The organism is Suipraeoptans intestinalis, from assembly GCF_009696485.1.
Classification (GTDB): Bacteria; Bacillota; Clostridia; order Lachnospirales; family Lachnospiraceae; genus Suipraeoptans; species Suipraeoptans intestinalis.
Map to the genome: position 1 here is coordinate 1,170,001 of NZ_VULY01000018.1, position 461,373 is coordinate 1,631,373.

436 protein-coding genes, 7 tRNA genes, 4 rRNA genes, 9 pseudogenes, 1 riboswitch and 2 other annotated features (2 of these 459 cut by a window edge) are annotated in these 461,373 nt (G+C 45.6%); of the genes and pseudogenes, 323 read left to right on the forward strand and 133 right to left on the reverse strand.

Annotated elements, in window-relative coordinates; all coding sequences use genetic code 11:
• The 17 genes from FYJ34_RS06200 to FYJ34_RS06285 all read right to left on the reverse strand — a co-directional run.
• Positions 1-313, reverse strand: a 16S ribosomal RNA gene (locus tag FYJ34_RS06200); it reaches 1,221 nt to the left of the window's first position.
• A gap of 670 nt (positions 314-983) precedes the next feature.
• Positions 984-1,071, reverse strand: a tRNA-Ser gene (locus FYJ34_RS06205).
• A 35-nt stretch (positions 1,072-1,106) separates the two neighbouring features.
• Positions 1,107-1,451, reverse strand: coding sequence for a putative signal transducing protein (locus FYJ34_RS06210; RefSeq protein WP_154477093.1), 345 nt, complete (start codon positions 1,449-1,451; stop codon positions 1,107-1,109).
• A 210-nt stretch (positions 1,452-1,661) separates the two neighbouring features.
• On the reverse strand, positions 1,662-2,690 hold the full coding sequence (locus FYJ34_RS06215; protein ID WP_154477094.1) for an FAD:protein FMN transferase: 1,029 nt from the start codon (positions 2,688-2,690) through the stop codon (positions 1,662-1,664).
• 235 nt (positions 2,691-2,925) lie between these two features.
• Complete coding sequence (locus tag FYJ34_RS06220) at positions 2,926-4,719, reverse strand: oleate hydratase (protein ID WP_154477096.1); 1,794 nt, start codon at positions 4,717-4,719, stop codon at positions 2,926-2,928.
• Between the two features lie 207 nt (positions 4,720-4,926).
• The gene (locus tag FYJ34_RS06225; RefSeq protein ID WP_154477098.1) at positions 4,927-5,493 is read right to left on the reverse strand and encodes a TetR/AcrR family transcriptional regulator; all 567 of its coding nucleotides are present in this window, start codon (positions 5,491-5,493) and stop codon (positions 4,927-4,929) included.
• 629 nt (positions 5,494-6,122) lie between these two features.
• Positions 6,123-7,586 (reverse strand): tyrosine-type recombinase/integrase, encoded by a 1,464-nt coding sequence (locus tag FYJ34_RS06230; protein ID WP_154477100.1) that lies wholly within the window; start codon positions 7,584-7,586, stop codon positions 6,123-6,125.
• A 12-nt stretch (positions 7,587-7,598) separates the two neighbouring features.
• Positions 7,599-7,805 (reverse strand): helix-turn-helix domain-containing protein, encoded by a 207-nt coding sequence (locus FYJ34_RS06235; RefSeq protein ID WP_154477102.1) that lies wholly within the window; start codon positions 7,803-7,805, stop codon positions 7,599-7,601.
• Positions 7,795-8,496 (reverse strand): helix-turn-helix domain-containing protein, encoded by a 702-nt coding sequence (locus FYJ34_RS06240; RefSeq protein WP_015573046.1) that lies wholly within the window; start codon positions 8,494-8,496, stop codon positions 7,795-7,797. Before FYJ34_RS06240 ends, FYJ34_RS06235 begins: the two co-directional genes overlap by 11 nt.
• Complete coding sequence (locus tag FYJ34_RS06245; RefSeq protein WP_154477106.1) at positions 8,483-8,734, reverse strand: helix-turn-helix domain-containing protein; 252 nt, start codon at positions 8,732-8,734, stop codon at positions 8,483-8,485. Before FYJ34_RS06245 ends, FYJ34_RS06240 begins: the two co-directional genes overlap by 14 nt.
• A 106-nt stretch (positions 8,735-8,840) precedes the next feature.
• Positions 8,841-9,101: a helix-turn-helix domain-containing protein gene (locus FYJ34_RS06250; protein ID WP_154477108.1), complete on the reverse strand. Its 261-nt coding sequence runs from the start codon at positions 9,099-9,101 to the stop codon at positions 8,841-8,843.
• The gene (locus FYJ34_RS06255) at positions 9,094-9,672 is read right to left on the reverse strand and encodes a type II toxin-antitoxin system PemK/MazF family toxin (protein WP_173017066.1); all 579 of its coding nucleotides are present in this window, start codon (positions 9,670-9,672) and stop codon (positions 9,094-9,096) included. The genes FYJ34_RS06250 and FYJ34_RS06255 overlap by 8 nt, the downstream gene beginning before the upstream one ends.
• A gap of 100 nt (positions 9,673-9,772) precedes the next feature.
• Positions 9,773-10,312: a sigma-70 RNA polymerase sigma factor region 4 domain-containing protein gene (locus FYJ34_RS06260; protein WP_154477109.1), complete on the reverse strand. Its 540-nt coding sequence runs from the start codon at positions 10,310-10,312 to the stop codon at positions 9,773-9,775.
• 438 nt (positions 10,313-10,750) lie between these two features.
• On the reverse strand, positions 10,751-11,482 hold the full coding sequence (locus FYJ34_RS06270; protein ID WP_024532702.1) for an ImmA/IrrE family metallo-endopeptidase: 732 nt from the start codon (positions 11,480-11,482) through the stop codon (positions 10,751-10,753).
• Positions 11,483-11,501: 19 nt separating this feature from the next.
• Positions 11,502-11,753: a hypothetical protein gene (locus FYJ34_RS06275; RefSeq protein ID WP_014635881.1), complete on the reverse strand. Its 252-nt coding sequence runs from the start codon at positions 11,751-11,753 to the stop codon at positions 11,502-11,504.
• A 2-nt stretch (positions 11,754-11,755) separates the two neighbouring features.
• The gene (locus FYJ34_RS06280; protein ID WP_024532701.1) at positions 11,756-12,055 is read right to left on the reverse strand and encodes a hypothetical protein; all 300 of its coding nucleotides are present in this window, start codon (positions 12,053-12,055) and stop codon (positions 11,756-11,758) included.
• Positions 12,056-12,067: 12 nt separating this feature from the next.
• Complete coding sequence (locus FYJ34_RS06285; RefSeq protein ID WP_024532700.1) at positions 12,068-13,303, reverse strand: DNA polymerase Y family protein; 1,236 nt, start codon at positions 13,301-13,303, stop codon at positions 12,068-12,070.
• A gap of 148 nt (positions 13,304-13,451) precedes the next feature.
• On the opposite strand from FYJ34_RS06285, the gene FYJ34_RS06290 reads away from it, so the two are divergent.
• Positions 13,452-13,862 (forward strand): helix-turn-helix domain-containing protein, encoded by a 411-nt coding sequence (locus tag FYJ34_RS06290; RefSeq protein WP_003525181.1) that lies wholly within the window; start codon positions 13,452-13,454, stop codon positions 13,860-13,862.
• A 100-nt stretch (positions 13,863-13,962) separates the two neighbouring features.
• Complete coding sequence (locus tag FYJ34_RS06295) at positions 13,963-14,496, forward strand: ImmA/IrrE family metallo-endopeptidase (protein ID WP_154477110.1); 534 nt, start codon at positions 13,963-13,965, stop codon at positions 14,494-14,496.
• Positions 14,497-14,533: 37 nt separating this feature from the next.
• On the opposite strand, the pseudogene FYJ34_RS15145 reads toward FYJ34_RS06295, so the two are convergent.
• Positions 14,534-14,773: pseudogene (locus tag FYJ34_RS15145) on the reverse strand (winged helix-turn-helix transcriptional regulator); the annotation flags it as partial.
• Between the two features lie 661 nt (positions 14,774-15,434).
• Here FYJ34_RS15145 and tet(W) point away from each other — a divergent pair.
• Complete coding sequence (gene tet(W), locus FYJ34_RS06310; RefSeq protein ID WP_154477111.1) at positions 15,435-17,354, forward strand: tetracycline resistance ribosomal protection protein Tet(W); 1,920 nt, start codon at positions 15,435-15,437, stop codon at positions 17,352-17,354.
• A gap of 278 nt (positions 17,355-17,632) precedes the next feature.
• On the opposite strand, the gene FYJ34_RS06315 is transcribed toward tet(W), so the two are convergent.
• From FYJ34_RS06315 to FYJ34_RS06445, 26 genes are all read right to left on the reverse strand, one after another.
• A complete protein-coding gene (locus FYJ34_RS06315) occupies positions 17,633-19,342 on the reverse strand; it encodes a CHAP domain-containing protein (RefSeq protein ID WP_080908662.1) in 1,710 nt (569 codons plus the stop codon).
• Positions 19,343-19,382: 40 nt separating this feature from the next.
• Positions 19,383-20,153, reverse strand: coding sequence for a class B sortase (gene srtB, locus FYJ34_RS06320; protein WP_080908663.1), 771 nt, complete (start codon positions 20,151-20,153; stop codon positions 19,383-19,385).
• Between the two features lie 37 nt (positions 20,154-20,190).
• Positions 20,191-22,524, reverse strand: a complete 2,334-nt coding sequence (locus FYJ34_RS06325) for a VirB4-like conjugal transfer ATPase, CD1110 family (protein WP_154477112.1) — start codon at positions 22,522-22,524, stop codon at positions 20,191-20,193.
• On the reverse strand, positions 22,517-22,882 hold the full coding sequence (locus FYJ34_RS06330; protein WP_015573062.1) for a PrgI family protein: 366 nt from the start codon (positions 22,880-22,882) through the stop codon (positions 22,517-22,519). The genes FYJ34_RS06325 and FYJ34_RS06330 overlap by 8 nt, the downstream gene beginning before the upstream one ends.
• Entirely contained in the window at positions 22,882-23,067 is a 186-nt protein-coding gene (locus FYJ34_RS06335; protein WP_015573063.1) for a hypothetical protein, read from the reverse strand. The genes FYJ34_RS06330 and FYJ34_RS06335 overlap by 1 nt, the downstream gene beginning before the upstream one ends.
• 14 nt (positions 23,068-23,081) lie before the next feature.
• Complete coding sequence (locus tag FYJ34_RS06340; protein WP_080908666.1) at positions 23,082-23,918, reverse strand: VirB6/TrbL-like conjugal transfer protein, CD1112 family; 837 nt, start codon at positions 23,916-23,918, stop codon at positions 23,082-23,084.
• A gap of 73 nt (positions 23,919-23,991) precedes the next feature.
• On the reverse strand, positions 23,992-24,351 hold the full coding sequence (locus FYJ34_RS06345; RefSeq protein WP_080908667.1) for a glutamyl-tRNA amidotransferase: 360 nt from the start codon (positions 24,349-24,351) through the stop codon (positions 23,992-23,994).
• 14 nt (positions 24,352-24,365) lie between these two features.
• Positions 24,366-26,162: a VirD4-like conjugal transfer protein, CD1115 family gene (locus FYJ34_RS06350; protein ID WP_330582540.1), complete on the reverse strand. Its 1,797-nt coding sequence runs from the start codon at positions 26,160-26,162 to the stop codon at positions 24,366-24,368.
• Positions 26,149-26,352 carry a hypothetical protein gene (locus tag FYJ34_RS06355; protein WP_003525217.1) on the reverse strand — a complete coding sequence of 68 codons (204 nt, stop codon included), beginning with the start codon at positions 26,350-26,352 and terminating at the stop codon, positions 26,149-26,151. The genes FYJ34_RS06350 and FYJ34_RS06355 overlap by 14 nt, the downstream gene beginning before the upstream one ends.
• Before the next feature lie 9 nt (positions 26,353-26,361).
• A complete protein-coding gene (locus FYJ34_RS06360; RefSeq protein ID WP_003525218.1) occupies positions 26,362-27,246 on the reverse strand; it encodes a hypothetical protein in 885 nt (294 codons plus the stop codon).
• A gap of 5 nt (positions 27,247-27,251) precedes the next feature.
• Positions 27,252-28,046 carry a PcfB family protein gene (locus FYJ34_RS06365; protein ID WP_066733286.1) on the reverse strand — a complete coding sequence of 265 codons (795 nt, stop codon included), beginning with the start codon at positions 28,044-28,046 and terminating at the stop codon, positions 27,252-27,254.
• On the reverse strand, positions 28,030-29,400 hold the full coding sequence (locus FYJ34_RS06370; protein ID WP_154477113.1) for a relaxase/mobilization nuclease domain-containing protein: 1,371 nt from the start codon (positions 29,398-29,400) through the stop codon (positions 28,030-28,032). Before FYJ34_RS06370 ends, FYJ34_RS06365 begins: the two co-directional genes overlap by 17 nt.
• On the reverse strand, positions 29,391-29,732 hold the full coding sequence (locus FYJ34_RS06375; protein WP_015573066.1) for a plasmid mobilization protein: 342 nt from the start codon (positions 29,730-29,732) through the stop codon (positions 29,391-29,393). The genes FYJ34_RS06370 and FYJ34_RS06375 overlap by 10 nt, the downstream gene beginning before the upstream one ends.
• A 258-nt stretch (positions 29,733-29,990) precedes the next feature.
• Positions 29,991-30,908, reverse strand: a complete 918-nt coding sequence (locus tag FYJ34_RS06385; RefSeq protein WP_044761239.1) for a DUF3846 domain-containing protein — start codon at positions 30,906-30,908, stop codon at positions 29,991-29,993.
• Positions 30,905-31,858: a DUF3991 and TOPRIM domain-containing protein gene (locus FYJ34_RS06390; protein ID WP_154477114.1), complete on the reverse strand. Its 954-nt coding sequence runs from the start codon at positions 31,856-31,858 to the stop codon at positions 30,905-30,907. The genes FYJ34_RS06385 and FYJ34_RS06390 overlap by 4 nt, the downstream gene beginning before the upstream one ends.
• Before the next feature lie 16 nt (positions 31,859-31,874).
• On the reverse strand, positions 31,875-32,267 hold the full coding sequence (locus FYJ34_RS06395) for a hypothetical protein (protein WP_014635901.1): 393 nt from the start codon (positions 32,265-32,267) through the stop codon (positions 31,875-31,877).
• Positions 32,257-39,921 carry an N-6 DNA methylase gene (locus FYJ34_RS14160; RefSeq protein WP_330582541.1) on the reverse strand — a complete coding sequence of 2,555 codons (7,665 nt, stop codon included), beginning with the start codon at positions 39,919-39,921 and terminating at the stop codon, positions 32,257-32,259. Before FYJ34_RS14160 ends, FYJ34_RS06395 begins: the two co-directional genes overlap by 11 nt.
• A 15-nt stretch (positions 39,922-39,936) precedes the next feature.
• Positions 39,937-40,620 carry a hypothetical protein gene (locus FYJ34_RS06405; protein WP_154477115.1) on the reverse strand — a complete coding sequence of 228 codons (684 nt, stop codon included), beginning with the start codon at positions 40,618-40,620 and terminating at the stop codon, positions 39,937-39,939.
• Between the two features lie 5 nt (positions 40,621-40,625).
• Positions 40,626-41,183 carry a hypothetical protein gene (locus FYJ34_RS06410; RefSeq protein ID WP_003525234.1) on the reverse strand — a complete coding sequence of 186 codons (558 nt, stop codon included), beginning with the start codon at positions 41,181-41,183 and terminating at the stop codon, positions 40,626-40,628.
• Positions 41,161-41,394, reverse strand: a complete 234-nt coding sequence (locus FYJ34_RS06415) for a hypothetical protein (protein ID WP_003525236.1) — start codon at positions 41,392-41,394, stop codon at positions 41,161-41,163. Before FYJ34_RS06415 ends, FYJ34_RS06410 begins: the two co-directional genes overlap by 23 nt.
• Positions 41,395-41,407: 13 nt before the next feature.
• Entirely contained in the window at positions 41,408-42,001 is a 594-nt protein-coding gene (locus tag FYJ34_RS06420; protein WP_154477116.1) for a hypothetical protein, read from the reverse strand.
• A gap of 9 nt (positions 42,002-42,010) precedes the next feature.
• Positions 42,011-42,304 carry an exodeoxyribonuclease VII small subunit gene (locus FYJ34_RS06425; RefSeq protein WP_154477117.1) on the reverse strand — a complete coding sequence of 98 codons (294 nt, stop codon included), beginning with the start codon at positions 42,302-42,304 and terminating at the stop codon, positions 42,011-42,013.
• Positions 42,305-42,452: 148 nt separating this feature from the next.
• Positions 42,453-46,703: a SpaA isopeptide-forming pilin-related protein gene (locus FYJ34_RS06430; RefSeq protein ID WP_154477118.1), complete on the reverse strand. Its 4,251-nt coding sequence runs from the start codon at positions 46,701-46,703 to the stop codon at positions 42,453-42,455.
• A gap of 70 nt (positions 46,704-46,773) precedes the next feature.
• On the reverse strand, positions 46,774-47,478 hold the full coding sequence (locus FYJ34_RS06435; RefSeq protein ID WP_154477119.1) for a hypothetical protein: 705 nt from the start codon (positions 47,476-47,478) through the stop codon (positions 46,774-46,776).
• Positions 47,479-47,711: 233 nt separating this feature from the next.
• Positions 47,712-48,647 (reverse strand): ParB/RepB/Spo0J family partition protein, encoded by a 936-nt coding sequence (locus tag FYJ34_RS06440; RefSeq protein ID WP_154477120.1) that lies wholly within the window; start codon positions 48,645-48,647, stop codon positions 47,712-47,714.
• Positions 48,604-49,428, reverse strand: coding sequence for a ParA family protein (locus tag FYJ34_RS06445; protein WP_044761249.1), 825 nt, complete (start codon positions 49,426-49,428; stop codon positions 48,604-48,606). The genes FYJ34_RS06440 and FYJ34_RS06445 overlap by 44 nt, the downstream gene beginning before the upstream one ends.
• Positions 49,429-50,175: 747 nt before the next feature.
• Between FYJ34_RS06445 and FYJ34_RS06450 the strand changes: the two genes are divergently transcribed.
• Positions 50,176-50,715 carry a helix-turn-helix transcriptional regulator gene (locus tag FYJ34_RS06450; RefSeq protein WP_154477121.1) on the forward strand — a complete coding sequence of 180 codons (540 nt, stop codon included), beginning with the start codon at positions 50,176-50,178 and terminating at the stop codon, positions 50,713-50,715.
• On the opposite strand, the pseudogene FYJ34_RS13165 reads toward FYJ34_RS06450, so the two are convergent.
• The 19 genes and pseudogenes from FYJ34_RS13165 to rpmH form a co-directional block, all read right to left on the reverse strand.
• Positions 50,612-51,373, reverse strand: a pseudogene (locus tag FYJ34_RS13165) (ABC transporter ATP-binding protein). The gene FYJ34_RS06450 and the pseudogene FYJ34_RS13165 sit on opposite strands and share 104 nt — an antisense overlap.
• Before the next feature lie 148 nt (positions 51,374-51,521).
• Positions 51,522-52,352, reverse strand: a complete 831-nt coding sequence (locus FYJ34_RS06465; protein WP_083655179.1) for a methyltransferase domain-containing protein — start codon at positions 52,350-52,352, stop codon at positions 51,522-51,524.
• 240 nt (positions 52,353-52,592) lie between these two features.
• The gene (locus FYJ34_RS06470; protein ID WP_154477124.1) at positions 52,593-53,684 is read right to left on the reverse strand and encodes a radical SAM protein; all 1,092 of its coding nucleotides are present in this window, start codon (positions 53,682-53,684) and stop codon (positions 52,593-52,595) included.
• 487 nt (positions 53,685-54,171) lie between these two features.
• The gene (locus FYJ34_RS06475; RefSeq protein WP_154477126.1) at positions 54,172-55,548 is read right to left on the reverse strand and encodes a hypothetical protein; all 1,377 of its coding nucleotides are present in this window, start codon (positions 55,546-55,548) and stop codon (positions 54,172-54,174) included.
• Between the two features lie 24 nt (positions 55,549-55,572).
• Positions 55,573-55,752, reverse strand: coding sequence for a hypothetical protein (locus FYJ34_RS06480; protein WP_154477128.1), 180 nt, complete (start codon positions 55,750-55,752; stop codon positions 55,573-55,575).
• Between the two features lie 370 nt (positions 55,753-56,122).
• Positions 56,123-56,199, reverse strand: a tRNA-Arg gene (locus tag FYJ34_RS06485).
• Positions 56,200-56,471: 272 nt separating this feature from the next.
• Complete coding sequence (locus FYJ34_RS06490) at positions 56,472-57,338, reverse strand: DUF3881 family protein (protein ID WP_154477130.1); 867 nt, start codon at positions 57,336-57,338, stop codon at positions 56,472-56,474.
• A gap of 7 nt (positions 57,339-57,345) precedes the next feature.
• On the reverse strand, positions 57,346-58,632 hold the full coding sequence (serS, locus tag FYJ34_RS06495; protein ID WP_154477132.1) for a serine--tRNA ligase: 1,287 nt from the start codon (positions 58,630-58,632) through the stop codon (positions 57,346-57,348).
• Positions 58,633-58,667: 35 nt separating this feature from the next.
• A complete protein-coding gene (locus tag FYJ34_RS06500; protein ID WP_154477134.1) occupies positions 58,668-59,198 on the reverse strand; it encodes a DUF4446 family protein in 531 nt (176 codons plus the stop codon).
• Positions 59,198-60,115: a ParB/RepB/Spo0J family partition protein gene (locus FYJ34_RS06505; RefSeq protein WP_154477136.1), complete on the reverse strand. Its 918-nt coding sequence runs from the start codon at positions 60,113-60,115 to the stop codon at positions 59,198-59,200. Before FYJ34_RS06505 ends, FYJ34_RS06500 begins: the two co-directional genes overlap by 1 nt.
• 265 nt (positions 60,116-60,380) lie before the next feature.
• Positions 60,381-61,151: a ParA family protein gene (locus tag FYJ34_RS06510; protein WP_154477138.1), complete on the reverse strand. Its 771-nt coding sequence runs from the start codon at positions 61,149-61,151 to the stop codon at positions 60,381-60,383.
• A 298-nt stretch (positions 61,152-61,449) separates the two neighbouring features.
• Positions 61,450-62,163 (reverse strand): 16S rRNA (guanine(527)-N(7))-methyltransferase RsmG, encoded by a 714-nt coding sequence (gene rsmG / locus FYJ34_RS06515; RefSeq protein ID WP_154477139.1) that lies wholly within the window; start codon positions 62,161-62,163, stop codon positions 61,450-61,452.
• Positions 62,164-62,165: 2 nt separating this feature from the next.
• Complete coding sequence (mnmG, locus tag FYJ34_RS06520) at positions 62,166-64,079, reverse strand: tRNA uridine-5-carboxymethylaminomethyl(34) synthesis enzyme MnmG (protein WP_154477141.1); 1,914 nt, start codon at positions 64,077-64,079, stop codon at positions 62,166-62,168.
• Entirely contained in the window at positions 64,045-65,433 is a 1,389-nt protein-coding gene (mnmE, locus tag FYJ34_RS06525; RefSeq protein WP_154477143.1) for a tRNA uridine-5-carboxymethylaminomethyl(34) synthesis GTPase MnmE, read from the reverse strand. Before mnmE ends, mnmG begins: the two co-directional genes overlap by 35 nt.
• Positions 65,434-65,500: 67 nt before the next feature.
• Positions 65,501-66,319 (reverse strand): RNA-binding cell elongation regulator Jag/EloR, encoded by an 819-nt coding sequence (gene jag / locus FYJ34_RS06530; protein ID WP_154477145.1) that lies wholly within the window; start codon positions 66,317-66,319, stop codon positions 65,501-65,503.
• A 12-nt stretch (positions 66,320-66,331) separates the two neighbouring features.
• Complete coding sequence (locus FYJ34_RS06535; RefSeq protein ID WP_154477147.1) at positions 66,332-67,354, reverse strand: YidC/Oxa1 family membrane protein insertase; 1,023 nt, start codon at positions 67,352-67,354, stop codon at positions 66,332-66,334.
• A 25-nt stretch (positions 67,355-67,379) separates the two neighbouring features.
• A complete protein-coding gene (yidD, locus tag FYJ34_RS06540; RefSeq protein ID WP_154477148.1) occupies positions 67,380-67,592 on the reverse strand; it encodes a membrane protein insertion efficiency factor YidD in 213 nt (70 codons plus the stop codon).
• A gap of 5 nt (positions 67,593-67,597) precedes the next feature.
• Positions 67,598-67,939, reverse strand: coding sequence for a ribonuclease P protein component (gene rnpA / locus FYJ34_RS06545; protein ID WP_154477150.1), 342 nt, complete (start codon positions 67,937-67,939; stop codon positions 67,598-67,600).
• A 45-nt stretch (positions 67,940-67,984) separates the two neighbouring features.
• Positions 67,985-68,119 carry a 50S ribosomal protein L34 gene (gene rpmH, locus FYJ34_RS06550; protein ID WP_154477151.1) on the reverse strand — a complete coding sequence of 45 codons (135 nt, stop codon included), beginning with the start codon at positions 68,117-68,119 and terminating at the stop codon, positions 67,985-67,987.
• Positions 68,120-68,343: 224 nt separating this feature from the next.
• Between rpmH and dnaA the strand changes: the two genes are divergently transcribed.
• The 6 genes and pseudogenes from dnaA (at position 68,344) to gyrA (ending at position 76,836) form a co-directional block, all read left to right on the forward strand.
• The gene (gene dnaA / locus FYJ34_RS06555) at positions 68,344-69,729 is read left to right on the forward strand and encodes a chromosomal replication initiator protein DnaA (protein WP_154477152.1); all 1,386 of its coding nucleotides are present in this window, start codon (positions 68,344-68,346) and stop codon (positions 69,727-69,729) included.
• 265 nt (positions 69,730-69,994) lie between these two features.
• A complete protein-coding gene (dnaN, locus tag FYJ34_RS06560) occupies positions 69,995-71,104 on the forward strand; it encodes a DNA polymerase III subunit beta (protein WP_154477154.1) in 1,110 nt (369 codons plus the stop codon).
• A 9-nt stretch (positions 71,105-71,113) separates the two neighbouring features.
• The gene (locus FYJ34_RS06565; protein WP_154477156.1) at positions 71,114-71,323 is read left to right on the forward strand and encodes an RNA-binding S4 domain-containing protein; all 210 of its coding nucleotides are present in this window, start codon (positions 71,114-71,116) and stop codon (positions 71,321-71,323) included.
• A pseudogene (gene recF / locus FYJ34_RS06570) lies at positions 71,313-72,403 on the forward strand (DNA replication/repair protein RecF). The gene FYJ34_RS06565 and the pseudogene recF overlap by 11 nt, the downstream one beginning before the upstream one ends.
• Positions 72,404-72,413: 10 nt before the next feature.
• Positions 72,414-74,345: a DNA topoisomerase (ATP-hydrolyzing) subunit B gene (gene gyrB / locus FYJ34_RS06575; protein WP_154477158.1), complete on the forward strand. Its 1,932-nt coding sequence runs from the start codon at positions 72,414-72,416 to the stop codon at positions 74,343-74,345.
• A gap of 14 nt (positions 74,346-74,359) precedes the next feature.
• Positions 74,360-76,836, forward strand: a pseudogene (gene gyrA, locus FYJ34_RS15150) (DNA gyrase subunit A).
• A 121-nt stretch (positions 76,837-76,957) separates the two neighbouring features.
• On the opposite strand, the gene FYJ34_RS06585 reads toward gyrA, so the two are convergent.
• From FYJ34_RS06585 to FYJ34_RS06600, 4 genes are read right to left on the reverse strand one after another with little or no spacing between them, the layout of a single operon-like run.
• Entirely contained in the window at positions 76,958-77,335 is a 378-nt protein-coding gene (locus FYJ34_RS06585) for a hypothetical protein (RefSeq protein WP_154477159.1), read from the reverse strand.
• A 44-nt stretch (positions 77,336-77,379) separates the two neighbouring features.
• Complete coding sequence (locus tag FYJ34_RS06590) at positions 77,380-78,009, reverse strand: ABC-2 transporter permease (protein WP_154477161.1); 630 nt, start codon at positions 78,007-78,009, stop codon at positions 77,380-77,382.
• Positions 78,006-78,857: an ABC transporter ATP-binding protein gene (locus tag FYJ34_RS06595; protein ID WP_154477163.1), complete on the reverse strand. Its 852-nt coding sequence runs from the start codon at positions 78,855-78,857 to the stop codon at positions 78,006-78,008. Before FYJ34_RS06595 ends, FYJ34_RS06590 begins: the two co-directional genes overlap by 4 nt.
• A complete protein-coding gene (locus tag FYJ34_RS06600) occupies positions 78,850-79,230 on the reverse strand; it encodes a GntR family transcriptional regulator (protein ID WP_154477165.1) in 381 nt (126 codons plus the stop codon). Before FYJ34_RS06600 ends, FYJ34_RS06595 begins: the two co-directional genes overlap by 8 nt.
• Positions 79,231-79,697: 467 nt before the next feature.
• Between FYJ34_RS06600 and FYJ34_RS06605 the strand changes: the two genes are divergently transcribed.
• The 7 genes from FYJ34_RS06605 (at position 79,698) to FYJ34_RS06635 (ending at position 87,123) form a co-directional block, all read left to right on the forward strand.
• On the forward strand, positions 79,698-80,147 hold the full coding sequence (locus tag FYJ34_RS06605) for a DUF2975 domain-containing protein (protein WP_154477167.1): 450 nt from the start codon (positions 79,698-79,700) through the stop codon (positions 80,145-80,147).
• A gap of 11 nt (positions 80,148-80,158) precedes the next feature.
• A complete protein-coding gene (locus FYJ34_RS06610) occupies positions 80,159-80,449 on the forward strand; it encodes a helix-turn-helix domain-containing protein (RefSeq protein ID WP_154477169.1) in 291 nt (96 codons plus the stop codon).
• Positions 80,450-80,471: 22 nt separating this feature from the next.
• Positions 80,472-81,992 (forward strand): DUF4153 domain-containing protein, encoded by a 1,521-nt coding sequence (locus FYJ34_RS06615; RefSeq protein ID WP_154477170.1) that lies wholly within the window; start codon positions 80,472-80,474, stop codon positions 81,990-81,992.
• 49 nt (positions 81,993-82,041) lie between these two features.
• Positions 82,042-82,884: a fumarate hydratase gene (locus FYJ34_RS06620; protein ID WP_154477172.1), complete on the forward strand. Its 843-nt coding sequence runs from the start codon at positions 82,042-82,044 to the stop codon at positions 82,882-82,884.
• Positions 82,885-82,887: 3 nt separating this feature from the next.
• Complete coding sequence (locus FYJ34_RS06625; RefSeq protein ID WP_330582546.1) at positions 82,888-83,436, forward strand: Fe-S-containing hydro-lyase; 549 nt, start codon at positions 82,888-82,890, stop codon at positions 83,434-83,436.
• A gap of 31 nt (positions 83,437-83,467) precedes the next feature.
• The gene (locus FYJ34_RS06630) at positions 83,468-84,199 is read left to right on the forward strand and encodes a lysophospholipid acyltransferase family protein (protein ID WP_154477174.1); all 732 of its coding nucleotides are present in this window, start codon (positions 83,468-83,470) and stop codon (positions 84,197-84,199) included.
• Positions 84,200-84,576: 377 nt separating this feature from the next.
• A complete protein-coding gene (locus FYJ34_RS06635) occupies positions 84,577-87,123 on the forward strand; it encodes a cation-translocating P-type ATPase (protein WP_154477176.1) in 2,547 nt (848 codons plus the stop codon).
• Between the two features lie 169 nt (positions 87,124-87,292).
• On the opposite strand, the gene FYJ34_RS06640 is transcribed toward FYJ34_RS06635, so the two are convergent.
• Positions 87,293-88,267, reverse strand: a complete 975-nt coding sequence (locus FYJ34_RS06640) for a dipeptidase (protein WP_154477177.1) — start codon at positions 88,265-88,267, stop codon at positions 87,293-87,295.
• Between the two features lie 144 nt (positions 88,268-88,411).
• Positions 88,412-89,647 carry a DUF819 family protein gene (locus FYJ34_RS06645; RefSeq protein WP_154477179.1) on the reverse strand — a complete coding sequence of 412 codons (1,236 nt, stop codon included), beginning with the start codon at positions 89,645-89,647 and terminating at the stop codon, positions 88,412-88,414.
• A gap of 249 nt (positions 89,648-89,896) precedes the next feature.
• Here FYJ34_RS06645 and FYJ34_RS06650 point away from each other — a divergent pair, with 249 nt between their 5' ends.
• The 49 genes and pseudogenes from FYJ34_RS06650 to FYJ34_RS06890 all read left to right on the forward strand — a co-directional run bounded on the left by FYJ34_RS06650 (position 89,897) and on the right by FYJ34_RS06890 (position 137,159).
• Positions 89,897-90,703: a CPBP family intramembrane glutamic endopeptidase gene (locus FYJ34_RS06650; RefSeq protein WP_173017067.1), complete on the forward strand. Its 807-nt coding sequence runs from the start codon at positions 89,897-89,899 to the stop codon at positions 90,701-90,703.
• A 738-nt stretch (positions 90,704-91,441) separates the two neighbouring features.
• A complete protein-coding gene (locus tag FYJ34_RS06655; RefSeq protein ID WP_154477183.1) occupies positions 91,442-91,657 on the forward strand; it encodes a hypothetical protein in 216 nt (71 codons plus the stop codon).
• 91 nt (positions 91,658-91,748) lie between these two features.
• Positions 91,749-93,626, forward strand: coding sequence for a glycosyl hydrolase family 18 protein (locus tag FYJ34_RS06660; protein WP_154477185.1), 1,878 nt, complete (start codon positions 91,749-91,751; stop codon positions 93,624-93,626).
• A 208-nt stretch (positions 93,627-93,834) separates the two neighbouring features.
• On the forward strand, positions 93,835-94,872 hold the full coding sequence (locus tag FYJ34_RS06665; protein ID WP_235899302.1) for an L-threonylcarbamoyladenylate synthase: 1,038 nt from the start codon (positions 93,835-93,837) through the stop codon (positions 94,870-94,872).
• 19 nt (positions 94,873-94,891) lie between these two features.
• Positions 94,892-95,521 (forward strand): uracil phosphoribosyltransferase, encoded by a 630-nt coding sequence (gene upp / locus FYJ34_RS06670; RefSeq protein WP_154477189.1) that lies wholly within the window; start codon positions 94,892-94,894, stop codon positions 95,519-95,521.
• Positions 95,522-95,540: 19 nt separating this feature from the next.
• Positions 95,541-96,029: a deoxycytidylate deaminase gene (locus FYJ34_RS06675; protein ID WP_154477191.1), complete on the forward strand. Its 489-nt coding sequence runs from the start codon at positions 95,541-95,543 to the stop codon at positions 96,027-96,029.
• A gap of 17 nt (positions 96,030-96,046) precedes the next feature.
• Positions 96,047-97,087: a 1-aminocyclopropane-1-carboxylate deaminase/D-cysteine desulfhydrase gene (locus FYJ34_RS06680; RefSeq protein ID WP_154477193.1), complete on the forward strand. Its 1,041-nt coding sequence runs from the start codon at positions 96,047-96,049 to the stop codon at positions 97,085-97,087.
• Between the two features lie 132 nt (positions 97,088-97,219).
• Positions 97,220-98,362: a YibE/F family protein gene (locus FYJ34_RS06685; RefSeq protein ID WP_154477195.1), complete on the forward strand. Its 1,143-nt coding sequence runs from the start codon at positions 97,220-97,222 to the stop codon at positions 98,360-98,362.
• Complete coding sequence (locus FYJ34_RS06690) at positions 98,359-99,135, forward strand: YibE/F family protein (RefSeq protein WP_154477197.1); 777 nt, start codon at positions 98,359-98,361, stop codon at positions 99,133-99,135. Before FYJ34_RS06685 ends, FYJ34_RS06690 begins: the two co-directional genes overlap by 4 nt.
• Before the next feature lie 310 nt (positions 99,136-99,445).
• Positions 99,446-99,811 (forward strand): hypothetical protein, encoded by a 366-nt coding sequence (locus FYJ34_RS06695; protein WP_154477199.1) that lies wholly within the window; start codon positions 99,446-99,448, stop codon positions 99,809-99,811.
• Positions 99,812-99,843: 32 nt separating this feature from the next.
• Positions 99,844-100,179: a hypothetical protein gene (locus FYJ34_RS06700; RefSeq protein WP_154477200.1), complete on the forward strand. Its 336-nt coding sequence runs from the start codon at positions 99,844-99,846 to the stop codon at positions 100,177-100,179.
• A gap of 25 nt (positions 100,180-100,204) precedes the next feature.
• Positions 100,205-100,552, forward strand: a complete 348-nt coding sequence (locus tag FYJ34_RS06705; RefSeq protein WP_154477202.1) for a helix-turn-helix domain-containing protein — start codon at positions 100,205-100,207, stop codon at positions 100,550-100,552.
• Positions 100,553-100,645: 93 nt separating this feature from the next.
• The gene (locus FYJ34_RS06710; RefSeq protein ID WP_154477204.1) at positions 100,646-101,425 is read left to right on the forward strand and encodes a hypothetical protein; all 780 of its coding nucleotides are present in this window, start codon (positions 100,646-100,648) and stop codon (positions 101,423-101,425) included.
• A gap of 79 nt (positions 101,426-101,504) precedes the next feature.
• Complete coding sequence (locus FYJ34_RS06715; protein ID WP_154477205.1) at positions 101,505-101,906, forward strand: helix-turn-helix domain-containing protein; 402 nt, start codon at positions 101,505-101,507, stop codon at positions 101,904-101,906.
• 45 nt (positions 101,907-101,951) lie between these two features.
• A complete protein-coding gene (locus FYJ34_RS06720; RefSeq protein ID WP_154477207.1) occupies positions 101,952-104,597 on the forward strand; it encodes a SpaA isopeptide-forming pilin-related protein in 2,646 nt (881 codons plus the stop codon).
• Between the two features lie 154 nt (positions 104,598-104,751).
• Positions 104,752-105,087, forward strand: coding sequence for a DUF961 family protein (locus FYJ34_RS06725; protein ID WP_173017068.1), 336 nt, complete (start codon positions 104,752-104,754; stop codon positions 105,085-105,087).
• Positions 105,088-105,100: 13 nt separating this feature from the next.
• Positions 105,101-105,493, forward strand: coding sequence for a DUF961 family protein (locus FYJ34_RS06730; protein ID WP_154477210.1), 393 nt, complete (start codon positions 105,101-105,103; stop codon positions 105,491-105,493).
• Between the two features lie 55 nt (positions 105,494-105,548).
• Positions 105,549-105,986, forward strand: a complete 438-nt coding sequence (locus FYJ34_RS06735) for a hypothetical protein (protein WP_154477212.1) — start codon at positions 105,549-105,551, stop codon at positions 105,984-105,986.
• Positions 105,987-106,375: 389 nt separating this feature from the next.
• Positions 106,376-107,776, forward strand: a complete 1,401-nt coding sequence (locus FYJ34_RS06740) for a helix-turn-helix domain-containing protein (RefSeq protein WP_173017069.1) — start codon at positions 106,376-106,378, stop codon at positions 107,774-107,776.
• A gap of 464 nt (positions 107,777-108,240) precedes the next feature.
• The gene (locus tag FYJ34_RS06745; RefSeq protein WP_154477216.1) at positions 108,241-109,614 is read left to right on the forward strand and encodes a replication initiation factor domain-containing protein; all 1,374 of its coding nucleotides are present in this window, start codon (positions 108,241-108,243) and stop codon (positions 109,612-109,614) included.
• Positions 109,615-109,636: 22 nt separating this feature from the next.
• Positions 109,637-109,900: a hypothetical protein gene (locus FYJ34_RS06750; protein WP_154477218.1), complete on the forward strand. Its 264-nt coding sequence runs from the start codon at positions 109,637-109,639 to the stop codon at positions 109,898-109,900.
• A gap of 10 nt (positions 109,901-109,910) precedes the next feature.
• Entirely contained in the window at positions 109,911-110,324 is a 414-nt protein-coding gene (locus tag FYJ34_RS06755) for a TcpE family conjugal transfer membrane protein (protein ID WP_154477220.1), read from the forward strand.
• 35 nt (positions 110,325-110,359) lie between these two features.
• Positions 110,360-112,834, forward strand: a complete 2,475-nt coding sequence (locus tag FYJ34_RS06760; RefSeq protein WP_154477222.1) for an ATP-binding protein — start codon at positions 110,360-110,362, stop codon at positions 112,832-112,834.
• On the forward strand, positions 112,831-114,954 hold the full coding sequence (locus FYJ34_RS06765; RefSeq protein WP_154477224.1) for a CD3337/EF1877 family mobilome membrane protein: 2,124 nt from the start codon (positions 112,831-112,833) through the stop codon (positions 114,952-114,954). Before FYJ34_RS06760 ends, FYJ34_RS06765 begins: the two co-directional genes overlap by 4 nt.
• Entirely contained in the window at positions 114,951-116,054 is a 1,104-nt protein-coding gene (locus tag FYJ34_RS06770) for a glucosaminidase domain-containing protein (protein WP_154477226.1), read from the forward strand. The genes FYJ34_RS06765 and FYJ34_RS06770 overlap by 4 nt, the downstream gene beginning before the upstream one ends.
• Before the next feature lie 22 nt (positions 116,055-116,076).
• Positions 116,077-116,322 (forward strand): hypothetical protein, encoded by a 246-nt coding sequence (locus FYJ34_RS06775; RefSeq protein ID WP_154475353.1) that lies wholly within the window; start codon positions 116,077-116,079, stop codon positions 116,320-116,322.
• A gap of 11 nt (positions 116,323-116,333) precedes the next feature.
• Positions 116,334-116,915, forward strand: a complete 582-nt coding sequence (locus FYJ34_RS06780; protein ID WP_154477228.1) for a hypothetical protein — start codon at positions 116,334-116,336, stop codon at positions 116,913-116,915.
• A 38-nt stretch (positions 116,916-116,953) separates the two neighbouring features.
• Entirely contained in the window at positions 116,954-118,183 is a 1,230-nt protein-coding gene (locus FYJ34_RS06785) for a conjugal transfer protein (protein ID WP_154477230.1), read from the forward strand.
• Positions 118,184-118,468: 285 nt separating this feature from the next.
• Positions 118,469-118,966, forward strand: a complete 498-nt coding sequence (locus FYJ34_RS06790) for an antirestriction protein ArdA (protein WP_154475361.1) — start codon at positions 118,469-118,471, stop codon at positions 118,964-118,966.
• Positions 118,967-118,972: 6 nt separating this feature from the next.
• The gene (locus FYJ34_RS06795) at positions 118,973-119,272 is read left to right on the forward strand and encodes a DUF4160 domain-containing protein (protein ID WP_235899157.1); all 300 of its coding nucleotides are present in this window, start codon (positions 118,973-118,975) and stop codon (positions 119,270-119,272) included.
• A gap of 15 nt (positions 119,273-119,287) precedes the next feature.
• Positions 119,288-119,539: a DUF2442 domain-containing protein gene (locus tag FYJ34_RS06800; RefSeq protein ID WP_154475363.1), complete on the forward strand. Its 252-nt coding sequence runs from the start codon at positions 119,288-119,290 to the stop codon at positions 119,537-119,539.
• 86 nt (positions 119,540-119,625) lie between these two features.
• Positions 119,626-120,663: an IS30 family transposase gene (locus FYJ34_RS06805; protein ID WP_154475365.1), complete on the forward strand. Its 1,038-nt coding sequence runs from the start codon at positions 119,626-119,628 to the stop codon at positions 120,661-120,663.
• 476 nt (positions 120,664-121,139) lie between these two features.
• Positions 121,140-121,844 (forward strand): tyrosine-protein phosphatase, encoded by a 705-nt coding sequence (locus FYJ34_RS06810; protein WP_154477232.1) that lies wholly within the window; start codon positions 121,140-121,142, stop codon positions 121,842-121,844.
• A 25-nt stretch (positions 121,845-121,869) separates the two neighbouring features.
• A complete protein-coding gene (locus FYJ34_RS06815; RefSeq protein ID WP_154477233.1) occupies positions 121,870-122,592 on the forward strand; it encodes a YveK family protein in 723 nt (240 codons plus the stop codon).
• Between the two features lie 25 nt (positions 122,593-122,617).
• Complete coding sequence (locus tag FYJ34_RS06820) at positions 122,618-123,319, forward strand: polysaccharide biosynthesis tyrosine autokinase (protein ID WP_154477235.1); 702 nt, start codon at positions 122,618-122,620, stop codon at positions 123,317-123,319.
• A complete protein-coding gene (locus FYJ34_RS06825) occupies positions 123,316-124,401 on the forward strand; it encodes an LCP family protein (RefSeq protein WP_154477236.1) in 1,086 nt (361 codons plus the stop codon). Before FYJ34_RS06820 ends, FYJ34_RS06825 begins: the two co-directional genes overlap by 4 nt.
• 188 nt (positions 124,402-124,589) lie before the next feature.
• Positions 124,590-126,038, forward strand: a complete 1,449-nt coding sequence (locus FYJ34_RS06830; protein WP_154477244.1) for a sugar transferase — start codon at positions 124,590-124,592, stop codon at positions 126,036-126,038.
• 46 nt (positions 126,039-126,084) lie between these two features.
• Positions 126,085-127,347 (forward strand): nucleotide sugar dehydrogenase, encoded by a 1,263-nt coding sequence (locus FYJ34_RS06835; protein WP_154477246.1) that lies wholly within the window; start codon positions 126,085-126,087, stop codon positions 127,345-127,347.
• 16 nt (positions 127,348-127,363) lie between these two features.
• Positions 127,364-127,831, forward strand: coding sequence for a PssD/Cps14F family polysaccharide biosynthesis glycosyltransferase (gene pssD / locus FYJ34_RS06840; RefSeq protein ID WP_154477248.1), 468 nt, complete (start codon positions 127,364-127,366; stop codon positions 127,829-127,831).
• The gene (gene pssE, locus FYJ34_RS06845) at positions 127,828-128,310 is read left to right on the forward strand and encodes a PssE/Cps14G family polysaccharide biosynthesis glycosyltransferase (protein ID WP_173017070.1); all 483 of its coding nucleotides are present in this window, start codon (positions 127,828-127,830) and stop codon (positions 128,308-128,310) included. Before pssD ends, pssE begins: the two co-directional genes overlap by 4 nt.
• Positions 128,311-128,373: 63 nt before the next feature.
• Positions 128,374-129,462, forward strand: a complete 1,089-nt coding sequence (locus FYJ34_RS06850; protein WP_173017071.1) for a glycosyltransferase family 2 protein — start codon at positions 128,374-128,376, stop codon at positions 129,460-129,462.
• A 1,332-nt stretch (positions 129,463-130,794) separates the two neighbouring features.
• A pseudogene (locus FYJ34_RS06855) lies at positions 130,795-131,460 on the forward strand (CpaF family protein); the annotation flags it as partial.
• An 861-nt stretch (positions 131,461-132,321) separates the two neighbouring features.
• Positions 132,322-133,296: a hypothetical protein gene (locus FYJ34_RS06860; protein ID WP_154477255.1), complete on the forward strand. Its 975-nt coding sequence runs from the start codon at positions 132,322-132,324 to the stop codon at positions 133,294-133,296.
• Positions 133,297-133,474: 178 nt separating this feature from the next.
• Complete coding sequence (locus tag FYJ34_RS06865) at positions 133,475-133,864, forward strand: hypothetical protein (RefSeq protein WP_154477257.1); 390 nt, start codon at positions 133,475-133,477, stop codon at positions 133,862-133,864.
• A 21-nt stretch (positions 133,865-133,885) separates the two neighbouring features.
• A complete protein-coding gene (locus tag FYJ34_RS06870; RefSeq protein ID WP_154477259.1) occupies positions 133,886-134,581 on the forward strand; it encodes a hypothetical protein in 696 nt (231 codons plus the stop codon).
• Positions 134,582-134,597: 16 nt separating this feature from the next.
• On the forward strand, positions 134,598-134,879 hold the full coding sequence (locus tag FYJ34_RS06875; protein ID WP_173017072.1) for a helix-turn-helix domain-containing protein: 282 nt from the start codon (positions 134,598-134,600) through the stop codon (positions 134,877-134,879).
• Position 134,880: 1 nt separating this feature from the next.
• Positions 134,881-135,084, forward strand: coding sequence for a hypothetical protein (locus tag FYJ34_RS06880; RefSeq protein ID WP_154477263.1), 204 nt, complete (start codon positions 134,881-134,883; stop codon positions 135,082-135,084).
• A 153-nt stretch (positions 135,085-135,237) separates the two neighbouring features.
• Positions 135,238-135,807 (forward strand): recombinase family protein, encoded by a 570-nt coding sequence (locus FYJ34_RS06885; protein ID WP_154477265.1) that lies wholly within the window; start codon positions 135,238-135,240, stop codon positions 135,805-135,807.
• A 14-nt stretch (positions 135,808-135,821) separates the two neighbouring features.
• Entirely contained in the window at positions 135,822-137,159 is a 1,338-nt protein-coding gene (locus FYJ34_RS06890) for a tyrosine-type recombinase/integrase (protein ID WP_154477267.1), read from the forward strand.
• A gap of 44 nt (positions 137,160-137,203) precedes the next feature.
• Here FYJ34_RS06890 and FYJ34_RS06895 read toward each other — a convergent pair whose 3' ends face one another.
• The gene (locus FYJ34_RS06895; RefSeq protein WP_154477269.1) at positions 137,204-137,401 is read right to left on the reverse strand and encodes a helix-turn-helix domain-containing protein; all 198 of its coding nucleotides are present in this window, start codon (positions 137,399-137,401) and stop codon (positions 137,204-137,206) included.
• Positions 137,402-137,514: 113 nt separating this feature from the next.
• Here FYJ34_RS06895 and FYJ34_RS06900 point away from each other — a divergent pair, with 113 nt between their 5' ends.
• The 14 genes and pseudogenes from FYJ34_RS06900 (at position 137,515) to FYJ34_RS06965 (ending at position 150,301) form a co-directional block, all read left to right on the forward strand.
• On the forward strand, positions 137,515-138,348 hold the full coding sequence (locus FYJ34_RS06900) for a hypothetical protein (RefSeq protein WP_154477271.1): 834 nt from the start codon (positions 137,515-137,517) through the stop codon (positions 138,346-138,348).
• 176 nt (positions 138,349-138,524) lie between these two features.
• Positions 138,525-139,106: pseudogene (locus FYJ34_RS06905) on the forward strand (CpaF family protein); the annotation flags it as partial.
• Positions 139,072-139,788 (forward strand): type II secretion system F family protein, encoded by a 717-nt coding sequence (locus tag FYJ34_RS06910; RefSeq protein WP_276959937.1) that lies wholly within the window; start codon positions 139,072-139,074, stop codon positions 139,786-139,788. The pseudogene FYJ34_RS06905 and the gene FYJ34_RS06910, both read left to right, overlap by 35 nt.
• Positions 139,789-139,814: 26 nt before the next feature.
• Positions 139,815-140,987, forward strand: a complete 1,173-nt coding sequence (locus FYJ34_RS06915) for a type II secretion system F family protein (protein WP_173017073.1) — start codon at positions 139,815-139,817, stop codon at positions 140,985-140,987.
• 43 nt (positions 140,988-141,030) lie between these two features.
• Entirely contained in the window at positions 141,031-141,207 is a 177-nt protein-coding gene (locus FYJ34_RS06920) for a Flp1 family type IVb pilin (protein ID WP_154477277.1), read from the forward strand.
• Positions 141,207-142,559, forward strand: coding sequence for a DUF5702 domain-containing protein (locus FYJ34_RS06925; protein WP_154477279.1), 1,353 nt, complete (start codon positions 141,207-141,209; stop codon positions 142,557-142,559). The genes FYJ34_RS06920 and FYJ34_RS06925 overlap by 1 nt, the downstream gene beginning before the upstream one ends.
• A gap of 171 nt (positions 142,560-142,730) precedes the next feature.
• Complete coding sequence (locus FYJ34_RS06930) at positions 142,731-143,450, forward strand: pilus assembly protein (protein WP_206671424.1); 720 nt, start codon at positions 142,731-142,733, stop codon at positions 143,448-143,450.
• Positions 143,438-143,866 (forward strand): prepilin peptidase, encoded by a 429-nt coding sequence (locus tag FYJ34_RS06935; RefSeq protein ID WP_154477281.1) that lies wholly within the window; start codon positions 143,438-143,440, stop codon positions 143,864-143,866. The genes FYJ34_RS06930 and FYJ34_RS06935 overlap by 13 nt, the downstream gene beginning before the upstream one ends.
• Before the next feature lie 162 nt (positions 143,867-144,028).
• Positions 144,029-144,475 (forward strand): TadE family protein, encoded by a 447-nt coding sequence (locus FYJ34_RS06940; protein WP_154475345.1) that lies wholly within the window; start codon positions 144,029-144,031, stop codon positions 144,473-144,475.
• Between the two features lie 76 nt (positions 144,476-144,551).
• Positions 144,552-145,280, forward strand: coding sequence for a DUF6382 domain-containing protein (locus FYJ34_RS06945; protein ID WP_154477283.1), 729 nt, complete (start codon positions 144,552-144,554; stop codon positions 145,278-145,280).
• A gap of 246 nt (positions 145,281-145,526) precedes the next feature.
• Positions 145,527-146,126 (forward strand): rhomboid family intramembrane serine protease, encoded by a 600-nt coding sequence (locus tag FYJ34_RS06950; RefSeq protein WP_154477285.1) that lies wholly within the window; start codon positions 145,527-145,529, stop codon positions 146,124-146,126.
• A 3-nt stretch (positions 146,127-146,129) separates the two neighbouring features.
• Complete coding sequence (locus FYJ34_RS06955) at positions 146,130-146,540, forward strand: HIT family protein (RefSeq protein ID WP_154477287.1); 411 nt, start codon at positions 146,130-146,132, stop codon at positions 146,538-146,540.
• Positions 146,541-146,812: 272 nt separating this feature from the next.
• Entirely contained in the window at positions 146,813-147,310 is a 498-nt protein-coding gene (gene tnpA, locus FYJ34_RS06960; RefSeq protein WP_154477289.1) for an IS200/IS605 family transposase, read from the forward strand.
• Positions 147,311-147,640: 330 nt separating this feature from the next.
• A complete protein-coding gene (locus FYJ34_RS06965; protein ID WP_154477291.1) occupies positions 147,641-150,301 on the forward strand; it encodes a hypothetical protein in 2,661 nt (886 codons plus the stop codon).
• Positions 150,302-150,465: 164 nt separating this feature from the next.
• Here the strand turns inward: FYJ34_RS06965 and FYJ34_RS06970 are convergent, their stop codons facing one another.
• Positions 150,466-151,530 carry an undecaprenyldiphospho-muramoylpentapeptide beta-N-acetylglucosaminyltransferase gene (locus FYJ34_RS06970; RefSeq protein ID WP_154477292.1) on the reverse strand — a complete coding sequence of 355 codons (1,065 nt, stop codon included), beginning with the start codon at positions 151,528-151,530 and terminating at the stop codon, positions 150,466-150,468.
• A 12-nt stretch (positions 151,531-151,542) separates the two neighbouring features.
• Complete coding sequence (locus FYJ34_RS06975) at positions 151,543-151,791, reverse strand: TIGR03905 family TSCPD domain-containing protein (protein ID WP_154478844.1); 249 nt, start codon at positions 151,789-151,791, stop codon at positions 151,543-151,545.
• A 232-nt stretch (positions 151,792-152,023) separates the two neighbouring features.
• On the opposite strand from FYJ34_RS06975, the gene FYJ34_RS06980 reads away from it, so the two are divergent.
• From FYJ34_RS06980 to FYJ34_RS07045, 14 genes are all read left to right on the forward strand, one after another.
• Positions 152,024-152,728, forward strand: coding sequence for a 5'-methylthioadenosine/adenosylhomocysteine nucleosidase (locus FYJ34_RS06980; protein WP_154477294.1), 705 nt, complete (start codon positions 152,024-152,026; stop codon positions 152,726-152,728).
• A gap of 74 nt (positions 152,729-152,802) precedes the next feature.
• Positions 152,803-154,152, forward strand: a complete 1,350-nt coding sequence (locus FYJ34_RS06985) for a glucose-6-phosphate isomerase (protein ID WP_154477296.1) — start codon at positions 152,803-152,805, stop codon at positions 154,150-154,152.
• A complete protein-coding gene (locus FYJ34_RS06990; protein ID WP_154477297.1) occupies positions 154,149-155,606 on the forward strand; it encodes an aminotransferase class I/II-fold pyridoxal phosphate-dependent enzyme in 1,458 nt (485 codons plus the stop codon). The genes FYJ34_RS06985 and FYJ34_RS06990 overlap by 4 nt, the downstream gene beginning before the upstream one ends.
• Entirely contained in the window at positions 155,563-156,150 is a 588-nt protein-coding gene (locus tag FYJ34_RS06995) for a nucleoside/nucleotide kinase family protein (protein WP_154477299.1), read from the forward strand. The genes FYJ34_RS06990 and FYJ34_RS06995 overlap by 44 nt, the downstream gene beginning before the upstream one ends.
• On the forward strand, positions 156,137-157,126 hold the full coding sequence (locus FYJ34_RS07000; RefSeq protein WP_154477300.1) for a DNA polymerase III subunit: 990 nt from the start codon (positions 156,137-156,139) through the stop codon (positions 157,124-157,126). Before FYJ34_RS06995 ends, FYJ34_RS07000 begins: the two co-directional genes overlap by 14 nt.
• 4 nt (positions 157,127-157,130) lie before the next feature.
• Positions 157,131-158,042 carry a PSP1 domain-containing protein gene (locus FYJ34_RS07005; RefSeq protein WP_154477302.1) on the forward strand — a complete coding sequence of 304 codons (912 nt, stop codon included), beginning with the start codon at positions 157,131-157,133 and terminating at the stop codon, positions 158,040-158,042.
• Positions 158,032-158,784 carry a tRNA1(Val) (adenine(37)-N6)-methyltransferase gene (locus FYJ34_RS07010; RefSeq protein WP_154477304.1) on the forward strand — a complete coding sequence of 251 codons (753 nt, stop codon included), beginning with the start codon at positions 158,032-158,034 and terminating at the stop codon, positions 158,782-158,784. The genes FYJ34_RS07005 and FYJ34_RS07010 overlap by 11 nt, the downstream gene beginning before the upstream one ends.
• A 2-nt stretch (positions 158,785-158,786) precedes the next feature.
• Positions 158,787-159,626 carry a 16S rRNA (cytidine(1402)-2'-O)-methyltransferase gene (gene rsmI / locus FYJ34_RS07015; protein ID WP_154477306.1) on the forward strand — a complete coding sequence of 280 codons (840 nt, stop codon included), beginning with the start codon at positions 158,787-158,789 and terminating at the stop codon, positions 159,624-159,626.
• A 122-nt stretch (positions 159,627-159,748) separates the two neighbouring features.
• The gene (locus FYJ34_RS07020) at positions 159,749-160,861 is read left to right on the forward strand and encodes an ABC transporter ATP-binding protein (RefSeq protein ID WP_154477308.1); all 1,113 of its coding nucleotides are present in this window, start codon (positions 159,749-159,751) and stop codon (positions 160,859-160,861) included.
• A 350-nt stretch (positions 160,862-161,211) separates the two neighbouring features.
• Positions 161,212-161,637 (forward strand): Rrf2 family transcriptional regulator, encoded by a 426-nt coding sequence (locus tag FYJ34_RS07025; protein ID WP_154477310.1) that lies wholly within the window; start codon positions 161,212-161,214, stop codon positions 161,635-161,637.
• A gap of 10 nt (positions 161,638-161,647) precedes the next feature.
• Positions 161,648-162,655, forward strand: a complete 1,008-nt coding sequence (locus tag FYJ34_RS07030; protein ID WP_154477312.1) for an NADP-dependent oxidoreductase — start codon at positions 161,648-161,650, stop codon at positions 162,653-162,655.
• A gap of 17 nt (positions 162,656-162,672) precedes the next feature.
• Positions 162,673-163,527, forward strand: coding sequence for a nitroreductase family protein (locus FYJ34_RS07035; RefSeq protein ID WP_154477314.1), 855 nt, complete (start codon positions 162,673-162,675; stop codon positions 163,525-163,527).
• Positions 163,528-164,055: 528 nt separating this feature from the next.
• Positions 164,056-165,168: a PucR family transcriptional regulator gene (locus tag FYJ34_RS07040; protein WP_235899304.1), complete on the forward strand. Its 1,113-nt coding sequence runs from the start codon at positions 164,056-164,058 to the stop codon at positions 165,166-165,168.
• Positions 165,161-167,440: a hydratase gene (locus FYJ34_RS07045; protein WP_154477316.1), complete on the forward strand. Its 2,280-nt coding sequence runs from the start codon at positions 165,161-165,163 to the stop codon at positions 167,438-167,440. The genes FYJ34_RS07040 and FYJ34_RS07045 overlap by 8 nt, the downstream gene beginning before the upstream one ends.
• 179 nt (positions 167,441-167,619) lie before the next feature.
• Here the strand turns inward: FYJ34_RS07045 and FYJ34_RS07050 are convergent, their stop codons facing one another.
• Positions 167,620-168,174 (reverse strand): biotin transporter BioY, encoded by a 555-nt coding sequence (locus FYJ34_RS07050; protein WP_154477318.1) that lies wholly within the window; start codon positions 168,172-168,174, stop codon positions 167,620-167,622.
• A gap of 1,342 nt (positions 168,175-169,516) precedes the next feature.
• Between FYJ34_RS07050 and FYJ34_RS07055 the strand changes: the two genes are divergently transcribed.
• From FYJ34_RS07055 to FYJ34_RS07065, 3 genes are all read left to right on the forward strand, one after another.
• A complete protein-coding gene (locus tag FYJ34_RS07055; RefSeq protein ID WP_235899476.1) occupies positions 169,517-172,255 on the forward strand; it encodes a tetratricopeptide repeat protein in 2,739 nt (912 codons plus the stop codon).
• Between the two features lie 100 nt (positions 172,256-172,355).
• On the forward strand, positions 172,356-174,335 hold the full coding sequence (gene glgB, locus FYJ34_RS07060; RefSeq protein ID WP_154477322.1) for a 1,4-alpha-glucan branching protein GlgB: 1,980 nt from the start codon (positions 172,356-172,358) through the stop codon (positions 174,333-174,335).
• A 219-nt stretch (positions 174,336-174,554) separates the two neighbouring features.
• Positions 174,555-175,295 (forward strand): MerR family transcriptional regulator, encoded by a 741-nt coding sequence (locus tag FYJ34_RS07065; protein WP_154477324.1) that lies wholly within the window; start codon positions 174,555-174,557, stop codon positions 175,293-175,295.
• Between the two features lie 13 nt (positions 175,296-175,308).
• On the opposite strand, the gene trmB is transcribed toward FYJ34_RS07065, so the two are convergent.
• Both trmB and map read right to left on the reverse strand, forming a co-directional pair.
• On the reverse strand, positions 175,309-175,971 hold the full coding sequence (gene trmB, locus FYJ34_RS07070; protein WP_154477326.1) for a tRNA (guanosine(46)-N7)-methyltransferase TrmB: 663 nt from the start codon (positions 175,969-175,971) through the stop codon (positions 175,309-175,311).
• Between the two features lie 60 nt (positions 175,972-176,031).
• A complete protein-coding gene (map, locus tag FYJ34_RS07075; protein ID WP_235899312.1) occupies positions 176,032-176,841 on the reverse strand; it encodes a type I methionyl aminopeptidase in 810 nt (269 codons plus the stop codon).
• Between the two features lie 148 nt (positions 176,842-176,989).
• Between map and FYJ34_RS07080 the strand changes: the two genes are divergently transcribed.
• From FYJ34_RS07080 to FYJ34_RS07125, 10 genes are all read left to right on the forward strand, one after another.
• On the forward strand, positions 176,990-178,063 hold the full coding sequence (locus FYJ34_RS07080) for a 6-phosphofructokinase (RefSeq protein WP_154477375.1): 1,074 nt from the start codon (positions 176,990-176,992) through the stop codon (positions 178,061-178,063).
• Between the two features lie 72 nt (positions 178,064-178,135).
• On the forward strand, positions 178,136-179,710 hold the full coding sequence (gene dnaX, locus FYJ34_RS07085; protein ID WP_154477377.1) for a DNA polymerase III subunit gamma/tau: 1,575 nt from the start codon (positions 178,136-178,138) through the stop codon (positions 179,708-179,710).
• Between the two features lie 14 nt (positions 179,711-179,724).
• The gene (locus tag FYJ34_RS07090; RefSeq protein WP_154477379.1) at positions 179,725-180,078 is read left to right on the forward strand and encodes a YbaB/EbfC family nucleoid-associated protein; all 354 of its coding nucleotides are present in this window, start codon (positions 179,725-179,727) and stop codon (positions 180,076-180,078) included.
• 14 nt (positions 180,079-180,092) lie between these two features.
• Entirely contained in the window at positions 180,093-180,689 is a 597-nt protein-coding gene (gene recR, locus FYJ34_RS07095; RefSeq protein WP_154477381.1) for a recombination mediator RecR, read from the forward strand.
• A gap of 18 nt (positions 180,690-180,707) precedes the next feature.
• Positions 180,708-181,820 (forward strand): LacI family DNA-binding transcriptional regulator, encoded by a 1,113-nt coding sequence (locus FYJ34_RS07100; RefSeq protein ID WP_154477383.1) that lies wholly within the window; start codon positions 180,708-180,710, stop codon positions 181,818-181,820.
• Between the two features lie 328 nt (positions 181,821-182,148).
• On the forward strand, positions 182,149-182,802 hold the full coding sequence (gene fsa, locus FYJ34_RS07105) for a fructose-6-phosphate aldolase (RefSeq protein ID WP_154477384.1): 654 nt from the start codon (positions 182,149-182,151) through the stop codon (positions 182,800-182,802).
• A 36-nt stretch (positions 182,803-182,838) separates the two neighbouring features.
• Positions 182,839-183,663 (forward strand): transketolase, encoded by an 825-nt coding sequence (locus FYJ34_RS07110; protein WP_154477385.1) that lies wholly within the window; start codon positions 182,839-182,841, stop codon positions 183,661-183,663.
• Positions 183,663-184,604 carry a transketolase family protein gene (locus tag FYJ34_RS07115; RefSeq protein ID WP_154477386.1) on the forward strand — a complete coding sequence of 314 codons (942 nt, stop codon included), beginning with the start codon at positions 183,663-183,665 and terminating at the stop codon, positions 184,602-184,604. Before FYJ34_RS07110 ends, FYJ34_RS07115 begins: the two co-directional genes overlap by 1 nt.
• A gap of 254 nt (positions 184,605-184,858) precedes the next feature.
• Positions 184,859-185,017, forward strand: coding sequence for a hypothetical protein (locus tag FYJ34_RS07120; RefSeq protein WP_154477387.1), 159 nt, complete (start codon positions 184,859-184,861; stop codon positions 185,015-185,017).
• Positions 184,945-185,664 carry a DUF4230 domain-containing protein gene (locus FYJ34_RS07125; protein WP_154477388.1) on the forward strand — a complete coding sequence of 240 codons (720 nt, stop codon included), beginning with the start codon at positions 184,945-184,947 and terminating at the stop codon, positions 185,662-185,664. Before FYJ34_RS07120 ends, FYJ34_RS07125 begins: the two co-directional genes overlap by 73 nt.
• Before the next feature lie 11 nt (positions 185,665-185,675).
• On the opposite strand, the gene FYJ34_RS07130 is transcribed toward FYJ34_RS07125, so the two are convergent.
• Both FYJ34_RS07130 and FYJ34_RS07135 read right to left on the reverse strand, forming a co-directional pair.
• Complete coding sequence (locus FYJ34_RS07130) at positions 185,676-186,359, reverse strand: RluA family pseudouridine synthase (RefSeq protein ID WP_154477389.1); 684 nt, start codon at positions 186,357-186,359, stop codon at positions 185,676-185,678.
• Between the two features lie 54 nt (positions 186,360-186,413).
• A complete protein-coding gene (locus FYJ34_RS07135) occupies positions 186,414-187,208 on the reverse strand; it encodes an HAD family hydrolase (RefSeq protein WP_154477390.1) in 795 nt (264 codons plus the stop codon).
• A gap of 96 nt (positions 187,209-187,304) precedes the next feature.
• On the opposite strand from FYJ34_RS07135, the gene rpiB reads away from it, so the two are divergent.
• The 11 genes from rpiB to FYJ34_RS07190 all read left to right on the forward strand — a co-directional run bounded on the left by rpiB (position 187,305) and on the right by FYJ34_RS07190 (position 198,985).
• A complete protein-coding gene (gene rpiB, locus FYJ34_RS07140) occupies positions 187,305-187,748 on the forward strand; it encodes a ribose 5-phosphate isomerase B (protein ID WP_154477391.1) in 444 nt (147 codons plus the stop codon).
• A gap of 137 nt (positions 187,749-187,885) precedes the next feature.
• Positions 187,886-188,512, forward strand: a complete 627-nt coding sequence (locus FYJ34_RS07145) for an HAD family hydrolase (protein WP_154477393.1) — start codon at positions 187,886-187,888, stop codon at positions 188,510-188,512.
• Between the two features lie 120 nt (positions 188,513-188,632).
• Positions 188,633-189,784, forward strand: coding sequence for an ROK family protein (locus tag FYJ34_RS07150; protein ID WP_154477395.1), 1,152 nt, complete (start codon positions 188,633-188,635; stop codon positions 189,782-189,784).
• Positions 189,785-190,034: 250 nt separating this feature from the next.
• On the forward strand, positions 190,035-190,811 hold the full coding sequence (locus FYJ34_RS07155; RefSeq protein WP_154477397.1) for an SDR family oxidoreductase: 777 nt from the start codon (positions 190,035-190,037) through the stop codon (positions 190,809-190,811).
• A 68-nt stretch (positions 190,812-190,879) separates the two neighbouring features.
• A complete protein-coding gene (locus tag FYJ34_RS07160) occupies positions 190,880-191,893 on the forward strand; it encodes a sugar ABC transporter substrate-binding protein (protein ID WP_154477399.1) in 1,014 nt (337 codons plus the stop codon).
• Between the two features lie 69 nt (positions 191,894-191,962).
• Positions 191,963-193,471: a sugar ABC transporter ATP-binding protein gene (locus FYJ34_RS07165; protein ID WP_154477401.1), complete on the forward strand. Its 1,509-nt coding sequence runs from the start codon at positions 191,963-191,965 to the stop codon at positions 193,469-193,471.
• A gap of 6 nt (positions 193,472-193,477) precedes the next feature.
• On the forward strand, positions 193,478-194,425 hold the full coding sequence (locus FYJ34_RS07170) for an ABC transporter permease (RefSeq protein WP_154477403.1): 948 nt from the start codon (positions 193,478-193,480) through the stop codon (positions 194,423-194,425).
• Between the two features lie 181 nt (positions 194,426-194,606).
• Entirely contained in the window at positions 194,607-195,638 is a 1,032-nt protein-coding gene (locus tag FYJ34_RS07175; protein WP_235899314.1) for a zinc-dependent alcohol dehydrogenase family protein, read from the forward strand.
• A 54-nt stretch (positions 195,639-195,692) separates the two neighbouring features.
• Positions 195,693-196,823: an ROK family transcriptional regulator gene (locus FYJ34_RS07180; RefSeq protein WP_235899315.1), complete on the forward strand. Its 1,131-nt coding sequence runs from the start codon at positions 195,693-195,695 to the stop codon at positions 196,821-196,823.
• Positions 196,824-196,846: 23 nt separating this feature from the next.
• Entirely contained in the window at positions 196,847-198,379 is a 1,533-nt protein-coding gene (locus FYJ34_RS07185) for an FGGY-family carbohydrate kinase (protein ID WP_154477405.1), read from the forward strand.
• Positions 198,380-198,661: 282 nt separating this feature from the next.
• Positions 198,662-198,985 carry an FMN-binding protein gene (locus FYJ34_RS07190; protein WP_154477407.1) on the forward strand — a complete coding sequence of 108 codons (324 nt, stop codon included), beginning with the start codon at positions 198,662-198,664 and terminating at the stop codon, positions 198,983-198,985.
• Between the two features lie 12 nt (positions 198,986-198,997).
• On the opposite strand, the gene FYJ34_RS07195 is transcribed toward FYJ34_RS07190, so the two are convergent.
• Positions 198,998-200,266, reverse strand: a complete 1,269-nt coding sequence (locus FYJ34_RS07195; RefSeq protein WP_154477409.1) for an HlyC/CorC family transporter — start codon at positions 200,264-200,266, stop codon at positions 198,998-199,000.
• Between the two features lie 223 nt (positions 200,267-200,489).
• Between FYJ34_RS07195 and murB the strand changes: the two genes are divergently transcribed.
• The 8 genes from murB to FYJ34_RS07235 all read left to right on the forward strand — a co-directional run bounded on the left by murB (position 200,490) and on the right by FYJ34_RS07235 (position 207,625).
• Positions 200,490-201,398 (forward strand): UDP-N-acetylmuramate dehydrogenase, encoded by a 909-nt coding sequence (gene murB, locus FYJ34_RS07200; RefSeq protein WP_154477411.1) that lies wholly within the window; start codon positions 200,490-200,492, stop codon positions 201,396-201,398.
• Position 201,399: 1 nt separating this feature from the next.
• The gene (gene rapZ, locus FYJ34_RS07205; RefSeq protein WP_154477413.1) at positions 201,400-202,278 is read left to right on the forward strand and encodes an RNase adapter RapZ; all 879 of its coding nucleotides are present in this window, start codon (positions 201,400-201,402) and stop codon (positions 202,276-202,278) included.
• 11 nt (positions 202,279-202,289) lie between these two features.
• Positions 202,290-203,165 (forward strand): DNA-binding protein WhiA, encoded by an 876-nt coding sequence (gene whiA / locus FYJ34_RS07210; protein ID WP_154477415.1) that lies wholly within the window; start codon positions 202,290-202,292, stop codon positions 203,163-203,165.
• A gap of 16 nt (positions 203,166-203,181) precedes the next feature.
• A complete protein-coding gene (locus FYJ34_RS07215; RefSeq protein ID WP_154477417.1) occupies positions 203,182-203,439 on the forward strand; it encodes an HPr family phosphocarrier protein in 258 nt (85 codons plus the stop codon).
• Between the two features lie 81 nt (positions 203,440-203,520).
• Positions 203,521-204,468, forward strand: a complete 948-nt coding sequence (locus FYJ34_RS07220) for a diacylglycerol/lipid kinase family protein (protein WP_154477419.1) — start codon at positions 203,521-203,523, stop codon at positions 204,466-204,468.
• Between the two features lie 63 nt (positions 204,469-204,531).
• On the forward strand, positions 204,532-205,905 hold the full coding sequence (locus FYJ34_RS07225) for a sodium-dependent transporter (RefSeq protein WP_154477421.1): 1,374 nt from the start codon (positions 204,532-204,534) through the stop codon (positions 205,903-205,905).
• A gap of 203 nt (positions 205,906-206,108) precedes the next feature.
• Positions 206,109-206,180, forward strand: a tRNA-Glu gene (locus FYJ34_RS07230).
• 317 nt (positions 206,181-206,497) lie between these two features.
• Complete coding sequence (locus FYJ34_RS07235) at positions 206,498-207,625, forward strand: LPXTG cell wall anchor domain-containing protein (protein ID WP_154477423.1); 1,128 nt, start codon at positions 206,498-206,500, stop codon at positions 207,623-207,625.
• A 119-nt stretch (positions 207,626-207,744) separates the two neighbouring features.
• Here FYJ34_RS07235 and FYJ34_RS07240 read toward each other — a convergent pair whose 3' ends face one another.
• The 6 genes from FYJ34_RS07240 to FYJ34_RS07270 all read right to left on the reverse strand — a co-directional run bounded on the left by FYJ34_RS07240 (position 207,745) and on the right by FYJ34_RS07270 (position 214,070).
• On the reverse strand, positions 207,745-209,424 hold the full coding sequence (locus tag FYJ34_RS07240; RefSeq protein WP_154477425.1) for a recombinase family protein: 1,680 nt from the start codon (positions 209,422-209,424) through the stop codon (positions 207,745-207,747).
• Between the two features lie 278 nt (positions 209,425-209,702).
• Positions 209,703-210,650 carry a phage major capsid protein gene (locus FYJ34_RS07250; protein ID WP_154477429.1) on the reverse strand — a complete coding sequence of 316 codons (948 nt, stop codon included), beginning with the start codon at positions 210,648-210,650 and terminating at the stop codon, positions 209,703-209,705.
• Between the two features lie 5 nt (positions 210,651-210,655).
• A complete protein-coding gene (locus tag FYJ34_RS07255) occupies positions 210,656-210,973 on the reverse strand; it encodes a hypothetical protein (RefSeq protein ID WP_154477431.1) in 318 nt (105 codons plus the stop codon).
• A 270-nt stretch (positions 210,974-211,243) separates the two neighbouring features.
• Complete coding sequence (locus tag FYJ34_RS07260; RefSeq protein WP_154477433.1) at positions 211,244-213,052, reverse strand: phage/plasmid primase, P4 family; 1,809 nt, start codon at positions 213,050-213,052, stop codon at positions 211,244-211,246.
• Positions 213,042-213,554: a hypothetical protein gene (locus FYJ34_RS07265; protein WP_154477435.1), complete on the reverse strand. Its 513-nt coding sequence runs from the start codon at positions 213,552-213,554 to the stop codon at positions 213,042-213,044. Before FYJ34_RS07265 ends, FYJ34_RS07260 begins: the two co-directional genes overlap by 11 nt.
• A gap of 105 nt (positions 213,555-213,659) precedes the next feature.
• Positions 213,660-214,070: an RNA polymerase sigma factor gene (locus FYJ34_RS07270; RefSeq protein ID WP_154477437.1), complete on the reverse strand. Its 411-nt coding sequence runs from the start codon at positions 214,068-214,070 to the stop codon at positions 213,660-213,662.
• Between the two features lie 770 nt (positions 214,071-214,840).
• On the opposite strand from FYJ34_RS07270, the gene FYJ34_RS07275 reads away from it, so the two are divergent.
• The 24 genes from FYJ34_RS07275 (at position 214,841) to FYJ34_RS07385 (ending at position 238,041) form a co-directional block, all read left to right on the forward strand.
• Positions 214,841-215,020 carry a helix-turn-helix domain-containing protein gene (locus FYJ34_RS07275; RefSeq protein ID WP_330582611.1) on the forward strand — a complete coding sequence of 60 codons (180 nt, stop codon included), beginning with the start codon at positions 214,841-214,843 and terminating at the stop codon, positions 215,018-215,020.
• Entirely contained in the window at positions 215,020-217,551 is a 2,532-nt protein-coding gene (locus tag FYJ34_RS07280; RefSeq protein WP_154477441.1) for a DNA cytosine methyltransferase, read from the forward strand. The genes FYJ34_RS07275 and FYJ34_RS07280 overlap by 1 nt, the downstream gene beginning before the upstream one ends.
• Before the next feature lie 146 nt (positions 217,552-217,697).
• Positions 217,698-217,931, forward strand: a complete 234-nt coding sequence (locus tag FYJ34_RS07285) for a hypothetical protein (protein WP_154477443.1) — start codon at positions 217,698-217,700, stop codon at positions 217,929-217,931.
• A 15-nt stretch (positions 217,932-217,946) separates the two neighbouring features.
• Positions 217,947-220,331 carry a hypothetical protein gene (locus tag FYJ34_RS07290; protein ID WP_154477445.1) on the forward strand — a complete coding sequence of 795 codons (2,385 nt, stop codon included), beginning with the start codon at positions 217,947-217,949 and terminating at the stop codon, positions 220,329-220,331.
• A 385-nt stretch (positions 220,332-220,716) separates the two neighbouring features.
• A complete protein-coding gene (locus FYJ34_RS07295; protein ID WP_154477447.1) occupies positions 220,717-221,913 on the forward strand; it encodes an LPXTG cell wall anchor domain-containing protein in 1,197 nt (398 codons plus the stop codon).
• A 267-nt stretch (positions 221,914-222,180) separates the two neighbouring features.
• Positions 222,181-223,386, forward strand: a complete 1,206-nt coding sequence (locus FYJ34_RS07300; RefSeq protein WP_154477449.1) for an NRAMP family divalent metal transporter — start codon at positions 222,181-222,183, stop codon at positions 223,384-223,386.
• 72 nt (positions 223,387-223,458) lie between these two features.
• Entirely contained in the window at positions 223,459-224,187 is a 729-nt protein-coding gene (pxpB, locus tag FYJ34_RS07305; RefSeq protein ID WP_154477451.1) for a 5-oxoprolinase subunit PxpB, read from the forward strand.
• A 1-nt stretch (position 224,188) separates the two neighbouring features.
• Positions 224,189-225,196 carry a 5-oxoprolinase subunit C family protein gene (locus FYJ34_RS07310; protein WP_154477453.1) on the forward strand — a complete coding sequence of 336 codons (1,008 nt, stop codon included), beginning with the start codon at positions 224,189-224,191 and terminating at the stop codon, positions 225,194-225,196.
• An 82-nt stretch (positions 225,197-225,278) separates the two neighbouring features.
• Positions 225,279-225,716 carry an acetyl-CoA carboxylase biotin carboxyl carrier protein gene (gene accB / locus FYJ34_RS07315; RefSeq protein WP_154477455.1) on the forward strand — a complete coding sequence of 146 codons (438 nt, stop codon included), beginning with the start codon at positions 225,279-225,281 and terminating at the stop codon, positions 225,714-225,716.
• Positions 225,717-225,762: 46 nt separating this feature from the next.
• Positions 225,763-227,151 carry an acetyl-CoA carboxylase biotin carboxylase subunit gene (gene accC / locus FYJ34_RS07320; RefSeq protein ID WP_330582550.1) on the forward strand — a complete coding sequence of 463 codons (1,389 nt, stop codon included), beginning with the start codon at positions 225,763-225,765 and terminating at the stop codon, positions 227,149-227,151.
• Positions 227,152-227,155: 4 nt separating this feature from the next.
• Entirely contained in the window at positions 227,156-227,929 is a 774-nt protein-coding gene (locus tag FYJ34_RS07325) for a LamB/YcsF family protein (protein ID WP_154477457.1), read from the forward strand.
• Positions 227,930-228,176: 247 nt separating this feature from the next.
• A complete protein-coding gene (rpmG, locus tag FYJ34_RS07330) occupies positions 228,177-228,326 on the forward strand; it encodes a 50S ribosomal protein L33 (protein WP_044987260.1) in 150 nt (49 codons plus the stop codon).
• A 24-nt stretch (positions 228,327-228,350) separates the two neighbouring features.
• A complete protein-coding gene (gene secE / locus FYJ34_RS07335) occupies positions 228,351-228,542 on the forward strand; it encodes a preprotein translocase subunit SecE (protein WP_154477459.1) in 192 nt (63 codons plus the stop codon).
• A 31-nt stretch (positions 228,543-228,573) separates the two neighbouring features.
• A complete protein-coding gene (gene nusG, locus FYJ34_RS07340; RefSeq protein WP_154477461.1) occupies positions 228,574-229,092 on the forward strand; it encodes a transcription termination/antitermination protein NusG in 519 nt (172 codons plus the stop codon).
• A gap of 47 nt (positions 229,093-229,139) precedes the next feature.
• On the forward strand, positions 229,140-229,565 hold the full coding sequence (rplK, locus tag FYJ34_RS07345; protein ID WP_154477463.1) for a 50S ribosomal protein L11: 426 nt from the start codon (positions 229,140-229,142) through the stop codon (positions 229,563-229,565).
• 49 nt (positions 229,566-229,614) lie between these two features.
• On the forward strand, positions 229,615-230,307 hold the full coding sequence (gene rplA, locus FYJ34_RS07350) for a 50S ribosomal protein L1 (protein WP_154477465.1): 693 nt from the start codon (positions 229,615-229,617) through the stop codon (positions 230,305-230,307).
• 36 nt (positions 230,308-230,343) lie between these two features.
• Positions 230,344-230,480 (forward strand) — a sequence feature (ribosomal protein L10 leader region).
• A gap of 95 nt (positions 230,481-230,575) precedes the next feature.
• Entirely contained in the window at positions 230,576-231,223 is a 648-nt protein-coding gene (gene rplJ / locus FYJ34_RS07355; RefSeq protein ID WP_334296360.1) for a 50S ribosomal protein L10, read from the forward strand.
• Positions 231,224-231,266: 43 nt separating this feature from the next.
• Positions 231,267-231,644 (forward strand): 50S ribosomal protein L7/L12, encoded by a 378-nt coding sequence (gene rplL / locus FYJ34_RS07360; RefSeq protein ID WP_154477467.1) that lies wholly within the window; start codon positions 231,267-231,269, stop codon positions 231,642-231,644.
• A 420-nt stretch (positions 231,645-232,064) separates the two neighbouring features.
• Complete coding sequence (gene greA, locus FYJ34_RS07365) at positions 232,065-232,547, forward strand: transcription elongation factor GreA (protein ID WP_154477469.1); 483 nt, start codon at positions 232,065-232,067, stop codon at positions 232,545-232,547.
• A gap of 79 nt (positions 232,548-232,626) precedes the next feature.
• Positions 232,627-234,564 carry a lysine--tRNA ligase gene (lysS, locus tag FYJ34_RS07370; RefSeq protein WP_154477471.1) on the forward strand — a complete coding sequence of 646 codons (1,938 nt, stop codon included), beginning with the start codon at positions 232,627-232,629 and terminating at the stop codon, positions 234,562-234,564.
• A gap of 276 nt (positions 234,565-234,840) precedes the next feature.
• Positions 234,841-235,011, forward strand: a complete 171-nt coding sequence (locus FYJ34_RS07375; protein WP_154477473.1) for a hypothetical protein — start codon at positions 234,841-234,843, stop codon at positions 235,009-235,011.
• A 137-nt stretch (positions 235,012-235,148) separates the two neighbouring features.
• Positions 235,149-236,537, forward strand: coding sequence for a zinc-ribbon domain-containing protein (locus FYJ34_RS07380; RefSeq protein ID WP_154477475.1), 1,389 nt, complete (start codon positions 235,149-235,151; stop codon positions 236,535-236,537).
• Positions 236,534-236,707, forward strand: a complete 174-nt coding sequence (locus FYJ34_RS12705) for a hypothetical protein (protein ID WP_023920558.1) — start codon at positions 236,534-236,536, stop codon at positions 236,705-236,707. The genes FYJ34_RS07380 and FYJ34_RS12705 overlap by 4 nt, the downstream gene beginning before the upstream one ends.
• An 89-nt stretch (positions 236,708-236,796) precedes the next feature.
• The gene (locus tag FYJ34_RS07385; RefSeq protein ID WP_117995389.1) at positions 236,797-238,041 is read left to right on the forward strand and encodes an IS256 family transposase; all 1,245 of its coding nucleotides are present in this window, start codon (positions 236,797-236,799) and stop codon (positions 238,039-238,041) included.
• 734 nt (positions 238,042-238,775) lie between these two features.
• On the opposite strand, the gene FYJ34_RS07390 is transcribed toward FYJ34_RS07385, so the two are convergent.
• From FYJ34_RS07390 to FYJ34_RS07400, 3 genes are all read right to left on the reverse strand, one after another.
• On the reverse strand, positions 238,776-239,177 hold the full coding sequence (locus FYJ34_RS07390; RefSeq protein ID WP_117910468.1) for an HIT family protein: 402 nt from the start codon (positions 239,175-239,177) through the stop codon (positions 238,776-238,778).
• Positions 239,178-239,313: 136 nt separating this feature from the next.
• Positions 239,314-240,546, reverse strand: a complete 1,233-nt coding sequence (ltrA, locus tag FYJ34_RS07395) for a group II intron reverse transcriptase/maturase (protein WP_235899343.1) — start codon at positions 240,544-240,546, stop codon at positions 239,314-239,316.
• 692 nt (positions 240,547-241,238) lie between these two features.
• Positions 241,239-242,666 carry an ISLre2 family transposase gene (locus FYJ34_RS07400; protein ID WP_173017106.1) on the reverse strand — a complete coding sequence of 476 codons (1,428 nt, stop codon included), beginning with the start codon at positions 242,664-242,666 and terminating at the stop codon, positions 241,239-241,241.
• A 624-nt stretch (positions 242,667-243,290) separates the two neighbouring features.
• On the opposite strand from FYJ34_RS07400, the gene FYJ34_RS07405 reads away from it, so the two are divergent.
• The 31 genes and pseudogenes from FYJ34_RS07405 to FYJ34_RS07555 all read left to right on the forward strand — a co-directional run bounded on the left by FYJ34_RS07405 (position 243,291) and on the right by FYJ34_RS07555 (position 264,307).
• Complete coding sequence (locus tag FYJ34_RS07405) at positions 243,291-244,085, forward strand: ParA family protein (protein WP_330582551.1); 795 nt, start codon at positions 243,291-243,293, stop codon at positions 244,083-244,085.
• 20 nt (positions 244,086-244,105) lie between these two features.
• Positions 244,106-244,294 (forward strand): hypothetical protein, encoded by a 189-nt coding sequence (locus FYJ34_RS07410; RefSeq protein WP_005330841.1) that lies wholly within the window; start codon positions 244,106-244,108, stop codon positions 244,292-244,294.
• 78 nt (positions 244,295-244,372) lie between these two features.
• Positions 244,373-245,086: a lantibiotic protection ABC transporter ATP-binding protein gene (locus tag FYJ34_RS07415; protein ID WP_005609481.1), complete on the forward strand. Its 714-nt coding sequence runs from the start codon at positions 244,373-244,375 to the stop codon at positions 245,084-245,086.
• Positions 245,079-245,810, forward strand: a complete 732-nt coding sequence (locus FYJ34_RS07420; protein ID WP_004853398.1) for a lantibiotic immunity ABC transporter MutE/EpiE family permease subunit — start codon at positions 245,079-245,081, stop codon at positions 245,808-245,810. Before FYJ34_RS07415 ends, FYJ34_RS07420 begins: the two co-directional genes overlap by 8 nt.
• Position 245,811: 1 nt before the next feature.
• Positions 245,812-246,552 (forward strand): lantibiotic immunity ABC transporter MutG family permease subunit, encoded by a 741-nt coding sequence (locus FYJ34_RS07425; protein WP_021737750.1) that lies wholly within the window; start codon positions 245,812-245,814, stop codon positions 246,550-246,552.
• Between the two features lie 14 nt (positions 246,553-246,566).
• Entirely contained in the window at positions 246,567-247,229 is a 663-nt protein-coding gene (locus tag FYJ34_RS07430; protein WP_154477477.1) for a response regulator transcription factor, read from the forward strand.
• Entirely contained in the window at positions 247,217-248,593 is a 1,377-nt protein-coding gene (locus FYJ34_RS07435) for a sensor histidine kinase (RefSeq protein WP_154477479.1), read from the forward strand. Before FYJ34_RS07430 ends, FYJ34_RS07435 begins: the two co-directional genes overlap by 13 nt.
• A gap of 110 nt (positions 248,594-248,703) precedes the next feature.
• Positions 248,704-249,450, forward strand: coding sequence for a DUF2971 domain-containing protein (locus FYJ34_RS14190; protein WP_154477481.1), 747 nt, complete (start codon positions 248,704-248,706; stop codon positions 249,448-249,450).
• Positions 249,451-249,700: 250 nt separating this feature from the next.
• A pseudogene (locus FYJ34_RS07445) lies at positions 249,701-250,177 on the forward strand (lysine--tRNA ligase); the annotation flags it as partial.
• A gap of 342 nt (positions 250,178-250,519) precedes the next feature.
• On the forward strand, positions 250,520-251,404 hold the full coding sequence (locus FYJ34_RS07450) for a MerR family transcriptional regulator (protein WP_154477483.1): 885 nt from the start codon (positions 250,520-250,522) through the stop codon (positions 251,402-251,404).
• Positions 251,405-251,537: 133 nt separating this feature from the next.
• Entirely contained in the window at positions 251,538-252,101 is a 564-nt protein-coding gene (locus FYJ34_RS07455) for a zinc-ribbon domain-containing protein (protein ID WP_235899478.1), read from the forward strand.
• A gap of 28 nt (positions 252,102-252,129) precedes the next feature.
• A complete protein-coding gene (locus tag FYJ34_RS12710; RefSeq protein WP_173017075.1) occupies positions 252,130-252,294 on the forward strand; it encodes a DUF4368 domain-containing protein in 165 nt (54 codons plus the stop codon).
• 37 nt (positions 252,295-252,331) lie between these two features.
• Positions 252,332-252,766 (forward strand): GNAT family N-acetyltransferase, encoded by a 435-nt coding sequence (locus FYJ34_RS07465; RefSeq protein ID WP_173017076.1) that lies wholly within the window; start codon positions 252,332-252,334, stop codon positions 252,764-252,766.
• A gap of 221 nt (positions 252,767-252,987) precedes the next feature.
• Positions 252,988-254,346, forward strand: a complete 1,359-nt coding sequence (locus FYJ34_RS07470) for a hypothetical protein (RefSeq protein WP_154477488.1) — start codon at positions 252,988-252,990, stop codon at positions 254,344-254,346.
• A gap of 34 nt (positions 254,347-254,380) precedes the next feature.
• A complete protein-coding gene (locus FYJ34_RS07475; protein WP_154477490.1) occupies positions 254,381-254,836 on the forward strand; it encodes a hypothetical protein in 456 nt (151 codons plus the stop codon).
• Positions 254,837-254,861: 25 nt separating this feature from the next.
• Positions 254,862-255,539 carry a hypothetical protein gene (locus FYJ34_RS07480; RefSeq protein WP_154477492.1) on the forward strand — a complete coding sequence of 226 codons (678 nt, stop codon included), beginning with the start codon at positions 254,862-254,864 and terminating at the stop codon, positions 255,537-255,539.
• Positions 255,540-255,572: 33 nt separating this feature from the next.
• Positions 255,573-256,082 carry a tetratricopeptide repeat protein gene (locus tag FYJ34_RS07485; protein WP_154477494.1) on the forward strand — a complete coding sequence of 170 codons (510 nt, stop codon included), beginning with the start codon at positions 255,573-255,575 and terminating at the stop codon, positions 256,080-256,082.
• 63 nt (positions 256,083-256,145) lie between these two features.
• Positions 256,146-256,316 carry a hypothetical protein gene (locus FYJ34_RS07490; RefSeq protein WP_154477496.1) on the forward strand — a complete coding sequence of 57 codons (171 nt, stop codon included), beginning with the start codon at positions 256,146-256,148 and terminating at the stop codon, positions 256,314-256,316.
• A gap of 107 nt (positions 256,317-256,423) precedes the next feature.
• Positions 256,424-256,786, forward strand: a complete 363-nt coding sequence (locus FYJ34_RS07495; RefSeq protein WP_154477498.1) for a hypothetical protein — start codon at positions 256,424-256,426, stop codon at positions 256,784-256,786.
• 110 nt (positions 256,787-256,896) lie between these two features.
• A complete protein-coding gene (locus tag FYJ34_RS07500; RefSeq protein WP_154477500.1) occupies positions 256,897-257,433 on the forward strand; it encodes a hypothetical protein in 537 nt (178 codons plus the stop codon).
• Positions 257,434-257,594: 161 nt separating this feature from the next.
• The gene (locus FYJ34_RS07505; protein WP_154477502.1) at positions 257,595-257,900 is read left to right on the forward strand and encodes a hypothetical protein; all 306 of its coding nucleotides are present in this window, start codon (positions 257,595-257,597) and stop codon (positions 257,898-257,900) included.
• A 57-nt stretch (positions 257,901-257,957) separates the two neighbouring features.
• The gene (locus FYJ34_RS14195) at positions 257,958-258,377 is read left to right on the forward strand and encodes a macro domain-containing protein (protein WP_330582612.1); all 420 of its coding nucleotides are present in this window, start codon (positions 257,958-257,960) and stop codon (positions 258,375-258,377) included.
• A 300-nt stretch (positions 258,378-258,677) separates the two neighbouring features.
• A complete protein-coding gene (locus FYJ34_RS07515) occupies positions 258,678-259,220 on the forward strand; it encodes a type IV toxin-antitoxin system AbiEi family antitoxin domain-containing protein (RefSeq protein WP_173017077.1) in 543 nt (180 codons plus the stop codon).
• 5 nt (positions 259,221-259,225) lie between these two features.
• Positions 259,226-259,447, forward strand: a complete 222-nt coding sequence (locus FYJ34_RS07520) for a hypothetical protein (RefSeq protein ID WP_154477506.1) — start codon at positions 259,226-259,228, stop codon at positions 259,445-259,447.
• A gap of 115 nt (positions 259,448-259,562) precedes the next feature.
• Positions 259,563-259,745 (forward strand): PH domain-containing protein, encoded by a 183-nt coding sequence (locus FYJ34_RS07525; RefSeq protein WP_154477508.1) that lies wholly within the window; start codon positions 259,563-259,565, stop codon positions 259,743-259,745.
• Positions 259,746-260,187: 442 nt separating this feature from the next.
• Positions 260,188-260,757: a DUF3592 domain-containing protein gene (locus FYJ34_RS07530; protein WP_154477510.1), complete on the forward strand. Its 570-nt coding sequence runs from the start codon at positions 260,188-260,190 to the stop codon at positions 260,755-260,757.
• Between the two features lie 483 nt (positions 260,758-261,240).
• Positions 261,241-261,492, forward strand: coding sequence for a hypothetical protein (locus FYJ34_RS07535; RefSeq protein WP_235899349.1), 252 nt, complete (start codon positions 261,241-261,243; stop codon positions 261,490-261,492).
• Positions 261,493-261,591: 99 nt separating this feature from the next.
• Positions 261,592-262,248: a 3'-5' exonuclease gene (locus tag FYJ34_RS07540; protein WP_154477512.1), complete on the forward strand. Its 657-nt coding sequence runs from the start codon at positions 261,592-261,594 to the stop codon at positions 262,246-262,248.
• 85 nt (positions 262,249-262,333) lie between these two features.
• Positions 262,334-263,191, forward strand: a complete 858-nt coding sequence (locus tag FYJ34_RS07545) for a MerR family transcriptional regulator (protein WP_154477514.1) — start codon at positions 262,334-262,336, stop codon at positions 263,189-263,191.
• A 58-nt stretch (positions 263,192-263,249) separates the two neighbouring features.
• Positions 263,250-263,807 carry a M48 family metallopeptidase gene (locus FYJ34_RS07550; RefSeq protein WP_154477516.1) on the forward strand — a complete coding sequence of 186 codons (558 nt, stop codon included), beginning with the start codon at positions 263,250-263,252 and terminating at the stop codon, positions 263,805-263,807.
• Positions 263,808-263,836: 29 nt separating this feature from the next.
• Entirely contained in the window at positions 263,837-264,307 is a 471-nt protein-coding gene (locus FYJ34_RS07555; protein ID WP_154477518.1) for a GNAT family N-acetyltransferase, read from the forward strand.
• A 183-nt stretch (positions 264,308-264,490) separates the two neighbouring features.
• Here the strand turns inward: FYJ34_RS07555 and FYJ34_RS07560 are convergent, their stop codons facing one another.
• Positions 264,491-265,795 (reverse strand): ATP-binding protein, encoded by a 1,305-nt coding sequence (locus FYJ34_RS07560; RefSeq protein WP_154477520.1) that lies wholly within the window; start codon positions 265,793-265,795, stop codon positions 264,491-264,493.
• 280 nt (positions 265,796-266,075) lie between these two features.
• On the opposite strand from FYJ34_RS07560, the gene FYJ34_RS07565 reads away from it, so the two are divergent.
• Together FYJ34_RS07565 and FYJ34_RS07570 are read left to right on the forward strand one after the other, a co-directional pair.
• A complete protein-coding gene (locus tag FYJ34_RS07565) occupies positions 266,076-266,771 on the forward strand; it encodes a hypothetical protein (protein ID WP_154477522.1) in 696 nt (231 codons plus the stop codon).
• Positions 266,772-266,915: 144 nt separating this feature from the next.
• Positions 266,916-267,119: a hypothetical protein gene (locus tag FYJ34_RS07570; protein ID WP_154477524.1), complete on the forward strand. Its 204-nt coding sequence runs from the start codon at positions 266,916-266,918 to the stop codon at positions 267,117-267,119.
• Between the two features lie 459 nt (positions 267,120-267,578).
• On the opposite strand, the gene FYJ34_RS07575 is transcribed toward FYJ34_RS07570, so the two are convergent.
• The 4 genes from FYJ34_RS07575 to FYJ34_RS07590 form a co-directional block, all read right to left on the reverse strand.
• Positions 267,579-267,899, reverse strand: coding sequence for a RipA family octameric membrane protein (locus FYJ34_RS07575; RefSeq protein ID WP_154477526.1), 321 nt, complete (start codon positions 267,897-267,899; stop codon positions 267,579-267,581).
• 20 nt (positions 267,900-267,919) lie between these two features.
• On the reverse strand, positions 267,920-268,972 hold the full coding sequence (locus tag FYJ34_RS07580) for a HigA family addiction module antitoxin (RefSeq protein WP_154477528.1): 1,053 nt from the start codon (positions 268,970-268,972) through the stop codon (positions 267,920-267,922).
• 29 nt (positions 268,973-269,001) lie between these two features.
• Complete coding sequence (locus FYJ34_RS07585) at positions 269,002-269,298, reverse strand: type II toxin-antitoxin system RelE/ParE family toxin (RefSeq protein WP_154477530.1); 297 nt, start codon at positions 269,296-269,298, stop codon at positions 269,002-269,004.
• Positions 269,299-269,451: 153 nt separating this feature from the next.
• Positions 269,452-271,194: a DEAD/DEAH box helicase gene (locus FYJ34_RS07590; RefSeq protein ID WP_235899351.1), complete on the reverse strand. Its 1,743-nt coding sequence runs from the start codon at positions 271,192-271,194 to the stop codon at positions 269,452-269,454.
• Between the two features lie 96 nt (positions 271,195-271,290).
• Here FYJ34_RS07590 and FYJ34_RS07595 point away from each other — a divergent pair, with 96 nt between their 5' ends.
• From FYJ34_RS07595 to FYJ34_RS07620, 6 genes are all read left to right on the forward strand, one after another.
• On the forward strand, positions 271,291-272,490 hold the full coding sequence (locus FYJ34_RS07595) for a site-specific integrase (RefSeq protein WP_154477532.1): 1,200 nt from the start codon (positions 271,291-271,293) through the stop codon (positions 272,488-272,490).
• Between the two features lie 180 nt (positions 272,491-272,670).
• On the forward strand, positions 272,671-273,120 hold the full coding sequence (locus tag FYJ34_RS07600; protein ID WP_154477534.1) for a low molecular weight protein-tyrosine-phosphatase: 450 nt from the start codon (positions 272,671-272,673) through the stop codon (positions 273,118-273,120).
• A 3-nt stretch (positions 273,121-273,123) separates the two neighbouring features.
• On the forward strand, positions 273,124-273,798 hold the full coding sequence (locus tag FYJ34_RS07605) for a response regulator transcription factor (RefSeq protein WP_154477536.1): 675 nt from the start codon (positions 273,124-273,126) through the stop codon (positions 273,796-273,798).
• Between the two features lie 96 nt (positions 273,799-273,894).
• Positions 273,895-274,857 carry an ATP-binding protein gene (locus FYJ34_RS07610; RefSeq protein ID WP_154477538.1) on the forward strand — a complete coding sequence of 321 codons (963 nt, stop codon included), beginning with the start codon at positions 273,895-273,897 and terminating at the stop codon, positions 274,855-274,857.
• A gap of 106 nt (positions 274,858-274,963) precedes the next feature.
• Complete coding sequence (locus tag FYJ34_RS07615; protein WP_154477540.1) at positions 274,964-275,737, forward strand: ABC transporter ATP-binding protein; 774 nt, start codon at positions 274,964-274,966, stop codon at positions 275,735-275,737.
• Positions 275,725-277,749 (forward strand): FtsX-like permease family protein, encoded by a 2,025-nt coding sequence (locus FYJ34_RS07620; protein ID WP_154477542.1) that lies wholly within the window; start codon positions 275,725-275,727, stop codon positions 277,747-277,749. The genes FYJ34_RS07615 and FYJ34_RS07620 overlap by 13 nt, the downstream gene beginning before the upstream one ends.
• Positions 277,750-277,960: 211 nt before the next feature.
• Here FYJ34_RS07620 and FYJ34_RS07625 read toward each other — a convergent pair whose 3' ends face one another.
• Both FYJ34_RS07625 and FYJ34_RS07630 read right to left on the reverse strand, forming a co-directional pair.
• Complete coding sequence (locus FYJ34_RS07625) at positions 277,961-280,519, reverse strand: FAD-dependent oxidoreductase (protein WP_154477544.1); 2,559 nt, start codon at positions 280,517-280,519, stop codon at positions 277,961-277,963.
• 136 nt (positions 280,520-280,655) lie between these two features.
• Positions 280,656-280,955, reverse strand: a complete 300-nt coding sequence (locus FYJ34_RS07630) for an ArsR/SmtB family transcription factor (protein ID WP_154477546.1) — start codon at positions 280,953-280,955, stop codon at positions 280,656-280,658.
• A gap of 251 nt (positions 280,956-281,206) precedes the next feature.
• Between FYJ34_RS07630 and FYJ34_RS07635 the strand changes: the two genes are divergently transcribed.
• From FYJ34_RS07635 to FYJ34_RS07715, 17 genes are all read left to right on the forward strand, one after another.
• Positions 281,207-282,274 (forward strand): uroporphyrinogen decarboxylase family protein, encoded by a 1,068-nt coding sequence (locus tag FYJ34_RS07635; protein WP_154477548.1) that lies wholly within the window; start codon positions 281,207-281,209, stop codon positions 282,272-282,274.
• Positions 282,275-282,383: 109 nt separating this feature from the next.
• Complete coding sequence (locus tag FYJ34_RS07640; RefSeq protein ID WP_154477550.1) at positions 282,384-283,649, forward strand: sugar ABC transporter substrate-binding protein; 1,266 nt, start codon at positions 282,384-282,386, stop codon at positions 283,647-283,649.
• Between the two features lie 20 nt (positions 283,650-283,669).
• On the forward strand, positions 283,670-284,539 hold the full coding sequence (locus tag FYJ34_RS07645) for a carbohydrate ABC transporter permease (RefSeq protein WP_154477552.1): 870 nt from the start codon (positions 283,670-283,672) through the stop codon (positions 284,537-284,539).
• On the forward strand, positions 284,536-285,372 hold the full coding sequence (locus FYJ34_RS07650; protein ID WP_154477554.1) for a carbohydrate ABC transporter permease: 837 nt from the start codon (positions 284,536-284,538) through the stop codon (positions 285,370-285,372). Before FYJ34_RS07645 ends, FYJ34_RS07650 begins: the two co-directional genes overlap by 4 nt.
• A 2-nt stretch (positions 285,373-285,374) precedes the next feature.
• The gene (locus tag FYJ34_RS07655) at positions 285,375-286,181 is read left to right on the forward strand and encodes an acyltransferase domain-containing protein (RefSeq protein ID WP_154477556.1); all 807 of its coding nucleotides are present in this window, start codon (positions 285,375-285,377) and stop codon (positions 286,179-286,181) included.
• Positions 286,182-286,412: 231 nt separating this feature from the next.
• Positions 286,413-287,387: a sugar ABC transporter substrate-binding protein gene (locus tag FYJ34_RS07660; protein WP_235899354.1), complete on the forward strand. Its 975-nt coding sequence runs from the start codon at positions 286,413-286,415 to the stop codon at positions 287,385-287,387.
• An 8-nt stretch (positions 287,388-287,395) separates the two neighbouring features.
• On the forward strand, positions 287,396-288,718 hold the full coding sequence (locus FYJ34_RS07665) for a sensor histidine kinase (protein ID WP_235899356.1): 1,323 nt from the start codon (positions 287,396-287,398) through the stop codon (positions 288,716-288,718).
• Positions 288,711-289,397, forward strand: coding sequence for a response regulator transcription factor (locus FYJ34_RS07670; RefSeq protein WP_154477560.1), 687 nt, complete (start codon positions 288,711-288,713; stop codon positions 289,395-289,397). Before FYJ34_RS07665 ends, FYJ34_RS07670 begins: the two co-directional genes overlap by 8 nt.
• Positions 289,398-289,410: 13 nt before the next feature.
• Positions 289,411-290,718 (forward strand): ABC transporter substrate-binding protein, encoded by a 1,308-nt coding sequence (locus FYJ34_RS07675; RefSeq protein WP_154477562.1) that lies wholly within the window; start codon positions 289,411-289,413, stop codon positions 290,716-290,718.
• Positions 290,719-290,858: 140 nt separating this feature from the next.
• Complete coding sequence (locus FYJ34_RS07680; RefSeq protein ID WP_154477564.1) at positions 290,859-291,827, forward strand: sugar ABC transporter substrate-binding protein; 969 nt, start codon at positions 290,859-290,861, stop codon at positions 291,825-291,827.
• 203 nt (positions 291,828-292,030) lie between these two features.
• Complete coding sequence (locus FYJ34_RS07685; protein ID WP_154478853.1) at positions 292,031-293,515, forward strand: sugar ABC transporter ATP-binding protein; 1,485 nt, start codon at positions 292,031-292,033, stop codon at positions 293,513-293,515.
• Positions 293,516-293,540: 25 nt separating this feature from the next.
• Complete coding sequence (locus FYJ34_RS07690; protein ID WP_154477566.1) at positions 293,541-294,536, forward strand: ABC transporter permease; 996 nt, start codon at positions 293,541-293,543, stop codon at positions 294,534-294,536.
• A gap of 10 nt (positions 294,537-294,546) precedes the next feature.
• The gene (locus tag FYJ34_RS07695; protein WP_154477568.1) at positions 294,547-295,425 is read left to right on the forward strand and encodes a class II fructose-bisphosphate aldolase; all 879 of its coding nucleotides are present in this window, start codon (positions 294,547-294,549) and stop codon (positions 295,423-295,425) included.
• Positions 295,426-295,541: 116 nt separating this feature from the next.
• Complete coding sequence (locus FYJ34_RS07700) at positions 295,542-296,228, forward strand: D-lyxose/D-mannose family sugar isomerase (RefSeq protein ID WP_154477570.1); 687 nt, start codon at positions 295,542-295,544, stop codon at positions 296,226-296,228.
• A gap of 117 nt (positions 296,229-296,345) precedes the next feature.
• Positions 296,346-297,350, forward strand: coding sequence for a carbohydrate kinase family protein (locus FYJ34_RS07705; protein WP_154477572.1), 1,005 nt, complete (start codon positions 296,346-296,348; stop codon positions 297,348-297,350).
• Positions 297,351-297,826: 476 nt separating this feature from the next.
• Positions 297,827-298,120 carry a DUF6110 family protein gene (locus FYJ34_RS07710; RefSeq protein ID WP_154477574.1) on the forward strand — a complete coding sequence of 98 codons (294 nt, stop codon included), beginning with the start codon at positions 297,827-297,829 and terminating at the stop codon, positions 298,118-298,120.
• Entirely contained in the window at positions 298,121-300,208 is a 2,088-nt protein-coding gene (locus tag FYJ34_RS07715; protein WP_154477576.1) for a heavy metal translocating P-type ATPase, read from the forward strand.
• Between the two features lie 127 nt (positions 300,209-300,335).
• On the opposite strand, the pseudogene FYJ34_RS15155 reads toward FYJ34_RS07715, so the two are convergent.
• Positions 300,336-300,452: pseudogene (locus FYJ34_RS15155) on the reverse strand (4Fe-4S dicluster domain-containing protein); the annotation flags it as partial.
• A gap of 346 nt (positions 300,453-300,798) precedes the next feature.
• Here FYJ34_RS15155 and FYJ34_RS14200 point away from each other — a divergent pair.
• The 4 genes from FYJ34_RS14200 (at position 300,799) to FYJ34_RS07740 (ending at position 305,341) form a co-directional block, all read left to right on the forward strand.
• Positions 300,799-302,265, forward strand: a complete 1,467-nt coding sequence (locus FYJ34_RS14200; RefSeq protein WP_330582554.1) for an RHS repeat-associated core domain-containing protein — start codon at positions 300,799-300,801, stop codon at positions 302,263-302,265.
• Between the two features lie 17 nt (positions 302,266-302,282).
• The gene (locus FYJ34_RS07730) at positions 302,283-302,993 is read left to right on the forward strand and encodes a hypothetical protein (RefSeq protein WP_154477580.1); all 711 of its coding nucleotides are present in this window, start codon (positions 302,283-302,285) and stop codon (positions 302,991-302,993) included.
• A 293-nt stretch (positions 302,994-303,286) separates the two neighbouring features.
• Positions 303,287-304,708 (forward strand): AHH domain-containing protein, encoded by a 1,422-nt coding sequence (locus tag FYJ34_RS12860; RefSeq protein ID WP_206671425.1) that lies wholly within the window; start codon positions 303,287-303,289, stop codon positions 304,706-304,708.
• A gap of 66 nt (positions 304,709-304,774) precedes the next feature.
• A complete protein-coding gene (locus FYJ34_RS07740) occupies positions 304,775-305,341 on the forward strand; it encodes an imm11 family protein (protein WP_154477582.1) in 567 nt (188 codons plus the stop codon).
• Positions 305,342-305,535: 194 nt separating this feature from the next.
• Here FYJ34_RS07740 and FYJ34_RS15160 read toward each other — a convergent pair.
• Together FYJ34_RS15160 and FYJ34_RS12715 are read right to left on the reverse strand one after the other, a co-directional pair.
• Positions 305,536-306,368 (reverse strand): annotated as a pseudogene (locus FYJ34_RS15160) (4Fe-4S binding protein).
• The gene (locus FYJ34_RS12715; protein ID WP_173017078.1) at positions 306,310-306,597 is read right to left on the reverse strand and encodes a hypothetical protein; all 288 of its coding nucleotides are present in this window, start codon (positions 306,595-306,597) and stop codon (positions 306,310-306,312) included. The pseudogene FYJ34_RS15160 and the gene FYJ34_RS12715 overlap by 59 nt, the downstream one beginning before the upstream one ends.
• A gap of 513 nt (positions 306,598-307,110) precedes the next feature.
• Between FYJ34_RS12715 and FYJ34_RS07750 the strand changes: the two genes are divergently transcribed.
• From FYJ34_RS07750 to FYJ34_RS07775, 6 genes are all read left to right on the forward strand, one after another.
• Entirely contained in the window at positions 307,111-308,262 is a 1,152-nt protein-coding gene (locus tag FYJ34_RS07750; RefSeq protein ID WP_154477583.1) for a double-cubane-cluster-containing anaerobic reductase, read from the forward strand.
• A 208-nt stretch (positions 308,263-308,470) separates the two neighbouring features.
• Positions 308,471-309,346 carry a uroporphyrinogen decarboxylase family protein gene (locus tag FYJ34_RS07755; RefSeq protein ID WP_154477585.1) on the forward strand — a complete coding sequence of 292 codons (876 nt, stop codon included), beginning with the start codon at positions 308,471-308,473 and terminating at the stop codon, positions 309,344-309,346.
• A 65-nt stretch (positions 309,347-309,411) separates the two neighbouring features.
• Positions 309,412-310,062: a corrinoid protein gene (locus tag FYJ34_RS07760; RefSeq protein ID WP_154477587.1), complete on the forward strand. Its 651-nt coding sequence runs from the start codon at positions 309,412-309,414 to the stop codon at positions 310,060-310,062.
• Between the two features lie 15 nt (positions 310,063-310,077).
• On the forward strand, positions 310,078-311,151 hold the full coding sequence (locus tag FYJ34_RS07765) for a uroporphyrinogen decarboxylase family protein (protein WP_154477589.1): 1,074 nt from the start codon (positions 310,078-310,080) through the stop codon (positions 311,149-311,151).
• Complete coding sequence (locus FYJ34_RS07770; RefSeq protein WP_154477590.1) at positions 311,138-312,742, forward strand: ASKHA domain-containing protein; 1,605 nt, start codon at positions 311,138-311,140, stop codon at positions 312,740-312,742. The genes FYJ34_RS07765 and FYJ34_RS07770 overlap by 14 nt, the downstream gene beginning before the upstream one ends.
• Complete coding sequence (locus FYJ34_RS07775; protein WP_154477592.1) at positions 312,739-313,857, forward strand: uroporphyrinogen decarboxylase family protein; 1,119 nt, start codon at positions 312,739-312,741, stop codon at positions 313,855-313,857. Before FYJ34_RS07770 ends, FYJ34_RS07775 begins: the two co-directional genes overlap by 4 nt.
• A gap of 85 nt (positions 313,858-313,942) precedes the next feature.
• Here the strand turns inward: FYJ34_RS07775 and FYJ34_RS07780 are convergent, their stop codons facing one another.
• From FYJ34_RS07780 to FYJ34_RS07790, 3 genes are all read right to left on the reverse strand, one after another.
• A complete protein-coding gene (locus FYJ34_RS07780) occupies positions 313,943-314,608 on the reverse strand; it encodes a Crp/Fnr family transcriptional regulator (protein WP_154477594.1) in 666 nt (221 codons plus the stop codon).
• 70 nt (positions 314,609-314,678) lie between these two features.
• Complete coding sequence (glgD, locus tag FYJ34_RS07785) at positions 314,679-315,794, reverse strand: glucose-1-phosphate adenylyltransferase subunit GlgD (RefSeq protein WP_154477596.1); 1,116 nt, start codon at positions 315,792-315,794, stop codon at positions 314,679-314,681.
• A gap of 1 nt (position 315,795) precedes the next feature.
• Complete coding sequence (locus tag FYJ34_RS07790; protein ID WP_154478855.1) at positions 315,796-316,935, reverse strand: glucose-1-phosphate adenylyltransferase; 1,140 nt, start codon at positions 316,933-316,935, stop codon at positions 315,796-315,798.
• A gap of 195 nt (positions 316,936-317,130) precedes the next feature.
• Between FYJ34_RS07790 and FYJ34_RS07795 the strand changes: the two genes are divergently transcribed.
• The 22 genes from FYJ34_RS07795 to FYJ34_RS07895 all read left to right on the forward strand — a co-directional run bounded on the left by FYJ34_RS07795 (position 317,131) and on the right by FYJ34_RS07895 (position 336,302).
• Positions 317,131-317,280 (forward strand): hypothetical protein, encoded by a 150-nt coding sequence (locus FYJ34_RS07795; RefSeq protein ID WP_154477598.1) that lies wholly within the window; start codon positions 317,131-317,133, stop codon positions 317,278-317,280.
• A 247-nt stretch (positions 317,281-317,527) separates the two neighbouring features.
• The gene (locus FYJ34_RS07800) at positions 317,528-318,223 is read left to right on the forward strand and encodes an L-ribulose-5-phosphate 4-epimerase (RefSeq protein ID WP_154477600.1); all 696 of its coding nucleotides are present in this window, start codon (positions 317,528-317,530) and stop codon (positions 318,221-318,223) included.
• 9 nt (positions 318,224-318,232) lie between these two features.
• Entirely contained in the window at positions 318,233-318,889 is a 657-nt protein-coding gene (locus FYJ34_RS07805; RefSeq protein ID WP_154477602.1) for an HAD family hydrolase, read from the forward strand.
• 38 nt (positions 318,890-318,927) lie between these two features.
• Positions 318,928-319,086, forward strand: coding sequence for a hypothetical protein (locus FYJ34_RS12720; RefSeq protein WP_173017079.1), 159 nt, complete (start codon positions 318,928-318,930; stop codon positions 319,084-319,086).
• Positions 319,049-319,699: an SGNH/GDSL hydrolase family protein gene (locus tag FYJ34_RS07810; protein ID WP_154477604.1), complete on the forward strand. Its 651-nt coding sequence runs from the start codon at positions 319,049-319,051 to the stop codon at positions 319,697-319,699. Before FYJ34_RS12720 ends, FYJ34_RS07810 begins: the two co-directional genes overlap by 38 nt.
• Positions 319,700-319,802: 103 nt before the next feature.
• Positions 319,803-320,066 (forward strand): hypothetical protein, encoded by a 264-nt coding sequence (locus FYJ34_RS07815; protein WP_154477606.1) that lies wholly within the window; start codon positions 319,803-319,805, stop codon positions 320,064-320,066.
• Positions 320,067-320,212: 146 nt separating this feature from the next.
• Positions 320,213-321,490: an ABC transporter substrate-binding protein gene (locus FYJ34_RS07820; RefSeq protein ID WP_154477608.1), complete on the forward strand. Its 1,278-nt coding sequence runs from the start codon at positions 320,213-320,215 to the stop codon at positions 321,488-321,490.
• A 125-nt stretch (positions 321,491-321,615) separates the two neighbouring features.
• The gene (locus FYJ34_RS07825) at positions 321,616-322,497 is read left to right on the forward strand and encodes a carbohydrate ABC transporter permease (protein ID WP_235899364.1); all 882 of its coding nucleotides are present in this window, start codon (positions 321,616-321,618) and stop codon (positions 322,495-322,497) included.
• 2 nt (positions 322,498-322,499) lie between these two features.
• Complete coding sequence (locus FYJ34_RS07830; protein ID WP_154477610.1) at positions 322,500-323,336, forward strand: carbohydrate ABC transporter permease; 837 nt, start codon at positions 322,500-322,502, stop codon at positions 323,334-323,336.
• Between the two features lie 11 nt (positions 323,337-323,347).
• A complete protein-coding gene (locus tag FYJ34_RS07835; RefSeq protein WP_154477612.1) occupies positions 323,348-324,574 on the forward strand; it encodes an ADP-dependent glucokinase/phosphofructokinase in 1,227 nt (408 codons plus the stop codon).
• On the forward strand, positions 324,525-325,424 hold the full coding sequence (locus FYJ34_RS07840; RefSeq protein WP_235899366.1) for a class II fructose-bisphosphate aldolase: 900 nt from the start codon (positions 324,525-324,527) through the stop codon (positions 325,422-325,424). The genes FYJ34_RS07835 and FYJ34_RS07840 overlap by 50 nt, the downstream gene beginning before the upstream one ends.
• Before the next feature lie 128 nt (positions 325,425-325,552).
• Positions 325,553-326,419, forward strand: a complete 867-nt coding sequence (locus FYJ34_RS07845) for a ketose-bisphosphate aldolase (RefSeq protein ID WP_154477614.1) — start codon at positions 325,553-325,555, stop codon at positions 326,417-326,419.
• A gap of 47 nt (positions 326,420-326,466) precedes the next feature.
• Positions 326,467-327,315, forward strand: a complete 849-nt coding sequence (locus FYJ34_RS07850) for a MurR/RpiR family transcriptional regulator (RefSeq protein ID WP_276959999.1) — start codon at positions 326,467-326,469, stop codon at positions 327,313-327,315.
• Between the two features lie 27 nt (positions 327,316-327,342).
• On the forward strand, positions 327,343-328,029 hold the full coding sequence (locus tag FYJ34_RS07855; RefSeq protein ID WP_154477616.1) for a D-lyxose/D-mannose family sugar isomerase: 687 nt from the start codon (positions 327,343-327,345) through the stop codon (positions 328,027-328,029).
• Between the two features lie 68 nt (positions 328,030-328,097).
• A complete protein-coding gene (locus FYJ34_RS07860; protein WP_154477618.1) occupies positions 328,098-328,967 on the forward strand; it encodes an aldose 1-epimerase family protein in 870 nt (289 codons plus the stop codon).
• Positions 328,968-329,322: 355 nt separating this feature from the next.
• Positions 329,323-330,186 (forward strand): CPBP family intramembrane glutamic endopeptidase, encoded by an 864-nt coding sequence (locus FYJ34_RS07865; RefSeq protein ID WP_154477620.1) that lies wholly within the window; start codon positions 329,323-329,325, stop codon positions 330,184-330,186.
• Between the two features lie 186 nt (positions 330,187-330,372).
• The gene (locus FYJ34_RS07870; RefSeq protein ID WP_235899374.1) at positions 330,373-330,846 is read left to right on the forward strand and encodes an RpiB/LacA/LacB family sugar-phosphate isomerase; all 474 of its coding nucleotides are present in this window, start codon (positions 330,373-330,375) and stop codon (positions 330,844-330,846) included.
• Between the two features lie 245 nt (positions 330,847-331,091).
• Entirely contained in the window at positions 331,092-331,760 is a 669-nt protein-coding gene (locus FYJ34_RS07875) for a response regulator transcription factor (protein WP_154477622.1), read from the forward strand.
• A 28-nt stretch (positions 331,761-331,788) separates the two neighbouring features.
• Positions 331,789-333,420: a sensor histidine kinase gene (locus FYJ34_RS07880; protein ID WP_154477624.1), complete on the forward strand. Its 1,632-nt coding sequence runs from the start codon at positions 331,789-331,791 to the stop codon at positions 333,418-333,420.
• Positions 333,407-334,276 (forward strand): ATP-binding cassette domain-containing protein, encoded by an 870-nt coding sequence (locus FYJ34_RS07885; RefSeq protein ID WP_154477626.1) that lies wholly within the window; start codon positions 333,407-333,409, stop codon positions 334,274-334,276. Before FYJ34_RS07880 ends, FYJ34_RS07885 begins: the two co-directional genes overlap by 14 nt.
• The gene (locus tag FYJ34_RS07890) at positions 334,273-335,043 is read left to right on the forward strand and encodes an ABC transporter permease (RefSeq protein WP_154477628.1); all 771 of its coding nucleotides are present in this window, start codon (positions 334,273-334,275) and stop codon (positions 335,041-335,043) included. The genes FYJ34_RS07885 and FYJ34_RS07890 overlap by 4 nt, the downstream gene beginning before the upstream one ends.
• Before the next feature lie 209 nt (positions 335,044-335,252).
• Positions 335,253-336,302 carry an NAD(P)-dependent alcohol dehydrogenase gene (locus FYJ34_RS07895; protein ID WP_154477630.1) on the forward strand — a complete coding sequence of 350 codons (1,050 nt, stop codon included), beginning with the start codon at positions 335,253-335,255 and terminating at the stop codon, positions 336,300-336,302.
• 313 nt (positions 336,303-336,615) lie between these two features.
• Here the strand turns inward: FYJ34_RS07895 and FYJ34_RS07900 are convergent, their stop codons facing one another.
• From FYJ34_RS07900 to FYJ34_RS07915, 4 genes are all read right to left on the reverse strand, one after another.
• Complete coding sequence (locus FYJ34_RS07900) at positions 336,616-337,995, reverse strand: UDP-N-acetylmuramoyl-tripeptide--D-alanyl-D-alanine ligase (protein WP_154477632.1); 1,380 nt, start codon at positions 337,993-337,995, stop codon at positions 336,616-336,618.
• A gap of 15 nt (positions 337,996-338,010) precedes the next feature.
• A complete protein-coding gene (locus tag FYJ34_RS07905) occupies positions 338,011-339,087 on the reverse strand; it encodes a D-alanine--D-alanine ligase family protein (RefSeq protein WP_154477634.1) in 1,077 nt (358 codons plus the stop codon).
• 75 nt (positions 339,088-339,162) lie between these two features.
• Positions 339,163-340,617 (reverse strand): nicotinate phosphoribosyltransferase, encoded by a 1,455-nt coding sequence (locus FYJ34_RS07910; protein WP_154477636.1) that lies wholly within the window; start codon positions 340,615-340,617, stop codon positions 339,163-339,165.
• A gap of 145 nt (positions 340,618-340,762) precedes the next feature.
• Positions 340,763-341,500: a lysophospholipid acyltransferase family protein gene (locus FYJ34_RS07915; protein ID WP_154477638.1), complete on the reverse strand. Its 738-nt coding sequence runs from the start codon at positions 341,498-341,500 to the stop codon at positions 340,763-340,765.
• A gap of 208 nt (positions 341,501-341,708) precedes the next feature.
• Here FYJ34_RS07915 and ispE point away from each other — a divergent pair, with 208 nt between their 5' ends.
• From ispE to FYJ34_RS07985, 14 genes are all read left to right on the forward strand, one after another.
• Positions 341,709-342,584: a 4-(cytidine 5'-diphospho)-2-C-methyl-D-erythritol kinase gene (gene ispE, locus FYJ34_RS07920; RefSeq protein ID WP_154477640.1), complete on the forward strand. Its 876-nt coding sequence runs from the start codon at positions 341,709-341,711 to the stop codon at positions 342,582-342,584.
• 2 nt (positions 342,585-342,586) lie between these two features.
• On the forward strand, positions 342,587-343,264 hold the full coding sequence (locus FYJ34_RS07925) for a GntR family transcriptional regulator (protein ID WP_154477642.1): 678 nt from the start codon (positions 342,587-342,589) through the stop codon (positions 343,262-343,264).
• Positions 343,265-343,278: 14 nt separating this feature from the next.
• Positions 343,279-344,499, forward strand: coding sequence for a cation diffusion facilitator family transporter (locus FYJ34_RS07930; RefSeq protein WP_154477644.1), 1,221 nt, complete (start codon positions 343,279-343,281; stop codon positions 344,497-344,499).
• Between the two features lie 139 nt (positions 344,500-344,638).
• A complete protein-coding gene (locus FYJ34_RS07935; protein WP_154477646.1) occupies positions 344,639-345,496 on the forward strand; it encodes a CvfB family protein in 858 nt (285 codons plus the stop codon).
• Between the two features lie 213 nt (positions 345,497-345,709).
• A complete protein-coding gene (locus FYJ34_RS07940; RefSeq protein ID WP_154477648.1) occupies positions 345,710-345,943 on the forward strand; it encodes a polya polymerase in 234 nt (77 codons plus the stop codon).
• Positions 345,944-346,286: 343 nt separating this feature from the next.
• Positions 346,287-349,772 carry a DNA polymerase III subunit alpha gene (locus tag FYJ34_RS07945; protein ID WP_154477650.1) on the forward strand — a complete coding sequence of 1,162 codons (3,486 nt, stop codon included), beginning with the start codon at positions 346,287-346,289 and terminating at the stop codon, positions 349,770-349,772.
• A 64-nt stretch (positions 349,773-349,836) separates the two neighbouring features.
• Complete coding sequence (gene pfkA / locus FYJ34_RS07950) at positions 349,837-350,814, forward strand: 6-phosphofructokinase (RefSeq protein ID WP_154477652.1); 978 nt, start codon at positions 349,837-349,839, stop codon at positions 350,812-350,814.
• A gap of 134 nt (positions 350,815-350,948) precedes the next feature.
• On the forward strand, positions 350,949-351,773 hold the full coding sequence (gene murI / locus FYJ34_RS07955) for a glutamate racemase (RefSeq protein ID WP_154477654.1): 825 nt from the start codon (positions 350,949-350,951) through the stop codon (positions 351,771-351,773).
• Positions 351,774-352,214 (forward strand): YwiB family protein, encoded by a 441-nt coding sequence (locus FYJ34_RS07960; protein WP_154477656.1) that lies wholly within the window; start codon positions 351,774-351,776, stop codon positions 352,212-352,214. It begins immediately after the preceding gene.
• 9 nt (positions 352,215-352,223) lie between these two features.
• On the forward strand, positions 352,224-352,580 hold the full coding sequence (locus FYJ34_RS07965) for a DUF1304 domain-containing protein (RefSeq protein WP_154477658.1): 357 nt from the start codon (positions 352,224-352,226) through the stop codon (positions 352,578-352,580).
• Positions 352,581-352,822: 242 nt separating this feature from the next.
• Entirely contained in the window at positions 352,823-353,731 is a 909-nt protein-coding gene (locus FYJ34_RS07970; RefSeq protein WP_154477660.1) for a LysR family transcriptional regulator, read from the forward strand.
• The gene (locus FYJ34_RS07975) at positions 353,692-354,099 is read left to right on the forward strand and encodes a hypothetical protein (RefSeq protein ID WP_154477662.1); all 408 of its coding nucleotides are present in this window, start codon (positions 353,692-353,694) and stop codon (positions 354,097-354,099) included. The genes FYJ34_RS07970 and FYJ34_RS07975 overlap by 40 nt, the downstream gene beginning before the upstream one ends.
• Entirely contained in the window at positions 354,014-354,538 is a 525-nt protein-coding gene (locus FYJ34_RS07980) for a C-GCAxxG-C-C family protein (protein ID WP_154477664.1), read from the forward strand. The genes FYJ34_RS07975 and FYJ34_RS07980 overlap by 86 nt, the downstream gene beginning before the upstream one ends.
• Before the next feature lie 39 nt (positions 354,539-354,577).
• Entirely contained in the window at positions 354,578-355,501 is a 924-nt protein-coding gene (locus FYJ34_RS07985) for a TDT family transporter (RefSeq protein WP_154477666.1), read from the forward strand.
• A gap of 211 nt (positions 355,502-355,712) precedes the next feature.
• On the opposite strand, the gene FYJ34_RS07990 is transcribed toward FYJ34_RS07985, so the two are convergent.
• Positions 355,713-356,162 (reverse strand): C-GCAxxG-C-C family (seleno)protein, encoded by a 450-nt coding sequence (locus FYJ34_RS07990; protein WP_154477668.1) that lies wholly within the window; start codon positions 356,160-356,162, stop codon positions 355,713-355,715.
• Positions 356,163-356,603: 441 nt separating this feature from the next.
• On the opposite strand from FYJ34_RS07990, the gene FYJ34_RS07995 reads away from it, so the two are divergent.
• From FYJ34_RS07995 to FYJ34_RS08055, 13 genes are all read left to right on the forward strand, one after another.
• Positions 356,604-357,194 carry a TetR/AcrR family transcriptional regulator gene (locus FYJ34_RS07995; RefSeq protein ID WP_154477670.1) on the forward strand — a complete coding sequence of 197 codons (591 nt, stop codon included), beginning with the start codon at positions 356,604-356,606 and terminating at the stop codon, positions 357,192-357,194.
• A 255-nt stretch (positions 357,195-357,449) separates the two neighbouring features.
• Positions 357,450-359,366: an ABC transporter ATP-binding protein gene (locus FYJ34_RS08000; protein WP_154477672.1), complete on the forward strand. Its 1,917-nt coding sequence runs from the start codon at positions 357,450-357,452 to the stop codon at positions 359,364-359,366.
• 3 nt (positions 359,367-359,369) lie between these two features.
• A complete protein-coding gene (locus FYJ34_RS08005) occupies positions 359,370-361,106 on the forward strand; it encodes an ABC transporter ATP-binding protein (RefSeq protein WP_154477674.1) in 1,737 nt (578 codons plus the stop codon).
• A 37-nt stretch (positions 361,107-361,143) separates the two neighbouring features.
• The gene (locus FYJ34_RS08010; protein WP_154477676.1) at positions 361,144-361,725 is read left to right on the forward strand and encodes an MptD family putative ECF transporter S component; all 582 of its coding nucleotides are present in this window, start codon (positions 361,144-361,146) and stop codon (positions 361,723-361,725) included.
• Complete coding sequence (locus FYJ34_RS08015; RefSeq protein WP_154477678.1) at positions 361,725-362,417, forward strand: energy-coupling factor transporter transmembrane component T; 693 nt, start codon at positions 361,725-361,727, stop codon at positions 362,415-362,417. Before FYJ34_RS08010 ends, FYJ34_RS08015 begins: the two co-directional genes overlap by 1 nt.
• Entirely contained in the window at positions 362,405-363,799 is a 1,395-nt protein-coding gene (locus FYJ34_RS08020; RefSeq protein ID WP_154477680.1) for an ABC transporter ATP-binding protein, read from the forward strand. Before FYJ34_RS08015 ends, FYJ34_RS08020 begins: the two co-directional genes overlap by 13 nt.
• Before the next feature lie 123 nt (positions 363,800-363,922).
• Positions 363,923-365,275 carry an MATE family efflux transporter gene (locus tag FYJ34_RS08025; RefSeq protein ID WP_154477682.1) on the forward strand — a complete coding sequence of 451 codons (1,353 nt, stop codon included), beginning with the start codon at positions 363,923-363,925 and terminating at the stop codon, positions 365,273-365,275.
• 139 nt (positions 365,276-365,414) lie between these two features.
• Positions 365,415-366,938 (forward strand): DUF438 domain-containing protein, encoded by a 1,524-nt coding sequence (locus FYJ34_RS08030; RefSeq protein ID WP_154477684.1) that lies wholly within the window; start codon positions 365,415-365,417, stop codon positions 366,936-366,938.
• A 105-nt stretch (positions 366,939-367,043) separates the two neighbouring features.
• Positions 367,044-367,151, forward strand: a riboswitch (TPP riboswitch).
• Between the two features lie 154 nt (positions 367,152-367,305).
• Positions 367,306-368,127: a hydroxyethylthiazole kinase gene (gene thiM / locus FYJ34_RS08035; protein ID WP_154477686.1), complete on the forward strand. Its 822-nt coding sequence runs from the start codon at positions 367,306-367,308 to the stop codon at positions 368,125-368,127.
• A gap of 159 nt (positions 368,128-368,286) precedes the next feature.
• Positions 368,287-368,982 (forward strand): thiamine phosphate synthase, encoded by a 696-nt coding sequence (thiE, locus tag FYJ34_RS08040; protein WP_154477688.1) that lies wholly within the window; start codon positions 368,287-368,289, stop codon positions 368,980-368,982.
• The gene (gene thiD / locus FYJ34_RS08045; protein WP_154477690.1) at positions 368,951-369,784 is read left to right on the forward strand and encodes a bifunctional hydroxymethylpyrimidine kinase/phosphomethylpyrimidine kinase; all 834 of its coding nucleotides are present in this window, start codon (positions 368,951-368,953) and stop codon (positions 369,782-369,784) included. The genes thiE and thiD overlap by 32 nt, the downstream gene beginning before the upstream one ends.
• Before the next feature lies 1 nt (position 369,785).
• Complete coding sequence (cytX, locus tag FYJ34_RS08050; protein ID WP_154477692.1) at positions 369,786-370,970, forward strand: putative hydroxymethylpyrimidine transporter CytX; 1,185 nt, start codon at positions 369,786-369,788, stop codon at positions 370,968-370,970.
• 138 nt (positions 370,971-371,108) lie between these two features.
• Positions 371,109-371,411 carry a Dabb family protein gene (locus tag FYJ34_RS08055; RefSeq protein WP_154477694.1) on the forward strand — a complete coding sequence of 101 codons (303 nt, stop codon included), beginning with the start codon at positions 371,109-371,111 and terminating at the stop codon, positions 371,409-371,411.
• 108 nt (positions 371,412-371,519) lie between these two features.
• On the opposite strand, the gene FYJ34_RS08060 is transcribed toward FYJ34_RS08055, so the two are convergent.
• Positions 371,520-371,960 (reverse strand): hypothetical protein, encoded by a 441-nt coding sequence (locus FYJ34_RS08060; RefSeq protein ID WP_276959641.1) that lies wholly within the window; start codon positions 371,958-371,960, stop codon positions 371,520-371,522.
• Between the two features lie 218 nt (positions 371,961-372,178).
• Between FYJ34_RS08060 and FYJ34_RS08065 the strand changes: the two genes are divergently transcribed.
• From FYJ34_RS08065 to tig, 3 genes are all read left to right on the forward strand, one after another.
• Positions 372,179-373,012 carry an ABC transporter ATP-binding protein gene (locus FYJ34_RS08065; RefSeq protein ID WP_154477696.1) on the forward strand — a complete coding sequence of 278 codons (834 nt, stop codon included), beginning with the start codon at positions 372,179-372,181 and terminating at the stop codon, positions 373,010-373,012.
• Positions 372,990-373,790 (forward strand): ABC transporter permease subunit, encoded by an 801-nt coding sequence (locus tag FYJ34_RS08070; protein WP_154477698.1) that lies wholly within the window; start codon positions 372,990-372,992, stop codon positions 373,788-373,790. The genes FYJ34_RS08065 and FYJ34_RS08070 overlap by 23 nt, the downstream gene beginning before the upstream one ends.
• 151 nt (positions 373,791-373,941) lie before the next feature.
• Complete coding sequence (tig, locus tag FYJ34_RS08075; RefSeq protein WP_154477700.1) at positions 373,942-374,997, forward strand: trigger factor; 1,056 nt, start codon at positions 373,942-373,944, stop codon at positions 374,995-374,997.
• Positions 374,998-375,103: 106 nt separating this feature from the next.
• On the opposite strand, the gene purF is transcribed toward tig, so the two are convergent.
• From purF to FYJ34_RS08095, 4 genes are all read right to left on the reverse strand, one after another.
• The gene (purF, locus tag FYJ34_RS08080; RefSeq protein ID WP_154477702.1) at positions 375,104-376,516 is read right to left on the reverse strand and encodes an amidophosphoribosyltransferase; all 1,413 of its coding nucleotides are present in this window, start codon (positions 376,514-376,516) and stop codon (positions 375,104-375,106) included.
• Positions 376,513-378,120: a CTP synthase gene (locus tag FYJ34_RS08085; RefSeq protein WP_154478861.1), complete on the reverse strand. Its 1,608-nt coding sequence runs from the start codon at positions 378,118-378,120 to the stop codon at positions 376,513-376,515. The genes purF and FYJ34_RS08085 overlap by 4 nt, the downstream gene beginning before the upstream one ends.
• Positions 378,121-378,267: 147 nt before the next feature.
• The gene (gene asnB / locus FYJ34_RS08090; RefSeq protein WP_154477704.1) at positions 378,268-379,848 is read right to left on the reverse strand and encodes an asparagine synthase B; all 1,581 of its coding nucleotides are present in this window, start codon (positions 379,846-379,848) and stop codon (positions 378,268-378,270) included.
• 132 nt (positions 379,849-379,980) lie between these two features.
• The gene (locus tag FYJ34_RS08095; RefSeq protein ID WP_154477706.1) at positions 379,981-382,077 is read right to left on the reverse strand and encodes a glutamine synthetase III family protein; all 2,097 of its coding nucleotides are present in this window, start codon (positions 382,075-382,077) and stop codon (positions 379,981-379,983) included.
• Between the two features lie 283 nt (positions 382,078-382,360).
• Between FYJ34_RS08095 and FYJ34_RS08100 the strand changes: the two genes are divergently transcribed.
• The 16 genes from FYJ34_RS08100 to FYJ34_RS08170 all read left to right on the forward strand — a co-directional run bounded on the left by FYJ34_RS08100 (position 382,361) and on the right by FYJ34_RS08170 (position 398,850).
• Positions 382,361-383,575, forward strand: a complete 1,215-nt coding sequence (locus FYJ34_RS08100; protein WP_154477708.1) for a glutamine synthetase family protein — start codon at positions 382,361-382,363, stop codon at positions 383,573-383,575.
• 8 nt (positions 383,576-383,583) lie between these two features.
• On the forward strand, positions 383,584-383,718 hold the full coding sequence (locus FYJ34_RS13560) for a hypothetical protein (protein WP_268878930.1): 135 nt from the start codon (positions 383,584-383,586) through the stop codon (positions 383,716-383,718).
• Complete coding sequence (locus FYJ34_RS08105) at positions 383,709-384,293, forward strand: ANTAR domain-containing response regulator (protein WP_154477710.1); 585 nt, start codon at positions 383,709-383,711, stop codon at positions 384,291-384,293. The genes FYJ34_RS13560 and FYJ34_RS08105 overlap by 10 nt, the downstream gene beginning before the upstream one ends.
• A 211-nt stretch (positions 384,294-384,504) precedes the next feature.
• Positions 384,505-385,167, forward strand: coding sequence for a ribulose-phosphate 3-epimerase (locus FYJ34_RS08110; protein ID WP_320652047.1), 663 nt, complete (start codon positions 384,505-384,507; stop codon positions 385,165-385,167).
• 16 nt (positions 385,168-385,183) lie between these two features.
• Positions 385,184-386,230, forward strand: coding sequence for a LacI family DNA-binding transcriptional regulator (locus tag FYJ34_RS08115; RefSeq protein WP_154477711.1), 1,047 nt, complete (start codon positions 385,184-385,186; stop codon positions 386,228-386,230).
• Positions 386,214-386,777 (forward strand): 6-phospho-3-hexuloisomerase, encoded by a 564-nt coding sequence (gene hxlB, locus FYJ34_RS08120; RefSeq protein ID WP_154477713.1) that lies wholly within the window; start codon positions 386,214-386,216, stop codon positions 386,775-386,777. Before FYJ34_RS08115 ends, hxlB (FYJ34_RS08120) begins: the two co-directional genes overlap by 17 nt.
• A 73-nt stretch (positions 386,778-386,850) precedes the next feature.
• A complete protein-coding gene (locus FYJ34_RS08125) occupies positions 386,851-387,948 on the forward strand; it encodes an autoinducer 2 ABC transporter substrate-binding protein (protein ID WP_154477715.1) in 1,098 nt (365 codons plus the stop codon).
• Positions 387,949-388,096: 148 nt separating this feature from the next.
• Positions 388,097-389,587 carry a sugar ABC transporter ATP-binding protein gene (locus FYJ34_RS08130; RefSeq protein ID WP_154477716.1) on the forward strand — a complete coding sequence of 497 codons (1,491 nt, stop codon included), beginning with the start codon at positions 388,097-388,099 and terminating at the stop codon, positions 389,585-389,587.
• A 16-nt stretch (positions 389,588-389,603) separates the two neighbouring features.
• The gene (locus FYJ34_RS08135; protein ID WP_154477718.1) at positions 389,604-390,626 is read left to right on the forward strand and encodes an ABC transporter permease; all 1,023 of its coding nucleotides are present in this window, start codon (positions 389,604-389,606) and stop codon (positions 390,624-390,626) included.
• Between the two features lie 3 nt (positions 390,627-390,629).
• Positions 390,630-391,595, forward strand: a complete 966-nt coding sequence (locus FYJ34_RS08140) for an ABC transporter permease (protein WP_154477720.1) — start codon at positions 390,630-390,632, stop codon at positions 391,593-391,595.
• A gap of 106 nt (positions 391,596-391,701) precedes the next feature.
• Positions 391,702-392,646 carry a ribokinase gene (locus FYJ34_RS08145; RefSeq protein WP_154477722.1) on the forward strand — a complete coding sequence of 315 codons (945 nt, stop codon included), beginning with the start codon at positions 391,702-391,704 and terminating at the stop codon, positions 392,644-392,646.
• Positions 392,633-393,205, forward strand: a complete 573-nt coding sequence (locus FYJ34_RS08150; protein ID WP_276959360.1) for an SIS domain-containing protein — start codon at positions 392,633-392,635, stop codon at positions 393,203-393,205. The genes FYJ34_RS08145 and FYJ34_RS08150 overlap by 14 nt, the downstream gene beginning before the upstream one ends.
• A gap of 18 nt (positions 393,206-393,223) precedes the next feature.
• Positions 393,224-393,859, forward strand: a complete 636-nt coding sequence (gene hxlA / locus FYJ34_RS08155; RefSeq protein WP_154477724.1) for a 3-hexulose-6-phosphate synthase — start codon at positions 393,224-393,226, stop codon at positions 393,857-393,859.
• On the forward strand, positions 393,860-394,420 hold the full coding sequence (hxlB, locus tag FYJ34_RS08160; protein ID WP_154477725.1) for a 6-phospho-3-hexuloisomerase: 561 nt from the start codon (positions 393,860-393,862) through the stop codon (positions 394,418-394,420).
• Positions 394,421-394,635: 215 nt separating this feature from the next.
• Positions 394,636-395,586, forward strand: a complete 951-nt coding sequence (locus tag FYJ34_RS08165; RefSeq protein WP_154477727.1) for a 3-hydroxyacyl-CoA dehydrogenase — start codon at positions 394,636-394,638, stop codon at positions 395,584-395,586.
• Positions 395,587-395,901: 315 nt separating this feature from the next.
• On the forward strand, positions 395,902-398,850 hold the full coding sequence (locus FYJ34_RS08170) for a Cna B-type domain-containing protein (RefSeq protein WP_173017080.1): 2,949 nt from the start codon (positions 395,902-395,904) through the stop codon (positions 398,848-398,850).
• 109 nt (positions 398,851-398,959) lie between these two features.
• Here FYJ34_RS08170 and FYJ34_RS08175 read toward each other — a convergent pair whose 3' ends face one another.
• From FYJ34_RS08175 to FYJ34_RS08190, 4 genes are all read right to left on the reverse strand, one after another.
• Complete coding sequence (locus FYJ34_RS08175) at positions 398,960-399,415, reverse strand: C-GCAxxG-C-C family protein (protein WP_154477730.1); 456 nt, start codon at positions 399,413-399,415, stop codon at positions 398,960-398,962.
• Between the two features lie 12 nt (positions 399,416-399,427).
• Positions 399,428-400,405: an arsenosugar biosynthesis radical SAM (seleno)protein ArsS gene (gene arsS / locus FYJ34_RS08180; protein ID WP_173017081.1), complete on the reverse strand. Its 978-nt coding sequence runs from the start codon at positions 400,403-400,405 to the stop codon at positions 399,428-399,430.
• 2 nt (positions 400,406-400,407) lie between these two features.
• Positions 400,408-400,740, reverse strand: a complete 333-nt coding sequence (locus FYJ34_RS08185; RefSeq protein WP_154477732.1) for an arsenosugar biosynthesis-associated peroxidase-like protein — start codon at positions 400,738-400,740, stop codon at positions 400,408-400,410.
• A 190-nt stretch (positions 400,741-400,930) separates the two neighbouring features.
• On the reverse strand, positions 400,931-401,980 hold the full coding sequence (locus FYJ34_RS08190; RefSeq protein WP_154477734.1) for a methyltransferase domain-containing protein: 1,050 nt from the start codon (positions 401,978-401,980) through the stop codon (positions 400,931-400,933).
• A gap of 285 nt (positions 401,981-402,265) precedes the next feature.
• Between FYJ34_RS08190 and FYJ34_RS08195 the strand changes: the two genes are divergently transcribed.
• From FYJ34_RS08195 to FYJ34_RS08230, 8 genes are all read left to right on the forward strand, one after another.
• A complete protein-coding gene (locus tag FYJ34_RS08195) occupies positions 402,266-402,787 on the forward strand; it encodes an HD domain-containing protein (protein ID WP_154477736.1) in 522 nt (173 codons plus the stop codon).
• 32 nt (positions 402,788-402,819) lie between these two features.
• On the forward strand, positions 402,820-404,040 hold the full coding sequence (locus tag FYJ34_RS08200; RefSeq protein ID WP_276959370.1) for a DUF5711 family protein: 1,221 nt from the start codon (positions 402,820-402,822) through the stop codon (positions 404,038-404,040).
• Positions 404,041-404,213: 173 nt separating this feature from the next.
• Positions 404,214-405,137: a CvpA family protein gene (locus FYJ34_RS08205; RefSeq protein ID WP_154477739.1), complete on the forward strand. Its 924-nt coding sequence runs from the start codon at positions 404,214-404,216 to the stop codon at positions 405,135-405,137.
• A gap of 92 nt (positions 405,138-405,229) precedes the next feature.
• Positions 405,230-405,319 (forward strand) — tRNA-Ser (locus FYJ34_RS08210).
• 567 nt (positions 405,320-405,886) lie between these two features.
• A 16S ribosomal RNA gene (locus FYJ34_RS08215) occupies positions 405,887-407,420 on the forward strand.
• A gap of 88 nt (positions 407,421-407,508) precedes the next feature.
• Positions 407,509-407,626 (forward strand): 5S ribosomal RNA (rrf, locus tag FYJ34_RS08220).
• 383 nt (positions 407,627-408,009) lie between these two features.
• Positions 408,010-410,904 (forward strand): 23S ribosomal RNA (locus FYJ34_RS08225).
• A gap of 71 nt (positions 410,905-410,975) precedes the next feature.
• A tRNA-Asn gene (locus tag FYJ34_RS08230) sits at positions 410,976-411,047 on the forward strand.
• Positions 411,048-411,093: 46 nt separating this feature from the next.
• Here FYJ34_RS08230 and FYJ34_RS13565 read toward each other — a convergent pair.
• The gene (locus tag FYJ34_RS13565; protein ID WP_268878931.1) at positions 411,094-411,219 is read right to left on the reverse strand and encodes a hypothetical protein; all 126 of its coding nucleotides are present in this window, start codon (positions 411,217-411,219) and stop codon (positions 411,094-411,096) included.
• A 186-nt stretch (positions 411,220-411,405) separates the two neighbouring features.
• On the opposite strand from FYJ34_RS13565, the gene yaaA reads away from it, so the two are divergent.
• From yaaA to FYJ34_RS08245, 3 genes are all read left to right on the forward strand, one after another.
• Positions 411,406-412,194 (forward strand): peroxide stress protein YaaA, encoded by a 789-nt coding sequence (yaaA, locus tag FYJ34_RS08235; protein WP_154477741.1) that lies wholly within the window; start codon positions 411,406-411,408, stop codon positions 412,192-412,194.
• A 172-nt stretch (positions 412,195-412,366) separates the two neighbouring features.
• Positions 412,367-413,299: a CPBP family intramembrane glutamic endopeptidase gene (locus FYJ34_RS08240; RefSeq protein ID WP_154477743.1), complete on the forward strand. Its 933-nt coding sequence runs from the start codon at positions 412,367-412,369 to the stop codon at positions 413,297-413,299.
• A gap of 199 nt (positions 413,300-413,498) precedes the next feature.
• Complete coding sequence (locus tag FYJ34_RS08245) at positions 413,499-414,347, forward strand: glycosyltransferase family 2 protein (protein ID WP_154477745.1); 849 nt, start codon at positions 413,499-413,501, stop codon at positions 414,345-414,347.
• 154 nt (positions 414,348-414,501) lie between these two features.
• On the opposite strand, the gene hydF is transcribed toward FYJ34_RS08245, so the two are convergent.
• The 3 genes from hydF to hydE form a co-directional block, all read right to left on the reverse strand.
• Positions 414,502-415,770: a [FeFe] hydrogenase H-cluster maturation GTPase HydF gene (gene hydF, locus FYJ34_RS08250; RefSeq protein WP_154477747.1), complete on the reverse strand. Its 1,269-nt coding sequence runs from the start codon at positions 415,768-415,770 to the stop codon at positions 414,502-414,504.
• Between the two features lie 66 nt (positions 415,771-415,836).
• A complete protein-coding gene (hydG, locus tag FYJ34_RS08255) occupies positions 415,837-417,258 on the reverse strand; it encodes a [FeFe] hydrogenase H-cluster radical SAM maturase HydG (protein WP_154477749.1) in 1,422 nt (473 codons plus the stop codon).
• Positions 417,251-418,375: a [FeFe] hydrogenase H-cluster radical SAM maturase HydE gene (hydE, locus tag FYJ34_RS08260; protein WP_154477751.1), complete on the reverse strand. Its 1,125-nt coding sequence runs from the start codon at positions 418,373-418,375 to the stop codon at positions 417,251-417,253. The genes hydG and hydE overlap by 8 nt, the downstream gene beginning before the upstream one ends.
• A 271-nt stretch (positions 418,376-418,646) precedes the next feature.
• Positions 418,647-418,870 (forward strand) — a binding site (T-box leader).
• Positions 418,871-419,083: 213 nt separating this feature from the next.
• On the opposite strand from hydE, the gene FYJ34_RS08265 reads away from it, so the two are divergent.
• The 14 genes from FYJ34_RS08265 (at position 419,084) to FYJ34_RS08325 (ending at position 434,874) form a co-directional block, all read left to right on the forward strand.
• Positions 419,084-421,735: a valine--tRNA ligase gene (locus FYJ34_RS08265; RefSeq protein ID WP_154477753.1), complete on the forward strand. Its 2,652-nt coding sequence runs from the start codon at positions 419,084-419,086 to the stop codon at positions 421,733-421,735.
• A 15-nt stretch (positions 421,736-421,750) separates the two neighbouring features.
• The gene (locus tag FYJ34_RS08270; RefSeq protein ID WP_154477755.1) at positions 421,751-423,955 is read left to right on the forward strand and encodes an LTA synthase family protein; all 2,205 of its coding nucleotides are present in this window, start codon (positions 421,751-421,753) and stop codon (positions 423,953-423,955) included.
• The gene (locus FYJ34_RS08275; protein ID WP_154477757.1) at positions 423,955-425,277 is read left to right on the forward strand and encodes a bifunctional folylpolyglutamate synthase/dihydrofolate synthase; all 1,323 of its coding nucleotides are present in this window, start codon (positions 423,955-423,957) and stop codon (positions 425,275-425,277) included. The genes FYJ34_RS08270 and FYJ34_RS08275 overlap by 1 nt, the downstream gene beginning before the upstream one ends.
• The gene (locus FYJ34_RS13570; protein WP_268878932.1) at positions 425,270-425,404 is read left to right on the forward strand and encodes a hypothetical protein; all 135 of its coding nucleotides are present in this window, start codon (positions 425,270-425,272) and stop codon (positions 425,402-425,404) included. Before FYJ34_RS08275 ends, FYJ34_RS13570 begins: the two co-directional genes overlap by 8 nt.
• Before the next feature lie 19 nt (positions 425,405-425,423).
• Complete coding sequence (locus FYJ34_RS08280; RefSeq protein WP_154477759.1) at positions 425,424-426,731, forward strand: tetratricopeptide repeat protein; 1,308 nt, start codon at positions 425,424-425,426, stop codon at positions 426,729-426,731.
• 30 nt (positions 426,732-426,761) lie between these two features.
• Positions 426,762-428,402, forward strand: coding sequence for a Na/Pi cotransporter family protein (locus FYJ34_RS08285; protein WP_154477761.1), 1,641 nt, complete (start codon positions 426,762-426,764; stop codon positions 428,400-428,402).
• Between the two features lie 201 nt (positions 428,403-428,603).
• Positions 428,604-429,641, forward strand: a complete 1,038-nt coding sequence (locus FYJ34_RS08290) for a YeiH family protein (RefSeq protein ID WP_154477763.1) — start codon at positions 428,604-428,606, stop codon at positions 429,639-429,641.
• 135 nt (positions 429,642-429,776) lie between these two features.
• Positions 429,777-430,118: a PadR family transcriptional regulator gene (locus FYJ34_RS08295; RefSeq protein WP_235899376.1), complete on the forward strand. Its 342-nt coding sequence runs from the start codon at positions 429,777-429,779 to the stop codon at positions 430,116-430,118.
• 4 nt (positions 430,119-430,122) lie between these two features.
• On the forward strand, positions 430,123-430,959 hold the full coding sequence (locus FYJ34_RS08300; RefSeq protein ID WP_154477765.1) for a permease prefix domain 1-containing protein: 837 nt from the start codon (positions 430,123-430,125) through the stop codon (positions 430,957-430,959).
• A 165-nt stretch (positions 430,960-431,124) separates the two neighbouring features.
• Positions 431,125-431,799, forward strand: coding sequence for a response regulator transcription factor (locus tag FYJ34_RS08305; RefSeq protein ID WP_154477767.1), 675 nt, complete (start codon positions 431,125-431,127; stop codon positions 431,797-431,799).
• On the forward strand, positions 431,786-432,961 hold the full coding sequence (locus tag FYJ34_RS08310; protein ID WP_154477769.1) for a sensor histidine kinase: 1,176 nt from the start codon (positions 431,786-431,788) through the stop codon (positions 432,959-432,961). The genes FYJ34_RS08305 and FYJ34_RS08310 overlap by 14 nt, the downstream gene beginning before the upstream one ends.
• 208 nt (positions 432,962-433,169) lie before the next feature.
• A complete protein-coding gene (locus FYJ34_RS08315; RefSeq protein ID WP_206671433.1) occupies positions 433,170-433,292 on the forward strand; it encodes a CD1871A family CXXC motif-containing protein in 123 nt (40 codons plus the stop codon).
• Positions 433,293-434,219, forward strand: a complete 927-nt coding sequence (locus tag FYJ34_RS08320; RefSeq protein ID WP_154477773.1) for a 4Fe-4S binding protein — start codon at positions 433,293-433,295, stop codon at positions 434,217-434,219.
• A gap of 103 nt (positions 434,220-434,322) precedes the next feature.
• Positions 434,323-434,874: a TlpA family protein disulfide reductase gene (locus FYJ34_RS08325; protein WP_154477775.1), complete on the forward strand. Its 552-nt coding sequence runs from the start codon at positions 434,323-434,325 to the stop codon at positions 434,872-434,874.
• Positions 434,875-435,041: 167 nt separating this feature from the next.
• On the opposite strand, the gene FYJ34_RS08330 is transcribed toward FYJ34_RS08325, so the two are convergent.
• From FYJ34_RS08330 to FYJ34_RS08340, 3 genes are read right to left on the reverse strand one after another with little or no spacing between them, the layout of a single operon-like run.
• A complete protein-coding gene (locus FYJ34_RS08330; protein WP_154477777.1) occupies positions 435,042-436,307 on the reverse strand; it encodes an L-cysteine desulfidase family protein in 1,266 nt (421 codons plus the stop codon).
• Between the two features lie 21 nt (positions 436,308-436,328).
• Complete coding sequence (locus tag FYJ34_RS08335; protein WP_154477779.1) at positions 436,329-437,729, reverse strand: APC family permease; 1,401 nt, start codon at positions 437,727-437,729, stop codon at positions 436,329-436,331.
• A gap of 44 nt (positions 437,730-437,773) precedes the next feature.
• Positions 437,774-438,490, reverse strand: a complete 717-nt coding sequence (locus FYJ34_RS08340; protein ID WP_154477781.1) for a gamma-glutamyl-gamma-aminobutyrate hydrolase family protein — start codon at positions 438,488-438,490, stop codon at positions 437,774-437,776.
• Positions 438,491-438,810: 320 nt separating this feature from the next.
• On the opposite strand from FYJ34_RS08340, the gene FYJ34_RS08345 reads away from it, so the two are divergent.
• Positions 438,811-439,518, forward strand: coding sequence for a helix-turn-helix domain-containing protein (locus FYJ34_RS08345; protein ID WP_154477783.1), 708 nt, complete (start codon positions 438,811-438,813; stop codon positions 439,516-439,518).
• Between the two features lie 145 nt (positions 439,519-439,663).
• Here the strand turns inward: FYJ34_RS08345 and hisIE are convergent, their stop codons facing one another.
• The 9 genes from hisIE to FYJ34_RS08390 all read right to left on the reverse strand — a co-directional run bounded on the left by hisIE (position 439,664) and on the right by FYJ34_RS08390 (position 447,138).
• A complete protein-coding gene (hisIE, locus tag FYJ34_RS08350; RefSeq protein ID WP_154477785.1) occupies positions 439,664-440,317 on the reverse strand; it encodes a bifunctional phosphoribosyl-AMP cyclohydrolase/phosphoribosyl-ATP diphosphatase HisIE in 654 nt (217 codons plus the stop codon).
• Between the two features lie 54 nt (positions 440,318-440,371).
• Positions 440,372-441,130, reverse strand: coding sequence for an imidazole glycerol phosphate synthase subunit HisF (gene hisF, locus FYJ34_RS08355; RefSeq protein WP_154477787.1), 759 nt, complete (start codon positions 441,128-441,130; stop codon positions 440,372-440,374).
• On the reverse strand, positions 441,127-441,840 hold the full coding sequence (gene hisA, locus FYJ34_RS08360; RefSeq protein ID WP_154477789.1) for a 1-(5-phosphoribosyl)-5-[(5-phosphoribosylamino)methylideneamino]imidazole-4-carboxamide isomerase: 714 nt from the start codon (positions 441,838-441,840) through the stop codon (positions 441,127-441,129). The genes hisF and hisA overlap by 4 nt, the downstream gene beginning before the upstream one ends.
• Positions 441,841-441,842: 2 nt before the next feature.
• Entirely contained in the window at positions 441,843-442,457 is a 615-nt protein-coding gene (gene hisH / locus FYJ34_RS08365; protein ID WP_154477791.1) for an imidazole glycerol phosphate synthase subunit HisH, read from the reverse strand.
• Positions 442,454-443,044 (reverse strand): imidazoleglycerol-phosphate dehydratase HisB, encoded by a 591-nt coding sequence (gene hisB / locus FYJ34_RS08370; protein WP_154477793.1) that lies wholly within the window; start codon positions 443,042-443,044, stop codon positions 442,454-442,456. Before hisB ends, hisH begins: the two co-directional genes overlap by 4 nt.
• Positions 443,041-444,114 carry a histidinol-phosphate transaminase gene (gene hisC, locus FYJ34_RS08375; protein WP_154477795.1) on the reverse strand — a complete coding sequence of 358 codons (1,074 nt, stop codon included), beginning with the start codon at positions 444,112-444,114 and terminating at the stop codon, positions 443,041-443,043. The genes hisB and hisC overlap by 4 nt, the downstream gene beginning before the upstream one ends.
• Positions 444,107-445,402, reverse strand: a complete 1,296-nt coding sequence (gene hisD, locus FYJ34_RS08380; RefSeq protein WP_154477797.1) for a histidinol dehydrogenase — start codon at positions 445,400-445,402, stop codon at positions 444,107-444,109. Before hisD ends, hisC begins: the two co-directional genes overlap by 8 nt.
• Positions 445,399-446,040 (reverse strand): ATP phosphoribosyltransferase, encoded by a 642-nt coding sequence (gene hisG / locus FYJ34_RS08385; RefSeq protein WP_235899384.1) that lies wholly within the window; start codon positions 446,038-446,040, stop codon positions 445,399-445,401. The genes hisD and hisG overlap by 4 nt, the downstream gene beginning before the upstream one ends.
• 147 nt (positions 446,041-446,187) lie before the next feature.
• Entirely contained in the window at positions 446,188-447,138 is a 951-nt protein-coding gene (locus FYJ34_RS08390) for an ATP phosphoribosyltransferase regulatory subunit (protein WP_173017082.1), read from the reverse strand.
• Between the two features lie 202 nt (positions 447,139-447,340).
• On the opposite strand from FYJ34_RS08390, the gene FYJ34_RS08395 reads away from it, so the two are divergent.
• Entirely contained in the window at positions 447,341-447,877 is a 537-nt protein-coding gene (locus FYJ34_RS08395; protein ID WP_154477801.1) for a flavin reductase family protein, read from the forward strand.
• Between the two features lie 17 nt (positions 447,878-447,894).
• A complete protein-coding gene (locus tag FYJ34_RS08400) occupies positions 447,895-449,040 on the forward strand; it encodes a cation diffusion facilitator family transporter (protein ID WP_154477803.1) in 1,146 nt (381 codons plus the stop codon).
• Positions 449,041-449,078: 38 nt separating this feature from the next.
• Here the strand turns inward: FYJ34_RS08400 and FYJ34_RS13710 are convergent, their stop codons facing one another.
• A complete protein-coding gene (locus FYJ34_RS13710; protein WP_154477805.1) occupies positions 449,079-449,555 on the reverse strand; it encodes a methylated-DNA--[protein]-cysteine S-methyltransferase in 477 nt (158 codons plus the stop codon).
• A 314-nt stretch (positions 449,556-449,869) separates the two neighbouring features.
• On the opposite strand from FYJ34_RS13710, the gene FYJ34_RS08410 reads away from it, so the two are divergent.
• The 3 genes from FYJ34_RS08410 (at position 449,870) to FYJ34_RS12865 (ending at position 450,754) form a co-directional block, all read left to right on the forward strand.
• Positions 449,870-449,940, forward strand: a tRNA-Gln gene (locus FYJ34_RS08410).
• A gap of 7 nt (positions 449,941-449,947) precedes the next feature.
• Positions 449,948-450,021 (forward strand) — tRNA-Pro (locus tag FYJ34_RS08415).
• 442 nt (positions 450,022-450,463) lie between these two features.
• Entirely contained in the window at positions 450,464-450,754 is a 291-nt protein-coding gene (locus tag FYJ34_RS12865; RefSeq protein WP_206671426.1) for a hypothetical protein, read from the forward strand.
• A 115-nt stretch (positions 450,755-450,869) separates the two neighbouring features.
• Here the strand turns inward: FYJ34_RS12865 and FYJ34_RS08425 are convergent, their stop codons facing one another.
• Positions 450,870-451,772, reverse strand: a complete 903-nt coding sequence (locus FYJ34_RS08425) for a LysR family transcriptional regulator (protein WP_154477807.1) — start codon at positions 451,770-451,772, stop codon at positions 450,870-450,872.
• 183 nt (positions 451,773-451,955) lie between these two features.
• Here FYJ34_RS08425 and speB point away from each other — a divergent pair, with 183 nt between their 5' ends.
• Together speB and FYJ34_RS08435 are read left to right on the forward strand one after the other, a co-directional pair.
• The gene (gene speB / locus FYJ34_RS08430) at positions 451,956-452,903 is read left to right on the forward strand and encodes an agmatinase (RefSeq protein ID WP_154477809.1); all 948 of its coding nucleotides are present in this window, start codon (positions 451,956-451,958) and stop codon (positions 452,901-452,903) included.
• A 16-nt stretch (positions 452,904-452,919) separates the two neighbouring features.
• Positions 452,920-454,353, forward strand: coding sequence for a YjiH family protein (locus FYJ34_RS08435; RefSeq protein ID WP_154477811.1), 1,434 nt, complete (start codon positions 452,920-452,922; stop codon positions 454,351-454,353).
• 148 nt (positions 454,354-454,501) lie between these two features.
• Here the strand turns inward: FYJ34_RS08435 and FYJ34_RS08440 are convergent, their stop codons facing one another.
• Positions 454,502-455,077: a TetR/AcrR family transcriptional regulator gene (locus tag FYJ34_RS08440; RefSeq protein WP_173017083.1), complete on the reverse strand. Its 576-nt coding sequence runs from the start codon at positions 455,075-455,077 to the stop codon at positions 454,502-454,504.
• A 70-nt stretch (positions 455,078-455,147) separates the two neighbouring features.
• On the opposite strand from FYJ34_RS08440, the gene FYJ34_RS08445 reads away from it, so the two are divergent.
• From FYJ34_RS08445 to pepT, 6 genes are all read left to right on the forward strand, one after another.
• Complete coding sequence (locus tag FYJ34_RS08445; protein WP_154477815.1) at positions 455,148-457,370, forward strand: ATP-binding cassette domain-containing protein; 2,223 nt, start codon at positions 455,148-455,150, stop codon at positions 457,368-457,370.
• A complete protein-coding gene (locus FYJ34_RS08450; protein ID WP_154477817.1) occupies positions 457,355-457,927 on the forward strand; it encodes an MptD family putative ECF transporter S component in 573 nt (190 codons plus the stop codon). Before FYJ34_RS08445 ends, FYJ34_RS08450 begins: the two co-directional genes overlap by 16 nt.
• A 2-nt stretch (positions 457,928-457,929) precedes the next feature.
• A complete protein-coding gene (locus FYJ34_RS08455; protein WP_154477819.1) occupies positions 457,930-458,643 on the forward strand; it encodes an ABC transporter ATP-binding protein in 714 nt (237 codons plus the stop codon).
• Between the two features lies 1 nt (position 458,644).
• Complete coding sequence (locus tag FYJ34_RS08460) at positions 458,645-459,412, forward strand: hypothetical protein (protein WP_154477821.1); 768 nt, start codon at positions 458,645-458,647, stop codon at positions 459,410-459,412.
• Complete coding sequence (locus FYJ34_RS08465) at positions 459,396-460,319, forward strand: ABC transporter permease (protein WP_154477823.1); 924 nt, start codon at positions 459,396-459,398, stop codon at positions 460,317-460,319. Before FYJ34_RS08460 ends, FYJ34_RS08465 begins: the two co-directional genes overlap by 17 nt.
• A 378-nt stretch (positions 460,320-460,697) precedes the next feature.
• On the forward strand, positions 460,698-461,373 hold the 5' portion of the coding sequence (gene pepT / locus FYJ34_RS08470; RefSeq protein ID WP_154477825.1) for a peptidase T. 551 nt of this gene lie beyond the right edge of the window; 676 of the gene's 1,227 nt are visible here — the first part of the coding sequence; its start codon is at positions 460,698-460,700; the stop codon falls past the right edge of the window.

Consider the following 461,373-nt stretch of genomic DNA (forward strand, 5'->3'; position numbering starts at 1 on the left):
CAGGTCGGCTACTGATCGTCGCCTTGGTGAGCCGTTACCTCACCAACTAGCTAATCAGACGCGGGCCCATCTTACACCACCTCAGTTTTTACCACTTCATCATGCGATCCTGTGGTCTTATGCGGTATTAGCAGTCATTTCTAACTGTTATCCCCCTGTGTAAGGCAGGTTGCCCACGCGTTACTCACCCGTCCGCCGCTCAGTCACCTTGCTTCCACTCCCGAAGGCGTTTCCATAAGGTGCTTCGCTCGACTTGCATGTGTTAAGCACGCCGCCAGCGTTCATCCTGAGCCAGGATCAAACTCTCGTGTAAAAGACCCTCTTTTAATCAGAGGCTCTATCTCCTCCCATCTTTCGATGGGCTTCGTTCTGTTCAATTCCGTTTCAGATAAACGTTAGCTTATCTTCCCGTTATTACTGTTGTTTTAGGTTGACAGTTCCATGTAGAACATGGTCCTGTCCGTTCTGAATTTTTCTCTTAAGAAATTTTCAGGGTTGTTGTCTATTGTTCAGTTATCAAGGTACTTTGCCGCTCGCTCGTGCGAATCAGCTTAGATATAGTATCATGAATGCTTTCCATATGTCAACCCTTTTTTATTGTTTTTGTTGGCATTTTCCTCGCATTTTTTTCATGTGTTTTCACTCTACTATTTATTGTGTTTTTTCTCCGTTTTCTCTCCATATATGGCATATGAGATTTTTCTCTCTGTCATTTTTTCAGATTTTTCCGTCCTGTTTTTCTATTACACATGCATGAAAGACAGAAAAATTTTCCCGGCAAGGACTTTCTCCTGCGGCAAGGCGCTCCTTCCTTTCCAATTGATTTTGCAAATTTAACTATACGTCATCTCCACTTTTTTATCCTCTTTCTCATTTCACGGTGAAGCAGGGATGTTTTACCTCTATATGGAAACATGTTTGCGCATAGAACGCATAGAAAAAGAGAGGAATCCGTTATCTCAGGAACCTCTCTCTTTTGGAAACGGAGAAAGAGGGATTTGAACCCTCGCGCCGGTTACCCGACCTACACCCTTAGCAGGGGCGCCTCTTCAGCCTCTTGAGTATTTCTCCAACACAGGCAATTATACTAAAAACTATCTGTAATGTCAATAGAAGATACTGATCAATAAACCAATCACGATCCAAACCAGTAAAACTCCTGCAATGATCCGTCTTTTCTCCCAGCCTTTTGTTTTCTGCGCATCTTCCCGGGGCTGTTCTTCCTGTTTTTGCAGGAAGAGCAGATCCTCTACGACAGCCTTGGCCTTTGTCTCGTCCTCTTCCCTCACAAACACATCACAGCCAAACACCGAAAACCCTTCTACGATCCGCATATATTCCCCTACATCTGCATCCATCGTATAGCATTCGATTCCCTCTTTTTTCAATTCGGACAAGACTCTCTCTGCCTCTATCCGATCCTGTGCATTATAAATTTTTATCGTTTTCATGTATCCTCTCCTTGTTTCCGGGAATCCCTCTGTTTCTCATAACTCTTTGCGTTTCCTATAGGGCTCCTCATTTCTCATAAATCCTTGTGGCTTTTATACTTCTCTTTTATAGTTGTCATGACTTACATCCTACAAGGATCTTGGATTTCTGCCTTCGGTATTCTTTCCCGTCCTGTCACTTCCTACTATACTAAAGCTTCTTTTCCTTTCCTATCGTTTCAGGATGGAAAATTCTCTGTCACTGGAAAACTGTTTTTCAATTCCTTCTGAGATATACAGCTTTCCGTCATCTGTCAGCAGGATCACGTCAAATTCATCCCTGTGCTCTCTCCAGTAAGCTTCCGCCTTTTCTTTTCCCATGATAAACAAAGAGGTGGACAAGCCATCTGCCTGGGTGCCGTCATCGCTTATGATCGTTACAGAGGCAAGTCCCGAATCTGCCGGCTTTCCCGTAGACGGGTCAAGGATATGGTGGTATCGGATTCCGTTTTCCTCAAAATATCTTTCATACCCTCCGGAGGTGATTACCGCTTTTTCCTGAATGAGAAGCACACCCAGGTAGTGTCCGTCCTTTTCCGGGCTTTGTATGGCGATCTTCCAAGGTTCTCCGTCCGGTTTTTTCCCCATCGTCTGAACATTTCCCCCCAGGTTTACCATGCCCCCTGTCAGACCTTCTTTTCTGTAGATTTCCATGATCTTAGAAGAGGTATATCCCTTTGCGATTCCTCCCAGATCGATTTTCATGCCTTCCTGCCCAAAGGTAAGTTCCTTTTTTTCTTCGGAATAGGAAAGCTTTCCGGCATCTACCAGCGGAAGCAGCCGATCCAACTCCTCCTGAGAGGGCACTCGGTATTCTTTTTTTCCAAATCCCCACGCTTCTGCCACTGGATAAATAGAAATGTCGAAAATTCCTCCGGTGTCCTTGTACAGCTCCAGAGACTTTTTTATCAGTTGATCGGTATCCTGGGATAAAATACCCGTCCCACTTTCGTTTAATTTTGAAATTTCACTGTCCGCTTTTCCTGTGGATAGCAGCTCATCCAGCTTTTGGATTTCTTTTTCTCCCTTGCTCACTGCTTCTTCCGCATTATCCCCATATGCTTTTAGTGTCATGTAGGTGTCCATGGCAAACAGTTCTTTTTCCGCCTGCCCTGCTTCTTTTTTATCTGTAAAGCTCTCACATCCCATCAGTCCGATCGTTCCCAGGATACAGAGAACGGATATCCATTTTTTCCTCATAGATTTCACCTTTTTTGAGAGTTATTTTCATAATATAAGGTGATTATATCTCTTGCCGGACTGCAGAACAATCCTTTTTGTAAAATATCTGCTGTTTTTTATGGATTCGCAAAGGATCTTCGACCATCGTATCCACCGTTTTTCCTGTCACTATGTCACATATCGGCACACATACATTTAGCTGCCGCATCAGCCTTTCATGACACGACAGCTTGGTATCTTTCCTGTCTTCTTCTTACTTTATCAATCCACTTTCTCTAAGTAAGATTTCAATATCGGTTCCTTTCACAGCTGCAAGCACTTTTTTGAACAGCAGTTTTTCTTTGAATGACATCGGAAGTTCGTTCAGAGTTTTCTTGTCAATTGCATAATACGCAGCGCGAAGCAATTCTCTTACATCATATTTAGACCCCCACACCTCCGGCACACCTCTATCCACAGGAAGAAGTGTGTATACAGCTTCCATGCCGGTCCGAATAGAGTACTCTGTTGTGAAAATAGTGTCTCTGGGCGTTTCTGCAAACTGGCCAATGAATGCAAAGTTTACGGCTCCCTCAGGGACTACCAGAGGCCTGTCCTCTTTCTTTCTGGGTTGGAAGAATGCATTGATATATGGCATAAAGCAGGTCGTTGTATTACACCGATTCTTTGCCCAATCATCAATCTTATCTGTTGGTACTCCTATGTGATACAGCCATTCACGGCATACTTCTTCCCCGGTGCAGTTGCGCATAGCCTTCTTTACATAATTTCCTTCTTTCCTGGTAGAAAGAGAATATACCCAGATGAGAATCGTATTCTTATCCTGTGTCTTGAACTGGGGCTGGCGGTTGATCGTCCATGAAAGATACCAGTTGTCTACGCTGTCTTTTACTGTAACAATCCCGCCGGTTGTAACTTTTCCTTCTCTTGGATCTCTCTTGCACACACCAATAATCTTCTGAATAATTTCTTCGTCAGCGGTTTCAACCGTTGCACTCATCCAGTTTGTCGCCTCAACATCACCACAGAAATTCTTCGGATTCCCATACTCCCCGTTCTTGGCCTGTGCAGCTATATTTTTCCACAAATCCCATGACTCGCCTTCTCCATTCCTGATATTTTCGAGATCCGGCGCCGTATTCTGATCCCCGTAGCAAGAGGTATCTGTACAGCAGCCGTTGGTTATGAATACTAGGTCGTCCTCCACAAGATCGATCGTACCTGTCGCTCTCTCTTTCTCATATACAATCCGGGTTGCAATTTTCTTCCCATTTTCATCCTTTATAATAACATTTTTTACATCTATTCCAAATTCTACAGTTACACCATGACTTTTGAGATATTCTATCAAAGGTAAAATCATGCTCTCATACTGATTGTATTTTGTGAATCGAAGAGCTGTAAAATCAGGCAGTCCATCAATATGGTGACAGTATCTGCACAAATATCTCTTCATCTCAAGAGCAGAGGACCATCTCTGGAAGGCAAACATGGTCTGCCAGTAAAGCCAGAAATTTGTATCCCAGAAGGAGTCCGGAAGAACTTCACTGATCTTCTTGCCCTCCAGATCCTTTTCCGGCGTCATAAATAATTTGGAAAGTGCCAGTGCGGATTTCTTATCCAGAGAAAATTTTTTATCCGTATGCGCATCCTGCCCACACTTTTCCGATGCTCTGCAAAGAGAATAGTTTGGATCATGCTTGTTCAGCCAGTAATACTCGTCAAGTACAGAAATGCCGGGCGTCTCTATGGATGGAACATCACGGAACATATCCCACATACATTCAAAGTGGTTATCCATCTCCCTGCCGCCTCTCATGTAAAAGCCCTTACGAACATCCTTGCTTCCATCACAGCTGCCGCCTGCAAGATCCAGCTTTTCAAGAAGATGTATTCTCTCTCCTTTTACCTGCCCATCTCTAACCAGGTAAAATGCGGCGGAAAGTCCTGCAAGTCCTGTTCCGATGATATACGCTGATTTTCTGTCAGCTCCCTCCGGTTTCTCCGGTTTTGCAAATGCCTCATAAGTTCCTGCTGAATAGTACATAAAAACACTCTCCTTTTCTTTTTCCGGAGCCTAAACTCTTTATTTAGGTCGCTAGTAGATTCTACGCACTCAGTATATTGACAAAAAATCAGAATTAAAATGAACAAAACCCGAGAACTGTCACAAAGAACGACAGTTTCTCCCTATTGAACAAAGATACGACAAAACACTCTGTTTGTCGTATTCCAGACCATATTTTCAAACACTCTATTTTTTGTTTATTTTAGCATTATTGAGCGCATGGAAAAAGGTTCCCTGAATTAGAGAATTCAACCTCTCTATGATCCGTTTTGGATCCTCCTTCATCCCGCCATCGATCCATTCCAGTACAAGACCCACAAACCCATACTTGTAAAAGTTTGCAATAAAGACCTTGTCCTCTTCTCTGATGACCATTCCTTCCGCCTTTTCTTCCAGTACGTTATAAAGAAGCTGGTAAGTAACCCTATACAAGTAGCGATATAAATAATCCTTTGGGACATTGCGGTAAATATTTATGATGAAAGCCTTGTCTTTCTTTATCATGTCGAAAATGGACAGGAATCCCTCCTGCCATGTGTCGTACGTTCGGTTTTCCTTTAAGGCCTGCTCTGCATCCTCCTCGCAGATCCATTCGGTGAGTTCTAAAATATCATGAAAGTGATAATAAAATGTCTGGCGATTTATCTCACATTTTTCGGCAATATCATTCACTGCTATTTTGTCCAACGGTTTTTCTAATAACAATTCTTTAAAAGCAAATGCAATCGCAAGCTTTGTAGTTGTTTTACTCATAGTCTCTTTCTCCTTTTCCCGTTTTGCACCAAATTTGTTTCGGCAAACCGCACCGCACACTCTGGCATACCGCCTACAGCAAGATACCGTCGCTAAAACTGCATTGCCGAATCGTGCAATGCGGACGGCATCGGGTTTTCACAAACGAATCTATCAAATCATTTATCTTCTCCGACTTATCTGTCTTGGAATGAAAGAAAAAATGCAGTAATAATTGAAATCAATTATTACTGCAAAAATGACCGTTCCCTGCGAGAATCGAACTCACAACTAGTGCTTAGGAGAAGCCCCCGAGGGGCATTTTTGACTCCCTGCAAATCCCCGAAAATCCTTGATTTTACTGGCTTTTCCGGGGTTTCACTGTCAATAAATTCTCGTCTAAAACCTGCTAATTTTTCGTGGTTTTTTGCCTTCCTTTTAGCAGGGTATTAGCAAATGCAAAGAAATATGGGAAACATCATTGAGTTAATCTGTAGCCCATAAATCACAGGAAACGCATTCAAAGTTTACGCATTCTCTTATGCAAATCAATAATCTGTGTTCAAATATTATAATGGTTTTTCGTCTTGATTTCAAGGTTTTTCAGGTATTACAAAAGGCAACCCTGACGGATTGCCTTTTTTATATGATTAAATTGTTTTCGCTAAAGCCTTTAATAATGCTGCTGTATCCGGATTTGATAATAGTTTTGCGAGCAAGGCAGCGTTTTCGTCTGCACTGTTTTCAGCAGGCTTTTCTTCTTCAACTTCGCTCCCTTTTTGAACCTCTGCCATTGGGTCAAGGAGTTCAACCGAAGTTTCAAACTTGGGCATTGGAGCAGTTTTACCTTCTTCCGCATTTTTGAGACCTTTAGCGTTGTAGAACTGTTCCTCAAACTTCTGTGCGTTGTATCGCCTGTCCTCGTCGATTATATGGCTGTAAACATCGGCAACCATATCCATTCGGGCGTGTCCCGAGTCGCCTTGAACCGATTTCATATCGCCGCCGTTCCATTTCAGCTTGTAGGTTATACTTGCGTGACGGAAGCTGTGAAACACCACATCGGGTAAGTCGTTGTCCTGTATCAGCTTTTTTAAAGCACGGTTGATTACCTGACCTTCCATCGGTCTGCCTGACGAATGGCAGAATACCAAGTCATAATCCAAATACTCATCACCGAAAAGCTCTTTCATTTCGTCAATCTGCTTTTTTCTCTCCAACAGCATTTGAGCTACGGTTGACGGCAAGAAGATTTTTCTCACACTTGTTTTAGTCTTTGGCGTTTTCAAAACAAGGGAGGTATTTGTATTTGATAAGGTTCTCGGAAAGACACGGATAATGTCCTTGTTATCAAGCACCTCCATTACATCTCTGTTTACACGCTGAAGCTCCTTATCTACATAAATGGAAGCATTGTTTTCTCTCAGGCTTTCTTCCGAAATATCAATGCAGTCCCAAGTAAGACCAAGCATTTCGCCCATACGGAGAGAACAGGCAAAGGATAAATTGATAGCTAATGCAAGAATATCATCATCGCACACTTCAAGAGCGTGCATAAGCGTTTCTGCTGTCCAAATCTCTCGTTTCTGATGTTCCTCTTTTGGGAGCGTTGCATTGAGAACCGGGTTTCTTGTCATCAGCTCCCATTTTACCGCCTGATTAAAGGCACTCCTTAAAAACTTATGGATTTCTCTTACGGTATGTACTGTCAGATATTCATTCTTCGGCTTTTTATTCTGCACCGATTTGGTCTTAACTTTCAAAAGGCTCTGATAGAATTTATCCATAAGTCTCGGTGTCAGTTCATCAAGTTTTACATCGCCGATAAGTGGAATGATGTAATTATACATAAGTCCTTTCTTTGAACGGTAGGTTGACATTGCCCAGTTGTTTACTCCGTACACGGAGCAGTATTCTTCAAGCAAATCTGCCACAGTCGTTGCATTAGGAATAATGAATGTACCGCTTTGCTGCTCAAACTCAATTTGAGTTTTTCTCTTTTTAGCGTCTGTGTTTGTATCAAAGGTTTCCCATTTTTGATGTTGGTTTCCGTCATCGTCTTTGTAGGTATAAACGACGGAATATCGGTTCTTTCTCTTTACAATAGAAGCCATAGTCGTTCCTCCTTATTCGTTATCCAGCCATTTATCAAAGCTGGTCTTTATAATGCGGTATCCGGTTTCGAGCATTACTGCCTGAAAACAACCCTGTTTTATGAGCTTATAAACGGTCTGACGGGTAATACCCAAGATTGCCTGAACTTCCTCTACGGAATAGCTCTTTTTTGTGTATGTACCGCCGTTTAATTCACGAACTCTTTCTTCAATCGACATATCCCTCCACCTCCTCGATTTCTTTAACCTTTGTGTATTTGCTTTGCGAAGCGTACCACTTATCAAAGCTCTCTCTTTTTATTCGGCGTTTACCGTCAACCCATATAAACTCAACAATACCGTCATTCATTAAGTCATTGGCTGTGCTTCTCGGAATACCGAGTACCTTTGCAACAGTAAGAGGAGAGAGCGTTTTGCCGTATTTCTTGCCGGGTCTTTCGCCGTTCACTTTCTCATAATGGAATTGTCCCGCATACCAATCTTCAAAGCTGTCCACATCAACCCTCATTTTGCCCAGTACCAAATAGGTCTTAAATCGGCACTGATTGATGAGTCGGTATGTAGCCGTCTTTCCAAGACCGAGTATTCTCATTACGTCGGGTACAGACATTGTCTTTTTGTCCTGATATGTAAGAACTGCCTTGACGATTTTCTTATTTTCTTCAACGCTTTTCTTTGAAGCTCTGTATTCGTTGCCGACTCGGTATGTTTTGAATAAGCCGCAATTCATCAGTTTCAGTGCTTCTTCTTCGGAAATGGAAAACAACCGAGATATTTCCTTGACAGAATAGGCTTGCCACTGTGCTTCTTCCTGAAGCTTTTCATCGCTGAACAATTCTGCCAAGCGTTCATTTTCCTCTCTGAGATTGAACTGCTCTACTCGGTCGTTGAACATATTAACAAATGCCATCTTCAGAACCTCCTTCCTCGCCATTGAGCCAATTTTCAAAGCTCTTTTTAGATATTCGATACTGACCTCCGACACGAACGCTATGGAATTTCTTGCTTTTAAGCAGCTCATAGACGGTAGTTCTGCTCACTTTCAAGATGTACTGTATATCATCTACCGTGTATGCTCGTATGCCAGGTTCAGTCTGCCTGAATGTATTAGGAAGTCGAGTATCGCTCTTTTCAATTTTCTTTCGCATTACCGTTTACCTCCGATTTCTTATTTGCCACTCTGACTACCATATAGCCAAGTGACTTGGCTATATGGTACTGAAAATCGGATTTTTTGTTAATTATGCGATTGGTTTAATCGCATACTTGACAACCGGAGCTTTCGCTGTCCATATTATCAAGCCATCGGTCAAAGCTCTTCTTGGAAATTCTGTAATGGCCGCCGACCTTTACAAAATGGAAAACGCCTGAGTTGACGAGAGCATAAGCAGTGTTCTTTCCAATGCTGAGAATATCCATTATTTCTTCTACCGTATAAACTCTTTTCTCAAAGCCGGAACTATCATCAACAGCGTTGGGTAGTTTGTTCATTGCTTCAATCTTATCTTCAAACATTGTCAACACCTCCCTTAGCGTGATGATGGTGCTTTTTGAAAATCATATAGTCATAGCCGTATCCGACCTGACATTTATCGCACACCTCTTTATCTGCCTGAAAAGGGTCAAGTCTTTTAACAATGTTTTCAGGGATAGACTGAAACTCGCTTCTGCAACGAGGGCAAAGACTTAGTACAATGCCTTTACGCTCTGTCTTGGGTTTAACGGGAATACCGACTGCAAATTTCAATCCTCGCTTGATTTCGCTGATTTTATCTGCGTCGGTAATTCTTCCGACAAAATTATCAAGCTCTGTGGCTTTATCCACGGTGCGTAGCTGCTCAAGCATTACCATCGACGGCTCTTTTAAGCCACAATCCGTGTTTAGCTCAATATGAGTATTCATTGCCGTTTTCTTTTTAACAGCCGTTATAGCGGCTACAACGACCGTAGGACTGCTTTCATTTAAGCGATTTGTCTGAACCACAAGAACCGGTCTCATTCCCGATTGCACACTGCCGTTTGTAACCCCCAAGTCGCAGTAATAAATATCGCCCCATCTGACATTCTTAAATTCTTTTTCTTTCATATGTAAATCCTCGCTTTCGATTATTCTGAGGTAATTCATATCCGGATTAGAATTAACCCCTTCACTTGTTTGAAATGGGAGAGCGTTTCTGGGGGGTGTTTTAGAAAAATTTCCTCAACTTTTTTATTGCACTGTTTACCGATTCTCTTACAGAAGTAAAATCGACTCCTTCTTCATCTGCGATTTTTTCAAGTGTTTTGTTGTAGAAGAAATACTTAAAAACTCTGCGTTTCTGTGTTTCGCTTAAGTAACACAAAACCTCCCGAAGTCGCTTAATATTGTCTTGCAGCATTATTTCTTCGATTGGGTCTGTATCGACTGCCAGTTCCGGATGATGCACTTCAAATTCTCCGTCATTGATGTCAAATGCGTGTCCGAAAAGAAGCCTTCTCATTCTCTCTCTTGCTTCGTAGTTCTGATACTCCGTTATCACTTCTCCCTGAGCCATAGAAAGAAGAATGAACGGAGTGTACCGACGGATAACATCAGGGTATTTAACCCACAATTCTTCTTCCGCCAGTTCTGTTACAATCGCCCATTTCTCCGTGCCTGTGTACCCGTGGTATTCATACCGCAGATTGATGAGCTTGCAGTCATTCGCAAATAAAAATTCCTGTTGTTCTAATGTAAGTTTTGTCATTGTCGTAATCTCCTTAAATTTGAATTTTTGAATTTGGTTGGAATCAAAAATTCGGAGATTACGGATACTTGGCGATATATGCCAGCCACTTATATGTCACGGTCTTGCTCCTTTCGGGAGCGACAAAAAAGCCGGACACCAAGAACATTAGGATATTTCTATCCCTTAATTCTCAGCGTCCGGCAATTTGATGACTCAAGAGCTTTCGCTCAAGGACTCGTGGCTCGGTACATCTGTCCGATATTTAATTGTTCGCTCTGTTACTACTTCTTGTTAATCTGTATTTGACCGTTCCTTTGCGGAGGGACAAGTCAACCTCTACTACTCTGTGGCAGTTCGGACATTTCAGTTCAATAACGCCTGTTGTCATTGTTACCTTGTCAAAAATACGCCAGCCACAGTTTTTGCACCTTACGATTATCTTTTGTTCCAACGATTTCATAGCTCGCTCACCTCCGGATAAACCGTAACCAAATCAAAAGGATTATCAAGATACTCCTTTTTCAAAAGTCCGAGCTGTTTCATTCGTATGGCAAGAGCCTTTTTGGAACACCCTAAAAAATCCGCAAGTGCGTCAAACCTTTTATATACGCCCGGAAAGTATATCTTGTTCAGACACTCAATCTTTTCTCCAAGACTGAACAGATACATTCCTTGTTTTATGAGGTTTTCGGGAAGAAGGATAGCTGCTCCAAGCGTATTTGCCTGCCATTCCTCCCAATCGGATATTGGCTTATTCCTCTCGGAATTTGCCTTGTAATAATGTACTCCGGCAGATTTCTGTGTTACACCGTAATCATTCGGGAACAACATCTTAAATATCTGATGGCTGCCCTCGTGCATTAAGGTGAAATTCTTTCTGCCTTTCAGCTTGCTGTCAAAGTTCAAGTCCTTTTCCACAAGAACGGTTTTCCCGTCCAAAAAGAAAAAGGCTTCGTTATCATCATCTTCAAATACCTGAACACCCATTTCCGTAAATGAGGTCATTCCGAGAATACTACCGTCATAGGATAGGTGCTGGTATTCGACATTCAATCCGAGAACCTTCTCCAAGAGAAGCTCCGGGTCAATTCTGTATATTTGTGTGTTACGGACATCGGGAAGTGCCATATATGCCTGAACATACTTGACGGCTATCGCTTCGATGTCAAATCTCGATAAATGTTTCAAGTTACAAAACCTCCTACCATTAGGATTTTGCTTCTACAAACCACTTTCCGTTTTCTTCGTCGAACAGAAATGTGGGCTTGCCGCAAATCTGTACCGTGTAGCGGATACCGGTTCCTCCGACTTTGGTGGAAGCCGCACGGCATTTCTGAATTACACGGTCTATCTCATATTTTTCATCATTCTCAAACTTGATGAAATTCGGACGAGCCGTCCCATCAGGTCTGTGTGTTACATTTACTTCAACATAAACTTTTCTTCTATCGGATTCCATTTTTATACCTCGTAATTTCTCAAAGTCAAAACTAATCTTCCCAAGTGCTTGTATCCGTCGATGTTCTTATCCGACACCCTGTACTTGGGTCGGTCATCTCCGGCAGTATTGATGTAACAGGAAAGCCTTCCTTTCTTAAAGCGTTTTTTTCGGTCAAAGAACAGGAACATTCCTTCATATATACCGTAGTCGGTAAAATGGTTTCCGCCGTCCGCACGGAAGATAACAATATCTTCGCTACACCCCTGCAAAAAGCAGTCGGGCATCGTAACATAAGCCGTAACCTCTTTTTCGTCAATCACATTAAGCCCTCCTTAACCGACCATACCTGTCGGCATAGTGATTTCAGCTTTTTTCGGTGGTAGCCGCAGGTTCTGACAGAGAACCCCATTCCTTATGCTGTCCTTTCCGAAACGCCGTCTGATTTCTTCAACACACTTTTCCATTCGCTCCAATTTGTCCTGCTTTGCGGCGTCCATAAACATATCTATTTGACGGGGCGTGTCTTGTGGAATAAGATTTATGGCTTGTACTGTAACAGAACGGATAGGGTTGTTCCACCCATATCTTTTTTCAAATAACTGAAAAGCGGTCTTTGCAATAATCATCGGAGATTGTGTAGGAAGTGCAATCTTCGTCTGCCATTGCCTTGTATTGAGTGTGTTGTCTCTAATATGTATTGCGACACCTTCTGCACTCAGTCCGTGAACACGGAGCTTGTGTCCAATGTCTTGGGTCAATTCGAGAAACACGGGCCACACCTGCTCCGGTTTCTCTAAGTCTGCTACTGTTGTTATACCGTGTCCTACGCTTTTTATAGGGGAAACGAAGTCTTTCTTGGCAACAAGGGAAAGGTCGTTGCCGTTGGCATAGTTCCATAAAACTACTCCGTTCTTTCCTAATCTTCTGCGTAAGAACTCAGGGTCGGTATTCGCTAAATCCCCGATGGTACGAATACAATAGCTGTCAAGCACTCGCTGGGTTGCCCGTCCTACACCGAGCAGGTCAGCGGCAGGAAGTCCCCAAATCTTTTCTCTGAATGTGTCCTTTGGTATCACGGTTACTGCGTCCGGTTTCTTCATATCCGAGCCGAGCTTCGCAAATATCTTATTAAAGGAAACACCCACAGAAATCGTCAAGCCGAGTTCAAACTTCATAGTCTCACGAATTTCATTTGCCACCTTTTCCGGCGAACCGAAAAGGCTTTCTGTCCCGCTAATATCCAGCCAACACTCGTCCATACCATACGGTTCAACTTGGTCGGTATATCGCTCATAAACGCTTCTCGCAAGCTTTGAGTATTTGATATACTCCTCATAATGGGGCGGCACTACAACCAAGTCCTTGCACTTCTGTTTAGCCTGCCATACTGCGTCCCCGGTTTTCACATCAAAAGCCTTTGCTTTGTAGTTCTTTGCAAGCACGATACCGTGTCGTTCCTCCACAGAGCCGCAGACAGCAATCGGATATTTCTTCAATGCGGGGTCGAGCATACATTCGACGCTGGCATAGAAGTTATTCATATCACAATGAAGTATGCTTCGTAACATTTTTAGAACCCCCTTGACATTTTGGGTAGTTTGGTGTACACTATGTGTAGTTCAACTTCCCACTTCATATTATATACACTTCAACTGTACTTGTCAAGAGCAAATGGGTAGTTCAACTGTAAATATTCTTTTAAGGAGTGAAATCACAATGACATTCGGTGAAAAAGTCAAGGCTGAGAGAACAAAACTTGGTATGAGTCAAGATGAGTTGGCAGCTAAAATCGGCGTAACCCGACGCATAATTGGTTCTTATGAAAATGATAAATCCCGTCCGAGAGGAATGGAAAGATATAAGAAACTGGCAGAATCCTTAAATGTAAATGTGAATTATCTGCTGTCTGAGGATGACGCTTTCATCGCTGATGTAGAGGATAAATACGGACGCAGAGGGGCAAGACAGGCTCAGGAGTTGCTTGCAGAAGTTACCGGTCTGTTTGCCGGCGGCGAAATGGCTGACGAGGATATGCGTGAAATGGTTGACGCTATTCAGGAAGCATATCTTATTGCAAAGAAGAACAATAAAAAATACACCCCGAAGAAATACCGCAAAGACGAGTAATCCTCAAAGTGAACTAAGTCCAATATATGGGACACATAATAGTTTATAATTTATTATAGGGTTAATATCCGATATACTATAATATGGGAGGTGAGCCGGATTGGGGTATTACACTACGGCTGAGATTGTGAAAATCGTAAACAAGCTCATTGACCGTTGCGGTACTCGTGACCCGTACAAGGTCGCAAAAGAGCTTGGTATCAATGTTATCTACCGGAATTTTGACAAGCAGCGTGGAGCATACAAGGTTATTCTGAAGAACCGCTTTGTTTTTCTTAAAAACGGTATGCACCCGGTCGTGGAGCAGATAGTGCTATGGCACGAAATCGGGCACGATGTTCTACACAGGCAAGAAGCGGTTGCTGTCGGCGGGTTCAAAGAGTTCAACATCTTTGATATGAGAGAGAACCGTATGGAGTATGAAGCAAATATCTTCGCTTCTCAGGCTTCGCTCCCGGACGACACCATTTTGGAATACATTGAAAACGGCTATGACATTCAGCAGATTGCACGGGCAATGTGTTCCGACATAAACCTAATTGCTCTGAAAGTAGATACGCTGATTGCACAGGGCTATCAACTTCGCAAACAGGAACACCAAAACGATTTTCTTAAATACAGTAAAAAAATATAGGACCGTCAAGTCTCGTTTGAGTCTGACGGTCTTTTCGTTATTTATTACATTTTTCTTTATAATCTTCGCCCCAACTCCACATAGCGTCGAGAATAGGTTTCAAACTTTGTCCCAATTCTGTCAGGGAATATTCTACTCTTGGCGGTACTTCGGCATATACCTTTCGGTTTACGAGTCCGTTTTCTTCCATATCACGAAGCTGAGCAGTCAGAACCTTTTGGGAAACGCTGCCGATTGATTTTTTCAGCTCTCCAAAACGCTTTGTCCCCGGCAGTAATGCTCATGTACGGTAAAGAAGCAAGCAACCGAAAACAATAGATAGACCGCCAGCACTACACTATTCCGAACCAAAGACCAAAAGATAAGCATTTTGAGAAAATCTAAACTTTTGGATTTTCCTACAATGCCGACTACGGCGGAATCCCTCCCACTCCTTATATATTTCTTTCTGTATACATTGAATTTGTATTTAGTAAAATGCAGACAACACCACGGATCGGCTTTTGGCTGGACAATTCCAACCAAACACCGCAGCAGACAGTAGAAACCATTCTGAACGTTAGGAAGCCGGTATGATTGTTACATATAAGGGGAAGAAAAATTTCTTTTAGATACTTGTTTTCCTAAAACTGATGTGATATAATAATTCAATTCCAGAAAAGGAGTAAAAAATATGCGGCAAGGTATTCTTAAATAAAACTATAATCAAATAGTGGGAACAAAGGATTATGATAGTCCCTTTTGTAGGGGCTTAGTTTTTTGTACCCAATTTAAGAATACTTTTGCCTTATCAATTTTGACATATCCCCAAAAACAGCACTCACAAACAGGTGTATGCTGTATATGTGTATGTCCGCAAATTATCATCCCCAGTGGTAAAAGTATTTTACTGCTGGGGATTTTTATGCCCTTCGGGGCAGTAAAGGGAGGACAATCACATGAAAATAATCAATATTGGAATTCTTGCCCATGTAGACGCTGGAAAGACGACCTTGACGGAGAGCCTGCTATATGCCAGCGGAGCCATTTCAGAACCGGGGAGCGTCGAAAAAGGGACAACGAGGACGGACACCATGTTTTTGGAGCGGCAGCGTGGGATTACCATTCAAGCGGCAGTCACTTCCTTCCAGTGGCACAGATGTAAAGTCAACATTGTGGATACGCCCGGCCACATGGATTTTTTGGCGGAGGTGTACCGCTCTTTGGCTGTTTTAGATGGGGCCATCTTGGTGATCTCCGCTAAAGATGGCGTGCAGGCCCAGACCCGTATTCTGTTCCATGCCCTGCGGAAAATGAACATTCCCACCGTTATCTTTATCAACAAGATCGACCAGGCTGGCGTTGATTTGCAGAGCGTGGTTCAGTCTGTTCGGGATAAGCTCTCCGCCGATATTATCATCAAGCAGACGGTGTCGCTGTCCCCGGAAATAGTCCTGGAGGAAAATACCGACATAGAAGCATGGGATGCGGTCATCGAAAATAACGATAAATTATTGGAAAAGTATATCGCAGGAGAACCAATCAGCCGGGAAAAACTTGTGCGGGAGGAACAGCGGCGGGTTCAAGACGCCTCCCTGTTCCCGGTCTATTATGGCAGCGCCAAAAAGGGCCTTGGCATTCAACCGTTGATGGATGCGGTGACAGGGCTGTTCCAACCGATTGGGGAACAGGGGAGCGCCGCCCTATGCGGCAGCGTTTTCAAGGTGGAGTATACAGATTGCGGCCAGCGGCGTGTCTATCTACGGCTATACAGCGGAACGCTGCGCCTGCGGGATACGGTGGCCCTGGCCGGGAGAGAAAAGCTGAAAATCACAGAGATGCGTATTCCATCCAAAGGGGAAATTGTTCGGACAGACACCGCTTATCCGGGTGAAATTGTTATCCTTCCCAGCGACAGCGTGGGATTAAACGACGTATTGGGGGATGACACCCGGCTTCCTCGTGAAAGGTGGCGTGATGCCCCCCTCCCCATGCTGCGGACGACGATTGCGCCGAAAACGGCAGCGCAAAGAGAACGGCTGCTGGACGCTCTTACTCAAATTGCGGATACTGACCCGCTTTTGCGCTACGAGGTGGATTCCATCACCCACGAGATCATTCTTTCTTTTTTAGGCCGGGTGCAGTTGGAGGTTGTTTCCGCTTTGCTGGCGGAAAAGTACAAGATTGAAACAGCGGTGAAGGAACCTACCGTCATTTATTTAGAGCGGCCGCTCAAAGTGGCCAGCCACACCATCCATATCGAGGTGCCGCCCAACCCGTTTTGGGCATCCATCGGGCTGTCTGTTACGCCGCTCCCGCTTGGCTCTGGTGTACAATACGAGAGCCGGGTTTCCCTGGGATACTTGAACCAGAGTTTTCAAAACGCTGTCATGGATGGTATCCGTTACGGCCTGGAGCAAGGCTTGTGTGGCTGGAACGTAACGGACTGTAAGATTTGCTTTGAATACGGGCTTTATTATAGCCCGGTCAGCACGCCGGCGGACTTTCGCTCATTGGCCCCGATTGTATTGGAACAGGCATTGAAGGAATCAGGGACGCAGTTGCTGGAACCTTATCTCTCCTTCACCCTCTATGCGCCCCAGGAATACCTTTCCAGGGCTTATCACGATGCGCCGAAATACTGTGCCACCATCGAAACGGCCCAGGTAAAAAAGGATGAAGTTGTCTTTACGGGCGAGATTCCCGTCCGCTGCATACAGGCATACCGTACTGATCTGGCCTTTTACACCAACGGGCGGAGCGTATGCTTGACGGAACTGAAAGGGTATCAGGCCGCTGTCGGCGAGCCGGTCATCCAGCCCCGCCGTCCAAACAGCCGCCTGGATAAGGTGCGCCATATGTTCAGTAAGATCACTTGATACACCACAGCGAGGAAGGTTATTGTATTTCCCTGTCTTTCGTGGTAAAATGTAGTTGTAAACCACCAGAGAAACCAATCTAATTTTACCGTTGATAGCCATTTTCTTGATAGCCAAATGATAGCAAAAGTTCGGCAAGCCCATAGGATAAGGATAATAGGTATCAGGAAAAATCAAATGGTATCAAATCCCCCAAACAAAAGCGTTTAGAATTAAGTTTCATTTTGCGATTTTGAATAATGTACTTGATGGCTACTCAAACGAGCAGCCATCTTTTTTTAATATGCCGGAATACCGTATCCGTAGATAACTGAGCTACCAACCGTGTATGTTTTGGTTCTGCAAGTGTCGCCTGAGTTGCCCTCAACGGTATAGACTGTACCGTTCTCGCATTTCTGAACGATACCGGTGTGGTCTGTCACACCGTCGCCCTCCCAGTCAAAGAAGATGATTGTACCGGGCGAAGGTTCATACGAACCGTCTGCCCATTGTCCTCGGTCTCTGAACCATTGTACGCCGTTTACGCAACCGGCATACTTCGGAATAATACCGGCGTCGATATATCCGCACTCGTTGGCACACCAAGAAACGAAGCAGGCACACCACTCTACACGGGAGTCAAATCCGTACCAAGACCAGTAAGGCTGACCGCCTACATTACCTACCTGAGACAGAGCAACCGTTACGATTTGGTCGTCGCTGTATCCGATACCGTAAAGCACCTGAGACCATAGTTGATTGTTTTCGTCCTGCAACAGCTCGGCAAGATAATCTTTCTGCTCTTGATTAAAGCCGTACATAGCCGCCATTTCATCAACGGTCTTGTGAGATACCGTGATATACAGGAATGTTTCGGTTACTGTGGTTTCAGTCTGTACGATATTGCCGTGTCCGTCGTCGCTTTCCTCGATTTCGGTATGGTTTTTTGATTCCGTTCGGGAAGAAATATCGTTCATTTTCCAAAAAATATCCGACAGTAGCTGCTTCTTGGTTTCATCAACCGTAGCAACCTCCATCGGATTGTCGGGGTCGGTATTCACTTTAACAGAATAGACCGCAAGAACCTCTTTCCACACAGCTCGGCTTCCGCTCATTTCAAGCACATCATAGCTTACGGAATTCTTTTCCTGTTCTAACCGGTCATCATATTCCTGATTGATTTCCTGAACGACTGTCTGCATAGACATTCCCGTGCCGGAATCCTCTCCCGAAAAGAAGATACCAAACACAGAACCCGCAATCAGAGCGACAAGGCACAGAACAATAATAACCACCACCGCAACCCAGCCGCCGGCAGCGATAGCGGCAATAAGACCTTTTACCGCCGCTATAATTGCTTTTACTGCGGCAACGGTGGCTTTGGCTGCGGCTTTAATCGTAGCGGCTGTTGCTTTGGCTGTGGCTTTTGCCGCCTGTGCTGCTTTCTGCGAAGCCTTAACCGTCGCCTGAGCTGTTTTCTGCGCCGCTTTCGCCGCTTGCTGGCTTGTCTTTATCGCTGTCTTTGCAGTCTGTTCAGCCGTCTTAACCGATTTCTGTGCGGTTTTCGTTGCTTCTTTCCCGGCAAACTTAATGGTTTTCTTTCCGGAGGAAGCAGCCGACTGCTTAATGGTCTTTTCCGCCTTATCGACAGTCTTAATTGCCGAGCTTGTATTCTGCGAAGCCTGTTTTCTCAAAGACTTCTCGGCTCGTTGTTGCTTGAAACGCTGAATACCGTCCTTTGCGGTGCGGATATTCTCTTTTGTGGTTTCAAGTCCTTTTCGTCCAGCCTTATCGAACGCATAAGCACCATCGTGAACCACCTCGTCAATACCGCTTTCCAGCTTATCGGAAGCATATTCCTCGGCAGAACTGCTGTTGGCATTTACCGACCGTTCCGCCTTTTCTTTTGTTGCGATATACGCCTGCTTCATTCGTTGGGTTGCAACGGCAGCCTTATCTATGGTTCGTATCGTACCTTTTGCATTGTCTTTCGTTTTAATATCAGCCATACAATCCCTCCTTCCTATGCAGGCTGAACCACCTGTTGTGTTATTCGTTAATGAGCTTCGCCACTACAACGAGTCTGCCGTTTGTCCTGGAATACTCACAGGTGGAAAGAGTTAAGAGCTTGTCGCCGTATTCAGCGGTTACGTCGGTATCGTAAAGCGACAGTTCCTTGCACTTCTCAACATAGGCTGTGAAATCCTCGGCAGTCTCCGCATTGACGAACTGATAATATTTGAAGCTTTCAGGACTGTCCGTATAAACCACGGTTTTGAACACGGCAATTACTTCATAGGTCTGTCGGTCGGTCAGCGTATCAAAGGATATTGTTTTGTGCTTTTCCCAAAAGCTCTTGTCCTTGAATTTCATAAGACCGGCGAACATAGAGCCGTCGTTCATATGATGACCGTAGATGATGATATTGTCGCTTGGCAGCTCCATATCGCAGTTTTCCTGAACATAAGGACAGCCGTAGTCGGTGTATGCCTTATCAAAGCCGTGCTTCAGATAGAAGTTCGGGTTGTCCTTTGACTGCATAACGGGATAATTGATTTTTGTGTCCTCAACCTTAATCCAGCCGACCATATCGTTGTTTTGCAGATAAAGCTCCTGATACTCCGGGATAAAGGTCTTTTCTTCGGAGTAGTTCATCGGCTCTTTTGTTTCTTCAGGCTCGGTCTCCACTACCCCAATCAGATTGTCGTACATTTCCGCCTGCTTTGCAGAGTCGTAATAGTGCTTGATGAGAAAACCTGAACTGACGGCAAATACAATGCTGAAAGCACAGATTATGGCAATATAGATTTTGTTTTTCATAGGTGTTTCCTTTCTCATTTACAGAATAGGGCAAGGGTTATACACCCTCGCCCGGTTTGGTTGTCATCAGCTTATACAGCTTCGTATTCTTCGGGAACTTATTTGCAAACGGCACAAGCGAACTGCCGACCTTAATCAGTCCGTGTCCTGCGTCAACATTCGTGATATATGAAAGCTGGAGGTCGGAAATGTTAAGCAGCTTGGCAAGCTCAATTCTGTCGGTTGACGCCTGATTGAGCATAATCAAAAACTCGCTGTTTGCAAGCATAGTTCTTGCCGTATGGCTCTGCAAAAGGTCGTCCACATTCTGCGTAATGCCGGTGGCATAAGCACCGTACTTTCTCACACGCTTCCAAAGGGTAAACAGGAAGTTTGCGGAGTATTCGTGCTGGAACAGGAGGTAGATTTCATCAATGAAGATGAAAGTCTGCTTACCCTTAGCACGGTTCTGTGTGATTCGGTTCAGAATAGAGTCAAGGACGACAAGCATACCGATAGGCATAAGCTGCTTGCCGAGGTCAAGAATGTCATAACAGATAAGTCGGTTATCCGTATCAACATTGGTCGGCTTTGCAAAAGTATTCAAAGAACCGTGTGTAAACAGCTCGATAGCAAGGGCGATTTCCTTTGCTTCCGGCTCGTCCTGTTTCAAAAGTTCCGCACGGAAGTCCTGCAAAGTAGGAACAGTACCGGTATATCCTCTCTGCTGATAGTCTCGGTAAACGCTCGCCGTACAACGGTCGATGATAGATTTCTGCTTTGCTCCGAGGTTTGTGCCGCCGATAAGCTGTTCGCAAAGGGACATAATGAACTCGGATTTCAGGATAACCGGATTTGCTCCGTCGCCGTATTCCTTGTTCATATCCATTGCATTGATATGGCTCGGAGAAGTAGCGGAAATATTGATGATTTCGCCGCCGAGAGCCTTTACAAGCTGCGAATACTCTCGCTCTGGGTCGATGATAATAACATCTGCGTTGGAGGAAAGAATGATATTTTCAATCTCTCCCTTAGCCGCAAAGGATTTACCGCCGCCGGATACACCGAGGATAAAAGAGTTACCGTTGAGTAGCTGTCTGCGGTCGGCGATAATCATATTTTTGCTGATGACATTCTGACCGTAGTAAATGCCGTTTTCGTGGTAAATGTCCTGAACTCTGAACGGGATAAATACCGCAAGGCTTTCTGTGGTAAGGGTTCTGAATGCGTCAATCTTGCGTGTTCCAAAGGGCATAGCCGTATTCAGTCCGTCCATCTGCTGATACTTGAGAACGGCAAACTGGCACAAATGCTTTCTTGCCGTAGTAAGCAGAGCTTCGGTGTCGTTATCAAGCTGTTCTTTGGAGTCCGCAGTATGAACCATAGTGAGTACAGCGAACATCATTCGCTGATCACGAGTGGTAAGGTCATCAAGGAACTCCTTCATTTCCTTTTTCTGCTGTTCCATATCATACGGAACGGTAGCGGAAAAGTTATTGTTCTGATTCTGCTTTCTCTGCCAGTTGGTTATATTCGTCTCAACCCCAAGCAGTCTGCTCTCTGCTTCTCGCACCGCTTCATCGGTAGGAACAGGTACGATGTCAATGGACATCATCAGGTTGCGGTTCAGGTCGGTAAGCTCAGCTACCATACTGTCCTTGATATAGGAAGCGTACTCACGAAGAAAAAGGACTCTCCCGTAACGGTTTCCCATTTTGAAGTAGGCCTTTTCAAATTCCATTGTATCCGGGCAAACATAATCCTTGAAATCGTGTCCCTTTTTTCTCGTTTCCTTAATATTGAAGTGGTAGGCGGTTTCCTCACCGACACGGAAGAAATCGTGGACAATTCTCAGTCTCTCATCGGTTTCAAGCTCCACACATTTGCTTCCGAGTCTTGCAAAGTGGGCAATAAGGTCAGCGCCGACACGGGCAAAATAGGTTCTTGCGTCCTCTACGCTCTTTTTGTTGATAGAGATAGTAACATACTTATCCTGAACGATTGCATTTGCACCGGTTGCCTTGTCGAGAAGCATTTTGTTATATTCCTCTCGGTAAACATCAAGCTCATCGCCGGTTTCGGGGATAAGAATGGTTTTCTCAAAGTCAAGACGGTTAAGCCGTCTGTTGTTGATAGTCAGCTTTGTAGTAGCTCCGCTGTCAAGAGAGTTGAGAAGCTCGGAATATTCAAGGAACATCGCTTCCTTATCCTCACGGCTTGCTACGGCAAAGTTAATATCCGTGAACTTAAAGCTCTTGGAATACTTGTCCTTGCCTACACGGAAAATGCCGTCGTCATAAATTGCGGTAATGGGAATACAATCCTGTACGCCCTTTGGTACTACAAACTTTTCTTTGTCCTGCTTTAACAGGTTCGTAAGGGTTTTAATCATTGTTCTTATAAGCCTCCTTCTGTTTTTGTTCGATTGTCGGTTTCATCAATTCGTAATAGGTGTTGGTGGAATGAAAAACCAGCTTTTTCGGCATAAGGAACTCGGACTTTATCCACGCCCATATAAATTTCTCAGCCGTCATTCCGTTGTATTTCACAAAGCCGAGAGCCGCAAAAGGGGCAGCTCCCAAAATGCACACCCACGATACGGTTTCTGTTCCGAGGTACGGTTTTAGGAGGAAGTAAAGTCCTACCGCTACCGCACAGGCGAGGACAGAAAAAATGAACTGTCTGAGCGACAGTCCAAAAAACATTGACTCTGTATAATTTCGTATCTCTCGGTTAATTTTGACTTCCATCAAAAGCTCCTTTCTCTGCGATATGCTTGTTTTGCGTGACGGATTTCATCAGAGCAGACGCAGGTGTCCGCAAGGCAAATCACATTGCCGTTTTTCTTTCCTCCGTAATACACACAATATTTGCAGTCGCAGTCGGCAGGCGTATAGCCCTGCCATCTATCGTTATTATTCTTGTTTTTCTTCATCAGAGAACCTCCCGTTATAAGCCCATCATCTCACGGATAATTCGGTCGCTCATCTTAACCGCACCGACAAGCACAAGCATATTGAATACCAGTTCGCCGATATATGCCCATACCTGAGTAACGGCTGCTGCGTCAGGGTTCACTACCGGCGGCGTAGAAGCAAATAGGGAGAAGATAATACAAGCAAGTACAATTACTGCTCCCTCAAGCAAAACGGCACAGTAGCTCTTTATAAAGCTCTTACCCACATTCTGCGACGGTTCTCCGGCAAAAGTGGAAAGCGGTATCGGAGCGAGAGCTGTGTACATATACAGCTTGAAAAATCGTCCGTACACCGTCATTATCATAATGAACGACAAGACCGTGATAAACAGTCCGCCGATAAGAGTAACCGCCCACAATGGGATACTCTCAAAAAATCCGCAGCTTTCAATGGTTGTTACCATTTCAGCAGGTAAGGTTGTTTGATTGGGCGTACCGAATCCCGCAGATGTCATAATGGTTGAAATCGTACCTTGTACGATGTTGAACAGGGCAAGCATAAGCTCCAGCCCGTAGGTAATCACACCTTTGGCAATGGCAAAGCGGATAAACAGCTTTAATGCGTGTTCCGGTTTCTTTACATCGGTAAAACTTCCGCAGGTACGAACCACACCGACAACAAAAAACAAAACAAGCAAAGCAAGACCGATAGCCTGAACTGCTCCGTTGATATTCACCATTACCGACCAAATACTGCCACCTTTGAACTCCTGCGGCGAAGTGGTTAGCAACTGCCATATTTCCGATAGCTTGCTGTTCCAAGTTTCAAGGGCATTTTCGAGGTTCTGAACTACCCAGTTATCACTCATCTGTTTGCACCTCCTTTAAGATTAGGGGCATACCTGAAATGCCAGGTATGCCCCGTTTGATAACTGTGTTCTCTTAACCGGTAATAAGGGTCAGGATTTCCTTTGCAAAGGTGATGATGATACCGCCTGCAAGGGTCAGGAAACCGTTGGCTCTCTGAGACGGGTCGTGAGACTTCAAAGAGAGACCGACCTGAACGATACCGAAGCCAAGCAGGATAAGACCGATGGCACGGATAAGACCGAAGATGAAATCGGACAGATTGTTGACCACGGTAATCGGGTCGCTGGCGGCAAAAGCGGTAACGCTCATACCGCAAACAAGAGTTGCTGCTGCGATTACGGCGCAGTAAGCACGGAAGCCTTTCCGAACCTTTCCGGTCATAGGCAACTTCTGAGTAGTTTTCTTTTCGTTATTCTTCTTAAAAATGTTCATTGTGTTTTCCTCCGTTAAAATAAGTTTTTATTTACTTCAAAATCCTCGTCGGACAGAAGCTCGTAATTGGTTTCTCCGTAGCTTTCCTCCGGAAGTTCTTCCGGGTCAATAGAAAGAACGGAAATTGATGAGTGCTTGACGGTAACTTCGCCGTGCTTATAGGCAGAAGCCTTTCCATCGGTTGTAAGTGCCACATTCGGGTGCTTCAAGATGTCATACTTGAAGTCCATAACGGGGCGTTCTCCACGAATAAACAGAATTGCGTATTGGTTATCAAGCATACGAACCTCATCAGGGGTTAAAAGCTCTCGACCGCTAATCTGATAATTTGTGGAGTAGTTACCGCTTCGACCGGTACTCTTTCCGAAAGTGTTGGTATCAATGGTTTCCTTACCGAGAAGCTCGGACACATATTTGTGGGTGCTTTGCTCGTTGCCGCCGAGATACAGAAACTCGTCGCAGTTGCCCACAATACTTTCCCATTGCTTTTCAAACAAGGCTTTTAACTGAGCCAAGTTCTGCAAGATGATACTTACCGATACTCCACGGGAACGCATAACCGACAGTATCTTGTCAAAGTCATCGGGCAGGCTCACATTCGCAAATTCGTCCATCAGGAAATGCACGGGAACGGGAAGCGAGCCTCCGTGAATATGGTCGGCAGCATAAAACAACTGCTGAAAAAGCTGTGTGTAAAGGATAGATACCAAGAAGTTAAAGCTGGAATCGTTATCCGGTATCAAAGCAAACAGAGCGACCTTTTTTTCTCCGAGTGACGGGAGGTCAAGCTCGTCTGTGGTAGTTAAAGAAGCAAGACTTTCAAGGTTAAACTTTTCCAGTCTTGCCGCAAGGGTTATCTGTATGGACTTTAAGGTTTTCGCCGCACCTGAATGATAGGAACGGTAATACTTCAAAGCAATGTGGTCGGGATTTGACATCTCCAATTCCGCAAACAATTCATCAAGGGGAGAAGGTCTTGTGTCCTCCTCGTCCTCAATCGCACCGGCTCTGAGCATTTCCATTATCATTGCGAAGTTCTGTTCATCTTCGGGTGCTTCGTAATGAAGATAAAATACAAGTGCAAGCAGAAGCATTGAAGCCGAGGTATCCCAAAAGGGGTCTTGTGATTGACTTCCTTTCGGAGTGGTACTCTTAAAAAGATTCGTCACGAGCTTTTGCACATCGTTGTCATTCTGCAAATAGACAAAAGGGTTATAGCAATGGCTTTTCTCCATTGAAATCAAATCGAGAACACGGACTTCATAGCCTTTGCTTTCAAGCAGCTTTCCGGTATCTCGGAGAATTTCGCCCTTTGGGTCAAGAATGACAAACGATGTGTTGCACTGCATAAGATTCGGCTTGCAGTAAAATCTTGTCTTACCGGCTCCCGAACCGCCGCACACAAGGGTGTTTAAGTTTCTTCGGTGCTTCTTTGCATTGAGTCCGATACAGACATTTTGTGTCATCAGCTTATTTGCAGAAGCCGGAGACTGTCTGTATTTTTTGTTTACGGCTCTTGCATTGCCCCATTTCGCAGAGCCGTGTTCTTCACGCCTTCGGTAATTCTTCTGTGTTGAGAAGTAAATCCCGATACCCATTCCATAGCAGAGAAGCAAAACGAGGACAGTTTTTAGGCTGTCCTCGCATAGCTCAATATGAAATGGTTCGTTGAACGCTGTTAATAGGCTCGGCAGTATTTCCGGCAATCCTCCTTTTACAGAGGGTGCAATCAGAAGTGCCAGCCATACGACCGGGATAATACCGATGACGGAAAGAATAATCGCAGACTGCCTTTCGTTATCTCGATTCACAGGAGCGTTCCTTTTCGATAACTCTGAACTTTTTCTTTGGGGCAGTTCCGACCTTGATGATAAGGTCGTCCACCGCATCGGTAGATTTACCCTCGTTCATCAAATCTGTTTTCTCGTCATTGAGAGAACGGATAATAATGCCGTGTTCATAATCGTCCAATGCGATATGATACATTTCTTCCTTCGCCATAATCTCACCTTATCTTTCGTAGTCTTTGCTTCGTTCCTGCTTTTTCTTGTAAAGCTCATCGGAAACACGGGAGTGAATATCCGCCATCGCATTTCTCGTTTTGGAAAGCTCATAGCGAATATCCTTCGGCTCTTTGCCTGCGAGCTTCTCAGGGATACGGTTGATTGCAAAATTCTGTGTATCGACGCCGTACTTCTTGCAAAGCATATAGCCGATACAAACCGCCTGAAAGCCCATATCCGCTCTGCTGTAACTGTCGCTGTTGATGGAGAGCTGTGCGTGGCCAAGCTCCTGTGCTACGCACTGAGCGACCGCTACGCTGTCTCCCACATCACGCTTTACATACAAGGTCTGTTCCTCGTTGTTGTAAAACGCCGCCATATTGGGATACGGAAGTTCATTTGTTGCTTCCACTTCAACAGGGGAAGAATCCAGCATAACGGTAATGAGTGCTTTCGGGTCACGGTTAACAGTCGGTGCAGGCGGTCTCTTGCCGTTGGTCTGCGAAACATCAAAGACCTTTTTCACATTGTAGGAAATGCCGGTCGTACCGTCTCTCTTGGCATACTCGACAGGCTCAAGAATGGAAATGCTTTTCGCACCTTTCTGAATTTTCACATTGTCCTTGCTCCAGTCGTCAAAGTTTTTGAGCTGGCTTGCTTCGGGAAGCTGCTTGAAAATCAGAAGTGCGTTGACCGCAGAGTATCTGTCAAGTCGGCTCTGCGTATCAAGAAACGCTTTGAACTTTTCCGGGTCGGAAACAATCGCCTTTGCGGTGTCGTCCGCCATCTGATATACGGCTTCTTTTTCAGCCTTCATCTTCTCGGCGTATTCCTCTTTGGAAAGTCGTTTGCTCTGCTGTCCTGCCTTAGCAGGGGTAAAATTGTTTGTCATTGTGATTACCTCTCTTTCACATTTTTGTTTTTGGGTTTCGGCTGCTGGTGTACGGTCTGTGCCGGGGCGTTCTTTACCTCCGGCTTTGATACCTCCGGTTCTTTGCGTTCTGCTTCTTTCTGCTGCTTGGACTGTGCCTTGTATCGGTCAAGCTTTGCTTTCACCGACGGCTTTCTCTGTCTGTCGCTTACAGTACCCTTATCAGTTTGCATATCTACCGGCTCGGAGTCGTGCCTTGACGGAGGGTTTTTGTCCGTTTTGGCGACTGTGGGGTTTGACTGGGAATACCCCTCTTTCTGAATAGGTTTTCTGACGGCTTCCTCAGTGATGATTTCGTTTTTGGTTTTCGTCGGCTTGTCTTTCTCCAAAGCTTCACGCTTTTCGACAGCCTTCTGAGACTCGGTGACAATCGCAGCCTTATCAACTTTACCGAGTTCAAATCTCTCAACGATTCTCTGAATTTTGGAAGCGTCCTCTGCACGGGCAATAATATCAATCGGTACATTATCGCCCTTTGTGTTTTTATCCCTGAGTACGCAGTAGAGAACGCCGTAGCGTTTTGCCTGCTCGGTAAACTTTTTCAAGTCCTTGTTGGGGATAGAAAACACCTTCAGCTCCTTGCCCGACTTAATCATATTGGTAAGTCGAGCCTTGCCTTTTGTTTTCTGTTCCTGTTTGAGAACAGAGACTAAAAGAACGGCAATATTTTTAGCTGCCGCTCCGCTCAATTTTGCGGCTACTTCAAAGCCCTCAAGCGATAGCCTGACGACCTGTTCTGCCGCATCACCTCCGTTTGTCATTACGGTTCTGCTCCTTTCGTTCTTGTTTTTCTTCGTAAACTCTTACCGTTTCAAGGTTGGCTTCAATGACCTTTGACCTTTCGGCTATATCATCACAAAGACCTACCTCTTTGCGGAGAGTCCACAGCTTGTTCGTGATTGCCGTAATCTGCTCCTTGACATTTGATAGCTCATTGTCACTCAAATTTCTTCTTAACTGTTTTCGCAGGTGCGTTCTATCGTCAGTCAAGGATTTGATTTGCGACAACACGGACTCTTTATATGAGAAAAGCTGCTCGTCGGTAGAAATGTTCTCCCGTCCAAGCAGCCTTGTCTCCTGAGTGATTTTATCGAGCTTCAGCAAATCTTCTTTCAAAAGATAGTGAAGCCTTGCGGTATTCTGTTTTTTGTACTTCGGCAGATAGCCCAGCTTATAGCAGTAATGCAGATACAGCCCATACAATCCGCCGACCTTTTTGATTTTGTGTTCTCTTGTGGGCAATCGGTATTGTCTGACTCTTACCGTTTCCTTTGCAAAAGGAACGATGAGAACCTTTTGATTTTCCGTCAGCCTACGCTTGATTGCGTCCTCGGTATAATTCTCTCCGAGTGATTTAAGTCGTATCGGCTTCTTGTATCCTTTCGGAACAATCGTCCAATACTTTCGACTGTCGCTGAGACAATGCTCATAGCCCATCTGCGTGAGGATATAATCAAAGGTCTTTAAGTTGGTGCTGTGTGCAATCGCTTCATCAATGGCGTCACGGGTAATGGAGTATCGGCTCGGCATACCGGCTTGCTCCTGCTTGTAGTAATAAGAAGATTGCTTACTGCGGTTCGGGTTTGGATTGTAATACAGTCCGTACTTCTCGCACAGTCGGTCGGCAACCAAGCGGAACTTGAACCACGCTTTTTCATCGCCCCATAACCGCTTGCCGTCCACAAAGGAAACGGAGTTGATTACATAGTGGCAGTGCAGGTGCTTCGTGTTCAGATGAGTAGTAACCACCACCTGAAATCTTTTGCCCCACACCTCGTTTGCAAATTCCATTCCGATTTTCTGTGCAAGCTCCGGGGATATGTCCTGTTCCTTAAAGCTCAGGTATCCGTGATAGGCTTGTATGCCGTCGTCTTTGCCGTATGCTTTTTTCACAGAAACAAACTGGTCTCTTGCGGTCGCAGGGTTGCAGTTGATACCCTCAACGAAAAATTCACACTCGGTTTTTTCTTCGTCCTTTGCATAGCTGAGAACATCACGGAGAGCCTGATACTGTTCCTCGGTGTAAATATCTGCCGCCGTCTTTTCGGGATTGGCGGCATAGTCGATTACCTGACCGAGCCTTGATGTGACAGACCACAATTTACTTACTGCCATTTCATATCGCTCTTATCGGGTCTTAAAAAAGTACGCTCCACATCAGCCTGAAACTTATGCCAACGCTCGGCTTCCTTTTTAAGCTGCGGTGCATCCACAAATCCGAGGGTGTTTGCTTTCGCCGCAAGCTGATTGATGTTGTTGCCGATAGCAGAAAGCTCACGCATAACATCGTAAAATCTTTCGTCGGGCTTTTCTCTCGGCTCGTATCCTTTGAGAAGCAAACGGATAAGACCGCCTTCGGAAAGACACGCCCGTTTTGCTTTTTTCTGCAAATCCTGAGCTTCTGCCTTGTTCATCAGAATGTGCTTTTCAATGTTTCTCTTGCTCATTTTTATCGCTGTCCTTTCTGTAAATATAGTGCCTGTCCCGATTTATCTGAAACAGGCACATTGTTGTTACTCCGAAAAAGCCGCCGATAATTAACCCGGCGGCAACCAATACTATCTCCCGCATTGCTTATGCTCCTTTCTTACTTGGGGGTATTAGGGGCAACCCCTAACGAGTGTACCGTTTTGGACATTCCTGTCCATAAATGGTCTGCTCGCTAAGATTATGCAGACACTCAGGGTTGCCCCATAGATTGACTCTTATCTCTCCATATCCTTGGAGACCGGCTTATACGGCTTTGCTTCAATACCGTCCAAAGACTTGTAAAACCTCTCCGGATATTTGAACTTTTCCTCGTACTTACGAGCCAGTTCTTTCGGCATACTGAGAAACTTTTCCGACTCAATCGGTGCGTATGCAATGAAGAACTTGCCGGCAATAATGTCGAGCATTTCACGGTTGCTGTCGTCTTTTACATAACATTTTTCAATCTTCCAACCGTCCTTGCCGCCGTGTTCATCAGCCATATATGCTTCCAGTCGCACACATTTATCCGAACCGTCAAGGGAAGAAGCATAGATAGAATATCCGCCCATACCCTCAATGAAAGCCTTATTGTTACTGCTGACAACATAGGTTCTTTGTTCTTCTGTGTAAGGCTTGTCAAAGCTGTCAGCCGTAAAAACAATATATCCGGTCGTGTGGTTTCTTTCTTTTTCTGCCTGCCGGAAATGAGCTTTCAACTGCGGATAACTCATCTCAACATTCTCAGGCTCGGAATAAACAGCCCTGTTCAGCGGCAAGCCGTTCATCTTTCCTTCATCGTTGCAGATGATGGCAACCTCGTCCTCAAAGGGCATATATTCTTCAATATCTCCCTCCACAAGAGACTGCATTGCTTCCAGCGTATCCTCGATTTCAATGAGCTTCGGATACCTGCCCGGCTCAACGAGAATGACGGAAATCTTCTCCGGTGCTTCGACCTTTTCAAAGGTATCTTCGTGAATATTCAAAGCGAGAGAGCTTCCGTTTTCCCAACTCATATGAATCTGTCCGGCGTCGTCAACGAACTTAACCGTTCCTTTCAGACCGTAGGGCATTTGACTTTCGCCAGCCATTTCAGTGAGTACAATCTGCGTACCCTCCGGGTACATTTCTCTGATTTCTTTTAGTTTCATCGTGCAAAACTCCTTTCGGTTTTATCTTTTATTCCCAAGCGTTTACAAAGAAAGTCGTTGACATCTTTCCCGTATTGGGGAGGGTCGTCAACGACTTCATAATTATCTGAAAGAATCGTCTGCAACGCTTTGGTTGCTTTTCTTCCAGCAATATCATTATCCAAATGAAGAACAATTCGCTTGATTGTTTTGTCTTTTTCAAGCAGCCTGCCGAGTGTAACAGGCACTTTTGAGTCCTCGATTTTCTGCTTTGGGGAATACACTCCCGCAAGAGAAACAAGGTTAAACTGTCGCCAGTCTTTGCCCTCCAGCTTCATCAAAGTTGCATAGGAAAGCAGGTCAATGGCACACTCAAAAAGATGAACCTCTCCGGTGTTTTCGGCAGTCAGGCGGAAAGAATATTGCTTTTTACTGCCGGTGCAGTCGCCCATAATCCTTGATTGATTTGTTGCTCTGTAAGCGGCGTATTTAGGTTCTTTGTTCTCGTCATAGCCGATAAAAACAGCATTGTGATATGGAAGCGACTCGATGATTAGCTCCTGTTCCAAACAGTGGTTGATGATTTCATAATCAATCCCACGCCCGAAAAGGTAATCAAATACCACATCGGCAGTAGGACTTTTTTCAGGCAGAAGCAAGGGCTGTTCCTCATAGCTTTTGATGTTTTCACAAGTCGGAAAGCTGACTGAACCGTTTCCCATAATGGTCTGAACCGCCTCCACAAAATCCATTCCACGGACTTTGATAAGGTAATCGAGGGCAGATTTGCCCCCGATACCTCTCGACCACCACATCCATTTGCCGTTGGAAATCTTCAAACTGTCGTGGGTTCTTGTGGTGTAGGTGTTGCTTGAAAACTTGACAAGCTCGCCCGGTTCATACTCTCTGAGATAGGTTAATAAATCCATTCGTTTGGCTTCGGTTATGACTTCCGGTGCAATATACGGCATAGGTATCACCGCCTTTTTACATCAGCAAATCGGCAACCGCTTTCTGTATCGGTTCGTTGATACTGAGCTTTGCAATGATAATGAGTATCTTATCAACAGGGCAGCCGATGTCATTCCAAACAGTCCAAGCACCTCCCGCAAGGTCGTCGTTTTCATACAAAGCAATGATTTCTTCCGGCGAAAACACCGTTTCAATGCTCTGTCGAACCAACTCTCCGTAGAAAGAAAGCTTTGCATTTCTAAGGGCAAATTCTGCTTCCTTTGCGGGCGGTTTGCTTCTTTTTAATTCGAGATATGCTTTATCAAGTCTCCTGACCACAACCATCATCATTGCATCAAAAGGGTTAATGATTGCTTTTCTGCAAGGGCAGTTTTCTCTTTCCTTATCGGGTGTCATTTTATCGTTCATAGGTTTTCTCCTTTCGTGTGTTCGGCACTTCGCCCTCATCGGGTTCGCCGCCGACAATTTCGTTATCTCGCTTATCCATATTGAGCAGAATATTCAGCTCGTCCAGTCGGGCAAGCTTTGTTTTCAATTCTTCCTCCCCAATAAATGGTTTTTGAACTTCTTTCTTTGCGGTTTCCAACTGATTTTTGGTGTTCTCAAGGTCATTTTCCGCAAGCGATAAGCTCTCTGCAAATCTCTCAATTCCGTTATCAAGACGGATAATATTGCCGTGTGCGTCATCGCCGAGAGGAACATTTCTGCTTGTCGCACCTTTCAGTCGAACCTCATAATTTCGCTCTGCGGTATTAAAAAGCAGCTCCGTTTCAAACCCTCGGTACTTGCCGAGAGGAATAGGGTCGGGGCTGTTCATCTGCTTACAGGCTTCAATGATTGCTTTACCGGCGTCGGCTTTTTCGGAATAAAAAACACCCTTAACCTCCATACCGACAAATCGGTCGTCCGTTGGTTTCGGGTGCTGTTTCGCAGTTTCTACATCTTGCTTCAATCCTTCAATACGGTTTTCCAAAGCTGTAATTCGCTGCGGATAATATTTGATTATCTTATCTTCCAAAGCATATCTTTCAGAGAGAAAGTTGGATTTTAGGAGCTTCAGCTTTTGGACTTGAATATCCAAATCCATCTTCTCCTTAATATACGGATTGCCGGTTGCAAGCATTTTAATCTCTGCATAGGACAGGGCGGTTTCATCAATATCCTCGGCAGAACGCACCGGGGATTTGCTCGTCATAATCTGACTGGCGAATTTTTGCTTTCCCTCTACAAGCTGATAGAGATATGCGTCAAAGGTCTGCTCCGTTACATAGCGATAAATATCTACATCAGGATTTGAGTTGCCCTGACGGATAATTCGACCGGAACGCTGCTCCAGGTCTGACGGTCTCCACGGGCAATCCACATCGTGAAGTGCGATAAGTCTGTCCTGAACATTCGTGCCGGCTCCCATCTTTTGCGTAGAACCGAGAAGCACTCTGACCTCGCCTTTACGGGTCTTTTGGAACAGTTCTTTTTTCTTCACATCGGTATCTGCTTCGTGGATAAAGCGGACTTCGCTTTCGGGGACACCACGCTCTATGAGCTTCTTTCTGATGTCGTTATACACCGAAAATGTGCCGTCATTCTTTGGCGTTGAGAGGTCGCAGAACACAAGCTGTGCCGATTTTTTGTCGGCTGTTTCCTCCCAAATGCGGTAGATGTTATCGACGCAGGCGTTGATTTTACTGCCCTCAAAATCAGGCAGCATATCATTGAGCATACGCTGGTCGAGAGCCAACTTTCTGCCGTCGTTTGTGATTTTGAGCATATTATCTACACTCGAATCCACACCGCCGCCACGAACTTTCTCGGCTCGCTCCGCAAGGGAAGCAACCATCTCTTTCTGCATTTCCGAAGGCTTGACCGCAACATTGTGGAAGTGTGCTTCCGGCACAGGCAGCTCCAGCATATCTGCCGTCTTAATGTCGGCAACCTCCTTAAACATAGCCATAAGCTCCGGAAGATTGTAGAATTTTGCAAAGCGGGTTTTCGCTCTGTAACCCGTTCCCTCCGGGGTAAGCTCAACCGCAGTTACAGTCTCTCCAAAGGTACTTGCCCACGAGTCGAAGTGCTGCAAGTTGTTTTTGACAAGCGTGTTGTACTGCAAGTATCGCTGAATGGTATAGAGTTCCACCATACTGTTTGAGATAGGAGTACCGGTTGCAAATACCGTTCCTCGACCGCCTGTAAGCTCGTCAAGGTATCGGCACTTCATAAACAGGTCGGAGGATTTCTGTGCTTCCGTCTGAGCAATGCCGCCCACATTACGCATTTTGGTGTAAAGATAGAGGTTCTTGTAATAATGACTCTCGTCAATAAAAAGCCTGTCCACACCAAGTTCTTCAAAGGTAACAACATCGTCCTTTCGGCTTTGGTCGTTGAGCTTTTCCAGCTTTTGCTTCACGGATTTTTTAGACTTTTCAAGCTGTTTAATGGAGAAGTTTTCTCCACGGTTTCGCTTCAAATCCATAATACCGTCTGTCAGTTCTTCAAGCTGTTGCTCAAGAATTGCCCTCTGTCTTTCAATGGACATCGGTATTTTTTCAAACTGAGAATGACCGATGATTACGGCGTCATAATCTCCCGTAGCAATTCGACCGCAGAACTTTTTGCGGTTCTTGGTCTCAAAATCTCGCTTTGTCGCCACAAGAATATTCGCTGCCGGATATAGCTGTAAGAATTCAGCCGCCCATTGTTCGGTTAAGTGGTTCGGGACTACGAACAGCGACTTATTGCAAAGTCCGAGTCGTTTGGACTCCATAGCGGCGGCTACCATTTCAAAGGTCTTGCCCGCACCGACTGCGTGTGCCAACAGCGTATTGCCGCCGTACAGAATGTGTGCAACCGCATTTTTCTGATGTTCACGGAGTTCGATTTCCGGATTCATACCGTTGAAAACAATGTGGCTTCCGTCGTACTCACGGGGTCTTATGCTGTTGAACTTTTCGTTATACATCTTCGTGAGTTTTTCTCGGCGGGTAGGCTCAGCCCATATCCAGTCCTGAAAGCCCTGCTTTATGAGTTCCTGCTTTGCCTGTGCGATTGCCGTTTCTTTTTTATTGAGGACGGCTTTCTTTTTGCCTTCTTCATCTTCGATATAGTCAAAGATACGGACATCTTTCAGGTTCAGTGTTTCCTCAATTATCTTATATGCGTTGATGCGGGAAGTACCGTATGTGCTGTACGCTTTTACATTGGAACGGTCATAGCTCTTTCCCTCAATGTTCCATTCGCCGGTAAACTGGGAGTAGTGAACCTTGATATTCCACTGTGCATAGCGTGGCGTGTCGAGAAACTCAAACATAAACTGTTGGAATATTTCGGGCGGTATCCAAGTCGCACCGAGCCTTACGGAAATCTCGCTTGCCGTCAAATCCTTTGGCTGCACCTTTTCAAGTGCCTGCACATTGACGGTGTAATCTTCGGGATACAATGCCGCAGACCTTTTGGCTGTCGCCAGCTTCTCACGGACATTGCCCGACAGATATTCGTCCGCCATCAGATACTTCGGCTCATAAGAATTACCGTACTCATAAAGAGGATTTAAAAAGATTACACCCTTTAGGTCAGCGAATAATTCCTCCTCGCTTTTGCCGGAAAGCTCCATCATATATTCCATATCAATGGCTGCTTTTTCACCCATAGAGACAGCGAGAGCTTCGTCTGCGGTATCAACCTCCGTTACCGGCTTGTGCGGTTTTATCGTCCTTTTGAAGAACATATCTGCCTTGCGTTCCAGTTCGCCATCTTCGTTGATGACCTCAAGAGCAGAGAGCAGAGCATAGGAACTGTCGTCGGAAAAGGCAGAAGTATTGGCACGGCTGTTAATAAGTCCGTACTTCTTTGTAAAGCTGTCATACAGAGTGTTCAGCTTTTCCTGTGCCTGTTTGATTTCGCTGTCCGGGTAATCCTCGGTTTGCAGTTCAATCAGATTGCGGACGCAATCTCTTATCCCAATCATACCCTTAATGCGGTTCTCGGCGGTTGCCGATACCTCCACCGGGGACATACGGGAGTTCTCACGGAAATAGATTTTGTCGTCCAAAACCGTGTAAGAGAAGTTCCTTACCGTAGGGTCTGCCGGGATAGAATTATCTTCTTCCTCCAGCTCATCGGCTACTTCGTATTCGGAGATTTCTCCGTGAATGTTTGAAACAGCTTCGTTCAAAAGCTCCGAAAGGTCGGCGTTTTCAAACGGCTCACAGGTTGCTTCCGGTCCGAAACGACCGCTTACCATTTTCATTTCGCCGAGTATCATTTCCGGGTGCTGAACAAAATATGAGTTCATCCTTATACCGTTTTCGTCGGTGTCAAGATGAACCCAGTCAGGCTCAATATCTATTAGCCTGTCTCGCTTTTGCAAGAACAGAATATCGGATACAACCTCTGTTCCGGCATTGCCTTTAAAGGTGTCGTTCGGAAGTCTGATTGCTCCAAGAAGCTCCGCCCTCTGTGCGATATATTTACGCACATTGGAGTTTTCCTTATCCATAGTTCCTTTGCTTGTCACAAGAGCCATCACACCGCCGGGGCGTAACTTATCAAGCGATTTTGCAAAGAAATAATCGTGGATTAAGAAATTGTACTTGTCGTATCGTTTATCGGAGACTTTGAAATCTCCGAAAGGCACATTGCCGATAACGCCGTCAAAGAAGCTGTCGGGGACATTTACTTCCTCAAAGCCCTGTGCCGCAATAGAAGATTTCTGATAAAGCTGCTGAGCGATACCGGCTGAAACGGTATCAAGCTCCACGCCGTAAACCTTTGCGTTTTCCATTGACTTAGGCAGCATACCGATGAAGTTACCGATACCGCAGGACGGCTCAAGCAGGTTGCCCTCCTGAAATCCCATCTGTTCCAACACCTTGTAAATGGCAGTAGATACTTCGGGCGGAGTGTAAAAGGCGGTCAAGGTGCTTTCTCTTGCCGACGCATATTCCTCCGGCGTCAGGATATTTTTCAGCATTGCATACTCTGTATGCCAAGCTCCGGCTCGTTCGTCAAAGGCTTCGGGAATACCGCCCCAACCGACATATCTCGACAAGATTTTCTGCTCGTCAGGTGTTGCAAAACGGTTTTCGTTTTGACAATCCTTCAAGACCTTAATCGCTGCATAGTTTCTGTGAAAACGCTCTTTTTTGTTCACTTCTTCAACCTGATTATTGGCAAGGTCAAAGTTGTGTCGCTCCGACATCGGAATATCCGGGTGGAGGTCAAAGCTCTTTACCTTTGACTTTTTCTTTTGCTCCCAAGCGGGTACAATCGGTTCAGGCTCTTTGTCGTAACCGTTGCCGATACGAACACCCTCGTTATACATTTCCTCATAACTGTCAAAACCGTTTTGAGTAGCAACGATTTCTCTGTAATCCTCAATCGGTACATTTCCGATGTTCGTTGCCACCATATCAGTTCTTTCAGCGTTTTCAATGAGTGCTTCCATTGTGGCGGAGGTACAGTCGGTCAAATCCGGTGTCCTGTGAAATTCTCGGTCTGCGTCCTCAAACCATTCCGTGCCTACATCGGCAAGCTCCTGATTTGCAATACTGCCGAGGTAATCAAAGAAATCCTCAGCCGAGTCATATTTCCGTACAGCTTGCTGTATATCGTCAAAAGAAAGCGTATTTGTAACATACTGACCTCCGGCATTGCTGTCGGGGTTATAGTACATCCAAATTACACTTTCATTGTCCCGGTCGATAAAGAAGGCGTCGTCATAACCGGTTTTCGGACTGAAATTCTGTACGGTTTTGGTATCGTTTTGAACTTCATTTTCGCCTGTAACGGCTTTTTCTTCCGCCGGTAATACACTGACCTTCAAGTGGTCGTTCATTGGATTTTCACGCACTTTTCGGTCAAATTCTTCCCTTGGAAGCTCCTTGTTGAAAAGGGGCATATCAAAGTCATAGAGCATTACACGGTTTTCGTCAAAGGATAAAATCTCATACTGAGAAGCCCCGATATACACGCTGTCGCCGAGATGATATTCATACTGTGCTTCCGTTTCGTCCACTTTGTTTTCAGGCTCAGGCGGTGCGGTAGAGAGTATCTCTCGGTTTTTTCTCTGCTCTGCAAGCTCGGCTCGCCGTTCTTCCTGCTTTTCAAGCCATTCCGGGTACTTTTCTTTTTCCTTTGGATTTAAGTATCTGTCCATTCGGATAAGGTCTCCGATACGCTTTTCCACCTGAGACCAAGAAAGTGTAATGTGCGGCTTGTCGCTTCCGATACCTTTTGAAATTGTGATACCTTTTCCGTCGTGCTGTTCGTCAATGCCTGCACCGATGATGACCGGATAAGAGCCGCCCCAACCGTATTCGTTTTTCAAGAAGTCGGCGTTCTCTTTTGTGGAAAGGCTCTTTTCAAACTGTTCATAGATACGCATTTTGCCCTCGGAAACTCCGCTTCCACGGGTCAGTACAGCGTCTATGATTTCCTGAGAAAAAGTAAAGGCAGAGGTTTTTTGTTCCTCTGCCTGATTTCCCATAATGAGAGTCAACTGACCGTCCATAGACGGAAGCGGCTTCATTGTATCGGTCAATTCTCCCAAAAGTCTCATTGCTTCAAAATGCTGTGCGATAACGCCCCAGTCGTAGAAGCTCTGAGCGGTTCTGTTTTCGTATTCGCCCTCCCACAAGTGGAGGACATTCTGAAATGTTTTGTAGCCGACAAGCCTGCCGTTGCTTAAAGGTAGCTGTGTGTAATCGTTGTTAAAAATACCCTTGATATATTCGGTACGGGTCGCATTATCCGTATTTCTCTCATAGAAGTCTTTGATTTCTTCCTTTGAAGCGGACAAATGCGGGGTAGTACCGAGTATCTCTCGGATAGTATCATCGCCACCGAAAAACGGCAGGCTCTTGTCCTCGTGGTTTCTGTCGTAATACTCTAAGCGAATATTACCTGATTCTTCACGATTTCCTGTGCCGAGTTCCTGATGTTGTTCATCAGGCGAACCCACTTCATCATATCTTCCGCTTTCATCTGCTCCGTCAGCCCGGCTTTCTGTGCCATCTGCTTCACGAGAGTTTCCTCCAGTTCGCTGGCTCTCTGCTGAACCTCCGCCAAGTGACTGTTCAGAATCCCTTTCGTCAGAAGATTGTAGTACAGGATTTTGTGATGTTCCTTCAGATAAATTCTCCTCATCTGCGACCATCTGCCGAGAGTCACTTCTGTCTGCTCCGGCAGTTTCAGGTTCGGAAGATTGTAATCTCCCACCATCGTGTATGTGATTTCGCTCATCGCTTTGACTCCTTTCGTCTTTGATGTCTTTATTGTATTCGGATTGCCCCTGTTCATCAATTATGCGATTTTCCTTGCTGAGCGTGCTGATTGTTCTGCTGACTGGAAGCAACGCCATTTCAGCAATGTCGCTTGTAGCAATACCCACCGCATTGAGAACTTCCTGTGAATTGAAGTTTGAAATACCGGCAAAGTCATCGGGAGAATACACCTTGTCTGCGTCCAGTCCCAATCGTGCCATAACCATATATGATACACTGTTTCTGACAAGCTCCAAATACAAGGCATTTGCTTCGTCAGCAGACAAATACTCCATATCGCTTCCTGCACCCAAGCTCATAAAGTCGGTGATATAGTCTGCGATATTATCCTCGACGGCATTGGCAATGCTCTCTTTAACGACATTTTCAATACTCGTTGTATCGTTTACCGCCCCGAAAGTATTTTCAAGCGTTTCAATAACCTCTGCTTCAAATTCGGGTCTCATCTCCCAAATCGGCACAGGTCGGGAATATCGGCTTTCGTGGGTGTCCGATATATCAAAGTAGTGAATCAGCCTTTGACGGCTTCTGTCTGCGTCCTCAAATACGGCAATACCTTTTGCCCCTCGGTTTACCCAACGACCGAAAGTGCCGTTCCATCGTTCGATTTCAAGCACGGCTGTCGCGTCGGGTCTTTGGGCATATATGAGAAGCTGTTCATCAAATCGGAGCCTGAAATTTCTGCCTGCTGTTTTCAGAAACGATTGCCAGTTTACCGGATTATCCGTAACTGCAAAACAGGTTCTTTCATACAGCTCCGAAATCAGGTCAAATTTTCTTGCCACCTCGTCTGCACCTCCTTATCGTGATTTTTCTTTGTCCTTTGCAGGTTTTGTATTTTCTTTTGCGGCTGGTTCTACGGTATGACCGTTTCTCTCGCAAAGCTCGGCAAATTCGCAGATGTGGTAGAGATTAGTGCCGACCTCCAAATGGTAGTCGTCGATATATCTGCAAGTCCTCTCCATTGTTTTACCGTCGCTGAGCTTGATTGAAATTTTCTCGCCGTCCGCAATGCGAAACTGCTCCTGATAGTGCGGGTCAATAAATCGGATACCACGCTCGGCATTTTTCAAGTGGCTGTTCAGCCACTCTTTCTGATAGCAATAGCAGTACAGATTATATTCGCCCCTGTTGGGGTTAAACCTCATAAGATAGCTGTACTTTTCCGTATCAAGACGAATACCGTAGTGGTTGCGGTCATCATTAAAGGAGCTGTCGGGAGTGGAATAACAGTAAGAGGACATAGCCTTTCTGCCGGACAATACATCGCCGTCACGCAATCCGTTTATCACATCGTCAAATTCAGCCTTAAATTCATCTGTTTTCAAGTCTTTTCTGAAATCGTTCCAAGTCGTCCAAAACTCGTTCCCGGCAGAACCGAAGTCGGCTCTCAAATATCCGATAAGACCGGTCTGCATAGATAGCTGCTGACTTTGGCTGAAGGTGTATTTACGCTCTGCTTCGGTCAATACTCTGTAATCCATTTTCATCACCTCGATTGTTCGTTAGGTTGTCTTTGCTTTGGAATAGAAAAGCCATAAACTCCGGCAATATCATCGCCGAGCCTTTTGGTAACTCGTGTGATGTCGGCTCTTGTGGCTTTTCCGTTATAGATTTTATCTTGCAGATTTTCAATCTGCTTATCAGTAACACCGTCTTTGAATACACGGTATAGATAATGGTTTGTGCCGTCGTGATGAACGGCGTCGGCACGAAGGTCGCCGTACTTATCCACATACCATTCGGTGTAATCGGTATCGGAATATAGGCAGTCTTTTATGTTGCCGGAATCAATCATCTTGTATCCCGACACTCTGCCGTTCCATCTGCCGAGGTCGCCGATAACGATAATCGGCTGTGAGAGCTGAATATTGAGATTTACTCGTTCATCATATAGGTTTTCGGCATTGGATTTTACCATAATGTCGTACAGTTCATCTTCGGGGTAGTCAGGGTACAGTTCCTCTAACGACTCTCGCCAATCATCAAGGTCAAGGTTAAGGTCACTCCAAATGATATGACGGTCATTCTGTTCCTGCCTGCTCATCAGTGCCACCTCCCAAATAAGAGAACAGCTTATTGGCTTTGGTCTGCTTCTGAAGCTCGATAATCAGGCTCATATCCGGAATAGTAATACCGGGAATTTTCAAAATGCTCTCCATATCAAGCTGCTGCAATTTCTTTTCCGTATTGCAGTCTGCGTCAAACAGCTTTGTCAGAAGCTTTGTTTTCTGCTGAAAAGTGAATTTTTCCTTCATTGCTTTGTCCTCCTTATCGTTCTTTGTCTTTGTTTCGCTTCTTGTGTAAAAGCTCCTGTGCCTTTTCCTTTGCCCATTCAGGCAGACGCTCAGGCTTTACTTCGCCCATAACATCCATTCTTTCATATCGGGTTGATTTGCCGGTGTGAAGATTGGTACAAAATACGGCACTCCCACGGCTGTTCGCCGACGCACCGAAGCCGCCCGTAACATAATAGAGCTGTCTGTCGGCTCGCTGAAATTCGGGTTTTAATACCTTGGGGTCAATGGCAATGATTTTGCCGTTTATGTCTTTGGAATAGTGGTCGGGGATACAGTCGGCTTCCGTTATAAGCGTGATTGGAATATCCAGTTTTTCGACCTGTTCCTTGAAAAGCTCCGCTTCATTTGCCACACGGCTACCGAAAAGGTGTGCGATTTCGATATAGTCATCGCTTGCCATACATTCGGAGCATAGTTCAAACAGGTCATTACGCTCCACAAAACCGCACATAAATTTATCGCCGTTTGTACTTTGCTCATTGGAAGCCAAGATAATTTCCTTTTCGCCCACATTGACCGAGCAGAGAACGGTGTATTCACCGATTTTTCTTTTTTCCTCGTTCATATCCACACCTCAGCTTACTTCAATCACAATTCTGATGTTTCCGCAGTTGCAACCGCTACACTGCCTTGACAGTTCGGGGAACAGGGATTGCACCCTCTGTCTTGCTCTGCGGATAGTTTCAAAGCACGGTAAGCCGTACCCTTTATAGTTGTTGACTATATCTTCAAGCGGCAAATCGCCGACTCTCATATAGCTGTATCGGTTGTAATAGCAAAGGATAAGCTGCATATCGTCATACCTTGTTTCAGGGCATTCTCTGAGTATTGCAAGCACCTTGCTGTCAACCGTCTTTTGCTTATTCATAATGCACCTCCGTAAAAGAACGGTGGGCGAAGTTTTCACTCCGCCCACACAAGCGTTCCTTATTTCTTTCTGTTCTTAATCTGCAAGAAGATAAAGCCGCCGATAATAAAGGCGACTAATACAACTGCTACGATTGTTTTAGCGTCCATTACTCATTGTCCTCCTTCTTCTTTTTTCTGTACGCAACAACGGCTGTGCCGACAATACCGAGGGCAGAAAGTCCCGCAAGTGCCGTCCACAAGCCCACATTGCTGTTATCTCCGGTCTTTGGTGTGTCTCTCAGCTCATTGTGCATTTCCACAACGGTAGTAGAGCCGACCTTTACTGTTGCAATCTTATCCGCAGGAAGCACATAGGAAGCAGAAACAGTATCCTGAACCTCGGAAACGGTGTAATCGCCGATACGAAGTCCCTCAATAACGATTTCGCCGTTCTTATCGGTCGTGAAGCTTCGGTCGTATCCGTTTACTCCCGTAACTCTGAAAGTGAAGCCTTCAACCTTACCGTCTGAGGAAGTCTTAACGATTTTCAGGTTTCCTTTCATAGCCGTGTTAATAAAGCCGACGCCGGCTTTGTTTTCTACCTCGTAGGTGGTTTCATCTTTTTCAATGAAAACAGAGTACACACCCTTATCAAGCTCAAAGCCCTCCGGTGCTTTGGTTTCTCTTACAAGGTATTTTCCGTAAAGAAGCTCCTTCATCTCGTAAATACCCGTAGAAGTTTCGTTGAGTGTACCGATAAGCTCGTCGCCGTCGTCCAGTTTGCCATCGCCGTTTACATCTTTGTAAACCTCAAAGGTCGCTCCTGTCAGCTTGTTGTCCGGGTAATCTTCATCGACCTTAGTCAACTTGATATTGCCGTGAACATACTCATTGACGATTTCGACCTCAATGACCTGAGCGACCTCGGAGATTTTAACTTCATAAGAAGTTTCATCAAGCACGAAGCCCTCCGGCTGCTCGATTTCTCTTACAAGCCAGTTGCCATACGGTACTTTCTCAAAAGAAAAGCTACCGTCTTTTTGGGAGGTAGCAGTCATCAAAGCATTTTCTTTTGTAAATTCGGTTTCATCAGCCTTAAACAGACCGATTACAGCACCTCCCAGTGCTTCGCCGTTTTCGGTAATCTTCTTACCGGAAACAGAACCGTAAATGAGCTTGTTTTCAATCGGCTTGCCGTCATTGACTGCAATCTCAACAGTTTCGGTATCCTGTCCCGCATAGCTGAAAGTAAACGGATACTTGCTGTCGGAAAGGATATAATGCTCATCAGTTGCAAGTTCCTTTACATAGTAGCTTCCAAAAGGAAGGTCGGTTTTCAGCGTTGCCTTACCGTTTTCGGAAAGAGAGATAATCTCAATCAGACCGTCTGCCGGGATAGAAGTACCGCTTGTTGAAACAAGTTCCTCAGCAGCGAAAAGTCCGAAGCTGATGTTCTTCACTTCATCGCCGTTGCCGATATTGAAGATGTCGTTCTTCTCGATAGCTTTTTCAAGACTTACCGTAACCTTTTGTCTCTCGTTTACGAAGCTGGTTGCCGTTTCGGTCACGGCGACTTCCTGACCTGCGTAGGTAAGCTCGACCTCGTGTGCTTCCTTGTTGATAACCATACCCTCCGGTGCGGTAATTTCAACTACCGTATATCTGCCGAGGTAAAGCTCCTTACTCTTTGCAAGTCCGTTTTCATCTGTGGTAACAGTATCTACGACCTCGCCCTTTGCATAACGGAGTGTTCCGTCAGGAGTGATAATATCTTCTGCTGCGGTAATCTCATAAACCGCACCTGCAAGACCTTTCACTTCATAGACAGGCTGATAAATCACATCGGCATTTTCCTCTCCGGAGATATTTACCCCTGAGAATACCTCGCCGGTCTTTTCAATGCTGACAGTACCTTTCTGTGCCATATTAGGCTTATCGACCTTAATCACGGTAATACCACCCTCATCGGAAGAATGTTCCTCTGCCACATCAAAGTACACCGGTGTGCTGTCAAGCACATATCCGTAAGGAGCCTGAACCTCAACAAGAGAATATCCCTTGCCGTATTCCAGTTTCTCCGGTGTAACAAGCTGTCCGTTTGCATCAGTGTAGAAAATATCTATCGTTGTCGGAGTAGGATAAGTGAAAGTCATTGTTACCTGATTGCCGTCCGGGTCAAAGATTTTGAACCCAGCACCGGCATAAGGAATGTTTTTACCGCTTTCTGCGTCCACCTTAACAACCTTGATATAGCTTTCAAAGTTTGCGTTGTTAATAAGATAGCGGTAGGTCTGTCCGTTCTGAGAAATGAACACATCGAAGTCGTCCATTAACTCACGCCCCTCCCAACCGGAGGTCTGATGAACGGTATATACGCCGTAAGGCATATCCTTTGTCTGACCGAAGCCGTTTTCATCACAAACAATTACATCTCTTTCATCTTCCTCTGCTGAATCAAAGCTGCCGGAAGATTTCAGATAGATTTCAAAAGTTGCACCGTTTTCCGGTGTTTCAATCTTTGTTTCGCCGTCATCGGTATGCTTGATGATAGCGATATTGCCTTTCATAACCTGTTCGGTAACATCATTTGCGGTCTGATTGTGTTCCACCGTATAAAGCTGCGGTTCAGCACCGACCTTATGGATTGTACCGTCGAGCAGATAACCCTCGGACGGCGTGATTTCACGGATTGTCCAGTCATCATCACAGATATATTCCTTTGTGGTAAACTGCCCGTTCTTATCCGTAACATATTTGTCCACAAGGGTTTCGCCCTTATAAATGCCGTAAACTGCTCCGGCAAGGGTAGCGTCGCCCTGCGGTGTGCCTTCCTCTCGGTCGCTCTTTGTTACGGTTACGCTGAACTTTTTGAGAATGTTCGTGAAGTTTCTTGTGGTTACTTCTTTCCAGTTAATCGGTGCGGTCTGATTTGCAGGCACAACATAACGGATTGCGGTATCCACTTCCTCAATGGTGTATGGGGTAGTGCCGCTTATAAGCACATCATCGAAAGAAGCAACACCGTTCTTATCTGTCACTGCATATTCATCTACGGTAATACCCGCAAGCGAAGTTCCGTAAAGGTGGAAAGTTACACCCTCGACCAGATTATCCTCCGAAGATTTGATAACCTGAAGATTACCTCTCTTGAGAACATTATTGAAGTTGACCTTTGCCACCTGACCGGCAACAACAGTAACTCTGTGAACCTCCTGCGGTACATATTTGTCGATAGACTGTTCTGTTACCGTGTAAACACCGGGCATAAGGTTATCCAGTTGGAATTTGCCGCCGTTTGCGGTTGTTACAGTCTGATTGACACCGTTACCGCTGATGGTAAACTGAATACCGTCAACCTTTCCGTCCTCACTTGTCTTTACAATCTGACAAGAGCCGTAGCTTACCTTCATTTTGACAAATCCGCTGACAGGGTCGCTGACCTCCTGAGCATAAGTGACCACATCCTGAATGCCGTTGCCATTCTGATGGATACCGTCAGTCCATACAACTACACCTCTGCGGACACCGTTCTTTTTTGCGGCTGTGATGGTAAATTCCTTGCTCGGAGCTTTCTCCATCGAAACAGTCAATTTGTTTCCGCTGACAGAGAACGAAACGCCGTCAATGTTTGCCGAGAAGTTGTAGTTGCCAAGCACACCGTTTGTATCGGTGAGAGTTGCAACATACTTGCTTCCGTTCCATTCTAGCTCGTTTACCTTGGCAGAACCGCTTGACCTTGTGCAGAAGCTCGGAACTTTCGTATGGTACTGAACGCTTGTTACCATACTGTTGTAGTAAGACAGGATTTTACTGCGGAGAGGGTGTGCAGAGCTTACACATTCAAGCACGGCATTGTACCCGCCCGTAGAAACGTGATTGAAGCCTGCGTCTCTTTCGCCGACAATCGTTTCCCAAATCAAAATCTGAGTGGCATAAGCGTGGGCGATACAGTTTGCGTCGCTTTCATTCTGCGACTTCCAGCTTGTCGAAATTCCTCCACGGTAGCCGTACTGCAAGATACGACCGATAAGCAGGCGAATATCATCGCCGGAAATCGTACCGTTCGGACTGATGTTGTTGAAGAAGTTCTCGTCCTTTTCGGTGAGAGTATCTCCAGTCCGCTGACCTGTACCCGGCTCGATACAGTAGGCGATATTGCCCGAATACGAACCCATTGCACGAAGTCCCGTATATTTCGTGGACAAGCCTTTCCAACCGTTCATATAGTTGAGATTGCCGTGTCCCCATTCGCCGTTGTTATTGGTATCTCCGCTTCGGGGATAATCGACGAGGTACACATCGGCTTTTTCGCCTACGGCTGCAAAGGCTGTCGTTGCCCCAATGCCCATAAAAGCAGTGAGGCTCATAACCGCCGCCAACATAAGCGAGACGGCTTTCTTGAATTTTGTTTTAACCATTGCGTTTTCCTCCCTGAAATGCAAAAACGCACCGATGTTACTCAGTGCGTCCGCTTAAAATTATTTTGTTTTAGCAGTAGCCGATATAGATGTTGTACTCCGTATCGGATAGCTTTTCTGTCCATATCCACACAGCGGTAAAACCTTCGCTGTTCTTGTATCGGTTCAGTCTGCTTTCAATATCAGACTTAATACCGCTTCGGTTAGGATTTGCGGATATGGGATTGTCCCAACATTCTGTCGCCGTGCTGTCAAGAGAAAGCCCTATGCTTACCGCATACTCTTTTGCGTAACTAACATAAGGGCTGACATCGAATGTCTGCTTGGGCGGCTCTGTCGGTTTCGGTTCTGCCGGCTTTTCAGTCGGCTTTTCAACCGGCTTTTGTTCGGCTGTTGTCTGTTCTTTCGGCTGTTCCGGTTGTTTTTCGGGTTCAGCCTGCGTGGTTGTCTGCTTCGGTGGCTCTGCCTTTGGCTTTTCGGTTGCAGGAGTATCAGCCGTTTTTTCTTCCGCCGGTTTTGTCTGTACCGTCGTAACCGTCTGACTTTCAGCGGTTGATTTGCTTTCTTCTGCCGTAATCGGTGTTTCTTCCTGAACTGCCGTGCTTTCCGGTTCTTTTGCCGTATCTTCCTGAGAATTTGTTTCGGTATTACCAGCCGGAAAAGAAGTCTCCGTTTTCGTTATCTCCTGTGCAGCTTCTTTGGCTGTGTTACCGTTACAACCTACGAGGAAAATCATCAGGCAGGCAAGAACACAAGGTATCAGCCTGTTTTTCATATCCATCGCTCCTTTCTGCTTTAATCGTAATCAAAACCGGTCAAAACATCAAAGGTGCGATTGGCTGAACTTTTTATCGTAGCAGACATTTTGCTTTTGCTCCAAATGTGCAAACCCTTTAATAGACAGCTATATGTTATTGAGATAGATATACTCAAGGGAGATAGAGTATATTTTTTCAGCAGGTTAATAGCCGGTATATATAGGGGTTAGAGTGTGAGAAAGGGGGAAGGCTATCGGCTGTCACGGTCGGCTCTGCTTCGCAGAAACTTGTTGTAATGCTCCAATGCCTTGCACACAAAATCCTCCGTTTGGCTTATGGGAATGTTCTTCGGGATAAGCTGTCGAACCCTGTCGCCCCTCAAAACAATTTTCTCCCTTTGGTTTGGTTTTTCCTCCGACATAATCGCTTGGATTGCTTCGGTTGTGAGCTTGCCCTCCTCAAAGAACCTTCGCATACGGATTGTTTGGTCGTGGGACGGGGTTGCGTCGTTCAGGTCGATTTCATCAACCACATCACGCTGACTGTCCTCATCGAGAAAAGACAATTCAACCGCCGGTCGCATTTTTATTCGCCCCTCATCAACATAATCCAAAAGTTCGGGAACAAGGTTTGTAAGGCGAATATAACGCTGAATTTGCGTTTGGCTTTCGCCACTTTGAGTTGCAAGTTCTTCCCTTGAAAAATTTTGTCCCACTGGGACTAAATTATCTTTGCTCGGTCTGCCCGCTTGCCTTTTCATCGCTTCCAAACGCATTTTGTAGGCATAGGCTTTTTCAGAGGGAAGTATTTGCGACCTTTGATAGTTGCTCTCAACCATTAAAATCGTGGCTTCGTCTCGGTTCAGTTCAACGACCTCACAGCGGAGAGTATCAAACCCGGCAAGCTCACAGGCTCGCTTTCGTCTGTGTCCCGATATGAGTTCGTATCTGCCGTCCTCTTTCTGCCTTACCGTCGCCGGTGTGATTACCCCTCGTTCCTTGATACTCTCAATGAGCTGTGCCATATCCTCGTCATCACGCACCTTAAAAGGGTGGTCGGGGAAATCGTCAATCTCAGTCAAGGGAATATCTCGGATTTTGGAAAGCTTTTCTTCATCTCTCTGTTCCTGCGTTGAGAATAAGTCATCGAGCTTCGTGAGAGTGAAGTCGCTCTTTCTTCCTGCCATCGGCTAACACCTCCTTTGTAAATTCTGTGTACGCCTTTGACACCGTGCTGCCCGGTTCGTAGGCAAAAATGCTCTTGCCTTTGGAAGAAGTCTCTGCGGCTTTTACGGCAATCGGGATATATGTTCGATACATCTTGATTTGACTACCGAAGTTCTCTCTCAGAGCTTCTACCGTGCTTTTGGCGAGGTTGGTACGGCTATCCACCAAAGTGAGAAGCATACCGTCAATCTTCAAGTTCGGATTGATACGCTTCTTAACTCTTGAAATGGTCTGAACAAGCTGCGTCATACCCTTTGCCGGTAAATACTGAGCCTGAACAGGAATAATAACGCTGTCTGACGCAGATAGAGCATTGATTGTTACCATTCCGAGGGAAGGCATACAATCTATAAGGATATAGTCATATTTGTCCTTCACTTCGCTGAGATAATTTCTCAATGCCGTCTCTCTGCTCATTGCGTTGACAAGGTTAAATTCCATTGCAGAAAGCTCAAGGTTTGCCGGAACAAGGTCAACACCCTCGTCGTGGTGCAGAATACCGACCGTAGGGTCATTCATCGTTTCGTTTAAGACATCTGTGAGTTTCGTTGCAAGCGTGATACCCAAGTTGTCTGTATCCTGCCAACCGAGACAAGTGGTTAAGTCGCCCTGTGGGTCTGCGTCTATGAGCAGCACTTTCTTTCCCTGCATTGCAAGACCGACGCCGAGGTTTACCGTGGTGGTCGTCTTTCCAACTCCGCCTTTTTGATTGCATATAGCAATCGTTTTGCAGTTCGACACTTTGTGCGTCCTCCTTTCGTAAAATTCATAGCCATCGCAGTATGGCTATGTACTTGACCGGCTCATTTCCTAACCGGTCGGGCAATATTTGTTCTCAACACCCCTTGCCGAGCAATAAGCTCACGGGAAGTCACTAAGGAACAGACTGCTAATCTGTATCATAGGAATTTCACCTCTGCCGGGTACTCCGCCAGCTCCGTAGAGAAGTATCATTATCCTTCTGACTGTCATCGCCGTAACAGGGGCAACCTTTTACTTATACCGGGAGTTCTCGCTGTTCTGCAATGCAGAAGTCACGGCGTACCCGATAAGGTGGCTAAAATCATCAGAAATAAAGTCTTAGTGAATGATTTATTCAGTTGTCAAAGTACAAGTGAAAGGCTTCCGTTTTCGTGGTTCGGAATTAACCCCTTCACTTGTTTGAAATGGGAGAGCGTTTTTGGGGGGTGTTTTTCAAAAATTTCTTGAAAAATTTTTTGAAAATAAAAAAAGCCGCCTATTTTCCTCGTAACTGAGGTCAATAGACGACGGGTAGAAATATTCATAACTTTGATTTACAATATGTTGTAAACAGAACGGAGAACTTGAACCTGCTGATTTCTTGAATGCAAATTATATTAGTATGTAGTGAACATTTTCAGCGATAACTTGCTTTTTCTGATTGATTTAAGGAATCGCTGTTTATGGTAAAGACATTTACTGAGCTAAGTGATAGACTAATACCATCACAGAGGTGGAGGAAGATAAATGGATATGGTAAAGATGGGAAGCTTTCTTGCAGAGCTTCGCAAAGAACAAAAACTTACACAGGCTGAATTGGGAGAAAAACTCGGTGTCACAAATAAGACTGTTTCAAGGTGGGAAACCGGAACTTATATGCCGCCCGTAGAGATATTGGAGGAACTTAGCCGTCTTTATGGTTTAACCATTAACGAAATCTTGAGTGGTAGAAAATTAACCACGGAGGAATATAAAGAAATGGCGGAATCAAATATTAGAGAAACACTGAAAGCAAGTACATTTGAACTGAAAGAGAAGCAAGAGTTCTTTAAGAAAAAATGGCGTAAGGAACACATATCAACAATTATTGCCTGTACCGTTGCTTGGATTGTTTTAATAGCAGCCCTGATAATTCAAAATGTTGAAGCATATCTTTGTGGTACTATTGGAAGTCTGCTTGCAATTATATATTATTGTGTACTGAATAATCGTATGTTAGCTTATGTAGAAGACCATATTTACGGCGGTAAATGGAATGAATATAAAAGCGATTCTGATAATAAATAGGGAAAGTATCAATATCAGTTTGTCCAACAAAGTCTAAACAATCAAAGACCGCTGAGCGAAGAAGTGCATCCAGATTTGATAATGGCTCATCTAAAAGTAAAAGCGATGGGCTTCTAACCAAGGCCCTACCAATTGCAACACGTTGCTTTTGGTCACCTGAAATTTTATCTACCTTCTTTCCTAAAATGTCTTCTATTTGCAACATTTTTGATATAGTTATTACCTTTTCCTTTATCACCTCTTTCTTTTCACGCCTATTAACCAATGGAAAAGCTATATTGTTTTATACATTCATATTTGGGTATAAAGCGTAATTTTGGAATACCATCGCAATATCTCTGTTTTGGCAAGAAACTGTATCACAATTTCTTCCATCGATAATAACACTACCATCATTTTGCTTTTCAAAGCCAGCAATAATGCTTAAGATAGTTGACTTACCACATCCCGATGGGCCCAGCAGTACCAAAAACTCTCCGTTCTCAACAGAAAAAGAAACATTTTTTAAAACCGGAACGTTGGTATCGTATGATTTGTTTATGTCAATTAATTCTAATTTTTTCATTTTATTTAATGTGTTATATATGAGAAGGTCTGTGTTTTTTATTGTATGCACCATTTTTCTTTGTCTCTGTCCGAGATAAGTGTTGGTATGCATAACTGACCTGTTTATTCATTTTCTATGAATGCCCTGGGTAAACGAAAAGGAACAAGGTATATTTCATCCTTGTTCCTATCGGTCAGTATGTGCTATTCAGTTCAACAAATTGGAATTTGTTGCTCCGTCAAACTGAAAGTTTCAAGCGTTATAGACTTCCCACAAATATCTCTGCATCAATCGTCAAAGTTTTTAGCTTTTTGAAATCAATCTCAGTTTTATCTACATGGAAGAGCAGTGGGGTCATGTCTGCAAAAATTTTAATATCCTCTAACGGCATTTCATATGATTCTGAAACTCTTTTTTGGTAAATAACAGAATACTGCTTCTTGAATAAGTTAATCACATTCTCATTGGAATACTCTTGATTTTTCAAATGTTCTTTTGCAATGTTTCTGAACTCCATCAGATGTTTATTCCCAGGAATAACCTTTACAATATAGCCGCTATCCGTCAGAACTCTATTGAACTCCAAATAATTAGCTGGTGTAAATATGTCCAGTATACAGTCTACTGAGTGGTCTCTAATTGGCATATTTTCCAAATCACCCACAAACCACTTTATAGACTTACTACCGTCTCTTTTTGAAGCAAGGGAAATGGCATCTTTTGAAATATCAAAAGCAACTATATCTGCTTGAAATAGTTCTTTGATTTTTCTAGAATAATATCCTTCACCACATCCGACATCAAGAATAGTTGTTATGTTTTCAAGCTTGCTCAATATATGTGTTATCTCCGTAAGAATATGTGAATAGTATCCCTTTTCTAAAATATCCATTCTGCTTTCAAAAGAAGTTCTGCTATAATGCTTAGATTGCTTTTGATTTAATGCAAAATTCACATATCCTAATTTAGAAATATCGAAACAATGCTTATTACTACACAGCAAACTATTGCCTACCATCTTTAACTTTCGTTTACATATTGGACAACGAAAAAGCTTTTCGCTGTCATTAAATCTAATAATTTTATTCATGACATCCTCCATTATTACATTCTTGCCCGAAAGCGAGTTATGTAATACGGATGTACCGCAACACAACTCGCGGTATTATCTTAATCTCATATATGCTGTCATCTTATCACCTCCTCAAATTCAAGTTTGTATAACTATTTTATTGCATTATAGCATACTTTGGTCTGCTTTTCCCACTCCAGAGAAAATTTCTTTGTCGATAATTATCCTACCTATAGGAATATTTTTATTCACCAATACTTATCTCGGACAGAGATTTTTCTTTTGCGTAGAAGAAGACTTATTATTGTTTTGTTTATTCTTAGAAAATTTGTGAGAATTAAAGTCTGTTGGTTTTGAGCTGTTTTGTTTATTCTTTTTGTTTGTGTTACTAACTAACTGACCGCATGCAGCTTTGATATTATTGCCTCGTGATTCTCTCATTTTTACTTCTAAACCAGCCGCTTCAAGTCGCAATTTAAATGCAACTAATTGTTGTTTGTTTGGCCTGTTAATATTGCAATTTGCGGTATCGTTATATTGTAAAAGATTTATTAAAACATTTTTTTCACGAAACCATCTTCCCAACTGTCTTACATCAGCTGCTTTGTCATTTAGTCCGGGAATTAATAAATAAGCAATTGTAACTTTTCTATTATGTCTCTCAGAATATGATAAAACTGCCTCAACAATCTTATTTATATCATAACCCTTCATGTGGGGGATAATAATATCTCTTGTTCTTTGATTTGTTGCATGAAGAGAGAGGGTGAGTTGTATCTTCAAATGCTCTTCCCTTATTTTTTTTAATTGCTCTAAAGGACCTACAGTCGAAATATTGATTCCATCTGTGGGGAAATTAAGCCCATTTCTATCTCTTAATATATGAATCGACTTAATTACATTATCATAATTAAAAAATGGTTCCCCCATTCCCATATATACAATTCGATTAACTTTTTCCTTCAGTAATGTTACTTGTTGCACAATTTCTGAAGGAGTTAAATTTCTTATAAATCCATTACTTCCAGATGCACAAAAAATGCAACCTACGGGACATCCTACCATTGTACTAACACATACAGTTACACCAGTTTTTCTCTTTATGCAAACGGTTTCAATGCAGTAACCATCCTTTAATTTGAAGGAGTATTTTCTTGTGTCACCGCCATTATATATATCATCAATGCTCATTGTTTGATATTTCTTTTGTGGCTTTTCTTTATAAAGAGCATGCATAAGTGCTCGAGCTTTTTTTTCTCCAACACAATCACAAATTTCTTTGTATGTATAACCGTAAGGGTCCGAATTTATCATTTCTTCAGTGATAATTACTGTGTTTTTATTTTTCATATCATCATACCTTTCGAGAAATATAATTGCAAAATACAACAAATAAGTATTTTATTATAACATTTTCAAGTTACAAAATCAATATTATACATATTTATTTTTAGTTTAAATGAAATCCCATTTAGCTTATTCCTTTCAGAACATCTATGTGAAAAACTATTGACTTGAAATTTAATAATACGCTCTGAAAATTGTATAAAAGGATACCTACCTGCATTTATAGTTAATTCATATACTATAAGTTTTCGATGTCTAGATAAGTGATGTCAGCAAGAATCGACACCACCTTTTCCTTTTTTAGAAGACGAAGAATAGTGATCATTTTGAGCAGTTTGAATATAAGCTTTTCAGTAAAGGATTCTACATATTATCTTCTCATATTTTTGAGAACACATTAGTGTCTTATCCATCCTTTTTATTTGACAGACCCCACTAAATTTCAAATTAAACATCTGCAACAATTTCATTATCTAACAATACAGGAATATTAAATTCCGCCTTTATTCCTATATATTTTTTCAAACCTCTCATCAACCTCAAAGAACTCCGGCAGATCTTCATAAATGCTTTCCGTATATAATCTGCAAAGGCTTTTATACACTTCAGGTATCATAAACTTAGCATAATCAGTCATAAGAACATAATAGTACAAAACCTCTGTTCTACAAGCTGTTTTATACATAGGAAGCGTAAGGTCCACAAATCCCTCTTCATCCCTCGGAGCAGTCATAATACAATTGATAAACGCACCCTTAACGTCACCGTTTTCGTAGTCCTCAATAGCTCTTTCGAATTTCTTTATAAAGCTATCTCCTGCCCTGTCGCAATATCTTTCTTCTCTGATTATCTCAAGCAGATCGAGAACAGCATCTTCATCTGAGAAAATTGCATATCTTATTTCTTTGTTACACATATCACGCACAAGGTCAGTAAACATACGGTTATTGATAGCTGTGCGTCTGCCGTCATTCCAGTCGGGGATGCACCCGATAGTCTTTATATCTATCACAGTGGCGATATGCTTTTTAAGCTCTCTTTTGGTAAGTGATGTAAGTAAAGGATGGCTACATGCTCTCTCTGAAATATAGTTTATATGCTCCTGAAGGCACTTATAAAGCTCATCGAGGAAAGCACCGCCATTTTCAAGACGGTGACCGTTGTAATAACACTGTACAGACGGTTTATCTTTGGTAAAAGCAACTGCTACACCGACATAAGCAGTATATTCACGACCTAAAGGCTCGTCCTTGCTTTCATGTATTCTGAAAGTAGAGCAGGGATCGTTAATAGATTCAGTTGTCTCTTTTATATAATCATCAAGACCTGCATAACAGTACTCTTCATCTATATAACTTTTATCTTCATTCTGCATATGAAGAACAAATCTGACATGGTCATATAATAACGCCATTTCCTGAGCAAGAGTTGAAATAAACTCTTTACTAAGAGTAACATCTGTGAAAACCTTCGAATCATATTTCAAGTGAATATATGTACCCTCTAAAGCAGAGTCACTTTCAGTCAGATAGTCGTCAGCTTCACCATTTTTAAATTGAATACTTTTCACCTTATCGTAGGGTCCGGTTTTCGAAGAGACCAACATAAATTCCGTTACATACTGATTGCAGGCAAGCACAGGGAACTTATACATACTGTCCCAGCAGGGCTTAGGCTCAAAGGTTTTATAATCCGGTGAAATATAATCAAAAAGAAATTCATTATAGTTTTCAGCCTGAACTCCTGCGCCAAAATCCGTCAGCCTTTTCTTCCATTCAGTACCGTCCGAGGCCACTTCGCCAAGCTGGAGACCGCCTCTGTTGGTAACGAGATGAATTGAAATCGATGAATCCTTGAACAGGTACATCGTGTAGGCGGTCTCTTTTCGTGTTCAGATATATTTGATTTTGAACTTCCTTTTCTTGGCAGACAGCACCTTGCAGAGAACGTCGTCAACTCCATCGGTGTATCTGCCTTGTGCTATCAGGCTGTTCTTCAAACGGATAAGTGATTGCAACACTTCGCTGTATTCGTCATCGGAAAGATATAAATGATATTTCTGTTCTTTCAAAACAACCACCTCCTGTTACCGCAATTATATAATAGGAAAGGACAAAGAGGTAGTGTGCGATTGCTGCTTGACCACCCCTGAATAAACGAATTAACAGGGTAACGACCGCCTTTTCCATTAGCAGAAATTTTACTCGAATTTTTCTGCCATTAGCAGAGAGGGCATTTTCATTAGCAAAACGGTGATTTTTTTGCTAATTTTTATTAGCAAGCCGTCCACCTGAAAGGCGGACGACATTAGTCCTAATTTCCATTAGCTGGCGGAAGATTTGCTAATGAAAATCTATGAATTTCACGATTTTTCTCTTTTACCGAAAAAATGAAAAAACGCCGGAAACCCTTGATTTTACTGGGTTTTCCGGCGGAGTTTTTGGCGTTCCCGAGGTGATTCGAACACCCGACCTACCGCTTAGGAGGCGGTCGCTCTATCCAGCTGAGCTACGGAAACATCTTTGAAATCTATTCAATTTTAGGCTTAGATTAACTCATTGTCAATCACTTTTCTTCAAAAGGCGGTCGTTATAACATATTCTTAGGAGGCGAACCCTCTATCCTGCTGAGGTACTGGGACATTCTTAAAAATCTATTCAATTTTATCTAGTTATCATATCAAAAGGCGTTTGTTCCACCTAGCCCTTAGGAGGCGCTTGTTATATCCATTTAACTAAGGGAACCTAAATAAGAAAGCTATAATGCCTTCCTATTATACTGCAAATCTACTCAACTGTCAAAGTTTATTCTTCCCTGCAGCCATATAATCGCTTTCAATCTGCGTCCTGCCTGCGGCTCTCCCAATACGTGCTTTTTGGGAACACAGACATCGAAGATCAAGCCATTCACTTCTACCTGCAAAATATACAGAACTACTCCCGTACTTTCATTCTCTACTTCCAAAAAGTTTCGAATCTCCCCCAGAATAGAATATTGATCGCATTCCAGCCCGTAGGGCATGATATAAGTATCTACAATGCTGTAGACGTCTTCCTTCATCAGCCGCTTTGACATTAACGTATATGTATTCCACTCTTCCTTTGTGAGATGTTCAATGGCGGTGGTATCTCCACTTCTTGCCGCCTGCATCAGGGATGTTCTGTCGGTCGCTTCTTTTTGCTGCCTCTGCCTCTGTCCGGAATCCTTGCTTACCGGCAACAAAATAGTCCCTTCCCTGCAAAGGCCGGATAAGGTTACGGATCTGCAGGGAATTTCCTTTTTGGAGAGAAGTCTTCTATTTTTAAGGAAAATAAGATTTTGCAGGTGAAAAATCAGGCTAATCCCCACTCTCATATCTTCGCAGATTCCGATATAGGCTTCTTTATCCAGTCGCCTTTCTGCAAAAATCTCTCCTCTGGCCGTCTCTCCTGTTCCTTCAAAAAAAGGCACATAGTATTCCCGGTGATAGGTTTCATCTGTCCTCCCAAAAGAGGAAATCCCAAATCCCGCTCCAAACTCTTTTTGATATTCACAAAAATTTTCGTCCGCAACGCAGTGATGCGCTGAAAAGATATGTTCGGTCTGCCGCAGCAGCTTTTCCGGCAAACCGTCTTTTCCACTTGTTTCAAACCCGATTGCCTCTAAATATTGGTGCATAGTCCTCCTATTTTTTTGGGATCAGCACTTCTTTTCCTCCCATATATGGGCGCAGGACTTCCGGAATTTTTACGCTTCCATCTTCCTGCAGATTGTTTTCCAAAAATGCGATCAGCATTCTCGGAGGTGCTGCCACCGTGTTGTTCAATGTATGGGCAAAATACTTTCCTTTTGCTCCCTTTACGCGAATGCCCAGTCTTCTTGCCTGCGCATCTCCCAGGTTAGAGCAGCTTCCAATCTCAAAATACTTTTTCTGACGGGGAGACCACGCCTCCACATCACAGGATTTCACCTTCAGATCTGCCAGGTCTCCGGAGCAGCACTCCAGCGTGCGTACCGGTATATCCATGGAGCGGAACAGATCCACTGTATTCTGCCACAATTTGTCATACCACTCCATGCTTTCCTCTGGCTTACATACTACGATCATTTCCTGTTTTTCAAACTGATGGATCCGGTAAACGCCTCTCTCCTCGATCCCATGCGCTCCTTTTTCCTTCCGGAAGCAGGGAGAATAGCTGGTCAGGCTCTGCGGAAGCTCTTCCTCCGGCAGCAGCGTATCAATAAACTTTCCGATCATGGAATGCTCGCTGGTTCCGATCAGGTACAGATCCTCTCCCTCGATTTTATACATCATGGAATCCATCTCTGCAAAACTCATAACGCCTGTTACCACATTGCTGCGGATCATGAAAGGCGGAATGCAGTAGGTGAAGCCTCTGTCGATCATAAAATCTCTTGCGTAAGACAGTACGGCAGAATGCAGTCTTGCAATATCTCCCATCAGATAGTAAAATCCGTTTCCTGCCACTCTTCCCGCACTTTCCAGGTCGATCCCTTTAAAGCTTTCCATAATTTCTGTGTGATAAGGAATCTCAAAAGCCGGTACGACAGGCTCTCCAAACTTTTCAATTTCTACGTTTTCGCTATCGTCCTTTCCTATGGGAACGCTGGCGTCAATAATGTTTGGGATCGTCATCATGATCTTTTTGATCTTCTGCTCTACTTCTTTTTCTTCGGCAGACAGCGTCTCGATACGGTCTGCATTTTCCTGTACCTTTTGCTTCCATTGTTCTGCCGCTTCTTTTTCCCCTCTTGCCATACATCCGCCGATTTCTTTGGAAATCTTATTTTTATCCGCCCGAAGCACTTCTACTTCCTGTTTAATTTCCCGGTTTCTTTTGTCCAGTTCTAAAACTTCATCTACCAGAACCAGCTTTTCCTCCTGGAATTTCTTCCTGATATTTTCCTTCACTGTCTCCGGGTTGCTTCTGACAAACTTAATGTCTAACATATTTTTTTCCTCCTTTGTTCTTTCTATGATCCTTCTTATTGTTTTTTCGCTTCCAGTTCATATCCATCGCTGAAAATCGCCTTGTCTAATGCCTCTGCCTCTTCTTCAGACAGTTCTACATAACTTTCCCCTTTTACAACCTCTTTGATATAGGTGTAACATCCTTCCCGGCTATGCATGGCATTCATGACCCATCCATTGTGATTTCCATCCAGCATGGAGATCGCAAAGCTGAGCTTTCCGCCCATTTCATTAAATGCGTCGTATTTTACCACTCCAAGCTTTTGATAGCTGCTGTTCTCTCTCTTGTTGATCTCACGGATATCCTGTCGGTTCTGCTTCACTACCTTCAAAACCAGTTCCAGCTCCTCGAACTTTTCTTTCATGCTTTCTTCCAGTGCTTTTCCGTCTTTCCCTTTCATGAAAGTGCTGTAGCTGCTTTTCAACCGATTGTATTTCATCATAACATTTACATATAGTGCAAACAGTCCAATGATAAGCAGCAGCAGGATCACAAATAAGATCACCGGATCGATTCCCATTGCTTTCAGAAATTTGCTCTCCATTATGACTCCTCTCCTCTTTTTATACTCATAATTTTATAGAACACATGTTCTAGTTCTTCTTCCGAATAGTATTCGATTTCAATTTTTCCTTTACCGGAACTTTTTGAATGAATTGAAACCTTGGTTCCCATCACGCTTTTCATTTTTTCTTCCAGATCTTCATAGAGAAAAGCATGTTTCTCTTTTATAATTTCTTTCTTTTTCTTCGGATTCTTCCATTCTTTTATTAATTTTTCCACATCCCTGACACTTAATTTTTCATCAAAAATGCGGTTTGCAAGAATCTGCTGGTCCTCCTTGTTTTCCAGAGAAAGCAACGCTCTTGCATGTCCTGTCGTAAGCATTTCGTCAATGATCATTTGCTGCACTTTTTCATCCAGTTTTAGCAGTCGCATGGAGTTTGTCACAACTGTTCTGCTTTTTGAAACTCTTTCCGCTACTTCGTCCTGCTTTAAGTGAAATTCCTCTATCAGCTTTTTGTAGGCCATAGCTTCTTCTATCGGATTCAGGTTTTCTCTCTGAATATTTTCAATCAATCCGATTTCCAGGATTTCCTGCTCTGAAAAATCTTTGACGATTACCGGAACTTCCTTTAGTCCTGCCCGCTTTGCAGCTCGCCATCTTCGCTCTCCCGCGATAATTTCATAATAATCCTTGTTTTTTCTTACCAAAAGGGGCTGCAATACCCCAAACTGTCTGATAGAATCCTCTAGCTCCATCAGACTATCCTCATCAAAATGTTTTCTTGGCTGTTCTCTGTTTGGTTCTACCTTTGTTATCTTTACCAGTTGTTCTCCTGGCATTTTTTCTTCCTTTTCCTCAGGTTTCTTTCCATCCTCTTTCTTTCCCTGAGTACTTCGTGTATTTGGAATCAAACTATCCAATCCTTTTCCCAATCCTTTTTTTCTTACCGCCATCGATTTCTCCCTGTCTGCCTTTAGCAGATCCTTTTTCTTTTTTTCTGACCGGTGCTTGTCGGAAATTTTCCGACAGCCTGTTTCTTATTTCTTTCAAGCTTGTTCTGTTCTTAGTTTATTTCCGCTTTTTATTTCTGCTTTTCCTTCTTATTTTACTACTGTCTTTTGTTCTTGTTTTTCCTTCTTGTTTTGCTGTTGGTTTTTATCCTTACCTCTCATGTTGCCTTTTATTTTTGTTTTACTCTTGACTTTTATTTTTTGATCTTTATTGGTCTGTATTGTGTTTGATTACCTCGTCTGCCAGCTTTCGATAGCTCTCTGCTCCTGCTGATCTTGGATCATACTGGTTGATAGGCATTCCATAGCTGGGGGCTTCTGCCAGACGTATATTTCTTGGAATAATCGTTTGATAAATCGTCTGATTTAAATTTTCTTTTACATTTTCTACTACTTGAAGAGATAAATTTGTTCTTGCATCATACATAGTGAAAACAATTCCTTCTATTTCTAATGCCGGATTCAGTCTTTCTTTTACTAACTCTACCGTATAGATCAACTGGCTCAATCCCTCCAAAGCATAATACTCGCACTGTATTGGCACCAGTACCGAATCTGCTGTTGTCATAGCATTTACCGTCAACATATTCAACGACGGAGGGCAGTCTATAATCACATAATCGTAGTGATCTTTTATCTTTTCTACTTCTTTTTTTACGATAAACTCTTTGTCCTTGATTCCAATTAATTCAATTTCTGCCGCAGATAGGTTAACTGTAGATGGAATAACATCCAAATTATCCATTACACTTTTGTGTATAACTTCTTCTACCGTCATTTCGCCAATCATAAGGTTGTAGATGGTTTTCTCTGTATTGGATTTTTCTATTCCCAGTCCACTGGAAAGATTTCCCTGTGGATCCATATCTATTGCAAGAACCTTTTTTTTATTTTCTGCCAAGCATGCCGCTAAATTTATAGAAGTCGTCGTTTTCCCTACTCCTCCCTTTTGGTTTGCAACAGCTATAATTTTCCCCATTTGAAACCATCCTTTCTTTTTTGTGCGTAGTTCCAGTATAACACCTTTTCCCTTGTGAATCCAGTAATGTTTCACGTGAAACATTAAAAATATGTGATTATGGTCTGTTTTTATTTAGTTTGTAATAGAATGATAGAATGTTTCACGTGAAACATTCTATCATTCTATTTTTCATAATTTGCATATATTTGTTTTTTATCTTTGCTTTTATTTTTTTATTCTTCTGGTTTTCACAGGTGCTCTATTCTTTCTGATGCCTGTACATTTTACTATGTCTATAGTAAAACCTACTTTTTCTTTATTTTATGGGTTCTTTTGTAGGTATTCCTGCTTTTCTCGGATATTTTTTTGCTGTGGGATGCTCTTTTAATATAGTGACCAATGTTCTGTTGATTTCCGTCTCCGGAAGCTGGAATTCATGAACAGACTGAATTTTTCCCCCCAGAATTTTTACTGCCTTTCTTGACTCTTCTATCTCCTTTTTAGAATCTCCTGCTTTGTAGGAAATAAAGGCCCCTCCTTCCCGTACAAAGGGAATACAATATTCACTTAAAGTGGAAAGATTTGCTACTGCTCTGGATACGCACAGATCGTACTGCTCGCGATATTCTTTCTTTTTTGCAAAATCTTCCGCTCTTCCATGCAGCGTTTCTATTTCATGTAATCCCAGTTCTTCTATGACTGTATTTAAAAACTGAATTCGCTTATTAAGAGAGTCTAACAGGGTAACTTTCACATGAGGAAACATAATTTTAATCGGGATACCGGGAAATCCTGCACCAGTTCCTATATCTACCAGATTATTTATCTTTTTCAGGTCCGTTACCTTTACAATACTCAGGCTGTCTACAAAATGTTTTTCTACCACTTCTTCAAAATCTGTGATTCCTGTCAGATTCATTTTTCCATTCCACTCGATCAAAAGCTGATAAAATCGAATGAATTTCATTTCTTTTTCTTTATTTATCTCTATATTTAACTTATTTATTTTATTATTCAGAAAATTTATCATTTTTATTCTTTTTTCGCTCCATTTAAGTAAATAAGAAGGACTGAAATGTCTGCCGGAGAAATTCCGGAGATCCGGGATGCCTGTCCAATTGATTCCGGTCTGTATTCTTTCAGTTTTTGTCGTCCTTCCAATCTCAGACTCTTTACCTGGTCATAATCTATGTTCTGCGGGATTTTTTTCTGTTCCAGTTTTTTAAACTGCTCCACCTGTTTTTTCTGTCTTAGAATGTATCCTTCATACTTGATGAAAATATCTACCTGCTCCTTTATTTCCTCTGCATATCTTTGCGGCAGTTCCGGTCTTTTCTCATCAATTTCCTTCAGGCTGTCATAGGACAATTCCGGTCTTCGTATCAATTCTGCTAACGTAATACCGGAAGAAAGGGGTGTGCTGTTATTCTGTTCCAAAAGCTTCTGTACCTTTGGCGACGTTCCCACATGTGTGGATCTCAGCCTTTTTACTTCCTCCTCGATCCACTGTTCCTTTTGTTTCAGGCTCTGATACCGTTTTTCACTGATAAGTCCCAGCTTATACCCTTTTTCTGTCAGGCGCTGGTCTGCGTTATCCTGCCTTAACAGCAGCCTGTATTCTGCTCTGGATGTCATCATACGATACGGCTCATGACTCTCTTTCGTCACCAGATCGTCAATCAGTACTCCGATATAGGCCTCCGATCGATCCAGCACAAATTCTTCTTTTCCCTGAATTTTTCTCACCGCATTGATCCCTGCCATGATCCCCTGTGCCGCAGCTTCTTCATACCCCGAACTTCCATTCATCTGCCCTGCGCTGTAAAGACCCTCTATCTGCTTAAATTCTAATGTTGGTCTTAGCTGTCTGGCATCAATACAATCATATTCAATGGCATACGCATTCCGTATGATTTTTACCTGCTCTAGTCCGGGAACTGTCCGGTACATTTCATACTGCACATCTTCCGGCAAGGAACTGGACATTCCCCCTATATACATTTCATTTGTTTCCAGTCCTTCCGGCTCAATAAATACCTGATGTCTGTTTTTATCTGCAAACTTCATGACCTTATCTTCTATGGAAGGACAGTATCTGGGTCCGGTCCCCTCAATCATTCCTGAAAATAGGGGAGACCTGTCTAAATTTTTCCGTATGATTTCATGCGTCTTCTCATTTGTATAGGTCAGCCAGCAGGATACCTGGGGAATTTGTATCTCCTTCGGATCTGTTCCAAAAGAAAACGGCACGATTCTGTCGTCTCCTTTTTGTTCTTCCATTTTTGAAAAATCCACTGAACGTCTGTCGATCCTGGCCGGCGTACCCGTTTTGTAACGTCTCATGGAAATTCCCAATTCCATCAAACATTCTGATAATTCATTTGCTGCAGAAAGGCCATTGGGTCCGGTATTTTTGCTCACATCTCCGTAGATACATCTTGCTCTCAGATAAGTTCCTGTACATAAAATCACTGCTTTGCAGGAATAAACGGTGCCGGAACAGGTCTGTACTCCCGTCACTTTTCCATCCCCCACAAGGATGTTTACCACTTCATCCTGCCTGATATCCAAACCTTCCTGATTTTCCAAAACGCGGCTCATCTTTCTGGTATACTGCTCTTTGTCTGCCTGTGCCCGCAAGGAATGTACTGCCGGACCCTTTGATTTATTCAACATTTTAGATTGAATAAATGTCTGATCGATCACGCGTCCCATTTCTCCGCCCAGCGCATCGATTTCTTTCACCAGATGTCCCTTTGAACTTCCTCCTATATTTGGGTTACACGGCATCATTGCAATACTTTCAATATTTACAGTAAATATCAGCGTCTTCTGTCCCAATCTCGCAGAAGCAAGCGCTGCTTCACACCCTGCATGCCCTGCTCCCAACACGATCACATCATACTTTTCTCTATTTTCCCATGCAGAACTTGCTGAAAATTTCATGAATGACATCCTCTCCTGTTGTTTCTCCTGTAATTTTTCCTAAGGCATCGCAGGCCTCCATAAGATCGATAGAATAGAAATCCTCCGCCAATCCGGCATAAATACTTTCTTCTACCCGGCTTAAAGCCTCTTCTGCTTCTCTTAATGCTTCTTTCTGTCTTGCATTTGTCAGATACACTTCGTTATTAAAAGAAAGTTCTCCTCTAAAAAAAATCTTTTTTATTTCTTCTTCTACTTCTTCTATCCCTGTGCGGTTTTGTGCAGAAATGGAAATGACGGAAATATGTTCTGTAAATAACAATCTTATATCTTTCTCATTGATCCTGCTTTCTAGATCCGTCTTATTCAGAAGAACCAGAACTTTCTTTTCCCTACAGATTTCTGCGATTTCTTTATCACTTTCATTTAGAAGCCTGGAAGCATCTGCAATGTATATGATCAGATCCGCCTCTTCTGCCAGTTCCTTTGCCTTCTCTACTCCTATTTTTTCCACTGCATCTGCCGTGTTTCTGATACCTGCCGTATCCATGACATGTAAAGTGATCCCCTGAAGATTGATTTCCTCTCTGATCACATCTCTTGTAGTCCCTTCAACATCTGTAACAATGGCAGACTCTCTTCTTGTCAAAGCATTTAAAAAAGAAGATTTTCCTGCATTTGGTTTTCCCAAGATGACTGTTTTGATCCCTTCTTTTATGATTCTCCCATTATCCCAGGTTTTTAGTAATTTATTTATTTCTTTTTTTATTTTTTTTGTCGTTTCTCTTAATTGTTCTTGGTAACCTTCTATGCTGATGTGTTCCGGATCATCCAGAGCCGTCTCTATAAAAGCAATTTCATGAATGATCCTTCCCCTTAATTCTTTTGTTCTGCATCCCAACTCTCCCAGCATCTGGCGCATAGAATTTTTTAAAGCATATTCGTTTCTTGCGGCGATCATATCTCCCACAGATTCTGCCTGAGACAGATCTATTTTTCCGTTTAAAAAGGCTCTTTTTGTAAATTCTCCCGGCTCAGCAGCAGAAGCTCCATTTTTCAGCAGAAGCTCCAATACTCTTTGTACCACATAGACGCCCCCATGGCAATTGAATTCTACTGTGTCCTCCCCTGTAAAGGTATGAGGCGCTCTCATGAGCATTACCAGAACCTCATCCACCAATTCCTCTTGATCTGCCACATATCCGTAATGTATGGTATGAGACGGCTGAGAAGACAGCTTTTTTTCTTTTTTTCCCCTGTAAATACGATCTGCAATTTCAAAAGCCTGTGCTCCGCTTATTCTCACGATTCCAATTCCTGAATCGCTCATGGCCGTCGCCACAGCCGCAATCGTCTTTTCGTACTGATTTTCCATATGTTTTAACCTCTGTTTATATGGAAAAAAATAGGGGCTTCACACTCCACCCCTATTTCTGTCCTCTTTATTTTCTTGATAAAGTTACAACCACTTTCCTATAAGGTTCTTCCCCTTCACTGTGAGTTGTGATAGCCGGATCCCCCTGAAGAGCAGAATGAATGATCCTTCTCTCATATGGATTCATCGGTTCCAGGATCACTTTCCTTCTTGTCCTTTTTACCTTTCCTGCAATATTTTTCGCAAGATGCTCCAGCGTTTCTTTTCTTCTTCTTCTGTAGTCCTCTGTGTCCAATTTCACTCTTACATAGCTTTCCTGCTCTTTGTTCGCAACTCTGTTTGCTAGATATTGGATGGAATCCAGAGTCTGTCCTCTTTTTCCGATAAGAACGCCCATGCCTTCTCCCGCTACTTCAATCGCCAGTGCTCCCTCTTCGTCTATCGAAGAAGTTACGCTTGTCTCTTTCATGCCCATGGCTTCCAAAACATCTTTTATGAATGTTTCACAAGCTTCTATTGTTTTTGCTTCCACCGGAGCCAGCTCCGGTTCTTTTTCCGGCTGTTTTTTTGCAGCTGTTTCTTTTTCTTCTTTGCTTTCTCCTACGGTTTCCTTTTGGAAGGATTCCTTTTTTCTTTCTTTTTTCTCCGGCTTTTCAAACGATTTCTTCTGAAAGGAGGATTCTTTCTTTTCTTTCTCCAAATTCTTTTTTGGACTTGTTTTCTTGCGGGCTTTTATCACTGCCTGCTTCATGCCTATTCCAAAGAAACCTGCGCTTCCTTTTTCAATGATCTCATAATCCAGCTGATCACTGGTGATCCCCAGTTCTACCAAAGCTTCTGTGATCGCATCATCGACATTTTTTGCTGATACAGTAATATATTCCATCGTAAATGCCTCCTAATTATTTTCGTTAAATTTCTTAACCATGTTTGCTTTACTGGAAAGGCTTCCTTCCTTCGCTTTATCTGAAGAAGCACCTGCTTTCGTATCTATTTCCAGAGAAGAAGTACTCTTCGAAGCGGTTTCTCTCATACTCTTCGTATTTCTCTGAGCCATTTCATTGATCTTTCCGGCTCTTTCTCCTCTTCTTTCTCTTTTTCTTTCTGCCTTCTCTTTATTTTTTTCAATCAGATCCTCTACAGAAATACTGGATAAATGTCTGTTAATAAAAATCTGCTGTACACAACGCACAATAGCACTGACGATCCAGTAAAGACCAATACCGGTAGGCAAGGTAAATACCATGAATACAGAAAACAGAGGCATTGTCATATTCATTGTTTTCATTGTACCTGCCATCGGATTATCTTCCATTCCCTGTCCTGAAATAGACTGAGACAGCTTAATACTGAAATACTGAGTCACTCCCGAAATAAGTGGAAGAAGAATTGCCGTTATGATGACCACCACAGAAGGATGGCTCTTTATCATTGCAATAGGAGCCACTGTCAGATTCGGGATAGTAAGAAATCTATTTGCTTCCGTTGAAATAGACGGTACATAATCCTGAATATTATAAATAACCGGATACAGGGCAAACAGGAATGGCATCTGGATCAAAAGAGGAAGGCATCCTCCCGCCATGGAAGTTCCATATTTGTCATAAACCTGACGCATCTCTTCCTGCTGCTTCATCATGGAAGCCTGATCCCGTTTATTTTTATACTTTTTCTGAATCGCCTGAATCTCCGGATTCATGACAGAAGACATTTTTGACGTTCTCTGTTGCTTGATCGTCAACGGCAACATCAATGTATATACCAGAATGGTATATATGATAATTGATAATCCTACCAATCCTGTATCACTTGGAAGGATATTATCCAAACTTGTATAGATAAAGTTCATCACCTTACCCAACAGCCAGCAAAGCTGCCCTATGATAGGCCAGTTTGCAGCGCTTAATAAACTTAACGACATTCTGTTTTCCTCCGCATATTTTTATTTATGGAACCGGATCATATCCTCCCTTTGCAAAGGGGTGACATCTCAAAATCCTTTTGGCTGCAAGAAAGCTTCCTTTCAAAGCCCCATACTTTTCAATGGCTTCTGTCGCATACTGCGAGCAGGTCGGGTAGTAGATGCAGGTAGAGCCTCCCTTTATTCCTGATAGATACCTTCTGTAAAATCCTATCATCCACAATAATGTCTTTTTCATAGTACCTACTCCACATTCATAATCTTATGAATATTACCCAGATGAAAAAAAGAACTTTCTATCTCTTTATAGCTTTTATCTTTTGCATTTACTCTTGCCAGAACTACGATATCCAGTCCTTTTTTGACGTCTGTTTCATTTTTTCTGTAGATTTCTCTTACCAGTCTGGTGATCCTGTGCCTTACGACACTGTTTCCAACTTTTTTACTGACGGAAATTCCAAGTCTGTTTCGCTCCGTCCCATTCTGTAAAATGTACATCACCAGATATTTGTTGGCATAAGATTTTCCTTGCCTGTAAACCTTCTGAAAATCTTTATTCTTTTTCAACGACTCGGAATACTGCATACCATCTCCTAATTTTCAGAGAAGAAAAGGCCACATATATGCGGCCTACGCTGATAATTTCTTTCTTCCTTTTAATCTTCTGTTCGCAAGAACTTTTCTTCCGCCTGCTGTGCTCATTCTTGAACGAAATCCATGAACTTTTGCTCTTTGTCTTTTCTTTGGCTGGAATGTCATTTTCATGTATATCCACCTCCTTATATTCTAATGGTCAACTCCCACTTTTTCTAAAGACATCATTTTTGATTATATGCAATAAAAGCCTTAAAGTCAAGCAAAAACGTAAATACTGTGATTTATCATTATTCGATTTCATACATTGCTTATATTTCTTTTTTGATGTAGAATAGATGAGAGTGGTTTTTTATGCCATCTCTTAGATTATAAAAGCTTAGGAGTATGTGAAAATGGACGTTGTTGCAGAAAAATGGGAGGAGATCATAGAACATCTGAGAGAGGAACACGAATTATCCAGTGTTTCTTTTAAAACGTGGATCAAACCTTTAAAAATATATAAAATCACAAATTCTACCGTTTATCTTCTGGTTAATTCCGCTGCAAGTGTGGAATATATCGAACGAAAATATCTTCTTCCTCTCAAGGTCTGCATCGCAGATATCGTCAATGAAGAATACGACGTTGTATTTCTTTCTGAAGACGATGAGCAACTGGACCGGTTCAAAGACCTGTCTGCAGAGTCCGTTTCCAAAAAGAAAGGAAGATCTGTGGCAGAGATGGCAAATCTGAATCCCAGATATACCTTTGATACTTTTGTGGTAGGAGGGAACAATACCTTTGCACATGCAGCATCTCTTGCAGTAGCGGAATCTCCCGGAAAGGTCTACAATCCTCTTTTTATTTACGGAGGAGTAGGACTTGGCAAGACGCATCTGATGCATTCCATTGCCAATTACATCTTAGAGCAGGATCCAAAAAAGAAGGTTCTTTATGTAACCAGTGAAACCTTTACCAATGAACTGATCGAAGCGCTGAAATCAGGAAAACAGTCCAACAACAAATCTTCTATTTCTAATTTCAGGGACAAATACAGGAATAACGACGTGCTTCTGATCGATGACATTCAGTTTATTATTGGAAAAGAAAGCACTCAGGAGGAATTTTTCCATACCTTTAATCACCTTTATGATTCTTCCAAGCAGATCATTATTTCCAGTGATAAACCGCCTAAGAATATAGAAACTTTGGAAGAACGGCTCCGTACACGTTTTGCATGTGGGATTGTAGCAGATATTTCCGCTCCCAATTATGAAACACGTATGGCGATCCTTTTGAAAAAAATAGAGGTGGATCATCTGGGACAATACAATATTCCTAATGATGTACTGGATTATATCGCTACAAACGTAAAGAGCAATATCCGGGAGCTGGAAGGTTCTTTAAATAAACTGATCGCTCTCTACAAATTAAATAATCATGGAAACATTGATATCATGCTTGCCATGGAAGCATTGAAAGATATTGTTCTTCCTAAAGATAAAAGGGAAGTGACCCCCGAATTGATCCTGGACGTCGTATCGGAACACTATAATATTTCCGTAGCGGATCTGAAAAGTAAAAAAAGAAATTCTCAGATCGCCATTCCCAGACAGGTAGCAATGTACCTAATGAGGACTCTCACCGACGCTCCTTTGGAGGGGATCGGCATCATTCTTGGGGGAAAAGATCATACTACCGTCAAATATGGTGTGGATAAAATCACCTCTAATATAGAAGAGGATGAAATCCTCTCCAATACCATCAGTATCATTAAGAAAAAGATTAACCCATTATAAACAAAGATCTGTTAGTTCTATGTGGATAAGTATGGGATAGGATATGGATAACTTTTTACAAGGTTTCTTTTTCCTCTTTTGCTCCCAGTTATACACATTTTTTCTACAGTCTGTTCTGTTGATATCCACAGAGATTTCATTTTCAAATCTTCTTAGTTCTCAAGGAAAAACAGGGTTTTCCTCTTTTCCACAGCCTCTACTACTAAGAAGACGAAAATAATATATATATATTTATATACGTTTTATCGCGAAAGGAGTTTTTCACATGAAAATAATCTGTAAGAAATCAAACCTTCTAAAGGGAGTTACTATTGTAATGAAAGCTGTATCTTCCAGAACCACCATGCCTATCCTGGAATGTATTTTGATAGATGCTTCTTCTGATGTGATAAAGCTGACTGCCAATGATATGGAATTGGGGATTCAGACAGAAGTAGAAGGAACAATAGAAGAAACGGGAATGATCGCAGTCAATGCCAAAATCCTGTCTGAGATCATAAGGAAGCTTCCTGATAATGATATTACCATAAGAAGTATGGAAAACAACCAGACTTCTATTACCTGTGAAAAAGCAAAGTTTGATATTCCCGGAAGAGAAGCAGAAGAATTTTCTTACCTTCCCAAAGTGGAAAAAGAAGGTTCCATAGCTCTATCCCAGTTTGTCTTAAAGGAAGCCATCCGACAGACGATTTTTTCTATTTCTGACAGTGAGACCAACAAGTTGATGACAGGAGAGTTATTTGAAATTAAGGAAAATTACTTAAGACTGGCTACGTTGGATGGTCACAGAATCTCTATTCGCAGAATAGAAATGGAAGGAAATTTTGAAGAGAAAAAACTGGTGATCCCCGGAAAAACTCTGACGGAGATCAGTAAAATCCTATCGGGAGAAATTGAAAACGAAGTGATCATTTCCTACACAGATAACCATGTTGTGTTTGAATTTGATAAAACCATCGTGGTTTCCCGTCTGATCGAAGGAGAATATTTTAAGATTGATCAGATGCTGTCAAAGGATTATGAAACAAAAGTGACCATTAATAAAAAAGAATTTTTAAATTGTATAGACAGAGCTACTCTTCTGGTAAAAGAAGGGGATAAAAAACCTGTGATCATTCGGATAGAGGATGAGAGAATGGAACTTCAGATCAATTCTCAAATGGGCTCTATGAATGAAGAAATCCTGATCGAAAAAGAAGGAAAGGATCTTTTGATCGGATTTAATCCTAAATTTTTGATAGATGCATTAAGAGCCATTGACGAGGAAGAGATCACGATTTATCTGATGAATCCAAAGGCTCCCTGCTTCATCAAAAATGAAGAGGAAAGTTATCTGTATCTGATTCTTCCCGTAAATTTCAGCACGGCAGTGTAGGAGGTTTTCATGAGCAGTTTAAAATTAAGAAAAGAGTATATTAAGCTTGGACAGGCTCTGAAAGCGGCGGGATTGGTAGGATCAGGCGTAGAGGCAAAAGATGTAATAGCAGACGGACTTGTGAAAGTAAACGGGGAAACAGAATATAGAAGAGGAAGAAAGCTATACGGCAAAGATGTCGTGAGCTTTCAAGGAGAAGAAATCAACATTGAAAATTAAATCTTTGAAGTTGAAAAACTTTAGAAATTATCCGTTTTTGGAATTCTCTTTGGAAGATGGACCTACCATTTTTTACGGAGATAATGCCCAGGGGAAAACAAATATACTGGAAGCAGCTTATATTTCCGGAACAACAAAATCCCATAGGGGAACAAAGGACAGGGATGTTATAAAATTTGGGGAAGAGGAAGCTCATATAGAGTCTGTCATTGAGAAGAACGGACTGGATTATAAAATAGACATCCATTTAAAAAAAACAGTCCCAAAGGTATTGCCATCAATAAGTTCCCTATAAAAAAGGCTTCGGAATTATTTGGAATCGTTCATTATGTATTTTTTTCACCGGAAGATTTGAATATTATAAAGAACGGTCCTTCCGAAAGAAGAAGATTTTTGGATATGGAACTTTCTCAGTTGGATAAGATCTATCTGAATCACCTTTCAAATTATAACAGGATCATCAATCAAAGAAACCACCTGCTGAAAGAAATCTATGGAAAAGAGTCAAAGGATAAAAAGGATATGCTGGATGTCTGGGATATGCAGCTTGTCCGGCATGGGACTGCCATCATAGAAAGAAGAAAGAAATTTGTAGAAGAAATAAATTCTATTATTTCTTCTATCCATTATAACCTGACAGGAGGGAAGGAAAGTATCTATATTTCCTATGAACCCGGAAATGGGAGTCTGCCGCTGGAGAAGGCTCTTTTAAAAAACAGAGAAAGAGATATCCGGTTAAAGAGCACGTCTGTGGGACCCCACAGGGACGATCTGTGTTTTATGATGGAAAAAATCGATATTCGAAAATTTGGATCCCAGGGGCAGCAAAGAACGTCTGCCTTGTCACTGAAGCTAGCAGAGATAGAAATCGTAAAAAAAGAAATCGGAGACACTCCCATCCTTTTGCTGGATGATGTATTGTCGGAGCTGGACAGTCACAGACAGCAATATCTGCTGGATAGTATTCACGGGATCCAGACGTTGATCACCTGCACGGGAGTGGAAGAATTTATTAAGCATCAATTCAAAGTAAATAAAATATTTTATGTAAAAGAGGGAAGTATCAGTCGAGTCAATTAGGAGGAACAGAATGAGTACAGAAAAAGTACAGCATGAGTACGGTGCAGATGAAATTCAGATATTGGAGGGATTGGAAGCGGTAAGAAAGCGTCCCGGTATGTATATAGGGAGTACTTCCCTTAGAGGACTTCATCATCTGGTATATGAGATCGTAGACAATGCAGTGGATGAGGCTCTGGCAGGATTTTGCGATACAATTTTTGTCAGCATCAATCCGGACAACTCCATAACAGTCATAGATAACGGGCGTGGGATTCCTGTAGGGATCAATCAGAAGGCAGGACTTCCTGCCGTAGAGGTGGTATTTACCGTTCTTCATGCCGGAGGAAAATTTGGAGGAGGAGGATACAAGGTATCAGGAGGACTTCATGGAGTGGGAGCTTCTGTCGTAAATGCTCTTTCCAATTGGCTGGAGGTAGAAATATTCAGTGAAGGAAACATCTACAAACAGAGATATGAACGGGGAAAAGTCGTTCAGAAACTGACGGTAGTGGGAACCTGTGAAGCAGAAAAAACAGGAACAAAAGTAACCTTTTTACCGGACAATACCATTTTTGAAGAGACGGTATTTGACTATGATACATTAAAGCAGCGTTTCAGGGAAATGGCATTTTTGACAAAGGGATTAAAAATCATTCTCTGTGATGAAAGGCTGGAAGAAAAGAAAGAAAAAACATTCTATTATGAGGGCGGTATCAAGGAATTTGTAACCTACCTGAACAGGAGCAGGACGCCTCTGTACGAAAATGTGATCTACTGCGAGGGAGTGATCAACCATGTGTCTGTGGAAGTTGCCATGCAGCATAATGATGGCTATACAGATAATACCTATGGATTTGTAAACAATATTACGACTCCGGAAGGGGGAACCCATGTAGTAGGTTTCAGAAATGCGCTGACAAAGACCTTTAATGATTATGCCAGAAAAAATAAGCTGTTAAAAGAAAGCGAGCCGAATCTTTCGGGAGAGGATATCAGAGAAGGACTGACTGCTATTATCAGTGTCAAAATAGAAGATCCTCAGTTTGAGGGACAGACAAAGCAGAAACTGGGAAACAGTGAAGCAAGAGGAGCGGTAGACAACATCGTCAGCAAACAACTGGAAATCTATCTGGAACAGAATCCTTCTGTGGCAAAACTGACCATTGAAAAATCCGTAATGGCACAGCGGGCAAGGGAGGCAGCCAGAAAAGCCAGGGATCTTACCAGAAGAAAATCTGCGCTGGATGGGATGTCCCTTCCGGGAAAGCTGGCAGACTGTTCCGACAAAAATCCCGAAAACTGCGAAATTTACATTGTAGAGGGGGATTCGGCAGGAGGTTCTGCCAAAACGGCCAGGGACAGATCAAAACAGGCCATCCTTCCTTTGCGTGGAAAAATCCTGAATGTAGAGAAGGCCAGATTGGATAAGATCTATGGCAACGCGGAGATCAAGGCGATGATCACAGCATTTGGAACGGGAATCCATGATGACTTTGATATTTCCAAGCTGAGATATCATAAGATCATCATTATGACAGATGCGGATGTGGACGGAGCTCATATCAGCACTTTGCTTCTTACGTTCATGTACCGGTTTATGCCGGATCTGATCAAGGAAGGATATGTGTATCTGGCACAGCCTCCTCTTTATAAGCTGGAAAAAAACAAAAAGGTTTGGTACGCATACAACGATGAAGAACTGGATTCTATTTTAAGAGAAGTAGGACGTGACGGAAATAATAAGATCCAGAGGTATAAAGGTCTGGGAGAGATGGATGCAGATCAGTTGTGGGAAACCACCATGGATCCGGAAAACAGAGTCCTTTTGAGAGTAACGATGGATGAGGAAGCAACGTCGGAGCTGGATATCACCTTTACGACCCTGATGGGAGACAAGGTGGAGCCGAGACGTGAATTTATTGAAGAAAATGCTAAGTATGTGAAAAATCTTGATGTTTAACAGGAGAACAAAAAATGGAAGAAAATGTATTTGATAAAGTTCATGACATAGACTTAAAAAAGACGATGGAGACCTCCTATATTGATTATGCCATGAGCGTCATCGCATCCAGAGCCCTTCCGGATGTGAGGGATGGTCTGAAACCGGTTCAAAGAAGAATCTTGTATTCCATGATCGAACTGAATAATGGTCCGGATAAGCCCCATAGAAAATGCGCCCGTATCGTTGGAGATACTATGGGTAAATATCATCCCCATGGAGACAGTTCCATTTATGGAGCGCTGGTCAATATGGCGCAGGAATGGTCTACCAGATATCCTCTGGTGGACGGACATGGAAACTTTGGTTCTGTGGATGGAGACGGAGCAGCGGCCATGCGGTACACGGAGGCAAGGCTTAGCAAAATATCCATGGAACTGACGGCAGATATCAATAAAAATACGGTGGATTTTTCTCCTAACTTTGATGAGACGGAGAAAGAACCGGTGGTGCTTCCTGCAAGATTTCCCAATCTTCTGGTAAATGGAACATCCGGAATTGCAGTAGGAATGGCCACGAATATCCCTCCGCATAACCTTCAGGAAGTGATCGACGCAGTCGTAAGGATCATTGACAATCGTCTGGAGGATAAAGAAGAGACGACGGTAGAAGAAATCCTGGATATCATAAAAGGGCCGGACTTTCCTACGGGAGGAACCATCCTTGGAAAGAGAGGGATTGAAGAGGCCTACAGAACCGGAAGAGGAAAAATAAGGGTTCGCGCCGTTACCAATATCGAGACCATGGCAAACGGGAAAAGCCATATCATCGTGACGGAACTTCCCTATATGGTAAACAAGGCAAGACTGATCGAAAAAATGGCAGAGCTTGTTCGGGATAAAAAAATCGACGGAATCACGGATCTAAGCGACCAGTCCAGTCGTGAGGGAATGCGAATCGTTATCGAATTAAGAAGAGACGCCAATGCAAATGTGATCCTGAACCAGTTGTATAAGCATACCCAGTTGCAGGATACCTTTGGAGTGATCATGCTGGCGCTGGTAAATAACGAACCCAAGGTTATGAACATTCTGGAGATGCTGCACCATTATCTTCGTCATCAGGAGGAAGTTGTTACCAGAAGAACCAAATATGAGCTGAATAAGGCAGAAGAAAGGGCGCACATTTTACAGGGACTGCTGATCGCTCTGGACCATATCGACGAAGTAATCAAGATCATCAGAGGATCCAAAAATGTGCAGATCGCAAAGCAGGAATTGATGGAAAAATTCCAACTGTCAGAAATACAGGCACAGGCGATCCTGGATATGCGTTTTCGTGCGTTGACCGGTCTGGAAAGAGAAAAGCTGGAAAAAGAATACGAAGATCTGATGAAGCTGATCGGAGAGTTGAAGGCGATCCTGGGGGATGAAAAACTTCTTCTTGCCGTGATCAAAAAGAGATCCTGGTGATCCGTGACAAATATGGAGACGGAAGAAGAACGGATATCGGATTTGATGAGTTTGATATCTCTATGGAGGATCTGATTCCAAGAGAAGACGTAGTCATCACCATGACAAAAAGAGGATATATCAAAAGAATGTCCACGGACAACTTTAAATCCCAAAACAGAGGCGGCCGTGGTATCAAGGGAATGCAGACTATCGAAGAAGATTATGTGGAAGAGCTGTTTATGACAAACACGCACCATTATATTATGTTCTTTACCAACAAAGGGCGGGTGTACCGACTGAAGGGATATGAGATCCCGGAATCCGGAAGAACATCCAGAGGAACTGCCATCATCAATCTTCTGCAGCTGATGCCGGAAGAACAGATCAGTGCCGTGATCCCCATTGAAGAGTACCGGGACGGAGAATACCTTTTCATGGCAACGAAAAAGGGACTTGTAAAAAAGACCTCTATCAAGGAATACGCAAATGTCAGAAAGACGGGGCTTGCGGCCATTACACTCCGGGAAGAGGATGAGCTGATCGAAGTAAAGTATACAGATAACAACAGCGATATTTTCCTGATCACACAGTATGGACAATGTATCCGGTTTGATGAAAAGGATGTCCGTTCCACAGGAAGAACCTCCATGGGTGTCAGGGGAATGAACCTGGCTGACGGAGATGAGGTGATCGGCATGCAGTTGGATTCTCAGGGAGAGCAGCTTTTGATCGTTTCTGAAAAGGGAATGGGAAAAAGGACTTCTATCGACGAGTTTACCGCACAAAACAGAGGCGGGAAGGGCGTTCGCTGCTATAAGATCACAGGAAAAACGGGAAATGTAGTAGGCTTTAAATCCGTTAATGAAGATGATGAAATTATGATCATCAATACAGACGGGATCATCATCAAGATGAGATGCGAAGGGATTTCTGTTCTTGGTCGGGTTACGTCAGGCGTGAAGCTGATCAATCTTCCTGAGGGAGGAATGGTTGCAAGTATCGCAAAGGTAAGAAAAGACGACTCAGAGGAAGAAGAGGAAGAAATAACAGAAAAATAAATAAAAACAGGGCCGGGCAGAAGCATCTGTCTGGCTCTGTTTGTTCTAAAGAAAATAACATATGCTGCTGATCTTGGAAATCGAGAGAGCAGAGATTGACGACAGACAGACCTGTTGCTGGTTATAATAATTTAAAGCTGCCAATAACAAACAATACTACTGAAACTGTACATAATAGGACTCCTCGTTTTATAGAGAAACTGTAAAGTTTTTCGGGGCTTTTCTTATCGTATCTTATCGTCTTTTTATCGCCGACTTTTGTGGTCATGGACACTTGTATTCTATTTTTAGATATATACTTTTTACCATTGATAGAGTAACTGAAAATTGCCCATTTGGAATTTCCTCTTTTCACTGCTTCAGGATTAGGCGACCAAGTTGAAAGGACTTCTCCGGTAGTAAAATCAGTAGTACTCCTAGATATGAAACTACGCCCCAGATCTCCTATTCCTAAAATCAAAAACAATGTAGCAGCTAAATAAATGAAATACATTTCCATAGTTTAGCCTCCTGACCTAACTTTATATATGAAAAAGCTATTTTCTAATACTCTTTTTTCTCCATAATTAGAATAGATGATTTTATTGCAATCCCAATGAGAGCCAGCCCTGTAAAAGTTATTCCCATACAAATAATCAGCATGGATGCTCTGTTAAGGACTTCTGTCATTTTTATGAGGAAATCCGATTTTTCTTTTAGAAAGGTTGACAGAGCAAATATAGAAAAATAGGTTATTAGCATAACGAGTCTGCCTTTTTCTGCGCCGTATTTAAGCATAAAAGGTAACTGAACGGCAGACATGAATACAGTTGCTACCAGAGTGAGGATCGAAATCAAAACGATATGTTCTACCGGTAGTTTATTTTGAATTATTAACAAAATAAACATACATACAGAACCGATTAGTCCGAATACAAATGAAAAAAACAACTTACTTATCACATAGCTGCTCCTTTTTATCGGCATTGAAAAGGCAAACTGTTCAAATTTCGATTTCGTATCAAAGCCGAAAGCAATGGCTGTTAAAATAAGTGGTATCATTGCACAAATAAGTGGAATCATGAAAATTACATTTTGATATATTCCATAAGCAGCAAGTGCAATACAAATAGCAATAGTAAACAGTAACGTCCTTTTTAAGGCTGCGATATCCTTTACTATTAGTGCAATCATCGTCTTTTTTCTCCTTTCACAAAATAAATCATAATATCCTCAATAGATGGCTTTTGTAAGGCGATTCCTTTCGGAATAAGATCCCTTTTCACGAGTAGTTCCTGACCAAAGGCATGTATCCTTTTTCCAATTATTGCCGTTTCCTCAATATTTTTCACATCTTTATCAGATAGTGTACAAATACCATAATTTTCTTTTAACTCATCTTTTGCTTCCATAAAGAGAATTTTGCCGTTATGAATAAAAGCAATATAATCTGCAATTTTTTCCAAATCGGATAAGATATGTGAAGAAACAAATATTGTATGATTTTCATCCTGCATAAAATCAAGTAGCAACTCCAAAATTTCTTCTCTGACGATAGGATCCAATCCACTGGTCGCTTCATCTAAAATTAGAATTTCTGCAGTATGTGATAGGGCAACTGCCATGGACAATTTCATCCGCATACCACGAGAGTAATGCTTTATCATTTGTGCTTCTGGTAAATGAAAGTGTTCTCTTAACCTGTGAAATCTCGCTTTATCCCACTTTGAGTAAACTTTCGAGCAGAATTTTTCCACATCTGTAAATGTCATTTCTTCCGGCATTAATAAATCGTCAAATACGACACCGAGTTTATCCTTTAATTCCATACTTTTAGGATTTTTTTCATCCAATATTCTTATCTCTCCAGCGTCTTTATGAAGTAATCCTAACAGTAGTTTTATTGTCGTACTTTTCCCTGCTCCATTCTGCCCTATGTATCCTACTATAGCGCCTCTTGGAATACACAGGTCTATCGGACCCAAGGTAAACCCATCAAACCTTTTGACTAAGTTTTTAGTTTCAATAGCAAAATTACTCATATTTTCCCTCCACATAGCTGCGAAGCATTTCTATTAACACATCATTGGAAATGCCTGCAATTTCTGAAAGTTCAACTACCTCTTGTAATTTCGATTCAATTTTTTTTAAGTATTCTTCACGAATAAGCTCCTTATTTTGTGCTGCAACAAAATTCCCTTTCCCTTGTACTGAATCAATGAATCCGTCCAGCTCCAATTCATCAAATGCTCTTTTGGCCGTAATCATGCTTACTCTTAGCTCTTTCGCTAAAAAGCGAATAGAGGGTAATTGTTCCCCGACGTTTAATTCGCCAGAAATAATCTGTGCTTTTATCTGATTTTTTATTTGTAAATAAATCGGATCATCACTTGCATTATTAATCTGTATGTTCATTCTTCACCTACCATATCTGTTATTTCAGTTATAACTGTTATTATTATATAACAACAGTTATAACTTTTCAAGAGGGAATAAAAAAGACGAGACACATTTTTGGAGAGAGGAACTTTCCTCTTACCTGGTGATGACCCATGTCAATTCTTATAAAAGAAAAAAGCTGAACAACCGTAGCCCATACGAAGCGTTCAGCTTTTACTATGGAGAAGCTGTACTTAAGAAACTGGGATGGATTCTTCGCATACAAGAATTTTCCAAAAATTTCCATGCGGGGGGTGTTCTCTTGAAAATATTGATTAACAAGAAGATAAGATTTAAAAACAATAAAAAAATATTGATAAACGATAAAAATTATGATATGGTAAGGAAAAATAAAAGGAAATAAAAGGAAGGCATCGTCATAAGTGATGAAAACCCTTCTACAAATTTTAGAAAAAAGAATGAATGGAAAAGGGAGAAACAGGATGGATAAAAAGCTTGCAACATTTACAAAATATTTGCTGGATTTTATGCTGATTTCCGGAATCGGGATCGTTGCCACACTTCCATTTAGTTTTCGCTTTCTGGGGGAAAGGTATATCAGGCCGATACAGAAGGAATATCTGCTTTATCTGATCGTTTTTGGAATTGCGGGAATTTTTGGGATTCTGATCGTGTATGAATTGAGAAAAATGATAAAGTCTGTCCTGGCTGAACATTGCTTTGTAAGGGCAAACGTAAAAAGCTTAAATGCTATGGCGGCATACAGCATGGGGATTTTCGGATTGTTTCTTGTAAAACTGCTTTGGGTCCCCACCTGGGCTACAGCCATCATCCTGCTGGTATTTTTTATTGCAGCCGTCTTTAGCAGAGTGCTGTCACAGGTTTTTCTACAGGCCATTTTGTACAAAGAAGAAACAGATTTTACGATATAGGAGGTTCTGCAATGGGAATCAGAGTTCGATTGGATGTAGTAATGGCACGGAAAAAAGTGGGAGTATCTGAGTTGGCGGAACGTATTGATATTACAACTGCAAATTTGTCCATCCTGAAAAATGAAAAGGCGAAGGCGATCCGTTTCTCTACGCTGGAAGCAATCTGCCGGGAACTGGACTGTCAGCCGGGAGATCTGTTGGAATACTGCCGGGAAGAGACAGACAGGGAAAAGCAGAAGGAAAAAGACAGGGAAATACAGGCAGAACGTAGTAAACCGGAAACCATAAGCCAAAAATCATAACCTGAAAGGAGGAAGATCTCGGATGAGGAAAACCGAGATCGAGGAAATGATGGAACAGACAAGAACGGAATATATGAAAGAAAAATTTGCTTTTTTTGGAGGGATGAGCCTTCTGTATGGACTGCTGTATACCCTGTTTTTTTATCAGAGTAAAATGGGGATCAACAACATTTTATGGGTTCTTTCTATCATAGTCATAGGATCATTTCTACTGAAAAAAACAGGAATACCAAAAAAGAAACGAACAAATATCTATTTAGCCGGAATGATTCTTTTGGGAATTTCTTCCGCACTGACGACATCCATGTTTTTCTATGTGTGTAATACTATCGGAATATTGTGTTTGTATATCCTGTTTATGATACACCAGTTCTATGACAAAAAAGTGGGAGGCAGTCTGACTTATGTAAAGGGCTTTTTTGTAATAGCAGGAAATATGTTTCTTTCTACATTCAAGCCTTATTCCCATACCATAGCGTATTTTTCAGGGAATACGACTGCAAGAAAGAAAAAATGGACGGCAGGCCTGATAGGAGTCCTTTTGGGGATCGGGATCCTGGCTGTTATTCTTCCGTTTCTTTTGAACTCAGATGCAGTCTTTTCACAGATGGTAGGACGTCTGTTAAAGTATGTAAATATCTGGGACGGAATCCAGATCGTATTTTCTGTCCTGTTTGGCTTTCATATCTGTTATACGTTTTTCTTCAGTCTGTGTAAAAACAGTGAGATCCGGGGGAAAGAGGCCCATCGAAAAAAAGGGAATCCTGTCATTGGGATCACCTCTCTTACCGTAATAGGCATCATCTATCTTCTGTATGTAGCCATTCAGATCACGTATCTGTTTTTGGGGATCGAGAAGGGGCTTCCTCAGGGAATGACCTATGCACAATATGCAAGAGGCGGATTTTGGGAGCTTTTGTTTGTAAGTACCGTCAACCTGTTTCTTGTGATCATCTGGTCCCGCTTTTTTGAAAAGCATAAAGTGCTGTCCGTTCTTCTTGCCCTGATTTCCGGGTGTACATTTGTTATGATCCTGTCGGCAGGCTACCGGATGCTGCTGTATATCCAGGTATATCATCTGACATTTTTGAGACTGTTTGTGATGTGGTTTTTGGTAGTTCTTGCGCTTATCATGGGGGGAGTGACCATAAAGATCTTTCGGGAAAAATTTCCGGTATTCCTTTATACGACGGCGGTGGTCAGCGTCTGCTATCTCCTGTTTTCCTTTTCCAGACCGGATGAGATCGCGGCAAAATACCTGGTAGCGCAGGAAAAGCAACTGAAAGAAGAAGATGTTTACTATCTTTTGCGAAGACCTTCTCTGGACGGAGCAGAGGTTCTGACACAGTTGGATTATGAGAGGTACAGTGACAGAGTGAAGATGGATGTGTTCCGCTACTTCTCCAACATTTCAGAAAAAAACAAGGAGATGGACATCAGAAGTACGAATTATATGCGAAACCGGACAGTGAAAGCGGCAAATGCCTTTTTGGAAGAACACCGGGACTGGAAAAACCTTACGGAACCCTATTTAGATTTTTAGGGAACCTGTGATATACTGAGGAAGAATAAAAGAAACGGGAGATTCGGGTATGAGAAGGCTGCAGGTAGAAGAGATTACAAGGCACATTAAGGAAATGTGCATCGAGGTCAATTATTCTTTATCCAAGGATATGGAAGATGCTCTGAAAAGGGCAAAGGAAGAGGAAACAAGCCCTTTAGGGAAACAGGTTCTGGAACAGCTGCAGGAAAATCTGGAGGTGGCAAAAAAAGAACAGATTCCCATCTGCCAGGATACGGGAATGGCTGTTGTTTTCCTGGAAATCGGGCAGGAGGTGTTTCTGGAAGGCGGGGATCTGAAGGAAGCGGTCCACGAGGGAGTCCGACAGGGATATCAGGAAGGATTTTTGAGAAAATCGGTGGTAAGAGATCCCATCATCCGGGAAAATACCAAAGACAATACACCCGCCGTTCTTCATATAGATATCGTAAAGGGGGATGGGATCCGGCTCAAAGTAGCTCCCAAGGGATTTGGCAGTGAGAATATGAGTAAGGTCTGTATGTTGAAGCCTTCCGATGGAAAAGAGGGGATCCGCCAGGCGATCCTGACGGCTGTGAAGGAAGCAGGTCCGAACGCCTGTCCGCCGATCGTGGTAGGAGTGGGAGTGGGAGGAACCTTTGAAAAGTGCGCTTGCATGGCAAAGGAGGCTTTGCTTCGGGAAACGGGGAAGGCTTCTCCTATCCCCTGGGTAAAACAGATGGAGGAGGAAGTGCTGGAGGAAATCAATCGACTGGGAATTGGACCGGCAGGACTGGGAGGAAAAAAGACGGCGTTGGCTGTACATATAGAAACCTATCCTACCCATATAGCAGGACTTCCGGTAGGGATCAACATTTGCTGCCATGTAAACAGACATTGTACAAGGGAGATATAGACGGTGAAAAAGAACATACAGATGCCGATTTTACAGGAAACGGCAAAAACGCTGAAGGCAGGAGATTATGTATCTCTAAGCGGAATCCTTTATACAGCCAGGGACGCTGCCCATAAAAGACTTTACGAGACTCTGGAGAGCCATGGAGAGCTTCCTTTGGATATCAGGGGACAGACCATTTATTATATGGGGCCTTCACCGGCCAGAGAGGGAAGGGTCATTGGATCTGCAGGTCCCACAACGTCAAGCCGGATGGATGCATATACGCCCAGACTGATGGAAGAAGGGCTGATAGGGATGATCGGGAAGGGAAAAAGAAGCCGGGAAGTTCTGGATGCCATCATAAAACACCAGGGAGTATATCTGGCTGCGGTAGGAGGTGCCGGCGCACTTCTGTCAAAATGTATTGTGGAATCGGAAGTGATCGCATATGAGGATCTGGGAACAGAGGCGATCCGAAAGCTGCGGGTAGAAGCGTTTCCCGCCATTGTGGTGGCGGACTGCCGGGGGGGAAATCTATACGAAATGACCGGACATCCGGAACAGATGTGAAGGATCGACAAAGGATGAGAGGATTTTAAAGATGAAGAGAATCTTATACATGGTACTGCGGAATATTTTCCTGATCCCGTACCTGTGGATAAAGCTGTGCTATTATGCGGGGCATGTGGAAAAATATACGGAAGAAGAACGATACCGTCTGCTGCGCTATATTACCTATCGGGCGAACAAAGGGGGAAATGTGCGGGTGGAAAGCTATGGAACAGAGCATCTGCCAAAAGAGGGAGGGTTCATGTTTTTCCCCAATCATCAGGGCCTATATGATGTTTTGGCCATCACGCAGGTCTGTGAGATTCCTTTTTCGGTGGTCGCGAAAAAGGAGGTTGCCAACGTTCCCTTCTTAAAACAGGTATTTGCCTGCATGAAAGCATATATGCTGGACAGAGAGGATGTTCGACAGGCCATGAAAGTGATCCTGGAAGTTTCCAAGGAAGTAAAAAACGGAAGAAACTACCTGATCTTCCCGGAGGGGACCAGATCAAAAGAGGGAAACAAGGTGCAGGAATTTAAGGGGGGAAGCTTTAAGGCTGCAACCAAGGCAGGCTGTCCCATCGTTCCGGTTGCCCTGATCGATGCCTTCGTCCCCTTTGACAGAAATACCATTCGCCAGACAACGGTACAGGTTCATTTTCTTCCGCCTCTGTATCCGGAGGAATACGAGAGAATGAACACCAATGAGCTTGCACGGGAGGTGAGGGAAAGGATCGTAAAGACCATTGAAGCCAATAAGAAAGAGAATAAGAAAGAGGAATAAGAGGAAAAAGAATTTCTTGACAGAAGGAAAAAAGTCCTGTAATATAGGGTTTCGATAAAAGGGAGTAACTGGCGCCGATTTTTGGCGTTTGCGATGTCGTCAATACGATGGAACCCATCCGGTATCGCGATGAAATGGTGAGACTTTTGTTGTATGGTTCATACAGCAGGAGTCTTTTTTTGTTTCACAGGAAATTCCTTCAAATTTTCATTAGAGTTTTCATTCGAAAAGCTCTTGAGTGGACATTTAAAAAGCACTGTTGTAAAAAGCCTCTGCCAGGTGCTTTTAAAAAGTAGGATCGCAGGATAAGAGGCTGTTGTCAAAACGAAGTAGTTGTGTAAAAACAGGCGGTATCACAAAGAAAGGAAGAAACAGATATGCTGACGAGTGAACAGGCAAAGCGTCATCAGGAAACGTATGGATTTAACGAACTGACGGAGGGAAAAAAGAAAAGCACCTTTGTTTTATTTCTGGAGCAGTTCAAGGACTTTTTGGTCATTATTTTGATCTTGGCGGCGATCATATCAGGATTTTTGGGAGATATGGAAAGTGCGGCTGTTATTTTTGTCGTTATTACCATCAATGCCATTTTGGGAACGGTACAGACCATTAAAGCGGAGCAGTCCCTGAATAGTCTGAAGCAGCTGTCGGCGCCGGAAGCGAAGGTGCGAAGAGACGGGCATTTGATGCAGATTCCATCCAGAGAGGTTACCATCGGGGATGAAGTGATCGTGGAGGCGGGAGATATGGTCCCTGCTGACGGGAAGCTTCTTACCTGCGCCAGTCTGAAGGTGGATGAAAGCGCCCTGACGGGAGAGAGCCTTTCGGTAGAAAAATCCCTGGACGAGGTGGAAGAGGGAGCCGCACTGGGAGACCAGACAAACCGGGTGTTTTCAGGGGGACTGGTTACCTATGGAAGAGCTTCTTTTGAAGTGACAGCCATTGGGATGCAGACAGAAGTAGGGAAGATCGCAGGTCTTTTGGAAAGCACCAAGGAAAAAAGAACGCCTCTTCAGATGAGTCTGGACGATTTTGGAAGAAAACTTTCCATTGCCATCCTGGTTTTTTGCGGTCTTTTGTTTGGGGTCATGGTCGTTCGGGGCGGAAGACCAATGGATGCGTTTCTCTTTGCGGTAGCGCTGGCAGTGGCAGCCATTCCGGAGGCATTAAGCTCTATTGTTACCATCGTCCTCTCCTTTGGAACACAAAAAATGGCGAAGGAGCATGCCATCATCCGGAAGCTTCAGGCGGTAGAGGGTCTTGGAAGTGTATCTATCATCTGTTCGGATAAAACAGGAACCCTGACACAAAATAAAATGACGGTAGAAGACTACTACGTGAATGAAATCAGAATCCCGGCAGAGAAGATTTCCATAGAAGAGGAGAATCAGAAGAAACTGCTGTGGTACAGCATGCTGTGCAATGATTCCTCCAACCGGAACGGAAAAGAGATCGGAGACCCGACAGAGACAGCGCTGATCAATCTGGGGGATCGGCTGGGAGTTCCGGCCGCCAGGATCCGGCAGCAATTTCCAAGGCTGTCAGAGATTCCCTTTGACAGCGACAGAAAGCTGATGTCCGTCTCTCACAGGGAGGACGAGAAAGTAGTAATGGTGGTAAAGGGAGCCGTGGACGTCCTGCTTCACAGAGCCGTTTCTATACAGGTGGGGACGGATATCCGGCCCTTGACAGAAGAGGACAAACAGAAGATCGAAGCTCAGAATGAAGAGTTTTCTAAAAACGGGCTGAGAGTACTGGCTTTTGCCTACAAGACTCTGAAAGAGGAGAAAGATCTGACGCTGCAGGATGAGACGGAGCTGACCTTCCTGGGACTGATCTCTATGATGGATCCGCCGAGAGAGGAATCCAGACAGGCGGTAGAAGAATGTATTCGTGCAGGGATCAAGCCTATCATGATCACAGGAGATCATAAGGTAACGGCGGCAGCCATTGCAAAGAGGATCGGGATCCTGAAAGAAGAGTCGGAAGCCTGTGAGGGAGCCGTCATTGAAACGATGACGGATGAAGAGCTACAGGAATTTGTGGAAGGGATCTCCGTCTATGCCAGGGTGTCTCCGGAGCACAAGATCCGTATCGTAAGGGCATGGCAGGAAAAAGGAAATATTGTATCCATGACGGGAGACGGCGTCAACGATGCGCCGGCGCTGAAGCAGGCCAATATCGGAGTGGCCATGGGGATCACCGGAAGCGAGGTCTCCAAGGATGCGGCGGCTATGGTGCTGACAGATGACAATTTTGCTACGATAGTCAAGGCGATTGAAAACGGACGGAACATTTACCGAAATATCAAACAGTCTATTCAATTTTTACTTTCGGGCAACTTTGGGGCGATTTTGGCAGTGCTGTATGCCTCTGTCGCCAACCTTCCGGTTCCTTTTGCACCGGTACACCTGCTGTTTATCAACCTTTTGACAGACAGCCTGCCTGCCATTGCGCTGGGACTGGAGCCGCACACCAGTGAAGTGATGCAGGAGAAGCCAAGACCGGTTGGCCAGTCTATCTTAAACGGGGCGTATTTGAGAAGGATCGGAACAGAGGGTCTGATCATAGGAGGAGCTACCGTAGCCGCCTTTTTGCTGGGACTGCGGGAGGGAGGAAGTCTGTTGGGAAGTACCATGGCCTTTGGAACGCTGTGTATGAGCCGACTGGCCCACGGATTTAACTGCAAATCAGAAAAGCCGGTACTGTTTACCAAGATGTTTTTTAACAATCTGTTTTTGATCGGGGCCTTCTTATTAGGTACCGCGTTGATCACCGCCGTGCTGTTATTACCGGTGCTACAGCCGATTTTTAAGGTACAGACGCTGACGCCCGGCCAGTTGGGGATTGTTTATGGATGTGCGCTGGGAAGCTTCCTGGGAATCCAGGTATTAAAGGGAATCAAAAGAATCTTTGTAAAATAGATCGCATCTTTTCAGGGGAGGCATTTCTGTGATGATTGCCGGAGCAGTAAGATTGCCGGGACGACAGAAAAGGCTTCCGCTGCGAAACAGGAAAAAAGAGAACTTATAGGACAAAAAGAGAGTATTTCTTCCGGTTTTTTGCCGGAGGGAATACTCTCTTTTGACAGGATCAACCAATGACCTCTTCGATGACCCGATGCCAGTTTTTATAAGCGATTTTTTCTATTTCGTCCGGATGGAATCCGATCCGCCGCATTTCCTCGATCACGCCGGGAACCTGGGAGGCATCCTCCAGTCCGATGGTATAGGGAGTGGACTGGCTGCTGAAGGAACTGAGGGTATCTCCGCAAAGAAATTCTGCAAAGTCAAAGCCAAAGCCTACATGGTCGATTCCCATGACCTCCACCATATGATCTAGATGCTTCACGAGATTTTCCAACGTCTGCTGACTTTCGATGTCATGGACAAATTCGTTGAAGGAATTTAGTCCGACGACACCGCCTGTTTTTGCCAGCTCTTTTAACTGCGCATCGGTCAGGTTACGTTTCTGATCGCACAGCGCGCGGCAATTTGAGTGCGAGGCTACAACAGGGCCGTTTGCCACTCCTAAAAGATCCCAGAAGGAGGCATCGTTCAGGTGAGAGACATCCAGAAGTATTCCCAGATCCTGGATTTTCTTTACAGCCTGCCTCCCCACGTCTGTCAGACCTCTTTTAGGATCGCCCTTGATTCCCGTGGCAAGGGGATTGGCCTCGTTCCAGGTCAGGCCGGCATGGCGGGCGCCAAACTGATAAAATTCCTCAATGAGAGCCAGGTCTTCCCCGATACTTTTCAAGCCTTCCAGTCCGATCAGGGTGTACATTCGCCCCTCTTTTTTTGCCGTCTGGATATCCCGATAGGATCGTGCGATCGTCAGGATATCCGCACACAGGGGTTCTTCTTGTGCGATGGCTTCCATCATCTGCCGGGTGCGTTTCAGAGGGTCTTTGTCAAAAGGCGGGTCGTTCCAGATAACGAAGATTCCCCCTTCGATGTCTCCCTTTTTCAGTCGTTCATAATGGTATTTGCGAAAAATGTCAGATTCCCCCCTCAGGTAATGGTGGGTCACATCTGTCCAGATATCGCAGTGTGCATCAAAATTCATAAGAAACTCCTTTCTGTCCGGGTGACTTGTCCTGCTTATGCAAAATAGCAGAGCCTTATAAAATCCCTGCAAATTACGATACAAAAACAGGAACGGAAAAAGGCTCCGTCCCTGTCTGAACTTTTTCTAACTGAGCCGCAGCTTTTAGAGTCCTAAAATGCTTCCGACGATCAATCCAAAATAGGTTCCCAGAACATATCCCAACGTTCCCACCAGCACGATGGGGCCGATCAGATCGGTCCATCCTTTTGAAACAGCCATAGCGGCAGCCGTAGTCGGACCTCCGATGTTGGCGTTAGATGCCAGTATGATATCCTCCAGGTTGAATTTCAACAGTTTTCCTGCAACGAAGCTAAACAGCATATTTACAAACACGACGATCGCGGCAAACACCAGAAGCAGCGGTGAATTCTTTACGATCATAACGATGGAAGCGGGAACACCGATCACGAAGAAGAAAATATAGATGAGGAAAGTTCCCAACTCGTTCGTTCCCTTGATCTCTCCAAAGAAACCAGGCGCAAACGTAGCGCAGCACATGGCGATGGTAGTGATCCACAGATACTTGTTGCCCATCAGAGTATTCAGGATTCCCAAAAAGGCGTTGCCTGTAGGAATGATGCTTGCAAAGATGGTAGCGATAATGTCGGACAGGGTAACGATGGTGAATGCGGTGGCAGCACCAAGCGCGATGTCCTTCAGGGAGATTTCCTTCCGTCCCCAGAATGCGGCAGCATTCGTCTGATTTTTATCAGCGTGGGCGCTGGAAGCCTCTACAGCGTCTACATAAGGATGCTTGAAGTGCTTCCGGAAAAATCCGATGGAAGGAATGGCGATCAGCGCAAAGAAGTAAAGCGCCATCAACAGGTTGTCTGCAACGGTAGCGGCAGAGATCATCTCTCCGGATACGTCGAAGGCAGCGCCAAGTGCGGCAAAGTTTACCGTTCCGCCGATATAGGTCCCGGTGAATACGCCGGCAAGTCCTGCCAGTTCAGGAATGAACTTGTGAAGCGCTGCATAAGCAAGAAGAGCGCCGCAGGCAGTTCCAACAGATCCAAAAAGGAAAATGATCAGGATGCGTCCCGCTTCTTTTCCGATCTTGCGCATGTCACACTGCAGCAGCAAAAGAGGGATGGCGAGAGGAACCACAAAGCCCCATACATTATCCCAGGTTGGCGCATCCATAGGAATGATACCAAAGTTAGAAAGAACGATTGCAAGAACAAGAGCGATGATGGCACCGGTCAGTTTCGCCGCCCATTCATACTTTTGTTCCAGGTAGATGGCAATGGCCGCTCCCAAAACGCAGATCGTCCAAAGCATCCAAGTGTTTTCCGCTCCTACCAGCGGGTTGTTCAGATCGAAAATATGTCCCCACATACTCTCTTGGCCTCCTTTCAGAAACAAAACATGTTGTAAAATAAATTGTGAAATAAATCTCACTTAAGTATATAGAGATTTGTAATAAAAGTCAATAATCTACCGGAAGCAATATCACAAAATGTGCAATATGCACATCAAAATCAGATATTTCAGAGAGGTAAACTTTCTTTATATCGGAGCGTCTTAACAAAAATTTTATACGGTGTGTGGTAGGATAAACAGCAAATGAGAAAGAAGGAGAAGAATATGCAAAAACAATCGGATATCAAATGCAACTGGAAATTTCAACTGGCTTTGTCGGTAGCCATCTTTGCTATCTTTAGTATTTATGTTCCTGCTCTGGGAGCCCTGGGATTAGATCTGACAAACGGAACGTTATTGTCGGAAGGGAGCAGACTGTTTGTCAGTGTGGCTTTGGCGACTGTCTGCGGATGTTTGATCCGGGAAGAGCTGGAAAAAAAGAACCCCTTACATCTTTCCGGCCGGACAAAGATACTACTGGGGCTGTTGGGGGCAGTCTTCCTAATAGTGGCGTTTCAGATCGGGATGTTTTTTAACTGGATGGATGTGCTCCAACTGGATCCGGTCTCAATCCTGAAGTGTTTTTTCATAGCAGTGGCAGCAGCGGTATTTGAGGAGCTTTTGGTGCGGGGGCTGATCCTGTCGGCGCTGGAAAAAGCTTTTCAAAACAGCAGACACCGGCTATTGCTGGCAGGACTGATTTCTGCCCTGATATTCGGAGCGCTGCATTACTATAACCTGTTTCAAAACGCATCTTTGGGAGAAATAAATCAACAGGTGTTCTATGCGGCGGCGCTGGGTGTGATGTTCGCTGCGTTTCGGATCTGTTTTCAGAATCTGTGGCTGCCGATCCTCATCCATTTTGCCATAGATTTTCAACCGTTCATCGGAGAAAGCGGAGGGGGAGGAGGGCAAAGCCCCTGGACATTTCTGCTTTTGCTATTTGTCCCGCTGGCACTGATGGCAGCCGTCACACTTTTTAGTGCAGACAGGGACGCAGGCATCTGCCGGAAAGAAGAGGAAAAAGAATAAAGGAAAAAGAATAAAGGAAAAAGAATAAAGGAAAAAGAATAAAGGAAAAGGAGAGAACAAGACTGTCACGGAAAAAAGACCTGCCGGGACAGTCCTTTCCTTTTATGGGAAATCCTGGTCTCTGTGGTCTATACGATAAAAATATTTTGCGCAGGCCGCGCTGCGGCGCTATAAAGCTATGTGATGAAAGCGACTGGCTGCAAGGAGAAACTTTCATATCGCAGAAGGCGTTTACCTGACTCGACGGTCGGGAAAAAGAGACAGAGAGAAACAGACAGAGAAAAACAGAGAAAAATATTTTAAAATTTCAAGAGAGGGCTTGCGAAAGAAAAGAGAATCTCGTATAATGTCCCCACTGGAGAATGGATTTTGATAGCTGTGTTTTACGTAAAGGAGGACAGTTTCTATCATTTTTACCAATCGTCTGAATTCTAAGATCAGACCGAATCAAATCAAGCGTTGCAGATACCTGCAGCCGTAATGCCGATTCAGGCAATTTTTCAAAAAGTACGAAACAGAATCTGCAAAATCAAACAGTGACGGGAAGCCGGATGTCAGAGGAAACCTTGTCCGTAGGATTTTTGTGGAAAAAAAGAAAAAAGAGAAAAAAGACCGTGAATTTCTTCAGTAGGAGCAGCTGCGACTCAGGAAATCTCCCGGGTGGGCACTGTGTCACAGCACCTTCGATGCCGCCGCGGGACACAGCAGCCACGGCTATCGACGGCAAAAGGAGGAAAAATGGAAAGGGAGGTGCAGATGCGGCATATGTTTGAAGAGCTGACGGGATATGAGTCCAGGGATGTAAAGCTGAAAATGGACGGATATCCGGCAAGCCCCATGCAGATCGTCCAGGCGCATATGCTAAGAGAAGAGACTGTCTATATGAGAGACTACATTTTGGACGAAAGGGGCAATGTGAAAGAGCTGTGCTTTCATCGTGTAACAAATAAATAAGAAACTTACCCCGCAAACGTGAAAATGTCGAAATAATTAATGACGTGGATCAGAGCTTTTGCTATAATGGAGTCCGAGTAGGAGGTGCAGTATGGATCAAAAAGAAAGAAGACCCCGCACAGCTTCGGGACGGACGACGGCAGAAAGAAGAGTCCAGCGAACCGGAAGACCCCAGGGAGACGACGGCAGGAAGCAGTCTTCCAGAAGGAACCAGAAACGAAGAAGACGGAGAAGACTGAGGATTTATGCATTTCTTCTGGTGGTTTTGGCGGTTTTGGGACTGATGGCGGCGGTACTTTGGAAACGCTACAGCCCCACGAAAGAAAAATATGATTTGAAAGCATACTATGGGATTCAAAGTGAGGAGCAGGTGGCAGTTACAATGGACAACCAGGTCGTTGAGCCAAATGCCAAAGTCTGGGACGGAAAGGTCTACCTGCAGTACGAGACTGTCAGAGACTATGTAAACAGCAGATTTTACTTTGATCAGGGAAATAACACCTTGCTGTATACCCTTCCAAAAGATATCGTTTCCGTGGAAGTAGGAAGTAAGGAATATACCATATCCAAGGAAAAAAAGAGCGAAGATTACGTCATTTTAAGAACAGAGGGAAGCACAGCTTATGTTGCGCTGGAGTTTGTCCAGCAATATACCAATATGGACTATGAGGTATACGATAACCCCAGCCGTGTGGCGGTAGTGACCAAGTGGGGAAAAAAGACGGTGGCTTCTGTCAAGAAAGACACGCAGGTACGCTATCAGGCAGGAGTGAAGAGTCCGATCCTGACGTCGGTGAAAAAACAGGACGAAGTGACGGTCATAGAGACGGAGGGAAGCTGGAAAAAAGTGAGGACGAAGGACGGGTTTATCGGTTATGTCAAAACCTCCGCACTGCGGGCGCCGGAAGAAAAGACGGTGTCCAGAAAGTTTGAAGAGCCTGAATTTACCAGCATTTCCAAGGACTATACCATTAATATGGCATGGCACAACGTGACGAACCAGGATGCCAACAGCGGAGTCCTGCAGATGATCGCAAAAAGCAAGGGACTGAATACCATTTCGCCTACCTGGTTCCATGTTTCGGATACATCGGGAAACATAAACTCCATTGCATCGGCGGAATATGTCGGCTATGCGCACCAGGCAGACGTAGAGGTGTGGGCGGCAGTAAGAGATTTTGACGGAGGGATCAATTCCTATGAGGAATCCCTTCAACTGCTGAAGAGCACAGAAAGCAGGGCGACACTGATCAACCAGCTGATCTCTGAGTCCCTTCGCGTAGGAGTGGACGGGATCAATGTGGATTTTGAGAAGATCTCGGAAGAGTGTGGAGAGCACTTTATCCAATTTGTAAGAGAGCTGTCTGTCCGCTGCAGGCAGAACGGTCTGATCCTTTCGGTAGACAACTATGTACCCAAGACCTTTAATACCTATTACAACCGGAAAGAGCAGGGGATCGTGGCAGACTATGTGGTCATCATGGGATATGACGAGCACTATGCAGGATCTCCCGAAGCCGGATCGGTTGCGTCATACAACTTCGTAAAAGAAGGGATCGAGGAGACGCTGAAGGAAGGTGTTCCGGCCAACAAGATCATTAGTGGGATGCCGTTTTTTACCCGCTTGTGGAAAGAGACGGCCAAGACCAAGGAAGAGCTGGCAAGCCAGAAGGGAACGGAAGCGGCAGAATATACGATGAACGTGACCAGCGAAGCTTTAGGCATGGACAGCGCTCAGGCAGTGGTGGATCAGTCAGGAGCAGAGATTACCTGGGATGAAACAGCCAAGCAGGATTATGCCACCTGGAGCGACGGAACCACCACATATAAGATCTGGCTGGAGAACGACAAATCTATCGAACCCAGACTGCGGCTGATGAAAGACAATAAGCTGGCAGGGACCGCCGCATGGGCACTGGGACAAGAAAGTGAAAGTATCTGGAACCTGATCTTCAAATATGTAAATTAAAAACAGAGATGCCCTGGAACTGCAGACCACATGGTTGGCAGACGGGGCATCTTTTTTGCGGAAACAACCGGACAAAACGACAGAAAAACATTTTTTCAGCCATAAAACCTTGTAAAACAGAGGGTTTTTGCAGGTGAGCCGGATTTTCCGGGCAAGGAAACTTGTAGGACGAAATAGAGTATAGTATAATGAAAAAATGAAAACAAAAATGAAACGATTAGAAACGTTGGAAACAGATAATTCCATATTGCAGGAAGCCGGACGGATCCTAAGAGAGGGCGGACTGGTAGCGTTTCCTACAGAAACGGTATACGGACTGGGGGCAGACGCCCTTAATGAGAAGGCGGCGGAAAAGATCTATGCGGCGAAGGGAAGACCTTCCGACAATCCGCTGATCGTCCATATTGCAGAGAAGGAGGCTCTTGACCGGATCGCAAAGGAAATTTCTGCGGAGGCGACAAAGGTGATAGAAAAATATTGGCCGGGTCCTCTGACACTGATCTTTGAAAAGACAGATGCCGTTCCGGAGGGAACGACGGGAGGACTGGATACGGTGGCTGTCAGGATGCCGTCCCATGCACTCGCAAGAGCGCTGATCCGGGAAGGGGGCGGTTATGTGGCTGCGCCCAGTGCCAACACCTCCGGAAGGCCGAGTCCCACCAGTGCGGAGCATGTCCGGGAGGATCTCTGGGGAAAGGTGGATCTGATCATAGACGGAGGAGAGACGGAGATCGGAATTGAATCGACCATTCTGGATGTGAGTGTAACGCCTCCGGTGATTTTGCGCCCGGGAGCCATTACAAAAGAAATGCTGGAAGAAGCAGTGGGCAGGGTGGAGATGGATGAAACTCTTTTTTCCGGAGACAGCAAGGAACCGCCCAAAGCTCCGGGAATGAAGTATCGCCACTACGCACCGAAGGCAGAGATGACAGTCATCGACGGAGAGATCCAAGACGTCATAGAAGAGATCAACCGGAGAGCAGAGGAAGATCTCAGACAGGGAAAACGGGTGGGGATCATTGCGACAGAAGAATCCTGCCTGCAGTACCGGAAAGGATCGGTAAAAAGCATCGGTCTGAGGACGGAGGAGGCAACCGTAGCCAACGGTCTGTACCGGATCCTGCGGGAGTTTGATGCAGAGGGGACAGACTGCATCTACAGCGAGGCGTTTGGTTCGGAGGGAATTGGGAATGCTATTATGAACCGGCTCTTAAAAGCGGCCGGCCATCATATAATAAAATTATAAGAAAGAGAGAGGAAAAACTATGTCAAACGTTTATGTAATGGACCATCCATTGATTCAGCACAAGATAAGCTATATCAGAAGAGAGGACACGGGATCCAAAGATTTCAGACAGATGATCGGGGAAGTGGCGGCGCTGATGTGCTATGAAGCGACGAGAGATCTGAAGCTTCAGGATGTTAAGATAAAGACACCGATCTGTGAGATGATCGGAAAAGAGCTGAGCGGGAAAAAGATGGCGGTGGTTCCGATTCTGAGAGCAGGGATCGGGATGGTGGATGGAATCCTGAACATGATACCGGCGGCAAAGGTAGGACATATCGGTCTGTATCGTGACCCGGAAACCTTCGAGCCGGTAGAGTACTACTGCAAGCTTCCGGCAGACTGCGGCGAGAGAGACGTGTTTGTGGTAGATCCTATGCTGGCAACGGGGGGCTCCTGTGTGGCAGCCATCCAGATGCTGAAGGATAAAGGCGTGAAAAACATTCGGTTCATGTGTATCATAGCAGCGCCGGAAGGAGTCGAAAGACTTCAGAAAGAGCATCCGGACGTGGATGTATATGTAGGGGCTTTGGATGAATATCTGAATGAGCACAAGTACATTGTTCCGGGACTGGGAGACGCAGGAGATCGTATTTTCGGAACCAAATAGACAGGAAGAGGAAGTGCGTATGGGAAATAAGAGAAGCGATTATATCAGTTGGGATGAATATTTTATGGGAGTGGCAAAGCTTTCGGGTATGCGCTCCAAAGATCCGAGCACGCAGGTGGGCTGCTGCATCGTAAGCCAGGACAACAAGATCCTTTCCATGGGATACAACGGGTTGCCCAGGGGATGCTCCGACGATACGTTTCCCTGGAGCAGAGAGGGAGAGGACCCGCTGGAAACAAAGTATGTATACACGGTACACAGCGAATTAAACGCCATCTTAAATTACAGGGGAGGGAGTCTGGAAGGGGCAAAGCTGTATGTATCCTTATTCCCCTGCAACGAATGCGCCAAAGCCATTATACAAAGCGGGATCAAGGAAGTAATCTACGCAGAGAACAAATATGAAGATACTCCGGCAGTACAGGCCTCTATGCGGATGTTCAACGCGGCGGGGGTATCCTATCATCCATATCAGGCAACAGAAAGGGAAATCTGTATCAGGCTGTAAAAGGCAAGGAGGGCGTTATGGACTGGACAAACAGAAAAGAAAGCTTTTTGAATCTTCCTACACCATTGGAATATCTGGAAACGATATCAAAGGAACAGGGAGTACACTTCTATATCAAGAGAGATGACGTGACGAATCTGGGATTTGGAGGAAACAAGCTGCGAAAACTGGAATACATCCTGAAAGATGCCAGAAATCAAAATGCCACCATGATCATCACAAGAGGCGCAGTCCAGACAAACCATGGGCGTTTGACGGCGGTAGCGGCAGCCAAATACGGGATGAAATGTGCGATCGTATGTATCGGGGAATATCCGGGAGAGCTTTCTGCCAACCTGCTTTTGGACAGGATCCTGGGAGCAGAAGTGATCATCAAAAAACCGAATGGACGGCCGATAGAAGAGCAGTATAAAGAACTGATCAAACAGGTCTGCAGCCGATATGAGGAGCAGGGAGAACGGGTTTACTACACTCCGATGGGAGGCTCGGACGAAGTGGGATCATTGGGGTACTATGAATGTGCCAAAGAGATCGCAGCCCAGACGAAAGGAAAAGAGTTTGAAAATGCCCGGCTGTTCTGCAGTGTGGGAAGCGTAGGCACTTACATGGGACTTTACTGTGGCCTGCAGGAGGTGGAGAATTCCCTGCATTTGACCGGAGTCGCCATTATGCCGTTTGACGAGGAAAAAGATAAAGAAGTGGGAGCCCTATACAAAAGGGTAAAAACACTTCTGGGAAAAGAGACAGGAGATCTTCCGGAGTTCCATATAGAAAAGGGATATGTCAGGGGAGGATATAATCAGCCTTCCCGGGAAGTAAGAGAAGCCGTGTACTATATGGCAAGAAAGGAAGGGATCTTTTTGGATCCCTGTTATACGGGAAAGTGTTTTGCGGGGATCCTGGAAATGATCCGGGAAGGAAAGATAAAGAACGGAGAAACGATTATATTTCTTCATACAGGAGGAGGTCCCGGACTATTTACCAGGCATCACAGAGAGGCATTTGAAGAGGAACTGATGGCAGGTGTACACCTGCTGGAAGAAGACGGGGAGTTTTAGCGGCTCCCGGGAGAAAAAAGGAGGATGACAGGCTTGCTTTCAGGAAAACGGCCGTCATACTGCTTTTTTCTTCTGTAAGGGCAAGCATCAGTCAAGGCAGAGGAAGTTTTGATAAATTAGGAAAGGCAGGAAATGGAGCGCAAAATACGGGAATATTTCAGAGAGCTGGGACAGATTTTCTTCCCGGCAAAAAAAAGAAGATATTGGGGCTGCTTTCTTCTGATCTATCTGGCTGCGTTGGTGTTTACAGCAAATGATGCCTGGCTGTACCAGACGCCGATCGTAAGGATCACGGAAGTACAGACAAAAAAAGACGGCGTTTCGGAGTCAGCACGGGGAGGAAAGGAACAGCATTACAGGCAAAAACTGAAAGGAATCCTGCTAAATGGAGAAAAGAAAGGAAAAAGTGTTATCCTGAAAAATCAATACACTTACTCCAATGTGTTGACGCAGAAATTTCGGAAAGGGGATCAGATCCTGATAGGACTGAATACATCCTCCATGTCCGGCACAGTAAAGGTGTTAAAAAGGGATGTATACCTGGTGGGTCTGGCAGGGGGATTACTCCTTTTTCTGATCCTGGTTTCAGGAAAAAGCGGAATCCTTACGATCGCCACTCTTCTGGGAAATGCTCTGATATTTGGAGTGGGATTTTCACAGTATCTGAAGGGGAGAGATATCCTGCTGATCTGTAATTTGATGGCCGTTTTGTTTGCAGCGATAACGCTGCTGATCCTGAACGGATGCCACAAAAGAACATGGGCGGCGCTTCTTTCTGTGCTCTGCGTGCTAGGGTGCATCATGGGACTGTTTGATCTGGTATCGGCGCATACAGAAGGCTTCGACTATTCTGCGATGGAATATTTGGGCAGCCTGGACGATCCGGACCATCTGTTTCGGGCAGAGATCATGCTGGCGGGATTGGGGGCCATCATGGATGTGGCGGTGACTATTTCCAGTGCATTGGGGGAGATCGTCCAAAAGAAGCCGGACGTGTCGTTTGGACAGCTGTTTCGGTCTGGAAGAGAGATCGGGTATGATATTATGGGAACCATGATGAACGTACTGTTGTTTGTGTTTGGCTGTGGTCTGATCCCGACCTTTTTAATACGCATAAATAATGAAGTGGGATTCCTGACGATCGTGAAACTGCATATTCCCTACGAGATCTGCCGATTCCTCATAGAAAGCATCGGGATCGTCTTGACCATTCCGGTTTCTATCCTGGTGGCTTCTATATTTATGAAAGCAGGAGGAAGGAGGAAGAGTGGATGATCGGGATATTAGCACTTGTGCTTTTTGTACTGCTTTTGGCGGTAGGTGGAGAGAGAGGGGCCTCTTCTATTTTGACCCTGGCGGGGAATATTTTCGTACTGGCAGTGACGATCTTTCTGTTGGCGGGAGGATTTCCGCCGATCCTTCTTACCTTTCTGGCAGGGACCGTGATCAGTTACCTGACGCTGATCAAACAAAATGGAAAAAATAAGAAAACAGGAGCGGCATTTTTAGCTACGGCGGCAGTCATGCTGCTGTTGCTTCCGGCAGTGTATCTGGTGGTATGGAAAACGAACGGGGGCGGACTGAATGAGATCCAGGCGATACAGGAGGATGTGATGTATTATTATAATGTGGATCTGCGGATCCGTATGCTTTCTATCGCAGTCTGCATCAACCTGCTAAGCGTGCTGGGAGCCGTTCTTGATACGGCGCTTTCTATTACATCTTCAGTGCATGAGGTGGCGGTCCACAGACCGGAGCTTACCAGACAGGAGCTGTTTTTTTCAGGAATGCGGATCGGGAAAGAGATTACGGGCACCACAGTCAATACGTTGCTGTTTGCCTATCTGGGAGGATCGCTGCTACTGTTTGCCTATATCAAGACCGGGAAATATACAGTGGAGACGATCTTGAACTCTAAATTTTTGTTTCAGGATCTGTCGGTGATGTTGTTTGGGGGGATCGCCTGCCTGGCAGCAGTTCCGATTTCATCCGTTTGTGGGGCACAGATGACAGTAAAAAACATCAAGAAAAACCAGGCGCAGAATTGACCTTTATTACCTACTTTTAGGGTGGGTAATAAAAACGTGTTGGTTTTAGAATGAAATCGTAAGGACTTAAATAGTTTTTACGATTTCATTTTTTTTGAGAAGAGTGAAATCTATCGTTCTTTGATAACAGAATGATAGTGCTATGGGTGATATATAGATGGTAAGCAATAGACCATTTATGCGTAACGTATTACCGAAAGGATTGCAGGAACTACCATAGAGAACCACTACAAAAAAATGACAGAAGCTATAACAAGAGGGGCAAAGCGCTCCTCTTTTTTTACAACAGATCTTTAAGGAGAAAATAATTATGTTGTATAACACGATTTTTTTACTTAGAGGAAAACGATATGTAACGTTATCTGAATTTAAAAAGCTTGAGCAGTACAATACGATCTTAGGGGATCTGTCAGATCCTGAAGAGCTGATGAGATGGAATGCCAGTGAAGAAGCAGCTGCAAGGGAAGAATTGGCGAAGCATAAATGTATGTATAATTTAAGCAATTTGGATCATATTTGCATAGAGGAATATGCATTGTATCGCTGTAAATGTGAGGATGATGAAGATTGGACTGATTGTTCAGAGGATTGTGGCTATGAGTTTGCGGAAACCGTTAAAATCGGAGTGGAGGATAAATCTTTTGAAGAGCAATGGCTAAAGGATTTTTTGATGTAAAAGAGAAAAGGCTTTAATGAAGGAAAGAAGAAATGGCAAAAAGTCAATGGAAGATAGAGTTCAATGAAACAGGACACCTTGAAAAGGTTGGGATTGAAATCCCGTCTTTTAGAGGGAAGAATGTTACAAAGGATATATTGGAACGTATTAGATACCTGGACTACTTGATTAGTGGTATTAAGAGGGATCAGGAAGCATATTTTGATTCCTATGACCATGATATAACGGAGTATGTTGGATACTTTAAATTCTATTTTGAACGTCTGGAAAATGAAGAGGTGATGGAGAAAATCCGGGTAGATGTAGGTGATGGATTAAGTCTGAATGAAGAGAACTATAGATATATAGAATCTTTTTTGGAAGAGTAGAGAAAAACCAATTGTGGAGGAAATAATGGAGAAAAAAGCAGCTGAATTGTTGGCGTGTAGGAAAGAAAAGGGACTTACACAAAGTCAGATGGCAGAGATTTTGCATATTGGAGAAAGAAGCTATCGAAGATATGAAAAAGGAGAAAGGGATGTTCCTGATCTTGTGTATGAGATATTTTTGAAGTGGAAAGAAAGCATGGGTTATGTTTACAACGAACGAAAGAAAAAAGAATGGCGAAAAGATGAACTTTTATGTCCGTACAAGGTGAAAACTATTTCACGGGGAAACGGAGTAATGACGCAGTTTTTTTTGCGGTGTGTAAAGAATAAATGTGCTTTGTGGGATGGAACGGGTTGCCGGGGAAAATCCTGAAAGAAACTTGCGAATTATCGCTGGATTTGGTAGGATAATGGCGAGGAAAGAGGACGAGTGAACCATGAGTGGGAAAGGAAAGGTGATCTTAAAGTGAAAGGTCAATTATCTAAGGTTTTGGAGACTTGGAAGGGGTATTCTAAGAAACGAAAAGGAGCTGTCATAGGAGCCTTTTTTCTTGTGCTTTTATGTGGCGGTTATGGAGTGTATGCGGCTTCTGGTTTTGAGACAGAAGGATTTTCGGAAGAAAAGAAGATGGCGTTGGATAAGAAACAGACGGAAAAGAAGGCGTCTGATCAAAAAAAGAACAGCGTGAAAAAGACAGATGAGCCAAAAGAGATAAACGAAAAGAAGGAGAACAAGGACACAGAGCAGAAAACAGGATCGGAAGCCGAAAAAGAAACGGATTCTAAAAAGAAAGCCCAAAAGGATGATTCTTCAGAAGCAAAAGAGGATAGTCGATCTTCTAAAGCGGAAACAGCAAAGAAGCAGGAAGAAAAGAAGGTGGCTTCAGCAGCGACTACTTCCAAAGAGGAAAAGAAAAGGGAATGGGTACCTCCGGTATATGAAACCATTACTCATCCGGAAGAGGGACATTATGAGACGAAGGTGATCGTTCCGGCATATGAAACACAAAGACAGGTAGGAACTTATGTATTGTCTAGTGACGGGGCAACTTTTTACGGGGAAGACGCTGTATTACAGTGGGGTGAGTATGCGCAGTCTAAAGGAAGAGGTTCCAATGTAACGTCATATTCTACACAACCGTTATGGGAAACGTACACGGTTCCTGCTGTGACGGAGCAGGTTTGGGTGGTAGATAAAGCTGCCTGGGTAGAGAACAAATTAGTAAAAGAAGGGTATTATAAATAATTCATGAATATGTCAAAAAGGAACAGAAAGAGCTGTTCCTTTTTTGATGGAGAAAAGCAGAGAAAGGTAGTTGGACATCATGGAATTATTGGAGTATTTAGGTAGAAATGTTGTAAGATTGAGAGAAAAAAAGGGAATGGAACAAAAGGATCTGGCTCTGCTTTTGGAGAGATCACCTTCTACGCTTTGTAGCTTAGAAAAAGGACGTGTATATCCTCATTTTTCTATGGTGGAGCGATTGCAAAGGATTTTTGAAGTGGATGTATTGGAATTACTTGGTTCTGAAGAAGAGATTGAGTTATGGAAAAGTGTACAGTTGTTTCAGAAGTTGCTGGTGTATGAAGGGCAGTTGCGAAGGTTTAGTGAAGCCGGAGAAGGGGAAAAAAGAGAGGAAGCGAAGTCATTATTGTATGCGCTTATGATTTTACGGGAAGCAATGAATGGTGTGTTAGAAAAACGATTGTATGAGCTGTTAAGTTAAAAAGATAAAAAAGTAGATCCTAGATAAGTGAATGGAGGAAGAAAAGTGAAACAATGGAAACGGTTAGCAGCACTGATGTTGTCGGTGGTGCTTTTTACATCATCTTTTGCAGGGAACGTATTTGCCAGTGAAACGGATACGGTTTCTATCGGAGGAGTGGAGATTCCAAAAGGTTTGGAATCGTATGTGGGAAATGGGCGAAAAGATGTTTTGAAGAAAAAAAGTCGGCTTAGGAGTGCAGGAGATACGGTGAGAGTGACACCGGGAGGATCTGAAGCGTATGGCTCCTGGTTTACCAATCGATTTACGGTGACTACTCCGGAAGGAAGTTTTGTAGGATTTTGTGCGGAACCAAATTCAGGAACGCCTAGCGGAAATTTTAGTGCGTCTATTTTGAACAATGATTTAATCAAATGGTGTTTGATAAAGTACATAAAAGACCCTAGCACATTTAACCTGGGGCATACGTCATATTATGCATCTCTTCATGCAATTATAGGATACATATATGTTGGACAGACCACAGGATTGTCTTCTGGGGATGTACAGAATATTTCAAATTTTTTGAATGGTTCAATTGGTAAATATATCCGGAATCAGATTGCTGCGAATCAAGTTTTGTTTGAAGATGGCACCAGTGCTGCTTTAAGTGATTATGAATGTTATGTGGCTCTCAATAATCTACAGGATATCGTATGGGTACAGGAGTCACCTAGAGGGGAGCTGCGGTTAAAAAAGGTGTCCGCAGATCCTGGTATGACAGAGGGAAATAATTGCTATTCTTTGGAAGGAGCGGTGTATAAGGTCTACTTGATGGATGGAGTGACGGAGGTAGGAGAGTTTATAACAGATCGGGAAGGCGAGACTACACCGCTGTCACTTAAAGTGGGGAATTATCTGGTAAAGGAAATACAGGCTCCGAAGGGATATGCCTTAGATCAAAAGAGCTATGTTGTGTCTATTTCCTCAAAGGCGGTGACCTGGGTGAATGGAGATGTGGTAAAGGATGTTCCACAAAATGACCCGGCTATCGTGTGGGTTGGAAAAATTGATTTGGAAACGACACAAAATCTGCCGCAGGGAAGTGCTTCTCTTGCTGGGGCAAAGTTTCAAATTAAGTACTATAAAGGGTTATATGACACGGATCCAGCAGAGCAGGGAATCCAGGCAGAGCGGCAGTGGGTGTTATCAACGAATGAAAACGGATTTGCACAAATGGAAAAGAAGTATGTGATTTCTGGAGATGAATTTTATTTGGATAGTGCCGGAAGAGTTACTTTACCTCTTGGAACAGTTACGATTCAGGAGATTGAGCCACCGAAAGGGTATCTGTTGAATGATTCCACCGTGTATGTACGTCAGGTAAGAGAAGATGGAAATGTGGAGTCGGTAGAAACCTATGATCGTCCCGTGATTCAGGAAGAGGTGATCCGTGGCGGTGTTCAGATTGCCAAGTGGGATCAGGAAACACAGAAGGGGAAACCACAGGGAGCTGCCACGCTGGAAGGAGCGGTATTTGAGATCGTGAATCAGAGCGATCAGACTGTGAAGGTGAATGATATAGTATATCAGCCGGGAGAAGTGGTATATACAATCCAGACGGATCAAAATGGGTTTGCAGCTACCGCTTCTGATCAGCTACCGTATGGAGATTATGTAATCCGGGAGAAGGAAGCACCGAAAGGGTATCTCAAGAAGGGTGTTTTGGAACGATCTTTTAAGATCCGGAAAGAGGGTGTGATAGTAGATCTGACGGATAAGGAAGGGACGATTCAGAATCAGCCGATCCGAGGAGATCTGGAAGGGATCAAGGTGGAAGATGGAAGTCTGAAGCGGATGGCAGGAGTTGCTTTTTCTATTACGTCTAAGACAACGGGAGAGTCCCATGTAGTTGTGACGGATGAAAATGGATATTTTTCTACGGAAGCACAGTGGAATCCTCATACGCAGCATACAAACCGGGGAGAAACCAGTGAAGATGGTGTGTGGTTTGGAAGTTCCGATCCGAATGATGAAGTGGGAGCGTTGCTGTATGATACGTATGTATTGAATGAGCTTCCCGGAAAATATAATAAGGGAAAAAAGATGATTCGGGACGTAGAGATTGTGATCCGGAAAAATAAGACGGTGGTTAATCTGGGAACTATTACAAATGATGAGGAGAAGCCGAACAAAATGAAGATCCATACTACAGCGGTCAATGAGTTTGGCGGAAAAGAGCTGACAGCAGCGAATCATCAGAAGTTTTTTGATCGGGTAAAGTTCTGGGGACATACCTATTTGGATCAGACAGTGACCTTTGAAGCGGTGTTGATGGATCCGGAAACAAAAAAGCCATTATTGATTGATGGGAAAGAGATCCGGAAGAAAAAAGAAGTTTTAATCGAATCTTCAGAAGGAGAGATTGACGTACCGTTTGAAATTGACGCTGCCTCGCTTGCCGGAAGGAAATTTGTTATTTTTGAGTATGCATATGACAGCAAGGGAGATCTGATTGTGTCGGAAGAAAATTTGGAAAATGAAGATCAGACACTATATGTAAAAGAACGGTTGTTTTCTGTGAAAACAGGGGATGCTGTAAAGGTATTGCCGTTTGCTTTGTCGTTTTTGACAGCGGCAGGAATATTGGGAGTGGTGCTGTATCGGAAAAGGAAAGAAAGGAAAGCCGTGGAAGGAGAGACTATGCAGTAGACAGATTTTCAGGTGTTTCGATAGGATAAGTTTGTAAAAGTAGAGTTACTTTTTAGAGGAATTGTCCCGAAAAGTAACTTTTTAAGTTTTTATAGAAAACAAGAAGTAAGAAAATCAGGATAAACAAATAAAAATGTAAAAGGAGAAGATGTGTATGAATAATTTACCAAAGGGTGCTGTCCCGGATATGGAAAAAAGTTTTGGAGTTTTGACATTTTTAGGATCGGATCCAGAACCGATTCGTAGAAGAAACAGTAGAGGAAATGCAGTGGTGATTGGAAGGCGGTATCGTTTGTTGTCAGAGACGCAGACAGGAGAGGAAATTGAAGTGATTGTAAAGGATTCTCAGCCTAAAAATCTGATGATGGGAGATGAAGTGATACTTTCCAATCCGATAGTAGATTTTATTAGCGTAGACAGTCAGTTTCAGAATGGAAATCGGACGGTGCAGACAAGATTTAATGCAGATCAAATTGATCTGAAGGTATAAGGAGGGTAAATAAATGGCATTAAAACATACGGCAATTTTTTATGACTGCGAAAAAACATTTGGAGTGTTGAAATTTTTGTCCTATGAAGGAGTAAGAAATGTGTTTGACAATGAAAAGGGAGAAAAAACAGATGAGATCAAAAGCAGAGTGTATCGGCTGATCAGTGAAAGACAGGGGGAAGTGATTGAGGTTACGATTCCACCGGAGGTAGCAGAAAAAAATCTGAAGAAAGGTGCAACAGTTGTTCTGAAGGGGTTAAATATCCTACCTATTGCGAAAAGGGGGTATGGGTCGGATACGAATAATTACATTCAAGCGGAAGATCTTCTGGAAGTAGGAGGAGCGACGCAGAATGTTCCGCCGGTTCCCAGTTTTGGCAAGAAGGAAGATGGGAAGAAGGAATAGAGGAGCTGCGTTAGAAGGGATTGTTTTATGCGGAAGAAAGAAAAGAGGAAAAAGTATGATGGTGGATCGGATTGTTCGGACATTGCGAACGGTGGGAAGAGAGGAAGACATTTATCGGGATGTGGTATTTCCGTTGAATGAAGAGGATATTTTAAAGTATTTTGAAGTAAAGGAACTGAATGAACTGCGGTTTGCGGATCATGTAGACGGGAAAGTATCGGTGTCTAATTTTAACCGGATTATTCGAGAGGCTCCTGATCGAGCTGCAAAGATTGCAGATCAGATCGAGGTGACCGTCAAATACCTGAAGAAACGGATGGCAGCGAATCAGGATAAGAACTATAAAGGTCTTGTCGAGCAGCTGCCTTTGACTTTTGAAGATGGCATGGTTTGGAGCTGGTGCATGAAAGAACATTACAAGCATAAAGATGAAAAGGTGCATGTGAGGCGATCAAAGTATGACTTGTCCGTCTATTATGGAGACGTAGATTAGGAATGCTGGAGGAATATGCTGGGAAACGATGGAGGAGGAAGTAGCAGATGTGGGAAACAATTTGTCTATATTTTCACGCAAAAAAAATTCGTTATTGGCATAGGAATCTGTTTTGGATTTTCCGTCTCCTGCGTTTTTTTCTGCCACTGAGTTTGTTACTTGTTTGGTATGGCTGGGTAGTTGCCAGGAGGATCTATTTTTCCGGGGACTGGCAGGGATTTTTGCTTCGGGGAGAGGTTTCCTGGCAGGAATATGTATTAGTTCCCTGGTGGATATTTTTGGCAGTTCCTATTGTGTGGGGAATCAGTTGCATTATTTGGGAAATCTTGTTTGATCGATTGTTTCCTGGATGGTATAGCCGTAGATTTCACTTGCAGCAGTTGTCCCGGATGATAGTGACAAATGGTTGGTTTGATCGCAGGAGCCAGCAGGGAAAAGAACGGATCATCTGGTTTCCTCGGATATTTTATCGCATGGAGCAAGGCACGGTATTTTTGATGGTGGAAAATACCATGGGGCGGTATCAGAGCCAGTTTTTGACATTGCAGCAGAAGGTGGAGACAGGAATTCTGTGTGAATTAATGGGGATAGAAGTAGGTGAACGCTATATCCGCTATCGGTTTTTGTACCAGTTGGAACGCTGCCGGATCAGGATAGAGCAGGTTTTGTGTCAGAAAGGTTCTTTGCTTTTGATGGAAGGCGTGGAATGGAAGTTTGATAAGCAGCCTCATGCTTTGATAGTCGGAGGAACCGGAGGTGGAAAGACATTTCTTATTTTGACACTGATTGAAAGCTTGCTAAAGGCAGGAGCAGAAGTTATAGTGTTGGATCCCAAAAGAGCGGACTTGTCTGATTTGGGACAGGTAATTCCTCAGGTATATAGCAAGAAAGAGGAGATGATCTCTAAAGTGATTCAATTTTATTTTGATATGTTGGACACTTATGATCGCTATAAGCATATGGAAGGATATTATACCGGATGTAATTATCGGGCAGTGGGACTTTCGCCACACTTTTTAGTGTTTGATGAATATGTGGCATTTATGGATATGCTGGGTTACAGTACAGCAGATAAGATCATGACGTATTTGCGAAAGATTGCTATGTTGGGTCGGCAGGTGGGATATTTTTTAATCCTTGCCTGTCAACGTCCAGACGCTAAATATTTTGCGGATGGTATGCGTGATCAGTTTCATCTTAGGATTGCTTTGGGAAGAAATTCTGAAATGGGTTATAGTATGGTGTTTGGATCGGAGGTAAAAAAGACATTTTTAAACCGAGATATTCCGGGACGGGGATATGTTGATCGTAATTTAGGGATTGTGCATGAATTTTATGCGCCTTATGTGCCGGAAGGATATGATTTTTTGGCACAGATGAAGAAATTAGGGTTTTGTTCTACGACACCTATTCTTCAGGAGGACTTATGGACATTGGAGCGTGGAGCAGAGGAGGAGCTGCGTTTAAGTGAGCGGACACAGCGGATTTTAATGGATATGGGAATTTATTCGGATTCTTTGGAGAGACAGAAAGATGTTCGTTTAGAAGAAAGTAGCAGCTTGTTGCCGGATGATCGGAATGATGAAGCTGGATATGAGAATTCTATATTTGTTCGGGAAACAGAGCGATCTTTAAAGAGCCTTCGTGAGTCTTTTCATCTGACGCAATCAGAGTGTGCCAAAAAGCTGGGAATCAGTCGTCAGCGGTTATCAGACTATGAATCAGGACGTGGGCTTAGCCAGGAAGTAGAGGATCGTCTACGCAGCCAGATGGAGAAGTGGTGTGATTGAAAATTGGTGTGTGATCAGGTAGGCAGAAATGCCGCAGGCAAGAAAGCCGTCAGGCTTGGCTGCCGCAGGCATGAAATGCTACCTGCGAAAGGGGGCGAATGCCCCCTTTCGCACACCTTTACCCCCGTTCACTAACAGGGGGGTAGTAATGTAAACACAAAACCTGAGAAACCCTAGATTTTACAAGGCTTTGCAAGGGTTTTTCAAAGTGTAACATTGAGGGTCAAATGTTACACTTTTTTTTAAGCTGTTTTTGTTAGGAGATTTTGGAGATCTTAGATTAAAAAAATAACGGAGAAAACCGGATTTAAACAGGAAAAAGAGAAGAAAGAAGAGCAAAATGATCACGAAGTGATCATGCGCTAGACCCGCGGTAGGCGGCAAAGAGTAAAGGAGGGACAGAAGAAGTTCGGCTTTGAAAACATAGTGAGGATCAAAAAACGAAAAGAAAAGGTTGAAGAAGTGTGTATGCGGAAGAAAGAAAAGAGTCGGAAGCAATGGGCGTGGAGATTCCGGTTCGGGAAACCATTGCTTTTCCGAAGGAGATTAGCGCAGATTGGTATCAAATGGTGCGCAACACTTTAAAGGAGTTTCACATTTCGGTTTCCCGATTAGGGATGACGCTTGGGGTATCGCGGGTACATATAACGGATCTTTTAAACGGGAAGCGTAGTATAAAAAAAGAAATGAAAGACAGCATAGAAGATGCTGTGATTCGTTTGAATCCGAACCATGCATTGTCACTACAGATTGATTATTTACGTGTCAGATTCCCGTCGGATAGTGAACGAATTGCAATGGATATTGCGGAGGAAATTTTAGAGATCCCCTTTTCTTATTTTGATAAGCTGGGACATGGTTGGAATAATTATGAAACTGTGTATCAGTATGGACTGGATGGTGGCATTTTGCTGTGCGAATCTGCAAAAGAAGAGCTAGGGATTCTGTTAGAAATGACCGGACAAGCTTGCAGACGAATGGAGAATCACTTGGAACTGACAGAACGAACTTGGTATGAGCTGTTCCGGAAAATTGAAAGGTGCAATGGGGTGTATAAGCGTCTGGATATTGCGGTGAATGACCATCATGGGATTTTGGATATTCATCACATGAAATTGCTGTTAGAGGATGGATCCTATGTGTCTAGATTCCGAAGTTATGAGTTTATCCGTAGTGGTGCGATCAAGAGGGAGAAGGAAGGCAGTGGTGATACCTTGTATGTAGGATCGAAAGACAGTGAAATTTATTTCTGTATTTACGAAAAGGATTATGAGCAGTTTGTAAAATATCAGATTCCAGTGGAAGAGGCTTATATCAAAAACCGATTTGAAATACGGTTATTTGAAGAAAGAGCTGCCAGCTTTGCAAAAAGTATGCGTAGTTGTCAAAAAGATGAGGATGGATTGGAGCGGCTTTGCTTTGGTGTGATTAATCACTACCTGGCATTTTTAGTGAAAGAAGAAGGAAAGGAAAAGCGTAACTGGGTGATGGATCCTATGTGGAATCACTTTATCAGTCAGGTACACAGAGATAAGATCCGGTTGGAAATGCAGCCACGGGAACAATCGGTAGAGAGATCTCTTTACTGGGTCAGGCACCAGTGTATGCCAACTATCCGGAGCCTTCATCAGAAAGGGAAGCTTTTGATGGAGGAAGAGTTGGAGAAAGGAAAGACCAATGCCAGATTGGATCGGATCCTAGATTCAGAAGAGGAAATCCGATGGCAAAAAGCAGCAAAAAATTATTATGAGGAAAATTTGGAGGAGAAATTACGTGAAGAAATGGAAGGATCAAAAAAGATGGGAAAGCAAAGACGGGTTGAGGGAGACAGGAATTAAAAAAGATTGGAAGCTAGGAATTTTGGGAATCATGATGGGGTGCAGCGTTCCGCTAGTCACATTTGCCAGTTCCGGAAATCCGGGACAAGGAGCCTGGCAGATCGTGAAAGATTTGATAGAGCCGGTACTTTATTGTCTGGTGGCGGTGCAGGCGGTTAGGATTTTAAAGGATCGGAAGCTGACAGAAGGAATTATCTTTGCCGTGGTATGTATCCTGGCTATGATTATTGTTTTTCATCCGGAGCTTTTAAAGTCGATTGCAGATAATTGGGCAGGACGATTATAGGAGGCACAGATTGAAGGAGATCAAGAATTATAAAGAGGTTTGGAATGTGACGGGATCTATGTATCTTCCCGTTTGGAAAAATGTATCCTTTCGGGTTTCCTTTGTGGCACTGGGAGCAGCTGCCTTTATGGAGCTTCCGATGTTTCTATTCGGACAATATATCCCATTTGCCAATACAAATATCGTGATTCGGTATGGGTTGATTCCGGTGGGATTTGCATTTTTGATGGACAAGAAAACGTTTGATGAGAAACGACCTTACTGTTTTTTGTGGGATCTATTTTGTTATTTTTTGCGAAGTAAAATCATGTATGCCGGTGAGACAATCCGGAAAAGAAAATGGAACTGGAATAAAGAATATTTAATGATTTTGAGAGATGGTCAGGAATTGGAAGATAGAGATGTGACAGAGAAGAAGCCTTAAAGGTTTCTTCTCTGTTTTTGAAAAGGGAGAAGAAGATGAAAACAGGACTTGATGTGAGAAATATTTATAAGAATTTGATATTTACGGCAGATCATCGGGTGTATGCCTATTATAGATTAAGAGAATGGAATAATTCGTATATCACAGACAGACAAAAGGAAGCAAATAGACAGCGATTGGAGCGTGTGCTAGAACAAAGTAATGTGCCAGATTTTCAAATGCTACAGATCTACATAGAAGATAGTATAGATAGTATTCAGGAAAAAGGGAAAGCTTATGTAAAAGGAGAGATTCAGGAATTTTCGAGACGATTGATTGATTCTCAGACCGAAGTTCTGAAAAAGAAGTATGGAAAGAATAAGACAGACTATGGGCATTATATCGGGCTGCGGATCGATCTTCCCAGGGATCTTAGCTTCAAGGGAATGGTGGAGGAATTACAGCGTTATTTTTTAAGCTTCCAGTCTTCTGTGATGTATGAGCTGATGGGTGACTATTTTATGATTCCGGGAAAAGAGATGAAAGAATTTTTAATGGCAGAACAGGTGCTGTATAAACGTCTGGGAAGGAAGATCGGCTTGGAAAGGATTGATGCCTCTGATTATGGATATATCATAGAACATCTTTTGGGTATGAGAGGGATATCTTATGGTGACTATCAATATTCTATGCTGCTGAAGGAGTGGAAGGGGGATTATTACCAACGACAAGTGGATATAAAAAGGCTGAGTAGTGTCCAGATGGAAGAAAAGGGAAGAGAACTGGTAGTAGATCGACCGGAAGGAACTTGCTATATGGCATTTTTAGCGTTGGCAGCCATGACGGAAAGTTTGTTGTTTCCAGATTGCGAAGTGTTATTTTTCCAGAAATCGGAGTTGTCTTTTCCAGTGGATGTTTCTATTCGGGCAGAAGTGGTGGGTCATAAAAAAGCAGTGAAGGATTTGGAGAATAAAAAGAAGGAGTTTAAGGATCAGATTGATAATGCACATAAGAACGGGGAAGAAGCAGATGATGATGTGTATTTTGCCGTTGCAGAATCAGATGTGCTGAAGGCAGAGTTAAAGCATAAGCGGAGCAATATGTATAAGGTGAATATGCTGTTTCGGGTGGCGGCAGAGAGCCAGGAAGAATTAGATATGCGCTGTGTGGAGCTGATCGATTATTATGACGCTTATGGGATGAAGCTGATCCGGTCGTTTGGTGATTCCAAACCATTTTTGGAAGAGATCTTTCCTTGTGGCAGCGTAAAGCGAAGAGATTATATTCAGCCGACTAAGGCAGATTTTCTATCTGCTTTAGGATTTGGAGGGACAACAAAGTTAGGAGATGATTCCGGGATTTACATTGGTTATGATGTGTCCAGCGGAAAGCCTGTGTATATCCGTCCTGATCTAGCCGCCAGAAAAGAATCAAAGGGAGCTACCACAAACAGTATGTCTGTTAGCTTTACGGGAGCTACCGGATGGGGGAAGTCTATGTCTTCCAACTTGATCTTGGTGTGGATCGGGATGATGGGCGGCAGGGTTTTGATCATTGATCCAAAAAGTGAGCGATCCGGTTGGGTAGATTCCTTTCCGGAGATCAAAGAGCAGATTAATTTGATTAACCTGGAATCTGATGAAAGTAATAGAGGCCGGTTGGATCCTTATGTGTTGTTGCAGCAAAAAGAAGATTCAGAAGTGGCAGCGGTAAATCTTCTTTGCTACCTAACGGGGGTGAAGCCAGCAAACAAAAAAGAGTTTACCATTTTGCAAAAAGCTGTGCGTAAGATAAGTGATATGGAATTTCGTGGTCTGGCTTGTGTAATTCCAGTTTTGAAGGAGCAGATCGGAGGAGAGATAGCGGTAGATCTGGCAGAAAGTATTGAGGCTTTTTCTAAGCTTGGAATCGCAAAGCTTTTGTTTTCTGACGGAAGATCTGTCAGACGTGATATGACGGTAGATAAAGCGATTAATATTTTGCAGGTATCTGGGCTTTCACTTCCAGATTCTTCTCTTCCGGAGGGGGAATATTTACCAGAACATATTCTTTCTATTGCGTGTATGCAGGTGATAGGGGCGTTTGGAATGGAGTTTTTGTCTTCCGATAAAACGATATTTAAGGTTTTAGGAGCAGATGAATCCTGGTCGATTTTTGGCGGTAGAAATAGTGTTTCGCTGGATCAGAAAGGTGTTCGGATGGGAAGATCGCTAAACAGTGGAATTTACTTTTCTTCACAGGGAATTGATGATGTGGGGGATAAGAATATTAAAAATAACATCGGTATGCGTTTTGCCTTTCACATGGAAGATTCCGATGAGATCGAGCGGACATTGGAATATTTTGGGTTGGATGCAAAGGATCCTTCTTTGCAGTCTGTTTTGCGGAATTTAAAAAGTGGAGAAGCATTAATGAAAGATATTTGGGGTCATGTGGGCGTGGTACAGTTTGATATGACGTTTCGGGAATTTTTTGAAATGTTTGACACTTCTACAGATCGGCAGAAGGATCAGGAAGGAGGGCGAAAATGAGAAGTATAGGAGGTGGACTGCGAAAAGGAGTTAAGAGATGGAGGAAGATTTCAAGAGGGAAAAAGGTAGCCATGTTTGTTACTCTTTTTATTTTATGCCTTGTCTTATTTGGTCGGATCACATATGCACAAGGATTGTTTCCAGATAAGCAGGAGCTGGAAAGTGTTTATCGCTTTTTACAGTATCCTATGGATAATTACTCTTTGGATTATAGCTTTGAAGGAGAAAAAGGTTTTGCCAGCAGTCTGAAGGCAGTGGCAGGGGCATTTTATGGGCTGGCGAATATTTTGTGGTTTTTCTCTGTTGGAGTCTGCAAACTTGGAATCTATTTATTGGACATGGGACTACGCTTTGATGTGGTGGAACGTTCTTTGGATGTGGTGTCCGGATCTTTGGAAGATTTATTCGGGATTCATCGTTACGGACTGTTTGGCGGTGTGTTTGGAAATCTGTTTCGCTTTTCTGTTCTTGCACTAGGGGTCTATGTGGCGTTTATAGGGATCGCAGAACGGAAGTATACAGAAGTTTGGAAGAGGATTGGAATGTTTATGCTGGTGCTTATAATTAGCATAGGATTTGCTGGAAATTCTAAGAAGTATCTGTCTGCCGTCAATGATGGGGTAAATGAAGTGACACAGGCGATCAGTAGTGTTAGCAGCAGCCTTCTCTCTCCGGAGACAGAGACGGAAGAAATACATGATTCTGGTGGAAGTGTAGCTAGAGAACTTGATGAAAAGAAGACGAATCTGGCTACAGCAACCATGTGTGAATTATTATTTGATGTTCAAGTAAGAAAGCCCTGGTTATGTCTTGAGTTTGGAACCGCAGATGAGGCAGAGATTGAAAAACGGTACGGAGAAGGAATCATTAAGGAAATTGAATCTAGGAGTTTTGGAAGTAAAAAAAGGGAAGAAAAAGTAAAAGAAATTATAGAAGTGGACGTAGAAGAGGATCGTCTGGCTTATATGACAGAAAATGGAAATAATAGCAGGATTGGAGGAATCTTTTTTATCTTAATCAGTAATATTGTGATTGCGTGTTTTGTAGGATTTTTTTCGATTTTGATGATTTTAGGGCAGGTGATGTTTTTGATCTGTGCGTTTCTACTGCCATTTGCATTTTTTATAGCCTTGCTTCCGGAGAAAGAACACATTTTGAAAAAAAGCTTGCTACATACAGTGATGTATCTGTTGATCAAAATAGGATTGGTGGTATTGTTGACGGTTTTGTTTTGTGTAGTGGGATTAATTTATAAGGTGTCTTTGGAATTAAATGTTCCAGTAATAGTAATGCAAATTGTAATTGCCTGTGTATTTTATTACGTCTTTAAAAATGTGGATAGTCTGCTAAGACTGGTGGGCATTTCTGAGGGAGTCAGAGATATTAAAGGAATTCGGCAATCCTTGAGAGAACCGGAGGAAAAGATGAAGAAAATTTTTGTTGGAGCCGGAGGAGCTTTAGGGGGCTATACCTTAGGAAAGTTGCAGTATGCAAAGGAAAGCTTGACGGAAGAGGGAAGGAATCGACATGTGCAGGATAAGAAAGAAGATATCACCAATCGAGTACGGAATCAGGTAGAAAAGGGACGAAAAGAAAAAGAAAATGATGTGCTGATGGATTCTTATGCGAAAGAAGGAGTGTTAGATCAGAGAACACGATTAAAATATGAAAAATTAAAAGAAAAAGGACAAAACCGATACAAAAGAGATTCAAAGGAACAAGGCTCTTATAGACAGGAAGATGGATTTGATGAGAAAACCCGGAAGGAAGATGGACTGGAGTATCAGGGAACGTGGAGAAAATCTATGTCGGAGTTACAAAAAGAATCTGGCTTTGAAAATTCTGGATATACAGATCAGAAGTCTTATCAGAGCTCTTATCGGGAAGGAGAATGGGATGGTTCTTCTGAAGCATTTCACAGGAGAAGAGGAAAGGAACAGGGAAGGGAAGACGTTCAGACAGCTTCCTGGCGTGAAGAATCTTTCCGGGAAGTGTTTATGGAAAAGGAGCCAGTGACTTTTTCCGGGGAGGAAATGCAATCAAAGGAGAAACCGGCTTTTTTCCAATCGAAGGCGCAAAATTTTAAGGAGTGGTTACGCAAAAGGGAGGAGCCTAAGTGATCAAGAAAATAGGGACAATATGGATCTCAGGATTTTTAGTTTTATTTCTGTTGGTTGGACTTCTTGCGGGATCTGTGGAAGAAGAGACGGTAGGAGGAAGTACAGAGTGGGCTGGATATAACCTTCCGGCGTGGATTACGGACGAGATGATGGAAGCTTTTTACGGGACGCAAAAAGAATATGGAGTGCCAGTATCCACCGGGTTATCTCAGGCGATCGTGGAAAGCACAGGAAGTTACGGCGCCGGAATGTCTGGGTTGGCTTATTATCATAAAAACTTATTTGGAATAAAAGGAAGGAGTGGAAGTCCTTATGTTTCAGGGGTTGCTGTCATGGGAACACAAGAACAAGCGGCAGGAGGTGGAATGTATGCCATTCAGGCTGGTTTTTCAGAATATAAAAGTTATAAAGACTGTATTTATGATAGAGCCTTGATGATTACAACGCTTAGTTACTATGCAGCGTGTGACCAGTATAAAAATTTAAATGATGGGAAGTATACCAAAGAGCAGGCAAACCAATATTGCAAAGCCTTTGCCAGTAGCTGGGCAACCAGTCAGGTATATTATGAACATAATGTGAAAATTATGGAACAGTATAATCTGTATCAGTTTGATAACTTGACGTATGAACAGTTCCTGAAGCTGAAGGAGGGTGGATCTGGTTTTCCAGCCAATGTTGTTTACAATGGAAAAATAACTGAAAAGATGAAACAAGTGGTGGCTATTGCCGGAGGGAATCGTTCTGCTTTTCCTTGTACAGCAAATTATTGTGCAGCCTGGGTATCTGGCGTCTATCAGGCAGCAGGGCTTGGTTCCATCTCTGGTAATGCGATTGATATGTGGAATAACTATAAATATACGGGTTCTACGGATCAAGGAAATATTCCGCCAGGAGCAGTGGTGTGCAGTTCCGGATGGGGTATGATGGGTTCGATTTATGGTCATGTTGGAATTTATCTGGGGAATGGGATGGTGGCGAACAATAAAGGATATTTTGCTGTAGAAACCATGTCGGAATTTTTGGCTTGGCAGACCGCTACGTGCCAGGGACACACTGGCTGGATTGGATGGGTTATGCCGATTAATTTAATGGACTGATATTAACCAGGAGGAATGAAAAATGATAGTTTTAACAAGAGGGGTTTCTTATCATTGTGAGAAAGACCATAAGTTTTTTGATTTTGTACAGGAGAGCCTTAGAAGATTTTTAAATGGAGACTGGGGAAATGTAGGTGGAGAAGATAGGGCATTAAATGATGCGGAACCAGCGTTTGCATTAGGGGCTTATGCGGATGAACAGAATCAAGAGGTGTGGATCAAACGTGATGAAGGCACGATAACTATTTTGTTTCCATCAGAATATTAGGAGGAGTACCCATGAATAAGAAAAGAAGAGTATGGATCGGGATTTTGGCGTGTGTGATTGCATTACTTGGCTGTGCGTGTTTTTACTATTTTGAAAAAACGGAAGATAGTGGGAAAGCAGTAAAGAAGGAACAGGTGAAGGAGAAGCGAAAAGAGATAACAAAAAAACAAGAGGCAAAGATGACAGAAGCAGCTTTGAAGGAAGAAATTACTTCGAAAAAGTGGAGTAAGGAAAAGGCAGAGGAAATGGTTCCTCTTCCAGATGAGGAAGAATTATTACCGAAGGAAGAAGGTGGAATCGCTGATGATGAAGGAGTCTATGAGCCGGACACATTAAAGATACACGAACGGGTGGAATTGAAGCAACAGTTGACCAAAGAAGAATATAAGATTTATGAATTGACTTTGATGGCGTGGCTGGAAGATCAGAAAGAATATCGTAAAAGTGTTTATGTAACGGGAATAGAGCTGGAAGGGGACATTGTAACTGTTTATTTGACTTTCCAGCATGAGGATATTTCAAAGCCTTATCGGCATATTAAAAGTAAATTTCATAAGGATATACAGGCGGTAGAGTTTGCTTATCAGGAATAGATTGCTGGAAAAGAGATTCGGAAAAAGGAGTGAATGGTATGATGAATGATGTTATGGAAATTTTGATGCTGCGAAGTAAATTGGAAAAAATGGAGCCGGAGGAGATTTTAAAGATGGCGGAGGTATTAGGTTATGCCTCTGTTACACTGGATTTAGAAAAAAACCTGATGATTGAAGTGTTTTTAGAAGAGAAGAGAAAGGCAGAAGAAAAGAAAAAAGAGAAGATTTTACAGGAAACAGGAAACGTGCAGTTGGCGCAGGAAATTTCTGATCAGAAGTATGTTTCTGCCAGAGAGCAGAAGAGAAAACAAAAGCAAGAAGAGAGAACACGAAAAAAGGAGGAAAAAAGGAAAAAAAAGAAAGAATCACAAGGGATTGTAAAGAGATCTGATCGTTGGCTTGGTAGAAAAGTATACCGAGCCATTTTTTTATGGGTGTTGTTTGGCTGCGGTTTTGCTTTTGCAGTTTATAAGAATTTTACTGGAATTGATCGTCATACAGTGCATGAAAAGGAAGTGGTTCAGGAAGTCTTGCTGGACACGAATGCATTGGAAAATTTTGCTTCTGATTTTTTGAAGGTGTATTTTTCCTGGACAGAAGAAACAACGGTAGAAGAGCGAGAGAAGCAGTTGGGCAAGTTTTTGCCGGAAACACTTCTGGATTACGGAATGGATATGAACAGACAGACTGAAAAGAAGCTTGCTTCTACAGTAGAAGATGTAAGGGTCTGGAATGTGAAGCGTTTAGGGAGAGATTATGCTATTACGGCAGAACTGGTATATCAGTTGGTACAGCAGCCAGAAGAAGAGGAAACTGCACAGTCTAAAAAGAAAAGAGTGCAAGAATGCTATCAGGTTGTGATTCATGCCGAGAAAAAAGGAATGAAAGTGACCAGGCTTCCTGTCCCGGTGAATATTTCTAAATTTGTCTCATATGTTCCGAAGCAGGCAGTCTCTGATCCGACAGTGGAAGATTCTTTGAAAAAAGAGATTCATTTATTTTTGAAGGATTTCTTCCAGGTTTATCCGTCTTTGAAAGCATCTGAAATGAAATATTATGTGAAGGGGGGAGTAATGCCCAGGATGGAAGATCCAAATTTTGAATTAAAGGATCAACCTGTTGTGGCGATCCTTTCCGGAAATAAGAAAGAAGCAGAAGTGGAAGTATTTGTGACGTATGAGAGAAAGGATTCAAAGGTATTGCAGACGTTTCAATATCACTTAAAACTGAAAAAAGGTGATAACTGGAAAATCGTGGATCGCCAGTAAGCGTAAGGGAACCGTGAAACAATGAGAAATTTAGATGAAAAACGGAAAGAGTGGGTGTGGATCAGAGACAGAAGAAAGAAATTGCTCCGCAGAAAAGCGGAAGCAGAGAAACTATTTTGTCAAATGCGGAAGGATTCTATGTTCAGGAAGATCTATTCCGACGTCCCACTTTTTTCTTATTTAGGACACGTGGAAGATGAGTTGGAGACATTAGAAGAGCGTATGTGGTACGCAGAAGGAGAGTACGCTGCCGATAATCCATTTTTAAAATAGGAGGAAGCAGAAATGGAAGGACGAGTATACATTGTTAATTTAAAAGCTTATACCGAAGGAAAGGATTTAGGAAGCTGGTTTTCTATGCCGGTGAATCCGGATGAGGTAGATTCACGGTTAAATCTTCGCAATGGAGAAGCGGAGATCGCTATTCATGATTCAGATTTGCCGTTTCCGGTTGATGAGTATATGTCTTTGGAAGAATTGAATAAAGAGTGGGCATGTTTCGAGGAGCTGCCGGAAGATTTCCAAAAGGATGTGAAAGTGTTAGTGGGACGTTATGGAAATGTGGAGGCAATCATAGAAAATGTGGAGAATATAATTTTCTATGATGGAATACATGAAAGCTGTGATTTAGCTGAGTTTTGTCTTAAGGAAAAGGGAGTTCTGGAAGAAGTGCCTAAGGAAGTAAGGGACTATATTGACTATGAATCTATGGGGCGAGACATGGAGCTTAACGGTCAATTTATATGGGGTAAAAACGGGGTTTTTGAAATCCTCAGGGTGTAAAAGTTTATGAAGACAAATATAGAAGCTTATGGTAAAATGGAGGAAAGAAAAGTGCCAGTAATTAGTATGTTTGCAGGAATGAAGATTTCTATGAATTTTATTGAAAGGGAGCATAATCCGCCGCATATTCATGTGGTAAGCGGAGAACATTCCTGTATGATAGATATAAGGACAGGAGAATTTGTAGAGGGGAATTTGCCTAAAAAGAAAGAAGAAATTATAAAAGAGTGGGTATCGCTTCATCAGGAGGAGCTATTATTTATTTGGAATTCACAGGAGTTTATTAGAATAGAACCATATAAATAAAAAGGAGGGATATGTATGTTGTCTTACAGGGGAAAGGATCTTAGATTGATTGGAGATGGAGTGTTGGAAGTGGATTTTACAGATGGAGAAAAAAGGCGATATGATATGAGGCGATTAATCCCCAGACATCCAATTGTTCAAAGGTTAATCGATAAGCCGGAGTTATTTAAGAAAGGTAAACTCTTTCATAACGGCATGACTGTATATTGGAATGATGACATTGATGTAAGTATTATGACTGTCTATGAATGTGGAGAAGTAATTTAAAGAGTGGGTTAAGGGGGAACTGTTAGGTTCTCCCTTTTTTTGATTTAGAGGAAAAGGATAGTAGATTATCAATATAGGAATGAGATATGAAAAAGAAGAGAACATTTAAACATTTGTCCTCTTTTGAGCGTGGAAGAATTGCAGAAATGTATGAGAGGGGATCATCGTATTATGCAATCGGAAAGAAACTGGGACGTTCAGCGTCTACGATTCGAGCAGAGATTCAGAGAGGAACGGTAAAACAGATAAAAAAGGGATATAAGGAAGTAGAACGATATTTTCCGGAAGCGGGACAGTACAGGTATGAGCAGAATAGAAAAGCGTGCATGCAACCGTACAGATGTGATAGAAAAGAATGTAAGAAGTTTATAGCATATGTTGAACGTGAAATTTTAGAAAAGAAGCAAAGTGTGGATGGAATTATTGGAAGAGCTAAGAAGTTGAAATTGTTTTCTCCGGAGGAAATGGTATGTACGACTACTTTCTATTCTTACATAGAAAAACAGTTGGTACACGTCCGTAATATAGATCTGCCTTTGAGGGTTCGTTACAGGAGAAAGAAGCAAGTGGTGATTCCGACACAGAAACGGATTTTTGGAACCAGTATAGAAAAAAGACCTGAGGAAGTAAATTTGCGTGCAGACTTTGGACATTGGGAAATTGATCTGGTGATTGGAAAGATTGAAAAGGATGAAGCATTGCTTGTACTCACGGAGAGAAAGACACGGAAGGAGTTTATCGAAAAGATTAAAAGAAAAACGAATGAGGAAGTGAGAAAAGGGCTGTCTCGCATATTTAAAAGAGCCGGGCATGTAGAAAGTATTTTTCAGACGATCACAAGTGATAATGGTTCGGAATTTTCGAGGCTGCACGAGTTGGAAAAGTCCAGGAGCATTCAGGTGTACTACGCTCATCCATATGCAGCATATGAAAGGGGAAGTAATGAACGGAACAATGGATTGATCCGTTATAGGATTCCGAAGCATACCAGTATTAAAAGGTACAGTAAAAAACAGATTTCGGAGATAGAAGAATGGATCAACAAAAAGCCTAGGCGGATTTTTGGGTATCTGACGGCGGATGAAATGTTTGAAAAGGAAGTTTCACGCTTTTCTTCCGCTTGATCCGGGAAAGGTGGCTGGGTAGAGAATAGTAGATCAGCAAGTCAAGAGGGGTCTTGGCTTTGTTTTGTTGCCTATATATTGGTATATTTTCCGGAAATCAGGAAGACAAAGGTCTGGAGAAATTATGGTGATAAAAAATTAAAAAAATATTTCTATTTGATATTGACATCTCCAGGTAATAAAAACGAAGGAGAGGCGGGCAAAAACCCTTGACACCGGAGAAAATAGGGTATAAAATGACAAACTTACAGGACGGATACAGAGCGGATGTAAGTGTTTTCAGAGACATCAAAGATGGCGAACAGATTAAAAAACGCAAATCAGATAGAATAAAGCAAAATCCCGTATGACAGAATACCCACATAATAGAAGAACTTGCTAAGAAAAGGGAACAGGAAAACGACAGGTTCCCTTTTCTTGTCTGATGATTTTGAAGAAGGGAAAGAAACGGGCAGATCGGGAAAGACGAGGATGAAATGATAGATATACATTGCCATTTACTATACGGAGTGGATGATGGCGCAAAAACATGGCAGGAATCCCTGGAACTGCTGCAGGAAGCAAAGGCACAGGGAGTTGAAAAGATAATCTGTACTCCGCATTACCGGGAGGGAATGTTCGTATACCGCCAGGAGTCTATGAAAGCACGGTTTCATAGACTGAAAGAAATAGGGGACAGACTGGGAATAGAGTTATTTCCGGGTATGGAATGCTATGGAGATGACAGACTCTTAGTGTATCTTCAACAGGGACGGTGTATCACACTGGCCGGGTCGGATTATGTTCTGGTAGAGTATTCTCACGATATCACAAAAGAAGAGTTGTGGAGAAGCTGCGGGAATCTGACTGCTCATGGCTACATCCCGGTAGTAGCGCATGTTGAGCGTTATCACAGAGTTTGTAAGGATACGGAATTTTTGAAAAAACTCAGGGAGCTGGGGGGACGGATCCAGATCAATGCAGGATCTGTGATCGGACAGCACGGCTGGAGTTGTAAAGGGATCTGCAGAGCGCTGCTGAAAGAAGGCGTGGCGGATATTGTGGCCAGTGATACACATGGAGTAAAGCACCGCAGAAATCATATGAAACAGTGCCGCACTTATCTTGCAGGAAAATACGGAGAGATGTATGCGGGGGATCTGATGGAAAGGATACCTCAGGAGATTTTAGAGAATCGATAAGCGTTTTGGAAGAAAGAGGACAGGTATGGGAGAGAAGAGACGGGATCAGGGGGAGCAGGAAATCAATCTGCTGGAACTGACGATGGAGCTTGTGACAAGATGGAAGAGAATTGTGATCCTGGTGATCCTGACGGCAGGAATCGGATTTGGAGCCAGTAAATTTCTGATGGAAACCCGCTACCAGTCTACCTCTCTTTTATATGTATTTACAAAGAGTACGTCTATTACCAGTTTGGCAGATCTACAGATGGGAACGAACCTGACAAATGATTATAAAGTGGTGATAACCGGACGGCCGGTGCTGGAGCAGGTGATAGAAAACCTGAAGCTGGAGGAAACCTACCGGAGCCTGCAGGAGAGGATTTCTGTGACAAATCCTCAGGATTCCAGGATCCTGGAAATTACAGTGACAGACACCAGCTCTAAAAGAGCAAAGGCCATTGCGGATGAACTGGCAGATCTGTCTGCCGGATTTATTTCCGACAAGATGGGACAGGATGCACCCTCCGTCATTCAGTACGGGTATGCGGACGAAAATCCAGCCGCACCAAACATAAAAAGGAATACACTGATAGCCGGGCTGCTGGGATTTCTTTTGGCAGTGGTATCGATTGTCCTTCCGTTTATCTTCCACGATACGATCCTGACGGAAGAAGACGTTCAGAAGAAGCTGGGACTTCAGATATTGGGCGTGCTGCCGGAGGAAGAGGCAGAAGCGGACAGGAGACGGAATTATCGAAAGAGATAACCGGACGAGGGATAGGAGAGCAGGAATGCAGACGGTAAGATTAGAAAAAATCAAAAAGCAGAGTTATGCGTGGCAGGAATCTTTGAGAGCGCTGCGAACGAATCTTCAGTTTTGTGGAGATGACAAGAAGGTGATCCTGTTTACCAGCGCCATGCCGGATGAAGGAAAGAGTACGGTCGTGGTAGAGCTGGCCAGATCCCTGACAGAATCCGGGAAAAAGGTTCTGGTGATCGATACAGATATGAGAAAATCCGTGCTGGCAGGGCGCCTGCGGGTCAAAGTAAACAAAGGGGAGCTGCTGGGATTGTCTCATTATCTGTCGGGACAGAGACCGGCTGGAGAAGTTTTGTACGGGACGGATGTCTCCGGACTGTTTATGGTCTTTGCGGGACCGACAGTGCCCAATCCTACGGAAATCCTGGAAAAAGAATATTTTCAAAGATTGATAGAGTTTGGACGGGAAACCTTCGACTATGTTTTGATCGATACCGCGCCGCTGGGGGCTGCCATTGACGCTGCGCTGATCGCAAAAAAATGCGACGGGGCAGTCCTTGTGGTGGAACAGAAAAGAGCGGGAAGGCGACTGCTGCAGGGAGTGATCAGGCAGCTGGAACTTTCAGAAGTAAAGATTTTGGGCGTGGTGCTGAATAAGGTAAAGAAGGGATTTCATGGGTATGGCAGCTACTATGGCCAGTATGGAATCGACAATAAGGGAAGAGGAGAATGAAAAAGCAAGAAGCATCCGGACGGCGAAGAAGAATAGCGGCAGCAGCAATAGCAGTAGCCTTGCTGGGAGGGATCCTGTTGGGAAGCTATCTGCTAAAGACGGCGGGAGCAAAGAGAGAAGCAGAAGACACCCCTTCTTCCCCGGAAACGAAAGGAAAGCAGGTAACAGTAAAACGCTCCGAGGAAAAGGGAGAGCAGGAAGAGGATCAGAAAGGATCGGAAATGTTTGCCATCTTTGGAGTGGACAGCAGGGAAAATGAGCTGGGAGAAGGCACCCGGTCCGATTCCATTATGCTGGTTCAGGTGGATCACGAAAAGAAGACGATCCGGGTGGCATCCGTGTACCGAGACTGCCTGGTATGGATCGAAGGGCATGGATTTGAAAAGATCACACATGCCCATGCTTACGGAGGCCCGGAGCTTGCAGTGGATACGGTCAACCGGAATTTTGATCTGCAGGTCTCCCAATACCTGACGGTAAACTTTCAGGGAGTGGCAGAGGCAGTAGATGCTGTGGGGGGAGTGGAGCAGACGCTGGACGAGGAAGAAGCGGATGTGATCAATTCCTATATCAAAGAAGTAAACACCATCCGAAAAACATCTTCCGGAAAGATCGAAAAAGCGGGGACGTATGTGCTGGATGGAACCCAGGCAGTTGCCTTTTCCAGGATCCGGTATACAGAAGGCGGCGACTATAAGCGGACGGAAAGGCAAAGGGCGGTTCTGTTTCAACTGTTTGAAAAGGCAAAGTCTCTTTCGGCAGACAAGAAAAGACAGCTTCTGGAAAGGCTGGGAAAAGGGGTCCGTACCAATTTCTCTGCGGAAGATCTGTTAAAAAGAATGAAGCAACTGTCAGAATATCAGGTAGAAGAAATGAATGCGTTTCCACAGGTGTTTTATGGTGGGATCATAGAAGGAGCCTGGGTGGAAGCGCCGGTTACATTGACGGAAATGAATGCAAAGCTGCACCTGTTTTTGCAGAAGGAGGAGAACTATCTTCCTTCCTCACAGGCACAGAAATACAGCGACGAGATTGCCGTAAAGGCGGGCGGCCAGGCGAATGTAGATCTGTCAGATCAGTAGGAGAAACAGGGCATATACGCAGAACAAAGCGTTTTTCAAGGCCGATGTTACAGGCGGTCTGCGGGTGAAAGGATAGGGGCGCTCGCTGTATCAGAAGGAACACAGCATCCCGGCAGGCAGAGAACGAAGAAAACGGTGGGAAGAAAAGATAAAAAGCGGGAGAAGCCGAACAGGAGAGGAGAAAGAAGATGTACTCCAAAGCAAGAAGCGGATGGATGAAGCACATAGACTTTATCATGTTGGATCAGATCTGTCTGGGACTTTCTTTTGCCGTGGCTTTTTTTCTGCATGGCAGAGACTGGAGCAGGACAGTGGGAAAGCAGGCGTATTGGAAAATGTTTCTGGTCCTTCTTCTGCTCCAGGTGTTTGTGACGGTCTTCTTTGAAACCTTCCGGAATGTCTTGAAACGAGGCTATTACGAAGAACTGAAAGCTACCTTCAAGAACACGGCGCTGATCTTTCTGATGCTGTCGGCCTACCTGCTTTTGGCGGGAATAGGAGATGAATACTGCAAGATGATCTGGATCCTGACAGGAGGGATCTACCTGGCGCTGACTTATGGCGTCCGGAGCCTGTGGAAAAGACGGCTGTTTCACAAAAAAAAGAAGCAGATAGGAAAGCACTCTCTTTTGATCCTTACAACGAGAGAGCTGGCAGATACTGTGATTCAAAGAATCCGGGAAAACAACTACGGCAGATTCCGGATCCGGGGGATTATCCTGACAGACGACGGGAAGAAGGAAGAGCAGATCCAGGGGATCCCGGTGGTGGCAGAGATGAGCACGGTTCTGGAATATATCAGAACGGAATGGGTGGATGAAATATTTTTACATCTTGCAGGGCGGCAGGAAGCGTATCAGGATCTGATCGCCCAGTGTGTAAAGATGGGAGTCACCGTACACTGCAATCATCCGGAAATGGAGGAAAATGATTTTCTGGGGAAGCGTCTGGTGGAGCGGATGAATTCCTATACCGTGCTGACATACAGCGCCAATGTGATCACCTCTCGGCAGGCGGCGGTAAAAAGAGCCATAGACATCCTGGGAGGTACGGTGGGATGCCTGATCACCCTGGGACTGCTGCTGGTCATTGGACCCATCATCTACATCCAGTCTCCCGGACCTGTATTTTTCAGCCAGGAGAGAGTAGGAAAAAATGGACGAAGATTTAAAATATACAAGTTTCGCAGCATGTATCTGGATGCAGAAGGACGAAAAAAAGAGCTGCTGAAAAAGAACCGCAACAAGGAAGGCCTGATGTTCAAGGTGGAAGATGATCCCCGGATCATTGGAAACTACAAGGGACCGGGAAGAGGGATCGGAAGTTTTATACGAAAAACTTCGCTGGATGAATTTCCACAGTTCTGGAACGTGCTGAAAGGCGAGATGTCTCTGGTAGGCACCAGACCTCCGCTGGTGGAGGAGTGGGAGCGGTATTCCAAGCACCATCGGGCAAGAATGGCGACCATACCCGGTATGACAGGACTTTGGCAGGTGAACGGGCGAAGTGAAGTGACAGATTTTGAAAAAGTCGTAAAGTGGGATGTGGAGTATATTGAAAACTGGAGTATGGAACTGGATTTCCGACTGATCCTGCAGACGGTGGGCGTGATGATCAGCGGAAAAGGATCCATGTAAAAATACTTGATGCTGTAGTTTAAAAGGCGGCAGAACGGAGAGAAAGATGGAAAAGCAGTACAGGATCGCAGTGGCGGGAACCGGATACGTAGGACTATCTGTTGCCATTTTGCTTTCTCAGTATCATCAGGTAATAGCGGTGGACATTGTCCGGGAAAAGGTGGATGCGATCAATCAGAGGCGATCGCCTATCCAGGATGAGGGAATCCAGAGATATCTGGCAGAGAAGAGGCTGCATCTGAGGGCAACCTGGCAGCCGGAGGAAGCCTATGGGGCTGCGGACTTTGTGGTGGTGGCAGTTCCCACAAATTATGATACTGCGACCCTGCATTTTGATACCTCGGCGGTGGATAAAGTGATCCAAACGGTTCTGGCGTGCAACAAAGAAGCGGCCATCGTGATCAAGTCTACCGTTCCGGTGGGTTATACCAATGCAGCTAAAAAACGGTTTCGGACAGAAAATCTGATATTTTGTCCGGAATTTTTGCGGGAGTCCAGAGCACTCTATGATAATCTTTATCCGTCCAGGATCATTTTGGGCGTAGAGGAAGAGGGGCCGGCCGGGAAACAGGCCGCCATTTTTGCCGATCTTTTGCAGGAGGCCGCTGTGAAAAAGGAAGTGGACACGATCTTCATGGGAGCCTCGGAGGCAGAAGCAGTCAAGCTGTTTGCAAACACCTATCTGGCTTTGCGGGTCAGCTACTTCAATGAACTGGATACCTATTGTGAGAGTAAGCAGCTGGATACTCAAAAAATCATACAGGGTGTTTGCCTGGATCCCAGGATCGGAGACCATTACAACAATCCTTCCTTTGGCTATGGAGGATACTGCCTCCCGAAAGATACGAAACAGCTTCTGGCAAATTATGAGGACGTTCCTCAAAATATGATGTCAGCCATCGTGGAGAGCAATCGTACCAGAAAAGAATTTATTGCAAAGCAGGTGCTGAAGCTGGCGGGATATCAGGAAGAGAAAGAAGGCGCAGGCACGAAGCAAAGGGGAACAAAGCAGGAACAAGAGGAAAGAGGCGTTGTCGGTGTGTATCGACTTGCCATGAAAAGTAACAGCGATAATTTCCGCCATTCTGCTATCCGGGGGATCATGGAACGGATCCAGAAAAAAGGCGTCAGGGTAATCGTGTACGAGCCCTCCCTCAGGGAAGATAGTCTGTTTTCCGGCGCCAGCGTGGTAAACGACCTGACTGTTTTTAAAGAGCGGTCGGATGCCATTATCGCAAACCGGTACGATACCTGCCTGGATGATGTGAAGGACAAGGTTTATACGAGAGATATCTTCCAGAGAGATTAGGAGAAAGGAAAGCAAAATGAAGGGTGAAAAAAAGATCTGCTTTATTGCGTCTTCCGGCGGACATTTTGAACAGATCCGGCAATTGAAAGAGGTGGCAGAAAAATATCCACATTATTATATCGTGCCGAAAAATGCCAGCACAGCGGCTTTTCGGGAGAAAAAGTACCTGGTGGGAGATTTTTACAGAAAAAAGCGGGTTCAATTTTTCTTTCGATTTATCGGGACAGCCATTCAGCAGCTTTTTATTTTTTTTAAAGAAAGGCCGGATGTAGTGATCACAACAGGGGCGGGGGTGGCGATTCCCACCTGTCTGTATGCTCATTTTTTCAGAAAAAAGGTGATTTATATTGAAAGCTTTGCAAGAATGAAGTCTTTGAATCAAACGGCAAAGCTGCTGCACAGGTATACGGACCTGTTTATTGTACAATGGGAGGAATTGTTAAAGCTGGCGCCGGGGTCAGTGTATGGAGGGTGGATCTATTGATATTGGTATGTGTGGGAGCGACAGAATATAAACTGGACAGATTGCTGCGCTTACTGGATGAATTATGTGAAGAGAATGTTTTAAAGGGAGAGGAGATCGTGGCACAGATCGGAAGTACAGATTACCGTCCCAGACATTACAGGAGCTTTCATCTGATCAGCCGGGAAGCCTTTCAGAAGTATATGGAGGAAGCGGAGTTTGTCATTACGCATGCAGGGACAGGCAGTGTGATTCCTCTTTTAAAACTGGGGAAAAAAGTAATCCTTTTTCCCAGAAGGGAACGGTACAAGGAGCATGTGGATGATCATCAGCTGGAGCTTCGGGATGCACTTACCAGGGAAGGGTATGTATTAAGCGCAGAAAAGAAAGAAGAACTGAAAAGGGCGATAGAAGAAATCAAAACATTTCATCCAAAGAAATTTCAGTCGAATAATCATAGAATAAATCAAATGGTCATAGACTTTATTGAGGCGTTGTAAAAGGCAGAAGAAAAGTCATGGTCTTTGTACCCTGAGATGGAAGAGAAAAGAGGATGGACAAACGTGGCAGAAAGCAGGAAAGAGCGGGAAATGGGAAGAGAACAAATATCCATCGTCATACCGGTATATGGGGCGGAAAAGTACCTGAAAGAACTGCTGGATAAGCTACTGCGGCAGGAGGATCCGGAGGTAGAGATCCTGTGTATCGACGATGGATCTGTGGATAAAAGCCAGGAGATCTGCAGAGCATACGCGCAGGCACACCCGTGCATCCGGTATTATCGAAAGGAAAACAGAGGCGTTTCCCACACCAGAAATTTTGGGATCCAAAAGGCCAGGGGGACATGGATCTGCTTCGTGGACTCAGACGATTATCTGGAAAAGGGAGCGATCGCAAGGCTTCGCCCCTATCTGGGGCAGGAGACAGATGCGTTGTATTTTAATTACCACAGAGGAGAAAAAGACAGGGAGCTGACCGGCAGGGTAGGAGATTTTGAAGCAAAAGAGATCCTGAGGGCGACGCTGGATCAGACAGCCGGACAGTCAGAAGTCCGGGAATGTTTTACGCTCCAAAGCGCATCTCTTGCCATCAGCTGCGCCAAGCTGTACAGGCTGGACGTGATCCGGAAAAACGGGATACAATTCCCGGAACAGCTCCGGATAGGAGAAGATGTCTGCTTTAATCTGCAGTATCTTGGCAGAAGCAGGAAGGTACGGACGCTGGATGAGGCGCTGTATTATTATCGGAAAACTCCGGGTTCCACGACACAGACATATTCCGGGCAACATTTTCTGGAAGAGGAAAAACTGATCCGGCAGATGGCAGGATACCGGGAGGAAGCGGCAGAGTTTACAAAAGAGCTGCGGATCTATCTGCTGGGGGTGCTGCTGCATATCAATACGAATTTGGGGAAGCTTCCTGCACGGCGGCACAGGATCCGAGAGTACCGAAAACTTCTGGAGGATGCGGATACACGATGGATCTTGGAGAAAACAGAAAAAAAGGAAGCGCTGTCGCCGGGGAAGTACCAGGATCTTTACTACCATTTGGCGGTAAGGCTCCTGCAAAAAAACAGAATACATTTGGCTGTCTGCCTGGGAGATCTTTACAGAAACCTGCAAAAATTCTTTCGGAACAGGGACGGCAAATAAGGGCATTTCAAAGGGAAAGTTACGGGAAAGTGACGGAGCCAAAGGGGGAATGCCCTTATTTTTGACAAGAACCCTTGAGGGAGAGGCAGCAGAAGGTGCGGGTTTTATAGAGGAGAGATTCCCTTGTTGCCATCAGACAGACTACACAAACTGCACAAAATTTGAAGATTTTTAGAAAAAGGATGGACAAGAAGAAAGTGCGGTTATATAATCTCCCTACAAGCAAATCTTAGCTTGTATCAAACGATCTGATCGTCTTGCCAATTCGGCAGTTTTTTTCAATTGAAACAATCTATAAAGAATTCTGTTTTGCAGGGAACGGACTGTTTTTAAAAGCAGTCAGGCTTCAACACACCCAGTTTCAAAATGCGATGCTGGAAGACTCCAAAAGGCAATTTCAAAATGTGGGAGGATAGGAGGGAGAATATGTGCAGAGAAAGCGGCTGATCATCTGTGATGAAGAAGAGGGCTACGGGAAAGCGCTAGCATCATTTCTCGGTGGAAGAAAGGAACTGTCTTTTCAGATACAGCTCTGTGAGGAACTGTCAGGGATCCGGGAGATCCGGCAGCAGGCGGGCATTGACCTGCTGATCATCAGCAGTTTTTTTGAGAAAGAAAAAAGAGAGGAATTTTCAGAACTGGTGGTCTGTGTGCTGCAGGAGACCGGAAGAGAGGAGCTGCTGCCCCATGAGGAAGGAGTCTTTCGCTATCAGCCGGGAGAAAGGATATGGGAAGCAATCCTGCACTGCTGTGAGGAAAGAAAGGTGGGAGACGCTTTGTTCCTTCCGGCAGCAGGGAAAAGAAGTATCCGTATCCTGGGAGTCTTTTCTCCCGTTGGCAGGACGGGAAAGACGGAATATGCCCTGGAGCTGGGGAAACGTTTAAGCCGGGACAGGAGTACCCTATATATCAACATGGAAGTGTATGGAGGGCGGGACGGCAGATTTTCCCGGGGAAGAAATACAGGGGATGCCCTGTACTACATCCGTCAGGAAAAAGGGAATCTGGGAAGATTTTTATCTACCATGGCAGGGCATCTGGAGGATCTGGATTATTTGGGACCGGTATCGGTTTCGGAGGATATCAAGAATGTTCCGAAGGAAACATGGCAGCTTTTGTTGTCACAGATCGAGAAGGACAGCCTGTACGAAGCGGTTGTGCTAGATATAGATCCTGGTCTGACGCAGGTGTATGAGCTTCTGAGACTATGTACCGAAATCCATGTGCCGGTGGGAGAAGAGGGAGCAGAAAAACTGGCACAGATGGACTGGGAACTGAAAAAACTGGGTTACGAAGACATACAGGACAAAATGATACGAAAGAGAGGGACGGATGTCCAAAGCAGAGCAGCTATATGCAAAGATCCTGGCAGAACTGGATATGACGAGAGATCCGGAAGACGAGGAGCTGACCGACCTGATCTACCGGGTGCTACAGGAGGTGTCAGAGCAGGAGCATTTGACTTTGCAGCAGAAGACAGATCTGGGCAGAGAATTATTTAATACCTTCCGCAAACTGGATATCCTTCAGGAATTTCTGGAGGATGACGAGATCACGGAGGTGATGATCAATGGAACGCAGCACATTTTTTACGAGAAAGCAGGGCAGCTCTTTCTATCGGATAAGCGGTTTGCCTCCAGGGAAAAGCTGGAGGACGTGATCCAGCAGATCGTGTCGGCATCCAACCGGGTCGTAAATGAAGTTTCACCCATTGTGGATGCGCGGCTTGCGGACGGATCCCGGGTTAATGTGGTGCTGTATCCGGTGGCCATCAATGGGCCTGCGGTCACGATACGAAAGTTTTCAAAACAGGGGATCACAATGGAGCAGTTGATCAAGTGGGGCTCTGTCAGCCCGGAGATCGACAGATTTCTGCGAAAGCTGGTGATAGCAGGTTATAACATTTTTATCAGTGGAGGGACCGGATCGGGAAAGACTACCTTTTTAAACGCATTGTCGCAGTACATTCCAAAGGATGAAAGGATCATTACTATTGAAACTAAAACGCACTTTTCCTAGTTTTTAGCAATGTGCAGTTTTCCTTTAAAACAAAGGGGTTGCAGGAGTTTTGATTGTTCTATTCTATAGTTGTTTTTTGGCGTTTGTTTTAACTTTAAACATAAAATAAGCATAATTTACAAAGGAAGAAAGGGGTATTATATGCCACAATTTTATATGATTGATATGTATAATGTTAGTATTATTATTAAGGTCAAGACAGAATCAGAGAAGTATTTTTTTGATGTATTCAGAAAAGAAATAGAAATGGGAATGGTATCGGTAGAAAGTATTTGCAAGTGGTGTATATTGCATCATATACAGTATGGTATCAAGTTTAAATATTACAAGTATCCTAGGAATGCGATATGCAAGAATATAAAATATCTGATAGAATACATTGGAATGAAAAATAATTTAGATAAAATAAGGAAAGGGGGGTTGACAGATTAGAAAAAGAATGATATAGTATTATATATAGGATTAGCATAGAAAGCGATACCTAGGCGGTACACCTTGATGTCCAAAAAACATATTGAATTATTAATGTTGAAAAGATGGTGTGTGTTTCTATGTCTCTATATAAGAACAATTTAATGAGAACAGAACAGACTATTGATTTTTTTCGTAGTCTGTTTTTTTATGGAGTTGTATTAGGATAAATGCAAGTAGTGATAGCCAATAAAAATATCTGCCAAAACAAGAACAAATAACAAGCCGAAGTGGATGAACGCAAGGGCAACAATAACAAACAATTTTGAAGGAAATATTTTTCAATGTTATGTTATTGTTGCCTTTTTTATTTTGAAAAGAAAGGGGTGTAATTATTGATTGAATGATACAGTTATAGGATTGGACGCGGTGATAATGGAAATCACTGGCAAGTGTCCGAAAGTAGAACAAAGAGTAGAGAAGAGGAACAAACAAGGTCGATTATATTTGGAAGTCGATAAAACAAAACGAAAGGATACATATAATGTAACAATTATTTTGCCATCTATTATACGTCCGACAAATTTATTTGGTTTCTCATTGTTAGATTCCGTAAAGTTGGAATATGTGATAGATATTGTCAAACATGATTTACTTGAGATTCTAGGAACAGATGACTTAAAACAACTCGTAGTAAAAAAACTGGAAATCAATGCAAATAAAAGTGTTCCGTCAAGAGTAAATGCGGATGCAATTACAGAACTAATGGCAAGGGCATTGTTAAAGTCAGACGCACAACAAATAGAACATTGCCATGGGGTAAACATACGTGAAGCAAGAACAATAAAGACAAAAGTTATAGATGGTTTTAAAACAGCAAGAGATAGTTCGGGTAGGTATCAATGCAAGTTCTATAGAAAAGATAGGCAATTAGGACTTGAAAATAAAATAGAGCCAACAATACGCATGGAAATTGTTTACAACGCTAAAGGTGTTTCACAGGCATTGGGGAAAAAAGGGCTTGTTACATTGACTGATATACTAAAGCAATCATCAATGCAGAAACTTATACAACGATACGTGATGGACGTTAGAGCCAGTATTATGCCCCCTATACGATTGTATTTAGAGGATGCAACAAATTTAGTGCTGAATGATTTAAAAGCAGGCAATGGAGCTTATAAAACGTTTCTAAGGCGATATGACGTAATACAGTATGATTACAGAATTTTCAGAGTAGCAATGTCTAAGTTCTACAAAATTGTGGGAAACACAAAACAAAGTGCAAGCGTGCAGTGTAGCAGGATTAAAACAAAAGCAATAGAAGAAGGAATTGTTGTAAATGAAGGGACAGTGAAACAGCTCGAGGAAATGTTCCGAGAAATCCGTTTGCAAGAGGTGTAAAAGTTATCAAAAATTGTTAACGTTGTTATGTTATGGTTTTGATATAACATTCATCAGAATCATTTTAAACATGGTATTTGAGGGTTTGGAAGAGGAAAACAAGAAAACAAAGGAAAGAGATGATAACAATATAATTGTGATAGCAATGTAATATCAGACAGGAGGGAGTGAACAGATATTGGCATGGAAAAAAGGACAAAGTGGGAACAGAAAAGGCAGACCGAAGTTAAATGAAGTAGAGAAACAGAATGTTACCTTTTTCAAACAACAGTTAAAGAAGTATTCCGTTCCTGCATTGGAAGAATTGTTTGAACTTATGACAAACAGTATCAACCAAGACATTAGATACAAGTGTGCAACATACATATTAGACCGCTGTTTCGGAAAAGATTTTGTTGCGGAACGTTTAGAAGAACAAAACAAAGATATTCGGATTCAGTTGATTACAACGGGTGAAACATATCAGCCAAATGAAACAGATGAACAAGAGATTTGGAATGTGGAAAACAATACAGATTGGATAGAGGATACAGACGAGTGGGGAACAGACGATATTTACTTAGGTTAAGAAGAAAGGAAGTTGATTATTATGTCATGGGCTGAAAGAGCATATGAATACAGAACAAATGGAAAAAGAAAGCAGGAAGATGCAGAGGACATTGCAAATAGATTGATACAGAGAAGAAATAATTTGTTTGAAAGAATCAGTAAGATAAGTAATCATAAAGAACTTGTTGCGTTGAACAAAGAGCTGAAAGCGTTAGAAGCTGACGGTTATACAGATAAAAATGATTTAACCATGTTACGAAAACAAATGAAGGAACGAGTGCAGGAGTTAAAACAAACACTCGCAACAAATCGAGAAGAGATTGTTAAAAAGCAGGATTCACTTAAAAAAGAAAGGTATTCGGAAAGCATTGAAACATTAACACAGGTAAATGCAGAAGCGGATAGCATTCTTTTACGGTTACTTGTACAGTTGTCAAAAGACAATGTAAAAAACAAAGTTATTGTTTCGGATATGATGAAACGACAGGACAGGGCTACATCTGTTGCGATTATGAAGTTATCACAGATGCCAGTGTATGAAGGCTTAATCACTCCGAGAATGAAAGAGAATCTTTTAGTGCTTAGTAAGTCAGATGCAGAAATTAAATGGCAGGAAAAACAGAATAACAGGGTTGCAGAGGTTGGAAAAGAATTGGCAGACATTACAATGAAAAGATTTATGTTAGACAAGGCAGAAGCGGTTATTTTTCCAAAAGAAAATGTTATGTTTGAATAAAGAAAGGGTGTTGAATATGAAAAAAGCAGTGAATAAAAGAACAAGTAATAAGCAGAAAGAAAGTATGAAGGTAGTAGAAACAATTCCAACAAAAAAGGAAATGTGCGAAGAACAGGAACAGAAAGCCCCTTTAATGTTAACTATTGATGAAACTGCTAGTAAAAGTGGGTTGCCACCGTATACCATCAGAACATGGATAAAGACAGGAGTTTTGCCATATGTTTTGATTGGTAGAAAGTACTTGATTTCATGGGATAACTTTTGTAAATTCCTTAATTCAAATATGGGGGTGGCGTAACATGGATAAAGAAGTAAAGAACATAACAGCGGAAGAAACAGAAGCACTTTACAGAGTGGTGACGGATGCTTATAAAGAAAAGTATAAAGTGAGAACATGGATTTTCAAAAAGGTTTTTTCACATATGTTAGAAAAGATGCAGGAAGAGCCGACAATATATTACCTAATGCAGAAGGTGCAGGAACATAGAACAATGTCAAAATAAGGTATACTTAAATGTTACAAATCAAAACATAACAAAACATGTAAAATATACATTGAAAAACATAATATTTTACAAAGTGTAAAACATATTATTGACTTTAATTTTACATTATGCTACACTTGTATTATCAAATAGAAAACAAAGGATGATGATATGAGAGTAGCATATGTAAGAGTATCAACAGTAGAACAAAATGAAGCAAGACAGGTAGAAGCGTTAAAGGTGCATGATATAGAAAAATGGTATATAGAAAAAGTATCAGCAAAGGACACGAACAGACCGAAGTTGAAAGAAATGTTAGAATATGTCAGAGAAGGTGACACGATATATATACACGATTTTTCTAGGCTTGCACGTAGCACAAAAGATTTATTAGGAATTGCAGAACAATTAGAAGATAAAGGTGTGCATCTGGTTTCTAACAAAGAAAACATTGATACATCAACACCAACAGGAAAGCTAATGTTAACAATGATTGGTGCGATTGCAGAATTTGAAAGAAGTAACCTGCTTGAAAGGCAGAGAGAAGGCATTGCAATAGCGAAACAGGAAAACAAGTACAAAGGTCGAAAAGCTAAAGACATTAAAAATTTTGACTTATGGTATAGCAGATATAAAAATAGAGAAATAAACAAAGTACAGTTTGCAAAAGAAATAAATGTTTCAAGACCAACTTTGGATAAGTTAATAAGAGAACATGAGGAAAAAATGCAAGAGAACTAAAAGGGGTGTAAGATATGGCAACAATAAGAAAGATAAAAAACAGCAAAAAGGGTGCTTATCAAATTATTGTTTCAAATGGGTATGATTCCAACAATAAGCAAATCAGAGTAACAACAACATTCACACCCGATATAACAAAATCACAAAGACAGCAAGAAAAACAGGTGCAGGAGTTTGCTATTGATTTTGAGCGACAAGTAAAGACAGGTAAGGTATATAGTGGTGATAAAATCAGTTTTGCGGACTTTACAAAGGAATGGGAAGAGAAAGAAGCAAAACAAAATTTGGAAGAAACAACATTGTATAGTTATAACGGACATTTGAAAAATGTTATACTTCCTGCTATTGGAAAATATAAAATGTCAAAAGTAACACCTGCAATATTGGAACAATTTTATAGAAGCCTTACAAAGGACAATGCAAGGAAAGACGGAAAAGGGAGTTATAAAATTGCCAGTATAAAGAAATTTCATAAAATTATTAGTGGCATTATGAGAACAGCGGTAAGATGGAATGTTATAGAAGAAAACCCTTGTGATAAAGCAGAATTGCCAAGAGAGCGAAACAAAAGTAATAATGATGTGAAGCATTTTACACTTGAGCAGGCAATGGCGTTTTTAGAAGCAATGGACAAGCCCTATAGTGTCCCGTTTAAAGGACATAAAATAACAGTTCCGAGCGGTAAAGTGATAGAATTAGATACATATATTAAAGAGAGAATGTTACCAATTCAGTTCAAAATATTCTATCGTTTAGCACTGTTTGGTGGATTGAGAAAAGGGGAATTGATTGCATTAACATGGCAGGACATAGATTTTGAAAACAATACTTTAAGTATCACAAAATCAGCAGGACACGCACAGGAAGGGCAGACAATAAAAGCAACAAAAACAGTTAATTCCAATAGAGTTATACCAATTCCAAAGACGGAGATTGATTTATTGAGCAGATGGAAAACAGAGCAGAAAAACTTTATGTTGACGGTTGGGAGCAAATGGGAAGGTTATAGAGGAAAAGAATTTGACAAAAACAGTGTGTTTGTTCAAACAAATACTAATTATGGGAAAACCATGAATGTTTCAACACCATATAGAAAGTTTGTTGATTTTATCAATTATTATAATCAATCTGTTGAAAAGGAAGAAAACAAATTGCCAGTAATTCCCCTGCATGGGTTAAGACATACTTGTGCAACATTGAATATAGCATTAGGAACGGATATAAAGACCGTACAAGCCATATTAGGACACGCCAACATACAAACTACATTAAACACATATACTCATGCACTGGAAGAAAAGAAACGTGAAGCGTCAAATGCATTAGACGTATTATTGAATAAGCAAGCATAAACAAAAACAGATGTTCATTTTTTTGGATGGGCATCTGTTTTATATTATTCGCTTTTAAATTCAACGACTTCATCAATACGACATTCTAAAAGACTACATATTTTTTCGATGGTTAAAAGAGTTGTATTTTTATTATGTTTTAGATTATAAAGAGTTTTGCTATCTACACCATGATTCAACAACCAATATGTAGAATAACCCTTAATTTCCAATGTTTTCCATAAAGGTTCATATGAAATCATGTTATACCTCCCATAATATATATTTTCACTATACAGAAGGTAGAAATTGTTGAATATACCGATTGTTTTCAGTATAATAGGAGAAGAGTAAAGGAAAGTGAGGAATTATAATTATGGAAATGTTAGCAACGTTATTATGTATGTTTTCAATGTTTGCGGGTATCTTTTTTATCATTGCGTCCATTGTGCGTAAAATTTGGAAGAAGCCAAAAAAGAAATTATATTCCAGAGGTTTATTGATATCTGCAATTGTTTTTGTTTTGAGCATTGTATTGTTTGCAGTATTTGAAACGCCAGAAACTAAAGCTGAAAATGAACAACGGCGCATAGAAGCACAGAAGGAGAAAGAGGAAAAAGAACAGGCTGAAAAAGAAGCTAAGGAGCAAGAAGCTAAGGAAAAGGAAGAGCAAGAAGCTAAAGAAAAAGCTGAGAAGGAGAAAAAGGAACAGACTGAAAAGGAAGAAGCTAAGAAAAAAGAGAAACAAAAAGATTCTAAAAAGGAAAAAACAGATTCGTCAAAAACAACAAAGTCTCAAGATGCTCAGAAAGAAGAAAACAAATCATCAATAGAGGAAGATTTGCGAAAAGCAATTGTTAAGGTTGTTGGGGAAGAAAATCTTGAAACTTTTAACTATGTTCCCGATAATAACTTTGCTTTAATAAAATTTAAAGGCAGTGAGAGCTTATCTTCTAAAATGACAGTAAAAGGAATGTATATGGATATTTCAAATGTTCTGAAAGGAATTCAAAAAGATATAAATGTTAATGTTGATATCAATGTTACTTATCCTTTACAAGATTCTTATGGGAACATAAGCGAGGATATTGTTATCAAAGCAACTTTCAATAATGAAACAATTAAGAAAATTAATTTTGATAATTTTGATTATAATAATATTCCATCTATAGCGGATGAATGGTGGAATCATCAAGCATTGAACTATTAACATATAGCTTGATAAAAAAGGAAATCCATGCATATTAAAATAGTAAACATTAAATAAACATAAAAAAAGTTAGCACTCTTAAAATATAGGGTGCTTTTCTTATGCTTAAAATGCTAGTATTCCTTGTAAATACACCATTCTTGAAACGATTATAACAAGTGTATGTTTTGCGGTGCGTTATCCCTATTGAAGATAACGCGGAGCTGAGGCTTCAGGGGATCCAAAATCTGGTTCGTCTGGAGGCAAGAAATGCCAATCTGGAAGGAAAGGGAGCCATCACGATCCGGGATCTGATCAAATCTGCCCTTCGCATGAGACCGAACAGAATTATCGTGGGAGAAATCCGCTCAGAGGAGGCGATAGATATGCTGCAGGCACTGAATACAGGGCATAGCGGCAGTCTCAGCACCGGACATGCCAATAGTCCGGAAGATATGCTGAGCCGGATCGAGACGATGGTGCTGATGGGAATGGAAGTGCCGCTTTCTGCCATCCAACGGCAGATCGCTTCCGGAATCGACCTGATCGTCCATGTAGGGCGCCTCAGAGATAAGAGCAGAAAGGTATTGGAGATTACAGAAGTGATCGGATATCAGCAGGAAAGGATTCTGCTGCAGCCCCTGTTTTGCTATGAAGAAAAAGGAGAAAGGGAAGGGCGGATAGAAGGTGAATGGAAAAAGGTACACGACCTGGTTTTTCAGGACAAGCTGTTGGCGGCAGGATGTGACACAGAGGGAGATCCTGAGGCTGGCGGGTAAGAGCATGGGGATCGTAACGGCAACGGCATGGCTGTATTACAGGAGCCTTTGGGCGATTCTTTTTCTGACGCCTCTTTGGATCATCCGAATGAGGGAAGGGATAAAAAAGCTGGAAAAGAAGAAAGAAGCAGAATTTTTAAAACAGTTTCAAAATTTGCTGCAGATGCTGTCCTCCTCCCTGATGGCGGGATATTCTTTGGAGAATGCCATGAAAGAGGTACAAAAGGAGATAAAAGTCCTCTATGGGAAACATACCAGGATTCAGAAAGAGCTGAATATTATGATCCGGCAGTTGAACATTCAGATGCCGGTGGAAGATATCTGGAAAGAGATGGCCGACAGAGTCCGAACCGATGATGTAAATACGTTTGCGGAGGTATTGGGAGCGGCTAAGAGAAGTGGAGCCGGCATGCTGGAGATCCTTCGGGACACAGGCAGCCAGATCGGAGAAAAAATAGAAGTAAAGAGGGAAATTGACGGGATCCTGGCTGCCAAAACCTACGAGTTAAAGGTTATGACGATGATCCCCTATGGGATGATCGCATATATGACGGTAAGCTTTCCGGAGTTTTTGAAGGGACTATACGGAAGCGTTTTAGGGAAAGGGGTGATGACAGGTTGCCTGGCGCTTTATTTAGGAGCCTGCTGCATCGGGACAAAGATCTTAGAAATAGAAGTCTGATGCTTCTCCTGAGCGGACTGCTCTTTGTGGGAGGCCTGGTTGTTTTTGCCGGTGATTGGCGAAGGTCTGAAACGGCGATATCCAAAAAGGTTTTGCGGCAGGAAGGAGGGCATGGAAGCAAGCTACGGGAATGGGAAGTAAGGATAGAAGGGGAAAGGGCTCGATATCCGGTAAAAGTGGCAGTCTCAGAAAGGATTTACGATAAAAAAGAAATAAAAAAACTATTTTCCAGAGTCATAAAACGGATCGAGTCCGAAATGCTGGGGAAGAACCAAAATCCGGAGCAGATCGAGTATGATCTGAACCTAATGAACAGGATATCGGGGGAACCGGTAGAGATCAGCTGGACGACAGAAGATTTTCAGATCATAGATGCAAGGGGAAGGATCAAGACAAAGGGACTGGGAAGCAAAGGAAAACCGGTGGCGTTGAAAGCCAGGATCATCTATACGGGAAACAGGAAAGAGCAGATGGAGTACCGCCGCGCAGTGCGTGTAGTCCCTCCGGTATCGGACAAAAGGAGACAAAGAAAGCAGGACATAGCGTATGCTGTGGAAAAAAGGGAGGGGGAAAACCGGAAAGAAAAGGTATTTTGGCTGCCGGAGAAGATCGGTGGCAGGCGGGTGGACTACTATCCCAAAAGAGAGTCAAGAGGACTGGTGTTGGCAGGAATGGCAGTTCTGACAGGCGGGCTGGCTTACGGAATGCAGTACCAGACAAGGAGGGAGAAGGAAAAAGAAAGAAAGCGGCAGATGACGCTGGATTATCCGGAGATCCTCAGCAAGCTGGCCGTCTATATAGGCGCCGGAATGACGACCAAGCGGGCATGGAGACTGGTGGCGTATGGAAGAAAGCGACAGGGACAGCCTCGATATATTTACGGAGAGATGCAAAAAACGCTGCGGGAGATCGAAAGCGGAAAGACCGAAGGAAAAAGTTATGAAGACTTTGGGAAAAACTGCGGAACCCAGGAGTATCTCAGGCTGGGCGCCCTGCTTTCACAGAATCTGAAAAAAGGGACGCAGGGACTTGGAGGGCTGCTGCATGCGGAGGCGGTACAGGCGTTTGAAGAGAGAAAAGCGAGGGCCAGGAAAGCCGGAGAGGAAGCCTCCACAAAGCTGTTGCTGCCCATGTTCCTGATGCTGCTTACCGTATTGATCATTGTGATGACACCTGCCTTTTTGTCTTTACAGATATAGCAAGGTACAACAGAGAGTTTCGTGTAAAAGAGGGAGGAAAAATATGAAGCGAATCAAAAGACTATGGAAGACACTGCAGGAGGAAAGAGGGATCGGCGTAGTGGAAGTGATCCTGATCCTGGTGGTACTTATCGGACTGGTGATTATTTTTAAATCACAGCTGACCAGTCTGGTAGAGTCTATCTTTAATAAAATCGTCAGTGAAAGCTCGGGAATCTGATGAAAAAGGGTTCGATAACGGTATATCTTAGTCTGGTGCTTCTTCTTTTTATTGGACTGATAGGCGCATTACTGGAAAGCGCTTCCGTACAGGCGGCAAAAAACTGCAAGCGGGCAGATGTGAACAGAGGAATGGAATGCTCTTTCGCAGAATATCAGAAAGAGCTGCTGCAGGAATATGGAATCTTTGGCCTGGAAGGAACCTACGAAACGGGAGCCTACGAAGAAGCAAAAGTGTTAGATAGGATCCGGTGGTATGCAGGAGGGAACCTGACGCAGGAGATATCGGGGATCCGCTTTTTGACAGAGGAAGGAGGCGCTCCTTTTTTCAGACAGGCAACGGAGTATATGAAGACCAAGATTCCTGTAGATTTGCCGAGACTGACAGAAGAAAAAGGACAGTGGGAGACACAAAAGGGAAAAGAGAAGGGAATCGTGGAAACAGAAACCCAGTCGGAAAGGAAGCTGGACGAGATCCTGGCAGAAGAAAAGACAGATCTGGAAAAAGAGGAAAACCCCATCACCCACATGAAACAGATAAAAAGCAAAGGGCTTTTGGAGCTGGTGATGCCCAGAGAACAGCAGATTTCTGAGAAGTGCCTGAAAAAAGAAGAAATGCTGCAGGGCAGAACAGTGAACAAGGGGTATGGAAGATTTTCGGAACGTCAGGAAAAACTGGATGAAATCCTGTTTAAAGAATACCTGCTGGAAAAGTTTCCGCCAATGACAGAGACAAAAGGAGGCGGGGCGCTGGACTATGAACTGGAATATATCCTTTATGGGGAGCCTCAGGACAGGGAAAATCTGAAAAAGACAGTACAGGCGATCCAAAAGCTTCGATTTGTCGCCGATTATCTGTATATCCAGGGAGACGGAGAAATGCGGGCAGAAGCAGAAGGGATGGCAGCAGCTTTGTGTACAGCTCTTGCCGTTCCGGTGGCGACAGAGGCAGCGGCACAGCTGATTCTTCTGGCATGGGCCTATGGGGAGACGATCATGGATCTGAGAACTCTGCTAAGAGGTGGAAAGGTACCTGTCGTTAAGACAAAGGCCACCTGGCAGCTGCAGTTGAGTCAGCTTTTAAAGCTGGGAACGGAGGAAGATCGCCTGGAGGGACAGGATTTTGGAGAAGGACAGACTTATAAAGGCTACTTAAGAGCAGTTCTTTACCTGAAGGAAAGAAAAGAACTTCCCTGGAGAGCATTGGACATGATAGAAGGAAATATGAAAGGACGACTGGGACAGTCCTTCTTCCGAAGTGATTTCTGTATCTCGGATCTGCAGATAAAGACAAAGGCGATGCTCCCGAGAGGGATCCGTTATACATTTGAAACAGAATATGGATATCGATAGGAAGTAAGCCCGGGTACCCTCCCGGCAGTCTGAAATACATCCCAAAACAAACCTGAAATTAAGAAAAGAAAGGAGAAGGATCCGTACGTGAATAGAAAAAAACTCCCCTCACAATCTCTCTATTCTAAATTTGCCGGGAGGGTACCCGGGCTTACTTCCTGCAGGGGTGCAATGACGTTAGAAGCAGCCTGTGCCGCCCCGCTTTTTCTGATCACAGTCATCACCTTCCTCTATTTGCTGGAGATCATGAGTCTGCAGATTGCTGTACGGGAAGGGCTTCAATATGCCGGCAGGAATGCGATGCAGGAGGCGGCAGAGATTCCCCTGTTGAATCCGGGAAAGGCAGAGGCGGATATTGTGGAATCCGTCGGAAGATCAAGGCTGGACGGGAGCATCCTGCAAGGCGGCAGCAGCGGCATTGATTGTAGCGGATCGACTCTTTCTCCGCTGACTGGAATCGGAAAACTGCAGGTAACATACAAGGTGAAGATTCCGATCCCCCTATTTCACATTCCGCCGATCCTGTTGACGGAACATATAAAAATAAAAGGATGGGTAGGCTATGAACCGGCGGGAGGAGACATGGACGGGGAAGAGGTGGTGTATGTAACGGAAACAGGGCTGGTGTACCATAAGGATCCCAACTGCACCCATTTGGATCTTTCCATACGACAGGTAGAAAAAAGTCAGATTTCCGGGCTGCGCAATGAAAGTGGAGGCAAGTATTATGCCTGTCCTATTTGTAAGAAAAAAGGAAAGGCCTGCTATATTACCACTACGGGAGACAGATATCACAGGTCCTTATCCTGCAGCGGGTTGAAAAGGACGGTTTATTCCATCCCGGTCTCAGAAGCAAGGGGAAGGAGGAAATGCTCCAGATGTGGGAATTAGACAGATGCGTATGCGGCATACTGCTGGGGACCTTGGCAGTGCTCGACTATAAGAAAAAGCAGGTTCCCATAAGTCTGCTGGCGATAGGTGGAGTCCTGGCTTTGTGCTTTTGCATCGGAGAGGGACCGGATGGGCAAACATTGGCAGGCGGCGCAGTGGGAAGCGCCTGCCTGCTGCTCAGCAAAGTCACGGGAGAACAGATAGGATATGGAGACAGTATAGGTATTTTGGAAATGGGGATCTATCTGGGAGGATGGAACCTGCTTCAGGTGCTGCTGCTGGCTTTCTTTTTTCTGGGGATCCGGGCAGGAATCTGTATGGCAAGACGAGGATTCAAAAAAGAGATGTGTATTCCCTTTTATCCCTTTTTATGGATGGGATACAGCCTGCTGTGGGGCTTGGAAGGATTCCTGTGAAATCAGAAGGGGCGATCAGAAAAAGACAAGGAAGAGGAAGAGATTAGGGAGGGAGCAAAGAAGAGAAACCAGCCATGGGCGGAAGTCAAATGAAAGCAGGAGGCGAAGATAGGAACTGGCAGACAGAAAGACAAAAAGGGAAGACAGGGAGAAAGGCGGAGAATGGACAAAGGATCCGAGATGACAGTGGGACAGACCCGGAGGAAAGCAGAAAAAATTTTATGGATAAAAGGCGGATTTACGATAGAAATGTCCCTTTTAATGCCGCTGCTTCTTTTTATGGGGATGCAGTGTGTATTTCTGATGTTTTTCTTTCATGACAAAAATATAGTGGAAGGAGCAGTGTATGAGGCCCTGGCCTCTACCGTCACAAGAGGAAAAGAGGCGGAGGATGTAAAAGAAGGAGTCATACTGGAAAGATTTTATGAAAGGCTCCAGGGGAAATGCCTGTTACTTTCCGATATTCGGGGAAGTGTAAAGAAGGAAGGGGGAAAAGTGGTACTGGAGGCCACGGCAAATAAGTTTGGTTGGAAGGTTATCGTCAGAAGAAAGTGGCAGGTGCTTTGGCAGGAGGATTATATCCGGAGGCTTCCCGACATTTTGAAATAGACAGGTGAAACATGAAGAGGGAAGGAAACCGGAAAAACAGAGGAGAAGCGAGAAAACAAGGCCAAAAGGAGTGAGGATGGAAAGAAGGATCAGCATCAGGGAAAAGGGATATTATGAAGAAGATTATCAGATGCGGATGCTGCGCATAAATTCAACAGAATATTTGCTGCGCGTGATGGGCAGAGGGATTGATGACAGCAGTTGTTACGAATATGAAGTGAGCGGAAAGGTGTCCATGAGCGCCATGTTTGAAAGAGGAAACATGAGAGGCAGGGATGTGGAACTGCTGATGGACAGTATCAGAGAAGCGATCCGCGAGACAGAGAGGCATTTATTGAACATTCACTGCCTTTTGCTGCAGCCGGAATATATTTTTTATGAAGAGAAAAAGTTTTATTTTTGTTACTTTCCTCCTTCCAAAGAGAATATATGGGAGGGTATCCACAGGCTGACAGAGTATCTGGTAAAACATATAGATTATGAGGACCCGGCAGGGGTAGAGGGAGTATTTTTTCTGCATAAGAAGACAATGGAGGAAAACTATAGTCTGGAAAAGATCAGCCGGGAATACAAGACGCTGCTATCCGGGCGGCTTCGGGAGCAAAAAGAAGCGATGGTAGCAGGAACAGAAGAAAAAGAAACAGAAACCGTCTGTTGGGAGAAGTGGGAAGAGGAAGGAGAAATGGAGCCCATATTGATCAGAGAAGCAAAGCAGTTTTGGGAGCCGGTAAAAAATCTTTTAAAACGGAGAAAAAAGAAAAAATGGGGAGACTGGGAAGGGTTTTCCCGGGAAGAAATCCGGTAAGAGATTTGGTAAGAGATCCAGGGAGGAGCCCTTGGCGATATTTATGAAAAACAGTCCTTTCCCGGAATGCGCTGAAAAAGTCCGGAGCCGATCTGCAGAAGAGGGACAGCACCTGAGATACCTGAAGGGAGTGACAAGAAAACAGGAAAGTGTTAAAATGAAATCCAGAAGAATCGATGAGATCCCGGAGCTACAGAACATATTACAGAGAAAGTAAAAGGCAGGAGGAAGCAAAAGGAGAGGCAGATGGAAACAGGGAGATGGATAAAATCAGCGTCCTTTTGGCTGGTAGTCATAAATGTTGTGATATTTTTGGGAATGTCGGCTATGGGAGATCCCCAGGATGCAGGATTCGTGTTGGGGCACGGGGGGATGTATGTCCCGTTTGTGCTGGAGAAAGAAGAATATTATCGGCTGTTTACCTGTATGTTTTTGCATTTCAACGCGACACATCTGGTGAATAACATGGTGGGATTGCTGGCCATGGGAAGTCATCTGGAACGGGAACTGGGAAGGATCAAGTTGATCCTTTTGTATCTGGGGAGCGGACTGGCAGGAAACCTGCTGTCCATGTGGATGAATCTTCAAGGGAATCGGTTTCCGGTGTCGGCAGGCGCCTCCGGCTGTGTGTTCGGCTTGATCGGTGGACTGTTGTATGTAGTTTTGCGGAATAAAGGACGGCTGCGGGGAGTATCTGGAAACCGGCTGTTTATCATGGCGATTTTTAGCATTTACATGGGATATGCAGAGGGTGGAGTGGACAATGCGGCTCATATCGGAGGGCTGGCCGGCGGATTTTTGTTAGGGATACTACTGTATCGAAAGAACAGGGAAGGAAGGGAATAAAAGATGAAAAAAGAGGATTGTATTTTTTGTAAACTGGCAAACGGAGAGATTCCTACGGCTACATTATATGAGGACGAATGGTTTCGGGTAATCCTGGACGCCAGTCCGGCATCTATGGGACACGCGCTGATCATTCCCAAGGAACATTTTGAGAACCTGTATGAGTTGGAGGATGAGTTAGCGTCAAAGGCGCTGGTTCTGGCAAAGAAGCTGGTAACAAAATTTACCGGAGCATTGGGCTGCCAGGGATATAATATCGTCCAGAACAACGGAGCAGTGGCGGGGCAGACGGTGTTTCATTTCCATATGCATCTGATTCCCAGATATGACAAGGATAAAGTGGGCCTGGGGTGGAAAATGGGGACGTTGACGGAAGCAGACAAAAATAAACTGTTGAACCTGCTGGCAGAATGATCTGACTGAAAACAAGGATCAGAGGTGTTTCTTCGGAGAAAAACTCAATAGGAAATCGTAAAAGCGGCGGTCTTTTGTTTCTGTAAAGGAAGCAAAGGAACGCCCTTTTTGTGTTAGGTTTTAGCCTGTCTCAAATAAATGCGCAGCGTGCATTTATTTGGGACTAAAACCCACCTGCTATGCGGGTGGAGACAAAGGGTTATACAAAAAACCACCTTTCCGCTACAATAGAGGTGTCCAAGCCACTATTGCAAGAAAGGAAAGGTGATTTTATGGCGAAGAAAACTAATGATTTAGCACATACAAAGTGGATGTGTAAATACCATATCGTCTTCACACCAAAGTATAGACGAAAAATAATTTATAATCAATATAAAGCGGATTTGCGAGATATTATAAAACAGTTATGTTCCTATAAGGGAGTGGAGATTATCGAAGGGCATCTTATGCCCGATCATATCCATATGCTCGTAAGTATCCCGCCAAAGATGAGTGTTTCCAGCTTTATGGGGTATTTAAAAGGAAAGTTAGCATTGATGATGTTCGACAGACACGCAAATCTGAAGTATAAATTTGGAAACCGTCATTTCTGGTCAGAAGGATACTATGTGAGTACAGTGGGACTAAATGAAGCCACAATAAAGAAATATATACAGGATCAGGAAAAGTATGACATTATGCGAGATAGGTTAAGCGTAAAGGAGTATGAAAGAATAAATGTAAGATTTGCCGGACGGGGTCTGGAAAATAGTTCAGCGCTCGTTGAATAATTATAAAAAATAAATGGTGTAGAAATGACTAAGAGAAGTGGAGTAATAATCTGCTTCTCTTTTTTGTAATGCAAGGAGAGTGCAAATGACAGATGAGAAAGACGTAAAACAAAAAGAAGCAATATAGGCGGTTTTTGAGAACTGATATTAAAAATGTTGACATTTTTTGCCTTTTCTATTGAAGCGGGCCGGAGAGTGTGCTAAAATCAATTAGCCTGTGCTAACCGAAAAGGCGGCGGGGAATTCTGCCGGGGGAGAAGGACGGCAAAAGATGACACAGGCTATGTAGGAACACACAGGTATGTGAGAAAGACGAAGGAGAGGAACGCGATGAAGATGAAAAAGTTTATGCTGCTGGCAGCGCTTGCATTGTCCATGGCGATGCCGGTTTCTGCGTATGCGCAGGAAAGCGAAGCGCCTGTTATTGAATCCAGCGCCTCCAGTTTGTTTGGATGCCAGATCAATTTTAAGAACCGAGAGTTTATCGACAAGATCCAGACGGTGCAGGTAAACGATGAGGCTTACACAAAAACAGAGTCTCGGTCGGGACTGATGGCAGAAAAAAAGTACTGGGTCAGTGAGACGGATCCGGTGATGGGACTGTCTGCGCTGAAAAAGGGAGACGTTGTTCAGTTTGCTACGGATGCAGGGACGCTTACATTTACCATCAAGGATCCCAATGGATTGATTTCTATTATTGACAAAGAAACCATCCGCTATCAGGCAAAGGAAGAAACAAAGCCCTCTGTACAGCCGGAGGAACCACAGAAGGATGAGCCGGAAACGCCTATTACACTGACGCCGGGGATGCAGAATTCCTTTTTTGTGGTAGAGGTATCTCCGAAGGAGTGGATCCAAAAACTAAAGAGTGTAAAGGTAAATCACAGAGAGTATGAGAAAGCAGACAGCAAATGGCAGGCCTGGGTAGAAGGAAAATATTTTCCGGAGGAAACTGTTCTTCATATGAAAGAGCTGAAGGAAAATGACGTTCTCACACTGGAAGACCAAAACGGACAGACACAAAGTTTCCGGTATCATCTGGAGGGCTCTGTAAAACAACTGATCCCGGTCAAGGAAGAGACGGTGCCAAAGCAAAAGGCATTGAAGGTTCGTCTTGTGGGGAAATTTGAATCTGCCATGGTGAACCAGAAGGGGTACGATGCCATTTCAGGGGCGACGACGGCAGCCGTACAGAATAAGAACAGCAATGTGGTAGTACAGGTAACAGAAGCAGATACACCACAGGAGACAGACTGGGTGGACCTGAATAAAATGAAACAACTGGAGATCACACAGGCGTCCAAGGTCGTACTGGATGCAGCGTCCGGGATGAAGGGCATCTATTCTACCTACGACAGTTCTGTAACCTTAAACGGAACGCCGAAAACTCCGGGAACATACAAGGTGAAGGTACAGATTGTTGACAAAACAGGGAGAACAGCCACCAGCAATGAACTGCCTTTCGTAGTATATGACTATAATGAAACGCTGAAGGATCGCATGACAATCCAGAATGCGCAAAAGACACAGGATGGAAAATATCTGTGGGATATGGAGCCATGGGTGATCCAGAAGTTTGGCGGAAAAAATGAGGAGGTTTCCGTTCCGTCTGAGATCAAGGCGATTTACGGTTCTCATGCAAGTGGGACTTATGGAGAACTGGGAGTTTCTGTAGAGGGGGAGCCAAGTCAAAAGCTGATCGTAGATAAGGGAACGGATGTAACACTGGTAAACATGAAGCTTCTTAGCAGTGTAGAAGTGGTTGTAAAAGAAGGCGGAAAGCTGAGTCTTCACGATTCTTCTGTCCACGGAAAGATTACTGTGGAAAAAGGAGGAGAATTCCAGATGAACTACGATTCCTTCGGGAAAAAATTCCTGACGGGAGCATCTATCAACGGGCAGCTGGAGCTGAAAGATGGAGCAGTACTAAAGGATTCTCTGATCTACTCCAATACCAACTTCCTGCCCAATGGAAAAAAGGCAAGAAGAAATGTGGAGCCGGTAGTAAAGATCAGCGGAAATGTTCAGGTAAAGGGAAATGTGTTTGTACGGGGAGATGAATCTCCCACTGGAGATGATCCCAAAACAGGGAAGCCCTACACGGGTCAGCCGGCACTGGCAGTAGAAAATGGAACATTGACCATTACGGAAAATTCCACACTGGGAGTTTATGGTGGCGGATCTATAGCAACAACCACGCTGGGAGGAAGTGCTCTGGTGCTGGATAATGGAACCGTAGACGGAGAAGGAAAATTGATCGCAGTAGGTGGAAGCGGATCCGGCGGAGACGGTGGAGAGGCTGTTTCCGGAACAGGAAGGCTACAGGTAAAACAGGCGTATTTGCAGGGAGGAGATACCTATAGAAAGGACGCGAAACCGGGACAGCCGGCAACACAGGGAATTGCGATCAGCAAGACCACCGGCAGCGCAGCTGCAGGAAAAAATCTCAAAGTGTTAAGCGATGGAGATCAGCCGACTTATTGGCGAGGAACGGCAGTTCCTGATTTTGAAAAGATCGTGTTTGGAACAGAATCCCTTGCCAATGTGTCTGTAACGGAAGAGCCAAAGCCGTCTGAAGAACCGAAGCCGGGTGTGGAGCCAAAACCGTCTGAAGAACCGAAGCCGGGCGTGGAGCCAAAGCCGTCTGAAGAGCCGAAGCCGGGCGTGGAGCCAAAGCCGTCCGAAGAGCCGAAACCGGGCGTGGAGCCAAAACCGTCTGAGGAACCGAAAACAGGGGCTTCCACACAGGCAACGTCTCCGGAAAAGACAGAGACAAAGCAGAAAAACAGCCTGCACGCAAAGGGAAACGGTCAGACAAATGGGAACGTGGCAGCTTCACAGGAAGTGAAGGCGGGACAGACGAAAGCAGAAGGAACAAAAAGCCCTAAAACCGGAGATTCGGTAAGTATCTACAGGTGGATGCTGCTGTTGCTGGTTTCAGCACTGGGAGTTTTGGGTATAGACCTGCGGCGCAGAAAAAAGAGACCTTAAAAGAAAAAACTGACAAGAGATAGAAAAGGCAGAGACGACAAAGCATTCGTTATGTGAATGCCCCAAAAGGAGAATGCGTCTCTGCTTTTTGCCGTACAGAAAAGACAGCCTATTCTGCCTGATGCGCATGGGCTGCTTTTGGAGAAAAGGCTGTCGAAGATACATCATCTGCAGACACTTTCTATGGTATCGATAACCATGTCGATAGAATTTTGCTGCGGAGAGTGCTTCATGTTGTTGATATAAAAGTCCTGATTATCATACAGGCGGTTAATGGCATCAAGAAGAAGTGGATTGCTGAGAGACTCTTCTTCCAAAACCAGACTGTAGCCCTGCCGTTCAAAGGAACGGGCGTTTAAGATCTGGTCTCCTCTGCTGGCAGCAGCCGAAAGAGGAATCAGAAGGTTGGGCTTGTGCAGCGCCAGAATTTCACAGATGGCGTTGGCTCCCGCACGCGATACGATCAGGTCGGACAGCGCGAAGAAATGGCGCAGCTCGTCCTTAATATATTCAAACTGTGCATAGCCTTCCTGCATATTCAGCGTAGGATCCAGTTTCCCTTTGCCGCACAGGTGGATCACCTGAAAGCGAGACAGAAGGGAGGGCAGGACGCTGCGGATCGCATCGTTTACCGCCACAGATCCCAGGCTTCCGCCGACTACCAGGATAACCGGCTTTTCGGAAGAAAAGCCAAGAAGCTCCCGCGCTTTAAACTTGTCGCCGGAAAGTAGCTCCTGACGGATGGGAGAACCGGTCAGAACGGCTTTTCCCTCCGGAAGGATCTTTAAAGTCTCCGGAAAGTTACAACAGATCCTGGCTGCGGAAGGAAGCGCCAGTTTATTGGCCAGTCCCGGCGTCATGTCAGATTCATGCAGAACGACGGGAACCCGACGCTTTTTTCCTGCGAATACGACAGGAACAGAGACAAAACCGCCCTTGGAAAAGATCACATCCGGCTTCAGGATCTTGATCAGGTGATCTGCCTCCCGAAATCCCTTCAGTACGCGGAAAGGATCGGTGAAGTTCTGAAGACTGAAATAGCGCCGCAGCTTTCCGGAAGAAATTCCATGATAGGGAATTCCCATCTGTTCCACCAGTTCCTTTTCAATTCCGTTGTAGGAGCCGATATAGTGAATGTCGTACTGCAGCTCCCGGAGACGGGGAAGGAGAGCGATATTGGGCGTTACATGCCCTGCCGTTCCTCCGCCGGTCAAAATAATGCGCTTCATATGAACCTCCACTTAAAATGATTGACGTAAAGCTGCCTTTAAAGCCTGTGCCAGCTGATCCGGACAGGAGGTAGCCTTGTTTCCGCAGGTGAGACCGTCTATGCGGGAGATGGCCTCCCGGGCATCCATTCCAACGACAAGACTGGCAATCCCTTTCAGGTTGCCGTTGCACCCACCGATAAATTCCACCTGCTTGACTACATTATTTTCCAGATCCACGCGGATGGACTGGGCACAGACCCCTTGGGGCGTATATTCCATCATGATAAACCTCCTATGTAAGCTGCAAGCGGAGCCGGATCGGCCGCCTGCGGATCGTATAGGCATAGTATAACAGAAATATACAAAAAATACCATATTTCTACAGGGAAGGTTTCCCGGTGAAAAAAAACCTGCTATGATAACAGAGAACACTGCGGCAGTGGAAACAGGAAAGGAAAGACCGGCAGTGAAATAAGCGAAACAGATCCGGAGATCGGGAAAGGAAGGACATATGATAGGGATCATCGGTGCGATGGAAGAAGAAGTGGCGGCGTTGCAAAGGGATATGGAAATAGAAGAGACGAGAAAGATCGCTTCCATGGAATTTTATAAGGGGAGACTGTGCGGACAGGAGGCGGTCGTGGTAAGAAGCGGAGTAGGAAAGGTCAATGCGGGAATCTGCGGGGCGATCCTGGCGCTGGAATTTGGTGCGGACGTGCTGATCAACACCGGTATTGCAGGAGGACTGCACCCGGATATCAGGATCGGAGATATGGTGATCTCCCGGGATGCGCTGCATCATGACATGGATGCCAGTGCATTTGGAGATCCCAGGGGACAGGTACCCAGGATGGACGTCTGGGCATTTCCTGCCGAGGAAGAACTGATAGAAAGAGCAAAAAAAGCGAATCAGCGGGCAAATCCGGACATTCAAACCTTTGTGGGAAGGGTGGTGACGGGAGATCAGTTTGTGTCCTCAGAAGAGAAGAAGCAGGAGCTGACAGAAGTATTTGGCGGAATGTGTGTGGAAATGGAGGGGGCAGGGATCGCCCAGGCGGCATACCTGAACAGGATCCCCTATGTGATCGTTCGCTCTATCTCTGATCAGGCAGACCACTGTGCCACGGAGGATTACCCGACCTTTGAAAAAAAGGCCATCGCCCACAGCGTCCGCCTCATCAGGGAGATGCTAGGAAATTGGGGGAAACTTGATTAATCAGGGGCAATTTGCTAGAATGGCAGGGAAAGAAAACATTGCTGTACAGACAGGATTTGGAAGGAGTTACACAAATGAAGAAAATAACATTTGATTATTCAAAAGCGGCGGGCTTTATTTCAGAGCATGAAGTAGATTATATGAAGAACCGGGCGGAGGCTGCCAAAGAGGAGCTGCTGAAGAAGGAAGGAGCGGGAAACGATTTCCTGGGCTGGATCGACCTTCCGGTTCATTACGATAAAGAGGAATTTGTAAGGATCCGGAAGGCTGCCAAAAAAATCGGAGAAGATTCAGAGGTGCTGGTGGTGATCGGGATCGGAGGATCCTATCTGGGAGCCAGGGCGGCGATCGAGTTTTTGCGGCACAGCTTTTACAATGAAGTGTCCCGGGAAATCCGAAAGACTCCGGAGATCTACTACGCGGGAAACAGCATCAGCAGTACCTATCTGAAGCATCTGATCCAGGTGATCGGCGACAGGGACTTTTCCGTCAACGTCATTTCCAAATCGGGAACCACCACAGAGCCGGCCATTGCATTCCGCGTGTTTAAGGAGCTTCTGGAAAAGAAGTACGGACGGGAAGAGGCGGCAGGACGAATCTATGCCACCACAGACAAGGCCAGAGGTGCGCTGAAGCATCTGGCAGAGGAGGAAGGGTACGAAACCTTCGTAGTTCCGGATGATGTAGGCGGAAGATTTTCCGTTCTGACGGCAGTGGGACTGCTGCCCATCGCCGTAAGTGGGGCGGATATTGAAAAGCTGATGGCGGGAGCGCAGGCAGGAAGGCAGGAAGCCATAGAGCAGCCATTTGAGAAAAATGGAGCCCTGCAGTACGCGGCTATCCGAAACATCCTGCTCCGGAAGGGAAAAGAGATCGAGGTGCTTGCCAACTATGAGCCCAGTCTGCACTATGTGGCAGAGTGGTGGAAACAGCTTTACGGAGAAAGTGAAGGAAAAGATCAAAAAGGAATCTTCCCCGCCTCGGTGGATCTGACGACAGACCTGCATTCCATGGGACAGTTTATCCAGGACGGCAACAGAACGCTGTTTGAGACGGTACTGCATGTAGAGACATCCCAGGAAGAGATCCTTTTGAAGGAGGAAGCGGTAGATCTGGACGGTCTTAATTATCTGGCGGGAAAGACGGTGGACTTCGTAAATAAAAGCGCCATGAACGGAACCATCCTGGCACATACAGACGGCCAGGTACCGAATCTGATGATCAACATTCCGGCACTGGATGAAGAATCCTTGGGCCAGCTGTTCTATTTCTTTGAGTTTGCAGTGGGGGTAAGCGGATATCTTTTGGGCGTCAACCCCTTCAACCAGCCGGGAGTGGAAAGCTACAAGGCCAATATGTTTGCCCTGTTGGGGAAACCGGGCTACGAAAAAGAAAGAGAAGCATTGCTGAAAAGACTATCATGAAAACCTTATTTGAACGACTGCAAGAATATGGAGAGTCTGATTATTATGGATTCCATATGCCGGGACACAAGAGAAATCCTGTGATTCCCGGTATGGAATCCATGTTCCGTATGGATATTACAGAGATCGAAGGCTTTGACGACCTTCATCACCCGGAGGGGATTCTAAGGGAAAGCCAGGAGAGGGCGGCAAAGCTGTTTGGGGCGGAGGAAACCTGCTTTCTCGTAAACGGGAGCACAGCGGGGATCCTTGCCAGCCTTTTGGGAGCTTTTCAGGAGGGGGACAAGGTGCTTGTGGCAAGAAACTGCCACAAATCTGTCTACAATGGCATATATCTGGGAAAATTAAGACCGGTCTATCTGTATCCGGAGGTGGATCCGGATACGGGACTGAACAAAGGGATCCGGGAGGCAGAGGTAAGAAGGGCGCTGGAAGTGGATCCAAAGATCCGGGGGATCGTGCTGGTTTCTCCCACCTACGACGGGGTGGTATCGGAGATTGACAGGATCGCTCTTGCCGCACGGGAAAAGGGGGTTCCCCTGATCGTGGATGAGGCACATGGAGCCCATTTTGGATTCCATCCCTACTTTCCCGCAAGCGCCAATGAAAAAGGGGCGGACATTGTGATCCATAGCCTGCATAAGACACTGCCGGCACTGACGCAGACAGCTCTTTTGCATTTCAACGGAGACCGGGTGGACAGAGAACGGGTCAAAGGATATCTGTCCATGCTGCAGACCAGCAGCCCATCCTATCTTTTTCTGACAAGTATCGGTCAATGCATTGACCTGCTGGAACGGGAAAAAGAGGAACTGTTTTGTTCCTATGTGGACCGGTTGAAGCGATTTCGGGAGTCCTTTCATGCGTACCGATCGGTGAAGCTTTTGGAAACAGGCTGCTACGATCCCTCCAAGGCGGTTATCCGGGTGGAGGGATGGACGGGAAAACAGGTCTCGGACTGGCTGAGAAAAAAACACCACCTGGAAATGGAAATGGCGGCAGGCACTTATGTACTGGCAATGACATCCGTAGCAGATAATGACACGGGATTTGCAAGACTGGAAGCTGCCTTGAAAGAATTGGAAAAAGAAGGACCCAAAAAGGCGGAAGCCAAAGAGGCGAAGGCTTTGGAGGCGCTGCTTTCCGGAGGCGGAAGAAGCAGTATTCGGGAGTATGACAGCTTTGAAGTGGAGACGCAGCGAAAAGCCCGGGGAGCCCGGAGGATCCGGATAGAGGAAAGCGGCGGCAGAGTTTCTTTGGAATATGCCTATCTGTACCCGCCGGGAGTTCCTCTTTTGGTTCCGGGAGAAAAGATTACCAAGGAAAGCATCGCTGTGTTACAATATTACAAAGAACTGGGATACGCCATCCACGGACTGCGAGAGGAAGAGAGGATAGAGGTGTTAGGCAATGGGAAAGATATTCTATGTGATGGGAAAGAGTTCATCGGGTAAGGATACCTTGTTTCAGGATCTGAAACGGGAATTTCCGCAGCTTCGGACCATCGTGCTGTACACCACCCGCCCCATCCGGGAGGGAGAAAAGGATGGCGTCGAATATTTTTTTGTAGAAGAAGAAAAGCTGGACGTGTTTCGGAAGGCAGGCCGACTGATAGAAGAAAGAGCCTATGATACGATACATGGCATCTGGCGGTACGCCACCGTGGACGACGGGCAGATCTGTCTGGAAGAAGCGGATTACCTGGCGATAGGGACGCTGGAGTCCTACAACCGCTTAAAGGCATATTTTGGCAGCGCCTGCGTGATTCCCCTCTATGTGGAGGTGGAGGATGGAGAGCGGCTGAAAAGGGCTTTGGCAAGAGAGGAAAGACAGGAATCTCCCAGGTATGAGGAGTTGTGCAGGCGGTTTTTGGCAGACGCCAAAGACTTTTCAGAAGAAAATCTTTGGGAAGCGGGCATTTCAAAACGATTTTACAACGAAAACAGGAGTCAGTGTTTCAAAGAAATGGCAGAGGAAATCAAACATGGCAAGTTTTAAAGACGTAATCGGACACAACAGGATCATTGAATATATCCAGACGGTCACAATTCAGGACAGAGTGTCTCATGCTTATATACTGAGCGGAGAAAAGGGATCCGGAAAGAAGCTTTTGGCGGGTCTTTTTGCTACGGTGCTGGTGTGTGAAAAAGGAGGGGCGGAGCCATGTAATGTCTGCCATTCCTGTCGTCAGGCGGAAAGCGGCGCACATCCGGATATTTTCTATGTGAAGGGAGAAAAGCCGGGAGTCCTGGGAGTGGAGGATATCCGCAAGCAGATCAACGATACCATTCGGATCAAGCCTTACCAGAGCAGATGGAAGGTCTATATTGTGGACGGAGCAGAAAAAATGACGGTGCAGGCACAAAACGCATTGCTGAAGACGATGGAGGAACCTCCGGAGTACGCTGTGATCCTGCTGCTGACCGAAAATTACGAACTGCTTCTGCCCACCATTACTTCCCGGTGCGTCATGCTGAAACTTCGCCACCTGCGGGATACCCTGATCCGCAAGTACCTTATGGAGGTTATGGAGGTTCCCGACTATAAGGCGGACCTTTGTACGGCGTTTGCACAGGGCAATCTGGGGCGGGCGATCCTGCTGGCCAATTCGGAAAGATTCCATGAACTTCGGGAGGAGGCCATCCGCCTTTTGAAACAGTTCCCCGACATGACGATGGAGGAGATGATCGCCGCGCTGAAGCAGATCCGGGAATACAAGCTGGAGATCGAGGATTATCTGGATATTATCATGGTCTGGTACAGGGACGTATTGCTTTACAAAGCGACAAAGGAGATCGATCAGGTGGTATTTCGCGAACAGATCAAGTATATTCGCGAGCAGGCAAGAAAAAGTTCTTATGAGGGGATCGAGGAGATCCTAAACGCCCTGGAACGGGCCAAGGCAAGACTGAAAGCCAATGTAAATTTTGAACTGGTAATGGAACTGCTGTTTTTGACGATGAAGGAGAATTGATTCCATGGTAAATGTAATAGGAGTAAGATTTCGACCGGCGGGAAAGATCTACTTTTTTGCTCCGGGAGAACATAAGATAAAGCAGGGAGACCACGTGATCGTGGAAACGGCGCGGGGAGTAGAGTATGGCATGGTAGTATCAGGCATCCGCCAGGTGGAGGAGGAGAGGATCCTGCAGCCGCTGAAGCCGGTGATCCGGATCGCCACCAGGGAAGACAAAGCCAAAGAGGCGAGAAACAGGGAAAAAGAGAAAGAGGCCTTTGGGATCTGCCTGGAAAAGATCCGCAAGCATGGTCTGGAAATGAAACTGATCGATGTGGAATATACCTTTGACAACAATAAGGCGCTGTTTTATTTTACGGCAGACGGACGGATCGACTTCCGGGAGTTGGTAAAGGATCTGGCAAGCGTATTCCGAACCCGGATCGAACTGCGCCAGATCGGAGTCCGGGACGAGACGAAGATCCGGGGTGGGATCGGCATCTGTGGCAGGCCTCTTTGCTGCCATACATATCTGTCCGAGTTTGCGCCGGTTTCCATCAAGATGGCGAAAGAGCAGAATCTTTCTTTGAACCCCTCCAAGATATCCGGGGTATGCGGCAGACTGATGTGCTGCCTGACCAACGAACAGGAAACCTACGAGGAGCTGAACAGCCACCTGCCTACGGTGAGCGACTATGTGATAACGCCGGAGGGACTCAGAGGAGAAGTACAGTCTGTCAATGTGCTTCGCCAGCTGGTGCGGGTCATCGTATCTTTGGAGCAGGATGAAAAAGAGATTCGGGAATACAAGGCGACGGAACTGAAATTCAAGCCGCGCAGGAAGAAGAAAGACATCCGGATATCCAAAGAAGAGATGGAACAGTTGAAAGCGCTGGAAGAAAAGAACGGAGCGTCGAAGCTGGATGAAGGTTAAAATGAAACCGGGAGAGCGGCTGGACGATCTGCAGATAAAAGGCTATAAGATCATACAGGAGCCGGGAAGATTCTGCTTTGGAATGGACGCGGTGCTGCTGTCTGCCTTTGCGGTGGTGAGACCACAGGAGGAGGTGCTGGATCTGGGAACCGGAACGGGAATCCTCCCCATTTTGCTGGCGGCTAAGACGGAAGGGAAATCCTTTACGGGTCTGGAGCTTCAGGAAGAAAGTGCAGACATGGCCCGCCGCAGCGTTCTGTATAACGGACTGGAGGAGCGTATCCGGATCCGAAAGGGAGACATCAAAGAAGCCTCCTCCCTGTTTGGCAAAGACGCCTTTTCTGTGATCGTGACCAATCCGCCTTATATGATAGACAGCCATGGGCTGAAAAATGAAAAAGAGGCTCTCTGGATCGCCAGACATGAAGCCTGCTGTACCCTGAAAGACATCCTTCGGGAAAGCGGGAAGCTGCTCAGGCAAAAGGGACGGTTCTACATGGTACATCGTCCGTTCCGTCTGCCGGAGATCCTGGCAGAAATGATACAGGCAGGGATCGAACCGAAGCGGATGCGTCTGGTACAGCCGGAACAGGGCAAGGAGCCAAATCTGGTGTTGCTGGAGGGAATGAAAGGCGGACGTCCGCGGATGACGGTGGAACCGACTCTGGTGGTATACAGGGAGGACGGAAGCCATACGGAAGAGATCCTGCGGATCTATGGAAAGGAAACGGAAGGAGAATAGCTATGGCAGGAACCCTGTATGTGTGCGCAACCCCTATTGGAAATCTGGAGGATATGACTTTTCGTGGGATCCGCACGCTGAAAGAGGCGGATCTGATCGCGGCGGAGGATACCAGAAACAGCATCAAGCTGCTGAACCATTTTGAGATCCGGACGCCTATGACCAGCTATCATGAACATAACAAGATCGAGAAAGGTAAAAAGATCGTGGACTGGCTCCTGGAGGGGAAACAGGTTGCGCTGATCAGCGATGCCGGAACTCCGGGGATCTCCGATCCGGGAGAAGAACTGGTCCGGATGTGCCGGGAAGCAGGGATCACGGTAACGGGAGTCCCCGGACCGGCGGCCTGCATCACAGGGCTTTCCATTTCCGGCCTGCCTTCCAGAAGATTCGTATTTGAGGGGTTTCTTCCGGCAGAAAAAAAAGAGCGGCAAAGAGTGCTGGATCAGATTACCGAGGAAACGCGGACGATGGTATTTTATGAAGCGCCGCACCGATTGAAAAAAACGCTGGAAGAATTGCAGAAAGTACTGGGGCAGCGAAGGATCAGTATCTGCAGAGAACTGACGAAGAAACACGAATCCGTGTATTCTATGACCCTGGAGGAAGCCATCGCCTACTATGAAAAAGAGGAGCCCAGAGGAGAATGTGTGATCGTGGCAGAGGGACGGAGCCGGCAGGAACTGGAACAACAGGAAAGGCAGAAGTGGGAACCGCTTTCCTTGGAGGACCATATGGAGGTTTACCTGCGGCAGGGAATGGAAAAAAAGGAAGCGATGAAACAGGTGGCAAAGGACAGAGGCATAGGAAAACGGGAGGTTTACCGCCAGCTTCTATCCTAAAGAGTCACATTGTATAGGAATCAGAAAAAAGATTGTTCAACTTGTGCATAGCATGAGTTGGACTTTTTTTGTAAACTTCTCATAGAAATGAAAAAGGAAACAGACAGCAGGAGGAAAATAGAATGGCAAGTTTATCACTGAAGCACATCAACAAAACGTATCCCAACGGCTTTGAAGCGGTGAAGGATTTTAATCTGGAGATCGAAGACAAAGAGTTTATCATCTTTGTAGGACCTTCCGGGTGCGGAAAATCCACGACGCTCAGAATGGTGGCAGGTCTGGAGGAGATCTCTTCCGGAGAATTAAAGATCGGAGACAAGGTTGTCAATGATGTAGAGCCGAAGGACAGAGATATTGCAATGGTATTCCAGAACTATGCGCTGTATCCCCATATGACAGTGTATGAAAACATGGCGTTTGGATTGAAGCTGCGCAAGGTACCAAAGGATGAAATTGACAAGATGGTAAGGGAGGCTGCCAAGATCCTGGATCTGGAGGCGCTTCTGGACCGGAAGCCCAAGGCTTTGTCCGGAGGACAGAGACAGCGCGTGGCAATGGGACGTGCCATCGTAAGAAATCCTAAGGTATTCCTGATGGACGAACCACTTTCCAACCTGGATGCAAAGCTGCGCGGACAGATGCGTATTGAGATCTCCAAGCTGCACCAGAGACTGGGGACGACCATCATCTACGTAACCCACGATCAGACAGAGGCAATGACTTTGGGAACCCGGATCGTAGTTATGAATGCCGGTGTGGTTCAGCAGGTGGATACCCCCCAGACACTGTACGATTATCCGTGCAACCTGTTTGTGGCAGGCTTTATCGGATCCCCGCAGATGAATTTCATCGATGCGACCTGTAAGGTAAAGGGAGACAAGGTTTATCTGGTGGCAGGACCGTCTGAGATCGAGCTTCCGGAGAGAAAAGGAAAGAAGCTGATCGAGGGAGGCTACGACGGAAAGACGGTAGTACTGGGGATTCGTCCGGAGGATGTGCACGATGACGAGAGATTCCTGGCATCTTCCCCCAACACGGTCATTGAGGCGACGATCCGAGTGTACGAAATGCTGGGAGCAGAAGTGTATCTGTACTTTGATTATGAAGGCTCCAATATGACGGCAAGAGTAGAGCCCAAGACCAAGGCAAGAACCGGAGATACCGTTAAATTTGCACTGGATGCAGAAAAGATCCATGTATTTGACAAAGAAACGGAGCAGACAATCACTAACTAGTGCTGCAGAATCCAAAAATGAAAGCGAAAAGAAAAAATTGTTAAAAATTTTGTACCGCCAGCTGTGTGAACAGCTGGCGGTATTTTGCCTTCCCGTCGTGGAGTTAACAGTTATTATGTGGTGGCAATAGTGTAGACAGCATATCTTTACAGTACAAATCCGACGCACAGTAGAAGACGGTTCTTATTTTTCGAGGTCAATAGCCTTGAGACTATCATCCTCCAACTGTTTTTTGGAGATCTCGTCCGGGTATTTTTAAAGTTCGGAAAGAGAAAAAGAAAAAAGATGTACTTGACGCAGATACAAGTACATGATATGATGCAACTGTAATTGAAGGAAAGGAGTTTGACATGGATACAAAATTTTCAATGGCACTTCATATTTTGGTGTATATGGAAGAAACTACTCATGTAGTTACGTCAGAGCTTCTGGCAAAAAGTGTGGGTACAAATGCCAGTCATATTAGAAAGATTATTGTCTTGTTAAAAGATGCAGGTATCATTGAGAGCAGGCAGGGCAAAAAGGGAATGATGCTGAAGATAAAAGCGTGTGAACTAACTTTAGATAAGGTGTATTTTGCAGTATACCCGGAAAAGGAACTTCTGCATGTGCATGATACGGTAAATCAGGATTGCCCTGTGGGAGCAAGCATAAAAGAAGCTTTATTACCGATCTTTGAAGAATCAGAAAAACAGTTAATACTAAACTTACAGAAAAAAACACTGAAAGCCTTAATTGAGGATATGTATAAAATCTATAACGATAAAAATAGGTAGAGGAGAAAATATGAGAGCGGCACAAGTAGAGCAATACAATAAGAAAAATATTTCAGTAAAGTTGGTTGATCTGGATAAGCCAACTATAGGACACAAGGATGTTCTGATAAAAATTTTGGCGGCAGGAGTAAATCCACTTGACAATATGATTTCTCGTGGAGAAGTTAAAATGATTGTTCCATATAAGCTACCGGTGGTTGCCGGCAATGAGATTGTTGGTATAGTTGAGCAAGTTGGTGCGCAAGTGTCGAAGTATAAAGGAAAAGATCGTGTGTTTGCAAGACTTCCTTTGGATAAAATCGGTGCCTTTGCAGAATTCGTATCAGTAGACGAGGATGCACTGGCTAAGGTTCCGGAGTATCTTTCTGATGTAGAAGCGGCGGCAGTACCATTGACAGCGCTTACAATTATGCAGGCGCTGGATGTGATGAAAGCGAAAAACGGAAAAACCATCTTTATTTCAGGCGGAACGGGTAGCGTGGGAGCGATGGCGATTCCGATTGCCAAGGCAAAGGGGCTGACCGTAATCACAAACGGAAGTGTAGAAAACAAAGAGAGAGTTTTAGAACTTGGAGCAAGCAAATTTATCGATTACAAAACAGAAGATTACACGAAAGTTTTATCCAATGTTGACTATGTATTAGATACGCTTGGAGGAAATGAAACGGAAAAGCAGATGACGATTTTAAAAAGAGGAGGAAAATTAGTATCCTTAAGAGCAATGCCAAATGGCGCTTTCGCAAAGAGAATGCATTTACCAAAATGGAAGCAGCTTCTATTAGGAATTGCCGGACGTAAGTTTGACAAATTGGCGGGGAAATATGGGGTTACTTATGATTTTATTTTTGTGGAATCGAATGGAAACCAGTTACAGGAAGTAGCCGATCTATTTGATAATTTTAAAATTAAGCCGTCAATTGATACGGTTTATCCTTTTGAAGAAGTGAACAGAGCATTAGACAAGGTAGCCAATGGACGCTCTAAGGGTAAGACGGTTATCATTATGGAAAGAAAATAGGGAAAGGAAAAATATAGATGGAATTTAAAGAAGTAAGTCAATTGCCAATTGATATTGAAAAAGCCATAAAAAAGCGTGTCAGTACCAGGAGCTTTGAGGCAAGATCCTTGACTGACGAAGATAAAAATAAACTGATGGATTTTAATAAAACTTTGACCAATCCATTTGGTGTAACTGTTAGGGTACAATACATCAGTAAAGATACCGGCGCAAAAAATGTTCAACTTGGAACATATGGAACGATAAAGGGTGCAAGAGACTTCCTTGCAATTACAGTAAGGGATGAACCATTTGCTATGGAAGCGGTAGGCTATCAATTTGAGAACCTGGTCTTATATGCCACCCACATGAATCTTGGAACGGTATGGCTTGCGGCAACATTTAGCAGAAAAGACTTTGAAAATGTCATGGATATAACTTCAGATGATTTATTTCCATGTATTTGCCCCATTGGCTATCCTTCTGAAAAGCGTTCTCTTGTCGAAAAATTTACCAGAGCGAGTCTGGGTTCTAAAAACAGAAAAGCATGGGACAAATTGTTCTATTTAGAAAATTTTGATCAGTCTTTGCCACAGGCGGATGCCGGAAAATATAAAGTGGCACTGGAAATGCTCAGACTGGCACCTAGTGCTACAAACGCGCAGCCTTGGGCGGTAGTTCAAGAGGGAAATAGCTTTCATTTCTTTTGTGACTTTAAGAACAGCATAAGCGATGATATGAAAAAAATAAAACAGTTAGACCTTGGGATAGCCTTATCACATTTTCACCAAACAGCTATGAGTGAAGGGTTAAGTGGGAAGCTCGGAATACAGGAGATACATTTTTCGATCCCGGAAAATATGCATTATGTTATATCATATACATCAAAGTAAGGCTGAAACAATGTAGAAAGCTATCGATCCCATAAAATCTAATAAAGAGAAATAGAAGTGATTTCCCTTGGCTGTTCAGAGGTTTGTAAATACTTGGCGAGTATTTGGAGCATCGAAAGCATGCGGGATGCTTTGTTTCTGACGCTATCGTGTCCCTCCCCCATCTGTGACGCTGCCAGTATACAGATGCGGGAGGGATTTTTCGTAGTTCGCAATGTTACAAACAATCAGAGGGGATGCATTTTCTGGCGGGATCGGTTGCTTTGTCAAATGCTTGTGCCGAGATGTCTATGGCTGACAAGGCGGCTCAATTATTACATGATAGCGGAGTAAAAGCATTCAACCATATAGAAGAGCTGCTTGATGGAACCGCTTTCACGGAAATGCCCTTGTCCCTTTCTGCTGTGTGAACAAAAAGCAGTTCTGCTTTCGATGCGGGAATCGATTTTGGCAGAGTTGAAACCGGCAGATTTTGTGCGGGTAAAAATTAGACACTTTCAGCGGGGTATGGTAGAATAGGAGCAATTGATGGCGAAAGGAGAAAGAAGGATGCTGCCGAACCAGATATTACACAGGGTCATACAGGATATTTACAGGATCACCGGGCAGGACTGCGGAGTGTGGGACAGAGCCGGACACTGCCTTGCCATGACGGGAGAGAACATCCTTTTGCTGAAAGAAGAAGTCAAAACCTTTTCCGGAAGCGGCAGAGAAACGCAGCTGGAAGGCGGAAAAGGATGCTTTCTGGCGGGAGCGGAGGGAGAGTACATCCTGACGATCCGTGGACAGGAAGGGGTGGAGCGATCCGGCTGCTGGGGAGTCAGCCAGCTAAACAATCTTCTTTTGCTTCAAAAGGAAAGGCTGGACAAGGGGCAGACGCTGCTTCGGATCATGCGGGAAGATCTGAGCGAGTCGGAAATCCTTCAGTTGACGCACAGACTGAGACTGGCGGAAAGTGGCGCCAGGACGCTGTTTTTGATCGAGGCGCGCAGTAAAGGGAAGACCTTGATACCGGAAACCTTGCGAGGACTGTATGGAAACGGCTCCCGGGATTTTGTAATTCCCCTGGACGAGAGGCGGACGATCCTGGTGAAGTCTCTGGACGGAGAGGATACCAAGCAGCAGCGGGTACGCTTCAGCCATGAGATCCTGGACACCTTGCAAATGGAAGCGATGGTGGGTGTGCGCGTGGCATGCGCCCGGGTGATCTTTCATCTTCGGGATCTGAAAAAGGCTTATGAGACAGCGCTGACAGCGCTGGAGGTAGGGAAGATCTTTTATGAGGAAAAGAATCTTCTGACCTATGGAGAGCTGGGAGTGGGGCATTTGATCCATCAGCTTCCCAGGGATCGCTGCCAAATGTTTTTAAAAGAAGTATTTCTGGGAGAACAGGAGCAGGTGTTTGAGGAGGAAGAGCTGACTGCTATCTATACCTTCTTCGAATGCAGCCTGAATATATCCGAGGCGGCAAGAAGGCTGTTTGTACATCGAAATACACTGGTGCACAGACTGGAACGAATACAGAAGAAAACCGGATTGGATATTCGGGTGTTTGAGGATGCTCTCACGCTGAAGATCGCTATGATGGTATCAGAGCATAATAGATATTTAGAAAAGAAGGAGGCACAGAAACATGATTAAGCTGTACCAGGAGGGCGTTTACCTGCTAAACGGAACAGAGATTGCAACGACAGGGGAAGAGGCAGCCAGACAGGCAGGAAAAGCTGTCTGCCGGGAAGAAGCGGCAAAAGGGACGATCGCATATCAGATTTTGAAGGCGCACAATACATCGGACAACATGGAGGAGCTTCGGATCCGATTTGACGAAATGGCTTCCCATGATATTACCTTTGTGGGGATCATCCAGACAGCCAGGGCCTCCGGCCTGGAACGGTTCCCGATTCCCTATGTGCTGACCAACTGTCACAACTCTCTTTGCGCAGTGGGAGGAACCATCAACGAAGACGATCATGTGTTTGGCCTGACCTGCGCAAAACGATATGGAGGGGTATATGTGCCGCCGCATCAGGCGGTGATCCATCAGTATGCAAGAGAAAAGATGGCGGCCTGTGGGAAAATGATCCTGGGTTCAGACAGCCACACCCGTTATGGAGCTCTGGGAACCATGGCAGTAGGAGAAGGCGGGCCGGAGCTGGTAAAGCAGCTGCTGAGGAAAACCTACGACATTAAAATGCCTCAGGTTGTGGCAGTCTATCTGGAAGGAGAGCCGGCAAGGGGAGTGGGTCCCCAGGACGTTGCCCTGGCGATCATCGGAGCCACCTTCGGAAACGGATATGTAAACAATAAGGTCATGGAGTTTGTGGGACCGGGCGTGGGAAAACTGAGTGCAGATTTCCGTATCGGAATCGATGTTATGACGACGGAAACCACCTGCCTGTCCTCTATCTGGAAGACAGACGAAATCATCCGGGAATTTTATGAGATTCATGGCAGAGAGGAAGCCTATCGGCAGTTGGATTGTGACCCGGTGACCTATTATGACGGAATGGTCTATGTAGATCTAAGCCGGATCAAGCCGATGCTAGCGATGCCCTTCCATCCCTCCAACGTATACACGATAGAAGAGGTTGTACGTAACCCCAGAGAGATTCTGGCAGAGGTGGAAAAAAAGGCAAAGATCAGCCTGGACAAAGAGGTGGACTACTCCCTTCAGGAAAAGATTGTGAACGGAAAGCTGTATGTGGATCAGGGGATCATTGCAGGCTGTGCCGGCGGCGGCTTTGAAAACATCTGTGCGGCGGCAGATATTTTAAAGGATCGATATACGGGAGCGGACGAATTCGGATTGAGCGTCTATCCGGCAAGCACGCCGATCTATACAGAGCTGGTAAAGAACGGAGCCATCGCTACTTTGATGCAGGCGGGAGCTATTGTAAAGACGGCGTTTTGCGGACCGTGCTTCGGAGCAGGAGATACGCCGGCAAACAACGGATTCTCCATTCGCCACACCACAAGAAACTTCCCCAACAGGGAGGGCTCCAAGCTGCAGAACGGTCAGATTTCTTCCGTGGCACTGATGGACGCCAGATCTATTGCGGCGACGGCGGCAAATCAGGGATATCTTACGGCGGCGACGGATCTGGATGTAGAGTATCGGGGAGTGAAGTATCACTTTGACAGCCGCATCTATGACAACCGTGTGTTTGACAGTAAAGGAAAAGCGGACGACACGGTAGAGATCCGGTTTGGACCCAATATCAAGGACTGGCCGCAGATGCCTGCCCTTCCACAGAACCTGCTGCTGAAAGTGGTATCAGAGATCCATGATCCGGTTACTACCACAGATGAACTGATCCCGTCGGGAGAAACTTCGTCTTATCGCTCTAACCCGCTGAGACTGGCAGAGTTTGCCCTTTCCAGAAAGGATCCCGCTTATGTGGGCAGAGCAAAGGAAGTCCAACTGGCACAAAAGGCGCTGGAGGCAGGAGAAGATCCGGCAAAAGCGCTGGAGGAAGTGGGACCTGTCCTCTGCCGGATCCGGGAAACCTTCGGAGAAGACGCTGCGGCGGATCTGGGGATCGGAAGTACGATCTTTGCAGTGAAGCCGGGAGACGGATCTGCCAGGGAGCAGGCGGCATCCTGCCAGAAAGTGCTGGGAGGATGGGCGAATATCGCAAACGGATATGCCACCAAGAGATACCGGTCAAATCTGATCAACTGGGGAATGCTTCCGTTCCTGACGGAAGAGTCCCATGAGGCTCTCACCTTTAAAAACGGAGACTATCTGTATATTCCGGACATTAGGGACTGCGTGCGAGAAAAGAAAGAAACGGTGAAAGGATTTGTCATCGGAGAGGCCTGCCGCGAGATCGAACTGAAGCTGGGAGAACTGACAGATACAGAGCGGGAGATCATCCAGAAGGGCTGCCTGATCAATTACTACAGAGGATAAGGCCATCGGCGCAAGCCGTGCCGCCCGGACAGAAAACAAAAAAAGAAACGAAGAAAAGAAATGGATTTCGTTGGAATACAAACAGGGACACTGGGCAATGTGCTCAGATGTCCCTGTTTGCATTAGGAAAACCACGCGATAGTCGCGTGGCCCCATTCACGGTATATCTACAAAAGGATTTAAGACTGGGAAGGGAGCCGTTTTTTTAAAGCCGGTCCTACCAGAAGAGCCAGAAGAATCTTCACGCCATCTCCGGGAAGATAGGGGAGAACACCGACAGACAAAGCGGGAACAAATCCCATATGCAGCTGATGGGAAAGCCATAGAGTTCCCACCACATATAGGGCCAGACTGCCTAAGAGCATTCCCAGAAGGAAGGGGAGAGGACGATAGGAAAATGCCTCGCCCAAAAGACCGGAAATCAGGATAAACAAAAGAAAGCCGAGCAGGTATCCTCCGGTGGGGCCGGTCAGCTTTGCCAGACCGCCGGAAAAACCGGAAAAGACGGGAAGACCGAAAGCCCCAAGAGCCAGATACAGGGCGCAACTGGTCAGAGCGTCCTTCCATCCCAGAACATACACAAGGACCAGCAGGATAAATGTGGTCAGTGTAATAGGAACAGGACTAACGGGAACAGGTATGGAAATAGGAGCGACGATACAGATGATGGCAGTTGCCAAAGAGATCCGGATCAGTCGGCGAAGATTCATGGTTGAAGTTGTAGATGATTGCATAGAAATGCTCCTTTCATGTTTTTTAGAAGTATAAAAGGAGAAGAGAAAATTGTCAACTATTAAATAAAAATGGTTGACAATCTGCGCTTGTGCCGGAACGAAAGAAGGCGGCAGAAAATGGAGAACAAGAAACGAAGAGTCTAGGGAAAATGAAAAGCAAAAGAAGGATCTGCTCCGAAAAAACTTTGAGAAAGCGGTGGGTGTTATTCCATAAAAGAGAAGAATCCGGGGAAGTTGTATAGCATACAGGAAAAGAGAGAAAGAGGAAAAGCATAATAGTCAGAATATTATACACAAAATAAAAGCAAAGACAAATAAAAAGAAAAAAATAATAAAAAATATTGACAAAACGGTCTGTCGGTGCTATTATCAAATTAATCAAAAACAGTGTATAGTAAGCAAGATAAAATACACAGAAGAAAATCCGTTTTTGAAATCAAACGAAGGAGGGTAATCCATTGGACAATTCAATAGAGACGCAATGCGACGGATCGGTGATGTTGCAAATGGCGGTTCCCTCAAGGAAGGCCTTTTATAGAAGAGAAAATGCAGGCACACCGACATAGATAAAAAGAAAAGAACGCGGAGAAGGAGCGTCGGAAGTAGCTGGTTACATTTGCAGATCGTCGCAGGGAAACGAACATCACAAAAGGTGGGATCTGTGTAAAGAAACAGAGAAAGCCAAAGAGAAAGAAGCATCGGCCGTTCTCACCGGGAGGACAGAAAGTGCAGATGTGATAGTGTTATAGTTGAAACGCTTTATCCCCTCGGGGGATGAAAAAAATACGGAAGGATATACCGCTGGCAGAGCGGAAAAGGCAGAGGGATTTTTAACCGAAAGAGAACCTCCGAATTTTATGAAAACAGAATAAGGGAAAGAGGCGGCTACCATATGTACTGTATGGTGGCTGTCTTTTTGTTTGAAAAATATTTTTTATAAATTTCCTAGAAAAGTCTGTAAAATCTTCCTCAGCAATTTTTTGAGCAGAAGAGTGTGTTTAATACGATCAATCTTTGTCCATTGACAAGTGAATCGCTTTTTTGAATAGGAGAATACTTGGACTGAATGATGAATGTTCAGGAATCGTTGAAGATAAATCGGTGTGGTGGAAAAGAGTGAAGGCACAGAAAAATCCTTTTCGGAAAGAGGTGGTCAAACGGGTTCGAAAGAAAAGATGCCTTGCGAAAAAACGCGGAAAATCCCGTGAATTCTACCGAAACTAAAGGCGATACATTTTGACAATAGAAAGGGGCTGTGCTAAAATGAGAGACGTAAAACTGTAATCAAATAGTTGAGGTGAGTGACTTGGATAAATATGAATATAGGGTAAAAACAGAACAGATGATGGAGTGTTTTGGAAATAAGCAATACAAGAAAGCAATGGAGATTGCAGACACCATCGACTGGCGCAGAGTAAAGAATGTATCGATGCTGAATACGGTCAGTGAGATCTACGAGCAGACAGGGGAGTTCCAGAAAAGCCGGGATGTCCTGTTTATGGCGTTTGACAAGGCGCCCGGAAGCAGAAAGATCGTGTATCGTCTGGGAACACTGGCTTTAAAGATCGGTGATTTCAGCGAGGCATCAGACTGCTATGAGGAGTTTGTAAAGCTGGCGCCAAAGGATCCAAACCAGTACATCTTAAAATACAAGATCCAGAAGGCACAAAAGACGCCGATCCAGGAGCAGATCCGGACATTGGAAGATTTTAAAAAAGCAGAATACATTGAAAAGTGGGCCTATGAGCTGGCAAAGCTCTACCATGACGCTGGTATGACGGCAAAATGTATCGAAGAGTGCGACGACCTGATCCTTTGGTTCAGCGAAGGAAAGTATGTGTATCAGGCCATGGAGCTGAAGATGCGCTATAAACCGCTGACCCCTCTGCAGCAGGAAAAATATGAGGAAAGACACGGCGTCGGAGAAGAGAAAGAGGCGAAGGAAAAAGAAGCCCAGAAGAAGATGAACGCCATGGCAGAGGTACTGCGGGCGGCAGGAGCAAGCCGGGAGGAAAAGGCGGAAGCACCGGAAAGCCTGGATGAAGCGTTGGAGCAGCTTTCAGCAGGAGAAACGGCCGGAGAAGAAACAGCGGCAGAAGCCACGAAAGTAATCGGAGGAAGCGGCATACAGGCAGCGCTGGCCGGAGGAACGCCGGAGCCGTTTATGCCAAAATCGGAGGAGAAAACGATGGCAGAACGAGACGATGAACTAAAGAAAAACGGACAACTTCGCATTGACGAGATCCTGATGAAGTGGGAAGAGAAGCAGAAGGAGCACGCCAAGGCGATCGAGATACAAAAGGCCAAAGACGAAGAGCGGCTTCGTAAAGAGCGGGAAGAAGCCCAGAAAAGAAAAGAAGAGGAACGCCGCCTGATGGAACAAAGGCTGGCGGAATCTGCAAGGAGAGCGGCGGAGGAAGCTGCGGCAAAGGCGGCGGAAGAAGAGCGCCTGAAAGAAGAGGAAAGAAAAGCAGAGGCGGCCAGACGGGAAGCAGAGCAGTACGCACTGGAAGAGGCAGAGACAAAAGACGTTTCAGACGATCTGGAGGAGCTGATCGAGAAGCTGGAAGGATCGGACAAAAGCCAGGTTCCGGTAGAGGAAGAGCCGTTCTCTGAGGAAGAAGGGGAAGAGCCGGACTTTGAAGAGACGGAAGTCCCGGAAGAAGAGTCGGAGACAGAAGAACCTGTGGAAGAGTCCCACGAAGAAGTTCTGTTTGAGGAAGAGATGGAACCGGAAGCTTCTCTGGAAGAGGAAGAAGGTCTGGAAGAAGCATTGACAGAGGAAGAAGAGACAGAGGAGTTCCCGGAAGCGCTCTCCGAAGAGGAGGCAGAGTCCGAAGAGTGGGAGGAAGATCTTGAAACTGCTTCGGAGGAGAACCTGGATGAAGAGTTTGACGAGGACGACTTTGACGAAGAAGAGATCTTTGATCAGGATGAGGAAATGCCGGAAGAGGCAGAAATGATCCATGCTCCTATGGAAGAGGCGGAAGCAGAGGACGATTTTGACGAAGAGGACGGAGACGATTTTCTCGATACAGAAGAATCGGAAGAAGAGATCGAAGAGTTCCTAGATGAGGAAGAGGACGAAAGCGAAGCGGACTTTGAGGAAGCAGAGCTTGCAGAGACAGACTTTGACGAGGACGATTTTGAGGAGGAGCCTCTGGAACCGGAAGAAGAGGAAGAATTGGAGATTGAGGAACCCTCTGAGGAGGAGATCCAGGATCGGATCCGCAAGTCGAAAGGCGGAGTTCCCTTTGATACCGGATTTGTGGTAACCGGACGATACGACCTGAGCGCTACCAGCGAGATCGGTCTGAAGGCAGGACTTACAGAAGAGCAAAAGAAACTGTTTTCTTACTTTGTTCCTGTTCGAGGCATGAGTGAGCAGATCGTAGAAGTGTTGGACAATGACAGAAGAGCGCAGCGGGAAGGCACATCCAAGACAGGAAACCTTCTGGTGATCGGACGGAAAGGCTCCGGGAAAACGGTGCTGGCTGTAGACATTGTCAAAGCGATCCAGAAGCAGAGAAATCTGAAGCAGGGAAAAGTGGCTATCGTGACGGGAGAGTCCCTCAACAAGAAAGAGCTGACAAATATCATTCAGAAGCTTCGAGGCGGTGCCATTATCGTGGAGAAAGCAGGCAAGCTGAATTCCAGAACCATCAAGGAACTGAGCTACCTGATGGAAAAGAAAACAGGAGAGTTGCTTTTTGTACTGGAAGACCAGAGAAAGCCGCTGGAGAGACTTTTGACGGCGCATCCCGAGTTCAAAAAGAAATTCACTTCCAAACTGGAGCTTCCGGTGTTTATCAATGATGAGCTGGTAACGTTTGGTCAGACCTATGCAAAAGAGAATGGGTATAAGCTGGATGAAATGGGAATCCTGGCGCTATATAGCCGAATCGACGTGATGCAGAGAGAAGACCATGCGGTGACGGTAGCAGAGGTAAAAGAGATCATGGACGAGGCCATTGAACATTCCCAGAAGGCTAATGTGAAGCATCTGGCAAGGAGGGTGTTTGGTAAGGGCACGGACGATTCCTCCAGGATCATTTTGAAAGAAGAAGATTTCAGGGTATAAGCAAAGAGAAAGGGTTGGAAACATATCTCCAAACCCTTTCTTTTTACGTGTGCGTAAAGTATAATAAGGATAATACAGTAAAGGCGAGGTGAAGGTGAGGATGGAACAGAAGAAGCAGACGTCTTACGAGATAGAAGAACTGGATCAATACTTGTTTGGCCAGGGAACACACTACGAGATCTATAAGAAGCTTGGAGCACACAAAGCCAAAAAAGACGGGGTGGAAGGAGTATATTTTGCGGTATGGGCACCTCGGGCACAGGGAGTCTCGGTGGTGGGAGAATTTAACGGATGGAATACGGAAGCGAACCGTATGGAGAGGCAGGAGCCGCTGGGAATCTACACCTGCTTTATTCCGGGGGTCCAGGAATACCAGATGTATAAGTACTGTGTCTGGACCTATACGGGTGAAGCAGTATTTAAATCGGATCCATACGGGAACTATGCGGAGTATCGTCCGGGAACGGCGTCGAAGGTGGCAGATCTTTCCAAGCTGAAATGGACGGATAAAGCCTGGATGAAGAAACGAAAAACATGGGATCATAAAGAAAGCCCCATGTCTGTTTATGAGGTCCATATCGGCTCCTGGAAAAGACATCCGGGGAGAGAGGATGAAGGATTCTACTCTTACAGGGAATTTGGGGAGGCGGTTGCCGAATATATAAAATATATGGGGTATACACATGTGGAACTGATGGGAATCGCAGAGCATCCCTTTGACGGCTCCTGGGGATATCAGGTGACTGGCTATTTTGCTCCCACATCCCGCTATGGAACGCCGGAGGATTTTGCCTGGATGGTCAACCATCTTCATGAGAACGGCATCGGCGTTATTTTAGACTGGGTACCGGCACATTTTCCAAGAGATCTTCATGGACTGGCAAACTTTGACGGAACGCCTACCTACGAATACGCAGACGCCAGAAAGGGAGAGCATCCTGACTGGGGGACCAAGATCTTTGATTATGGGAAAAATGAGGTCCGCAATTTCCTGATCGCCAATGCGTTGTTCTGGGTGGAGCAGTTCCATATAGACGGGCTGCGGGTGGATGCGGTTGCCTCCATGCTGTATCTGGACTATGGAAAGCAGGATGGACAGTGGATCCCCAATGAGTACGGCGATAATAAAAACCTGGAGGCCATCGAGCTGTTCAAGCATCTGAACTCCGTCATGAAGAAAAGGAATCCGGGAGTCGTGATGATCGCAGAGGAATCTACCGCCTGGCCGAAGGTGACGGGAGACGTGGAAGAGGGAGGACTGGGCTTTCACCTGAAATGGAACATGGGATGGATGCACGATTTCCTGGAATATATGAAGCTGGATCCCTATTTCCGCAAGCATAACCACAACCAGATGACCTTTGCCATGAGCTATGCATACGGAGAAAACTATATCCTGGTGCTGTCCCATGACGAGGTAGTACATTTAAAGTGCTCCATGATCAACAAAATGCCGGGGATCGGAGAAGACAAATTTTCCAATCTGAAGGCAGGCTACGCATTTATGATGGGACATACGGGAAAGAAGCTGCTGTTTATGGGACAGGATTTTGCACAGCAGAGAGAGTGGAGCGAAGGAAGAGAACTGGACTGGTATCTGCTGGGAGAAGAAAATCATCGGCATATGCAGGAGTTTGTAAGAGATTTGCTTTATCTGTACAGAGAGCATCCGGCTCTTTCTGAGATGGATAAAAGCTGGGATGGATTTGAATGGATCAACGCAGACGACTGTTTCCGCAGTATTTACAGCTTTGTGCGGTATTCGGCCAAGAAAAAGAAGAATCTCCTGTTTGTATGCAATTTTACCCCGGTAGAACGGGAAGATTACATGGTGGGGGTTCCCATGGACACGGACTATCGGCTGGTTTTAGATAGCGACTCGGCCAAATATGGGGGGAATAGTAAAAGAAAGAAAAAAGTTTATACAGCAAAACTGCAGGAATGTGACGGAAGAAAGCATTCGATTGCTTATAAGCTTCCTGCCTATGGAGTTGCCGTGTTTGAATTTGAGCCGGGCGCAGCACAAAAAGGAAAGCGAAGCCACGAAAAAAAGGGCACAGAGAAGGATAAACAAAAATAGGCAAAGAAAAGGAAGATGGCGGAGGGAACTTGAGATGTCCCCGAAGCATCAGATTTTGATAGCGAGACAGCGTTTGCTGCCTCGCTATTTTGGATCAAGGGGAAGGGCTTTACACTGCGCGATACTGCGAGGATCATAAAGTTACAGTAAATTTTCAAAAAGGCATTGACTATGACACAACGTAATCGTTTATGCTTGGCATTGTTAGGAGGTGCTTTCATGTATTTGATCAAAAAAGTTAGTGAAATGAGTGGGGTATCGGTGCGCGCTTTACGCCATTATGATAAGATCGGCCTGCTGTCTCCTCAAAAACAGGAAAATGGATACAGGTACTATTCGGAAGAGGATATGTCCTTTTTGCAAATGATATTGTTTTATAAGTACCTGGGATTTTCTTTGAAGAAGATAAAAGAACTGCTAAAACAAGAGGAGAGCCAGGTGCTCTATCATCTAAAAAATCAACTGACTTTGCTGCAAAAAGAAAAGCAAAAACTCCTGACATTGATAGATACCCTGGAAAAGACAATCGCGTCACAAGAAAGGAGAGTTACGATGTCAACAAAAGAAAAATTTAATGGATTTACGTACCAGGACAATCAAAAATATAGGCAGGCGGCAGTAGATCTGTATGGGAAGGAAGTGGTGGAAGAAGCGATTGAAAAACAAAAAGGAAAAGAGCAGGAGCTCACAGACGGCTTTAACAACATCTTCTTTGCTTTTTCTGAGAACAGGTCAAAGGGGATAAGCTCCGCCGCGAAAGAAACCATAGTGTTAGCAGAAAAGCTACACAAACATCTTTGCGAATATGCGTTTGACTGTCAGCTGGAGGTATTTGCAAGCATTGGCCGGGGCTATGTTCAAAATGTGGAATTTAAACAGAACCTGGACAAATTTGGAGATGGAACAGCGCAGTACATCTGCGATGCGATCCAGCAATATGTGAAAGAAAAAGAAATTTAAAAGCAGCTTTCATTCACGCGTTACAATTCTCTTTCGGACGGGCGATCAGCTTGCAGATGGCGTTGCCCTTGGAGGAAAATTTCTCCTCATATTCTGTCATAATATTTCCCCGGCTTAGGACGGGATCCCGGTGAAGATCGTATGTGGAGCTGACCAGTTCAAAGACGGGGGAAGCTTGGATCTCCTCCAAAGAGAAATCAAATAAGAGACGGTTGTCCGTTTTGAATTCCAGCCGTCCGTCTGTCTTCAGGATCTGATGATAGAGGGGCAGGAAAAACGAAGAGGTCAGCCGTCTTTTGGCGTGCCGTGCCTTAGGCCAGGGATCTGAAAAATTCAGATAGATAGCGGATACTTCTCCTTTTTGGAAAATGTCGGGCAATGTCCGGGCATCCGTGCAGAGGAACCGAAGGTTCTCGGGAAGCAGATCTCCCAGTTTTTCCACGGCACGAAGCAGGACACTGGAATAGCGTTCAATCCCAATGTAGTTGATGTGGGGATTTTGAGTAGCAAGAGATAAAAGGAACTGGCCTTTTCCCATGCCGATTTCTATGTGGATGGGGTGATCCTCCTTAAAAACCTGAGAATTCCATGCTCCGCGTACCTTCTGCAAAGAAGAGATCACCAGCGGGCTGGCTTCCAGGACAGAATCTGCCCGGGGGATGTTTCTAAGACGCATAACGGTCCTCCTTGTAAGTCATTTGATGGATTTTGCAGGAAAAAGAAAGGCGGCAGCCTTCTATCTGCTAAGAACTTCCGCTTTGGTATCCGTGATCAGAACCATGTATTCCACTTGCGCGGACAGGCCGCCGTCCACGGTGGATACCGTCCAGCCATTTTGGCTGTCTACGGTAAAACGGGGACTACCTTGATTGATCATAGGCTCAATGGTAAAGATCATACCCGGCACCAGGACCATTTCGCTGCCTTTGGGAGTCACATAGCTGACATAGGGATCCTCATGGAATTCCAGACCGATGCCGTGTCCGCCGATCTCTTCCACTACGGAATAGCCGTGTTTTTTCGCGTGGGAGGAGATGGCAAAGGCGATATCTCCCAGATGCCCCCAGGGGCGGGCGGCGGCAAGGCCGAGCTCCACACACTCCCTTGTGACGGTCACAAGGCGCCGGGCTTCGGGAGAAGGCGTTCCGATGCAAAACATGCGGGAGGCGTCAGAAAAATAACCGTCCAGGATGGTGGATACGTCTACGTTGATAATATCGCCCTCCTTCAGTATTTCCTGTTCAGATGGGATCCCATGGCAGATCACGTTATTGACGGAGGTGCAGACGCTTTTGGGAAACCCTTCATATCCGAGCGGGGCGGGGATCCCGCCGTGCTCCTTTGTAAACTGAAATACCAGACGATCGATGTCCTCTGTGGACAGACCGGCGCGGATATGGGCTTCTACATGATCTAAAACGGCCGTGTTCAGCCGGGCACTTTTTTTGATGGCCTCAATCTGCTGAGGCGTCTTTAACAGCGAGCTGTCCGGAACGATCTCTCCTTTGGCAGCCAGCTTCCATAGTTTTTCTTTTAACTGATCCAAGGTGCAACCTCTCTTTCCCCTCTTTTTGGATTGCCGGTCGTAACTTTTCCGGCAGCAATTCTTTTTTTCAGTATAACACAATTGTGCAGGAAAGAAAAATAGAGTATAATTCCAATGTGCAGGAAAGAAGAAACCAAGGAGGAAAGCCATGCTTAGAATAGGGATGCTGACCAGCGGAGGAGACTGCCAGGCGCTGAATGCGGCTATGCGGGGAGTCGTCAAAGGACTTTGCAGGGAAGGCCGGTCTGTAGAAATATATGGATTTCAGGACGGATACAAGGGATTGATCTATTCCGATTTTCAGATGCTGAAAAAGGAGGACTTTTCAGGAATCCTGACAAAGGGAGGCACGATCCTGGGAACGTCCAGACAGCCGTTTAAGCAGATGCGGATTCCGGACGAGAATGGATTGGATAAGGTGGAAGCCATGAAGCACACCTATCACAAGCTGCATCTGGACTGCCTGGTGATCCTGGGGGGAAATGGAACGCACAAGACAGCGAACCTTCTGCGGTCAGAAGGGCTGAACATTGTGACACTGCCAAAGACCATTGACAATGATCTCTGGGGAACGGATATGACCTTTGGGTTTCAGAGTGCCGTAGATATTGCTACAGATACCATTGACAAGATCCATACCACGGCCACCTCCCACAGCCGGGTCTTTATTGTAGAAGTGATGGGACATAAAGTGGGGTGGGTCACACTTTATGCGGGCATTGCAGGCGGGGCGGATATTATCCTTCTGCCGGAAATCCCTTATGACATAGAAAAAGTGACGGAAGCGCTGGACGCAAGAAAGCGGGCAGGGAAGCGATTTACCATCATTGCAGTGGCAGAAGGCGCTTTGTCCAAAGAGGAAGCAGAGCTTCCAAAAAAGAAAAGAAAACAGCAGAAGGCGGCTGCCGGCTATCCTTCCGTGGCTTATGAGATCGCAGAAAAGATCCAGGAGAGAACAGATCAGGAAGTGCGGATCACCGTGCCGGGCCATGCGCAGAGAGGCGGAGCGCCCTGTGCTTACGACAGGGTTCTGGCCACCCGGCTGGGAGCTGCGGCGGCAAAGGCGGTGCTGGATGGGCAATACGGCTGCATGCTGGGTGTGCGATCCGGGGAGATCGTCCGTGTTCCCCTGGAAGAGGTGGCAGGCAGGCTAAAGGGCGTGGATCCGAAGGCGGAGATCCTGGAAGAAGCAAGGCAGACAGGCATCAGCTTCGGCATCTGACGGCGGTGGGAAAGGAACCGCAAACGTCCGGCAGACGACAGCGAGGGAAGCAGAAAAGACGGGAGAAAAATCATGTCATATATGGCATTATATCGCAAATTCAGACCGCAGGGATTTCAGGATGTAAAAGGACAGGAAGCCCTGGTGCGGACTTTAAAAAATCAAATACAGGCGGATCGGATCGGGCATGCGTATCTGTTTTGCGGAACGAGGGGAACCGGAAAAACGACGGTGGCAAAGATTTTTGCGAAGGCAGTCAATTGTGAACACCCCAGGGAAGGCAGTCCCTGCGGAGCCTGCTCCATGTGCAGGGAGATCGGGGAAGGCAGCTCCATGAATGTCATCGAGATCGATGCGGCATCTAATAACGGAGTAGACAATATCCGGGAGATCCGGGAAGAGGTGTCCTATCGTCCGGCAAAGGGAAAGTATAAGGTCTACATTATCGACGAGGTGCATATGCTTTCGGCAGGAGCCTTTAATGCACTGCTGAAAACACTGGAGGAACCGCCGGAATATGTGATCTTTATTCTGGCTACCACAGAGGTGCACAAAATTCCGGTCACGATCCTAAGCAGATGTCAGAGGTACGACTTCCGCAGGATCGACAGCGGTACGATCGCAGAGCGCCTGCAGGAGCTGGTAGAAAAGGAAGGGCTTCAGGTGGAGGAAAAAGCGATCCGGTACATTGCACGCATGGGGGACGGATCTATGCGGGACGCGCTGAGTCTTCTGGACCAGTGTACCGCCTTTTATCTGGGGGAGAAGCTGACCTATGAGCATGTACTGGAGGTGCTGGGAGCGGTGGATCAGTCCGTTTTTGGGAAACTGCTGGAGAAGCTGCTGGCGGCAGAAGTAAAGGGTGTGATCCAAACGGTGGAAGAACTGGTGCTTCAGGGACGGGAGCTGACGCAGATGACGATAGACTTTACCTGGTATCTGCGAAATCTCCTTCTGGTAACGGAAGGAGAAGAAGCGGCAGAACTTCTGGAGATTTCGGCAGAGCAGTTCCATCAGCTTCAGAGCCTGCGAAAGAAGGTAGAGGACGAAACATTGTTTCATTACATCCGGGTATTCTCCGAGCTGAGCAATCAGATGAAATTTTCCGGGCAAAAGAGGATCTTGCTGGAAATGACACTGATCAGACTCTGCAGGCCGGAGATGGAGAAGAAGGAGGATGCCCTGTGGGACAGGCTGCGGCGAATGGAACAGCGGCTGACAGTGATGGAGGAGGAACCTTCTGCCCGCCCGGTGATCCGGGAGGGGGAAACAAAGCTGCAGCAGGAGGCACAAAGTCCCAGGCCGGCACTTCCCGAGGCGTTGACGGAAGAGGTGCAGTATGTAGCAAAAAACTTTCGGGAGATCATACAGGAAGCATCCCCCCTGCTTCGGATATGTCTGAAAAAAGCAAGGCTGAGCGCGGGAGAGGGAAATCTGCTTTTGGTGGTGATGCCAAGCGAAGTGGAGGCGGATGCAGTAAGAGCTCCGGAACGGCTGGAGGAGCTGTCGCGTCTGCTGGAGGAAAAAACGGAAAAACAGATCCGGATAGACGTTCGCCAGATGGAGAAGGGCAGACGGTTTGAGGACAGCTTTGTAGACATAGAACAACAGATACACATGGAACTGACGATTGAGGAGCAAGAATAAAGGAGGAACAGACAATGGCAAAAAGAGGTGGATTTCCGGGAGGCGGAATGCCGGGAAACATGGCAAATCTGATGAAGCAGGCACAAAAGATGCAGCGGCAGATGGAAGAACAGGCAAAAGAAATGGAAACCAGGGAATTTGTGGCTACGGCGGGAGGCGGAGCCGTGGAGGTGACGGTTTCCGGAACCAAGCAGATCCTGAAGCTGAAGCTGGATCAGGAGGTTGTGGATCCCGATGATGTGGAAATGCTGGAAGACCTTATTGTGGCGGCAGTCAATGAAGCGATGGGGAAAGTGGATGAATCTTCTGCTTCTGCCATGTCCAGGCTGACTGGCGGAATGGGTGGACAGATCCCGGGATTGTTTTAATGGAGTGAACAGGAATGGATTATTACAGTGGACAGATCAGCAGACTGATAGAGGAGCTGTCGCGTCTGCCGGGCATAGGTTCAAAGTCAGCGGCACGGCTGGCTTTTCATTTGATCCATATGCCGGTGGAGGAAGTGGAGCGCCTGGCGGACACCATGGTAGACGCCAGAAAAAATGTCAGGTACTGCAGACAATGTTATACGCTGACAGATCAGGAGTTGTGCCCGATCTGCAGCAATCAGGAGAGAGACCAGAAGACTATCATGGTGGTGGAAACCACAAGGGATCTGGCCGCTTATGAAAAAACAGGCAAATATAAAGGCGTCTATCATGTGCTTCATGGGGCGATCTCGCCGATGATCGGGGTGGGTCCAGGAGATATTAAGCTGAAAGAGCTGATCGAAAGGCTGCAGGGAGAAGTGGATGAGGTGATCATTGCCACCAATTCCAGCCTGGAAGGAGAAACGACGGCCATGTATATCAGCAAGCTGATCAAACCGGCGGGGATCAAGGTCAGTCGGATCGCCAGCGGAGTGCCGGTAGGAGGCGACCTGGAATACATAGACGAGGTGACGCTTCTTCGGGCGCTGGAAGGCAGGACTCAGCTGTAGAAGAAGGAGGCCAAAGGAATGGGCAGAAAAAAGAGCGCGGCAGGAACCTCTGCACAGGTGGCGAGTCTGGCAGGTGTTTCCCAATCCACTGTCTCCATGATACTAAATCACAAGTCAAATGTTTCTTTTTCTAAAGAAACCATCGAAAAAGTGGAGACGGCAGCCAGGAAATTAAATTATGTGCTTCCGCAGAAAAGGGTACGGAGCAGAAAAAAGGGAGAAAGACTTCTGGTAGTGTTCTGTCCGAACCTGACCAATCCTTATTATGTTATGCTGCTGCAGGGGATCGAGTCCAGAGCGAGGGAGCAGGGATTCGGTCTCTTTGTCTGCAATACCCAAAGGGATCTGAAAATGGAGGAGCGATATCTGAGGATGGTGCGCAGTCTCAAGCCGCAGGGGGTGATCTACACCTGCAATCCCGGCTCCGGCTTTCTGGGAGCGGTGGAGCGTCTTTCCCGGGAGATCCCCATTGCCATCATCAACAATCAGAATGAAAAAATGAAGGTGGATGCGGTGGAACTGGATAATGCAAAGCTGGGGCGTATTATGGCCAGACACCTTTTGAAACTGGGCCATCATCAGGTGGCATATATTGCGCCGCCTCTTACTCTGCGACAAAAGCAGCGATCCAAGCGGGTAGAAGGATTTCTGGCAGAATATGAAAAGGCGGGGTGGAAAGAGGGCGTTACCGTAAAAGCAGCAAAGGAAGAAGCGGACCGAAAGATGCCGGATATTGATTCGGAATATCAGATCGGCTATCAACTGACAAAAGAACTTCTGGCAGAGAAAGAAAAGGTCACGGCCATTGTGGGGCTGAACGATATGATCGCATTTGGGATCCTGGACGCTCTCTATGAGGCGAAGATCAAGGTTCCTCAGGAGGTATCGGTGATGGGCTGCGACAACACCCTTTTTGCCAGGATGAGCAAGGTAGATCTTACCACCATCGAACATTTTGTGGTATTCAAGGGGAGAGATGCCTGCGACATCATTATGAAAAAGATGGAGTCTCACTACAGGGAAACCTCTCAGCCGGAACCCATCAGCACGTATCACGTGGAATATGAGCCAAGGCTGATCGTCCGGGGAACGACGGCGAACGCCTATACCGGAAAAAAGAACAAACATTAATAGTTTTCAAATAATTATTAATAATAAATTAGTTTTTCTCCTTCGCAGGAGTGAAAGCGAAAACGGCGGCAACACGCCGGGGGATTTTGGATAAGTCCGGAGAAAGCAAAGCGAAAAAAGGAAACAGAAAGTTTTCCGCAAAACGGGGAAGAAAATGCAGGGGAACAAAAAGAGGAGAAACGAAAAAAAGACAGGATTGATAAAAAATACTAATAAAAATAATTGATTATTAATAAAAATCCAGATCTATTGACCGTGCTTCTGAAGATGAGATATAATCAAAAGCAAATGTGCAAGTAAGGCGTATGAATTGAAGGAGGAAGTTGGCATGAAATTTTTTATCGACACAGCAAAGGTGGAAGATATCCGGAAAGCAAATGATATGGGCGTGATCTGCGGTGTGACCACCAACCCGTCTCTGATCGCAAAAGAAGGAAGAGTGTTTGAGGAAGTGATCGCAGAGATCGCAGGGATCGTGGATGGGCCTATCAGCGGGGAAGTAAAAGCAACGACGGTGGATGCAGAGGGGATGATCGAGGAAGGCAGAAAGATCGCGGCGATCCATCCCAACATGGTAGTAAAGCTTCCCATGACGGTGGAAGGCTTGAAGGCATGCAAAGCCTTGACTCGGGAGGGGATCAAGACGAATGTGACCCTGATTTTTACCGCCAATCAGGCGCTTTTGGCAGCGAGGGCAGGAGCGACCTTTGTGTCTCCGTTTCTGGGACGACTGGATGATATCTCTGTAAGAGGAACGGATCTGATCGCAGAGATCGCAGAGATATTCGCGGTAGCAGGGATCGAGACAGAGATCATTGCGGCAAGCGTACGACATCCTCTCCATGTAACAGACTGTGCGCTGGCAGGAGCAGACATTGCCACCGTGCCGTATTCCGTTATCGAGCAGATGACGAAGCACCCTCTGACAGATGCGGGGATCGAAAAGTTTCAGGCAGATTACAAGGCGGTTTTTGGAGAATAGCAAAGATCATTCCAAAGAAGTGAAAGGAACACACAGATGAACAAAGCAGAGTTAAAACACACAGCAAATGAAATCAGAAAAGGGATCCTGACGGCGGTTTATCATGCGAAATCAGGACATCCGGGCGGATCCTTGTCGGCTACAGAACTTTATACCTATCTGTTTTTCAAAGAGATGAGGATCGATCCTGCGGATCCAAAAAAGGCGGACCGGGACCGATTTGTCCTGTCCAAGGGTCATACGGCGCCGGGCTATTATGCGACGCTGGCTAACAGGGGATTTTTCCCGGTGAAAGATCTGGAAACTTTGAGAAAGGTCGGATCTTACCTACAGGGACATCCGGATATGAAACACATACCGGGAGTAGATATGAGCAGTGGATCTTTGGGACAGGGAATCTCCACCGCAGTAGGTATGGCGATCTCTGCCAAGCTGAGCGGACAGGACTACAGAGTTTATACCCTGTTGGGAGACGGAGAGATCCAGGAAGGACAGGTGTGGGAGGCTGCCATGCTGGCGGCTCACAGGAAGCTGGACAACCTGGTGGTGATCGTAGATAATAACAATCTGCAGATCGACGGAGCGATCGATGAGGTAAATTCCCCGTATCCCATTGACAAGAAGTTTGAAGCATTTAACTTCCATGTGATCAATATTGACGGGCATGATTTTGACGCGATCGAAAATGCTTTGAAAGAAGCGAGGGAGACCAAGGGCCGTCCCACAGCTATCGTTGCGAAGACGGTAAAGGGAAAAGGAGTTTCCTTCATGGAAAATAAGGCGGCATGGCACGGATCTGCACCGAATCAGGAGCAGTACGAAGCGGCAATGGCAGAATTAGAGAAAGCAGGTGAAGTGTAATGGCAGAGAGAAAGAAGATCGCAACGAGAGAAAGCTATGGAAATGCATTGGCAGAGCTGGGAAAGCTGCATGAGGATGTGGTCGTTCTGGATGCAGACCTGGCGGCAGCTACAAAAACCAGTACATTTCAGAAGGCATTTCCGGAACGCCATATTGACTGTGGGATCGCGGAATGCAACATGATCGGCGTGGCAGCCGGTCTTGCGGCGGCAGGCAAGGTTCCGTTTGCCAGCTCTTTTGCCATGTTTGCAGCAGGGCGCGCGTTTGAACAGGTGAGAAACTCTGTGGGCTATCCAAAGCTGAACGTAAAGATCGGAGCGACCCATGCAGGGATCTCCGTAGGAGAGGACGGGGCGACCCATCAGTGCAACGAGGACATTGCCCTGATGCGTACCATTCCGGGAATGGTGGTGCTGAATCCGGCTGATGATGTGGAAGCAAGGGCGGCTGTAGCCGCGGCCTATGCGCATAAAGGACCGGTTTACCTGCGGTTTGGCAGGCTGGCAGTTCCGGTGATCAATGAGGAAGAAACGTATCAGTTTGAGATCGGAAAGTCTATCCGTTTAAGAGAAGGGAAGGATGTGACCATCATCGCCTCCGGCCTTCCGGTATCCGAGTCGCTGGAAGCGGCGAAAATGCTGGCAGAAGATGGGATTGAGGCGGAAGTGATCAATATGCATACCATCAAGCCGCTGGATGAAGCGGCGGTGATCGAGGCGGCAAAAAAGACAGGAAAGATCGTGACGGTGGAAGAACATTCCGTTATAGGAGGTCTGGGAAGCGCCGTTTGTGATGTGGTTGCAGAGAAAGCGCCGGCCAGAGTCATGAAGATCGGAATCAACGACACCTATGGAGAATCCGGACCGGCGGTAGAGCTGATCAAAAAGTATGGACTGGATGCACAGAGCATTTACGAAAAAATCAAAGGATTCCTGAAATAGGAAACCAGAGCAGAAGAAAAGAGCGGAGGGCTGATACTTCCGTTCTTTTTTGTTTTCAGGACAGAAAACGGAAATCGTCTACAATTGTACTTGTCGGGAACTGTGACTGCGGGAAGTTTAGGGAAAGGCAGTCTGTGGAAAAAGAATATTAAAAAATCGGAAGATTTTCTACTGAACTGCAAAGGAAAATATGATAAAATCTCTGTGAATATTATAGGGAAAATTTAGTGAGAGAGTGAAAGGGAGTCATAGAAATGTCTACGTTTATGCTGTTTATAGGATTAATGATAATGGGACTGGTGCTTTTGAGAGTGGGACTGAAATTAGGAAAAAAGGGCAGATGGCTGGTGATCCTTTGCGCTGTGATTCTTTTTTTGATGGGAGTGTTTGGCGTGATAGTGTCACTGTTGTAAGTGGGATAGGAGGGGCGGAAATACAGATGAGAGAAGTGGCAAAAAAAGCTTTGATGGGGATGTTGCCCGTTGTTTTTATAGCACTCGTAGCAGGAGGATGGTTTTTGCACAGACATTTTAGTGAAAAAGAATCAAAAGAACGGAACAAACCTAAACAACGTACAGAAATCGAAGTGATAGAAGAAAAGCTGAAATTGACAGCAGAATTAAATACAGGAAGTTACCTATGCACAGATATCCTGACACGGACAGAATCGAAAACATTGAAGGGATGGACGATTCCTTTAACAGAAAAGTATTTTATTATTTCTTATGACGGAATCGTAAAAGCAGGTATCAGAGATTTGACAAAAGCCCAGGTCACACAAAAGGGAAATACAATTACGATAAAGTTTCCCGAAATAGAGATTACGGAGACGGAAATCGACAATGATTCTTTTGAAAAATTGGATGAATCAAACAATATCTTTAATCCTGTTACCACGGAAGATCTGAATGCAGCTCAGCAGGAGTTAAAGAACAAAATGGTGGCCAGAGCAAAAGAAAAGGGCCTTTTGGATGTGGCAAAAAGGAATGCAGAGACAATTCTTTCCTCCATGTTAAAAAGCCCGAATTCTTCCTATCAGATCAAGATTGAATGGTTGTAGGGATGGAACGACTACCCATCCAGCAGAGAAAATACCATGGGGTTTCCGGTTTCCGGGTGGAGAAATTCCAGACGGTAGGCGCACAGACACAGCCTGTCTGTAAAAAGGGCAGAGGGGCCGTATTTTCTGTCACCGCAGATAGGGCAGCCCAGGTGTGCCAGCTGTACCCGTATCTGATGATGCCGCCCGGTTTCCAGCCGGATCTCCAATTCTGTTCCCGGGGGAAGTGAAGGAGAGCCTGCGAAATAGTACGGGGGCTGCACCACCGTCTGATAAAACAGGGAGGCTGGTTTTGCGGCGGGATCTGAAGGCGTGGAAATACGCGAAAGATTTGTTTTGGCGTCTTTTGTTAAGCAATCCTTCAGATATCCCTTTGGCTGAGTCGGCTGGCTTTGCGTAAATGCCCGGTAGTATTTTCCAAAGCCGTTGCGCTGCAGCTGCTTGTTTAAACTGGCGGCCGTCTGGGAGGTCAGGGCAAAAACAAGGATCCCTTCCACCGGCTGATCCAGGCGATGGATCACGCCGAGAAAAGGCTCCCGTCCTGTCGGACGACTTTGTGCCAGATGATTTTTTAGGTGAAATTCCACGGTCATCTCGCCGATGCGACGGCTCTGGGTGGCCATGCCGGGCGGCTTTTGACAAACCAGAATAGAGTCATCCTCATATAAAATAACAGGTTGATAAGAAGCTTTCATAAAATGTCCTTTCAGATTCAGGTGAAAAGCGGTTTAAGCCGTGCAAAGACTGCTCTACCGGTTCCGGGCAGGCAGGCTGTCCAGCAGATCCCGGAGGACGTTTTCCACAGAGTCAGTGATATGGGTGGCGTATTTTCGGATGCCCTCTGCACCACTTGCCATGGCATAGCTGGTGCCGGCAAACTGGAGCAGCTCTTTGTCGTTGTACTCATCGCCAAAGGCCATACATTCCTTAGGACGAATCCGGAGATAGTCTGTCAGACGGGCAAGGGCAGTTCCTTTATTGACGCCGATGGCGGCAAAGTCGATCCAGCCGGGGCCGGCGGTGACGACTCTCAGCCGGGAGGAAAAAGAACGGTAGGATTGCTGAAATAAGGCTTCTGTGTCTGTGAAGTCACAAAAAGAGATCTTTAAAAAAGTTTCCTCCACCTGAGACAGGTCCTCTACCGCGTAAATATTGGAACGGATCTCCTGCTGCATAAGGTGAAGGAACCCGTCACTTTTTGAATCCGTGTAGGCGCAGGATTCACAGGACAGCAGACAGCTGCAGTGGGGATAATTTCGGGAAAATCGAAACAGCTCCAGTCCCAGATCCCGGGGAATCTCCCCTTTTACCAAAACGGTTGCATTCTGAATGCATAAGGATCCGTTTTCTGCGATGTAGTAAATGTCGTCCCGAATCGGGGCAAAAAGCTGATGCAGGCTGTGCAGCTGCCTGCCGCTGGCCGCGGCAAATTGGATCCCTCTTTCTTTCAACTCCATGATCAGAGGAAAAAGAGAAGGATCCAGTTGCTGGGCGCCATCCTTCAGCAGAGTGCCGTCCAGATCACTTACGATTAATTTTATCATAAAACCTCCTTGAAATCCTGATGTGTAAGGTTGTTATTTTGATACCAGCACATTATAATATAAAAAGAAACAAAGTGGAAGAGAGGAAGGAAGCCAATGACAAAGATAGGAATCGGAAACGACCATGCAGGAGTAGAACTGAAACGGGAGATCACGCAGCATCTGCAGGATCAGGGATATGAAGTCTGGAACTATGGAACGGATACAGAAGAAAGCTGCAGTTATTCGGATTATGGAAAAAAGGTGGCAAAGGCAGTGGTAAGCGGAGAAGTGGAGAAGGGGATCCTGATCTGCGGTACCGGGATCGGGATTTCGCTGGCGGCCAACAAGGTAAAGGGAATTCGGGCTGCCGTTTGTTCAGAGCCATGCTCGGCTAGGCTGTCCAAACAGCACAACAACACAAACATCCTTGCCTTTGGAGCAAGGATCATCGGTCCGGAGATGGCGAAGATGATCGTGGATGAGTGGCTGGCAGCCGAATTTCAGGGAGGACGGCATCAGGAAAGAGTGGATCTTCTGATGGCGATCGAAGAAGAATAGAATAAAGACAGGAAAGACGGCGGCAAGTCGTCTTTTTTCTCTGCTGAGAGCTTTGCGGATGAGGGGAGCAGGAAGCAGACGGGAAAGAAGGCAGAAAGGAAACAGAAAGAACACAAACAAGCAGGAGGAAGAAAACAATGGAAGCAGTGATATTTGATTTGGATGGAACGCTGTGGGATTCTACAGAAGAGGTGGCCAGGGCGTGGAACGAGGTACTGGCAGGAAGGACGGACATTGCCAAAACGGTGACGCCAGAGGAATTGAAAGGAGAATTTGGGAAGCCGTTGCAGGAGATCATAGCCAACGTATTTCCTAAGATACAGGAAGAAGAAAGAGAATCCTTTACAGAGGCCATTTTGTCCTATCAGAACAAAAAGATGGAAGAGGCGGACTGCCTGCGATATCCGCACATGGAAGAAACGATACAGACCCTTAGTAAACAGTACCGGCTTTTTATCGTCAGCAACTGCCAGGCAGGGTATATAGAGGCCTTTCTGAAAAATACGGGGCTGGGAGAGTATATAACAGATTTTACCTGTCCGGGAGATACGGGCATGCTGAAGGCGGAAAATATCCGCTATATCATGAAAAAGCACCGGCTGCAAAGGGCAGTCTATGTGGGGGACACAAGAGGCGATGAGGCGGCATGCAAAGAGGCGGATATCCCAATGATCTATGCGGCGTATGGCTTTGGGTGGGTAGAAGATGCCCATGAACAGATCAGTGACCTGCAGGAGCTACAGGGAATATTAGACAAATTTTAAAGAGAGTTTAGATAAAATTTAGACAAAATTATAACAAAACTTGCAAAACGACAAAGGGTATGCTAAAATTAGAAAAACACTTAATTAAACATTTTAATAAAGTGGATATCGGAGAACAGTATGGGACCAGGTACAAATAATCTCCAAGTGAGAAAAATCAATCGAAACAGAGTATTTCGTTATATAAACAGTGTAGAAAAAACATCGATGCCGGAGATCGCTTCCGCTCTTCGGATGAGCACTCCGACGGTGCTGGGAGTAGTAAAAGAACTGCTGAAGGAAGGGATCGTCGAAGAGGTGGGGGAGTTTGGCTCCACCGGAGGAAGAAAGGCCAAGGCCTATGCCGCCAGAAAAGATACCAGGTACAGCATAGGAGTGGATCTTACCAAAAACCATGTAGGGATCACATATACAGATTTTACACAGCAGGCCAAATGCCATGAGAGGGTGTACAAGCCATTTGAGGACACGGCAGACTACTTTCAGGAAGTGGCAAGGCTGATCCGGAAATTTGTGGAAGAAAACCAAATCGACCAGGACAAGATCCTGGGAATGGCCATGGCTGTGCCGGGGATCGTGGATGAAGAGCGGGGGATGATCACGGCGTCCCATGCTCTGGGGATCCATGGGGTATCCCTGGACAAATGGAAGGACTACCTTCCTTATCCCTGCAAATTTACCAACGACGCCAACGCCGCTGCCATTGCAGAGTGCGCCGTGTCGGACATCCAGGGCAATATGCTGTACCTTCTGCTGAGCAATACGGTAGGAGGAGCGGCGAGGATGCAGACCCTGAACGGAGGAGAAGGGTTAAAGCCCAGACTGTATCTGGGAGATAACTGGAGAAGCTGTGAATTTGGACATATGGTGATCCGTCCGGAGGGAAACAGATGCTACTGCGGAAAGATCGGGTGTCTGGATACATATTGTTCTGCCCTGCGTTTGGCGGAACAGACAGAAGGAAACCTGGAGAGGTTTTTTGTGGAGATGGAAGAGGGAAACGAAAAATACCGCAGGATCTTTGCAAAATACCTGGACGATCTGACCATTGCAGTGGATAATCTGCGGATGCAGTTTGACTGTCGGGTGATTCTGGGTGGGTACGTAGGATGTTATCTGGAGCCTTACATCCATGTTCTTCAGGAAAAGATGCGGGAAAGAGACATTTTCGGCTCTTCCGGAGATTACGTCATGGCATGCAGATCCAGAAAAGAGGCATCCGCTCTGGGGGGCGCAGTTCTTGTGATGGAGGAATACCTGGAGTCGGTATAGCGCCGGGAAGGGACGTCGGGAGTATCCGGTGGGGATCCGGGATCCGGAAAAACGTCTGCAAATGATAATAAAATAACATTATGCAAAATAAACGAAAACCGAAAAATGATTTTGGCGGATATTACGTCTTGCACAACAGGGTTCTGCAGAATATAATGCAAGATATAAAAATTACATTTATAAAACACATTTACAAAACTGGTTGCAAATCAACAACCTGGATGATTGTTGATGCGAGAAGGAGGAAACTATGGGTATCATTGAAAAAATGCGGCTGGACGGGAAGGCGATCTACGTTACAGGCGGAGCAAGCGGCATCGGAAAAGCAGCATCCTATGGATTTGCAGAGGCAGGAGCAGACGTGGCAATCGTTGACATCAACCTGGAAGGAGCCAGGAAGGTGGCGGAGGAAATCGCACAGGCTACAGGATCCAAGACCATTGCCATTCAGGCGGATGTGACCAATCCGGAAGAGGTAGAAGCCATGGTGGCAAAGGTGGTGGAAACTTACGGAAAACTGGACGCCTGCTACAACAATGCGGGGATCGCAGTAAACGCTCCGGCAGAAGAGATGACCTTTGAACAGTGGAAGAAAGTGATCGACATCAACCTGACGGGAGTGTACCTTTGCTCGACGGCGGCAGGACGCCAGATGCTGAAGCAGGGATACGGATCTATCATTAATACGGCATCCATGTCCGGACATATTGTGAATGTGCCGCAGCCACAGTGTGCATACAATGCCTCCAAGGCAGGCGTGATCATGCTGACCAAATCTCTGGCCATCGAGTGGGCAAAGAGAGGCGTGCGCGTCAACTGTATCAGCCCCGGCTATATCGGGACGGAGTTGATCATGCAGGCAGAGAATCTGAAGCCGTTGATCGAAGTGTGGAACGGTATGGCGCCCATGGGAAGACTTGGCAAGCCGGAAGAGCTTCAGTCGGTGCTGGTATATTTGGCAGGCGACAGCAGTACCTTTACCACCGGCTCGGACATTGTGGTGGATGGAGCGTTTACCTGTTTCTAACAGAATGGTTCAGTCTAAAGGATAGCTAAAGCGAAAGCTATAAAATAAAAAATTTAGGAGGAGCGATTATGAAGAAAAAAGTGTTAAGTGTGATCTTAAGCGTTGCGATGGTAGCCGCATTGCTGGTAGGTTGTACGACAAAGTCCCCGGTGAAGGAAGACGAGAAGGACGCAGAAAAGAAGGACAGCTACAAGGTGGGAGTAACCATTCAGTCATTGGAGAATGACTACTGGGCAGGCGTATTCGGAGAAGTAGAAAAAATGCTCAAGGACAAAGGATGGGACTATACGATCGTAGATTGTAAGGACAACTCTGCTACACAGATCAGCCAGATCGAAAACTTTATCACAGCAGGATGCGACCTGATCATGGTACATCCGTCTGACCCGGATGCGGTAGAAGACGTTTGCAAGCAGGCGCTGGACGCAGGCGTGAAGGTAATGTGCTGGGATGACAAGATGGAAAACACCACAGCAAACTGGGTATTGGACAACACTGAGCTGGGAATCACCATTGCAAAGCCGGCGGCAGATTTTATCAATGAGCACTATTCTGCAGACAACAAAGCAGAGGTATGTGTAATCGGCTATCCGCAGACACCGATCCTTCTGGAAAGAGAGAACGGTATCCTGGAAGGACTGAAAGGCGCAGAAGGCAAGTATGAAGTAGTTGCACAGATCGAGGGACTGGAAGCAAATGACGCACAGACCAACGTAGAGACGGTACTTCAGGCACATCCCAACTGTAAAGTGTTTGTAACCATCGGAGCAGGATCTGATATCGGAGCAAACCAGGCGCTTCTGACAAAATACAACGGAAATATTCCGGAAGACTGCGGTATCTTCTCCGGTGATGCAACAGAGCAGCAGATGAGAGCCATTAAGAGCGGAAAAGAAGCTTCCAATACGACCGTTGGATTTGAAGGATCCAACACAAGAACAGCAAAAGCTTGTGTGGGTATGTATGAAAAGATCCTGAACGGAGACGACTTCTCCGGAGAGAAACACAATATCTTCAGACCATTTGTAGTCATCAATGCAGACAATGTAGATGAATACCTGGCAGATTATGACAAGAAGTAAGAAGAAATAACAGATCGTAAGTGGAGGCGGCTTTGTCCGCCTCCAATGAATATAAAACGGGAGAACGGTATGAGTGAAGAATACGTATTGCAGCTACAGCACATAAGAAAAGAATATCCGGGCGTTGTAGCGTTGAAAGATGTTTCCCTGGAACTGAAAAAGGGAGAAATTCTTGCGTTGATCGGGGAAAATGGAGCAGGAAAATCCACGTTGATCAAGACGTGTTCCGGAGCAGTGATCCCCACATCAGGAAAAATCATCGTAAATGGAAGAGAATATGACAGTATGACCCCGCAGCTGGCGGCAGAAAACGGGATCGCCATCATCTATCAGGAGTTTAATAATGTGGCGGAACTGTCGGCAGCAGAAAACCTGTTTTTGGGAAGACCCATCCGAAAAGGGATTATCGTAGACAAGGCGGCGATGGAAAGAGAGGCGGAAAAGGCCTTTGCCCAGCTGCACATCAAGATCAATCCCAAAACACTCATGAAAAACCTGACGGTAGGCTATCAGCAGATGGTGGAGATCGCAAAAGCGATCCAGCAAAATGCAAAGGTGCTGATCATGGACGAGCCGTCTGCGCCTCTGACCAGCGCAGAGGTGGAAAGCATGTTTGAAGTGGTGGAGAGACTGAGGAAAGACGGGATCTCTATCATCTATATTTCCCACAGACTGGAAGAGATCTATCGGCTGTCCGACAGGATCGTGGTGCTAAGAGACGGGGAATATATCAAGACGCTGATCACAAAAGAAAGCCAGGTGGAGGAACTGATCCATCTGATGGTGGGAAGAGAGCTGACAGAATCCTATCCCCCCAGAGAAAACTGTATCGACCACAAGAATGTGGTTTTGGAACTGAAGCATGTTACAGGGAACGGTGATGAAGATATCAGCCTGAAGCTCCATAAAGGGGAGATCCTGGGCCTGGGAGGCCTGGTGGGCGCCGGGCGGACAGAGCTGGCGCAGCTGATCTTTGGAGCGGCCAAGAAAAAATCAGGGCAGATTTTCTTCAATGGAAAAGAAATCAACCCGAAAAGTCCAAGGGAAGCAATAGATCTGGGAATCGCGCTGGTTCCGGAGGATCGTAAGCGGCATGGAGCTATGCTTGGGATATCCATCAAAAACAATATCAACATGCCGATTTATGAGAGAAATTCAACATTGGGCGTCATTCATTCCAAAAAAGAGATGGAGGTTGCCCAAAGATATAAAGAGGATCTTGCCATCAAAACCCCTTCGCTGCATCAGCTGGTGAAAAACCTGAGCGGAGGAAATCAGCAGAAGGTGATCCTGGCAAGATGGATGGCGGCAAATTCCCAGCTGGTGATTTTTGATGAACCTACCAGAGGGATCGACGTGGGAGCCAAGTATGAGATCTACAAATTAATGAATGAGCTGGTAGAAAAAGAGGGCAAGACGATTCTGCTGATCTCGTCGGAGATGGAAGAGCTGATGGGGATGTCGGACAGGATTATCGTGCTGGCAGAGGGCAAGATGACCGGGGAGCTGGAAAAAGGTGAGTTTGACCAGAGCACCATTATGGCATTTGCGTCAGCAGCAGAAATCAAGGAGGTTTAATGGATTATGAATAACAAAGTATTGTATCACATCAAGGATAAGGCGATCTGGGTGGTGTTTGTTCTGCTGTTTATCGCGTTTACCATCGCAAATCCAAGATTTATCACACCCAACAACCTGATCACCATTGCGCGTCAGGTTTCCATGTACGGAATCGCATCCATCGGTATGACCTTTGTCATCCTTCTGGGAGGGATCGATCTGGCGACCGGTTCTATCATTACCTTTGTAAATATCCTGTGTGCGTATTTCATGGTGCATAACGGACTGAATATGTATGTGGCCATCCTGCTTTCCCTGGTGGTTGCCACACTGATCGGAACGCTGAACGGATTTATGGTATCTACGGTGGGAATGCCGGCGCTGATCGCAACCTTTGCAACGCAGACGATCTTTGCGGGACTTGCCTACCTTCTCAGTGGCGGAAGCCCCATCAACGGGTTTACCGAGAAGTTTAAAATGATCGGACAGGGGTACGTAGGTCCCATTCCGGTCCCGGTCATCATTATGATCATCTGCTTTGCCGTGGGAAGCTTCATTTTGAACAAGACGTATTTCGGACGGTACTTCTACGCCGTAGGAGGAAATGAGGAAGCTGCCCAGCTGTCCGGGATCCGTGTAGGGCGTGTAAAATATCTGGTATACTCTCTTTCCGGCCTGTTTGCCGGTCTGGCAGGGATCGTAATGCTTTCCAGAACCAACTCGGGTCAGCCGACCGCCGGGATCGGATACGAGTTCGACGTGATCACCTGCGTGGTTTTGGGTGGCGTGTCGGTAACCGGAGGATTTGGAAAGCTTTCTAATGTTATCGCAGGTGTTTTGATCATCGGAGGGCTGACCAACGGAATGGTGCTGATGAACGTAAGCTCCTACACTCAGATGGTGGTAAAAGGACTGGTGCTTGCATTCGCTGTAGGATTTGACTGTATCCAGAAGCGGAAACATTCCAACTAAAAAGAACGAAAAAAGAAAAGGATCTTACAGAAAACTTGACAAGAAAGAACATTGTCAGGTTTTCTTTGCTCCTGGGGAAAATTTTGCGGATCTCGGGAAAAATATGCGTCAGATTATGGAGTAATTTTGAAAAATACAGTATGATAGGAACAGGAAAAAGCTGGAAAAAAAGGAGATGTATATGGAGAAAAGGGTTATGAAGGCGGCGGTCTACCGGGGAAAGGAAGAGATCCGGGTGGAAGAAGTCCCGGTAAGAGAACTGAAGGAAAACGAGGTAATGATCCGGGTAAAATACTGCGGCGTCTGTGGAACGGACGTACACATCTATCATGGAGACGGAGGATCCAGTGCAGTCACTCCGCCGTTGATCCCGGGACATGAATTTTCCGGGATCGTGGAAGCGGTGGGAGAAAAGGTCACGGCCGTGGCGTGTGGGGATCCGGTAACGGGAGATCCGAACGATATGTGCGGAGAGTGTTACTTCTGTAAAAGCGGAAAGCAGCATTTTTGTACCAACAACATCGGGATCGGAACCACCCGGGACGGAGGATTTGCAGAATACGTGATCCTGAGAGAAAAGCAGGTATACAAGGTGCCCGAAGGGATGGATCTGATGGAGGCGGCCATGGCGGAACCCATTTCCTGCTGTCTGCACGGGATCGATCTGTGCAGGATCCAGATGGGAAGCACAGTGCTGGTGATGGGAGGCGGCCCCATCGGCATGATTATGCTGCAGATGGCGAAACTGGCAGGAGCGGCAAAGGTCATTCTCTCAGAACCGGTGGCAGAAAAGAGAGAAATGGCGCTTCGTCTGGGAGCTATCAAGACCATTGACCCTCTGAACGAAGATGTGAAAGAAATGTTGGACGCATATTGCGATAATGTGGATGTGGTGATCGAATGTGTGGGAAGTGTACGGACGCAGGCGGATGCCATTCGATTTGCAGGAAAGGGAGCTACGGTGATGTTTTTCGGGCTGGCTGCTCTGGAGGAGTCCTTTCCACTGCGGCCGGATGATGTCTTTAAAAAGGAGCTGACTGTCACATCATCCTTTATCAATCCGTACACCTTTGAAAGAGCGATACAGATACTGGAGACGGGACAAATCCGACTGAAAGAACTGATCACGACCGTACTTCCGTTGGAAGAGATAGAAAAAGCCCTGACAGATGAGACCTGCCGGAGAGCCGGAAAGGTCATGATCCGACTGTAGGCGCAGGCTGCACGAACAGCACGGGAAAAAGCGGCCTAAAAAGGAGTACACAGGATGGAAAAATTAAGTGCAAGTGAGATCAAGCTGCAGAACCGGCAGATGGTCTACCGCTATATCAGGGAAAATGGGCCGGTATCCAAGCAGGACATCGTGGTGGCGCTGCAGTTGAGTCTGCCTACCGTTACCCAAAACCTGGAATATCTGAAAAAACAAGGGCTGATCGACGCGTCCAGAAAGATCAAGCATACAGGAGGACGGAACGCTACGGCATACACCTACATTAAAAATGCAAAAACTGCTATAGGAGTGTCTCTGACAGCCAATCACATGAGCGTGGTGGCGGTGGATCTGTCCGGGGAAGTGATCGGGCTGGTCCGGGAGAAAGCAGTGTTTGACCTGGGCGATGAAACCTATCTGAAAAAACTGGGGGAAACAGTGGAGCTGGTGAAGGAAACGGCAGGGATCTCCACGGAACGACTATTGGGAGTGGGGATTTCCGTGCCGGGATTTATCTCGGATGACGGCGAGGAGGTCACCTACGGGCGGACCCTAGGATTTACCGGGAGAAAACGTGAGGAGATCGCCAGGTACATCCCCTACAGACATTTTCTGGTGCATGATTCCTATGCGGCCGGATGCATGGAATCCTGGGAAAACCATAGGATCACCAATGCCTTTTACATCAGCCTGGGAAACAGCATCGGAGGCACCGTTATCATTCAGAATGAGATTTATCAGGGAGACAGCCGAAAAGGCGGAGAGATCGGGCATATGACGGTGGTTCCCTCCGGCGGAAAAACATGCTACTGCGGGAAAAAGGGGTGCTTTGACACGGTGTGCCGGGCAACCAATCTGGACACATATACGGATGGAAACCTGGAAGAATTTTTTCTTCGTCTGAAGCAGGGCGATAAGAAAGCGGAGAAAATGTGGAAGGAGTATTTGAACCATCTTTCCCTGGCTATCCATAATATCCGGATGCTGTTTGACGGATCGATCATCCTGGGCGGTTACGTAGGGGCTTACATCGGAGATTATATGGAGCTGCTTTGTCAGAAGGTGGATGCCAGAAATCCATTTGGAGACAAGGCGGAGCAATATCTTCTGGAGTGCCGGTACAAGGTGGAGGCTGTGGCGGCAGGCGCGGCGATCTTTTACGTAGACAGATTTTTAAAAAGCATATAAGGCAGATAAAGGAGGAAGCAGAAATGAACTATTTATTGGGAACAGATATCGGAACATCGGGAACCAAAACCATTCTGATGGACACAGAGGGAAAACTGATCGCACAGGACCTTCAGGAATATGATGTATTGACCCCCAGACCCCTGTGGGCAGAGCAGTGGCCGGACGTGTGGTACGAGGCTACGGTGGAATCCATCAAAAACACGGTTTCCAAGGCGCTGGAGCAGGGAGTAAAGAAGGAAGAGATCAAAGGGATCGCCATCAGCGGACTGTACGGCGGCTCCGGAGTGCCGCTGGATGCAGAGATGAAGCCCATCCGCCCCTGTATGATCTGGATGGATCGGAGAGCAGATGCAGAAACGAAATGGGCGCTGGATACCATCGGGGAAGAAAAGCTGCTGGAGATCACCCACAACGGAGCGGATCCTTACTACGGATATACCAAGATGCTCTGGATGAAGCGCAATGAGCCGGAGAACTGGGAGAAGACAAAGCTGTTCCTTCCGCCCAACAACTATGTGATCTACAAGCTGACGGGAGAAGTGTCCATTGACTATTCTTCTGCAGGAAACATTGGCGGTATTTTTGATATGAATAAGCGGGAGTGGTCCCAGGAAATGCTGGACGCCATGGGGATCCCGGCTTCCATGATGCCGGAAAAGGTGGTGGAATCCACGGATATCGTAGGAGGCATGAAAAAAGAGATCGCAGAAGAAATGGGGCTTTGGGAAGGACTTCCGGTGATCGCAGGAGGAATCGACTGCGGAGCAGCCAATATCGGCCTGGGAGTGTTTGAGTCCGGCGTGTATGCGGCGGCTATCGGAACCTCCATGTGCGCCGCCCTGATCTCGGATAAACCGGTAAAGGGGAAGGGGCTGATCGTTTGGCCATATCTGTATGATGCAAAAAATCTGTCCTATTATTTTGCAGGAGGCAATACGGCAGGCGCTATCGTAAAATGGTTCCGGAACACCCTGTGCCAGTGGGAAATGGAGCAGCAGAAACAAGGCGGCCCCAACCTGTATGACGTATTAAACGGACAGGCGGAAGAGATCCCGGCAGGAAGTGAAGGCCTTCTGGTGCTGCCGTATTTCATGGGAGAGAGAAGCCCGGTATGGGATTCGGATGCAAAAGGCATGATCCTGGGACTGTCTCTGACCCATACCAAGGGACACATTTACCGGGCGTTTCTGGAAGCGGTGGCATATTCTCTGAGAGATGCCATGGAAGCGACGGGAGAAGATCTGGGAGAATACATCCTGCTGGCAGGAGGCGTGACAAAGTCCAAAATCTGGAGACAGATTTTTGCAGACGTTACGGGATATCCGGTGGTTTGCCCCATCTATGACGTGGAGGCCAACATGGGAGATGTGATGCTGGCCGGGATCGGAACAGGCCTTTTGACCTACGAAGAGGTGCAAAAATGGCAGGTGCTGGACAAAAAGATCCTGCCCAACGAAGAAAACCATAAGAAATATAACGAGTACTTCAAGCTGTATAAGAGTACCTATGAACATCTGAAAGAGGACATGAAGGTGCTTACGACGCTTCGATAACCGGAGACAGCCTTGACGGAAGTCAGAGACAACAAGAGATGTGAATCAAAGAAGGCAGCCTGTGGATTCTTTTCACAGAGTTAAAGGTGCAGGAGTCAGAAGAAGAAAATTCTGATGACTGCACTTTTTTTGCGCGTTTTTTCTGCAAAGGGAAAAAACAGAAAGCTCGTAAGTGCAAGAATCGTCGCTTTAGGTAGATACTATCAGATTTAAAAAAAAGAAGGAAGGGTTCAATCTAATTTCAATCTTCGCAGACATAATGAAAAGCGGATAGCCTGCCGGATGATCCGGAGAGAGAAAAAAAGGGGAAAAAGTAGGGATGTCAGAGGAACAACTTCCGTGGAGGTAACGGTAGAAAATGGAACCATCTCGGATGTTACGATTTTGTCTACGGAAGACGATCCGTCGTTTTTTGAGAGAGCAAAAGACCGGGTGATTTCCCAGATCCTGAATACCCAGTCGGTGGAAGTGGATGCAGTGACAGGGGCTACATTCAGCAGCAACGGAATCATGGTGGCGGTGGCAAACGCACTGGACCTGTCCTTTACCAATCCAAACAGCAGTATGCAGCAGGAGGGGCACGGGCAAAGAAAAGGCGGGCAATAGCCCGCCTGCCGTCTATTCGTTTTTATCAGAGCTGTCCGGAAGAAACAAACGGACGTGTTCGATCCGGTTTTTATCCAGCGATTCCACTACCATACGGATGCCATCCTCGGTGGTGATAGCATCGTTTTCCTCGGGGAAGCGATCCAGCAACTCAATGATGAATCCCCCCAGAGAGTCGTAGGATTCGGAAGATAAGTCCAGTCCCAGCCGGTCGTTCAGTTCTTCCAGATTGATGGAAGCCTCCACCACATATTCGGAAGGGGAGATCTGACGGATGAATTCTTCTTCGTTGTCATCGTATTCATCGTGAATCTCACCCACGATCTCTTCCAGAATGTCTTCCAGCGTGATCAGACCGGCAGTTTCCCCATATTCGTCCAAAACGATGGCGATATTGAGGGAAGCCTGGCGCATCTCTACCAGCAGCTCGGAAATGCTCTTGTATTCGTAGGTAAAATAAGCCTCCCGCAGGATATCCCGGATATGAAATTCCCTGGAATTGTCATAGAGAAGAAGGTCCTTCATATTGATGGTTCCCACCACGTTATCGGTGGTCCCTTCAAAAACAGGAAGACGGGTAAACTTGTCCTCCCGGAAGATCTCGATCAGCTCCTGGTAGGTGCTGTCTATGTCTGCGAAAGTCACATGGACACGGGGAACCATCACATCCTTGGCCCTGGCGTCTCCCAGATCAAACACATTGTAGATCATTTCTCTTTCATCCGATTCGATCACGCCGTCCTCATGGCTGACTTCCACAATGGTACGGAGCTCGTTTTCTGTCATGCTCCGATTTCCGGGATCGGCATGAACACGGAAAAGGAACAGGATCCCCCTGGACAGGCCATTGATCACAAAGATGACAGGCGTCATCAGCTTCATATAGACAGAAACGGTGGGAGCATAAAAAAGGGACATCCTCTCTGCATGTAAGGTGGCCATTGTTTTCGGCGTGATCTCGCCAAAGATCAGGATCAGCAGAGTCAGGATCCCACTGGCGATGGCTACCATATGCCCTCCGAACTGGTAAGCCAGACTGGTGGCCAGGGAGGCGGCCGTCAGATTGACGATGTTGTTGCCGATGAGAATAGCGCTGAGCATTTTTCCGGAATGTTCCGTCAGCTGCAGAACAAGATCGGCATGCCGGGTGCCTTCTTCGGCGAGGCTCCTCATCTTGATGCGGTTGACGGTGGTAAGAGCGGTTTCCGCCGAGGAAAACAGGGCGGACAGCACTAGCAGGATCAGCAATATAAGAAATCGTATGACGTCACTGGGGTCCAATTTTTTTCTCTCCTTTTTCTTTACATAGTTAGAGTAACTATAACTGATTTACAGAAAATTTGCAAGATAGGAAAAAAATGGTATAATAAATGAACTGTAGGTTCGGCAGACAGGAGAAGAGTCGGAAGGAACCTGCAAAGAATTGGAAACAGACAGGAAAAACACGTGCCGTACAAGGGGCGAAAGCAGAAAAGCCGGGGCACTTTAGAAAGATGAGGAGCAGATGGACCAGACATTTTTAAGCAGGTTAAAGGAAGAACTGAGAGAGGATCAGATCAGGCAGAGGGAGCCGATGAAAGGCTATGTTACTTTTCGGGTAGGCGGAGAGGCGGACTATTTCCTGCTTCCGGAGACGGAGGAGGAAGTGGGAGAGATCTTGAGCCTTTGTAGAGAATTTGAAATTCCTTATTATATTGTGGGGAACGGAAGTAATCTTCTGGTTTCCGACCAGGGCTACAGAGGCGCGGTGGTGTATTTAAGAAAGCTGCAGCAGATCCGTGTGGAAGGAAATCGGATCCATGCACAGGCAGGAGCGCTGCTGTCTAAGGTGGCGGCGGCAGCCTGGGAAAGCGGTTTGGCAGGGTTTGAGTTTGCAGAAGGGATTCCCGGCACCATCGGAGGAGCCTGTGTGATGAATGCAGGCGCGTATGGAGGAGAACTAAAAGACGTGCTGGAATCGACAGTGGTCCTGACGCCGGAAGGAGAGATCCGCAGACTGTCCCGGGAGGAAATGGAACTGGGCTACCGTACCAGTGTGGTTTCCAAAAAGGGATATGTGGCGCTGGGAGTCACGTTGAAGCTGCAGGAAGGGAATCAGGAAGAAATCGGAGAGCGGATGGCAGATTTTAAACAGCGCAGAGTGACGAAGCAGCCGCTGGAATACCCCAGTGCAGGAAGCACCTTCAAGCGGCCGGAGGGATATTTTGCAGGAAAGCTGATTCAGGATACGGGCCTTCGGGGATTTTCCTACGGAGGAGCCCAGGTATCGGAAAAGCACTGCGGATTTGTGATCAATAGAAAAGATGCTACTGCGGCGGAGGTGTATTCCCTGATCTGCCAGGTATCTGACAGGGTATATGAAAAGTTTGGCGTAAGACTGGAGCCGGAAGTAAAGCGTTTGGGAGAGTTTTAGTATGCGGTTTGTAATTGTGACAGGGATGTCGGGAGCCGGAAAAAGTACGGCGTTGAAGATCTTAGAGGATATCGGATACTTTTGTGTAGATAATCTGCCGGTGCCTTTGATCCCGAAGCTGGCGGAGCTGATCCGGGTGCCGAAGAAGGGGCTGGAAAAGCTGGTGCTGGGAGTGGATATCCGCAGCGGAGCCCATCTGGAAGAGATGAAGCAGGTGTTGAAGGTGTTGGATGCAGAAGAGATTGACTGCAAGATCCTGTATATGGAGTGCAAGGATGAAGTGCTGATCAAACGCTACAAGGAAACCAGAAGAACGCATCCGCTGACAGGAAAAGAGCGGGTAGATAAAGGGCTTATAGAAGAAAGACAGAAGATCGGCTTTTTAAAAGAGAGGGCGGACTATGTGCTGGATACCAGCCACATGCTGACCAGGGAACTGAAGGAAGAGCTGAACCAGATTTTTGTGCAGGATAAGGCGTACAACAACCTGTATATCACCGTACTGTCTTTTGGATTTAAGTATGGGATCCCGGCGGATGCAGATCTGGTCTTCGACGTGCGCTTCCTGCCAAATCCATATTATGAAGAGGAGCTTCGCCCGCTGACAGGCAGTGATACGGCGGTCTGTGATTATGTGATGCAGGACGGGGCGGGAGAGGTCTTTCTGGAAAAGCTGGAGGATCTGCTTCGATTCCTGCTTCCGAAGTACGTGAAGGAAGGAAAGACGCAGATGGTGATCGGGATCGGGTGTACAGGAGGAAAGCACAGATCCGTTGCCATTGCGGGGAAATTACAGGAAAGACTTAGAACCTGCGGAGCCTATGGCGTAAGGACGGAGCATAGAGATGTCGAAAAAGACAGAGTGACGAAAGCAGGATAGCAGGAGGAAAGATGTCATTTTCAGGACAGGTGAAACAAGAACTGGCGCAGCAATATCCCAAAGCAAGACATTGCAGACTGGCGGAGTTGGCAGCCATCACCGGATTTTCCGGAATCCATCCGCCAAAGGAAGAGGAGGAAGCAAAGATCTGCTTCCGTACAGAAAACGCCGACCTTGCAAGAAAGTACTTTACATTGCTAAAAAAAACATTTAATATAAAGGCTGATGTTGCGGTCAGAAAGATGACGGGGGGATGTCAATACCGTATTTTTGCTGAAAAAGAGGGGTTGCACGCCGTTTTTAAGGCGCAGGTACAGTCACCTTGCTGCCGGCGCGCTTACATACGCGGAGCTTTTCTGGCGGCAGGATCTATGAGTGACCCGCAAAAGTCCTATCATTTTGAGATCGTGGCAGAGAGGGAAACAGAGGCCGTGATCCTCCAAAAGATGATGAATCAGTTTGGGCTGGACGCGAAGGTCATCTACAGAAAAAAGGCGTATGTCGTTTACTTAAAAGAGGGAACACAGATCGTAGATGTACTGAATATCATGGGGGCCTGCGTGGCGTTGATGGAACTGGAGAATATCCGTATTTTGAAGGAGATGCGCAACGCCGTGAACCGCAAGGTAAACTGTGAAACGGCCAATATTCACAAGACTGTGTCAGCCGCAGTGAAGCAAAACGAAGACATTCAGTATATTCGAGATACCATCGGGCTTGATGATTTGCCGGAAAGTTTGCGTGAGATGGCCGAGGTGCGCTTGTCTCATCCGGAGGCGTCCCTGAAAGAATTGGGACAGCTGCTGCAGACACCCATAGGAAAATCAGGAGTTAACCATCGGTTACGGAAACTGGGAGAGATGGCAGAAAAGCTGAGAGCGAGATAAGGAGGAGCAATTTACGATGATTAAAAAACCTGTGATGATTCAAAACAACATGGAAATGGAGGACAGGCCGGTGGCACATCTTGTGCAGGAGGCGAGCCAATATGCCAGCCAGGTGTACATCGAAATGGACAATAAGAAGATCAATGCCAAGAGCATTATGGGTATGATGAGCCTGAGACTTCAAAAAGGAAGAGAAGTGGTGCTGATCGCAGAGGGGCAGGATGAGCTGGAAGCGATCGCCGGTGTAGAAGGATTTTTGGCTGCCGGCAATTAAGGACGGCAGAATAGGAAACATACAAGAAAGCGGGGCATGGTATATGCCCTGTTTGTTTTCAGGAAAAGAGGTGAATGAGGCTTGAAGCGTCTGCTCTTTATATATAATCCACAGGCAGGAAAAGGGATTTTAAAGGCAAAGCTGGCGGATGTAGTGGATATTTTTGTCAAGGAAGGATACGAAGTGGTTGCATATCCCACACAGTCCTATCAGGATGCTTATCATAAGATGCTAAGCTGCAACTGGGAGGAGTTTGACCGGATCGTCTGCGGAGGCGGAGACGGAACGATCGATGAGGTGGTAACCGGAATGGTCAGCAGGGGCATCAGCATTCCGCTGGGATATATTCCTACCGGAACCACCAATGATTTTGCTTCCAGCCTTCATATTCCCAGAGATATTCTGCAGGCAGCCAGCAATGCGGTAACGGGAGAACCGTTCCCCTGCGACATCGGAAGATTTAATGACGACGTATTTGTATATATAGCGGCGTTTGGCTTATTTACAGACGTTTCTTACGAGACAAAGCAGGAAGTCAAAAATGTTCTGGGACATCTGGCGTATGTGCTGGAAGGAACGAAAAGGCTGTTTAACATCCCCTCTTATCGGATGAAAGTGACCTGTAACGGAAAAGTAATGGAGGATGAGTTTGCCTTCGGGATGGTGACCAATTCCCGGTCGGTCGGCGGATTTCGCAATATGGTGGGAAAACAGGTGGTGTTTGATGACGGACTGTTTGAAGTGACGTTGATCAAGACTCCTAAAAACCCCATTGCCCTGCAGGAGATCGTGGCAGCGCTGATCTCAGAGCAGGTGAACGCCAAGCATATGTTTTCCCTTAAGGCAGAGAGGATCACCTTTGAATCGCTGGAAGAGATCCCCTGGACGCTGGACGGAGAGTTCGGAGGAAATCATGATCGGGTCCAGATAGAAAACATGAAACAAAAACTGCCCATTGTCGTGCCGAAAAAGCATGTGAAGGATTTGATGGAAAAGCCCTCCGGGAACCTGGAAAAGGAGGGCGCCTAGGAAGCGATGAAAGAAGGCAGTCTGATATAGAAAACACGCAGTATAGAAAGGAAAGAGAGAACGATGGGAAAGAGAGAAAGTTTTTCGTCCCGGCTGGGGTTTATCCTGATTTCAGCCGGCTGTGCGATCGGACTGGGAAATGTGTGGAGGTTCCCTTACATTACAGGAAAATACGGAGGAGGAGCCTTTGTTCTGATCTACCTGTTTTTCCTGCTGGTGCTGGGACTTCCTATTGTGGTCATGGAGTTTGCCGTAGGAAGAGCGAGTCAGAGAAGTTCTGCCACCTCCTTTAATGTGCTGGAACCGAAGGGGAGTAAGTGGCATATCTTCCGGTATTTTACCATGGCGGGAAACTACCTTCTGATGATGTTTTACACGACGATCGCAGGCTGGATGCTGGCGTACTTTTTCAAGATGGTAAAAGGAGAATTTGCGAAGGCAGACACCAAGCAGATCGAAGGGATCTTCGGCAGTCTGGTTTCCAACCGAAATGAAATGCTGTTTTGGATGGTGGCGATTTTCGTCATTGCTTTTGTCATCTGCTCCCTGGGGCTGCAAAAAGGAGTAGAAGGAATTACCAAGGTTATGATGACCAGCCTGTTTGTGATCATGATCTTTCTGGTAATAAAGTCCGTGACGCTTCCGGGAGCTCTGGAGGGAGTAAAATTCTACCTGCTACCGGATCTTCAAAGGCTGAAAGAGGCGGGAATCAAAGAGGGGATTTTTGCGGCGCTGGGACAGGCGTTTTTCACACTGAGCGTAGGACAGGGAGGTCTGGCGATCTTCGGAAGCTACCTGGGAAAAGACAGAAGCCTGGCGGGAGAAGCAGTCAGTATCACGGCTCTGGATACGTTTGTGGCGGTTATGGCAGGCCTGATCATTTTTCCGGCATGCTTTGCCTTTGGAGTCAATCCGGGAGGCGGGCCGGGACTGGTGTTCATTACGCTGCCCAATATCTTTCGGGATATGGCAGGGGGACGCATCTGGGGATCCCTGTTCTTCCTGTTCATGACATTTGCAGCTTTGTCCACCGTTATTGCGGTGGTGCAGAACATTATCCAGTATGGAAGAGATCTGTGGGACTGGTCCTTGCGGAAGTCTCTTTTGATTAACGGAGTGGCGTTGGTCCTGCTGAGTATCCCTACCGTGCTGGGACTGACAGACTGGGCGGGATTTACCGTTCTTGGAAAAAACATTATGGATCTGGAGGATTTCATCGTGAGCAACAATGTGCTCCCGTTGGGCTCCCTGGTATACCTGATGTTCTGCGTCAGCAGATACGGATGGGGCTGGGACAACTTTATCGCAGAGGCCAATGCAGGGAAGGGGCTGAAATTCCCGACGGCGAAGGCGGTAAGATTTTACCTGACCTTTATCCTTCCATTGATCGTGCTGGTGATCTTTGTTCAGGGATATATGAGTATGATGGGAAAATAGGCAGGGCTTGTCAGATCCGATACGGAAGACGGACCTGCCGGACAGAAAAGACAACCTGCTGCGGGAGGAAGAGCCAAAAAAGGCTTCCTCCCGCGGTTTTTTCGGACAAGGGGAACTCTTGAGAAGCCACTTGAGAAATCTTATGTAAAAAAATCTTGCATATTGTATTATGATTTGTTATACTATCTAGGCATGAATGATTTGGCTCCATGGTCAAGCGGTCAAGACGCTAGCCTCTCACGCTGGAATCAGGGGTTCGATTCCCCTTGGAGTCACTAAGAAATAGTCGCGGAGTTGATTTGCGATTATTTTTTTGTGCGCAGGAAATGGTGCCCTATGCAATGATATGCTATCAGATTTTTCCTCTTAGGAGGGGAAGAGGCAATGTCCGTGCTGACAGACAACACTGCTGAGGGGGACTAAAGAGGCGGTTTTTAAGAAAAATTTCACAAAAATCTATAAAACAGTGGAAATCCCCCTCTTGACAGGGTATAATGACAAAAACAGTCGGAGTTTGTCTGTTTGTGAATGCAAGTTGAAGCCGAATGAAAACAATCGGATACAACAATATAGGAAAGAAAGGGAGAGGATTATGAGAAACAAGAAATTAGCAAAGAAATTGTTCGCGGCAGTTTTGACGTTTGCCTTGGTTGGTGGAGTAGTGACTCCGCTTGTGAATGTGCGTGCGGAAGAAGGAACCCCCGCAGCAGGGACGGAGGCGACAGCGCCGGCAGCAGAAAATGCAGCTGTGACAGAGAACGATGCTGCGACAGGAGCAGAGGCGGCACCGGCAGCAGAAAACGATGCGGCTGCCCCGGTAGCAGAAAACAATGCGGTTGCCCCGGTAGCAGCAAACGGACAGAATGCAACAGAACTTCCGGGAGACCTTTTGGTAGGCGAAGACACGGAGCACGACAAGGTATATGAGACGACGAAGGATGCGGAAGTAGCTTTTACAGGAGCGCTGTATGTTTCCAAGGTGAAAGAGCAGATGAAAAGCATAGAACAGCAGATCGGAGTTCCGGCAGCAGCTTTCCCGATGATCCAGTTGTCTGATGTGAAGACAGAGTTTGTTGCAACCCTCCTTCTTCCGGAGGAAATGGAGTTTGTAAATCCTAAGGGAACTTTGGTAGAAGGCGGCGCGTTTGAGGCAACGGATGTGATCGTAGATGCGGGCAAGAAGGTTGTGACTGTTAAAATGCAGCTGAAGGATGCTGCAACGATCAACACCTACCAAAAACTGCGGGATGCGATCATGGGAACACCGGATGTGCTGAAGGTAGTTGTGACCGGAGCAAAGTTTACGGCAGATGCAAAACCGGACACCAACTACACAGTAGTGGGTAGGGTGGATGGAACGATGAGTGCGAAAGCTACCCTCTATGGGAATCAAATGCCGTTTGACTTTGAATGGGAGGCAGTACAGCATACGGATGGAAAAGATGTGGTAGCGTCCGACGACAAGACGATTCAGTTTACGCTGAAGTATGTGGAGAAAGCGCCGGAACCACAGCCGGAGCCAAGTGTAACACCGACTCCGCAGGAGGATAAGAAGCCGGCAGCAGAGACAAAGAAGACCACCAAAAAAGTTGTGAAGGAGAAGAAAGCAATGGCTCCGAAGACGGGAGATCATGCAAATCTTCCACTGTATGGCGGACTGGCTGTTGTATCTATTCTGGCAGTTGGCGGCGTGGTAGCGGCAAAGAAAAAAAGAGGATAATTTGCTGAGATCCGGGGACCCGGGTTTGTAGCAGGAAGAAAAAGGCAGGCAGAAGTCCGCATTCACTTAAGGACGAAAGGTGCTCAAAAAGGATACGGCATAGTTTACGATCATATAGGCTATGCCGTTTCTTTTTGCGTTTGTTGTGGGATATCGACCACACCGATAAAGTTCCACCAGATGACCAAGGTCTGCTTTTTTGTCCGTGTACCGGGGACTTTCTCCGGTTTCTTCACCTCAATCTTCTCCACGAAAGAGCGGATGATCTCTGCTGTGAGTTCCGTAATGTCCGTATACCGGCGCACCATTCCCAAGAAGGAATCTACATTCAGGCGTTGCTCCCGAGCCTCCGCAATAGCCGCCTCCAGTTCTGAGACTCTTGCTTCCAATTGTTTCTGCTCGGTTTCGTAGGTAGCGGACATTCGGAAAAAACGGTCGTCGGATATTTTTCCGTCGAGGTTATCCTCGTAGAGCCGCTGCATGATACTATCCAGCTTCTTGATGCGTTCTTTCGCCTGAACAAGTTCCTTGCTGCTGCTACGCATCAGGCGATTGAGTTCCTTTTCGTTCTGCTTCGTGACCAGTTCTACAAATTCCGTTTCATGGGAACGTGCATAAGCCGTAATGCTCTTTAATTGCCGAAGCAGGATCTCTTCCACCTGGACATTGTGGATTTGGTGGGGAGAACAAAGCCCTTGCCCTTTTCGGTAGGATGCACAGGTGAAGTACTCTTGTTCGTGTTTCCAGCCCCTCGCTCTGACTTGGTACAGTTTGGCTCCGCAGTCGGCACAGAACAGTATTCCGGAGAGTATCGGCATCTCACCGATCGGAGTAAGTCTTCTGCGCCCTTCCCGAATACGCTGGACGATATCGAATGTTTCCTGATCAATGATCGGTTCGTGGGTATTCTCAAAGATCGACCATTCGGAAGGATCGTTCCACACGGTCTTTTTGCACTTGAAGGACTTCCTTCTTGTGCGGAAATTGACTGTATGGCCCAAGTATTCGGGCTTCATCAGCAAGTCGGCTATGGTGCGTTGCTGCCAGAAGCCGGGCTGTTCCGACTGCTTTGCGGGCGTCTTGATTCCAAGCGTATGCATATGTTCGGAGGGCGTCGGAATGCCACGGCGCATCAGTTCTTTCGAGATCTGCGAAGGGCCTTTTCCGGCAACGCACATTTTAAACATTTCCTGTACTACCGGTGCCGCCTCCGGGTCTATGATCCAATGGTGTTTGTCATTGGGGTCTTTCAGATAGCCGTAAGGCGGATTGGTAGTCAGCGGTTTACCGGAATTTCCTTTAGCGCGGAACACAGCCTTGACTTTCTTGCTGGTGTCTTTGGCGTAGAACTCGTTAAAAATGTTGATGAACGGCGTCATGTCGTTCTCCATCTGATTTGCACTGTCTACACCGTTGTTGATGGCGATGAAGCGGATATCGTTGTTCGGGAACACCATCTCCGTGTACATACCCACCTGAAGATAGTCCCTTCCCAATCGGCTCATATCCTTCACGATAATGGTACCGATACGCCCTTCGTCGATCATGCCGAGCAGGCGTTGCCAGTCCGGGCGGTCAAAATTGGTTCCGCTGTAACCATCGTCTACGAAATAAGCCGTGCTGGTGAATCCGTGATCGTCGGCATACTTTTTCAGGATAGCTTTCTGGTTCACGATGCTGTTGCTTTCGCCCTGTAGATCATCGTCACGGGACAGCCTGCAGTAAAGAGCGGTGACCTTGTCTCCTGCGACAGAGAAAGACGGCCTGTTTGTTTTGGAAACGCTGATGTTCATTTTCATAATAATTCTCCTTTCCGACCGTCTTCAAGCGGTACTACATATTCCCGTACTGTCGCAGAAAAAGCAAGTTATTTCTTCAATGTTTATTTGAATTTTGAGATAACTTTTCCGGAGCTGATGTGCAGTTGCCCAGGATCAGTTTTTTGACCTTTTCAAAAGCAGTTTCCCTTGCAGAATCGCTTTGTACGGAGATGACCGTGAACAGAGTGTTGCCCACGGCCATTTCCGAAACGGTGCAGGGTCTGCCCTCATATGTGCTGACCGCTGCGCTCATAGGATCACACGCTTTCTTCAATAACGGAGATCGCTTTTACGGCATCCCTGCGCACAAGTCGGGCATCGAGCAACTCGAACGCAACATATCCCACACGACCGCTCATAGCAAAGCACTCCTTCAGTGCTTTCATGCTGACGGGAGAGCGGTCTACGATCCAGTAGTACCGGAAGTCACCGAATAGTACGGGCTTTGCTCCGGCGGCAATGTCCGGAAGTTCATTGCAGATGCGGATTGGCTTGCCGAGAACGGTATCCGTGCTGCTGTTCCAAAAATAGTTGCCCGAATCATCTTTCAACTTCCGAAGCGCCGCAGCGGTGCGATCATTCATCAGCCAAGTAGCATGGGTGCGATACTCCGGCTTCACAGAGAAGAACAAGTCAATGACGGCATCATAGGTCAGCGCAGATACCGCAGTTCCTATTTCTGCCCCTTCGGTATTATGGAGCAGCCCAAATGGCTCGTTTACGCCGCTACCGCAGATGAATGCTTTGTCCTCCGCATATGCGAAAGACTTACCCATGCGCTCGGAAATGTACTTTTTGAGGTCAAAGTCCGCATCAAGAGCAAACTCCTCGCTCAGTTTGAGCAGACAGGCGATTTTGTGACTGCCGACACGGATGCGAGTAAAATCCTCCTCGACATCAAAGCCGGGGATGGGTGCGCCCTCCGGGACGAAAGATGCGTAATCACGGGAATCAGCTGCCCAGATCACCGACCCGCCCTGGTACTTCTTCAGGTTCGTTGCGAGTGGACGAATGATGCTTTCCCGGACGACCATCTTACGAAGGTCGGCTTCTCCGGTAGTCGGGGTAAAGTATGTTCCGGTGACGCTGTCCATCGCATCACGCATAGCCATCTCGCTGTCGGGCTTAAGCCTCATGGCATTCCAGAAATGTTTATCGTATTCCTGCGTGGCCGTAATGTTTCTGACTTCGTTGATCGTTTTCATTATTCTTATCTCCTTTCGGTTGCTTCATCGCAGCGTCTGCATTTATACAGGCCGTGAGTGGTGGCATCGAGCGGCAGTCCGCAAAGGCGCAGATCACCGTTGCAATGAGGGCATTTGAGATCGTATTCCAGGGTGTCCGTGAAGCGGGTCGGGTCACAAGTGCGGAGTCGATAACGGTGATAGACCTTTCTCCGATCATCATTCGCCAAATATTCCGTCATGAAGATCTTTTCGTGCTCCGCCAGGTACTCCTCGGTCAGCCAGTCGTTTTTCGGGAACAGCGTTTTACCTCCTTTGTAATTGTAAAAAGTGTAGTTTCTCATGTGCATTTTCCTCCTTGATAGATGTTTTTCGGGTGAGTGTTAATTACCCTTTTGATTTCGCTGTTTTTGTGCGTAAGCCCCCGGGCCGTTGCCCAATGGTCAAGGTCCCGGAGATTTAAGCCGCCCCAGGTCATTGGTGCAGAATTTATCGTCCGTGTGCGGTGAAGGTCGTGACGGTCGATAAATAAAACTCTCTTTAGAGTGGTATGCCGAATAACACACTATAAAGGGTCTTATGAAGAGAGCGTCACCGAGCTTCACCTTGGCGTGTTACTCATCCGCAGCGAACACAGATGCGAACTCCGACTTGAGCCGCAGGCCGAGAACTATGCGTCCCCTTTTTGTGTGCTTTCTCTCGAAACCGGAGGTGTCGACCGCTGCGTAAAAGTCCGTGGTGGAACGGGTGTATTCTCCGCTTCGACCGCAAAAGCTGCGATATGCGGCGTACAGATCACCGGAGCGCTCACTGTAGGTATCGCCGACCTCGCAGCACTCCTCCAGAAAGTGCGACAGCCAGTCGCTGTTTTCCCGATAAAGTGCCGTGGCTTTTTTAACACATTCCGGTTGAGCGATACGGAAATTATCCGAGATAACTTTCTCGGCCCCCTCGATCATCCACGCAAGAACGGCGGGACCGGCATTGTCGAAAAGGTAGTCGGCGTAGTTTTTGACATCACCGCTGCCGTCGATCCTTGCGTTGAATGGCACAACGATCAATCTGCGCCAAGTGCCCGGGTCATTGGCACCGACTTTCGGTAGGTGATTCGTGTATAGAACGAGCGTATGCGTGGGCGTAAAAGCGAATGGGTCTTTGTACTTCTTTTCGGCGTATATCTCGTCCGTAGAACAGAACTGCTTTACAACAGATGTGTTCAGCCTCATGCCCTCTTCCAATTCGGCGGCGATCAGCAGACGCTTGCCCTTTGTCTCCGCCAATTCCGGTTTGACATTCCTCTTGCAGCCTACCGTCAAAGCATCGGCAGAAATGTTGCCACTGTAGGAGCCCATGACACGAGCCAATACATTCCAGAAGGTGGATTTGCCGTTCCTGCCGTCACCGTGGGCAATGATCAGTGCCTCGATGTAGACGTGACCGATAAGCGTCAATCCGGCAATGCGCTGCACATATTCCTTCAGTTCGGCATCCCCACAGAAAAAGGTGTGCAGGGCATCCGTCCACAGGTCTGCTCCCCGGCTGCCGGGAGAAACTGCCGTGCATTTGGTAATAAAGTCCTCGGCGCAGTGCTCCTGCATGCCGTTCATGCCTTTTCGAAGGTCCACGGTATATTCGGGCGTGTTGAGCAGAAACCCGTCCTTGTCCAATTCACCATGATCGATCTCCACCATTGGTCGGGCTTCACGCAGTGCTGCGACTTGGTATTTGGAATCTCTGCGCTGTAGGACGAACTTTCTGTAAGCAACGGCTCCACGCTGTGCAAAGAGTGCGGATTTCTGTTTCTCAGTCATGAATTCGGAAGCATTCTTTCCGTGTGCGGCGATAACGGCTTTGGCTCCGGTCTCTTCCAGGCGTTCCTCGGCTCTGGTGAGCCAGGCTTTGGCCTCTGCGAGTTGGGTATCCGTAAACTGTTGCATTGCTGCTTGAGAGCGGGGTTTTGATTCTTGCCAACAGACACCGTCATATACGATGTAGTCGGTAGCCAGAGAATAGCGGACATAATTGCGGCAGTGCTTGGTAAAGGCATAGGCTTGTCCGACGTCGGAATAATCATCCGGTTTGCAAGGGGTGGGATCGTTGTATACTTCCGGCGGCACATACCCCGGTTGAGCGGAAACCGCTTTACCGAATTTCACGGCGCTGCTCCAGATGCTATCCAGTTCGTTCTCATCTAAAGGCGGGACGCAGCATTTCGCCTTTTCGAGAAATGCTCCCCTTGCCTCATGGGTATCGCCGTACCGCTTGACCAACCTCCCGGCAATGTGGGACATGACGGTGTTTCGTCGCCCTTCGGGGATGTATCCGTCGGGTAGCGCAGCGAAAGAGTTGTATGATGCTGCGGGATCGGCCCGTGGCTCTTTCAAAGATTGAGCCTTGTCCGTCATAAGGTGGTTAAGGTTCATTGTTTTCACCTCCGTGCAGTTCGATTACCGGATCCTGAACGCCAAAGAAGAATCGTGCGGCATCCTTTGCTCCCGTGTCGAAAAACGGGAAGAAAGCCATGACCGACTCTTTCAGCATACGGTAATCGTCTCCGTTCGTGATCGGGTCGATGGGAAAGATGATGTGGAACCGGGGTCTCGGTGAGCGGGTGCCTTTCCACGCCATATGGTGGCGGCTGTAGACTAAGTAGAACGGGACGCCCGGAAAAGCCTTTTCCACATCTGCAGCGGTTTTCCATTCGCATTCCTCATCCGAATGGTCGTTGTCGCAGTCAAACGGCAAGCAATCCGAACGGATAAAATCCGCAACGGCTCTGTGGTGATCTCTGTATTCGGCAAATACCTGGTCGTACCGAACGGCTTCGCGTAGGTCCTCGACCGAGGCGATCTCCCGTTTGACCGGATAGCAGACATTGAACTTATTGCCCCGGCAGTTTGCGGTGTACAGTGTGATTGGTCTCACGGCAGTCTCCTCCTTTCGCAAAAATGTTTTTCATGGTGTTACTCTCCTTTCTGAGGAAGCCTCCTCACCATACATAGAAAAAACAGGGGTTTTGTCAGGGTGTTTTCAGAAATTATTTTGAAATTTCTTTTTTGCCGCATCCAGGCTTTCTTTTACGGCGCCGGCTGATGCCCCCTCTACTGCTGCGATCTCACACAGCGTCATATTCTCACTTAACATCCATAAGCGACGTTGCTTCGTCTCTGTCAGTAATGTGAGTGTGCTTTGGATATGCTCGGCTTCCTCCTTTCGGATAACGATGTGCTCCGGTGTGTCGAGGTAGGCAATGGAGTTGCCTTCGTAGTCCAGTGCTTCAAGATGATATAAAGTGTGATAGGCCTCCCGACGTTCGGCATTACGGATGAGACGTGCATTCTCATTAAGATACTCAATGATCTCCTTTAACGCCTCCGGCTCTCCATCCGGTATGATGAGTTCAAAGGGTGATCCATACGGATCGTTGTAGTGTATCTTCACGGTGTGTTCCTTCCCGCCCGAGAACGAAAAGAGCCGGAACGCACCGCCGCAGAATAAGGCCTGATCATGAAAAGGGCGCACTTATCCTGGGGTACAGTCATACCTCCCGCTTAAGCGGTGAAATATGATATGTATCCCGGCCCTTATACATAAATCAGGCTTTGATATTATGTTTGTGTTCGAGCGGAGCCGAAGCCCCGATGCTCACAGGGGTTGTCAGAGGTTCTTCCGAAAAGATGCCTCTATAAGCAGTCCACAGGAGAGCCAAATGCTCACGGGTTTGCCGCAAAGTTTTTTCTCAACATCCAAAAGAGAAAAGAGCGCCGTTTTGCCGAGCGTTTTCGGAAAAAGATCGTTCTCCACAATACGGACACGATGAACCGTTTTGTTGGGAGCACCCGGAAAACTATTTCTCACCATACGGAGATTGTAGCGCCGTTTTGAGGGGGTGTTCTCGGCAAAATCTTTCAAGTCACAGTAAAAAGAATCCGCCGAATTATTAACCTCCTCTACCCGGTAGCCTTGAGAGAAAGCAAAAACTGACGGTATCAGAAAAAAGAAAGCCCCTCTCGGAAAATTTCCGAAAGGGGTTCACTTTAAGGCTGCCTGTTTAAGATTCAGCATTGTTAGTAGTTAATCACAATAAATAGTGAATAATAGTATAAAATATTCGTTCAATCCGTTGACTTTGAGCGCTCTTTTTAGTATAATGAGGCGTTAGAAAACGACAGGAGGATAGGCTCATGCAGGATGTGGAGAGATGGGTTTCTATGGAAGAAATCTGTACGCATCTCGGTGCGAGTAGGGATACTGTAAAAAAGATGATTAAGAAACAAGGACTTCCTGCGTACAAAATAGACAGGAAATGGAAGTTTAAAATTAGTGAAGTAGACTCGTGGGTGCGTAACAATAATCGAGTTACATCACAGAGTGAGAAGGTGAGCAACTGATGTCTAAAAAGCCTTTTACATATATTTCGCTGTTCAGCTGTGCGGGCGTCGGCTGCTATGGGTTTAAGCAAGCGGGATTTGAATGTGTAGCAACGAATGAACTATCCCCGCGCCGACTTGTAATCCAAAAATGTAATCACAAATGTAGCCGAGACGAAGGCTATATTTGTGGTGATATAACCCTCGATAGCACAAAACAACAAATTTTTGACGAGATTACCTGGTGGAAAGAAAACCGATATGTCACTGAAATTGATGTTGTAATTGCCACACCTCCTTGCCAGGGGATGTCAATATTCAACCATAAAAAGAATGACCGGGATATCGAGCGCAATTCACTTGTTATTGAGTCTTTGAATATTGTAAAACGAATCCAGCCCAAGTTTTTTGTATTTGAAAATGTTCCGGCATTTATGGATACGGAATGTATCATAGAAGAAGGAAAGCGTTGTAGCATAGGAGAAGCACATCAACTAATTCTGGGGGATGATTATTCTTATTATGCTGATACAATAAACTTCAAGTACTATGGATCCAACTCCAGCAGAACAAGAACGCTTGTTATAGGTGTTAGAAAGAATCTGGTACAATATATTTCGCCTGTCGAATTATTCCCAGACAGAAGAGAAGAACATACCTTAAGAGAAATCATCGGGGACTTGCCCTCGCTGTCTATAATGGGAGAAATATTCGGGGCTGATATTTATCATTCTTTCCGGTCCTACCCAGAGTATATGCGGTCTTGGATTTCCGATCTGGGCGAGGGAGAATCCGCATTTGATAATGATGATCCGCTGAAACGTCCGTATAAAATTGGTAAAGATGGGAGCATCATTCAGAATGTCAATAAAACAAGAGACAAGTATAAGCGACAGGTTTGGGATAAGCCAGCTCTGTCAGTTCATACCCGAAATGATCAATTAGCCAGTCAGAATACGATTCACCCTGTTGACGATAGAGTATTCAGTATTAGGGAGTTAATGAGAATGATGACCATCCCAAATGATTTTGAGTGGTCAGGAACCCCGTATTCTGAACTCAATGCTTTGCCCTCCAAAAAGAAACAAGAATTCCTAAAAAAAGAAGAAACGAACATAAGGCAGTGCATAGGCGAAGCAGTTCCTACGGAAATCTTCAAAAGCATAGCAGATAATATCTATGCATTTCTTTCTGTTAAACACTATTCCGATGGGTATATTCGAACAATAATAAAAAAATATTCTCTAAATAATGTAGATATGTTGCTCGAATATATCCAAGCAAGAGGAGCTTTCCAGGAGAAGGATAAAGGACTATCCGTGTCCACGTTATCGAGAGTTGCAGAATTGTCAAATAATGCACGTGTAGAAAATGCTGCATACTATACTGGAAAAGATACTTTAACCGAAGTGTTCCAGCACCTTCCGGCTTTTGGGAAAGATGAGATTCGAGTTCTGGAACCAGCCGTCGGATCTGGTAATTTCATTCCTTTTCTCATCAAAAAGTATGCGTATGCAAAAGCTGTCATTATTGATGTGATGGATACGGATTCTGATGCCCTTAGAATACTGAAATCACTCCTTCTGCTCCAGACTATTCCAAGCAATGTGAAAATAAACATTCTCCAAGACGATTTCATCACGCATGATTTCACTGGCATCCACTATGATTTAATTATAGGAAATCCGCCATATTTGAAGCTATCAACTAAATCGCCTAATTTGGCTGTGTATAGGGAACTCTTGAATGACGATACAGGAAATAATCTTGCCGGGTTCTTTGTCAGTAAAAGTCTGAATATGGCCGACTATGTTGCATTAATCTTGCCAAAGAACATCCTATGTAACACAGAATACCAGATCACTCGGATGAAAACGGCAAAAAAAAGGATAGAAGCGATAATAGATTTTGGAGAGACGGGTTTTAGAGGAGTACACATTGAGACTATCTTTATAGTTGTTAATACTCAATGTCATCCGGGAAAACTATTAGTTAAATCTATACCCCGAAAAGAGCAATTGCGTCAAATGCAGCGATACATAACAGACAAGGCTCTTCCCAACTGGGTTTTGTATCGCAATGATTTGTTTGACCAAGTCCTGAGTAACAAACAATTCTCGGTGTTTTCGGTTTTTAGAGATCGCCAAGTAACAAAGAGTTCGGCAACCGCCGTTAATGGGATTTGGGTTGTTAGATCACGAAACATTCCACGGGAAGGAAAAAGCATCATTCATATAGATGGTTATGATATGTATGTGCATCGCGATGACATGGGCTCCTTTGAAGTAACAAAATACCTTGACAGAGATGATGTTTTTTTGGTTCCTAATATGACATACTATCCACGGATGATAAGGAAACCACGCGGTGTTCTAACAAATGGATCCGTAGCGATTCTAATTCCGAATGAAGGCATAAATGTGAGTGATGCGGATATGGACTATATTGGAAGCGCTGAATTTGAGGAGTTTTATAGAATAGCGCGTAACCACGCAACAAGATCGCTAAATATAGATGGCGTATCTATTTACTATTTCTGCGTATCAGAATAAGACTACAGCCACAGGATTATACGCTTGTCCTGTGGCTGTAATTTTCAAATATTCGAAAAATATAGTTGTAAATTATTTATCGAATATTGACAAAAAGAACTTGATCCTGTATAATGAGATTAAATCAACATACGGAGGTCAATAATATGGCAGAATCAAAACGCGATAGATTCGTCAGGATTGTGGAGAACCGGACGAACAAGATCCTTGATATGCTCCGCCTATTAGCAAACTGCGCAAACAAGTCGAATTACGATTACGATGACGATGACATCAAACAAATCTTTGCCGCCATTGACAAAGAGGTCAAGGCAACAAAGAACGCTTTTTTAGGTATTGACTCAAAAGAAGAACGGTTCTCGCTCAAAGAGAAGAAATAAGAAAGCGGTGGGCACATGGATAACAAATCTCTTGCTATAGCACTGGCTACCTGTGAAAAAGAGGACGATGTTATTCGCCTTCTGAAGGCTGAAAGTCTCTGGGATGATCCAACCAGATGGAGAAACTTCGGAGACAATGAAAATAACTGGTCCACAATTGGAAATCAGCAAAGCGATGCTGATGCTGCCTTGGTTGAAAAAATTGTAAACTCCGTAGATGCATTACTTATGAAGGAATGCATGATAAGGGGTATTTCTCCCTCTTCTGATAAATCCCCACACAGTATTGCAGACGCTTTGGAGCAGTTTTTTGGTATTACTGGCGGAAAGATTCAGAATCTCACAGAATCCCAGAGAACAAGCCTTGCACAAAAAAACATCATCCTTGCCGCAACCGGGGAGAAGGACAGTCCAAATTTTGTTATCGTTGACCGTGGCGAGGGGCAGAGCCCTTTAAAGATGCCCATAACTATTCTCAGCATTAATAAGTCAAACAAACTCAAAGTGCCTTTTGTCCAAGGAAAGTTCAATATGGGTGGGACAGGTGCGCTCTCGTTCTGCGGAAACAACAATTTTCAGTTGATTATTAGTAAACGCTGCCCTGATATTCAAGAAAAGGATGATGCTACACATGATTTGTGGGGCTTTACCATTGTTCGGAGGGAGCGCCCTTTGCCAGGGACAGGTCTTCGCAGTTCTAAGTTTACATATTTGGTAGGTTCGGATCAGAGCGTATTGAGCTTTGCCAGTGACTTAATGCCTATTATTCCAACATCAGGCGGTGGTTATGATGATATGGAATATGGCATGTATTGCAAAATGTACGAATACAATCTGCCAGGGCGCATGAAGTCCAACATTAACATGGCTTTGTATTATCGTCTCTCGATGCTTCTTCCTAACCTTGCATATCCTGTATATATTGATGAGTGCAGAAAAGGGTATCGTGGGCATACAATGCACAGAACTCTATCTGGCTTAAATGTAAGGCTTAGTGATCAGCTGGGCAAGGAAGACAGCAACATCGAAGAAAAGGTGCCCGTCAGTTTTACAATCGGCGGCCAAAAGGTAGACGCAGCCGTTTATGTATTTAAGGCAAAAACAAGCAGCGGGTCCAAGCTGGATATGTCACAATATCGTGGCACCGAGGGCGTATTATTGACTCAAAATGGTCAAACACACGGAAACTATGACAAAAAGTTTTATAACCGTAGTACGGTTGGCTTAAGTTATCTGTCAGAATACCTCTTGACAGTAGTAGATTGCACTGGTATTGATGAAGCGACTCGCGAGGAACTTTTTATGAATTCTCGCGATAGAACACGCAGCAGTAGCTTTGCAAATAAGCTGGAATCGGATCTGGAAGAGTTCCTAAAAGAGAATGAAACTCTCAAGCAGATTCAAGCAAAGCGCCGCGAAGAAGCTATTAGCGATAAGCTCGATGATGAAAAGCCGTTGGAGGATGTCCTTTCCAGCGTATTTAAGAGTAGTTCGGTTCTGTCAAAACTATTTATTCTCGGCGAAAAGCTGAAGAATCCCATCAATTTGGGGCCAGGTTCTGAAGCGGAAGTTTTCGAGGGCAAGTACAATCCTACGTTTTTTACGCTCATTCGGTCAAAGAAAAAAACGGAGGTTCCTTTCAAAAGAGAGGCTCAGATTGGACGCAAATGCCGGATTCGATTTAAAACTGACGCGTGTAATGATTTCTTTACTCGAGAAAAGTATCCAGGCACTTTCTACCTGACAAGAGATGGCGCTCCGTGTGAAGACCATTTCCTAAATCTTAGGAATGGTATAGCCGCGCTAAACTTTGAGTTGCCCACTGATGCCAAAGAAGGAGATAATCACAGCTATGTTTTCACGGTAACTGATACAAATAACGATAATCAGTTTGAAGAGACATTTGAAATAACAGTCATCGCCAATCAAGAGACGCCCGGTGGAGGCGGTCGCAGAACACCACCCGACGATGGAAATAAGGGTAAAACCACGCTTACCCCAGCCGGCATAAGCCTTCCCAATGTCAGCGAGGTGACCCGCGAGGAATGGGACGCGCATGACTTTGATAAAGAATCTGCACTTGATGTTAAGAGCGCAGATGGTGATGTTTATGATTTCTATGTTAATATGGAAAACATTCATCTCCAGTCTGAACTGAAGCCCATTGCAAAAAATGAGGCTAAGATGAAGTTGCTTAAAGCTCGGTATAAATACAGTATGGTTCTCATTGGATTGAGCATTTTGGGTTATGGCAAGAACCATCATGATCCCGAAAACGAGCAGAAAAGCGAAATTGAGGAACCCGAACAAACTGTACGTCTTGTGACAAGAATGCTTTCACCGATTATTCTCCCTATGATTGCCGTCATGGGTGATGATTTGGGAGATATAATCGGCTGAAAAAGAAAAACGGCTATACCGGGCGATGATGCTCGATATAGCCGTTATTTCTGTTGTGGTTCCACTTGAAGACGTCGCTAAAAACGGTTAATTTGAACTGTCGCTAAGTGAGTGCCTCCAAACGCTTGCCTTTTTTATAGTGCCGCAAAAGCAACCCGCCGCAGGAGATTTTTTGGGAGTTATTTTATTGTAGAGAGTGATGATGGAAGGGGAGGCAGAGACAATTTTTTCTTATAATCTTTACGAAATTTATAAAAAGGTAGAAATTTGCCGCCTTTACAGGATATAATAATGGCAACAGGCAGGTTTTGCCTGTTGTCTGTTTTTGGTTGAAGCCGGATCAAAAGAGCCGGATGCAACAATATAAAAAGAAAAGGAGAGGTTTATGAAAAACAGAAAATTGGCAGGGAAGCTGTTGGCGGCAGTGCTGGCAGCTGCATTGGTGGGCGGAGTGGGGACTCCGTGTGCGAATGTACGGGCAGAAGAGGGGACGCCGGCAACAGAAGTGGAAGCGGCGGCGCCCACGGCAGAAAACAGTCCTGCAGCAGAGACAGAAGCGGCAGAAGGGGAAGTGCCGACAGCGGAGGAAGCACCGGCAGAAATACCGGCGCCGATGGCGTTTCGTGCTCCACTTGAAACAGAACTTCCGGGGGATCTTCTGGTGGGAGATGACACAGAGCACGATAAGGTATACGAGACGACCAGAGAGAAGGGGCCGGCCTTTACGGGAGCGCTGTATATTTCCAAAGTAAAGGACCAGATGAAGGAGATAGAGGCAGAGATGGAGCAGCCGAAAGAGGCGTTCTCGAAAATGCAGCTGTCTCATCTGGAAGCAGAGTTTATTGCAACCCTCCTTCTTCCGGAGGAAATGGAGTTTGTAGATCCACAGGCAAATCTGGTAGAAGGCGGAGGATTTGAGAAGTCGGGAGATCTGATTGTAGATGCCGCCAAAAAAACGGTGATGGTCAGGATGGCGCTGAAAAACATGGCCGGAATCACTAACTACCAGCAGTTGCGGGATGCAGTCATGAGAACGCCGGATATTTTGAAGGTGGTTGTGACTGGGGCAAGATTTACGGCGGCTGCAAAACCGGATACCAATTATACGGTAGTAGGAACCGTAGAAGGAAGGATGATGGCGACCGCTACTCTGGATCAGAGTGCCAGCGCCTTCCGTTTTGCGTGGAAAGCAGTACAAAATCCGGAAGGGAAAGATGTGGTAGCGTCCGACGACAAGAAAATCCAGTTTACTTTAAAGTATGTGGAAAAGGTACCGGAACCAAAGCCGGAGCCACAGCCGGAACCGAAACCGGAACCAAAGCCGGAGCCACAGCCGGAACCGGGATCGAAGCCGGAACCACAGCCGGAACCGCAGCCAGATCCGAGTGTAACACCGACTCCGCAGGAGGATAAGAAGCCGGCAGCAGAGACAAAGAAGACTACCAAAAAAGTTGTGAAGGAGAAGAAAGCAATGGCTCCGAAGACGGGAGATCAAGCAAATCTTCCACTGTATGGCGGACTGGCTGTTGTATCCATTCTGGCAGTTGGCGGCGTGGTAGCGGCAAAGAAAAAAAGAGGATAATCCGTGGGATCCGGGGGCGAAAACAGAAGCCGGAACATAGGTGGAATGACCGGAAGCACAAAGAAGAAACGCCCGGAACCCGCAGAGAAGGGCCAGAGTATCAGAACCCACGGGATTTGGATTTATAGCAGGAAGAAAAAGGCAGGCAGCGATGCCTGCCTTTTTGCTTGGAAAGCACAGGAAATTGCAAGGAGAGAAGGTGTGATTGCCATGCACGGTAATTTATGCTATACTGTGTCCAATTAAAGGAATGAAGGGAGAACAGGAATGGGAGAGAAGAAAAAAGGAGGAGGGGCTCTTTTAGGAGCAGCCTTTCTTATGGCAACCTCGGCGATCGGGCCGGGATTTTTAACACAGACGGCAACATTTACCGGGCAGTATCTGGCAAGCTTTGGATTTGTGATTTTGGTTTCTGTGGTTCTGTCGGCCATCGCACAGATGAACATTTGGAGAGTTCTTTGTATTACGGGACTTCGGGGGCAGGACGTGGCCAACAAGCTGCTGCCGGGACTGGGATATTTTGTTTCTTTTATGATCGTGCTGGGCGGACTGGTCTTTAACATTGGAAATGTGGGAGGAGGAGCACTGGGACTGAACACCGTGCTGGGAATCCCGCTGAAGCTGGGCTATGTGATTGCCGGATTGCTGGCAATTCTGGTATTTTTACTGAAAAATGCTAAGGCAGCCATGGATATGATCACGAAGATACTGGCGGCTGTGATGATCCTGCTGATCGTGATCGTGATCTTCATTGTACAGCCTCCGGTAGGAGACGCTCTGAAGAACACGGTGGTGCCGGAAGCAGGAGTGACGACGTTGTTTCCTGCCATCCTGACATTGATGGGAGGAACGGTAGGCGGCTATATTACCTTTGCCGGAGCACACCGTCTGATCGATGCCGGGATCACAGGAGAAGACAAGCTGAAAGAGATCAACAAGAGTTCTGTAATGGGGATTTCCATTGCCACCATTGTCAGGATCGGTCTGTTTTTGGCAGTGCTGGGAGTTGTGGTAAAAGGAGTCGCTCTGGATGCAGCCAATCCGGCGGCAGATGCGTTTAAGCAGGGGGCCGGACAACTGGGCTTCCGGTTTGCGGGACTGGTGCTCCTTTGTGCGGCAGTGACCTCCATTATCGGAGCAGCGTATACCTCGGTATCTTTTTTGAAGACCTTTCACCCCAGCATCGAAAAGCATGAAAATGCAGTGATCATTGGATTTATTGTAGTATCTACCTGTGTCATGTTCCTGGTAGGAAGCCCGGTAGTGCTTCTGGTTCTGGCAGGAGCCTTTAACGGCCTGATCCTTCCGGTGACACTCGGGATCTGCCTGATCGCAGCACACAGACAGTCGATCATGGGAGCGCACAGCTATAAACATCCGGTGGTACTGACACTTTTGGGCGTTGTAGTGGTAGGGCTGTCTGCCTACATGGGAGTGACAACATTTGCAACGAAGCTGACAGAGCTGTTCTAAGCAGAAAAGATATGGGCAAAGGAGGTGCAATGGATCATTGCATCTTATTTGCTTTCTATAAGGAGAGAGGCTATGGAAGAAGTAAAGATTTTAACGGCGGGAGACAGTTCGATCCTGGTACAGATGAAACAGGAGATCCGTCCGGAGATCAACCGCAGACTGTCTGCGCTGGTACGTTTGATCAAAGAACAGAAGGTGGAGGGCGTGATCGATACGATCCCTGCGTTTTGTTCACTGTTGATCAATTACGATCCCAGAGTGGTATCCTATGAAGAAATAACCTGCAGGATCCGGGGGATGCTGAAGGTGGATGTGGATCCGGGCGAGGCGGGCAGGAGAGTATTTGAGATCCCGGTCTGCTACGGAGGGGAATACGGACCGGACCTTGCAGCCATTGCAGACCATGCAGGACTGACAGAGGAGCAGGTGATTAAGATCCACTCCTCTACAGACTATCTGATCTATATGCTGGGATTCCTGCCCGGCTTCACCTATCTGGGCGGGCTGGATGAGAGGATACATACCCCCAGGCTGGCCAACCCCAGGATCCGCATTCCGGCAGGCAGCGTGGGCATCGGAGGCTCCCAGACCGGGATCTATCCCATGGATTCTCCCGGAGGTTGGCAGCTGATGGGAATGACGCCCATTAAGACCTACGATCCGGGGCGGAAACAGCCGATTCTGGTAGAGGCGGGAGATTATATCCGCTTTGTTCCGGTGGAAGAACCCGATTACCTTCGGATCAAACGGCTGGTGGAGCAGGGAGATTATCAGTGCAATATTCGGAAGGGGGTAGAGTAAGATGGGAATCCGTGTGTTAAAGGCGGGGATGCTGACCACCGTTCAGGATCTGGGGCGGACCGGCTATCAAAGCCAGGGCTTCAGCGTGGCAGGCGTGATGGACAAGCGATCCTTCAAAATAGCCAACCTTCTTCTGGATAACCCGGAGAATGAAGCAGTGCTGGAGTTTACGCTGATCGGACCTACACTGCAGTTTACCTCCGAAACCATCATCGCCATTACGGGAGGGGATTTCCAGCCTACGATCAATGGAAAGCCGGCGCCCATGTACACGGCGATCTATATGTATCGTGGCGATACCCTGAGATTTGGAAGTGCGAGAACGGGCAGCAGAGGGTACATTGCCTTTTCCAGCTACCTGGATATTCCGGTGGTGATGGGAAGCAGGTGTACGAACCTGAAAAGCGGGATCGGAGGCTTTAAGGGAAGGAAGCTTCAGGATGAGGACTATATCGGGTTTCGCATCAAGAGAAGATATCTGCCGTTTTTTCTTTCCAGAACGCTGGAGCTGGATGAATTTGATCAGCAGGAGGAAGAGATCCGCGTGATCATGGGACCCCAGGAGGGACAGTTCAGCAAGCAGGGCGTGAAAACGTTTTTGTCGGAGGCTTATACGGTGACCAACGAATTTGACCGGATGGGATGCCGGCTGGAAGGGCCGTTTATTGCACCCAAAGATTCTTCTGATATTATTTCCGACGGGATTGCGTTTGGTTCCATTCAGGTGCCTTCTCACGGAAAACCCATCATTTTGCTGGCAGACCGGCAGACTACGGGAGGATACGCCAAGATCGCTACGGTGGCCTCGGTGGATATTCCCAAGGTGGTACAGAGAAAAACAGACCATAAGCTGACGTTCAAGGCGATTTCTGTGGAAGAGGCCCAGAAGCTGTATCTGGAAGAAGAAAAAGGACTGACAGAAATGCGCAATCAGATCCACCGGCCCTGCAAGGAGGTATTGGAGTGCAGACTGGTGGCGAAGCGGGTAGCAAAGCTGCTGAACGGTTAAGGAGGAGACTGAAAGATCCTTCCCGAAGGAAAAAGGACAAGGCTGGCCGGAAAACCCGGGACAGGAAAGAATGGAGGAACGTATGAATATAGAACAGATCGAAAAACTGGTAAAGCTGATCGAAGACTCTGCTTTGACAGAATTTAGCTATAAAGATGAAGAAATCAAGGTGACTATGAGCAAACTGGATCATCCGCCGGTAATCTCCCAGGGAATGCACCCGGCAGTCATGCCGGAAAACAGACCGCAGGCGGTAGAAAGTACTTCTGAGGAGGAAGAGGCGCTGTTTATCACATCCCCTATCGTGGGAACCTTTTACTCGGCGGCGGCTCCGGATGTACCGGCTTTTGTGCGGGTGGGAGATCGGGTAAAAAACGGGCAGACCGTCTGCATTCTGGAGGCCATGAAGCTGATGAATGAGATCCAAAGTGAATTTGACTGCGAGATTGAAGCGGTGCTGGTAAGCAACGAGCAGAAAGTGGAGTATGGGCAGCCTCTTTTTAGGGTAAAAAAGATATAGGACGACAGGGTTTACTGCAAAGAGAAATCTAAAAGGAGGAAGTACGGTGTTTAATAAAATATTGATCGCAAACCGGGGGGAGATCGCGGTGCGGATCGCAAGAGCCTGCCGGAACATGGGGATCAGAAGTGTGGCAGTTTATTCCAAGGAAGATGAAAAAAGCCTGCATCTGCAGATCGCAGATCAAAGGGTCTGCATCGGAGAAGGACCGTCCAGAGAAAGCTATCTGAATATGGACCGTATCATCATGGCGGCAAAAAATGTGGGAGCAGATGCGGTGCATCCGGGCTTTGGGTTTTTGTCGGAAAACAGTGAATTTGTAAGGCGATGCCAGGAAAATGGCTTGACATTTATCGGGCCGTCCCCGGAAGTGATTGACAAAATGGGGAATAAATCGCAGGCGCGTATCACGATGATGGAAGCCGGGGTTCCGGTGGTTCCCGGTACCAAAGAGCCGGTTTATCAGGCGGAACGCGGAAAAGAGCTGGCAGAAGAGATCGGATATCCGGTTATGATCAAGGCCTCCTCCGGAGGAGGCGGCAAGGGAATGCGGGTGGCAGAATCAGAAGATGAGTTTGAATTCCAGTTTAACATGGCGCAAAGAGAATCTGCCAATGCCTTCGGAGATGATACCATGTATATCGAGCGGTTTATCCAGAATCCGAGGCATGTGGAGATCCAGATCATGGCGGATACCCACGGAACGGTAGCGGCTCTGGGGGAGAGGGACTGTTCGGTGCAGAGAAATCATCAGAAGCTGATCGAAGAATCTCCGTCGCCCGCCGTATCTTTGGAAACAAGAAAAGAGATGGAGCGATATGCGGTGATGGCAGCTAAGGCAGTGGGCTATACCAATGCAGGTACGATCGAGTATATTGTGGACAGACAGGGCCGGTTTTATTTTATGGAAATGAACACCCGCATCCAGGTGGAACACGGAGTGACAGAGATGGTAACGGGAGTGGATCTTATTATGGAGCAGATCCGGGTGGCTATGGGGGAACCGCTTAGCTTTTCCCCGGAGGAGGTGCAGATCCGGGGGCATGCCATAGAGTGCCGGATCAATGCGGAGATTCCCGAAAAAAACTTTATGCCAAGCCCCGGGCTGGTGGAAAAGATCCATTTGCCGGCAGGGTGCGGCGTTCGGGTAGATACGGCTCTGTATGGGGGGTATCGGATCCCGTCGGAGTACGATTCCATGATCGCCAAGGTTATGGTGCACGCGCCCAGCCGCCAGGAGGCGTTGATGAAAATGCGGGCGGCGCTGGACGAGATGGTGATCCTGGGAGTGGAAACCAATCTGGATTTCCAATACCAGCTGATCAAGCATCCGACCTTTGCAGAAGGAGAGGCGGACACAGGCTTTATTGAAGCTTTGATGGGCGGTAAGTCCCAGGCAGGACGGATGGAAGATCCGGGAGTAGACAGGAGGTAGAACGATGTATCAGATTGATCTCAACTGTGATCTGGGGGAAAGCTTTGGGTGTTACCGGCTGGGGCAGGACGCACAGGTGATTCCCTGGATTACGTCAGCCAATGTGGCCTGCGGATATCATGCGTCCGATCCGGTGGTAATGGAGCGGACGGTTGCAATGGCGAAGGAGGCAGGGATCCAGGTGGGAGCGCATCCGGGATTTCCGGACCTGATGGGATTTGGAAGAAGGAATATGCAGGTATCCTATGAGGAGGCAAAAGCGTATACCATGTATCAGGTGGGAGCACTGGATGGATTTTGCCGAGCGAAGGGGATGACGCTGCAGCACGTCAAGCCTCACGGAGCTTTGTATAACATGGCGGCAAAGGATGCAGGACTGGCAGAGGCCATCTGCCGGGCGGTACAGGAATATGACAACAACCTGATCCTTATGGCGTTGTCCGGAAGCGAGATGATAAAGGCGGCAGAATCCATGGGACTTTCCGCCGCCAGCGAGGTGTTTGCAGACCGGGCCTACGAGGAGGACGGGACGTTGGTAAACCGCCGAAAGGACGGCGCCATGATCACGGATGAGGAGGAAGCCATCTTCCGGGTGATCCGTATGGTGAAGGAGAAAAAAGTACAAGCCATTACAGGAAAGGATATCCCCATCCGGGCAGATTCCGTCTGCGTGCACGGGGACGGGGAGAAGGCGCTGGCGTTTGTGAGACGGATCCGGAAGGCTCTGGAGAAGGAAGGGATCCGGATCTGTTCTTTGACAGAAATGAAAAAGAACTAGACGGGCGAAAGGAACCGGCCGAAGGGGGGGCAGGGAGGCAAAATGCTGTCCCGCCCCTTTCGGGGGGGGGAACAGGAGAGAAAGCAAGAAGAAAAAACAGAACAGGTGGGACTTGCATATTTGCTGTAGATGTGGTAAGCTATTGTAGCGAATGGAAGTAGGTCTTTTTTTTATGCCTAAAAATCAGGTAGCCTCGCAAGCTACCGGGAAACAAGAGAACAAAGAAGTGTAAAGCGAGGTGGAAGTTGTGCGTACAAGAATCACATTGGAGTGTACAGAATGCAAGCAGCGTAACTACAACATGACGAAGGATAAGAAAACACATCCGGAGCGCATGGAGACCAAGAAGTACTGTAAATTCTGCAAGTCACATACGATGCACAAAGAGACGAAATAGTCACCGTAAAGGAGTGTGGAAGTCATGAGTGAAAAGACTCAGAAGAAAAGCTGGTTCAAAGGAGTCCAAAAGGAGTTTAAGAAAATCATTTGGACGGACAAGCAGACACTTGCGAAGCAGACGGTAGCGGTTATTTCTGTTACCGTAGTATTAGGGGCGATCATTGCGGTCATTGACTTTGCCGCCCGCTACGGGGTGGATTTATTGGTGAAATAGGCTGATAAATTACAACAGGAAAGGTGAGTTTATGGCAGAAGCAAAATGGTACGTGGTTCATACCTATTCCGGGTATGAAAACAAAGTAAAAGCCAACATTGACAAGACGGTGGAAAACAGACATCTGGAAGAACAGATCCTGGAGGTTCAGGTCCCCATGCATGACGTGGTGGAAATGAAGAACGGAGTCCAGAAGGCGACCCAGAAAAAGATGTTTCCGGGATATGTACTGATCCGTATGATCATGAATGACGATACCTGGTATGTGATCCGTAACACCAGGGGTGTGACAGGCTTTGTAGGTCCGGGATCCAAACCGGTCCCGCTGACAGACGAGGAGATGGCGACCCTGGGAATCCGAAAGGAAAACATTGTAGTAGACTTCAAGGAAGGCGACACGGTACAGGTGATCGGCGGAGCCTGGGAGGATACGGTGGGCGTGATCCAGTCACTGAATCTGCAGAAGCAGAGCGCCAAGATCAATGTTGAGCTGTTTGGCCGCGAAACTCCAGTTGAAATCAGTTTCGCAGAAATCAAGAAAATGCAGTAAAGGTGGGAGGGACAAGGTCCCGACATTACCACAAGGAGGTAAGGAAAATGGCAAAAAAAGTACAAGGTTATATCAAATTACAGATTCCGGCAGGAAAAGCAACACCGGCACCACCGGTTGGTCCGGCTCTTGGTCAGCACGGTGTAAACATCGTTGAATTTACAAAGCAGTTCAACGCAAAAACAGCAGATCAGGGAGATCTGATCATTCCTGTAGTGATTACCGTTTATGCAGACAGAAGCTTCAGCTTCATTACCAAGACACCGCCGGCTCCGGTTCTGATCAAAAAGGCTTGCAACATCAAGTCAGGCTCCGGTGTTCCCAACAAGACCAAGGTTGCGACCATCACAAAAGCGCAGCTGAAGGAGATCGCAGAGCTGAAAATGCCGGACTTAAACGCAGCAACCGTTGAGTCAGCAATGAGCATGATCGCAGGAACTTGCCGCAGTATGGGTGTAAAGGTAGAAGAATAAGAAGTGAGTGGGAGGGTTATCCCGACATTACCACAAGGAGGTTATTTAGATGAAAAGAGGAAAGAAATATGTAGAGGCCGCTAAAGCAGTAGACAGAGGAAATCTCTATGATGCGGCAGAGGCTATCGCATTGGTAAAAAAGACTGCAGTAGCAAAATTTGACGAAACCATCGAAGCACACATCAGAACCGGCTGTGACGGACGTCACGCAGACCAGCAGATCCGTGGAGCAGTCGTGCTTCCGCACGGAACCGGAAAGAAGGTTCGTATCCTTGTATTTGCAAAGGATGCAAAGGCAGAAGAAGCAAAGGCGGCAGGTGCAGACTACGTAGGAGGGGATGAGCTGATCCCGAAGATCCAGAACGAGAACTGGTTTGAGTTTGACGTAGTAGTAGCAACTCCGGATATGATGGGTGTAGTAGGACGTCTGGGACGTGTGCTGGGACCAAAGGGACTTATGCCAAACCCGAAGGCCGGTACGGTTACCATGGACGTTACCAAGGCCGTTCAAGATATCAAAGCAGGTAAGATCGAGTACAGGCTTGACAAGACAAACATTATCCATGTGCCGGTAGGGAAGGCTTCCTTTACCGAAGAACAACTTGCGGACAACTTCCAAACGCTAATCGATGCAGTAGTTAAGGCAAGACCGTCAGCAGTAAAAGGACAGTTCCTTAGAAGCGTAACGTTGACTTCTACAATGGGACCGGGCGTGAAGCTGAATCCTTTGAAGCTGGTATAGTCTTATTTATTGACATCAGAAATATATCATGCTATAATCGCAAAGTGATGACTGCCAAAGACAGCAGGTGCGAAAGCGTAAGTAGACCAACGCCTGCCGAGGAGTAAGAATTCTTTATCAGAAGAGTTGGATTCCTCTGTGTCTTTTTGGCACAGAGGATTTTTATTTTATCGCATATCCGAAGGAGCGGCATTGCCAGCCTCCCGAGGATTTCCGGGAATATTTCCTTTCAGCAGTCAGACAAATACTATAAGGAGGTGTACCATTCGTGGCAAAAGTTGAATTAAAACAACCGATCGTTCAGGCAATCGCAGACGATGTGAAAGATGCAGCCAGCGTTGTGCTTGTAGACTACCGTGGACTTACGGTGGCACAGGATACAGACCTGCGTAAACAGCTGAGAGAAGCTGGTATCGTATATAAGGTTTGCAAAAACACAATGATGAAGAGAGCTTTTGAAGGAACGGAGTATGCAGCGTTGGAAGAGCATTTGGAAGGACCGAGCGCCATTGCGATTTCCAAAGATGATGCAACGGCTCCGGCGAGAATTCTCTGCAAATTTGCAAAGAATGCCAAGGCTCTTGAGCTGAAGGCAGGTGTGGTTGAAGGTGCAGTGTACGATGCACAGGCATTGGCGGAAGTGGCAAAAGTTCCTTCCAGAGAAGAACTTCTTTCCAAATTGCTTGGAAGCCTGCAGTCACCGATCACCAATCTTGCTCGCGTCCTGAACCAGATTGCAGAGCAGGGTGGAGCAGCTAATTGCGAAGCTCCGGCAGAAGCAGCCGCAGAGGCAGAAGAAGTGGCAGCGGAAGCAGTAGAAGAAGCTCCGGCAGAAGCAGCCGCAGAGGCAGAAGAAGTGGCAGCGGAAGCAGTAGAAGAAGCTCCTGCACAGGAAGCAGAAGCGACAGAAGAGTAAGAGATTGAGATTTACCAATTAAAATAAGATGGAGGAAAAGAAAATGGCAAAATTGACAGTAGCTGAATTTATTGATGCAATCAAAGAATTATCAGTATTGGAACTGAATGAGCTTGTAAAGGCTTGCGAAGAAGAATTTGGTGTTTCTGCAGCAGCAGGTGTTGTAGTAGCAGCGGCAGCAGGAGAAGGTGCAGCAGCAGAGGAAGAGAAGGATGAGTTTACAGTAGAGCTTGTATCTGCAGGAGCTTCCAAGGTTAAGGTAATCAAGGTTGTTCGTGAGATCACAGGTTTGGGACTGAAAGAAGCAAAAGAGCTGGTTGACGGAGCACCGAAGGCGGTAAAAGAGGGCGTTTCCAAGGCTGAGGCTGAAGAGATTAAGACAAAACTGGAGGCAGAAGGAGCAGAGGTAGCTTTGAAATAAGCAGACTTTGCACAGTTGCACGAAGAAGATACGGCACCGTTTCGGGATTTCCCGGGGCGGTGTTTTCGTTTCGTGAGAGGCAGCGCTTTGGAGCTATAGGACAAAACATATTTTGCGGAGTTATGGGATCAGATTAGTTATGATGCACAGAGGTATTGTAATCCTACAGACAAGACCAGAATCGGGTGAGCAGAACCACCTAGGATCAGGATCGGTCAGATCAGTCAAGAACAGTCAGATTGAAACAAAAAGATTGACACCGAAAAGCTTTTTTTGTATAATGTTGAAATTGTGAAAGTGTTTTTTTATGAAATGCAAGCTGACTTGACAGAAGCTTCTGTTTCATCTGTAAGCAAAACTGTGGAAAAGATTGCAGAACTGTCACAAAAAGCAAGAGGAAGAGAAAGGAAGCGGATTGATATGGAGGCAAAGAAGAGACTTCTCACTTATGCAGGGCTGAAAGCATTGGAAGATGAGCTGGAGCATTTGAAAGTGGTAAAGCGCAAGGAAGTTGCGGGAAAGATCAAAGAGGCCAGAGAGCAGGGAGACCTGTCGGAAAATGCGGAATATGACGCTGCAAAAGACGAGCAGAGGGACATAGAGGCACGTATCGAAGAGCTGGAAAATATTTTAAAGAATGCAGAAGTCGTAGTGGAAGATGAAGTAGACTACGACAAGATCAACGTGGGATGCACCGTCAGAGTGTTCGACAAGACCTTTGATGAGGAGATGGTCTTCAAAATCGTTGGTTCTACGGAGGCAAACAGCCTGGAGGGAAAAATTTCCAATGAATCCCTGGTGGGACAGGCGCTGATCGGAAAAAGTGTGGGAGATCTGGTAGAGGTAGAAACACAGGCAGGATTAATTACATACGACGTACTGGATATTAGCCGTTCTTTGTAAGAGACGGAAGTACCTATAGATGAAAGATTAGCTCCCTTTTTTCAGGGGGCTGATTTTGCCAAAAGGAAGGAGAAGAAAGATGTCTGAGCAACAAAAAAAAGCACAGGAACCGGATTTAAATCAGTTGAGAAAAGTCCGCAGAGAGAAGCTGGCCGAGCTGCAGGGAGCGGGAAAAGACCCGTTTCAGATCACCAATTATGAGGTGACGGCTCATGCAGAAGAGATCAAAGCAGACTATGAGAATCTGGAGGGGCAGAAAGTCTCTGTGGCAGGACGTGTGATGCAGAAACGTGTGATGGGGAAAGCCTCTTTTTGTAACATTTTGGACCAGAGTGGAAACATCCAGTCCTATGTGGCAAGAGACAGCATCGGAGAGGAAGCCTACAAAGACTTTAAGAAACTGGACATTGGAGATATTGTAGGGATAGAAGGAGATGTGTTTACGACTAAAACGGGTGAGATCTCTATCCATGCGACCAGTGTGAAGCTTTTGAGCAAGAGTCTTCAGATCCTTCCGGAGAAATTCCACGGTCTGACCAATACGGACATCCGTTACAGACAGAGGTATGTGGATCTGATCATGAACGCAGAAGCAAGGGATACGTTTGTGAAGCGATCCAGAATCCTCAGCGCCATTCGCCGTTATCTGGACGGAGAAGGATTTTTGGAGGTGGAAACACCAATGCTGGTAAGTAATGCAGGCGGAGCGGCAGCCCGTCCTTTTGAGACGCATTTTAATGCGTTGGGAGAGGATTTCAAGCTTCGTATTTCCTTGGAGCTTTACCTGAAACGTCTGATCGTGGGAGGACTGGAGAGAGTCTATGAGATCGGGCGAGTGTTCCGGAATGAAGGACTGGACACCAGACACAATCCGGAGTTTACCCTGATGGAGCTGTACCAGGCGTATACCGACTACCACGGGATGATGGATCTGACGGAAAACCTGTTCCGCCATGTGGCGCAGGAAGTGTTGGGTACGACGACTATCGTCTACAATGGAGTGGAAATGGATCTGGGGAAACCTTTTGAACGGATCACCATGATAGAGGCAGTAAAGAAATATGCTGGGGTGGACTGGACTCAGGTAAAAGATACAGAAGATGCAAAGCGTCTGGCAGATGAACACCATGTAGAGTACGAAGACAGGCATAAAAAGGGAGACATCCTCAGCCTGTTCTTTGAAGAATTTGCAGAGGAGCATCTGATCCAGCCGACCTTTGTAATGGATCATCCTATCGAGATCTCTCCGCTGACCAAGAAAAAGCCGGAGGATCCGGAATACGTAGAGCGGTTTGAGTTCTTCATGAACGGCTGGGAGATGGCAAATGCGTATTCGGAGCTGAACGATCCCATCGACCAGAGAGAACGCTTCCTGGCGCAGGAAGAATTGCTGGCACAGGGAGACGAGGAGGCCAACACCACGGACGAGGATTTCCTGAATGCTCTGGAGATCGGTATGCCCCCCACAGGAGGGATCGGATATGGAATCGATCGGATGTGTATGCTGTTTACCGATTCGGCTGCAATACGGGATGTGCTGCTGTTCCCGACAATGAAGTCCCTCGGTGATGTAAATAAGAAAAATGATGTAAAAAATCAGGCTGCCGAAGAAATGAAAGCAGAGCCGGAAAAAATTGATTTCTCTAATGTAAAGATTGAGCCTTTATTTGAGGAAGAAGTTGATTTTGATACATTCAGTAAGTCAGATTTCAGAGCTGTAAAGGTTAAAGAGTGTGTTGCAGTACCGAAGTCAAAGAAACTCCTTCAGTTCACTCTTGATGATGGAACAGGTACAGATCGTACGATTTTAAGCGGTATTCACGCTTATTACGAGCCGGAAGAACTGGTTGGTAAAACACTGATCGCCATCACAAACCTTCCACCAAGAAAGATGATGGGAATTGAGTCTTGCGGTATGTTATTATCAGCAGTAAATAATCTGAAAGACTCAGAAGATGAAGAACTGCATCTGATCATGGTTGATAACCACATTCCAGCAGGTGCAAAGCTCTATTAAGATGATGTATGGATGTACCGTTTCACTAAAATGACGGGATGTACTTCATTTGGTCAAAACCATATAAAACAGTGATTTACATCAAACTTACATCATTTGATGCAGAAATTTGTGTAGAGCAAGAAAAATCGCATATTTTTAATAATAAATGGGTAGTTCCGATTGGAATTGCCCATTTTTTACATCATATACCGATATTTGCACAGAAGATGGATAACCGTTAAGATGTTTCTGTCGATACGATATTGTATGAGCTTAAAATCGGAGGAACAAGAAATGTATATGCGACTGACACCGAGAGAAAAAGAGATGGCGGACATGTTTGAACAAATGAGCAAAGAAGAACAGGAAATTATGATTGAGCTTGCCAAAAGAATGAGGACGGAGGAACCTGAAAAATTATTAAAAGAAATAAAGCAGCGATTGAATATAGATGATGGTGTGTAATTGATAGCTGTATTGCCCTTTGAGAGAGGAAAATCCTTTTTCAAAGGTTTTTTTCTATTTTCAAAGGGGGTTCGCAAACTACAACATCAAGCAAAAACTTCCTATACTTTAAGCACAGAGGAAGTGGAGGTTTTGATATGAATAACAGTTTATCAGTAGTGCATCCGGAATTGATAGTTGAGTGGTCTAAGAAGAATCTGCCACTGACACCAGATGGTATTACATTCGGCTCTAACAAAGTCGTCTGGTGGAAAGGCAGCTGTGGGCATGAATGGCAGACCAGTGTTAAGGCAAGGTCAAAGGGCGAGAAATGCCCGATCTGCTCCGGTGCGAGAGCAGTCGCAGGAATTAACGATCTAAGTACATTGAAGCCGGGATTGGCTTCTGAGTGGTCCAAGAAGAATGAAATCAAACCGACAGAGGTAACCGTAGGTTCTCATAAGAAAGTCATCTGGAAGTGCCGACTGGGGCATGAATGGACAGCATCGGTTAAGAGCAGGAGTATCAATGGTTCTGGTTGTCCATACTGTTCCCATAATAAGGTGCTTGTTGGATTTAATGACCTTGCGACAGTGGTTCCAAAAGTTGCGGATGAATGGTCAGAGAAAAATGAGAAGAAGCCAACGGAAGTTACTGCATTTGCTAATCGTAAAGCATGGTGGAAGTGCAGGGATTGCGATTATGAATGGAATACACTTATTTCTACACGCTCAGGCGGAAGCAAGTGCCCTTGTTGCAGTGGCTATACCTTTATAAAAGGCAGGAATGATTTGAAAACAACACATCCGGAGATTGCTGAAGAATGGTCAGAAAAGAATTATCCGTTACAGCCTGATGAGGTCAATGCAAAGTCGAGAAAAAATGTGTGGTGGCATTGTAAGAAATGTGGCAATGAATGGAAGTCAGTCATCAATGCCCGAATAAAAGGAACTGTTTGTCCGGTATGTGCCGAAAGAGAAGTGCTTGCAGGATACAATGATCTGGCGACAACGGATAAAAATCTACTCAGTGACTGGGATTATGAACAGAACAGAATACAGCCGACAGAAGTATCACGAACTTCTGCTAAACGAGCATGGTGGAAATGCAGACACGGACATTCATGGAGTATGAAGATCAATGAACGGACAATTCTCGGAAAAGGTTGCAGGATATGTGAGCAGGAGTATTTATCAGTGTTTCCGGCTTTTGCCCTCAGTTATTATTCACATATGAAAGGATTGAAAATCGAACTCGGCTCAGACAGAGTTTTAGGGATACCGCTTGATACTTATATTCCATCTGAACAGGTGGCGATTGAAGTGAACAGCGGTTCAGAAGATATGGAAATCTTAAAAGAACATCTCTGTCAGCAAAGAGGAATTAAACGGATCAAGTTGCCTATGAAAACCAATGAAACAGAAATCGCTTATGCTCAGCGTATCAAAGCAGCCTTTCAAAGCGTACATATATTTATTACTTCCGATACGGAAGAAGATGTCGGGACTATCAGAAACGTATTTGAGAACTGGAGGAACAGCCAATGAGAGAAAAGAAATATCATATTTACTTAACAGCCGAAGAACAGAGCAGAGTTATTCAGTCACTTATCCGGCTGAAAAATGAGCTTCTCGAACAAGGCAGATATACTGACGCAGTGGATGATGTTCTCTGCAAGGTATTGGCAGCCAAGAAGAAGCATAATTTATTCATCTAATCAAAGAGCCTGTGAAAAAAACTCTGTAAATTAAACACTATAAAGGTCTTCTATGATAAAATATATTAAATCATAGGAGGCCTTTTATTATGGCAAACAGAAAAAAAGAAGTTTACAAACCAAAACCGATGACAGAAGGAAAAAGAAATCTTATTCAGGGACTGCTCCAGGAATACGATATCCAGTCAGCAGATGATATTCAGGAGGCACTTAAAGATCTGCTTTCCGGAACCCTTCAAGATATGCTTGAAACAGAAATGGACAATCATCTTGGATACGATCGTTATGAAAGATCTAGTGAGCCTAATTACCGTAATGGAACAAAGTCTAAAACTGTTCGTAGTAAATACGGTGAATTCGAAGTAGATGTACCTCAGGATCGTCAAAGTTCTTTTGAACCACAGGTACTTCCAAAACGTCAAAAAGATATTTCTTCCATTGATGACAAGATTATTGCAATGTATGCAAAGGGGATGACTACACGACAGATTTCAGAAACCATAGAGGATATTTATGGTTTTGAAGTCAGTGAAGGAATGGTATCCGATATCACAGATAAGCTCCTTCCCAAAATCGAGGAATGGCAGAATCGTCCCTTGTCACCTGTGTATCCAATCGTTTTTATTGATGCTGTGCATTTCTCTGTACGTGATGATGGTGTGATCAGAAAGCTGGCAGCATATGTGGTACTTGGCATCAATGAAGATGGCATGAAAGAAGTCTTAAGCATCGTAGTGGGCGAAAATGAAAGCAGTAAGTACTGGCTTTCTGTATTGAACAGCTTGAAGAATCGTGGAGTTCAGGATATTCTCATTCTCTGCTCAGATGGATTAACAGGAATCAAGGATGCAATCTCTACCGCATTTCCAAAAACAGAGCAACAGCGTTGTATTGTACATATGGTGAGAAATACGCTGAAATATGTTGCAAACAAAGATATGAAATCCTTTGCAAAGGATTTAAAGACAATCTATACGGCAGCAAGCGAAGAAGCTGCTAGAAAGCAGTTAGAGACTGTGACAAAGAAATGGTCTGGGCAATATCCGAGTGCCATGAACCGCTGGCATGATAACTGGGATGCGATTTCTCCAATTTTCAAGTTTTCCAAGGATGTTCGTACCGCTTTTTATACTACGAATGCCATAGAATCACTAAATTCATGCTATCGTAGATTGAACAAGCAGAGAAGCGTATTTCCAAGTTCCCAGGCGCTGATGAAGGCACTATATCTGGGTACTTTTGAAATTGCAAAAAAATGGACAATGTCGATCCGCAACTGGGGAAAAGTACGTGGTGAACTGGAAATCATGTACCCCGACCGACTGATGATGTAAGTCTAAATAATATGCCAAGAAAAATACACCCAGATTTTTCTGGGTGCTCTTGACATGTTCGTTCATTTTTGCTATTAAATAGACAACGGCTTAACCGCAGAAAACTGCCATTAAGCCGCTTAATTATCATAGAAGATCTCAATTTACAGAAAAAATTTCACACCGTCTAATCAAATTGCCCAGAATATAAGAGGACCGCCTACACCGAAGTGCAAGCGGTCTTTTTAATGGGAATATTATCCATACAAACTGGAAGTTTCTTAAATAATATAATTAACTATTCCATAAATCAAATGGCATACCATAAATATTGAAATAGGTATAACAGCAATCATATTCTTTCTTTCAATAGCGAAAAACAGAAATACCAAGCATGGAAAAATAGTCAAACCCAATATAACAATGCCATTCGTCACACCTACATAATAAAATATCCAACATAAAAAATACAGTAGACAACAAATAATTGTGGCCATAATAAATCGTGTGATACTTATTTTTTTACGGTCTTGATTAATGAATATACATAACGACATTACCATTAACACCTGACATATAGATGCTATTACATCTACTGTTTTTGTAATTGACTCTCCCCTTAAAATATCATTCGGTGCTGGAACTGCGAACCAAATAAAATTGGGAATCATAATAATAATAAAAGTAATCAATCCCCATATATCAAAACCTATTTTGTATTTTTTTATCATCTCAACATCTCCACAGATTCAAATTTAGCTCATTCTTATCTTTTCATAAATTTCTTCTGTTTCGCAATTTGCCCCGTCAAATTTAGGCCACGCATCCACATTATCGTTTCTTCTTCTTGGAATAATATGAATATGAAAATGCGGAACAGATTGACCAGCACTTTCATCACTTGCATTCAGTAAATTCACACCTTCGTACCCACATTTATCAACACAATAGTTGGCTACTTTCTTCACTGTGGACATCAAATGGCTAAGCGTATCTACATCACAATCGAGAATATTTTTAATATGCTTTTTAGGTATTGCAACCATATGGCCGTCAACATCTTTTGCAATATCCATAAAAACCATTGTATATTCATCTTCATATACTTTCAAACTCGGAATTTCTCCGTTTAATATCTTACAAAATATACAATCCATTTACGACTTACCTCCATGAAATTCAAAGTTTCTGTTCCTTACAGTCGAGTAGACTTACACCTCACAATGTAAGCCCCTCACAGAACCGTACGTGCGGCTTTCCCGCATACGGCTCTTCATAATAATATTTACAGTCTCAAAACAAGCTGACATAAATCTTTGGCATTGCCAATGGATAATATTTCAGCATTTCAATGAATCCTTCTCTTGTATAACTCTTTCTGTCACTTCGTCTATTCAGCACCTTAAACAGAAGTTCTCTCACTTGTTGTTTGTAGTTTGAAATCATTCTGCCATTAAAACTTATGCCATAGTACCTATAATGACCTATTAGTTTCAGATTTAGCATACCCATTAGTTTCTTTAGCGGTTGGTCTCTATTCGCATATAACCATACCTTGATGTCTCGAATTTTCTGTCTGAATTTCTTAGAGCTTGTCTTTGGCATTATATATGGCATGCCTTTGCGTGAACGCCCACAATAGAATGTGAATCCCAGAAAATCAAATGTTTGTAATCTGATACACTCACCGCTCTTTTGCTTTGCCCTTGCAATATAAGCACCGCTTTGTAAGAGACGACTTTTACTATCTTCTAATTGCAAACCGAACTTTTCCATTCGTTCTTTAAGAAGCTTGTAGTAATTCTCTGCTTCCCATTTATATTGAAATCCTGCAACAAAATCATCTGCATATACAATTAGAAAGTTATCTCCCTTGCATTCTTTGGTAATAATAAATTTATACCATAGTGTCAATACATTGTGCATATATATGTTTGCTAGGATTGGACTTATGATATTGCCTTGGGCTGAACCTTCTTCATTCACCATAAGTTCACCATTATCCAGCACTCCCACTTTAAGGTACTTCTTAACCAGACCGATTATGTTAGGGTCTTTGATATAGAGATGGAGAAACTTGATAATCCATTCATGTTTCATGTGGTCGAAGAAGCCTTTGATGTCAGCGTCCACAATATAACATATTTTCGTGTTGTTTAATCTCTTATACAGTTCTTTTATTGCGTTATGACATCCTCGATTTGGTCTGAATCCGTACATGCAGTTCAGAAATCTCGGTTCATAGATGGCTTCCAATATCTTCTTTAATGCTAATTGGACTATTTTGTCCTCATAGCACGCAATTCCTAATGGTCGAAGTTTTCCATTGCTTTTAGGGATATATACCCTAATTGATGGCTGTGGTTTGTATGATTTTCTTTTCAGTCTTTCTACCAAGTCATCTATGTTTTGCTCCAGATTTCCCTCGTACTCTTTCTTAGTAATCTCATCAACGCCGACTGCTTTGTTTCCGTCTAATTCTTTGTGACATTGCAAAAGCATTTCTTTATTGATTAGATGATACAACGATGTGAACTCTGGTCTCGGCGAATTTGCCGATATTTCTGCTATTCTTTCTAATTTCTAATTTCGTTTCCATCAATACCTCCGTCCCTGAGTACGGTTGATGTGTCCTCAGAAAGACCATTATTATGTAGCTCCCTTTCCTCCGTTGGCATTACCCAACTTCTTCAGTACTATGAAGCTATCCGACTGCCTACTGTTCTTTTGACATTCTCCTGTTTTGCAGTTGTTTGCCATACTTGCAATGGCAAGAAACAATAGGCTCTCCCCAGTTGACTGAATAATCACAATGTAAAACATAAAGTGCTCTTTGACCCCGCAGAAGCAAACCATTTCTCACCAATGCGAATTGATTTGTATTGCTTTCCGTCGAAATTAGAACGTCAGCCTTCTAAATGTCAAAATTTCGAGGCTCAATCACACTCTCTATTTTCTCGCTGTCTACGCTTAGCAACTATCATTACTGACAGTCACCCAAGACTCGCTACTGGCGGTTGGTTAGACCTTACCAGACAGGCATTCCACCTGCTAGACTACTCGCCCTTATCTGGGCGCACAATCCCGATTTGTTTCTATCTTTATTTCTTAATTATACACGGGATTTGAAGCTTTTTCTACTTAGTTACTGTCAAGTAATCGTTGGCAACTTTCTTTTTGATTTATCTTTTTGTTGAAATAGCATGTTTTGTCCCAGTTTAATATCCAGCCATGTACAACAGTCGTTTTCTCTCCCCCTGTATCTTTCCATTTAATCCAACCACATGCCCAATCGCCGGATATTCATATCCTTTTCCGTCTTTCTTTGGCGCTTTCGCTGACATCAGAATCGCTCCATACAATTCTTCTACTTTTTCTTCTTCAAATACCGGCCGACGCAGACGTTCGGTCACTTCATACAGTTTCCCACTGCACTTTTTTGCCAGGATCTTCGCCAGATGATTTCCTCCCCGTTTACTCCAGCTTCTATGTCCATGCTTCATTCGCTTTGCGATTACGCTCCATACATGGTTTTCCATCGTTCCCATATTCCGATATGACAACCCTTCCGGTGGCTCTGGAAGATTGAGATTTTGAGACTGGTAAGGCACGAGCCCTTCCCGGTTGTTTTCATAATAACGAATCAGGTCTTCTACATCTTCAATCTCTGCCTCATCACTTAAACTGTTTCGATAGATTTCCAGATACCGGAATACTTCTTCAATCTCTTCAGCTTTTATCAACTCTAAAACAGCATCCCTCGCAGCCTGTTCATGGATTTTCTCTTTCACAGCCTTATTCCGGTGGAACGGGTCTAACTGAAAACAGGTGCTTTTATCTTTCACTTTCTTGATCCAGGATGCTCCGTCTGCGTTTAAGATTCTTTGATCCACTTCATCCAGGTTAAACTCCTGCGCGATTGCTGCTTCCCGATATTCTTGAAACTCCTTTGCTTTGGAAAATCCGGCAACGACTACTTTATTTTCCAGCGCATAACGATCCGAACCGGTTTTTCGCCATCCTTCATAAGCGATCCCGATCTTAATCTCTGATTTATCCTGTTTTTCCTCTTTCCGGTCTTTTCCCTGCAGCCTGATATAAACTCCGTCCGCTTCTTCAAATAGGACGGGAACCTCTCTTTTTCCTTTCACATGCCCTTTCTTATATTCTTCTGTCAGTTCAGCTTCATCCTCACAGACTTTTTCCCCTAACGCCTGAATGACGTTCCATACTCCCATCGCACTGATGGTCTGTCCAGTCATCTCACTGACCTGACGGGCACATTCTCTGTAAGATAGTTCTGTAATCCCCTTTACCAACAGTTCCGCCATATTCGTTGAAATTAAACCTACATGATCCAGATCCAGTGTTTCGTCCAGCAGATATACAAAACGCTTTCTTCCGTCCTCTTCAGTCACTTCATAAACATTTCTCTGATAGGTTACCTCACCATATACGGTCTTTACGGTTGTTTGTCTGCCTCCTTTATCCCTATACTTCTTCTTGTCTCTGTCCTCCAGCAGCATCCGGTCATATCGTTCCAGGAACTCTTTTGTAAACTCCCTGCCGATCTGGCAGACCCACGCATAAATATTTTTCTCCAACTGATTGAATGTTACGCCGTTTTCCTTTATCATTGAATTCATCATACAGACTCCTTATGTTTTTTTCAGCAATTAAACAATAAGATAAATCTGTATGATTGGGAAGAGGTTTCGATCTCTTCCCTTTATTTTTGCCAACTATAATTTTACTCTAAGTTCTACTTATCTATTGTTCTAAAATCTCTCTCAAAAAAATAATTAAAAAAATTTATAAAAAATAGGGTGTCAAAAGCCTGAGCAATTCCAAATAAGTGAAGGGAGTAATTCCAATCAACAAAAATGGAATGCCTTCCTTTGAAATTTAAAACTGAATATACAGGTCACTAAGACGTTAATTCTGATGATAGCCACCTTATCGGGTACGCCATAACTTTTGTGGATGCAGAACAGCGAGAACTCCCGGTATGAGTGTCAGGTTGCTCCTGACATGGCGATGACAGTCAGAAAGATAATGATACTTCTCTAAGGAGCTGGCGGAGTACCCGGCAGAGGTTAGAATCCTATGATACAGATCAGCAATCTGTTCCTTAGTGGCTTCCCATGAGCGATACGCTCGGCAAGGGGTGTTGAGAACAAATGTTGCCACGACCGTTTAGAAAATGAAACGGTCAGGTACATAGTCATTCTACAATGGCTATGAATATTCAGGAAAGGAGGACGCAAGAAGTGTCAAACTGCAAAACGATTGCCATCTGCAATCAGAAAGGCGGAGTAGGAAAGACCACCACTTCGGTCAATCTCGGAATCGGTCTTGCAATGCAGGGAAAGAAAGTATTACTTGTTGATGCAGATCCACAGGGAGATTTAACCGCTTGTCTGGGGTGGCAGGATACGGACAGTCTGGGTATCACGCTTGCAACGAAATTAACAGATGTGATGAATGAAACGATGAATGACCCGATGGTTGGAATCCTGCACCATGATGAAGGAGTTGATCTTATTCCAGCAAACCTTGAGCTTTCAGCAATGGAGTATAACCTGATGAATGCCATGAGCAGAGAAACCACGATGAAAAATTACTTGAATCAGATTAAAGACAGATATGATTTTGTCGTGATCGACTGTATGCCATCGCTTAGTATGGTAACACTCAATGCTCTTTCGGCGGCAGACAGTGTGATTATTCCGGTTCAGGCTCAATATCTGCCAGCAAAAGGAATGACGCAGCTCGTGCAGACGATTTCAAGGGTAAAGAAGTATATCAATCCGGATATTAAGATTGATGGAATACTTCTGACTCTCGTAGACAGTCGGACTAATCTTGCTAAAAGTACGGTGGAAGCTCTGAGGGAAAACTTCGGGAATCATATTAAGATGTACCGGACATCTATCCCAATCGGAGTAAAAGCCGCAGAAGCTTCTTCAAAAGGCAAGAGCATTTCCCTTGCAAGTTATGGGATGCAGGAGAAAAGGGACTTACATTATCTGCTTTTGAATGGGAGAAGGATAGAAAAACGCTGATATATGGGCAGGTAGACTATATGTATGGAGAAGCACTTTATAAGCCTGAAATGAAAGAAGGAAATCCTATAAGGTTATATAGTTTGGATGAAATCACGGAGATATTCTGTAAATTAGGACTTCGTATTTGTAACAGCTTTGCTGATTTCAGTGGAAAGCCGAGTTCTGATAATGATATTCAATTGATGGTTTATTCCATACGGGAATAAATCTTCATCAAATCTTTATTTTTTTCTGTTAGGTTATATTTCAGTAAGAAATGAAATATAGAAGGAAGTATAGTAAAGATGGAAATGATGTTACAGACACAAAATCTATGTAAATATTTTAGAAAACAGAAAGCGGTAAATAATGTTTCACTTAATATCGAAAAGGGACAGATTTATGGACTGCTTGGACCGAATGGCGCTGGTAAATCTACCACATTGAAAATGCTGACCGGTATGATGAAACCAACTGCAGGAAAGATTTACTTTGATGGAAAACTTTTGGATAGGAAAGATTTATCAAAAATAGGAGCGTTAATTGAAAATCCGCCTATTTATGAAAATCTTTCCGCCAGAGAGAATTTGAAGGTAAGACAATTATTGCTTGGTACAGATGAAAACAGAATTGATGAGGTCTTGCAGATTGTATCACTTACAAACACCGGAAAGAAGAAAGCAGGACAGTTTTCTTTGGGGATGAAGCAAAGACTAGGCATTGCAATGGCATTGCTTGGAGAACCGGAACTTTTGATATTGGATGAACCTACGAATGGATTAGATCCAATAGGCATCGAGGAATTACGAGAGCTGATCCGGTCTTTTCCGGAACAGGGAATCACTGTAATTCTCTCCAGTCATATTCTCTCAGAGGTACAGTTACTTGCAGATAAAGTCGGGATTATTTCAGGTGGAATCTTAGGATACGAAGGAGCATTAAAGCAGGGAGATAATCTTGAAGATTTGTTTATGAATGTGGTAAGAAAAAACCAGAAAGCAGGTGAAATCCATGGTTAATATTATAAAGGCAGAACATCAAAAAGCCAAAAGAACCATGCGAAAAAAGTTTATCTGGGGATTTCCTCTTCTTACATTTGTCATGGCATTTATATTTACTCTTGGGATGACAAATGCTTATGCAGAAAGTGTTTGGAACTGGTGGTATACACTTTTGCTGCCGGGGATGATTGCTCTATTTTGTTATCTTTCTGTGGCGCAGGAGAAAAAGATAAAATACTATCATTTAATGACTATTCCCACAGACAGAAGAAAATTGTTGCTGGGGAAAATTATTTATATTGGGTACATGATTTTGTTTTCTAATGTGATTGTGTTTGCAGGAGCAACGCTTGGAGGCTTTCTTCTAACGACACATGTTCCAGTTGGAGGAGCGTTGATTGCAGTATTGTTTCTGACGGTTTCTGAGTTATGGGAGATTCCGGTAGCTTTATTTTTAAGTGAACGATTTGGAATGATTGTAAACCTGTTCGTCTGCCTATTTATTACCGTCAGCGGTGTGGTAATATCACAAACCAGAATCTGGTATGTACTTGTTTCTGCAATCCCTATGCGAATGATGTGCCCGTTGCTTCATGTTTTACCAAATGGACTTGCCGCAGAAGCAGGGAATCCTCTTTTGGATACGGGAGTCATTGTTCCGGGAATGTGTCTCTCAATCATCTGGTTTGTTTTTGTAACGGTTCTGTTTTTGAAATGGTTTGAGAGAAGAGAGGTGAAATAAGATGATTGGAAGATCTCTTAATGCAGACTTGCGAAAGATGAAAGGAACATCTGTGATTCTGGCACACTTACTGATTCCGATTATAACCAGCGTTATATTTTTAATATATTACTTTTTTTCACCATGGAATGAAAATATGAAAGTGATTGCATTTTATCAGGCAATAGGAGCAGGACTTCCGGTACTTATTGGAATTTTTACAGCAAGTGTGATGGAACAAGAACAAAATGCAGGTAATTTTCAAAACCTGTTGTCTTTACCAGATAAACTTACAGCATTTTTATCGAAACTGTTGATGCTACTGGTTTTGTGTCTGTGCTCTATCCTATTGACAGCAATCATATTCGGAATTGGATTTGGAAGAATCGCATCAAGCGATATCGAAATCATGAAAGGATGTATATTTGCAGCATTGCTGCTGTGGGGAAGCAGTGTTCCACTTTATCTGTGGCAGCTGATTCTGGCTTTTCAGTTTGGAAAAGGGGTATCCATTGGAGCAGGGATTATATCAGGACTAATTAGTGCATTGATGCTTACCGGACTTGGAGATTATGTGTGGAAATATGTATTTGTCTGCTGGACGGGTAGAGTACCATATACTTATCTGCAATCTGTATTGGGAGAAACTAGTGTAGGTGAATGGTTGTCATTCATACCAGGTTGCTTAATATTTACAGGGATTAGTATGGTATACTATTTTTGGTGGGTAAACCACTGGGAAGGAAACAGAATATCGGAATAGAATCGAGGAAAACTATGGCAAAAATACTGGCAGTTGATGATAAACCGGCAATTTTGGAAATGATAGAAAGCATTTTGAATAAGGATGGACATCTGGTTACCAAAGTAAGTAATCCACTAAAAATTAATATGGAAGAATTACATCGTTATGACCTGATTTTACTGGACATTATGATGCCTGGAATTGATGGCTTCGAATTATGCAAAAGAATTAGGATACTTGTGGATTGTCCGATTTTGTTTCTTACGGCAAAAACGGAGGAAAACAGTCTGGTAAACGGACTTTCTTTAGGAGCAGATGATTATATTTCAAAGCCATTTGGAGTGATGGAACTTCGGGCAAGGATCAATGCACATCTTAGAAGAGAGCACAGGGAACATTCTGTCCGGATGGTTTTGGGGAGGGTCTGTATTCAAATATCTCAAAAGAAACTATTGGTTGATGATAAGGAACTTCCTCTTACGAAAGCGGAGTACGAAATCTGTGAATTTCTGGCTAAAAACAGAGGACAGGTTTTCTCGAAGGAACAGATATTGGAAGCGGTCTTTGGCTTTGACAATGAGAGTAATGACAGTACTATAATCACGCATATCAAAAATATAAGAGCAAAATTTGCGGATTATGATTATACACCGATAAAAACAGTCTGGGGGATTGGATATAAATGGGAAGAGTAAAGAGAAGCAATGCACTCAGCAGGATTTTTATGAGATATGTACTGGTCATGCTTGGATCATTAGTTGGTTTGGTGATTGTTGCTTATCTGCTGCTGTACCTTTTGATTAGTGTGGGCTGTATTTATCCGGCAAATTATGCAGAGCAAAAGATTAATGAAGCATATAATACGATTCTACGTGCAGATAAAGTGACTGCTGAGATGATTCCCGCACTTTGTGATTATGTAATCTTTTCAGAGAATGGAGAGAAAATAGGTGGAGATCTGTCAGAACAATACGAACAGATAGCATGGAATGTTGCAAAGTACGGAAACGCATCCGGGAAATATTTTTATAAAGTAATTGTAAGGGAAAATGAATATGTTGTATTGCAATATCGCCTGACACCTCAATATCATTCAGCTTTTTTGAGGGAGCATTTTATAGGACCACAGAATGTGATGATTATTATGTCTGTGATTGGGGCGGTAGCGATTATCATCATTCCGTCCATACGTTTTGGAAAAAGAATCAAAAAGCAGATGCAGCCTGTATTAGACGCAATCGGACAAATAAAGGATCAAAATCTGGAATATGAGACATCCTGTTCCGGTATCAAAGAGTTTGATGACTGTTTATCGGCAATCGATGATATGCGAGATGCATTGCGAGAATCTTTAGAAAAGCAGTGGAAAACAGAGCAGGAAAAGAAACAGCAGATGTCTGCTTTGGCGCATGATATTAAAACACCTCTTACGATTGTACGGGGAAATGCAGAACTACTTTCAGAGACTGAACTGACCACAGAACAGAAGAATAATATCACTTATGTTTTGAACGGCACAACACAGATACAAAGTTATGTAAAACAGTTGATAGATGTCACAAAATCATGGAATTGCAGTGATGTTACCTATACAACGGTGAGGTTAGAAGATTTTTTCGCAGATATAAAGGAACAGGCACTCGGACTGGTAGAAATCTATCACCAGAAAATAGATTGGAAGGCGGGACAAAGTGATAAAAAGGTAACGATTGCTTATGATCCAATGTTCCGGGCCGTAATGAATATGATTCAGAATGCAGTGGAGCATACAAAAGAAAATGGAATCATTTATATTGACGCAAAGGAGCAGGATGGCCGGCTGACATTCATTGTGGAGGATAGCGGATCAGGATTTACAAAAGAAGCATTATTGCATGGCACAGAGCAGTTTTTTATGGATGACACAAGTAGAAATGGCGAAGCCCATTATGGGATGGGACTATTTTTTGCAAAAACTGTGGCTGAAAAATATGGTGGAGGTATTAAACTTTCAAATTCTGAAAATACAGGTGGGGCGAGGGTAGAAATATTTTTCCTGAGTAGTCAAGAAACAAGCTAAATAGACCGCAATTAAGCTATGTAAAAGAAATTTTACATGCTTTTATCTAATATGTAAAAGCCTTTTGATAGACATTAGAGGAATACTTACAACTCCTTTCAGAGGGAAAGGTGGACGAAGCAAGAAAAGTTCGTTTTTCTACTATTCCAAGTAAATTGATTAAATTTATTTGGCTTGATGAATCTGAAAAAGATGAAAAAAAGTTTCTTTCCTTACAGAGAGAGGAAATATGGTTTGCACAAAAAGATTTATTAAATGACCCGTATGAATATAAGGGAATATTACTTGATAGGAAAAAATTGAGTGAAGCAGGATATTCGCCTGATGTTATCGAGAAGTATCAAATACTATTTGATTTTAGTGATTATGGTATAACGTGCCTTTCCTCAAACAATATGGACTATTTACCAATGTGGGCTTATTACACGAATAACCATAAGGGATTTTGTGTGGAATACGAGGTAATAAAAAAGGATTGTATTCACGAAGTATTATATGAACCAGAAAGAATCAAAGTTGCATCTCTAATTTTGCAAAGTGGAGATGCTATTATTTCTGGACAAGTAGAAAAAGCTAATTTTTATAGCAATTTATTTTTGCAGAACTTATTTATTAAGGCTAAATCGTGGGAACACGAAAAAGAATATCGAATAGTTTATCCACTTGATGAGAATAGTAAGGGAATGAATGTGCCAATACATAGATTAGGAATGAGAACAAGCCGAATTGTTGCGGGCATAAATTGCTCAGAAGATAATAAGAAGAAGTTGAATGAAATTTCAAACTCGTTAGGTTTAGGAAATGTTTATACGAGCAGAATCCACCCGGAACAATATACGATAGACTACGTGAGATAAGGCATTTGCTGCGGATTGACTTAGTATAAGAAATTGGATATAATTAAAAATACAACTGAATATGAAATAAAAATGTAAGTTTTCTATTCAAATTACCACCTACATCATTTACATCAAATTTTACATCATTTGCCCGCAAAATGACTCAAAGTAGAGCAAAAATATGAAGTATGGGGGATAATTGGAATATGGAGAATTTAATAGTATTAACACCAGCTTGGTCGAGTATGAAAGAACCACAAAAAAGGTCCCGACGATGAAGTCCTTAGATGGTGTAAATAAGAAAAATGATGTAAATAATACAGCTTCTGAAGCACCTGAAAAAAATGTAAAAACTGAGTCTGAAAAGATTGATTTCTCTAAGGTAAAGATTGAGCCTTTGTTTGAGGAAATGGTAGACTTTGATACATTCAGCAAGTCAGATTTCCGTGCAGTAAAGGTTAAAGAGTGTGTTGCAGTACCGAAGTCAAAGAAACTGTTACAGTTTACTCTTGATGACGGAACAGGCACAGACAGAACCATTTTAAGCGGTATTCATAGCTTTTATGAGCCGGAGGAACTGGTTGGAAAGACTCTTATCGCTATCACAAATCTTCCACCGAGAGCGATGATGGGCATTGACTCTTGCGGTATGCTCCTCAGTGCTATTCATGAAGAAGAAGGCGAAGAAAAGCTTCATCTTCTGATGGTAGATGACCACATTCCGGCAGGTGCAAAGCTCTATTAAGATGAGAAACTGAGCCTTGCGGCGGTGTGCGCTTGCGAACACCGACATAAGGCGAAAAACGCACGGAGACGCCAGTCGACGTGATGTAAAGATGTACCGTTTTACCAAATAGACGGGACGTACTTCATTTGATAAAAAACTAAAAAAACAGCGATTTACATCAAACTTACATCAATTGATGCAGAAATCGGTGCAAGCAAGAAAAAATCGCATAATTAGTGCAATGAGTGGGCAGTCCTGAAATCGGGATTGCCCATTTTTAGAAGAAAGACGAAAAACTCTTGACCTGCACGCAGCGTATACGCTTATACTATCAACATAAATCATAAGGAGGTGCATCTGATGTTATTAAATGAAATCATAAATGAGGTTGGAATGACAAAGCGTGCAGTTAAGTATTATGAAGAAAAAGGATTGCTGTCAGTGGATAAAGATAACAATGGTTATCGTAACTATACTGCACAAGATGTTGAAACTTTAAAAAAGATTTCAGTATATAGAAAACTCGGTATTAGTATTAAAGACATACAGAGCCTTTTGGAAACTGGCGACAAAAGTATTCTTCTTCGTATTTATCAAGAAAAAGTGCAGGAAAAAGTTTTAAAAGACTCAGAACTTGAAGCTTTGAAGCAATTTATAGATGATGGTGACGCAGACAAAGCAAATGAGGCACTTGATTATCAAACCGTTGAAAATGCAATTGAGTCTTTGCTACCGGGAAAAGAATGGGGAGATTATTTTAAAAGTCATTTCAAACCATTTCTTAATGTAAGGTTGAAGACTCTGGAACAGAAGCAGGCACTACAGAATATATTAGAATATTGCGATGAAACGACATTGAAAGTTCCTTTTATTATGGGAATAGGTGCGAAGATGATAGGTGGGATTGCACAAGAAACCAGAACCGCAGATGAGATGATAGCCTATTATCGTGATATGAGTGAAAGTGAATATGAAAGACTAAAAGAAAAAGTATGGAAAGGTGCTAAAATGAAAAACGGTATAATGAAATACCATCCAGTATTTATTGCACAGAGAAAAATGCAGAAAGAGTTACAAAATAAAGGATATAACGATATATTCATTCCTAATTTAATGGTTCTGTCTCCAACGTATGCAGAATATAAGAAAGCGTTAGATAATGTGAACGATAGAATGTGTAGAGAACTTGGACTGTATTATGATAGCAATTATAACTTAGTTATTAAAAAAGATAATTCTAAGTAAAAGTTAAACTACCCTTTGGGAGAGGAGAAATCCTTTTCTCAAAGGGCTTTTTCTATTTATACGGATATTCGCAAACTACAAGATAAAGCCAAAACTTCATATACTCTAAGCACAAGGAGGTTGAGGTTTGGCTATGAATAACAGTTTAGCAGAAGTACACCCGGAGCTTGTTTCGGAGTGGTCAGAGAAGAATTTACTGCTTACACCTGATGGCATTACTTTCGGTTCAAATAAAAAAGTATGGTGGAGAGGTGCTTGCGGTCACGAATGGCAGACAAGCGTTAAGGCTCGTTCTAATGGAGAGAAATGCCCGATATGTTCCGGTGCGAGAGTGATTGCAGGTATTAACGATTTGGCGACATTAGAGCCATTACTGGTAAAGCAGTGGTCGAAAAAGAATAAGATAAAACCGACAGAGGTTTCTATTGGTTCTCATAAGAAAGTGATTTGGAGATGTGAGAAAGGACACGAGTGGGAAGCTGCTGTTAAGAGCAGGACAATAAATAAAACTGGTTGCCCGTATTGCTCCCATAATAAAGTGTTGGCAGGATTTAATGACTTTGCAACACTTCTGCCGGATATGGCAGCCGAGTGGTCGGACAGAAATTATCCATTACTTCCAACTCAGGTTACGGTCTTTGCCAATCGTAAGGCTTGGTGGAAATGTAAGGATTCAGCAACTCAAGGCAGTCGATGATCCTGAGGCAGTGAAGCTGAAGGATTGCATGGATAAGTACTCTGGTGAAGCTGAAATGACAAATGAAATGGTAAGGGCGTTTATTGATAAGGTTTTAATACATGAGCCTGACAAGATTGAGATTCGCTGGAATTTCTCAGAAGAATTGATGAGAGTGTTGCAGGAAGACAATAAAGAAAACTACAAAATATGACGATATATCCATAGAAGAAATGATACAGGAGGCTTCTATGGATATTTTTGTTGTAACTGAAACGGAAGAGAAAAGAAAAGTAATTGAAAAATTGGATCATGTTTTTCCAAGAGGATTGGTTAGAAGGGATAATTACGAGGAAATCTTTGGTAAAATAGATAACTACGCCATCTTTATTGGAGCATACGAAAATGATGAACCTGTTGGCTATGCGGCTATTTATGCAAATGATATGGAAGGTAAAATCGCCTTTATTACGATGATAGGCGTTTTAGAGAACATGCAAGGAAAACATGTAGGTAGCACCTTGATGAAAAGGTGTGTTGAGGAATCCCAAAAATGCGGGATGAACGCGATTAGACTTGAAGTACTTAATACAAATACTAAAGCAATTGATTTTTATCATCATTCCGGCTTTGAATTTGAAAAGAAGTGCTCAGATGACAGCAATCACTTGATAAAGAGATTTTAATCTGAGAACGTAATATAAAAGAGATATTTCAACCGGTGGGGTGATGCCTTGCCGGTTTATTTTTATGGAAGAATCCATGAAATTGTGATAGAATATATTTTGGGTTTTTGTACACTTTTGACATATTTAGAAAAAACTCTTGCAACGAGTCCGTATTTATGGACAGCGGTTTTGCTACACTGATAATGTCAAAGTAGATGAACCAACAGGAGAGGTTTGAAATGTCAAAGGAAAGAGAAAAAGTTACGTGCAAAACTGAATTAGAGTTTATTACAGAAGTGGCAGAGGATTGTGTTGCTAATCTTAAGGATAAAGATAGGGAGTATCTCATTAAAAATCCTTATGCGATAGATTACCATTTCTCATATTGCTTGTATATTAGAAATCATTATATACACAATAGGGATTTTTCTGAGGTGAATTTCTGGGCTGAACCGGATCACTTATCATCTGAAATTATTAGAACGGTATTTGCAAAGCTGATTCCGGAGTATGATTATGACAACGCTTTTGTTGAGCACTTATTCGATGATAAGAGATTCATCCAATTGCGTCAGGAGTATAAGAATATTTATGATGAGTATCCAGCAGCTTTGGTGGAAGAATATAAAGCGCAGATCAGTTTAGAACCTGTAACACCTTTATCAGAGTTACGTTCTGCGGAAGAAATTGATATTGATAAAGAACTTGAAATCCATAAAAGAAACCATGAAAAGAATCGTGAGTTGGCCGAAAAACTTCTAAGAGTTTTAGCAGAGAAGGTGTGGAGAATAGATAATCTTAAAAGCATTGCTGAAGAGAGTGGGATTGATTTTGACAACTTAACTCCTAAAATCGAAGAGCTACAAAAGATTCTTTTTGAGGATAGAGAGTTTATCCCTATTGAAGTATGCTTGTTGCCTTATAAAAAGGCTATAGGACAGAAGCGTTATATTGAGTACAGAAGAAGATTAAGTAAATTATTAGATGAACATCCGAGATTGATGGAAAAACTGGATCTTTCGTATTTCAATGACCGAGTTTTGGCTAAGGTTGTATTGAAGTATAGATGGCCACTGGGATTACTTCCTCAATATCAGGATGACGAAGTTATGGTCAAATACAGTCTATCTCATAGCGGAGAGGCGATAGAACACGCATCAAAAAGATTTCAGACAGACCGTGAATGGGTGAAGTTTGCTATTGAGCATTCTGCAGATGGAACCATCATGTATCTGGATTGTATGAAGCCTTATCGTAAAGATAAAGAACTTGTTTATCTGGCATGTAAGGTGGCACGATGGAACTTTGTTTATGTTGATAAATCGTATAGAGATGATTTTGAATTAGCAAAACTTTGTATGGAACAGATTGGAGATCCAAATACAATTTATGACTATATGAGTGCAAGACTGCGAGGAAATAAAGAGTTGGCAATGCTAGATTTGCAAGAGGATTTTCCGCATACAGAGTACTATTCATCTAAACTTAAAAATGATGATGAAATAGCAGCTGAACTGTATAGACTTCACGGAGCTGACTCCTGGGCTTGGTATCACATGAGCAAGCGTTTGAAAAAGAAATATCAGATTGAAAATTAGTGCTACAGATCAGACTAAAGAGGCGAGATCTATTATGGGATATGGAATAGAAGTAAAATGTAAAAAGTGCAAATTCAAGCAAATGTATCGTCTTGGAGTAGGAATGATGTTTCCAAGAGTTTATCAGAGAATAGTTGAGGCGGTACGCAATGGTGAATATGGTGAAGAATGGAAAAAGTTCTTTGAGGAAAACACCAGTGCTGCCATTATGGCTGAGCAGAGATTATATCAGTGTTCTTCTTGTAATCATTTGGAACAAGATTACGACCTATCGTTGTATTGTAATAAAAATGGAACACCTCCAGAACATGATTACTGGCCACATTGGTGCGACTTTGATCATGAATATGAGTTTATTAAAAGTTATATTCATAAATGTCCAAAATGTTCCTCGAGAATGCATAAGGTTAAGGATTTTGAGAATGCAAAGCTTCCATGTCCGAAGTGTGGAAGTGATTTAAAAATAGATGATGGAATATGCTGGGATTAGTTTATTCAGACTTGGTAGGTGAATTATGGGAGAATACTATAATTGGGTAAATGTCGATAAAAAGGAATATATATGCCCAGCAGACTTTGATTACGGAAATAAATTACATGAATCGATGCACAAGGATAGTACACCATTGTTTGCACTTCACAGCTTGTTAATGGATTCATGGAAAGGTGATCGCATTCTTTGGTTTGGGGATGAGTGCTCTGTACCAGAACAATCATCAAATAATGTTATTCAACTTCTCTATAATCATTCAGCAGCATTTGGGTATCCAGGAGATGCTTTTGACACGATTTGTGAGTCATATAGGAATGTATCGTGCTTTTTCAAAGAGGCAGAGAAGGATGTCCGTGAGGAGATTGGATATTATCTTGATGAATATAGGGAAACGGGTAGACTTGAGCCTTTCAATGAATATGGAATTGATTTAGATAATCCTTTTGATGGTTTATTCTTTATGACTGGTAAGAGGCGAAAATATACTGTGAATCATACGAAAAAGATTTATTATTCGCTTGATGAAACGGATATTCTTTTTCAGGATCATACAAAGAATGACTTTTCTGATCCATTACCTCTTTTACTGGGGTATGGCAGGATTAAAGAACCTGGCGAATGGATTGGAGATATAATAGGTGTTTCAGATCAGAGACCAGAAGGATATTCGCTTATTAAAGAAATATATGTGGATTGGTAGTGTGAAAACCTGCCATTTCTGCCATTAAAAATTATGGCAGAAAAATCTTTCCGCCCTTGCTTGACACATGCTGATGAAGTTCATGAAGGATTAGAGTATTACAATCTTGCGATTTCATCGGGATATGATTCTGATGAAATGATGTTCTTTATGGGTATGGCATATGAACATCTCAATGATGACCATATGGCTTTCAGATATTTCCAGAAGGCTTGTACTAAAAATCCTTCCAGACCCGATTTTGCAATTAAAAAGATCCATGTAATGCTTCGCTTAAATATGATGGAAGAAGCTACAGTTGCAGTTGATGAGTTGATTGCTACTTCGCCGGAGCTTTACGATGGATACCATTTAAAAACTCATCTTTTGATACATAAGGGCGAGGCTGAGGAAGCTCTTTCCTTCGCAAAAGAGGCTACTGAAAGATTTCCTGAAGATGCAGATTTGATGGTTGATTATGCTCGATGCATTGCAATAAACAAAAAACTTGAAGAGGCACTGCAGGTTATCGCTCAGGCAAGAATTGTTGGAGTTTACCCATAGATGATTACTATGCAATTCTTCAAAATCAAGGAATATAGAAAAACAGGAGAATTAACATAATCAATGGTACGGTTGATTTTAGAAGAAGAAAAACTAAAAGACCGAAAGCTTGTGGTAAAAGCTGATAAGTTCAAAGAACATTTTAGTGGATACTCTATTGAAGAAGCTGAATTTATTATTGGTGAAGTGTTAGATGAATGGAAGAAAAGAAAATCAAGTATTACTTTCAAATGAAGTGTCTAAAAGCTGAGTGGTATGATAAAGAATTTGTGAAATATACGAAACTTATTGACAAATTTCCATAAAATAGTAAATTAGAATTTACCATTAGGAGGTCTGTCATGAGCGTGAGTATAGTACCTGCATTGCAGTCAAAAAGACAGGATTATGTTAATAAGAAAAATAACGCTCGTAATCAGATCACGAGATGTGAAAGAGCCTATGAGTCGTTAAGTAATTTCAAAACAACAGTGTCACAAGCTCAGGAGGATTTTCATGCAATTAACTCCAACAAGTCGAGCATCTTATCTGAGGTGGCAAATGTAAAGCAAAACAGTATTACTGCACAGAGATATTATTCTGAGATGCATAATATATTCTCCGGAATAGGTTCTAAAATCATTGGAGTTGTGTACTCTGTGCTGATTGGCTCTATTTCTGCAAAATTAAGAAGTTATGCAACACTGAATCGGAAGTTTCTCTGAATCAGAGACAAAAAGATATTTTAACAGAACAGGGCCTATCAACTGAGTATACAGAGCTTTCTGCATCACAGCAAAAAGCAATAGTTGCCATTGAAGAAATGTTGGTTTATGTGGAGAAGAAATATAATACTTCATTCTCTTATGCTGGTTATAGCGCCCAAAGTTCATTGGAAAAAGAGCATATGCGCGCTTTCCCGACATCCGGTGATAAGGAAACAGATAGTTTTACTATCACAAAAACAGATGCCGGATATGAAGACGACTATATTAATGTTGCTGCGAATGCAATATATGTAGCATATGTGTGCGATGGCATTAAGACTATTCTGCCGGATACAGAAATTAAAGTCTTTGCTGAAATTACAAAAACTTCCTTGGTTGAAGTGCCTACAGTTGATACTGATCTCCAAGGAAAAGTTGAGAGTAGTTTATGGGTATTCATTGATGGTGCTACTTTTAGCGGACAGGACTTAACTGAGTTTAAGGCTAACTTTAATGATTATCTGACCGAGCATCAGTTATACGGTATGGCTCAACTTGTTCTTCTTAATGATGGTAAAATTGCGTATCCCACAAAATACAACTACACAGATTACCTATCAGAAGAACATTATGCTGTACGAGAAACACTGTATGTAAATAAATAACATTTTGATTTTGATCCCTGTTAAAGGCTTGGCAAATGACGAGAACTTTATGGTTTCCGATATTTCTGGCAATTTTGAGGATGTTAGAATCACAGTAAACTGATATGCAGAATATGCCACCCTTCTTTTTGATAGGCGGCATTTTTGAAAGGAGCACTAGGATGAAAATTAACAAAGCAAATTGTACACATACAGTAAATGGACGTGTGAAAGAACTTAAAGTTAAAGGACAGGATTTTCCTACAATGATTACCGTAGAATATCAAGTTGCAGGAAATAATTATGTTGTAACTGAGAGTTTAAAGCTCAAAAGCGAAAAGATAAAGTTGGGATTTTTGCCTATTGGACAGAAGAGAGTTCCTGTAATGGGCAATACAGCAGTTGGAAGTTCTGCTACAGTAAGTTATAATCCGAGCAATCCAGCAGAGGCATTTATTACACATAATATTGGAAAGGTAAATATTTAAAGAAATATACCAATTAAAATTGTACGAAACGATATAACTAGAATTAAATGCGATGCTATAGTTAACGCCGCCAACTCCACGCTTCTTGGGGGTGGCGGCGTTGATGGTGCTATACATAGAGTCGCTGGAAAGGGGCTCCTTTTGGAGTGTATGAAACTTGGTGGATGTAAGGTTGGTCAGGCAACCACTTCAGGTACAAAATCAGATCAAAAATATTTTGTATTAAGAAGGAGTCCAGATGCAGCAGTCTTAAAAGGAATCACGATGAAATGTCATATCTGTAAAAAGGAAATGGGCTGTTCCCAGGAGACCTTGGCTGCAATGCTATATATGAAGAAAACCACAATTTGCAGATACGAGAAGGACGAGCATGACATTCCGGTCAGCGTAATTGTTGAGCTCGCAAAAGCGCTTCAGACAACACCGAACGATCTGCTTATGGGGAATCTGACGAGAATTCGTGGGAAGAAGATGTAATTCATATCCTTGAGAGAATTGCTGATTCTGCCATGAGGAAGCTGGCGATGCAGTAACTGCAGTGTATTGCAGATGCAAATTACTAAAAAATGCGTCTAGTTGCCAAAATAATAATAAGGGAACCGGAGGCATATGTGATCCTAGCTATATATTGAAGTAAAAATACACATGAATAGCAAAATGTGTGTATTTTTACTTAAAACAATACTTGACTTCTTGTCAAATGAGGATATAATTAAAGTAATCATACACACAAATAAAAATAAGGGTGTATGATTACTTTAAGGATTGGAGGTCAACATGCTTCTGACATATAAAGAATGCATTGATAGATATGGTAGTGATTATCAATTGAAGAAAGAAATTGCAAGTGGAAATATATTCATGAAAGAAAAAGGTATATATTCGACCGCCGAAAATATATCTGATGTTGAAGTTATCATGAGGAAATATCCCAAAGCAGTGTTTACGGATAGAAGTGCTTTTTATTATCATTCTCTCACAGATGTAATACCGGAATACTTCTATCTGGCAACGAAAAGAGAGGACAGCAGGATTAAGGATAAGCGGGTGAAGCAATCTTTTCTGCTTGATGAGATATTTGACTCCGGAATTGAAGAAATTTTATATAATAACATGCAGATCAGGGTCTATAATAAAGAGCGTATGTTGGTGGAACTTATGCGATTTAAATCAAAACTGCCCTTTGATTATTATAAGGAGATAATCCAAAATTATCGAAGAGTTTCCGAAGAGATGGACTTTGGACTTGTTGAGGATTATGCCTATATGTTTCGAAACGGAGAGAATATTATGAATCAGATACAGATGGAGGTTCTTTGACATAAATGAAGTTAAGAGATGAAGTTGAAAAGATAAAGAGTTATGGATACAACGAAGCAAATGCTGAGTCCAAGCTCTGCCAGGATATAGTGTTAAAGGCAATTTCAGAAAGTGGACTTGGTAGGAATGCTACAATAAAGGGCGGCGTTGTCATGAGGAGCATTTCTCAAAATGCCAGACGTTCTTGCGTTCTTAAAGAGTATAGAATATTAAAAAATTATCAATGAAAATTACAAGTGCAGGAACACACAAACCGAAGAAATGAGAAAATTTGTATTTCTCGACGAAGTTAGGAGTATAGAATATCCTGACGATATTCGAGTTGTTCTATATAAAGAGGGAATGAAACCTGAACAAGTATGGGTTAAATGTTGGGCGTTTACTGAAGATGAATTGTTCGGTAAGTTACTTAATGAACCAAATCAAGACTTTGGCGTTCATTGTGGAAGTAGCATTGGCTTTGCACCAATTAAACAAGAAGACGGCATATTGTGTGTTTATACCGGAAAATGTTTAGATGAGTAAAACCATAATTAAGAAGTGCATTGATTCAATAGATCATCTGTTTATTTTGAGTAGACGGTCTTATCTGCTATATTTGAGAAAGTCATTGTGATATTTTTGCTGATTAAATTGATACCCTTGAGAACGAAGCAAATCACCTTTTATTGCTACAAGGTTAAGATCCGAATTTAACGCTCATGCAATTTGTTGGGTATCATATTCACGTTCTGTCAACTTAATGAAATCATCAGCGGGTATATGCAGTCCGTAACGGTATGAAAGTTACTACAAATATAGATAATATGATAAGCATAACAGCGAAGCTGTCAAAAGAATTTACGTTAGAGTACGGAAGAGGTTTTGCCAAAATGCATGTATATGGTTTTTATTTGTTTTGTAAAGAGTATCCGAATATTTTCTACTCACCGACTGGAAAATTCACACCTTTTTTGGGAGGACAGATATGATAATCATGGTGCATATACTGACGATACTGTTTGCTATAGCATCGGTCGCCATTATAAAGAAAAAACGATATAAAGCTGTACCATTTATGAGCTGGGTTGTATTTCTTTCTTTCATTGGGTGTGGAATTACTTCTGTTGTAGTCTCGGTCGCGCCGCAGGGAGAACTATTCCTGTATCCTTTGCTGGGGATCATAGTTGGTTTCATATTTATTTCGGTTGCCCTCAACGATTTCTATTCTTTGGTAAGATGTAAAGAGGAGATAGAGGGCGTATATCGTGGTTATAACACATATTACGGGAAGAATGGGGTTTCTATGCAATCTCCCGTTTTTGCATATACATATGACGGGACTTTTTATCAGGAACAAACAACACAAAATATGTCATATAAACTTTTGACACAGAATATGAAGAAGGGAGAAACTTACAGCATCTATGTTGATCCGAAACATCCGGCAGTATTTCTTCTTTCAAAAAAGATCAGGGTGAGTTCTATCATTACAGCCGCATTTGGAATCCTGTTTTTTATAGCGGGTGTGAGTGGGTTGTGTACAGGTGGATTATGATCAATTTTGGGATGACTGGTTGGCGGGAAGATTGCAGGGACAAAAGCGAATGTACATAGTTTATGATAAGGTATCATATTATCAAACTCATGGGAAGAGAGTGTGATTCGAGCCTTGGAGAGAATTTCTGATCCGGTCAGTGAGAAAGCTTGCGATGTGGCAGTTATAACGCATTGCGGCTGTGTAGATAACAATATTTTGAAAAAATCTGACCAAATGCTTATATAACTTTAAAATAATGATTGTAATGATAGAGGAAATGCAAGGCGTATAGACCGTAATGGTGTATACGTCTTTTTTTGCTAGTGAATAACTTTCTTCGGAGCTGACCGATTCTGCAAAAACCGAACCGATAGCCTCGGTAAATTTATGAAAAGGTGAAATTTTGTTATGAGATGGGATTTTTATACCTCACCTATTAAGATACACTGTAGCCATCAAAGGAGATTACTGGATGTTTCCAAGGAAAGGGAGGAACCGGAAATGAAAGGAGGAGTTGCCGTGAAAGGAATGTTTGGAAATATGTTTGATCTGAATCATGATGGAAAGGTGAGCCCATTGGAAGGTGCGACGAAAGCCGCTTTTTTCAACGAGATGATGAGAGAGGACGTGGAAGTAAAGACAGAGTTGGAGTTATCTGGATTAGATCCAAATGAGCTGGAATGTATGGATACAGATGAACGAAGGGAGGCGCTGGAAGAAGCCGGGCTGAACCCAGATGAGTATGATTTTTAAACAAAAAGGACGATTGTAATGGTGAGAATATGTATTACATAGATCAGAACTATAATGACTAATTAGGTGCATTCGTTGTGTGAAATGGAAGGAGAAAACATGTTTTACCTGGTGATTGATTTGGAAATGTGTAAAGTACCAAGAGATTATAGAAGCAAGTCTTATCCATATGCGAATGAGACGATACAGATTGGAGCAGTCCTTCTGGATGCGGAATTTAAAAGAATCGGAACACTTAGCCAATATATACATCCGGAATACGGAGTAATCGATTATTTTATCGAAAAGCTGACCGGTATCCGAAATAGCCAAGTAAAAAAAGCACCGAAGCTGCAGGAAGCATTGTTGCATATGATGGATTGGGTGGGGGAACGAGAATATAAAATATATGCCTGGAGTGAATCGGACCGAGATCAGATTCTGCATGAAATCAAAGCTAAGAAAATTGAGGATAGTAGAATCCGTGCATTTATGGATGAAGTTAAATGGATTGATTATCAGGAGGTGTTTACCGAACGATTTGAATTATCACGAAAAATCAGCTTGGAAGAGGCATTGGGGCGGGCAGAGATCGAACCGGAAGGAAGATTTCATGATGGACTGGATGATGCTGTAAATACAGGCTATCTGATTGAAAAACTGGAACTCAATCCGGAATATCAGCTGGTTCGTTACAAAATGCCGGAAAAAGAAACAGAACGTCTTTCGTGCACCCTTGGAGAACTCTTTTCCAGGTTGAATTTACAGTTGGCTTAATAGGAACAGGGTTTTTACAGTGAAGGGAACACTTGACCTGCCCGTTGGGGGCCATGTTATCCTTAAAAAAAGGAGGTGGCAGCCCATGTTAAGAAATGAAGTTCAGAGGAAAACCGGTTTAACGAGGAAAGCAATGGAATACTATGAAGAGAAGGGACTGATCAAGCCACACAAGTTTGAAAACGGGTATAGAGATTACAGCGAAAAAGATTTAGAAGTTTTAACGAAAGTGTCCTTGCTTAGAAAAATTGGGATAAGTCTGTCGGAGATCGAGGAAGCGTTCTCTTCGGATGGCGCTTCACTTTCTTCCATCCTCAGGAGGAAGCAACATCGGTTAGAAAGGGAGGAAAAAAGAAAAGAGGTTCTGGAAGCGATGATAAAAGGAGAGAAGCAGGAACTATTAGACAGAAAAATTGCGTGGATCGAGGCGGAGGAGTCTATCTATGAAAGATTGGAGAGAGCATTTCCGGGATATTTTGGACAAATGATTTTTTGGGCGTATCAGCCGTTTTTGAAGGAACCTCTGGAAAAAGAAGGGGAAGAGGCGTATGCGAAATATGTTGCCTACCTGGATGCATTGCCGGCTTTCACCTTGACGAAAGAAGAGCAGGAGTATCTGGATCAAGTCAGTGCCTCTTTTGATGTGGAAACATTAAGGCAAGTAAATCAAAAGAAGATAGATGCCATCTACAACGCGGAACAATGGCTGGAAGAGAATAAAGATACGATCGCACGGTATGAAAGCTATAAAAACAGCGAGGAGTATCAGCACAGTCCGATGAAGGGAATTCAGGAAAAGCTGCAAAAATTTATGCTGGAGCACGGATACTACGAGACGGCAATCCCTCTCATAAGAAAATTCAGCAAGAGCTATGATGCGTACTATACACAGCTACTTGAAGCGGACAAAAAATATGCAGACATAAAAAATACCATCAGATAGGAAACTCTGTGAAAAGGTGATATAATGAGGAAAACAAAAGGATAAAGGGAGATTTCTGATGGAAGTTACGATAATCAGATCAAACAGAAAAACTGTGGGGATCCAGGTGAACGGGGACCTTACAGTCACAGTCAGAGCACCAATGCAAGCGGCGCAAAGGGATCTGGAGAGGATCCTCCAGGAAAAGAAAGGCTGGATCCAGAAGCAGATAGAACGGCTCCAACTGGAAAAAACTCGGGATGCAGCGACAGAAGCGAAGCGGTTGTCAACTGCAGAGATAAGGGAGCTTGCAGACAGGGCACTGGCACATATTCCCGGCAGAACGGCATGTTTTGCAAAGATCCTGGGTGTGGATTACGGACGGATCACGATTCGAAATCAGAAAACGAGATGGGGTAGCTGCAGCAGCAAGGGGAATCTTAACTTCAACTGCCTGCTGATGCTGGCGCCGCCAAGGATTATTGATTATGTGGTAGTTCACGAACTGTGCCATCGGAAGGAAATGAACCATTCTAAAGCTTTTTGGAAGCAGGTGGAGGAGGTTCTCCCAAATTACAGGGATTCGGTCAGATGGCTGAAGGAAGAAGGAAGCCGTATCATCAGGAGGCAGAGATAACAGAGAAGTTTGTGTGTGAGGTGGACAGGATGAAAATTAGAAGAGCGATGGAAAAAGACATTCTCAAACTTATGGAATTGCTGGGGCAGGTGCTTCAGATCCATGCAGAAATCAGGCCGGATATCTTTCTTCCGGGGACGACAAAGTACACAGAAGAAGAGCTGGCAGAGCTGCTACAGGACGAAACGAAGCCTGTTTATGTTGCCGTGGATGAGGAGGATCTGTGTCTGGGATATGCTTTCTGCCAGGTAAAAGAACAACCGTTTTCCAATAATATGGTACCGTTTACCTCGTTGTTTCTGGACGATCTGTGCGTGGATCAAAAAGCGAGAGGGCAGCGTGTTGGGCAATGCCTGTTTGAACACGTAAAGAACGAAGCGAAACGTATGGGCTGCTATGAAATCACATTGAATGTCTGGGAAGGGAATACTTCGGCGGAAAAGTTTTACGAGCAAATGGGAATGAAAACCAAAGAGAAACAACTGGAGTATATTTTGTAAACGTAAGAGCCAGAGACCTGTTCCTACATCTGTCCCTGGTCGTACAGGTCAGTTCTGTTTTTGATGGCAGTATCGATCAGGGAGTAACCGCACACTTTCTGATACAGCATACAGAGAAGGGATGAAAAGACTTTTTTGAGCTTTTCATCCCTTGTTGTATCCTTGTATTTTTTATAGCTTTTCCTATGAAATTTCAGCAGACAAATAGTCAATAAACTGTTGTGCTAACCTGCCGGACATAGTGCCATGGCGCATCTGCCACAGATCTGCTTTGTGCAGCAATTCTTCCTTGGACAGCAGGATCTTTTCATTTTTCTTTGCAAGCTCACAGACAATATGAAAAAATTCCTGCCTGCCCGGCTTGTAATAACCGATGGTGATGCCGAAGCGATGGGAGAGAGATAATCGTTCTGCCATTGTGTCCGTGCGATGAATATCGTCCTCGTCTATTTCCTTTCGGTCGCTGAATGTTTCCCGGATCAGATGACGCCGGTTGGAAGTCGCATAAATGAGGACGTTGTCGGGACGGATCTCCAGGTCGCCTTCAATAACTGCTTTCAGATATTTGTACTCCGTTTCTGCGCTTTCAAAAGACAGATCATCCATATAAATGATGAATTTGTAGTTTCTGCCTTTGATGATGCTGATGATTTCGGGAAGATATTGAAATTCATGCTTGTAGATCTCGATCATGCGAAGCCCCTGAGGATAATACATATTCAGCAAAGCTTTGATACTGGTGGATTTTCCGGTTCCGGCATCGCCGAAAAGCAGTACATTATTCGCAGGCTGACCGGTTAAGAAGGCTTCCGTGTTTTTCTTGAGCTCTTCCTTTTGTTGATCGTAACCAAAGAGATCGTCAAGTGTGACGTTGCTGGTTGAAACGATAGGTGCAAGCAGTCCCTCATTTTGATACGGGGAAATACGAAAAGCCTTATTCATCCCAAATTGTCCAACGCCGTATTTTTCATAAAAGTCGATAACGGCATGGTAGAAGGAGGCCTCATCCTTGGCGCATGCGATGGAACGGCTCAACTCCTGGATCCGGACACTGACATTGCGATTATAAGAATGGTCTTTTTTACGGACAGAGCGGTAGTTTTGGATGGTGGAAAAACAGGACAGTCCGAGCGCCTTCTCCATCGGAGCAAAGTCGAATTTCATAAGCTGGTAAAATACAGAAAAATCATTCTGCACAAACTGATTAACGGAACCGTCAACGGCGCCGGTTTTCTCAGAAACCAGGGTAAAGGGATTTTCCGTCATTGCAAGCAGATAGGCGAGATAGTTGTGCCACAGATTTTCATCAAAGCCATAGACGGTTGCCAGATCCAAAAGTTCGTGTACAAGATCAAGAATCCTGCCTGACAGATCCTCTGCCACATATTCTCCGGTGTCAAATTCATGGAATAAATCTGCCAGCCGGAAAAGGAGACTGTCCCGTCCGATATTGCGATATACGATGAGTTTTGAGACTAATTTATACATGCGTTTACCTCCGTTCATGGATGCTGCCAAATCGTTAGGTGTAAGGCTTTGGAGTATCGCGTTCCAGTGCCGTATTTACACGATACTTTCTGAAAACAAGCATACCGCCGCCTTGTTTTTGCGTCAAGAGGTTTTAAGCGAAGGACTTTGTCTACAGTCTGATACCACCCGCTGTGCGGGTGAATCAGAATTTATGACGAAAAACGTAAAAATATGATAGTATTAAGTGCAATTATGTTTGTGTGTCAAGAAAAACAAATGAATAAAAAGAGGTGATTTTTTGATAGATTTTTCGTCTTTAAATCAAGTTCAGCAGGCTGCCAGATCTATGATCCAAAGAGATTTGCGATTTTTATATACAGTGATACGCAATGTCGATCCTAGTAAATCAAACTATATACCGTCCTTGTTACCATACCTCGGAGTTATTGTTGATGGGGCAGAAGATTGGGTAAAGAGTGTAAATAATTCTTGTAAAAATAAGCTGCCAATTCCACAGTTCACCATGGATGAAGAAAAGTTTTATGAGCAAATTAGAACTAGCGTTAAGCTTTGGCAGCTAGACTATAATAAGATATATGATTTGTTAGAGCAAGCGTATTCTGAAAGCAATGACTATTTTGGAAATATGTGTAATCCGATAGCCAAGAAGTGGCATTTATATGATATTTATGGTGTTGATACTGTAAATGGGGCTCTGTGTGGAAATACGATATTATGCAAGTATTATTCACCTTTTTTTCAATATAATGGGAATAACGGTGAATATATAAAATCTATGACTGAAATTGGTGGTGGATACATTGCTTTATTTGATGCAGTAAAAGTGTATCAGGCAGATGACTCGTTAAAATTTAATATGTGTGATTACGGAGGGCTTGTTAAATCTCCAGTGGGCAATGATTTTAGTGATAAATTTGTGCTTTTTTCGATACTATGCCAGATCAATTTTTTGATATTTTGCATTAATCGATAGATAAAAGAAGAGATACCCGCTAAATTGCGATTCGCATATTTGCTATATTATTCATTGCTTAACGTTATTCCTCAAATTAATGATAAGCTAGGTACCTGCTTTATTCTAGATGTTCAATGGAGGAATGATAAGTTTAGAAATGCAATGGCGCATTATAAACTGGGAGTTGCGCTGAAAAGTAAGGAATTGTTGCATGACGACATCATGTTTGGATTAACAGAACATATCCTTAGAGCAGAATATATGGTTGTAAAAGAAGCTATTTATGTGCAACTTGAAAAGTTGGCAATACAAATAGGCAAACATTTGGGATTGAAGGAAGACCTGGTTGTTCCAAAGGGATGGTAGTTAAAACACTGACTATTTTACTACGTTTTTACTATTTTTGACGTCTACACTTTGAAGAATTTTGCCGTATATGGTTATTTCTCTACCAGTCAGCGGTAGTACAGAGGCCCGAAAATACGGTGACATATCGCTACAAAATGCGTCATAATATTGCACTTTTAAAGGAGTTTTGATAATGATTAAGATACTTTTTATCTGCTACGGCAATGTTTAATGGATGGTGCGGAAGCTTGATTTTAAAGGATTTCTTGGGAATTAATCAATAATTTACACCTTGTTTATACCTTTGGAAGATCGGATCGGAATAGCTGAAATAATATAAAGGCGTGGGAGAAGTCCTACGCCTTTTACATATGAGCGCACAATTTGAGCGAAAAAGTCTCATGGCCATGTGCGAAAATGAAGGTAAAACTTAGTAGACGATATAATGTATAAATTCATAATTTGAAAAAATATTAGCTATTTATAGGTATCCGTTTTAATAAATGGAGCTGAAGGTAGTTTCTCTTCGATTGAATTAATTACGTTGAATTTTGCAGTATTTAACAGCTTATAGTTTCGAATATTGAGCATCCATAGAATACATATAGTTATTCCAGCTATCAGAATGAATAATGATTTTATGTCCCATGTAATTGAAACTGCGGCCATAATTGCAAGATTCAATGTGATAAAGATATTGTTCATATTGTCACGACGCTGGCTAACTGAATTTGCCATGTCTACGCAAGTTTGCCATTGATTCAATAGTAATTCCTTATCTTCAGTTGTATTCTCCAAAAATGATTCTCCTTTGACATTTACGCTGATAATACATATTTGGTCTTTAAATCATTACAGCGATTATAGTTTATGAAGCCTTCCTTTTGCAGACGTCCCACAACAACTCCACAAAGAATGTGTTCTTCTTGAGCAAAGGCACAAATGGCTGCTTTTGAAAAATCATTCTGAGTAGTAAATGTGTTGAATTCTTCTGTAGGAATTAGTGTTTCTTTTGCAAAGCTGTCAGCGGCATCTTCATCTTCTTCGGTTGTTCCATTTGGCTGGTTGATGTGGCCAAGTAAAATATGACCAAGCTCATGGAATAGACTAAACCAGAATTTATCTGCATCTTTGCCGCGAACTGTTAAGCCAACAACTATTTTGTTTCCGTCGTAGAAAGTTGCACCATGCAGGAAAGAACCTCCAATGTGAGGGAGAAATACAAGCGCAATACCGCAGTTGGATAATAGCTCAATCAACTTAGGGCAGAAATCCGAAGGATTCATTGTGGTCATGCTTCTTATTTCTGGCAAACTTTTCTTAAGCGATTTTAAATCAACTAATGAAGTTTTAATAGTACGAGCCTCCAGTTTGGCTTTCTGTGCCCATGCCACTAGAGCAAGATTACTTTTTTCTGTTTCGGCTAATCTACGACATGCTATTTTTGACAATTGCATATCCTCAATAATCTCAAGGTTTACAACTTCAAAATATTTTCTAAGATAAATAACTTTTTCGGTTGTATCTCTGGTCTCAGGAACCCAACCATTTTTAGACATTTCACGATAAGGTAGTTTTTTTGCAAGTTCCTTATCAGCATCCATGTCATTCTCAGCGTTGGCTTTTACAAGTTTTTCACGATAAGTGGACTCTAGTTTATTCCAAAACTTAGCAGGAACACCTAATACCATTTCTAAACGAACAGCAACATCCGGAGTCAACTGAACTTCGCCATTGATTAATTTACTAATATGTTTTTCGGACATACCCATGCGTACTGCAAATTCTTTCTGGCTAAGTCCTCTATCAAGCAACTGCTCTTTAATAGTTGCTCCCGGTGGTGTTGCAATAAAACTGCGACTTTTCACCATCGTAATACCTCCTTAAATGAAACGGAACTTTAATGATAATCTACAATTTCCATTACGTTTGCAATTTGAATTTCATTCCCTATTTTTTCAAAAACCAGTCGATAGGGATGAACTAAATCCATTGCGTATTGACCTTTGCGATTTCCTTTTAATGGATGACATCTTCCAATATGGAATTGAACCATCTCTTCAACAGTATCGGATGCATCTATTTCATCTATACGCTGATGGATTTTTTCGGCCATTTCTGAACCATATTTCTTTTCTGCCTCGCTTGCGATTGTACACACCTTTTCAATCTTGCGAGTCTTATATGTTATTTCCAATCCATCACCTCTTTCGTGAGTTTACCTTTGAGGTAAATATATTATATCCTTATTTGCTATAAATGTCAATAGTATTGGTTTACCTGAGAGGTAAATTGATTGTGATATGCCAAAAAGATAGGACAGTAGAAACTGAATCTACTGCCCTGAAAATTAGAATTCCTGTGATAGTGGCACCCAATGGTCATCTGACATATCATGTGCGAATTCTGTATTGTTGATATAAAGTTGATTATCTTTGTCTCGGACAAATCCCCAGTGGAGGGAATGCTCCGCAGCATAGTTTTTGAATGCATTGAATTTGTTCTCAATCTGAATGTCGATATTCTTGTCCTTGCCCTTGGTCTCGCCACCCTTGGTCTCAATAACCCAGACAGTGCCGTCTTTCTTCATAATGATATAGTCAGCATAGAAGAGCCACTGATTCTGAAGCCCATCCCTATATACGATGGAGAAGTATTGCTGACCGGTGTCTCCGTTCTTATAGACCCATTCAATATCATCACGGCTTTCGCAGAATTGCTCAAATAGCATTTCTGATGTACTACGAACAAGGCTTGTGGCATATCCGGAAGTATAATCATGGTATGTATTGGTCAGGTATTCCACCTCATTCTTTACACCCGGGTCGTACTTATAGAAGTCCTGCTCCGGAATATGGAAGATTGACTTCTTCGGATTGAGAGGAAGAGTCATCTGCGTATTCATACCTGCAGTCACTTCACGGAATTCTTCCTTGAGTCTGTGCTCGTTATTGATGATAAATGCGTAAAATTTTGAGGTATCCAGTAACAACAGCTTCTTATAGGAAGAACCACCCCTACGGAACAGACGCTCCAGTATTGTTTTTACCTTGGCTGACTGCATGCCGATGGTGCTCTTAATGGCATCTACGGAGTGGAGCAGCTCAATACCAAGCTTGTGGGTATTCACAAGCTTGCGAGTGGTGTAGTAGGTAGTGCTCTCAGCGACCATATCGGTGCGGACATATTCGCCATATAATGCATGACCGATAATTTCATCACCGAACTGGTAGCCTGCTGCCATAAAGCGGAGCTTATTATCTGTGGTGCTTGTGGACAGATTATATTTTCTCACCAGAGCATCGTAGATTTTATTCAGAACATTACGCTCGCCCAGACTGCCGACATCCAAGTCACGGATTTCCTTTTCTAAGGTGAAGGTCTTGCATTTTTCCATGAGGAACAATCTGCGAGTCTCGTAGGCCTTATCCATATTGGAGAGAAGTCCTGCTTTGTATTTCTCATCAAAGGTATAGACATAGCAGAAATCCAAGAGGTCATCTTCGTAGTGCTTTGCCTCTGGCATACGACGAATTCGGCCGATGGTCTGAATCTCAAAGCTCTCGCTCATGCCTTCTCGCAGTTTGACGAGAATCTTGGCACGAGGGCAGTCCCAGCCGGTGCTGATGGCCTGTTTCATAAGAAGAAACACAGGGATAGCATCATTTTCGGTCAGATTGTCCGGCAAGTCCTTTTTATCTTCACTCATCCACTTGCTGACCATGCCATTATCGTAGGTGTAGCCCATGGACTCCAGTTTCTGCTCTACAGCAGCAATGGTCTCTGGCTGTCCGTTCGGGAACTGTATAAGCACGAGAGGACGGATATTTTTACCGATTTCTTTATATCTGCCAGCGATAGCTTTCCTTTTTGCATCTGCAAGGTCGAGCAGATAATCGTAATCATCGGTAATTTCTGTGTTGTCAGCCACGCCTTCATTGACATAAAGAGCCTTGGTAATAAGGCCTGCGTCGATAACATCTACTTCATCGATTTCAAAGAACTCGTATCTCTTATTTTCAATAGCAGTAGCACTGACACGAACAATGTTCTTGGACGCAAAAGAAGAAATAGTAATAAAAATAATGTTCATTTTATCTTAGCGAAGAGAGTGTCTTGTGATATAATCAATACTACCTAGACGGTCTTCCAAGTTAAATGAGCATTTGATGAAGGAGACTAAAATATTATGAGTGAAAAAAGGAGAGATCATAGAGGACGTATATTACACAATGGAGAAATACAGTTATCTGATGGCAGATATCGATTTAAGTATGTCGATGAGATGGGAAAGGAGCGCTGCGTATATAGCTGGCGCTTAGACCATAATGATGCAACTCCGAAAGGAAAGCGCCGTACTTTGTCGCTGCGGGAGATGGAGAAGAAAATTCAGGCGGATCATTTCGAGCAGATTGCAACAAATGGCGGAAATATGACGGTACTGGAACTGGTTGAAAAGTATACATCAACCAAAAATGGTGTCAGACCTACTACAGTTGCAGGATACGGAACAGTTATCAATTTATTGAAGAAAGATCCATTTGGAAAAAGAAGGATTGATACGGTTCGGATTTCGGATGCAAAATGTTGGCTGATACATCTTCAAAAAGTTGAGAAGAAAAGCTATAGTTCCATTTATTCCATCCGTGGAGTTCTTCGACCGGCATTTCAATTAGCAGTAGACGATGATCTGATTAGGAAAAATCCATTTCAGTTTCAACTGGTGGAAGTAATCGTGAATGATAGTGTGACAAGAGAGGCAATCAGCAGAGCGGAGGAACGTAAGTTTCTACGATTTGTGAAGGAGGATCCTCATTTTTGCAGGTATTATGAAGGAATCTATATTTTATTTAAAACAGGCCTTCGCATCTCGGAATTTTGTGGTTTGACGATTTCTGATATTGATTTCAAGGAGCATACGATCAACATCGATCACCAATTGCAGAAAAAATCAAAAATTGGATATTATATTCAAGAAACAAAGACAACCAGTGGAACAAGAAAGATACCTATGACTGCAGATGTGGAAGAATGTTTTAAAAAGATTATAGAAAAACGAAACCCGCCGAAAACAGAACCCATGATAGATGGGAAGAGCGGATTTTTATATTTTGATAAGGACGGAAGTATCTGCTATTCCTTACAGTGGGAGCATTACTTTAAACATATTGCCCAGAAGTATAATAGAATTTACAAAATCCAGATGCCGAACGTTACACCACATATATGCCGTCATACATATTGTTCCAACATGGCGAAATCAGGAATGGATCCAAAAGCATTACAATATTTGATGGGACACTCGGATATAAGTGTTACATTGAATACATATGCCCATGTAAATCTTGAGGATGCCAGAGAAGAAGTTGCCAGACTTCGGATTGTGTAATTACGATTTTATAGCTTAAAATGGCAAGGTGTAAAACCCTGGAATCTACACCTTATTTTACACCTTTTGCGGACGATATTATGCGAAAATAAACTAGGTTATGCCAAAAAGCAAACATTTACAAAGGCTTACAAAGCCCGAAAAACCAAGAAAAACTAAGAAATGCGAGGTTATGCAACAATGATAAAAGTGCTATTTATCTGCCACGGCAATATTTGCCGCAGTACCATGGCGGAATCGTTATTTACCCATATGGTAAAGGAAGCCGGGCGGGAGAAGGAATTTCTCATTGCCTCGGCGGGAACCAGTCGGGAGGAGATCGGGAATCCGCCGCACAGAGGCACAGTTAAAAAACTTAAAGAGATGGGCGTGCCGGTGGTTCCTCACCGGGCAGTACAGATGACGGCAAAAGATGTAGAAGAATATGACTATCTGATCGGGATGGACCGGTTCAACCTCCGGAACATGGAGCGGATAGCCGGTGGGAAAAAGGAGAAGCTTAGGACGCTGCTTTCCTTTGCGGGTTCAGAGGAAGACATTGCAGATCCCTGGTACACAGGGGATTTTGACCGGACCTACGAGGATATCCAAAAAGGACTGCAGGCATTTTTGAAGACGATAGAGGAATAGATCATGCATAAGATTATGTTGGTAGAAGATGACAAAGTACTTCGGGAAGGGATGCAAAGGGCGCTGGAAGCCTGGGGCATGGAAGTGATACCGGTGGTGGAATTCGACAGGGTCTTCCAGAGATTTACGGAAGAAAAGCCCCATCTGCTGGTGTTGGATATTACACTGCCGCTGTTTAACGGCTACTACTGGTGTCAGGAGATCCGGAAGGTTTCCAAGGTGCCCATCCTGTTTGTTTCCTCTCACGATCAGCCGATGGACATCATCACCTCCATACAGATGGGGGCGGACGAATACGTGACAAAGCCCTTCGATTTGTCGGTGTTTGTGGCAAAGGTGCAGGGAATTTTGCGGCGCAGCTACGAATTTGCGACAGGACAGGATGGGCTGGAGTATGGAGGGGTTTTACTGGATTTGAGAAGCACGAAGGTCCACTATCAAGGAAAAACAGAGGATCTGACCAAAAATGAATTTCAGATCCTGCGGGTGCTGATGGAGCACAGAGACGGATTTGTATCCAGAGAAGGCTTGATGGAGGCTATGTGGGAAGGAGATGTGTTCATCGATGACAACACTCTGACCGTCAATGTTGCCAGACTGCGGAAAAAGCTGGAATCTATGGGGATCAAAGAGTTTATTGTGACCAAAAAAGGAATCGGGTATGGACTGGTGCAATAAAAACAGGGATCTCTGTGGCTCCGGCGACAGAGCAGGCGGGAAGGAAGCAGAAACAAACATGCGGAACAACAAAAGGAAAGAAAGCGGGAAACAAAGATGAGATCCTGGGAACGCGAGGGAATGGAAAAAATATTGGCTTTACTTGTAAGTGCAGGGATACTGCTTATCATTGGAGCGGATAAAGCGGTGATACAGGGAGTGATCGGGGCGATTTTTGTGGTGTTTTTGCTGACGTTTTTGTGGAACCGGAGACAGGAGAAGGCAGAGCGGGACAGGATTTTGGATTGGCTTCACTTTCCGGAAAAAGAGATTCCGAAAGCGGAAAGAAGACCGGAGGTTCAAAAACTTCTTCAGTGCTGCCAGGAGCAGTTTTGGCAGCAGAAGGAGATGGAAGAAGAAAAAGAGAAGCAGATGCGGATCAACCAGGATTATTATACCCTTTGGACCCACCAGATCAAAACGCCTATCGCAGCCATGAAGCTTCTGATCGACCAGATGGAAGAGGGAAAGGAGAGAAACTGCCTTAGGCAGGAGCTTTTTAAGACGGGACAGTATGTGGAACTGATGCTGTCCTACCAGCGGATGGCAACCTTTCACGAAGATTTGAACTTGCAAGAAGAACATTTGGAAGAGCTGGTAAGGGCAGCAGTAAAGAAGTTTTCTTTTTTCTTTATTTATCAAAAGCTGTCCGTACAGATCGAAATAGGAGATACAAAAATTGTTACGGACAAAAAGTGGTTTGCGGTGATCCTGGAGCAGATTCTTTCGAATGCGCTGAAGTACACGCAGGAGGGCGGGATTTCCGTTTGGTGGCAGGAGGAGTGCCTGTTCATCAAGGATACGGGGATCGGAATCCGAAAAGAGGATATCCCGCGGGTGTTTGAGAGGGGATTCTGCGGATATAACGGGAGAATGCACCAGCAGTCTTCCGGGATCGGCCTGTATCTTTCGCAGGAGATTGCAGGCAAGCTGGGTTACGCCATTACGATAGACTCTGAGACGGGAAAAGGAACTACCGTGTGCATCCATATGAAGCAGCCCGAGCTGATCCGGGAATAGTTCCTTACAAAAGTGTAAGAAACAATGGTGAAATTGCAAGGTCAAGTTAAGGCAGTGCAGTTTCACTTTTTCTATAATGGAAAAAAACGAAGAGGAGGAGTAAAAAATGAGTTTGCTTCAGGTGGAACATGTAAAGAAGATCTATCAGACGAGAAAGTTCGGAAGAAAGGTGGAAGCTCTTTCGGATGTACATTTTAGCGTGGAAAAGGGAGAGTATGTAGCGATCATGGGGGAAAGTGGCTCCGGAAAGACCACCCTGTTAAATATTTTGGCGACACTGGATATGCCGACAGCCGGACAGGTTCTGGTGAGTGGGAAAAATACCAGGGAGATCAAGGGCAAGGAAATCTCTACCTTTCGTAGGGACTACCTGGGATTTGTATTTCAGGAGTTTCATTTGCTGGATACACTGAATGTACACGACAATATGGTGCTGCCGCTGGTTTTGGGAAGAAAATCCCCGCAAGAGATCGAGGAAGCCTATGGGCGGGTAGAAAGGATGATGGGGCTGTCCGGGATGGGAGAAAAGTTTCCCTATGAGATGTCCGGCGGACAGCAGCAGAGGGTGGCGATCGGAAGGGCGATCATCAACCGACCGTCTCTTCTGCTGGCAGACGAACCTACGGGAGCGCTGGATTCCAAATCTACCGGAATGATCCTGGATGTATTTGATAAGATCAACGAAAGCGGTCAGACAGTGGTAATGGTGACCCATAGCCAGGTGGCAGCCAGCCGGGCAAAGCGTGTATTGTTTATCAAGGACGGGCAGCTTTACAATCAGATTTTCAGGGGAGACAGGACCAGTGTGGAAATGTTTCAGATGATCTCGGATACGTTGACGGTGATGGCAGGAGGGAGGGAAGGAATATGCAGAAACTGATAACCAGACTGGCATTGACCAACCTGAAGAAGAACAAAGAGATTTATATTCCGTATATGATTTCCGGGGTGCTGGCCTGCGCCTTCTACTATATTTTTACGACCTTGTCAATGAATCCGGAAATAGAAGCGCTCTATGGCGGCAAAACGATCGGGGAAACGTTGCGGCTGGGCGGTCGAATCATAGCGCTGGCGGCCGGTGTGATTGTGCTGTATGCCAACAGCTTCACGATGAAGCGAAGAATGGTGGAAATGGGGCTGTACTCTGTATTGGGCTTGGAAAAACGCCATATCGGGAGAATGGTGGCTATAGAAAATCTGCTGGTGGGATGCACCGTGATGGTCACAGGACTGGTGACGGGAATGCTGCTGGATAAGCTGTCCTATGCAGTGCTGCTGCGGGTCATGAGATTTCCTGTGACACTAAATTCTTTCTTTTCTGTTCGGGCGGTAGGAAAGACAGGAATCGTGTTTGGGCTGATATTTCTGGCAGTGATCTTTGTGAATTGCTGGAAGATCATGCGGTACAATCCATTGGCGTTGATGAAAGAAAAACGAAGCGGAGAGAAAGAAGTTCGTTTCTTGTGGCTGGGAACGCTTTTGGGAGTTTTGATGCTGGGAGCAGCTTATACGATTGCAGTCCGGGTGGAGAATCCGGTAAAGGCACTGACACTGTTTTTCGGAGCGGTTCTTTTGGCCTCAGGAGGAACGTTTTTCATTTTTCGATCCGGAAGTATCATGCTGTTTCGGCTGTTGCAAAAAAACAAAAGCTACTACTACAAGCCGCAGAATTTTATTTCCGTTTCCAACTTGATTTTCCGGATTCGTAAGAATGCGGCGGGAATGGCGAGTATCTGCCTTCTTTGCTCCATGGCGCTGGTATCTTTGATCGGAGGGATTTCCCTCTACAAGGGAGGAAGAGAATACCTGAACGCCGTTGCTGCAAAGCCTTATGTAGTGGACATTTCCAGAGGAGAAAAGGAAGTGGAGGCCTCCCAAAAGACAGTGCAGGAGCTTTGGGAAACCGAGGATAGAATCCTTGCCGGCATAGAGGAAAAGTATGGACTGAGCCAGAAAGGCGCCAGAAATTACAGGTATGTTCTTCTTCCGCTGCAAGAGGAAAAAGCACCTTACAAAATAAATCAGCCAACGCAGGGAATTGAGATTCCAAAGGCATACCTGACAGTAATAGACCAGTCGGCATATAAGGTTATGACCGGGAAATCGGAGAACCTAAAAGAAACGGAAGTATTACTCTATGACCCTTCTGGTTCTTCCAAAGAAAAGCAGGTTACGCTGGAAGGACAAACCTATCAGATTAAAGAGCAATTGGATACAGATATTATTTCGGGCAACATTTCCAGGGGGATGTCCAACCTGGTAAACAACCAGAAGGTTATGGTGGTTTCTGATCTGAAAAAATTTGAGGAAGTACAGGAGACCCTGAAAGAGAAAGAAAATATAAGCTGGCATCATTTTTACAGTTGGGAAACCAAAAACAAACAGGAAAAGGATTTTAGGGCAAAGGTAGAAGCAGAATTGCAGACATATCCGGAACTACAGGGAATATCCAGCGTGTCGATAACAGACCGTCATTACGATGAATTGGAATATTATCAGCTGATTGGAGGGATCGTATTTATCGGAGGATTTTTGGCGCTGCTGTTCCTGTCAGCCATGGTCCTGGTGATTTACTACAAGCAGTATGCAGAGGCCCATGAGGACTGCGAACGGTTTGCTATCCTGCAAAAAGTGGGGCTGGATGGGAAGGACATCAATAAAACCATTGCAAGACAGGTGTTGACAGTCTTCTTCATGCCGATCACATTGGCGATCATTCATATGATCTTTGCATACAATATTGTGCAGCAGATTCTTCAATTGCTGGGTGTGATCAATAAACGGCTGATGCTGGGGGTCAGTGTAGGAACCAGTGTGGTCATGGTGGCCTTCTATGGAGCAGTCTATCTTATGACTGCGAAAGTTTATAAAAATATTGTAACAAGGAGATAGAAGATCAGAAGCCTGCCCTCCTATTTGGGGAGGGGATTCCGGACAAAGAGATCAGATATTGAAAACAGACCTTGTCAGAAAAAGAATCCCGCAGGAGCCGGACAATCCGACTTTGCGGGATTTTTTCTGGAAAGAGATGCTATCATTTCTGCGCAAGCTCTTTGCTGATAAAAAGCGGTGGCAGAAAACCTGTCGATGGAGGAGAAGAGATCTAGATGAACAAATTCAGATTTCCTTCTTCTGCTTCTGCCAGGTAGCTGGCCACACCGGCAACCTCCACATCCGGAAGCAGTTCCTCCCGGCGGATTCCCATGATGTCCATGCTCATGGAGCAGGCTACAAAGGTCACTCCCATTTCTTTTGCCCGCTGCATCAGCTGGCGAAGGCTGTCTACCTGTTTCTGCTTCATAATGCGTTTGATCATAGAAGTTCCCATGCCTGCCAGGTTCATTTTGGAAATGTGCAGCTTATCCGCGCCCTTTGGCATCATCCACCCAAAAAGCCGGGCCATGCCGGACTTGGAAACATGGATGGCAGGATCCCGCAAAATATTTAACCCCCAAAAAGTAAAGAACATAGTGACTTCTTTTCCCATGGAAGCGGCTCCGGTGGCGATGATGAAAGAAGCAATGGCCTTATCCAAGTCGCCGCTGAATACCACCATCGTAGCCTTTTTCCCATCCCTTGAAAGAAGAGGCTGGGAAGCGGAAGAAGGGCAGCAGGCAGAAAATTTGGTATCAGAGGTCTTTTCAATGACAGCCTTTGTAACCCTCTCTGTCTGAGAAAGCTCCAAGAGGGTGTAGCCCATTTTTTGACACCAGGCCGAAATGTCCTGGGAGAATCCGGGGTCGGTTGCCAAAACCTCTACGGTATCTCCAAAATCAGCGCAGTTTAGCTCCTGAAAAACCTTGGCAATGGGGCCGGGGCACTGGAGCCCTCTGGCGTCAATCTGCTTGCGGGGCGAGGTGCCAGGACCTGCAGAAGAAGTACTCCCGCAAAGAGGTGGGGAAGCTTCCTCACCGGCAGAATCCTTGCTGTCAGAGGAGTTGCCAGACTGCTTTAAAACATCCGGATGGTCTGTGCAGGCAAGTCCCTTTACCGGCGGGAGCTGCTTCTGGCGGATATCCAGCTTCAGTTGTGAGTAAGACCGGTATCCGCCATCTACATTGACACAGGAGAATCCCTGCTGCTTCAGGATCCGGCAGGCCAGATAGCCCCGCAGTCCCACCTGGCAGGTGACGTAGATGGTCTGATCTTTTGGAAGCTCCGAAAACCGGTCACGCAGTTCATCCAGCGGGAGATGGCGGGCGCCGGGAATAGAACCCAGAGCAAACTCACCGGCAGTTCGGACATCCAACAAAAAGCCGCCCTGCTCTACAATGTGGTCGATTTCGCTGACAGATACAGCTTCTGCCAGACCGGTCAGCAGATTGGAGGCCACGTAACCGGCCATATTTACAGGATCCTTTGCGGAGGAAAAAGGAGGAGCGTAGGCCAGTTCCAGATCCTGTAGCTGGAACACCGTCATGCCGGCGGAAATAGCCGTGGCGATTACATCTACCCGCTTTTCCACGCCGGAGGTTCCGATGATCTGGGCTCCCAGGATTTTTCCGCCGGGAGCTTCAAAGATCAGCTTCAGATCCAAAGGCGCTGCGCCGGGATAGTATCCGGCGTGGGAGAGGGGATGGATATGGATGGATCTTATATCAGATCGCCCCATTTGTTTCAGGCGCTTTTCGCTGTATCCGGTGGAGGAAGCAGTCAGATCAAACACCTTTGCCACGGAAGTACCCAGGACGCCCGGATACCGGGAAGGGATGCCGCAGATCCGGTCTGCTACGATCCGGGCCTGACGGTTGGCAGGAGAAGCCAGGGCGATAGAAGAAGGCTCCTGGTATACGAGGCCCTTTGTTTCGATGGCGTCACCGACTGCATAAATATCGGAAACGGAGGTTTCCAGATATTCATTGACCAGAATATGGCCGCGGCTTCCCAGAGCAAGACCGGCTGTTTTTGCCAGCTGGTTTTCCGGGCGGATTCCGATGGAAAGCACAGTCAGATCGGAAGAAAGAGAGGTTCCGCTGGATAAAAGGATCGTCTTTCCCTGATTCTGGAATTCCTGTACGCCGTCTCCCAGGATCAGGCGAACGCCTTTTTCTATCAAATGAGCGTGAAGGATCTGTGCCATCTCAAAATCAAAGGGAGCCATTACCTGATCGGCCATTTCTACCAGGGTGACCCGGATTCCGCGGGAAACCAGATTCTCTGCCATTTCGATCCCGATAAAGCCGCCGCCTACTACAACGGCCTCCCTGGGTTTTGCTTCCTCCAGAAAAGCTTTAATAGCGTCTGTATCAGGAATGTTGCGGAGAGTAAATACATTTTTGGCGCTGTCAAGCCCGGGGATGGGGGGCTTGATGGGACTTGCACCGGGAGACAGGATCAGAGCATCATAAGGTTCCTCGTAGACCCGTCCTGTCTGCAGGTGTCTTACCACAACCGTTTTTTCCTGCGTGTTGATACGTTCTACCTGGCTGAAATTACGGATGTCCAGACGGAATCGCCGGCTCATTCCCTCTACCGTCTGCACCAGAAGAGCGTCCCGGTTTTCGATCACGTCTCCGATGTAATAGGGGAGACCACAGTTGGCAAAAGAAATATATTCTCCCCGTTCAAACAGGATGATCTGGGCAGATTCATCCAGTCTGCGAAGTCTTGCGGCAGCAGTTGCCCCACCGGCAACTCCGCCTACGATAATGATTTTCTTCATAGGAAACCTCCTTGTCTGTGAAATAATGAGTACCAAAGCCTTTCCTTTTTCGGTGTCGGCCAAAAAGCCGGGCCGGAAGCTTTCTTTTTCCGGTGCGGAGCAAAAGGCTGGCTGGATTTGCCGCTGACAGAACAAATCAGATCGGCTGGGTTGCGTCAAATAAGGCCCGGATCAGTTTCTGAACTGTCTGATGGGTCACAGCGTATGTTACCTCTCTGCCGGACCGGGTACAGGAGAGGACGCCGAAGGCTTTGAGCTTGGCGAGATGCTGGGAAATGGTGGACTGGGGAACACCCAGACAGGACTGGATGTTGGTAACATTACAGGGACCGTTTTCCATCAATCCTCTTACCAGGCAAAGTCTGACCGGATGGGCCAGGACCTTTAAAAGCTCTGCGTTGGCTTCAAATGTTTCCGGGGAAATATTCAGCTGCATAAAGACTCCTTTCTGAAAACACGGTTTCTTTGCATCAGAAACATTGCGGTTGATGCAAAGAAGCGGGCGATTAATTTAAATATCTATATATTCAAATATTAAGATATAAAAACGGGTTTGTCAAGAGGAAGTAGAAAGTATCTGTGAAAATGATGAGTTAAGTACTATAAAAATAAACGAAATATATGACTTGAAATTTTTAAACACAATGCATATCATACGGTTAAATATAAATGATATGGAGAACGACTATGAAACTTGAGAAAAACAAAAAAGACCAAATGACACCGATAGAACGAAAAAAAGCTGTGGAAAATGGAACACGTGCAGATCGAGTAATAACGGTACCCTTTATCAGTGAGTTTAAGTGCTATCTGAGCAACATCAGCATTCGGGATTTTTGGTTTGATGCGAAAAAAATGGCACGGGCAGAGCGAATTGCATTTAATCGGTATGGGTATGATCGGATTGTGATTGGACCAAATACGAGAGGGATAGCAGAAGCGCTGGGAGGAACCTATATTTATCCTGAAAAAGGAGTCCCTTACGCGGCTACGCCGTTGATCTTCGATTATGGAAAAGTAGATGAGCTAGAACCAATCCGTGCAAATACAGATACGAGAATAGCAGTGTTTAAAGAAGAGGCAAAGGTGCTGAGTGAAGAAGCGCAGGAAATTGTTCCACTGGAAGCCAGTATCGGCGGACCGTTTACAATTGCGGCAACACTTCGAGGTGTGGAGAGCTTGCTTCGGGATTGCAGGAAGTGTGTAAACGAGCTTCACCGTCTGCTGCGAGTTATTACAGACAGTCAAAAAAGCTGCATAGATATGATGGCACAGTATGGTCTTGGAATTGCCATGGCAGATCCGGTGGCAAACCCGGCGTTGATCGGTCCGTCTATGTATGAAAAATTTGTGTTTCCATATACAAAAGAGCTGACAGAGTATGCATTTGAAAAAACCGGATATAAAGCATCTCTCCATATGTGTGGAAACACGAGAAATATTTGGAAATATCTTGGAACGTATCAGCTGAATGAATTGAGTCTGGACAATGTGATAGACCTTGAGCAGGCGGCAAATGAGATCGGGAACAAAGTACCAATTGCAGGAAATGTAGATCCGGTAGGCATTGTCATGAAAGGGACAAAAGAGGAGATCTTTGCGGAAGTGCAACGGTGTGTGAAACAGGGAAGAAAGGCAAAAAAAGGGTATATCCTGGCAACAGGATGTGATATTCCGGAGATGAGTGATCCGCAACAGCTTGACTGGTTGATGGATGCGGCGCGAGCCTGTGGAGAATATAGAAAACGCCAATAAAAGCATAAGACACATTGAAAATACCAATTTGATGAAGGGAAAGCTGGTATGATATTTTATACGTGTAGGCATAAAAATTTTTACAACAGGAAGCGAGAAGAAAAACAAAATGAAAAAGAAAATGGTAAGCATGATGTTGGTTGCAGCTATGGTGACAGCAATGGCCGTCGGCTGTGGAGCTAAAAGCAATTCTGCCAACAGTGACAAAAAATCTGAGAAGGAGAATTCCATCACATTTATGGCGCCTGACTGGGCAATTCCATCGGATGATCAACTGAATGAGTTTACAAATGAAACAGGAATCGAGGTGAAAGTATCAGAAGTTGGATGGGATGACATCCGGGAAAAGCTGGCTACAGCGGCAGCAGGAAACAAGAATGTTGCAGATGTTGTGGAAGTAGACTGGTCCTGGGTGGGAGAGTTCAAGACGGCAGGCTGGTTAGAACCTTTGGAGATTTCGGATGTGGACAAGGAAGACTTTCTGACGCTGGACACGTTTACGATAGATGGTGAGATTTTGGCAATTCCGTATTCCAATGATTATCGCATTGCTTATTACAATAAATCTCAGTTTGAGAAAGCCGGACTGAACGAGGCACCGAAAACATATGCAGATGTGTTAGAAGCTGCCAAAGCTTTGAAGGCTTCAGGGGTAGAGTATCCTCTTGCAATGTCCATGAATGCAGAAGAGAAAGCGGCAACCGGATTGATGTGGACTGCATTCCAGATGAACGGTGTCGTGTGGAATGACGATGGAACGTTCAATAAAGATGCGATGATGGCTGCATTAAATTATTATCAGGAAGTATTAGATGCAGATTTGATCGCACCGGAAGATAAAACAGCCTCAGGCATGGAAGCATATATGAGGATTTGTAGTGGAACAGCAAGTTTTCTTGTTGGCCCCACTATGTTTGTATCCAAGACGCAGAATCCGGAGGACTCTTCCGTAGTAGGACAGGTTGAGCCGATTCTTGCACCTGGAAAAGAGGGGACAGCCGCAAAGACAATGGCACTTCCGGAAGCACTGGGAGTGACGGCTACCTCTGAAAATAAAGAAGCTGCCAAAAAATTTGTTGAGTGGTATACATCTGCGGATATGCAAAAAGAATTAAATGAAACACTTGGAAGTCTTCCGACACGCAGTTCCGTATTGAAAGAATTAGTCGCAGACGGAACCATTGCAAATGCAGGAGCAATGCTGGAAGAAGCTGAACTTATCGCATCGCCATTCCCTAACGGAGTGCCAGCTTATTATGCTGAGATGAGCAGTGCGATGTATAATGCGATTCATAAGATGGCTCTTGGCAAAGCTACGCCGGAAAAAGCATATGATGAAATGGCTTCGGCATTAAATAAATTGCTGAAAGAGTAGTTGCACATAGGAAAATGCATATGAAAAAGAAGCTATTACCCTATCTTTTACTTGCACCCATGATTCTGATCATGGGTGTATTAGTATTCTATCCCATTATTACGACATTTGCTTATAGCTTGAAAAAGTGGAAACTCACAGAGCCGGGAGACATCCATTATGTCGGATTAAAAAACTATATGGATATTTTACAGTCTGATTCATTCAAGTATAGTATGCAAAACACAGTGTTTATTCTACTGTTTGTAATTATTTTTACAACAATGATAGGATATCTGATGTCGTTGTACTTGAATCGGAAATGCAAGGGGGCAGGAATATTACTGGCGCTGGCCATTTTGCCGTGGGCGCTGCCGCCTTTTGTAAACGGGATTTTATGGAAATTTGTATTTTTTTCGGGATATGGATTTTTAAATAAATTGTTAATTGGGTTGGGACTGGCAAGTAAGCCAGTACAATTCCTGGAATCACGGTGGCTGCTACTGCTGGTCGTTTCCATTGTAGTTGTATGGCGAAGTGTACCTTTTATGATGTTGGTGTGTCTGGCTGGCCGTCAGTCTATTCCGGAAGTCATTTATGAAGCGGCGAAAATGGATGGAGGAACACCAAGGGGTGTTTTCTGGCATATTACAGTACCACTTATGAAACCATTTCTGGCAGTAGGGATTACATCCACTTCTGTTACAGCAATGAACGTTTTTGATGAAATTGCCGCCCTTTCAGGATATGGAGATCTGGGAAAAAATATTTTAATGGAAAGCTATTTGACAACGTTTTCATTTTTGAATTTTGGAAAAGGCAGTGCGATGACATATATAGTATTGTTTTTTGCCATGATTTTAGGCATATTTTATCTCCAAAATCTAAATAAGGAAGTGGATTACGAATGAAATATGTGAAAAAAGCAGGCTATTTTTTTGCAACGATAGTATTTTTAGCAGTAACACTAGGGCCGTTTGTATGGACATTTCTTATGGCAATCACTCCAAAAGCAGAAATGTTTTCGGCATCCGTTAATTTGATTCCGAAGCATATGACATGGAGCAATTTTCAGAATCTGTTTTCTGGCGGGCGAAGAAGCATAGCTTATCTTGCCGGGTTAAAAAATTCGCTTTGCACGGTCGTAGTGACTGTTTGTATTGGAATGCCGGTTGCACTGGTAAGCGCATATACATTGGGCAGAATGGAATTTGCAGGAAGAAGACTTATAAAAAATGCATTGTTGATTACGATGGTGATTCCTGTAATGGCAACGATTATTCCTCTGTATAAAATGTTTGCGTCAGGTCATATGCTGGATAGTACATTTTGGCTAAGCATGGTCTATGTCAGTTCTTATTTGCCAATGGCAACCTGGATGATTCTAAATTATTTTTTAACACTTCCAAAAGAACTGGAAGAGGCAGCCAGAATTGACGGCTGTGGTGGCTCAAAAGCATTTTTTAAGATCATACTGCCATTATCTTACCCTATTATTTTATCCGTTTCGCTGATCATGTTTTTAAGTACATGGAGCCAGTTTCAAATCCCACTGATACTTGCGTCATCTGTGGACACAAAACCAATGGCGATTGTGGTATCTGAGTTTGTAACAAAAGACAGTGTGGAGTACGGGTTGATTGCAGCCGCCGGTATGGTATCGCTGATTCCGCCGGCGATGACGACAATTGTTTTTAGAAAGTATTTGATTTCCGGGATAGTAGGAGGCTCGGTAAAAGGATAAATATGACAATACAGGAACTCATAAAAAGCATTAATTTTTCAAAAAAAGCGGGAGAAAATGCTCTGAGATATTGTATGCCGGAGAAGGAATTTCGAAACTGGAAAAACTTGTATGAAAGGGATTTTCATACATTTCTGGCAGAATGGGAAAAAAGTGCGGAGCATTTTCAGTGGGGACTATGGTTTTGCCTGAAATTAGCATGTGAAACCTACGAATGGTATAAGGAGAAGACAATTAGTGAGCAGATATTTCGGGATACATTTGCAGATATTACAATTTGGTGTGGTGAATGTTACAGAAAGCACGGTATCTACGGCTTGGAAGAAGTTCCATGGATTATGAAATCTATTCGCATGGAGTTGTTTCGACTTGGCCGACTGCAGTTTGAGCCCATGGTGTTGACACCAGAAGAAGCAACAAGATATCATTTACAAGTTGGGGAACCAGTGTTAAATGTACACATACCGGCTGGCGAAAAACTTGGTTATAGAGCCTGTAAAGAATCTTTTGAGGCGGCAAAAAGCTTTTTTGGAGAAAAACAGGCAACGTTTATTTGTGATTCGTGGCTATTGAGCCCTGAATTGTGTGAGATATTGCCAAAGACGAGCAATATTATTCGATTTCAGAAGATGTACCAGATAGTAGAGGTGCATTATGATTTTTCACAAGCGGAGGAAAGAGTGTTTGGAGAGGTTCGATCTGATAAGAGTGAGTATCCTGAAGAAAACAGTCTTCAGTTGACATTGAAACAGTATCTTTTGACAGGGAAAAAAGTTGGAATGGGAAGAGGTATCCTGTTGTCCTCCTGAAAAATCGGTTTAGGGTGATAAAATGATAGACTTTGCGAAAAAGTGTCAGTTTCATTGAGGGAAGCTGACATTTTTTGATAGAGATTACACCTGTTGAAAATAATAGAGGTTTATGTGTTAAGGTAGTCAAGGATGGAAAAATTTTATATACTTACATCATGGGAGCATAAAAATTTGAAGGAAATAGCAAAAGCGGCATAAAAAAAATACGCCAAAGGAGAGATGCGGAGGATGGAACAAAGAAAGGGTGGGATCCGGTGGAAAACAAGAGGGGCAATGGCAGGAACGATCGTCATCCTGTTTTTGATCCTGACGGCAGTGGTCCTGGGATTAGCCGGAAAGGAGGAAAAAAAACAGAGAAAATTCGGAGCCACCTACATGACGATGAATAATCCGTATTTTGAAGTATTGGATGAAAATATCAAAGAGATCGTGGAAGGGAACGGGGACATTTTGATCACCAGGGATCCTCTTCAGGATCAGGAGAAACAGAACGCACAGATCCGGGACATGATCGACGAGGGGATCGACGTGCTGTTTTTGAATCCGGTAGACTGGAAAGGGATCCAGTCTTCTCTGGAGCTGTGCAGAAAGAAAAAGATCCCGGTATTTGTGATGGATACGCCTGTGTACGAAAAAGAACTGGTGGTTTCTACCATTTTGTCGGATAATTACGAGGCGGGAGCTGCCTGTGCAAAGGATATGATGAGAAAACGTCAGAGTGCCAAAATCGTCATCGTATACTCGCAGAATATCAATTCCACCAGTGAAAGAGTCAAAGGGTTTCTGGATACCATCCGGGAGCATCCGGAGTATCAGGTGGTAGCAAAGAAGAATGGAGCGGCAGAGCTGGAAGTAGGCATGCGGGAAATGAAAAAGATCATCAATGAGGGGATTACCTTTGATGTGGTGCTGGGGGGAAACGATCCTACGGCGCTGGGCTGCATTGCCGCCATGCAGAAAATGAACAAGGAAGAGGGCGTTATGGTGTATGGGATCGACGGCTCTCCGGACGCCAAGGCTATGATCAAAGCCGGATATATGGAAGCCACCAGCGCCCAGTCGCCGGTGCGGATCGGGATGAAGGCGGCAGAGACGGCCTATGAATATCTGGACGGAAAACCGGTGGAACAAGAGATCAAGATCCCGGTGACACTGATCACCAGAGACAACATGAAAAATTACAGTATTTCAGGATGGCAGTAGAGGGACGTATGGAAAAGAATCGGGCGTTGCTGCTGAAATATGCAGTATTTTTGTTTAATATTATAGCGGTATTGGGGATTTCCATATTTTTATGGATAGCTACGGAAAAGATCTGCGACACCTATGTGGCAAGTGAATTTATGGGACGGGTGGAAGCCATTCCCAGCCATCCCCGGATGATCGTGGCAGAGATGGGGATCCTGCTGTTTCTTCTGGTGCTTTCTTTTATCGGGAGGGAATACTTTTTTCAGGACAATCCCATCATCTGCTATTCCTCCATTGCCTTTGACCTTCTGATCAGTCTGATCATCATTTACCTGCTGGATTTCAACTACAACGGGATCCTGCTGTGGGTATTTGCCAATCTGATCTCCCACATCAAGGAGCTGAAGGGGAAATATGTCCTGATCGTTGTATCCCTGGCCAGCTACATCGGCACTGATCACGGGATCGTGTCAGTGAGCAGCCGGTTGTACTATATCAAGGATTACATCGGCCTGTACGAGGGGATCTGGAATAAGGTGCTTTTGTGGGCCTATAATGTGATCCTGTCCCTGAACGTGATCCTGTTTTTGATGTTTTGTGTCTATATTATTATGGACCAGAGCGGAACGATCACAGAAGTCAGGCGGCTGTACCAGCAGCTTTCGGAAACCAACCGGGAGCTGCAGGGGGCCAATGTGAAGCTGCGGGAGTATGCGGTGATCAAGGAAAAAATGGGAGAAACGAAGGAGCGGAACCGACTGGCAAGAGAGATCCATGACACACTGGGACACACCCTGACAGGGATTTCGGCGGGGGTAGACGCCTGCATTGCCATGATCGATCTCTCGCCGGAGGCCACGAAAACCCAGCTGGATATGATCGCACAGGTGACACGGGACGGGATCAAGGAGGTCAGGCGCTCCGTCAGTGAGCTGAGACCGGACGCACTGGACCGGTTGAGTCTGGAGCATGCTATCAAAAAAATGGTAAAGGAAACCAATTCCATGACCAGCACCCGGATCGACTTTTGCTGTGAGGTAGACGTTCTGAAATTTGATGAAGACGAAGAAAACGCCATCTACCGGGTGATTCAGGAGAGTATCACCAATTCCATCCGTCATGGAAATGCCAAGCACGTACAGATCGAGCTGACCAAAAAGGACTCGGACATCCATCTTCTGATCCGGGACGATGGGATTGGCTGTAAGGATATGAAAAAAGGATTTGGAACCAGACATATCGTAGAAAGGATCCGGATGCTGAACGGAGAGGTATGGTTTTCCGGAGAAAATGGATTTACTACAAAAGTGATTATTCCGATCAGATGGGGGGAAAACTATGATTAAGATCGTAATTGCAGATGACCAGGAGCTGATCCGCCAAAGTCTGTCTATTGTACTGAACCAAAGAGAAGGACTGGAGGTGATCGATGCGGTGAGCAATGGGCAGGAAACCATTGCCAGCATCCGGAAAAGAAGGCCGGATGTGATCCTGATGGATGTTCGTATGCCCAAGATGGACGGGGTGCAATGTACCCGCATCATCAAGGAAAACTATCCGGATATCAAGATCATTATACTTACCACCTTCGATGACGATGAATATGTATACAACGCATTAAAATGGGGAGCCAGCGGCTACCTGTTGAAGGGGATTTCCATGGATGGGCTGGAAAATGCCATTCGGACGGTACACAGTGGTCAGGCCATGATCAACCCGGATATTGCCACAAAGGTGGTCCGCCTGTTTTCCCAGATGGCACAGGCAGACTATGTGATGGAAGTGGAGCAGGAAAGAAGCCGGGAGCTGACAAAGACAGAGTGGAAGATCATTGGAGAGGTGGGAAAAGGCAAATCCAACCGGGAGATTGCCGAAAGACTGCTGCTGTCGGAAGGAACGGTCAGAAATTATCTGAGCACCATCCTGAATAAGCTGGAATTTCGGGATCGGACGCAACTGGCCATCTGGGCGGTGCAGAAAAAAACAGGCAGAAAGATAACGGCTCCGGAAGAGGAACGACTGTGAAAGGATGTTGGCCATGAAGAAAACGACGATACTGAAGTATCTTGCCATCTGCGCTGCGGTGGGACTGGTCGCATGGCTGGGGAAGAGACAGGAAAAGCCCATCGTACTGGAATTTGGCATGTTTGCCCAAAGCAACTGGGAGGTGGAGGATGCCAATGCCTATGTGGTGATCGATCAGGCCATCCGCAAATTTGAAAAGTCTCACCCGGGGGTAAAGATCTATTATGAAAGCGGGATCCGGAAGGCGGATTATTCGGAGTGGCTGTCCAGAAAGGTGCTGTCCGGAAAGACGCCGGATATGTTTATGATCCTGCCGGATGATCTGTACCGCTATGCCTCTCTGGATGTGATCGAAAATCTGAACCAGAAGATGGAAGGAGACGGGAAGTTTAAAAAAGAATATTTTTTTAAGACGGCGCTTCAGATGGGACAGTACAGACAGGGACAGTATGCACTGCCCTACGAAACCGTTCCTACGCTGATGTTTGTCAACAAGACGCTTCTGGAGCAGGAAGGGATCCAGGTTCCCAGTGCGGACTGGACCTGGGAAGACCTGGAGGCGATTTCTGAAAAAGTCACGAAGGATACCAATGGGGACGGGGTGATCGACCAGTTTGGCACCTATAATTATACCTGGAAGGAGGCGGCTTATTCCAACGGGGCAGAGCTGTTTGATGCAGATGGGGAAAAGGCTTATTTTTCCGGTGACCGGGTGGGAGAGGCCGTGAAATTTGTCCAGCGTCTGGAAGAACAAAACGGAGGCAGTACCGTGACCCAGGACGATTTTGACTCAGGCAGAGTGGCCTTTATGCCCCTGTCCTTTTCCGACTACCGGACATACAAGACATACCCCTACAAGATAAAAAAATACACCTCCTTCCAGTGGGACTGTACCCGGATGCCGGCAGGACCGACGGGCGGCAATACTTCGGAGGTGGACACTCTGATGATGGCCATGAGCAAACGTTCCAAACACCAGGATCTGGCCTGGGAATTTATCAAGCTTCTTACGGCGGATTCTGAGATCCAAAGAGAGGTGATGCGGATGTCCCAGGGAGCCTCGGTCCTGAAATATGTGACCGGATCCAGCTTCGCAGGCAGTGTGATTCGCCAGGAAATGGACGTGGATGAGCGGGTGATCGATTATGAACTGCTGCGGGACGTGCTGGAAACAGGAAAAGTCAAGCCAAGGTTTCCCAAATATTCAGAGGCTATGGCGCTGGCGGAAAACCGTATCAGGGAAATCTATAAAAACGAAAAAAATGTGGACAGCGCCCTGAAGATCTTCCAGAGGGACATTACCAAGTTTCTGAAAGAATGAGGGCTTTTGCAAAAAGATCCGGCATGACAATTGTCATATTTTTCGTGGCAAATGTCATGCCTTTTCCGTTACAAAATACAGGTGCAAAAAGGACGGAAAATCAGTATGATAAGGGTATCAAAAAAAGGAGGACGTGTAATATGAAAAAGAAAGTGATCAGTATGCTGCTTTGCATCTCTATGGTGGCGGCTCTGGCGGCAGGGTGCAGCCAGGGATCCAAGAAGAGTGACTCTTCGGAGGCAAAGAAAGAAGGAGGACGTAAGTTTGGATATACCTGTATGGACGGAACCAATCCTTTCTTCGTAACCATCGAAGACGAGATGCGTAAGAAGGTGGAGGAAAATGGAGATGAACTGATCTCTGTGGATCCGGCAAATGACGTAAGCCTTCAGATCCAGCAGGTGGAAGACCTGATTTCTCAGGGGATCGACGCCATGTTCCTGAACCCGGCAGAGGCAGAAGGAATCCTTCCGGCGCTGGATGCACTGAAAGAGGCAGGCATCCCCATCGTAAACTTTGACACAGAAGTAGCAGATATGTCCTATGTGACCAGCTATGTAGGATCCGACAACTACAACGCAGGAAAAGTTTGTGGAGAAGACCTGGTGAAGAAGCTTCCGGACGGAGGAAAGATCATCGTATTGGATTCTCCTACCATGAATTCCGTAGTAGACAGAACCAACGGTTTCCTGGACGCCATTGAAGGAAAAGGCTTCGAAGTGGTAGCACAGCAGGATGCAAGAGGAAATCTGGAGAAGGCAATGGGAATCGCAGAGGATCTTCTGCAGGCACACCCGGACGTAGTGGCTATCTTCGGAGGAAATGATCCTACAGCTTTGGGAGCACTGGCAGCAGCCAATGCGGCAGGACTGAAGGACTGCCTGATCTACGGGGTAGACGGATCTCCGGACATCAAGGCAGAGCTGGCTTCCGGCAAGTCCCTGATCGAAGGAACAGGAGCACAGTCTCCGGTGGATATCGCTGACAAGTCCGTAGAAGTGATGTACATGGTACTGGATAAGAAGAAAGTAGAAGACAGATATCCGGTAGAAACATTCCTGATCACAGCAGACAACGTAAAAGAATTCGGCACAGACGGATGGCAGTAATCATTGACAGGTAAGAACAATAGGGTGCTTTGTTCCAGGGGAATGAAGCACCTTTGTTGATAGGACAGGCAGGCTGCCGGAAGCGGCGGCGACACAGGTCCGGGATGGCAGGCGGACGCAGAATCTTTCCCAAAGACAGGGACGGATCCGGCGCTCCTGCAACACGGGAACATATGGCAAAAAAGAGAGAAGCAGGTGATATTTTGGGCGAGATGGCATTGTTGGAAATGAAGCATATACACAAGCGGTTTCCGGGCGTATATGCACTGAAAGACGTAAACCTGGAGCTTCAAAGAGGAGAGGTCCATGCTCTTTTGGGAGAGAACGGAGCAGGGAAATCCACATTGATCAAGGTTCTGGGAGGAATTTATTCGGCAGATGAGGGAGAGATCATCATCGAAGGGAGAAAGGTATCCATTCAGGGCGTGAAGGACGCCCAGGAAAACGGGATTTCGATTATCCATCAGGAACTGGTTCTTGTGCCCTATATGACAGTGGCAGAAAACATCTTTCTGGGGAGAGAACCGATGAAATCCGGCTTTGTAGATAAGAAAAAAATGAACGAGGAGGCACAGGTTCTGCTGGATGCCTATGACATGAAGATCCGGGCAACCAGGCTGGTAAAAGATCTGACCATCGCCCAGCAGCAGATGGTGGAGATCGTAAAGGCGATCTCTTATCGTTCCAAGATTCTGGTAATGGACGAACCCACCTCCTCTATTTCAGACAAGGAAGTGGCTTTTCTGTTTGAAACCATGCGGAACCTGACGAAAAAAGGCGTGGGGATCATCTATATTTCCCATAAAATGAGCGAGCTGGAAGAAATCTGCGACCGGGTAACAGTGCTTCGGGACGGGGAGTATGTAGGGACGAAAGTGGTGAAGGAAACCAGTAAGGATGCCCTGATCGCCATGATGGTAGGCCGGGAGCTGACCAACTATTACGTAAGAGATTTCCAGGAGCCGGGAGAAGTGGTCTTAAAATGCGAAGGGATTTCTGACGGAAAGCTGGCAAAAGACGTGGACTTTGAACTCCGAAAAGGAGAGATCGTAGGGTTTGCAGGCCTGGTGGGAGCCGGCCGCAGTGAGGTTATGAAAAGCATTTTTGGCCTGATGCCAAAAAGCCAGGGAACCATTTACATTGAAGGGAAAAAAGTAACCATCAAATCTCCCATCGATGCCATCCGGCATGGGATCGCCCTGGTGCCGGAGGACAGAAAGCTGGAAGGCCTTTACAAGGTGCAGAGTGTGCGGTTTAATTCCACCATAGAGGTGCTGCAGGATTTCATCAAGGGAATTTTTGTAAACGGAGAAAAGGAAAGAGAGATCACGCAGAATTACATCGATAAGATGGCCACCAAGACCCCTTCCCAGGAGCAGATGATCGGGAATCTGTCCGGCGGGAACCAGCAAAAGGTGCTGATCGGAAGATGGCTGGCAACGCACCCCAAGATCCTGATCCTGGATGAACCCACCAGAGGTGTGGACGTGGGGGCAAAATCGGAGATCTACTCGATTATGAATGAACTGGTAAAAGAGGGGATGTCCATCATCATGATCTCCTCAGAGCTGCCGGAAATACTGGGAATGAGCGATCGGATCTATGTGATGGCCCACGGGAAGCTAAAAGGCTGTATCGGGCACGAAGAGGCGACACAAGAAGCCATCATGAAATTTGCGGCAGAATAAGGAATGAGAGTTAGGAGGCAGAATCATGGCAGAAAAAGCAAAGAAACATACAGGCGCATCCGGATATGGGGCGGCTATCAAATTATATTTTAAAGAAAATCTGGGAATTATCATCGCATTTTTGGTGCTGAGTATCTTTCTGACAGTATTTCCCAGAACCAGCGGAACCTTTTTTACACGGCAGAATATCTTCAACATCCTGAGACAGATCTCTACCAACCTGTTTTTGGCATGCGGGATGACCATGGTGATCATCCTGGGAGGGATCGACCTGTCGGTGGGATCCATCATTGCCCTTTCCGGTTGCGTTTCGGCAGGATGTGTGGCAAGGTATCATCTGCCGCTGGGCGTTGCGCTGGCGATCGGCGTATTGGTAGGCCTTTTGGTGGGGCTGTTTAACGGAGCGGTGATCAGCAGGACGACCATCCCACCGTTTATCGTAACGCTGGCTACCATGAATGTGGCAAAAGGATTGGCGTATGTCTATACAGGCGGCTCTCCGGTGCGGGTAGTCACCAAAGAATGGCAATTTCTGGGAGCCGGATATATCGGGATCTTCCCGACGCCGGTGGTGATCCTGGTGGTGGTGCTGATCGTAACGGCCATCATCATGAACCGTACCAAAATGGGACGTCACATCTATGCGGTGGGAGGAAACCAGCAGGCGGCAGAATTTTCGGGAATCAAAGTGGCAAGAGTGAAATTTTTCGTGCACGCTTTTTCCGGGCTGATGGCAGGTCTTGCCGGGATCGTTCTGGCATCCAGAATGTATTCCGGACAGCCGACGGCAGGAGACGGAGCGGAAATGGATGCGATCGCGGCGGTTGTAGTAGGTGGAACCTCCATGGCGGGAGGGTCCGGTAAGATCGGAGGAACCATCATCGGAGGCCTGATCATCGGAGTACTGAACAACGGATTGAATCTTTTGAACGTCAACTCTTTCTGGCAGTATGTTGTCAAGGGAGTGGTGATCCTTCTGGCGGTGTTTATCGACTACTTCCGGAACAAAGGGAAAAAGTAGAGGAGGAGCTATGTTAGTATCTTTGAAACCTTTAATGGAACTGGCAGAAAAGGAAGAGCGGGCCATCGGCGCCTTTAACTGCCCGAATATGGAGTCCGTCATGGCCATCATCCGGGCGGCAGAAGAAACCGGATCTCCGGTGATCCTGAACTATGCGGAAGTCCATGGAGATCTGATCCGGATGGAGGAGATCGCGCCGGTGATGCTCCGGTTTGCAAAAGAAGCCAGTGTGCCGGTCTGTGTGCATCTGGATCACGGCGCGTCGGTAGAAAGCTGTATGAAGGCTATCCGGCTGGGATTCACTTCCGTGATGATCGACGCATCCGGACTGGATTATGAGGAAAATGTACGCATCACCAAGGAGGTGGTACGGTTGGCGCACGCAGTGGACGTAACAGTAGAAGCGGAACTGGGACATATTTTTTCTTCGGAGATCGGCGTGGGAGAAACGGCAACAAAAGAAACGGCAGACAGCTTTGCAGATCTGGAGGATGTATATACCAGTCCCGGCCTGGCAAAAGATTTTGTAACAAGGACGGGGGTGGACGTATTGGCCATTGCCTTTGGCACCAGCCATGGGATCTATACCCAGAAGCCGGTGCTGGACCTGGATCGGATCAGCGCTATCAAAAGGGAGATCGACATTCCCTTCGTAATGCACGGGGGATCCGGTCTGAGCAAGGAAGAATTTCAGACGGCTGTCAAAAACGGGATTCGGAAGATCAATTATTACACCTATATGACACTGGCAGGCGGACAGGCGGTAAAAGAGGCGTTGGACAAGCAGACGGGAGCGGTGTTTTATCATGACATTCCGGTGATCGCAGGAAAAGCCATGCAGGAAAACGTAAAAGAAGCGATAGAAATATTTGCCCGGAAAGACCGGTAGAAGGTCCGGGAAAGAAAAAGGGCTGTTGTGGGGATCACAGGATCTGTCACGGGGCTCTTTCTCATAAGCGAAAGAAAGGGGAAAGCAGCGTCCGAAAGATGCTGCAGAAAGGATAGATGAAGCGTTCGGAAATCAACAAGGCATTAAAGGACATGCACCAGATGATTCGGGAGTACCGGATCTCCCTGCCGCCATTTTGTGACTGGCTTCCCGAGGAATGGGAGGAAAAGGGCGAGGAGTACGATGAGATTCGGGACACGATGCTGGGCTGGGATATTACAGATTTTGGACTGGGAGATTTTGAAACGACAGGGTTCTCCCTGATCACGCTGAGAAACGGGAATCTGCAGAAAGAGGTCTATGAAAAACCTTATGCAGAAAAACTGTTGATGTTGAAGGAAGGGCAGTATGCACAGATGCACTACCATGCATACAAGATGGAAGATATCATCAACCGGGGCGGAGGAAATATTCTGATCCGGGTGTTTAATTCCAACGAGGACGGAAGCTTTGCGGATACCGATGTGACAGTCTACAGTGATGGGAGAGTCTATACGGTTCCGGCAGGAACGCAGGTCAGACTGACGCCGGGAGAAAGTATTACCATTACCAGAGGCCTGTATCACGATTTTTCTGTAGAGGAAGGAACGGGAACCGTGCTTTTGGGGGAAGTATCCATGTGCAACGATGATTGCACCGACAACTATTTTTCCAATAAGAAGGTGGGAAGATTCCCGGAGATCGAGGAGGATGAGGCTCCCTATCGCCTTCTATGCAACGAATATCCCAGAGCGGGGAAATAACGGATACAGTACCGGGAAGGCCCGCGTCTGCCGCGGATATTCCCAAAAAGGGTGCGCTTAAGAAGCCGGAAAGACAGAAGAAAAAGCAGATCATACAGAAGGAACAAGGAGGAGCGTATGGGACGGGAAGGAATCGCGCTGGCAGGAACGCTGATCGCAGATATCGGCTATACCATCGACGTATATCCCAAAAAGGGAAATTTGGCATGGCTGAAGGATGCGGTTCCCCACACAGGCGGATTGAACAACCTGGTCATTGATCTGGCCAGAATGGATGAGACACTGCCCCTGAAAGTCAGCGGGATGATCGGGGAAGACGACTATGGGAATCTGATCCGGGATACGCTGAAGCAGTATCCCAACATTCAGACAGACAATATAACAAGAGGGGGAAGGACGGCAGTGACCTTTGCCATGACGGAAGAGATCAGCAAACAGAGGACTTTTTTCTATGATCCGGGAACAACCTTAAGTTACGGGGAAGAGCATATTGACTTTGACAGGCTGGATGCCAGGCTGTTTCATCTGGAATATCTTTTGCTGCTGGGAAGGCTGGATGAGCCGGATGAAAGCTATGGGACCAGAGGAGCCAGGGTGCTGGCGGAGGCCAAAAGAAGAGGGATGGAGACCTCTGTGGACATGGTATCGGAAGAAGGCGACAGGTACCGGGAAGTGGTGTGGCCTGCCCTGCAGTACACCGACTATCTGGTGGTCAATGAAGTGGAAGGCAGCGGAACCTCCGGGATACAGATGTATGACGAGGAGGGGATCCTGGAAGAAAAGGTCTGGGAAGGTTTGGAGAAGCTGGCTTCTCTGGGCGTGGGGAAGTGGGCGGTGGTACATTCTCCTGCCTGCGGGTACGGCCTGGATTGCCGGACAGGGGAAAGAGTGAAGGTGCCCAGCTTTTCCCTTCCAAAAGGGTATATACAGGGAACGACAGGAGCCGGAGATGCGTTTTGTGCCGGGGTGTTGTATACGGCTTACAAAGACGGCAGCCTGGCAGAAGCCCTGTATACGGGAGCGCTTTGTGCCGCGCATTCCCTGTCCCGACCGGACAGCAACTCGGGAGTAGAGCCGCTTCCGCAGATGCGGGAGCGAGCCAGGAAGGAATGGGAGGCATAAAGCCCCATAACTGCTGTGGATGCTGCTAAAAGGAGAAGCCGGATCACGGTGGACACACGCTTTTGTAAGACGTAAAAAAGAAACAGGACGACAGCTCTGCCAAAGAAGGAGGCAGGGCTGTTTTTGCAGGTGTAAGAAAAGCTTTCCGGGGAAACTAAGAAAAACATAAGAAATGACGAGAGAAAAAAGTTTGACGAAGGCTGATTTTTTTTTGTATAATAAAATACGTTTAAGAATGCATTTACAAGGAAGTGGCGGCCGGAACGCATTGAGAGTCCTCCCAGAAGAGGGAAGGACGTCGGAACGACGGCGCAGGAGCACAGGAGGTGGCATCTTGAAACAACATCGTTTTTGGGCGTGGCTCATGGTATTTTGCCTGGGGATGGTATTTTACACCGGCATGAAACACAAGTAAAGCTGCCGTAGGCCTTTCGGAAGAAGGGCAGGAAACGGTATGGAAAAAGGAGGACAAGAACATGGATATTTTTAAATGGAAGAGGATCGGATTGTTTGCAGGAGGCGTTTTGTTTGGAACAGCCGGAGTGAAGCTGCTTTCCAGCAAGGATGCAAAAAAAGTGTATACAAACTGTACCGCAGCAGCTCTCCGTGTCAAGGACTGTGTGTTAAAGACGGCAGAGACGGTGCAGGCAAATGCAGAGGACGTGCTGGCGGAAGCAAAGCATATCAACGAGGTGCGCCGTGTAAAAGAGGGCGAAGTGGTAGAAGATGCAGTGTGCGAAGCGGCAGAAGATAAGGCAGGAGAAGTGTAATTGAAATTTGTAATCAAGCATGAAATTCCGGGAAGGATCCGTATCCATCTGGTACAGGGACAGATGACGACAGAAGAAGCGGAGAGGCTGCTGTACTATTTGAACACGCTGGAATATGTCACGCAGGCAAAGGTGTATGAACGGGCGGCCGATGCCTGCGTTTGCTTTATCGGAGACAGAAGAGCCCTGATCCGGGCGCTGCAGGAATTCCGATATGCGTCCGTAGAGCTTCCGGAGCTGGCCACCGCCAATTCCGGGAGAAGACTCAACAAGCTGTACAAAGAAAAACTGATCACAGAAACGGCCATCCGGTACTTTACCAAGACGTTTTTGCCTTATCCGCTAGGCGTAGCCATAACGGTACTGAAGGCTGTCAAATACCTGAGGGCCGGGCTGCGAAGCCTGCTGAAGGGAAAGCTGGAGGTGGCGGTGTTGGATGCGACGGCCATTGGTGTTTCCCTAGCAAGGGGACAGATCGGCACGGCAGCGTCCGTCATGTTTCTTCTTCGGATCGGAGAGATCCTGGAAGAGTGGACCCACAAGAAATCGGTGGGGGATCTGGCGCGCAGCATGTCTTTGAATGTATCCAAGGTATGGCTGAAAACAGAAGACCAGGAGGTTTTGGTGGATGCCAGAACTGTCCGGGAAGAGGACCGGATCGTGGTACATATGGGAAGTGTGATTCCCTTTGACGGAATTGTTACAGAAGGGGACGGTATGGTCAATCAGGCTTCCTTGACAGGAGAACCGCTGCCGGTACACAAAGAAGCCGGAGCTTACGTCTATGCAGGCAGTGTCCTGGAGGAGGGCGAAGTCGTTTTTGCGGTAAAGAAGATCTCTGGTGCTTCCAAATATGAAAAGATCGTGACCATGATCGAGGAATCAGAAAAATTAAAATCCTCTGTGGAAGGAAAAGCCGAGAGGCTGGCGGACAGGCTGGTGCCCCTGACTTTGGCAGGGACAGTGGTGACCTGGGCGTTGACTAGGAACGTGTCCAAAGCGCTGTCTGTTCTGATGGTAGATTTTTCCTGTGCATTGAAGCTTGCCATGCCGCTTACGGTATTGTCAGCCATCCGGGAGGCCGGGACCTATGACATCACGGTGAAGGGCGGAAAATTCCTGGAAGCTGTTGCGGAGGCAAAGACCATCGTGTTTGACAAGACGGGAACGCTTACCAAGGCGAGACCTTCCATGAGAAAGATCATTCCCTTCTGTCAGAGGAGCGAAGAGGAGCTGCTGCGGCTGGCGGCGTGCCTAGAGGAGCATTTTCCTCATTCTATGGCAAAGGCAGTGGTTCATGCGGCAAAGAAGAAGGGACTGGATCATGAAGAGATGCACTCCAGCGTGGAGTATATAGTGGCACATGGAATCTCTTCTTATGTAGAAGACAAGCGGGTTATCATCGGAAGCGCCCACTTTGTGTTTGAAGATGAAAAGTGCGTGATCCGGGAAGAATATCAGGAGGCATTCGATATGCTCCCGCCGGAGTATTCCCATCTGTATCTGGCGGTGGATGGAAAGCTGGCGGCAGTGCTGTGCATTGAGGATCCTCTCCGGCCGGAAGGAGCAGCCGTAGTAAAGGCGCTGAAGCAGGAGGGATTTGAACGGATTGTAATGATGACAGGTGACAGCGAACGGACAGCGGCGGCAGTTGCGTCCAGAGTAGGAGTCGATGAGTATTTTTCAGAAGTGCTGCCGGAGGATAAGGCCAACTTTATTGAAAAAGAAAAGAAGGCAGGCAGAAAAGTGGTGATGGTGGGAGACGGAGTGAATGATTCTCCTGCACTTTCTGCGGCGGATGCAGGGATCGCCATCAGCGACGGGGCAGAGCTGGCAAGAGAGATCGCAGATATTACCATAGCGGCAGACGATCTGTACGAGATCGTGCGGCTGAAATGTCTGAGCAACGCGCTGATGAAACGAATCAACCGGAATTACCGGGATATTGTGGCCATCAACACGGCGTTGATCCTTTTGGGGGTAGGAGGACGGATACAGCCCACCACTTCGGCTATGTTCCACAACCTCTCCACTCTGGCCATCAGCCTGAACAGTATGAAAAATCTTCTGAAAGAGAAGAAAGTTTAGAAGAAAAAGCAAAAACGGCATCCTCCCATTAGTAGGAAGGAAGCCGAAAGGACAAAGGACGACAACGAAAGCTGTCGTCCTTTGTCTTTTGCATACAGTTCATGGAAAATCCGTATCTGTGGCGATGCTATAATGCCCTCTTCGGGCATGCTTTCACGCACTCCATGCAAAGGATGCATTCTGTTCCGTTTTCCCTGTTGCGGGAATTGTCTGTAACATCCACATCCATAGGACAAACGTACTTGCGATTGCGTGGTGCAGTTCCAGTGATTTTGCGGGCAAGGCTACTCCTACTGATTTTCTTGCAGCTTCGCGGATACGTACGAGGATAAGCTTGTGGTTTGTTTCAAGGCGAAGGTGGAAGTTGAAATTGAACGATAATATACATCATTATCGCATTGAAGTGACTAATAAAAATTGACAAATAATGTAAATGAAATATATCCTGCCTTTGACGAGTATGTATGAAATTCCAAAATGAAAATATGATATAATATCAAAAATGAGAACTTAGAGAAGATTTATATTTAAGAAAATGAATGATATTCAATCGGCTTCACCGCAAATTTGAGTGATTTGTCAACGCAGCTGTGAAAGGAGTTTCCGACACTGCGAATCCGTATATGTACAATGCAGAGTATACAGATATCGTCACCGGAAATCAGTACTTGCGGGCGATGTATTACAATCCGCAGACCGGAAGTTTCTTAACCGAGGACAGCTATCTGGGCGATCTGATGGAACCGCTGAGCCGGAACTTATATACCTACACGGAGAATAATCCTGTAAACTTCGATGATCCAAGCGGACATGGCATTTTTAGCGCCATAAGAAAAGGTGTAGGTAAGGTTGTAAAGGTTACAAAGAATGCGTTTCATACAGCAAAGAAAGCAGTGGTTCACACTTGGAACAAGGTCACTTCATGGGTCGGCAGTACAGCAAGCCGTGTGGTAAATACAGTTTCAAAGCAGGTGTCTGGCGGCAGTTACAATCGGTCCGGCGGAGGGAGATCGGCAAGACACTATAGTGGCGGCGGAAGCGGCGGCACAGGTGGATACTACGGCGGTAATTCCGGTGGATATGATAGTGGCGGAGCGGGAAGCGGTGGGGGTTCATACTATGCCAAAACCGCATATGAACGTGCAAAAAGTACCGGGAAATCCACATATAGCTGGGGGCGTTCAAAACTAAAAGAAGCAAAAAATATCTGGAAATCCTGGACGGCATCCATGGAAAAGACCGTGAAGCGTTTCTGTACGACAGCAAGTAGAATTGTAAAAAATAAGATAGATAATTTAATACAAGATAAAATCCCAGTCGGGTTAAAGAAGATAGCTAAGATTTACAATGGGTTAGATCCTAATACACAAAAAGTTTTTGGTGGACTAGCAGAAATTTATAATAAAATCAGCACCAATACATGGGGTAAATTAATTAATAAAGTAATTGATGATAACCAGCTTGAAAACAATTTGTTCAATATTGTAAAAGATCCAGTTGGAAAATTTTTGGCATTTGAATATGACCGGGAAAAGGATTATTACAAGACAAATGAATCCTATGGAATACAGCGGCATGGTGGATTTATGGATTTGTATGATGAAGCTGGAGGATTACTGGGAATGGATTTGGCTACAAAGGTTGTAAATTATAGTGTGAATGGTACAAATTATCGTTTGCAGTTTTGGAAGGGAAGCTATGGCTTTGGTAGCGCATATGGTGGTGAGATCGGTTTGTATTTTAATACTGACGGAAGTGATTGGTATCAGACCGTTAGTGGTGATGATGAAATTGTGACAGAGCAGTATGTAAAAGATCGGAACACCGGAGCTGAATTAATACATAATGACACCAGAGAATACGCGGACAAGGGGGACCACTATTGGAATCTAGCAATTAAGACAGATGCGGGAAAAAATAAGAATACAATTATACAGGAGAGCTATCTGATATATAATGATCCAGCGAAACGAAAGGCGGCATTGGACGCATTACAAAATACTCAAGGATTAGAAATAACAAATATGGGTGAAAAAGGAATAAAAGTTGTTTACTAAAGCTAGAAAGGAGAAGTATGAGAAAAATAATGCTTTTATGTATTATACTCTGTTGTTTTTTGTTGATGGCAGCATGTGGAAAAGATAAGCAAAAAAACCCAATTTATTCAAAAGATACAAATGAAAGAATTATTATGTCATTAGAAAAAACATATCCTGAGAATAAATTTACAGTAATTAAGGCCTATGATGAATATGATGGACAGTATTATGCTGTGTGTTCGGATGAGAATGGATTGGAATTTAGAGTTGATACAATTGTTTACGATAATACATACCACTTTGGATGTAAGGATGAATATCTTTTTCAATGTTTACAACAAAAAGAATATGTTGAAAAAGCAAAAAAATCCGCGGAATCCCAAGGGTATTCTGTTGAGTATGACGCTGCTAATCGTAACCTGACATTGATGATAGATATTAATAAGGAAAGTACATCCGAAGAGGTCGCAGATGAAATATATGAAATTATTCATGGTGTCAAGGACCTTCCCAAAACAATCTATCCCAATACAGGATTTACTACAGGAGAGGTGAACTATTACTCTGAACCTAAAATGTATAACTTGCTTTATTCTTTTTATGATGAGCAGATAAGTTATACTTTAAATACAGGGTCTGTATCTATTTTTGAGACAGAGAATGATAACCAATCGTTGGTAAAAGAAATAGAACAGAGTAAGAAACAAGCATACATAAATAGGTCAACATATTTAGAAGAAAAATGACTAGTGAACAGAACAAGCGTGCGAAAAGAAAAATCATAAAGATAAAAAGTGAAAAAGGATTGGGACAACATATGATGAAAAAGGAATTTGAGAAAAAGTAATTTTTTTTGGGAATGTTAATATTATGTGTGCTATTTTGTTCGTGCGGAAGAAACGCTATGATGTCTGAAAATGTAAATGATGATTATATGTAGGGATTCAGAAACCATAATTTAAAAAGCTATTTTAATTTTAAGCCCGTTTACAACTGGATGTTTACCGCTAGTAGGACGGAGGATACGAAGGAGCATCAGTTGTTTAGGCAGAAGAAAAGCTCTCCGAAGACATCTACACAGGGTAAGGAGGAGTCGCTGTTTTGGTATGGGTTTGGACAGAACTTCCTGCAGGCATCCAACGTATCGAAGGAGTCTCTGGGACAGGTTTGGAAAGATATCTGGGAAGATTTAGTATCAACTTACCACAGAAAGATTGCGAAAGATCGGGCGAATGAGGAAGGACTGGTAGTGAACCCGCCCGGCATCATCAATATGCCGGGGGACGGCGCGGTCACCTATCCAAGTGAGATGAGTGAGGCACTGATCCCATACAAGGTAGTATCGGATATTTACAACTACTATGAAGTCCGTAACTATATCAATGATGTGAACCGGACGAACACGCAGGTGTCTGGCGGCAGTTACAATCGGTCCGGCGGAGGGAGATCGGCAGGACACTATAGTGGCGGATCGGGAAGCGGTGGAGGTTCCAACTATGCCAAAACCGCATATGAACGTGCAAAAAGTGCCGGGAAATCCACATATAGCTGGGGGCGTTCAAAACTAAAAGAAGCAAAAAACATCTGGAAATCCTGGACGGCATCCATGGAAAAGACCGTGAAGCGTTTCTGTACGACAGCCAACCGGATTAAGAAGAGTACGGTTAAATTTCTCAAGAACGTAGATTGGAAGAAAGTAGCCATTGGAGTAGGAGTAACAGTTGCAGTAGCAGGACTCGTTGTTTTATCGGGTGGATCGGCAGCGCCGGTGTTGATTGGAGCAACCATCGGAGCCGGAAGCGGAGCAGTCATTAGTGGAGGAATCGCAGCAATCCGCGGCGGAAGTATAGCTGAGGTGGCGAGGGCGGCCAGTGACGGATTCATGTGGGGAGCTATAGGTGGTTCCTTTAGTGGCGGTATGACAGCCGTATTATCAAGTGCAGTCAAGTCTGGAAGTAAAGCGGCGGCAAGTGTCGCGGTGCAGAAAGGTCTGGATATAGCGAGTGATACTGTTGTGGATATAGCACAGAATATCAGCCAGGGAAAGAAGATCACACTGGCATCTGCAGCAGGAAGTCTGGCGTTTAATATAGTTACTGCCGGGAATGCCAATGGAAGTACGAAATCTGTTACTAACTCTATTGCTGACAGCACAGAAGATAGTGTGCGGAGGAAAGCAAAGGATTCCCTAGGCAATAGTGTGAGTAGGAGTGGTAGTAAACCTAATCAGATACATCATTTTGCAACAAATAAGAGTAAGAAATATACAAGTCAGTTTGAAAATATAACTCAAAAGTACGGATTGGGCTTAGATGGGGATTGGAATAAAGAATTAATGCCTCATCAAGGTCGTCATCCATATGCATATCACGAGTATGTTCTTGATAATATGCAGAAATTTGATAAAATAGCAAAAGGTGACAAAACTAAGCTTTTGAAGTTACTTGACCAAATGAAATAGAAAATTATCAATAATCCAGATATACTATATAAGGATTATTGGAATAAACAGTAAGGAGTATTTTGAATGAAATATTATAAATTAAGTTACGATTATGAAAATGATGACCATTATGTAAATTGTGACGTCGGAGTTATTAGAGATATTGATGAGTATTCTGTATCTAATGGAAATTATATTAAGGATTGGTCTGAAGTTAGATTTAAATATAACTCAGAAGATGGTTCTGTATTATCAGACTATATAGCCAATTTGTACAGGTGGTTGATTGTATCAAAAAAGTTTAAAGAATTGGTCGAAGAGGCTGTAAAAGAAAACGTGATACAGTATCTTTCGGTGAACTTGTTTGATACTAAAAATAGTGTTGAAAATACAGAATATAAAATTGCTAATCTGTTAGATATAGTGGATGCTTTGGATTTAGAGCATTCTAAGTATGATGTATTTGAACTTGATGGTGAAAAAATTATTTCGGTAGAAAAGTATGCTTTAAAAGAAGAAATGGTGCAGGGACACGATATTTTTAGATTGAAAGATGATACAATACCGATATTTATTTCAGAACGAATTAAGGATGTTATTGAGAATAATTCTTTGACGGGATTTGCACTTATCGAAGTGGAAGTACATTAGGTTTAATTGTGTATTCATATATGAATATCGAATTTTCAACTAAATATTTTTATTAAAAATTAGAACACATTGTTTTCATGGCACTTGGTGCTGTGGAGACAATGTGTTTTTGTATTAAATGGCGGTACTTCTAATATAAAAATCGGTTAAAAAGCGGTAATTAAGTTCATGGAAAATCCGTATCTGTGGCGATGCTATAATGCCCTCTTCGGGCATGCTTTCACGCACTCCATGCAAAGGATGCATTCTGTTCCGTTTTCCCTGTTGCGGGAATTGTCTGTAACATCCACATCCATAGGACAAACGTACTTGCATTTTCCGCAAGAAATACATTTTTCTTTGTCACACGTCACGCGAAACAGGGCAAAGTAACTCAGGGGCTTTAGGAATACGGTAATCGGGCAGATATATTTACAGAATGCCCTGTTATCTTTCCATGCAAATGCCAGGAGGATGCCTATCGCATAATACAGGACATTTCCAACGATAAATGCCCAAAACAGAATCCGCTCCATGTTCCTTGCATGGCACAGAAACAGCGCTGCCACAAAAACAAGAGAGGCCGTGAAAGTGATATATCGAATCAAACGAATTTTTTTCTTGGTGTCTGGGGTGTCTTATAGGGAAGAAAATCCAGAACCATTACAGTCCAACAAGCATATCCGCACCAGCCTCTTCCAAACAACAGCGGCCCGAATATCTTTGCTACAGCATAGTGTATGGTTGCTGCCTCAAAGACTCCCGTGAAGAGATAATACCAAAAACCCTCCAGCTGCATATTTTCCTGACAGATCAGGCCGAGATAAATCAGCATATACAAGCCGATCAGAAGCTGCACAACCCTTCGCGCATGCTTATAGTGAAACTGGAAGAGCAACAACCCGATCGCTATTGCTGTGCCGATATAGCTGAAATTCACAAGATAAAACAGAGTATCCTTTGCTAGCCACAGTGTAACGGCGAGGATTTCAAATATCAGCCACATTCCAAGAGGAATCAGCCATTTCTTCTTTGTATGCAATACCATTTCCTCCACAACTTCTATTTATTTTCGTGTAATATTTCTTTTGAAAATCATTCAGATCCCTTATGTTCTTTCCAAACACGAAGATTCTATAGGCAGTTTTTCCGTCTGATTCAAAGCACGGATCATCGGTTCGCAGGAAGGGAATAAACATCTCCCCCGGTTCCTGTCTAGGCGTTTCCCCGATCCTTATCCGCATGATGTTTGTGATTATATCATTTTTTCGCCTCATTTTACAGCGTTAACTTTTGCTTTTTTCTCTGTGCTGGCTCTCTACTTCTTTGCCGTAATTTCTCCATATAGCGCTTAGCCCTTCTTTTTTATCTATCCACGAAGCAACGGTGGTGTTTCCCTCAGAAACAGTGTCTGTCATATAGAAAAAGCCGCTGCAATCTGCACCGGCTGGAAAGAGGGAAAACAATCTATGTCAACATATAAAAATATATGGATTTCTTAGTCGAAGGCCAATACCCATACCGTTTGTAGCAGTACAGATATCGTCTTCTTTGTTGGTAAGGTCAGTATACGAAAGAATTGTGAAAGGACTGTGATTAGATGCTGAATTATTTCTAAACATTCTTAAGAAAAAGGGAGAAATCTACATAGAAAAACCCTATAAAAGAAAAGAATATATCATAAAAAACGATTGGAAAAACCAGAGGGAAAAGAGTAACTTTATGTATAGAGAAGACCGCTTTTGCGGCAAAAAAAGGACGGCGAATGATCGCAGAAAAGGAGACAAGAAATGGAAATCATCAAAGAGCTACCAGAAATTTTTGAAGAATTTGCGGAACAGCGGCAGAAGTCGTTTCTGGCTGTCAAGGAGTACAAGGACAGAGGGATCCCGGTGGTAGGGGCATACTGTACTTATTTCCCAAAAGAGATCGCCATGGCGATGGGAGCAGCTACCGTAGGACTTTGCTCCATGTCGGAGGAAACTATTCCGGAGGCAGAAAAAGATCTGCCGAAGAATTTATGTCCTTTGATCAAAGCCAGTTACGGATTTGGAAAAAGCGACAAATGTCCTTTCTTCTATTTTTCCGATGTGGTAGTAGGGGAAACCACCTGTGACGGAAAAAAGAAGATGTATGAGTACATGGCAGAGTTTAAAGAGGTTTTTCTGATGGAACTGCCGAATTCTCAGAGGGAAGAGGGGCTGAAGCTCTGGACGAAAGAGATCCTCCGATTCAAAGAGTACCTGGAGGAAAAATTCGGAGTGGAGATCACGGAGGAAAAGGTAAGGGCGGCTGTCCGGGAAGAAAATGAGGTAAGAAAGGCGCTGAAAGAATTTTACGGCCTGATGCGCCACGAGCCTACGCCCATGGACAGCAAGGAGCTGTTTAGCGTGCTATATGGTTCCACCTTTAAGATGGATCGCGTGGCGGCGGCAAAGGAGATCCGCGAAGTGACGGCCAGGATCGAAAAAGAGTATGCAGAAGGAAAGCGGAGAGATAAGAAGCCCAGGATCCTGATCACAGGATGTCCCATCGGCGGAGCCACAGAAAAGCTGATCCGTGCGGTGGAAGACAACGGAGGAGTGGTAGTAGCCTTTGAAAACTGTACAGGAGCAAAGGCCATCGACAGGCTGGTGGAGGAAGAGGCAGAGAACATTTATGATGCCCTTGCAGAGAGGTATCTGGCCATCGGCTGTTCCGTGATGACGCCGAACAAGAACCGGCCGGAGCTTCTGGGACGGCTGATCGACGAATTTAAGGTAGACGGAGTGATAGAAATGGTACTGCAGGCCTGTCATACCTACAGCGTGGAAACCGGAAAGATCCGCCGGTTTGTAAATGAAGAGAAAGGACTTCCCTTTATCAGTATTGAGACCGACTACTCACAGGCGGATGTAGGACAGCTGAATACGAGAGTGGCTGCCTTTATCGAGATGTTGTAAAAAGATGAGCCCGGTGGCGGAGAGAAGCAGGAGATTGTTTCTTTCCGCCGTTTCTGATAAGGGCGGAAATTTTGAGAGAGTTTATCAACGAATGGGAAGAGCAAGGTGCAGCCGGGGAGAGCCGTTGCAGAAAAGGCTGGATCAAAAGCGGCGAAAAGGATGGACAAAGCTCTGTTTGAACACACAAAGAAGAAAGGACTGTGTCTGAATGGGTGAAATGCTGGATTATGCCTGCAGGGCGAAGGAAGAGCAGAAGCTGGAGGAGGGAGAACTGGAAAAACTGGGACTTTCTCTGCCGGAGGCACATAAAAGCAGAGAAACACTGGTGGCGCTGGCAAAGGCATGGAAAGAGAGAAGAAAAGGGAAGTTTTGCGAACTGCCCTTTGACCATATGGTAGAAGCAGAAGCGATGGGAGGCGTGATCAATTACGGAGACAGTAAGGCCGGTCCCAGAGCAGGAGACTATTGCTGCCGCTCCATGGAAGAGGTACTGCAGCTTTCTGATATAGACTTTACGGCGGGACGGATCAAAGAGGTGCTGGATGCCTGCAGGATATTAAAAGAGCAGGGAGAGGCTGTGCTATTGGAAATATCAGGACCGTTTACTATTTTAAATGGATTGGTGGATCCCCGTCAGGTGTTTAAGGCCATGCGGAAGCAGCCGGAGACAGCAGATCAGGTATTTGAGAAATTAAAGCGAAATATACTGGCATTTGCAAAAAAGGCCCAGGAAGCAGGGGCAGATCTGCTGAGCTATGCGGACTCGTCCGGCGGGATCAGCATATTAGGTCCCAGACTGGGGGAAGAGGTGGCTAAAAAGTTTACGGCGCCGATGTTAAAGGAATTAAAAGACAGAAAGAAGGACATGACGGTGGTGCTTTGCCCTAAGACAGCGCTGGCTCTCGTGGGAGCGGGACTGGCAGACTGGGAGGAAATACAGGTGGCAGAAGGCCCGGTGTCCTATGGGGAGGCCTGCCTGCGGATAAGAGGAAAAGCGGATTTTACCGGGCAGATGTGCATCAAAGAGGCAGAAGAACTGCTGCAGGGGGGGAAGGTTCGGGTACTTTCCCTGAGAGAAGGATAAGATTCTCAGGCAGACAGAAATGATGACAGATCAAGGACTTCATAAAACAGAGGAGAGATGCAGACATGGAAGAAAAAATGGAATTGTTAAAAAGGCTGTCGGACGGAGTGCTGGAAATGGAAGAAGAGGAAGTGGAGGAAGCCGCCAGACAGTATGTAGAAAAGGGATATCCGGCCCTGGAGGGGATCATGGGAGGGCTGGTAGATGGGATGAACCGCGCCAGCAAGTTGTATGAGGAGGAAGAGTATTTTGTGACGGACATTTTGCTGTGTTCGGATGCTATGTATGTGGGACTGGATGTACTCAGACCTTATTTGCCGGAAGAGGACGGAGAGACGAAAAAGACCGGCGTGATCGGGGTAGTGGAAGGGGACACCCATGATATCGGAAAAAATCTGGTGAAAATCATGCTGGAAACGGCAGGATTTCGCATGATAGACCTGGGAAGAGATGTTCCCCTCAAAGCCTTTGTAGAAACAGCAAAGAAAGAAAATGCCGACTTTATCTGCCTGTCCACTTTGATGACAACCACCATGGGCGGGATGGAGGAGGTGATCCATATCCTGGAAGAAGAGGGTCTGCGAAACCGAGTCAAGGTCATGATAGGAGGCGGCCCCATTTCGCAGAAGTATGCAGAGAAAATCGGAGCAGACGGGTATTCCGCAAATGCGGTAGAGGCAGTCAAACTGGCAAAACGCCTGCTGGAAACGGCGTAGGGCAGGTGACGGCAGATGACGAGAAAAGAACGATTAGAAAGAATCCTCAGACAAAAAGGCGTAGACAGAAACGCCTGTATCTGCCCCGGGGGTATGATGAATATGATTACCAGGGAGCTGATGGAAAAGGCGCAGGTCTATTTACCACAAGCCCATACCAACGCCGGACAGATGGCGGATCTTGCAAGGGCGGTCTGTGAAAATAACTGCTTTGAAAATTATGGCGTTCCATTTTGCATGACCATAGAAGCGGAAGAAATGGGAGCAAAGGTAGATCTGGGATCGGATGTCTACGAGCCGCATGTGATCGAGTATGCCATCTCATCTGTCACGCAGTGGCAGACGCTGCCACAGGTATCTCTGGAAACAGGAAGAAGCAAGGTGGTGCTGGACGCCATCCGTATTTTGAAGCGGGATAGGCGGGGGATTCCGGTGATAGGGAATCTTACAGGTCCGGTCAGCACGGCAAGCTCCGTGCTGGATCCAGTGGTCTTTTACAGGGAGATCCGTAAAAAGCCGAAGGAAGCGCATGCGTATATGGACTATATCACAACGCAGTTGATCCGGTTTGGGAAAGCGCAGATCGCTGCCGGAGCAGATGTTCTTGCCATCTCCGATCCCAGCGGGACAGGGGAGATCCTGGGACCGGGCTATTTTGAAGAATATGTCGTTCGGTACATGAACCGTCTGCTGGATGGGATCAGAGATGGAAAAACGGGAACGATCGTGCATATCTGCGGTCAGATGCGGTCTGTATTTTCACAGGTAGATCAGATCCAAAGCGATGCCCTAAGCTTCGATTCTATGGTTCCCATGCAGCAGGCAAAAAAACATTTGAAAGATCGGGTGTTGATGGGAAATGTAAGTACCTATGCATTGGAATTCGGAACGCCGGACAGAGTAAGGACCCTGACCAGAAGCTGCATAGAAAACGGATCCAGTCTTTTGTCGCCGGCCTGCGGGATCGGTATGAAGGCGCCGCTTGAAAACATACAGGCAATTCTGGAGGAAGTCAATCGTTACTACGGAAGCAAGAAAGAAACGGAAGAATCAGAAGATTTGCTTGGAGGAAATGATGGCACAGATTAATATTCTTTCAACAGGAAAAAGGATCCATTGTGCAGAAGGGGAAAATCTGCTGGAAGTTTTGCTGCGGGAAGGCGTATTTCTGGAAAATCCCTGCGGTGGAAAAGGGATCTGCGGGAAATGCAAGGTGCAGATAAAAGGGGAAGGAGCCGGAGAATTATCCGCGACCGAAGGCCGGGCGCTGGGGGAGGAGGAAAAGCAGCAGGGGATCCGTCTTGCCTGTCTGACGGAAGTGGCGGGGGATCTGGAAGTTGTGCTGCTGCAAAGGGAAAGAAAGCACAAGGTATTGACCAAGGGATACCTTCCTGTGTTCAAACGGGAGCAGGGACAAAAAGGGTACGGGGTCGTTACGGATATTGGGACGACGACAGTAGTGTTGTCCCTGGTTCACCTTGCCACGGGAGAGGAGCTGGCCTCCGCTTCCATGATCAATGCGCAAAAACGGTACGGACTGGATGTTCTTACCAGGATCACCTACGAGTATGAGCACGGAGAAGAAGGGATTCAGAGGCTGCAGCAGACCATTGTAAATTCACTCAACGGGATGATCGGAGAAGTCTGCGAGGAAAGTGGCGTGGAGCGGGAAGAGATCGTGGAAATGACGGTGGCGGCGAACTGCACCATGCTTCATATGCTGATGGGAGTAGATGCCAGAAGTATTGGAAGAGCTCCCTATCATCCGGTTTTTTGTAGTGCGCAGAAACGTTTTGCAAAAGAAGTGGGGCTTAGGATGGGAAAAGATACGGTATTATATCTTCTGCCCTCCGTTTCGGCTTATGTAGGGGCGGACATTGTGGCGGGCGCATATGTTTGCGGACTGCAAAAAGAAACCAGAAAAGTGCTTTTTATAGATATCGGGACCAATGGGGAAATGGTGCTGGCGAAGGATGGAAAGCTATGGTGCTGCTCCTGCGCGGCAGGTCCGGCTTTGGAAGGGATGAATATCAGCGCCGGAATGCGGGCGGCAGAGGGAGCCATTGAAGCTGTTACCATTACAGAAGCAGGAGTTTTGCTTCAGACGATTGAGGACCAGACACCGGCAGGGATCTGTGGGAGCGGAATTCTGTCAGTAATGAAAGAGCTTCTGGAGCATCGGCTGGTAAAACGTTCCGGAGTATTTATTAAAAAAGAGAGTCTGGAGGAAGGGGACTATCGGTATCCCATGATACGAAATTGCGGGAAAAAGAGAGAATTTGTACTGGATGAATCGCAGAATATCGTAGTGACCCAGGGGGATATCAGGCAGATCCAGCTGGCGAAGGGAGCGATCCTGTCGGGAGTAAAGGCGCTGCTTCAGGCAGCGAAAATAGAAGTAGAGCAGTTGGATCAGGTAATGATAGCCGGCCAGTTTGGAGCACATCTTCCCAGAGAGTCACTGACAGGCACCGGAATATTGCCCAAAGAGGTGGAAAACAAGCTGATGTATGTAGGGAATTCTTCCAAAACGGGAGCTTATATGGCGCTGCTTTCAAAAAAAGCAAAGAAGGAAATGGAAGAGCTGGCAGAAAGGATCGAGTATATCGAGCTGGCAGAAACGGTAAATTATGAACGGCTGTTTGCTGAGTGCATGGAGTTTCCAGAGGTGAGAGTATGACATATGAAGAACTGAAAAGAGAAATGGCAAGGCAGAAAGAGGAAATGACGGCAAAGGAGCGGATGGAGGCGTATAACCGGGGAGAGGAAGTGGACTATCAGCCCTATACTCTCCAGGCGTCTGATCCGGCGATGGCGGATATTTTTGGATTTACGACGACACAATTTGGAACGGATTTTGAAGTGAAAAGTGAAGTGATCCGACGAAAAAAGGAAGAATTTGGACTGGACAGCTTTAACGTGGGATTGGGGTTAAAGACCATAGGAGGGGCGCTGGGGTCTGTACTGAAGGCGCCGGAACATGGGATTGATTATGTGGAACATCACATCCTGCAGGACTATAAGGAGTTTGACCGGCTGGAGCTGACGGATCCCTATACCAATCCGATACTTTCCAGGATCCTGGAAAGTGCAAAGCGATTAAAAGACCGATTTCCGGATATCAGCATGACGACCAGCGTGGCAGGGCCGCTTTCTACTGCTATTGCGGTAAGACCGGTGGATCTGGTATTAAAAGATACCATAAAGCGCCCGGAAATGCTGCACAAATTGCTGGATCTGGTAGTGGACTGTTCTCTGAAATGGTTTGAAGCCTTTCATAACGAATTTGGGGCGGTAGGAACCAATTTCTCCGATCCGGTCACCTGTATGGACGTCATCAGCAAAAAGCAGTTTGATATCTTTTCCCTTCCCTATATGAAAAAGCTGATTGATGGAACCAATGCGATCATGGGGAGTCGCCCGGGAGCACATATTTGCGGCAAAACGAGTCCGATCTGGTCAGACCTGGCGGATGCGGGGTTGTTTTCTTTCAGTATAGACAATTGTGAAGATCTGGAAACGGCAAAGCAGATGGTAGGAGATCGGATGCGGATCGCCGGAAATGTGCCGCCGGTAGATGTGATGCGGGAGGGCAGCATAGATGATGTGATTGCCTCCTGCATCGAATGTATGAAAAAATGTGGGGATAATCCGGCCGGGTACATCCTGAATACCGGATGTCAACTGCCCATCGGAACGCCAAAGGCGAATGTGGAAGCCTTTATCTATGCAGCAAGAAAATATGGGAGAGGTGCAAGAATGGGCAGACTTCCGAAGGGGCTGGAGGATGCGTAGAACAAAAATGCAAGGGGAGAAAAGAAAACGGGTAAAGCCGCTTTCGGAAGAAAGAAAAACTGGATCCTACGGAAACTGTCCGGGTTTAGTCGGGATCTGTCAGCAGTTCAAAGTAATTTTTTCGGAAATCAATGAGATGCTCCTGCTTCATTTTGCTTAGTTCCTTTGAAAGAGCGGTGCGGTCTACATTTAGATAGTCGGCCAGCTGCTGACGGTCAAAGGGGATGGTAAAGCAATTTTTATGTGTCTTAAGAGATGTGGTATGCAGGTATGCCAGCACACGCCCGCGGATGGTTTTGGGCGCCGTGTGAAAACTGCGCTGGGACAAAAGCAGATTTTTCTGGAAAGATAGAGACAGCAGGCTGGACAAAAATTTAAAGGCCCAGGAAGTGTTGATGGTCTGCAGCTCTTTTAAGGTACGGACAGTCAGGAACAGGATGCGGGCAGGTCTGTCTGCAGATACATCCACCAGCAGAACCTCAGAGGGGAGGAGGGCGTAGGTTTCCGCAAAAAACTGCCCTTCCCTGACCTGGCTTAGGATGGTCCGGCTGCCCCAGACGTCATTGATCTCTATGGTAACGCTTCCGGAAAGAACAAGCCCCAGCTTTTCCGTGCTGTCACCGGCATGAAAGATCAATTCTCCTTTCTGGAATTCTTTTTCCTGCGCGTTCAAAGAAGACAGGCAGGAGTGGATTTCCTCGAGAGTCATGTCCTGAAAAAGCAGCGTGTTTTGTAAAAAATGAATGTCCAAGAAAGCCTCCTTTCAAAAGGGAAGGCTGTGGGCAGAGGATCGCCTGGCCACAGCCTTTTACATGAAGGGTCTACAAAATATCTTCCCGCCTTACATATCCGGGGGATTGAGGAGAGGCAATGATCTCCTTTGCGTGGAGAACGCGGGCGTGTTTGTCCACCACCTGCGCTTCAATGTGGACACCTTCTCCCACTACAGAGTCAGGCAGGAGGATGCAGTCTTTTACGATGGCACCCTTTTTAATGACGCAGCCACGCCCGATCACAGAGTGTTCGATGGAACCTTCGATCAGGCAACCGTTAGAAACAACGGAGTTTCTGACACTGGCCGTGTCGAAATACTGGGTGGGACAGGAGTCGTTGGTCTTGGTATAGATAGGCCAGTCCTCGTCAAACAGGCTGTCGGCCACCTTTGAGTCGATCAGGGAAAGGTTGGCGTCATAGTAGCTCTTGAAGTCAGAAACGGCGGCAAAGTATCCCCGATGGGAAATGCCTCGAATATCCATTTCCTCGCAGGCCTTATTTACAATATCCAGCAGGGAATACATGGAGGAGATCTTTTTTGCACGATAGACCAGATCTATGAAAAGCTCTTTTTTCATGACATAGGTATCCATGAAGATGTTTCGGTTTTTGGCGCTGCCCCGATTCTGTTCGATGGAGAGAACTCCTTTTTGGCGGTTCAGATTCAGGAAGTTGCAGTTCAAAAAACTTTCCTTTGCATTATCAACCGAGTGATAGAGCAGGGTGATGTCTGCACCGGAAGCGATATGAGCCTGCAGCAAAGAATCATAATCCATGGCATAGATCATATTGTTGGGGGCGATGACTACATAAGGGTAATGCACACTTTCAATACAGTCCATGTTTTCCAGATAAGCGGAGATGTCATTGTTGTAAATATCATTGTCCATGCCGGACTCAGAAAACAGCAGATGAAGCTTTCCGCGTTTGGAGTTGATGTTGTAATGGCGGCCGGTACCCAGGTGTTCGGCCAGGGAACGAGGCTTGCGCTGCACATATACCTGAATGTGATCGATACCGCTGTTGCTCATATTGGAGATGGGAAAGTCAATAATACGATAACGTCCCAGGAAAGAAAAGGCGCCGATGGGGCGATAGCTTTGCAGCCCTTTTACCTGGATCTGGGTGTTGGAAAAATTAACGATTCCAAATGCTTTTGACATATTATTCTACCCCCTTTACTTTTTTTGCGATCAGCTGGATGTTTTCGCTGTCAGGGCTTCCTACCTGGGCAGACCTGCCGATGGTGACTCCGTCTGCCACCAGAGCACGACATACGACGGCGCCCTCTTCTACCACAACGTCAGGCATCAGGACACTGTCGATCACTTTTGCGCCGGCATGGACCTTTGCACCGGTAAACAGGACAGAATGCTCTACATCTCCGTCAATGGAACATCCCTGTGTGATAAACGCACCTTTGATATTGGCGTCAGGTCCGATGTAATGCGGCAGGGTAGAGCGGTCTTCCGTATAGATCTTCCAGGTGGGATCGTTGAGATCCAGTTCGTTGTTTTTGTTTAAAAGGTCCATGTTGGCTTCCCACAGAGAATCGATAGTCCCCACATCTTTCCAGTATCCCTTGAATTTGTATGCGTGGAGATGCTTGCCATCGGAAAGCAGCTGCGGGATAATGTCTTTTCCGAAGTCATGACTGGAGGCGCTGTCCTTCATGTCGGCGATCAAAAGCCTGCGCAGGGACTTCCAGTTAAAGATATAGATCCCCATGGATGCCAGGTTGCTCTTGGGTGTTTCCGGTTTTTCTTCAAATTCTAAAATACGGCCGGAGTCGTCTGTATTCATGATCCCGAAACGGCTGGCCTCTTTTAGAGGAACCTGGAGAACGGCGATGGTGGCGTCCGCATCATTGGCTTTGTGCTCTGCCAGCATCTTGGCGTAGTTCATTTTGTAAATGTGATCCCCTGAAAGGATCAGTACATATTCAGGGGAATAGGTATCAATGAAATCGATGTTCTGGGAAATGGCGTCTGCCGTACCGCGATAGACATCCAGCCCTGCATCTGCTTTTTCACGAGGAGGGAGGACGTACACGCCGCTGTCACGGGCGTCCAATCCCCAGCGCCTGCCGGCAGCCACATAGCTGTTTAAGAGGATGGATTCATACTGGGTTAAAACGCCGACAACATCAATGCCGCTGTTGGCACAGTTACTGAGCGGGAAATCTACGATCCGGTATTTTCCGCCGTAGGAAACGGCGGGTTTGGCAACTTTGTTGGTCAAATCATGCAGACGAGAACCACGGCCACCCGCAAGAATCATCGCCAGCATATTGTTGTGTTTCATCGTCATAACAAATCCTCGCTTTCTTCGTGTTGTGAAAGGTTGATGCAACGAATCCTTTTTGTAGATAATCGTATATGATATTACAACATATTATACCCTTTTTTTTGAAAAATATCCACTATTTTCAGATGGAATACGATGATATTACCGAACATATCAGATTAGTATGAAATTTAATTTTAAGGAGGAGATCCCATGTACGAAAAAGACAAGATGACTTCTAATGAGAGAATGGAGGCTTTTGCGTCAGGCAGAGAATTTGACCGGACACCGGCCATGCCATTTCTGGATTCTGTTACATGCAAATTTGCAGGAATGACACATAGGGAAAAAGAACACTTTTGAAGGAATAGAGGGGAGGAATCTACGCAGATTTTCTCCTCTTTTTGTAAGATTCGCAGGAGATCCTGTGAAAAAGAGATTTTTACGGCAAATAGAAGAGAAAAGCCGATAAGAAAATAGTTCACAAAAAGAGAAGGAGAATCTTGTGAAATCCCACTATTGAGAAGTGGATGGAAATTATATATATTACAAATATTAAGGCTGTGGGAAGGAATTATGAGACATCTGCGGTGGGAAGGAGCGAGAAATTATGTTGGAAGAATTAAAGCAAAGGGTATATGAGGCAAATATGCTGCTGCCCAGACACGGATTGGTGACGTTTACCTGGGGAAACGCCAGCGAGGTGGACAGGGAAAGTGGCCTGCTGGTGATCAAGCCCAGCGGAGTGGAGTATGAGAGGCTGACGCCGGAGGATATGGTGGTGGTCGATCTGAAGGGAAAAAAGGTGGAAGGTAAATACAATCCTTCTTCGGACACGGCGACACACGTGGTTTTATACAATCGATTCCCGGAGATCGGAGGGATCGTACACACCCATTCTTCGTGGGCAACCAGTTGGGCACAGGCGGGAAGAGATATTCCCTGTTATGGAACAACTCATGCGGATTACCTGTACGGGGATGTTCCCTGTGTGCGAAATCTTACGAAAGACGAGATTGAAGAGGATTATGAGGGAAATACAGGCGTTCTGATCGCCAACGAATTTGCAGTCAGAGAGAAGGATTATATTGCGACCCCAGCGGTGTTGTGCAAAAATCATGGGCCATTCACCTGGGGAAAAAATGCAATGGAGGCCACGCACAACGCAGTCGTGCTGGAAGAAGTGGCGAAAATGGCGGCGAGGTGCGAAATGTTGAATCCCAGAAATGAAAGAGCTCCGCAAACCTTACAGGATAAGCATTATTACAGAAAACATGGGGCGAATGCTACCTATGGACAGAAGTAGGAGCAGGAAATGAAAAGAGAAGCATTAAAATTAGTCGTTTTTGACATGGATGGAGTGATTTTAGACAGCGAGCCATTGCATGAAGGAGCCAGGCGGAGCATGTTCAGAGAGCTGGGAGTGAAGGAGGACGAAAGTCTGCCCAATCCGGTGGGAACATCTGCCAGTGCGTTTTGGGGCGAAGTCATCCGACGAAATGGAATCAAAGGATTTGATGGAGATATGCTGGAAAAAAAGCAGTATGACTGGGTAATCCAGAAAATTATCCATAACAGGCTTTCGGCAACAGAGGGGTTGCTGGATGTGATAAAAGGACTAAAACGAGAGGGAATACCAATCGCTCTGGCCTCTTCTTCCAGCAGGGATCTGGTAAATGAAGTGCTGAAATATCTGGCAATAGAAGAGTTTTTTGATATTACCATCACAGGGGATGAGGTGAAAAACAGAAAACCAGATCCGGAAATTTACCTGAAAGTGTTGGAGAAGGCGGGCGTGTGTGCAGAAAATACCATTGCGGTGGAGGATACTGTTTCGGGAGTCGGGGCGGCAACGGCAGCGGGAATCTATTGTTTTGGATATAGGAATGCAACCTCCGGAGCGCAGGATCTGTCAAAGGCGGACAGGATCATTGAAAGAATGGAAGAAATTACAGAATGGCTAAAAATATAGATATTTCCGATTAGACAAGAGAGAGCAGATAGAATAACATGAAAAGGACAGTTTTGATATCTGAAAGCGGTAGGCTGATAGCATGGGGAAAGAGCGATGTCATGCCGGCAAGAAGCATTGACCGGATCAAATATTTGACAGAAGGGCAGGAAAATCTATATGCAAAAGAAAAGGATATTGTGTTTTGGAGATTCTAATACATGGGGATATGATGCACGGACAAAAGACAGATTTCCGGAAGAGATAAGATGGACCGGCGTGATGCAGGAAAAGCTGGGATCGGATTATACGGTGATAGAGGAAGGCCTGTGCGGCAGAACGACAGTATTTGAAGATCCCCTGGTAGATGGATTAAGGGGTCTGACATACCTTTCTCCTTGTCTGCGTTCTCATGGGAGATTGGATGTGCTGATTCTTATGTTGGGGACAAATGACTGCAAGGAAAGGTTTTCGGCAACCGGACAAAATATCGCGGATGGAATGAAGCGACTGGTATGTCTGGCGCAGGAACTGGAAGTATGGGAAGAAGCGCCGAAGATTCTGGTGGTGGCACCGGCGCCTATCCGAAAAGAGTGCGAATCTTCCTTCGCAGCAGGAGAGATGGGGATCTGCAGTGAGAAGTCAGAAAAACTGGCAAAACTGTATCAGGAATGTGCCAAAGAGTGTGGCTGTCATTTTTTTGATGCGGCATCCTGTGTACAGATGAATAGTGTGGATTATATGCATCTGGACGAGGAAGGGCATAGCGTTTTGGGAAACAGGCTGGCAGAGGAGTTGAAAGAAAGATACGGGAACCACAGAAGCAGTTGAAGAAACAGCTGTCAGGATCTGGCGTATAGGATAAATGTATTGAAATGATATACGTTTAGATGAGTGATGTCCGAATAATACTTAAGAAATTGCATATAGAAATTTGATTTATATACAAGAAAACGGCTGTTCGCACAGGTTGCGGACAGCCGTTTCGCATGAATGGAATGCCGGTGTTGGCGGTAGAAGTGGACAGACCTGCAGTTGTGTGTATCATATCCCCTTTCAAAATCAAGGTGAGGCAAGAGAAAGGAAAAAGAAAGAAAAAAATAAATTTCATGAAAAGAAAAATAAAAAGCAAAATGCACAAAAATATAAAAATAAAACTATACAAAATATACAATTCACCCATGCACATAAGAAATAAACTTGACTTTATGAAATAAAATTTTATAATGGGGCTATAAAAAAGAATTCGTGAAATAAAAATTCACGAAACCTGCCTTGATTTATGGGCCCGTCAGGCAGAAAACACTGGTAAAGGAAACAGACATACAAAAAGGAGGACAAAACATGAGAAATGGAATGAAAAAGTTTTTATCCACACTTGTGATCTGCGCGATGGGGATTTCCCTGATTGCCTGTGGAAGCAAAGGAAACGGAGAAAAAAAGGATTCTGAAGGCAAAAATACGACCATTAAATTTCAACAGTGGTGGGGAGTGGAACTCCCGGAAGGGTATCTGGATAAAGTGGCAAAAGATTTTGAAAAAGATACCGGAATTAAAGTGGAACTGATCAGTGCGCCTTGGGCAGACACGAAAACGGCGATTACGGCCGGAGCGACAAACAAGACGATCGCAGATGTGGTAAGCGTAGACGGGGCGTGGCTTGCAGAGTTTGCAGATATGGGAATTCTGGCGGATGTAGAGGAAGCGGGAATAAAGACAGATCTGGCAAACGATGTGTGGAAACTGGAGGGGAAGTCCTACGTAGTTCCGGTCAATAATTTTGCATACCCCCTTTATGCCAACATGGACATTCTGGAAAAAGCAGGAGTGACGGAGATTCCCCAGACCTGGAGTGAGTTTACAGAAGCTTGTAAAAAGGTAAAGGAGGCAGGATATTCCGCATTTGCACTGAATCTGGGAACTACGAATGCAAACGGTATCCAGAATGTATTCATGGGAACCGGATGGGGTTCAGGAATCGCACTAAAAAATGAAGACGGAAAGTATGCGGTAGAAGGAAATCAGGAACTCAAGGAGTTGGCAGAATTTTTCAAAGCTCTGAATGAGGCAGGCGTGCTGTATCCGGGAATGGCGACGCTGGAAGAATCTGAGATGACGAGCAATTTTGCAGCAGGAAACTGTGCGTTTACTCTGGCATCAGCAGCAACGATGTCCAATTTTGAAAAGCTGAACTTTAAAGCAGTAACCGTTCCGGTAAAAGATGGTTACGAAGGAGAAAAAGGAATTTGTTATGCAAGCTGGGCGGTAGGAATCAGCGAAGCAAGCGAAAATAAGGAAGCTGCAGCTAAGTTTATCAACTATCTTCTGGGAGGAAAAGACGGAAAGGACGGAACGATTTCCGCAGGATTGGCGTCCACCATGTCTGCCTTCCCCAACAGCAAGATTGCAGAGCCGGATTACAGCGATGCACCGGAGCAGTTCCGTGAATTTTATGAGGAATACAAAAAGGGGCATGTGATCAATGAATTTATCGGCCTTCCCAATGCGTCTTCTGTGATGACATCCATGACGAATGACCTGGTAAAATATTTAGACGGCGATATGGAAACGGATACGATGCTGACAAACTGGCAGAAATACTTAGAAGAAGCAGGAAAGTAATAACCACCTGAAAAAATTTTTCTGTCGCATATCTGTAAGGGGATCTGTCCGGGAGGGTGACAGCAGCGCCTGTCCCGGACAGAGTCCGATAACTGGGAAATTAAGAAAGGAAGGAGGAAGTTACATTGAAATCAGCTGCACAAAGATCTGCACCATATCGATACCTTGCTCCTACGCTGGTTCTGATGACGGTCTTTTTGGTTCTGCCTATCGGCATGGTGATAAAATATTCCTTTTTAGACCGGGCAGTCGTATCCAGTACTCCTGCTTTTGTGGGGATAAAAAACTATCTGACACTATTTGCAGACCGGCAGTTTTGGAGTGCAGTGTCGCACACGATCATTTTTGTGGTGGTCAGTGTAGTCGCACATCTGATTCTGGGAATGGTATTTGCATTGCTTCTAAACTCGCACTATTTTCGGATGCGGACCAAATCCATCGCAAGAGTAATTTATATCCTGCCGTGGGTATTCACCGCTTCTGTCGTGGCGATCCTGTGGAAACTGATGCTGCAGCCATCGGGGATCGTCAATTATCTCTTGTCGTTTCTTCCACAGATTTCAAGAAATACGGAATGGCTAAGCAATGAAAAAACAGCGCTGGCTACCGTTTGTTTTATCAATATCTGGTGCGGGTATCCGTTTTACATGATCAGTATTCTGGCGGGGCTGCAGGGGATTTCGGGAGATTTGTATGAGAGCGCAGCGATTGACGGAGCAACCATGACAAAACGCTTTTTCTACATCACGATCCCTCAACTGCGTCCGATCCTCATTAGCATTGCAATGCTGGATTTCATATGGACCTTGCAGTCATTTAATGTAATCTGGATGCTGACCGGAGGAGGACCGGTGAATTCTACGGAAATGCTTAGTATCTACATCTACAAGCAGGCGTTCCAAAAGGTAGACTACAGCATGGCCGGGGCAACTGCCACCGTTCTTCTTGTTGTTTCTGTCGTGATAGCCGTTTTTTATGTTCGGCAGCAAAAGAAAGTGAGGAGTTGACTATGATAGGAAGTTATAAGCCATGGATGAAAGTGGTTTCCAGTATTCTACTGGTAATAGGAGGAATCTTTGCGGCGTTTCCTATTTTATGGATGGTCTGTTCTTCCTTTAAGGCGAACGAAGCGATTTTTTCCTGGCCACCTAAATTTATAGATAAAACGGCAGGCGTACATGCATACCTTGAGGTATTGACCGATCCGGAAAAAATCCGTTTTTTCATAAACAGTTACATTGTGGCGGGCTGTGTGGTGGCGGTGACATTGTTTATCGGGATTCTGGCAGCCTATGGATTCAGCCGGTTTGAGTTTCCGGGAAAAGAATTGTTTAATTCCATCGTGGTTGGGGTGCAGGCAATTCCTCCGATCGTTCTTTTGATTCCTTACATGGGAATGATCGTTGCAATGAAATTGTTTGACACATATCTGGCTCTGATTCTGACGTATCTGGTGATGACGCTGCCATACTGTATTCTGATGATGACCGGATATTTCAACACGCTGTCAAGAGAACTGGATGAAGCGGTGCTGGTAGACGGAGGATCCAGATGGAAGGCGCTCTGGTCGATCCTGGTGCCGATTTCTCTTCCCGGAATGGTGTCGGTTGCAATGTATACGTTTATGCAGGCGTGGAACGAATATCTGTTCGCGTTGGCACTGACCCAATCTACCAGCATGAGGACGGTGCCTATCGGAATTAACCTTTTGATGGGGCAGCACGGGTATGACTGGAGCCAGATGATGGCTATGAGCGTACTGGGTTCTGTGCCGGTACTGGTATTGTTCCTGTTTTTCCAAAAATATTTTATTGCGGGCATGTCGTCCGGAGGCGTAAAAGGATAGGAGAGAGCAGGATGAAAAGAGAAATAGGACTGGGCTTTCACACCTGCGTGGATTATGAACTGGTGTGGGATACAGAGAAAATAAAGGAAAAAATCAGAAGTTTGGATATCCGGAAAAAAGATGTGCAAAGAAGGACGGAGGCTTCCGATGAGAAGCAACTGTGGGGAGGGATCCTCTATTATCTGGAGCACGGAGTCGGTGGGGAAATCGTTCCGGAAACAGAAGAATTATGCGAAAAACTGGGAGAATCGTTCGTCTATCAAGTAACGCTGGGAGGCACCGCGACACGTGCAGCCATTGCGCTTGGCCGGCTGGAGGTTCCCAGCATATTGCAGACAAGCTGCAACAACCATTATGTCAGGGATCTTATGCCCGGGCAGGTGCAGATCTGTTCGGACATGAAAGAAGAACAGAAAATCTATCCGCATGTGGTCCTGCAATGTGAGGCCGGAGTACGGATCCAAGAGGGGGAAATTTGTTTTATTACACCGCGGGAAAACCGGATACTGATTTCCAGAGACGCCACCAGCCTGAAAATGGATATTCGTCCGGACGGGTTCGGAAAAGAATTAAAACATGTAAAAATATTTTTGCTGGGAAGCTTTAGCCAGATTTTGGAGGAAGATTTTCTAGAGGAAGCTTTGGAAAGAACAAATCAGCTGTTAAAAAAGCTTCCGGAAGATGCGGTAGTGATCATGGAAGATGGGTGCTATGTAAAAAAGAAATTTCGGCAAAGAGTGCATCAGGCACTGGCACACCGGATCGATGTACTGAGTATGAACGAGGATGAGTTGGCGGAGTTTGTGGGAGAAAAGGTCGATGTTTTAAACAGGCAGCAAGTGGCAGAGGCAGTGGAGACGGCATATAAAGAGGTGCAGGTAAAGACAATGGTAGTACACTCATCTGCCTGGGCGCTGGCTGTTGGGACACAGGCAAAAAATCTGCAAGAGGCGCTGGAATGCGGCGTTGCTCTGGCGGGAACACGATTTCGTAAAGGAGATGGCATTACAAAAGCGGAATTTGAAAAAACGCGGCAAATGCAGGAAAAGGTGGAGAGCCAAAAATTTCTGGAAGAAATAAAAGGGTTGATAGAAGAGGACATAGAAGGAGTGGCCTGCAAGGAGCTTTCCTGCGTGGAAACGCCGACCGTGGTAGGGTTGGGAGACGCTTTTGCGGGAGGGCTGCTTTATGGACTCTGGCAGAAATGGCAAAACAAAAGAGGTGACAAAGATGTATGAGACGACGAAGAACCTGATGCATATGGCGAAGAAACAGCATACGGCGGTGATTGCCTTTATCTGTATGGATTATACCATGGCAAGAGCGGTGGCGTATGGGGCGGAAGCTGCCGGAAAGCCTGCGATCATTATGCTGTATCCGGATCATGTGAAAACCTTTCATACTGCGGGATTTGCCGGGTACGCAAAAATGGCGAAGGAACTGGCAGAAGAGGTGAGTGTTCCGGTAGGGTTCCATTGTGATCATGATTTTTCCAAGGAGGGAGTTTTGCGCACGGCAGAAGCAGGGTTTGACTCTGTAATGATGGATGCGTCAGAGTATGACCTGGAGGAAAATATACGGCGCACCGGAGAGGTGGTAGAACAGCTGCATGAAAAAGGAGTGTCTGTAGAAGGAGAGATCGGACATGTGGGACTGGCCTGCGAGGGGCAGGAAACGCAGAAAGATCTTTATACAAAGCCGGAGGCAGCCAGAAAGTTTTGTGAAGAAACAAAGGTAGATGCCCTGGCGATTTCTATTGGAAATGCACATGGGGCATATAAAGAAACACCGCAGTTGGATATGGAGCGGCTGGAAGCTATTGCGGAGGCGACCGATACGCCGCTGGTGCTACATGGCGGAAGTGGAATACCGGATGAACAGCTTCAGGAAGCCTTTGAAAAGGGAATCTGTAAGTTTAATCTGGGGACAGACTACCTGGCCCGATACTATGAGGCAGTGGAAGACTTTATAAAAGAAAGTAAAGAAAAGAAAGATCCTGTTAAAGTGATCGAGATGCCGGAGTTTGTAATAAAGAGACTGACTCCTTATGTGGAGGAACGGCTGAGAACTCTGTGCAAATTTGAATAAATGAGGGAAAAGTGTTGTGTTTTTGAAAAGCGGCGATTATCATGGAATCGTAGTATAACATGAGAGTTCCTGCATCATTTTTTAAAACAGAACATAAAAGAAAAAGGAAAAAGATGGAGGACAAAAAGATGTTGATGAACATGAAGGAAATTTTGACGGTGGCAAAGAAAAACGGATTCGCGATTCCGGCATTCAATATTTCGGATTATGCCATGTTTTTGGGAATCATGGAAGTTTGCGAGGAGACAAATTCTCCGGTGATCCTTGAGATTCATCCGGATGAATTGAAATTTATCGGAAATGAAATGGTGCTTGCCATTCGTGAAAAAGCGATTCACTCTAAGGTGCCTGTATGTATCCATCTGGATCATTGCAGCGATTTTTCTGTGATCGTGCGTGCTATTTGCGCCGGATTTACATCCGTGATGTTTGATGGGGCAGAACTTCCTTTCGAAGAGAATATTTCGGGAACGAAGAAAGTGATAGAAATCGCTCATGCAGCGGGGGTTTCTGTGGAAGCAGAACTGGGGACCATCGGTTCTACAGATCCTGCAGATTTTGAGGGAGGAACTGCGCAGATCATTTACACGGATCCGAAAGATGCGGAAACATTTGTGGCGGAAACGGGGGTAGACACACTGGCGGTTGCCATCGGAACCTGCCATGGCCTGTACCCGGCCGGAATGAAGCCGGAATTAAAGCTGGATATCCTGAAAGCGATCGAAGAACGGGTAAGTATTCCTCTGGTGCTGCACGGAGGATCCAACAATCCGGATGAAGAAATTGGAAAAGCAGTGGAAATCGGGATCCAGAAGATCAACATTTCTTCAGATATTAAGGTGGCGTATTTCCAGAAAATGCGAGAAGTGCTGAAGGATGAGAGCCTAAGGGAACCAAATGTGATCGAACCTTTGTGTATGGAAGCAATGAAAGCGTGTGCGAAAAATAAACTGGCATTGTTTCGGACACTCGGCCAGGGAGACAAATACTGCTAAAGAGTTGGCAGTGAGATAACAAGTGATGATGGAAAGGTGTTTTTTCAGTGAAGGAAAGCAATATACTTGAAAGAGAAGTTCTTGATGTGATAGGAGAGAATTATCATTTGATCTTTTCAGCCGAAAGAAAAGTGGCAGATGTGATTCTAAGGGATCCGCAGAAAGCAGTAGACTTTAATGTATCCAATCTTGCAAAAGAAAGTGGGGTCAGCGATGCCACGGTAGTGCGGCTGTGCCATCATTTAGGTTACGCCGGCTATTATCAGTTTCGTATTGCCCTGGCAAGAGACCTGGGAAGAAAGCAATATGAAGATTCCCCCAGAATGGATAAGCATGATGAAATCGATCAGCTGTTTCATGAATACGCGGAAAATATCCGAAATATCGGGAAAGGGCTGGACATCCAGACGATGGCAGCCTGCGTCTATCTGCTTAGAAGCTGTAAAAGAGTCCATATTCTGGCGGTGGGAAACACCTGCCATCTGGCAGAATATACAGGATTTCGCCTGGGGCGGCTGGGGATTCGCAGTACATTTCATACGGCAGCGGAATACTTTATGAACCATGTCAATCTGGCTGAGGAGGGAGATATTCTTTTAGCCATCTCCCAGTCAGGAACATCAAAGCAGGTATTAAAAGGAGTTGAACTGGGAAAAGAAAAGGGGCTGAAGGTGATCGCCGTTACGGCGTATGAAGGCTCCCCCATTGCCGAGCTGGCAGACTATGTGTTGTATTCGGCGGGAAAAGAAGAAAATTTCAACTACTATAAGCGGTATGCGCATCTGAATGAAGTGGCGGTTCTTGACGGATTGCTCAGCTTTGTGATGAATCATGAATTGATTGAGAGCCGTCAGGCAGACCGTCCGGAGATGATCCTTTCCGAATCGAAAGTATAAAATAAAACAGTATCAGGAGGCAATGCTATGAAACGTTCAGAAATTAATCAGGTCATCCGCGACATGGAGAACCTTATCCGGGAAAGAGGGTTTTGCTTACCGCCTTTTGCAAACTGGGAGGCAGAGGACTGGAAGGACAGAGGAAAAGAATTTGATGAGATTCGAGATAACCAGCTTGGCTGGGATATTACAGACTATGGGCTGGGAAGGTTCCATGAAGTAGGGTTTGGTCTTTTGACTATCAGGAATGGGAATACAAAGAATGCGAAGGCTTATCCCAAAACCTACGCAGAAAAGCTTTTGATGCTGTACGAGGGACAGTCCTCACCTCTTCATTTTCACGCAGCCAAGATGGAAGATATTATCAACCGCGGAGGGAATGATGTGTATATTACGGTTTACAACGGAACACCGGACAAGGAAAAACTGGATACGGACGTGACGGTTCACAGAGACGGAAAGTGTGAGGTGGTTCCGGCAGGAACAAGTATTTGCCTGACACCGGGAGAAAGCATTACGATCACGCCCTTCCTGTTTCACGATTTTAAGGTTCCCAAGGAGGGAGGACCGGTACTTTTAGGAGAAGTTTCCATGTGCAACGATGATGAACGGGACAATTTCTTTTACGAAGAGATCGGCAGATTCCCTCAGATCGAGGAGGACGAGTTGCCTTACCGATTGCTCTGCAATGAGTATCCGAAGGCGGATGCATAAAAATGAGTCGGGTGATGGAGGAATCTGATACGGCCCGATAGAAATGAGAGAGAAAGGAACGACAGAAGATGCAGGAACTAAGGAACGAACATGTAATCGTGCGCATTCAGGAAAAAGGGGCGGAACTTGTTTCTGTACAAAAAGACGGGACAGAATATTTGTGGACGGGAGAAAAAGCCTACTGGGAGGAACACTCGCCGGTGCTGTTCCCTATAGTCGGCAGGCTGTATGAAAGAAAATATCGGCTGCAGGGGCAGGAATATGTGATAGGGCTGCACGGATTTGCCAAGGAAAAAATATTTACCCTTATAGAAAAAAGCGAGACGCAAGCACTGTTTGAACTGCAGGAAGATGAAGACAGCCTGAAGGAATATCCCTTTCACTTCCGACTAAGGATCCGATACCGGCTGGAGGGCAGCTGTGTAAAGGTATCCTACCAGGTAGAAAACCGGTCAGAGGCTTCCATGTATTTTGGACTGGGAGGACATCCGGGATTTTGCATCCCCATGGAAGAGGGATTGGAGTTTTCGGAATATCATCTGGAATTTTGCCGGCCGTGCAGACCAAAACGGGTTCAGTTTTCGGAAACTTGCCTGGTTACAGGTCAGGCGGAAGAATTTTTACTGAAGGATGGGAGGCGGCTTCCTCTCAGGCACGACCTGTTTGACGAGGATGCCATTGTACTTTCGGACACACCGGGAGAGGTATTTTTGGGAACAGAAAAGGGAACAAAAGGAATCCGCTTCTTTTACGAAGACTTTCCGTATCTGGGAATCTGGCACACGACCAAAGCGGAGGCGCCATTCCTCTGCCTGGAACCCTGGCTGACGCTTCCGGGGAGAGACGGTGTGGTAGAAGACATTGCCGGGAAAGAGGACATGGTGTGCCTGAAAGAAAGGGAGACGCTTCAGAAAAGCTGGAGAATGGAACTGGTATAAAACACTTCTATGCCATGCGGCGCTTTTTGACTGGGGGCCTTTTGCCACAGACACGATCTGTCGAAACGAAGCAAGACCTGGATTGCCTTTAGGGTACTCCGGGTCTGTTTTTTAGTTACAGCATGGAAGAATAATCGAAGAAAAGAAACTTTTTTCGCTGTAAAAAATGTGGTTAACTCTCAAAAACTCGTTGTATTTTTTGTGATCACATGCCATATTGTATGTTAGATGTTTATTACTATATCAACGACAGAGGCTTCTGTGAAGTTGACGTTGTCATTGCTACAGGCGAGTAGATTCTGCCCGTTGAAATAAAGGCATATATTGATACAAGCTACTGACAGGAGGAAGTGACATGGATTCGTTTACAAAGCAGACAACTTGGAGACCGTGGAAGGCGTTTTTACTGGAGGGGATCGTTGTAGGACTGCTGTTTACGGCAGGCGGTTATATGCAGGCAAGATGGGGGATGACGGGACTGGTTCTGACAGAGCTGATGTTTCTTGCGCTTGCAATTGCTGTGGCATGCCTGCACAGGACGCCGCTGAAGGAAGTGTTCCCTATAAAAGTACCAAAGCCTCGGGAATGTATCGGGATATTCATCCTGGCTCCGGCAGGATTAATGTGCTCCATGATCGCCATTGGAGCAGCGCTGGTGCTGTTTCCGGGAGCTATGGATGAAGTGGAGGGGCTGAGCTCCTTTTTGTATTCCAAGCAAAGTCTTTTGTCCATTGTCCTTATAGCGGCCATTCTGCCGGCTGTTTGTGAGGAGGCTATTCAAAGAGGGGCTATCTTGTCCCATCTGCGGTCCATGAAAAAGGACGGGACGATCATTTTGATCATGGGGGTTTTCTTTGGAATATTTCATTTGAGTGTTGCAAGATTTTTATCCACGGCTCTTTTGGGAGCCTTATTGACCTGGCTGGTGGTGAAAAAGAACAATCTGACCCTTTCTATGCTGCTGCATTTTCTGAACAATCTGATCAGTGTGACCATCGGATTTTTTGCGGGAAAAGGAGCAGAAGTTGGGGCCGGAGCGGCACAGACGGTTTCTTCTCTTCGCATTCTGGGATCCTACTGTATTCTTGGATGTCTGATGCCGGTGCTGCTGGTGTGGGGAACAGGACTGATCGAACCTCGCTACAAAGGGAAGAAAAGATGGCTGATTGCCATCGGCTGCAGTGTGGGGCTGCTGCTGGCAGGAATTTTGCTTGTGTGAAAATTAGTATTCCGGTATGGAGGCTAATAGTATTCCAGATATCAGGTATTGTTTCATAAGGTATCATTGTTTCGATACAGGAAGGAGATAAATAAAATAGTCTGGATGAAACTGTGGTAGAATAAATCTAAGAAAAAGTTCCAAAGATGTCTGTACCGGGATAAAACATAACAGGGAGGGAGTCATATGAAGATCATTATGGGGGCAGATCCTTGCGGATTTGCACTGAAGGATGCAATCAAGGAAGTGCTGGAGAAAGAGGGATATGAGATTTTTGACGTGGATCCAAAGGAGCCGATCCTGTTTCAGGATGTAGCGACAGCGGTGGCAGAGGGGGTGCAAACAGGCGCCTATGACAGAGGGATCGCACTTTGCGGGACAGGGATGGGCGTCAGCATCATCTGCAACAAACACAAAGGAGTGTATGCTGCTCTGTGCGAAAGTGTCTATCAGGCAAGAAGAGCAAAAACGGTCAATAACACCAATGTGCTGTGTATGGGTGGTTTCATCGTAGGGCATGAGATGGGGATCGAAATGGCCAAGGCCTGGCTGGAAGCGGAGCATATGGTTGGATTGACGCCGGAGATGGCAAGGATGGTAGAAAAAGAGTATGACAAGCTGGTGGAGTTTGAAGAAAAAGCGTTTGGAGTATCCGGATAGCCAGTAGCCGGAAGAGGAACAGGCACAGTCAAAGGAAGGAATTTCCAGAGACCGGTGCCTTTTTTCTTTGGGGAGACGCAAAAAATAGGGCACGCGTTTGGGACGATTCGAAGAAAAGAAGATCCTCGAAAAAAGTGGCATACAAGAACCCGGAACAATGGTAAAATTTTCATGAATGCTGCACGGTATCTTCATACCAGCTTCACAGGCGTATGCTAGGATAAAAGCAGATAAGGGAGGGCAATATGGCAAAGATATTATTACTGGAAGATGAGGAGATCATACGGGGAGTGCTGGCGGAATACATGTTGCTGTCGGGGCATGAGGTAACGGAAGCCGCAACAGGAAGGGAAGCGCTTGATTATCTGCAGACAGGAGCCTTTGATCTGGCGGTGCTGGATATTATGGTTCCGGGACCCGGAGGAGTGGAGGTTCTCAGACAGATCCGGGCAAAGGAGGAAACAAAGGGGATGGGAGTTATTATGCTGACGGCATTAGACGACATCAAAACGCAGGTGGAGGCTTTCAATGCTTTTGCAGATGATTACATTGTAAAGCCGGCGCCTCCTATTATCTTACTGAAGCGGATCGAGACGATCTTAAGAAGAATGGCCCCCAGGCAGCCGCAGGGTCAAAACGGCTTATATATGGATCCGGAATCTTTTCAGGTCAGTTGTGATGGGGAGCCGATTGTCCTGACGGTCAGTGAATTTTTGGTGCTGAAACTTCTGGCAGATCATCCCATGCGGGTTATGACCAGGGAACAGTTGATATTAGGGGCGTTTCATGAGGATTATGTGGGAAATGACAGGATTATTGACGCCCATATAAAAAATATCCGTAAAAAGCTGCCAAAACCCTATATTAAAACAGTGATAGGAATCGGATATCAGTTTGACAGCAGTCAAACATAAAGGAATTGGAGAGGGGAGGGACGGTAAAATGAAACTGGGGAGAAAGACGTTAATGTACAGTCTGATACTGGGAGTGCTGGTGGCAGTGCTGCTGCTGGTGCATATGGTCATTCTTCTGCCGGCATTGTATGTGGATTATCAGGAAAGCAACAACAGGGAGACAGTGAAAGCCGTCCACATGGCAGCGCTGGAGAACAAAGAGCAGGGAAAGAAAAAACTGAAGGGCCAAAGCGGAACGGTGATCTCTGTTCATATCCCAAAAGACAAGGATGTGATCACCTTTGTCAGTCCGTTTGCCAGCGGAACGGTACGGATCAAAGAAGAAAGGATCAATGCCGTCGTTTCAAGATACAAACGGTATTTACTGAAAGCGGGAAAGGATGAAAAGCTGGCGGAACAGCTACGGGAAAAAATCAAATGGAATAAGAAAACGGAAAAGCTCACTATAAAAGATCCGGAATTAAAAAAAGATCTGAAAATGTTTGAAGCTTATGTCAGTCGTATGCAGGCACAGATGGCAGAAGGTACCGGGCTGGAAGCGGATATACAATGGACAACCTATGAAAGCACCGATGGAGACATTGCGTATCAGCAAATAGGAGACAATACGGTCATGCTGGAAATGGGAGTGATGGATATCTCTCAGAAGGAAGAATACAAAACTTACGTCGTATGCAGTGTGAGAAAAGACGGGATCTACATTACGGCCGCTTCCAAAATGATTCCCCGGATCAATGATATTCTTCCGGTGATCCTGCAAAATCTTCCAATGATCATAGCCGTCCTGTTTGTGATAGTGCTGGCAGGCTCCCTGCTGTTTTCCAGAAGGCTGGTAGAGCCGGTTGTCAGGATCCAACAATATACCGCAGCGGCAAAAGAAGGGACGGAGAGTATCCTTCTGCCTCCGGCGGTAAAAGGAGGGGACGAGCTGGCAGAGCTGGCGGACAATGTCCGGGATCTGTATGAAACAAAACAGCGGCAGTATCAGCGACTGTCTGAGATCAGCCAGCGAAAGGAAGTGTTTTTGCGGGCGTCTTCCCACCGATTAAAAACGCCCATTGCCGCAACGTTGCTTCTGGTGGAAGGAATGATCCAGAGAGTGGGGCGCTACGCAGATTATGAAACTTATCTGCCTAAAGTCAAGGAACAGCTGCAATCCATGCAGCGTATGATAGAGGATGTGCTTTACATGAATAAGGCGGAGCAGGATCCGATGCCGGTCATGGTCCCGGTTCGGAAGCTGATTGACGGGATGGTGGAAAAAACGGCGCCTCAGCGAAGGGAAAGACGGCTGAGCGTGGAAGTAACAGGAGAAGCGGTCTGGAAAACGGATGAAGATATGCTGGAACATATTTTGGACAACCTGATTGGAAATGCCGTCCAGTATACGGAAGAGGGAGGAAGAATCCGGATCACAGTGTTTCCGGAAGGCTTCCGGATAGAAAATGAACCGGCTCACATAGAAACAGAGCTTCTTTCCCTGGTGAAAGAACCGTTTGTATCAGGAAATACAGAAGGAGACGCACATGGGCTGGGATTATATCTGACAGATTTTTATGCAGGACTGCTGGGGATGGAATGTCGGATTGAAAATACAGAGCAAGGCGTAGCGGTGGTGTTGGAGTACAGGAGGGAGGAAGCAGGATATGCTGGAGTTTAGAAATCTGGAAGTCAGCTATGGAACGAAAAAAGCGCTGTCTATCACAGATAGGATAGAAATTAAAGCGGGAGAGAAACTGGGGCTGATCGGTTCCAACGGAGCGGGGAAGACCACACTGATCCGTGCGGTGCTGAAGCTGGTGCCCTATCGGGGAGAAGTAAGAAGAAAGATTCCGGTGGAGGAGATTGCCGTTCATATGCAGCAAAATGAATACAGCAGCCTGGTACCGGTAAAAGATGTGATGGAAGCGATCCTGGGATGCCACATCAAAGAACACGAAGTGGCGCAGGAGCTGATCCGGTTTTTTGAATTTGAAGAGTGCTTGCGGAAACGCTACAAGGCTTTGTCAGGCGGTCAAAAACAAAGACTGACAATGATTCTGGTGATGTGCCAGGAGAGTCCGCTTACCATTTTTGATGAGGTGACATCCGGACTGGACTTTGAGACCAGGACGCGGCTGATGCAGTTGCTTCAGAAATGGTACTACAAAAGGAATACGACGCTTTTGGTCGTATCTCACTATTACGAAGAACTGGAGTCTCTGGTGGATAAGCTTCTGCTTCTGGAACAGGGACAGGTGGTGGACTACGGAACGAAGGAAGAACTGTTCCAAAAGTATTGTGGAAAACGCGCCCTGATTTTTGAACGAAATCCGTTGGCCCAGCAGATCGCACAGGGATACAAAAACCTAAAGACGGCAGAGGACCGGATTGCGGTACGATGTGATGAAGAGGAAGAGGAGAGAAGACTGGCAGAGGCTCTGCGTCAGGCAAACATCGATTATGTGAGAACACACAGGGATATTGAGCTGATGGTAACGAATGCAAAGGCAAACTGGGAGGGGGAACGGAAATGAAAAGAAGAAGAGATGTGCAGATGATCATCTATGAGTGGAAATGTATAGTGGGAAATATATTTTCTATCCTGTTTGGACTGGTATTTCCGATTTTTATGCTGCTTTTTATGGGGAAGATCACCTTTTCAGACGTTCCGAAGGATATGCTGCCGGAGGTGCAGACACAGCTGTATATCACCATGGCCATGGTGATTCCCATGGCGATCATGTTTATCGGATATGCGGCAAATTACGCCCAGGAGCTGGAAATGAAGATCCCTCTGCGGCTGCAGCTGTTTGGACTGAAACCGCAGCAGACTCTGGTGTATCGGTTGGTGGCATATCTTTTATGTATAACCGTCTGCCTGATTTTGTACACGATAGCGGCGGTTGTAGGATTGCAGATCCTGTGGCCGACTCCGGGAAGGGCGGCTGTCAGTATTGCCTGCTTTTACCTATTATCGATCGTGTTTTTGGTCATTTCCCATTCTATCGCTTATGCGATCCAGAAATTCGGACCGGCTTATGGCACCACTATGATCATCTATTTTGCCTTGATGTTCGTTAGCGGGATGATGGGAGCCAGACCGGAACAGCTGCCGCAGGGAGTCACAATGGTGGCGAAGCTGATTCCCACATACCATTTCGGTTACCGTTACATTGATTTCTGGCTGGGAAAATCATATAATGCGGCACCGCTGGTACAGGCTTTCCTGTTTTCCTCTGCCATTGCCATCCTGTTGTTTCTGGGCAGCGTCAGCTTTCGGAGGAGAAAAGGGCTTGCTTAAAGCCCCGGGATAAGTGTTTTCGGGAGAAGGTGCTGAAAATCTGTCGGGGATTCAACAGAGAAGATAAATTGAAACCGGTATCCTATGTAGAACGCTCCACAAAGAGATCGCCTTTTTGCGTACGGGAAATTACTTGACTTTTCAAGAAAAAAGAGGGATAATAAAATTACTTTATTAAAATAATTAACAAAGTAGCGGAGGGCGATAACATGGAAGGGAAAATGAAGGTCGCAGTAATGACAGGGATAGGCCAGATGGCATTTGAGGAGAGAGAGATTCCAAAGCCGGCAGCAAATGAAGTATTGGTCAGGCTGGAGTATGTGGGAATCTGTGGATCTGATCTGCACTATTACGAAACAGGTGCTATAGGAAGCTATGTGGTAGAGCCTCCTTTTGTGCTAGGGCATGAGCCCGGCGGAGTGGTAGTGGAAGTGGGAGAACAGGTGACACACTTGAAGGTAGGAGATAAGGTGGCGCTGGAGCCGGGAAAAACCTGCGGTCACTGTGCGTTCTGCCGGGAAGGGAAGTATAATCTGTGTCCGGACGTGATCTTTTTTGCTACGCCGCCGGTAGACGGAGTGTTCCAGGAATATGTGGCACACGAAGCAGATCTTTGCTTTAAAATCCCGGATTCCATGACGACACTGGAGGCAGCTTTGATCGAGCCTCTGGCGGTAGGATTCCATGCGGCCATTCAGGGAGATGCGCACCTGGGGCAGAAAGCGGTGGTAATGGGAGCCGGCTGTATCGGACTGGTGTCCATGATGGCGCTTCTGGCAAGAGGCGTTTCAGAGGTCTGCGTGGTGGATATCATGGAAAAACGCTTAAATAAAGCCCTGGAACTGGGAGCGACCAAAGTCATCAATGGGGCAAAAGAAAATGTAGAAGAGGCGATCTGCCAGTGGACAGACGGAAAGGGAGCAGACCTGGTGATTGAAACGGCAGGGACGCAGATCACTACCACACAGGCGATCCGTGTTGCCAAAAAGGGGTCTAATCTGGTGCTGGTGGGATACAGCAAGACGGGAGAAATGACACTTCCCATGAGCCTGGTGCTGGACAAAGAGCTGACCTTTAAGACGGTGTTCCGGTATCGGCATATTTATCCCCTGGCCATTGAGGCGGTTGCAAGTGGAAAAGTGAACCTGAAGGGGATCGTGACGGACATTTTCCCGCTGGAGCATGTGCAAAAAGCAATGGATTATAGCGTAAGCAATAAGGCCGATATCGTAAAAGCGGTCATTCAGATTAAGAAATAAGACGAAGAAACAGGAAAAAGTCGCTAGGAAACAACATAGATATAGCCAAAAGTAGACACAAAAAACCTCTGAGGTGCCAGAGAAGAGATCGTAAAAAGAAATCTTCCGGTGCGGCAGAGGTTTTTACTTGGTTAAAGGGACACTACTTACAAAAGGGGGCTTATAGGACAAAATGTGTTGAGCTATAACTCCAAAACAAAAGCAGGAATAACCGAATAAAGAGGAGGCGATAGTAGAAAGAGAGATTTAAACCCGGTCAGATAATAGAAAACGGATCCCGAAGGATCCGCACATTGCATAGTATTAAAGGCCTCTATCCGCGAAAGTTTGTCAATGCTTCCACCAGTTCGGGAAATTCCATGCCATGGGAAGCCTTGACCAGCACATTGTCTCCCGGCCGGATGATGTGGGGAAGTTCTGCCAGAAAGTCGGCCTTGGAGGCAAACCAGCGGCTGGGAACAGCCGGATCGGAGGAAGCGGCTCCTTCCACCAGGTCTTTTGCCAGATCGCCGATTCCACAGACAAGATCCAGATTACAGAAGGCGGCGTACTCGCCTACCTCCCGGTGAAGCTGGCGTTCGTTCATCCCCAGTTCCCCCATATTTCCCAGAACGGCGATCTTTCGTCCTTCTGCCAGGCTTAGCACGTCAAGAGCAGCCTTCATAGAAACCGGATTGGCATTGTAGCAGTCGTCCAGTATGATGATAGAGTCAGTCTGGATGATATGATTTCTTCCGGGAATAGAAGGAAGCTGCTCGATCCCGCGGCGGATCTCATCTGCCGTTAAGCCCATCGTGTGTCCGACAGCGGCTCCGGCCAGTGCATTGGAGATCATATGTGATCCCGGCAAAGGGATGACGCAGGAAAAAGAAGTCCCGTCCGGAAGGTGGATGGTACATCTGGTGCCGCGAAGTCCCAAGGGCTCTACCTGGTCAACATAGCAGGCACAGTTGGGCTGGGTTCCATAGAGGAGAGGAACGGCTCCTTTTGTAGGGGGGACCTGAGCCAGCAGATCATCGTCTCCATTTAAGATGATGCTGCCGCCTTCTTTCAGATCCTGGATCATCTTGGATTTTTCTTCCAGAATCCCTTCCCGGGTCTTGAAAAATTCCAGGTGGGCGACTCCGATATTCGTAAGGACGCAGACGTCGGGCTGTGCAACAGAGGAAAGACGGCGCATCTCGTCGAAATGGTTGACGCCCATCTCCAGAACGGCTACCTGATGGGAGTCATTCATTTCAAACAGGGTAATGGGAAGTCCCCACTCGTTGTTGAAGTTGCCCAAAGTCTTATGCACACAGTATTTCTGAGAGAGGACGGAGGCGATCATTTCCTTTGTGCTGGTCTTTCCTACACTTCCGGTGATTCCTACCACCTTTACCGGAAACAGATCCCGGTAGAACTTGGCAATGTCCAAAAGTGCCTGACCGGTGGATTCCACCAGAATATACGGAAAATCTGTCTTTCCCAGGTCCTCGTGGGAAACGACGCAGACGGCACCATTTGCCACGGCTCCGGGAATGAACTGATGCCCGTTCAGACTTTCGCCGTTGATGGCTACAAACAGATCGCCGGATTCTACCTTCCGGCTGTCGATCACGACCTGTCCCACTTCTGTATCCAACAGGGAATCCGGACCGTGGTAGGCTCCCTTACAGGCAGCCGTAATCGCTCTTAATGTCAGATGCTTCATTGTTTCATCCTCCTTTTATTCAGGTGAGGAGTAGCGTGCCGCGATGGACTCCTCAATGATTTTTTCGCACAGGTCTCCATACTCCAGGCCGGCGGCTTTTGCCGCCTTCGGCATCAGGCTGGCAGGCGTCATTCCGGGGAGACCGTTCATTTCCAGACAGTAAAACTTTCCATCGGATTCATCTACGATGAAGTCTGCGCGGGCATAGACGTCCAGGCGCAGGGAAAGGAATGCTTTTTCCGCAGCTTTTCGCATCTTCTTCTGGGTTTTGCTGTCCAGAGAAACAGGGGGACAAAGCTCGGCTGCTCCGCCCTGCTGATATTTGTTGGCATAGTTGAAGATCCCGTCCTTGGGAATGATCTCTACAATGGGAAGCGCTTTTCCGGCGATAATGCTGCAGGCATATTCTCTTCCCTTGATGTAGGGCTCGATCACTACCTCCTCCTGTCCGTCCACATAGAAGGACTGGTGGATGGCGCTACGGTATTCTTCTTCCGTGTGAACGATATAAACGCCGATGCTGGAGCCGCCGCTGCAGGGCTTGATGACCAAAGGAAGATAGTAGCCCAGCTCTTCCAGGGGAAGATCCTTGGTAGAAGCGGTCAAAGAGGTGCCTCTTGGGGTAGGAACGCGTGACATTTTAAATACCTGCTTTGCCACCAGCTTATTCATGGATAAGGCGCAGCCCAGAGAATTGGGACCGGTATATCGGATCCCAAGAAGATCGAAAGTGGCCTGGATCTTTCCGTTTTCTCCGTCTGAGCCGTGGAGAGCGATAAACGTGATATCTGCCATCCGGCAAAGCTCTGTCACATTGGGGCCCAGGTAGCAGGAGGAATCGTCCTGCCTGGCTGTCCGCAGCGCTTTCAGATCCGGCGCGGTCGTCTGGATGCCCTTGGCGATGGACAGGCCATGGTCAGGGAGAGAAAAGACCTCCTCCAACCTGGCGGAATCATAAGGAAGGCCAAAAAACACGTCCAGCAGGAATGCCTGGTGGCCTTTTTCCAGCAGAGTCCGGCAGATGCCGGCGCCGGATATCAGTGAAACGTCACGTTCGGGACTTAATCCTCCCGCAAGTACAATAATTTTCATGTTATAAAATCCTTTCATCTTTCGGGGGCAGACATCTGATCATCAGAGGCTGCCGGGATGTGGCCGCTTCCCGGATCAACGGGAGGAATGGATCTGGTCCAGCAGGGTTTTTCGCACCTCATACAAACGGGGAGACAGATCTACATAAACCCGGTGGGGGTAGAAAAGACGCTTGGTCTCATCCCACAAAGTGTCCTTTTCCTGTTTGCAGTAGTCGGCGATCTCTTTCACGGTAGGGGAGGTATACACACATTCCCCGTGACGGAATACCGGAACCAGAAGTTCCCGGATGGTGTAGGTGCCGCCGGGCAAAAGGGTCTTCTTCCAGGTTTCTACCGGATCAAACAGCAGCAGATCCTCAGAGGGATCAAAAACTTCATCTGCAAAAGCGATCAGATCCGCCTTGACCTTCTGGGAAGCCTTGTCGTAGATGCGGAAGATCGTCTTATTTCCCGGATTGGTGATCTTTTCTGAATTTTCAGAGATCTTGATCTTGGGAAGAAAAACGCCTTCGGCGTCCTGGATGGCCGCCAGCTTATAGACGCCGCCGAAAGAGGGGCAGTCCTTGGAGGTGATGAGATTAGTGCCCACTCCCCAGGAATCAATGGCTGCTCCCTGCATTTTCAGATCGTGGAGCAGGTATTCATCCAGATCGTTGGAGGCACAGATGGTGGCATCCGAAAATCCGGCCTCGTCCAGCATCTGTCTGGCCTTCTTGGACAGGTAGGCAAGGTCGCCGCTGTCCAGGCGGATGCCGTATCGCTTCAGAGGCTTGCCTTCCTCTTTCATTTTGTGGAAGACCCGGATGGCATTTGGAACGCCGGACTTCAATGTGTCATAGGTGTCCACCAGAAGCGTGCAGTTATCCGGATACATATCCGCATACGTTTTAAACGCCGTGTATTCATCGGGGAAGCTCATGATCCAACTGTGGGCATGGGTTCCCATGACCGGCACGTCAAACAACTGACCCGCCAGGACGTTGGAAGTGCCGACACATCCGCCGATCATGGCGGCTCTGGCTCCATACAGACCGGCATCGGGTCCCTGCGCTCTTCGCAGTCCGAATTCCATGATGCCGTCTCCATTCGCCGCAAACACGATGCGGGAGGTTTTGGTGGCGATCAGGGACTGATGGTTCAGAATGTTCAGGATAGCAGTCTCCACCAGTTGTGCTTCCATGATGGGAGCAATTACCTTTAAAAGAGGCTCCCGGGGAAAGACTACGGTGCCTTCCGGTATGGCGTAGATGTCTCCGCTGAAATGAAATCCGCTCAGATAGTGGAGAAAATCGTCGGAGAACAGGCCGAGACTGCGAAGATAGTCCACATCCTCGTAGGTGAAGTGGAGGTTCTTGATGTAGTCGATGATCTGATCCAGTCCGGCGCAGACGGAATATCCGTTGTTGCAGGGATTGCTTCGGAAAAACACATCAAAAATAACGGTTTCTGTCTGACCATGTACGTAATACCCCTGCATCATGGTCAATTCATACAGATCCGTCAGTAATGTCAATTTTGGTCGATTCATAGGTCGTCTCCTTTTCAGATTCCGTACACAATAAAACTTTGCCTTATTATAGCACCAAAGACTCAAAAGGGAAAGGAAAACAAAAGCTTAACAAAGTGACCCGCTTCAAGAGGGGCATCATATCTCACAAAGTCTTTGAAAAGACTTATTTTGCGAGGCTGCCGTTTTTGATCAGGGTTTCCTGAATCAAAGCCTGGCAGGAAGTGCTGATGTTTTTTCTTTCCTCCGGGGTCAGACGATCCAGGTAGATGGGATCTCCATATTCCAGTACCACGGATGTAGGGCGGATCTTTGGGAATTGCTGCTCAAAGATGGCGGCGGTATGGTTCAGTGTGACCGGGACGATGGGACAGCCGGATTTTTCTGCGATCTTGAAAGAACCACTGTGGAAGGGCAGCAGACTTCCTTCCTCCTGCCGGTTGCGGGTTCCTTCCGGAAAAATGAAAATAGAAATCCCCTGTTTTACCTGTTCGATGGCGGTCAGGATGGTCTTTAGCCCTTCGCGGGGATTGTCACGGTCTAGGAACAGACAATACAGCCGCTTCATCCAGGTGCGCAAAAGAGGATAGCGCAGCATTTCTTTTTTTGCGACAAATCCGGTCAGTCTCCGACATCTGGAGTAGGTCAGGAGGATGTCAAAGTAGCTGCGGTGATTCCCCACAAAAAGAGCTGCTTCCTCCGGGATCCGATCTTCTCCGATGACGGTGACGGAAACTCCGGACAAAAACAAGAAAAAGCGGAAGGCATACTGGACCATTCGGAGGCTGATGTAGTCGGCGGCCTTCGGATTTATTTTTTTCAGAAGCCACAGAAGTCCCAGCACAGGGATCCCCAGTACCAAATAGGCGATTAAAAACAGTGCAACAAAACAAAATCGAATCATATACTTGTCCTTTCCTTTTGCAGGCAGCCTGCATCTTGGGATTTTTTATTTCTGGATATTTGAAAAAGACGTGTTTGACGCCTTCCTCCAAACAGTTTTATATACTTACTTAATATACCATAGATCAGAGAAAGTTGGGCAGAATTCTTATTGCTTTTTTGGAGGAATAAAGGTACACTGTATACAAGATACAATCAGGAGGTGTCTCATGGATCAGATAGAATTAAAGGCACTGGGGAAAGTGAATCTGGGGCTGGATGTGTTGGGCAGGAGAGACAATGGCTACCATGATGTGCGCATGGTCATGCAGTCTGTTTATCTCTATGACGATATCTGCATCAAGAAAAAGAAGGAGCAGGGGATCGAGCTGACCACCAATCTGTTCTTTTTGCCTGCAAATGAAAAGAATCTGGCATACCGTGCCGCAAGGCTTCTGTTGGAAGAATTTCAGATAGATACCGGAATCCGCATGCACATTGAAAAACGGATCCCGGTGGCAGGCGGGATGGCAGGCGGAAGCACCGACGCCGCATCTGTTTTGTTTGGGATCAATCGTCTGTTTCAGCTGGGGTTGTCCCAGAAAGAATTGATGAAGCGGGGAGAGACGCTGGGAGCAGATGTTCCCTACTGCATTTTGCGGGGAACGGCGCTGGCAGAGGGAATCGGAGAAAAACTGACGCCGCTTCCGGATCTGCCCAAATGTATCATGGTCATTGCAAAGCCGCCTGTCAGCGTGTCAACGGCGAAGGTGTATGAAAAGCTGGATGGGACACCCATCAAGGAACACCCTCCCATTGACGGGATTCTGGAGGGACTGCAGGCAGGATCTTTGGAGACTGTGGTGAAAAACATGGGAAATGTACTGGAATCTGTAACGGTGAAGGAATATCCGGTGATCGCCGACATCAAGGAAAGTATGATACAAAATGGCGCGGTGAACGCTATGATGAGCGGCAGCGGACCTACCGTGTTCGGGATTTTTGAAAATAGAAGGCAGGCAGCATCGGCGGCAAAAAGACTTTGGGAACAGCGTCTGGCGAAGCAGATCTACGTGACCAACGTCCATCGGCCGGGAAGGAGATAGAGATGGAAGCAAATTTTCAAGTGACGATGAATGAATATTTACCCTTAAGAGATGTGGTGTTCCATACCCTGCGGCAGGCGATCCTGAAAGGAGAACTGAAGCCGGGAGAGAGGCTGATGGAAGTCAAGCTGGCAAACAAGCTGGGCGTCAGCCGGACGCCTATCCGCGAAGCGATCCGTAAGCTGGAGCTGGAAGGTCTGGTACTGATGATCCCCAGAAAAGGGGCAGAGGTGGCAGAGATCACGGAAAAAAGCTTAAGAGATGTGCTGGAAGTAAGAAAGGCGCTGGAAGAACTGGCGGTACAGCTGGCCTGCGATAAGATCACGGAGGAAGAGATACAGCAGCTGCGGGAGGCGGCCAGGGAGTTTCAAAAAAGCCTGCAGAGCGGAGACATTACCAGAGTGGCGGAAGCAGACGTGCAATTTCATGATATTTTATATATGGCTACGGACAATCAAAAGCTGGTGCAACTACTGAACAACCTGCGGGAGCAAATGTACCGGTATCGGGTGGAATATCTGAAAAATGACGAGGCTTATCCGGTGCTGACAAGGGAGCACGAAGACATTATCCGCCATATCAGCAGGAGAGATAAGGAAAAAGCTACGGAAGTGATGTGCCGCCACATTGACAATCAGGTGGAAACTGTCATTGATGCGATCCGTACCAAGCAAAACTAACAGGGAGAAAATGTATGACAGAATTTTTAGTGAGGCACCTGATCAAAGACTACGAGCAGACCGATCAGGTATCCGTCCGCACCGCCTATGGCGTACTGACCAGCACGACAGGCGTGATCTGCAACTTTCTTCTGTTCCTTCTGAAAGCGGGGGTAGGGCTGGTATTAGGGAGCGTATCCGTATTGGCGGATGCCTTTAACAACCTGTCAGATGCAGGAGCCTCTGTGATAGGGCTGGTGGGAATGCGGATGGCAAGCAAGCCGGCAGACAAGGATCATCCCTTCGGACATGGCAGGATCGAGTATATCGCGGCTCTGATCGTAGCGTTTCTGGTCATGCAGGTGGGATTTCTGTTCCTGAAGGAATCTATCACAAAGATACGGCACCCAGAGGCATTAAAATTTCAGACAGGATCCGTGGTCATTTTGTTGATCTCTATAGGGGTGAAGCTTTGGCTGGGAGGATTTAACCGGAAGCTGGGAAAAAGGATCGGCTCCAAGGTGATGCAAGCTACGGCAACGGATGCCTTTGGAGACGTTCTGATCACGACGGTAACGGTCGTCTCTGTCCTCTTTTTCCGGTTCACAGGCTGGAATGTGGACGGGTATGTGGGAGTAGGAGTATCGTTTTTTGTCATGTGGGCAGGGATTGGGATCGCGAGAGAAACCATTGAGCCGTTGATCGGAGAGCCGGTGGATCCGCAGGAATATAAAAGGATCACCACCTTCGTGGAAGGCTATCCGGGGATCCTGGGAAGCCATGACCTGATCGTACATCACTACGGGCCGGGCAGGAACATGGCGTCGATCCATGCAGAGGTGCCAAACCATGTGGGGATCGAAGAATCCCATGAGATCATTGACCGAATCGAAAGAGATGCGATCAAAAAGCTGGGGGTCTTTCTGGTGATTCACATGGATCCGATAGAAACACAGAATGTTCGTGTGCTGGAGGCAAAAAGGAAAGTAGAAGAAGTGCTGGACGCCGTCGATCCGGGCGTTGCCATTCATGATTTTCGGATGGTGGATGGAAAAGAGCAGGCAAACCTGATCTTTGACATGGTGGTGCCCTATGAGTATGACGGAAAAAAACAGGAGCAGCTGAAACGTGCTGTGATCAAGCTTCTTAGGATGGCGGATCCCAGGTATCAGTGCGTGATCACAGTGGAGAAAAGCTTTGTGGCGGCAGAGGAACCGCAGAAAAAGGAAGATGTGGATCAAAAGGATGACCGGTAGAGAAGGCCGACAGGCGTGGGAACAGGCAAGAGATCGGTAAGGCTGCCGGGCAGAGCGACAAAGGCCTGGAACAGACAGAAGAGAGCGGTGAAAGAGAAAGCTGCCGGGCCAGAAAGTTCAGAACAGGAAAGAGGAAGATATGGAAGAGAAAAATCTAAAATTAGAAGGCTATCTGGGGCAGGTGCAAAAGCTGGCGGTGGTAAAGCAGGTGGATTTTGGAGTTTATCTGGGAAGTGAGGCGGAAAAGGTACTGTTGCCCAAAAAGCAGGTGCCGGAGCCGGTGGAAAAAGGACAGGAGCTGGAAGTGTTTTTATACAGAGATTCTATGGACCGGCTGATCGCAACCACACAGCTGCCAAAGATCACGTTGGGAAAGCTGGCGCTTCTGACGGTGAAAGAAGTGGGGAAAATAGGCGCTTTTTTGGATTGGGGACTGGAAAAAGATCTGCTTCTTCCCTTCCGGGAACAAACGGGAAAAGTCAGGGAAGGTCAGGAGGTTCTAGTATCTTTGTATGTGGACAAGACCAAGCGATTGTGTGCGACGATGAAGATCTATGAACACTTGCGGACAGACTCCCCCTATGAGAAGGATGCCCAGGTAGAAGGGCGGGTGTACGAGATCAGCGACAATTTCGGAGTGTTTGTGGCAGTGGACGATCAATATTCCGGGCGGATCCCCAAGCAGGAAGCGCTGGGAACCTTCGCAGTGGGAGACAGGATACAGGCCAGGGTGTCCCGGGTAAAGGAGGATGGAAAGCTGGATCTGAGCATCCGGAAAAAAGCATTTTTGCAGATGGAGGACGATGCAAAGCTTTTGCTGGAAAAGCTGAAAGAAAGAGGAGGAAGCCTTCCGTTTACCGATAAGGCAGATCCCGATCGGATCCGACGGGAAACAGGGCTGAGCAAAAACGGGTTTAAGCGTGCGGTGGGCCGCCTGATGAAAGAAAAACAGGTGAAGATCCTGGAGCACTCTATCGTACTGGAAAAGGAATCATAATCGTACTTTCCCGGATTCCAAAGCAAGGCTGTCGGGAATTGGGGAAAACAGTAGCAAAAACCGGCAACATAGAGTATAATGAAAGCCAGAGGATGCAACCCGGCTTCCGAGAGGAAGGCCCCGGCTGCAGAAAAGGTTTTGGAGGCAGCAGGCACGGAGGCTGCCGGGCAGGACAGAAGATATTTTAAGAGAAAGAAAAGGAGAAAACAGAGCATGAAAGTACAGAACATTACAGATATTGAAGGATTTTTTAAAGTGGTAGACAGCTGTAAAGGAAAGGTAGAGCTGGTAACCGGCGAAGGCGACCGTCTGAACCTGAAATCCAAGCTGTCACAGTTTGTATCCATGGCAAATATTTTTTCTAACGGAGAGATCCCGGAGCTGGAGATCGTGGCTCACGAGCCGGAAGATATTGATAAGCTGGTCAGCTTCATGATCAACGGCTAGGGAAGCGGATTAGAGGCGAGTAGGGGAAGCTGCCCGCGCCCAAAGGCTCAGACACGAAAAACGGTGTACAGATCATATACAGATAAAAAAGATTTCCAGGAGAGTGTGGGACTTCCGCCAGAAAAGGCAGAGGCTTCACACTTTTTTGAATGTATGACGGGATTTTAGGGGAAGTATGCTTCCGGGGTGTTCCAAAGGAGAGGAGATGGTGTATAATAGAAAAAAAGCTGCGTGGTCTCTGGGAACCTTCGGAGTCGGATGGCTGCGCGCAAAAAACAGAGGGATTAACACCAAATGAAGGATTTCTAGCAGATAGAATCATCAGACAGAAAAGAGGAAAGCTATGGGATTTGCACACCTTCACGTCCATACAGAGTACAGCCTGCTGGACGGTTCCAATAAAATCAAAGAATGTATTGCAAGAGTGAAAGAACTGGGCATGAACAGCGTGGCCATTACCGACCACGGAGTCATGTTCGGAGTCATTGATTTCTATAAGGCGGCCAAAAAGGAAGGAATTCACCCGGTCCTGGGCTGTGAAGTCTACGTGGCGCCCGGATCCAGATTTGACAAGGAGATTGGCGGAGGAGAAGACCGGTATCACCATCTGGTGCTTCTGGCAGAGACACAGGAGGGCTATCATAACCTGATGAAGATCGTTTCCAGGGGATTTACGGAAGGGTATTACTACAAGCCCAGAGTAGATCTGGAGGTGCTGCAGCGATTCCATAAAGGGATCATTTCCCTGAGCGCGTGTCTGGCGGGAGAGGTGCAGAAAAACCTTTTGCGGGGGATGTATGAAGAGGCAAAAAAGGCCGCCCTCCGTTACCGGGACATTTTTGGGGAGGACAATTTCTTCCTGGAGCTGCAGGATCACGGACTGCCTCAGCAAAAACAGGTAAATCAGGCACTTTTGAGATTGTCCCAGGATGCAGGGATCCCGCTGGTGGCCACCAACGATGTGCATTATACCTATGCGGAGGATGAAAAACCTCACGATATGCTGCTTTGTATCCAGACAGGGAAAAAGCTGTCTGATGAGAACCGGATGCGGTACGAAGGCGGACAGTACTACATCAAATCAGAAAAAGATATGCGGGAACTGTTTCCTTATGCGCTGGAGGCGATTGAAAATACTCAGAAAATCGCAGATCGGTGTCAGGTGGAGATCCAGTTTGGACAGATGCATCTGCCGAAATATGCGGTGCCGGATCAGGAAGAGGCAGCCCCCTACCTTCGAAGGCTGTGCCGGGAAGGGCTGAAAAGGAGATATCCATCAGCCCGGGAAGAACAGTGGAACATGCTGGAAGAGAGACTTCTGTTCGAGCTGTCTACCATCGAGTCCATGGGATATGTGGATTATTTCCTGATCGTGTGGGATTTTATTAAATATGCAAGGGATCATCAGATCATGGTGGGACCGGGACGAGGCTCGGCGGCGGGAAGTCTGGTGTCCTACTGTCTTGGGATCACCAGTATTGACCCGGTCAAGTATCAGCTGCTGTTTGAGCGGTTCCTGAACCCGGAGCGGGTGTCTATGCCGGATATTGATATTGACTTCTGCTTTGAAAGACGGCAGGAGGTCATTGACTATGTGGTGGAGAAATACGGAGTAGACCGGGTAGTGCAGATCGCTACTTTCGGAACCATGGCGGCCAGGGGTGTGATCCGGGACGTGGGGCGGGTACAGGATCTTCCCTATGCGTTTGTGGACGGGATCGCCAAGATGATCCCCATGGAACTGAACATGACGCTGGAGAGGGCGCTGGTAGTCAATCCGGAATTGAAGCAAAGATACGATACGGAAGAGGAAGTCAGGGAGCTGCTGGATATGGCAAGACGTCTGGAAGGACTGCCCCGTCACACATCCATGCATGCAGCCGGCGTGGTGATCAGCCAGGAGCCTATTGAGGAATACGTGCCCCTCTCCCTGGGATCGGACGGTTCTGTTACGACGCAGTTTACGATGACGACTTTGGAAGAACTGGGACTTTTGAAAATGGATTTTCTGGGGCTTCGTACCCTGACGGTCATCCAGACCGCCGTCAGACTGGCAGAAAAAAGCAGCGGACACCCGATTTCCCTGGATGAGATGGATTACAATGACAAGGATGTGCTGGCCTCTATCGGAACGGGAAGGACAGACGGGGTGTTCCAGCTGGAAAGTGCCGGAATGAAAAGCTTTATGAAGGAACTGCGTCCCGAGAGCCTGGAGGACGTGATCGCAGGAATCTCTCTTTACCGGCCGGGGCCGATGGACTTTATCCCTCAATACATCAAAGGAAAAAATAATGCGGGAACCATTACCTATGACTGTCCACAGCTGAAGCCGATCCTGGAAGGGACGTATGGATGTATCGTCTACCAGGAGCAGGTTATGCAGATCGTAAGAGATCTGGCGGGCTACAGCCTGGGGCGGAGCGATTTGCTGCGTCGTGCCATGTCCAAGAAAAAAGGGGACGTGATGCAAAAGGAGAGACAGAACTTTGTCTATGGGAATGAGAAGGAAGGAATTCCGGGCTGTATCGCCAATGGGATCCCGGAGCAGGTGGCAAACAAGATCTACGATGAAATGATCGACTTTGCCAAATATGCGTTCAACAAATCCCATGCGGCAGCCTATGCCGTAGTGTCCTATCAGACGGCGTGGCTGAAATATTATTATCCGGTGGAATTTATGGCGGCTCTTATGACGTCGGTGATCGACAACCCCAAGAAGGTATCGGAATATGTCTACACCTGCCGGCAGATGAATATTGAGCTTTTGCCGCCGGACATCAACCGGAGCCAGAGAGACTTTTCGGTAGAGGAAGGAAAGATCCGCTATGCCCTGACGGCGATCAAGAGTGTGGGAAGGCCGGTGATTGAGGCCATCATCCGGGAGAGAAACCAGGGAGGAAGGTTTGACAGCCTGAAAAATTTTGCACAGCGTCTTTCCGGAAAAGAGATCAACAAACGCACCATAGAAAGCTTTATCAAAGCGGGAGCCTTTGACGGCCTGGGAGGAACCAGAAAGCAGTTTATGATGATCTACATCCAGGTGCTGGATCAGGTGGCGCAGGAGAAAAAGTCCTCTATGTCCGGACAGATGTCCCTGTTTGATATTCTGCCGGAAGAACAGAAAAGTGAGTTTGAAGTGGGGCTTCCCGATGTGGGAGAATATAAGAAGGAGAACAGGCTGTCCTTTGAAAAGGAAGTGCTGGGCATTTATCTAAGCGGGCATCCCATGGAGGACTACGAAGGGATCTGGCGGAAAGGGATCTCCAGGACGACGCTGGATTTTCAGCTGGATGAAGAGACCGGTTCTACGAAGGTGCAGGACGGCGCTCTGGAGCAGGTGGGAGGAATCATTACAGCCAAGACCATTAAGTATACAAAAACGAATAAAGTTATGGCATTTCTTACCCTGGAGGATCTTCTGGGGACGATGGAGATCGTGGTTTTTCCCAGAGATTATGAAAAAAACCACCGGTACATGGAAGAAGAAAGCAAGGTATTCATAAAGGGAAGGGTGTCTCAAGAGGATGGGGCGGACAGTAAGCTGATCTGCCAGACCATCGTTCCCATTGAAGGAGGCAGGAAGGAGCTGTGGCTCCAGTTCCCGGATATAGAGACTTACGGGAGGGAGGAGCGGCAGCTTTACACCCTTTTGGAGGGAGCAGAAGGAACGACAGAGGTTGTGATCTATTGCAAAAAAGAGAAGGCGGTAAAGCGCCTGCCCAGACACCGGCAGGTGCTGGCAGATGAGGTGCTGTTAAGCAGATTGACAAATTATTTGGGAGAATCTTGTGTAAAAGTGATAGAAAAGCCCATTGAAATGCCGACTTAATTCTTGTACAATGTAGCAAGTGAAGAGAATGAAATGCTTTGGAAGGAAATGGGAGGAAAGATACATGGCAGAGAAAATCATCAGAACGATCGGAGTCCTGACCAGCGGAGGGGATGCGCCCGGAATGAATGCGGCGATTCGTGCGGTAGTCCGCACCGCGCTGGGCAAGGGAGTAAAAGTCAGAGGGATCCGCAGGGGGTATCAGGGACTTCTGAATGAAGAGATCATAGATCTGACTGCCAGAGATGTGTCAGATACCATCCAGAGAGGCGGAACCATCCTGCAGACGGCGCGGTGTGAGGAGATGCGAACCGAGGAAGGGCAGCAGAAGGCAGCGGCCATCTGTAAAAAGTACGGCATTGACGGACTGGTGGTCATAGGCGGAGACGGTTCCTTTGCGGGAGCACAGAAGCTGGCGAATCTGGGGATCAACACCATCGGTCTTCCGGGAACCATTGATCTGGATATTGCATGTACAGAATATACCATAGGATTCGATACGGCTGTGAATACGGCGATGGAGGCCATTGACAAGGTGCGCGATACCTCCACGTCCCATGAGAGGTGCTCCATCATCGAAGTAATGGGAAGAGATGCCGGATATCTGGCACTTTGGTGCGGGATCGCCAACGGAGCAGAACGTATTTTGATGCCGGAGGAGCACGACTACAATGAGGACGCTATTGTGGCAGACATCCAGGAGTGCCGCAAACGCGGGAAAAAGAACTACATCATCATCAATGCGGAGGGGGTAGGAGATTCCATCAACATGGCCAAGAGGATCGAGGAGGCCACCGGCATGGAAACGAGAGCCACCATACTGGGACACATGCAGCGAGGCGGAAGCCCCACCTGTAAAGACAGGGTATATGCCTCTGTCATGGGAGCTATGGCAGTGGATCTTTTGATGGAAGGAAAGTCCAACCGGGTAGTAGGCTACCGGGAGGGACGGTATGTGGATTTTGATATTGACGAAGCACTGGGAATGAATAAAGGAATTCCGGATTATCAGTATGAGATCGCAAAAGAGCTGGCTTTATAAAAGCGCTCTTGTGTAAATAAAACAAAAAACAGATCCCTGCCGGATAGAAGGGCAGAAGGATCCAGGCAGAAAAACGGCGAAAAGAAAGACTGGCAGAGTCTCATTTTCGCTGTTTTGTCACGGAGGGAATAAAAATGGAAAGGGCACAGTCAGACAACCGGCCCATTGGTATTTTTGATTCGGGAGTGGGCGGCCTGACGGTAGCAAGAGAGATCATGCGTCAGCTGCCGCAGGAGCAACTGGTCTATTTTGGGGATACCGCAAGACTCCCCTATGGAAACAAATCGCAGGATAATATTATCCGATTTTCCAGACAGATCATCCGGTTTTTAAAAACACAAAATGTAAAGGCGATTGTGATCGCATGCAACACAGCCAGCGCACTGGCGCTGCCTACCGTGGCGGGAGAGGAAAAGATCCCGGTGCTGGGAGTGATCGCGGCCGGGGCGAGGGCAGCCATACGTGAGACCAGGAATCAGAAGATCGGAGTGATCGGAACGGAGGCCACCATTCAGAGCCAGACCTACGGAAAGGCGATCCGGGCACTCTGTCCGCAGGCAGAGGTGACAGGAGTTGCCTGCCCATTGTTTGTTCCTCTGGTGGAAGAAGGATTTGCGGAGCATGCTATTACGGAGGAAGTCATAGACATTTACCTGAACGGGATGCGGCAAAGCCGGATGGACACACTGATCCTGGGTTGTACCCATTATCCTCTTCTGCGGAAAAAGATCGCGGAATATTTTGGGGAGGGCGTACACATTGTCAATCCTGCCTATGAGGCGGCAATGGATCTGAAAGCAGTGCTGGAAAAGGAAGGACTGTGCAGCCGGTTGGGACAGAAAAAGGCAGAGGATCTGTTTTATGTCAGTGATGCGGCAGAAAAGTTTACGAAGCTGGCAAGTTTTATTTTGCCTTACGATGTAGAAAAGACGAAAGAGATTCGGATCGAGGAGTATTAGATGACAAAAGATGTATTGTTGTCCATCAGTGGAATGCACTATGACGTGGACGGGATTGAGAAAGGGACGGAGGAAGCGCCCATTGAGCTGATCACTCCCGCCTCTTACTATCTGAAAAATGGAAAGCACTATGTGAAATACGAAGAACCGGTGGAGGGGATCCCCGGGGTGATCAAGAATACCGTGAAGGTTTCGGAAGACAAAGTGGAAATGATCAAGAGCGGTCTGTCCAACACCCATATGATCTTCGAAAAAGGCAAGATCCATATGACAGATTATGAAACGCCATATGGGAATCTGCTGGTGGGAGTTCACACGAGAGTCCTGGATGTGCAGGAGGAAGAAAAGACCATTGGCGTCAGGGTCAATTATGAGCTGGATGTCAACGGAGATAAGCTGGCAGACTGCAATATCCGGATGGAGATCCGGGCAAGAGGATAGGAGGTCAGTATGTCATTTGTTACTATTATTTTCGCGACGCTTACGGCTCTTGAGTTTGTGTATATTTTTTATCTGGAAACTATTGCCACTACATCAAGCACAACATCCCGAGTGTTCAAGATGGAAGAAAGTGAGCTTTCCCGAAAATCAGTGAAAACACTCTTTAAGAATCAGGGCATTTATAATCTGTTAATCGCAGGATTGATTTTGACAGCTCTTTACATTTTCCCCAGCACACAGTGGGTAGCACTTTTGATGGGGTATGTTGTTTTGGTAGCTCTTTATGGAGGGATCACCAGCGACAAAGGAATTATCTTCAAACAAGGAGGATTGGCGATCTTGACTTTGATCAGCATGTTGTTTTAAAGAACCGGGGATTTACTCGAGATTTTGAGGGAATGAGGTTCAGTCCTTAAAATTTTTGAAAAGGACTTTGTTTTTTGTTAAAAAGTGTCTTACGGCGAATAAGCGGCATCTGATATGCCTGTTCGCAGTAAGACATTTTTGATAAAGAGATTTAATACGGAAGGATTTAAAAGGGCTTCCGGACAGACATTGACAACTATCCCGAAAATCTGTTACAAAGAAACACACAGGAGGAGAGCGGCATGGAGATCAGAGATTTGAAGATTTTTCTTATGGTGGCGGAGAAGAAAAGTATTTCCGGAGCGTCAAAATTCTTGTACATGACGCCCCAGGGCATCAGTAAGGTGCTGAAGAAGCTGGAGGAAGAGCTGCAGTGTCAGCTGTACAGCCGGGATCCGTCAGGGATTCTCCTAACAGAAAGCGGAGAGCGGTTTCGGGATTACGCCAGAAGAGAGATAGAAGCTTATACAGAGCTGGAAAAGGATATTTTGCGGATCGAACAGAGGCAGAAAAAAGAAGTGGATCTGCTGTCGGCCTATGGCATCCTGAGACTGGTGACACCGGATTGTATCACGACCTTTCGGGACAGGCACCCGGATATCCAGTTTCATTACCGGGAATATCCGGATCTGAGGGTGGAGGAGCTGTTTGCAGAAAGAGAGGGAAACGTGGCATTTTCCATCGGAGAATTTGACGAGGAACGTTATCACGTCACACCTCTGGAAAGCTTTCCGATAAAGCTTTTGGTCAATGAAAACCATCCTTTAAGCAGAAAAGAGACGGTGACGATAGAAGACATGAAGGATGAACCGCTGTACATCGAAAGCAGTCAATTTTATATTTATCACCTGATCACGGAGAAATGCCGTCAGGCAGGATTTGAGCCCAAGATCGTTTTTCAGACCAGCGGATTCAGCCTGTGCCACAAGATGGTAAGCGCCAATAAAGGGATTTCCGTTGCGGTAGATTTTATATATGAGGACATGAAAAAAAGCGGAATGAAGTTGGTCCCGTTTTCGGATGGGATCTATGAATGGAAGGCCTGTATGCTGACCAGAAAAGAGGAGAAAGAAAATGAAGCGGTCCGGCTGTTTGGGGAGCATATCGTACAATGGCTGGACAAGATACAAAAAGGAGAGATCAAGCGCTAAAAGAACCAGAAAGAACACAAGAGAAGCTGGGAAACAAACCTGCGGGGCAGGAAACAAACCGTTTCAAAGATGTAACAAACGGATTCAAAAAGACGGAATTTTCGGAGAAACCGATAAAGCTCAAAGGAAAATCAAGGAAGATTTTTAGACAGTTTTCCAGATGTATTGAGGATTGCTATAAATGGCGTCTCTCTGTAGAAAAAATCAATATCAAATCCACGGAACTTCCACGTATAATGGATAAGAACGATACAAAATGTCAAATAAGTAGGAGGTTACAGGATGAAGATGGGAGTAACACAGATCAGCCCCCGAGCGGTACAGAGAGAAGCAGAAAGAAGCTACAAGGAGGGGTACTATTGCTGTGAAGCGCTGATGAGCGTGATCCGGGAGGCGTTCCAACTGGACGTTCCGGAGGAAGTGATCGCCATGTCTTCCGGGATGGCTGTGGGAGTCGGAAGATCGGGGTGTGCCTGCGGGGCATTCAACGGCGGCGTAATGGCTCTGGGCATGTTTTTTGGACGGACAGAGCAGAATGGACCAAAAGATCCCAAGAGTATCAAGTGTATGGAGCTGACCCATGAACTGCACGACTGGTTCAAAAAGGCAAATGAGAAAAATGCTATTTGCTGTCGGGTACTTACCAGAGAGTTTGATATGGGGCAGGGGGAACATAAGGAGCAATGCATTTTCTATACCGGACTTTGTGCATGGAAGGTAGCGCAGATCGTCTGTCGCGAGCTGGGAATCCGAAATCTGGATGAGATCGATGAACCGGCGGGAAGACGTAAACTTGCGGATATTTAAGACCTTGATAAACTTACAAGACGGAAGGAAGATGCAACGATGAAGCATGTGATCAAAAAAATATCGATTCCCGTTTGCGGGGTGATGCTGGGAACGGCAGCGCTGGGGAATCTTCTTCAAAGCTATTCGGAGAAAATCCGCTATGTATGCGGAGGCTTTGCGGCGCTGCTTCTGGTAGGAGTGCTGCTCAAGCTGATTCTGGATGTTCGGGCAGTGAAGGAGGAACTGAAAACTCCTGTTGGAGCAAGTGTGGCAGGAACCTTTTCCATGGCACTGATGATCTTTAGCACCTATCTGAAGCCATTTATAGGAAAGGGGGCATATTACCTCTGGGTATCAGCAATAGGACTGCATCTGGTGCTGATTTGCTATTTTACAGTAAAATTCATGATAAAACTGCAGATGCCAAAGGTGTTTGCCAGTTACTATATTGTTTATGTAGGGATCGCAGTAGCTGCCATTACGGCGCCTGCTTATGAAAAACCGCAGGTGGGAAGTCTGGCCTTTTGGTTTGGATTTCTCACTTTATTGCTGCTGTTGGTGCTGGTAACTTACAGATATATGGCATACAAAGAGGTTCCGGATCCGGCAAAGCCACTGATCTGCATTTATGCAGCGCCGGCCAGTCTGTGCCTGGCGGGATACATCCAGTCCGTTACGCCGAAATCCTACGGATTTTTGATGGCAATGTTTGCTTTGTCATCTGTTCTGTACCTGTTTGGACTGGTAAAAGCGCTGCAGTGTTTGAAGATGCCATTTTTTCCCAGTTATGCTGCGTTTACCTTTCCTTTTGTAATCAGCGCCATTGCAGCAAAGCAGACAATGGTGTGTGCGGCAAACCTGGGGCATCCTTTGCCGGTTCTTCGATTTGTGGTACTGGCAGAAACGGCAATAGCCGTGTGCCTGGTAGTGTACACCTACATACGGTTTGTGGGATTTCTGTTTGGGAAAGGGGAAAAATAGTCCTCTGAAACAGGGCTTTCAGGGAAAGTCCTGTGAAGATGTGGGAGTTCCAACACGTTTTGTTCTATAAGTCAAGACGTGGTAAAAATATTGCAGATGAAGTCATGGAAGGAAGGAGTCCACTTCTGCGCTGTTTTGCGAAAAGTGGACTTCTTCCTTCTTTTTTATTTCGCGAAAAATGGCGTCCTGTCTGTCGTTACCAGGGAGAAAATCAGCAGTTCCCTGCTTCCCGCAGAAGGATTTCCGCCACTTTTTCTACGGTATGTTCCACAAAAGCGGTACACTGTGCTTTTCGCTCAGGGGACTGCTTTTCCATGCCTCTGGTCAGAATCCGGCAGCAGGTGCCGCCGCAGCTGTTCCGAAAGGAGTCATGCAGTTCCTGGGTCAGTCGAAAACAGGTCTGGACCTTGGAATCGCCCGGCACGGTGCGGCCAAACACGTAGCCGATACACATGGTGCCGCCGGCAAGAGCGCCGCAGATACAACCGCCGCCCCCAAGTCCCCAGGGGAAGCCGGAGCTCATGGCAATGGCGTCATCAGACATTTCTAAGGCAAAGTGCTTTCGGATAGCAAAGATCACAGATTCAGAACAGGCAAAACCACTGTGAAAGGCTTGTGAAGCATCTTTTTTGAGTTCCGGGAGATGGATTTCTGTATTCATAAAACTCCTCCTTTTTACATAGAGTCTACGCTAAGACCACCTTATCGAAACCGTCTGGATTTGTCAATGTGATTTGGCAGTTATGACAGTACCCACAGGTTAAGAAGCAAGAGTCAGACCTGTGAAACCTGACTGAAGTATGGTACGACAAATAAAGGCATTGGAGAAATTGGTATTCACAAGTTGGAGCATTCATTGGGAGAGCAAGATGATAAGAGAGAGAATTTATTGTTCAATTATATCGTAAAGAAAGCGAATGCCATTGTATGTACGTTAATTAAAGAGCGGAATTTTGAGAAGAAGCAGATAAAATAAATGCTGTCTACTTTTAAAGATATTTTAAAAAAATAAAAAAATGGTTGTTAGATAGTGCTAACTGATATATAATACCGTTAACGATATACCGACGATACCGTCGATACAGGAGAGGAGGGAATAGATATGTGTGCTGTTAAAAGGTTGAGTGAAGTAGAAAGAAAAAAAGAGATTATGAATTCAGCTGCAAAAGTAATTGCCGCAAAAGGGTTTGAAAAGACAACTATGGAAGAAATTATTGCGGGAACAACTCTATCTAAGGGTGGTGTCTATCACTATTATGGAAGTGTTATCGAAATCTTTAAAGATATCATGATTCATGGAATTGAATATAGGAATGAAGTTATAAAAAAACATTTGGGTGGGTCTGAGAAGATTGTGACAAAGGAGTTTATGGCCAAAGAACTTGTAACAAAGATGCTTGACGATAATCCATACATGCCACTTTACATTGAGTTTCTAATTGCTAAAAAAAGAAATCCAGAGTTGAACAATCTCATGACAGAGCTACAAGAACAGACAAAAAAAAGATTTAAAATTGTTATGAGTGAAGTTCCAAGATGGATATCTGATTCTAATAGTTTTCAATTTGTTACCGACTTTATCAATGCAATGATCCTTGCATCAGATGTTTTGGAGGCTAGAGAAAATTTCACTAAAAATAGACAGATTTTAGAACAAATGATTATTTGTATATTTGAAAATGGAGCGCAGTAAAAATGAAGGTGTATAAAAAATTATGTTCCTATGTTCGGATGAAATGCTAAGAGAGTGTTTATCAAATTACTTATAATATTTTTGTGAATGGGATTATGGAAGGTTGTGAAATCTTAGATGGAGCAAGGAATAGCTTTATAAGTGATAGAGAGTTCTTTGTAGAAACTATAAAGCTGTCTATTGATAGCTGTGATAAATATAAAATAAATTTTTTAACTAGAAGTTAGTATACACTAATCAAAAGGAGGTAAATCAATGAAGAAGAAAAAATATAATGATGAATTGCTTGACTCTGCTTCGGGCAGCAAGACGCTCAAGCGAAATGAAAATCTGATAAAAGAGGTAGAGAGTCTAAACTTGGATGTTCCTGATGAGATTATGCAACGAATCGAAAGTGATGTTGAGCAAAGTGAAAAACAGCCCAAAATTAGTATGGGCGGTTTAAACAAGGCACTTATGAGTGTAGCTCCGGAGTATAAAGGTAGGATGCGACTTTCTGTCATTTTTGCCTGCATTGGAGAACTTTTTAGCTTTTCTACTTATTTCTTCAGTGCCTATGCGGCAGGGTGGCTTATAAAAAATGCCGGCGGTAACCCGGTCAGTTTTGATGCACTTCTGAAATATGCTTTTTTTGCAATAGGTTCACTGCTCCTTTACTTTATATTTACCGGATTTAGCACAACCATTTCACATAAAACATCATTTTCTATACTCGCAAAACTTAGACAGACTTTATTCGAGAAGTTAAAGGTAATTCCAATGGGATACTTGGTGGATAATCCTGTAGGTAAAATTAAGGTGATTATCATGGATCGAGTTGCAGATATGGAAGATTGGGTAGCTCATCTTATGCCGGAACTGCCCAGTAGACTTTTACATCCGATACTTTGTGTAATCATTTTATTTTTCTTAGATTGGCGTATAGGGGTATCAATATTTGTACCACTGCCAATTGCCTTTATCGGAATGGCCACTATGATGTACAAATATCGCAGCAGGATGGCTGTGTGGTTATCAAGTTATGCCAATGTTGCTGATAGAAGTGCTGAATATGTTCGTGGAATCCCTGTAATCAAAGCATTTGCACAAGATAAAGTTTCGTATGGAAAATTTGCAGATGCGGTAAAATTTTATCATTTCTCTACGATGAAGTGGTGGAAACAAAGCTGGTTTGGCAAAGCGCTGATGACTGCAGCAATGATGACACCACAGATAGTGAGTATGCCTTTAGCTTTTTATTTATATGGGAAGGAACAAATCGGCATCGAAACCCTGCTTTTAGCACTTATTCTGCCGATTGCCATTCTCCCACAGGCTTTTGCAATCATGATGAGCTTTGAACTTTTCCAGATGGCATCCAATACTTGGGTATCCATACAAGAATTGCTTGATATGCCTGCCCAAAAACGCCCTGATTCAGAAAATAAGGTTACTATAGACAAGAATAAGGGGATCAAATTTGATCATATAAGTTTTTCTTATCATGATGGAACGGAGATATTGCATAATATTTCTTTTGAAACAAAGCCGGGAGAAGTAACTGCAATTGTAGGGCCTTCGGGTGGGGGAAAATCTACAATTGCAAAGCTTTTAGCAGGCTTTTGGGATCAGTCATCGGGCACGATTTCTCTTGGGGGTGTGGATACAAAGAAAATTTCATTTCAACAGCTTGCAGAAGAGATTTCTTTCGTATCACAAGATAATTTTCTCTTCGATGTGAGTATCAGGGATAACATAAGACTTGGTAAGCCTTATGCGACCGAAGACGAAATTGTTGCGGCGGCAAAAGCTGCTCATTGTCATGATTTTATTATGTCACTTCCTGATGGCTATGATACTAAAGCAGGGGAAGCGGGCGGAGCAATGTCAGGAGGGGAACGACAACGAATAACTCTTGCCAGAGCAATTTTGAAGCCTGCATCAACAATTATTTTAGATGAAGCAACCGCTTATGCCGATCCGGAAAATGAAGCACTCATTCAAGAAGCAATATCCAATCTCGTAAAGGGGAAAAATCTTGTGATGGTCGCCCATAGATTAAATACCATTAAACAGGCACACCAAATCATCCTAATCGATAAAGGTCAAATTATAGCCAAGGGTAAACATGAGGAGCTTATGGAAGAATCGCTCTATGCAAGTCTTTGGAAACAATATTTGGGAGAGGAGTAGAATATGGAGTTTATAAAATTATCATTCAAATTAGCGGGACAGTATAAGAATCGACTGAAAGCGGGGATGTTACTTATCTTTCTTCAAAATGCTTCCATGTTGTTTGGATTTTTCGCTCTATTCCTTGCATTCGGCTGGATGAATGAAACTACCATCGGGCATATGTGGACGATTTTGGGAGTATTGTTTGCATCCTTCCTTTTTAATTTTCTGACAGGGTGGGCGAAAAGCGGTCTTAGCGACGGTGTTTTCTTTGGGATTTTCAAGGATTACCGACTTACAGTTGGCGAAAAACTTAAAAAAGCACCTATGGGATATTTTGCAGAACAAAGTTTATCAAGAATTATGGCGGCATTTACCAATGTTATGAAGAGCCTTGAAAATTACTCCGCAATGAGTATAGACTTTGCTGTTTCCGGTATTTCAATATCCTTTTTCCTTTTAATCGGAATGTTTAGTGTAAATATTAAAATCGGAATTTTAACTTTCATTTGTCTAATTCTTATTTGGCTTTGCGTATTTCTCATGGTAAATCAGGCAAAGAGAGAGATTGCACGTGAACATACTGCCATTACCAAGGTGGGAGACGCTCTGGTTGACAGTATCAGTGGCGTTCCTGTGCTTCGTAGTTTTCCTTTTGCGGACAAGGGCGTTGTGGAAGAAATTCACTCTAAATTAAAAAATGCTTCTGAGGAACTTAGAGTTTCCCAAGTACATTTCGAGATTGTTTTTGTTATTTATGCTAGAATTTTTTCTACTATTATCAATCTCTCAAGCCTGCTTGTTACACTGTTTTCTTGCTATCTTTATACGAAAGGGGAAGTTTTATTACCACAAGCACTCACTGTTTCGGCTGCTGGCTTTATGATTTTTGGCGGCTTAAAACAACTTGAGAATGCGGCTATCCTGATGGTGAAAAATCCTGCCAATATGCAGTATTTGGATGAGGTCTTAGATATTCCTGAAATCAGTGACGGGACTTTAGAAGTTATGGAAAACCAAGAGATCGTCTTTGATAAGGTGAGTTTTAGTTACGACAAAAGAAATACTGTTTTAAAAGATCTTTCATTTACGATTCCTCAAGGCTCAAAGACAGCTATTGTAGGACCGTCGGGTTCCGGAAAGACTACAATTATCAATTTAATATCTCGTTTTTATGATGTTGACAGTGGTGAAATCAGATTAGGGAATAAGGATATACGAGATTATAAAGTAGAAAGATTACTAAAAAAACTTTCACTTGTTTTCCAGGATGTGTATCTTTTCCAAGATACCATAGAAAACAATATTCGCTTTGCAAACCCTAAGGCAAGCCATGAAGAAGTAGTGGAGGCTGCCAAAAAGGCTCGTTGCCACAATTTCATTATGGAACTTCCTTATGGTTACAACACTATGGTAGGCGAGGGTGGAAGTTCCCTTTCCGGCGGAGAAAAACAGCGAGTTTCTATTGCAAGAGCGTTACTTAAAAATGCACCGATTATTCTTTTAGATGAAGCGACCAGTTCTGTTGACCCTGAAAATGAGCATGAGATTTTAGCGGCGATCGAAGAATTATCCAAGGGGCACACTGTTATTTCCATAGCGCACAGACTTTCTACCGTGAAAAAAGCGGATCAAATCTTGGTAATTGATAGTGGTACATTGGAGCAAGTGGGAAAACACAATGATTTGATCTGCAAGGAAGGAATTTATTCATCGTTTATTCAAGCACGAGAACGTGCGGCTAATTGGACATTGTAGAAGCCGAAAAATAAAAAATTTTAATAGGAGGATATAAATGAAAGAAAAGAAGCTAAAAATTAAAGATCTAGTAACTATTGGGGTATTTGCTGTTATCTATTTTATAGTGATGTTTGGTGTAGGAATGATTGGAATGGTGCCTGTTTTATTTTTAATCTATCCTAGCATTCTTGGTGTTGTGACAGGTACCATCGTTATGTTATTTATGGCAAAGGTTCAAAAGCCTTGGAGTTTGTTTATATTGGGAATACTATCCCCGTTATTAATGTTTGCCATGGGACATACTTATGTAATAGCAGTTCATGCTCTTGGCGTTATGGTTATTGCTGAAATGATCAGAAGAGCGGGGGAATACCATTCTTTTAAACACAATATGATGGCTTTTGCCATTTTTAATACATGGATTTGTGGATCTTTAATGCAAATGCTATGGGCAAAAGAAAAATATATTGAATTATCAATGATGATGGGCAAAGAATATGTAGATGCATTAGAAAAGTTGATTACCTATCCACATATGGCATTAGTGTATGTAGGTGCTGTAATCGGTGGAATTATAGGAGCATACATTGGAAGGGCACTTCTTGAAAAACACTTTAACAAAGCGGGGATTATTTAATGGTGGTTGCGGAAAACAACAGATTAAATCCCAATCCCATAACAAAGTTTTTTGTTGTGGGATTGTTGGGTTTAACTGTGGTGCATTCTATTCACCTTATTTTGGAATGGGCAGTCATATTTATTATTTCCATTATGTATTTAATAAATGGATTTAGAAAAGATGCAGTAAAAAATATCATAGTCTTTGGTATTTTATTTCTTGCACCAAATTTTAAGATACTAGCTCAGTTGCCAATCATAATAAAGCTGCTCTTTTCTTTGATTTTTGTGATTCGTATGTTTTACATCCCTTATGCAGCAGGGAAATTCCTAATTAAAACATCAGATGTGGGGAGCATTATTTCATCTATGGATGCTTTAAAGATACCAAAAGTTGTATCTGTTCCTGTGGCAGTGATGTTTCGATTTTTTCCGTCTTTTGTGGAGGAAAAGAATAACATCAAAATGGCAATGAAAATAAGGGGGATAGATACAAAAAATCCTTTGAAATACTTGGAGTATGTAGCTGTACCGCTTTTAATTATTTCATCTAATATCGCTGATGACATCTCCAAGGCTGCAGAAACGAAATGTATTGCAAATCCCATAGAGAAAACAAGATATATTACAGTGGGGGTAGGACTGATTGATTTTATTTATGGGCTAACGATGGCGGTAATAGTGATAGGAGGATGGTTATGCTTGAAATAAAAGAGTTTTCTTTATCCTATGGAGAAAATAGAGTATTGGAGGATATTTCCCTAAAAGCCCTTGAGGGAGAATGTATTTTACTCACGGGAGAAAGCGGAAGTGGAAAATCTTCCGTTATTAATTCAATTAATGGAGTAGCTTTTGCCTATGAAAATGCTAGTAGCACAGGAAGTATTAAAGTCAATGATAAGCAAATAAAAGACTTAGAGATTTATGAAATATCACTAGCTATTGCTAGCGTTTTTCAAAATCCAAAGACGCATTTCTTTAACGTCAACACGACACTTGAACTCTTATTTTATTTAGAAAATATTGGATTAGTGAAAGAAGAAATGGATGTTCGTATGGAAGAAATGTTAAGAATTTTTCATATAGAGCATTTACTTGGACGTAGTATTTTTGAATTGTCCGGTGGTGAAAAGCAAATTTTATGTATAGCTTCTTGCTACATCTCAGGGTGTAAAATCATAGTTCTCGATGAACCATCTGCCAACCTGGATGATAAACATACTGATGTTATAACAGAAATGCTGAAAATTCTGAAGAGGAAAAATGTAACACTTATTCTTGCGGAGCATCGAATTTACTACCTAATGGATTTGGTTGATCGTATTTACTTGATTCACCAAGGAAGGATTCAGCAGGCCTTTAGTAAAGAAGAGTTTTTATCTTTGTCAAACGAATATTTACTTATGCGTGGACTTCGTTCAAGACAAAAAACACTTTTAACTAAGAATAAAATACATCAAGGAAAAGATTTTATGATTCGAACGATGAAAATTGAGTTTGAAGATAAATGTAAGCTAAGGCTTGACAATGTATCTTTTGATTTGGGAAAGATTTATGGCGTTGTTGGCAGAAATGGTTGTGGCAAGTCTACTTTTTTGCGTGTAATGACAGGGCTAAATAAAAAAGATAAGAGTGAAATTGTTTTTAGAAGTAAAAAACTAAGCAAAAGAGAAAGAATAAAAAATTCAGCCTTGGTCATGCAAGATGTAAATCATCAACTTTTTACAGACTCCGTAGAAGAAGAATTAAAACTTGGAGTTAAGGATTTAAGTCAAGACAAAATGGATAGAGTACTTATTGGCCTTGGACTTACTAAATTAAAAGACAGGCATCCCATGAGTTTATCAGGAGGACAAAAACAAAGGGTGGCGATTGCTTCCGTTTTATGTAAAAATTCGAGATTTATATTTTTTGATGAACCGACAAGTGGGATGGATTACAAGAATATGCTAAGAATTTCAAAATTGATAAAGCAAATGAAAACAGAAAATAACATCATATTTCTTGTTTCTCATGACATTGAATTTCTAAATGCAACAACAGATTATGTCCTTTGCTTAGAGGACTTTCAAAGCTATAAACATTCAGAATAATTACGAATAATGTTCAAATGAAATAAAAAGGAATTCAATAAGGCAAGGGATGTATGTAGAACTTTAATAAGTGAGAGAATTAATAATGTGAACAATAACACATTAAAAATAAAGGAGTTGCTTATGAAAAAAGATGTGAAAGAACAATTATTAACCAAAAAGCCGATAGATTTACTATTTCAGTTATCTGTTCCGGCAGTTATAGGGATGATAGTGATTGGACTTTACCCGTTGATGGATGGAATATTTGCAGGGAATATTATTGGTCAAAATGCTATGACTGCTTGTGGGATTGCAATGCCGCTTACTTTTTTCAACAGCGGTGTTTCAACCTTACTTGGCGTAGGTTCTGCTTCTGTTTTATCACGAGCAATTGGAAAAGGCGATCAGAAAACTGTAGATAAAATCATGGGAAATCTGATTTTCTGGGTGATTTTGTTTTCCGCAATCATAACGGTTGGAGGAATACTGCTTGCACCACATTTTTTAAATATGGTAGGCGCAACAGGGGAAATCAAAGCTTATGGCATGAGATACCTGAGAGTGATTTTTATTGGCTCCATCTTTGTAAACTTCACACAGTCCGCAAACATGGTCATGCGTGGCGAAGGACTGATGAAAAAAGCCATGATGATTATGGGGCTTGGAGCTTTACTAAATATTATTCTTGATCCGATTTTAATGACAATCATGGGGGAATATGCAATTGAAGGTGCTGCTATTGCTACCGTTACAGCTCAGTTTGTTCAAGCGATCGTAACGTTGCACTACTTCTTGAAAAAGAGTAAAGTTGTTAAAATTCATAAGATTAAGTCTGATACGGAAATAAAAAAAGAAATGTTCGGAGTAGGTTCATCTGCGATGCTGATGCAACTTCTGTTTATGATTCAGCAGACCATGCTGTATAAAATGGCATTTAAATACGGGGGAGATAGCAATGGGATTTTGATGGCAGCTTCATTAAGAATGTATGCATTTTCATTTATACCACTTTGGGGAATGAGTCAGGGGTTACAACCTGTAGTAGGAACGAACTTTGGAGCAAAGAAATATGACAGAGTAAGACAGGCGATGAAAGTATTTTCTATTGGCGGGCTTATCCTTGCTGTTATGTTCTGGCTTCCATCTTTATTGCTATCCAGTCAAGTACTTTCTTTGTTCGGCGTAGAAGCAAACATTATTGCACAAGGAGTTGGTAACTTTAGATTATTCTACTCTGTGTTTAGTTTATATGGGATAATGGTTATGAGTATTACCTTTTTCCAATCAATCGGAAACGGGAAGAAAGCAGGAATCATTGTGATGCTTAGACAACTGTTCCTGTTTGTTCCCGCTATGATTTTCTTACCAATGATATTTGGTATAAATGCGGTATGGTTTACGCAACCACTTATAGATTTCATAATGATTGTTGTTGGAATACTTATGATGATTGGGGAGCTGAATAAGATGGGAAGAGAAAAGGCGGTCAATTAAAGTTTGTTAAAAAATACTTAGATATTCATATCTATCCTGTTCACCTCTCTTCTGAAATGGGTGTATGTTGTTTAAACAACATACACTGGCTGTTGTCGGACTATAATGGAGGTATGAAAAAGACAAGGAGGCAAATGCGATGGCAAAGAAAATAGATTTCACAAAAACAGTGTTTGAGCTGACGGAAGAATACCCGGAACTGATAAAGATTATGGCGGATCTCGGGTTTTCAGAGATCACGAAGCCGTCGGTTTTAAATTCGGTGGGAAGGATGGTCACCATACCCAAAGGGGCGAAGATGAAGCAGATCTCCATGCTGGATATTGTCACAGCGCTGGTGGCAAATGGATTTGAGCTGGAGGGAGAGATGCCCTCTGTGGTTTCCGCTGAAAATCCCGCAGAGCAGTCGGTTTTGCAGGACGCAAAAAAAGCGGAACCTCAAAGCCGTAAGGAGCTGCTAAAGAGTTATCTCAAAAGATTGGGAAATGGCGAGGATCTGGAAAGTGTCCGGATGGATTTTGTGAAGCACTTTTATGCCGTGGAGGCCACAGAGATCATGGAGGCAGAGCAGGAATTAATGAAAGAGGGGACGCCCATTACGGAGGTACAAAGATTGTGTGATCTTCATTCTGCCCTGTTTCACGGAGCGACCACGGAGGAAAAGCTTGTCGGGGAGGAAAAGGATGCAGAAAAGTCCCTTCTGGTAAAAAAAGCGAGGGAAGAACTGGCAAAAAGAGACGCTTTCCCTCAGAAGGATTATTCAGACAAGCAGGCACGTGCGGCAGCCCTAGCTGAGATTCCGGGACATCCCCTCTATACCTTTGTAAAAGAAAATGAAGCGCTTTCCGGATTACTTGTACAGTTTCGGGAATCCGAAACAAAGGAACTTTTTGCCTCTATCCGTGAGCTTTCCATCCATTATGCAAAAAAGGGAGATCTGCTCTATCCTCACCTAAAGGTCAAATATGGGATTTCAGGACCATCTGATGTGATGTGGACAGTAGATGATGAGATCCGGGATGAGTTGGGAGCGCTGGGCAAAGAACAGGAGCAAAGTGCAGAGTGGAACACACGCCTGGATGCTGTGTTGAAGCGGGCGCAGGAAATGATCTACAAGGAGCAAAATGTTTTGTTCCCCATCTGTGCAGTAAACTTTACAGAGGAGGAATGGTACGGGATTTATCAGGATTCCAAGGATTATGCCACCTGCTTTGGCGTGGAGAACGAAACGTGGGAAGAAGCGGAAAAATACCGACCCGGGAAAATTGTGGCGTCGGAAGGTGAGATCGTAATGCCCGGCGGCCATATGACGCTTCCGCAGCTTACCGCCCTGCTGAACACCATACCGCTGGAGATCAGCTTTATTGATGCGGACAATATTAACCGTTTTTTCAACGAAGGCCCCAAAGTGTTCAAACGTCCCGGCATGGCCATTGACCGAGAAGTGTTTTCGTGCCATCCGCCTAAGATAGAACCTATGGTGCGTTCTATTCTTGAGGATTTCCGCAAGGGTGTCAGGGACAGTGTTCCGGTGTGGATGGAAAAAAACGGCAGGCTGATGCTGGTTACCTATATGGCAGTCAGAGATCGTGACCAAACCTATCTGGGGACGGTAGAGCTGGTGCAGGATATGGAATTTGCAAAAGCACATTTTCAAAAATAGAAAAGATAGGGAGGTCCTTCTAAAGGAAGAGGTTTTGTAAGCCGGAAAGCTAAACCGGAAATCGAAAACTTCTTGACGGAGAAGGCATCCTGTACTACACTGAAGAAAAAGAAACAGGGGAGCTTGTACTGGCAGGCTGAGAGGAAGTGATCAACTTCGACCCTTTAACCTGATGCGGATAATGCCGTCGTAGGAAGTAAAAGAAACGATTACAAGGGGCGCCCGCAGGGCGCCTTTTTTTGCTTCCCGGGAGATGGCGCCTGGTGGAACAAAATCAGGGCGTTGCCTGGAAGGCAGAGATAAGGCACAGATAAAGGGTGGCAGGACAGTCGAATATAGAAACAGGCTTCGCAAAAGGAGGATGACGATGTTTCAGGAATGTTTAGAGGAAGTAAGAAAGAAAAAACCGTTGGTGCATAATATTACCAACTATGTAACCGTCAATGATTGTGCCAATATTTTATTGGCCTGCAAAGCCTCTCCCATTATGGCAGATGATGTGGAAGAGGTGGAGGAGATCACTGCCATCTGCAGCGGACTGAATCTGAATATCGGTACGTTGAACCAAAGAACGATACAGGCTATGAAGCTGGCAGGAAAGAAGGCAGGACAGTTGGGGCATCCGATTCTTTTGGATCCGGTGGGAGCAGGAGCCTCGGCTCTCAGAACCCGTACAGCCCGGGAGTTGCTGGAGGATCTGAAGATCTCTGCAGTTCGAGGAAACAGTTCGGAGATAAAGACGTTGGCGCTGGGAACGGGAGCGACCAGAGGCGTGGATGCAGATATCAGCGACCGGATAACGGAAGATAGCCTGGAAAAGGCGGCGGCTTTCGCCAAAGCATTTTCCAAAAAAACGGGAGCGGTGATCGCGATCACCGGAGCCATTGACATCGTGGCAGATGAAGAAAAAGCGTTTTGCATATTTAACGGGCATCCCATGATGAGCAGCATTACGGGAACCGGGTGTCAGCTTTCCGCAATGATGACCGCCTACATCTGTGCCAATCCGGACAGAAGGACAGAGGCGGCGGCAGCGGCAGTGGCAGCAATGGGAGTGTGCGGAGAAAAGGCATACGAAAGCCTGACGGTACAAGACGGAAACACAGCCTATCGGAGTCGTATCATAGATCAGGTATTTCATCTGACGGGAGAAGAACTGGAAAAACGGGCAAAATATAAGCTGCTGTAAGAAGCTGTCTTCCTAAAAGAAAACACCGGAAAATGGGAGCTACGTCAAAAGTCAAAGCGGGAAGCAAAAAACCGGTTCTGACGGGGCGAAAGTGAAAGGACAGAAGCACAAAAAAAGACAGAAAGGAACATACAGAAGCTGAAAAAGATGGGAAAAAACATGGAAATACAAGAAAAAAGAGAGTGGATCCGAAACAGGTTGCTTTTATATGGGGTGACGGATCGGGCCTGGACAGGGAAACAGACATTGCTGCAGCAGGTAGAGGCGGCATTAAAGGGAGGCGTTACCTGCATCCAGCTAAGAGAAAAAGACCTGGATCCCCGGGCGTTTTTGGAGGAAGCAAAGCAGATCAAACGGGTGTGCAGGGCATATCAGGTACCCTTTATCATAAATGATCAGGTAGAGATCGCCATTGCCTGTCAGGCGGACGGGGTACACGTAGGACAAAAAGACAGGGAAGCGGCGCAGGTGCGAAAACAGATAGGAAAAGACAGGATACTGGGAGTATCGGTCCAGACGGTGGAGCAGGCGAAACGGGCGCAGGAAGCAGGGGCGGATTATCTGGGAGTAGGAGCAGTATTTCCTACAGGAACAAAGCAGGATGCCTGTGAAGTTTCTCATTTGGTACTGCGGGACATCTGCCGGGCGTGCCGGATTCCGGTAGTAGCCATAGGGGGGATCCACGCCGGGAACATCCATCAGCTGGCAGGAACAGGAATTGACGGGGTGGCGTTGGTTTCCGCCATATTTGGAGCGGCAGACATCGAGGAGGCATGCAGAAGACTGGCGACTGCCTCAGAGAAAATTACAGGAGAGCAGACAGATGAAAACGGTAGTATCGATTGCAGGAAGTGATTCCAGCGGAGGAGCCGGAATCCAGGCAGATCTAAAGACGCTGATCATGAATGGAGTCTATGGGATGAGTGTGGTCACGGCGCTGACCGCACAGAACACGTTGGGAGTGACGGGGATCTATGAAGTATCCGCCGAGTTTGTAGGGCAGCAGATGGAGGCAGTATTTGAAGACATCCCTCCGGATGCAGTGAAGGTAGGGATGGTATCCTCTGCCTGTATCATCCATGAGATCGCAGAAAAATTAAAGAAATATAAGGGAGAGAACATTGTGGTAGACCCGGTGATGGTGGCGACCAGCGGGGCCAGGCTGATCCGGCCGGAGGCTTTAGAGGCTTTGCGAAAGGAACTGCTGCCTCTTGCCAGTGTGATGACACCCAATCTGCCGGAGGCAGAAATTTTACTGCAGGCGGGAGAGGAAGAAAGCGAAAGAGCGTTTTTCCGGATCCGGACAAAGAAAGATATGGAGAGGGCAGCCAGAAGGCTGGGAGAAAAATATAAGGTAGCGGTCCTTTTAAAAGGAGGACACGCAGTAGAAGACGCCAATGATCTTTTGTTTCAGAAAGGGGAATTCAGGTGGTACAAAGGAAGGAGGATCCCAACGCCAAACACACACGGAACCGGATGCACCCTTTCCAGTGCCATTGCAGCCAACCTGGCCAAGAAGTTTCCGCTGGAACAGGCAGTAGAGGCAGCCAAAGAGTACATCTCGAAGGCCCTGGAAGACGGACTGGATTTGGGAGAGGGAAGTGGGCCGATGAATCATGGCTTTTGTATCCCCGAGGCCTACAGAAGGGAGAAGTAAGATGGAAAAACGAAAAACGATACTACTGGAGAACGGACTGATCTGGTTTGGGGCAGGTATTTCCATTGCAGAGATCCATACAGGAACCTATTTTTCCGGGCTCGGATGGCAGAAGGGGATTCTGGCGATCTTACTGGGGCATTTGATCGGGTGTACGCTTTTGTTTCTGGCGGGAGTGCTAGGAGGAAGGCAGGGAAAAAGCGCTATGGAGACGGTGAAAGGAAGCTTCGGAGAAAAAGGCGGCGTGTTGTTTGCCGTGCTGAACATCGTTCAACTGGCAGGCTGGACGGCGATCATGATCTACGATGGCGCCATAGCGGCTAATGAGATCTGGGGGCTTTCTCTTCGGATCTGGTGCTTGATCATAGGCGGGCTGATCCTGCTGTGGATCTGTATAGGGATCACACATCTGGGCAAATTAAACAGAATCGCTATGACCGGCCTGTTTTTTCTGACCGTGCTGTTGAGCTTTGTGATCTTTGAGGGAGAGGCTGGCCAGAAAGCGGGAAAAGAGGTTCTTTCCTTTGGGATGGCGGTAGAATTGTCGGTAGCTATGCCCCTTTCCTGGCTTCCTTTGATCAGCGATTATACACGGGAGGCCAGGGAACCGGTGAAAGCGTCTGCTGTCAGCGCAGTTGTCTACGGAGGGATCAGCAGTTGGATGTATGTGATCGGAATGGGAATGGGGATGCTGACCGGAGAATCCGACATTGCCCGCATCATGTGGAAAGCGGGGCTTTCAGCGGCCGGTCTGTTTATTATTGTATTTTCAACCGTTACTACCACATTTTTAGATGCTTATTCGGCGGGGGTATCGGGAGAGTCGGTATTTCCGGGACTTCGGGAAAGATACCTGGCGATGGCGGTAACCGGCGTGGGAGTGGCGGGAGCCATGTTTTTCCCACTATCCAACATGACCGGCTTTTTGTATCTGATCGGCTCCGTCTTTTCGCCTATGATCGCAATACAGATTACGGATGTATTTTTCCTGAAAAAGGAGAGTACAAAAAAAGCTGTGGATAAAAGAAATCTGTTGCTGTGGGGAGCGGGATTTGTCATTTACCGTTTTCTTATGAAGATGGATTTTGTACTGGGAAGTACCGTCTTGGCCATGCTGCTTACGGGCCTGCTGTGTGTGGGGGCAGATTGGTTCTGCCGGAGAAAGGCGGATACGGCAAGAGCCTGACGGCAGACTTTTAGATGCTGTCGTGCATACGGACATATATGCTGTCGTGCGTGGGGAAACTGCTTTACATCGGAGGGAAGCCCGTTGTAAAATAAAGCATGCGACAAAAAAGAAACAGGCAGAGAAAGGAACAGGTGCATGATAAGACATATCGTACTATGGAAATTGAGAGAAGAGCTGGGGGCGGAAGAGAAAGACAGGATCAAGGTGGGCATAAAGGAAGGGCTGGAAGGGCTTTTTGGGAAGATTCCCGGATTGAGGGAGATAGATGTACAGATGAAAGGGACAGACGGATCTACGGCAGACCTGATGCTGGATTCTGTGTTTGAAGATCTGGAAGCGCTGGCTGCTTACAGAAAGCATCCGGCGCACGTAGAGGTGGCGACCACCAGGGTGCGCCCCTTCGTAGAACAGAGACTGTGCCTGAACTTTGAGGGTTAGGGCGGCAGTACCGGAACCATCAAAAAAAGAATGGATCCTGTTTGCTTCCTCTGCCGGAGAAATTTCCGGCAGAGAGAAACGATACAGGATCCATTTTGCGGCTTGTGGTTATTTGCCACGCAGCCTTGCAAAAAACCCTTTTTTCTTTTCGGGAGTCTCCAATGCTCCGCGAAGCCCTTTGACATGGGTGATATAAATGCCGCTGACTGTGGCTTTTACTTCCTTTTTTACGGGAATCAATGGAAAGATCTGTGCGTCACACATCAAAGTCATCACCTTTGGTCCCACCTTTGCCTTTACGACGGGAACCTTGGAACGACGCAGATATTTGGGCGTGCTTTCCACTACAATAGATGGAAAACCGGCATCCTTCAGACGGATCTTGCCCTTATCAATGATCAGCATGGATACTGTCTGGGCAACGGAGGCCATCTGCTCCTGTTGCTCTTCCTGTCTTTTCTGTGCTTTTTTTCCAAGGAAATACAGCACGATGCAGGCAATGATCAAAATTGCCAAGATTACGAGTAAAACTATCGTTAACGTACTCACGGAAACCCTCCTCACATCAATTTATCGCGAAGACTATTGTATCATTGTTTGAAAGGAAGTGCAAGGAAAAACGGGATGCTTCTACGTTGTTGACAGCGGACCGATCTCCTTACATAATAAAAGCGAGGAAACGCTTTCCAAATGTTTGTGAAAACGGGACAACGCTTTTTCGGAAGAAAAATTCTGCTGAAACAGATCTCATACAGGGAGGGATAGGAATGAGTGTGATCCAGGTTCAAAATCTGACAAGAGATTACGGTTCGGGAAAAGGGATTTTTGATCTGTCTATCCATGTAGACAGTGGAGAGATTTTTGGGTTTTTAGGTCCCAACGGGGCGGGGAAAACAACAACGATCCGCCATCTGATGGGCTTTATCAGGCCGCAGACCGGAAGATGTCAGATTGATGGAAAGAATTGCTGGGAGAAACGGGACCAGATTCAAAAAAGACTGGGATATATTCCTGGTGAAATCAGTTTCTTTGACGATATGACAGGAAGAGAGTTCCTGAAATTCAGTCTGGATTACCGGAAGATAAAAAATGAGAACCGTATGCAGGAGCTGCTTGAAAGGTTTGAACTGGATGCCAAGGGAAAAATTAAAAAAATGAGCAAGGGAATGAAACAAAAGATCGGGATTGTTGCCGCTTTTATGCATGATCCTGATATTCTGATTCTGGATGAGCCTACAAGCGGACTGGATCCTCTCATGCAAAACCGCTTTATAGAATTGCTGGAAGAAGAAAAGAAGAAGGGAAAGACCATTTTGCTTTCCAGCCACATATTTGAAGAGGTGGAGAAGACCTGCGATCGTATCGGCATGATCCGAAACGGAAGGCTGGTTACGGTAGACTCGGTTGAAACGCTGAGAAGCCGCCATATGCACACGTATACTGTGCGTTTAGATACACCGGAGGAGGCAGAAGCATTTGCAAAAGATTTTGGCGGGATCTGTCATACGGATCGTGTAACGGTTACCGCAAAGCAGGGACTGGAAGAGATCTTTATGGACTACTATGGAGGGAAGCCGGATGATTCAGTTGACTTTGTATAAACGAGAAATGAAAAACAGCATAAAGATCCTCTGCCTTTTTGCGGCGGTACTCTCCCTGTACGTCACCATGATAATCAGAATGTATGATCCGAAAATGATGGCGTCTCTGGATCAGTTTTATGAAGCGATGCCGGAGCTTATGTCAGCGGTTGGGATGGAAGCCGGAGCAACCAGCCTGATAGGATTTATGATCTCTTATCTGTATGGATTTATTTTTCTGGTATTTCCCATGATATTCTGTATAGTAAGAGGCAATGGGCTGCTTGCAAAATACATGGACAAGGGCTCGATGGTAACACTTTTGGCGGCGCCGGTAAAACGCAGCACGGTAGCGGTTACACAAATGTCTGTGTTGATAAGCGGAATCGTTTTGCTCCTTCTGTATTCTACCGGTCTGGAACTTGTCGTTGCATCTACGAGTTATCCGGGAGAACTGGCTGTTTCTGATTTGTTGAAAGTGAATGTGGCCCTGCTTTGTTTGCAGTTGTTTATTGGCAGCATCTGTTACCTTGCTTCCTGTCTGTTTTCAGAAACAAGGTACAGCATCGCATGCGGAGCCGGGATCCCTGCGCTCATGTATGTGCTTCAAATGCTTGCAAATGCGGGAGAAAAAACGGAGGTAGTAAAGTATGCCACCTTCTTCACCCTGTTTGATGCAAACGGCGTACTGGCCGGCGACAGAAATGCAGTGACAGGAGCAGTGATATTGGGCATCGGCGCAGTGGCATTTTACTGGGCAGGAGCGATGGTTTTCTGTAAAAAGGATCTACATATTTAACCGGAGCTGCATCCGGGGAAATCGGGCAAAAGTCTGAAATAACTGTGAAAAGTCTATGAAACAGAGAATAGATATGTTATAACTGTAGGGTATGCAGGCTGTAGCTCCGAAGGCAGGGGATACAGGAATCGAGGTATGGAGGATAAAAGAAATGAGCAAAAAGACGACGACCGTATTGTTGGCGGGAATGTTGGCGGGTGCGCTGTGTCTGACCGGCTGTGCGACCAGCAAGGGACTGGAAACAAAAAACCTGAAGATCAGTAAATATAAGGGCGTGGAAGTGGACAAGGTGGACAAGCCGCAGAAAGTGACTGATGAAGCGGTGGACAGTGCCATTGAGGCCAGTCTGAATGCCAATGCCACGAAAAAGGAAATTACCGACAGGGCAGTAGAAAACGGAGACACCGTTACGATTGATTTTGTGGGCAAGATAGACGGAGAAGCCTTTGAAGGGGGATCCGCACAGGATTATCCTCTGGTAATCGGATCCGGATCGTTTATTCCGGGATTTGAGGAGAGCGTCATCGGCCACAAGACAGGAGAGACGTTTGACTGGAACGGAACATTTCCGGATAACTATACACCGGAGTATGCGGGAAAAGCGGTGACATTTACGATCACGGTAAAGGGGATCACCCAGAACGATGTTCCTAAGCTGACAGACGAAGTGGTAAAGACCTTGTCGAAAACTTCCAAGACGGTGAAGGAATACAAGGAAGAAGTCAGGAAAAATCTGGAAACAGAAGCACAGAGCAATTACGACAACACTTTGGCGCAGAAGGTATGGGATAAGGTGCTGGAAAATACCAAGATCAAATCCTATCCGAAGAAAGAAGTCAAGGCATTTGCAGATAAATTTATCAACCGGTATAAAGAAATGGCCTCCAGCTATGGCATGGAGTATGAGACCATGATCAAAGAGCAGATGAATATGTCGGTGGAAGACTTTGAGAAGGAAGTGGACAAAATGGCCAAGTCCAGCCTGAAGCAGACGATGATCACAGAGGCGATCGCAAAGGAGGAAGGCATCAAGGTTTCCGGAAAAGAATATGAGAAGCAGCTGAAGGCGCTTGCGAAGAATTATGGATACGGCAGCGTAAAGGAATTGAAGGCAGTGGCGCCCAAGGAGGATCTGGAAGATATCGTGCAGAACAAGCTGGTAAAAGAATGGCTGGTGAAGCACTGTGTACAGGTAGAGAAAAAATAGGCGGAACAGGCAGAAAAATCGGCCGTCAATCCGGCGGCAAAGAGAAAAGGATGTTTCCATGGGACAGAGTACCCGGGAAACATCCTTTTGTTGTGGCGACATCCTTTTAGAGAGGAAGCCGGGCTTCAAAACGGTCTTTTCTGGTATCGGAGGGAATGGGAGTAGGATACTGCCCGTCAAAACAGGCGCTGCAGTACCCGTGACCGCCGGCCAGGGCAGACAATTGATCCAGGGGGAAAAATCCAAGACTGTCGGCGCCGATGGATCGTGCAATGCCATCGGGATCCATCGAGGTGGCGATCAGATGCTCCCGGGAGTCAATATCCGTTCCGTAATAGCAGGGATTGAGAAAAGGCGGCGCAGAGATCCGAAGATGGATCCTGGCGGCTCCTGCGTCCCGCAGCAGTCGGATCAGTCGTTCGCTGGTCGTTCCACGGACGATGGAATCGTCCACCAAAACGACATTTTTCCCGCGGACGACAGCTTCCACCGGACTCAGTTTAATCTTCACACTGTTTTGCCGCTGCGTTTGCCCGGGAGAGATAAAGGTTCTCCCAATATATTTGTTTTTGATCAGACCAATGCCGTAAGGAATGCCGGATTGCTGGCTATAGCCCAAAGCGGCGTCCAGTCCGGAATCCGGAACCCCCACCACGACATCGGCGGACACCGGATGCTGCCGGGCAAGGATCTGTCCGGCCTGAATTCTTGCGGAGTGCACCGAAATCCCGTCGATCACAGAATCCGGGCGGGCAAAGTAGATGTACTCAAAGACGCACAGCCTGTTGGGGCGGGTTTTGCAGTGTTCTGTGCGGGAAAGGATCCCGTCTTTGGTAAAGACCAGAATCTCTCCGGGAAGAAGATCCCGGATCACGGTGCCGCCTACGGTGGTAATCGCACAGCTTTCTGAGGCGACAATGTAGGTGCCGTCCTCCAGCACTCCATAACAGAGAGGACGAAAGCCGTAGGGATCCCGTACCGCAATCATTTTTGCGCTGGACATCAGACACAGGGAATAAGCCCCTTCCAGCGTATGCATAGCAAGGCTGACAGCCTCTTCGATGGAAGGGGCAGAAAGCCGTTCACGGGTTACGATATAGGCAATGGTCTCCGTATCGCTGGTGGTATGGAAGATGGCGCCGGACAATTCCAGACGGTTGCGCAGTTCTGCCGCATTGGAGAGATTTCCGTTGTGCGCAAGCGCCATCTTCCCCTTTTGATGATTGACTTCAATGGGCTGACAGTTTTTCCGGCTGCTGCCGCCGGTGGTGCCATAGCGGACATGCCCCACTGCCATGGAGCCTTCCGGAAAGTCGGACAGCACTTCCGGAGAGAACACCTCGCTTACCAGACCAAGGTCTTTGTGGGAGGAAAACACCCCTCTGTCATTGACTACCATACCGCAGCTTTCCTGTCCCCGGTGTTGGAGAGCGTACAGCCCATAATAACAAACGGCTGCAACATTTTGAGGATGTTTGGAAAATATCCCGAATACTCCGCATTCTTCGTGTATGCTCATGATCTGCTCCTCCTTTTCATAGCCGCCTGGACAAATCCTTTGAAAAGAGGATGAGGCTTGTTGGGACGGCTCTTGAATTCCGGATGAAACTGGACGCCCACATAAAAATCCCGGGAGGACAGTTCCACCGTTTCTACCAGAAGGTCGTCCGGGGAGGTTCCGCTGAAGATAAGGCCGGCGTCTGCCATTTCCCGGCGATATGCATTGTTGAATTCATAGCGGTGCCGGTGGCGTTCATGGATCAGGAGGCTGCTGTAACACGCCTCCATCACGGAACCTTCGGCGATGCGACAGGGGTAAGAGCCAAGACGAAGGGTTCCTCCCTTGTTGATCTCCTGGGTCTGTCCGGGGATGAAGTCGATGACCTTATGAGGCGTCTCTTCGTCAAATTCTCCCGAGCTGGCATCAGAAAGACCAAGGACATGTCTGGCAAATTCAATGACGCAGATCTGCATGCCCAGGCAGATCCCAAAATAGGGAAGGTGCTGTTCCCTGGCATATTGGCAGGCGGTGATCATGCCCTCGATCCCACGGCTGCCAAAACCGCCGGGAATCAGGATGCCGTCCAGATCACCCAGGAGCGTGGAAACATTTTCCCGGGTGATCTCCTCAGAATCGATCCACTGGATCGTTACATGAGTATTGTAATCATATCCGGCATGACTGAGAGCTTCGGCCACCGACAGGTAGGCGTCGTGAAGTCTCACATATTTTCCCACCAGACCGATCTGTACCGTGTGCCGGCGACTTTTGATCTTTTCCACCAGATCCGTCCATTCCTTCAGATCAGGTGTGGTATCGGGAAGCCGCAGCTCCCGGCACACGATGGAAGAAAAGTTGGATTCCTCCAGCATGAGAGGCGCTTCGTACAGGTTTGGAAGGGTAATGTTTTCAATGACACAGTCCGGTTTCACATTACAGAACAGGGAAATCTTTTGAAAAATGGAGCTCTCCAAGGGTTCGTCGCTGCGCAGGACAATGATGTTGGGAGTTATCCCCATTCCCCGAAGTTCTTTCACCGAATGCTGGGTGGGCTTGGATTTATGCTCATTGGAGCCTCGAAGAAACGGTACCAGGGTAACATGAATGAAGAGGCTGTTTTCCTGGCCGACCTCCAGAGAAACCTGCCGGACGGCCTCCAGAAAGGGCTGAGACTCGATATCTCCGATCGTGCCGCCGATCTCCGTAATCACGACATCGGCATTGGTCTGCTTTCCCACAGAGTAAATAAACTCTTTGATCTCGTTGGTGATGTGGGGAATGACCTGGACGGTAGAACCCAGATATTCTCCACGACGCTCTTTATTCAAAACATTCCAGTAAACCTTTCCGGTAGTCAGATTGGAGAAGCGGTTCAGGTCTTCATCAATAAACCGTTCATAGTGCCCCAGGTCCAGGTCGGTTTCAGCACCGTCTTCCGTGACATAGACTTCTCCATGCTGGAAAGGGCTCATGGTGCCGGGATCCACATTAATATAAGGATCCAGCTTTTGAGCGGCGACTTTCCAGCCTCGTGCTTTCAGGAGACGACCCAGGGAGGCGGAGGTGATCCCCTTTCCGAGACCGGATACGACACCACCGGTTACAAAAATATACTTCGTCATAACAGCATTGCTGCACTGGCAGTTTTCACATGGATACACCAGTGCACTCCTTTCTTTGGTAATTTGAATGGCTCCCTGACTAAGAGCCGGTCAGGAAGCGGTTTCGTGTTTCTTTGAAGAGTTCAGACATTGGCCCGAATACGCCTCCTACTTTCCGCTGTCGCCGTAATTGGACAGGACACGGGCAGAGGGATCGTTTACGTTGCAGCCTTCCCAGGTTTTGTTGGGCATCCAGAAATCCGTGATCATATGACTCTGGCCGGGGTAGTAGGCTTCAAATATCTGACGGTACAAAAGAGACTCTTTTGTAAAAGGCGCAGCATGGGTGTAGGTGTTACAGAGGGCTTCAAAGGTATCGTCAGAATAACGGCTTTCTGCGTAATCCTTCAGATGATCCACCAGAGAATGACCTACCGCGTCAGAAAAGGCCGCCTTTTCCCGGTAGAGGATATCGGAAGGAAGATAACCGTCTTCAAAGGCGTGGCGGAGCAGATATTTCCCTTTTCCGTAGGTGTTCAGCTTTAAAGCAGGATCGACGGACATGACGTACTTTACAAAATCCAGATCTCCGAAAGGAACTCTTGCCTCCAGGGAGTTTACACTGATACAGCGGTCTGCCCGAAGAACATCATACAGATGCAGTTCCCGGATCCGTTTGGCAGATTCTTCCTGAAAGGCCGCGGCAGAAGGGGCAAAATCGGTGTATTTATATCCGAACAGTTCATCGGAGATTTCACCGGTAAGGAGGACGCGAATATCTGTGGTTTCATGGATCGCCTTGCAGAGAAGGTACATTCCCATACTTGCCCGGATCGTGGTGATGTCAAAGGTTCCAAGAAGAGCGATCACTTCCTCCAAAGAAGAGAGCACATCCTCTTTGGTAATAAGGACTTCTGTGTGATCGCTGTGGATATGATCCGCCACCTGCCTTGCGTATTTCAGATCGATGGCGTCCTCGTTCATGCCGATGGCGAAGGTACGGATGGGAGTGGAAGATTCCCGGGCGGCAATGGCGCATACCAGGGAAGAATCCAGACCGCCGGACAGGAGAAAACCTACTTTTGCATCGGCTGTCAGACGCTTTTTGACGCCTGCTACCAGTTTTTTTTGAATCTTTTGGCAGACGGTCTCCAGATCGTCCCGGCAGACTTCTTTTACGTCGGTAATGTCACAGTAGCAGTGGAAAGCACCGTCCTGATAGTAGTGCCCCGGCGGAAAAGGAAAGATCTCCTGAACCAGGGGAACCAGATTTTTCGCCTCGCTGGCAAACACGATACAGTGGTCTTTGCTGTATCCATAGTAAAGGGGACGAATGCCGATAGGATCTCTTGCCGCAAGAAATTGCTTTGTTTCTCCATCGTAGAGGATCAGGGCAAATTCTGCGTCCAGCATGGAAAACATCTGAACGCCGTATTCCTTGTAAAGAGGAAGCAAAACCTCACAGTCCGAGTCGCTGTGAAACGAATAGGTACGGGACAGGGATTCTTTTAGAGCCTGAAACCCGTAGATCTCTCCATTACAGACCACATAGCTTCCGTCCAGTTGGAAGGGCTGCATGCCGGAGGGAGTCAGACCCATGATGGCAAGACGATGGAAGCCGAGAAGTCCGGTGGGAAGAGAGACGATACGGCTGTCGTCCGGTCCCCGGGAGACCGTTTTGGAAAACCCTTCCCGGAACAGGGAAAGGGGTGGGTGAGAGCTGTTACAGTAGCCCATGATGGAACACATAATCATTTCCTCCAATTCTGATGTAGTATCGATTTTCACAGCAGGATTGCCGTGCATATGACTGAAAATACCGACAGATATCTCCCGGAAAAAGACAGATATCTGCAGCAAACTATTTGAAAAGCTTCGGATCTACCATACGCCAAAGAGAAGGTCTCCGTATGTGGGGAATGGCCAGAGCCGTTTGGGACAAAGAAGCTCTGCCTCGTCACAGGCAACACGCAGGGTACACATGGAGGGCAGGATCACATCCCGTATCTGAAAAGCGGTGCGGCAGGTGTCGGAGAGTTCCTGTAATGCCACCAGATGATCGGACAAGGCTTGGACCTGGCTGTGAATCCGCTGGGACAGGCCGGTCAGCTGATGTAGGACTTCTTTTTCATAGACACAGGAAAGAGAAGCATCTACTTCCTGCTTCGTGCGAGCGATCTGAGCCATTTCCAGTGTGTAGCTGCTGATGGCGGGAAGGATCTCTTTCATGACCATATCCACCATGGTAGTGGCTTCAATGGTGATGGATTTGCAGTAATTTTCCAGAATGATCTCCATTCGGGAAGAAAGCTCTGCCGGGGTGAATACCTTGTGAGTAGTCAGCAGCTCCAAGTTTTTCTGATCCAGAAGGTGAGGCAGGCAGTCCGGGGTAGTGCGATAATTCAAAAGACCTCTTTCTTTTACCGCTTCCCGGATCCAGGTGTCGTCATACCCATTGCCGTTAAAAATGATCCGCTTGTGATCCTTGATGGTTTTTCGGATCATTTCATGGAGAGCAGAGGGGAAGTCCTTTGCATGCTCCAGGCGGTCGGCGTAGATCTTCAGACTCTCGGCCACAGCGGTATTCAGCATGATATTGACACAGGCAATGCTGTCGGAAGAACCAAGGGCGCGAAATTCAAACTTGTTGCCGGTGAAAGCAAAAGGAGAAGTCCGGTTGCGGTCGGTAGTATCTTTGGTAAATTTAGGAAGAACATCTACGCCCAGTTTCATTTTGGATCTTTTTTCCGCAAAGTAAGGAGTATCTGTTTCAATGGCTTCCAGGATGGAAGTCAGCTCATTTCCCAAAAAGATGGACATGACCGCCGGCGGGGCTTCATTGGCACCCAGGCGATGATCATTTCCTGCGGTTGCCACAGAGATCCGAAGAAGATCCTGATAGTCGTCTACGGCTTTTATCACAGCGCAAAGAAATAGAAGGAACTGGGCATTCTCGTAGGGAGTGGCTCCCGGAGTGAAAAGGTTGCTGCCGTCATCGGTAGTCATAGACCAGTTGTTGTGTTTTCCGCTTCCATTAACACCGGCAAAGGGCTTTTCGTGGAGAAGACAGACCAGGTGATGCCGGGAAGCTGTTTTCTGGAGAAGCTCCATGGTCAACTGGTTGTGATCGGTGGCAACGTTGGTGGTAGTATAGATAGGTGCCAGCTCATGCTGGGCGGGCGCTACCTCGTTGTGCTCTGTTTTTGCAAGAACGCCCAGCTTCCAAAGCTCCTGATTTAAATCCTCCATAAAAGCAGCCACCCGGGGCTTGATCACGCCAAAGTAGTGATCATCCATTTCCTGTCCCTTGGGAGGCTTGGCGCCGAACAGGGTTCTTCCGGTGTAGACCAGATCCTTTCGCTTCAGATACATCTCTTTGTCGATGAGAAAATACTCCTGCTCAGGACCGACAGAGGTATGAACGTATTTGGCAGTGCTGTTTCCAAACAGGCGCAGGATCCGCAGAGCCTGACGGTTCAATGCCTCCATGGAGCGCAGAAGAGGTGTTTTCTTATCCAGAGCCTCTCCGCCATAAGAGCAGAATGCAGTGGGGATGCAAAGCGTGTTGTCTTTGATAAAGGCATAAGAAGTGGGATCCCAGGCAGTATACCCTCTGGCTTCAAAGGTGGCGCGCAGTCCGCCGGAAGGGAAGGAGGAAGCATCCGGTTCTCCTTTGATCAGCTCTTTTCCTGAAAATTCCATGATCACGCCTCCATCGGGAGACGGGGTAATAAAGCTGTCATGTTTTTCGGCAGTGATCCCGGTGAGGGGCTGGAACCAGTGGGTATAATGGGTAGCACCCCGCAAAACAGCCCAGTCCTTCATGGCGGCGGCAACAGCGTCGGCGACGGTTGCGTCCAGCTTGGCTCCTTCATGAATGGTCTTTTCCAGGGAAGAATATACGGAAGCCGAAAGAGTTGCTTTCATGACTCTTTCATCAAATACCATGCTCCCGAAGCTTTCTGTGATTGTTTTCATTATGCAGTCACTCCTTTTCCTTTAAACTCTGTCGTTGCCGCAGTGTGATCCTTACAAAGCGTTTGTTGTTTCGGGACTCTCATCTCATCTAAAACAACAAAAAGGGCGTCTCTGAGTGTTTCACTCAAAGACGCCCTTGCCTTCAATGCTACGTATTATGCACCGTTTCCCGGCGTTTGTCAAGAGGAGAGGTGAAATGACTTGAAGTTTTGCAGGCAAAATGATATAAAGTGTTATTATACCAGTAGAAAGCACAGGAAATAGAAGGAAAGCAGGGTGAAAGATGAAGTACTCAAGAGAAGAAGTGATCCAGTATGTGGAGGAAGAGGATGTAAAGTTTATCCGACTGGCGTTTTGCGACGTATTCGGAAGGCAGAAAAATATTTCGATCATGCCGGAGGAGCTGCCCCGCGCATTTCGATACGGTATTGCTTTTGACGCTTCTGCCGTAGAAGGATTTGGAGATGAAAGTCACTGCGATCTTTTTTTGCATCCGGATCCGGAGACGCTTTCCCTTTTGCCATGGAGACCGGAGCACGGGAAGGTGGTTCGTATGTTTTGCAGGATCGCCTATCCGGACGGAAGCCCTTTCGAGGGGGATACAAGGGAGGTACTGAAGCGTGCGGAAGCCTATGCACAGCAAAAAGGATATGCGATTTCTTTTGGCGCGGAGCAGGAGTTTTACCTGTTTCGGCTGGACGAAAACGGGGATCCCACCAAGATTCCTTACGATCAGGCGGGGTATATGGATATGGCGCCTTATGACAGGGGAGAAAACGTGAGAAGAGAGATCTGTCTGACACTGGAGCAGATGGGGATCCGCCCGGAAAGCTCCCACCATGAGGAAGGGCCCGGACAAAACGAGATCGATTTTCGCTATAGTGACGCCCTGGTGGCGGCGGACAATGTGATGGCATTTCAGACGGTGGTAAAGACCATCGCCTACCGAAATGGACTGCTGGCAGATTTTAGCGCCAAACCGTTAAGCAGCAGACCGGGAAACGGATTTCACATCAATATGTCTGTGCGCAGCCGGGACGGAGAAGATCATATGTATTCTATGATGGCAGGGATTTTGGAGAAGATAGAAGAAATGACTATATTTTTGAACCCGTGGGAGAATTCCTATGAGAGATTCGGAAAGGAAAAGGCGCCGGCCTATGTGTCTTGGTCACATGAAAACCGTTCGCAGCTGGTCAGAGTGCCGGCAGCGGTGGGAGAGTATAAAAGAGCGGAGCTGCGGTCGCCGGATCCTACCGCCAACCCCTATCTGGCTTTTGCACTGCTGATCTATGCAGGGGTTCAGGGGATCGAGAAGGGGCTGGCCCTGCCGCCGGCGGCAGACTTTAACTTTTTTACAGAGAAGGAGGAAATCCTGAGGCAGTACCGGAGACTTCCGAAAACGCGTCAGGAGGCATGCCGCAAAGCAGAAGGTAGCGCATTTATCCGGGAATGTGTTCCGGAAACTATCCGAAGAATTTATTGCGACAGAATCTAGCAGAGGGGATGGAAGAGCGCCCGGTACCGGCAGTGAGAGGCAGAGAAAGCAGAGCAAAGAGGAAAACGCCGGGAGGAAAGCAGGGCATTCGGCAGAAGAAACAGACATTTGATGACGGAAGGAGGGAAGCGGCATGGAAATGAAAGAAACCAGTTACGGGGTTTTGATCGTATCAGCATCAGAAAACTTTAACCATTCTTTTGGCCAGCTGCTTTCCAGATCCAAGCATCAGCCGGTGCGGATCGCAAAGGATGTGGGAATGGCAAAAAGGATCCTGGCAGAAAAAAGATTTGACCTGGTAGTGATCAATTCTCCCCTTCCGGATGAAACGGGAATCCGATTTGCCATTGATGCCTGCAGCTGGGATTCGGTGGCAGTCTTGTTTCTGGTCCGCCAGGAAATCTATGAAGCCACCAGAGACGAATTGACCCGGCACGGAGTTTACACGCTGGCAAAACCGACTTCCCGCCAGATCCTGACCCAGGCTCTCAGCTGGCTGGAATGTGCCAGGGAGCGTTTGAGAAAACTGGGGAAAAAGACATTGAGTATGGAAGAAAAAATGCAGGAGATCCGGCTGGTAAACCGGGCGAAATGGCTCCTGATCAGTGAATTGAAGCTTAGCGAAGAAAACGCGCACAAATACATTGAAAAGCAGGCCATGGATCAGTGCGTCCCCAAAAAAGAGATCGCGGAAACGATCATCAGGACATACGGGTAGGGAGAAGGGAAGAAAAAGAATTTTTCTTTGTGCAGAGTATCTAAGAAATCAGGCGGAAATAGGAAAAGTGTCTGCCGGATTTTGTGGAATGCTCTGAAAATAAAAAAAGGGAAGTGGTTGGAATTGACAGAAAAAAAGAGAAACGGTATATTGAAGTCATAAATGAAACCGGTTACATAAAAGAGGAGCAGATAAGTAAGGAGAAGATACAGTGAAAAAATTGTCACCATCTATGATGTGTGTGGAAATTGATCAGTTAAAGGACTATCTGAGCATATTCGAGGAAGAGAAGATAGAGTATTTGCATATAGATATCATGGATGGTGAATATGTGCCGAATTTCACATTGGGGACAGATTACATCAGACAGCTTCGCCAACTGACAAAAATTCCTTTAGATGTACACCTGATGGTGATGCACCCGGAAAAAAAGATTGGATGGTTTGATTTTAAAGAGGGAGAATTGGTTTCTGTCCATGGAGAGAGTACCTTGCACCTGCAAAAAGCGCTGCAGGAGGTCAAATGTTCCGGGGCAAAGGCAATGGTCGCGCTGAATCCGGCCACACCGGTAAGCAGTTTGGAATATGTGCTGGATGATATTGACGGAGTGCTGATCATGACGGTTAATCCAGGGTTTGCAGGGCAGAAGGCAATCCCTATGGCTGTAGATAAAATCGCAGATTGTAGGACGTTTCTTGATGAAAAGGGATATCCAAACATAGAGATACAGGTGGATGGAAATGTTAGTTATGATCTGGCAGGTCAGATGTCAAAAAAAGGCGCGGACATCTTTGTGGCAGGAAGTTCCAGTTTCTTATGTGGGATCTCAGGAGTAAAAGAAGGAATACAGAAAATGCGCAGGATAATAGGATAACTTTTGAGGGAAAAAGATGGCAAAAGAGCTGACGATCAATGATATTGCGCGGGAAGCAAAAGTTTCAAAAGCAACGGTGTCGAGAGTGTTGAACGGAGTAGATTGTGTGAAACAGGATACCAAAGAAAAAGTATTGGAAGTGATGAAAGTAAGAAATTTTTCACCTTCTGCAACAGCAAGAAACCTCTCTAGGCAAAGTTCAGATACTATCGGAGTGATCGTGCCGGAGGTGGATAATCCTTTTTTTGGTGAGATACTCCGAGGGATCACAGAAATTGCAGATCAGGATAATACGACACTGATTTGCTGCAATTCAGATGACAGCGCCATGAAGGACAGAAAGGCACTTCTCATGCTGAAAGAGCACCGGGTTAAGGGACTTTTGTATACGCCGGCAGTAGATTACACCTCCAAGGAACAACAGAAAGCAATCCACAAGCTCTTAGAGGATTTGAATGCTCCGATAGTAATTATGGATCGGCAGACAGAAAGTCTGCGAAAATATGACGGAATTTTTTTTGATGATGAGACAGGAATCTATGAAGCAGTAACATACCTGGTACAGAGTGGACATAAAAAAATTGCATTGATCAATGCGACTCAGGACAGGGTACTTGCCAGGGTTCGGCTGAGGGGATATGAAAAGGCCATGAAGGAACAAGGGATTCCCATAGACAGGGACAACATTCTAGAAGGAAATTACCGCATGACAAGGGCGTATGAACTGTCGGCAGAACTACTGGACAGGAAAGAGCGTCCGACGGCAGTAGTGACCTGCAACAACAGGACCAGCTTGGGATTTTTGAAGGCATTGTATGAGAAAGGCGAACGTCTGGAAAAAGATATTTCTTGTATTGGACTGGACAGAATAGAAGCGCTGGATATTGTGGAGAGTCAATTCAACTATATTGAAAGAGACGCAAAGCAGATGGGGCGCAAGGCCGTTAAACTTTTAAACGAGAGGATTAAATATCCTGCGAAACATCAGGAGCAGGTTGTAATGAAACCTATTTTAAAAATATGGAAGGAAGACCGGAGGAAGGCAGATGAAAGACAGATTTAAGGAACTATCGCAGATGGCGCTGGAGGAACTAAACGAAGTATTCTCCCGGATGGAAGATGAAGATATCAGACCGCTTTTGGAAGCAATAAAAAAAGCAGACAGAATTTTTCTTTTGGGGGCAGGAAGGGAAGGACTTTCTACAAGAGCTTTTGCGATGCGGCTGATGCATTTGGGAAAGCAGGCTTACTGGATTTGGGATGACACGACTCCGTCCATAAACGAAGGAGATTTAATGATCTGTGCCTGTGGATCTGCGGATGTGGGGCATGAGAATTATATTGGAGAGATGGCGAAAAAGAATCGGGCAGAATTGATTCTGATTACTCCATCTTCAGAGGGATTTCTTCTTTCTGTGGCAGATCAGGTGATTCGCGTTCCGGCGGCTGCGTATAAAGCTGTGGGGGAGTTTGTTTCTACCGGGCAGTTGATGGGAAATCTGTTTGAGCAGTCTCTGCTAATCCTGTATGACGTGTTGGTCATGATGTTACGAGAGGAATTGGGAGTATCGACAGAAGAAATGGTAAAAAGACACAGAAATGTGGAATAGGAAATTTGCCCAAAATGGGCCATGTGACGACATGGGACAATTATTATACACAAAGTAAAGGGAGGAAGAAGGTATGAGAAATCTCAAAAAATGGATTGCCATTCTGGCAGTTGCTACAATGACTTTGTCTATGGTAGCATGCAGCAGCGAAAAAGGCAGTACGTCATCGGATTCTGGCAAGAAGTCAGAAAAGAGTGCGGACGGAGATTTGTTTGATCTGGCAAAGTACAAGTCAGACAAGGACAAATCAGAATGGACGATTGCTGTGGTAACAAAGGATAATACGGCAAACTGGTTTAAGCGCATGGAACTGGGAGTGAATGAGTTTGGAGAAGAAACAGGAATTAACGTTATTCAGAAGGGACCGGCGAATGCAGATGCAGCTTCCCAGGTGCAGGTCATTGATGATTTGATCAATCAGGGAGTAGATGCTCTTTGTGTGGTTCCTATCGATCCGGGAGCTATTGAAGCGTCTCTGAAGAAAGCGATGGAACAGGGAATCGTTGTGATCACACATGAAGCGTCCAACCAGAAAAATACGTTGTTTGACACGGAAGCATTTACGGCAGACGATTTTGGTGCGGCTATCATGGATGCACTGGCAAAGGACATGAACGAAGAAGGAAAGTATGCCATGATGGTAGCGTATACAACTTCTACTACACACATGGAGTATGCAAATGCGCAGTATGAACATCAGAAAAAGACTTATCCGAAGATGGAACTGATCAATGACGGAGCGATTCCGTCAGCAGAGTCGGAAGAATCTATTGATACTTCCTACGAAAGAGCAAAAGAAATCTTGAAAGCGAATCCAGATCTGAAAGGCTTTACAGGGGTAGCATCCACAGATTGTCCGGGAATTGCCAAAGCGGTAGAAGAATTGGGACTGAATGTGAAAGTGGTAGGAGTGGGAACTCCAAATGAATTTAAACCTTATGTGGAATCCGGAACCATTTCCACTATCAAACTGTGGGATCCGAAAGAATCCGGATATGTTATGTGCAAAGTTGCATCAATGATCCTCTCTGGGGAAAAAGTAGGAGACGGAACAGATCTTGGACGTGACGGATACAACAAAGTTATGCTGGTGGAAGGAGATAACAGATGTCTGATCGGACAGGCGGATCTGACTATCACAAAAGAAAATATCAATGATTACGATTTCTAAAAAAATCGGCAGCTGTTAGATGTTTTGGGAAAATCGCACATCTTACAATAGAGTGGGATGTGCGATTTCCTCGTTTCCCGGTGCAACGTAAGAGAATTGGAACAGTTGTTTTACGTTACACCGGTGAAAAGAAAGGGTGGGCGAGAGTATGGCGCAAACAAACATATTGGAAGTGAAAGGAATCAAGAAATCGTTTGGTGGAGTTCACGCATTGAAGGGGGTAGATCTGACGATAAAAAAAGGAGAGACTCACTGCCTTGCAGGGGAAAATGGTTGTGGGAAATCCACCATCATTAAGGTGATATCTGGATTTTACAAGCCAGATGCAGGAACAATAGAGGTAGACGGAAAGGGATATCCGGTAATGACGCCGGCAGAAGCCATTAAAGCAGGAATTCAGGTGATTTATCAGGATTTTTCTGTGTTTCCCAACCTTACAGTGGTAGAAAATCTGGCATTGAATCAGGTGCTTGCCAACAAACAGAAAATTGTAAGGAAGAAGGAGTTCAGACGGATCGCAGAGGAAGCAGTTCAAAAGATCAACTTTGAAGTGGATTTAGATGCACTGGTAGAGACGCTTCCGGTGGCAGATAAACAGCTGATTGCCATTTCCAGGGCCCTGTTGGACAATGCAAAGCTGATTATCATGGACGAACCTACAACGGCTTTGACAAAGAAAGAAGTAAATCGCCTGTTTGAGATTATTGCAGAGTTGAAGAAGAGTGGTGTCACCATTCTGTTCGTTTCCCACAAATTGGATGAAGTGTTTGAGATATCGGACAGAATCACTATTTTAAGAAATGGAGAAAATGTGATCAGCTGTCCGACAGAGGAAATGACAGAAGAAAAATTTGCATATTATATGACAGGAAGGCATTTTGAGACACAAAAAAAAGAGCTGCAGGAAAACAGGAAATACGGAAAAGTAGTTCTGGAAGCAGAGGATCTGAGTGCAGAAGGATTCGAGCATGTGAATTTTCAGTTGAGACAGGGAGAAATCTTGGGAATCACAGGTCAATTGGGATCGGGAAGAACGGAGTTGTCTTTGGCTTTGTTTGGAATGAATCGACCCACAGCAGGAAAGATTCGGATAGAAGGGAAGGAAGTCTGCTTGAAAGACGTGAAAGCAGCGCAAAAACAGGGGATTGCTTTGGTGCCGGAGGATAGGCTGACAGAGGGGCTGTTTTTGCCACAGTCTATTATTCGGAATATTACGGTAACGAGATTAGATCAGCTGGCCAAAAGGGCGGGAGTCCTGAATCCCAAAAAGGTATCGGAAGAATCCCAGACCTGGGTGGATGAAATCGGCGTGGCAACTAAGAATCACGAGTTTCCGGTACAGACCCTGTCAGGCGGAAACCAGCAGAAGGTGGTATTAGCCAGATGGTTATCCACCCATCCCAAGGTATTGATCCTAAATGGACCGACGGTAGGGGTTGATATCGGAGCGAAGTATGATATTCATAGACTGCTTAGGACACTTGCGGCGGAGGGGATGGCGATTATTGTGGTATCTGATGATGCGGCGGAGATCATCGCTACCTGTGACAGGGCGATTGTAATGCAGGGTGGAAAAGTAACAGGAACACTGGAAGCAGGAGATCTGAATGTGACAGCCTTGACAAGGGCATCTGTATAGAAGGAGGTGGGAAGATATGCAAAAAACATGGAAAAAATTAACTTCTCAGACAGAGTTTTATGTATTTTTGATCATAATAGGACTGTCTTTGGCCATACAGATGCGTTCGGGGCTGTTTTTTACAAATAACAATCTGGTGGATTTGCTTCGCTCTATGATCGTTCCTTCTATTTACGCCATTTGTGCGCTGCTTGCCTTTGTGAGTACAGGACCGGATGTGTCCTTTCCTCTGATTGCTGCATTGAGCAGTTACCTAGCTATTATTTTGACAAATAAAATGGGATTGCAGCAGGCACCCTGGATTCTGACTTTTTTGATAGGGATTGCATTTGGATGCGTCATGGGCGCCTTAAACGGATTTATCATTGTAAAATACAAATTTCCCAGCCTGATCGTTACCCTAGGGACCAGTTCTATTTTCAGTGGAATCCTATTGGGAGCATTTGAGGCAGAGAGAATGGATCTTCCGGAAAATCTGGCCGCTTTTGGGAAAATGTCTCTGCTAACGGTAAAAAATGCGAAAAGCGGATTAGGTTCTACACTACCGGTGACATTTTTGATTATGATCGCCCTATACATTTTTGCCTATTTGCTACTGAATAAAACTTTGGTAGGACGTGGAGTCTATGCTGTAGGCGGCGATGAAATTTCGGCAGAAAGAGCTGGATTTCAAGTAAATGCGATCCGCTTTGGGATTTTTGTGATCAATGGAGGAATTGCAGCTATTGCAGGGCTGTGTTATGCAGTCATGTCTATGAGATATTTACCTACAGAGTATGCCGGAGGGGAGATGATTGTGATCGCAGCCATCATTCTCGGAGGAACCAGAATGACGGGAGGGATCGGAACACTGAAAGGATGCCTGTTGGGAACGCTTCTCTTAACAATGGTATCCAATAGTCTGATACTTTTAGGGATTTCTGTTTACTGGCAGAAAGTGTTTATAGGGGCGATCATTATTGTAGGGACGGCAGTTTCAGCTGTTCGAAGCCATAGTTCCAATCGGATCAAAACAAAAGTAAAAAAGGAGGCAGCGTAAGAAATGAAAAAGACAGACCATAACATACAAAGATTATTGATCCTGTTGCTTGCTTTTGCTGTCCTCGCAGGAGTTACCAAAACATCAGAATTTATGAAGATCGGGAATTTTCAGACCATGGCAAAACAGCTGTCAGAATATGGGTTGATGGCTGTTGGAGTCGGAATCTGTATGATTTCCGGTGGAATCGATCTTTCTACTGTCTATATTGCAAACCTTTGCGGAATTATCGCAGGATTGCTAATGCAGAAGAACACGACACCAATGGTTGCGATCCTTGTAGCTGTCGCGGTGGGTCTGGCGTGTGGAGCTTTTAATGGATATTTGGTATCTTATCTGAAAATTCCAGCTATGCTGGCAACACTGGGAACCTATCAGCTATTTATGGGGCTTGCCATCATTGCATCCGGAGGAAGCACTGTCAGTGGAATCCCGGATAGCTATACCAGCTTTGCAACAACGGCTCTATTTGGCTACATTCCCCTATCTTTTGTGGTATTTATGATCGCAGTGGCTTTGACATCCTTTCTTATGGGACGTACAAAATTTGGGACACGGATCTACCTGGTGGGAACTAATCAGAAAGCGGCAAGATTTTCGGGAATTCACTGTAATCTCACGCTAATTCGTGCGTATATGCTGTCAGGACTTCTTTCTGCTGTGGCGGGGCTGTTAAGTTTGGCAAGAATCAATTCGGCTAAGGCAGATTTTGGGAGCAGTTATACTATGCAGTGCATTCTGATCGCTGTTTTAGGGGGCGTAAATCCAAACGGTGGATTTGGAACAGTACCGGGAATCGCTATTGCGGTAGTAATCCTGCAGATGATGTCATCTTATCTGAACATGTTTCCAAGTATCAGCAACTATTATAGAGACTTGATCTGGGGTGTGGCACTGGTGGGACTCCTGATTATTAATTTTGCGCTGGATAAGAGAAAAATCAAAAAACTAAGTAAAATCAGCAATTAGTACAGTAAGAAGAGGGTATCTTGGCGTGCAAAAGCACATGCCTGAGATACCCATACTTTATTGAAAAGCAAAATAAGTACCAGAAATCATATGTTAGGAGAAGGAAATGAAAAAACCAAAACTGTTAGTGGTAGGGAGTATGAACATGGATCTATTCATACAGGGAGCAGACAGGCTTCCGGAACTGGGTGAATCCGTCCTGTGTGGAGAATATGGATATACAGCAGGAGGGAAGGGATCCAATCAGGCGTTAGCAGCTGCGCTTCTGGGGGCAGAAGTAGTCATGGTAGGGAGGGTCGGGAAAGACCCTAACGGAGATAGACTGATTCAGGAATTGGAGAAGGGTACTGTTCGTACAGACGGGATCGTGCAGGATGAACAGGAACAGACCGGACTTGCCGTTATGCTTTTACAGCAGGACGGTAGATATGTTTCTTACGTGGCTTTGGGGGCAAACAGGAAGTTATGTAGGGAAGATGTAAAAAAAGTGTTGGAGCGGGAAATGTTTGACATGATTCTGATGCAGTTGGAAATGCCGATTCAGACAGTCTATGACACCTATGTGCTGGCAAAAGAAAAAAAGATTCCGGTGTTTTTGGACGCCGGGCCTGCTATGCAACTGGATTTGTCTCCCTTACAGGGGATTTACATTCTTTCTCCCAATGAATCTGAAACCAAAGCGTTGACAGGGATCTATCCAGGGACACAAGAAGAGACAGAGAGGGCAGCCCGTCAGTTGTATCGGATGGCGGAGCCGAAATATGTGGTCTTGAAGCTGGGAGAAAGAGGAGCTTTTGTGTATGATGGAAAGAAAGGAGCTTTCTTTCCGGGATTTCAGGTGGAGGCGGTGGATTCCACTGCAGCGGGGGACACTTTTGGAGCGGCACTGAGCATAGGCCTTTGTAGAAAGCAGGGACTGGAGGAAGCGATTCGATTTGCTCATGCAGCGGCAGGAATCTGTGTTTCCAGAATGGGAGCGCAGACAGCCATACCCACAGAGGAGGAGGTTAGTGCATTTCTGGAAAAGGAGGAAACAGGTGAAAGAAAATAGTTTTCTGGAAGTAGGAAGAATCATAACGGGAGAATGCACCGTCGTGTTGGAAAAGATTCGGGCTGAGGAGGCGGAGGGGTTTCTGGATTTGATAGAACAGGCGGAAAAAGTGTTTTTTGTAGGGGTAGGACGCGTTTTTTTATCTATGCAGGCGATGGCAAAAAGATATGCACACTTGGGAATTTCTACGGTGGTGGTAGGGCAGATTACAGAACCGGCCATGACGGACAGGGATTTGTTGGTAGTAGGATCCGGCAGTGGGGAAACCTTGTTTCCGCTAATGATTGCGAAAAAAGCGAAAGAACTGGGCGCAACAGTGGTGCAGATTGGATATCGAAAAACGTGTAGCATGGAGGCATATCGGGATTTTTTTGTGAAGATTCCGGTATCTGGAAAAGAACCAGAGCAAAATGATCAAAGGGTCGTATCAAAGCAGCCCATGACATCTTTATTTGAGCAGACACTGCTACTATTTGGAGATACGATAGCGATGCTTATGATCCAAAGAAAAAATATTTGTATGAAAAAACTTTGGCAGTACCATGCTAATCTGGAGTAGAAAAGGAGGAAGAAGCTAATGAAGATACAGTTGGCAATTGATGATCTGACATTAGAGGAAGCAATCACACTGGTAACAGTGATAGAGAAGGAGATCGACGTGATTGAAATAGGAACGCCACTCGTGTACCAGGAAGGTATGCGAGCGGTTACTACAATGAAAAAGCGATTCCCCAAAAAAGAAGTGCTGGCAGATCTGAAAATTATGGATGCAGGGTATTATGAAGCAAAAATGGCGTTTCAGGCGGGAGCAGATTATGTGACGGTCCTCGGGGTAACGGATGACCTGACGATAGAAGGATGCTTGCGAGCAGGAAAAGAAATGGGAAAACAGATAGTAGTAGATATGATTTGCGTAAAGGAACTGGAAAAAAGAATAGAAAGGCTAGAAACTCTTGGAGTAAGCATGCTGGCGGTACATGTGGGGACAGATCAGCAGGCAGAAGGGCGGCGTCCGATAGATGATCTGAAGCTAATGAAACGCTGTTGCAGACTGGCAGAAATATCCGTGGCGGGAGGGCTATCTTTGGATACCGTTTCAGAATATGCGCAGTTGCAGCCACAGATCCTGATTGTGGGAGGAGGACTGACGCATGCGAAGGATCCCGGGGAAACGGCGAAAGGGATTCGGAAAAAGATAAAGGAGTGGGAGTAGATGGCAGAGGAAAAAATCTTGCAGATGATATTGAAAGAACTGGAAGAAAAATCATCCAGAATCAGAGGAGAGCAGATTCGGGATGCTGTGCGGGAAATCCAAACAGGAAAGAGGATATTCGTGGCGGGAGTGGGACGATCCGGCTTTGTAGCCAGAGCTTTTTCAAATCGACTGATGCATTTGGGACTCACGGTGTATGTAGCAGGAGATGCGACGACGCCAAAGATTGGGGAGGGGGATCTTTTCTTTGTGATCTCAGGATCTGGAGAGACGGATAGTTTGAAAGCAATGGCGGAGAAAGCAAAACAATGCAAAGCAAGGCTGGGACTTCTTACGATCTTTAAAGAATCCTGTTTGGGAAGAAAAGCGGATGTGGTGATAGAGATCCCGGGAGCCACACCCAAAAGCACCCTTGACCAAAAGGAGACCTCCATTCAGCCAATGGGGAGTGCGTTCGAGCAACTGGCATGGATTGTATGCGATACTTTGATTCTAGGGTTGATGGAATGTATGCAATGTACAGCGGAGAAAATGTTTGAGCGGCATGCAAATTTGGAGTAGCAATTTGCACAGGAATAGTTCGGACTGCTCTACAATCTAAAAAAAGTATAAAACCTATAAAAAAAGAAGAAAAGCCCTCTTTGTTTTCTGAAAAAGGAGTATACTGAAACGGTATAGAAACTATGGCAGGCAGAAAGCATGCCAAAAGCGTACCTTTTGAGTGAATCGGAAAAACAGAAAGATGTTACAAAGTCACGTATGAAGGAGGGAATTTTATGAAATTTAAAAACATTGTAGTAGCAGGCGGAGGCGTACTGGGAAGCCAGATCGCGTTTCAATCTGCGTTTAAAGGATTTTGTGTAAAAATATGGTTGAGGAGTGAGGCTTCCATTGGAAGAACCCAGCCGAAGCTGGATCGGCTATATCAGATCTACCTGAAAGAAGTGGAAGGATTGGAGGCGCATCTGGGTAAAGATTATCCAGACTGTCCACGAGGGTTTACTAATGAGTTTTCCAAGCTGACGGAGGCGGATATCCAGCAGTTCCGGCAGAAAATAGAAGAAGCATACAAAAATATAAAACTGGAGCTTTGTGAGGCAGAAGCGTTTCAGGATGCAGACCTTGTGATCGAAGCAATGGCAGAGAATCGGGAAGAAAAAGTGGCATTTTACAAGAGAATACGAGAGTATCTGCCGGAGCATACCATTCTGGTTACCAACTCTTCCACGCTGCTTCCCAGTATGTTTGCAGAGGATACCGGAAGACCGGACAGATACCTGGCACTGCATTTTGCGAACAATATCTGGAGAGGGAATACGGCTGAAATTATGGGCCATGAAGGAACCTCCCAGGAGGCTTATGACGCGGTGGTAGAATTTGCCGGGGAGATCGGAATGGTTCCATTGCCGCTGAAAAAGGAACAGCCGGGTTATATTCTGAATTCCATGCTGGTGCCATTTTTAAGTGCGGCGGAAGCGCTGTGGGCCAATGATGTGGCGGATCCCGAAACCATCGACAACACCTGGAAGCTGGGAACAGGATCGCCTTTGGGACCCTTCCAGATCCTGGACATTGTAGGTCTGATGACAGCGTATCAGATCGTTCTGGCAAAACCGGGGGCACAGGAGCCCGGTACGGTTATGTACAAGATTGCAGCGAAGCTGAAGGAGTATATTGACGCAGGAAAAACCGGCGTAAATGCAGGAGAAGGAATCTATAAATACTGACACAGAAAAAAGTGAAAGACGCAAAAAATCCGACCGCAAGGCCGGATTTTTTGCGTATAAAACACGGTATCCTGTAAAATAAAATGCCTCTTAGGGACGGCATTGTGGCGATCAGGGAGTGTGCCGCAAAAGCAATCCATCGCCTGTGAAGGATTCTGCACCGTGAGATCCTCTTTCAAGTCCGGGAGGAAAACCCTCAAAAAAACGGGAATTTCCGGAAGAATACTGGAAAAACAAGAAATTCTATGATAGAGTCAAAGCAGAAAATCTTAGGAAAGGGGAATTTTAGGAATGAGACCAAGGGGAAGGTGCTTATTGACGACACTGGTCATGTTGCTGGCGGCCATTTTCTGGCTGCCTGGAAATGCAGGGAGGGTGCATGCGGAGGAAGAGACGCCGGCACAGAGGTTTGCAGCTTTGCGGGAAAAGCTGCAGACGGCACAAGACGGTGAGGAGATCCTGCTGGAAGACGGAGACTATCTGTTTACAGAGACTTTAGTCCTAGAAGGAAAAAGCGTTGTGCTAAAGGCAGCGGGAAGTGCTGTGTTTAAACGGGGGGAAGGATTTTCAGACACCTTTCTGACCGTGGCAGAAGGGGCAGGTCTGACGCTGGAGTCAGGGATCGAGATAGACGGAGAACAGAAGGAGAGCAGGAGCAATGCGAATTTGCTCAGTGTGAAAGGTACTCTTACTATCAATGGCGGACGATATCATGACGCAAAAGGAAGAGGGGGATCTTACAGGGCCCCGATCATTGCAAGCGGGAAAAATGCCAGAATCACGCTGAATCAGGGAACGATAGAAAATCATGATTATAGCACGGCCTCCACCGCATACTCTTCCGGCGCATTCCGGTTGGAAAACGGCGCGGAAATGGTTATGAACGGAGGGATCATCCGAAAAAATCAGGCGTCTGTCTATTATCCATATCCCAGTCTGCTGTGGTCCGACTCTCCGGGAGCCGGAGCTGTATTTGTGGCGCCGGGAAGCAAGATGACCATGAATGGCGGAGAGATCAGTGAAAATCAAGGCTGGGCGGGAGCTGTCCTTGTGGGAAGCGCAAGTCCCTATGATTACGAAAGAAGCGCGGTTTCAGAAGACCGTCTGAAGCCCCAGGAACTGGCAACGGCTGTATTTTCCGGTGGAATCCTGAAGGGCAACAGAGGAGTAGGCGGCGGAGGAATCTCGGCAAATGGAAATGTAGAGGTATCACTGCCGGAAGGAAGTACCGTCGTGATCCGGGAAAACAGAGCCTATCAGGGCGGAGGCGTCTTTGTGTCCGACTGGGCGGTAGACGGCATTGGCCTGGAAAAAGAAATCGCCAAACTTCCCATTGATACCTGGGAGAAGCATTATGCAGGAAAGTTTCATATGGCAGGAGGACAGATCACAGAAAACCGGTCGGATCAGGTGGGCGGCGGCGTTTTGATCTCCTCCAACGGAGGACTTTTGACCGGAGGAGAGATTTCAAACAACATTTCAGGAGATTATGGCGGAGGGGTCGGCGTAACGACGATTCCTTATACTCTGAAAATAGAGAATGCGTATGTCAGCGGAAATCAGGCGACAGGAAGCAAAGGGATCATGACAGAAACAGGGATATATCTTCCGGCAAAGAGCGGCGGCGGAGCCTGGTTCTGTCCTACCGGAGAAGCGAAGTTTTATGCGGAAAATGGGGCGGCTATCGTAGACAACCATGCCGGGGAGGCAGGAGATGAGTTGTGGAGCTCGGATAAGCTGTCCGGAAACTATTCTGTGACATTGACGGATCGGCTGATCGGAGGGACGAAGATCCGCCATTATGAGGATAAAAAGGGCGCCAGATATCAGGAGCCGGGAGTGGAAATCCAGGTAAAAGATGCCTCCCGGGAGATTGCAGTGAAAAGCATTGCAGATCCGGAGGGCGTAGCAATTGCCAAAGCCTTGTCCAAGCTGATGATCACTGGGAATACTTCCTCGAAGGGCGGCGGGATCGGCTCCAATGGGAATGTTGTGTTTGGAAAGGTTCCGAAAGAAGAGAATCCGTTAAAAGAAATAGAGATCATAAAGATCTGGGAAAAAGGATTACAGCCGAAAGAGATCAAGGTAGAACTGCGGGCAAAAGAGGGAGAAACGGACTGGCTGATCGAGACCTGTACATTAAATACGGAAAATGGATTTCGCTACAAAGTAAAGGATCTGCCGGCAACAGTTCACGGAAAACCGATAGAAGAGCTGCTGTATGTGAAGGAGCTGCAATCGGAAGAATATCAGGTTACCGTAGGCAAGATAGAAAGGCAGGAAGGGGCTCCGACGTTAAGTTTCCGGTTGAATCGGCCGCAGTTTTCAGATTATGAAAATCTCATGGCAGTGTATCAGGAAAATGCAGAAGTGTTCGACCAGGAGGCATGGGAGCTGAAAAGCTTTGAAGTGGCGATCCGACTGGAGATAGAAGGACAGAAAGAGCCGGTTATTCAGAAGATGACCTACAATAAAGAAAGCTATTCCTGGGAGGGAAACGTTGCCTTTAAAGGAATTCCGATCACAGGGAAGGATGTGAAAGTGGAGTACGAGGAGGCTCCAAAGGGAGGATTTGTGGATCCGGGGCTGTTGGAATACCGATTAACTCTGAAGAAAAACCAGCAGGGAGAATGGGTGCTGAAGATTCCCAGGCTGCGTCCTTCCAATGTGCAGAATCCTACCGGAGAAGAAACAGTGCTGCGAGTAGAGGAGTTTGCCGTAAAAGCGCCGGAACAGGAAAGCTTTTCCATTCAGATCACAAACAAAGAGAGGATACCGGTCACCCCGCTGGAGCCGGCCAAAAGAAAACTGCAGGTGACCAAGGAATGGAAAGGGATCCAGCCGGAAAAAGCACCGGAAATAAAGGTGTATCTGGTAAAAAATGGAAAGAAAACAGATCGGTTTTTAACGCTGAATCGAGAGAATGAGTGGAAAGGAACCTTTGAAGATCTTCCGGTAACGGATACGGTGGAAGCAGAGGAAAATGTATATACGGTAGTGGAAGAGGGAGAAAAGGACGGCAGGGTTATTTTACAGGGAGACACTTACAAGGTGACCTATGACAAGTCTTCCATCCTCAATGAAAAAATCCCGCCTGAGGTTCCAAAAAAACCGGAGCAGCCGGGGAAAATCAAGAAAAACGAGAAAAAGGCGCCGAAGACAGGAGACACGAGGGCACTGCCGCTGCTGTTGCTGACTATGGTTTCGGCAGCAGGGATTCTGACAAGCAGAAAGCGATCGGGCAGGGACTCAGAAACGCTATAAAAGTCTGAAAAATGGAAGAAAAAGGGACGTTCCGGCACATCGGGGATCGATGAGGGGGCGTCCCTTTTTGGCGACTGTCTGTACTTCACTTTTCCGGCATCCTGGGATGTTAAGGCTCTTCCAGGATCTCTTTTAAGATTGCGATAGAATCCGATACAACCCTTGGACAAAGTTGAAAGAGCAGCCCTTTTTCAAAAATAATGGCGGCCTCTTCGTCCTTGGACAAATCATAGCCCAGGATCTGTCGGCAGAGACAGGAAGAATAGGTTTCGCAGAACTTCTCCTGAAACTTACGGGATTTTTCCATAAGAAGGGCTTTCTGCTTCCCTTCGTCTACGTCGCTATGTCCATAAACCAGACCGAGGACTGCCAGGGCCCCGATGACGGCGCCGCAGCTTTCGCCTCGTCCCATGCCGCCGTCGAAGGCGCCACCCAACTTGCGAAGCTGCTGCCGGCTCAGACCGGTCTCTTCGGAGAACTCGCCGGTTACGATCTGGGCGCATCCCACTCCGTGCTGGAACAATTCTACAATGGTGGAAAGATCCGGTGGTGTTTGTGTATGCATATCTTCTCCTCCTTATTCCGTGGCTCCGCCGCAGCTGGAGCCCTGGCCTGCCGTGCAGCCATAACAGTGTTTGTCTACGCAGATACGCCGCTTTTTATAGGGCTTTCCTACCAGGTCGAAAATCGTCTCCCCCGTCAGGATGGGAAGGTCTTCCGCCTGATTGAAGTCGCAGTCGTATAGCTTGCCATCATATCGGACGGACAACTGGAAACGGCACATCAGTCCTCCTAAAGTGCCGGGATTGAAGGCCTGATACAGACTGTTCATATAAGAGGGCAGATTGCCGCTTCGAATAAGGAATTGTCCGAAACGTCCTATGGGATTATTTATCAAGGTAAACAGATGGTGGAATACGATTCCGAAATCCTTTTGCAGGGCTGCCTTGTATTCCCGCTCCATAGCAGATTGCTCCGGAGGGAAAAAGGCGCCGGCCGGATTGTAGACCAGGTTCAAAACCAGATCCTCCTGCCTGCCATAGCCTGCCTGATTCAATCGGGTCAAAGCTTCAATCGATCGTTCAAAGGAGCTATCTCCCCGCACCCGGTTCATTTCTTTGGGGCGGTAATAAGGGAGGGAACAGACCACCTCCACCTTGTGGGCTTTAAAAAAGTCGATAAAATCTTCGTAACCGGGTTCTGTCAGAATGACCAGGTTGGTACGCACGATCACATGAGGCGCGATCCGGACGGCCTGTTCCACAAGGTATTTGAAATCCGGATTCATCTCCGGAGCACCGCCGGTAATATCAATGGTTTCAATTTGTTGCTCTCTGGCATACCGAAGACAGGCATCCATCACATTTCGCGCCATGATCTCCGTGCGATGGGGACCTCCCTCCACATGGCAGTGCTTGCAGGCCAGATTGCAAAGATATCCGATATTCAGTTGTAAAACAGACAGATGATCGGCGGTATGGCCCCATTCCTCTGAAAGAAGCGTGGAGAAGGCCGGAATATCCGTCAATTCCTGAAATGCATTTCTCATTGCCATAGCTACAACTCCAATTTTTTTGCAATATTTTTCATCTGTACGCCATGTACCAGGGAAGCACCGCCGCGAATAGCAGTTGCCACATGGATCGCTTCTGTCATTTGCGCCTGGCTGACTCCTTTGTTTAGGCAGTCGTTTGTGTAAGCGTCAATGCAGTAAGGGCACTGAATAGAATGTGCCACGGCCAAAGCGATCAATGATTTTTCGCGAGCGGTCAGCTCTCCTTCTGCAAAAACTTTTCCATAGTAGTCAAAAAAGGCTCTGGCAAGCTCGGGAGCTTCCTCTCCCATTGTGGAAAACTTGGCCAGATCCTCGGGATTGTAGTAGGTGTTCATAAAAAGTTCCTCCTTTCAGACAGCGGCAGACTCCTTTGCAGAGTCTGCCCGATACTGAAAGTATTCTAGCATAAAAGTGGTCCGCAGGGCAATGCAAGAGGGAATACATTGAAAATACCAATGAAAGGATGTCTATTATAGAAAATAACAATAATACCCTGTTCCCTCCCCGTTAGGATGCAGCTGTTGCTTAACAGCAGCAACCGCCACTGCTTTCTTCGGCGGCATCAGGCTCCGGCACAGAGGCACAGCCGTCAAATGCCCCAAAGTGGCGGGAACGATCCCCGATGATGGTAAAGTAGGGGGCAAAGCGTGTGTGCTCCAGCATGGCACAAGAATTGCCGCATACGGAAAGAGGAAGATGAGCATAGAGTCTATGATGATCATCCAGATCAAAGAAATGTTCATGCCCTTCTATGCCGCCGTTGTAAATGGCAATCTGTCCGTATTGCTCGCAGATATCTTCCAAAAGATGAGGAAGCTTAAAAGCGCGCACAGTGCGGGAGGAATATTGGATATTTCCTACCAGTGCTTCAATGTCCGGATTATGAATGGCAGCCGGATAAGAGGTGGTATAACGAAAATCCTCCCACCCTACACGGCGCATCATACGCCGGAAGTCTTCGATATAGAGGCAGCCGCCCAGACACTCGCCAACCAGGACCGGGTGATGATTGATGGCATCCGGAACCCGACGATCTGCAAAAATATCACTGAAGAACAACTCGCCTCCGGGCTTCAAAACTCTCCAGATCTCTCGGAAAACCTTTTCCTTGTCCGGAGCGAGATTGATCACACAGTTGGAAATGACCACGTCCACACTTTCATCGGGGATCCCGACCTCCCGAAGATCCTCGATAAACCCCTTATGAAAGACCACGTTGTCGTATCCATATGCTTCCGCCATGGTTTTTTGATATTTTCTGGCGATGGCAAGCTGATCGTCATTCATGTCAACGCCGATGACCTTGCCGCTTTTTCCGACAAGAGCAGCCGCAATATACACGTCGCGGCCGGTCCCGCAGCCAAGATCCAATACGGTACAGCCTTCTAAGGCGTCGGGAAGGGGAGATCCACATCCATAAAAACGGGTGGTGATCTCTTCCGGGATCTTCCGGGCGATCTGCCGGATATGGGGAGGCATTTTGTCAGAAGCACAGCTACAGATCTGCGTTTCCATCTGTCCCCCCTGGTTGACGGTAATGTTGCTGTAGTATTCTTTTACATCCTGGTGTTCCATCGTTTTCTCCTTTTCCCCCTGAATACAGGGACTGATATTTTTACAGCAGATATAAGGACAGATATCTGCTGAATAACTGTGGGTCAAGCATACCATTTTTTTAAAAAACAGAAAAGAGAAAAGCGAAAAAACCGGGAAAGAAGGCGGGAGAAAAAGGCGGAAGATATTTCTGAAGAAAATCGAAAGAAAAGTGGCAGATTCAGAGAAATTACTTGTATTTGCAGGGGAGTCGTGATACTCTCCATAGGTAAGTGATGTTGGTAATACAGAGAGGTTTTTTCATAGATGTTTAAAAGAATAAAAAGGTTATGGGGAAGAAACAAAAGGCAGGAGAGACGCTGGAAAAAAGAGTTTTATGAGGAAGTGAAGGACCTGACAAGACATCCTGTGGTGCTACGTATGAAGCTTTATCCGCACCATGGAGTGACCAGTTGTTACGCACACTGTCTGAGTGTGGCCTATCAGAATTATAAGTGGAGCAGGATCCTGCGTCTGGATGCGCGGGCTGCAGCAAGAGGGGCGATGCTGCACGACCTGTTCTTATATGACTGGCATGAGTGCAGGGCGAAAACGGGAAATCCGGTTCACGGACTGACTCACCCGGAATCTGCCTATAAAAATGCAAGGAAGTTTTTCCGTTTGGGAAGAAAAGAAAGAGACGTGATACGGACACATATGTGGCCGCTGACCCTTTGGCGTATCCCGGAGACAAAAGAAGGATGGCTGACGGTGATAACGGATAAGTATTGTGGAGCTTTGGAGACTTGTAAGAGGAAAGAGAAGCGGAAAAGAGTGAAAGGAAGATAGACATGCGTCGCAAGGACAGGAACTTCAGGACTGTGAAGGAATCTGAAGATGGGACAGAGAAACTGATCGACCGGCTGGTGGAAGAGATCAATACGGAGGATATGACCATCCAGGATTTGGAACAGCAGATCCGCCGGCACAAGATACGGTTCTGGCAGAGAGTGGGAGCAGGGGTGGCCGTCACACTGGCGCTTGCCATTGGGATCTATCTGCTGATCGCTTTGCAGACATACAGTAAGGCGAGGGTGCTGAAAACGTATTCGGACGGCGAGATTGCCAACAGCAGTTATGCTTACTTTAACGGCGGGATTTTGAAATACAGCCGGGATGGGGCGGCTTATCTGAATCAACAGGGAGAAGAAAAATGGAACCAATCCTATCAGATCAGCAATCCTGTTGTGGAGCAAAACAAAAAAGCGGCGGTGATCGCAGACAAGGGAGGCAACGATATCTGGGTGGTAGAAAAGGACGGAGTAAAGGGAGAGATCCACACTACTATGCCCATTGAAAAGGTTGCAGTTTCACAACAGGGGATCGTGGGAGCTATCTTAAGAGACGATATGGCAGCCAAGATCCTGTGCTACGATATGGAGGGGAACGTGTTGGTGGAGATGAAAACGTCCCCGGCGAATACGGGCTACCCCATGGATCTTTCCATTTCAGAAAACGGGGAAACGGTGCAGGTGCTGTATCTGACTACGCAGGAGGGAAAGATTGCTTCAGAGATTGTGTATTATAATTTTGGAAAAAACGGGAATGAAAAAAAAGAGTATGTAGTATCCAGGGAACATTATGAAAATGTGGTAATGGCAGAGGGGGCTTTTCTGGACCGGACGAACTCAGTGGGAATACACGATAAGGGATTTGTCATCTATCGAGGAGAAAGCCAGCCAAAAGAAGTGGAAAAGGTCAGCATTAAGAAGAAAATCAAAAGTGCATTTTTCAATGACCGGTACATCGGACTTATCCTGCAAAATGAAAAAAAAGGCGGATGTGAGCTCAGACTGTACAATACGGCAGGAAAAAAAGTGTTATCGAAAAACTTCAAGGGAGAGTACAGCCAGGTTCAGATCCATGACAGTCAGGTGATTTTGTATGAAGGAAAAAAATGCTGTATTTTTTCAAAAAGTGGTGTGAAAAAGTTTGAAGGCGAGCTAAGCAGTTCCATACAGGAAATGTTTCCGATCTCAGGCGTGAACAAATATATTGTGATCAACACCGACGGGATCCAGGAAGTAAGGCTGGTAAAGTAAACAGGTGTACCTTCAGGGAGGCACCTGTAAGATCCGGCGCCTGCGGTGGAACAGAGATTGGAAAACAGAGTTTCACAATAGAAACACATGGAAACAAATGAGAGAGGACATACAAAACAGGCTTTCGCAGTACAAAAAGGAAAAGAAAAAGAAGGAAGACAGGGGGAAAGCGGATGAATCTGGCATTAATAGCAACCGGCATTATCTTTTTGATCTGCATCATCGTAGGAATTTGCAAGGGAGCGATCAGAATAGGCGTGTCTCTTTTGACGACGATTGTAACATTTCTTATCGTTTCTTTTGCGACGCCCTATGTGGCAAAGGCGATTGACAAATACACTCCGATAGACGAGGCCATAGAAGAGCAGGTAGAAGAGGCCATGATACGGATGGTCACAAATCAGGTACAGGAAGCGGGAACCTCTGGAAATCTTTCGGCAGAAGGGGTCAAAAAAGTGTTGAACGCAGCAGGAATTACGGAAGAAACCCTGCAGCAGTATGGAGTTACCGTGGATGATATTGTCAGCGGAAAGGTAGGAAAAGAGGAGCTGGCGAAATACGGAATTTCGGCCAGCCTGTTGGACGGTCTGTATGCAGGAGGAAAAGAAGCAAGCACGAAAGAGGTGTTGGATCTGGTAAATGTGCCGAGAGAGATGCAGATTTCTGCTATTAATACGGCGGATATCCCGGCGATTTTCAAGACACTGTTGATCCATCACAATAACGAAGAAGAATATAAGCGTCTGGGAGTGGATAGTTTCGGGGGGTATGTGGGAGCGTATCTTGCTGACCTGATCGTAAAGATCCTGGCATTTTTGGGCACATTTTTGCTGACGATCATTCTTTTACGGGCGATTATTTTTGCTTTGAATATCGTGTCAGAACTTCCTGTGATCGGGTTCCTTAACCGGCTGGGGGGAGGAATCCTGGGCGGTGTGGGCGCGCTGGTCATCGTGTGGATCCTGTTTGTTGTGATTACTCTGCTGTATACTACGGGGGTAGGCAAAGAAATCTATGATATGATACAAAACGATACGATCCTCCGGACAATTTATGACGGCAATCCGGTTATGAAGATCATTACTCTGATCCGGTAGAACCGGAATGTGGGGAATTGTTTCAGAAATGCTTGACAGGAACCGGAAAGTAATACTATAATAGCAATCGGGCTTGCAAAAGCCCGCAGTACGGAGAAATACCCAAGCTGGCCGAAGGGGCTCCCCTGGAAAGGGAGTAGGTCGTTAATAGCGGCGCGAGGGTTCAAATCCCTCTTTCTCCGCTGAAATGGGAAGCATCGAATTTAGATGGTTCTCATTTTTATTGCAGGTTTACTACAGGAAGCACGGCAGAAACCCAAGATCCATCTGGCGTCGATATTTGTGGCAAGAGCAATCACGAAATAATAGTAATGGAATATGTCAAAAAGAACAAAAAGTATTCTGGTTCTATACGGACATTTTCGGGCAACAAAAAAGGGCAACAAAAATGAGAGGATTTTGAAAAAATCTGTTGACAGAGATTCTTTACCTGTGATACTATATCTAAGCTGATTCGCAATGAGCGAGCGGCAAAGCACCTTGATAACTGAACAATAGACAACAACCCTGAAAATTTCTTAAGAGAAAAATTCAGAACGGACAGGACCATGTTCTGCATGGAACTGTCAACCTAAAACAACAGTAATAACGGGAAGATAAGCTAACGTTTGTCTGAAACGGAATTGAACTTCGCGCATGAGAATGCGTATAGGAAGCTCCTGCGTCACTAAGCTCACAACAGAAGTTGTTCGCCAAGTGGACGAGGAGCGTATTCAAACTAGACCTCGTGAGATACCGAGCTCAAGTTTTCATACGAGAGTTTGATCCTGGCTCAGGATGAACGCTGGCGGCGTGCTTAACACATGCAAGTCGAGCGAAGCACCTTATGGAAACGCCTTCGGGAGTGGAAGCAAGGTGACTGAGCGGCGGACGGGTGAGTAACGCGTGGGCAACCTGCCTTACACAGGGGGATAACAGTTAGAAATGACTGCTAATACCGCATAAGACCACAGGATCGCATGATGAAGTGGTAAAAACTGAGGTGGTGTAAGATGGGCCCGCGTCTGATTAGCTAGTTGGTGAGGTAACGGCTCACCAAGGCGACGATCAGTAGCCGACCTGAGAGGGTGACCGGCCACATTGGGACTGAGACACGGCCCAGACTCCTACGGGAGGCAGCAGTGGGGAATATTGCACAATGGAGGAAACTCTGATGCAGCGACGCCGCGTGAAGGAGGAAGTATTTCGGTATGTAAACTTCTATCAGCAGGGAAGAAAGTGACGGTACCTGACTAAGAAGCCCCGGCTAACTACGTGCCAGCAGCCGCGGTAATACGTAGGGGGCAAGCGTTATCCGGATTTACTGGGTGTAAAGGGAGCGTAGACGGTTTCGTAAGTCTGATGTGAAAATTTGGGGCTCAACCCCAAAACTGCATTGGAAACTATGGAACTGGAGTGTCGGAGAGGCAGGCGGAATTCCTAGTGTAGCGGTGAAATGCGTAGATATTAGGAGGAACACCAGTGGCGAAAGCGGCCTGCTGGACGATAACTGACGTTGAGGCTCGAAAGCGTGGGGAGCAAACAGGATTAGATACCCTGGTAGTCCACGCCGTAAACGATGACTACTAGGTGTCGGTGGGCAAAGCCCATCGGTGCCGCAGCAAACGCACTAAGTAGTCCACCTGGGGAGTACGTTCGCAAGAATGAAACTCAAAGGAATTGACGGGGACCCGCACAAGCGGTGGAGCATGTGGTTTAATTCGAAGCAACGCGAAGAACCTTACCTGGTCTTGACATCCCGATGACCGCGTATGTAATGTACGTTCTCTACGGAGCATTGGAGACAGGTGGTGCATGGTTGTCGTCAGCTCGTGTCGTGAGATGTTGGGTTAAGTCCCGCAACGAGCGCAACCCCTATCTTTAGTAGCCAGCAGGTAGAGCTGGGCACTCTAGAGAGACTGCCAGGGAGAACCTGGAGGAAGGTGGGGATGACGTCAAATCATCATGCCCCTTATGATCAGGGCTACACACGTGCTACAATGGCGTAAACAAAGGGAAGCAAGCATGTGAATGTGAGCAAATCTCAAAAATAACGTCTCAGTTCGGATTGTAGTCTGCAACTCGACTACATGAAGCTGGAATCGCTAGTAATCGCAAATCAGAATGTTGCGGTGAATACGTTCCCGGGTCTTGTACACACCGCCCGTCACACCATGGGAGTCAGTAACGCCCGAAGCCGGTGACCTAACCGCAAGGAAGGAGCCGTCGAAGGTGGGACCGATAACTGGGGTGAAGTCGTAACAAGGTAGCCGTATCGGAAGGTGCGGCTGGATCACCTCCTTTCTAAGGAAAAAGAAGTAAGGGCTGTTGTCTATTGTTTGGTTATCAAGGGGAGACCTTTGAGAGCCGTAAGAAGCTTTTGGAAGGATTGTCTGGTGGCGATGCGCCCGGGGGAAACACCCGTACCCATCCCGAACACGATGGTGAAGGCCCGGGCGGCCGATGGTACTGCATTGGAGACGATGTGGGAGAGTAGGTGGCTGCCAGACTTTAAAAAAGAAAAAGGCATTGAAGGAACCGGGAAAGAGCCGGGGTTTGTCTGTGATGAAAGGGTTGAAGGAAGCGGCGGGAGATGCTGCCGGGAAGGCTTCAGGACTTTGATGACCGACAAACGGTCAGCCATGTACCTTGAAAACCGCATAGAAGTTAAGAAAAGATAGACTTCTTTTTGGGAGGAGGAAAGCGGAAGCTTTCGGAAGACCCGAAAAGGAGCAAATATCAAGACATCCGAGGGATGTCCGAGAGGACATCAAAGAACCTTCGAAGAAAACGAAGTAAAACAATTGACCGATTGCCAACGCCGGTAACGCTATACCGGTGTAGAGTCAGGAAGCAGGGAGCGACAGATGATCTGCTGCTTGCTGAGTCGTTTGGTCATGTAGAAAAGAGCATATGGTGGATGCCTTGGCACTAAGAGCCGATGAAAGACGTGATAAGCTGCGAAAAGCTTCGGGGAGGAGCAAATATCCTGTGATCCGAAGATCTCTGAATGGGGAAACCCGGCTGAGAAACCCTCAGTCATCCTGACGCCAACACATAACGTCAGGAAGGGAACCCGGTGAACTGAAACATCTAAGTAGCCGGAGGAAAAGAAAACAAACGTGATTCCGGAAGTAGCGGCGAGCGAACCCGGAAGAGCCCAAACGTCCGTGCGAGCACGGGCGGGTTCGGACCGCAGAAGCTGAACTTCAACTTGAGCAGAATGGTTTTGGGAAAGCCAGCCAGAGAGGGTGAAAGCCCCGTAAGCGAAGAGAAGGAGACGGCAGCGGGATCCAGAGTACCACGAGACACGAGAAACCTTGTGGGAAGGAGCGGGGACCACCCCGTAAGGCTAAATACTCCTTAGTGACCGATAGCGCATAGTACTGTGAAGGAACGGTGAAAAGAACCCCGGGAGGGGAGTGAAAGAGAACCTGAAACCATATGTTTACAAGCTGTGGAACATCCATAAGAGATGAACCGCGTACTTTTTGTAGAACGGTCCGGCGAGTTACGCTGGCTGGCGAGGTTAAGTCTTAGAAGAGACGGAGCCGAAGGGAAACCAAGTCTGAAGAGGGCGAAAGAGTCAGTCGGAGTAGACCCGAAACCGGGTGATCTATCCATGTCCAGGTTGAAGTTGCCGTAAAAGGCAATGGAGGACCGAACCCACATCCGTTGAAAAGGGTGGGGATGAGGTGTGGATAGGGGAGAAATTCCAATCGAACCCGGAGATAGCTGGTTCTCCTCGAAATAGCTTTAGGGCTAGCCTCGAATCAAGTCTTGCGGAGGTAGAGCACTGAATTTCCTAGGGGGCGTCAAAGCTTACCGAAGAATATCAAACTCCGAATGCCGCGTAGATGATGAACGGGAGTCAGACTGTACGAGATAAGTTGGACAGTCGAAAGGGAAAGAGCCCAGACCTGCAGCTAAGGTCCCAAAATGTGTGTTAAGTGGAAAAGGATGTGGGATTTCAAAGACAACTAGGATGTTGGCTTAGAAGCAGCCATACATTCAAAGAGTGCGTAATAGCTCACTAGTCGAGAGGTCCTGCGCCGAAAATGTCCGGGGCTGAAACACACTACCGAAGCTCAGGAATCAATGAAGAATTGATTGGTAGAGGAGCATTGCTGATGTGAAGAAGCAGTACCGGAAGGAGCTGTGGAGTATCAGGAAGAGAGAATGCCGGAATGAGTAGCGAGAGGAAGGTGAGAATCCTTCCGGCCGAATATCCAAGGTTTCCAGAGTAAAGCTGATCTGCTCTGGGTAAGTCGGGGCCTAAGGCGAGGGCGAGAGCCGTAGTCGATGGAGAACAGGTAGAGATTCCTGTACCGCGATGGGACAGAACTGTGGGGACACACGTGGAAAGCATAAGCCGGGAATGGAAAGACCGGCGCAAGCGAGGTAGGAGCTGTAAAGGAAAAACCGTACAGCAATCTGAAGACGTGACGCGTACCGAAGAAGAGTAGGGAAGTATGTGAGCCATGTGTCAAGAAAAGCCGCTATTGTTTTCATCGCGCCCGTACCGTAAACCGACACAGGTGGATGAGGAGAGAATCCTAAGGCCGACGGGAGAAGCATTGTTAAGGAACTCGGCAAAATGACTCCGTAACTTCGGGAGAAGGAGTGCCAGAGGAATCTGGCCGCAGAGAATTGGCCCAAGCAACTGTTTAGCAAAAACACAGGTCTATGCAAAACCGAAAGGTGAGGTATATGGGCTGACGCCTGCCCGGTGCTGGAAGGTTAAGGGGAGAGGTTAGACGTAGGTCGAAGCTTTGAACTTAAGCCCCAGTAAACGGCGGCCGTAACTATAACGGTCCTAAGGTAGCGAAATTCCTTGTCGGGTAAGTTCCGACCCGCACGAAAGGCGTAATGATTTGGGCACTGTCTCAACAATGCACCCGGTGAAATTGAAATACCAGTGAAGATGCTGGTTACCTGCGCCAGGACGGAAAGACCCCATGGAGCTTTACTCCAGCTTGATACTGGGATTCGGTATTGTATGTACAGGATAGGTGGGAGACGAGGAAGTGATGACGCCAGTTGTCACAGAGTCGCTGTTGGGATACCACCCTTGCAGTATTGGATTTCTAACCAGAGGCCGTGAACCGGTCTGGGGACAATGTCAGGTGGGGAGTTTGACTGGGGCGGTCGCCTCCGAAAGGGTATCGGAGGCGCTCAAAGGTTCCCTCAGAATGGTTGGAAACCATTCGAAGAGTGCAAAGGCAGAAGGGAGCTTGACTGCGACACCGACGGGTGGAGCAGGTAGGAAACTAGGACTTAGTGATCCGGTGGTAGAAAGTGGGATTGCCATCGCTCAACGGATAAAAGCTACCCTGGGGATAACAGGCTTATCACTCCCAAGAGTTCACATCGACGGAGTGGTTTGGCACCTCGATGTCGGCTCATCGCATCCTGGGGCTGAAGTAGGTCCCAAGGGTTGGGCTGTTCGCCCATTAAAGCGGTACGCGAGCTGGGTTCAGAACGTCGTGAGACAGTTCGGTCCCTATCCGGCGTGGGCGTAGGATATTTGAGAGGAGCTGTCCTTAGTACGAGAGGACCGGGATGGACTGGCCGCTGGTGTATCTGTTGCATTACCAAGTGCATGGCAGAGTAGCCAAGCCGGGACGGGATAAACGCTGAAGGCATCTAAGCGTGAAGCCCCCCTCAAGATGAGATATCCCTACGAAAGTAGTAAGACCCCTTGAAGACGACGAGGTAGATAGGGCAGAGGTGGAAGTGCAGTAATGTATGGAGCTGACTGCTACTAATCGGTCGAGGGCATGACCGAAGGGGAATCGGTAGAAGACGGATGCTTAACTTGTATGTGGTTTTGAAGGTACATGGAGAATAGAAGAATGATCCTCGATAGCTCAGCGGTAGAGCATTCGGCTGTTAACCGAAGGGTCGTTGGTTCAAACCCAACTCGGGGAGTTTGATGACCTGTAAAAGATTTCTTTTACAGGTCATTTTTTATACGTTACGATTCGGCATCTATCTGGAAATTTGCATTTCGTAATTTGGTAGTGGTAAGACCGATCTTTGCAATAATGGTCTTGGCCGTATCCAACGGAATCATGGGAATCTGGCTTATCCTGAGCCACAAGCTAGATCCTCAAAAGTACGGCGGCGCTTCCAAAAAGACAGATGGAAAAATGATACAAAATAATCCGAAGAAATCTGGTTTCCTAGGGAAGAGATATGATATAATCAAAAAGAAAGAATAGAAGAAAAAGAGAAGGTGTTCGCTGACAGAGTGAGATCACCTTCTTTTGTTTGGAGAGGACAAAGGATGAAGATCATATTATCACCGGCAAAAAGGATGAGGATCAAAACAGATGAACTGGATCATCTGGGGCTTCCGGAATATCTTCAGGAAACGAAACAACTTTTGGAATGGATGCGGGAAAAATCTTATGAGGAGCTGAAAGCTCTTTGGAAATGCAATGACAATATCGCCCGCCAGAATGTGGAATGTCTAAAAAGCATGGAGCTGGAAAAAGATCTGACTCCGGCCGTCTTAGCCTATGAGGGCCTGGCATTTCAGTACATGGCACCCAGCGTATTTGAAGAGAAACAGCTGGATTACCTGCAAAAACATCTAAGGATCCTGTCCGGTTTTTACGGGGTGTTAAAGCCCATGGACGGGGTAACGCCCTACCGCCTGGAGATGCAGGCGAGGGGAAAGATCGGAGCAAACAGACACTTATACGAATTTTGGGGAAGAAAGCTGTATGAATCGGTGGCAAAGGGAGAAGGATGCAGAGGGAAAGAAGAAAAAGGAGAGCTTATATTGAACCTTGCTTCTAAAGAATATTCCAGATGTGTGGAGCCCTATCTGGAGGTGCGGGACCGGTTTTTGACGGTGACTTTTTGTGAAAAGGCAGGAGAAAAGCTAATAACAAAAGGAACCTATGCAAAGATGGCGCGAGGAGAGATGGTGCGGTATATGGCAGAGCATCAGGTGGAAGAGCCGGAAGCGCTGAAAAAATTTGGACGACTGGACTTTCGGTTCCGGGAAGAGCTTTCTTCCGCAAAGGAATATGTGTTTGAGCGGCACCCGCAAAAGCAGACCCGGTAGTCCTCTAAAGCTACAGGAAGGCAGAAAACAGGGAAGCTTGCAGTCTGCGGGGTGAAAGCAAAAGAAGAGGAAAAAGAGGACGAGAGAGGAAAGGTTCAAACAGAAATCCTGCAAAAAGCGGAGAGGAAGGGAAAAGCTGGTTCTGTCTTGTGACGGGATAAGAAAGAAAAGCATGGGAGAGAGAAAAAGAATGGGGAAAACGGTCGGCCTGGTACTGCTGCTGGGAGTTGCCGTATTTTGCTATGAAATAGTTATGGTGCTTGTTGGATATACGGCTGATTTCCTGGCACAGGTGCTGCCGAAAGAAGGGATAGCATGGAGCCAACAGTATTATCTTTGGGATACGGTCGGATGTGCCTGGCTTCTGGGCATCTATGGACTGTGGGTGTTTTGTCTGAAAGAGCAGAGACGGAGCAAGGAGCAGAGCGGGCAAGAAAGTCAGATGAAAAAAGCAGAAGGCAAGGATGTGAAAGAGCCTTCCCGGTGGACAAAACAGACAGAAGATGAGAGAGTCAAAGGGCAACCGGTATGGAAGAGGGCATTAGAGGTGGCGGTGATTACATTTGGCTTAGGAGGAATCAGCAGTCTGTGGCTTAACTTTGCCGAAGAGGTTTTGTACAAAGTTCCATTTATCAGGGATAGCATGGAGCGATTTCAGACGGTAGGGAAAGAACAGTTGGGAGAGCCTTATATCTGGGTGTTTCTGTCGGTGGTATTGGTTGGGCCGATTGTGGAGGAGCTTTTGTTCAGAGGAATCGTGTATCAATATCTTGCAGAAATCAGGGAAGGGTGGTTTGCTGTGATCGGGTCGGGACTTCTGTTTGGCTTGTGGCATCAGGAGCCGGTGCAGGTAGTGTATACAATGATAATGGGAGTGGGGATCGCTATCGTGTATCAAAAGACAGGATCCTTGAGGTATGTGATCGGACTTCATATTTTGAACAATTTTCTGTCTGCCCTCCCGCCGTTTCTGGAAACGGAAACGATCATAAACGGGATCAGCCTGATGAATTACGTGATGATCCTGCCGGGCTTGTATCTTTTGGGAAGATTTGCAGATAAACGGCAGAAACCGGAGGTTCCGGCAGAAAGTGGGAAATCTTGACAGATCCGGACACATCACTTATATTGGTGTTTACGGAAAACAGTGGGGCGAAAAAGTTTCAAAGATAATTTGGGTATTGTTCGGATGGAGAGAGCAAAAAAGCAGGCAGCAGTTCTTTACAAACCCTTGAAGTGGCGACTGTATGGATCGTTTTGCGGACGAATACTTTTTGGGAGGATGATAAAGGAGTGAAAGACAGATGAAGATCAGCATTATTATACCAGTTTACAATAGTGAGAAATATTTGGAACAATGTATAGAGAGTATACGGAATCAAACACATACGGATCTTGAAATCATTCTGGTGGATGATGGGTCTACAGACAATTCGCCAGCTTTGTGTGACACTTTTGGCAGACAGGATTGTCGTGTGAAAGTGATCCACAAGGAAAATGGCGGAACGGCAGACAGCCGAAACGCCGGGATGCGGGCTGCAGAAGGCGACTATATAACTTTTATGGACAATGATGACTTTTGGGACGCCAAAGAAGCGCTGGAAAAGCTGGTAGCCTTTATCGCTCAGAAGAAGCCGGAAGTTGTAATGATGGGAAGAAAAGTATACTGGGAAAACAAAGGAATAACCGAGTTGGAAAATTACCCGGTGGATCCGGAAAAGGCGGCTCGAAATCCCATCAAAGAAATTATGGCGACAAACAATTTCGCGGCAGCCGTCTGGTCCAAAGTGATTCGGACAGATTTCATCCGGTCGAATCAGCTGTATTTTGAATCCGGAATGAGAAATGAAGATTCCGACTGGACGGTCAGAATGCTGCTATGTGTGAAGCATCTGGAGTGGTATGGGAATCCCTATTATGTGTATCGAAAAGGATCGGCTTATGCCCAGACATCAAAAATTCCAAAGGAGAAAGAGTTAAAGGATCTTGAGCGGATCATTGTCACGTATGCGAAGAGCAGGACAGAAGGAGAAAGGCGGCAGGCGGTAAACAGTTATCTGGCTTACCTGTTTTCCGTATGGATGGGACAGGTTGATTTTACAGATAGAAGTAAATTGGAAATGAAAAAATATTTGTATTTACTGGATTATTAGGATATCCCTTCTGTCAGGAAGGTGAAACGGTTAGTCAGGATCTGCGGCTACAGAAATGCCTGCAGGATCTTAAATCTGTATATAAAAAGAACCTACTATAGGTAAAGGATTAAAGAACCCTCTCCATTTTCCACGGCAAAATGGAGAGGGTTCTTTACAGTAAATGCTGAAAGGGCTCCAGGCTTCTTTCCAGGATTCCCCGCATGTGAGCGATCACAGTTCCGTAGTTGGTGATGGGGATGCCGGCATCTTTGGCGCAGCGGACACGATGCTGAAATTCACGATCCGGAAGCATGCAGGAGCCACAATGGATGATGAAGTCGTAGGAGTTTAGATCCGCAGGAAATTCGGTGCCGGAAGTAAAGGAAAACTGAAACTCCTTGTTGGTGTGCTGACGGATCCAGGCGGGAAGCTTGACTGTTCCAATATCTTCGCACTGACGATGGTGCGTGCAGCCTTCACAGATCAGAATGTGGCTGCCGTCTTCCAGATCATCCAGGAAGGAAGCGCCCTTTGCCAGAGAAGGAAGGCAGCCCTTATAACGTGCAAAGAGAATGGAAAAGGAAGTCAGAGGAACAGAAAGGGGAACTGCCGGCGATACCTTATGGAATACCTGACTGTCACAGACGACAAGGGCAGGATCCTTCTGGAAAGAGGCCAGTACCTGCGGAAGCTCCGCATCGGATGCCACTACTGAAACAGCGCCTCCGTCCAGCAGATCCCGGATCACCTGCTGCTGGGGCAGGATCAGGCGCCCTTTAGGAGCAGAGGTGTCGATGGGAATGACCAGCACCACCAGGTCAGAAGGTCGTACCAGATCCCGGATCAAAGGAGCCTGTTGCTTTTGAGGAAACGTTTTCCCGATCAACTCCTTCAGTTCCCGGATGTGCCAGCCCAGGGAAGCGCTGACGCAGATAGAGGGAAGGTTTTCGGAAGCAGCCGCAGGAAGGTTCTGAGCAGCTGCGGGAAGGTTCCCGGAAGCAGCAGGCTTTTGGGAAGAACAGACATTCTCACCGGAAGAAACTGTTGCCAGATCCCATTTGTTCCAAACCAGGATACAGGGGAGCTGCTTTTTGCGGACAGCTTCCAATAAATCATATTCACAGGCGGACAATCCTTCGGAATAGTCTGCCACCAGAAGCACAAGGTCCGTTTTGTTTAGCGCCTGAAACGCTTTTTGAACTCTCTTTTCGCCCAGTTCCCCCACGTCGTCCAGTCCCGGCGTGTCGATCAGCACCACCGGCCCCAGAGGAAGAAGCTCCATGGTTTTCTGGACGGGATCGGTGGTGGTTCCTTTCACAGGAGATACGATAGAAAGGGACTGGCTCGTCAGTGCATTTAACAAGCTGGATTTCCCGGCATTTCGCCGACCGAAGATCCCAATGTGGATGCGGTTGGCAGAAGGGGTTTGATTGAGACTCATAAAACACTCCTTTCTGGGTGAAACACTTTCTGAATAAAACACCTGCGCAGTCAAAACATTCCCGGACTAAAAACGAAAATCTCGGCGGTTATTGTCCCGAATCAGTCGGAGGTTTTCCAGTACGACAGAGCGGGCTTTCAGATTAGGAACATTGGCAACCTCCCGGTCGATGATGGCCTCTCCCAAAGCTCTGGTGGAAGGTGAGGCGTAATCCATCAGATATTCCTGAAGGGTCATCAGTGCGTTGGGGTGACAGCAGTTCTGGATCTGGCCGCTTTTGCAGAGGGACATAAACCGGTCGCCGGTCCGACCCTCCCGGTAACAGGCGGTGCAGAAGCTGGGAATATAGTCCATTTCCATCAGCCAGTGTACCACCTCATCCAGAGTACGGTCGTCATTGATATCAAACTGCTTGGAATTGTCTTCGTCGGTTTCCGGCTGGTAGTATCCCCCTACGCTGGTTTTGGAGCCGCCGCTGATCTGGGAGATCCCCAGCTGCAGGACCCGTTGGCGAACATCTTTACTCTCGCGGGTAGAGACGATCATGCCGGTGTAGGGAACAGAGATCCGGATACAGGCTACGATTTTTTCAAAGGTTGCATCGTCAATTCCGTTTTTAAAGGAAGAAGAATCAATGTCGTCTGCATCTCTGAGCCGGGGAACGCTGATGGTGTGAGGACCGACGCCGAAGGCAGCCTCCAGATGCTCGGCATGCATCAAAAGTCCGGCAAATTCATAGCGGTATTTGTCCAACCCAAAGAGGACTCCGATCCCCACATCATCCACACCGCCTTCCATGGCGCGATCCATGGCCTCCGTATGATAATCGTAGTCGTGCTTGGGACCGGCAGGATGCAGCTTCAGGTAACTTTCCTTATGGTAGGTTTCCTGAAACAGGATATAAGTACCGATGCCGGCTTCTTTTAGCAGGCGGTAATTATCTGTGGTCGTGGCGGCGATATTAATGTTGGCACGGCGTATCGCTCCGTTTTTATGCCGGATACTGTAGATCGTCTCGATGGATTCCAGATAGTAGTCCATGGTATTATGAACGGGATCCTCTCCGGCTTCCAGCGCAAGACGCTTATGTCCCATATCCTGGAGCGCGATGACTTCTCTACGGATCTCCTCCTGGGTCAGCTTTTTTCTCCGGATCGTCTTGTTTTTCAGATGGTAGGGACAATAGGTACAGCCATTGACACAATAATTGGAAAGATACAGCGGGGCAAACAAAACGATGCGGTTGCCGTAAAAATCTTTCTTGATTTGCTGAGCAAGGCGGAAGATTTTTTCGTTAAGCTGTGGATCCTGACAGGCAAGAAGAAGAGAGGCTTCCCGGTGAGAAAGTCCTTTTCTGAGCGCTGCCTTTTGGATCAGAGCTTCCATCAGAGCCGTGTTGTGGCAGTTTTCATCGGCATAGGCCAGCGTATCCAAAATCTCCTGGTGATTGATAAAATCTTCTGCGTGTTTGGAATGAACGTCATACATAAGGGTATCCTCCTTTTGAGTCTATGGGATTGATAGCGGCAGAGTAGGAATCCAGGTTCAGGGAATCTCCTCTGGCAGTTGTGATCTGGTATCCGATGGAGTTGACCCGTCTTTCCAGACAGACACGGCACTCTGCGGCTTCGTCGCCGGTACAGATCTTGTTGTCATATAAAGCGTAATCCTTTCGCACAGAAGTGGGAGAAAGGTTGGGCATTACTACATTAGCGCCGGCCAGAATCCCCAGTTCCCTGCCTTTGGGATGAATCGTGCCTAAGGCGGTGGTGGCCGGTAGCAGGACTTTGGGCAGCAGGAGCCTTAAGAGCGCCAGTAAAAACAGAGTCTTTTCCAAAGTACCTGCCGATTTTTTTGCAAAAGGTGTGGCATGATGGGGGATAAAAGGTCCGATCCCCACCATCTGAGGATTCAGGCGGGTAATAAACAGCAGATCCTCTGCCAGATGTTGGTCGGTTTGAAAGGGAGAACCCACCATGAATCCGGTTCCGACCTGATACCCGATCTCTTTTAAAGTCCAGAGGCAGTCCTGCCGGTGTCCGGCAGACAAAGAAGCAGGATGCAGCTTACTGTAGTGTGTATGCTGAAAGGTTTCGTGACGGAGCAGATAACGGTCGGCTCCCGCATCAAACAGCCGTTGATAGCTGTTACGGTCACGTTCTCCTACAGACAGGGTAATGGCACAGTCGGGATAGGACGTCTTGATCCGTTCCACCAGAGGGACCAGGCGGGCATCGGTATAATACCCATCTTCTCCGCCCTGCAGTACAAAGGTACGGAATCCCAGCCGGTAGCCGATGCGGCAGCAGGAGAGGATTTCCTCCGGACTCAGACGGTACCGGGAGGCGGTGGGGTTGCTTTTTCGGATCCCACAGTAATAGCAGTCGTTCCTGCAGTAGTTGGTAAATTCGATCAGTCCCCGCACGTAGACGTCCGTGCCGTAATGCTTCTGGCGGACTTTTCTGGCGAGAGCAAACAGATATTCCGAAAATTCGGGAGACTGCCCCTGAAGCAGCGTCACCCATTCCTCCCGCTCCAGCTGATGGGTATCCGTCAGCTTTTGGACAAGGGCTTTTAAATGTGAAGTTTCTTCCATAAAGGTCATCCTTTGCTATAAGGTAGATTATCGGTAAAAAACAAAAGGCCTGCGCAAGAAAGGCAGGTCGTAAGCGGGCGCCATAGGCTTTGGAATGAAAAAACCACAGGGCGGGATCCGTGGGGAAAGCCTTCACTGTCGTGGCCTGTTTGATAAAAAAATTATAGCATGGTGAGAAATGGGACACAATATAAGTTTGGTTTTTAACAGGATCCTTAAAATTCCATGAAGTCGCTTGACAAACAAAGGCAGGATGACTATCATATTCAGTAATTGATTGCAAAAGGCAGTGAAGAAGAGGAGTACATATCATCCCTTTTTCAGAGAGGAATTCCCACAGGCTGAAAGGAAATCCAAAGGACAGAGATATGGAAGGTAGCTTCGGAGCCCGGTCGGTGAATCTGGAAGACGAACCGGCTGCGAGTCGTTCCCGTTAAAGAACAGGATGAGTGTGCGGAGAAGGTCCGCATGAAAAAGGTGGTACCGCGATTCGTCGCCCTTTACAGACATTGTAGAGGGTATTTTTTATTTCATGGGATCACGCCCTGCGATGCGGGATTTCTTCTGCGTTTTATGGGAAGACCTTCTGTGAAATAAAACATGTTCTGCCGGATAGCACTGCGGCGGTATGGAGGGCGTTGCAAAAGGGCCCGCCGATATCTGAAGAGGGATCTAAAGGGAATAGCAGAAGATATTTGAGGAGAAAGGAAAAAGAAAATGGGAAAAAAGATGGATACAACTTATGATCCAAAAGCGATCGAAGCGAAATTATATGAAGAGTGGTGCGAAAAGAAGTTTTTCCATGCGGAAGTAGACCGCAGCAAACGACCGTTTACCACAGTGATGCCGCCGCCGAATATTACAGGAAGGCTGCATATGGGACATGCGCTGGACAACACCCTGCAGGATATCCTGATCCGCTACAAGAGGATGAAGGGCTTTCATGCACTTTGGATCCCGGGAACCGACCATGCAGCCATTTCCACAGAGGTAAAGGTGACAAACCAGCTAAAGGAAGAAGGGATCGATAAAAAAGAACTGGGCAGGGAAAAGTTTTTGGAGAGGACCTGGCAATGGAAGGAAGAATATGCGGGAACCATTGAAGCGCAGCTGAAAAAACTGGGGGTATCCTGTGACTGGGACAGAGAACGGTTTACCATGGATGCAGGATGCTCCAAAGCAGTGGAAGAGGTTTTCATCCGCCTGTACGAAAAGGGCTATATCTATAAAGGGCCAAGGATCATCAACTGGTGTCCGGTCTGCAAGACCTCCCTTTCTGATGCAGAAGTAGAGCATGAAGAACAGGAAGGCAGCTTCTGGCATATCCGTTATCCCATTACGGGGACAAAAGAGTATCTGGAAATCGCAACCACCAGACCGGAGACGATGCTGGGCGACACGGCGATCGCAGTCCATCCGGAGGATGAGAGGTATCAGCACCTGATCGGAAAAACGGCGCTGTTACCATTGGTCAATAAAGAGATCCCCATAGTAGGAGACGCATATGTAGACAGGGAGTTTGGAACGGGAGCGGTGAAGATCACACCGGCTCACGACCCGAACGATTTTGAAGTAGGAAAAAGACACCGGCTTCCGGAGATCCATGTGATGAATGATGACGCCACCATCAACGAGCAGGGGGGAATCTATGCAGGATTGGATCGCTATGAGGCGAGAAAGCGAATCGTGAAAGATCTGGAGGAGCAGGGATATCTGGTGAAGGTCGTTCCCCATTCCCATAATGTAGGAACACACGACAGATGCCATACGACAGTAGAGCCCATGATCAAGCAGCAGTGGTTCGTCAGAATGGAAGAATTGGCAAAGCCTGCTATTGAGGCGGTAAAAAATGGAGAACTGAAATTTGTTCCGGAGCGGTTTGACAAGATCTACCTGCACTGGCTGGAAAATATCCGGGACTGGTGTATTTCCAGACAGATCTGGTGGGGACATAGGATTCCGGCCTACTACTGCCAACACTGTGGGAAAATGGTGGTGTCATCCAAGGAGCCTGCTGTCTGTGAAGCGTGCGGACACACCGGGTTTACCCAGGATGAAGATACGTTGGATACCTGGTTCAGCTCGGCGCTTTGGCCGTTTTCCACTATGGGCTGGCCGGAGCAGACGGAGGATCTGGATTATTTCTACCCCACGGACGTGCTGGTGACGGGATATGATATTATTTTCTTCTGGGTGATCCGGATGGTATTTTCCGGGTATGCCCATACGGGGGTATCTCCTTTCCATACCGTATTCATCCATGGACTGGTGAGAGATTCCCAGGGAAGGAAGATGAGCAAATCTCTGGGAAATGGAATCGACCCGCTGGAGATCATCGAGGAATATGGGGCGGATGCCCTGCGAATGACGCTGATAACCGGAAATGCGCCGGGAAACGATATGCGTTTTTATCAGGAAAAGGTAGAAGCAAGCCGAAATTTTGCCAACAAAGTCTGGAATGCATCTCGGTTTATTTTGATGAACATGGAAGACAAGGAGATTCGCACACCTGATCTGCAGTCTTTGCGTACCGATGATAAATGGATCTTGAGAAGATGCAGTCAGGTGACAAAAGAAGTGACGGACAATCTGGATAAATTTGAGCTGGGGATCGCCCTGTCCAAGATCTACGACTTTATCTGGGATGAGTTCTGCGACTGGTATATCGAACTGGCAAAATACAGGATCTACCATTTTGAGGAAGATGCAAAAGGCGCCAATGATGCGTTGTGGACCCTGCGGGAGGTCCTGAAGCGTTCCCTGAAGCTTCTGCACCCATATATGCCGTTTGTGACGGAAGAGATCTACAGAAGCGTGGCTTCTCAGGAAGAATCTTTGATGATGTCCACCTGGCCGGAGTATGAAGCCTCCTGGGAGTTTGAAAAAGAAGCAGAAATTTTGGGAAGATTCCAGGAGATCATCCGTGGCGTCAGAAATATCCGTGCGGAAATGAATGTGCCAAATTCCAGAAAGGCCAGCGTTTTTGTGGTATCGGAGGATGCAGAGATGAGAGCCGGTCTGGAAACGCTGAAAGAATCGGCGAAAATGATGGCTTCTGCCAGCGACTTCGTGGTATGTGAAAGCAGACCGGATATTTCCGAAGACGCGGTATCCATAGTAGTTCCGGAGGCTACGGTATATCTTCCATTGGAGGAACTGATCGATTTTGAACAGGAAAGGCAAAGGCTGTTGAAAGAGCAGACAAGGCTTCAGGCAGAGATTCTGCGGGCCTCCAACATGCTGAAGAATGAAAAATTTATAAGCAAGGCGCCGCAGGAAAAAGTCCAGGCAGAAAGAGAGAAGCTGGAAACCTACAGGCAGATGGCGGATCAGGTAGCAGAAAGATTAAAAGGGCTGGAAGGAAGATAGCCCGAAGGGGATAGAATGAAAAAGAAATTCAAGCGTCCTATTGACCTGAAAAAGATCTGGGAAACATGCAGACATTTAAAAATTGAAGACATCAAGGAATACAGAAGGCTGCGAAAAGAGCGCAGGGAGAGGATCCTGGAGGAAAGAAGAAACAGTCCAAGAGGGAAACAAATGCAAAAGATATACGGATTTATGAACCGTTTCTCTCTTTTCTTCCATGCGCTTTTGGCCTGTGGGATCAATCTGGGGATCGAAGCGGTGTCCAGGCATTCCCTCATAGAGGCTTTTCAGTACATGACGGGAGTGCCGCTGGTATTTCTGTATAATGCGTTTATGATCTTTTGCACTTTTTCTGTGGTGTATCTGGTGAAACGGAGAGTTTTTGCCAGAATCATTATCAGTGTATTGTGGGGATTTATCGGAGTTTCCAACGGATACATGCTGATGAAGCGAGTCACACCTTTTAATGCACAGGATCTGAAGGTGGCAAAAGACGGGGTTACGCTGATCAATAATTATTTCAATGGATTTGAGCTGATGGTGCTGGTGATCGGAATCGCCGCTGTGGTGGCCTGGGTGATCTCCATGTGGAAAAGAGGCGGACAGTATCAGGGAAAACTCCGGCGAATCCCGGCGCTTCTGGGGATTGCTTTGTGCATTGTCGGATATATCTGGATCACAGATCTGGCGATCGAGAAGCGGGTGGTGTCTACTTATTTTGGGAACATCGCTTTTGCCTATGAGGACTACGGACTTCCCTATTGCTTTATGGCCAGTGTGTTCAATACGGGGATCACAGAGCCCAACAACTACAACGAAAAGGAAATAGACAGGATTACGGAGAATGGCGCGATCAATAAGAACGAAGCAGATAATAAAAGCCAGATGCCAAACATCCTGTTTGTGCAGTTGGAATCCTATTTTGACATCGAGGAAGTGGAATTTTTTACCACCTCTGAGGATGTGACACCAAATCTTCATCAAATGGCGCAGCAGTATTCTACCGGATACTTTAAGGTACCGTCTATCGGAGCCGGAACGGCCAATACGGAGTTTGAGGTGTTGACGGGAATGAACCTGCGTTTTTTTGGGCCGGGAGAGTATCCGTACAAGACCATGCTAAAAGATAATACCTGTGAAAGTGCGGCGACGGCGCTGGCAGCTTTGGGGTACGGAACCCATGCGCTTCACAATAACGGAGGGAATTTTTACAGCCGTTCCAGAGTGTTTAATAACATAGGATTTGATTCCTTTACCAGCAAAGAATTTATGAACATCCTGCAGACGACGGAGAAGGGCTGGGCCAAGGACGACGTACTGCTCCAGCATATTGAGGATGCGATGAACAGTACAGAGCAGCAGGATTTTGTGTTTACTGTCAGCGTACAGGGACATGGGGATTATCCGGCGGAAAAGGTATTGGAAAATCCCAGGATCAAAGTAGAAGGAATTGAAGATGAGGCATTGAAAAACCGTTGGGAATACTATGTGAATCAGGTCTATGAAATGGATCAGTTTGCAGGAAACCTGGTAAAGCAGGTGGAAAAGAGAAAGGAACCTACGGTGATCGTGTTCTATGGGGATCATCTGCCGACGCTGGGGCTGAAGGCGGAGGATCTGAAAGGACGGTACCTGTATGATACCAATTATGTGATCTGGGACAATATCGGATTGACGAAAGAGGACAGGAACATTCCTGCGTATCAGATAGCGGCAGACGTGTTTGACCGACTGGGGATCCATTCCGGAACCGTGTTTAACTACCATCAGGAAAGAAGAAAAACTAAGAAGTATCTGCCGGATCTGGAACTGCTCCAGTATGATCTTCTTTATGGAAAGCAGTACACCTACCGGGATCATACGCCCACAAAGGAGGGGCATATGATCATGGGAATGAGGGATGTGACCCTGGATAAGATCATTCCCCATCTGGGAGCAGGGTACAGCCTTTACGGTACAAATTTTACCAAATCCAGCAAGGTGTATATCAATGGAGAAAAGCAAAAAAGTACCTTTTTGAACAATACCAGGATCGAGTTGAACGAATCAGAGCTGTCAGAAGGCGATGTGATTGTCATACGGCAGATGGGATCCAGCGACACAGTATTCCGCTCTTCCAATGAATATATTTATAAAAACGGCGGACTGGAAGTACAGGAAGGAACCGGCACGGACCTTAGCAAGTCCTGGGTCAGCCAGTTACACGAGGAAAAGAAATAATGGATATCATAGAATCTTTTGGGCAGGCAGAGTCCTATATAGAAGAGCTGCCCAAGTTTACTACAAAGCATCCGCAGGAACACACGAGAGAGTTTCTGCGGAGACTTTCATGTTTGGAAGTGGATAAAACCATCGTACATGTGGCAGGGACCAACGGAAAAGGTTCTGTCTGCATTTACCTTCAGGCGATCCTGCTGGCAGAAGGAAAACGGACGGGCTTGTTTCTCTCTCCGCATCTGGTCAGCCTCAGAGAGCGGATCCGTCTGGATGGGAAGTTGGTGTCGGAGGAGCAGTTTTTAAAGGGGTATCACAAAGCGAAGACTGTGGCGAAAGAGATGGAGCAGGAAGGACTGGGACATCCTTCCTATTTTGAATTTTTATTTGGGATCACCATGCTGGTATTCCAGGAATCGGAGGCGGAGTATCTGATTCTGGAAACGGGTCTGGGAGGCAGGCTGGACGCCACGAATGCACTGGAGGGCTGCCATCTGTCGGTGATCACCTCCATCGGGCTGGACCATACGGGGATTTTGGGAGACAGTATTTCTGCCATTGCAGGAGAAAAGGCAGGGATCATAAAAGACGGCGGGAAGGTCATCTTCGATGGAAATCAGGAAGAAGCGGCAAAAGTCATAGAAAAAGCGGCGAAAGCGAAAAAGGCGACCTGGGAAAGCGTAACGGATTCGGATGATGTTTTGCAGGGATCCAAAGAGAATAAGATTGCTTTTTTTAGGCGAAATGCTTATGATGAAAGTGTTCTCTACCGGATCTCCTCCGGCGCTTTGTATCAGATAAGGAATGTGGAGCTGGCGCTGCGGGCAGCGGAGAGTCTGCTACAGACGAAAGCAGCCCGGAGGGCGGGATGGAAAGAAGCCATAGAGGCGGTGACGTGGGAGGGGAGAATGGAAGAGCTGACGCCAAGACTTACGGTGGACGGAGCTCATAATCCCCCGGCGATCGAGGCGTTTTTAGAGAGCCTGTCCCTGACAGAGCCCGAAAGGCTGGCGGAATCAGTCCTTCTGTTTTCGGCGGTAAGGGACAAAGACTACAGAAGAATGATCCGTCTCCTCTGTGAGAGAGCGCAGGTAAAAGCGTATGTAGTGACGCAGATCGAAGAGGAAAGAGGCGTGCCGGTGCAGGAGCTGGAAGAGATATTCCGGACCTGTACCACAAAAGAAGTGATCGGAAAGCAGACACTGGCGGAAAGTCTCAGGGAGGCGGACAAAAGATGCGGGAAGGAAGGAAGAGTCTACGCTGTAGGGTCTCTCTATCTGGCAGGTATGATAAAAAAGTGGTTGACAGGAGGCAAAGGATATGCTTAATTTTGAGGAAGAGTTAAAAAAGTTTCAGCCAAGTCTTGAGGTGGAGGATATTGAAGATGCCGTACACCAGGAGGATCTGACGGATATGACAGATATTTTGCTGGAAGTCATGGAAAAGACCAAGTAGAAGGGTCAGAGGGAAAATCATGGAATATACGACCAAGCTCTTGTACCAATCCCATATTTGTTACAATGAGGGCCTGAAAAAGGCAAATATCCGCGACCTGACGGGGGCAGCTACAGCCCTGAAAAAGAGTCTGCAGTATGACGGGACCAATGTTGCGGCGCGAAATCTTCTGGGACTGGTCTACTACGGCAGGGGTGACGTGGCAGAGGCTCTGACAGAATGGATCCTCAGCAAGAACATCCAGCCAAAAGACAATATTGCAAATTATTTTATAAAAACGATAAAGGAATCAAAGGCCGAGCTTCTGGCTGTCAATCAGGCGGTCAAGCGCTATAACCGTGCGTTGGAATACTGCTGGCAGAATGCGGAGGATCTGGCGCTGATCCAGTTGAAAAAAGCGGTACAGGCGCATCCCGGCTTTGTGAAAGCCTATCAGCTGATGGGACTCTTGTATCTGCATGGAGAACAGTATTCCCTGGCGAGACAGGCCATCCGATCCGCATACAAGCTGGATACCACGGATGAGATCACCCTGTCCTATATGCATGAGCTGAACCAGGTGAGAAAGACCAGGCCCGTGTCCATGAAGGGGAAACGCAGGGAGACGGTTACCTACCATGTGGGAAATGAAACCATCATCCAGCCTGTTCCGGCAGGACAAAGGGAAAGAGGCGGCTATCATTCGATCGTCAATATCCTGCTGGGGATCCTGGTGGGAACTGCGATCATGGGACTTTTGGTCATGCCGGCCATTTCCGGTTCCAGGCAGAATCAGACCAACAAGCAGGCGGTGGAATTCGGCGATAAGATCGCAGAGCAGGAAGCACAGATCCGGGCGCTGAAGAAGGATCTGGAAGGCTACCGGGCCAACAGCGAGGAGACGGAAAACGCGCAGGCCACGGCGGCGTCCACCCAGTCCAGCTATGAGATCGTGATGAATATAGAATCCTATTATAGGAGCAACAGCATGAGCGATGAAGCTATGATCGATGAACTCTTAAAAGTCAACCCGGCTGCACTGGGAACGGCGGGAAGAAGCATCTACGAGGAGATGACGGGGGTGCTCTATCCGAGAGCGTGCGAACGTCTGTATACCACATCGAAAGCGAATATGCAGGTGGCCAATTATGATACAGCCATCACCAATCTGGAAAGAGTGGTTCAAATAGAAGAAGGATACAGTGATGGACAGGCCCTGCTGCTTCTGGCACAGGCCTATGAGGGGAAAGGCGACACTGAGTCGGCGCAGGCAAAATATCAGAGACTGGCAGATGCCTACGGCGACACGCAGGCCGGAGCCACAGCAAAAGAAAAGCTGGGGAATTAGTCGTTTTCGCAATGAAGGAGGAAAAAAGGAATGAATTATTTGAGTATCATCGTACCCTTTGCCGGGGGACTGGGGATGTTCATTTACGGGATGCAGATCATGGCACAGGGGCTGGAAAATGCGGCGGGCAACCGGATGAAATCCCTGCTGGAGGCTTTGACGAAAAACAAGCTGATGGGGGTCCTTTTGGGGGCGGCCATCACGGCAGTGATCCAAAGCTCTTCTGCTACGACCGTTATGGTGGTCGGATTTGTCAATGCAGGAATCATGAATCTGACCCAGGCAATGGGAGTGATCATGGGCGCCAACATCGGAACCACCGTAACCGGGTGGCTGGTATCTTCTGTGGAATGGGCAAAAGTACTGAGTCCTTCCACGCTGGCGCCGGTAGCGCTGATGATCGGCGTGGTCATCATGCTGACAGGGAAGAGACGATCTTCCAAGGAGGTAGCCAGCATCATCATCGGATTCGGTCTGCTGTTTATCGGAATCTCTACCATGTCCGCAGCCGTAGATCCGCTAAGGGAGTCCGAAGGATTCCGCAGCCTGTTTGTAACACTGGGCAATAATCCGTTTTTAGGAATCCTCACAGGAACGGTCGTGACAGCGATCATCCAGAGCTCTTCAGCTTCCGTGGGAATCCTGCAGAGTCTTGCGGCAGCAGGACTGGTTCCTTTCAGCGCGGCCATCTACATCATCATGGGACAGAATATTGGTACCTGTATCACCGCGATTCTTGCCAGTCTGGGAGCAAAACGGACGGCAAAGACGGCGGCGCTGATGCACCTGTTGTTCAATATCATAGGGACGATCATTTTTTCAGTGGTAGCTATCGTATACTTTAAGCTGATCAATGTGGCGGCAGGAACGGGTGTGATCACCCAGACACAGATCAGTTTGGTACATACCATCTTCAATATTGGTACGACTGTTCTGCTGTTCCCGGCCTCCAACTGGATCATCCGCCTGGCAAAGAAACTGGGCAGAGTCAAAGAAGGGGAGCAGGAAAAGAGCACGGTGCTTTTGGACGAACGTGTTCTGGAAACGCCCAGCATCGCACTGCAGGCAACGGTCAAAGAGATCGACCGCATGGGAAAGATCGTGGAGGAGTCCCTGCTTGTGGCCAAGAATGTACTGTTTGCACCGAAGGAACAGGATATCCGCTTTTTGCGGGAGGAAGAAAAAACGGTGGATCGCCTTTGCGCCGGAATCACCGACTATGCCATCAAGCTGAGTTCTCTGCAGATCAGTGAAAAGGAGCACCAGGAGATCTCACATTTGCTGCAGATCGTATCGGATATGGAACGGGTCAGCGACTATTGTGAAAACATTTCTGAGTTTGCAGAAACGATCATGGAAAGGAAGCTCAGCTTTTCCGACACAGGAAGAGAGCAGCTGCAGGAGATGACAGAGGTCTGTGTGGACAGCTATCTCTATGCTTACAAGGCGTTTCAGGAAAATGACAAGGACAGGGCGCTGCGGGTGGTGGAAAAAGAAACCCAGGCAGATGCGCTGGAGGTACAGCTTCGTACCAGGCATATCAAACGTCTGGCCAACAATCAGTGCGAGGCAGAGGCAGGAATCGTCTTTTTGGACGCATTAGTCTGCCTGGAGCGTATTTCCGATCACGCAAGAAATATTGCGGAGGAAGTATTGGAAGGGATCGCATAGATCTTTCATCAGAAAAACAGAATCAGAAAGAAGCAGTGCAGCACAGAAATGTCTGGCAAAAGGCTGCTTCTTTTTTCGTCTGGATCCAAGGGAAGTACATGGGAAAATCCAGGGAAGGCAGTGTGCGAGATAAGCGCTCTGCAAAAAAATCAAAAGGGTTAAAAAGAAAATCAGAAAGAGAAAGAAAAGGAGAGGGTTGAAATGGATCGCATCAAGAAAAACGGACCGGGGATGCTGACCTGCTTTGTGATAGCAGTTTTGTCCTGGCTTTTGGGGAAGCAGTTTCCCGTCGTGGGAGGCGCAGTCTTTGCTATTTTACTGGGGATGCTTCTGGCATTGGTATGGAATGACAAGGGGAAAGCGGAGGCGGGGATTCGTTTCACCTCCAAATTTGTGCTGCAGGCGGCAGTGGTCCTTCTTGGATTTGGCATGAACCTGGGCGTTGTTTTGGAAACGGGAAAACAGTCTCTGCCTATTATCATATGCACCATCAGTACCTCTTTGTTCCTGGCGTGGATCCTGCATAAAACACTTAGGATCCCCGGAAATATTTCTACGTTGATCGGAGTAGGATCTTCTATTTGCGGAGGATCCGCTATTGCCGCTACGGCGCCGGTCATTGGGGCGGAGGACGACGAAGTGGCGCAGGCGATCTCTGTTATCTTTTTCTTTAATGTATTGGCGGCGGTTTTGTTTCCGATGCTGGGAGTGGCAGTGGGATTTGACACGACAGGCGGCAATGCCTTCGGGATCTTTGCAGGTACGGCAGTCAATGACACCTCCTCTGTGACGGCAGCTGCCTCCACCTGGGACAGTATGTGGAAGCTGGGAAGCGAAACTCTGGATAAGGCCGTTCTGGTGAAGCTGACGAGAACGCTGGCCATCATTCCCATCACGTTGCTGTTAAGTTTTGTCCGTGCGAAGCAGAGGGAAAAAGATGGAACCTGTGCAGGCGGGTTCCGTTTGCGCAAGGCATTTCCCATGTTTATCCTGTACTTCATCCTGGCGGCAGCGATCACAACGGTAGCGGTGCAGGCGGGCATTCCATCGGAGATTTTTACGCCGCTCAAGGATCTGTCTAAATTTTTTATCATCATGGCAATGGCGGCCATCGGCCTCAACAGCAATCTGATCAAGCTGGTAAAAAGTGGAGGAAAGCCTATTCTTCTGGGAGCCGCCTGCTGGGGCGGGATCACAGCAGTAAGTCTTCTGATGCAGTCGGTCATGGGAATCTGGTAGGGAAAGAAGGCGGCAGGACATGTAATACATAGTGCTGTACAAAGGGAATGCAGGAGACTTCTTGACATTTCCTTTTTTAGGATTTATTATGTAGATAATCAATATATAGATCATATATATAAGGAGGCGGATATCATGAAGAAAACAGAAAAACAGATGATCGATAAGAGCATGCTTTCCGGAAGCATGGCGATGCTTGTCCTGAAGCTTTTGTCAGAGCGGGAGATGTACGGATATGAGATGATCCGCACGCTGCGGGACCGTTCGGAGAATGTATTTGAGTTAAAGGCAGGAACGCTGTACCCTCTGCTTCATTCTCTGAAGAAAAAAAAGCTTCTGACGTCTTATGAGAAAGAAACAGAGGGAAAGACCAGGATCTATTATTCTATTACGCCGGTGGGAAGGGTATTTGTAAAAGAAAAAGAGGAAATGTGGCATACTTTTCACCATGCGGTGGATCTGGTAATGGAGGGATGAAAAGATGAATGAGCAAATATGTTTAGATAAGATCTGTGGAAGGGTTCAAAACAGATCCTGCCGGCAGGCGATCCGGCGGGAGCTAACAGATCACCTGGAAGACAGTGCGGCAGATTTTATGGCACAGGGATATTCGGAGGAAGAAGCCAAAGAGCTGGCGGCAGACAGCATGGGAGATCCCGGGGAGATCAGCGATCTGTTTAACCAGGTACATAAGCCGGTGCTGGAGTGGGGACAGATCCTGGGGATCTTGATATTTACAACCCTTATCAGAAGCGTGATGCCACAGCTACTGGAGCTTCTGACAACCAATACGGACGGAACGACAGCATTTGCACCAGAGAGGATACAGGGAGTTTTATGGGTTTTGGGAATCGTTTTGTACCTCTATGCCATGGGTATCTCTGCCTTGGAGAAGTATCACGATATGCCTTTCTGGTACGGACGGTCCCAGTCGGGAGGATCCAATGCCAATGGTGCGATCATCGTATCAATTGCCATATCCGTATGGGTATTGCCGCCCCTGCAGACAGCAGTTGTCGTTTTGATCACCATTGCATTTCATATAGGGATCCGCAGCCAGGTGGAGAGAAGCCGTATCCGGAAAGAACAGGCGTATCTGTTTTGTCAGGGGAAGACGTTGACTCCCCTGGGATTCGGGGGCTATGCGGAATTTGCAGGAAAAAAGACCAAGGTCGTTGCAAAAGAGGAGATTTCCGCCGGAACAGAGGTGGTCGCTGTGGGGATCGACGGATTTAAGATTCTGGTGGAGCCTCTTTCCAGAGACAAACAGATCCTGCCGGGACGGACAGCCCCGACAGAAAGAACTGCGTGCAGATAAGGCAATAGAAACAGTGGAAATTTTCGAGGGTTAATGCTATCTTTAAAAAGAAGGAAGATAAGTAGTTTTGCCGGGAAGGTGGAGGCGCCTTCCCGGATCCGGTCAAGGGGGATCCGAAAAGAAGCGGGGAAAAAAGCAGGTTACTGCCAGAAAAGAGAGGGTATCATGAAGATTTTAGTCGTAGAAGACGAAGTACAGTTATTGGAAAGCATTGCAGAAGGCCTCAGGCTGTCCGGCTATGTGGTGGATACTGCGGACAATGGGAGGGACGGAGAAGAGCTTTGCTACACGGAAAGCTATGACCTGATGATCCTGGACATTAATCTTCCGGGAATGGATGGATTTGAGGTGCTGAAAAAGGTAAGGGAATACAATAAGACGTTGAATATCATCCTGCTGACAGCGCGTTCGGATGTCAGCGACCGGGTGAAGGGACTGGATTTTGGAGCCAACGACTACATGGTCAAGCCCTTCTATTTTGCGGAGCTGGAAGCCAGGATACGGTCCTTGCTAAGGAGAAAAGCAATCCAGACAGAGGCGGTTCTATGCTGCGGAGCCCTTTCATTCGACACATTAAAAAGGAGGGCGTATGTGGGAGAGGAAGAATTGAAGCTGACAAAAAAAGAGCTGGGGATCCTGGAATACCTGCTTCTGAATATGGGATCGCATGTAACGCAGTATGAGATCCTGGAGCATGTGTGGGGAGATGAGGTGGACAGCTTCAGCAACACCGTCCGGGTACATATGGCGTCTCTGCGGAAAAAAATAAAAACGGCCACAGGGCAGAATTTGATCGAAAATGTGATCGGGAAAGGATATATGATAGATGAAGATCAGTGATTTTGCAAAAAAAACGAGAAAGACCATTGTATTTAAGCTGATCCTGACGGTCATCGTTATCTTTCTTGCCATGACGGGGATCCTGTATTTTTGCATTGGGATCTATCAGGGACATATCATGGACAAGATCGCCACGCAACTGGAAATGAATCTGGAAGAAGTGGAGAAGGAGTCCGGGGACGGGACATTTTTAGTGATACAGGCAGAGGAGGCAGCTCCCCAGAGCGAGTTTCTGATCTATTCCTCTTTCATCTTTTTAGCGGTCATTTTTTTGGGAGGAACCATCTTTTATGTGGTGATCACACGGATGATGAAGCCGCTGAAACAGCTGGCGGACGAAGTGTCTGAGATTGATATGGAGCAGGCCAGCTATGTAAAAAACAAGGTGCTGATCGAAAATGGAGGGATGGAGATCCAGGAGTTGTCCAGAGTCCTAGACGGAGCTTTCAGCGAGATCTACGAAAGCTATGAAAGACAGAAAAAATTCAGTGTCAATGTGGCTCACGAGGTACGGACGCCTCTGGCTATTCTGTCTGCCAAGATCGACGTCTTTAAGAAAAAGAAAACAGAGGATCCGGAAGAAATCCGCCGGTTCGTAGATTCCATGCAGAAAAATATTGCACGGCTGTCCGATATGGTGGAAGGAATCATGATGCTGAGCCAAAAGCAGGAAGTGAGAACGCAGGAGGTGAATCTGAGGGAGATCCTGGATGAGATCCTCTTTGACCTGGAGGATATGGCGGCGGAAAAAGAGGTGGCGCTTTCCCTGGAGGGAGACAATGTAGTAGCGCATACGGATGAACAACTGATAGAAAGAGTGTTGTTTAATCTGGTGGAGAATGGAATCAAATATAACAGGGAGGGTGGAAATGTGCAGGTAAGCACGGAAGATCTGCCGGACCGGGTAAAGATCCGGATTGCCGACACAGGAGTAGGCATCAGGGAAGAGGACAAGCCTCATGTGTTTGATCTGTTTTACCGGGTGGATGAATCCAGAAACAGGGAAACGGGAGGCTACGGAATCGGTCTGGCGCTGGTGCGGCATATTGTGGGCCGGCTGGGAGGAACTATTTCTCTCGCGGACAATCTTCCCCGGGGCAGTGTGTTTGAGGTGTGTCTGCCCAAAACCGGAAACGGATCGGAAGTAGGAAAAGACAAATAGAACGACAGCGGATATCCAAGACCATATCCGAAAAAATATCCCTTCAGACGGACGATCCTGTGGAAAGTGTGAAGGGATATTTTTTCGTTTACAGGGCATAAGTACTTATAAACGAAAAAACATTTAGGTTCTTAACAGAAACTTTATACCCCAAGTGTTATGATACCGTCAGGAGGTGACGTCATTGAGAGTAAAAACGAGAAAATGGATGAGTGCAGCAGTGCTGGCGATAGGAATCTTCTTCATTGTATACGGGGCCTATCGCGGAGAGGTGGAAACTGTCTTTTCAAAGGCAGTCAGAATTTGTTTAGAATGCGTGGGGATTGGATAAATGGGAAGAGTATTTGACTGGTTGAAAGAAAAAAATTATTTTGCGGCATTGCGAAACAGAAGAGGGATCGTACAGGGGATTGCCACGTTGCTGACAAATATCCATGTATGGAATTTCTTTAAGGGGACTATTTATACCGGAGGCGCAAAGCAGGTCTGTGTTCCGGGACTGAACTGTTACTCCTGCCCGGGAGCGACGGGAGCCTGTCCCATCGGTTCCTTTCAGGCAGTGGTAGGAAGCTCCAAGTTCCGGTTTTCCTACTACATCACAGGAATCCTGATCCTGTTTGGAGCCCTGGTGGGGAGATTGATCTGTGGGTTCTTTTGCCCCTTTGGATGGTTTCAGGATCTGCTTCATAAGATCCCGACCAAAAAATTCAGTACCGAGAAGCTGAAGTTTCTCAGATATCTGAAATATATCATCATGGTGGTAGCTGTGTGGTTGTTGGGCGTACTTATCGTCAATAAAGTAGGAGGGTCAGATCCCTATTTCTGTAAGTATATCTGCCCACAGGGGATTTTGGAGGGAGGCATCCCGCTGTCTATCGTAGATCCTGCCATACGGGCGACTCTTGGAAAGCTGTTTACCTGGAAATTGATCATCCTGTTGGCATTTACGATTTTGTCGGTATTCCTGTATCGGCCGTTCTGTAAATGGATCTGTCCTCTGGGAGCGTTTTATTCTCTGTTTAATAAGGTGTCCCTCTACCAGTACCACGTGGATGAATCTCTTTGTATTCACTGCGGAAAATGTAAGAGAACCTGTAAAATGGATGTGGATATGTCCAAACATCAGGATGCACTGGAATGTATCCGATGTGGAAAGTGTATAGAAGCGTGTCCTACCGGGGCAATTTCCACATCATTGTCCAGATGTTCCGGCTGTAAGCAGAAGAAATCATGCGGATCACAGAAAACACAGGGATAAGGAACTTGTTCCAAAGAAAAAAGAAAAGAAGCCGGGGGGAAGGCTTCGGTGGTATGGAAAAACAGAAAAAAGCTGTAACAACAAAAAAAGAGAGGTAAAAAAGATGAAAAATGGATTGTTGAAAAGATTAGTAGGCGTAGCGGCAGGTGTGATACTGGTGATGTCTTTGGCGGCATGTGGAAGCAAAGAGGCCGCGGCCGGGAAGGAATTTCCGACTTTCAAGGCAGAGGATTTTGCAGGGCAGCAGTATACGGAAGCAATGTTTAAGGAGAATGCAGCCACAGTGGTGAATTTCTGGTTTACCGGCTGCCAGTCCTGTATCGAGGAGATGCCGGATCTGGAAAAAATGAGCCAGAAGCTGGCAGAAAAGAACGTAAAGATGGTGGGAATCTGTACCGATGCAGGAAAAGAAGAAGTAGACAAAGAAGTGATGAAAATCTTAAAGTCCAGTAATGTGACCTTCCCGAATCTGAAGATCAAAGAGGGAGAAGAGATGGAGAAGCTGAAAGGTTCCATCATGGCATTCCCCACAACGCTGGTAGTGGATAAAAACGGAAAGATCGTAGGAAAACCGATTGTAGGTGCATTGAATGACGAATCCCAGGAAAAGGTGCTGAGCGAACGGATCGAGGAAGCCATCAATCAGGCGAAATAGAGACGGAAGTAAAACCGGAAGGAAGCCGGAAGAGGGATATTGATAAAACCCCGAAACAAAAGCTCTTCTTTCTGAAAGACAGAACAGACTGTTCTTTTCAGAAGGAAGAGCTTTTTTGTTTGCCGGCCGTGCTATGCAGATTTAGGGATCCTACATTCTTTGCATTTTTAATATCCGAGCATCATGTTAAGGATTTCCTCATCGGTTGAACGCATTCCTTCACGGCCCATCCTTCCGATCCTTGCGATGCTCTCTTCAATGTCGTCCACCACCAGTCCTTCTCCGGCTTTGAAGCTGAGTCCGTTCAAAGCCATATCATATGCCAGGAAGCTGGTAGAGAGTGACATGGCAATTTTAGCGGCGCAGGAGGATTTTGCCCCGTCGCACACCATTCCGCCGATTGTTGAAATTGCGTTTACGACAGTCTCTCCTATGATCTTAAGATCTCTGCCTTCGATAAAGGCTATGCCGGCTACCGCCGCACATCCCGCGCAGGTAGCTCCACAGTATGCAGAAAGATCTCCGATGTATTTCTTTTGGAGGAGCGCAACGAGGTCCGCAAATACAAGTCCACGTATCATCTCCTCGTGTGCTATCCCTTTTTCCTTCGCATACAGGATGATAGGAACGCTCATAGTTATGCTCTGATTTCCGGATCCGGAGTTTATCACGACCGGAAGGGCGCAGCCATTCATTCTCGCATCACTTCCGGCAGCTGCGTATGCAATCGCTTTGAAGCGATAATCTGAATCTCCATACATACCGAGATATCTTCTCCCGATCTGTGAACCGTAAGGCTTCTCTATCCCTTCCTCTGCAATATTCCTATTGCAGTCGATTTGTCTGACGATCAGATTATCGATGTCTTTAAGATCGACTTCCTTTGAAAAGGTGTATATGTCCTTAAGATTCAGAAAGGACATATCACTTTTAAGAAGATGGAGCGGTTCCTGAGACAGTATCCGTTCCCCGTTCTTCTCTATCCGTGTGATGTAGGTGTGTTTTTCCGCGATTTCTACAAGAGCACTGTCGGCGCCATGAAATACCTCCGTCCGGATATACAGGTTGTCCTTTCCCGTCTCAAGATGGCAGTGACAGATGTCCTTGTCAAGCAGCTTTTGAAGCCGCGCTATTTCTTCATCCTTCACCCTGCTGATTACCTCAAGCTCCAGGGAGGCATCCCCGAAAGCCGCGCCGAGAATCGATGCGACTTCGAGACCTCTTCTGCCGCCGGAATTAGGCACTGTGACGGCTTTTACATTTTTTATGATGTTCCCGCTGCAATACATCTCTATTCTTTCCGGGAACTGCCCAAGGACTTCCCTTGCCTTCGCGGCGGCATAAGCCACCGCTATTGGTTCCGTGCAGCCCATAGCCAGCCGAAGTTCGGAACCGAGTAATTCCACAAATGCGTTATATACTGTTTTATCCATTTTTATATCTCCGTAATATAGTTACTGTGCAATCTTTTTGTCGGTGTGAGCCTTAGCGTAGAAGTATACGAGAACAGGGATGATTACGTATCCTATGAGCATAGCTACGATTGCAAACATGTTCAGGGACGTTCCTGTTTCAGCTGTGGTAGAGAAGCTTCCCTTCCAGTCGAATTTGAACAGAAGGAGCGCGGTGAGTATCAGAGAGATCACCGATACTACCACATCTGTTGCGAAATTCTTCTTGGCGCCTTCAAGGGTGGGATTCTTCGTCTTGCCATAGAAGAACATGATGACAGCGACAGGTACCAGTACAAACTGTACGAAACGTGCGATCGTCGAAATGATCATGATACCTTTCATGTCATACGAGAAAGCCATAGGAATTACGATGGCGAAAAGCACAGTGATGATGAATGCGTTTACAGGAATGTCCTTGCTGTTTCTCTTGGCGAAAACATCCGGCACCTGCTTTCTCAGAGCCATGGCTTCGAGAAGCCTCGGTGTATGGAAGGACGATGCGACGTTGATTCCAAACATCGATACGAACGCACCTATGACGATGACATTTCTGATAACCGTACTCTTGAATACGTCGGCAAGCACTACCACTGACGAGCTTGTGACCATAGCGACGGGATCGATCAGCATGGCTGTCAGGATGATACCGAAGTAAATCGCAGCTACGATTCCGATAGCGACAGGAATGGCTCTGGGAAGATTCTTCTCAGGCTTTTCCATATCACCGGCTCCGGAAGCTACACTTTCAAATCCCGTGAATGCATAGAAGGCAGCTACGAGGGCAGTTACGAATCCCGCGGTCGTCATCGGAGGAACTACCTTTTCTCCGGCGTCATTTACCAGTGCAGTTATCTCGCCCATGTGGTTTCCGGTCTTCACTGCGATTACGATACCTGCAAGAATTGCAAATACGAGTGCAACACACTTACCAATCGTTGAGAGGTTTGATACCCACTCGAAAATCTTTGTTCCCAGGACATTGATGATAAAGAGAACTACCATGAGAACGATAAATCCGATCGTCCTCATTCCGAAAGTAATCGCATCGCTCTGATATCCCAGTATCTGGAAGGCAGTTCCGACCGCGCCTGTCGCCATTACGCCCCATGCGATACTTGCAGATACGAATCTTGTGATACCTACATAGAGACCGGTGTTGTCGCCGAATGCTGTTCTTACATATGCGTAGGCAGCTCCGCTCTCTCTTGTGTATTTACTTGCGCTTGCAAAGGTAAGTGCGAGCATGATCGCAAATACTGCTGCACAGACGTAGATGAACGGCGCAAGCGCACCGCTTTGTTTCGCAACTCCGCCGGGTGACAGGAAGATCCCTGTACCGATGATTGAGTTGATGGTCAAAAGAACGATTGACCAGAATCCGAGTTTTCTTTTCTGTTCCATAATATTCCTCCTGAATGAAATGATAATAAAATAGTAATACGAAACTAGCAGTGGTGTATCAATGCCTTGAAAATATGGAGCATGTGCTCGTCGCTTGCGTGCATCATCTCGGGATGCCACTGAACGGCAAGGACGAATTTCGCATCCTTGTGCTCTATCGCTTCGATGATGTTATCATCCGCTCTGGCTGTGACTCTCATCCTGTCACCGGGAGTGTTGATTACCTGATGATGGAAGGAGTTTACGCATATCCTCCTTTCTTTCACGATATCAAAGAGCTTACTTCCTTCCTCGACATGGATATGGTGGCTTGGCATCGCCGGACTGTGCCCCTGGGAATGCTTGAGAGAAGTCTCTGCCAGCGAGAGATCCTGGTAGAGAGTACCGCCCTCGGCGACCGCAATGATCTGCGAGCCTCTGCAAATACCAAGCACCGGCATGTCTTTTTCTCTTGCGAGCCTGTACAAATCAAGGTCAAAAGCGTCGCGTTCCGGACAGACTTCGCCGAGGGTTTTGTGAGGCTCCTGATTGTAGCAAAGCGGATTTACATCCTGTCCGCCGGATAGAATCAGTCCATCGCACAGGGAAAGCGCAGCCTCTACGGCTTCTTTGTCGTCAGTCATAGGAAGCATGACAGGAACGCCCCCCGCAGCCAGCACTCCTTTTACATAGTCCCGGTTAACATACGATCTGTGATAGCCGGGGAACATTCCGCCGCTGTCGATTATGATACTGGTTGAAATACCTATGATTGGTCTCATTGTTTCACAAGCTCCTTTCTGCCGGCCCGTTTTCGCTGCTTTTTCGAGAACCGCTTACCGAACCTTCTCTCCATCTTTTACTACTTGAGAGTAGCATAAAAGACGCCGGCGTTCCAAATATGTCATGTGTCGCCAAAATAGATTTTTTTTAAAGAAATATCGTCAGAATTGACAAAAACCCGCGTTTTACTGTATGATAAAGAAAATTGTTCTAAAATATGAACAATTTAGACCGCAGTCAATTTTTATGAAATTTTTATGAAACTTTTATGAAACCGTTAGCGAGACGCAAGATTCACTTATGATTAGGAAGGCATACCATGAATGAGGCAAGTAAGGAAATCGGTAATAAAATCAGAACGTTCAGAAAAAAGCAAAAGATGACACTGGATGATCTTGCAGAGCGAATCTACAAGAGCAAGGCAACGGTGTCGAAATATGAGAAGGGCGAGATATCGATAGACATCAATACACTTTATGATATTGCGGCGGCACTCGATGCAAATATAGACCAGCTTCTGTACATGAAGAGAAGTCATGACAGGGTTTTGGGCGATCAGAAGATCCCGCCGTTTTTCCGGAACCTCTCCCAATTCTACGGATACTGGTATGACGGCAGGAATAACTCCATCCTCAGAATGGTTTTTGACGTGATGCCCTCAGACGGGACAAACATGCAGAGGGTGATGATGTACATGAACTTTGATGATTACAAGCATTATCCCATATGTGAGAACACATACTCCGGAACGATAGAGCATTACGACGCGCTTTCTATCATTCAGCTTACAAATCAGCATCTTTTCCTTGAAAAGGGAACGATACAGATTCTTGCGGCCTCCCTTGATTTCAAATACAAATGGGGAATGTGGACCGGTCTGTCTTCACGACCGATGATGCCGGTTTCGACAAAAATGCTGGTTTCGCGAGAGCGGCTGAAAGAAGATGAGGAACTCGTCGCCACACTGAAAATATCCAAAGAGGATATCCGGCTCCTAAAGCTCTACAATATGTTTACCGTTCTGTAATCCATATGCGGCAACAAAGCTGTTTTTTCGATACGCCAGGAGGCGTAAGCGAATGGAAGGGAGCGTCTGTCAGCCTCCTGCGACGATTCCAATTGGCGGAGAATCGATGCAGGACGCGAAAAACGCTCCCGGAAAAAAGAAAGTGTCAATTTGTCATTTTTTCCTGTTTAATCTTGTGATCGATCACATGACGGGAGGCCAGCTCCCGGTGGATGTCTTCCAAAGAAATGCCGGCTTCTGCCATCAGTACCATGGTGTGATAATACAGATCGGCGATTTCATAAATGGTTTCTTCCTTATCCTCCGCCTTGGCGGCAATGATCACCTCTGTACATTCTTCCCCGATTTTTTTCAGAATCTTATCCAGACCCTTTTCAAACAGATAAGTGGTATAAGAGCCTTCCTTGGGAGAGAGCTTCCTTTCGGCAATGAGCTGCAGAAGCTGTCCGGGAGAAAAAGAATCAAGGCCTTCCTCGTCTGCAGGAGAAGGATCTCCAAAGCAGGAGAAGGTACCCCGGTGGCAGGCAGGGCCGCAGGGGCGTACCATGACCAGCAGAGCATCTCTGTCACAGTCGGCTGTGATGGAAACAATGTGCTGGTAATTTCCGCTGGTTTCTCCTTTTAGCCAAAGCTCCTGACGGGAACGGCTCCAGAAGCAGGTGCGCTTTGTCGCAAGAGAGATCTGCAGGCTTTCTCGGTTCATGTAAGCCAGAGTCAGTACCTGGCCGGTTGCTACGTCGCAGACGATGGCAGGGATCAAGCCCTTCTCATCAAATTGCAGGGTGGAACTATCGATCATAAAAACACTCCTTTCCGTGAGCAGAGGAAGATATTTGGGGGTAAAAGATCCGATCTACAGGCGAACGGGGATCCCGTTCTTTGCCATGGCCTGTTTCAGATCGGGGATAGCCACTTCTCCAAAATGGAAGATGGAGGCGGCAAGTCCGGCGTCCACCTTGGGAAGAGTCCGGAACAATTTCAAAAAATCCTGAATGTGACCGGCTCCTCCGGAAGCGATGACCGGTACGTCCACCTGAGAAGACACGAGAGACAATAGCTCCAGATCAAAGCCACGCTTCACGCCGTCCGTGTCGATAGAATTGACCACCACCTCTCCGGCGCCGGCCGCCACCCCCTGGCGGATCCAGGAGAGAGCTTCCAATCCCGTATATTCCCGGCCGCCTTTGGCATAAACGTAGTAGGTGCCATCCAGAAGCTTGATATCTACCGACAGAACCACACACTGACTTCCATATTTTTTGGCGGCCTCCGAGATGAGGGAAGGACGCTTTAGTGCGCCGGAATTCACACTGACCTTGTCGGCGCCGCAGTGAAGGACACGGTCAAAATCCTCCAGGCTCTGGATGCCGCCGCCTACCGTCAACGGAATAAAGACCTGACGGGCTGTCTGACGGAGGATGTCCGTAAACAGACGGCGCTGTTCCGAGGAAGCGGTGATATCATAAAAGACCAGTTCGTCGGCGCCTGCCAGACTGTAAGCTTTGGCCAGCTCTACGGGAGAAGCCACGTCAGACAGTCCGGAAAAATTTACCCCCTTTACCACCCGTCCGTCTTTTACATCCAGACAGGGAATGATACGTTTTGTGATCATCGAATCACCTCCAAAGCATGTTGCAAATCTATGGCGCCGGTATAGTACGCCTTTCCCACAATGGCGCCGGAAAGGTTCAGTTCTGCCAGCTTCTGCAGGTCAGCAACAGAAGAAACGCCGCCGGATGCGATGATCTGCAGCGGGAACAGAGAAGAAAGACGCCGGTACAGGAAGAAGGAAGGCCCCTGCAAGGCTCCGTCCCGGGAAATGTCGGTACAGATGACGGTACGGACTCCAAGATCCGTCAGTTCCCGGCAAAATTCCTCCGTGGTTCTTTGGGAGGAGGCCTTCCAGCCGGACACGGCTACCTGTCCGTCCCGGATATCGACTCCCACGGCGATCCGGTCTTTGTAGCGAGCTACGGCGCTTTTCAAAAGCTGAGGATCTGTGACTGCCGAAGTTCCCAGGATCACCCGGTCCAGCCCGGCAGAAAGATACTGCTCGATCACTTCCATGGAGCGGATGCCACCTCCTACCTGACAGAAGGCCCGGGTCTGTTCCTTGATCCGGCAGATCAGAGGCAGATGAGGGCAGGTTCCGGATCTGGCGCCCATAAGATCTACCAGGTGGAGATGGGAGGCGCCCAGTTGGACAAAGTGGCCGGCCAGGGCGACAGGATCCTTGCTGTACCGGTCCATTTGGCTGTAGTCACCCTGATAAAGACGCACCGCCTGATTTTCATAAAGGTCAATGGCTGGAAATATATACATGCTCAGTCTACCTCCTGACAAAATGTTTTTAGGATCTCAAGTCCTACAGCGCCGCTTTTTTCCGGGTGGAACTGACAGCCGTACACGCAGCCGCAGGCAACGGCGGCAGTCAGAGGAATTCCATAATCGGTAGTAGCGATCACAAAATCAGAGCAGTCGGCGGCATAGTAGGAATGAACGAAATATACGAAGGAATCCCGGGGAATCCGGGAGAACAGGGCGGAGCTTCGCGTCTGATGAAGCTGATTCCAGCCGATGTGGGGAATCTTGCAGGAAGAAGGCACTACAGGGAAGAGGGGGCGTACTGTGCCAGGAATCAATCCCAATCCCTGGTGGATCCCGTTTTCCATGCTGGTCTGAAACAGAAGCTGCATGCCAAGACAGATTCCCAAAAGGGGTTTGCCGGAAGCTGTTTCCTGCCGGATGACCTGATCCAGCCCAAAGTGCTTTAACTGGCCGATGGCATCACAGAAAGCGCCGACTCCCGGAAGGATCAGACGGTCTGCCTGGTGGATCTGCCGGGGATCCCTGGTGATGATGGAGGCTTCCCCGATAGAATCCAGAGAGCTTTGCAGAGAAAACAGGTTTCCCACTCCGTAATCCAAAATGGCGATCATGACAACACCCCTTTCGTGGACGGCAGATCCTGTGGAAAGGCCGTATCTATCCGGACGGCAGTCCGCAGGGATCTGGCGACAGATTTAAAGGCTCCCTCAATAATGTGATGGGAATTGGTTCCGGAAAGTTGACGGATGTGGAGGGAGCAGCCTGCGTGGCGGACGAAAGCAAGCCAGAATTCCTCCACCAATTGGGTGTCAAAGGTTCCTACTTTTTCCGTGGGGATTTCCAGAGCGCAGGTAAGATGTCCCCGTCCGTCCAGATCAACGGCAGACAGGAGCAGGGCTTCGTCCATGGGAAGGATGGCGTGTCCGTATCGCAGGATGCCGCGCCGATCTCCCAGAGCCTGGGAAAATGCGCTTCCCAGCACGATCCCGATATCTTCTACCGTATGATGATCGTCCACCTGAGTATCTCCTTTGCAGGAAAGCTCCAGAAAGATCCGGCTGTGTTTGGCAAACAGAGTCAGCATATGATCCAAAAAGCCGCAGCCGGAATCAATGGAGGAGGAGCCGTCTCCGTCCAGGTTCAGATGAAGCCGGATCTGAGTTTCCGTAGTAGTGCGTTTGATCTGACAGGTTCTCATAAAGACTCCTTTCTTGTAAGAAGGATCGTTTCCAAAGCGTCCAGAAGCCGATCCATTTGAGGCTGTGTACCGATGGTGATCCGAATATAGGAGGAAATACGGGGCTGGTCAAAATGCCGGACCAAAATTCCCTGAGCCTTTAGCTGCTGATATAATTTCTTCCCGGAAACAGCGGGGTGGGAAGCAAAAAGAAAATTGGCTTTGGAAGCGGTAACGGTAAATCCAAGTTTTTCCAAAGCGTGACGGCAGGCTTCCCGGATCTGGCAGATGCGTTGGCAGTTTCGGGAAAAGGACACGGGATCGGAAAGCGAGGCGATCCCGGCGGCCATGGTCATCCGGTTGACGTTGTAAGGATTGAGAGAGTTCCGCAGGGTGTTCAGGTCTGCGATGATGTCCGGGTGCGCTGCGCAAAATCCCAGACGCCCGCCTGCAAGAGAGCGGGATTTGGAAAACGTCTGTATGACCAGGAGGTTGGCGTGCTGTTCCAGAAGACCGAGGGCGCTTTCCCCGGCAAAATCAATATAAGCTTCGTCTACGACCACCAGCTGACGGGAGTGACGCTCCAGAAAGGCCCGGAGCTGCTCCGGCGGGATCCAAAGACCGGTGGGGGCATTGGGATTGGCCAGGAAAATGGTTCCCTGATCCAGATCTTCATGGAACAGATCGACGGAAAAATCCGGCAGCAAAGGGACGGTACGAAAAGGAACCCGGGTCATTTCTGCAAATACGGAGTAGAACCCGTAAGTAATATCAGGAAACACGGCAGGACAGGTTTCTCCGCAAAAAGCCAGAAAAGCCAGATACAACAATTCATCCGATCCATTGCCGCACAAAAGCTGCCGGGGGGAAAGCCGATAGGTTGTGGCCAGAGCCTGCCTTAAGGCGGTGCATTCCGGGTCGGAATACAGGTGCAGCTTTCCGGCGGCTTCTCTCGCTGCCTCCTGCACCTGTGGAGTGGGAGGGAAGGGAGATTCATTGGTATTTAGTTTCAGGAAACTGTTAAAACAGGGTTGTTCTCCCGGCTGGTAAGGCGTCAGGTGACGATAGCGGGAGGTAAAAAATCTACTCATAAGCTTCCTCCTTCCGGATCAGGGCGCTTCGCCCGTGAGCCTCCAGTCCCTCTTTCCGGGCAAAAGCTGCCACAGACGGCGCTGCCTGTAAAAAGGCTTCCCTGGTGTAATAGGTGTATTGGCTGGTTTTTACAAAATCATCCACCGACAGAGGGCTAAAAAACCGGGCAGTCCCGCCGGTGGGGAGCGTGTGATTGGGACCTGCCAGATAATCTCCCAGAGCTTCCGGACAGTGGCACCCCAGGAAGATGGATCCGGCATGGCGGATATCCGGCAGGTGATCAAAGGGGGAATCCACACACAGTTCCAGGTGCTCCGGAGCCATCTGATTGGCAATCTGAATGGCGGCAGGAAGATCGTTCACCACCAGAATGCAGCCACGCTGCTTTAGGGAAGCCCTGGCAATCTCCTGCCTTGGGAGACATAAGAGCTGTTCCTCCAGAGACTGCTGCACCTGTAAAGCCAGTTGAGAAGAGGTGGTAATCAGCACTGCCCGGGCCATTTTGTCATGCTCTGCCTGAGAAAGAAGATCGGCAGCCAGATGCCTGGGAGAGCTGTGTCCGTCGGAAATTATCAGGATCTCACTGGGACCTGCGATCATATCAATGGCAACCAGGCCAAATACCTGTCTTTTCGCTTCTGCCACATAGGCGTTTCCGGGGCCCGTGATCTTATCTACGGCGGGAATGGAAGCGGTTCCGTAAGCGAAGGCGCCAATGGCCTGAGCGCCTCCTGCCTTGAAGATCCGGGTAACACCTGCCAGGCGGGCGGCGGCCAGGATCTCCGGAGAAATCTGCCCGTTTGGAGAAGGAGGCGTAGCCATAAAGATCTCCCGACATCCGGCGATCTTTGCCGGAATGGCGTTCATCAGTACGGTGGAGGGATAGGCGGCCGTTCCGCCCGGGACATAGATCCCTACCCGGTCCAAAGGGGTAACCATCTGCCCCAGAAGGATCCCTTTTCCGGGAGAGAAGGAAAACCCGTTCCGTTTTTGGTGACTGTGGAAGGAGCGGATCTGAGCGGCAGATGTTTTCAACACCTGCAGAAAATCGGAATCTATCTGATCCAAGGCAGAATTGATCTCTTCTTCTGTGACCTCCAGACGGGAGAGGCGAACGCCGTCCAACTGTTCCGTATAGGAAAGAAGCGCTTCCTCGCCGGACTGGCGGATGTCCCCAAGGATCCGGGAAACAGAATCGGAAATCGCACGATTTTCAGGGGACAGACGGGATGCAGAGAACAGGGCGTCCAAGGTAGCGGCATCAGGATAGGAAATAACAGGGATCATAGGTGTTCCTCCTTTTTTTGCAGGGAAAGTTGCTGTACGATCTTTTGGATCTGCAGGTATTTAAACTGGAAGGCCGCCTGATTGGCGATCAGCCTCGCACTGATGGGAAGGAGGGTATCTATAACCTCCAACCGGTTTTCTTTCAGGGTTTTTCCGGTTTCTACAATGTCTACGATCACGTCAGACAGCCCCAGAAGAGGAGCGATCTCAATGGAGCCGTTCAGGCGGATGATATCAATGTCCCGGCGCCGGGAAGCATAGTAGCCGGCGGCAATGTTGGCAAATTTGGTGGCCACCCGAAGCGGGCGGGAGCCGTCGTCTAAAAATCCTGTGGGAGCGGCTACTGCCATGCGGCAGGCACCGATGCCAAGGTCGAGAAGTTCATAGACGGCAGGCTCATATTCCAGCAGGATATCTTTTCCGGCGACTCCGATATCTGCACTGCCCCGGGAGACATAGGTGGCGACATCGGAAGGCTTTGCCCAGAAGTACCGGACTTTGGCCGGAGGATATTCAAAGACCAGAGTGCGGTTATCCTCCAGGATACCGGGACAGGGAAAACCGGCCTGCTCAAATTGTTTATAGACGATCCGACCCAGCCGTCCCTTGGGAAGGGCAATATTTAACAGAGAATCCAAGATGTTGACCTCCTTCCATTCTTGCAGATATGAAAAAATGCAAAGTTGCAGACAGTATGTTTCAAAAAACAGGTTGCCGCCGCCGGAAACTGCGGATACTTCAACGGTGGAGTGTTCCTTTAGAAAACAGGCACAGGCGGCTGCCGGTCAGGGCGTGCAGGTTTCGCCTCTTAGTTTATTCAGATAAAGTGCAAATCCGATGGCTCCCTCCGTTCGCCCCAGCTTTTGCACAAGATGATCATACCTTCCGCCGGACAGGACGCTTTCGGGAATTCCCTCCAAAAATCCCTTAAACAGAACCCCGTTGTAGTAGTTGGTATCTCCGGTTACGGAGAAATCAATCTGGAGCCGGGAAAGAAAGAACTGTTCCCGGGCGGAGTCCTTCCCAAATCCGGCATGGATAGACTCCTGCAGTTCCAACAGGCTGTCATAGGCGCCCAGATGTTTGGCCAAAGGAGCCAGTCTGGGAAGCACGACGGAAGGAGGACCAAAGGTGGCGATCAATTCCTGCAGGGGCTTAGCGTACTGACAGGGGATCTGATGGCTCCGGCAGATTTCCTCAATTCCATGACAGTTTTTTTCTCTGGTGCATTTTAGCAGGGCGGTCAGAATGGCATCCTCCTCCGTGATCTGCCGCAAGGCGGCAGAAAGCAGCGCTAAATGGGAAATCGTCAGGATGAAAGGTCTCTGGCAGGCGCTAAGGCTTTTGGCTGCAAGCATCAAAACCTCTCCGATACAATCCGTGTCGATCCTGCCGAGACATTCCAGTCCTGTCTGAGGGATCCCTTGAAAATGCGTGCTTCCCGGAAGCCCACGATAGACGGTTTCGCTGTAGAACAGCTTTTGCAGAGAATCAGAGGATAAGGGAGTGTGGCGGATAACCGACAGCGTTACATCAGGCGTCAGAGCCATCAACGTCCCATCCAGATCAGTGAAGCTGATGATCTGATCTGAAATTAAAAAGTCTTTGTGCTGACGGTACAGATCATATTCTTCAAACGTTTCCATGCGGTATCTGGAATACCCCTGTTCCAGATAGTAGGAGCGCAGCGTCAGCAGGATGCGCTCTGTGTGATCCAAAAGCAACTCATAGTCCACGGGGACTCCCCCCCTTTCCATAATTTTAATTAGGTAGCATGATATCACGTTACAAAGATAAAGTCAATACAAAGTAAGCCTCCAAAACAGTTTTTCAGAAGCAGTCCCGGTTGCCATTCTGAAAAAAAGGATTATAATTAGGAATAGAAGCCAGGAAAACGGGGCAGAAACCGAGAAAAACAAAACGGCAGGAGGATGACGGATGAAAAGAGAAATAGACGTAGTTTCGTATGCAAATGAGATTTTGACAGGAGTAAAAAACGGGGTACTACTGACCACGAAGGCGGGAGGAAGAGTCAACACGATGGCGATCTCCTGGGGAACCCTGGGAATCGAATGGAACAAACCGATCTTTACTACCTTTGTGCGGGAAGGCCGATTTACCAAGAGGCAGTTGGACGAAAACGGAGAATTTACCATCAATATTCCTCTGGGAGAGTATGACCGGAAGATCATCGGGGTTTGTGGTACGAAGTCGGGATATGATACAGACAAAATAAAGGAACTGGGACTGACGCTGGAAGAGGCGGAAAAGATTTCTGTTCCGGGGATCCGGGAGCTGCCGCTGACCCTGGAATGTAAGGTGATCTATAAACAGGAGCAGGATCGCCATGCCATCCGCCCGGAAGAGATCGAGGCCTTTTATCCACAGGATGTGGCTTCCTCCTTCCACGGATCAAACAGAGATTTTCACACGGCCTATTATGGAGAGATCGTGAAGGCATATATCATAGAATAAAGGAGCATCAGGAAAAGATGGAGAGAAAAAACGGGGAGCATCAGGAAACGGAACGAAAAGAAAGAGACAGGATCATTATCCGGACAAGCGCAGTAGGGATCGCGGCCAATCTTTTGCTGGCAGGCTTTAAAGCGGGAGTAGGGCTTTTGTCACATTCTATCGCTGTGGTGCTGGACGCTGTCAATAACTTGTCAGACGCACTGTCTTCCGTGATCACTATCACAGGGACGAAGCTGGCGGGAAAGGCACCGGATAAGAAGCATCCGCTGGGCTATGGAAGGATCGAATATCTAAGCGCCATGATCGTTGCGCTGATCGTCCTTTATGCGGGAGTTACTGCGCTGGCAGAATCCGTCAAAAAGATCCTGCATCCGGAGCAGGCAAGCTATTCCATGACGTCTCTGATCATTATCGGAGCTGCGATCCTGGGGAAGCTGCTGTTGGGCAGGTATGTAAAAAAACAGGGAGAGAAAGTAAAATCCCAGGCGCTTGTAGCCTCTGGTGCAGATGCCCTGTTTGACGCAGTCCTTTCTGCTTCTGTGCTTGTTTCTGCCATCATTTACATGGTCTGCCAGATTTCCCTGGAGGCTTATGTAGGAGTGGTCATCGCCGCCATCATTATAAAATCCGGTTTTGAAATGCTGTGGGAAACATTGGGAGAGATTTTGGGCCAGAGGCCGGATCCGGAGATGACAGAGCGGATCAAGCAGATCCTGACAGAAGAAAAAGAAGTGATGGGGGCTTATGACCTGATCCTGAACAATTACGGACCCAACAAGAATTATGCTTCCGTCCATCTGGAGCTGCCGGATAACATGCAGGTGGAACAGGTGGATGTCCTGACCAGAAAACTGCAGGAGCGAGTGTATGCTCAGACAGGAGTGATCCTTACCGGAGTGGGAGTCTATTCCTACAATACGCGGGAGAATGAACCCTCCAGGATCCGAAACAAGGTACAAAACATCGTGCTGTCTCACGACTGGGTACTGCAGCTGCACGGATTTTACATGGATCTGAAAGAAAAAGACATGCGATTTGACGTGGTGTTAAGCTTTGACATCCGGCATCAGGAAGGGATAGAGATCCTGGAGAAAGAACTGAGAACGGAGTATCCCGATTACACTATCCGAATCACGGCAGATGTAGATACTTCGGATATATAAATGCAGAGATTCTCACAAACTGTGCAGCGGCCTCCTTTTTAGGAGGGTGTGTTTTTCCTGCTGTGCGCCTGCTCTAACTGCAGCAGTGCCTGTTTCATAGGAAGCCCGCCTGCATAGCCCACCAGTTTTCCATTTGACCCGATTACGCGATGGCAGGGAACCACGATGGCAACAGGGTTTTTATTGTTGGCGAGACCAACTGCCCTGGAAGCCTTTTCGTTTCCGATGGCGATGGCGATTTCCTTGTAGCTTCGTGTTTCTCCGTAGGGGATTTCCGTCAGTGCCCTCCAGACCCGTTTTTGAAATTCGGTTCCCCGCAATTCGTAAGCAAAGGTAAAGGATTTTCGTTTACCTTCCAGATATTCTGTGATTTCCCGGAAAACTTTTTCCGTAAAAGCGGTTTTTTGCCCCGGGTGGTCTGAGTGCTCCAGTGTTTCCAGAAAAAGAACCACTTCCTCCCTGTATCCTATTTTTAAAAATCCAAAAGGGAATGCGTAAACTGCAAAGCTTTCCATAAACGTGCGCTCCTTTCTGTAAACAATGGATTGTCATGCTCCAAATGATTTTGAGGTCATAGTGTTTGCGCTATTATACAATGGATCCGGTTTAGGAGCAATGACTTTCAGAAAAAGCGATAGAGTCTGAAAGCAGAGGGAGTGTCAGGGGAGTGGAGAGCCTCAAATTGCAGGTAGAAGGCTGGATTAGATTTTGAAAAGAGAGAGGAAAAATCGGCTGTTGATATTTTTGTGTCAAATAAATGGAAATAAATAAAAATTTCTCTTGCTTTTTTTCAGAGGTTTGATATAATGTTAATGTTCGTGGTAAACGATGCGGATTGGTGTAATGGCAGCACAGCAGACTCTGACTCTGTTAGTAGAGGTTCAAGTCCTCTATCCGTAGTTACCATCGGAGTGTGGCTCAGCTTGGTAGAGCGCTACGTTCGGGACGTAGAGGTCGCGTGTTCGAATCACGTCACTCCGATTACAAAAAACCCTTGTATTTACAAGGGTTTTTGCATGTCTACAGAAGGTGTTTTATTCATTTTTATTAGTTTGCCTAAGAATTTTTTCCATAATCAGTCGTAAAATAATATTGGGTGTGGGTTAAACTATTTTGGGGGTTTTTTTATCTGAAGATCTTTCCTACATCTGCATAGCAGGGCTAACTGAAAAACTGATTGATATTTTCTCGAAATCTCCTGATATGGATTCGGCGAGGATAGAGAAGATTAGTTCTGGCTTGCAAGAAAGAATACGTAAATTTAAAAAATTTACTAGTAAAAAAGTACGGAGTATTGAAAAGCAAGGAAAGAAAAAAGACGTATCGAGATAAATATTTGTAGATGTGAAGTAGGCACCAAAAAAGCACTAGGCAAAAAGCTTAGTGCTTTTTTGATGCTATTAATAGCATAGAAAGGAGAAATATGAAGAACAAAAAAGGAGCGTTAGGATACGGATATTTATTTAATTATTTTGGAGAGAGTCGTTACGAAAACAAAGTGGTTATTGGTGCAGGAATAGAGATTGCCGACTATGATGCCAGGGCTTCCGAGTTTGCGGCAAAAATCAAGGAAGGCGTGGGGAATGAAACGTTTGCCGTGATAGAGGCCAACTCCATTCATTTTGATTCCTACTACATCTATCGCATCGGTGGTCAAGGAGAAGGATGGTTGCAACAGAATGCAACATTTTATGGCGTATTGCAGCGGATTTGATCTGTTCAAGAAAAAACGGCTGTGAGAAAACAGAACGTCGATAAGAGGCAGAAAGTTCAGGCGGGGATTTTTCCCCGCCTTTGGCATGTCTGCAAGTCAGTCTGCGGGCAGACGTTTATGGCCTGTCCTCCGAAAACAGCTTCTTTAGCTGTCTGATGAACAATTTTTCCCGGGAATTCATCGTATAGGCAGAATGGTGCAGGAGGAAAGCGCTCATTCCGCCGGGCGCATGGATGATGGGAAGTTCCACACAATCTTTGCTGTAGGTATCTGCATATCGTTTCATCATAACCGTAACGTACATGCTTCGGGTGATCGCATCCAGCAGGCTTCCGCGGTCAAAGACGTACAAAATTTTATGATCGTCTTTGAAGCCAAGGATCTGGAGCCACTCGTCAAATTTAAAATTCTCATACATAATAAATTTATAATTCGGAATGTCGGAAAACAGGATCTCACGCTTTCGTGCCAAAGGATGTCTTTTTGAGGCAAGAAGAATGAGCGGCCGGTTTAAAGCAATGGGAATCAGCTTTAAATTGTGTCTTTCCGCAAACTGGTGGTAAGCGTGGCTGACCTGATCGAAACAGTAAAACAGCGACATCCGATACCGCTGCTCTATCACATCCCGCATCGTCTGTATCAGGCCGGTTTCTTTAAACTGATCCTCATGAGTAATGGAGGGGTTTTTCTTTTTAAAATCCAAAAAACAGTTCATGAAATCGAAAGAATAGGTACAGGAGATGGAAATGTTTTTCTTGTCTGTAAAGAGGAACGGGATGTTCTTTATGGTTTCCAGTTCTACCAGGATCTTTTGGGCGGACTTTATGAAAAGTTCGCCCTCTTTTGTCAGATGAACTCCTGTTTTTTTGCGTTGAAACACTGAAAATCCCAGTTCCTGCTCCAGATTTTTGATACTGACGCTCAGGTTAGGCTGAGAGATCTGCAGGATTTGTGCAGCTTTGTTGATCGAGCCGCATTCGGATATTGCAATGACATATTCAAAGTATTTGCTGTCCATAGTTGTCACCACCCAGGAAAGAAGACCGACAGTTTCTGGGGTTATTATATGACAATTCATATAACTTATCAAGGATTCGTATATATCAGAGAGCAGATTTAATGCTATGCTCTACACAACAAAAGTTGTTAACAACGTAACAATGTAACAAGATCATTTTATTTCATGTAGGAGGGATTGACTATGACAGAGAATAAGCAACCGGCAAGCGCACTATCTTCGCCAAGATTTTGTAACATGGGAACATTTATGAGGATGCAGAAAGTGGACTCGGCAGAAGGACTTGATTTCGTAATTGCAGGAGCTCCGTTTGATACGGCAAGCTCTTTCCGATCCGGCTCACGCTTTGGCCCCAATGCGATCCGTAATATTTCTGCCATGATGAAACCAAACAACGTGATCATGCAGGTAAACATTATGGACAGCTTAAAGGGAGGAGACATGGGAGACTTTAATGTGACGCCCGGCTACATCCACCCAACGTATGCGGCGATAGAAGCCGGAGTGGCGGAGATATTAAAAGCAGATGCCTGTCCCATCATATTGGGGGGAGATCATTCCATTACCCTGGCAGAGCTGCGCGCCGTAGCGAAAAAACATGGTCCGGTGGCGCTGCTCCACTTTGATTCGCATTCCGACCTGTGTGATGAAGTATTCGGGGAAAAGTACAACCACGGAACGCCCTTTAGAAGAGCACTGGAGGAAGGGCTGATTGATCCGGCCCACTCTGTTCAGATCGGAATGAGAGGTTCCCTGTACGACCCAAATGAGCACAAAATGGCGGCAGAGTTGGGCATGAAGCTGATCCCGGCACATAAAGTACGGGAAATGGGGATGCCGGCGTTGATCCAGACAGCGCTGGAGCGGATCGGAGATACTCCCTGCTTCCTCACCTTTGATATCGATTTTGTAGATCCTGCTTATGCGCCTGGAACGGGAACGCCGGAAGTGGGCGGATTTACGTCATTGGAGGCGCTTGAGCTGGTAAGAAGCATGAAGGATCTGAATTTTGTGGGATTTGACCTGGTGGAAGTGCTTCCTGCTTACGATCACGGAGAGATCACATCGTACCTTGCGGCAAATATTGTGTTTGAGTATCTTTCCATTCTTGCTTTAAAAAAGAAGGAATAGAGCAGGGAGGGAACGTATGGAGAGCGATAAGAACAATGTAAATTTAAACAACAATGCGGTGCTGGATCAGCTTACATTGTCAGATAGCCAGAAAAGACAGGGCGCGGTGAAAGCAGTTATCTTTACCCTGATCGCAGTATTTATCTTTTTTGTTCCCGTTACCATAAAGGGAACGACGGACGTAGTGTTTGGGATTGTGTATAAAAGCATCAAATCCAACCTGGGCCTTCTGGGATCCTGGCTGGGCGGGATCATAATTATGGGCAATGCCATTGCCAGTATCTATGGGAAGTACCTGTGTAAGCGAAAGGATTCATTCCTGTACAGGTACTATGCGGAAGATTCCGTGATACATCCTTTGTTTTACCTGTTTGGCGGAGTCTGTACGTTGATCCTTCTGCTACATTTCACAGTTCCATCTTTTACAGGACCTGCCTGTATTACCAGTCCGGATATCGGGGAAACGGTTTATTCCATTGCCATGGACGTTGCGTTGATCATACCGGTAAGCGGGATCTTCATGCCGTTTTTGCTGAATTACGGGATCGTGGATTTTATAGGCAGTCTGCTGGAGCCGCTGATGCGACCGGTCTTTAAAACGCCGGGAAGGAGTGCGGTAAATGCTATTGCATCCTTTGTCAGTTCTGCATCGGTGGGAGTTCTGATCACCAGCAAGCTCTATAAAAGCGGCGTCTATACAAAAAAGGAAGCGGCGTTGATCGCTACCGGATTTAGCGCCGTCAGTGTGGGATTCGCATATAAGGTGATTGAAACGGCCGGATTATCGGACTACTTTTTACCGATCTATTTTATCGCAATGCTGATCACGCTGATCATCAGCTTCTTTATGTGCAGGATTCCGCCCTTGTCCAGAAAGCAATCGGTTTACCTGGATGGGCATGAACAGACAAGGGAAGAGATTCAGGCGGAAAAAATCCCTGCGAGATCTGTTGTCAGGATTGGCGGTGCCCGGGCCATCAAGAAGGCGGCTACTGCGCCGAATTTCTTTCGAGAGATCAGGTCCAGTCTTTTAGACAGTTGTTTTGTTCTGCCGAAAGTCATTTCCCTGCTGACGGCAGCCGGTATTGTGGCTATGATCATAGCAACCTATACGCCGGTATTTCACTGGATCGGAAAGCTGTTTGAACCGTTGCTGGTGCTATTGGGAGTGCCGGATGCGGCGCAGATCGCGCCGTCTCTCCCGGTTGGGATTGCCGAAATGTTTCTGCCGGTTCTTCTGATCGCCGACAAAGTGGGACGGTTGTCACTGGAAGCGCGGTATATGGTCGTAACAGTGTCCATGGTGCAGATCATATTCTTTTCTGAAACGATCGTTGTGATGCTGTCAACCAAGATTCCGGTCACATTAAAGGAACTGGTGATTTGTTTCTTTGAAAGGACAGTGCTGGCGATTCCCATCAGCGCACTATTTATGCATCTTTTATTTTAGAAGCTTCAAAATGATTTTTACGCCAGTGGGCCTTGATCCACTGGCGTATTGTCTGTGCTGTAAAAAAGATTGATTTTGCGGTTCCATACAGAACTGCTGCAATATCAACGATAGTTTTCTATGTAGAAAGGACGGGTGTATAGATAGATTAATATAAAAATTGACAGACCGAATGAATAAGCTGTTTCACAGCAGTATCAGTCAGCTCAGGATTTAATTTATTCAAATCGGAAGTGCCGATAATGATGATCGTATAGGCTTCTGAAAATAGAAGAAAATCATTGATAGATTTGGTGGTTGCCAGTTTACGCATCATAAATGTGGCAGTTTCTTCTATTTTTTCATTTCGGTTATCAAGAAGTCCGTATTTTTTTTGCAGGATATTGTAGTCATCTTGAGTAAGGCATCTGTAAATGTTATTGTATGAAATTGTATCAAATAAAAATTGTTCAAAAACTTCCATGGGAATTCCGGTTGGATATTCTTTGGACAGTGCCAAGAACTGTTCCCTTGTTTCGTATTTTCTCTTCTTTATAAGCCAAATAATAAACGCATCTTTGCTCTTGAAAAAATGATAGAACGTTCCTGTGCCGATTCCGACGGAAGAGGCAATATCAACGATCTTTAATTTTTTATATCCAAATTTTTTTAGAAGAATATATCCTTCTTTATAGAATTTTTCTAGTAAAAGCTCCCTTTCTTCTTTTGTAAAATTAGCCGGCATCTGTTCACCTCCAATCGAGAAATTATACCCATATTTTAGCAAGTACATGAGAGGAAGTCAATGAACTAAAATGTATTTTAATTCATTGACTTTGCTTCCGGACGGTGCTATAATCAGTCCAATGAATGAAATAGATAAAATATTCACTGAAGAAAGAGGTGGAAACGTGATTGAGTTCAGGGATTTCTGTTTCACTTATGAGGGAGAAATAAATCCGGCTTTGAAAGAGATAAATTTACAGATAACAACGGGTGAGTGCGTTGTCCTTACAGGGCTGAGTGGATGTGGGAAAACTACATTGCTGAGAGTTATAAATGGACTTTGTCCCAGTGTATTTCAGGGGGTAGCTACGGGTAGTTTTCAAACAGATTTTTATGATTATAAAAACAGTTTTGCTGGACTCAATTCAAAATACGTCGGCAGTATTCTGCAAAATCCTAAAAGTGGATTTTTATTTTCCAATGCGGACGATGAGTGCAAGTATTCTTCAAAATGTATTGGCAATAGGAAAGAAGAAATAGAAGATAAATTTTCTTGTCTAAAAGATCAGTATCAGGAGTTACTGCTGCATAAAAATATTTTGAATTTATCAAGTGGAGAAGCCCAGACGCTCAGCGTGTTAAGCTCCTATATGAAAACCCCCAAAATAGTTATTATGGATGAGCCTACAGCTAATTTGGATATGAACGAGATAGAGGAGTTAAAAAAACATATTTATGAACTTAAGAAAAGAAGAGTAACAATAGTGATTGCGGAACATAGGGTCGGTTATCTAAAAGATATCTGCGATAAGGTTTATGTGATGCAGGATGGAGCGTTGATAAAAGGGGATGGATTTGAAGTTAGAAGTGAAAATATATTTTTCTCAAATAATCAAGAGGATTTTGACAGAAAATCAAGAAGAACATTGGAAATTTTAAATCTTAGTTACGATATCAAAGATAAAACAATATTAAATCATATATCTTTATCAATCAAATCAAATAAGGTAACGGCGATTATCGGCAGGAATGGTTCGGGGAAAAGTACATTAGGCAAATTGATTGCAGGACTTCTTGAGAACAGAAAAGCGGTTTTTGCCTTTGACAACAGCATTCTTTCAAAAAAAGAAAGAATAGATCATTCATATTTTTGTATGCAAGATAGCTATCATCAGATGGTTACGGCTTCGGTAAAAGATGAGATTCTTCTTCAAAATAATAAATTAAGCGATTTGGAAATTCATAATCTTCTTAAAATGGTGGATATGGATGGATTAGAAGATCGGCATCCGTCTAAACTTTCAGGAGGACAAGCGTTAAGACTGGCGGTGCTTTTAGCATATACAAGTAATGATAAGATTGTGATCCTGGATGAACCTACCAGCGGGTTAGACTTTAAAAGAATGAATTGTATCTGTGCATTGATAAGAAAAATGAGGGAGGAAGGAAGATTTGTACTTTTGATTTCTCATGATTTGGAACTTCTGTCAAAAGTTGCGGATGAATATATTCTTTTAGAGGATGGAAAAGCAACTGTACATAGAAAACTCAGCAATCAAAATGATTTTAGTGAGATGATATGTAAGCTTCAATCTGTGAGGAAGGCGAAACTCAAAGGCTCTGCAGAAAACAAAAAAGCAGGATATTCAAAGGTGAATCCTATTGTGAATTTGATTGTGTTTTTTACGGCTGCGAATGCTGTATTTTTCTATCCGTCAAAACAAAATTCAATATATTTCATGGGAATAGTAGCGACAGTATGTTTGTTTAATAAAAATTATATGCTTTCAATAAAAATGGCAGTTACTTATTTTGTGTTAAGCAAACTGAGGATGGTTTGCCCTTTATATTATCAGGCTTTTATTGAGATTTTTATCATAAGAGGCATGATGTGCGGGTATGCATTAAAAAATGTAACAGGCAATACAAAACTTATAACAATCATAGAAGCATTAGAGAAGGCCAATATAACAGACTATATTCTCATACCGCTTATTTCATTTATAAGATTATTTCCGGCGCTGCGATACGACTTTTCCATATCTTATATGAGTCTTAAAACCAGAAAGCTAATTAAAAATAAAAATCCGGTAGTGATCTGGAGATTTATCATTGTCCCTGTTGTTTTCAGCTTAATAAGAAGTGCAGAAAATTTATCACTGGGAATTGAAACAAAGGGGATGGTCATAGGTAAAAAAAGAACAGTATTGACAGAAGCCAGTTTCAAGATCACCGATTATATGTTGTGTGTACTATATATATCGGTTTACACATTTTTAATGACAGGAGGAATAAAATGGATAACAAATTAAGAGTGAAAGATTTAGTGTTAGTAGCAGCTTTTTCAGTATTAGGAATTCTATTTATGTACTTGATACCAATGCCTTTCTTGTTTACACCATATACCATTCTGATTTCACCAATTGTACAAAGCTTATTTTTAGCATTGCCATTTGTATTGACAGGAGCTAAAGTTCAAAAGAAATGGGCCATGTTAATTTACTGTGTAATATGGGGGATAGGTGGAATTATGCCCTATTACATTGGGATGATGGTTGCTGCAGGAATCATTGCCGAGTTGCTGGTATCAAAATCAAAAAACAGATTTAAAGGTCTTAGTCTGTCCTTTGTTTTAGCTATGCTCTTCCATTATGTAGGTGGCACTGTAATTCCTTATATGATTACGAGAGAACAGCAATTAGACATGGTAAAGCAAATGTACGGACAGGGCTATGCAATGAAAATGCAAGAGCTCAGGACAATTCCCATGATGGCTGTAATTGCAGTAGCTATCATTGTTGTTTCGGTTATAGGAACTCACATTTCTAAAAAATTCTGCAAAAAACATTTTTCGATAGAAAAGGTATAGATATGATGGAGCTAAAACATGTAACAAAGAAATATAAAAAGTCTCTTGCTCTTATAGATTTTTCATATCATTTTGAAAATGGAAATGCTTATGGGATATTGGGGGTGAATGGTGCAGGTAAAAGTACACTGATGAATTGCATCATCCAAAACGTATCCTTTGACGGAGAACTTAATTATACGGATTTAAGCATTTGGGATATTGGCTATGTTCCGCAGGAGCTGGCTATATACCCGGAACTTTCCGTAATGGATAATATGCTGTTTTTTGCATCTGTGTATAAAGTAGACAAAGGAGAAGCAAGAGAAAGAAGCGTTGCACTAATTGAAAAAGCAGGACTGAAGGAGAAGATATCGACGAAGGCAAGTAAGTTGTCTGGTGGAATGAAAAGAAAGCTGAATCTGATAACCGGACTGGTCCACGATCCTAAACTCCTGATTTGTGATGAAGTTTGTGTCGGAATTGATCCGATTTCCAGAAAGGAAATATTGGAATATCTTAAAGAACTGAAAAATGGCGGCTTAAATATCATCTATACCTCTCACTATTTAGATGAGGTTGAATATCTGTGCGACAGAATCGTGTTTTTAGATAAAGGGAAGCTTGTATTGGAAGGAGCAACAAAGAAGCTTATCGGAGAAATGTCCGATGCAGAAAATAAGGAAGCAGATCTGTCAGATGTTTTTGTAAAGGTCTTGCGTAAAGACGGTGAATGATATGCTGAAAAAGGAAATAAAAGGAATTATCAAAAACCCGATCTATTTCGTCATCATGTTCTTGCCGCTGCTTCTTACTTTTATTATGAGTGAAGGTACCAAAGGGTATTTATCACAGCAGGCTCAAAACACCATGGCGGTAAATACCGCAAAAAAAATCATCATGTATGACGGGATGTTGTTGAATTCAAAAATCCAGTTTGGAGTAAGCGAACTTGGTTTTATGCTGATGATGTATGCTGTTTTAGCAGGGCTGAGTATTTTTGAGGAAAGAAGGCTTCATGTGTGGGACAGGGTAGTGGGGAAAGGGAAGTTTGTTTTGATAAAATTTTTTACACATTATGTTTTTTCACTTATTATGATTGCACTGAATGCAACTGGATATGGGATATTATTTGGCATCAGCTTTTCAGTAAAGTCCGCATGTGTCTTTTTCAGTATTCCCGTCATCAGTATTATTTTAGGCTTGTCTGTAGGGCTTTTAGTCTCTAATAGAGCAATGCTTTCCAATACTGTCTTGATGATTGTAATGATGATGGGCTATTTCGGAGGAGCATTGAGTTTGACTTCTGTTTTGTCAAATACGAAATGTATGAATGTACTTATGTACATATCCCCTTTGACAATGGCAAACAGGTTGATATTCAAAGATTTAATCCATGTAAATTGGGGAAATGATCTGTGGATATGGATTTCAATGCTTCTTATACCTATGTCAATATTGATTTCCATAATGGGAAGGAGAGTGAAGAATGGGGCAAGCATTTAAATTTACTCTTAGAATCCTCAAGAATACCAAAGGCTTTATTTCTTCTATGGTAATCATGCCTGTTATTATGATTGTGCTTGTCAGTATGACGCTTGCCTATTCCGATGTTCCCGTTGTGGGATATATCGGAGAAAAGGCGCCAAATATAGCAAATGTTAAAATGATGAAGTTGGAAGCCGACGAAAGGGACTATTTTCTCGGACTTTCGCAAGGAACAGTGGTTGTAAAGACGGACAAAGAGGGAAATATCCTGCAATATTACAGCAGTATTTCTCATAATCCGTTAATATCAATGATTGAAAATAGTAATCCGATGGGTGAGGCTTTTGACGAAAGACCGAAACTCAGTTATTCTGTAGGAATTATATTCTTTAAATTATTAACGGCGGCAGGCCTGCTCGCTACGGTTTTGATTAGTGAAAAAAGAAATGGAATTATTTTAAGAGTCAGAAATTCCAAGATAAAACTCGGCTCCTATATCCTAGGCAAAAGTCTGGCAATCCTATTTGTCTACGGGATTGCAAGTTTACTGATTCTGCTGTTCTACAAATTTGCGGGATTTGATTTGGGAAAATCTGATATTTTTCAGCTTGGTATTTTGTTTATCGTCACCTTGTTCCTTTCGACAGGACTGTACATTTTTTTATCAGCTCTAATGAAGAATGAGGGATATATCTGGATTGTGTCAACAGGAATTATCTTTCCATTGGGGTTGTTTTCCGGGATGTTATTTCCGATGGAACATATGGCGAATTGGATGAAGCTCGTTGCGCAGATATCGCCACTCTATTATTTGCAAAGCTCAGTTATTAGCGGAAGAATCGAGGTGATTCCGATGCTGGCAATGTCAGTTGTTTCGTTGGCACTTGCAGTATGCGGGATGAGATTAATAAGCAAGCAAGAATAGAACAGTCCTTATACAAGGGGCTCCCATTGGATTTGCTTACACATAGAAATATCGCTTTACCGAAACCAACAAAATAAAATCATATAAATATCAGTTTTTCATGCAAGAGGACATGGCACGCCAGAGTGTAGATGTCCTCTTTTTTACTCTTGGAAAATAGAAACAGAGAAATCGTATAGAAAAATTTGACGAGGATCTTATAGTCAGGCCAGTTGTTACATGGGAAGAAGTATGGAGCCTTGCGGGATTTTTCGGGAACATGTTACTTTGCATCCAACTGGAGACTGAGGAAAAAGCAGAAAGAAAAAATCCTGCAGTTTCTGGAGAAACCCCGGAAGAAGTGCTATAATGAGAGAAATAGCACAAGGAGGTTTGGCAATGGAAAAATTAGTAGAACGGTTTTTGTCGTACATTGCAATGGATACCATGTCAGATGGAAGAAGTGATACGGTTCCCAGTACGGCAAAGCAGCTGAAGCTGGCAGAACGTTTAAGAGATGAGCTTTTAGAACTGGGGCTGGAGGCAACGATGGATCAGTACGGCTATGTGTACGGAAGCCTTGCCGGGAATGTGGACCGAGAGGTGCCGGTCATAGGCTTTATTTCCCATATGGACACCAGCCCTGCTCTGGGGGGAGAGTGCAAAAATCCCAGGATCCTGTCCTATGAGGGAGGGGATGTTCGCCTGAATGATAAGATCGTCATGACGGAAGAAGAGTTTCCGGCTTTGAAAGCGCTGCACGGAAAGACGCTGATCACCACAGACGGAACGACGCTGCTGGGAGGAGACGACAAGGCGGGGATCGCAGAGATCATGGATGCATTGGAGTACCTGGTGGCACATCCGGAGATCAAACACGGAAAGATCGCGGTGGGATTTACGCCGGACGAAGAGATCGGAGCAGGAGCGGATCATTTTGATGTGGAAGCTTTTGGGGCAAAGTTTGCCTACACACTGGATGGAGGGGAAGAAGGAGAGTTTGAATACGAGAACTTCAACGCCGCGTCTGCACTGATAAAAATTCAGGGAAAAAGCGTACATCCCGGGTCGGCTA

Coding starts and splice junctions, on each gene's coding strand:
- FYJ34_RS08070 (WP_154477698.1), top strand. CDS start 372,990: ATGATTCAGTTGACTTTGTATAAACGAGAAATGAAAAACAGCATAAAG.
- FYJ34_RS08005 (WP_154477674.1), top strand. CDS start 359,370: ATGGAGTTTATAAAATTATCATTCAAATTAGCGGGACAGTATAAGAAT.
- FYJ34_RS06630 (WP_154477174.1), top strand. CDS start 83,468: ATGAAGAGAATCTTATACATGGTACTGCGGAATATTTTCCTGATCCCG.
- FYJ34_RS08305 (WP_154477767.1), top strand. CDS start 431,125: ATGAAGATTTTAGTCGTAGAAGACGAAGTACAGTTATTGGAAAGCATT.
- FYJ34_RS08425 (WP_154477807.1), bottom strand. CDS start 451,772: ATGGACAGCAAATACTTTGAATATGTCATTGCAATATCCGAATGCGGC.
- FYJ34_RS07765 (WP_154477589.1), top strand. CDS start 310,078: ATGACGAGAAAAGAACGATTAGAAAGAATCCTCAGACAAAAAGGCGTA.
- FYJ34_RS07580 (WP_154477528.1), bottom strand. CDS start 268,972: ATGGTGAAAAGTCGCAGTTTTATTGCAACACCACCGGGAGCAACTATT.
- arsS (WP_173017081.1), bottom strand. CDS start 400,405: ATGGCAATGAGAAATGCATTTCAGGAATTGACGGATATTCCGGCCTTC.
- FYJ34_RS08145 (WP_154477722.1), top strand. CDS start 391,702: ATGAAAAAACCAAAACTGTTAGTGGTAGGGAGTATGAACATGGATCTA.
- FYJ34_RS07185 (WP_154477405.1), top strand. CDS start 196,847: ATGAACTATTTATTGGGAACAGATATCGGAACATCGGGAACCAAAACC.
- FYJ34_RS07875 (WP_154477622.1), top strand. CDS start 331,092: ATGGCAAAGATATTATTACTGGAAGATGAGGAGATCATACGGGGAGTG.
- rpiB (WP_154477391.1), top strand. CDS start 187,305: ATGACAAAGATAGGAATCGGAAACGACCATGCAGGAGTAGAACTGAAA.
- FYJ34_RS06830 (WP_154477244.1), top strand. CDS start 124,590: ATGTACTCCAAAGCAAGAAGCGGATGGATGAAGCACATAGACTTTATC.
- FYJ34_RS12710 (WP_173017075.1), top strand. CDS start 252,130: ATGGATAAGTACTCTGGTGAAGCTGAAATGACAAATGAAATGGTAAGG.
- FYJ34_RS07630 (WP_154477546.1), bottom strand. CDS start 280,955: ATGCAGCTGAATATTTCCCCGGAAACATTTGAAGCCAACGCAGAGCTT.
- FYJ34_RS07300 (WP_154477449.1), top strand. CDS start 222,181: ATGGGAGAGAAGAAAAAAGGAGGAGGGGCTCTTTTAGGAGCAGCCTTT.
- FYJ34_RS07025 (WP_154477310.1), top strand. CDS start 161,212: ATGGATACAAAATTTTCAATGGCACTTCATATTTTGGTGTATATGGAA.
- FYJ34_RS07980 (WP_154477664.1), top strand. CDS start 354,014: ATGAAGATGGGAGTAACACAGATCAGCCCCCGAGCGGTACAGAGAGAA.
- FYJ34_RS07605 (WP_154477536.1), top strand. CDS start 273,124: ATGCATAAGATTATGTTGGTAGAAGATGACAAAGTACTTCGGGAAGGG.
- FYJ34_RS07805 (WP_154477602.1), top strand. CDS start 318,233: ATGAAAAGAGAAGCATTAAAATTAGTCGTTTTTGACATGGATGGAGTG.
- whiA (WP_154477415.1), top strand. CDS start 202,290: ATGTCATTTTCAGGACAGGTGAAACAAGAACTGGCGCAGCAATATCCC.
- FYJ34_RS06735 (WP_154477212.1), top strand. CDS start 105,549: ATGATGGTGGATCGGATTGTTCGGACATTGCGAACGGTGGGAAGAGAG.
- FYJ34_RS06420 (WP_154477116.1), bottom strand. CDS start 42,001: ATGAACGAGGAAAAAAGAAAAATCGGTGAATACACCGTTCTCTGCTCG.
- accB (WP_154477455.1), top strand. CDS start 225,279: ATGAATATAGAACAGATCGAAAAACTGGTAAAGCTGATCGAAGACTCT.
- FYJ34_RS07960 (WP_154477656.1), top strand. CDS start 351,774: ATGACAAAAGATGTATTGTTGTCCATCAGTGGAATGCACTATGACGTG.
- FYJ34_RS06870 (WP_154477259.1), top strand. CDS start 133,886: ATGTCATGGGCTGAAAGAGCATATGAATACAGAACAAATGGAAAAAGA.
- FYJ34_RS06785 (WP_154477230.1), top strand. CDS start 116,954: ATGATGAATGATGTTATGGAAATTTTGATGCTGCGAAGTAAATTGGAA.
- FYJ34_RS08335 (WP_154477779.1), bottom strand. CDS start 437,729: ATGGAACAGAAAAGAAAACTCGGATTCTGGTCAATCGTTCTTTTGACC.
- cytX (WP_154477692.1), top strand. CDS start 369,786: ATGGAAAAACGAAAAACGATACTACTGGAGAACGGACTGATCTGGTTT.
- FYJ34_RS07840 (WP_235899366.1), top strand. CDS start 324,525: ATGGACTCTGGCAGAAATGGCAAAACAAAAGAGGTGACAAAGATGTAT.
- FYJ34_RS07625 (WP_154477544.1), bottom strand. CDS start 280,519: ATGAAGAAAATCATTATCGTAGGCGGAGTTGCCGGTGGGGCAACTGCT.
- hxlA (WP_154477724.1), top strand. CDS start 393,224: ATGAAGATACAGTTGGCAATTGATGATCTGACATTAGAGGAAGCAATC.
- FYJ34_RS06705 (WP_154477202.1), top strand. CDS start 100,205: ATGGAGAAAAAAGCAGCTGAATTGTTGGCGTGTAGGAAAGAAAAGGGA.
- hisIE (WP_154477785.1), bottom strand. CDS start 440,317: ATGATCGATAGTTCCACCCTGCAATTTGATGAGAAGGGCTTGATCCCT.
- dnaN (WP_154477154.1), top strand. CDS start 69,995: ATGAAAATAATCTGTAAGAAATCAAACCTTCTAAAGGGAGTTACTATT.
- upp (WP_154477189.1), top strand. CDS start 94,892: ATGTCAAACGTTTATGTAATGGACCATCCATTGATTCAGCACAAGATA.
- FYJ34_RS07435 (WP_154477479.1), top strand. CDS start 247,217: ATGGGAAGAGTAAAGAGAAGCAATGCACTCAGCAGGATTTTTATGAGA.
- FYJ34_RS08465 (WP_154477823.1), top strand. CDS start 459,396: ATGGGGCAAGCATTTAAATTTACTCTTAGAATCCTCAAGAATACCAAA.
- FYJ34_RS06260 (WP_154477109.1), bottom strand. CDS start 10,312: ATGACAAAACTTACATTAGAACAACAGGAATTTTTATTTGCGAATGAC.
- ispE (WP_154477640.1), top strand. CDS start 341,709: ATGGATCAGATAGAATTAAAGGCACTGGGGAAAGTGAATCTGGGGCTG.
- FYJ34_RS08085 (WP_154478861.1), bottom strand. CDS start 378,120: ATGACGAAGTATATTTTTGTAACCGGTGGTGTCGTATCCGGTCTCGGA.
- FYJ34_RS07885 (WP_154477626.1), top strand. CDS start 333,407: ATGCTGGAGTTTAGAAATCTGGAAGTCAGCTATGGAACGAAAAAAGCG.
- FYJ34_RS07255 (WP_154477431.1), bottom strand. CDS start 210,973: ATGAGAAACTACACTTTTTACAATTACAAAGGAGGTAAAACGCTGTTC.
- FYJ34_RS08340 (WP_154477781.1), bottom strand. CDS start 438,490: ATGAGACCAATCATAGGTATTTCAACCAGTATCATAATCGACAGCGGC.
- FYJ34_RS06825 (WP_154477236.1), top strand. CDS start 123,316: ATGAAAAAGCAAGAAGCATCCGGACGGCGAAGAAGAATAGCGGCAGCA.
- FYJ34_RS06920 (WP_154477277.1), top strand. CDS start 141,031: ATGAAGCGAATCAAAAGACTATGGAAGACACTGCAGGAGGAAAGAGGG.
- FYJ34_RS06730 (WP_154477210.1), top strand. CDS start 105,101: ATGGCATTAAAACATACGGCAATTTTTTATGACTGCGAAAAAACATTT.
- FYJ34_RS08395 (WP_154477801.1), top strand. CDS start 447,341: ATGAAAAGAGAAATAGACGTAGTTTCGTATGCAAATGAGATTTTGACA.
- FYJ34_RS07470 (WP_154477488.1), top strand. CDS start 252,988: ATGTCAAAGGAAAGAGAAAAAGTTACGTGCAAAACTGAATTAGAGTTT.
- FYJ34_RS07050 (WP_154477318.1), bottom strand. CDS start 168,174: ATGCAATCATCTACAACTTCAACCATGAATCTTCGCCGACTGATCCGG.
- FYJ34_RS08165 (WP_154477727.1), top strand. CDS start 394,636: ATGAAATTTAAAAACATTGTAGTAGCAGGCGGAGGCGTACTGGGAAGC.
- FYJ34_RS06790 (WP_154475361.1), top strand. CDS start 118,469: ATGGAAGGACGAGTATACATTGTTAATTTAAAAGCTTATACCGAAGGA.
- FYJ34_RS07560 (WP_154477520.1), bottom strand. CDS start 265,795: ATGTATAAATTAGTCTCAAAACTCATCGTATATCGCAATATCGGACGG.
- FYJ34_RS06535 (WP_154477147.1), bottom strand. CDS start 67,354: ATGTCGTTAAGTTTATTAAGCGCTGCAAACTGGCCTATCATAGGGCAG.
- FYJ34_RS06685 (WP_154477195.1), top strand. CDS start 97,220: ATGGAGCGCAAAATACGGGAATATTTCAGAGAGCTGGGACAGATTTTC.
- FYJ34_RS06765 (WP_154477224.1), top strand. CDS start 112,831: ATGAGAAGTATAGGAGGTGGACTGCGAAAAGGAGTTAAGAGATGGAGG.
- FYJ34_RS07155 (WP_154477397.1), top strand. CDS start 190,035: ATGGGTATCATTGAAAAAATGCGGCTGGACGGGAAGGCGATCTACGTT.
- FYJ34_RS06725 (WP_173017068.1), top strand. CDS start 104,752: ATGAATAATTTACCAAAGGGTGCTGTCCCGGATATGGAAAAAAGTTTT.
- FYJ34_RS07645 (WP_154477552.1), top strand. CDS start 283,670: ATGAAAAAGAAGCTATTACCCTATCTTTTACTTGCACCCATGATTCTG.
- FYJ34_RS07935 (WP_154477646.1), top strand. CDS start 344,639: ATGGAAGAGAAAAATCTAAAATTAGAAGGCTATCTGGGGCAGGTGCAA.
- FYJ34_RS07900 (WP_154477632.1), bottom strand. CDS start 337,995: ATGAAGCATCTGACATTAAGAGCGATTACGGCTGCCTGTAAGGGAGCC.
- FYJ34_RS07880 (WP_154477624.1), top strand. CDS start 331,789: ATGAAACTGGGGAGAAAGACGTTAATGTACAGTCTGATACTGGGAGTG.
- FYJ34_RS07600 (WP_154477534.1), top strand. CDS start 272,671: ATGATAAAAGTGCTATTTATCTGCCACGGCAATATTTGCCGCAGTACC.
- FYJ34_RS07790 (WP_154478855.1), bottom strand. CDS start 316,935: ATGAAACACAACAATATGCTGGCGATGATTCTTGCGGGTGGCCGTGGT.
- FYJ34_RS07550 (WP_154477516.1), top strand. CDS start 263,250: ATGGAAGTTACGATAATCAGATCAAACAGAAAAACTGTGGGGATCCAG.
- FYJ34_RS08015 (WP_154477678.1), top strand. CDS start 361,725: ATGGTGGTTGCGGAAAACAACAGATTAAATCCCAATCCCATAACAAAG.
- FYJ34_RS06930 (WP_206671424.1), top strand. CDS start 142,731: ATGACGTTAGAAGCAGCCTGTGCCGCCCCGCTTTTTCTGATCACAGTC.
- FYJ34_RS07125 (WP_154477388.1), top strand. CDS start 184,945: ATGGCTGGTGATCCTTTGCGCTGTGATTCTTTTTTTGATGGGAGTGTT.
- FYJ34_RS12865 (WP_206671426.1), top strand. CDS start 450,464: ATGAAGAACAAAAAAGGAGCGTTAGGATACGGATATTTATTTAATTAT.
- FYJ34_RS06330 (WP_015573062.1), bottom strand. CDS start 22,882: ATGGAAGTCAAAATTAACCGAGAGATACGAAATTATACAGAGTCAATG.
- FYJ34_RS06675 (WP_154477191.1), top strand. CDS start 95,541: ATGGGAAATAAGAGAAGCGATTATATCAGTTGGGATGAATATTTTATG.
- FYJ34_RS06235 (WP_154477102.1), bottom strand. CDS start 7,805: ATGTCGATTGAAGAAAGAGTTCGTGAATTAAACGGCGGTACATACACA.
- FYJ34_RS06980 (WP_154477294.1), top strand. CDS start 152,024: ATGATAGGGATCATCGGTGCGATGGAAGAAGAAGTGGCGGCGTTGCAA.
- FYJ34_RS07665 (WP_235899356.1), top strand. CDS start 287,396: ATGGAAAAGAATCGGGCGTTGCTGCTGAAATATGCAGTATTTTTGTTT.
- FYJ34_RS06970 (WP_154477292.1), bottom strand. CDS start 151,530: ATGAAGCGCATTATTTTGACCGGCGGAGGAACGGCAGGGCATGTAACG.
- murI (WP_154477654.1), top strand. CDS start 350,949: ATGGAAAGGGCACAGTCAGACAACCGGCCCATTGGTATTTTTGATTCG.
- FYJ34_RS06225 (WP_154477098.1), bottom strand. CDS start 5,493: ATGAGTAAAACAACTACAAAGCTTGCGATTGCATTTGCTTTTAAAGAA.
- FYJ34_RS12715 (WP_173017078.1), bottom strand. CDS start 306,597: ATGAGGCGAAAAAATGATATAATCACAAACATCATGCGGATAAGGATC.
- FYJ34_RS06615 (WP_154477170.1), top strand. CDS start 80,472: ATGAGGAAAACCGAGATCGAGGAAATGATGGAACAGACAAGAACGGAA.
- FYJ34_RS06395 (WP_014635901.1), bottom strand. CDS start 32,267: ATGAACGATAAAATGACACCCGATAAGGAAAGAGAAAACTGCCCTTGC.
- thiE (WP_154477688.1), top strand. CDS start 368,287: ATGGAAATACAAGAAAAAAGAGAGTGGATCCGAAACAGGTTGCTTTTA.
- FYJ34_RS06255 (WP_173017066.1), bottom strand. CDS start 9,672: ATGAAAGAAAAAGAATTTAAGAATGTCAGATGGGGCGATATTTATTAC.
- FYJ34_RS07495 (WP_154477498.1), top strand. CDS start 256,424: ATGAGCGTGAGTATAGTACCTGCATTGCAGTCAAAAAGACAGGATTAT.
- FYJ34_RS13560 (WP_268878930.1), top strand. CDS start 383,584: ATGGAAGAGCGCCCGGTACCGGCAGTGAGAGGCAGAGAAAGCAGAGCA.
- FYJ34_RS07890 (WP_154477628.1), top strand. CDS start 334,273: ATGAAAAGAAGAAGAGATGTGCAGATGATCATCTATGAGTGGAAATGT.
- FYJ34_RS06390 (WP_154477114.1), bottom strand. CDS start 31,858: ATGCCGTATATTGCACCGGAAGTCATAACCGAAGCCAAACGAATGGAT.
- FYJ34_RS08115 (WP_154477711.1), top strand. CDS start 385,184: ATGGCAAAAGAGCTGACGATCAATGATATTGCGCGGGAAGCAAAAGTT.
- FYJ34_RS07190 (WP_154477407.1), top strand. CDS start 198,662: ATGATCCGGAGAGAGAAAAAAAGGGGAAAAAGTAGGGATGTCAGAGGA.
- FYJ34_RS06475 (WP_154477126.1), bottom strand. CDS start 55,548: ATGTACCTGTTCAAGGATTCATCGATTTCAATTCATCTCGTTACCAAC.
- FYJ34_RS06775 (WP_154475353.1), top strand. CDS start 116,077: ATGATAGTTTTAACAAGAGGGGTTTCTTATCATTGTGAGAAAGACCAT.
- FYJ34_RS06360 (WP_003525218.1), bottom strand. CDS start 27,246: ATGACAAACAATTTTACCCCTGCTAAGGCAGGACAGCAGAGCAAACGA.
- FYJ34_RS06410 (WP_003525234.1), bottom strand. CDS start 41,183: ATGAGCAGGCAGGAACAGAATGACCGTCATATCATTTGGAGTGACCTT.
- FYJ34_RS08310 (WP_154477769.1), top strand. CDS start 431,786: ATGAAGATCAGTGATTTTGCAAAAAAAACGAGAAAGACCATTGTATTT.
- FYJ34_RS07035 (WP_154477314.1), top strand. CDS start 162,673: ATGGAATTTAAAGAAGTAAGTCAATTGCCAATTGATATTGAAAAAGCC.
- FYJ34_RS07180 (WP_235899315.1), top strand. CDS start 195,693: ATGGAAAAATTAAGTGCAAGTGAGATCAAGCTGCAGAACCGGCAGATG.
- FYJ34_RS06290 (WP_003525181.1), top strand. CDS start 13,452: ATGACATTCGGTGAAAAAGTCAAGGCTGAGAGAACAAAACTTGGTATG.
- FYJ34_RS07170 (WP_154477403.1), top strand. CDS start 193,478: ATGAATAACAAAGTATTGTATCACATCAAGGATAAGGCGATCTGGGTG.
- dnaA (WP_154477152.1), top strand. CDS start 68,344: ATGGACGTTGTTGCAGAAAAATGGGAGGAGATCATAGAACATCTGAGA.
- hxlB (WP_154477725.1), top strand. CDS start 393,860: ATGGCAGAGGAAAAAATCTTGCAGATGATATTGAAAGAACTGGAAGAA.
- rsmG (WP_154477139.1), bottom strand. CDS start 62,163: ATGATAAATTTTCTGAATAATAAAATAAATAAGTTAAATATAGAGATA.
- FYJ34_RS08320 (WP_154477773.1), top strand. CDS start 433,293: ATGGGAAGAGTATTTGACTGGTTGAAAGAAAAAAATTATTTTGCGGCA.
- FYJ34_RS07410 (WP_005330841.1), top strand. CDS start 244,106: ATGTATGGAGAAGCACTTTATAAGCCTGAAATGAAAGAAGGAAATCCT.
- tig (WP_154477700.1), top strand. CDS start 373,942: ATGAGCAAAAAGACGACGACCGTATTGTTGGCGGGAATGTTGGCGGGT.
- FYJ34_RS07800 (WP_154477600.1), top strand. CDS start 317,528: ATGTTGGAAGAATTAAAGCAAAGGGTATATGAGGCAAATATGCTGCTG.
- rsmI (WP_154477306.1), top strand. CDS start 158,787: ATGGCAGGAACCCTGTATGTGTGCGCAACCCCTATTGGAAATCTGGAG.
- FYJ34_RS07595 (WP_154477532.1), top strand. CDS start 271,291: ATGAGTGAAAAAAGGAGAGATCATAGAGGACGTATATTACACAATGGA.
- FYJ34_RS06470 (WP_154477124.1), bottom strand. CDS start 53,684: ATGAAAAATAAAAACACAGTAATTATCACTGAAGAAATGATAAATTCG.
- FYJ34_RS08345 (WP_154477783.1), top strand. CDS start 438,811: ATGAATGAGGCAAGTAAGGAAATCGGTAATAAAATCAGAACGTTCAGA.
- greA (WP_154477469.1), top strand. CDS start 232,065: ATGGAGGCAAAGAAGAGACTTCTCACTTATGCAGGGCTGAAAGCATTG.
- rpmH (WP_154477151.1), bottom strand. CDS start 68,119: ATGAAAATGACATTCCAGCCAAAGAAAAGACAAAGAGCAAAAGTTCAT.
- FYJ34_RS08190 (WP_154477734.1), bottom strand. CDS start 401,980: ATGGAACACCAGGATGTAAAAGAATACTACAGCAACATTACCGTCAAC.
- FYJ34_RS07515 (WP_173017077.1), top strand. CDS start 258,678: ATGCTTCTGACATATAAAGAATGCATTGATAGATATGGTAGTGATTAT.
- FYJ34_RS07130 (WP_154477389.1), bottom strand. CDS start 186,359: ATGAAAGCTTCTTATCAACCTGTTATTTTATATGAGGATGACTCTATT.
- FYJ34_RS06340 (WP_080908666.1), bottom strand. CDS start 23,918: ATGAGTGATAACTGGGTAGTTCAGAACCTCGAAAATGCCCTTGAAACT.
- hxlB (WP_154477713.1), top strand. CDS start 386,214: ATGAAAGACAGATTTAAGGAACTATCGCAGATGGCGCTGGAGGAACTA.
- FYJ34_RS07120 (WP_154477387.1), top strand. CDS start 184,859: ATGTCTACGTTTATGCTGTTTATAGGATTAATGATAATGGGACTGGTG.
- serS (WP_154477132.1), bottom strand. CDS start 58,632: ATGTTAGACATTAAGTTTGTCAGAAGCAACCCGGAGACAGTGAAGGAA.
- FYJ34_RS07570 (WP_154477524.1), top strand. CDS start 266,916: ATGGCGCATTATAAACTGGGAGTTGCGCTGAAAAGTAAGGAATTGTTG.
- hisF (WP_154477787.1), bottom strand. CDS start 441,130: ATGATCACAAAACGTATCATTCCCTGTCTGGATGTAAAAGACGGACGG.
- hydE (WP_154477751.1), bottom strand. CDS start 418,375: ATGACCTTTATGGAAGAAACTTCACATTTAAAAGCCCTTGTCCAAAAG.
- FYJ34_RS06440 (WP_154477120.1), bottom strand. CDS start 48,647: ATGGCAGGAAGAAAGAGCGACTTCACTCTCACGAAGCTCGATGACTTA.
- FYJ34_RS07280 (WP_154477441.1), top strand. CDS start 215,020: ATGTCTAAAAAGCCTTTTACATATATTTCGCTGTTCAGCTGTGCGGGC.
- hisB (WP_154477793.1), bottom strand. CDS start 443,044: ATGAGAACCTGTCAGATCAAACGCACTACTACGGAAACTCAGATCCGG.
- FYJ34_RS07455 (WP_235899478.1), top strand. CDS start 251,538: ATGAATAACAGTTTAGCAGAAGTACACCCGGAGCTTGTTTCGGAGTGG.
- FYJ34_RS07165 (WP_154477401.1), top strand. CDS start 191,963: ATGAGTGAAGAATACGTATTGCAGCTACAGCACATAAGAAAAGAATAT.
- FYJ34_RS06885 (WP_154477265.1), top strand. CDS start 135,238: ATGAGAGTAGCATATGTAAGAGTATCAACAGTAGAACAAAATGAAGCA.
- FYJ34_RS07940 (WP_154477648.1), top strand. CDS start 345,710: ATGAAAGTACAGAACATTACAGATATTGAAGGATTTTTTAAAGTGGTA.
- FYJ34_RS08435 (WP_154477811.1), top strand. CDS start 452,920: ATGGAGAGCGATAAGAACAATGTAAATTTAAACAACAATGCGGTGCTG.
- FYJ34_RS07145 (WP_154477393.1), top strand. CDS start 187,886: ATGGAAGCAGTGATATTTGATTTGGATGGAACGCTGTGGGATTCTACA.
- srtB (WP_080908663.1), bottom strand. CDS start 20,153: ATGAAAAACAAAATCTATATTGCCATAATCTGTGCTTTCAGCATTGTA.
- mnmE (WP_154477143.1), bottom strand. CDS start 65,433: ATGGAAAATCAGTACGAAAAGACGATTGCGGCTGTGGCGACGGCCATG.
- FYJ34_RS07965 (WP_154477658.1), top strand. CDS start 352,224: ATGTCATTTGTTACTATTATTTTCGCGACGCTTACGGCTCTTGAGTTT.
- FYJ34_RS07740 (WP_154477582.1), top strand. CDS start 304,775: ATGAAATATTATAAATTAAGTTACGATTATGAAAATGATGACCATTAT.
- pssD (WP_154477248.1), top strand. CDS start 127,364: ATGAAGGGTGAAAAAAAGATCTGCTTTATTGCGTCTTCCGGCGGACAT.
- FYJ34_RS06955 (WP_154477287.1), top strand. CDS start 146,130: ATGAAAAAAGAGGATTGTATTTTTTGTAAACTGGCAAACGGAGAGATT.
- glgD (WP_154477596.1), bottom strand. CDS start 315,794: ATGTCAAAAGCATTTGGAATCGTTAATTTTTCCAACACCCAGATCCAG.
- glgB (WP_154477322.1), top strand. CDS start 172,356: ATGGAACAGAAGAAGCAGACGTCTTACGAGATAGAAGAACTGGATCAA.
- FYJ34_RS06605 (WP_154477167.1), top strand. CDS start 79,698: ATGGATAAAAAGCTTGCAACATTTACAAAATATTTGCTGGATTTTATG.
- FYJ34_RS08135 (WP_154477718.1), top strand. CDS start 389,604: ATGCAAAAAACATGGAAAAAATTAACTTCTCAGACAGAGTTTTATGTA.
- FYJ34_RS06370 (WP_154477113.1), bottom strand. CDS start 29,400: ATGGCAGTAAGTAAATTGTGGTCTGTCACATCAAGGCTCGGTCAGGTA.
- FYJ34_RS07135 (WP_154477390.1), bottom strand. CDS start 187,208: ATGATAAAATTAATCGTAAGTGATCTGGACGGCACTCTGCTGAAGGAT.
- FYJ34_RS08020 (WP_154477680.1), top strand. CDS start 362,405: ATGCTTGAAATAAAAGAGTTTTCTTTATCCTATGGAGAAAATAGAGTA.
- FYJ34_RS08280 (WP_154477759.1), top strand. CDS start 425,424: ATGGAATATACGACCAAGCTCTTGTACCAATCCCATATTTGTTACAAT.
- dnaX (WP_154477377.1), top strand. CDS start 178,136: ATGTCATATATGGCATTATATCGCAAATTCAGACCGCAGGGATTTCAG.
- murB (WP_154477411.1), top strand. CDS start 200,490: ATGGACCAGACATTTTTAAGCAGGTTAAAGGAAGAACTGAGAGAGGAT.
- FYJ34_RS07310 (WP_154477453.1), top strand. CDS start 224,189: ATGGGAATCCGTGTGTTAAAGGCGGGGATGCTGACCACCGTTCAGGAT.
- FYJ34_RS07260 (WP_154477433.1), bottom strand. CDS start 213,052: ATGAACCTTAACCACCTTATGACGGACAAGGCTCAATCTTTGAAAGAG.
- FYJ34_RS07930 (WP_154477644.1), top strand. CDS start 343,279: ATGACAGAATTTTTAGTGAGGCACCTGATCAAAGACTACGAGCAGACC.
- FYJ34_RS07225 (WP_154477421.1), top strand. CDS start 204,532: ATGGGAAAGAGAGAAAGTTTTTCGTCCCGGCTGGGGTTTATCCTGATT.
- FYJ34_RS07020 (WP_154477308.1), top strand. CDS start 159,749: ATGGCAAGTTTATCACTGAAGCACATCAACAAAACGTATCCCAACGGC.
- FYJ34_RS06450 (WP_154477121.1), top strand. CDS start 50,176: ATGGATATGGTAAAGATGGGAAGCTTTCTTGCAGAGCTTCGCAAAGAA.
- FYJ34_RS07915 (WP_154477638.1), bottom strand. CDS start 341,500: ATGATTCGATTTTGTTTTGTTGCACTGTTTTTAATCGCCTATTTGGTA.
- FYJ34_RS07695 (WP_154477568.1), top strand. CDS start 294,547: ATGTTAGTATCTTTGAAACCTTTAATGGAACTGGCAGAAAAGGAAGAG.
- FYJ34_RS06645 (WP_154477179.1), bottom strand. CDS start 89,647: ATGTGGGGACATATTTTCGATCTGAACAACCCGCTGGTAGGAGCGGAA.
- FYJ34_RS08175 (WP_154477730.1), bottom strand. CDS start 399,415: ATGCATACACAAACACCACCGGATCTTTCCACCATTGTAGAATTGTTC.
- FYJ34_RS07045 (WP_154477316.1), top strand. CDS start 165,161: ATGATTAAGCTGTACCAGGAGGGCGTTTACCTGCTAAACGGAACAGAG.
- FYJ34_RS06275 (WP_014635881.1), bottom strand. CDS start 11,753: ATGGAATCCGATAGAAGAAAAGTTTATGTTGAAGTAAATGTAACACAC.
- FYJ34_RS07870 (WP_235899374.1), top strand. CDS start 330,373: ATGAAGATCATTATGGGGGCAGATCCTTGCGGATTTGCACTGAAGGAT.
- lysS (WP_154477471.1), top strand. CDS start 232,627: ATGTCTGAGCAACAAAAAAAAGCACAGGAACCGGATTTAAATCAGTTG.
- FYJ34_RS06490 (WP_154477130.1), bottom strand. CDS start 57,338: ATGCACCAATATTTAGAGGCAATCGGGTTTGAAACAAGTGGAAAAGAC.
- FYJ34_RS06415 (WP_003525236.1), bottom strand. CDS start 41,394: ATGAAGGAAAAATTCACTTTTCAGCAGAAAACAAAGCTTCTGACAAAG.
- FYJ34_RS06880 (WP_154477263.1), top strand. CDS start 134,881: ATGGATAAAGAAGTAAAGAACATAACAGCGGAAGAAACAGAAGCACTT.
- FYJ34_RS06655 (WP_154477183.1), top strand. CDS start 91,442: ATGGAAAGGGAGGTGCAGATGCGGCATATGTTTGAAGAGCTGACGGGA.
- FYJ34_RS07995 (WP_154477670.1), top strand. CDS start 356,604: ATGTGTGCTGTTAAAAGGTTGAGTGAAGTAGAAAGAAAAAAAGAGATT.
- FYJ34_RS08030 (WP_154477684.1), top strand. CDS start 365,415: ATGGCAAAGAAAATAGATTTCACAAAAACAGTGTTTGAGCTGACGGAA.
- FYJ34_RS07250 (WP_154477429.1), bottom strand. CDS start 210,650: ATGAAAACGATCAACGAAGTCAGAAACATTACGGCCACGCAGGAATAC.
- FYJ34_RS07985 (WP_154477666.1), top strand. CDS start 354,578: ATGAAGCATGTGATCAAAAAAATATCGATTCCCGTTTGCGGGGTGATG.
- FYJ34_RS07755 (WP_154477585.1), top strand. CDS start 308,471: ATGGGTGAAATGCTGGATTATGCCTGCAGGGCGAAGGAAGAGCAGAAG.
- FYJ34_RS06890 (WP_154477267.1), top strand. CDS start 135,822: ATGGCAACAATAAGAAAGATAAAAAACAGCAAAAAGGGTGCTTATCAA.
- FYJ34_RS07710 (WP_154477574.1), top strand. CDS start 297,827: ATGGATATTTTTAAATGGAAGAGGATCGGATTGTTTGCAGGAGGCGTT.
- FYJ34_RS07080 (WP_154477375.1), top strand. CDS start 176,990: ATGCTTAGAATAGGGATGCTGACCAGCGGAGGAGACTGCCAGGCGCTG.
- speB (WP_154477809.1), top strand. CDS start 451,956: ATGACAGAGAATAAGCAACCGGCAAGCGCACTATCTTCGCCAAGATTT.
- FYJ34_RS06230 (WP_154477100.1), bottom strand. CDS start 7,586: ATGGCTTCTATTGTAAAGAGAAAGAACCGATATTCCGTCGTTTATACC.
- FYJ34_RS08295 (WP_235899376.1), top strand. CDS start 429,777: ATGAAGAAAACAGAAAAACAGATGATCGATAAGAGCATGCTTTCCGGA.
- FYJ34_RS08245 (WP_154477745.1), top strand. CDS start 413,499: ATGAAGATCAGCATTATTATACCAGTTTACAATAGTGAGAAATATTTG.
- FYJ34_RS07655 (WP_154477556.1), top strand. CDS start 285,375: ATGACAATACAGGAACTCATAAAAAGCATTAATTTTTCAAAAAAAGCG.
- FYJ34_RS07215 (WP_154477417.1), top strand. CDS start 203,182: ATGATTAAAAAACCTGTGATGATTCAAAACAACATGGAAATGGAGGAC.
- FYJ34_RS07700 (WP_154477570.1), top strand. CDS start 295,542: ATGAAGCGTTCGGAAATCAACAAGGCATTAAAGGACATGCACCAGATG.
- FYJ34_RS06435 (WP_154477119.1), bottom strand. CDS start 47,478: ATGAAAAACAGGCTGATACCTTGTGTTCTTGCCTGCCTGATGATTTTC.
- FYJ34_RS07110 (WP_154477385.1), top strand. CDS start 182,839: ATGAACAAAGCAGAGTTAAAACACACAGCAAATGAAATCAGAAAAGGG.
- FYJ34_RS07545 (WP_154477514.1), top strand. CDS start 262,334: ATGTTAAGAAATGAAGTTCAGAGGAAAACCGGTTTAACGAGGAAAGCA.
- FYJ34_RS06600 (WP_154477165.1), bottom strand. CDS start 79,230: ATGAACATACAGATTAATAATGCAAGTGATGATCCGATTTATTTACAA.
- rapZ (WP_154477413.1), top strand. CDS start 201,400: ATGCGGTTTGTAATTGTGACAGGGATGTCGGGAGCCGGAAAAAGTACG.
- FYJ34_RS06335 (WP_015573063.1), bottom strand. CDS start 23,067: ATGAAGAAAAACAAGAATAATAACGATAGATGGCAGGGCTATACGCCT.
- FYJ34_RS07860 (WP_154477618.1), top strand. CDS start 328,098: ATGCAGGAACTAAGGAACGAACATGTAATCGTGCGCATTCAGGAAAAA.
- FYJ34_RS06245 (WP_154477106.1), bottom strand. CDS start 8,734: ATGCGAAAGAAAATTGAAAAGAGCGATACTCGACTTCCTAATACATTC.
- FYJ34_RS06590 (WP_154477161.1), bottom strand. CDS start 78,009: ATGATTGCACTAATAGTAAAGGATATCGCAGCCTTAAAAAGGACGTTA.
- FYJ34_RS06965 (WP_154477291.1), top strand. CDS start 147,641: ATGAAGATGAAAAAGTTTATGCTGCTGGCAGCGCTTGCATTGTCCATG.
- FYJ34_RS07475 (WP_154477490.1), top strand. CDS start 254,381: ATGGGATATGGAATAGAAGTAAAATGTAAAAAGTGCAAATTCAAGCAA.
- FYJ34_RS08000 (WP_154477672.1), top strand. CDS start 357,450: ATGAAGAAGAAAAAATATAATGATGAATTGCTTGACTCTGCTTCGGGC.
- FYJ34_RS07385 (WP_117995389.1), top strand. CDS start 236,797: ATGGCAAACAGAAAAAAAGAAGTTTACAAACCAAAACCGATGACAGAA.
- FYJ34_RS08010 (WP_154477676.1), top strand. CDS start 361,144: ATGAAAGAAAAGAAGCTAAAAATTAAAGATCTAGTAACTATTGGGGTA.
- FYJ34_RS06690 (WP_154477197.1), top strand. CDS start 98,359: ATGATCGGGATATTAGCACTTGTGCTTTTTGTACTGCTTTTGGCGGTA.
- FYJ34_RS06385 (WP_044761239.1), bottom strand. CDS start 30,908: ATGAAACTAAAAGAAATCAGAGAAATGTACCCGGAGGGTACGCAGATT.
- FYJ34_RS06640 (WP_154477177.1), bottom strand. CDS start 88,267: ATGAATTTTGATGCACACTGCGATATCTGGACAGATGTGACCCACCAT.
- FYJ34_RS08065 (WP_154477696.1), top strand. CDS start 372,179: ATGAGTGTGATCCAGGTTCAAAATCTGACAAGAGATTACGGTTCGGGA.
- hisC (WP_154477795.1), bottom strand. CDS start 444,114: ATGAGTAGATTTTTTACCTCCCGCTATCGTCACCTGACGCCTTACCAG.
- FYJ34_RS08095 (WP_154477706.1), bottom strand. CDS start 382,077: ATGAAAACAATCACAGAAAGCTTCGGGAGCATGGTATTTGATGAAAGA.
- FYJ34_RS07525 (WP_154477508.1), top strand. CDS start 259,563: ATGAAACCTGAACAAGTATGGGTTAAATGTTGGGCGTTTACTGAAGAT.
- FYJ34_RS06740 (WP_173017069.1), top strand. CDS start 106,376: ATGATAGTGACAAATGGTTGGTTTGATCGCAGGAGCCAGCAGGGAAAA.
- FYJ34_RS07505 (WP_154477502.1), top strand. CDS start 257,595: ATGAAAATTAACAAAGCAAATTGTACACATACAGTAAATGGACGTGTG.
- FYJ34_RS06805 (WP_154475365.1), top strand. CDS start 119,626: ATGAAAAAGAAGAGAACATTTAAACATTTGTCCTCTTTTGAGCGTGGA.
- FYJ34_RS07390 (WP_117910468.1), bottom strand. CDS start 239,177: ATGGATTGTATATTTTGTAAGATATTAAACGGAGAAATTCCGAGTTTG.
- FYJ34_RS06715 (WP_154477205.1), top strand. CDS start 101,505: ATGGAATTATTGGAGTATTTAGGTAGAAATGTTGTAAGATTGAGAGAA.
- FYJ34_RS08130 (WP_154477716.1), top strand. CDS start 388,097: ATGGCGCAAACAAACATATTGGAAGTGAAAGGAATCAAGAAATCGTTT.
- FYJ34_RS06595 (WP_154477163.1), bottom strand. CDS start 78,857: ATGAGTAATTTTGCTATTGAAACTAAAAACTTAGTCAAAAGGTTTGAT.
- FYJ34_RS06935 (WP_154477281.1), top strand. CDS start 143,438: ATGTGGGAATTAGACAGATGCGTATGCGGCATACTGCTGGGGACCTTG.
- FYJ34_RS06315 (WP_080908662.1), bottom strand. CDS start 19,342: ATGGCTGATATTAAAACGAAAGACAATGCAAAAGGTACGATACGAACC.
- FYJ34_RS07535 (WP_235899349.1), top strand. CDS start 261,241: ATGAAAGGAGGAGTTGCCGTGAAAGGAATGTTTGGAAATATGTTTGAT.
- FYJ34_RS07480 (WP_154477492.1), top strand. CDS start 254,862: ATGGGAGAATACTATAATTGGGTAAATGTCGATAAAAAGGAATATATA.
- FYJ34_RS06220 (WP_154477096.1), bottom strand. CDS start 4,719: ATGTACTATTCAGCAGGAACTTATGAGGCATTTGCAAAACCGGAGAAA.
- FYJ34_RS06815 (WP_154477233.1), top strand. CDS start 121,870: ATGGGAGAGAAGAGACGGGATCAGGGGGAGCAGGAAATCAATCTGCTG.
- FYJ34_RS07690 (WP_154477566.1), top strand. CDS start 293,541: ATGGCAGAAAAAGCAAAGAAACATACAGGCGCATCCGGATATGGGGCG.
- FYJ34_RS08460 (WP_154477821.1), top strand. CDS start 458,645: ATGCTGAAAAAGGAAATAAAAGGAATTATCAAAAACCCGATCTATTTC.
- FYJ34_RS07910 (WP_154477636.1), bottom strand. CDS start 340,617: ATGAATCGACCAAAATTGACATTACTGACGGATCTGTATGAATTGACC.
- FYJ34_RS06345 (WP_080908667.1), bottom strand. CDS start 24,351: ATGAACATTTTTAAGAAGAATAACGAAAAGAAAACTACTCAGAAGTTG.
- FYJ34_RS07905 (WP_154477634.1), bottom strand. CDS start 339,087: ATGAAAATTATTGTACTTGCGGGAGGATTAAGTCCCGAACGTGACGTT.
- mnmG (WP_154477141.1), bottom strand. CDS start 64,079: ATGAAATTTTCAGCAAGTTCTGCATGGGAAAATAGAGAAAAGTATGAT.
- FYJ34_RS06505 (WP_154477136.1), bottom strand. CDS start 60,115: ATGGCGGTAAGAAAAAAAGGATTGGGAAAAGGATTGGATAGTTTGATT.
- FYJ34_RS07380 (WP_154477475.1), top strand. CDS start 235,149: ATGAATAACAGTTTATCAGTAGTGCATCCGGAATTGATAGTTGAGTGG.
- FYJ34_RS08315 (WP_206671433.1), top strand. CDS start 433,170: ATGAGTGCAGCAGTGCTGGCGATAGGAATCTTCTTCATTGTATACGGG.
- jag (WP_154477145.1), bottom strand. CDS start 66,319: ATGGAATATATTACTGTATCAGCAAAAAATGTCGATGATGCGATCACA.
- FYJ34_RS06375 (WP_015573066.1), bottom strand. CDS start 29,732: ATGAGCAAGAGAAACATTGAAAAGCACATTCTGATGAACAAGGCAGAA.
- FYJ34_RS07325 (WP_154477457.1), top strand. CDS start 227,156: ATGTATCAGATTGATCTCAACTGTGATCTGGGGGAAAGCTTTGGGTGT.
- FYJ34_RS07420 (WP_004853398.1), top strand. CDS start 245,079: ATGGTTAATATTATAAAGGCAGAACATCAAAAAGCCAAAAGAACCATG.
- FYJ34_RS07285 (WP_154477443.1), top strand. CDS start 217,698: ATGGCAGAATCAAAACGCGATAGATTCGTCAGGATTGTGGAGAACCGG.
- FYJ34_RS07150 (WP_154477395.1), top strand. CDS start 188,633: ATGGGACCAGGTACAAATAATCTCCAAGTGAGAAAAATCAATCGAAAC.
- FYJ34_RS07485 (WP_154477494.1), top strand. CDS start 255,573: ATGGCAGAAAAATCTTTCCGCCCTTGCTTGACACATGCTGATGAAGTT.
- FYJ34_RS06635 (WP_154477176.1), top strand. CDS start 84,577: ATGCTGACGAGTGAACAGGCAAAGCGTCATCAGGAAACGTATGGATTT.
- FYJ34_RS07845 (WP_154477614.1), top strand. CDS start 325,553: ATGTTGATGAACATGAAGGAAATTTTGACGGTGGCAAAGAAAAACGGA.
- FYJ34_RS06355 (WP_003525217.1), bottom strand. CDS start 26,352: ATGGCGAAGGAAGAAATGTATCATATCGCATTGGACGATTATGAACAC.
- FYJ34_RS06975 (WP_154478844.1), bottom strand. CDS start 151,791: ATGGAATATACGCCCCAAGGGGTCTGTGCCCAGTCCATCCGCGTGGAT.
- FYJ34_RS07065 (WP_154477324.1), top strand. CDS start 174,555: ATGTATTTGATCAAAAAAGTTAGTGAAATGAGTGGGGTATCGGTGCGC.
- FYJ34_RS06680 (WP_154477193.1), top strand. CDS start 96,047: ATGGACTGGACAAACAGAAAAGAAAGCTTTTTGAATCTTCCTACACCA.
- FYJ34_RS07175 (WP_235899314.1), top strand. CDS start 194,607: ATGGAGAAAAGGGTTATGAAGGCGGCGGTCTACCGGGGAAAGGAAGAG.
- FYJ34_RS07490 (WP_154477496.1), top strand. CDS start 256,146: ATGGTACGGTTGATTTTAGAAGAAGAAAAACTAAAAGACCGAAAGCTT.
- FYJ34_RS06900 (WP_154477271.1), top strand. CDS start 137,515: ATGGAAATGTTAGCAACGTTATTATGTATGTTTTCAATGTTTGCGGGT.
- FYJ34_RS07520 (WP_154477506.1), top strand. CDS start 259,226: ATGAAGTTAAGAGATGAAGTTGAAAAGATAAAGAGTTATGGATACAAC.
- FYJ34_RS07000 (WP_154477300.1), top strand. CDS start 156,137: ATGGCAAGTTTTAAAGACGTAATCGGACACAACAGGATCATTGAATAT.
- purF (WP_154477702.1), bottom strand. CDS start 376,516: ATGAGCATACACGAAGAATGCGGAGTATTCGGGATATTTTCCAAACAT.
- FYJ34_RS07590 (WP_235899351.1), bottom strand. CDS start 271,194: ATGAACATTATTTTTATTACTATTTCTTCTTTTGCGTCCAAGAACATT.
- FYJ34_RS07235 (WP_154477423.1), top strand. CDS start 206,498: ATGAGAAACAAGAAATTAGCAAAGAAATTGTTCGCGGCAGTTTTGACG.
- hydF (WP_154477747.1), bottom strand. CDS start 415,770: ATGAGTCTCAATCAAACCCCTTCTGCCAACCGCATCCACATTGGGATC.
- FYJ34_RS07115 (WP_154477386.1), top strand. CDS start 183,663: ATGGCAGAGAGAAAGAAGATCGCAACGAGAGAAAGCTATGGAAATGCA.
- FYJ34_RS06925 (WP_154477279.1), top strand. CDS start 141,207: ATGAAAAAGGGTTCGATAACGGTATATCTTAGTCTGGTGCTTCTTCTT.
- FYJ34_RS13570 (WP_268878932.1), top strand. CDS start 425,270: ATGCTTAATTTTGAGGAAGAGTTAAAAAAGTTTCAGCCAAGTCTTGAG.
- FYJ34_RS12720 (WP_173017079.1), top strand. CDS start 318,928: ATGAAAAGGACAGTTTTGATATCTGAAAGCGGTAGGCTGATAGCATGG.
- FYJ34_RS06820 (WP_154477235.1), top strand. CDS start 122,618: ATGCAGACGGTAAGATTAGAAAAAATCAAAAAGCAGAGTTATGCGTGG.
- FYJ34_RS06985 (WP_154477296.1), top strand. CDS start 152,803: ATGAAGAAAATAACATTTGATTATTCAAAAGCGGCGGGCTTTATTTCA.
- FYJ34_RS07430 (WP_154477477.1), top strand. CDS start 246,567: ATGGCAAAAATACTGGCAGTTGATGATAAACCGGCAATTTTGGAAATG.
- FYJ34_RS07975 (WP_154477662.1), top strand. CDS start 353,692: ATGGCTGGACAAGATACAAAAAGGAGAGATCAAGCGCTAAAAGAACCA.
- gyrB (WP_154477158.1), top strand. CDS start 72,414: ATGAGTACAGAAAAAGTACAGCATGAGTACGGTGCAGATGAAATTCAG.
- FYJ34_RS08025 (WP_154477682.1), top strand. CDS start 363,923: ATGAAAAAAGATGTGAAAGAACAATTATTAACCAAAAAGCCGATAGAT.
- FYJ34_RS13710 (WP_154477805.1), bottom strand. CDS start 449,555: ATGGAAAGCTTTGCAGTTTACGCATTCCCTTTTGGATTTTTAAAAATA.
- FYJ34_RS06210 (WP_154477093.1), bottom strand. CDS start 1,451: ATGAAAACGATAAAAATTTATAATGCACAGGATCGGATAGAGGCAGAG.
- FYJ34_RS06285 (WP_024532700.1), bottom strand. CDS start 13,303: ATGTTACGAAGCATACTTCATTGTGATATGAATAACTTCTATGCCAGC.
- FYJ34_RS07010 (WP_154477304.1), top strand. CDS start 158,032: ATGAAGGTTAAAATGAAACCGGGAGAGCGGCTGGACGATCTGCAGATA.
- FYJ34_RS07055 (WP_235899476.1), top strand. CDS start 169,517: ATGATGGAGTGTTTTGGAAATAAGCAATACAAGAAAGCAATGGAGATT.
- FYJ34_RS08185 (WP_154477732.1), bottom strand. CDS start 400,740: ATGAACACCTACTACAATCCCGAGGATCTGGCCAAGTTTTCCACAATG.
- FYJ34_RS08440 (WP_173017083.1), bottom strand. CDS start 455,077: ATGCCGGCTAATTTTACAAAAGAAGAAAGGGAGCTTTTACTAGAAAAA.
- FYJ34_RS06510 (WP_154477138.1), bottom strand. CDS start 61,151: ATGGGGAAAATTATAGCTGTTGCAAACCAAAAGGGAGGAGTAGGGAAA.
- FYJ34_RS07100 (WP_154477383.1), top strand. CDS start 180,708: ATGGGCAGAAAAAAGAGCGCGGCAGGAACCTCTGCACAGGTGGCGAGT.
- FYJ34_RS07555 (WP_154477518.1), top strand. CDS start 263,837: ATGAAAATTAGAAGAGCGATGGAAAAAGACATTCTCAAACTTATGGAA.
- FYJ34_RS07425 (WP_021737750.1), top strand. CDS start 245,812: ATGATTGGAAGATCTCTTAATGCAGACTTGCGAAAGATGAAAGGAACA.
- FYJ34_RS07040 (WP_235899304.1), top strand. CDS start 164,056: ATGGCGAAAGGAGAAAGAAGGATGCTGCCGAACCAGATATTACACAGG.
- FYJ34_RS07540 (WP_154477512.1), top strand. CDS start 261,592: ATGTTTTACCTGGTGATTGATTTGGAAATGTGTAAAGTACCAAGAGAT.
- FYJ34_RS07290 (WP_154477445.1), top strand. CDS start 217,947: ATGGATAACAAATCTCTTGCTATAGCACTGGCTACCTGTGAAAAAGAG.
- FYJ34_RS06995 (WP_154477299.1), top strand. CDS start 155,563: ATGGGAAAGATATTCTATGTGATGGGAAAGAGTTCATCGGGTAAGGAT.
- FYJ34_RS07730 (WP_154477580.1), top strand. CDS start 302,283: ATGAGAAAAATAATGCTTTTATGTATTATACTCTGTTGTTTTTTGTTG.
- FYJ34_RS06500 (WP_154477134.1), bottom strand. CDS start 59,198: ATGGAGAGCAAATTTCTGAAAGCAATGGGAATCGATCCGGTGATCTTA.
- hisD (WP_154477797.1), bottom strand. CDS start 445,402: ATGATCCCTGTTATTTCCTATCCTGATGCCGCTACCTTGGACGCCCTG.
- FYJ34_RS06585 (WP_154477159.1), bottom strand. CDS start 77,335: ATGGAAATGTATTTCATTTATTTAGCTGCTACATTGTTTTTGATTTTA.
- FYJ34_RS08290 (WP_154477763.1), top strand. CDS start 428,604: ATGGATCGCATCAAGAAAAACGGACCGGGGATGCTGACCTGCTTTGTG.
- thiM (WP_154477686.1), top strand. CDS start 367,306: ATGTTTCAGGAATGTTTAGAGGAAGTAAGAAAGAAAAAACCGTTGGTG.
- FYJ34_RS07865 (WP_154477620.1), top strand. CDS start 329,323: ATGGATTCGTTTACAAAGCAGACAACTTGGAGACCGTGGAAGGCGTTT.
- hydG (WP_154477749.1), bottom strand. CDS start 417,258: ATGTATGACGTTCATTCCAAACACGCAGAAGATTTTATCAATCACCAG.
- FYJ34_RS06800 (WP_154475363.1), top strand. CDS start 119,288: ATGTTGTCTTACAGGGGAAAGGATCTTAGATTGATTGGAGATGGAGTG.
- FYJ34_RS07620 (WP_154477542.1), top strand. CDS start 275,725: ATGCAGAAACTGATAACCAGACTGGCATTGACCAACCTGAAGAAGAAC.
- FYJ34_RS06610 (WP_154477169.1), top strand. CDS start 80,159: ATGGGAATCAGAGTTCGATTGGATGTAGTAATGGCACGGAAAAAAGTG.
- FYJ34_RS06240 (WP_015573046.1), bottom strand. CDS start 8,496: ATGGCATTTGTTAATATGTTCAACGACCGAGTAGAGCAGTTCAATCTC.
- FYJ34_RS07670 (WP_154477560.1), top strand. CDS start 288,711: ATGATTAAGATCGTAATTGCAGATGACCAGGAGCTGATCCGCCAAAGT.
- FYJ34_RS06250 (WP_154477108.1), bottom strand. CDS start 9,101: ATGTTTGAAGATAAGATTGAAGCAATGAACAAACTACCCAACGCTGTT.
- FYJ34_RS07240 (WP_154477425.1), bottom strand. CDS start 209,424: ATGAAAATGAACATCAGCGTTTCCAAAACAAACAGGCCGTCTTTCTCT.
- FYJ34_RS08330 (WP_154477777.1), bottom strand. CDS start 436,307: ATGGATAAAACAGTATATAACGCATTTGTGGAATTACTCGGTTCCGAA.
- FYJ34_RS08285 (WP_154477761.1), top strand. CDS start 426,762: ATGAATTATTTGAGTATCATCGTACCCTTTGCCGGGGGACTGGGGATG.
- FYJ34_RS08195 (WP_154477736.1), top strand. CDS start 402,266: ATGTTTAAAAGAATAAAAAGGTTATGGGGAAGAAACAAAAGGCAGGAG.
- FYJ34_RS06940 (WP_154475345.1), top strand. CDS start 144,029: ATGGACAAAGGATCCGAGATGACAGTGGGACAGACCCGGAGGAAAGCA.
- FYJ34_RS06425 (WP_154477117.1), bottom strand. CDS start 42,304: ATGAATAAGCAAAAGACGGTTGACAGCAAGGTGCTTGCAATACTCAGA.
- pxpB (WP_154477451.1), top strand. CDS start 223,459: ATGGAAGAAGTAAAGATTTTAACGGCGGGAGACAGTTCGATCCTGGTA.
- FYJ34_RS06565 (WP_154477156.1), top strand. CDS start 71,114: ATGAGCAGTTTAAAATTAAGAAAAGAGTATATTAAGCTTGGACAGGCT.
- FYJ34_RS08300 (WP_154477765.1), top strand. CDS start 430,123: ATGAATGAGCAAATATGTTTAGATAAGATCTGTGGAAGGGTTCAAAAC.
- FYJ34_RS06665 (WP_235899302.1), top strand. CDS start 93,835: ATGAAACGATTAGAAACGTTGGAAACAGATAATTCCATATTGCAGGAA.
- FYJ34_RS06465 (WP_083655179.1), bottom strand. CDS start 52,352: ATGAATAAAATTATTAGATTTAATGACAGCGAAAAGCTTTTTCGTTGT.
- FYJ34_RS07030 (WP_154477312.1), top strand. CDS start 161,648: ATGAGAGCGGCACAAGTAGAGCAATACAATAAGAAAAATATTTCAGTA.
- FYJ34_RS07275 (WP_330582611.1), top strand. CDS start 214,841: ATGGAAGAAATCTGTACGCATCTCGGTGCGAGTAGGGATACTGTAAAA.
- yidD (WP_154477148.1), bottom strand. CDS start 67,592: ATGAAAAAGACATTATTGTGGATGATAGGATTTTACAGAAGGTATCTA.
- rplL (WP_154477467.1), top strand. CDS start 231,267: ATGGCAAAATTGACAGTAGCTGAATTTATTGATGCAATCAAAGAATTA.
- FYJ34_RS07530 (WP_154477510.1), top strand. CDS start 260,188: ATGATAATCATGGTGCATATACTGACGATACTGTTTGCTATAGCATCG.
- FYJ34_RS07830 (WP_154477610.1), top strand. CDS start 322,500: ATGATAGGAAGTTATAAGCCATGGATGAAAGTGGTTTCCAGTATTCTA.
- FYJ34_RS07465 (WP_173017076.1), top strand. CDS start 252,332: ATGGATATTTTTGTTGTAACTGAAACGGAAGAGAAAAGAAAAGTAATT.
- hisA (WP_154477789.1), bottom strand. CDS start 441,840: ATGTATATATTTCCAGCCATTGACCTTTATGAAAATCAGGCGGTGCGT.
- FYJ34_RS08055 (WP_154477694.1), top strand. CDS start 371,109: ATGATAAGACATATCGTACTATGGAAATTGAGAGAAGAGCTGGGGGCG.
- FYJ34_RS07400 (WP_173017106.1), bottom strand. CDS start 242,666: ATGAATTCAATGATAAAGGAAAACGGCGTAACATTCAATCAGTTGGAG.
- rplA (WP_154477465.1), top strand. CDS start 229,615: ATGAAAAGAGGAAAGAAATATGTAGAGGCCGCTAAAGCAGTAGACAGA.
- FYJ34_RS07640 (WP_154477550.1), top strand. CDS start 282,384: ATGAAAAAGAAAATGGTAAGCATGATGTTGGTTGCAGCTATGGTGACA.
- rnpA (WP_154477150.1), bottom strand. CDS start 67,939: ATGCAGTATTCCGAGTCGTTGAAAAAGAATAAAGATTTTCAGAAGGTT.
- FYJ34_RS06650 (WP_173017067.1), top strand. CDS start 89,897: ATGCAAAAACAATCGGATATCAAATGCAACTGGAAATTTCAACTGGCT.
- FYJ34_RS08445 (WP_154477815.1), top strand. CDS start 455,148: ATGTATTTTAATTCATTGACTTTGCTTCCGGACGGTGCTATAATCAGT.
- recR (WP_154477381.1), top strand. CDS start 180,093: ATGGATTATTACAGTGGACAGATCAGCAGACTGATAGAGGAGCTGTCG.
- FYJ34_RS07760 (WP_154477587.1), top strand. CDS start 309,412: ATGGAAGAAAAAATGGAATTGTTAAAAAGGCTGTCGGACGGAGTGCTG.
- FYJ34_RS07990 (WP_154477668.1), bottom strand. CDS start 356,162: ATGAATACAGAAATCCATCTCCCGGAACTCAAAAAAGATGCTTCACAA.
- FYJ34_RS07610 (WP_154477538.1), top strand. CDS start 273,895: ATGAGATCCTGGGAACGCGAGGGAATGGAAAAAATATTGGCTTTACTT.
- FYJ34_RS08450 (WP_154477817.1), top strand. CDS start 457,355: ATGGATAACAAATTAAGAGTGAAAGATTTAGTGTTAGTAGCAGCTTTT.
- FYJ34_RS06895 (WP_154477269.1), bottom strand. CDS start 137,401: ATGATTTCATATGAACCTTTATGGAAAACATTGGAAATTAAGGGTTAT.
- FYJ34_RS07705 (WP_154477572.1), top strand. CDS start 296,346: ATGGGACGGGAAGGAATCGCGCTGGCAGGAACGCTGATCGCAGATATC.
- FYJ34_RS08205 (WP_154477739.1), top strand. CDS start 404,214: ATGAATCTGGCATTAATAGCAACCGGCATTATCTTTTTGATCTGCATC.
- FYJ34_RS06780 (WP_154477228.1), top strand. CDS start 116,334: ATGAATAAGAAAAGAAGAGTATGGATCGGGATTTTGGCGTGTGTGATT.
- FYJ34_RS06695 (WP_154477199.1), top strand. CDS start 99,446: ATGTTGTATAACACGATTTTTTTACTTAGAGGAAAACGATATGTAACG.
- FYJ34_RS07795 (WP_154477598.1), top strand. CDS start 317,131: ATGTACGAAAAAGACAAGATGACTTCTAATGAGAGAATGGAGGCTTTT.
- FYJ34_RS07650 (WP_154477554.1), top strand. CDS start 284,536: ATGAAATATGTGAAAAAAGCAGGCTATTTTTTTGCAACGATAGTATTT.
- FYJ34_RS07775 (WP_154477592.1), top strand. CDS start 312,739: ATGACATATGAAGAACTGAAAAGAGAAATGGCAAGGCAGAAAGAGGAA.
- FYJ34_RS06405 (WP_154477115.1), bottom strand. CDS start 40,620: ATGGATTACAGAGTATTGACCGAAGCAGAGCGTAAATACACCTTCAGC.
- FYJ34_RS12705 (WP_023920558.1), top strand. CDS start 236,534: ATGAGAGAAAAGAAATATCATATTTACTTAACAGCCGAAGAACAGAGC.
- FYJ34_RS08325 (WP_154477775.1), top strand. CDS start 434,323: ATGAAAAATGGATTGTTGAAAAGATTAGTAGGCGTAGCGGCAGGTGTG.
- FYJ34_RS07160 (WP_154477399.1), top strand. CDS start 190,880: ATGAAGAAAAAAGTGTTAAGTGTGATCTTAAGCGTTGCGATGGTAGCC.
- FYJ34_RS07615 (WP_154477540.1), top strand. CDS start 274,964: ATGAGTTTGCTTCAGGTGGAACATGTAAAGAAGATCTATCAGACGAGA.
- FYJ34_RS06990 (WP_154477297.1), top strand. CDS start 154,149: ATGAAAACCTTATTTGAACGACTGCAAGAATATGGAGAGTCTGATTAT.
- FYJ34_RS06810 (WP_154477232.1), top strand. CDS start 121,140: ATGATAGATATACATTGCCATTTACTATACGGAGTGGATGATGGCGCA.
- FYJ34_RS08265 (WP_154477753.1), top strand. CDS start 419,084: ATGGGAAAAAAGATGGATACAACTTATGATCCAAAAGCGATCGAAGCG.
- FYJ34_RS07895 (WP_154477630.1), top strand. CDS start 335,253: ATGGAAGGGAAAATGAAGGTCGCAGTAATGACAGGGATAGGCCAGATG.
- FYJ34_RS07750 (WP_154477583.1), top strand. CDS start 307,111: ATGGAAATCATCAAAGAGCTACCAGAAATTTTTGAAGAATTTGCGGAA.
- FYJ34_RS06620 (WP_154477172.1), top strand. CDS start 82,042: ATGAGAAGGCTGCAGGTAGAAGAGATTACAAGGCACATTAAGGAAATG.
- FYJ34_RS06700 (WP_154477200.1), top strand. CDS start 99,844: ATGGCAAAAAGTCAATGGAAGATAGAGTTCAATGAAACAGGACACCTT.
- FYJ34_RS06835 (WP_154477246.1), top strand. CDS start 126,085: ATGGAAAAGCAGTACAGGATCGCAGTGGCGGGAACCGGATACGTAGGA.
- FYJ34_RS07970 (WP_154477660.1), top strand. CDS start 352,823: ATGGAGATCAGAGATTTGAAGATTTTTCTTATGGTGGCGGAGAAGAAA.
- FYJ34_RS08105 (WP_154477710.1), top strand. CDS start 383,709: ATGGAAATGAAAGAAACCAGTTACGGGGTTTTGATCGTATCAGCATCA.
- FYJ34_RS06215 (WP_154477094.1), bottom strand. CDS start 2,690: ATGAGGAAAAAATGGATATCCGTTCTCTGTATCCTGGGAACGATCGGA.
- FYJ34_RS08100 (WP_154477708.1), top strand. CDS start 382,361: ATGAAGTACTCAAGAGAAGAAGTGATCCAGTATGTGGAGGAAGAGGAT.
- FYJ34_RS06795 (WP_235899157.1), top strand. CDS start 118,973: ATGAAGACAAATATAGAAGCTTATGGTAAAATGGAGGAAAGAAAAGTG.
- yaaA (WP_154477741.1), top strand. CDS start 411,406: ATGAAGATCATATTATCACCGGCAAAAAGGATGAGGATCAAAACAGAT.
- FYJ34_RS06430 (WP_154477118.1), bottom strand. CDS start 46,703: ATGGTTAAAACAAAATTCAAGAAAGCCGTCTCGCTTATGTTGGCGGCG.
- FYJ34_RS07450 (WP_154477483.1), top strand. CDS start 250,520: ATGTTATTAAATGAAATCATAAATGAGGTTGGAATGACAAAGCGTGCA.
- trmB (WP_154477326.1), bottom strand. CDS start 175,971: ATGCGTCTTAGAAACATCCCCCGGGCAGATTCTGTCCTGGAAGCCAGC.
- FYJ34_RS07660 (WP_235899354.1), top strand. CDS start 286,413: ATGGAACAAAGAAAGGGTGGGATCCGGTGGAAAACAAGAGGGGCAATG.
- FYJ34_RS06945 (WP_154477283.1), top strand. CDS start 144,552: ATGGAAAGAAGGATCAGCATCAGGGAAAAGGGATATTATGAAGAAGAT.
- FYJ34_RS07415 (WP_005609481.1), top strand. CDS start 244,373: ATGGAAATGATGTTACAGACACAAAATCTATGTAAATATTTTAGAAAA.
- FYJ34_RS07295 (WP_154477447.1), top strand. CDS start 220,717: ATGAAAAACAGAAAATTGGCAGGGAAGCTGTTGGCGGCAGTGCTGGCA.
- FYJ34_RS06950 (WP_154477285.1), top strand. CDS start 145,527: ATGGAAACAGGGAGATGGATAAAATCAGCGTCCTTTTGGCTGGTAGTC.
- FYJ34_RS07770 (WP_154477590.1), top strand. CDS start 311,138: ATGGCACAGATTAATATTCTTTCAACAGGAAAAAGGATCCATTGTGCA.
- rplK (WP_154477463.1), top strand. CDS start 229,140: ATGGCAAAAAAAGTACAAGGTTATATCAAATTACAGATTCCGGCAGGA.
- thiD (WP_154477690.1), top strand. CDS start 368,951: ATGAAAACGGTAGTATCGATTGCAGGAAGTGATTCCAGCGGAGGAGCC.
- FYJ34_RS06660 (WP_154477185.1), top strand. CDS start 91,749: ATGGATCAAAAAGAAAGAAGACCCCGCACAGCTTCGGGACGGACGACG.
- FYJ34_RS06325 (WP_154477112.1), bottom strand. CDS start 22,524: ATGATTAAAACCCTTACGAACCTGTTAAAGCAGGACAAAGAAAAGTTT.
- FYJ34_RS08140 (WP_154477720.1), top strand. CDS start 390,630: ATGAAAAAGACAGACCATAACATACAAAGATTATTGATCCTGTTGCTT.
- secE (WP_154477459.1), top strand. CDS start 228,351: ATGAGTGAAAAGACTCAGAAGAAAAGCTGGTTCAAAGGAGTCCAAAAG.
- FYJ34_RS07810 (WP_154477604.1), top strand. CDS start 319,049: ATGCAAAAGAAAAGGATATTGTGTTTTGGAGATTCTAATACATGGGGA.
- FYJ34_RS07835 (WP_154477612.1), top strand. CDS start 323,348: ATGAAAAGAGAAATAGGACTGGGCTTTCACACCTGCGTGGATTATGAA.
- FYJ34_RS08455 (WP_154477819.1), top strand. CDS start 457,930: ATGATGGAGCTAAAACATGTAACAAAGAAATATAAAAAGTCTCTTGCT.
- FYJ34_RS08270 (WP_154477755.1), top strand. CDS start 421,751: ATGAAAAAGAAATTCAAGCGTCCTATTGACCTGAAAAAGATCTGGGAA.
- FYJ34_RS07680 (WP_154477564.1), top strand. CDS start 290,859: ATGAAAAAGAAAGTGATCAGTATGCTGCTTTGCATCTCTATGGTGGCG.
- FYJ34_RS06875 (WP_173017072.1), top strand. CDS start 134,598: ATGAAAAAAGCAGTGAATAAAAGAACAAGTAATAAGCAGAAAGAAAGT.
- tnpA (WP_154477289.1), top strand. CDS start 146,813: ATGGCGAAGAAAACTAATGATTTAGCACATACAAAGTGGATGTGTAAA.
- FYJ34_RS07855 (WP_154477616.1), top strand. CDS start 327,343: ATGAAACGTTCAGAAATTAATCAGGTCATCCGCGACATGGAGAACCTT.
- FYJ34_RS07090 (WP_154477379.1), top strand. CDS start 179,725: ATGGCAAAAAGAGGTGGATTTCCGGGAGGCGGAATGCCGGGAAACATG.
- FYJ34_RS06365 (WP_066733286.1), bottom strand. CDS start 28,046: ATGACAAACGGAGGTGATGCGGCAGAACAGGTCGTCAGGCTATCGCTT.
- FYJ34_RS08125 (WP_154477715.1), top strand. CDS start 386,851: ATGAGAAATCTCAAAAAATGGATTGCCATTCTGGCAGTTGCTACAATG.
- nusG (WP_154477461.1), top strand. CDS start 228,574: ATGGCAGAAGCAAAATGGTACGTGGTTCATACCTATTCCGGGTATGAA.
- FYJ34_RS07005 (WP_154477302.1), top strand. CDS start 157,131: ATGGTAAATGTAATAGGAGTAAGATTTCGACCGGCGGGAAAGATCTAC.
- asnB (WP_154477704.1), bottom strand. CDS start 379,848: ATGTGTTCCATCATGGGCTACTGTAACAGCTCTCACCCACCCCTTTCC.
- hisH (WP_154477791.1), bottom strand. CDS start 442,457: ATGATCGCCATTTTGGATTACGGAGTGGGAAACCTGTTTTCTCTGCAA.
- FYJ34_RS08275 (WP_154477757.1), top strand. CDS start 423,955: ATGGATATCATAGAATCTTTTGGGCAGGCAGAGTCCTATATAGAAGAG.
- FYJ34_RS07675 (WP_154477562.1), top strand. CDS start 289,411: ATGAAGAAAACGACGATACTGAAGTATCTTGCCATCTGCGCTGCGGTG.
- pfkA (WP_154477652.1), top strand. CDS start 349,837: ATGGCAGAGAAAATCATCAGAACGATCGGAGTCCTGACCAGCGGAGGG.
- FYJ34_RS06760 (WP_154477222.1), top strand. CDS start 110,360: ATGAAAACAGGACTTGATGTGAGAAATATTTATAAGAATTTGATATTT.
- FYJ34_RS07635 (WP_154477548.1), top strand. CDS start 281,207: ATGAAACTTGAGAAAAACAAAAAAGACCAAATGACACCGATAGAACGA.
- FYJ34_RS07945 (WP_154477650.1), top strand. CDS start 346,287: ATGGGATTTGCACACCTTCACGTCCATACAGAGTACAGCCTGCTGGAC.
- FYJ34_RS08240 (WP_154477743.1), top strand. CDS start 412,367: ATGGGAGAGAGAAAAAGAATGGGGAAAACGGTCGGCCTGGTACTGCTG.
- FYJ34_RS07375 (WP_154477473.1), top strand. CDS start 234,841: ATGTATATGCGACTGACACCGAGAGAAAAAGAGATGGCGGACATGTTT.
- FYJ34_RS07925 (WP_154477642.1), top strand. CDS start 342,587: ATGGAAGCAAATTTTCAAGTGACGATGAATGAATATTTACCCTTAAGA.
- FYJ34_RS07820 (WP_154477608.1), top strand. CDS start 320,213: ATGAGAAATGGAATGAAAAAGTTTTTATCCACACTTGTGATCTGCGCG.
- fsa (WP_154477384.1), top strand. CDS start 182,149: ATGAAATTTTTTATCGACACAGCAAAGGTGGAAGATATCCGGAAAGCA.
- FYJ34_RS08400 (WP_154477803.1), top strand. CDS start 447,895: ATGGAGAGAAAAAACGGGGAGCATCAGGAAACGGAACGAAAAGAAAGA.